Origin of the sequence: Staphylococcus sp. IVB6214 (genome assembly GCF_025558585.1) — a bacterium.
Lineage (GTDB): Bacteria > Bacillota > Bacilli > Staphylococcales > Staphylococcaceae > Staphylococcus.
Genome location: NZ_CP094723.1, coordinates 1384116 through 1845488, shown reverse-complemented (window position 1 = coordinate 1845488; position 461373 = coordinate 1384116). Strand labels below are relative to the sequence as shown.

Sequence of the window (461373 nt, the reverse complement as noted above, 5' to 3'; positions counted from 1 at the left end):
ATTTTGAACAGCGCTTACGACAAGAAGGGATTGCTGTTTCAAAAGGGACGTATTTAGGACATCCTGCACGTTTTTTCGATGATCCCGAAAACCTATCATTTGTTCTGATGGATAATCAACAGCAAACATTACCAGATGATTGGAAAAATCCAGTAGACACTGATATACCAGAGTCATATCAAATTTTAGGGCTCGGGCCGATTGAACTTCATGTGCATGATGCGAACAAAACAATTGCTTATTTGCGAGATGAATATCATTATGACGTTTATGATGAAAAAGAAGGAACAGTTATGACATTAGACGATAGCGGACATTATACAGATATCGTCGTTATTAAAAAGGGTGGTCCAGTTGTTCGTCCGGGACGTGGCTATATTCATCATCATGCGCTGAGTGTGGCAGATCATCAAGCATTAGAACAGGTTGCCACATTACATGATGTATTGAAAGTACAACATACGGGTATTATTGATCGCAAATGGTTTGAATCGTTATACTATCGTCAGAATGGCATTACTTATGAATTTGCAACGTCACAAATAGCAGATAATTTTGTAGAAACTGAATAAATTGAGAAAAGCACGTGCTGTACTGGAAGATGATTTCTAGTACGACCGTGCTTTTTATGTGGGTGCATGCTTATTATGGATGGAGTTTGTCCATGAAATCTTGCGCCGTATTTGTTACACTGATTGCAATATATTGATTGAGGAGGCGTTAAATAAATGTATCGAGCAGTGATATTTGATTTTGATGGAACGGTTATTGATACAGAGCAACATTTGTATGATGTCATTAACCAACACTTAGTGGCTGAAGGTCATGAGCCAGTGACATTAGCTTTTTATCGTGCGAACATTGGTGGGCGTGCACTAGACTTACATAATCATATCATTAACTTATTAGGCGAAGAGAAGGTAGAACAACTGTATCGTGAACATCACGAAGGTGCTAAGCATTTATCATTGAGACCAGGTGTAGCAAAATTGATGCAACAATTGAAACAACGTCATATTCCAATGGCAATCGCAACAAGTAGCCTGCGTCAAAAAGTTTTACCGACAATCGAAGCGCTTGGTTTGAATGACTATATTTCTGTTGTTGTTGGTAGAGAAGATGTGGAAGAGGTAAAACCAGAACCAGACTTGTACTTAACAGCAGTGCAGTCATTGAATCATAACCCTGCGTATTGTTTAGCGATTGAAGATTCAGTAAGAGGTGCAACTGCCGCAGTGCGTGCCGGACTCGATGTGATTGTCAATACGAACCAAATGACAGAAACGAGTGATTTCAGTGATTTGTCATTGACAGATAAAGATACAGATTTAACAACGTTAGTTGAACGTTATTTTGAAGGGAGAAAGTAATGAATTTTGAACAACTCATGTTTTTATTGTTATTCCATTATGCTTCATTACTGGTAATTTAGTCATCGCGCCGAGAAGACAGCGCCATATCCCAATGCGTATACATGTGATGTCATGTATTGTCGGCTTAGTTATTTATGCGATAGGGATGCTTATTTTATATCGCTTTTTCCTATAATAAAAACCCCTGTTCATACAAGCAATGATATTGCAGATGTATGAGCGGGGGTTCATGTTATCTCAATAAGAAGATTGCTGCCAAAATCAAAATGACAAGTATCGCATCAATGCCAATGAGTAGTTTCATACGGGGATTGGCATTGCCTTTTTTAACTTCTTTATTGTACATATATATATTGGGAATGGTACTTGCCACTAACAGTACAATGACAATAGTAGAAAGTGTTGACATCTTATCGCACTCCTTTTATCCGACCGTAAATATAACCGACGATTAAAGCAGTCACAATGCCAATTAATGTACAAATAATAGGTTCACCTAGTTTTGTACCAATTAATGCACCTGATGCTACACCGATGATTAATGGCACACCGTACTGTATACGATGTTGTTCAGAGTCGAGTAGTGTGAAAGTCAGCACGTAAAGCACACCGAACGTCAGTGCAACCAGTATTGATTTGAAAATAATCATGCTCGTTGGTGCTGTATGTGACATAAAATTGACTGTAAAAAAGATGATGCCAAGAAACAATGAAATAACGACAGCTTTATGTGTGCGTTTCATGCGAACCTCCATCAAAAAATTTGTACAGTCAGTATACCATAGACATCTACAAACTACTTAGTGAGTTGTTGTGATTTGTTCGCTTTCTTAATCGTTTCAAACTGCCCGTGATCATTCAAGTAAGCATAGAATAAACCAATGATAAGTCCGCCGCCGATATAGTTACCGATAAATGCAGCTACAATATTCTTTAACATACCAAGTGCATGAACAGCAGAAAAGTCATAAAATAGTTGCCCGACGAACAAAGTGGCATTATAAACAACGTGTTCAAACCCCATAAATGCAAAGATGGTTACACCAAACATCATCACAAACATTTTTGCGAAAACATCATCGATTTGCATAGCGATTACAAGCGCAATATTGATGAAGAAGTTTGCGAAAATCGCACGAACAAGTATATTTTGGAAGTTGTATACTTCAGCTTTCGAGTGTATCATATGATCCAACAAGGCAACCATTTCTGGTGACATAACGTCACTAACGCGTAGTATCGCAAAAAAGATGAATGCGCCTGCAATATTACCGAAGAAGCAGAGCATAAAAATCTTTAACACACGGAGAGGTTGGATAAGGTGATAATAAAGTCCTACTGTAAAGTACATAAAATTACTGGTGAGCAGTTCGGAGTTGGTGAATAAGATTAATACGAGTGCAAAGCTGAATGTGATAGAGCCAATCATATTGACGACACCAACAGGTACATCAGGTGCAAACGTTGTTTTGACCATTAAAACAAATACAGAGATGATGCTAATAATAAAACCTGCCATCATCGCACGCATCAAGTAGCGCTTCATGTAGAAACTGTGCAAGACATCCTTTTTTTGAATGGTTTCGATAATATTTGAAACCCACTTACGACCATAAAAAATCGTATCCCATTTAATATTCGTATCATTCATACGACAAATTTCCTTTCGTTGTGTAATAGAATCTAGTATAACGCTTTAAATTATTAATGTGAATGTGTTCACAAAATATTTTGTGTCGATAAGATGACATTTGCAATTTTATGTGCAGATGAATAATAATTCTGACAATAGATTTTGCAAATCATATAAAGGAATTGTGAGATAAATGGATTATAACGTTTATTAAAAATGTATTCAGAATATTTTACTTTTCAAACAAAGTGATTAAATGCTGTTATATCAGTACTTTCGAAGCCATATTACCCTCCGAATGGAAGTGTCTATTCAATATCATATAGGTGTCATGTATCTTGTGTGTTGTTTTTAAATTTGACAATAAAAAATTCACAACTATGTCAAAAAGTGTGAAGTTAAAAATCTACTTTAAACATTAGTGAAATATAGTATAATAACGAAGAAAAGTTTACATACTTTCGAAAATTAGGGGTTTCAAGGAGATGGTGGATTGTCATGGAAGATAATCAATTACAAAGAGGGCTAAGCTCTCGTCAAATTCAAATGATTGCGCTTGGGGGCACAATCGGTGTTGGCTTGTTCATGGGGGCGTCTAGTACAATTGCTTGGACAGGACCATCTGTAATTTTTGCATATTTATTGGCTGGGCTCTTTTTATTCTTAGTCATGCGTGCGATGGGTGAGATGGTGTACTTATATCCAACGACAGGTTCATTTGCGAACTATGCGACAGATTACCTACATCCGGTTGCAGGTTACATCACTGCTTGGGCGAACATCTTTCAATGGATTGTTGTAGGGATGTCTGAAGTTATTGCTGTCGGTGAATACATGAAGTTTTGGTGGCCGGAGTTACCAACATGGATTCCGGGAGTGATTGTTATCGTCATTTTAACTGCAGCCAATGCGATATCAGTTAAAGCTTTCGGTGAGTTCGAATTCTGGTTTGCGATGATTAAGATTGTCACAATTATTTTGATGATTATTGCTGGTTTTGGTCTGATTTTCTTCGGAATTGGTAACGGGGGTGTTCCAATCGGACTCAGCAACTTAACAGAGCACGGTGGTTTCTTACCAAACGGCTGGCTCGGCTTCTTCTTCGCATTATCTATCGTTATCGGTTCATATCAGGGTGTTGAGCTGATTGGTATTACAGCAGGTGAAACAAAAGATCCACAAAAGAATATTAAAAAAGCAGTCAACGGGGTTATTTGGCGTATTTTAATCTTCTACATCGGTGCGATTTTTGTAATCGTAACAGTATATCCGTGGAATGAACTACAAGATCTTGGTTCACCGTTTGTTGCAACATTTGCGAAGGTGGGTATTACGATTGCAGCAGGTCTTATTAACTTCGTTGTGATTACAGCAGCGATGTCAGGTTGTAACTCTGGTATCTTTAGTTCGAGTCGTATGATCTTTACATTGGCACAACATGGGCAATTGCCAAGAATCTTCACTAAAGTAATGAGAAACGGTGTACCATTCTATACAGTATTAGCCGTATCAATCGGTATTTTTGTAGGTGTTATTTTAAACGTTATCCTTCCAATGTTTATCGAAGGATCTGAAAGTATTTTCGTTTATGTATATAGTGCATCGATTTTACCAGGGATGATTCCATGGTTTATGATTTTATTTAGTCATATTCAATTCCGTAAGAAGTTTCCTGAGAAGGCTGAGAATCATCCATTCAAAATGCCATTGGCACCGTTTACGAACTATTTAACAATTGCATTTTTAGTACTCGTATTAATCGGTATGTTAATCAATGGAGAGACACGTGTTTCTGTTATTATCGGTTTCTTATTCTTAGGATTTATGGGCATTTTCTTCTTTATGCGCGGTTATCATAAGCTTGATAAAGAAGACTTAAAGTTATAATACATGATTGACAAAAAGTAGGGGCATTCAGAAATATTCTGAATGTCCCTACCTTTTTGCTTGTGTTGAGCGTCAAACAAAGTGCTAGTATAGTTTAAACGACTTCAAGTGGTGCATCGTTTGCAAAATGACTGTGACATATCCCGTATTCACGCTTTCTTGACTCCCTAAATCTACATGGATAAGTGGATTGTGTTGTAACTGATGTAAACAATGATAATACACGTCATAATTTGGAAAAGGGCAAGAAGGCGTTTCGTTAGGGTGAGTAACTTCTGAAAAATATTGGGCGACTTGATCTTCTAATTGTTCAAGTCGTTCTTCGATTGGACCGTTCTTTAATGCACGTGCCAAGTCATAATGATCAACAAGTGTGAGCAATGTTTGTAAGTTTTCAATAGCAGTAGTAAGTGTTAAGTTTTTTGAGATATTCATAGCATCATCCTTTAATTTTATAGTGTGTGTAATGGGGCATATTGGTAGCTAGAGTGAAGTTTTAGATATATGCGTGTAAAACAATATGATTATGTTATTCTAAGGAGAAGAAAATGCAATATAGAGGAGAAAGAAAATGACAAAATATCAATGGAAAGATATCGCATGGCGCGATTTGTGGTTGATTCCTATCTTTTTAATAGGGCAGATAGCTATTGGATTTATGGTAATCATATTAACAGGTATTATATTTTTTATGAATGTGAATCTCCCAGATTGGATAACATCATTAGATTACTATGACATTGTGGAAACAACATCAATCGTGGCAAGTTATCTCTTATTCGTTATTTGTTTCTGGCTTTTGCATAAAAGTGAGATGCCGGAGCGTTTTCGATTGGGGCTACAAGGTGTTCGTCGATACTGGCTATGGATTATTGTAGCCTATGTGTTCATGATTGTTTCATTGCAGGCATATGGCTATTTGACACAGTTTATTCCAGAGCAGTATCAATATGAAACAACGCATAATGAAGAGATGTTAGAGTCACTAATGGCGTGGAATGCGTTATTACCACTTAACTTTATGTTTATTGTCGTATTAGCGCCAATTGTTGAAGAGATTGTTTTTCGGAACTTCCTAATAGGCGAATTAGGAAAGAAATTTAATATTTATGTGATGGGTGTGATCTCAGCTGTCTTGTTTGCAGGAATCCATGTTATTTCGGCAACATCACCATTTGAAATCGTAGAATATTTACTCTTAGCAATTCCAATGGTATGGATTTATATCAAAAGTGGGTGTAATCTCGGTGTGTCGATTACGTTACATATGCTTAATAACTTTGTCTCTTTCGTGCTAGATATCTTCTTCTAAAATGTGTTGAAAACAAAGAAACCGGACGGTGCATGTACACTGTCCGGATAGAAAGGAAAGTAAGTAATAAATATTGAAGATGTTCAATCTAGTATAGAACAAGTACATCATGTTTCAAACTTTACTATTGACGAAATAGTTACCCCTCATTTGAAATATGCGTCTGTACCCATCCCCCTCTAGTAGCTAGTTAAAATAATAACATATTAAACCTACAATTGTAAACGCTTTCTTTAAAGTTTTTGGATAAATTTTACACTTATACAATGATTGTCCGACGCATGACATCGCATGCTATAATAAAAATAAGATGGTTTCGTGACCAAGGGGTGATTTGTATGAAAAAAGAACAGCGGCAACAACATTTAATTGAACACATTCAAGAGTTGAAACACGTGACGGCAGACACACTAGCGAAGCATTTAGGTGTATCGAAACGAACGGTGTTAAGAGATATACAAGAATTAGAAGCAAAAGGTGTTCATTTGCAAACGCATGCGGGACAAAAAGGGGGGTATCGTATGCAGTCTCAGATGAACCACAATGCGCTGACATTCTCAGACAATGAGATTCAAGCACTCTATTTAGTGTTAAAAGAAAGTTTATCTCAAACATCGCTGCCATTTGATAAAGAGATGTCTTCTGTAATGGACAAGTTATTGCGACACCCTAATGTAACAGTGCGTCAAAACTTGAAGCATATAAATGAAGTGATTCGCATTGAGTCGAGTGAAGCAGAACGCCTATCACGATTGCTTCATGCAATTTTAGTATATGCATATGAACGCAAGGTGATGGCAATTGAATATGAACCGGGTACTTCAGAACAAGCAGTTGTAGAAAATGTTGTATTTATAGGATTGTTATGCGAACACGGTACTTGGCGTGCAGTTGTGTATCATATCGGTGGAGGTTACACGAAGGTTATTGATATGTCATCGATTAGTGATGTGTCCTATTCATTTTATAAGTCCATCAAAACTCAAGATATTACAATGGATAATTACGGTTTATATTTACAAAATGAATCATTATAAATTCGCCAATGCCAATGGCGAATCTAAAATTAAAGGGAACTACGCAAAGAGGTGACAGTAATGGTGGAAATAGAACAGCTGAAGATCATTGATCAGCAAGTCATGCAATGGTTAGATCAAGTACGACAAACATTGCCATCAATGATAGGGGATATGGATACACAAACAAAAGCGAACCGATTCGATTTGGTAACAAATGTAGATAAAGCAATCGAACAAAGTTTTGAACAAATGCTTACCATGCATTTTCCAAATCATCAATTATACGGTGAAGAAGCCCATCATGATACTGAGAAGTTGAGAGAAGGCTTTACGTGGGTCATTGATCCAATTGATGGCACAGCAAACCTTGTCAAACAGCAGGACGACTTTTGTTTAATCTTAGCTTTGTTTCACAATGGTCAACCCGTGCTCTCATATATTGATGACTTTTCTCGTCAAAAACGATTTCATGCGATGAAGGGACAAGGTGTTTATTTAAACGATGTGCCATTATCAGCTCCATCAGAAAGACCACTGAAAGAGAGTTTGATATCCTTTAACAATAAGGTTTTGAATGATGAGACGATGCATGATCTATTAGATGCTTCTTTTGGTTATCGATTAATCGGTGCATGCGGGCTCGATTCTGCCAAAGTATTTACAGGTCAATTCGGTGTCCATATTCATACGAATGCGAAGCCATGGGATATTGGTGCGCAATTTTTGTTCGCTGAAATGCTTGGATTAAAAATGACAAACTTCCATCAAGAGCCGATTGACTTTATTCATGGCGGTCCTTTTATAATAAGTAACGCAGGGTGTTATGAAGAAACATTAAAGATTTTACTTCAAAAAGGCGGTTATCAAAAATTGTAGCTGCGACTATGGAAGTATTGTCAATTTTTGAATGTACGCTATAATCAAAATAACAAAACGAGGACAAGACATAATGACTTCATGCTTTAGGAAACAAATACCTATAAGCGAGATGTTGTCCCAACCTCAAGAAATGGAGTGAGTGTTTTGGCTTACACACGGTCGAAAAAACAAAAGAGTCCAGTCATCAAATGGATGTTGCGTATTATTGCCATCCTGTTTATTTTAGCGGTCATTGCCATTGGCTATTTGGCATTTAAACTATTCGCTGTTGGCGGTGCGATCCATAACCCGCTTAACCGAGAACATTCAGAATTGCGATCAGGAACAGTTGACTTAGGAAAGGGAGAACCATTTACTATTGCCCTGTTCGGTGTTGACTCGAATGCAGAACGTGCCAGTGCAGGTGGTGGAGAACGAAGTGACACAATCATGTTGCTGTCGATTAATCCAAAGAAAAAAACAACAGAGATGGTGAGTATTCCACGTGATACACAAGCTGAGATTGTAGGACGTGGAACGACTGAAAAAATCAACCATGCTTATGCATACGGTGGTGCAGATATGGCAGTCAAAACACTTGAGAAATTGATGGATGTGCCGGTTGATCATTATGCAACAGTTGATATGGATGGATTACAGGATACAATTGACACGGTTGGTGGTATTGATGTTGTGAGTAATGCGACATTCTCAGCTGAAGGCTACCAATTTACACAAGGTGAACAGCAACATCTTGATGGTGAAGCGGCGATGGCCTTTATCCGCAGTCGAAAAGAAGAAGGTGCGGGCGGAGACTTCGGTAGACAAGAACGTCAACAACTCGTATTACAAGGATTGGCGAATAAGCTGACAAGTGTGTCATCTTTAACAAACTTCAATGGCATTATGAATCAACTTGGAGAGAATGTACAAACAGATTTGAGTTTGTCAGAATTGAATCAAGTTAGAAGCAACTATTCTGATGCGAATGAAAATGTAAATCGTCATCAACTTGAAGGATCAGGTGGTATTCAATCAGATGGCGTGTACTACTTTGTACCAGATGAGAATAGTAAAGCACAATTGACACAACAATTACGTGAAAACTTAGGACTTTAATATTTGTATAAGTAAGAAGAGTGGGATAGACATGTCTCGCTCTTCTTTTTATTGTATCCTTTATCGCTTTAACAAACTTTTTACACTCAGTCAAATAATTGGATAATTTATTTAGATAATTATATTACCAAATGTATAGAAAACGTTAACATTTCAATGTAAAAAGGGTAGAATAGAAGTACTAAGTGTGTGGGGCATCTTAGACGAAATTTTTAGGAGGGATATTATGCAAGAACATCTTGTTTTAACATTAGATGGTAAAGAGTATTTGGTTGAACCAGGCACCAATTTACTACACTTTATCAAAGCGCAACAAACATTTGTACCTTCTATTTGCTATAACGAAGCTTTAGGGCCAATAGAAACATGTGACACGTGTGCCGTTGAAATTGACGGTAAAATCGAACGTGCATGTAGTACGGTCATCGATCGACCAATGGTTGTAAATACGCAGAATGACCAAGTACAAGCAAGTCAAAAAGAAGCGTTAGATCGCATTCTTGAGAAACACCAATTGTACTGTACTGTGTGTGATTATAATAACGGAAACTGTGAAATTCATAACACAATGGACCAGTGGGGATTGGAACACCAAACGTATGAATACAAACCAAAACCATATGAAGTGGACTTCGGACCATTTTATCGTTACGATCCAAACCAATGTATCCTATGCGGTCGTTGTGTTGAAGTGTGTCAAGACGTACAAGTTAACGAAACACTGTCAATCGATTGGGAACGCGATCAACCACGTGTTATTTGGGACAATGACGTCGCAATTAACGAATCATCATGTGTCGGTTGCGGACAATGTTCAACAGTATGTCCATGTAACGCAATGATGGAAAACAACATGGTGGGTAATGCAGGCTACATGACAGATATCGAGCCGGGCTCACTTGCTTCAATGATCGATTTAACGAAGAAGGCGGAGACAGGTTACGGCCCATTGTTTGCAATTTCAGACTCTGAAGCGGCAATGCGTGAAGAACGTATTAAGAAAACAAAAACAGTATGTACATACTGTGGTGTTGGTTGTAGTTTCGAAGTTTGGACGAAAGATCGTGAAATCTTAAAAGTTCAACCTTCTCATGATTCACCAGCGAACAAGATTTCATCATGCGTAAAAGGTAAGTTTGGTTGGGACTATGTTAACTCTGAAGAGCGTTTGACAAAACCATTAATTCGTCGCAACGGACAATTTGAAGAAGTTGAGTGGGATGAAGCCATTCCTTATGTTGCGAAACGCATGCAAGAAATCAAAGACCAGTATGGTCCAACTGCATTAACATTCATCTCTTCATCTAAAGCGACGAATGAAGAATCTTACTTAATGCAAAAATTAGCACGTCAAGTCATCGGTACAAACAATATTGATAACTGTTCACGTTATTGCCAAGCACCAGCAACGAAAGGTTTATTCCGTACAGTTGGACACGGTGGTGACTCAGGTTCTATTGATGATATCGGTAATGCTGAAATGGTTATTACAGTTGGTACGAATACAGCAGAAGCGCATCCAGTTATTGCGTCACGTATTAAACGTGCACATAAACTATTCGGCCAAAAACTACATGTGTTTGATATCCGCAAACATGAAATGGCGCAACGTGCAGATGAATTCTATCAACCGCACCCAGGTACGGACTTAGTATGGTTATCTGCGGTTACAAAATATATTATCGATAACGATCTTCATGATCGTGCATTTATCGATCAATGGGTAGATCATTTTGATACGTACTATGAATCATTAAAACCTTATACAATGGAATTTGCTGAAGAAACAACAGGTATTTCACAAGAACGTCTTGTGAAGTTAGCACACGAAATCGTAAGTGTGAATAGCGTTTCTATCTGTTGGGCAATGGGTGTAACGCAACAAGAAACAGGTTCTGATACAAGTACAGCGATTTCTAACTTATTACTTGTGACAGGAAACTACATGAAACCGGGCGCAGGTTCATATCCATTACGTGGTCATAACAACGTACAAGGCTGCTCTGACTTCGGTAGTATGCCAGATAAGTTACCAGGTTACTTAGGTGTACAAGATGACGAAGCACGCGGTTGGTTTGAAAAAGCTTGGGGCGTTAAGTTACCAAAAGAACCAGGCTTCGATAACCACCAAATGATGGATCATATCCACGCAGGTGACGTACACAGTATGTTCATTCTAGGTGAAGATACAGGTATTACTGACTCTAACATTAACTATGTACAAGCTGCTTTAGAAAAAGTAGACTTCTTAGTTGTTCAAGATGAGTTCTTAACATTCACTGCTGAATATGCAGATGTAATACTACCAGCTTCACCTTCACTAGAAAAAGAAGGTACATTCACAAATACAGAACGTCGTTTCCAACGTTTATACCAAGTATTAGAGCCACTTGGTGATTCAAAACCTGACTGGCAGATCACACAAATGATCGCAAAAGAAATGGGTTACGACTGGGGTTACACACATCCATCAGAAATCATGGATGAAGCTTCAGACTTAACACCAATGTTTGCAGGTGTGAAATACCACCGTTTAGAAGGCTATAATAGCTTACAATGGCCTGTAAATGCAGACGGTACAGATACGCCATTACTCTTCACAGAAGGATTTAACTTTGACAACGGTAAAGCGAAGTTATTTGCATTAGACTTCAATAACTTCTACAAAACAAATGAAACATATGACTTACATGTGAACAACGGCCGTGTGTTAGAGCACTTCCATGAAGGAAACATGACGTACAAAGTGCCGGGTCTCAAATACAAAATGCCATCAGCGTTTATTGAAATTTCACCAGAATTAGCGGCTGACCGTGACATTCATGAAGGTGCAGCTGTGAAGTTAATTTCTGAAACAGGTGAAGCGACAGGTCACGTGCATATTACAGATCGTGTGAAGGGCAAACAAATCTTCTTGCCGCAAAATGATAATAATGAAGCAGCAATTAACTATCTGACAAGCAGTGTGACAGATCCAGAAACACATACACCAGCATACAAATCAACATGTTGTCGTATGGAAGTATTGAGCAAACGTGGTAAGTCACCATTGAATCCAACGAACTTCCGTAACCAACATCGCAATCCGCAGTATAGTGTACGCGTAGACAAAAAATGGGAGCGTCCAGACTATGTCTTCCCAGGGGATCAGGTGATGAAATAATGGCAGAAAGAATTACAAAAATTAAACGCATTGAAAAATCAGAAGCCGAAATCAAAGCAGAGAACCTTGCAGAAGTAACAGACAAGATTGCTGAAAACAAGGACAGTATCTTGAAAGTCATTGACCTTGTGAAAAACTTGGATGACGCCAAAATTTTAGATGCACTGAATGGTGCGGTAAAACAACGTGGTGTCATTACTGAAAAGATTGTCACTGAACTCAACAAAGATCAATATGCTGGCTTTTTGCACAATATCGGTCAAATGGTATTCATTTTAGGTGATCTTGATACAGATGAGTTACGTGTACTTCTCAATAAGGTAAACAAAGGGGTTCGTGTAGCAAATCAAGCAAGTCCAAGTGCACGTACATCTATCAAAGGATTGATGGGTGTGCTCAAAGACGACGAAATGAATCAAAGCTTAACGTATTTCTTAAACATGTTAAAAGGCATGTCACGTTAACCTTTTGTCTGTATAAAAGGAGTAGCAAATGCTGCTCCTTTTTGTGTTATATGAATATCAACTCATTGCAACACCACTATGTAAATCATGATAAAATATAGATGAGTTAAAAGGAGGAGGCGTCTATGCATCGCGAACAAACAATTATATTACTCGCTGTGATATCGAATATCATCTTAATAGCGGGACTTGTTATGTTGATCTATGTAGGTCCAATATGGGCGTTAGCATGTTTTTTGATCACTTTGACAATTACACTCGTTTTATTTAATATGCTATTCAAAGAAAAACCAAAGTTAAGACGTGTTGCTAATGGTATTTATACCATTGTGATATTATTTGTTGTCTTTCTGATATGGTATTATTTTTCATAAGAGAGAAAAAAGAGAGGTTTAATTATGAAGCACTGGTTGAAGTCACATCCGTCAGTCATCTTTTTAAGTGTAATACTTGTGACATTTGCCGTTTTATTAATTGTGAATGAGACATCACTTTTTAAGAAACAGAAGATGTATACCTTTGAAACAGCGTATGCAAAGCAACTCGAAGGTGGGATTTTACATACGAAATCAAGTAGCAAAGGATTTGTGAAAGCATCGCCTGAAGAAGTGAAAGAACAGATGGCAGTTAAGCGTAGTGACTCTGATATTATGTACATGGACTTATCCAAGACAGTCAATATGTCAGAAGAAGAAGTCAATGAGATGCTTAAAGGGAAAGGTATCTTAGAAGGAAGAGGGCAAACCTTTTTAGAAGCGCAGAAACGTCACAATGTGAATGTGATTTATTTAGTAAGTCATGCACAACTCGAAACGGGTCAAGGTCGTTCTGAACTAGCAAAAGGTGTAAAAAAAGGGAAGCAAACATATTATAACTTTTTCGGTGTTGGTGCATTTGACAGTCATGCTGTTAAAACAGGGACGAGTTACGCTGTGAAGGCAAAATGGACGTCACCAGACAAAGCAATTGTTGGCGGGGCGGCATTTGTAAGACAACAATATTTTGAAAATGATCAGTTATCGTTATATCAAATGCGGTGGAACCCACAAGCACCTGGAACGAATCAGTATGCGAGTGATATCGACTGGGCGTCTAAAATAGCAGAACAGATGGCGCATTATTATAAAGAATATGGGATTAAACAAGACCGTATCCGCAAGAATCACTATGCTAAAAAGTAAGAGATGCTCATAATAGGGTGAGAGACATAACTGAAATTAAAGAGGTGAATGAAATGAAGATAGGTATTGTAGGTGCAGGGATTGGTGGATTAACATTAGCAGCATTATTGCGTGAAAAAAAACATGATGTTCATATTTTTGAACAGCAAGATGCAATCAAAGAAGTAGGTGCAGGGATTGGCATTGGTGGCAATGTGATTGAGAAGTTGGGTGACCGTGACTTAGCAAAAGGCATTAAGAATATTGGTCATATCTTGAAAACAACACGTATGCTTGATGAACATGGTCAAGTGATCAGTGAAGTACCATTTGCTGATGGAACAACAAATCTGACGATATTACGTCAAACATTGGTGGAGACAATCGCTAGTTATGTAACGGATGATATGCTTTATTTCAATCACGAAGTAACGGCAGTAGAAGGTACCGAGACAATGGCACGTCTGCATTTCCGTGAACAAGATAGTCAAACTTTTGACTTAGTGGTCGGTGCAGACGGTATTCATTCAATTGTACGTCAAACAATACAACCGAAAGCACATGTACAATATCAAGGTTATACTTGTTTTAGAGGAATGGTGGAAGACGTTCCAGAACTTGGGCAAGTGGCGGATGAATATTGGGGTGCCAAAGGACGTTTTGGTATCGTCCCTTTACTCGATGGGAAGGCTTATTGGTTTGCTGCAATCAATGCGAAGGAAAATGATTTGCAGTATAAGCGCTTCAATAAGCCATACTTGCAAGCGTATTTCAATCAGTATCCAGATCCTGTACGACGTGTGTTAGATCATCAACCAGAAACAGGAATTTTACATCATGATATTTATGATTTGAAGCCATTAAACACATTTGTATATCAAGCGCGTATCGTATTGTTAGGTGATGCGGCACATGCGACAACACCAAATATGGGACAAGGTGCAGGTCAAGCGATGGAAGATGCTATTGTTCTTGCCAACGTACTCGACAAATATGAGACGTTAGCAGAAGCATTGAAACGCTATGATAAAGTTCGTGTAAAACATACAACGAAAGTGATTAAACGTTCTCGTAAAATAGGTCGTATTGCACAAAAGCAAGGGCGTTTAACGATCCGTCTGCGCAATAGTATTGCACGTAAATTGCCAACATGGGCTATCGCAAGACAATTGAAGTTTTTATACAAAACAAAGAGCCATTAACAAAGGTAGAAGACGTAAGGACTGTCCTGTCCTTACGTCTTCTGTCACTTTATCAGTTAGTTAACGATATAATCCGGTGTCTCACCTTGTGCTTGCTTGATTAAGTTTTGTGCGACAATTTTTGCCATCATATCACGTGCTTCAAATGTAGCGTTACCAATATGTGGTGTAATCACGACATTGTCTAATGATTTCAGACCTTCAGTAATCGATGGTTCGAACTCATAGACATCAAGTGCTGCACCTTCAATTGTTTTATTTTGCAATGCTTCTAATAAGGCTTCTTCATGAACGATTGGTCCACGTGCTGCATTGACAAGGTAAGCAGTTGGTTTCATCAATGCCAGTTGCTCTGCATCAATCATGTGGTGTAATGCCGGGCTGTATGCCGCATTGATCACAACGAAGTCTGCTTCTGCTAATAATGTCTCTAAGTCGACATATTTGGCGTCTAGCTCTTTTTCACGTTCTTCTTTGCGGTTAGGTCCAGTATACAGAATAGACATGTCGAAACCTTTTGCACGACGTCCTACTGCACTACCGATTTCACCTAAACCAATAATACCGATTGTTTTACCAGACACTTCACGTCCTCTAAAGAAGAGTGGTGCCCATCCATCAAAACCTTCATGACGCATGAGTTGGTCCCCTTCAGGGATACGACGTGCGACAGCTAATAAGATACCCATTGTTAGTTCAGCTGTTGCATTAGTAGAAGCTTTTGGTGTGTTTGATACTGAAATACCTTGTTTTCTTGCGTAGTCAACATCGACGTTGTTAAAGCCAGCACCATAGTTGGCAATGAATTCAAGATTTTTTGCACTTTCAATCACTTCTTGATCTACTTCTGTGGATAGTAAACTTACAAGGCCGAATGCATCAGCTACCCCTTTTTTCAATGTGTCTTTATCAATGATACCTTGACCTTTATAAACTTCCACTTCAAAATGTTCTTGCAATAATTCTAATCCAGCATCTGGAATAGGTCCTGCAACAAATACTTTTTTCATCGTATAATCCCACCTTTCTCCTTAAGTATAGAAAACCATAGGTGAGAATACAAGGTGTGGGAGTTACATAGGGGGATTTCTCTGGGAAACTGGCAAAGCGTGTTCGAGATCTTGTGGTCTCTCATAAAAAAATACAATAATAACATGGCAATATACCAGCTATTATTGTATGAGTGTGTTCTATTATTTGAAGAATCGGATAGAAAGTGGTGGTAAATAGTCTTCGCCTTGATATGCTTTAATTAATGCAACAATTTGAAATACAAAAGCAAGAATAGCGAGTATTGGTAAAATAATAAAACCAACAAGTATCAATAGTAACACTGTTCCTGCTATGCCCCATATTGTATAAGAAAGAATGAAGTTTAAATAGTTTTTACCTGTTGTATCAACAAACTTTGAATCATCACGTTTAAGTAACCAAATAACTAAAGGACCTATAATTGTTGTAAAAAAAGAAGTTGCATATATCAAAAAAGCCATTAACTTTTCATCGTCAGATGGTTCTAACGGATAGTGATTTTGTTGGTGTGTTTCATATGTTTCCATAAATTGTCCCCCTTTGTATTATAATCTTTACTTATATTCTACATGAAAATGATAAAGAATCACAATGAAGTACATGAATTGTGATGATATAGGGTAAACATAGATTGAATGATAAAAAACAATTTCATTTCCGAGTACATTTTGGTAACATTCTGTTGAACACAATAGATGTTTGTGTCATTAGAAAATGAGATAGAGAAAGAAGGGTATATATGAAAATAGCGGTTGTAGGATCAGGGAATGGCGCTGTAACAGCAGCGATTGATATGGTGGATCAAGGACACGATGTGAAGTTATATTGTCGAAATCAATCTATCGATAAGTTTGATAAAGCGTTAGCACAAGGGGGATTTCATTACAATAACGAAGGTAAAGAAAGTTTTGTGGAATTTACGGCAGTTAGCGATAATATGGCGTATGTTTTAGAAGATGCAGAAATTGTCATGGTTGTCATCCCATCTTCACATATTGAGTACTATGCAGAATTGATGGCACATCATGTAACAGAAAATCAAATTGTCTTCTTTAATATGGCGGCAGCAATGGGGTCTGCACGTTTTATTAAAGTACTGAATGAATATAAAATTGATGCACGTCCAGTCCTTGCAGAAGCGAATACACTCACATATGGAACACGTGTTGACTTTGAAGAAGCTAGAGTTGATTTATCATTAAAAGTACGCAAAGTTTATTTTTCAACATTTGAAGAGAAAGATCTCATTGATGCATTTAACAAAGTTGAACGCATTTATCCATATATCGTGAAAGAAGAAAGTCTATGGCGTACGAACCTTGAGAATGGTAATCCAGAAGTTCATCCAGGGCCGGTGCTACTGAATGTTGGCCGTATTGATTATAGCGATCACTTTGCGTTATACAAAGAAGGGATTACGAAACATACGGTGCGTTTATTACATGCGGTAGAACTTGAGCGCTTGTCGTTAGGACGTAAGCTTGGTTTTGAACTCGAGACGGCGAAAGAGGCACGTATTGAACGTGGTTATTTAGAAAGAGAGATGGAAGACGAGCCATTAAATAAAATCTTTAACCACAGTCCAGTATTTTCTCAAATACCAGGGCCACATAAGGTGAACAATCGCTATCTTACAGAAGATATCGCATATGGTCTTGTTCTATGGTCAAGTTTAGGACGTGAGATTGGTGTGCCGACACCGAATATTGATGCGATTATTACGATTGCTTCGACTATTTTAGATCGTGATTTATACAATGAAGGTTTAACGATTGATTACTTGGGACGTGAAAATATCGGCTTAATCTCATATTAATCATATATGTAAGGAACTGTAATAAACAAAGGAGAAAGATAATGATTTTAGATAAAGTGAATCCAGAAGATTTATTTCCAACTGAAAAAGCAGGACCTTCTGTATTGGGGAAAATTGAATATGTTGTTGATGGTCAGCGTGAATTTGAAGGGGCGTATATTGCGACAAACGAACGCTTAATTATGAATGTTGATATGAACGGTCAATTTTATTATCGCAACATTCCATACAATCAAATTTCAAGCGTGTCTTTAGAAGATGAAACATTATGGATGGGATTTGAAGTGGGGCAAGTTGCGATGAGACATATACAAAGTAGCCAAGTAGATGAATTTATTGGTTATGTGCAAGAACAGATAAATAAATATCATAACGTATAATATATGAAGGTGTGAGAAGCTTGTAATAGAAGGATTCTCACACCTTTTTTAGCGGATGTTCACCTTTCGTCGTCCCACTCACTTAAATGAATGTAGTGATGACTACGTGTTATGTTAAGTTAAATTGATTAAATGTGAATATGTCCTTTAGTGTAATGGAAATTCTTAGATGTCTTTGGTGGTATTAATGCTCTTAGTATAGTTAATAGACCAACTTTCCCAAAAAGCATGACAATTATGATAATCAGCTTAGTGATACCTTGATATTCAGAAGTGAAATCCATTGTTAATCCAACAGTACCAAAAGCTGAAACAACTTCAAATGAAATTTTTATAAAAGGGATAGTTGGATTTATTATAGCCAATATAAAAGTTATGGAGACTATAAAGGCAAGCGAAATAAATGTAGTAGCAACAGCCAGTTTAATATATTTATCAGATACTTCTCTATTGAATAAAGTAGTAGTGTTTTCTTTTCGTATAGTATTTAAAACAAACATAAAAACTAGTGCAAATGTTGTCACTTTTATACCCCCAGCTGTACTTAGCGGAGCACCACCTATAAACATAAGCATCATAAATAATAACGATGTCGGTGTTGAGATATTGCCTATATCGACACTGTTAAATCCAGCTGTTCTAGTAGTAACAGATTGGAATATCGCATTTCCAATCTTTTCTATTAATCCCATGTGAGACATAGTATTCTGTTGTTCTAACAAAAAGAATGCTACACTTCCAAAAGCTATTAAGATAATAGACGTTGTTAAAACCAGTTTTGAATGTAAAGTTAATTTATTTAATGTTTTGCAATAAATCAAATCAACAATTACTAAATGACCCAATCCACCCATAATAATAAGAATAGGGATAATTATTATGACTACTGGATCGCTTGTGAAGCCCATTAAATTATTCTTAAATAATGCGAATCCAGCATTATTAAAAGCTGACACAGAGGTAAATACACTTAAAAATAATCCTTTTTCAAATCCAAATCGAGGTATAAATGATAATGTTAAACATAACGTTCCTATTAATTCAGTTACTAAGCTATATATAGTTAAATGTTTTATTAATTTAATTACGCCTCCAACTTCGTCAATATTCCATGTAACCATTATCAAAAATCGATTCTGTAATGATATTTTTTTGTTTAAAAACACTAAGGTAAGTATTGTTACTGTTACAATTCCTAAGCCACCAACTTGAATTAATAAAAGTATAATGAATTCGCCTAAAACATTAAATTGTGCACCGATATCAACCGGAGATAAGCCAGTAACTGTAAAAGCGCTAGACGCAACGAATAACGCATCAATAAAGCTTATTGGTTTCTCACCAGTGAATGGTAAATATAGTAAAATGGCACCAATAAACGTCGTAGAAAAGAACATTAATAAGTAAAAATACAATGGTTTATTTACTTTTTTCATCATATAATCTCCTGAGTCATATAATCAATATAGATAATAGCACAAATATGATGTAAGAGTATATTTTATTTGAATGTTATTATTATCAAAAAAATTAGATAGATTCTTTTATATTGTGCAATATCAAACGATATTAAATTGTTAATAAATAATCGATTAAACCGGTCAGTAACGATAGTGTAATCTATAAATAATTTTCGAAGTTTTGATTCGTGATCATTCATCGATAATTTAACAAAGCAAAAAGACATCATTTTGAAACAAAGGTCAAGCGTGTGAATATTAATAAGTTTGAAAACGAACAAAAAATACAAATCTTGATCTTAATTGGGGGAAATTGAATATACCGTGAATGGTCAACATGAATTTAAAGGAGTATCTTATTGGAAGATAATATGTTATGGATAGTATTTGAAGTTGATAAAGTAACGATGAGACATATTCAAAGTATTCAAGTAGATGAAATTATTGATTATGTGCAAGAACAGATGAATAAGTATGATGTTTGAAGGTGTGAGAAGCTTGTAATAGAAAGGATTCCACACCTTTTTAGTATATGCTTATACTCGTGTTGACAAGGGCATCATTTGGGAATATAATTCAAGTATAAAAAATATACCGAAAGTGAGGGATACACACATGACAAGAGTAGAAATCGGCTTAACATCATTTGGAGATAACCAAGATATTTATACAGAAGATGAGCATATGCCAGCCTTATCTAATGGTGAACGTATTCGTCATATCGTTGAAGAGATTAAGTTAGCAGATCAAGTCGGGCTAGATGTCTATGGTTTAGGAGAGCATCATCGTCCTGATTATGCAGTATCTGATCCGGGGACAGTATTGGCTGCTGCAGCAACGGTAACAAAGCATATCAAATTATCATCAGCAGTAACCGTTTTGTCATCAAATGATCCAGTCCGTGTATATCAGCAGTTTGCGACACTTGATGCACTGTCAAATGGACGTGCAGAAATTATGGCAGGTCGAGGCTCGTTTATTGAATCATTTCCACTTTTTGGTTATGATTTGAATGATTATCAACAACTCTTTGATGAAAAGTTAGACTTGCTGATGACGATTAATCAGCATGCTGTCGTACATTGGGAAGGGCAATTGAGACCGAGTATTGACGGTCTCGGTATTTATCCAAGAGCCGAACAACAAACGCTGCCGATTTGGTTAGCGACAGGTGGTACGCCAGAATCTTCGCTGAAAGCAGGGCGCTTAGGCCTTCCGATTACTTATGCGATTATCGGTGGAAATCCGAGACGTTTTGCGAGAAATGTTGCAATGTATCGTGCAGCTGCTGAGTCTGAAGGATACGATGGTAATCAATTACAAGTAGCGACGCATTCATGGGGCTATATTGCTGAAACGGATGAGCAAGCACAGCGTGAGTTTTATCGACCAACAGAGCAACATCATAACGTACTAGCGAAAGAACGTGGATGGCCATTATTTACAATGGAACATTATTTACGAGAAGTTGGGCCGGACGGTGCGCTATATGTAGGAAGCCCGGAGACAGTTGCTCAGAAAATTATCGATACAGTAGAAGCATTAGGTATTACACGTTTTATGTTACATTTGCCAATCGGATCAATGCCACATGAACGTACGATGAATTCAATACGTCTATTAGGTGAAAAAGTCAAATCGATTGTTGATGAATATTTTGCAGATAAATAAGGAGAGATACAGAATGATTACAAGATATGCAACAAACTTAAAAGTAGCAAAAGAAATGTTCGATGCAGCACAACCGAAGTTAAAAGGTGATGAGGGAATGAAACAAGCCTTTGAACAATTTAACTTACAACCTGAATTAGTAAAAGTAGTAGGTGCAGCAGAAGCGGCTGCCGCTGGTTTATTAGGTCTTAGCCTATTCAGTAAACGTCTATCACAAGCAGGTTCAATAATTACTTTAGGTGTAATGGGTGTTGCGATTGCTAAACACTTACAAGCAGGACACGGTAAAGAAGGCGCACAACATGCAATTGACGTTGCTAAACTTGCTGGAATGAGTTTAGCAGATACATTTCTTTCCAAAAAATAAGAAAACAACAAAGAGGTCAGTCCGATAATGGGCTGACCTCTTTGTATTTGTCGCAAGGACATTTATAGTTAAAATGATAAAGTGTAAAAAAGAAAATTATAACGCTAAATGTAATAAAAGTGAAGTGAAATTTAAGATGAAAACAACTGAAAAGCTAAATGAGAAAATATTGCTAACGAAGTGAATAAAATTTAAAATATAGTTACAAAAGATTTAAACTTAATCGTTTATATAGTTTGTAGTTTGATTTAATATATCTATCATTAACTTAGAGGTATATTAGGGGGGACCAATATGGAAAAGTATGCAGTGAAAGATATGAAAGATCTTATGGTCATTAGTTACACGTCGAAGTATTTGCAATCAACGATTAAACGTCAATTCAATCTAACGTATGAAGAACTGTTTATTTTGACATTTATTCATGACAATCGCAAGGAATCATACAACGTCAAAGACATAATACGTGCATCTGAATTCAAACCGTATTACATTACGAAGGCGTTACAGAAGTTAAAAGAACTAGGTTTCTTATCGAAAAAAAGAAATGAACAAGATGAGCGTACCGTTATTGTTGAAGTCAATAAAGCACAATATCGAAAAATGGATTTATTGTTCGAAAAGATCGAAAAACTGTTTTAATGAAACAATTATATATGTGAATAATCGTTGAAAAAATGAGTATAAGCTGTGTGTGAATAAACAGCAGTTGAGACATAATAACTTTGTGTTTTGAGAATCTGATAAAGAAGCGAACCAAAATCATGGGAGTTCTGATCAAATTCTAAACACTTTAATCTTAACTTCTGTGGATGTATTTGCCGCAGCTTTTTTATTGTGCATTTGTGACAATCGTGTAGCATTTTGTAGAAGTATAGGAATTCCGAGTAAAATATATTATAATGTTGAGTAAATAACTAAGAATAAGAAGGTTGTGAATGCAATTATGAGATCAGTTTTAGTTCAAACAGAGATACAACGTGAATGGATTCAGAAGTTAGAGCAACAACGTGAGGAATTTCAGTCATATGCACAATCAAATGATGAACAAAGCCGCTTTCCGTATGAAAACATTCAATGGCTTGTCGATTCAGGATATACACAACTCACATTGCCAAAAGAATATGGAGGTGCTGGCGCAACAATTGAAGACATGGTCGTTTTACAGTCTGTATTAGGATCAATCGATGGTGCGACAGCATTGTCTATCGGATGGCATGTTGGACTCGTTGGAGAACTTTTTGAAAGACAATTATGGAACAAAGATGTGTTAGATGAGTTTGCAGAAGCGGTAAAAGCGGGTGCATTGATTAACCGTGCTGTTAGTGAAGCAGAAACGGGTAGCCCAACACGTGGTGGTAGACCGAGCACACATGCGACATTAGAAGGAGATACGTATACGCTTAATGGTGTTAAAACATTTACGTCAATGAGTCGTGGTTTAACGCATGTTATTGTTGCAGCGTATATTCCACATAAAGAAAAAGTAGGATTCTTCTATATTCCAAAAGAAGCAGAAGGATTAGAAGTGGCAGATAACTGGAACGTTGTTGGTATGAGAGCAACAGAAAGCCATGACTTGGTAATGAATGACGTAAAAGTACATGAGAAATATTTAGTAGAAATCAAAGGAGAAGAACCGAAGTTTCAAAATGGCTGGATGCTACATATTCCAAGTACATATTTAGGTATTGCACAAGCAGCACGTGACTATGCCATTGACTTTAGTTTAACGCACAGTCCTAACAGTATTGAAGGAACGATTAGTGACCTTCCAGTCGTACAACAAAACTTAGGAAAAATGGAAACGAAGTTATTAACAGCACGCCACATGCTATGGAGTACAGCACGCGCTTACCAAACTCTAGGTGATGTAGATGATATCTCTGCTGAAACAGCTGCAATTAAAATTATCGTGATGAATGAAGGTCTAGATGTTGTAGACTTAGCAATGCGTATTGTTGGCGCAAAAAGCTTAGAAATGGACAGACCTTTACAACGTTATTATCGTGATATGCGTGCAGGATTGCATAACCCACCGATGGAGGATATGACATATACGAATATTTCACATGGTGTCTTAGAAGAGCGTCGTGAGCATTTGTAAATGATGTCATTTTGATACTATAAAATAGGTAGTATGTTGATATGATCTGTATATGAACAATGTATGCATATCATTGACAGAGATTGAAAGTTGCTTTTACGAGCTATATAATAGAGATATTCTATTAAAGGAGAATATTTTATGCGGTTATTGTTATTACCGGTTGGCGTTATTTTCACCCTACTTGGATTTGCTGGAGCCGTATTACCTCTATTGCCGACAACACCTTTTTTGTTAGTCGCTGTTATATGTTTTGCGAAAAGTTCGGATCGTCTACATGATTGGCTAGTGAAAACACATCTTTATCAAGCGTATGTGGAAGACTTCCGCAAATATAGAGGCTACACTATGCGAAAAAAGATACAGTTACTATTGAGTGTGTATCTTGTTGTAGGTTTTTCTATGTGGATGGTGGATATCTTCTGGGTACGCATCGGTTTAGTGATCATGTTAGCGATACAAACGATTGCGTTGTTTACATGGGTGAGAACACTGCCTGAAAGTCATGATAGTCGGTAACACAAGCATTTTTGATTGAAAGACCGTTCATTATAGAAGCAGATAGTTAAAAAGTCTCGTACTATTTTAACTATCTGTTATTTTTTTGAAAAATTGATTGCTTTAAATAATAAAACAACATATAATAACAATGATAATCATTATCAATTAAATTATGGGAGATGTACTGATGAAAAGATTACTATTTTCTTTATTAGCAGTTGTTTTTGTTCTTGCAGCATGTGGTCAAAGTAATAATAGCAAAGAGTCTAAGGCTGAGATGCAATCGCTTGAATTAAAAACAGCAGACGGTTCACAAAAAGTAGACATTCCAAAAGATCCAAAACGCATTGTGATATTATCACCAACATATGCGGGTGGACTTAAATATTTAGATGCTAATATTGCAGGTGTTGTTGAAAGTGTTGATCAAAGTCCTGTATTAGCAAAACAGTTTAAAAATGTTGAAAAGTTAGGTGCTGAAGATGTCGAAAAAGTAGCGACTTTGAAACCAGACTTAATTTTAACGTACAATACAGACAAGAATGTTAAAAAATTAGAAAAGATTGCACCAACACTTGCAATCGACTACGTTCAATACAACTACTTAGAACAACAAGAATTACTTGGTAAAATAGTCGGCAAAGAAGATCAAGTCAAAGAATGGAAAGCTGATTGGGAGAAACAAACGACAAAAGATGGTAAAGAAATTAGAAAACATCTTGGTGAAGATACAACAGTTTCAATCTTTGAAGATTTTGATAAAAAAATCTACGCATACGGTAAAAACTGGGGGCGTGGAAGTGAAGTTGTCTATCAAGCATTTGGTTTGAATATGCCAACAGAATTAGAAAAAGCGACTAAAAAAGATGGTTGGACAGAGATTTCTAAAGAAGAAGTTGCGAAATATGCTGGAGATGTTGTGGTGAGTGCACAAGCAAAAGGATCTGCTGAACCAGAATTCCAACAAACAGATATGTGGAAAAACTTACCAGCTGTTAAAAATGATCGTGTGATCAAAGTAGATTCTAATGTATACTGGTACAATGATCCGTATACTTTAGACATTATGCGTAAAGGCTTGAAAGAACAATTAATGAATAAGTAACAGAAAAACAGGAACTGAGACATAGTGCTCAGCTCCTGTTTTTAAGATGTAGAAATAAGTGTAATGGCAATAGGTGTCTGAAGTGAAAATGCGTATTTCAAACTTTGGGAGCATTACAAAAATCATAAACATTTATAATGATTTTGTCGTAGTGCCCCTGCAAAGATGATTAGATGTGTGACAAGTTTATTAAGTAAACGTAGTCACATATCAATCAGCTACTGCAAAACTTCTAGTCACCCTTGCCGGGGTGGGACGATGAAATCTTTTTTAGTAAAAAAGATTTCTGTCCCACTCCCTTTTTTGTATTTAGATTTAATGTTGTTTTGATTGATAAGTCACTTCTCCGTGTTTGTCGAAAATAGTAAGTCCCGCAATATCTTTCTTTGGTTGTGGGATGATAAGACTCGCAACATATGCAACGATAAAGGCGATTGCAAAGGCAAGGATAGATACGTAGAATGGAGAACCTGCACCACCAATACCTTGTAAGAAGTAGCTTGCAATAACTGCTACGATGATACCTACAATAACACCTACACCGTGTGTACGTTTTGTAAAGATACCTACTGCAAAGATACCCGCAATTGGTACACCAAAGAGCCCTGTGATTAATAGGAATAAGTCCCAGATATCATTTGAGTCGGCAGCGATTAAATAGAGCGAAATCAGCATACCAACCAGACCGACTGCAACTGTTGCAAAACGTGCGAAGCGTACTTCTGCTTTTTCGCTTTTCTTTCCGAAGAAACGTTGTTTAATATCGACAGACAGACAAGCAGCGATTGAGTTCAAACTTGAAGAAATCGTTGATTGCGCGGCTGCGAAAATAGCGGCAATTAATAAACCAGCAACGAATGGTGGCATTTCAGTTAAGATGAAATACGGCACGATTGATGATGTATTAAAGCCTTCTGGTAATGTTTGATGTTGTGCATAGAATACATATAGTACAGTTCCCATACCGTAGAAAAGAGGCGCAGAGATAATGGCTAAAAGACCGTTCGTCCAGATTGACTGAGACGTTTCCTTCAGTGATTCAGATGCTTGGTAACGTTGTACTACATCTTGACTCGCAGTGTATTGCTGTAAGTTGTTAAAGACACTTCCTAAAAAGATGATTGGAATGGCTGCAGCTGTCGCATTCAATTTCCAGTTATCAATGCTTAATAATTTTTTATTTTCAACGGCATCACTTACGACAGATGAAAACCCACCGTCAATATGTGCAATCCCCATGATGATAATAACCAGTGCACCACCTAGTAAGATGACACCTTGAATAAAGTCACTCCATACAACGCCTTCAAAACCACCAAGGAATGTATAAATGATACATAAAAGACCCACGAGACTTGCAACAACATATGGATTAATATCAGACACGGAAGTAATCGCAAGTGTTGGTAAGTAAATAACAATAGCAATTCGTCCTAAATGGAAGAAGACGAAAAGTAATGATCCGATAACACGAACTGCAGGATTAAAACGCGCTTCTAAATATTCATATGCTGACGTAACACGTAATTTTTTGAAAAATGGAATATAGAAATAAATGAGTAAAGGAATAATAGCGACAATGGCTACGTTACCCGCAATGTACGACCAGTCTGTTAAAAATGATTTTTCTGGCGTCGACATAAAAGTGATGGCGCTTAAAGTTGTAGCATAAATTGAGAAACCAACCACCCAGGCTGGCAATCGACCACTAGCGGTAAAGAAGCTGTCTGTATCTTTACCTGCACGTTTTGTAAAGAACGCTCCGATGCATAGCATGAGTAGTAAATAGAGAACGAGTGCAACCCAGTTCCAAAAACCAAAACCAATTGTTTCCAAAGTAAAAACCCCTTTTAGAAGTTACAAATTTATAAGCCGAACATTTGTAAGCGTTATCATGTATTAGTGATAAAAAGGAAAGAGATAGGGTGCCAATATCGTGAAATATTGATGTGGCATCTTATTTGCTATCTCTTTCCGAATAACCAATGAAAATGATTTATCATCCATCTAATTATAAGTTGTATTTCGTAATCAAATCTTTAAGAACCGGACGATGTGCTTCATTGAATGGATGGAATGGTGCTTTTGGCAGTCCTGTATCGATACCTTTTTCAGTTAAGAATGCTTTGAGTGTTGGATAAAGTCCCATTGCAATGACTGATTCGATAATATCATTCGTTTCATGTTGTAATTCATAAGCACGTGCGACATCACCATTTTGAGCAGCTTCAAATGTTTCACGAGCACGAACACCATTGATGTTATAAGTTGAACCAATCGCCCCATCAACGCCAGAAATTGCTGCTTGTACAAGCATTTCATCAAATCCTGAGAAGATGAGTTTATCAGGGAACGCTTTACGTAAACGTTCTAACAAGTAGAAGTCAGGTGCTGTGTATTTTACACCGATAATGTATTCATTTTCGAATAATGATTCAAATTGTTGAATTGAAATATTCACACCAGTAAGACCTGGAATAGAATAAATAATCATATTGTTTTTTGTTGCTTCGATAATTTTGAAGTAGTAATCACGAATTTCTTCAAATGTAAATGGATAATAGAACGGTGTAACCGCTGATAGTGCATCGTAGCCTAACTCTGTTGCGTACTGTCCAAGTTCAATTGCTTCATTTAAGTCTAAAGAACCAACTTGTGCAATCAGATGAATCGCATCTTTTGCTTCATCTTTAGCAATGCGGAAAACTTCTTTTTTCTGTTCAGTATTCATTAAGAAATTCTCTCCTGAACTTCCGTTGACATATAGACCATCTAATTTTTGAGCATCAATCGCGTTTCTAACAATTTGGCGGAGTCCAGCTTCTTTCACTTGACCAGATTCATCAAATGGTACGAGAAGCGCAGCATATAAACCTTTTAATTCATTATTCACAAAAAGCCCTCCAAAATTTTTATTTGTCATATTGGTCTGACCAATTTATAATTTAATTGTAAGCGTTATCAAAGATTTGGTCAATATAAAACATAAAAAAATATCCTAACGAGGTTGTGAGAGAAGCGCTTAGGGGTTGAGCAGAACCCAAGCAATTCTCAAAATAGCTTTTTGATTTTGTAGAGCCGTGAAGTTCTGTCGCAAATTCTGTACTTTGAACACTGACACCACGAGGTTGTGAGTAAAGCGTTTAGAATTCGAGTAGAACCCAAGCAATTCTCGAAATAGCTTTTTTATTTTGTGGAATTGCGACGTTCTACGGAGAATTCTGCTTTATGAACACTGACACCACGAGGTTGTGAAAAGTACGGTTAGAATTGAGTCGCACAAAATCTATTCTCAAAAACCGAAACAATTGGTACGATGATGTGTGTAACTAGATGAGTCATGATATCGTTGTATTAAAAGTTAAAGTCAAATACAGTAGATGGAAATCGCAAAATTAACTATGGCAATGAAACATCAAGATAAACATGATTGGAAAAGGAATGTGTAAAGTGGAATCTATCGATAAGGTGACGGCACGTCAAAGTTTAAAACAAATGGTTGTTGAAAAAATAAAGGATCATATTATTAAAGAACAATTACAAGTAGGTGATAAGTTGCCGACAGAACGTCAATTAGCTGAAGATTATCAAGTGAGTCGTTCAGTGATTAGGGAGGCGCTGAGTTATCTTGAAAATACAGGTGTGACAGAAAGTGTACAAGGTCGTGGTACATTGGTTAAAGAACAAGATATACGTCCGCTTATTGAAGGCTTCCTGTTTAGCTTTCAAGTGTCTCAAGGGAACCTGAAAGACTTGATGATGTTACGTTTGACGTTTGAACTGGCTGCCATAGATGTTATTGAAAGAGAACGGGCATCACTGGAAGGAATGGAACAAACTCTTGTTGATGATGTGTCGAAGTTTGACAGTGAAACTGATCGTGCATTTCATGCGCAGCTATTGATGGCTGTGGATTCAGAGTTGTTTAAGCAGATGAGTGCTGTTGTACATGCTTATTTTTATCGAACACCGATTGAAACATCAGAAGCACAAAACTTAAATAGTATGCAGGAACATCAACAAATATATGAAGCATTGAAGAGCCAAAACTACGATAAAGCTAAAGTATTACTAACAGATCACTTGATGAAAGGGGCAGAATACTATGACGAACATCGCATTTGATATCGGTGGAACATATATTAAGTCGGCAATAGTCGCACAAGATGGGGGGCTCTCTCATTATCAAAAAGTACGGACACCAGTCAATTATGATGATGCGATTGTGAAAGAAGTTAAAAGACAATTATGCGCCTTTAAAGAACAACACCATTTGACTGATATTCGTGTCGGTATTTCAACAGCGGGTGCTGTGAATCGAGAACAACGTAAAATTGCGTATGCAAATCCTAATATTATAGATTATACCGGTACGGACTTTTCAGAACATCTGGCACCATACGTACAAGAACTACATGTTTTTAATGATGTAGATGCGGCGCTACTTGGTGAACTCACAGTACATACAGAAGATGTTGAAAGTATTTTCTGTTTAACGTTAGGAACTGGCATTGGTGGAAGTTACTATCATAAAGCATTTGGGTTGATGACAGGTGCACGTCATCGACCGAATCAAATTGGTAACTTACTTTATGATCCTGAAACGGGTACGAACTATGAGCAACGGGCTTCAACAAACGGATTGAAACGACAATTGTCTGATAAGGGATATCCATATCTACCAATTCCTGAGTGGTTTGAGAGAGCATATAGGGGTGATACGTGTGCACATCTTGAATTACAAGAATGGGCAGAAGAAGTGGCACGTGGAATTGCAGAAATTCAAATAATGTATGATCCACAAGAGATCGTTATCGGTGGGGGGATTTCTGCACAGGGTGACAGATTATTACAACTGATTGTGCCACAAGTAGAAAAATATCTCCCAAAAGGCTATGGTCATGCTGAAATTAGTGTGGCACGATTGCAAAATAATGCAGCACTGATTGGCGCAGTTTCGAAATTGTAAACTTTTATAGACTAGAGGTTTACAAGGGTGATATAATACAGCGTAGAATCAAAAAAGAGAAACGGATTCTGATTTTTCTTATATACAGGAGGAACAGTTATTGAATACAAAACATTTAGTCTATGCTGCGCTCATGACAGCTATTATCGCCGTAATGGGTTTAGTGCCAGCGATTCCGTTGCCATTCTTACCCGTACCCATTGTATTACAAAACGTAGGTATCTTTTTGGCGGGTATCATATTAGGTCGTAAATATGGGGTGTTAAGTGTTATTGTCTTTTTATTACTCGTTATGGCAGGAGCTCCTTTACTATCAGGTGGACGAGGTGGTTTCGGTGTATTTTTAGGACCATCAGCTGGATACCTTGGTATGTATATCATCTCTGCGTTTTTGATCGGATGGGCACGTGATCGTCACTATGATAAACTTAACTTTGGACGCACACTTGCTATCATTGTGATATATGGTGTGGTTTTACTAGATGCAGTAGGTGGCATTGTGATGGCGCTTATTATCCATATGCCAATTGATAAAGCATTGTTACTGTCATTGACATTTATTCCTGGAGACTTAATCAAAGCGATCATTGCGAGTCTAATTGCAGTTGCTTTGTATCATAACCCAGTGACAGCACGTATTATGAAACAACTGTCTGCATAAATATAGAAAAAGCAGGTGATCAGATGAATGTTACTATGGCACATATATATACGGACGGTTCATTAGTTGGAGAAGATGATAGAGTAGCATATTATCAAACGCCCGAGAGACCGCTTAAATTTGACGCAAACAAGTGGTGTTATAAAAAAATGCCTGACTTATTGACGTTCAAAAATGACATGATTCAGCAGGAGAAAGTACATAAAGCACAAGGTTCATCACATCTAAACTTCGTCTTTCCACAAGATATGAAACCATCTGTTGATATGCTTCAATACTTGCGGGGAGAAGGTTTTTCACTCGGTTGTATCGAATTGTATATGATTGAATCTGAGCAGTTAAGACAATTGACACAACAGCCTATTCGATTAGAACGAGTGACTGGAGAGAACATAGAAGATTATTTTACTGTTTTCACCCCTTCAAGTATTGAATATGGAGAAGCTTATATAATAGAAAGCAAAAACTATATGAAAGAAATGCTATTGGACGCATCTCATGAAGTTTGGTATTACGTTGCTTATAATGATTCTGAGCCTGTTGGTATTGTGAATGTGATCTCGAGCGAACATTTTGTGGAGATTGATGGTTTTGCGGTATTAACAGAGTATCAACGACGTGGCATTGGCTCGCGTATGCAAGCAGCAGTTGGTGATTTAGCAGGAGAAAAGCCGGTGATACTCGTAGCTGATGCAGAAGATACAGCTAAAGATATGTATATAAAACAAGGATATACATATATGGGCTTTCAATATTCAGCACTTAAAGAATAAAAATAGAAGCATTAAGAAAGCCACTGTGCACATCATTGTGAAACAGTGGCATTTCTATTAGGTACATTGCTGTGATGTATTGAGTAGTTTCGGTGCACCCACTACACGTTCTGGATGACTATATATGTTAAAGTGACCTTCTCTTACGAAACCGATAGCTGTAATGTTCAAGTCTTGTGCAAGTTGTACTGCAAGTGTCGTCGGTGCTGACTTAGAAATGATCATACCAACACCAATCTTTGCGGCTTTAATTAATATTTCAGATGAGATACGCCCGCTAAAGATTAATATTTTGTTGCGTACAGAGATATGTCGTTTAATACAGTAGCCGTAAAGCTTATCAAGCGCATTATGTCGTCCGATGTCTTGGCGATGAACATAAAACGAATGTCCGTCGCTAATCGCCGCATTATGTAGTCCGCCAGTTGCGATAAATGTTGTACTATGTGCTTGTAGTTGTGACATCATATGAAGTATTTGCGATGGTGCCAATTTGATAGTGGACATAGAAGTTTTAGCAATGGCAGCATCATTTTGAAAGTAAAATTCTCTGCTTTTACCACAACAGGAAGCAACCATACGTTTTGTCGAAAGGTAGTTTGCTTGTTCAATATCAGTCGTAACTTTTACATGTGCATAACCACGCTGATCATCTAATTCAAGTTGTAGCAAATCTTCTCGTTTAAAGATGACACCTTCTGAGGCTAAAAAGCCTAATACAAGTTCTTCCAAATTATTTGGGCTACAAATAATTGTCGCAAATTCGTGGCCATTCACGATAACTGTCAACGGGAACTCTGTTACATAATCGTCTGTTGTTTCAATCAATTCACCATCTTGATAGCGAATCATTGTTTGATTATAGCGAATGTCGTGATCCATGTATAAGCCCCCTTATCTCTGTTGGATTAACCGTGTCTATTACTATTAGTTTAAGTGTTTTTCTATCATTTTGAAAGCCTTTAAGAAATATTATGCGATAAAAAATAGCCTTTTTAATGGAGCATTTGATAAAATGATAAAAAAGAGAACATTGCTTTTAAAAGGGGTGTTAAATGATGAAGTCAAAATTTTTATGGGTGTTGTGTATGTCGCTCGTATTACTGTTGGCAGCATGTGGTACATCACAGTCTAATGGTAAGAATGAAAAGGAACAAATCACTATTTCAGCAGCGGCAAGCCTTACTGACGTAACAAAAGAATTAGAGACAGCCTTTCACAAGAAGCATCAAGACGTTAATCTAGAATTTAATTATGGTGGCTCTGGTGCATTGAGACAACAGATTGAAAAAGGGGCGCCAGCTGATGTGCTGATGTCTGCGAACACAAAAGACGTGGATGCCTTGAAAAAACAAGGGAAAGTAACAGATATTTATGACTATGCGCATAATAAGCTAGTGTTGATTAAGTCAAAAGATAGCGAACTTACAGGATTAGATAGTCTAAAGGATTCAGATAAGTTGGCAATTGGTGAAGTGGAATCTGTACCGGCGGGTAAGTATGCGAAGAAGTATTTGGAGCGCCAACACTTATGGGATACAGTACAATCACACATTGTGTATGCGAAAGATGTACGTGAAGTACTGAACTATGTGGACAAGGGGAATGCACAACTTGGATTTGTTTATGAAACAGATTTATTTGTTGGCGATCAACCGCAACAAGGTGTTGAAAAAGTATTTGAAGCTGAACTGGACAAACCAATTACGTATCGAATGGGTCTTGTGACAGACAATAAGGCTGCGAAAGAATGGCTGGAGTTTATGCAGTCGGATGAAGCTAAACAAATTTTAAAAAAATATCATTTTGAAGTCTAGGTGACACATATATGTCGGAACTTACACCGTTTTGGATCTCTTTACGTGTGGCAATGATTAGTACCATTATTGTTGTTATATTTGCCACATTACTCGCAAAATTTTTATATAACAAACAAGGACGTCTCATTAAGTTTTGTGAGAGTCTCGTACTGTTACCAATAGTGTTACCACCAACCGTTATGGGTTTCTTACTGCTCATTTTATTCTCGGTAAATGGACCGATTGGGCACTTTTTGACGGATATTGTAGGTATTAAAGTTGTGTTTACATTGACAGGTGCCGTGATTGCATCAGTCATTGTAAGCTTTCCATTGATGTATCAACATGCAGTACAAGGCTTTCGGAGTATTGATGATAAAATGTTGAATACTGCACGTACAATGGGGGCAACAGAGCGTAAAATATTTTATCGACTTATCTTGCCACTATCCAAACGTGCACTGATATCTGGAACGATGATGGCATTTGCCCGTGCTATTGGTGAATTTGGTGCAACACTGATGATTGCAGGGTACATTCCCGGTAAAACGAATACGTTACCTCTAGAAATCTATTTTCTTGTTCAACAGGGAAGAGAGAATCAAGCATGGCTATGGGTATTGATACTTGTTGCCTTTGCGGTATCAGTTATGGGAACGATGAACGTGCTCAATAAAGATCGATATCGTGAGGTGAGATAGATGCTTGATATTTATCTGGAGAAACGAATCAACGATAAAGTGATTGCTTTTCAAATAAAGACAGACAAACCTAAGATTTATGCTTTACAAGGTGTTTCAGGTATTGGGAAAACAACGTGTCTCAATATGATTGCTGGGATTCAATCACCGGACAAAGGCTGGGTACGTATCAATCAAAAAAACATTTTGGATACGACTCAACCACTGAATATACCGATTAGAGATCGTCATATCGGTTATCTTTTTCAAGATTATCAGTTATTTCCTCATATGACGATTCGACAAAACATTACCTTTATGACTGAGTTTAATACACATATTGAGAAGCTTGTTGGTACACTTAAAATTACACATATTTTGGATGCTTATCCGTTGAGATGTTCTGGTGGAGAGAAGCAACGGGCAGCCTTAGCAAGAGCATTAAGTACGAAACCTAATTTGTTGTTATTGGATGAGCCGTTTTCTAGTTTAGATGATGTTTCTAAACAAGAAAGTATGAAATTAGTGCAGTATATTTTTGAAACGTGGCAAATTCCGATTATTTTCGTCACACACTCACAACAAGAAGCGCAACAATTGGCACATGAAATCATTGAAATTGGATAAATATTTAAGGAGCTGGGACATAGTGCTCAGCTCCTCGTTTTTAAGATATAGAAATAAGTGTAATGGCAGTAGGTGTCTGAAGTGAAAATACGTTTTTATAAACTTTGGGAGCACTACAAAAATCATAAACATTTATAATGATTTTGTCGTAGTGCTCCTGCAAAGATGATTAGATGTGTGACAAGTTTATTAAGTAAACGTAGTCACATATCAATCAGCTACTGCAAAACTTCTAGTCACCATTTCTGTCCCACTCCCATTTATTAATAGATGCATTGATTTCAAGCGATTTTAATGATAAATGGATGAAGTGTGACGTATATTGAGAAACTTAGGGAAAACACTGGATGAATGTATTGAAATGCCTAATTGTCGCATAGTTACTGATGCGTTTTAATTGATTGAGAGTATAGATGGAACAACGTATAATTAGAAGAGACTATTAAAGTAAGAAAGGTTAAGAACCATGACACATAATCGTTATTCACGACAAATACTGTTTGATGGCATCGGTCAAGACGGACAAGAGAAGATTAATCGCAAGTCTGCATTGATTATAGGAATGGGCGCATTGGGCACACATCTCGCTGAAGGACTTGTACGTGCAGGAATAGGAAAACTTCATATCGTGGATCGCGATTATATTGAGTATTCAAACTTACAACGTCAAACACTCTTTACAGAAGAAGATGCACGACAGCAGATGCCGAAAGTGATTGCAGCTCAGAACGCATTACAAGCGATTCATGAAGATGTCGATGTCGTCACTTATATCGAGCATGTCGATGGTGTCTTTCTCAATGAGTTAGTACCACAAGTGGATGTTGTATTGGATGCCACAGATAACTTTGAGACACGTATGATGATTAATGATGTTGCTTTTGCTTGTCAAAAACCATGGGTATACGGTGGTGTTGTACGAAGCACGTATGTTGAAGCAGCTTTTATTCCAGGACAAACCCCGTGCTTTCAATGTCTAATCCCACAGATTCCAGCTATGAATCTTACGTGTGATACGGTAGGGGTCATTCAACCGGCTGTTACGATGGCGACAAGCTTACAATTGAGAGATGCATTGAAAATATTAACAGAAACACCGATAGAGCCTAAGTTGACATACGGTGATATTTGGGACGGTACACATCATGTATTTGGCTTTGGTCGTATGCAACGTAAAGGGTGCACGACTTGTGGTGAACATCCTGAGTATCCGTATTTGAACCATACATCAACACAATATGCTGCGATGTGTGGCCGTGATACAGTTCAATATCAACATGAAGGTTTAACGTATGAACAGCTAGTGGAGTATTTAACCACACGTCATATCGCCTATCATTCAAATGGGTATTTATTACAGTTTGAGTATGAAGGCTACCGCATTGTCGCATTTCAAAATGGGCGTCTGTTGATACATGGTATGAAAGAAGTGACACAAGCGAAGAAGTTGATTCATCAATTATTTGGTTAACATGAAAAAGGAGGTTGTCACATGCATACAAATGTGAAGTTAGATAGAGATATACGTTGTGCAGTACTAACCGTATCAGATACACGTACTGTTGAGACGGATAAAGGTGGACAATTGGTTAAAACATTGTTGGAAACGATTAACACAGTCGTTCAACCTGAGCATTACTGTATTGTTAAAGATGACAAGGAAGAGATACAAGCACAACTTGATAAATGGCTAGCAGAAGATGTTGAAGTCATTGTAACAACAGGCGGTACAGGCATTGCGCCACGTGATGTCACAATCGAAACAGTTTCTCCAATGTTGACGAAAGAAATAGAAGGTTTTGGCGAATTGTTCCGATACTTGAGTTATGTTGAAGATGTCGGTACACGAGCATTATTATCTCGTGCTGTGGGTGGTACGATCGGCAACAAATTAATTTTCTGCTTGCCAGGTTCTACGGGAGCCGTCAAGCTTGGTTTAAACAAATTGATTCTTCCTGAATTAAACCATCTTATCCATGAAATGAATAAGTAATATAAGAGGTTGTGAAAGAAGCGTTTAGGGATTGAGTAGAAAAAACTGAAACAAAGCGATATGACAAAAGCTTTGTTTCAGTTTGAAGTTAATAGGAACTATTTGACTAACGTTGGAAGTCAGACTTACCGCCAGTCTTTTTGACAAGATATGTTTCGCCGATAATCATCCCTTTATCAACAGCTTTGCACATGTCGTATATTGTAAGTGCTGTGGCAGATGCAGCAGTTAAGGCTTCCATTTCAACACCAGTGCGTCCAGTTGTCGAGACAGTCGTTTCGATATATAAGACAAATTGTTCGCCTGAAGTGTCCCAATCAAATGTAACATCAACGCCTGAAATAGGCAGTGGATGGCACATCGGGATAATAGATGCAGTATTTTTAGCTGCCATGATACCAGCAATTTGTGCGGTATTAAGGACATTGCCTTTTTTATTTGTATTTTCTGTGATTTGTTGATAAATCGTATGATTAACAGTAATGCTTGAACGCGCGATAGCCGTTCTCTTGGTGATAGACTTGTCAGAAACGTCTACCATTTTAGCATTCCCTTGTTGATTGATATGAGTAAATTCAGCCATGTTATTCCTCCTTTAATATGCAAGGTAAGTATAGCATGAATTATAAAAATTGTTAGGAGTGAATGGGTTATGCCAGTCGAAAAGAGACATCCAATTCCAGTAAAAGAAGCGATTCATCGTGTGCTACAACAAGAAATTTATACGTCAACCGAACGTATCAGCTTGTATGATTGTGAAGGGTATATCCTTGCTGAAGATATCGTTGCTACCTATGATATCCCACGCTTTGATAAGTCCCCATATGATGGTTTTGCAATCCGTAGTGAAGATTCACAAGGTGCAAGTCAAGACCATCGCATTGCCTTTCAAGTGATTGACCATATCGGTGCAGGGACTGTTTCAGCCAAAACATTAGAACCCGGACAAGCTGTACGCATCATGACTGGGGCACAAATCCCTGCAGGAGCAGATGCGGTTGTCATGCTTGAGCAAACGGTAGAGACAGAAGATGGATTCACTCTCCGTAAACCGTTCGATCATTTGGAAAACATCTCACTTCAAGGTGAAGAAACAGCAACGGGTGATATTGTTTTACACAAAGGACAACGCATCAATGCAGGAGCAGTTGCAGTTTTAGCAACATTTGGCTATTCAGAAGTCCCTGTTTTTCGCAAACCAACGGCAGCTATTATTGCAACGGGAAGCGAATTGCTAGAAGTTGAAGATGATTTAGAACCTGGCAAGATCAGAAACTCAAATGGACCAATGATTGCAGCATTGTTACAGAAGGAAGGTGTACAAGTAGAGCGCTATCGTATACAAATTGATGATTATGAGAGTAGCTTGTCTGTTGTGAAGTCAGCGCTTGAAAAACACGATATGGTGATTACAACAGGTGGTGTTTCAGTCGGTGACTTTGACTATCTGCCTGATATTTATCGAGCACTCGAAGCGGAAGTGTTGTTCAATAAAGTTGCGATGCGCCCAGGTAGTGTCACAACAGTTGCTGTTGCTCACGGGAAGTATTTATTTGGACTTTCTGGTAATCCATCTGCTTGTTACTCAGGATTCGAATTATTTGCGAAACCAGCAATTTATCACATGATGGGTGCGACACGTTATTACCCAGCAATTGTACATGCAACGTTGATGGCTGATTTCAAGAAGGCGAATCCATTTACACGCTTTGTTCGTGCGGATGTGACAATGACAGGTAGAGAGATGACTGTCAAACCATCAGGATTCAACAAGTCAGGGGCTGTGGTATCGATTGCGCATAGCAACGGGATGATGATGTTGCCTGGTGGTACAAGAGGATATCAAGTAGGGCATACGGTAGATGTACTATTGACGTCACCAGAAACATACCAGCAGGAGTTATACTTATGATTTTGCAAATCGTTGGCTATAAAAATAGTGGGAAAACGACATTAATGACCCACACAGTTCAACGGTTAAAGCAATGGGGTTACTCGGTAGTGACTGTGAAGCATCATGGACATGCAGGAGAAGAAATTACATTGCCTGACGTAACGGTAGATCACATGCGTCATTTTGAAGCAGGTGCCGACCAGAGTATCGTTCAAGGACATGATTATGTTGAAACGATTCAACGCAATCACTATCCAACACTTGAGACTTTGTTGGCTGAATGTGTTACGATGGACGACAGTATTATTTTGATTGAAGGCTATAAAAAGGCAACTTACCCTAAGGTGATTGTCTATAAAAATAAAGAAGATTTAGATGCGTTGCGCCAACTTGAAAATGTACAATTTTCGATGCAATGGCAGTCAGACGGATTCGATGAAACAAACTACGATAAGTGGCTGAAACAATGGATCCGAGAAGGTGAAGGAGAGATAAGATGAAACAATTTGAAGTGACAACTGCGCCGATTGAACCTGAACAATATCGTCAGTGGACATTGAATGAAAAACAAGGTGCTGTTGTTGTGTTTACAGGACATGTTCGAGAATGGACAAAAGGGATTCGTACCGAACACCTTGAATATGAGGCGTATGTTCCAATGGCGGAGAAAAAGCTGGCACAAATTGGTGATGAAATAAGTGAGCGTTGGCCAGGAACGGTCACAGCAATTGTACATCGTATCGGTGCACTGGAAATCTCTGACATTGCGGTATGTATCAGTGTCTCTTCACCACACCGAAAAGATGCCTATGCTGCAAATGAATATGCAATAGAGCGTATTAAAGAAGTGGTACCTATTTGGAAGAAAGAGATATGGGAAGATGGTGCTGAATGGCAAGGACATCAGCGCGGTTACCATGAAGATGCCGTTAAGAAGGGAGATAATCAGTCGTGAAAATATTGTATTTTGCAGAGATAAAAGAGAAGTTAGATCGTGCGGAAGATACATTTCATTTTGATTATGAAATCAGTGTGACTGAATTAAAAAAACATTTATACGAGACTTACCCTGTCATTCAAGGAAAGTCTTTCCAAGTGGCGATTAATGAAGAATTTGTACAAGAAGATGCGGTTGTCAGACCGAATGATATTGTTGCATTAATTCCACCGGTTAGTGGAGGTTAAACGACAACAATGAAAGCAATTATATTAGCGGGCGGTCAATCAACACGCTTTGGCAACCCGAAAGCATTTGCAACGATTCAAGGAGAGTTGTTTTATCAGCGACTTGTTCAGACGTTGCAATCAACAAATATGTTCAGTGAGATTATTATCAGTAGTAATACACAGTTAGCAGGACAATTTGAAGATGTACGGGTAGTTATTGATCAAGAAGCACAAAAAGATAAGGGGCCGCTAGCGGGGATATATAGTGTGATGCAGCAGGATGAGGATGACCTTTACTTTGTCATCTCTGTTGACACGCCATTGGTTAGCCAAAAAGCAATTAGTTGTTTGTATCAATTTATGGTTGCAAACCTAATCGAATCACAACTCGATATTGCTGGTTTTGCTTCAGAAGGCTATCCGATTCCGACGATTGCCTTCTATCATCGCCGTGTTGAACCAATCATTGAAGATGTGTTGCAATCAGATGATTTGAGTATGAAACATGTTTACGAGCAAGTATCATCTAAATGGTTAGATGTCAGTGAGATTGATAGTCCAAAATATTGGTACTACAATGTAAATTATCCGAGTGATTTGGAAAAGTTAGAAGAAGTATTGGCAGAATAAGAAGCGAAGGAGGGCGCAAGATGACAGAACAAATATTAGATAAATTAGGTCGACCGATACGTGATTTGCGCATTTCCGTTACAGATCGCTGTAACTTCCGCTGTGATTACTGCATGCCTAAAGAAATCTTCGGTGATGACTACGCATTTTTGCCTAAAAATGAATTGCTGACATTTGAAGAGATGGTCCGTGTCACACGCATTTATGCGGAACTGGGTGTGAAAAAGGTGAGAATCACGGGTGGAGAGCCATTGTTAAGACGTGATTTGGACCAATTAATTGCACAAATCAATGAGATTGAAGGTATTGAAGATATCGGATTAACGACGAATGGATTGTTATTAAAAAAACATGGACAAAAACTGTATGATGCAGGATTACGTCGTATCAATGTGAGTTTGGATGCAATTGATGATGAGCTCTTCCAATCTATAAATAATCGTAATATTAAAGCGTCGACCATTATCGATCAGATAGACTATGCGGTACAACTTGGTTTTGAAGTGAAGGTGAACGTTGTAGTTCAAAAAGGAGTCAATGATGATCAGATTGTACCAATGATTGCCTTCTTCAAAGATAGAGACGTCACGATACGTTTTATTGAATTTATGGATGTTGGTAACGACAACGGCTGGGATTTCAGTAAAGTAGTAACAAAAGATGAAATGCTAGCAATGATACAAAAAGCCTTTGATATAGAACCTGTTGCACCACGATACTATGGTGAAGTAGCGAAGTATTATCGTCACGTTGGCGCTAAATCTAAGTTTGGTTTGATTACGAGTGTTTCAGAATCATTCTGTTCAACTTGTACGAGAGCACGGTTGTCTTCTGATGGTAAGTTTTACGGCTGTTTGTTCAGTACTGCTGAAGGTTTTGATGTCAGGAATCTGTTGAGAAGTGATGCTTCAGATGAATCTGTCAAAGACACATTAAAAGGTTTATGGAATATTCGAACTGACCGTTATTCTGATGAACGCACAGAACAGACTGTGAAAAATAGACGCAAAAAGAAAATCAATATGAACTATATTGGTGGTTAATCTTTGGATGCACTTTGTATGAAGATAGATTGTTCTATCTTGCAAGGTGCATCTTTGTTTTAGCGATTTATATGAAAATAAAACTGAAATTATCATATTGAATCAAGCGATAGTCAACAATTTTTGTTAGAATAGAAACAAAACAATGGCGTGAGGAGTGATGAGATGGTCGATATCGAGTTTGATCACATGATTCATTACATAGACGGTTTAGAACACTTTGAATTTCCTGGGAAATACTTAGAGATTCAGAAAGGTGGTCGCCACGAAAATCTGGGTACGTTCAATCGACTGATTCACATTAACTTAAGTTATATTGAACTATTAGATATTTTTGATCAAGGTAAAATGAAACATCAATCAAAAACGCAAGAAGGAAAATATTCATTTGCGACGTCTATCATTCAGAATGGTTACAAGCAAGGTTTTAAAAAGATATGTTTTAGAACACATGATATTCATCAGCTAAAAGAAGACTTTTTGGCACGTGGACTTGAAGTTGTAGGTCCTGTCAAAATGACGCGTCAAAATAAAAAAGGACATGAAATTCATTGGCAACTGTTATATGTGAATGATCATCATTTTGATGTGATGATGCCATTTTTCATTCAGTGGGATAAATCTGATGAAGATCGAGAAGCGGATTTGAGAGATACTTTTCAAACACACTTAGGTATTGATATGATTGAGTTTCACTCACATCAACGTCAAACAATGACTGAGAATTGGCAGAAATGGTTTGATATGGATATTGTTGAGAAGTCTAACAAGTATACAATTCTTGAGAGTCCGGCTAAAAAAGTTAAATTTAAAATCGTAGAGGGTAAAGATGACCGTATCGAAGGGATTCATTTTATTGATCGGACGATTCAGGCACCGATATTAATTCGAACACGTGGCGCAAGCTATCATTTCAAACCTGAAGAGAGATAAAAAGAAAGAAAAAACCAAAGGAGCTTTAAATCATGAAATTGATGAATATTACCGATCAAGCGCACGATGCGTTTGTTAAGGCGCATCCTAATGGCGACTTATTACAGTTAACACAATGGGGCGAAACGAAAAAATTGACAGGTTGGTATACGAAACGCATTGCTGTCGGCGAAAATGGTGAGGTGCAAGGTGTTGCACAATTATTATTCAAAAAGATTCCACGCACACCTTTTACACTGTGCTATGCGTCGAGAGGGTTTGTTGTCGACTATAACAATCAACTTGCTGTGAAAACATTGTTGGCGGAAGCAATCAAAATAGCTAAACAAGAGAAAGCCTATACGATTAAAATTGATCCAGACGTAGAGGTTGAGCAAGGGATGACGACGGTTCAAGATTTGAAAACGTTAGGCTTTAAGCATAAAGGATTTAAGGATGGTTTATCTAAGGACTATATTCAACCACGAATGACGATGATTACACCAATTGATAAGTCGGATGGGGAATTGATTAAAAGTTTTCAAACGAATAATCGTACTAAAGTCCGTGCCTCAATGAAAAGAGGGACGACCGTTGAAATTGCTGGACGTGAGCAATTGGGCATTTTTGCTGACTTGATGAAAGAGACAGGCGAACGTGACGGCTTCTTAACACGTGATGTTTCATATTTCGAAACGATTTATGATGCGCTTCATCCAGACGGAGATGCTGAACTATTTCTTGTTAAGCTGGACCCAAAACATGTACTCGATGTGTTGAATAATGAAGCAGAACAGCTGAAAGCAGAAGAGACGGCTTTATTAGGGAAAAATCAAGAAAACAAAAAAGTACGCAATAAGTTAAAAGATGTACAGTTACAGTTATCGAAAAAGAAAGAAGCAATTGCTGAGATGGAAACACTTGCTGAGAAACATCCAGAAGGCCTTTATTTATCAGGGGCATTACTGATGTTTTGTGGCAAGAAGGCATACTATTTATACGGTGCCTCTTCTAATCAGTATCGTAAATTTATGCCAAATCATCATATGCAAATTGCGATGATGAAATATGCACGTGATAAAGGTGCAACAACGTATGATTTTGGTGGTACAGACAACGCACCAGATAAAGATTCTGACCACTATGGTTTATGGGAGTTTAAACGTTTGTGGGGAACATATTTAAGCGAAAAAATTGGAGAATTCGACTATGTACTAAACCCAATCCTATATCGCATGATCGAGCAATTTAAACCACAGTTGACGCAATTAAAAATTAAAGTCGTACGTCAGATGAAAGCACGCAAAAAGTAATCGACTAAAATGTGTCCATCTCATATTGAATCTACGAAAGAACAAATATGAGATGGACTTTTTTGTAGCTTAATATCGATAAAAAAAGTACAATGTAAAATGTTGTATAAAACATAAAATAGGAGGCGTAAGCACACGTGGTTAAAAAGTTAATAGATTTTTCATTATCTAATAAATTTGCCATTACATTGATGGTATTGCTTGTCATATTAGGTGGTGTTTTTGCAAGTTATAAGATGAAGTTAGAGCTCTTGCCAGATACAGAACCACCTATGTTAACAATCACAACAGCAATGCCCGGTGCCACACCTGAAACGGTGATGAAAGAAGTGAGTGATCCGATAGACGAAGCAGTACGTGGTATGTCGGATGTATCAAGTGTTAAAACAGAATCTCTCGCTAATGCATCGTTGATAACAGTTAACTTTAATGAACAGACAGATATGGATCGTGCAGAGCAAGAGATAGATAAAGTATTAAAAAAATTGGAGTTTGAAGAAGGCGTTGAAAAGCCAGAAATTCAACGTAATTCACTGTACGCATTCCCAGTCGTTGCGTATTCTATCCTGCACGAAAAAAATGATATCGAACAGAGTACGAAAGATGTCGAAAACAATTTGATTCCAAAGCTTCAAGAAATCGATGGAGTTCAACGTGCAACTGTCAACGGTCAAACGAGTCGACAAGTGAATGTTGAATTTGATGATAAAAAGTTAGGGGCTGTTGGTCTCAATCAAAAACAAGTTATCGATTATATCGAAGCGGCAACTAAAGAAGTACCATTAGGATTGTTCCAATTTGGTGATACTGAAAAATCGATTGTGATCGATGGACAATTCGCTTCAGTAGAGGCTTTGGAAAATATGGATATCCCATTATCGATTGCACAGCAAGGAGAAGAAGGACAAAGCCCTTCACCTTCAAGTCAGTCATCACAAGGTAACAACGCACAACCAACAACTGTGACACTAAAAGATGTTGCCAAAGTATCATTGGTAAATGAACGCGCATCGATATCTCGTACGAACGGCAAGGATGCAGTTGACATTCAAGTGATTAAAGCACAAGATGCCAATACTGTTGCTGTCGCAAAAGAAGTTGATAAGGCTATTGATCGTTTTGTAAAGCAACATCCTGACTTGAAATCTATTCAAATTATGGATACAGCGAAACCGATTCAAGATGCGTTAAATACAATGATTGAAAAAGCATTAATCGGTTCTATCGTTGCTGTCATTGTCATCATGTTGTTTTTACGCAACTTCCGTATGACAGCTATTTCAGTTGTGTCAATTCCATTGTCAATCCTAATCGCAATGATTGCCTTGAAATTAACAGACGTATCTCTAAATATTCTAACGTTAGGAGCTTTAACCGTTGCTATCGGTCGTGTCATTGACGACTCCATCGTTGTTATTGAAAATATTTACCGACGACTGACAAGGTCAGATGAGCGTTTGTCAGGAGATGCACTGATCGTTTCTGCGACAAAAGAAGTGTTCATTCCGATTATGTCGTCAACGATTGTAACCATTGTTGTTTTTGCGCCACTCGCCTTTGTTACAGGGATGGTCGGAGAAATGTTCCGTCCGTTTGCTTATGCTGTGACGTTTAGCTTATTAGCGTCATTATTAGTGTCGATTACAATTGTGCCAGTCCTAGGATCTGTTTTCTTCAAGCGTGGTCTTCCAAGCAAAAAGACGGAACACGTGGGTGCGGTCAGTCGTTACTATAAACGCATCTTAAGTTGGAGTTTGGATCACAAGTGGATTGTGATGATTGTCAGTACACTATTACTCGCTGGAAGTATCGGGTTAGGTGTGATGAAAGTAGGTACAAGCTTTATCTCAACAGGTGAAGATAAGTTTATGGCACTAACGTATTCACCAAAGCCGGGTGAAACAGAAGAAAACGTACTGAAGCATGCTGAAGATGTGGAACGATACTTACAAAAGAATAAGTATGTGGACAATGTACAATATTCTGTTGGAGGCGCTTCTCCAGTCGACCCAACGGGCAGTACGAACAGCATGGCGTTAATGGTTCAGTATGATTCGAAGACGCCTAAGTTTGACGAAGAACCCCAACGTGTGTTGGATCACATCACGACATATAAACATCCAGGTGATTGGAAAAACTTAGATATGAGTACTGGCGCAACATCCAATGAAGTGACGGTTCAAGTGACAGGCCCTTCACCAGAGCGCATTGAAGGAACAGTTGATAAAGTTGAGAAAGAAATGAAGAAATTGAACGGCTTAACAAACGTCAAATCTGACTTGGCGAAAACATATGAGCAGTTTAGGGTGAAGGTTGATTCTAAGAAAGCCGGAGAATATGGCATTACAGCTGGACAGCTAGCGATGATGTTAAACGAGAATGTACCCGACACCACTGTGACAAAAGTGAAAGATGCAGAACAAACGTATGACGTTGTCGTGAAGCAAGAAAAAGAAACGCAATGGACACAGCAAAAACTGGAAGAGACACCACTACCATCTGCGACTGGTGAATTTCTCACGCTGAGTGATATCGCAACACTTGAGAAGACCACAACGCCGAATAAACTCATCAAACAAAGTGGTGACTATTCTACAACAGTAACCGGTAAAATTACGAATGATGATGTAGGTGCTGTTTCTCAAGATGTAATGAATGTATTGAATAAGATTGAACAACCAGATGATGTAAAAACGTCAATGGGTGGTACAAATGAAGATATTGAGTCTGCCTTCACACAATTAGGTCTCGCGATGCTTGCAGCGATAATGATCGTCTATCTCGTTCTAGTATTGACATTTAAAGGGGGGCTTGCGCCATTTACGATTCTCTTCTCACTTCCATATACCATTATCGGTGTTGTATTAGCGCTTATTGCAACAGGGGAAACATTATCTGTTCCTAGTATGATTGGTATGCTGATGTTAATTGGTATCGTTGTGACGAATGCCATCGTCTTAATTGACCGTGTCATCAATAATGAGGCAATGGGAATGCCGATGAAAGAAGCGTTATTAGAAGCGGGTGGAACGAGAATCCGTCCGATTTTAATGACAGCAATTGCGACAATCGGTGCACTCTTACCGATGTTGTTCGGGCAAGATAGTTCAGTACTTATCTCTAAAGGCTTAGCCGCAACTGTTATCGGTGGCTTATTGTCATCAACACTGTTAACGTTAGTTGTTGTACCCGTCATTTATGAAGTTATTTTTACGATTAAAAATAGATTGACGAAAAAGTCTGAAAACATTGACGTGGGTTAATTCCTTCTGTAAGATAAAAATATTATAAAATCTCGAAACATGAGATAGAGAAGCTGAGGCATAAGTGTGTCTCAGCTTCTCATTACATACGGGGGGATTATATGGCTTATACAAGTATTTTGGAACAAATTCCAGATAGTTATTTTGGCAAAACAATGGGACGAAAGGTGACGCATGGGCCACTCCCATTGATTAACTTGGCAGTAGGTATACCCGATGCAGATACACCGAAGCGTATTTTAGACGCACTGGCAGAAGCAATCATCAAGCCTGAAAATCAAAAATATCTGGCTTTTCAAGGAAAGGCGCATTTTAAAAAAGCAATTGTCGATTTTTATCAACGTCATTTTGATGTCACGTTAGACCCAGAGACAGAAGTTTGTCTATTTTATGGAACGAAAAATGGGCTTGTAGCTATACCAACTTGTGCGATTGAACCGGGAGATGAAGTGCTATTACCTGACCCGGGTTATACAGATTATGAAGCAGGCGTGCATCTGGCACGTGGTATCCCTAAACGATTGAAGTTATCACCTGAGCACCACTACTTGCCACAATGGGATAAAGTCGACACGACGAATACGAAGTTAATCTATTTAACGTATCCAAACAATCCAACTGGTTCGGTGGCAACGCCAGAATTTTTCCAAGAAACGATTGATCAATTTAAAGGAACTAAGACGAAAATCGTACATGACTTTGCCTATCAAGCATTTGGATTTGATGCGCCTAATCCAAGTATTTTGGCTGCGAGTGGGGCGAAAGATGTTGCGGTTGAAGTTTTCTCTTTCTCGAAAGGGTATAATATGTCGGGATATCGAGTAGGTTTTGCGGTTGGGAATCCGGAGATTATCGCAAATTTACAAAAATATCATACGCATACCCAAGCGGGGATGTATGGTGCACTGCAAGATGCTTGTACAGTGGCTCTAAATGAATGTGATGACGTATTAGAAGTGCAGAGAGAAGTTTTTAGTCAACGACGTGATATCATTGAAGCAAAATTAACACAACATGATATACCACACGAACCAATCAAAGGTGGTATCTTCTTATGGTTAAAATGCCCGCCAAATATGACAAGTGATGCATTCATCGCCTATTTATTAGAGAAGCTATCTATTTTAGCAGCACCTGGCCATCCTTTTGGAGAAGAAGGGGAAGGGTACGTACGCGTTTCGTTTGCAATAGATGAAAAGAAGCTTGAAGAAGCGTTAGAGAGACTTGTTACATTGTCTCCCCTATACCGATAATAGTGAGAAGGTTGTAGAAATAGGTATCATAGCAGTAGATATTCGAAGTGAAAATGGGGCTGGGACATAGTGCTCAGCTCCTCGTTTTTAAGATGTAGAAATAAGTGTAATGGCAGTAGGTGTCTGAAGTGAAAATGTGTTTTTACAAACTTTGGGAGCGCTACAAAAATCATAAACATTTATAATGATTTTGTCGTAATGCCCCTGCAAAGATGATTAGATGTGTGACAAGTTTATTAAGTAAACGTAGTCACATATCAATCAGCTACTGCAAAACTTCTAATCACCCTTGCCGGGGTGGGACAGAAATCTTTTATAGCAAAAAGGATTTCTGTCCCACTCCCTGTTCGGCTTTCATAAATAAGACCCTTATTCAGTACAAATGAACTGATAAGGGCTTTTTATGTACATCTTTATACGAGAATAATTGTAACAGCAATGTAGACGACTAAAATAAGCAATGTCATCATGTTTAAAATTTGGACGCCTTTCGCATCTTTTTTATGATGTTTGAATGCAGTTATCTCTACGTTGCCGATAAGCATTAGTAAGACGGCAACTAACCACCATACTTGTGATGGGTAATATAGTAGAGAAGTTGTGACAACGATAATTAGTAAGACAGCCATCAACAGGCGTAAAATCTTAGGTAATAGTATATCTAATTTGAAAATACTAATGTATGCCACGATGAGATACATCAATGGTAATAGAATAAGATAAGTTAGCATTAGGGGACATCCATCCTTTCCGTAAACGAGCCTAATATCTGTATATGTATATAGAGCATAGAAAGTCCAAATTTTGGCAACTATGACTGACTATGCAGTGAAAACGACTTATTGTTGTAGCTTTGCACGTACTTCAGCGATTTGTTGTTCGATTGATTCGAGTTGCTTAATTAACGGATCAACTTGTTGTGATGTTGATTCTCGTTTTTCTAAATCTCCCTGCAAGCGGATGTAATCCATTTTGAGTTCTTGTAATTGTTGCTCTAAGTCCATACGGCATCCTCCTTGTATCAATTGTCATCATTATATCATGTTACCATTGTATTATTAAAACGTTTTACTGTACGATATGAGCTGTAAGCTTTATAGAAATGGAGAAGAGATATGACTGCGAACTTTTTGATTATATTATTATTAATCGCATTAGGATACATATTGAAACGAATGAAATATATTACGGGACAAGATAGTCGTGTCATATCGACCATCGTACTTAATGTCACACTGCCTTCTATTGTCATTGTCAATTTGAATGATGTGACATTAACCCCTTCGTTATCTATTTTACCGGTCATGATGATTCTATATGGGGCTATCACAAAAATTCTTATTGTAATGCTGTTTTTAAAGTATAACAACGAAGTACGAGGGACAGTTGCAATTATGATAGGGAGCCTTAATATTGGGATATTTGCCTATCCACTCGTACAACAAATATGGCCAGATGTCGGGTTGATTTATTTTGGAATGGCTGACATCGGGGGAGCCGTTGTTATGTTTGGTATGACTTACTTTGCGGCATCATATTTTAAAAATATGGGTGGTGGACTAAACCCAAAGAGAGTGTTGAAAAACTTAGTGACATCTATTCCCCTGATGACATATGTTGTGATGTTGTTACTCAATATATTCAATCTAAGTCTTCCACAAGGGAGCATTCGGTTCTTTGATGTGTTAGCTGCCGCAAACTTACCACTTTCTATGATTTTATTAGGGGTGTTGATTGATTTCAGATTGGATAGACGTTACTTGCCGATTACGCTCAAATATTTAGGACTACACTATGGATTTGGCTTGTTATTCGGCACACTCGTTTACTATCTGTTGCCTGTATCGGACGATATGATAAAGACAACACTACAATTGATTTGGCTCATGCCTGTTGGAGTTGCAGCGTTGTCTTATGCTGTACAGTTTCGCTATCGGACACTTCCAGTTATTGCGATGGCAAGTAATATTACGATTGTGATTAGTATTATCATACTCTATGTGTATCAATATTTATTTGTATCTACATAATATTGAACGAAAAGTTCAATACGAAATCACACAATGACGCTTCGAGATTGAGACGGAAATACTACTTTCGGATACGTTTTATCGGTTTCCGAAAAGTACTAAAAGGTAGGACATAGTGCTCAGAGACTCCCTTTAAGATATAGAACTAAATGTAATGCCAGTAGGTGTCTGAAGTGGGAATACGTTTTTACAAAATTTTGGGAGCGCAACAAAAATCATAAACAATTGTAATGATTTCTGGCACTGCACCCTTAATATGGGACTCACATAAAAACACTTGAATTAGGCTGCTAATTTTCTGTATTGCACAGGGGATAAGTAGCCTAATTTTTGTTGAATTCGATTATTATTATAGTTTTCAATGTACTTTTCGACAATATCCTTTACAATGAAATTAGAGTTATTTAACTCATTGTTAAGATAAAATGTTTCACACTTTAGCGAGGAATGGAAACATTCTATCGGGGCGTTATCAGCAGGTGTACCTTTGCGAGACATACTTCTGATAATGCCCTTTTCTTCGCATAATTGGTAGTAAGCATGCGATGTATAGACGCTTCCTTGATCGCTATGAAGTAGACATCCTTCTGGAATATCAATTTGGTTTAAGGTGTCATTTACCAAACTTTGATCTTGTGTATCGCTAATCTTATAAGCCACAATTTCACCGTTATATAAATCGATGATTGAAGATAAATACAACATTGAATTACCAAAGGGAAGATACGTAATATCAGTAGTCAGTACTTGTAGAGGTTGATTTGCTCTAAAGTTACCATTCAGTTTATTGCTTGTAAGATAATATGCCTTCCCTCGACGTTTAGATTTCTTAATTCTAACTCTACAATTCAAATTATTTTCTCTCATAATTCTTTGTACACGTTTATGGTTTATCGGTTGTTTAGAGGCCTGATTCATCAGAGCAGTTATCTTGCGATAGCCGTACGTGTAATGATTATCTTCACATAATTCCTTAACCTTTTTAACTGTTGTATCTTCCGTTTTCTTCTTATTTTTCCAACGGTAGTAATTTGATTTAGGGACATTCAACACTTCCAAAATCAGCTTCACAGGATGCCTGTGCTTTAACTCATCCACTAATTCTATCACTACTTCAGGTACCACTTCCTTTCCAATTCCTTGTACTTTTTTAAAATATCTATTTCGGCTTGATTTCTTCTATTCTTTAACTTTAATTGTTCCAGTTCAGAAAGTTCCACTAATCCTTTATTATAGGAGTATTGTTTGCCTACTTGTTGACTAAATCGATATGTTTCACCCTTTCTATACCATCTCCACCATGTTTTTACCTGTGTGCTATTTCTAATATTTAATTCACACATAATTTCTTTAGTTGTATAACCTTCTGCTTTCATCTTCACTGCTTTAAACTTTGTTTCAACTGAATACGCCACTCTGCGCATAGAAAAAACACCTCCGTAAATTCATTTTAACTGAATTCAACGAAAGTGTTTTTATAAAGTTCCCACTATATGGGGTCAGCTCATTCTGTCCCACTCCCATCTTCGGGTGTTTTTTGTTAGAAATGACATTTGAACTTATCATAGGATTCTTTAATGTGGAAGCCGAGTGTATCAAATCGAGACACAAGCTGGTGATTTTTACTTCTGATCTTGAAGTGAACCGTTTGTATGTCATTATCTTGGCAAGTGTGATGAATGGCACGTTGAATGAGATCAAATGCGATACCTTTCAACCGATAATCTGTATGTGATGAGAAATACTTGATTTCGGCGCGCTTTGTCAGAGTATCTATGACAATGTATAAGTAGCCTTTCAGTAATCCTTCTTCTACATATAAAAATAGTTTATGCGAGTTATCCAAAGTGTTTACGATTGCTTCAGCAGTTTCTGCGGAGTGTTTGAATGCTCTTTCATGTAACTGTTTAAAATAATGGAAATAGACAGGTAGATAGTCAATGATGAGATGATCGCGCTCTGACACGCCCAAGTCTTGAGTAGCTTCTAGGTGATAATCGGTAAAAGTATAGGCAGCACCGATTGATTTCATATAAGACTTAATAGCTGGGTGTGCTGTTGAAAATGAAAAATAGTAAGTAGAAGGCCGATGATGTTGTGCGGTTGCCGATTCAAATAATTGTTTGAGGTCCTGTTCTGTAAACGTAATACCTTGACGATAAATAGGTCCGACAACTTGATATTTGTGTTCGGCATAGGGTACGCAGATGAGTACCATTGTTAAGCCATTGTCATCTTCTGTTGTGAATAGCTGATGGTGTTTATCTGCATTTGAAAGATATGACTGTAATGCTTCCGTACAATCGACGGGTAATTTATGTACATATGATTGATTTTTTGAGAGATTATCTAGAATGAACGTTGCGACATGAGAAAAGTCTTGCGTATAGTTGGTTTTCATAATCAAGCCCCCAATAATAACATGATACTTTTATTATAAAGGCTTTGAGCGACAAATCAAACGACCGCGCAACCCAATTGCCAACATCTAAAACTGACATGTTACAATAGCAGAAGTAAAGGAAATGAGGATGTTATCTCATTTGAGCATAAAAAGAGGAGAAAGATGTATGAAAGCATTAATATTAGCTGAAAAACCATCCGTAGGTCGAGACATTGCGAAGGCACTACAAGTCAATGCCACGAAGCAAGGATATTTTGAAAACAATGCGTATATTGTTACGTGGGCACTTGGTCATCTTGTAACCAATGCAACACCCGAACAATATGACAAGTCGCTACAACAATGGCGTATGGAAGATTTACCGATCATACCGAAACATATGAAGACGGTCATTATCAATAAAACAAGAAAACAATTTAATACAGTACAAAAGTTGATGCAAAGAGATGATGTTAAACAAATCATTATTGCGACTGATGCGGGACGAGAAGGGGAACTCGTAGCACGTCTTATTATTGATAAGGCACGTATCAAGAAACCAATTAAGCGATTGTGGATTAGTTCTGTGACAACAAAAGCTATTCGTGATGGATTTAAACATTTGAAAGATGGGTCACAATACCACAACTTATACCAGGCAGCATTAGCGAGAAGTGAAGCAGACTGGATTGTAGGTATCAATGCGACACGTGCACTCACTACGAAATATGATGCGCAGCTGTCATTAGGCCGTGTACAAACACCGACGATTCAATTGATTCACATGCGTCAACAAGAGATAAAAAACTTTAGACCACAAGATTATTACACGTTATCAATCAAGTTAAACGGTGTGAAGTTTGATTTTCAACAAGAACGTCGAGTGATGGAGCGCGCGCAATTAGAGACACTTGTTAAGGAATTGAAGGGGCAAGATGCTGAAATTGTATCAGTTGATACGAAGCATAAAAAATCATATCCGAACCCGCTTTTTAATTTGACAGACTTACAACAAGCAGCCTATCAACGCTACCATATGGGGGCAAAGCAAACATTAAACACATTGCAACAGTTATATGAACGACATAAGCTTGTTACGTATCCTCGTACAGATTCCAACTACTTAACAACGGATATGGTAGGGACGTTGAAGGAGCGTTTACAAGCTACAATGGGGACAACATACCTTGATGTTGCTAAGTCATTAATGCAACAGAAGTTTGATGTGAAAGCAAGATATATCAATAATCAGAAGGTAACCGATCACCATGCGATCATTCCAACTGAAGTTCGTCCTAATATGAGTGACTTATCACCGAATGAACAAAAGATTTACTTATTGATTGTGCAACGGTTTTTAGAAGTGTTATCACCACCGTATCGCTATACTGAGCAAAAAATAATCGCAAAATCTGGGAGCGCAATTTTTGTTAAACAGATGCAACAACCGATTGAATTAGGCTTTAAAAAGTTGCAAGTAGAAGCACAACAGCGAGAAAAGACAGTTAGTTTCGAAAAGGGAAGTCGTTTGAAAATACAAGATACAACGATCCAAGCACATCAAACGACACCACCGCCGTACTTCAATGAAGGGACATTGTTGAAGGCGATGGAGCGTCCTGATAAGTTCTTCGCATTGAGAGATAAGAAGTCAGCACAAACCCTTAAAGCGACAGGTGGTATTGGGACGGTAGCAACACGTGCGGATATTATCGATAAGTTGTACAGTATGAATGCAATTGAGAATCAAAACGGCAGCATTAAGGTGACGTCGAAAGGAAGACAAATTTTAGACTTAGCACCCGAAGCTCTCACATCGCCATTGCTTACTGCGGAGTGGGAAGATAAGCTGTTACGTATAGAAAAAGGACAGTTAAAACGTCAGCAGTTTATTGGAGAGATGAAAAACTTCACGCAACAAATTATTGAAGAAATAAAACAAAGTGAGCAACAATACAAGCATGACAACTTGACGTCAGCTGAATGCCCAACATGCGGGAAGTTCATGTTGAGAGTGAAAACGAAAAATGGCTCTATGCTTGTATGTCAAGATCCAAGCTGTAAGACGAAAAAGGATGTTAAAACGCAAACAAAAGCACGCTGCCCACAATGTAAGAAGCGGTTGACGAAGTTTGGTGTCGGTAAACAAGCGACATATCGTTGTAGCTGTGGTTACACAGAAACACAAGAACAGATGGATAAACGCTTTAAAAACAAAGGGAAAGATAAAGTATCCAAACGTGACATGAAAAAATATATGAAAGATGACACGATGGAAAATAATCCATTTAAGGAAGCGCTCAAAGGTTTAAAAGGATAAATGTCTAAAAATCGAACGAAAATATAAAAAAATAAAGATAAAGTTCGTATTTAATATTGAAATTCTGATTGCCCCGTATTAGAATAAATGAGTATTTTAAATAAAGGAGCCAATGACAGTGAGAAGATACTTCCGCTTTGACGAGCATCAGACAAATTATAAACGAGAAATTCTCGGCGGTCTTACAACGTTTTTATCGATGGCATATATTTTAGCCGTCAATCCACAAGTTTTAAGTTTAGCAGGTGTTGATGGTGTGCCTGCAGATCAGAAGATGAACCAAGGTGCTATTTTCGTAGCAACAGCACTTGCAGCATTTGTAGGTTGTTTATTTATGGGGCTTATCGCCCGTTATCCAATCGCACTCGCACCTGGTATGGGGTTGAACGCCTTTTTCGCATTTACAGTTGTACTTACTATGGGAATTCCATGGCAAGTAGGTTTAACAGGCGTATTCTTTTCCGGATTTGTATTTGCCATTTTAACAGCAACAGGCTTAAGGGAAACAATCATTAATGCGATTCCTTATGAGATGAAATTAGCGGTATCTTCCGGTATTGGTTTATTTATTACATTTGTCGGTCTACAAAGTTCAGGGATTATCGTAAACAACGATGCAACTTTAGTGACTTTAGGTAAGATTACTGACCCACCTGTATTATTAGCAGTTTTTGGTATTATTGTAACCGTGATTCTTTATACTAAGAAGGTGCCGGGTGCAATCTTCTTAGGAATGGTTCTAACAGCAATTGCAGGCCTTGTTACACAACAAATTGCGCCGCCAACAGGCATTGTTGGGAAGGTTCCAAGCATTGCGCCAACATTTGGTGCTGCTTTTGAGTCATTCCAAGATCCAGCACAATTATTTACAATTCAATTTTTAATCGTTATTCTCACATTCTTATTTATCGATTTCTTTGATACTGCAGGTACAATTGTAGCAGTTGCTAATCAAGCAGGATTTATGAAGGATAACAAGTTACCACGTGCAGGACGTGCATTATTTGCAGATTCATTAGCAACAATGACGGGGGCTATATTTGGTACAACAACAACGACATCATACATCGAATCAACATCAGGTGTTGCGGTAGGTGCACGTACCGGTTTAGCAAGTATTGTAACAGGTTTCTGTTTCTTATTAGCATTGTTCTTCAGTCCATTAATGGCTGTTGTAACATCAGCAGTCACAACGCCAGCATTAGTTGTAGTAGGTGTGTTAATGGCTTCCAACTTAGCTGAAATCAGCTGGAAGAATTTTGAAGTGGCGGTACCAGCATTCGTTACAATCATCATGATGCCTTTATCGTATTCAATTGCGACTGGTATTGCATGTGGCTTCATTTTCTATCCTATTACAATGTTATTAACGAAACGTCATAAAGAAGTACATCCAATTATGTATGCATTGATGATTATCTTCATCTTATACTTTGTATTTGTACATGGTTAAGAAATAAAGAGAAAATAGCCCGACTACTCATCGTAAAAGAAGAGTAGTCGGGCTATTACTATGTGAGTTACAGATATAGTTATTTACGATGTGATTCATCATAAATAACGCGCGCATGTGCATTGGGTAGGTAAGTAGGTGTCGCAAATAAAATGATTAACATAAAAATAAGTAGAATAAGCATTACCCAGTGCAAGATCATACCTAACACAGGAATAATCGCCACACAATTAACAATAGCACCTAGTAGTGGGATTAACACCATTGGACGAATTGTATTTTGCTTATCAAAGATTAACACTAACACCATTACAATATAAATGAAGATATTAAATGCTAGAGGTTGCCATCCTAATGCGAGAACATACCAACCACCAAGGAATGGAAACCCAGCGATAAATTCGGAAACGATTACGATTAAAGTGAACACTGTTAAAAGTGTTTTAACTTTTTTTGTCATAGACAATACCTCATATCTTTCTAAAAATTTGTCGTTGACTACCATTATAATCAAATTCTAATTAAAGAACAAAAAATTTTGTATAAATGGTTGAACTCAAGAGCCTTTTACAGTAAAATGACATAGTATGTGATTAGATATAAAAATTCTTGAGAAACTATTGCAAAGTCGCAAGTTTTCTTGTAAAATATCTAATGTTGGACTTTTTAATGCGATGAAGCGAAAGGTTACTGACACACCCGGCCGCTTTGCCATGGCGTTGTGTGAGATAGTTTTCGTGGAGAAGTCTATCACTTATATGAAGACGAATAAGGAGGGTAAATAATGGCAAAACAAAAAATCAGAATCAGATTAAAAGCTTATGACCACCGTGTCATCGATCAATCAGCAGAGAAAATTGTTGAAACTGCTAAACGTTCTGGAGCGGACGTATCAGGTCCAATCCCATTACCAACTGAAAAATCAGTGTACACAATCATCAGAGCGGTGCATAAGTACAAAGATTCACGTGAACAATTCGAACAACGTACACACAAACGTTTAATCGACATTGCGAACCCTACACCAAAAACAGTTGACGCTTTAATGGGCTTAAACTTACCATCAGGTGTAGACATCGAAATCAAATTATAATTAAAAATTTTTAGGAGGTGGACTTTCGATGACCAAAGGAATCTTAGGAAGAAAAATTGGTATGACACAAGTATTCGGTGAAAACGGGGACTTAATTCCTGTAACAGTAATCGAAGCGAAAGAAAACGTAGTATTACAAAAGAAAACTGAAGAAGTAGATGGCTACAATGCGATCCAAATCGGTTTTGAAAACAAAGAAGCATACAGAAAAGGTAGCAAAACAAACAAATATGCGACTAAACCAGCTGAAGGTCACGCTAAAAAAGCAGGCACAGCACCTAAGCGCTTCATTCGTGAATTCAGAAACATTAATGTTGACGAATACGAAGTAGGTCAAGAAGTCTCAGTTGATACATTCGAAGTTGGAGACGTAATTGACGTAACAGGAACTTCAAAAGGTAAAGGTTTCCAAGGCGCAATCAAACGTCACAATCAAGCACGTGGACCAATGTCTCACGGTTCTCATTTCCACAGAGCACCTGGTTCAATCGGTATGGCGTCAGACGCATCACGTGTATTCAAAGGACAAAAATTACCAGGCCGCATGGGTGGTAACACAGTCACTGTTCAAAACTTAGAAGTTGTTCAAGTAGATACGGAAAACAGCGTAATTTTAGTAAAAGGTAACGTACCTGGTCCTAAAAAAGGTTTTGTACAAATCCAATCAGCAATTAAAGCTAATAAATAATTAGTAGTGAAAGGAGGAAATGCATAATGGCAAATTATGATGTATTCAAAGTTGATGGAACTAAAGCAGGTTCTGTTGAGCTTAACGATGCGGTATTCGCAATCGAACCAAACAACGATGTTTTATTTGAAGCTATTCAATTACAACGCGCTTCATTACGCCAAGGAACACATGCGGTAAAAAACCGTTCAGCTGTTCGTGGTGGTGGACGTAAACCATGGAGACAAAAAGGTACAGGACGTGCGCGTCAAGGTACTATCCGTGCTCCACAATGGCGTGGCGGTGGTGTGGTATTCGGACCAACACCAAGAAGCTACTCATACAAAATGCCTAAGAAAATGCGTCGCTTAGCATTGAAATCAGCACTTTCATTCAAAGTTCAAGAAAATGAATTCAAGATTGTTGACAGCTTCAACTTAGAAGCACCAAAAACAAAAGAATTCAAAGCAACTTTAACTAACTTAGAATTACCTAAAAAAGTATTAGTTGTCACTCTTGGCGATGTAAATGTTGAATTATCAGCACGTAATATCCCAGGTGTTCAATTCACAACACCAGAAGGCTTAAACGTATTAGAATTAACACATGCTGACAGTGTTTTAATCACTGAAGAAGCAGCTAAAAAAGTTGAGGAGGTGCTCGGATAATGGAAGCAAGAGATATTCTAAAGCGCCCCGTAATCACAGAAAAATCATCTGAAGCAATGGCTGAAGATAAATACACTTTTGACGTTGATGTTCGTGCTAACAAAACACAAGTCAAAACAGCTGTAGAACAAATCTTTGATGTTAAAGTTGACAAAGTCAACATCATCAACTACAAACCTAAGAAAAAACGTGTAGGCCGTTACCAAGGTTACACAAACAAACGTCGCAAAGCGATCGTTACATTAAAAGAAGGTCAAATCGACCTATTCAACTAAAATTCCCATTACCATTAAGGAGGTAAACGACAATGGCTCTTAAACATTATAAGCCAATTACTAATGGTCGTCGTAATATGACTACATTAGATTTCTCTGAAATTACAGAGTCAAAACCTGAAAAGTCATTATTACAACCGCTACCGAAAAAAGCGGGTCGTAACAACCAAGGTAAATTGACTGTACGCCATCACGGTGGTGGACACAAACGTCAATACCGTGTGATTGATTTCAAACGTAATAAAGACGGAATCGCTGGTAAAGTTGATTCAATTCAATACGATCCAAACAGATCAGCAAATATTGCTTTAATCGTATACACAGATGGTGAAAAACGCTACATCATCGCACCTAAAGGATTAGAAGTAGGTCAAATCGTTGAAAGTGGTTCAGAAGCTGACATCAAAGTTGGTAACGCACTTCAATTAAAAGACATTCCAGTAGGTACAGTTATTCATAACATCGAATTAAAACCAGGCCGTGGTGGCCAAATCGCACGTTCTGCTGGTGCAAGCGCACAAGTATTAGGTAAAGAAGGTAAATACGTTCTTGTAAGACTTCGTTCTGGTGAAGTTCGTATGATTCTTTCAACTTGCCGTGCAACAGTAGGACAAGTTGGTAACCTCCAACACGAACTTGTAAATGTCGGTAAAGCCGGTAAATCAAGATGGTTAGGTAAAAGACCAACAGTTCGTGGTTCTGTAATGAACCCTAACGATCACCCACACGGTGGTGGTGAAGGCCGTGCGCCAATCGGACGTCCATCTCCAATGTCACCATGGGGTAAACCAACTCTTGGTAAGAAAACACGTCGTGGTAAGAAACGTTCAGATAAACTTATCGTACGTGGACGTAAGAAAAAATAAAAATAGCTTATTTGGGTGTGCGGCGTAATCGCTGCACGCACATAATAAGAAAGGAGGCGCCATTATGGCTCGTAGTATTAAAAAGGGACCTTTCGTCGATGAGCATTTAATGAAAAAAGTTGAAGCTCAAGGTGATAGTCAAAAGAAACAAGTAATCAAAACTTGGTCACGTCGTTCAACAATTTTCCCAAACTTTATTGGACACACATTCGCAGTATACGATGGACGTAAACACGTACCTGTATACGTAACTGAAGATATGGTTGGTCACAAATTAGGTGAATTTGCTCCAACACGTACTTTCAAAGGTCACGCTGCTGACGACAAGAAAACAAGAAGATAAACCATTTCTAATAAGTAGAGGAGGAAATACGAATGGAAGCAAAAGCGGTTGCTAGAACTATCAGAATCGCACCTCGTAAAGTACGATTAGTATTAGACCTAATCAGAGGTAAAGACGTAAGAGAAGCAGTAGCTATTTTAAAATTAACAAATAAAGCTTCTTCTCCAGTAGTAGAAAAATTATTAATGTCCGCTTTAGCTAATGCTGAGCACAACTATGGTATGAATACTGACGAATTAGTTGTTAAAGAAGCATATGCTAACGAAGGACCAACTTTAAAACGTTTCCGTCCACGTGCTCAAGGGCGTGCAAGTGCAATTAACAAAAGAACAAGCCACATTACTATCGTAGTAAGTGATGGTAAAGAAGAAGCTCAAGAAGCTTAATCAAATCATTAAGGAGGGAACATTGTGGGTCAAAAAATTAATCCAATCGGACTTCGTGTTGGTGTAATTCGTGACTGGGAAGCTAAATGGTATGCTGAGAAAGACTTCGCATCACTTTTACACGAAGACTTAAAAATTCGTAAATTTATTGATAAAGCATTAAAAGACGCATCAGTATCTCACGTTGAGATTGAGCGTGCTGCTAACCGCATCAATATCGCAATTCACACTGGTAAACCAGGTATGGTAATTGGTAAAGGCGGTTCAGAAATCGAAAAACTTCGTAACAAATTAAATCAATTGACTGATAAAAAAGTTCACATTAACGTTGTAGAAATCAAGAAAGTAGATCTTGATGCACGTTTAGTAGCTGAAAACATCGCACGTCAATTAGAAAACCGTGCTTCATTCCGTCGTGTTCAAAAACAAGCTATCGGAAGAGCAATGAAACTTGGTGCGAAAGGTATCAAAACTCAAGTATCAGGTCGTTTAGGTGGCGCTGACATCGCGCGTGCTGAACAATATTCAGAAGGAACTGTACCACTTCATACATTACGTGCTGACATCGATTATGCACATGCTGAAGCAGACACTACTTACGGTAAGTTAGGTGTTAAAGTATGGATCTATCGTGGTGAAGTTCTTCCTACTAAGAAAAATAGTGAAGGAGGAAAATAATTATGTTACTACCAAAGCGTGTAAAATATCGTCGTCAACATCGTCCTGACACAAAAGGTCGTTCAAAAGGCGGTAACTTTGTAACATTCGGTGAGTATGGTCTTCAAGCAACAACTACATCTTGGATCACATCTCGTCAAATCGAATCAGCTCGTATCGCTATGACACGTTACATGAAACGTGGCGGGAAAGTTTGGATTAAAATCTTCCCTCATACACCATATACACAAAAACCTTTAGAAGTACGTATGGGTGCTGGTAAAGGTGCGGTTGAAGGCTGGATCGCAGTTGTAAAACCAGGTAGAGTATTATTTGAAGTAGCAGGCGTATCAGAAGAAGTTGCGCGTGAAGCACTACGTTTAGCAAGCCACAAACTTCCAGTAAAAACGAAGTTTGTAAAACGTGAAGAATTGGGTGGTGAATTAAATGAAAGCTAAGGAAATTAGAGACTTAACCACTTCAGAAATCGAAGAACAAATCAAATCTTCAAAAGAAGAGCTTTTTAACCTACGCTTTCAATTAGCTACAGGTCAATTAGAAGAGACTGCTCGTATCAAAACTGTAAGAAAAACGATCGCACGTCTAAAAACTGTTGCACGTGAAAGAGAATTAGAACAAGGTAAAGCAAACCAATAATACTTGAAAGAGGAGGTTACTAAAGTGAGCGAAAGAAATGATCGTAAAGTTTACGTTGGTAAAGTTGTTTCAGATAAAATGGACAAAACAATTACTGTTTTAGTTGAAACTTACAAAACACACAAACTATATGGTAAACGTGTTAAATACTCAAAAAAATATAAAACACATGATGAAAACAATTCAGCTAAATTAGGAGATATCGTTAAGATTCAAGAAACGCGTCCTTTATCAGCGACAAAACGTTTCCGTTTAGTAGAAATTGTCGAAGAATCAGTAATTATTTAATGACTATTTAAAGATAAGGGAGGTATAATCATGATCCAACAAGAAACACGCTTAAAAGTAGCAGATAACTCTGGTGCTCGTGAAGTTCTTACAATCAAAGTATTAGGTGGATCTGGCCGCAAAACAGCGAACATCGGTGATGTCATCGTAGCAACTGTTAAAAATGCTACACCTGGTGGCGTTGTTAAGAAGGGTGATGTTGTTAAAGCTGTTATCGTACGTACAAAATCAGGTGTACGTCGTAAAGACGGTTCATACATCAAATTTGACGAAAATGCATGTGTTATAATCCGTGATGATAAAGGCCCACGTGGTACACGTATTTTTGGACCTGTTGCACGTGAATTACGTGATGGAAACTTTATGAAAATTGTTTCCCTTGCACCAGAAGTACTTTAATTAGCGAAATTATATAAACAAATTCAAGGAGGTGCCCACATGCATATCAAAAAAGGTGACAACGTTATCGTTATCGCAGGTAAAGACAAAGGTAAAACAGGTAAAGTTGTAGAAACTCAACCTAAAAAAGACCGTGTTGTAGTTGAAGGTGTTAACATGATCAAAAAACACCAAAAACCTACACAATTCAATCCTGAAGGTGGAATCTTAGAAACTGAAGCTGCTATTCACGTTTCTAACGTACAAGTATTAGACCCTAAAACAAACGAACCTACACGTGTAGGCTACAAATTTGTTGACGGTAAAAAAGTTCGTATCGCAAAAAAATCAGGCGAAGAAATCAAGTCTAATAAATAATAATTGTTGAAAGGAGGATCCACTTTGAATCGTTTAAAAGAAAAATTTAACTCAGAAGTTACAGAGAACTTAGTTAAAAAATTCAATTATAGTTCAGTAATGCAAGTACCTAAAATTGACAAAATCGTTGTGAACATGGGTGTTGGTGACGCAGTTCAAAACTCTAAAGTATTGGACACAGCTGTTGAAGAATTAACAGCAATCACTGGTCAAAAACCATTAATCACAAAAGCAAAAAAATCAGTTGCGACATTCCGTTTACGTGAAGGTATGCCAATTGGTGCCAAAGTAACATTACGTGGTGAAAGAATGTATGAATTCTTAGATAAATTAATTTCTGTTTCACTTCCACGTGTACGTGACTTCCGCGGTGTTTCAAAAAATGCATTTGACGGTCGCGGTAACTACACATTAGGTGTTAAAGAGCAATTAATTTTCCCTGAGATTGACTATGATAAAGTATCAAAAGTACGTGGAATGGATATCGTTATCGTAACGACTGCTAACACTGACGAGGAAGCTCGTGAATTGTTAACACAATTCGGTATGCCATTTCAAAAATAATCTCTGAAGGAGGCTAATTAAGTGGCTAAAAAATCAATGGTTGCTAAGCAACAACGTGAACAAAAGTTCCAAGTCCGTGAATATACACGCTGTGAACGCTGTGGTCGTCCACACTCTGTATATCGTAAATTCAAACTTTGCCGTATTTGTTTCCGTGAATTAGCTTACAAAGGTCATATTCCTGGCGTACGTAAAGCTAGCTGGTAAAATATTAAACTCTTGAAAGGAGGCAACAAACTATGACATTGTCAGATCCAATTGCAGATATGTTAACTCGCGTGAGAAACGCAAACATGGTTCGCCATGAAAAATTAGAGTTACCTGCATCAAACATTAAAAAAGAAATTGCTGAAATCCTTAAAAGTGAAGGTTTCATCAAAAATGTAGAATATATCGAAGATGATAAGCAAGGTGTTATCCGCATCTTCTTAAAATATGGTTCAAACAACGAGCGTGTTATTACAGGCTTAAAACGTATTTCAAAACCAGGTTTACGTGTATACGCTAAAGCTAGCGAAATGCCAAAAGTATTAAATGGTCTTGGTATCGCTTTAGTATCTACTTCTGAAGGTGTAATCACTGATAGAGAAGCTAGAAAACGTAATGTTGGTGGAGAAGTATTAGCTTACATTTGGTAATATTAAATAAATAAGGAGGTGCCATAACATGAGCCGTGTTGGTAAAAAAATTATCGAGATTCCTAGCGACGTTACTGTAACTATCGATGGTAATACAGTTGCTGTTAAAGGACCTAAAGGTGAATTATCACGAACTTTAAACCCAGAAATGACTTATAAACAAGAAGAAAACACACTTGAAGTTGTAAGACCATCAGATTCTAAAGAACACAGAACTGTTCATGGTACAACTCGTGCGTTAATCAATAATATGGTGCAAGGTGTATCTAAAGGATACGAAAAAACATTAGAACTTATCGGTGTTGGTTACCGTGCACAAGTACAAGGTTCTAAACTTGTATTAAACGTTGGTTACTCTCACCCAGTTGAATTCGAAGCTGCTGAAGGTATTACTTTCTCAGTAGAAAAAAATACGACTGTCAAAGTCGAAGGTATCGACAAAGAATTAGTAGGTGCAACAGCATCAAAAATTCGTGACGTTCGTCCACCAGAACCTTACAAAGGTAAAGGTATTCGTTACCAAGGTGAATATGTTCGCCGTAAAGAAGGTAAAACTGGTAAATAATAAATAAACTCTAAAGAAAGGAGTATTGACATGATCAGCAAAATTGATAAAAACAAAGTACGTTTAAAAAGACATGCACGTGTTCGTACGAAATTGTCAGGTACTAGCGAAAGACCACGTCTTAACGTATATCGTTCTAATAAACATATCTATGCACAAATCATTGATGACACTAAAGGCGTGACATTAGCGCAAGCGTCTTCAAAAGACATAGATGCATCAGCAACTAAAGTTGAATTAGCAACTCAAGTTGGTGAAGCAATCGCTAAAAAAGCGACTGAAAAAGGAATCGAAGCAGTTGTATTTGATCGTGGAGGATACTTATTCCACGGACGTGTAAAAGCATTAGCAGATGCAGCTCGCGAAAATGGACTTCAATTTTAATTTAAAGGAGGGACAACTCAATGGCTCGTAGAGAAGAAGAAGTTAAAGAATTTGAAGAACGCGTTGTTACGATCAACCGTGTTGCGAAAGTTGTTAAAGGTGGACGTCGTTTCCGTTTCACAGCATTAGTAGTAGTAGGTGACAAAAATGGTCGCATTGGTTTCGGTACTGGTAAAGCACAAGAGGTACCTGAAGCAATCAAAAAAGCAGTTGAAGCTGCGAAAAAGAACCTTATCACAGTTCACCGTGTTGACGGAACTACTCCTCACACAATTACTGGACGTTTCGGTTCAGGAAGTGTTTTAATGAAACCAGCTGCACCTGGTACAGGTGTTATCGCAGGTGGACCAGTTCGTGCCGTACTTGAGCTTGCAGGTATCACTGATATCTTAAGTAAGTCATTAGGTTCTAACACACCAATTAACATGGTACGTGCTACAATCGACGGTTTACAAAACTTAAAAAATGCTGAAGATGTTGCCCGTTTACGTGGTAAATCAGTAGAAGAATTATACAATTAAGGAGGGAACAGATAAATGGCTAAAATTCAAATTACCCTCACTCGAAGTGTTATCGGTCGTCCAGAAACACAACGTAAAACAGTTGAAGCATTAGGTCTTAAAAAAATGCACTCATCTGTAGTTGTTGAAGACAACGATGCAATTCGTGGACAAATCAACAAAGTAAGTCACTTAGTAACAGTAGAAGAAAAATAATCAAGGAGGTGCCGAAATGAAGTTACATGAATTAAAACCATCAGAAGGTTCACGTAAAGTACGTAACCGCGTAGGTCGTGGTGCTGGTACTGGTAACGGTAAAACAAGTGGTCGCGGTCAAAAAGGTCAAAAAGCCCGTTCAGGTGGTGGCGTAAGACCAGGTTTCGAAGGTGGTCAATTACCATTATTCCGTCGTATTCCAAAACGTGGTTTCACTAACATCAACCGTAAAGAATACGCAATTGTTAACTTAGACCAACTTAACAAATTTGAAGATGGTACTGAGGTAACACCTGAGTTATTAATCGAAACAGGCGTTGTTAAAAACGAAAAATCTGGTATTAAAGTTTTAGGTAATGGTTCATTAGAGAAAAAATTAACTGTAAAAGCACATAAATTCTCAGCTGCAGCCCAAGAAGCAATTGAAGCGAAAGGCGGAGCACACGAGGTGATCTAATGTTTCATACGCTTGTAAACTTCTTTAAAACTAAAGAAGTACGAAACAAGATACTTTTTACTCTTGCAATGTTAGTAATTTTCAAAATAGGTACGTATATTCCAGCACCTGGTGTAGATCCAGCAGCTTTTGATAATCAACGAGGTTCTCAAGGCGTCACTGACTTGTTAAACACGTTTGGTGGCGGTGCCTTGAAGAACTTTTCTATCTTTGCTATGGGGATTATGCCTTACATCACAGCTTCTATCGTTATGCAATTGTTACAAATGGACATAGTGCCTAAGTTGACTGAATGGGCAAAGCAAGGTGAAACTGGACGTAAAAAGATTAGTACTTTTACGCGTTATTTCACGATTATTCTTGCCTTTATTCAATCAATAGGGATGTCATTCCAATTCAATACGTATTTGGATGGTGCACTTATTAAGAACCAAAGCGTATGGTCATATCTATTAATTGCAATTGTTTTAACAACAGGAACTGCATTTTTAATGTGGTTAGGTGAACAAATCACGCAATATGGTGTTGGTAATGGTATTTCTATCATTATCTTTGCTGGTATTTTATCTTCACTTCCATCAGCCTTGATTCAATTCTATCAACAAGAATTTATTGGGCAAGATGATGTGACATTAGCTTGGTTGAAAGTAGCAGGCCTTGTCATAGGAATGATTCTTTTAACAGTTGGTGCAGTTTACGTACTACAAGCGATTCGTAAAATACCGATACAATATGCAAAGAAACAATCCAAAATGCAACTCGGTTCACAAGCAACGTATTTACCTTTGAAAGTAAACTCTGCAGGGGTTATTCCAGTCATTTTTGCAATGGCATTTTTCTTGTTGCCAAGAACTTTGACATTGTTCTTCCCTAAAGCAGATTGGGCGAAGTCAGTTGCAACTTATGCAGATCCGTCTCAAAATGTGGGCATGATTGTATATGTTATTTTGATCATTGCATTTACGTATTTCTATGCATTTGTTCAAGTTAACCCAGAAAAAATGGCAGATAACCTGAAGAAGCAAGGTAGTTATGTTCCGGGTATTAGACCGGGCATTAATACTAAAAAATATATTACGAAAGTCTTATATCGCTTAACGTTTGTAGGTTCTATTTTCTTAGCAGTTATTGCGATCTTACCAATTATTGCAACGAAATTTATGAACTTACCACAATCCATTCAAGTGGGTGGAACAAGCTTACTAATCGTTATCGGTGTTGCAATTGAAACGATGAAGAGCTTAGAAGCACAAGTGAATGAAAGAGAATATAAAGGCTTTGGTAGACGTTAATTTTTAGGAGGGCATAGTATGAACATTATTTTAATGGGATTACCTGGTGCTGGTAAAGGGACACAAGCGAGTGAAATAGTTAAAAAATATCCAATCCCTCACATTTCAACAGGGGATATGTTCAGAAAAGCGATTAAAGACGAAACTGAACTAGGTAAAGAAGCTAAATCATACATGGATCGCGGTGAACTTGTACCAGATGAAGTTACAGTAGGAATTGTAAAAGAACGCATTTCAGAAGATGATGCTAAAAAAGGATTCTTACTAGATGGATTTCCTCGAACAATTGAACAAGCAGAAGCGCTTAATTCAATTTTAGAAGAACTAGGTAGAGAAATCGACGCAGTTGTTAACATCGAGGTTCCTGAAGAAGAGTTGATGAATCGTCTTACTGGACGTCGCATTTGTGAAACATGTGGGACAACATATCATCTTGTTTTCAATCCTCCTAAGGTTGAAGGTGTTTGTGATCTTGATGGCGGTAAGCTTTACCAACGTGAAGATGACAACCCAGAAACAGTTGCGAATCGTTTAAACGTCAATATCAAACAATCTAAACCGATTTTAGACTTTTATGGTCAACAAGGTGTGTTGAAAAATATTGACGGATCTAAACAAATCGATGCTGTTTCAGAGGATGTAATCCAAATTTTAGAATCACTTAAATAGAACGACTTGGATGCAATTCGCTTTTAAGAAGTCGTTAGTAATAAATTAGTTGAAACAAATTATGTGACATTAATGATAATGATGATTTTGAAGTGAAATCCAGGCTACTATAATCGAGTTGATATTCTAGAATCCTTACAACTGAAAAGGAGGAGTTAATCAATGGCGAAACAAGACGTAATCGAACTTGAAGGTACAGTACTTGATACTTTACCAAATGCAATGTTTAAAGTAGAATTAGAAAATGGCCATGAGATTCTTGCACATGTAAGTGGTAAGATTCGCATGAACTATATTCGTATTCTACCTGGCGATAAAGTAACAGTTGAAATGTCTCCGTATGATTTAACACGCGGCAGAATCACATATCGTTATAAATAATTGTCACTCCATCATTGAAGGAGGTATAAAAAATGAAAGTAAGACCATCAGTGAAACCTATTTGCGAAAAATGTAAAGTCATTAAACGTAAAGGTAAAGTAATGGTAATTTGTGAAAACCCTAAACACAAACAAAAACAAGGTTAATTAAAAGAGAGGTGTAAATATAATGGCACGTATTGCAGGAATTGATATCCCACGTGATAAGCGCGTAGTAATTTCATTAACATATGTCTACGGTATCGGTAAAGCAACAGCACAAAAAATTCTTTCAGAAGCGAATGTTTCAGAAGATACACGTGTAAAAGATTTAACTGATGATGAGTTAGGTCGTATTCGTGAAGTTGTTGATGGTTATAAAGTTGAAGGTGACTTACGCCGTGAAACTAACTTAAACATCAAACGTTTAATGGAAATCTCATCATACCGTGGTATCCGCCACCGTCGTGGTTTACCAGTAAATGGTCAAAAAACAAAAAACAATGCGCGTACGCGTAAAGGCCCAGTTAAAACTGTTGCTAACAAGAAAAAATAATAGGTAAAGGAGGCAAATAGTACTATGGCACGTAAACAAGTATCACGTAAACGTAGAGTGAAAAAGAATATTGAAAATGGTGTAGCACATATCCGTTCTACATTTAACAATACAATTGTAACTATTACAGATGAATTTGGTAATGCTTTATCATGGTCATCTGCAGGTGCGCTTGGTTTTAAAGGTTCTAAAAAATCTACACCATTCGCAGCACAAATGGCTTCAGAAACAGCTTCAAAAGCTGCAATGGAACACGGTTTAAAATCAGTTGAAGTAACTGTAAAAGGACCTGGACCAGGTCGTGAATCAGCGATCCGTGCTTTACAATCAGCTGGTTTAGAAGTAACAGCTATTAAAGACGTTACTCCAGTACCTCACAATGGTTGCCGTCCACCAAAACGTCGTCGCGTATAATTTTAAATTTACTTTGTCACACGGTTAAAAAATTTATATTTTATACAAATCGACGTATTTAAGGAGGATATGTAAATGATTGAAATTGAGAAACCTAGAATTGAAACAATTGAAGTTAGTGATGATGCTAAGTTCGGTAAGTTCGTTGTTGAACCACTAGAACGTGGTTACGGTACTACACTAGGAAACTCCTTACGTCGTATCCTACTATCATCATTACCAGGTGCGGCTGTGAAATATATCGAAATCGAAGGTGTTTTACACGAATTCTCAGCAATCGATAACGTTGTAGAAGATGTATCAACGATTGTAATGAATATTAAAAAGCTAGCGCTTAAAATTTATTCAGAAGAAGAGAAAACACTAGAAATCGATGTTAAAGAAGAAGGCGAAGTCACTGCAAAAGATATCACACATGACAGTGATGTTGAGATCTTGAATCCAGACCTTAAAATTGCAACAGTTTCTAAAGGTGGTCACTTCAAACTACGCTTAGTTGCAAACAAAGGACGCGGATACGCTTTAGCAGACCAAAATAACTCAAGCGATATGCCAATCGGTGTTATCCCTGTTGATTCTTTATACTCACCAGTTGAGCGTGTGAACTATACAGTTGAAAATACACGTGTTGGTCAAAGTTCAGACTTTGATAAGTTAACTTTAGATGTATGGACAGATGGTTCAATCACACCACAAGAATCAGTTTCTTTAGCTGCGAAAATTATGACTGAGCATTTGAACATCTTTGTTGGTTTAACTGATGAAGCGCAAAATGCAGAAATCATGATTGAAAAAGAAGAAGATCAAAAAGAAAAAGTACTTGAAATGTCTATTGAAGAATTAGACTTATCTGTACGTTCTTATAACTGTCTGAAACGTGCGGGTATCAACTCAGTACAAGAACTCGCTGACAAATCAGAGGCTGATATGATGAAAGTTCGTAACTTAGGTCGAAAGTCTCTTGAAGAAGTAAAACACAAATTAGAAGACTTAGGTTTAGGCCTAAGAAAAGAAGATTGATAAAGGAGGTTAACTCATGGGTTACAGAAAATTAGGTCGTACGTCAGATCAACGTAAAGCAATGTTACGCGATTTAGCAACTTCATTAATCGTTAACGAACGTATCGAAACTACTGAAGCGCGTGCGAAAGAACTTCGCAGTGTTGTTGAAAAATTGATTACTTTAGGTAAAAAAGGTGATTTAGCTTCTCGTCGTAATGCAGCTAAAACATTACGTAACGTTGAAATCTTAAACGAAGATGAAACAACACAAACAGCTTTACAAAAATTATTCGGTGAAATCGCTGAACGTTACCAAGAACGTCAAGGTGGTTACACTCGTATCGTTAAAGTTGCACCTCGTAAAGGTGACGGCGCTTTAACAGTAATTATCGAATTAGTATAATCAATACACACTACTACATTTAAAGCAAATGAGTGCAACGATAATGTTTGCCACATACAGATATTGTCTAGCTCAGAGCATCCCATCCAACTAAATATTGAAGATATAGCGTGATCTCAATAGGATGGGGTGCGCGCTTTTTTATGCATATACTTAGTATCATCGTATAAGACCTGCCATTGTGCGGGTCTTATTTGTGTTGACGTGTATTCTAAGGTTGTACAGTCGTCAACTTTTTAGGTAAAATGAAATGGTATGTTATTGTAACTGATATGACACAATTAGATTAAATATTAAACCACCAGTGCAAGTATAGAGATACATTTTATTTCATCAATTAAGGGAGTGAATCGTATGTCCAAAGAACCATTATTACAAGTACAAAATGTTTCATTCCGTTATGATGAAGAGACTGAACAGATATTAAATGATGTTAGCTTTACTGTGAATAAAGGTGACTGGGTTTCTATTGTCGGCCATAACGGCTCTGGTAAGTCTACATTGGCAAAACTCATTGCTGGTGTAGAGAGTACATTTGATGGAGATATTAAAATTGAAGAAGAATCGATCAAGGATATTTCATTGTCGGCATTTCACCATCACATTGGCTTTGTATTTCAAAACCCTGACAATCAATTTGTCGGTTCAACTGTAAAATATGATGTCGCATTCGGTCTTGAAAATAAGTGCATCCCTTATGACGAAATGCATCACATTGTCTCACAAGTTTTGAAAGATGTTGATATGAAAGATAAACAAAACCATGAACCCACGTCGTTATCAGGCGGTCAAAAGCAACGTGTGGCCATTGCAGGAGTTCTCGCTTTACAACCCAAGCTAATCATATTGGATGAAGCGACATCAATGCTGGATCCTGAAGGTAAAAAAGAGATTATGTCGATGATTCAATATCTTAATCAAGAACAAGGGATGACTGTACTTTCAATTACACATGATTTATCTGAAGTTGTCACATCAGATAAGGTCCTTGTGTTAAATAAAGGAACTGTCGTGTTGTCCGGTACGGTTGATGATATATTTGCCCATGCAGATACTTTGTTGGCATATGGTCTTGATATGCCCTTTGAGATGCGCATGGCACGATTATTAGATTTGGAAAAAGGTTTTTTAACTTATAATGAATTATTGGAGTGTTTGACATGATTGTATTTGAAGATGTTTCGTATACTTATCAGCAGCGTACGCCGTATGAATTTCAAGCACTCAATCTTGTGACAACGACATTTGAACAGGGGCGGTATTATGCGATTATCGGCAAAACGGGTTCTGGTAAGTCAACACTGATACAACATTTGAACGGCCTTCTCAAGCCGAGTCGTGGCAAATTACAAATATTAGATGTGCCTGTTACACGAAAAACCAAAGATAAAACATTACAAAAAGTGAGAAAACGCATTGGTATGGTGTTTCAATTTCCTGAATCTCAATTGTTTGAGCAAACGGTGGAACATGAGATATTGTTTGGCCCCAAAAACTTTGGTTTAGACTTAACGAAAGCACGTCAAAAAGCAGTGTCATTATTAGAGAAGCTCAATCTAGATGCAGAGGAAATGATGAAACAGTCTCCTTTTTTACTCTCAGGTGGGCAGATGCGCAAAGTTGCACTTGTTGCAATTCTTGCGATGGATCCAGATATCCTCGTCTTAGATGAACCGACGGCTGGTTTAGACCCTAAGAGTAAAAGACAAGTGATGCAATTATTTAAAGAAATACAAGTTAAAGAGCACAAGACCATTATCCTTGTAACCCATGATATGAACGATGTAGCAGCATATGCAGATGAAGTGAAAGTAATGTCAAAAGGGCGTGTGATGAGTAGCCAAACACCTGAGCAGCTATTTAGAGATACTGCGTACGTACAATCATTGCATCTTGACTTACCAGACATTGTTCAGCTACAACGAGATTTAGAAGATCGATTGCACATACAATTTGATAGACTTGCGATGACAGAAGCGCAATTTGCGGAGATGTATAAAGCGTGGAGGGACGAACATGAAAGATAAGTTGATTATTGGTCGTTATTTACCCTTGGATTCTGTATTACATCGTCTAGATCCACGTAGTAAGTTTTTGTTTGTTTTTTTATTTATTGTTGTTACCTTCTTCAGTCATGATTGGCTCGCTTATATATGGCTTGGCTTCGTTCTATACATTTTTTTAAGATTAGGACGTATCCCACTGTGGTTTTTACTAAAAGGATTGTTACCGCTGTTTGTTTTTTTAAGTTTAACGTTGTTAATGCATTTATTTTTAACAAAAGGTGGAACACGATTATTTGAGTGGGGGATTATTTCAATTGACTCACATGGCTTGCAAGAAGGGGTGTTGATTGTTTTACGATTATCATATATCATGATTATTTCAACAATCTTAACATTGACGACGAGTCCACTCGATTTGACAGATGCATTTGATCGGTTGTTCAAGCCGTTGAGATACTTGAAAATACCTGTATCAGCATTAAGCATGATGATGGCAATTGCCTTGCGTTTTATTCCAACACTGATGGAAGAACTCGATAAGATTATTAATGCACAAAAATCACGAGGCGCTGCATTTGCGAGTGGTTCCTTAATATCGAGAATTAAAGCATTTATTCCACTATTTATCCCGTTATTCATTTCAGCATTTCAGCGTGCAGAAGAACTCGCTATTGCGATGGAAGTACGTGGTTATGATGCCAATGCAGAACGTACAAGTTATCGACGCCTTGAATGGCAATTACAAGATACAATCGCGTTATTATGTATTATCCCGATTACGATTGTCTCTTTGACAATTCGTTATATTATATAGAGAGGATTTAAAGTGATGCCAAGAGTATTAGTGAAAATCAGTTATCATGGGGGACAGTTTTTAGGCTTTCAAATTCAAAATCAAGGGCGCACAGTTCAAGGGTATTTTGAGAAAATACTAAAGCGTATGCATAAGCAACCTGTACGCATCCACCCGTCGAGTCGTACAGATCGTGGTGTGCATGCACAAGAACAGTATTTTCATTTTGATACAGAGTTGAATATTGAACCATCAAAATGGCAATATGCGATGAATAGAAGCCTACCTGACGACATCTATGTTCATGATGTACAGTTTGTTGATGACAACTTTCATTGCCGCTATGACTGTGTAGGCAAGACCTATCGCTATTCAGTGTATCAAGCAGAACATCGCAATCCTTTCTTATCACAATTGAAGACGTTTGAATCGAGTTCATTGGATATTGCAGCGATGAATGAAGCAGCACAACATTTTATTGGGACACATGACTTTACATCATTTTGTTCTCAAAAAACAGAAGTTGAAAGTAAAGAGCGCACGATATACGAAAGTCATGTAGAACAAACAGCAGATGGAATAGACTTTGTCATTACAGGGTCTGGTTTCCTATATAATATGGTACGTGTTATCATGGCCTATATATTGGAAGTAGGGAAAGGAAAGCGAGAAGCAACAGATGTGCCCAAACTACTCGAAGCAAAGGATCGTAATCTTGTCCCACATACAGCACCAGCAGAAGGACTTTATTTACAAAAGGTATATTTAAGTCCGGAAGCGTTACAAGAGGATTTTGGAGAAGAAATTAAAATTCATTATAAAAAATCAACGCAAAATTCTTAAAAGCAATTGACATTTGGGCTTATAAATTATATCATAGTTAACGGTATTGTTTTATATCCACCCCACGATAAGCCCCGGAAACTTATTGTGTTACAAGATATAGAAGCAGGAAGAGAACAGTCAACGGATTCAAAATCGTTTTCTGATTGAAATTAAAAAGAAACATCTATTTTTAGGAGGACTCAATTATGCGTCAAACATTCATGGCTAACGAATCAAACATTGAACGCAAATGGTACGTTATTGATGCTGAAGGACAAACATTAGGTCGTTTATCATCAGAAGTAGCGTCTATCTTACGCGGTAAAAATAAAGTAACTTATACACCACACGTTGATACAGGTGACTATGTCATCATCATCAACGCTTCAAAAATCCAATTCACTGGTAAAAAAGAAACTGACAAAATTTACTACCGTCACTCAAATCACCCAGGTGGTTTAAAATCAATCACTGCTGGTGAATTAAGAGCAACAAACCCAGAACGTTTATTAGAAAAATCAATCAAAGGTATGTTACCAAGTTCACGTTTAGGTGAAAAACAAGGTAAAAAATTATTTGTCTATGGTGGCGCTGAACATCCACACGCTGCACAACAACCAGAAAACTACGAGTTACGTGGTTAATTAGAAGGAGGAAATTACATTGGCACAAGTTGAATATAAAGGCACAGGCCGTCGTAAACACTCAGTAGCACGTGTACGTTTAGTACCAGGTGAAGGTAACATCACAGTTAACGGTAAAGATGTACGTGACTACTTACCATTCGAATCATTAATCTTAGACTTAAACCAACCATTCGATGTTACTGAAACTAAAGGTAACTATGACGTTTTAGTTAACGTTCACGGTGGTGGTTTCACTGGACAAGCACAAGCTATCCGTCACGGTATCGCACGTGCATTATTAGAAGCAGATCCTGAGTACAGAGGTTCATTAAAACGCGCTGGTCTCTTAACACGTGACCCACGTATGAAAGAACGTAAAAAACCAGGTCTTAAAGCTGCACGTCGTTCACCACAATTCTCAAAACGTTAATATCGTTTTATGCAAGCACTTTCCAATGTTATGTTGGAGAGTGCTTTTTTGTGCGACCGGCATTGCTAATAACTTGATGGTGAAAGTCTGTTGTAGGTTTGGTAGTAAGAATTGTTAGCGAAAGACAAGGGTGCCCATTGAGAAGGGGAATCTGAAGGGAGTCGGACGCAAACACTTGTACTGACGAACTGAAATATTATATAAGACTATGTGGAATGGACGAGTCTGCCATACAAGACAAAGCCCTATACTATCCGAGTTCAATAAAGTAAATGATGCAGTGAGATTTGTGAAAAGTAATAATTTATATATGGGTAAGTCGCATCAGCTACCTAAAAGTCGTAGTAACAGCGAATGATGAGAAGTCAGCAAAGGTCATAGTAGGTAGAAATACTGAAGGACTGAACAATAGTCATACAAAGTAAATAACAGTTATAGGTTTTACAATGTCACAGCATTTAGAATTCTAAAAAGTCTACATTTATCTCAAATCTATATTTTCAAATTGGTAGTGACAACTGGTGAGAAAAAGCAAAAGTTATAACCCTTATAGATTAATACTCTTTTGAGTTTCAAACTATAAGGGTTTGTTTTAATTTTATATTAATTTTTCTGCTTCAATAATTTTGATACCCCGTTTAAACTTAGGAAAATTATGACTAGTGTGATCCCCCAACTCATTCGAGTAGCCAATAATAGATTGTCTGACCACAAATTTATGCATGTTGAAGCAATAGCTGAACCAATTGAAATCGATACATTTTGTATCATTCTTTGTAAAGCTCCAGTACTTCCTTGTAGTTCTATTGGACTTTCTTGCATAATGTTTGCGATATTAGCAGGTTGAAAGTATCCTCCTCCAATACCATAAGTAAATAGACCTAATGTTAAGAATAAATATGGCAAATTAGGAGATAGAATTAAAAGAAAAACTAAAGAAAGCAGAATTATTTTTAAACCAAAATGGCTAAATAATGTGTTTTTACTCCCATCATTAAGTTTACCGGTTATTTTTGAGAATAGAATTAAACCTGCAGGTGCTCCTAAAACAAGTAATCTTATTTGTTCTATATTTAAATGATATATTTGCTGAAATATAAATGGAGGAATTAAAAATATTACTGCAGATGCAAAACCAAAGGCAAAAGTTTGAAAAAGATAATTAATCAACTTTGGATTGTTTTTCAAATTTACAATATCAACTAATGCATTTCTATTGTTGGATTCAACGTGATAAAATGCAGTCCCAAGCAACAAACTTAATAATATTAATAATATACTAACTACTAGGAATTGATGTTTGTTTAATAAAAATAGCCCTATTAATAGAAAAACTAGCATTTGAGTATTTAAGAAAAAACCAAGATAATCAAATGGTCGCTGACTAGTTTTCTCAGACAATCTGTTTATTAAATACTGATTACATATTATTGCAATAATTGTAAATGGAATATTTATCCAGAAAATAAAATTCCATAGATTTAAAGAAATTAATATGCCACGTAAGAATGGCCCCAAGACAGGACCTAAACCAATCATAACTCCTAAAATGCTAATTGCGTTATTTTGGCGCTTTTCAGAAACTAAAGTTGTAATTAAGGCAGCTGAAGTAGCTTGTAAAGCTGCGGCTCCTATACCTTGAAAGATTCTACCTACAATAAGCCAATGAATACTATCAGCAAAACCACAAATTAATGAACTTATTCCAAAGATAATAAATCCTAAATAAGAAATTTTTAATTTTCCATAGCTATCACTTAATATGCCTAAAGGTAAAATAGAGACAGCTAATGCTAAAGTATAACCACTTATGGTGAAAGATATAATATCAGTTGTTGTTTGAAAATGACCTTTCAAAAAAGATATTGCCACATTAATAATACCTGTATCAAGCGTCGATAATAGCATTCCCGTACCAGCAATAATTATTATCAGCAAATCCTGTAGCTTTCTATTCATGAACTTAATTCCTTATGATTTTCAGGGATGAAGTATAATTTACCATCTTTTAAATGGTACATAATACCTTTAGACATAGGAGACCAAGAAACTGCATTAATCTTTATTTTTTTAGTATCAAGATCCAAAAAGGCTGATTCAGGGGCACAGGCTCTTAAAATTGATAATGCTTCGTTCACTTTAATATTATGATCAATTAGCATATCACTCTCGGTGGGTTTACTAAAGTAATCTCTTTCAAGAATATTTTGAGGGTACGATTTTATTGATTGTTGCACAATATCATTGAGTACTTCATCAAGTAAATCTATAGATTTCTCAAAAAGTTTATCACGAATTTCACGAGTTGTTTCATTTCCTGTGAGTTTAATTGGTAATTGTTTTACAATATCACCACCATCTATTACGGGCACAACTTTAATACAAGTTACACCACTTTCTTTCTCTCCTTTTTTAGCCATCCAAAAAAACGGAGAAAGCCCAGCGTATTTAGGTAGCAGACTTGGATGGAAATTCAGAGTATCATATTTTGGTAATTTTATGAGATTTGGCGATAAAATCATTTGATAATTAGCTATTAAAAGATAATCAGGAGAATGCATTTTTAAACTTTCATAAAGGGAATCGGTTTTAATGTTATCTGGACGATAAACAGGAATATTTTTAGAAAAAGCAAATTTTTCTAAGTCAACAGTATCGGATTCTCCAATATAATACGAACAGAGTTTACCTTTAGGTGTGGTTACTAAGGCCGTTATTTCAAAGTTATTATTATAATAAATTCGTTTAAAAAAAGACATCCCAAATTTTGAATTTACTTCAGAAAAAAGGATGATATTAAATTTTTGATTCATCGGTCCACCACTTTCCTTCGTGAATTTCAGTTGACCAGCTTAAGGTATCAAAGTAGACGTAGCCTGGTTGAACGGGAATGCTGGCTGAATCTGGTAATTGGTCAATACCTATTATTTCTTGTGACAGGCGTTCTGCTAATACACCTTCGGCAACGGGAGGACATGCCGCAAAAATTGGCATTCTTTCCAAATCAACAAACCAATGATCCAGAGTTTTACGGCTTGGATAATTGGGCATTTTAGGAATAATTCTTTCCATTAGGCGATGAATAACTTCAGGAGATAAAGGTGAGTTTTCATTAATTCCATATACGTCTTCAATTGTCATGGACTCTTTAGTATATTTAAAAATATAAGTACCATGAGCTACTGTTGGAACTTTAAAAATGAATTTTGCTTTATCTGAATTTCTAAAGGCACGATGTAATGCGTACCGATTTGCAATTTCATAAAAGTCCATTTGATCTAAAATATAATCACAGTCTTCTACAAAATTTTTAGCCGTTTTTGGAGTAATTCCTTCAGGGTAAACAGCAATATTTACATCATGATTTAAGGCATATGTCATTTCAGCTACAACTTCAGCTTTATTTTTACCTAAATGTTCTAAATCCGCACCCATCTGTCTATTCATATTAGAAACATCGAAAGTGTCAGGATCAGCCAGTTTTAGATTTCTTACTCCGAGTCTAACGAGTCTTTGTGCTAGTTGACCACCAATTCCACCAGTCCCGGCAATTCCTATAACAGCATTCTTTAGTTTTTCTTGTCTTTCTTTTTGTTCTGTTTCAGTATTTCCAAGCCAACCTAGACTTCTATTAACTCGTTCCCAGTACATTTCTTCATTGGACTTGGCAGTGTAAAGTAAGTGTTTAGTGTCGCGAATCATAATATAAAACCTCTTTTCTAGAAATTATAAGTATGATACAATGAATCGTCTTTATTATCAAACGATTCTGAAAATATCGAATCGTAAAGTGGAGGTACCTAAATGCCTATTACTATTGAATTTAGTAAATATGCTCTTAAAACAGATGAAATTTTGATACAAAGAATACAATTTGTGTATTCTCCTTTAAATGAACTTTTTAGAAGTTTGCATGTCTTATTAAACCCTCGTCATCATGGTACAAATATAGATTGGGTTATTAAGATACAAGATAAATTAACAGATGAATTTTATGAAAATCTACATTATTTCAACTTATTTTATGAACTGGGTGTTTCTCCTATTTTACTTTGTAATTTTCGTTATCATTCAATGGATATTGAGGAAGAGATATGGAATTTAAAGAATTTTCTTATTAACTATCCTACCAATCAATTAATTGAAGATTTAGTAAAAACAATTAAGGATAGAGAAAGCTCCTTTATCCCAACGCTAGCAAAAGGGTTAGAATGGAAAGATTTTACTCTCGATAAGAGCAATGAATTATTTAATGATTTAGAAAGAGATGCATCAAAAGCTTATAGTAGACTCTTTACATTTATAGACTGGTATCGAAAAGAAATTTTTGATAAAACTTGGGAAGAAAAATCAATTAAACAGAAACTTTTAAAGGAAATACAAAGGCAGTCATTATATTTAAGAGAAAAAGGTTTTGCAGAGATGTTCAACCATTCACAAATTGATAGAATTCATTGGCGTCAAGGAAAATTAATTATTATTAAACCGTTCGACCAAAAAATCCAGTTGCAAGATAGTGATTCTATCATGTTGTTACCTAGTTATTTTGTTTGGCCTCATTTATTTGTAGAAAATTTTGAGCAAGGACTTGCTATTACTTATGATATTACAGGACAGAATAGTTACTATAATTCTACACCAGAAAATTTAATTATAATTTTTAAGGCACTGAGTGATCCTATACGTTTGCAGATTATGAATTATATTATTGATAAACCGAGTACAACTCAATCTTTAGCGCAAATTTTTTTAATGAGTAATTCAAGTATTTCTAGACACTTACAAATTTTAAAAGAAGCCAAATTATTAAAAACAAAGAAAGTGAAGAAATATGTTTTATATGAGGCTACACAGTTAGTTACTGAACTTATGCCAAACTTTTATGAGTTTTTAAAAAAATAAAATTCACCGAAAAAGAATTATAAAAAAGAAAATAACTAATCATACTAAAAGCACTCATTTCATAAAGAGAAGTGAGTGCTTTGTTATGCCTATAAGGACTTGGTAAAGGTAGACATCGTGTGAATGTGGATCTGGTGTAATGCTTTCTTAGCGATATCATCTGTAATGTCATCATTGCTGAGCCATTCAAAAATAAATCCAGTCAGACTGGCAGCAAGATAGGCTGTATATAGTTTTTTTATAGCAGTATTTTCTTGTTGAGAGATGGATGATGTTTCGTCATAAACAGCAGTCTCAATATTTTCGCAAAATTGTTTGAAGAATAGCCCATTATCATTTTTTGCGAATACCGTCATCATTCGTTTATTGTCTAAGACACTATTTATAATCGCTTCTATATATGAAAGATAAAGCTTTGTATCAATTTGTTTCGCATGATTGACGTGTGATTTGAATGCTGCAGACATTTTGTCTAAAAGTGTGTTAACCATTGATTCATGCAAATGGTCTTTTGATGTGTAATGTAAATAAAATGTATTACGGCTACATAGTGCATACTCACAAATTTTTTTAATTGTAATCTCTTTACATGGCAGTGTTTCTAGTAAAGTTAAATAACTGTGGTGAAGATTCCATTCTGTTTTTTTATAACGTAAATCATTTTTATTCATTCTAAAACACCTTTTTTTGAGATATAGGACATTATAACATGTTTATGTGAAATAAATAACATTATAGCTTTGAATAACCATTGTTTTGTGATTTGATGCACAATACAATGACCTTATTAAATGACAGTAGAAAAGGTGATTATTTTGAAAAATCGTGTAACAGAAGTATTAGGAATTGAAAAACCCATTATACAAGGACCAATGTTCTGGTTAACGAGTGGTAAGTTTGTTGGTGCAATCAGTAAGACAGGGGCTTTAGGTGTATTAGGCTTTAATGCGGGACAAACTGAAACGTCGGAAACGCTAGAAAAATCAGTTGAAAATATGCGTAAAGAAATTGAAATTGCAAGATCGATTACAAGTAACCCAATCGGAATGAATGTGAGTCCATCACCAGAAGTTGAAGAAGTTTCACAAGCAATGTTTGATCTCATGGTAGAAACGGGTGTTGAAGTTGCAGTTATGGTAGGTGTATTTGATAAAGAATGGACAAAACATTACCATGATAACGGTATAAAAGTTATCTTCCGTCCGCATACACCGACAGTAGAAAATGTTGAAGAAGCAATTCAAGGCGGGGCAGATGTCATTGTAGCAACTGGATTTGACGAAGGGGGAACAGTACCTGATCGTGTCATTGGTACGTTCTCAATTATTCCACTTATTGTAGATGCAGTGAATGGACGTGTGCCAGTGCTTGGTGCGGGTGGTATTGCAGATGAACGTACAGCAAAAGCAGCTATGGTATTGGGTGCAGAAGGTATCTATGTCGGTAGTGCTTTCTTAATGGCTGAAGAGTCAAATATGGCGCAAAATATTAAAGAACAAGTTAAAGAGGTCAATGCAACAGATATGCTGATGTACAACGATTATAGTTCTTACTATCGTTCAATTCCGGGTGAATTACCAAATAAACTCCAAGAGATGAGCGATAATGGGGCAACGAAACAAGAAATTTTTGAAAAGCATTATGGTTACAAAGGTATGCGTAATGGTATGGTATTTGGTGATTTAACGAAAGGTTATGCATCATTTGGTCTCGGTATCTCATTTATGAATGAAATTGAGCCGGCAGCAGCAATTGTAGATCGTTTTATGCGTGGAATCGAATCATAAACGAATTAGCACTTTCCAAGTCATTTGATTGGAAGGTGCTATTTTTATCATTATAATAGGAAAAATAGGAGATGATGACATGATAACACGTGATGAAATTCTAGAATATGTGAAGACAGCATATGGTATATCACCTGACTATCCATGGGAGAAGTATCCAAATTATGTAGCTTTGAGACATCAAGGGAATCATAAGTGGTTTGGACTTATTGTAGACATTACGGCTGATAAAATCGGATTAGACTGCGATAAAGTGATTGATGTTATGAATGTCAAGGTTGAGAAGGAATTGATAGGTGCATTGAGACGAAAGAAGGGTGTTTATGAAGCTTATCACATGAATAAAGCCAACTGGGTGACACTGAATTTGGAAGAACTGGCATCGTTTGATGAACTGATAGAATTCATCGAATCGAGTTATGATTTAACGAGTTAATATTAAAAGTTGTGACGAATTTTTTAAAGATGTCCCCCTTTTAGTTAGAAGTTGAAAAAGACATGATATATTTCGGTTTTTATAATTGACAGGGAATGTCTTTCCGTCTAAAATAAATTTAATCTGATTAAAAAACTAAGAATAGAGGTACATAATCATGAAAAGAATTTTGTTTTTAATGGTTGCCTTTGCAATTGTACTCGCTGCATGTGGCAATGACAGTGATTCAAAAGACAGTAGTAAAAATGAAGATAAAAAGATTGTAGTAGGAACTGAAGGGACATATGCGCCGTTCACATTCCATGATAAAAACGACAAGTTAACAGGTTATGATGTAGAAGTAACGAAAGCAGTGGCGAAAGAAATGGGCTATGACGTAGAATTCAAAGAAACACAATGGGATTCAATGTTTGCAGGTCTTGATGCAGGTCGTTTCGATGTCATCGCTAACCAAGTTGGAATAAATGACGAAAGAAAAGCAAAATACAAGTTCTCAGATCCATACACATATTCAAATGGTGTATTAGTTGTAGCTGAAGATAACGATGAGATCAAATCATTTGATGATGTAAAAGATAGAAAACTCGCACAAACATTAACATCAAACTATGGTAAGTTGGCAGAATCTAAAGGTGCAGAGATTACAAAAGTTGACGGTTTCAACCAAGCGATGGATTTATTATTATCTAATCGTGTTGAAGGAACTTTCAATGACAATATCTCATATTTAGATTATAAAAAACAAAAACCAAATGCGAAAATTAAAGCTATCCAAGGTGATGCAGAACAAAGCCAATCAGCGTTTGCATTCAGCAAAAAAACGGATGACAAAGTTGTAGAAGACTTCAATAAAGGTTTGAAAAAAATAAAAGATAATGGTGAATTAGAAAAAATTAGTAAGAAATGGTTCGGAGAAAATGTTTCAGAACCTAAATGATGAGCAGCTTCATGCATTAAATGCTGCGAAACAAGCTTTTTTACCTATGTTAGAAGGCTTAATTAAGTACTCTATACCAATAACAATTGTCACATTTGTTATTGGTTTAATTTTAGCCTTGTTTACTGCGTTAATGCGTATTTCAAGCAGTAAAGTATTAAGAGGAATTGCACGGTTTTATGTATCGATTATTCGTGGAACACCGATGATCGTACAGTTGTTCATTATCTTTTACGGTATTCCTGAAATAGGTAGGCTTGCAACCGGTAATGCAGACAATCAATTGACTTTGTCTCCAGTTGTAGCAGCCATCATTGGTTTGTCACTCAATGTGGGGGCATATGCTTCTGAAATACTAAGAGGGGGCATCATGTCAATCCCAAAAGGGCAAACTGAAGCGGCATATTCAATTGGGATGAGTTATAAGCAAACGGTTCAACGTATTATTTTGCCACAAGCGATTAGAGTATCTGTCCCTGCGCTAGGGAATACATTCTTAAGTTTAGTAAAAGATACATCATTATTAGGATTTATTTTAGTGGCAGAAATGTTTAGAAAAGCACAAGAAGTGGCATCTACGACATATGAATTTTTAACCATTTATTTATTAGTAGCACTGTTATATTGGGTGACATGTTTTATTATCTCTATTGTTCAATCTTACTATGAATCTTATATTGAAAGAGGGTATCGCTCATGATCGAACTTCAAAACATCAAAAAGTCATTTAACGATAAAGAAGTCATCAAAGGGATTAATCTTTCAGTTGCGCAAGGTGAAGTGATTACCTTAATTGGCAAGTCAGGTTCCGGTAAGACGACATTATTGCGTATGATCAATACGTTGGAATTACCGACAGAAGGGACAGTATTTGTCGACGGTGAAACCTATACAAATGATGACAAAAAGTCTCAGATCAAAGTGAGAAAGCAATCAGGCATGGTTTTTCAAAGCTATAATCTCTTTCCACACAAAACAGCCATTGAGAATGTTATGGAAGGCTTAGTGACTGTTAAGAAGATGAATAAGCCACAAGCCTATGATGAAGCATTACAATTGCTTAGAAAGGTCGGACTAGAAAGTGTCAAAGATCAAAGACCGCATGCTTTATCGGGTGGACAGCAACAACGTGTAGCGATTGCGCGTGCCTTAGCCATGAATCCGAAAGTGATGTTATTTGATGAACCAACTTCCGCATTGGACCCAGAATTGGTGAATGATGTATTGAAAGTTATCAAAGATTTGGCTAACGAAGGCATGACAATGGTCATTGTGACGCATGAAATGCGCTTTGCACGTGAAGTATCAGATCGTGTTATTTTCATCAATGAAGGTCTCATTGGCGAAGAAGGTAAGCCAGAATTACTGTTTAACCAACCACAAACAGAAGAATTGAAGAAATTCTTTAATGTCATAGACGTTTAGAAATAGTAGCTGTATCAAGTTGTTTTAACTTGGTATGGCTATTTTTTATTTTGACTGAAAGAATTCTAATCGTTTTTTAATTTTTGCTTAAGTAATGTCCAATAATCTCACGTTATATTAGTGTCAATGAATGATAGACGTTAAGGAGAATCGGGATATGAAAATAGTAGTAATTCCATCTGGTTTCAAAGAGAGTTTAAGTGCAGAAGAAGTGGGCATGGCGATTAAGCAAGGAATCGATAAAGTGGAAAATTCACATGATGTGAATGTGATTCCAATGGTAGATGGCGGAGAAGGTTTTGCTGAGACGATTGTGAAGTTGAAGTCAGGGAAGCTGGTTCATCATAAAGTGACAGGCCCCATAGGTGAAGAAATTGATGCATATTATGGTGTCTTTTATGAAAATGGTATACAAACTGCAGTCATTGAAATGGCTGTTATCGCAGGGTTGAAAAATGTTCCTAAACATATGAGAAACCCACTGAAAACGACGACATATGGTGTTGGAGAAATGATTTTAAAAGCGATTGCTGACGGAGCAGAGCGCATCTTAATTGGCTGTGGTGATTCAGGGACCAATGATGGTGGTATTGGCATGGCACAAGCACTCGGTGTTCGTTGCTATGACGCATCAGGTCAACCAATACAAGTCGTTGGTGGCGGTGATATTCATCATATTCATAAAATAGATTATAGTGGTTTAAATGTGGATATTAAACGTATCCCAATTGATGTTGCTGTGAACTGGGATAATATCCTTTGTGGGGAATCAGGTGTCGCAAGAGTATATGGTCCGCAAAAAGGGGCGACGCCAGAACAAGTCGCTTTATTATCTCAAAACCTAGAATATTTAGCGGAGCTTTATGGAGAAATATCTACGAAAAACTTAAAATACGGTCAAGGTACAGGGGCGTCAGGTGGTTTAGGTGCAGGTCTCATTGCGATTTGTGGTGCGAAGTTGCATCCGAGATTTGAAATTATCATGAAATATATTCAAATATCAGATGCGATTCAAAGCGCAGACTTAGTCTTTACAGCGGAAGGTTGCTTAGATTATCAAACGCCACACGGCAAAATACCGTCAGAAGTTGCAAGGATTGCGAAGTTGTATCAGAAGCCAGTGATTGCATTAGCAGGTACAATCGGTAAAAATGCAAAAATCAATTATGATAACGGTATTGATGCATTTGTCAGTATTATTCCGCAACCTGCGACATTAGAAGATTCGATAATGGATGCGAGTAGATGGCTAAAAAGTTGTGCGGAAAATGCGATGCGTAAAGTGATGATTGGAATAATTATCGGAAAAGCGATGAAATCACATGTTGTATAACCAATCAAATCGGACGTTAATCGTTACTATTTGTTGTTTGTTGGTTGCCGTTATAGTCATGGGCATGAGTGATTTTGATTATTTTGGCAAAATAAGCATTATTTTGTTTGTTGTATCATTGATACTGTTTGTAACGACGTCACTGCCACCTACATTGGTCGCATTGCTACTGCTGACAACTGGGGTTGTGCTTGGGTTACCCAAATCATTATTACTTCATTCGTTTAACCAAGATATTATTTGGTTGATGATTGGTGCTTTTATGATCAGTGGTGTATTAGAACAAAGCGGATTGATTCAACGCATGACAATGTGGGTATTGAAACAAGGACATACACGTAAAATGAATCGGTTAATTTTTGGGCTAGTACAGTTAGTGAGTATCGTGATTCCATCGACATCATCTCGTGCTGTGATATTGCTTCCACTATATCAACAAATTATCGCTAAGTTACCGCAATTTAAAACATTTTATAGCTTAGTATTTCCTGTTCTCATATTGATGGGATCTAACTTAACATTATTAGGTGCAGGAAGTCACCTGATTGGCATGGGGTTATTACAAGCACAAAATAAAGAAACACTGAGTTATTTTGAATTTTTATATTTAGCTGCACCGTTTGGGATTGTTATTGCCATCATTTCAGTATGGGTGATATATCGGTTTACGCATATGCGTCATGTGACAATTCATGTCGATACACATACAGAGATAAGTCAGCCATATACGAGACATGAAAAAAAGACGCTGCTCTTGTTAATTTTGACGATTATTTTCTGGTTGACGGAATGGCTACATCAAATTGATATTGCTGTCGTTACTTTTTTCATTGCGTTAATAATGACACTACCCATTTTTAACATGATCTCTTTCAAAGAGAGTCTAAAGTTCATCAATTGGAATTTGATTTTGTTTGTGGCAGCTGCGAGTGCATTGGGCACATTGTTAGTGGAATACAAGGTAATTGATCAATTGCAAGAATCATTATTTTCCAGACTAACAACTATAAAGGGTATACATGATGGTATTTTGCTCATATTGATATGTATCATCACGGTGCTGTCACATCTCATTATTACGAGTCATACAACACGAGCAGTCGTTCTAATCCCGAGCTTTTTAGTCTTATCCGAGTTATATCATCTGAACGCTACATCAGTCGTATTTATTGCACTTATAGGAATGAATTATTGTCTGACCTTCCCTGTCAGTTCCAAAGCATTATTGGTATTTTTTGAGGGGCATGCAGGATTTACATCTAAGCAACTGATACAGCTGAGTTTGATTTTAACGCCTGTTTATATTATGTTGATGGTGCTATTTTATTATTGTTATTGGCAACCAATTGGACTAACACTTTAAGAGGTGAACTATGGACCATATTTTGATTATTGAAGATGATGAAAAAATTGCACGAGTGATTGAACTAGAATTGGAATATGCAGGTTATCAAGTGACTAAAGCACATACTGGAAGACAAGGGTTAAATATATATGAAACAGAACAGGTAGATTTAATATTGTTAGACGTCATGATTCCGGAGTTGAATGGCTTAGAAGTGTTACGTCGTATTAGAATGTCTGATACAGAAACACGCATAATTATGCTCACTGCACGAGATACAGTGATGGATAAGGTAGGGGGACTGGATAGCGGTGCGAATGATTATATGACAAAGCCATTTGAAATTGAAGAATTATTAGCACGAATACGTGTACATTTGAAAGATAAACAGAAAGAAATAACCCAAGAAGTGTTGACGTTTAAGCAATTGTTAATGTATCCCAATGTTCGTGAAGTTTACGTCAATGATACGTATATTTCCTTGACTCAAAAGGAATATGATTTACTGTATTATTTCATACGCAATAAAAATCAAGTATTAGCACGTGAACAAATCATTGATGAAGTATGGGGATATGAGTATGTGGGAGATACAAATATTGTTGATGTGTATGTGCGTTACATTCGCAAAAAACTGGGTCCTTCTCATGATTACATCACCAGCGTACGAGGCATCGGTTATATGTTGAAGGATACATCATATGAAGCTTAGAACGAAGATTCAAATGTACACAACGGTGATGATTGTCATTACTTTAGTGATTGTGAATGTATTTGTTTATATGACATTTAAGCGGAACGCGATTCATAGTGAAGTACATCAAATTGAAAATAGAGCGATTAATATTATTAAGGAATTAGAAAAGTCACAGAATCAGCATGGAGATAATGAAAGAATTATTGTTAATCACCTATTATCAGATGGTTCGATTGCGATTGTCGATGATAAAAATAAACGCAAACTGCACATTATGACGAACAAGGACTACCGATCACTTGTGACGGGCTATTCTAATCAGCAAGTGGATCGATATATGGAACATGACGGACATTATTTTGTGATGGTCTCTATCCCGGTTGTTTGGGAAAATAAAGAAACGGTGAATTTACAAATTTACGAAAATGTGGACATGAAACATGAATCCTTTGAAACACTCAAATGGATATTAATTGGTTCAACCGTTATGTTGACGTTGATTATTTTTATTTTGAATATGATTATTACACATAATATTTTAAAACCGATTCATCTGCTGATTAATAAGATGTCCAACATTTATAAGACAAAAGGCTATCAAAAAGTTGAAAAATTGGAGCATACTTCTAAAGAGTTAGATGATTTAACGGATACGTTTAACTTAATGATGACGCGATTGAGTGATCAAGAAGAAAAGGAGCAGCGTTTCATAGCGAATGCATCTCATGAACTTAAAACACCTATTACAGTGATTCACAGTTATAGTGAAATGTTGAAGCGGTTCGGCAAACAAAAGCCAGAACTCCTTGATGAAGGTTTAGATGTCATACATGAAGAGTCAAAACGAATGAAAAGTTTGGCAGGACAAATGCTACAAATCACTTCTTTTCATCAAAAGAAACAGCAAGTGGAATTAACACAGTTTGATGTCGTTGAAGTGCTGGACAGCTTGATAAGCAAATTAATGTTAGCATATGATCGTTTAATTGTTTTGACTGATACATCAAGACCTGTTTATATCACAGCAAATAGGGAGCAATTGATACAATTGTTTACGATTTTTATAGATAACGCCATAAAGTATAGTGATGATCAAATAAATATTCATGTCGATGAAATAAAAGAAGACATTCAAATTCACATTGTTGATAGCGGAGAAGGAATTCCTGAAGAAAGCTTAGATAAAATTTTCGATCGCTTTTATCGTGTGGACAAGGCACGCACGAGAGAAAACGGCGGAAGCGGACTTGGCTTGTATATTGCGAAAGAAATCGCACAACAGAATCATGTATTGATTGATATTGTCTCTACTGTGGGGGAAGGGACGAATGTAACACTTAAAATGAAGGAGCATGTCATTGAATAAATTGATGAAACCTATTTTGTATACAATTATCTTTGTGCTTGCTTTAGTGTTGGCAATGATGATATTTCAAAGTAATAAGACGTTATTGAGTGCCGAAGATGGGAAAGCGATTGTGAAAGAACGGTATTCAGGACAAATCAAGCGTTTTGATGCATCTGAAGATAAAGGTCATTTTAAAGTGACAGTTGAAGATGAGCAGAAATATTTTCAATTTCAACTTGATCGAAGGACAGAGAAAATATCTCATTTGAAAGTTGTTAAAAGAAAGCAAGAGAAACAGACGGAGCCAAAGACTAAAAAGGTACAGCAAGAAAGTAAGAATAAAAAGAAAGCAGAACGTGAAAAGACGCAACAAGAGACGGCACAATCAGCAGCGATACAGCCGACACAGAATGAAACAGCTGTACAAAATTCTACGCCACAATCCAATGTACAAGTTCAACCGAATCCCTACTACTATTATTCGGACGATGATGATGACGAAATGGATGATGATTAATATCGTAGTAATGAAAATAACAGGCAGTCAGCAATAGAGACGTTCTCTACTGCTGATTGCCTGTTTATCATTTAAATAGGAAAATACAATGTTACGGTTGTTCCTTTACCATACGTACTTTGGATTTCAATATGGCCACCAATCTGATGTGCAAGTGTTTGAGCAATATATAAGCCCAAACCTGAACCGCCTCGATCAAGATTGCGTGATGGCTCTATACGAAATGTTCGTTCAAATACACGATTCAAATATTTTGATTCAATCCCTGTGCCTTCATCTCTCACAGAAATTGCTAATTCACTTGGTGACAGTTGTTTAACGTTGACATCGATGGGTGTTCCAGTTTCTGAAAATTTCAAAGCATTATCAAAGAAGTTTGAAACAATTCGTTCAATCACCACCTTATCTTGCATAAAGCGTGGAATTGACGTATCTGCGTTTACAGTGATTGAGCGGTGTTCTTGTTCCAATTGCTGTTGGTAGGGATCCAATATTGCTATCAGCAATTGATCGACTTGTAAGGAGACTTTGTCTTGTGAATGTGTTGTGACACTCACCATAGATGTTAAGTCATCAAACATATGACTTAATCGATCGGCTTGATTAATCAATACATTGTATGCGTGTTGTTGAGAAGTCGTACCATCAATCATGCCGTCTCGTAACGCTTCAGAATAAGACTTAATACTTGCAAGCGGAGTCTTTAGATCATGGGCTAAGTTTTGAACCATGTACATCTTTTCAGCTTCTTCATCTTTAATCTGAGACATTTGTTGTTCAACCCGTCGCACCATTACTTTGAATGAGTCGTTTAGCTCTTTCAGTTCTGATGGAGATGAGATGGTGATAGGATCAATATTGAAATCACCTTCCGATACTTTCTGTGTTTCTTTATTAAGACGTTCAATTTTATGAATTGTTGGAACGATAAAAGTCAATGCAATCATCATAGTCATCATACTGGAAATCATTGAAAAAAGTGTGAGAAACAATGTTTGTTGTGCATCGAACCACATTAACTTATAAAGAATGAATAAGAACAGTGTTGTGATGATAACAGAAGTGACAAAGGAAAGGAATAATTGTTTGCGAATTGTCATCTAATGCCTCCTTTGAAACTTGTAACCAAGTCCCCAAACTGTTGTAATGACATAGTCATCATAGCTGTGTTGTTCGAGTTTTTCTCGCAAGCGGTGAATGTGAACATTTAACGTATTCATATCTTCGTAGTAATCATAGCCCCATACTTGTTCGAGTAAATCAGTCTTTGATAGAGCGACATTTTCATGTGTTGCGAAATACCACAGTAATTCAAACTCCTTCACTCTTAAATTGACTGTTTCTTTATGAATTGTCACGGTTTTTGTCAAATTATCTAGAAAAAGCGCTCCAAATGTTAAAGTATCTTGGGCGGCAGGTGTGTGCTTAACACGTTTTAATATATTTTTAGCGCGAATAACGAGTTCACGGGGGCTAAATGGTTTCTTGACATAATCATCTGCCCCAAGCATAAGGCCATATATTGCATCGGATTCTGTTGTTTTCGCTGTGAGATAAATGTATGGAATTTCTAATTGACGTGCCTGCATTTCTTTCACAACGGTGTAGCCATCTTTGTCTGGCATCATAATGTCTAGAATGATGAGATCGATAGAGGCATCCAACAGGTCTAATGCTTCTTGGCCATTGTTAGCAGTCGATACGGTATAACCTTCAAACTCAAAATAAGTTTTACATATATCACGAATATCTGGTTCGTCATCCACTATGAGTATGTGTTCCATGTATATCATTCCCTAGTTTTTTTCTTTTAAAAAAGCGAAATAAATCAATTGAATCTAAGATGTCTTTGTTCATTAATAATATTATAAAGAAAAACAACTGTAATGGATACGTAAAAATCATATCTGCTAAAAGATAATTTAACATTACGAAGACGCCGAAGAAGCTGGCAGTATATGATAAGATGCCAAGAATTAATCCAAGACCAATTGCAATTTCGCCAAGTGGTATCAACCATTGAAATAGATCAAGTTGATTATTTACGATATTGGCAAAGAAAGTTTTATACCATTCTGGAATATCTGGGCTTTTTTGAACGACAGGAATTAATCCACTGATTGCAAACCCACCTGTTAGTTTTTCAAATCCTTGCATTAACATGACGATCCCGCTTCCCATTCTAATGAGTAAAATGATTAGTTTCCATATTGTGTTCATCATCATTGCCTCCTTTAATTAAAAGAGATAGAATCCCCAACTGTGGCAGAATTCTATCTCACTGAAATGTTTCAATATCTTTTGTAAAATGCGATATTTGGGCTTATTTTAGCATCGCATTACCGAACACAACATGTGCTTTGTCGCAGTAGATTGTCACTGTGTCATACTCTTCAACATTGACATCTTTAAGGTCGAAAGTTTGTTTCATTTCATCGTATTTTACTTTGTCGATTTTCATTCCTTTTTCAACATCGCCATTTTTAGTTAAGTACACATGTAAGTCTGGACCTTTATCAGATTTGAAGTCAGTTAGCATTAATTTGCCGTCTTTGATCATAGCTTTACCTTCAACCATTTGATCATTTTCGCCTTTGAACATGCCTTCTTTCATCATCATGTCTTTATTAGCCATTTTTTTATCATCCATCTTTTTGTCTTCCATTTTGCTTTCCATCATTTTGTCATCTTTTTTCATTTCTTTGTCGTCATCCATGTTACCGCATGCGCCTAAAAGTAATGTTGTTGCAACTGTTGTTGATAATAAGACTGATTTGATTTTCATGATTAATTCCCACTTTCGTTTTTGTTTTTATTGTTTTGACACTTTGTATGTTACAGGAGCAAAATCTTAATTCACATTAACTAATGATTAACAATTCTTAACTAAATCTTAAATCGTAAAACGAGGTTGTGAGTAAAGCGTTTAAAATTCGAGTAGAACCCAAGCAATTATCAAAATAGCTTTTTTATTTTGTGGAATTGCGACGTTCTATCGAGAATTTTGCTTTACGAACACTGACATCTCGAGGTTGTGAGTAAAGTGTTTTATCGCTAGCAGTTAAAGTAGATATTATAGGCAGATTCGTTTACTTCATCTGTTAATTGGCATATGATGTGTTTCATAACAACAGAGAAGGATGTAATTCAAATGACAGAAAATAATTTAAGTAAACAGCCTGTACCAGATAGAGCGGAAGACAATGCGTATTTCCCGTCTGAGTATTCGTTGTCATTATATACAGCACCTAAAACAAACTTTGATGGTGTAGAACATAAAGGCGCCTATACAGAAGGTAAATGGAAGGTTTTAGTTATTGCGGCAGATGAAAGATACTTGATGTTGCAAAATGGTAAAATGTTTTCAACAGGTAATCATCCAGTCGAGACGTTACTACCATTACATCATATGATGGAAGCTGGATTTGATGTGGATATTGCGACATTGTCAGGCAATCCAGCTAAGTTGGAGCATTGGGCGATGCCAACAGAAGATGAAGCGGTAATGGAAACTTATGAGCAACTTAAAGCGAAACTGAAAGCACCGAAAAAATTATCAGATATTGTCACTCAAGGATTAGGATCAGATTCTGACTACTTGTCTGTCTTTATTCCGGGTGGACATGCGGCACTGATTGGTTTACCAGAAAGTGAAGATGTTCAACAAATTCTAGATTGGGCACTTGCGAACGATCGTTTTATTATTACGTTGTGCCATGGGCCCGCAGCATTACTTGCAGGTTCATTGAATCGTCAAACATCTGCGTTTGCAGGATATGAAGTATGTGTCTTCCCAGATGCTTTAGATGAAGGAGCGAATATTGATATTGGATACTTGCCAGGTAAACTCCAATGGCTTGTTGCAGAGAGTTTAACGCAAGATGAGTTACATGTAGTAAACCAAGAGATGACCGGACAAGTTCATAAAGATCGCCAATTATTAACTGGGGATAGTCCACTCGCTTCTCATGCATTAGGTAAATTGGCAGTAAATGAAATGTTAGCGCATATTCAATAAAAGTAGAATTGGAACATATACATTTATTTATATAAAACTTCTAGTCATACTGGGGTAGGATAATGGAATCTTTTGTAGAATGAAGATTTCTATTCTACCCCTAAATTTTGTTCAAATGATAATAGTTGTGAGAAGCATCCAGATTTTCAGGTGTTGTTGGTGATTGCCAAGAGCACAAATGAATAGAGAACGCGTTTCTTTTTTTAATATCTAGGTTTATGATGGTTCGAAGTGGGTAAATTAAGATAGCTTAACATTCGAAGCCAAATAGTGAGGGTTTGAAAGCTATTATAAAAAATTAAATTTTTGTTCACTATTTTTGAAATTTATGTTTTCAATCATACATTACGGGTATATTGAATGTGAGACAATTGACAACAAAATAGGAGGTGACGCAAGGTGAGACGACTTAAAAATTTCTGTCTAGGATTATTAATGGTGGTCATCGTAGGATTCTTATTGTTTATGTATTTAGACTACGAACCAATCAAACAATATCAAAATTATTTCTATCAATATGAGTGGTTCCAACCATTATTGATCGGCTTATCTGCGTTTTTAATTTTAATAGGGTTTATTTTATTTTTCAGTGCGTTTAAACCAACGCACCGTAAACCGGGGTTATATCAAGACTATCAAGATGGACATATTTATATTTCACGCAAATCTATTGAAAATACAGCGTTGGATACAATCAAGAAGTATGATGAGATTCGCCAACCGAATGTAGTAGCGAAATTATACAACAAAAAGAATCATAACTTTGTTGATATTAAAGCAGACTTTCTTGTACCAACAACTGCAGTGAACATTCAATCTTTAACAGAACAAGTGAGAGCAGATGTTAAAGAAAGTGTTGAACGTTTTTCAGAAATGCCAGTGAGAAAGTTAGAAATCAATGTGCGTGATCAACGTCAAAGCGGCGAAGCACGTGTAGTGTAAAGGAGGGTTCCTATGGCTAACCAAAATCAAAATGGTCAAGGTGAACAAGTAACAAATGATCAGATAATTGCCTTATTACGCAGTTATAAATGGCGTATTGTCGGGTTCTTCTCTTTCCTTATCATTGCAATCTTGTTTTTAACGCTTGGCTTTTGGAAAACAATTTTAATTTTAGTTTTATGTTTAATCGGTGTCGGAGTTGGGTATATTAAAGACCGAACACAAGATTTCTTGAATTTACTGAATCGGTTAAGCTAACTTGCAAAACGTATCAAGATTTTAGAAACAGTGTAAATACAATATTTAAAAATAAGGGAGTTTTTTATTATGACAGTAGATAACAATAAAGCAAAAGAAGCATACAACAATAACACAGGTGTAAACGAAAAAGAACAAGAAAAGCGTCAAGAAAACCAACCACAATTTTCAAATAGCTTAACATTCTCTGATGAAGTTATTGAAAAAATCGCTGGTATCGCAGCACGCGAAGTAAAAGGTATTTTAGACATGAAAGGCGGCTTTGTTGACAGCATCAGCGGTTCATTCACAAGCGGTAACAATGTAACACAAGGTGTATCTGCTGAAGTTGGCGAAAAACAAGCAGCAATCGACTTAAAAGTTGTTTTAGAATACGGTGAATCAGCACCAAAAATCTTCCGCAAAGTAACTGAGTTAATTAAAGAACAAGTGAAACACATGACTGGTTTAGAAGTTGTGGAAGTAAACATGCAAGTTGAAGATGTAATGACTCGTAAAGAATGGCAACAAAAAAATGAAAAAGGTAACAACAACGAGCAAAAAGGATTACAATAATCCGTTATTTGATGAAGGAGCTGAGACATAGTACTCAGCTCCTATTTTTAAAATATAGAAATAAGTGTAATGGCAGTAGGTGTCTGAAGTGAAAATGCGTTTTTACAAACTTTGGGAGCACTACAAAAATCATAAACATTTATAATGATTTTGTAGTAGTGCCCCTGCAAAGATGATTAGATGTGTGACAAGTTTATTAAGTAAACGTAGTCACATATCAATCAGCTACTGCAAAACTTCTAGTCATCCTTGCCGGGGTGGGACGACAAAATCTTTTATAGCAAAAAGATTTCTGTCCCACTCTTTTTTTATGTTTTCACATAGACAATTATCGATATAGATGATAGTCTATGTAGAGTAAAGGGGGCATTCTATGTCGTATCAAGTATTAGCTGTACAGTTGAAAGTATTGGCAGATGCCAATCGTTTGGAAATTATTGATTTATTGTCGTGTGGTGAACTATGTGCTTGCGATATACTCGCGCATTTTGAGTTTTCTCAGCCAACGCTAAGTCATCATATGAAAGCACTCGTTGAAAGTGGAATGGTGATAGTGCGTAAAGAGGGGAATAAAAGAATGTACAGATTGAATGCTGAACCACTTGAAACAATTAGTGTGAACTTGAATCAAGTACATAGGGGAAGCGAACAATGTATTTGTAAAACAATGAAAGGTGGAACATGTTGATGATGCTTTTAGCAATTATCATTTTTTTAGTCACATTACTTTTTGTAATCTGGCAACCTAAAGGGTTAGATATCGGTATTACCGCACTGATTGGTGCGTTGATCGCAATTATTACAGGTGTAGTGAGTCTTGGTGATGTATGGGAAGTAACAGGAATTGTATGGAATGCAACGCTAACTTTTGTTGCAGTCATTCTTATTTCATTGATTCTAGATGAGATTGGATTTTTTGAATGGTCAGCGATACATATGGCTCGTGCTTCAAAAGGGAACGGCTTAAAGATGTTCATCTATATTATGTTATTAGGTGCAATTGTTGCAGCATTTTTTGCGAATGATGGGGCAGCCTTAATATTGACGCCGATTGTGTTGGCGATGGTTAGAAACTTAGGATTTAATGAAAAAATTGTATTTCCATTCATTATTGCCAGTGGTTTTATTGCAGATACAACTTCATTGCCATTGGTTGTGAGTAACTTAGTGAATATCGTATCAGCCGATTATTTTAATATCGGGTTTCTAGAATATTTTGGGCGTATGATCATTCCTAATATTTTTTCATTGATAGCGAGTATTGTTGTGTTATGGTTGTACTTTAGAAAGGCAATTCCGAAGTCGTTTGATGCAACGCATTTGGCTGCACCGCAAGCAGTGATTAAGGATGAGCGATTATTTAAAATATCATGGGTCGTACTAAGTGTCTTACTAATTGGTTATCTTGTGAGTGAATGGTTGAAAATACCCGTATCACTTATTGCAGGAAGTATCGCATTTATCTTCGTCTTATTAGCACGAAAATCACCTGCCGTTCATACAGCACAAGTCATCAAAGGTGCACCATGGAATATTGTTGCCTTTTCAATTGGGATGTACCTTGTTGTATTCGGATTAAAAAATGCAGGGATTACGACGTTGCTTGCTGATGTGTTAGCCAATATTTCTCAGTATGGTTTATTTAGTAGTGTTATGGGAATGGGGTTCATTGCAGCATTTTTATCATCTGTTATGAATAATATGCCAACTGTTCTAATTGATGCGATTGCAATTAATCAGTCGAATGTGACGGGGATACTACAAGAAGGAATGATTTATGCGAATGTCATTGGATCTGACTTAGGACCTAAAATCACGCCGATTGGCTCACTCGCAACATTATTATGGTTACACGTTTTGACACAAAAAGGTGTGAAGATCTCATGGGGGACTTACTTTAAGACAGGTATTGTAATTACGATTCCCGTATTGTTTGTCACGTTATTAGGTTTATATCTTACATTGATTATTTTTTAAGAAAGAGAGAACGATATGGATAAAAAAGTGATTTATTTTATTTGTACAGGTAATGCTTGTCGAAGCCAGATGGCAGAAGGATGGGGCAAGCAAATACTCGGTGATTCATGGAATGTGTATTCAGGTGGGATTGAAACGCATGGTGTGAACCCAAAAGCCATAGAAGCGATGGATGAAGTGGGGATTGATATTAGTACTCACACTTCTGATTTGATAAATCCAACGATATTAAATCAAGCAGATTTGGTTGTCACTTTATGTAGTGACGCAGATAAAAATTGTCCAGTGATGCCCCCACACGTAAAGAAAGAACATTGGGGTTTTGATGATCCCGCAGGTCAGCCATGGTCTGAATTTCAACGTGTTAGAGATGAAATTAAAATAGCTATTGAAAACTTTAAAAATAGATAGAAAAAACGCTACGAACTCATTTTGATGGAATGGGTTGTAGCGTTTTTTGGTTAATGTAATGTTTTTGGTTTTTGTAAAGTAATAACGATGAAGAAGGCCAGTAGACTCGTTGCAGCTGCAATATAAACTGTTGCATGAAGACTCAGATGTGAAACGATCACACCGCCGAGTAGTGCACCTAGTCCAATACCAGCATTTAATGCAGACATATTCCAACTCATCACTTGGCTGTGATCACCATCAACTTGACTGATAAGCCCAGATTGTACAGCTGGATTCGTACTCCATTCAATTATATGCCAAGCAAATAAAGTGATGAGTAGTAGGATTGATGTTGCCCATAATTGGTTGAGTAAAGTTAAGATAACGGCAAATGCTAAACTACTGAATATCAACCATGTCTTAAATGAAAGTTTATCGGTAAAGTAGCCACCCATTGAAGTACCAAGCATCCCTGCAACACCAATAACTAGTAGCGCGAGAGATACGTATTGTAATGTATGACCACCCGATAGAATTAACGGATTAATGTAGATGTAAGCGATGGAATTCGCAGTGAGTAAAATAAAAGTGACTGCCAATAGTTTGATAATTTCTTTCTTACTATGTACATTCGGTTGGTTATGACTTGTACTACTGCGCGTATGAACATTCATGTGGAGTTCACGTGGCAAGTAAATCACAAGAAGGATAGTCACTAGTAAACCTACAAAACTAATTAAACCAAATGTGAATCGCCACCCGAGCCAATCACCGATTAATGTCCCGATAGGCACGCCGAATACGTTTGAAGCACTAAAACCCGTATAGACAATGCCGAGCATCCGACCTCTTTTGTGTGGTTCTGAGAGAAAAGAGGTGATGGCCAATATTTTTACGACGATTAAAGCTGCGGCGGCTGATGATAAGATACGTCCAATGACTAATACGATAAAGTTAGGAGACAATGCAATCATCATATTGCCTATAATAAAAACTGCGATTGTTACTAGTAAAACAGGTTTTGGTGCATAGCGTTCTGTCAATTTGACTAAGATTGGACCTGTCAAAGCAAATGTAAAAGCATACACGGTTACAAGTTGTCCAATCCAAGCTTCTGAAATATGCAGGTCGGCACTCATCAAACTCATAATACCTGCGACGACCATTTCGACCATGCCCACAATAAAAATACTTAACATAAAAGTGAATGTGCGCATCACTGTCATTGTTATCAGAACTCCTTTGAAGAATAGTCTCTGCGCACTATTGTAAACTATTTCAAGTTGTAACAACAGTGTTTAGCAAGAAATAGTAATGTTAAAAAATTTAAAGTGTCCATAAATAGAGTTTTCGACAGAACTGGGAGCACTACAAAAAATGTGTATAGTTTCGTTGTAGTGCCCCTGTATAGGTGATGCGATATATGGAAAGTACATACGCATAGACATATATCTCATCAACTAATACTCATAGCTCTCCAAAATTTGGAAATCAATTTTGATCGCAGCTCTGGTTCTGCTCAATCCCTAAACGCTTCTTTCACAACCTCGTGATGTCAGTGTTCAAAGTACAGAATTTTCGACAGAACTTCGCAGCTCTACAAAATCAAAAAGCGATTTTGATCGCAGCTCTGGTTCTGCTTAAATTCTAAACGTACTTTTCACAACCTCGTGATGTGCCAAGGGGTTTTCTACTTTTACATAAGTATAGGCGTGTGCTTCATCTAATAGACGCATTGTTGTTACACATTTATAGTCAATAACTGAATTAAAGAAAATCTCTTCAATTTCTTCAAGTCTTTGTGTATCAAAGTCATCATTACGGAAGGTTGTGAATAAAGATTCTATATGATCACGGACTATGTGCCATAAATCTGATTCAAGGGATTCGGCTGTATAATAATCACTTAATGCAGCGACAAGTTCGCCAAGATGATTTTGAACGGTCGCATAAAACGCTTTATTAAAGACTGACTTCTGACTGTCTGTCAAAATACGAGATTTTTCATGAAAGTTTGATGTGTCATACCCCATTTTATTAAGTTGTTGTGTATCAATACGCAGTCCTTCAAAGTCTCGGATATACATATGATTGAGTAAGCCATCTTCTTTGTTAAAAACGGCAATCGTATTTTGTAAATGCGCTTCGAGTGCAATACCATATTTAATTAAAAGTGGCATGACGTAATCAATTAACGAAGTAGCATATCGAGAGAACCATTGTTGAACAGCGGTATGTTGGCTAAGTTCTGGATGATGCTGATGGTACCGCTCAACCAGTTCGATGATTAAGGATGATTCTTGGCGAGGTGTACCTACAATCAAACTGGAAGGAATTAAAGGTAAAACAGTGTCATCAAGATCGTGATAGATGTTATGGCGCAACAGTGTACCGAGTTGTTCACTACGACGTTCTTGAGTGTCTGGCGTGTCATTTTGATTGAAAAAGTGTACGCCTGCTAACTCGTCAACAGCACTTGTTGAGACGTGAGAAAACCATGTGTCATGTGTTGTAATATCGCGCAATATTTGGGTCATTAACGGACCGTTGTGTGTTGTTTGTTCTGATAGCGTACGTATTTCCCCTGTAATATGAACGTTGGTCGAGAGTTTGATGTGTGGCGTCAATTTAGGGCGTTTTGGCATCAATGTACGAAAAGATAAACCGGCATAATAATCATATGTTACATCTACGGGTAAAATGATTTGTTGCGCCAACTCGTCAGCATAATCTGCAGACAATATGTGGTCATATTGCCAAGGATGTACAATCATGAGTTGGTAATCCGAACGATCAAGTTTCGATGTGTGAAGGGCTTGTTCGCATGCTGCTTCTAAACCGTCGAATGCATCATATAATATCGCATCAAATGATTTGTTTAAGTTTTGTACTTTTACATAGTTTTGATGCACTAATATAAAACGCAGTCCTATGGGTTGTTCATACTCTGAAGAATAAGCAATCGTTTCTTCTGCCGTCATCCCTTTGCGCAACTTTGCACCTGGATGAATAGGGTGGCCTTCTACAACGGCTTGTTCAGACGCAAGGTAGGGATCTGATTGTTGTTCGATTATTGTTAAAAGCGTATCTGTTGTATGACGATATTTCAATTGCTGATAGCTTATTGCAAGTGCCATATAACAAGCGCTATTGTTTAAATCATCACGAAATTGTTCAGCAGCTGGTCCTGTGTATTGCGCATTCTCAGCGATGATTGCATCGAGCAGATGATTGGGATGTTTGATGCGCTCATAATGATCGTTTTGACGCCAATAAAAAGGACCAACGACATCAATTCGGTTAAATGCATGGTGACCTGTAATCTGTGCACATAAAAACATCTGAGATTGAGAAAACTGTATTTCAAGAACAGTCTCGTGTTGAAGTGGTGATTCAGGCAATGAAGTATGATCAACTATCTCACTGTGTATGTATCCATCTATTAGATTTTCTCGATAAATTGATGTGATGAGTCTTGCAGTAATTCGATCACGACCGACCGATAAAGCTTGTTGAAATGACTCTGCCCATTTTAGGTTTTTCTTGCAGATTGTCTCATATGTTGCGCGTTCATCATTTGTCATGATGGTTATCGGTGTTTCTATTTGTTTATGTTCAGCATTCATTTGAGCACCTCATTTATATCATATCTTTTTTATTTACAAACAATATTATAATTCGTATAATCCATAATATCGGAAATGAGAACGATTATCAATTAAAGGGGAGTGGATAACGTGGCAAAATGGTTCTATTCCGGTGCCTTTTTACTCTTTCTTGGTAATTGGATTGGACAAATTGCGTTAAACTGGTATGCCTATCAATTAAATCATCGTGCATTTGATCTTGCATGGATTAATTTCTTTCGCTTAGTGCCCATATTTTTATTGAGTATATGGGCAGGGGCAATTGCCGATCGCTTTAGACGTTGTACACTTATCAAGTTAAGTATTAGTTGCTCACTTATGATTACAGCAACATTAACGTGTGCAATTGTCATAATGGGAGAGATTTCTGTCTATTACCTTTACCTTTATGCTTTTTTACGTGGGTGTATGAGTGCGATTGAAACACCTGTTAGACAGGCAGTTTTACCAGATTTATCAGATAATCTTTCTATCTCGAAAGCTGTCTCTTACCAATCATTTATTTTGAATACATGCCGATCTATCGGTCCAGCAATATCTGGATTTCTTATCGCATCGACAGGTGTTCAAAGTGCCTTTGTCGTACAAGCTATTTGTTACGTATTATCGTTGATTGTAAGTATGCCACTTCGTTTTGAAGTAGCAGAGCAACCGAATTGTAAAAAAAGCGGGGCATTCGCCGTTGCATGGCAATATTTTAAAGTACATACACAAGGGCGTCATATTTTTATGACCGCACTTCTTATGATGGCAACAGGGTATTGTTATACGACATTGTTACCCATATTAACAGATACACATTATCCCAATAATGCAAAACTATTTGGTGTTGCGATGGCAATCAGTGCAGCTGGAGGGATTATAGCGACACTCATCATACCGAAAATGCTACAATATATCTCTTCACAACGCCTATATTATATCAGCTCGATATTATTTGGGGGGAGTTTGATGTGCATCTATCCATTTGGTGTCGTTGGATTGATACTGATGATCTTTTTTGTAGGTTTATTTGGACAGATTGCACGTACAACGAATCGTATCTATTTTCAAAATGATATCGATTCAGCACATCGTGGTAAAATATTGAGTGTTGTAATGATGGATCGTGGGATGATCCCACTCGGTGCGTTACTAATGAGTGTGTTATCGGAATATGTAGACATTGCGATGACATTTATGACCATGGGGATGGCAACTTTATTAATAGCGATAAGCAGTTATATTGTGATGATTAAGACGAATGGAGGCACAAGTCAATGACAATGATGCATCAACATAAAGCAGATCAACTGATTCAATATCGTGTGTTATTAGCGTGTATGAAAGAATCGCTGTTCCCATCGACTGCGTATATTGAGACAACAAAAGGCGAAGTAATGATTCAATATCAAGAACACCTTTTACATGTGAACTACCTGACGAAAAGTGCATTCTTTCAAATGACGATGGAGGGCCCGATTAGTTATTCGATAGGAAAAGAAAAGAAAGAAGTAGTGTGTTTACGTGAACTTATTGAAATATTAAAGGCAAACTTTGGTATAGACTTTCATGAGCGACTCATAGACGAGCTGGAACATAGTGTACTTGGATTATCACTGAGCCTTCGTCAATATGAACATCGAGAAACAGCGATGCGTCATGCATTAAAATTTTCACGTATGCCGAGTGAATTGAACTTTATTGCATGGTTGGCACATATGAATGAAGATAGTGACTTCTCTGCACTTGGGTACACAGAAGGGATGATTTGGCATGGCCATCCGTCACATCCATTAACGAAAACAAAGCTACCGTTAACATCTGGAGATATTCAAGCCTATGCGCCAGAGTTTATGCGGATAGTACCCTTAAAGATTGTGTTACTACATAAAAATATCGTACAAGAAACGGCAATGAATGATGATGCAAACTTTGTATTGAACACTGTTATTCCAGATATGAAGCGACAATTGCAACAATATCTTGCACCGTATGATGTGGCACTTGAAGATTATCGAGTATTATTCATCCATCCTTGGCAATATGAACATGTGATTGTCACACAATTCAGTGAGTACATCCGTACACATCAACTGATCCCAACACCTTTAACGGTTGATGCAAAACCAACGTTATCGTTCAGGACGATGTACTTGTTAGGACGCCCTTTCCACATTAAATTACCAGTCAATGTTCAAGCGACAAGTGCAGTGCGCACAGTATCAACAGTGACAACAGTAGACGGTCCACGACTCAGTCATCAACTGCAAGCGATGTTGACGCAATATCCTACGTTACAAGTAGCGATGGAACCATATGGTGTGCATATTGATGCACCAGCTGACATTGCACGACAATGTGCAATGATTGTACGTGAATCTCCAGAGAACACTCATAGAGATATTATACAAATGGTGACGGCATGTTTAATTGAACGTAATCCTGTTGACAATCAGGTGGCAGTGGATAGTTTGATTGAATACTTATACGGAAAGATAAATGAAACGACGATTTCAAACTTCATCCGTACATATAGCCAAGCATTGATAATACCGTTAATTGCGTATATTCAGCAATACGGAATTGCTCTAGAAGCACACCAACAAAATACGATTTTAGAAGTGGATAAAAATAATCAAACACTGTCTTTTATTGTTAGAGATTTGGGTGGCGCTCGCTTGGATTTATCAACATTACAGCGTGCAATACCGGGGGTAGAAGTGACTAATACAAGCCTTATTGCGGAAAATATTGATGCTGTGATTGCGAAATTCCAACATGCTGTTATCCAAAATCAACTGGGGACACTCATTCATCATTTTAAACACAAGTATCAATGTGATGAACAAGCATTGTACGAAATTATTCGTGACGTTTTATATGAAGCAATTGATGACACACAACCGCATGCGATGGCATTGAAACGTATATTGTTTGGTGAAGAAGTAGTTGTTAAGGCACTCTTAAACATGCGCATGAAACAACAAGTAAAAAAATACACAACAATTGCACTGGAAAATCCACTGCATGAAAAGAGGGTGTTTTAATATGGGTGAGATTCATATTCATTTAAGCAAAATCAAATATAATGCGCTGTTATTACAACAGATGTTATATCAGCGCCAAATTCGTATGATTCCTGTCGCAAAATGTATGGCGGGCGATGCACAAGTTGAGAGTGCTTTGAGAGACTTGGGGTTTGATTTACTTGCAGCATCACGGTTAAATCATATTTCTGAAGTCCAAACACAGCGCAAAGACTTTATGTTAATTAAAGGGTCGCTCCCAGAACAAGCACCACGTACTGTGCAACTAACACGCATCAGCCTACAAACTGAGCTGGAAACGATTCGTGCGTTGAATGAAGCGGCAATTGAACAAGGCACAACACACCAGTTGCTGCTTATGGTGGACTGGAAAGATGGACGAGAAGGTGTGTTAACATACGAAGTGGTTTCGTATGTTAAACAAATTAAGAAGATGAAGGGCATTGACTTTAGAGGTCTTGCCTTTAACTTTATGTGTTACAGACAAATGCCACCAACTGAAGATGACTTACCTTATATGAACCAGTTTATTGAAGCGGTAGAACGAGATACAGGCATTCATTTGCATACCATTTCAGGTGGAAATTCAAGCATGCTCATGTTAGCGATGTACCAAGATATGGGACGTATCAATGAGTTACGCGTTGGAGAAGCAATATTTAGAGGTGTTGAAACGGCTTATAATATGCGATTGCCACAATTGTATGATCAGGTAGTAACGATGACTGGAACCATTCTTGAAATCAAGCCACGTCTAGATCTGAGAACACGTCAATCATACTTACAAGCAGTTGTAGATATTGGGCAGTTGGATACAGATGTAAGTGATATGGTACCAATGGATGATCAATTATCAATCGTTGGTTATACGAGTGATGTATTATTGATTCATCTCGGTTTGGCAGATTATTATCAAATAGGCGATAAGATTCCATTTGAACTTGGATATTCAGCTATTGCACAAAGCATGCACAATCAACAGTTAGAACGTAATTATATAGAAGATGAAGGCATTGAGTTGCTCATTCAAGGGATTGTTGATAAGAAAAAAGAAAAATTTAGTGTACACCATTGACAGTGATAATCATTATCAATTATATTATTGTTAAGGCTTACATTTTATATAAAAAAAGGAGCGCTAAATTGTGAACAAAAATAAATGGATGGGTCTAATCGCAATGATCGCTGTCATGTTACTTGTAGCAGCATGTGGGAATGCGAATGACTCAAAAAAAGAAAGTTCGTCTAGTTCAAAGGGAGAAGCCGTTGAAGTGAAACATGACGGTGGTACAACAAAAATAGAGAAAGAACCTAAAAAAGTTGTTGCACTTGAATACTCATTCGTCGATGCATTAGTGGTATTAGGTGTAAAACCAGTTGGTATTGCAGATGATGGCGACAAAGAAAATATCATTGATCCAATTCGTGATAAAGTTGGCGATTACAAGTCAGTTGGTGATCGTAAACAGCCAAACTTAGAAGTCATCAGTCAATTGAAACCAGACTTAATTATTGCAGATAGCAACCGCCATAAAGGAAATTATGAACAGTTGAGCAAGATTGCACCAACAATTTTGTTACCAAGTTTAGACTCAGATTATAAACAAAACTTAGAAGCATTTAAAACAATCGGTAAAGCATTATCAAAAGAAGATGAAGCGGATAAACGCCTTGAAGCGCATAAAGAAAAAATCGAACAGTACCAAAAAGAAATTACAATGGATAAAGACAAAAAAGTCTTACCAGCCGTTATTTCTCAATCAGGATTACTCGCACACTCTGACAAATCATACGTTGGTCAATTCTTACATGAGCTTGGCTTTAAAGAAGCATTGACAAAAGATGTTGCAGATCAGTTGCCAGAATACTTAAATGCACCATACTTGAACATGAACTCAGAACAGTTATCAGATGTAAACCCTGAACGTATGTTTATAATGGTGAATGGCGAAGATGACCCATTTTACGTTAAAATGAAAGAAGATAAGGTTTGGAATGAATTAGATGCTGTGAAGAATGATCGTGTACATGTTGTGGATCGTTTAACATGGGCGAAGTTCCGTGGTTTAATCTCTTCTGAAGAAATTGCCAAAGAACTTGCAGAGATTTCTAAATCAGAAAAATAAGCAACTTGAATGACTTAAATAAAGGTGATTGGCTATGTCAAAACAAACAATGAAATCATATGATGGACATCACCAAAAGAGACGCACCACGCTCGCATTTATTGTGAGCGTGTGCTTTCTTGTTTTTGCAATCTATTTAAATCTTGCAGTCGGATCGTCCAAAATTAACTTTCAGTCGCTTGTAGATTATTTTTTCTCTATAAAAGAAACGAAATCAACATTTATTATACATAACGTGCGCATGCCTCGAATGGTTGCTGCCGTGATGATTGGTGCTGCATTAGGTGTTGCAGGGGTGTTGATGCAAGCTATCACACGGAACCCATTGGCATCACCACAAATATTTGGTGTCAATGCCGGCGCTTCATTTGCTGTTGTGTTAATCACCGTGCTCATCCCATCTTTTGCAGCCTACAACGTGGTGTTCGCATTTGTCGGTGCGTTTATCGGGGGGTTGACCGTCTACTTGTTGGCAGATACAACAAAAGGCATGACGCCAATTAAGTTGGCGCTTGCTGGTATGACAATTCATTTGTTCTTTACAAGTTTGACGCAAGGGATTATTTTGTTGCATGAAGATGCGACAACGACAGTTATGTTTTGGCTCGTCGGTGCATTGCATACGATTAAATGGGTACATATTGTGAAGGTCGCACCATTTTTGATTGCAGGACTGATTGGCGCACTGCTACTAGGGAAACAACTTGCTGTACTTGATTTGGGCGATCAAATTGCAACAGGTCTCGGTCAAAATACGCAAGTGATTAGAGCGATAGCAGGATTTTTAGTTGTTATCTTAGCAGGCTCTTGTGTTGCCATTTCAGGGCCAATTGGATTTATCGGTTTGATTATCCCACATATCGTGAAATACTATCTCAACCGTAATTACTTTTTAATTATTTTGCTATCCATGATTATGGGGGCTAACTTGTTACTCTTATCTGATGTGTTAAGCCGATTGATTGCTTTCCCATTTGAATCTCCCGTAGGTATTGTGACTTCCTTTGTCGGTGCCTTTTACTTCTTATGGATTACGCTAAGAGGGGTGCGTACACGATGAGATTACATTTAAAACAAAGTTATATCATAGTGACCCTATTTCTGATTGTTTTTGCGGTTTTAGGTTTAAGTGCAGGAGCTGTGTGGATTGCGCCGACGCAAGTACTCCAAGAAGTATGGACCAACCGGAACTTTATCCTTGCAGAATATCGCGTCCCCCGTATGTTATTAGCCATATTAGTTGGTGCTGCGTTATCGATTTCAGGGGCTGTAATACAAGGAGTCGTACGCAATCCATTGGCATCGCCGGATGTGATTGGTATTACGAAAGGAGCAAGTTTGGCAGCAGTTATTGTCATTATTGTATTTCCGGCTGCGCCGCTCTTTATTTTGCCAGTTGCATCGTTTGCTGGTGCACTCGTTATTAGTATCATTTTATCCCTTCTCATTAGTTATAAAAATGTAAAAGGTTCACAACTTGCTTTGATTGGGATGGCAATCGGTGCCATCGCTATGGCTGTCGTTCAATATCTGTTAATTCGTCATCCTATGGAAGCTAATATTGCGCTTGTATGGTTAACAGGTAGTTTGTTTGGTCGTTCTATGCAGCATGTCATGACTATCTTGCCTTGGTTATGTGTGGGCATTCCAATCATTTTATATTACAGTCACAAACTTGATATTCTACATTTAGGTGATGAAGTAGCGACTGCACTCGGGACAGAAGTGAAACGTGTTAAAATGATGCTTTTACTGGCAGCTGTGATGTTAGCAGGTTCGGCTATCTCAGTTGTAGGGGGATTGAGTTTTCTAGGTTTAATTGCACCACATATAGCACGTAGCATTGTAGGGCATAAACATTTTCATATTGTGCTGATGTCTGGTTTGATCGGTAGCGTATTAATGGTAGTGGGTGATGCAGCCGCGCGTATCATTGCACCACCGATTGATATCCCGGTAGGTGTACTAATTGCGATTATTGGCGCACCTTACTTCTTGTTTGTGTTAAGAAAGATGTAATTGAATATGCATTTTAGTGTATCAATATTCAAATGATGATTGCATATCGTCTTTATCCTATGTATAATTTATAAACAATAGGATAAAGATGATTTTTTATATTACTACATAATGATCAGAGTCACATACAAATGATATATCATTTTTAGCCATAACCACTGACAAAAAAAGAAGGATGGATAAAATGGATAACTTAACAAAACAGCAGCAAACACTAGGAAAATGGAAATTTATTCTCTTGTCATTAATTGGTATTATTTTATTTTTAGTACCTGTGCCAATTGTTGAAGATGGACAACGTAAAACAACATTGCCAATTGCATTTTTAGCAGGTATTTTCAAAGACACAATTGGTGGTGTAATGCCATATTTAATAATTGCGATTATTACTATTTCCGGGATTTTAACAATTTTATATAGTTTGATTTGGCGTAACAAAAAAAATCAATCAGAATTTATGGTTAATACTTTTAATGTTACTTGGCCATGGGTTGTCGTTCGACTATTCGCCGTTGCTTTTGCATGGCTTACGTTTTTACAAGTCGGACCAGAATGGGTGACATCAGAAGATACAGGTGCCTTGATTTTTGCTGATTTACTCCCAACACTTGTTGCAGTCTTTTTCTTCGCTGCAATCTTCTTACCATTGTTGTTAGAATATGGGCTGTTAGAATTTTTAGGACCCATTTTTAGACCTATTATGCGCCCTTTATTTACATTGCCAGGACGCTCAACAGTTGATAACTTAGCCTCATTTATTGGTGACGGTACAGTCGGTGTGATGATTACGAGTAAACAATATGAGCAAGGTTTTTATACACGTAGAGAAGCAACCGTTATTGCGACAACGTTCAGCGTGGTATCTTTAACATTTGCGATTGTTATCGCTGAAACAATCGGTCTGATCAATCGATTCGCTGCGTTTTACTTTACAGTAATCGTTGCATGTTTTGTCGCCGCATTAATTATGCCACGTATTTGGCCGTTGCGTTCAGTAGAAGATAACTATGTAGACGGTGTTTCTGCAAAAGAACGCCCAGAGAAGCGTTATTCATACAAAGAAGCACTCACAAAAGGATACGGCGATGCGGTTGAAACAGGCTATCACGCACCAGGATTCCAGCGTTATGTTCATACAGCAGTACGCACTGTGATGGATATGTGGTTAGTCGTTATTCCAGTCGTAATGGCAATCGGTACAGCTGCTACAATACTGGCAACGTATACACCCATTTTTACTATTGTTGGTAAGCCATTTGTACCATTTTTAGAGCTGTTGCAAGTTCCAGAAGCGGCTGCCGCATCTGAAACAATGATTATCGGTTTTGCAGATATGTTCTTACCATCTATTCTCATTGAGGGTGTTCAAAGTGACTTAACGCGTTTTGTAGTAGGTGTGCTTAGCGTATGTCAGTTAATCTATTTATCAGAAGTTGGCGGTGTAATTCTAGGTTCTAAAATACCAGTCAGTCTAGGAAAGTTATTCTTGATTTTCCTCATTCGTACAATTATCACATTGCCAGTTATCGTTTTATTCGCACATATCTTTTTCTAAAACCATATATACATTTTCAAGGTGGGGCTGGGACATAGTGCTCAGCTCCTCGCTTTTAAGATGTAGAAATCAGTGTAAGGGCAGTAGGTATCTGAAGTGAAAATGCGTTCTTACAAACTTTGGGAGCACTACAAAAATCATAAACTTTTATAATGATTTTGTCATAGTGCCCCTGCAAAGATGATTAGATGTGTGACAAGTTTATTAAGTAAACGTAGTCACATATCAATTAGCTACTGCAAAACTTCTATTCACCCTTGCCGGGGTGGGACGACGAAATCTTTTATAGCAAAAAAGATTTCTGTCCCACTCCCATTTTTTTGATATCTATAAAGAACTTATTTTGTGTGATGTTAATTACCATAAAAAACGGCGCTCTCCTGAAAGAGAACGCCGTTTATTTTATGATGAGAAAGTCATTTATTTCGTAACTTCGTTGTAAACTTTTTTATCGTTAAATGTGTAGATGATGTATTGATGATCTTCAGTATCAATAATGACACGGTTCGTTTTACCAAATGTTGAACCAATACGAGAAACGTGCTTGCTGTCTAACTCTGGTACTGCATGGATATCTTTGTCTTCTGAAACATTTTTAATTGCTTCATTAGGGATGCGGATATCTGCAACTCTCCATTGAATTTGTACTTCTTTGTCGTTTTTCTTAACTGTCATAGCCATTTGACTGACACATCCTTTAACTAATTTGTAATTATATGATAACGCATTCACACAAAAAATGCAAGTTAATATGTGATACTTTTTAAATAAATGTGACATACTAATTGTGGGCGAAAATACGTTCGTATAAAGCGGTGTTTTATGCTATAATTTTTTATTATTGAAAGGAGCCGCTTCATGACAGGTAAAACACATGCCGCAGCTGGTTTGTTAGTCGGTACAGCAGTTGCAATGCATTTCGAATTAGATATTTTTGAAACCGTCACTAGTATGGTCATCGCTAGTATTGCGAGTGTATTTCCGGATATTTGCCATACGCAGAGTAAAATAGGGCGTAAAGTGCCACTTTTGAGTTGGATTATCAAACGTTTGTTTGGGCATCGGACATTAACGCATTCGATATTGTTTATCGTCATGATATACGGGTTATTGTATACGATACAAACACCGATATACTACATGATTTCTATAATCTGTGGTATGCTTTCACATGTAATATTAGATATGTTGACCCCTAGAGGCGTTCACCTATTATTTCCGTTGCCTATCAGAGTGAGATTCCCGATACAATTTAAAACGGGTGGCTTGCTTGATTTGTCTTTGGCAACAACATTTAGTATTTTGACGATATACATACTATTTGATGAAGGGGTAAGAAATATTATTGACTCACTACTTCATGGCATGTGATTGGATAGAACTGAGTGAAGTATATGAATGATTCATTCAAAAGGAGCGGAATACAAAGTTATGTTAGATAAGAATAAATTAGAGAAGGTTAATCAAGCACATTTGTGCGAATATGAAAAAATGATGAGTACAAATGAAAAAGAACGTCTGAATGATAAAATTCAATCATTGGATTTGGCAAACATTCAATCGTTATACAATGAAGTTTATGTGAATAGACAAGAGATTGAAGATGTTTCTGATGTACAAGAAGTTGACTTTGAGCAACGTGCGTCATTAACGGATGAGGCCATTGCTTTATATACTGAAAAAGGATTGGAAGCAATTCGTGATGGCCAGTTTGCAGTGTTGCTTATGGCTGGTGGACAAGGGACGCGTTTAGGACATAAAGGTCCTAAAGGTACATTTACATTAGGGAATAAGAGTTTGTTTGAACTGCAAGCAGATCAATTGTTACAACTTCAAAAAGATACAGGACGTTTTGTTGATTGGTATATTATGACAAGTGATATCAATGATGAAGAAACACGTGCATTTTTTGAAACACATCGTTATTTCAATTACCCACAAGAACATATTCATTTTTATAAGCAAGATAATATGGTGGCGTTGAATGAAGCTGGGCAGTTGATTTTTGACAAAACAGGTCGAATTATGGAAACACCAAATGGTAATGGTGGTGTCTTTAAATCATTGAAAAAAGCAGGATTTCTGTCACAGATGATTGAAAACGGCAATGAATACGTGTTTATGAACAATATTGATAATGTGCTTGTTCGTGTATTAGACCCATTATTCGCAGGCTTCACGGTGCATCATCAAAAAGATGTGACATCTAAGTCAATCGCACCAAAGCCAGGTGAGTCAGTAGGGCGACTTGTAGCGAAAGCAGGCAAAGATGCCGTATTAGAGTATTCAGAGCTAGCAGATGGTGCAGCAGATAACTTTAATAATGCCAATATTGGTATTCATGCCTTCCGTCTTGATTTTGTCAATCAGACAGTAGATAAAGCACTGCCATATCATTTGGCAGTCAAACAACTTGAGCAGCTAGATGAAGATTTCGGTGTAGTCACACGACCAACACTTAAATTTGAGTTATTCTATTTTGATATTTTCGAATACGCAAACTCATTCATCACATTACAAGTACCACGTGAAGAAGAGTTTAGTCCATTAAAAAACAAAGAAGGTAAAGACAGCGTTGAGACGGCAACTGTAGACTTGAGACGTTTGAATATTATAGAGTAGGTGATAAGATGTCGAAAGTAGATGCAGTGAATGCCAAGAAGGTTAAGAAAAAAACAGCCCTCGAGACATTCAAAGAAATCAATCCATTAACTTTTGGTGAAGAGATTGGAAATTCTGTATCACACGGTGTGGCAGCAATGATGATGCTGATCGCCTTGCCGTATGCTGCAGTTTATAGTTACATTAACCATGGTGTTTTAATGTCGGTCAGTGTTTCTATTTTTGTAATCAGTTTGTTTTTAATGTTTATGTCTTCAACGGTATATCATTCCATGCAACAGAATTCTCCGCATAAGTACGTGATGCGTATCATCGACCACAGTATGATTTATGTCGCGATATCTGGAACTTATACGCCCGTATCACTTGTGTTAGTAGGTGGTTGGCTCGGTTGGACAATTATGATTATTTTGTGGGCAACTACGATTTGGGGAATTTTATATAAAGCAATTGCAACAAAAGTGAATCCAAAACTCAGCTTAATGATTTATTTACTGATGGGGTGGGTAGGTGTCATTTATGGTCCTATCATCATTGGAAAAGGGTTATGGTGGTTCTTAATTTTTATCTTACTAGGTGGTATTTCATATACGATTGGCGCTTGGTTTTACGCACAAAAGAACCGTCCCTACTTCCATATGATTTGGCATATTTTTATATTAATTGCTTCACTCTTTCATTTTATAGGGATTCTCTATTTTATGTAATGCAAAGAACTTAAATAAATAAGTAGTATTGATTGGCTAGGAATTCATTGTTGAAGTGAAACCTAGCCTTTTGTGTGAAATATTTGAAAGGAGAATGATGATGAGTTTTAAAAAAATTAGTGTCATTATTTCGCTCGTACTCATTATGTTTATGTCTGCGATTGAAACATCTATCGTCTCGCTTGCGCTGCCTACTATTCGAGACGATCTCAATGCAACACTTCCGATTTCACTTGTTTTTACAGTTTATTTTGTAGGGATTGTTCTTGTCATCCCACTGTTGAGTGAGCTGATGTCACGTGTCAAAGTCATCTACGTCACAATGGTAGGTTTAGTGTTGTTCATTGGAGGTAGTTTGCTATCTGGTCTAAGTCCGAACTTTGAAGTGTTATTCATTGCCCGTTTCATTCAAGGTATCGGTGCAGGGGTGAATATGTCTTTAGCACAAATAATTCCTAAGTTGGCATTTGAAATACCTTTCCGTTATAAAGTAATGGGCATCGTAGGAAGTGTCTGGGGGATTTCTAGTATTTTAGGCCCGTTTCTTGGTGGATTTATACTAGAAGTTGCGACATGGCATTGGTTATTTTATATCAATGTTCCAATTGGATTGGTTGCCTTCTTTTTCGTACTTTATGCATATCATTTTGAAAATGAAAAAGTTGTGCGTCAAAAAGTAGATTATGCAGGAATGCTCATGTTCTATGTGATTATTTTCTTATTAATTGGAGCGATGGTGATACCAATCTCCCGCACGCTCTCATCGATTGGTATTTTATTGGTAATTTTATGCAGTATGTACCTGTTTTATGTATCAAGACGTCACACATCACCATTTTTACCGATAAGTGAATTTCAACCTAAAATTTCACGTGCTTTCTTTACGGACTTCTTCGTTGCGTTTGTATTAATTGGTTTCAATGTCTTTGTGCCGACGTATTTACAAGACTATTTGCATTTGACACCGCTACAAAGTGGTTTGATCGTTTTTCCGCTCACGATGGCATGGTTGCTCATTAATTTTACACTGGATAAAATAGAAGCACGACTCTCGACGAAAGGTATATACTTGTTAGCATTTACAATACTCGTAGTGGGAAGTGTGAGTATGTTTCTCGGTGCAACAAAAATCGGCATTATTGCCGTTGTGATGTTTGTTGTCGGTTTGAGTTTTGGTATGCTTTATACTAAAGATAGTATTGTCGTTCAAGAAACTGCGACACAAAATCATATGAAGAAAATGATGTCATTATTTACTTTGACACGTAATATGGGCAATGCGACTGGATCGGCAGTAGTAGGTATGGTTTACGCATGGCAAGTATCATGGACATCATGGCCAATTCAAAACGTAATGGCAACAAGTTTGTTTGTTGTACTGATGTTGATAGCTGTATGGTCTGTGGTGAATAAAGATGAGATTTAAGATGTGATAGGAAATGGGGGGAACAGCATGAAAGGTAAATTTAATATGATGTCCTTAGTTGTTGTACTCTCCATTTTTGTCATTTCAGGTATGATTTTTTTAATATTGTTAGCATTTGGCTTATATGGTTTGAGTCGTATCTTGATTTTTTTACAATTAGGTGAGTTTGAATATAATAAAGGGTTTTATGACAACTTGATTTATTATGGAAGTTATATTTTATTGAGCTATTTTGTCATATTTTGCATTGAATATACGATGGATCTTTTACGAAAAAAATTGTATGCCAGTCCTTACTTAAAAGGAGCAACTTTTCACTTGATTACCTATACATTAATGGTTGTGATGTTTTATTATATGGTCCATATTTACTATACAAAAATTCATATTGATTATTGGGTACTAATGGTGATCATCGCTTTTTTATATCTATGCAAGGAAGTCTTCTATCCGGACTCTGAAGATTTGAATCGACGTCCATAAATAGGGGATGTCAGTTTATTAATTTGCCAATAGAAATTTATAGGCGTAGAATAAAATGGTTAAAAGAGAGGAGAATGAATATGACATCTCAAGTTCAAGTTAGTAGAGAGCAACGAAATATTATTGTTGCAGTCATGCTCATCAGCGCCTTCATTGCCATATTGAACCAGACTTTATTAAATACAGCGCTTCCTGCAATTATGCATGGATTAAACATTGATGAGAGTACATCACAGTGGCTGGTGACTGGTTTTATGCTTGTAAATGGTATTATGATTCCGTTGACAGCCTATTTTATGGATCGCATCCCTACGCGCAGATTGTACATTATAGCAATGGGGATGTTTTTAATTGGTTCTGTGACTGCTGCCTTGTCACCAAACTTTATGACACTGATGATTGCACGTGTGATACAAGCTATGGGTGCAGGTATTATTATGCCACTGAGTCAATTTACAATGTTTTCACTTTTTCCTAAAGACCGACGTGGATTTGCCATGGGACTTTCTGGATTGGTTATTCAGTTTGCGCCGGCAATTGGGCCTACGTTATCTGGTGTGCTCGTCGATCATTTTTCTTGGCGTGCACCACTGTATGTCGTTGTTGTTGTCGCAGTAATTGGTTATATATTCGGAATGGTTTACATGCGTAACTTTAGCGATACAAGACCTGTTGTATTGGATAAACTATCTGTTGTACTTTCTACATTAGGATTTGGACTAATGCTTTATTCCTTCAGTATTGCAGGGTCACAAGGATTCCACCATCCAAGCGTCTTTGTCAGCTTATTAATTAGCCTTGTGATTGTCGGTATCTTCGTTGTACGTCAACTTAAAATTGACAATCCAATATTGAACTTACACGCATTTGAAACACGCACTTTTACATTGACATCTATCGCCTCTATGATCGCTTTTACATCTATGGTAGGACCTGCATTGTTAATTCCACTGTACGTCCAAAACTCCTTAGGCTTATCAGCAATGTTATCCGGTTTAGTTGTATTACCTGGTGCTGTTATTAATGGTATTATGTCCGTTATTACGGGACGGCTGTACGATAAATTTGGTGCACGAGTACTAGTCATACCGGGATTTGCAATATTATTAGTCTCAACATTTATGATGTCTCAGTTAACAGGACATACCGCATATCTGTATGTAATTAGTATGTATACCATTCGCCTATTCGCAATTTCTTTAATTATGATGCCGTTGAACACCGCGGGAATAAACTCCCTGTCAAATGAAATGATGTCGCACGGCACAGCGATTATGAATACATTGCGAACAATTGCTGGCTCAATGGGCACTGCATTAATGGTGACATTGATGTCGCTTGGCGCCGCACATTACGTTGCACCAACAGGTATGTCAACATCACTCGTGCAACGAGAAGCAATGGCAGCAGGTGTCGATTTGGCATTTTATGTTACAACAGTTCTAGTGCTTATCGGATTTGTGATTAGTTTCTTCATATATGACCGCGGTAAAAAAATTAAAACACCTAAATCACCTAAGAAATGGCAAGCGTCCAATAAAACTGCACATTAATTATCAGATAATAAACAGAAAAAACTGACTTGGAAAGCCTTAATGTAGACTTGTCGAGTCAGTTTTTTAGGAATAGGGGACTTTTTGCGAGAAATAAGGGCTTTTACCTTATGCAATCGCTTTATATTTTGTTAAACTATATACAAACGTGTACAAAAGGAGAGATCATCCGTGTTAACAGTAGAACAAGTGAAAACACTCGTTGGAGAGATTAATGATCCAATTATTCATGTGCCACTGAGTGAAACAGGTGGCGTCATAGATGTGTCAGTAAAAGAAGAGAAAGAGCATGTGAGTGTTAAAGTTGCGATGGCACAATTAGGTGGACAAACGCAATTAGATTTACAAATGGAAATTGTTGAAAAGTTAAAAGAAAACGGTGCGAAAACAGTCGGTATTCGATTTGAAGAATTACCTGAAGAAACTGTATCAAAATACCGTGGTAGCAAGGAAGAAGAACAACAAACAATCGAACAATTTATCGCACAAGGCAATGACTTAGAATTTATAGCTGTTGCTTCAGGTAAAGGCGGTGTTGGGAAGTCAACAGTTGCTGTCAATTTAGCTGTCTCACTTGCACGTGAAGGCAAACGTGTTGGACTAATCGATGCAGATATTTATGGTTTTAGTGTACCTGATATGATGGGGATTGATGAAAAACCAGGTATTGAGGGTAAAACAGTTGTTCCAGTTGAGCATCATGGTGTTAAAGTTATTTCAATGGCCTTCTTTGTAGAAGAAAATGCACCTGTTATTTGGCGTGGACCAATGTTAGGTAAAATGTTGACGAACTTCTTCACTGATGTAAAATGGGGAGATTTAGACTATCTCATCCTAGATTTACCGCCTGGTACAGGGGACGTCGCACTTGATGTTCATACAATGCTACCATCAAGTAAAGAAATTATTGTCACAACACCGCACCCAACAGCAGCATTTGTTGCAGCACGTGCAGGTGCAATGGCAAAACATACAGAGCATTCTATTTTAGGTGTTATCGAAAATATGTCTTACTTTGAAAGTAAGGAAACTGGTAACAAAGAATATGTATTCGGTCAAGGTGGCGGTCAAAAGCTTGCGGACGAATTACAAACAGATCTTCTTGGCCAATTACCATTAGAACAACCTTCATGGAAACCAGTAGACTTTGCACCATCTATTTATCAGCCAGAAGACAAATTAGGTGAAATCTATCAATCTATTGCACGCAAAATCATTGAGAAAACAGCGAAGTAATATGAAGATATCATGGCTAGGAAAGGTGCTGGAATAGCATCTTTTCTGGCTTTTTATTATGTGTTAGCATTGTTGTCGTATTGTGACGTGAGATGTGAAATATAAAAATATAAAAAAATTAAAAATGAGACTTGATTTTTTGTTGTAAAGGCAGTAGAATAATTTCTTGTGAGCGAGAGTTCATATAAATCTAAAATAAAAAATAAATTTTATTTTATGGTTGACAACAAATAAATCACTTGTTAAGATGTTAAAGACGCACAAACGACGAACAAGAATAAATCAAAAAACATAACGATAGTGTAAAAATTACTATTGATAAAGTTTTTAAAATGATTTATGATTGATTAAGTCTTGAAACAAACTAAAGTTATCAAAACTTAGTTCAACTGAAGATGAACATTGAAAACTGAATGACAATATGTCAACGTTAATTCCGATAATTTGAGTGCTCAGAGTAGTACTTTCAAGAGTGATTGACTTAAACAATCAAAACGAGCTAATCAAGCTTACTTCTTTTATGGAGAGTTTGATCCTGGCTCAGGATGAACGCTGGCGGCGTGCCTAATACATGCAAGTCGAGCGAACAGACGAGGTGCTTGCACCTCTGACGTTAGCGGCGGACGGGTGAGTAACACGTGGGTAACCTACCTATAAGACTGGAATAACTTCGGGAAACCGGAGCTAATGCCGGATAACATATTGAACCGCATGGTTCAATAGTGAAAGACGGTCTTGCTGTCACTTATAGATGGACCCGCGCCGTATTAGCTAGTTGGTAAGGTAACGGCTTACCAAGGCGACGATACGTAGCCGACCTGAGAGGGTGATCGGCCACACTGGAACTGAGACACGGTCCAGACTCCTACGGGAGGCAGCAGTAGGGAATCTTCCGCAATGGGCGAAAGCCTGACGGAGCAACGCCGCGTGAGTGATGAAGGTCTTCGGATCGTAAAGCTCTGTTATTAGGGAAGAACAAACGTGTAAGTAACTGCGCACGTCTTGACGGTACCTAATCAGAAAGCCACGGCTAACTACGTGCCAGCAGCCGCGGTAATACGTAGGTGGCAAGCGTTATCCGGAATTATTGGGCGTAAAGCGCGCGTAGGCGGTTTTTTAAGTCTGATGTGAAAGCCCACGGCTCAACCGTGGAGGGTCATTGGAAACTGGAAAACTTGAGTGCAGAAGAGGAAAGTGGAATTCCATGTGTAGCGGTGAAATGCGCAGAGATATGGAGGAACACCAGTGGCGAAGGCGGCTTTCTGGTCTGCAACTGACGCTGATGTGCGAAAGCGTGGGGATCAAACAGGATTAGATACCCTGGTAGTCCACGCCGTAAACGATGAGTGCTAAGTGTTAGGGGGTTTCCGCCCCTTAGTGCTGCAGCTAACGCATTAAGCACTCCGCCTGGGGAGTACGGTCGCAAGACTGAAACTCAAAGGAATTGACGGGGACCCGCACAAGCGGTGGAGCATGTGGTTTAATTCGAAGCAACGCGAAGAACCTTACCAAATCTTGACATCCTTTGACCGCACTAGAGATAGTGTTTTCCTCTTCGGAGGACAAAGTGACAGGTGGTGCATGGTTGTCGTCAGCTCGTGTCGTGAGATGTTGGGTTAAGTCCCGCAACGAGCGCAACCCTTGAGCTTAGTTGCCATCATTAAGTTGGGCACTCTAAGTTGACTGCCGGTGACAAACCGGAGGAAGGTGGGGATGACGTCAAATCATCATGCCCCTTATGATTTGGGCTACACACGTGCTACAATGGACATTACAAAGGGCAGCGAAACCGCGAGGTCAAGCAAATCCCATAAAGATGTTCTCAGTTCGGATTGTAGTCTGCAACTCGACTACATGAAGCTGGAATCGCTAGTAATCGTAGATCAGCATGCTACGGTGAATACGTTCCCGGGTCTTGTACACACCGCCCGTCACACCACGAGAGTTTGTAACACCCGAAGCCGGTGGAGTAACCATTTGGAGCTAGCCGTCGAAGGTGGGACAAATGATTGGGGTGAAGTCGTAACAAGGTAGCCGTATCGGAAGGTGCGGCTGGATCACCTCCTTTCTAAGGATAATATACGGAATATCACCTTCAGGTGATAAGCGGATTAACGTGACATATTGTATTCAGTTTTGAATGCTCATATTTGAGGATTCAACAAAATAAAAATTAAAATGAAAGCATTTGTCAGTCTATGAATTTCTTGATGAACGCAGCGAAGATTACTAAGCGTAACTGAGCAAGTGAAGAGAGAAATGAAGCAGAATGTGAAGGCTTGCCATTTTAATAAACTTGTACATTGAAAACTAGATAAGTAAGTATAAAAGATTTTACCAAGCAAAAACCGAGTGAATAGCGAAAGCTTGAAACTAAAAAAATTATCGCTAGTCGTCAAATGACGACTCACATAATTAATAACTGGTGGATGTTGGTGTCGTAAATTCGGTAGACAGATGATGTTTTGAAAACGTTTGTCAGTCTATGAATTTCTTGATGAGCGCAGCGAAGATTACTACACGTAACTGAGCAAGCGAAGAAAGAAATGAAGCCGAATGCAAGCGATTGCCAAAACATCACAAAGATTAAGTTATTAAGGGCGCACGGTGAATACCTTGGCACTAGAAGCCGAAGAAGGACGTTACTAACGACGATATGCTTTGGGGAGCTGTAAGTAAGCTGTGATCCAGAGATTTCCGAATGGGGAAACCCAGCACGAGTTATGTCGTGTTATCTACATGTGAATACATAGCATGTAAGAAGGCAGACCCGGAGAACTGAAACATCTTAGTACCCGGAGGAAGAGAAAGAAAAATCGATTCCCTGAGTAGCGGCGAGCGAAACGGGAAGAGCCCAAACCAACAAGCTTGCTTGTTGGGGTTGTAGGACACTCTATACGGAGTTACAAAAGGACATGTTAGACGAATAACCTGGAAAGGTTAATCATAGAAGGTAATAATCCTGTAGTCGAAAACGTGACCTCTCTTGAGTGGATCCTGAGTACGGCGGAGCACGTGAAATTCCGTCGGAATCTGGGAGGACCATCTCCTAAGGCTAAATACTCTCTAGTGACCGATAGTGAACCAGTACCGTGAGGGAAAGGTGAAAAGTACCCCGGAAGGGGAGTGAAAGAGAACTTGAAACCGTGTGCTTACAAGTAGTCAGAGCCCGTTAATGGGTGATGGCGTGCCTTTTGTAGAATGAACCGGCGAGTTACGATCTGATGCAAGGTTAAGCAGAAAATGTGGAGCCGTAGCGAAAGCGAGTCTGAATAGGGCGAATGAGTATTTGGTCGTAGACCCGAAACCAGGTGATCTACCCTTGGTCAGGTTGAAGTTCAGGTAACACTGAATGGAGGACCGAACCGACTTACGTTGAAAAGTGAGCGGATGAACTGAGGGTAGCGGAGAAATTCCAATCGAACTTGGAGATAGCTGGTTCTCTCCGAAATAGCTTTAGGGCTAGCCTCAAGTGATGATTATTGGAGGTAGAGCACTGTTTGGACGAGGGGCCCCTCTCGGGTTACCGAATTCAGACAAACTCCGAATGCCAAATAATTTAACTTGGGAGTCAGAATGTGGGTGATAAGGTCCATATTCGAAAGGGAAACAGCCCAGACCACCAGCTAAGGTCCCAAAATATATGTTAAGTGGAAAAGGATGTGGCGTTGCCCAGACAACTAGGATGTTGGCTTAGAAGCAGCCATCATTTAAAGAGTGCGTAATAGCTCACTAGTCGAGTGACACTGCGCCGAAAATGTACCGGGGCTAAACATATTACCGAAGCTGTGGATTGTCCGTAGGACAATGGTAGGAGAGCGTTCTAAGGGCGTTGAAGCATGATCGCAAGGACATGTGGAGCGCTTAGAAGTGAGAATGCCGGTGTGAGTAGCGAAAGACGGGTGAGAATCCCGTCCACCGATTGACTAAGGTTTCCAGAGGAAGGCTCGTCCGCTCTGGGTTAGTCGGGTCCTAAGCTGAGGCCGAAAGGCGTAGGCGATGGATAACAGGTTGATATTCCTGTACCACCTAAATTCGTTTTAAGCGATGGGGGGACGCAGTAGGATAGGCGAAGCGTGCTGTTGGAGTGCACGTCTAAGCAGTGAGATTGAGTGTTAGGCAAATCCGGCACTCGTAAAGATTGAGCTGTGATGGGGAGAAGAAACACGTTTCTTCGAGTCGTTGATTTCACACTGCCGAGAAAAGCCTCTAGCTAGAAAATAGGTGCCCGTACCGCAAACCGACACAGGTAGTCAAGATGAGAATTCTAAGGTGAGCGAGCGAACTCTCGTTAAGGAACTCGGCAAAATGACCCCGTAACTTCGGGAGAAGGGGTGCTCTTTAGGGTTCACGCTCTGAAGAGCCGCAGTGAATAGGCCCAAGCGACTGTTTATCAAAAACACAGGTCTCTGCTAAACCGTAAGGTGACGTATAGGGGCTGACGCCTGCCCGGTGCTGGAAGGTTAAGAGGAGTGGTTAGCTTCTGCGAAGCTACGAATCGAAGCCCCAGTAAACGGCGGCCGTAACTATAACGGTCCTAAGGTAGCGAAATTCCTTGTCGGGTAAGTTCCGACCCGCACGAAAGGCGTAACGATTTGGGCACTGTCTCAACGAGAGACTCGGTGAAATCATAGTACCGGTGAAGATGCCGGTTACCCGCGACAGGACGGAAAGACCCCGTGGAGCTTTACTGTAGCCTGATATTGAAATTCGGTACAGTTTGTACAGGATAGGTAGGAGCCTTAGAAGCGTGAGCGCTAGCTTACGTGGAGGCATTGGTGGGATACTACCCTAATTGTATTGGATTTCTAACCCGCAGCACTTAGCGTGCTGGGAGACAGTGTCAGGCGGGCAGTTTGACTGGGGCGGTCGCCTCCTAAAGAGTAACGGAGGCGCTCAAAGGTTCCCTCAGAATGGTTGGAAATCATTCAAAGAGTGTAAAGGCATAAGGGAGCTTGACTGCGAGACCTACAAGTCGAGCAGGGTCGAAAGACGGACTTAGTGATCCGGTGGTTCCGCATGGAAGGGCCATCGCTCAACGGATAAAAGCTACCCCGGGGATAACAGGCTTATCTCCCCCAAGAGTTCACATCGACGGGGAGGTTTGGCACCTCGATGTCGGCTCATCGCATCCTGGGGCTGTAGTCGGTCCCAAGGGTTGGGCTGTTCGCCCATTAAAGCGGTACGCGAGCTGGGTTCAGAACGTCGTGAGACAGTTCGGTCCCTATCCGTCGTGGGCGTAGGAAATTTGAGAGGCGCTGTCCTTAGTACGAGAGGACCGGGATGGACATACCTCTGGTGTACCAGTTGTCGCGCCAGCGGCATAGCTGGGTAGCTATGTATGGACGGGATAAGTGCTGAAAGCATCTAAGCATGAACCCCCCCTCGAGATGAGATTTCCCAACTTCGGTTATAAGATCCCTCAAAGATGATGAGGTTAATAGGTTCGAGGTGGAAGCGTAGTGATACGTGGAGCTGACGAATACTAATCGATCGAAGACTTAATCAAAATTTTTTCACAAGGTTTTGTTTGTGTAAATGATATACTTACTATCTAGTTTTGAATGTATAACATTCAATTTTATCTGGTGCCAATGGCAAAGAGGTCACACCTGTTCCCATGCCGAACACAGAAGTTAAGCTCTTTAGCGCCGATGGTAGTTGAACTGACGTTCCGCTAGAGTAGGACGGTGCCAGGTAATCTCTTATTAATCCACAGTAGCTCAGTGGTAGAGCTATCGGCTGTTAACCGATCGGTCGTAGGTTCGAGTCCTACCTGTGGAGCCATTAAGGCCCCTTGGTCAAGCGGTTAAGACACCGCCCTTTCACGGCGGTAACACGGGTTCGAGTCCCGTAGGGGTCACTTTTTTGGAGAATTAGCTCAGCTGGGAGAGCATCTGCCTTACAAGCAGAGGGTCGGCGGTTCGAACCCGTCATTCTCCACCATTTTAATTTTATATGCGGAGGGGTAGCGAAGTGGCTAAACGCGGCGGACTGTAAATCCGCTCCTTCGGGTTCGGCAGTTCGAATCTGCCCCCCTCCACCATCTTTGGGCTATAGCCAAGCGGTAAGGCAACGGACTTTGACTCCGTCACTCGCTGGTTCGAATCCAGCTAGCCCAGCCATATGAGCCATTAGCTCAGTTGGTAGAGCATCTGACTTTTAATCAGAGGGTCAGAGGTTCGAATCCTCTATGGCTCACTTTTAACCCTATCTCAATCGAGGTAGGGTTTTTGAGTTTTTACAAATGTTCACCTTTTGTGGTGGGATGGCATGAACTGCTATCCCGCCCTTTTTGTTTTTTAAATCATTTTGATACAAAAAAAGCACTCATGCCTCTATCATTTTAAGTGACCAAACCAAAAATTGAGAGGAGACATAATGCGCCTATGTGTAATGATATATTAAAAATACTAAAAATGAAAGTCAAAATGAATGAAACTATTAAAATATATAAAAGTGAGCCTATAAATACTTGATTTTATTCGATTGCTTGATTATTCTGACAATGATGTGCTTGATGTATTCAAGGGGTAATCAAGTACGATCTAAAATGGGGTAATCAAGTACGATCTAAAATAAGGGGGATTATATATGAATAAAAAGATAGAACTGATAGGGGCACCAGTATTATTTGGTCAAAGAAAATTTGGAGTGGACTTTGGTCCAGATGCAATTCGTTATGCAGGGGTTGTTGAAAGACTTCAAAGAATTGGTCATGAAGTGCTAGACAGTGGGAATATTTCTGTCCCAAAAGTCAGTGTTGAAAAATTACAAGCTGAAACGTCAGGACTGAGAAATTATGATGAAATTTACGCTTACAATAAAACATTAATGGATAAGGTGTCAGAAAGTATCACACAAGGTCATTTTCCAGTTGTACTCGGTGGAGATCACTCATTGGCAATTGGTTCTGTATCAGGTGTAAGTGCTCATTATGATCAACTCGGTGTGATTTGGTATGATGCACACGGTGATTTGAATATTCCTGAAGAATCACCATCTGGCAATGTACACGGGATGTCTCTCCGCATTCTTGCAGGTGAAGGAGATGAACGACTCGTACAGCTTGGTGGTACGTCTCCTAAAGTCTCACCCGATCGTATTGTGTTAATTGGTATGCGTGACTTAGATTATGGTGAGCGACAATATATTAAAAAGCATAATATTAAAACGTATACGATGGCAGATATCGATGCGTTAGGAATTAAGACAGTGATTTCTGAAACGATAGCATATCTAAAAGAACGTACGGATGGTGTCCATTTGTCATTGGACGTAGATGCCCTAGACCCAAACGAAACACCTGGAACTGGTACGAAAGTATCTGGTGGTCTAACATATCGGGAAAGCCACTTCGCATTAGAGTTATTACAGCAATCAGGTTTGATTACTTCGTTGGATTTAGTAGAAGTAAATCCACTATTAGACAACGGCAATCATACGGCAGAACAAGCGGTAGCATTGTTGGGATCATTCTTCGGTGAAACATTATTATAATCTTCACAAATGATATATGACAAGTGACTGTTATCCTTGTTATAATAGATTTTATGGGAATAGATTACCGGAGGAGATGCTATGCATATTTCAAATCTCTTTGAAAAATTAAGTACGCTTGAAGTTGTTACTGGTATTCTAGATTTATTAATTGTTTGGTATGTGATCTACCTATTGATTGCAGTCTTTAGGGGAACGAAAGCGATTCAATTATTAAAAGGGATATTATTTATCTTAATCGGGAAAGCCGTCAGTGAATATCTACAACTGACAACAACTTCAAGAATGTTTGATTTGGCGATGCAATGGGGCTTTTTAGCAATCATTGTTATCTTCCAACCTGAGATTAGACGAGCACTTGAACAATTAGGGCGTGGCAGCTTCTTTAAACGCTATACGACAACATCTTATGAAGAAGTACCAAAACTTGTTGATGCCGTATCAAAAGCCGTTCAATATATGGCGAAGCGCCGTATCGGAGCTTTGATTGTTTTTGAAAAAGAAACGGGATTACAGGATTATATTGAAACGGGAATTCCAATGCATTCGGACATTTCACAAGAGTTATTGACGAATGTATTTATTCCGAATACTCCGTTACATGATGGTGCGATGATTATTCAAGGAGATAAGATTGCGACTGCAGCAAGTTATTTGCCGTTGTCTGATAGTCCGAAAATTGCTAAAAGTCTAGGGACTCGTCATCGCGCAGCTGTTGGTATTTCAGAAGTATCCGATGCATTCACTGTCATCGTCTCAGAAGAAACAGGTTCGATATCCGTTACTTTTGATGGCAAGTTGCGTAAAGATATTTCGGTCGAAGTTTTTGAAGAATTACTGTCTGAACATTGGTTTGGAACACACTTTGTAAAGAAAGGTGTGAATTAGATGTTAGAGTCTAAATGGGGCTTGCGCTTTTTTGCGTTAATATTGGCACTACTGCTGTTTTTATCGGTAAACAATGTTTTAGGCGATTCGTTTACTACGGATAACATTGCCAAAGATGGACACAAGACGATTAAAAATGTACCAGTAGAAGTGATCAATAACAACAAAGACCTTTATGTGTCAGGGGCACCAGATACAGTCGATGTTGAGTTGAATGGTCCACAATCTAAAGTGTTACAAGCAACAAAAGTTGAAGATTACAAAGTCACGTTAGATGCGACAGATGCCAGTACAGGGGAACAAACGATTGCATTTCAAGTGCGAGGTTTAGACAGAGATATTAATTATCGTGTCTATCCTAAAGAAGCAACACTCTCTATTGAGAAGAAAGAATCACGAGAAGTGGCAATCGAGCCAAATATTAGTCGATATGCAGTTGATCCAAATTACCAAGTTTCCGAAGCAACTGTTAAAAATCATACGGTGAAAGTCATCGGTGGAAAAGAACAATTGGATCGAATCGCATTTGCTAAAGCAAGTTTAAGAGAAGATTTTCAAATCACCCAAAAAACAACTGCTAAAGCAAATGTCGCTGTTTTTGATAAAAATATGAATAAGTTGGATGTGCAAGTGGTTCCTTCAACTGTCGATGTAACAGTGGATGTTGAACCGTATCATAAAAAAGTGAAGATTGATTTGACGAAAAAAGGCACAGCTGCTGACGGTTTTAAGGTGAGTGATGTGACCTTGGATAAATCAACAATTGACCTTTATGGTAATCGAGAAGCTTTGGAAGACATCGATAAAATATCTGGAGAAGTAGATGTTAATGGCGTATCGACAACTACAACAAGGTCAGTGAAGTTAGATTTACCAGATCAAGTATCCTACACGAAACCAGCAGATGTCACAGCTACGATATCCGTTGAATGAATAATATAAAGGAGATATGAATTATGGGTAAATATTTTGGGACAGACGGTGTCAGAGGTGTAGCCAACCAAGAGTTAACACCAGAGTTAGCGTTTAAATTAGGAAGATACGGTGGCTATGTCTTAGCACATAACGCACACACAGAACACCCACGTGTGTTAGTGGGGAAAGACACACGTGTATCTGGGGAGATGTTAGAACACGCGTTAATTGCAGGGCTTGTATCAATTGGTGCAGAAGTGATGCGCTTAGGCGTTATCTCAACGCCAGGAGTTGCGTATTTAACTCGTGAAATGGAAGCCGAATTAGGTGTAATGATTTCAGCATCTCATAACCCTGTTGCCGATAACGGTATTAAGTTTTTCGGTTCAGATGGTTTCAAGCTAACAGATGCGCAAGAACAAGAAATTGAAGCTTTATTGGATGATGAAACGACAGAATTGCCACGACCAGTTGGTTCTAAGATCGTACATACATCAGATTACTTTGAAGGCGCACAAAAGTATTTAAGTTTCTTGAAGTCAACAATCGAAGTAAACTTAGAAGGATTGAAGATTGGTTTAGATGGAGCTAACGGTTCAACAGCTTCTCTTGCACCTTTCTTATTTGGTGATCTTGAAGCAGACACAGTGACAATTGGATGCAGTCCAGATGGATACAATATCAACAAAGGTGTTGGATCCACACACCCAGAACCTTTAGCGAATAAGGTTGTTGAAGAAGGTTGTAATTTTGGTTTGGCTTTCGATGGTGATGGAGATCGCTTAATTGCTGTGGATGAAAAAGGAAATATCGTTGATGGAGACCAAATTATGTTCATCATCGGTCAAGAAATGGCGAAAAACCAAGAATTAAATGATAACATGATTGTTTCTACGGTGATGAGTAACTTAGGTTTCTACAAAGCTTTAGAAGCAGAAGGCATTCAATCAAATAAAACAAAAGTTGGCGACCGTTACGTTGTAGAAGAAATGCGTCGTGGTAATTACAACTTAGGTGGCGAGCAATCAGGTCATATCGTGTTGATGGACTATAATACAACAGGTGACGGTTTATTAACAGGCGTACAACTTGCGGCTGTTGTGAAGCGTACAGGTAAAAAACTTAGTGAGTTAGCTGCCCAAATGAAAAAATACCCACAATCACTTGTGAACGTAAGAGTCACTGATAAATATGGCGTAGAAGATAACGCTGATGTCAAAGAAGTCATGGACCGTGTTGAAGCGGAGATGAATGGGGAAGGACGTATCTTAGTTCGCCCATCTGGTACAGAACCACTTGTTCGTGTCATGGTTGAAGCAAAAACAGATGAAGACGCTGTTCGTTTTGCACAAACGATTGCAGATGTTGTAGAAGAAAAAATGGGCTTATAAGCGATTAAGAAATCCGTGATCTAATTGAAGATAGCGGGTTTCTTTTTTGTATGCTGTTGACACTGTATGGTAGTGGTTATTAAAATAAAACAAGAGTATTTTTATCAGGTTTTTAATATAATTAGCATTTTTTATTTGCATTGGAAGTTTTGAACAGTGTAAAATAAAATATATTGTGTACTGATAGGAGGGTAGTATTGTAGTTAATTAAAGCGCCAGTACAAGTGATTGTCGTTCATTGTAGATTGATAGGCTAAACAGAGTTTATTAAGAGATGAATGTATATACTTGTAGACGAGGAGGATAGTGATCGAATCAGATCGGCGGATGCTATCCCGGATGTGGCTCATTCGTAGCTTATTAATTAAAACAAAAGGGTAACCTTTTGGACAAAGTTAATAAGATCGCCAAAAATTTACGAATAATAAGCAAAACGATACACGAGTGTTATTGATATTATGATGGATTAAACAGAATGCATATGATATCAAGATAGCTGGATGTACCGTTCTTTTAATATGGAGGAAAAAATATGTGTGGAATTGTAGGATATATTGGTTATGAAAAAGCAAAAGAAATTTTATTAAATGGACTTGAAAAGTTAGAATATCGTGGTTACGACTCAGCTGGAATTGCAACACGTGACGACAATGAAGTTACTGTAACGAAAGCAAAAGGCCGTATTGCTGAGTTGCGCAAAGCAGCAGACGATGATATTGATGGCCAAGTTGGGATCGGTCACACACGTTGGGCAACACACGGTGTCCCAAGTTATGAAAATTCTCACCCACATCAATCAACAAGTGAGCGTTTTACACTTGTACACAACGGTGTTATCGAAAACTATGAAGAGTTGAGAGACACTTATATTCCAGAAGTAACACTTGTGTCAGATACAGATACAGAAGTTATCGTACAGTTAGTAGAATACTTTGCGAATCAAGGTATGAATACAGAAGAAGCATTTACAAAAGTGATTTCATTATTACATGGTTCATACGCTTTAGGTTTGTTAGACAGTGAAGACGACGATACAATCTATGTTGCAAAAAATAAATCTCCGTTACTAGTAGGTATTGGTGATAACTTTAACGTAATTGCATCTGATGCGTTAGCAATGATTCAAATTACAAGTGAATACAAAGAATTAAAAGACCAAGAGATCGTATTCGTACAACGTGATCAAGTAACTATTAAAGATTTAGCAGGAAATATCGTTGAACGTGACAGCTATACAGCTGAAATCGATGCATCTGATGCTGAAAAGGGTGTCTATGATCACTATATGTTGAAAGAGATTCACGAACAACCTGCAGCGATGCGTCGCATTATTCAAGCTTACCAAGATGAACAAGGTCGCTTGAATATGGATTCGAAAATTATTGAAGACGTTAAAAAAGCAGACCGTATCTATATCATTGCAGCGGGTACAAGCTATCATGCAGGTCTAGTCGGAAAAGAATATCTAGAAAAATGGGCAGGCGTACCAACAGAAGTGCACGTATCATCGGAATTTGTGTACAATATGCCATTACTATCTGAACGTCCATTATTCATCTACATTTCACAATCAGGTGAAACAGCAGATAGCCGTGCAGTACTCGTTGAAACTACGAAGCTAGGTCACCGTTCATTAACGATCACTAACGTAGCAGGTTCAACGTTATCACGTGAAGCGGATCATACGTTGTTGCTACATGCTGGTCCTGAGATTGCAGTTGCTTCAACAAAAGCGTACACAGCACAAATTGCAGTACTAGCAATTTTAGCACAAGTTGTAGCAGAAGCACGTGGTCGTGAAACAGGCGTGGATTTATTGCCTGAACTAGCGAAAGTAACAGCCGCTATCGAAACAATCGTTGATGATGCACCGAAAATGGAACAAATTGCAAAAGATTTCCTTGAAACAGCACGTAATGCATTCTTCATCGGTCGTGCCCTTGATTATCATGTCAGCTTGGAAGGCGCATTGAAATTAAAAGAGATTTCATATATTCAAGCGGAAGGTTTTGCAGGTGGCGAATTGAAACATGGTACGATTGCATTAATTGAAGATGGCACGCCAGTCATTGCATTAGCAACACAAAGTCATGTGAACTTATCAATTCGTGGTAACGTGAACGAAGTCGTTGCACGTGGTGCACGTCCAAGTATTATTTCAATGGAAGGCCTTGAAAAAGAAGGAGACACATATGTGATTCCTCACGTTCATGAATTATTAACGCCATTAGTTTCAGTGATTACATTACAATTGATTTCGTACTATGCTGCGCTTCATCGTGACTTAGATGTGGACAAACCACGTAACTTAGCGAAATCTGTAACAGTAGAATAAGCTGCGGTTTTTAAATGACAAACATATAATTAATATCAAACGGCTGATTTCACCTCAATTGTGAAGTCAGTCGTTTTTTAAGGGTCTTAATCTTTTGTGGTGGGATGGCATGAACTGCTGTCCCGCCCTTTTTTGTTTTTTAAATCATTTTGATACAAAAAAAGCGCTCATGCCTCTATAATTTTAAGTGCCTAAACAAAAAATGAGAGGAGACATGATGCGCCTATGTGTAATGATATATTAAAACTATTAAAAATAAAAGATGAAAATATTCAAGTTCTTAAAGTGGAAGAAGATGTAGAAGTGCGTGGTCAGCTTTCTACGGTTGTTTATGGAACACTTTCTTATACACCAAAGGCATGTATGAAGTGTGGTTGTGTCAATGACGGACAAATACATAAGCACGGTAAACGTGTTTCGCGTTTAACACTATTAAAATCTCAAGAGTCTAATGTTTATCTTAATTTAGCGAAAGAACGCTTTAAGTGTCTACATTGTTTAAAGACTTTTACGGCTCAAACAAACATTGTTGATAGTAATTGCTTTATTACTAATCGTGTGAAATTAGCGATTCAGGACAAACTCACACGTGTACAGTCTGAGATAGACATTGCTAATGATTGTAGTGTTTCACCAAGCACAGTTAAGAGATGTATTCACCATATCTCACAATCATTAATAGTAAAACCTTCATCTGGATTGCCTAAACATCTCTCCATAGATGAATTTAAAAGCGTTAAAAATGTGACAACAGCGATGAGTTTTCTGTTTATAAATAATGAAACGAATCAGATTATCGATATCTTAGAAGATAGACGTATTCACAAACTTAAAGAGTACTTCTATCGTTTTGATCGTCGTGAACGATTAGCTGTCAAAACGGTCACAGCCGATATGTATGAACCCTACATTAACTTCATTCATGAAGTATTCCCGAATGCGATTTTAATCTTTGATCGTTTTCACATTGTTCAGCACCTTAACCGTGAACTTAATAAGCAACGTATTTCTATAATGAATACTTGTCGCTATAAGTCATCAACAGATTACACGAAAATGAAAAAACACTGGAAACTTTTCCTTTCTGACAGACAAGATATCAACAGCTATGAATACTTTTGGTCGAAGTCCTTCAAAACGTATACGACATCAAGAGATATTTTAGAGTATCTATTAAATCTTGATCAGCAGCTCTATGACACATATATGTTAGTTCATCACCTTCGAGAAGCATTAAAACAATGTGATTGGTTACGTTTCAAAGAAACTTTAATGAGTGTTGAAAAGAAGCATGTATCACGTGGTGTTTGGCGTGTCATTCGGTTCTATAAAAAATACGAGTATATCCTTTATTCAACAATTAAACACCCTAAGTTAAACAATGGAGCGATTGAAGGTATCAATAATAAAATTAAGCTTATTAAACGTGTATCATATGGCTATCGAAACTTTAATAACTTCAAGGCAAGGATACTGATTATTTTTAAGCTATATCAACGACGTAAAAAGGATAGTTTACTAATAAATAACGCTGCATAAATATATTACGTAGTAATCGCTATCTAATATGTCCTAACACACTTAGAGATGTGTATCTAAAATCATTTCTAATACGAGACACCTAAGGCAACAAGCCGAACGGAAAATCCATTTTGGCTTCTTTTATTCAATAAAGCCAAAATTAGTTGAAGTGAGGCGCCTTGGCAAGCGAGTATTAAAGAAATGATGGTATAGAAAAAGCGCACAATTAATAATTAAACTGTACGCTTAAATGAATGTAGAGATGACTACATGTTATGATTAAGTTAAAAATAAAATTAGTTACTTTTTATTATCTGCCCACCACAAAAAATGGACTTCCTTTTTTAAACATAGGGGTGGTCTGGATGATTGAATTAAACAATATGACTAAGGTAAAAGGTGGCAAACAACTACTGCATAATATTTCATGGCAGATTCAACCGGGGGAAAAATGGTTAGTTTATGGTATGAATGGTGCCGGTAAGAGTACGTTATTAAATGTCATAACTGCCTATGATTTTGCATCCAAAGGAGAAGTCTGTCTATTTGGTATGAAGCCCGGACATGAAGGATACTCCGCATACCGGGTTCGAGAACAAATCGGCTATGTTTCGGGTAGTTTACGTGATCGATTTGCGGAAGGTGAATTAGTCAGAGATGTTGTTTTAAGTGGTATATACAAATCGATAGGGGTATATCAAACACCAACACAACAGGAAATAGAAAAGGCACAACAAGTATTGTGTCGCTTTGGCATGTCACATTTTGAAGAAAGTTACTTTGGGCAGTTATCAACTGGAGAGCAACAACGTGTCTTGTTAGCACGTGCCCTTGTTACATGTCCACGTTTGTTAATATTAGATGAGCCGTGTAATGGGTTGGACTACGTGGGACGTGAACAACTGTTGGATATGATTGTGAATTTGCAAGATGATAATAAAGAGTTGGCTGTCATTTATGTCACGCACGTTGTGGAAGAAGTGACCGCAGACTTTACGCATGCTTTGTTATTGAATGAAGGAAAGGTACAAAAAAGTGGTGAACTTCAGCATACTTTGACGAGTCAAACACTTACACAATTATTTGAAATGCCTGTGCAGTTAGAGCATCAAAAAGGAAGGTACCAACTGATTCGATTATAAATAGGTATTGATTGATTTTCGTATGAGAAGATGACACACTTTATATGTATAGATATTAAGAACAATGTGGAAAGGATCGTTAATAATGCAACAAGTGAAGGCAATATTTTTAGATATGGATGGAACAATTTTACGTGAGAATAACCGCGCAAGTGATGAGACATCAGAAGCTATCTCAAGATTAAGACAAACGGGGTACAAAGTCTTTTTAGCAACCGGACGGGCAAAGGAAGAGATTTCATTGTTGATCCCTGATACATTACATTTTGATGGCATTATTTCATCTAATGGTACGAGTGGTCATATCGGAGAAGAAGTGTTATTTCAACATGGTTTATCAGATAAAGGTGTCCGTGCAATCGTTCAACAAGCACAAGATGCAGGCATTTATTATGAAGTATTTCCGTTCAATCAACCACGTTTTGCGTTAACCGAAGATCGCACATGGATGTTACAACTTATTGAAGGCGAACAACCCGAATCAGTAGGGACAAGTGAATGGTTGTCTCGACAAGAAGCGGTTGAAGCGAAGTTATCATGGCAAAATACATTTCCAGAAGGATTGAGCTACTCCAAAATTTATTTATTCCATCCTGATTTGGAAAAAATTGCTGCGTTTCGTGAAGCGATTAAGTCACAAATAGATACGTTGAAAATTGAAGTCTCACAATCAACACCGAACAATGTAGAAACGATGGCTTATCAGGTCAATAAAGGGACAGGTATTCAGGAGATGTGTCAACATTTCAATATTGATATTTCTGAGACGCTTGTGATGGGTGACAGTGATAATGACCGAACGATGTTTGAAGTTGGTGGCGTGACAGTTGCGATGAAAAATGCGAGTGATGCAATTAAAACATTAACAATGTATGAAACCGCAGTGACTAATAATGAAGATGGTGCAGCACGATTTCTCATTGAACATTTAATGAATAAATAAAAAAACGTAAGTGCGTTTATGGTTAAACGACACTTACGTTTATATTATGTGTTAGGATACGTTTTTACGTCCTTGATGATGAAAGTACGTGATAATTGTACCGAGCATAAAGAAATAAACAGTATAACGAATAATAAAGAATATAGCACTCACAACACCGGTAATAATTGAGGCAAGATTTTGTGAAATATGTGCTTGGCTCATTTGAATGCCATAAAAGACAGGACCTGCAAAGACAAGTAAGATAAGATTTAATAGGTAAAGTCCGATAAAGGATGGTAAAAATGTTTTTTGACCATTTTTGATTGTTGTCCATGCGATTTTAATATTATGACGAATTTTATGATCGGGATTTTTAACAAATGCTGTGATGAAATTGATGATAAAAATCGCAATAAATAATGAAACAATACTAGAAATAACAGCAATAACAAATAAGACCATCATTTCAGTAAAGTTACTTGATACAAGAGACTTTAAGAGTTGACGTAAGCCCATTGTAATAAAGTAATCAATAATGACTAACACAAGTAAGAATAGAGAGGTAACAAGACCAACTAGAAGACTTTTACGCCATATTTTCCCATTAAAAGTACTAAACAACACAGACCATTTAAGTGTGGTTTGTTGTGTAATCGCTTGGTACATCGCACGAATCGTTCCAATGAAGAGTGGGAAGGTAATCATTAAGAAGATCAATGCAATTAACAGCAATGCGCCCAGCGTCACCAATATGAGCGACAATGTATTGCTTTGTCCTGTAAAGAAAGCCATTGCCCATAAGTTAAATACGAGTCCCATCGGTAATACTGAGAGACTTAAAAGTATTAGCATCAATAGGAAATTGACTAGGTTCATACTATATAATTTTTTTCGCTGTAACTTTGTATGTTCTAAAAATAATCTTGTAAATTTAAACAAAGGTGAGCACTCCTTTCGACATATACTCAACGATATCAAAAACACGCTCATTTGCAAATTAATATGATAAAAGAAGTGTCTTAAATTTTAATACTGTGATGTTTTATCGCATGAATAGATTAATTGTGTTATAACATTAGTAAGAAAATGAATCATGTTTTAGATGCAATATTCATTAATTTAACAGGATCGTTATAAGGAGGATCACAATGAAAATATCACGCCCTAAAATTTATGAGCAAATTGCAAATAGATTGATAGAACAAATAGAAAGTGGTGTGTTAAAAGAAGGAGAACGTCTTCCATCAATACAAAAATTAGCGGAAGATTTTGGGGTGAGTAATGCCTCCGTGCGTGAAGCATTAAATGCATTACGAATTATCGGTTTAATTGAAATGAAACATGGTTACGGTACGTTTGTTAAACAGAAAACGCCACAGCTCTTTGACTTTATTACACAGTCATTGACGCCTAAAAGAGTGAAAGAAATCTTGGAGTTGCGTGAAGTGGTCGAACTGTCGACGGCACAGTTTGCGGCAGAACGTCGGACAGATGCAATGTTGGAAGAAATGAAACGTGCGCTCGCTGATATGCGCAATGCGATTCATTCAGGTGAATCTGGGGAAGAAGCGGATTTACGTTTTCACCTAACGATTGCGAAAGCATCAGATAATCAGTTGTTGTACGAACTATTACACAATATTTCTGATTTGATTCAACAAACAATGAAGGGAACACGTCACATCTATTTATATAATCGTCAAAAAACGATGGAACGACTTTTTCATGAGCATACAGTAATTTTGGAAGCTATTCAGCAACAAGATGGTGAAAAAGCGATGAAAAATATGGCGTGTCATCTTGCAGAAGTTCGCCAAACATTAATTGATCATTATATTGTCGATTGATGTGTATCAGTCATAAGGAGGGATTTTATTGAAAATCGGACTGTATATTGCGCTTGTTTGTGGCATTTTGTCAGGCGCTTGTATATTTTTTGAAGTGCCACTTTTCCCGTCGCTCGTATTTCCAGTCATAATTGGCATGTTGGGAATAATTGCGACTTTATGGACATTACCCAACTCTGATATTAGTCATATGCTAAAGTTAGGTGGCATTTTAATTAATGCTTTTCCAGTAATCGCTGGATTGATGCAAATAGTTTAAAGATTGTATGTCTGTGAACTGGACATAATTTATTATACACGCATAAGAAACTCTAGAAAATCTGTTGTTGTTTAAACTATAAACACTTATAATGAACAAGATAACTATGTGGTGAAGGAGAATCATATACCATGGCTGCAGAAACTAATTACTTTTGGCTAAATTGTGGTTATAACAGATGGAATCACAATGAACCGTTAGTAGGACAAACGACTGTCTTTGAATCAGGTGCACAATTCAATCCGACGCAAGGATTTCGTGCATTTAAGCAAGCACAAGTAGGAGATAAAGTTATCTTTTATCAAGTGCAAACAGATGCCGGATTACTTGGATGGGGTGAAATCATCAGTGTCACAACAGGTGCACAGAATAAAATTCACGTTCAATTTAAGTTTAATGAAACATTCAAGCCTTTAACAACAGAGTATTTAAAGCGTAGTGAAGCGCTAGAATTTCGCATGAACAATATGAAAGAGACACTGTTCAACAAAATTTCTTATGATGAGTTCGAATTAATAAAAGGACTTGGGACTGGGGACGTTACGATCCCACGTTATTTCTTTATGGCTGAAACAGAAACGTTTGAACCGGGTGAAACGTATACGATTTATACACATACGCGTAATGGCATTAAGCGAAATGGCTATCATCACTACACACAGCTTGAAGTTGGCGACCAGATTGTGGTGTATAACAAATATATGAATCAATCAATTGTAGGGCGTGCAGAAGTTTCACATCATATTCATACGCGCCCGCCTGAGTCAGGAAGAACGAATAGTACAGCGATTGAGATACGTTATCTTGAAGATATTCATCCGATGAGTTTGATGACATTAAATAAACATCCCAAACTTAAAAATCTCTATTTCTTACAAGAAAATGCGAAGCAAGCTATTGCGAGCTTAACACCAACGCAGTATCATGCGATGATGGAGATGAGTGAAAATGATGGTCTCAAAGGACAGTTTGAAACTGTGAAAGCTGATTATGAGTTGCCTAAGGAAGAGGATGTAAAGCCGTTTATTCTATTATTGGCTGATGATAAAACAGAAGGTCTCAAAGCAGCGACTTCTCTAGTAGAGAAAGCGAATGCGACACCTGTGATGACAGTCGGCCATCCAGATTTTTCTGAAGAGATGTTGTATGGTCGATATTTGCCGAATGAGGCAGGAGCATTATATTATCGTGAAGGGTTTATTACTGAATTAATGCCAAAATCAGACCGACAATATTTAGTTGTCGATCAGTTTGAACGCATTGATCCAGATATTTTCCAGACGTACATCAATGTGTTAGAAGGTTATGAGATGACGTTGCCACGCTATAACAAGGATGGCAGTATGATTAAATGGAGTCGTGATAAGGATTCATTTTATCGTTTCAATCCTAATTGGCATATTGTCGGTGTGACATACTTAACGCCTCAAGAAGTGAAAGAAACATACACGCAACAAATGTTGAAATATACACGTATTATTCAAGCTAAAAAATAATTATATGAAGAAGTGTCGTTTATCCAAAGTAAGCGAGACTTCTTTTTTACATCAATATAATCGTATAGATATCAAATATTCCGAAAATTCTTGCAGAAGAAATTGAGTCATAGTATGATATTTGTAATCGCTTGCATTTTAAGTGAAGGGGAGAGGTTAAAATTGAATATTAAGAAACGTAATAAGAAAGAGATAAATGTTTGGTATGCACTATTGACGCTTAGCATTATGATTGTTGCAATGCTCTTTACTGTGGTAAAGCTGCAACAAGCACCGCATATTCCTTTACTCATTGGAACAACTGTCGCAATAATTGTGACGATGTTTCACGGTTATGAATGGGAAGAAGTAGAAGAGATGATGTACAAGGGGATCAAACATGCATTGCCTGCCGTAGTGATCATCATGCTGGTCGGTTTGATCATCGGTGCGTGGATTGGTAGCGGTGTCGTTGCTGCAATGATATATTATGGTTTAAAACTGATTTCACCAACGTATTTCTTAGCAGTCGTTGTTGTGATCTGTGGTATCGTATCATTAGCAATCGGAAGTTCTTGGTCGACAATGGCAACAGTAGGTGTTGCATCAATGGGGATTGGTATTAGTATGGGATTGTCACCAGGTATGGTAGCTGGTGCGGTTATTTCAGGGGCATATTTCGGTGATAAGATGAGCCCGTTATCTGATACGACGAACTTAGCTTCAGGGTTAACAAACGTTGATTTATTCGATCACATCAAACATATGTTTTATACAACAATACCCGGGTTAGTGATCAGTTTGGTTGTATTCTTCGTTTTAGGACAGATGTATGGCAGTGATCATTTGAATCGTGGACGTATCGATAGCATTATGAATGCCATTGATGATTCGTTTTTTATTTCTCCATGGTTATTACTTGTACCACTCATTGTCATTATTGCAGTTGCGTTGAAAGTGCCAGCGATACCAGCTATCGTGTTAGGTATTGTACTTGGTTTCTTTACACAAATCTTTGTACAAGGTGATTCTTTAGCAACAGCTGTTCAGTCATTGCAGACAGGTTATGTGTTAGAATCTGGCAATAAAACAATTGATGAGTTGTTCAATCGTGGTGGTCTCGAGTCGATGTTCTATACCATTTCATTGACACTTGTTGCGATGACATTTGGTGGACTACTCGAGTATTCAGGAATGTTGAAAGCCTTAATTTCAGTTATTTTAAAGTTTGCTAAAAATACAGGTACGCTGATTGCATCCGTGATCATTTCATGTTTCGGTACGAATTTATCTTGTTCAGAACAATATATTTCAATTATTGTACCATCACGTATGTACGTTTCAACATTTATTGATAAAGGGCTACATCCGAAAAACTTATCACGTGCGCTAGAAGATGGTGGGACATTAACATCTGTTTTTGTTCCTTGGAATACATGTGGTGTGTTCATCTTAACAACACTAAATGTACATGTGATTGAGTATGCACCATTTGCGATTTTGAATTATGTCGTTCCTATTATTTCAATTATTTATGGTTTTATCGGCTTCAAAATCATTCAATTAACAAAAGAAGAAAAGGTCTATTTCCAACAACAACAAGCATTGGAATAAGAAATAATATAGACAATTGTGGTTCAGCAAATAATATATTTTGCTGGCCACAATTTTTTTGAGTGGAATTCTTTTCTATCTTTTTAGAGAAACGTTAAAATAAAGTTGAGGTGAGTATAATGCCAATTATTTATTATGATCATAAATGTGTGTATTGTTATAACTATGCGATATGGTTAATTCGTCATGGATTACCGAGAAGCTATCAATTCGCACCGCTGAAGGGCAAGGCGGGTCAAGTATTAGAAGCACAGCAATCAGGTGTTACAAAGAAAAACAGTGTTGTGTTACAACGTGGAAAAGAGCTTACTTTTGAATCAACAGCTATCGTACATATGTTACGGGCGTTAGGTGGGTACAAATGGTTTGCACTTTTATTATGGCTTGTCCCTAAGCCAATACGTAACTTAGGTTACCGTACATTTGCTAGTAATCGTGATAAATTATGGTCAACAACATGGGTAGAACCTACCGAATATGAAAAGTCATTTTTTATAGAATAGCGAGGATAAGTAACTATGACACATAAAATTATTGTCATCGGAAGTGCGTCTATGGATTTAACAGTACAGACGCAAGTGATACCTGATCAAGGTGAAACGGTATTAGGAGAGACTTTATATATGGCGCCGGGGGGAAAAGGCGCAAACCAAGCAGTGGCAGCTGCTCGTTTGAAACGTGACAGAGATGTCTACATCGTTGGTGCAGTAGGTGATGATGCGTTTGGACAAACGATTCTTAATAATTTTAGACAACATAGTGTCAATGTAGATTATATGCAAATCATTGAAGGAGAACACTCTGGAACAGCGCACATTACATTATATGAACAAGATAATCGCATTATTGTCGTACCTGCAGCAAACAATAAAATGATACCTGAAGTTGTATTGCCTATTTTACAGCAGTTTGAAAAGGGCGACATCATTGTGATGCAACAAGAAATACCAGCTGAAACAGTTGAAGCGGTGATTGATGAAGCCGCTCGATTGGGGTTGCAAGTGATATTAAATCCGGCACCTTACCGTGCAATAGATATTCATTTATTAAATAAGGTGACTTATTTGACACCGAATGCAAGTGAGTGTCAGCAATTGTTTGGTGCATCAATTGACGATGCGTTAGCACAATATCCAAATCAACTGATAGTGACACTTGGCGCAGAAGGTGCGACGTATTTCGATCAAACACGCCAAATGGTACCTGCTTACCCATGTGATGTGATAGATACGACTGGTGCAGGTGACACATTTAACGGTACGCTTGCAGTTGCATTGAGTGAAGGACAATCACTTGAAACAGCCATACAGTTTGCCAATATGGCATCTAGCTTTGCGGTAACTGCGTTAGGTGCACAAGGTGGTATTCCCACACGTGAAGCGGTTGATGCGGCACTGAATAAATAAGAGAAATAAAAAATCCCCACAATCATGGCATGACACCATGATTGTGGGGATAAACATTTTATAAGAGTGAATTATTCAGCGATTTCAAGTGCTACTTCCATCATTTGAGTAAATGAATTTTGACGTTCTTCAGGTGTTGTTGCTTCATCACGTAATAAATGGTCAGAAACTGTGAAGATACCCAATGCCTTTTTGCCTGCTTGAATTGCATTTAAGTAGAGTCCTGCTGATTCCATTTCTACACCTAAGATGCCCATATCAATCCATTTTTGGTTGAAGTCAGCATTTGCATTGTAGAATGTGTCTGAAGATAAGACATTCCCAACATGAGTACGTGCGCCAATTGCATCAGCTTTTTCTTTTGCTTTAACAATTAAGTCAAAATCACCTAGTGGTGCGAAGTTACCTGGGATTTGATACTGATCAACAAAGTTTGAGTTCGTTGATGCGCCTTGTGCAATGATAATATCGTAAAGTTGAATGTCTTCTTGCATTGCGCCACAAGAACCGATACGAATAATTGTGTCTACATCGAAAAAGTTATATAACTCGTAAGAATAGATACCGATACTTGGAATCCCCATACCAGAACCCATCACAGAGACTTCCTTCCCTTTGTATGTGCCTGTATAACCAAACATATTACGTACATCATTGAACTGTTCTACATTTTCTAAGAAGTTATCCGCAATATATTTTGCACGCAATGGATCTCCCGGCATTAAAACCGTTTTAGCAATTTTTGTTCCATTTGGTTGAATATGTGGTGTACCTTGTGTCATAACAAACAGCTCCTTAAAATCATTTATTTTTATATTGGATTACTTTAAAGATAACAGACCTACTCTGAAATGTCGATTAGAGTTACTAGAAGAATGAAGAACGAATTAAACACCTCCACTCAAATTATAACCGCTTCTCTCACAACCTCGTGATGTCAGTGTTCAAGAAGCAGGGCTTTCGGCAGAACGTCGTAATTCCAGCGATTTTAAGAATTGCTTAGGTTCTGCTCAATCCCTAATCACTCTTTTCACAACCTCGTGATGTCAGTGTTCGAGAAGCAGAATTCTCGACAGAATTTCACGATTCGATAAAATCAAAAAGCAATTTTACGCATCGCTCGGATTCTGCTCAAATTCTAATCGCTTCTCTCACAATCTCTTAGGGGGGCTTAATCAAAATATTTCCGATTTATAACACGAATTATTTATCAAATGAAATATAATCGTTTATAATGAAATAGAAAAGGCTTACAAAATAAATGATATTTAAATATATTGTTTAAATGTAAATAGAGAAGAGGAGAATAATCATGAGAATGGTAGACATTATCGCAAAAAAGCGAGACGGAGAAGTATTGACAACGGAAGAGATTAAGTTTTTTGTGAACGGATATACGAATGGTGATATTCCTGATTATCAAATGTCGAGTTTAGCGATGGCGATTTTCTTCCAAGATATGACTGATGAGGAACGTGCAGACCTGACAATGGCAATGGTAGAATCTGGTGATCAAATCGATCTTTCTGATATAAATGGTATCAAAGTAGATAAGCACTCAACAGGTGGTGTCGGTGATACAACAACACTTGTGCTAGCACCATTAGTGGCTGCATTAGAAATTCCAGTAGCAAAAATGAGTGGTCGTGGATTGGGTCATACAGGTGGCACGATTGATAAATTAGAAGCGGTTGAAGGCTTCCACGTTGAAATCTCTGAAGATGAGTTTATTAAGCTAGTAAATGAAGATCATCTTGCAGTTATCGGTCAAACAGGGAACTTAACACCTGCTGATAAAAAAATCTATGCGCTACGTGATGTAACAGGTACGGTCAACTCAATTCCATTAATTGCATCTTCAATTATGAGTAAGAAGATTGCTGCAGGTGCAGATGCGATTGTATTAGATGTTAAGACGGGTAACGGTGCATTTATGAAAACAGTTGAAGATGCTGAACAACTGGCAAACGCAATGGTAAAAATTGGTAACCAAGTTGGACGTAACACGATGGCGATTATTTCTGATATGAGCCAACCACTTGGTCGTGCTATTGGTAATGCGCTTGAGCTGAAAGAAGCAATTGACACATTGAAAGGTGAAGGACCAGAAGACCTAACAGAATTAGTTTTAACACTTGGCTCTCAAATGGTCGTATTAGCTGAAAAAGCTGAGACATTAGATGAAGCACGTGAATTGTTAAAAGGTGTCATTGAGAACGGTAAAGCACTTGAAAAATTCAAAGTTTTCTTGAGCAATCAAGGTGGAGACGCATCTGTTGTAGATGATCCATCTAAGTTACCAACTGCGAAATACACGTTCGAATTGCCAGCTAAACAATCTGGTGTTGTGTCTGAAATGATTGCAAATGAAATTGGTATTGCTTCTATGATGTTAGGTGCAGGCCGTCAAACAAAAGAAGATACAATTGACTTAGCTGTAGGTCTTGTATTAAATAAAAAAGTTGGCGACAAAGTTGAAGAAGGCGAATCACTATTAACAATTTATGCAAACCAAGAAGATGTTGAACAAGTGAAAGAAAAATTATATGATAATATCACAATTAGTGATCGTGGAGAAACACCTACATTAATTCACGAAGTGATTACAAAATAAGTATAAAGGATTGAATATAATGAAATGGATAAGTCGACAACTGTTAGCAATCTTATTTACGGGGGCGGGTTACTTACACTTTAAACGTGAACGTAACTTCACAAATATTGTGCCGCACTATTTACCGTTTAAGAAGGAGATTGTATGGATAACGGGTGTCATGGAACTGATCTTTGGTATTGGCTTGGCGTTGAGAAAACCTGGATACTGGTTTAAACATGCGATGATTGCATTTTTATGGGCAGTATTCCCAGCTAATATTTATATGGCACGTCAGGGATTACCACTTGGTGACAAAGTGTTACCAAAATCCGTTTTATATGGTCGGCTTCCATTGCAATTTGTCTTAATGGCATGGATACGCAAACTTTAATCCAAAAAACACGGGTGCAATTGCATCCGTGTTTTTTACGTTTAATTTACTTTATCCTTCACCGAAGACATCGTGCCATTGATCACGCTTGTCTAAAAAAGCTTGTGCAATTACTTTTGCACCTTCTAATGAGTGAGAAGCAGCCCAGCCACATTGTACTTCATTGCAAGCAGGAACTTTTGTTGCATTAAGGACATCTTGAATCGTTTTTTCAATGATGTTTAATACATCTTCATAGTCATCATGATTAATAAATGAGACGTAAAAACCTGTTTGACAGCCCATAGGACTTAAATCAACCACTTTGTCTGAATGGTTTCGAATATTCTCTGCCATTAAATGTTCTAATGAGTGTAAGCCTGGCATGTCCATATGTTCTTTGTTTGGTTGTTTAAAACGAATATCGTATTTGTGGATTTCGTCACCGTTGTTCCCAGTCATTTTACCAGCTAAGCGGATATAAGGGGCAACAACTTTAGTATGGTCTAGGTTAAAACTTTCAACATTCATTTTTGGCATTGTGATAACGCCTCCTTTATAGTTTATCGTTATTTTATCATATTCAGAAGAAACTAACAGGGACATGATTTGAATTTTGAATATGTGGGTATAGATTTGAAAACAATAAAAGGTTCTATGTATAGGATATGCTGTCGAGTAGACGGAAATAACTCGTTTACAAAGATTTTAGAAAATATTGAAAAAATGACATGACAAATGATCGTAAATCCGATAGAATAAGTAATAATTAAATATAATTTATCAAGAGTGGTGGAGGGAATTGGCCCTGTGAAGCCCTGCAACCTCATCGGTGACGATAAAGGTGCTAAATCCAACAGCAAGTTAGCTGACAGATAAATGACGTGGACAAGATATTATCAACTTTGTACATACCGCACTTGATAAATGTAGCGCTCGTACAAGGTTGATATTTTTTTGAAAGGAGCTTTTTGCATTGATAACAGTAAAACAACAGATCCTAGACTATATAGATAACCATAGGCTGAACTATTTGGACATGAGTCATCAAATACATGAGCGCCCTGAATTAGGAAATGAAGAACTATTCGCATCACGATTATTAATTGATCATTTAAAGCAACATGATTTTGAAGTGACACGTGATATTGCTGGTCATGCGACGGGCTTTATTGCAACTTACCAATCTGATAAACCGGGTCCAAGAATTGGCTTTTTGGCTGAATATGATGCGTTACCTGGACTTGGACATGCTTGTGGACATAACATTATCGGAACAGCCAGTGTATTAGCTGGTGTTGCATTGAAACATGTTGTCGACGAGATTGGTGGGACTGTTGTCGTATACGGCTGTCCAGCAGAAGAAGGCGGCGAAAACGGCTCTGCCAAGGCGTCGTATGTTAAAGAAGGGCTTATAGATGTTGACGTAGCATTGATGATACATCCGGGCAATGAAACGTACCCAACGATTCATACTCTTGCAGTTGACGTGTTGGATATTAAGTTCTTCGGACGTAGTGCGCATGCTTCAGAAAATGCGTATGAAGCACGTAACGCACTCGATGCAATGTTAAGCTTCTTCAACGGTGTTGCTCAGTTACGTCAACACATTCAACCGTCTGAACGCGTACATGGTGTGATCTTAGATGGTGGGAAAGCAGCGAATATTATTCCTGACTTTACACATGCACGTTTTTACACGAGAGGGACAACACGAAAGTCACTGGATGTTCTCACTGAACGTGTGCACGATATTGCCAAAGGGGCTGCACTACAAACAGGCTGTAACTATGAATTTGGACCGATTCAAAATGGTGTAAATGAATTTATTAAAGCACCATTGTTAGATGACCTATTTGAGAAATATGCAACGGAACTCGGTGAAGAAGTCAGTCATGATGACTTTGGATTTGGATCAACAGATACAGGTAACGTAAGTCACGTTGTACCAACAATTCATCCGCATGTAAAAATTGGTCCAAGAAGCTTAGTAGGCCATACACATCGTTTTAGAGAAGCTGCAGCTAGTCCGATGGGTGATAAGGCGCTAATTAAAGGGGCAAAGATTATTGCGTTGATGGGCGCAAAATTAATTCAAGATCCAGCGCAACTTGAGAAAATACAACAAGAACATCAATTATTAAGGGAGCATTTATTATGACCGATGTAAAAAATACCCAGTCTTATTTGACGATGTCTGAGTTGTATTCAAGTGATGTCGTATATTCATCTCGACCTTCATATGTGTCGAACCCTTGGTTAGAACCCGATGAACATCAATCTAACTTCTTATCTGCGAGAGAATTGCTGATAGCGGATATGCCCGTAATTGTTCATGAAGCAAGTGTGACAGATAAGTTAGCGCAATTATTTGCGATGATTCATCGTCGTATTCCTGATAATTTGTATTCTTTTAGAGATCAAACATCATATGAAACTTTGTTACAACGACTTGTATATGAAGAGGGACGGAAAGTTTATTTTCAATATGTACATGGTGATGATATCGTCCCTGCTGACAAGTATGCGATGAATAAACAGACTTTTATTGATTTGAATAACAAGTCAAAAATACCAGAATGGACAGATGGCAAATACTTGCCAAAGCGTGAAGTGGTGCCGTTTAACGAATTTGAACAAGCAGTTCGTCGCTGGGACTTACCAGTTGTTATTAAACCAGGAGATGACTTACCAACAGCTGGTGGGTATGGTGTGATGATTTGTTACACACAAGCAGAACTAGAACAGGCCATTTCACGTGTGAAGAAAGCGAAAACAGCGACGGATACATTGATTATTGAACAGTGTATTGATATCGTGGATAACTATTGTGTGCAGTTTGCGAAACATCCAGATAAAGGTATTATTTATTTAGGTGCTGCAAAACAATTAACGAATGAATACGGCTTCTATCAAGGTAACGTTAATGCCCAACACGTACCACAGACAATCATAGATGCTGGACGAGCACTTATGGAACGAGCAGTTGAAGAAGGCTTTATTGGTGTGGCGGGATTTGACCTATTAGAAGATGCAGATGGTCAAGTCTTTGCAATTGACTTAAACTATCGACAAAACGGCTCTACGAGTATGTTGTTACTTTCCGATAACTTAGAAGGTGCCTATCATAAGTTTTATAGTTATGTGGCGAAAGGGGATAATGACCGTTTCTATGCAGCTATTAAAACATTTATCGAAAAAGGTGTCCTTTTCCCATTGTCATATTATGATGGAGATTGGTACACAGATAAACATGTTGATTCACGATTTGGCTGTATTTGGCATGCGGACAGTGAAGCAGATATTGAAGCATATGAACAACAATTCCTTGAAGAAGCGGGACTCAATTCCTAAGCGTTCTTTTCACAACCTCGTGATGTCAGTGTTCGAGAAGCAGAATTTTCGACAGAACGTCGCAATTCTCCCAAAATCAAAAAGCGATTTTGAAAATTGCTTGGGTTCAGCTCAAATTCTAAGCGCTTCTCTCACAACCTCGTGTCTAGGTTATATGTCTAAAGTATGTTATAGTCTAACTAATTAGGTATTGTCAATATGACGGTTATTCAAGTATATTCAAGTCTCTCAAAAGATTGAATTATTGAGTGCCATCAGGCATTGACGGAATCATCGGTGTCATTTATAGTCGATGAAGAGAACCAACAAGTGGAGGGTATAGCATGTCTTATAAAGGTGAACGTTTTTATAAAGATATTTTAACGAACGAGCAATTTTTTATTGCAGTCAAAGACAAAAAGATTGTTAAGCACATGTATCGAGATCGTCCTTATTTCTGTTTTTGGACACGTGAGGCATTTGCAACTGAGTATTTAGAGACGTTTGATGTTGCTTTCGATAAGATCATCACCATGGATATTGATCGTTTTGCAACTTATGAATTAGATGATATGTTCGACGATGATGATGAAGCGCTCGTGAATGTGACAGATAAAGCAGCCGGACACGAGATTAAGATTGTTGAAGCAATGAATGAGATTATGACGGATTTGGATAACATTCGTGTACGTGAGTTTGTACAAGATGTTGCTAAGTCAGACACAGTTTATGGTTTGACACAAAAAGGGATGAAGCATTTTGCGGTGGTTTATGATGAGAATGATAACTTCGAACAATCTCACTTCATGCCTGTATGGAGTTTGAGTAAGCGTGCTGAGAGAGTGGCCGAAGAAGATTTTGATGCGTTTGAACTCATTGATGTGGAAGGTGAAGTTTTTGCCGAATGGCTCGATGAATTACGTGATGATAATCGTTATGTGGCTATCGATGTAAAACCAGGCGTAGTTGGCACAATCGTATCTGCTCAGAAGTTAGCGAATGAATTAACATTTTAATGAATAAAAAAGTGGGAGAACGACCTAACGAAAGGTTTGTTTTCCCACTTTTTTTGGTTAGAGATATAGTGTTCCTAGTGCGCCTGAAAAAGCACCATTGTCTAAATAGTGCGGTTTGAAGCCACGCAAGATTGTATAGTCCGTAACAACTTGTTGTAATAATGGATTGTTATGGAATGAAGAGCCAATATATACGACATCTTCAGCTTGATGTTCACGTGCCACGTGAATGGATACTGTTGTCACACTCTCACCAACTACGCCCATGACAGAGGCAAGCTTATCGGCATCTGTAAAAGTTTTATCCAAGTTATGAAGGACATGTCCGAAGTTTGCGGCAGTCAATTCACCTGAAATAGGGGGCGTATCATTTTTATAAATATGTTTTACTTTTAGATCGATAATGTCACGATTCCCATTTTGAGCAAGATTTGTTAAAGTTTCGTAGTCATCGATTTGGGTAAGTAGATACCCAAGACCACGAATCATTCCGCCACCAGTTCCAATCCCACCAACACGTTGTTGACCTGAACTATCGGATAGATGAATGGATGTGCCTGTGCCTACGTTTGAGAAAATGTAACGATCTAGTTGTGTTCCTTGCTCTTTCAGTAAAATTTGAATGCCTTTTGCAGCAGCATCAAATTCAATATAAGACTTTGCTTCACAGTTGAGTAGGTCATTTAACATTTTCGCCTTACCACCTGTGATATGGATATCTTCGCATGGTTGGTCATTGAGCCATGCCGCAACTTCTTCTAGTTGTGTAGATAGATACGTTTGATAGTTACGCTGGTCATCTTGTTCAATGACCATTTTGATCAATGTCCCACCCGCATCAATACCGATTCGCATTAAGCGTCACCTCTTCATTTATATTTACATATACATATTAAATGAATTTAATGTAAAAGGACAGTATCTATGATTGGAAAAATTGTTTTTTACAATCTTGTGTTTGCACAGTTAGGAGATATTATTTTTGACTCTCTCAATATACTGTCTACCTTACATTTTCGGTGGTTCAGTGAACGGAAAATATAAGGTAGACATGTCAATTTATCTAGTGGCTCGATACGTATCTCGTCAGCCTTGATTATGCATTACATTTCATCATTTTTCTCGCGTTCTTCAATTGTCTTAGAAAAGTCTTTTTCATCATCAATATGCGTCATTTTAAAATGCTCGGTCGGTTCACGATGTAATGCCCGCATCAATGAGAAAATCATCAGCAATAGGATGATAGAGAAAGGTAAACCTGTGACAACAGAAGCCGTTTGTAGACTTGTTAAGCCACCTGCAACTGTCAACGCAAGTGAAATACCGCCGATTAAAAGCCCCCATACAAGCTTGTGTTTGCGTTTTGGGTTTTCTACACCACCTGTTGCCATGCCTGATACGATATGTGTTGTTGAGTCGGCGCTTGTCACGATGAATGTAAAAATTAAAATAATCGCCAAAGCACTTGTTACTTCATACAATGGGAAGTTACGCAACAATTCAAAAAGCGCAACCGTATAATCTTTATCGACAACTTGTGCGATATCTGAGTTTTTGTGTAAAGCCCAGTTAATAGCTGTCCCACCAAACCCAGCAATCCAAGTAAATGAGATTAATGGTGGAATAATGAGTACACCAACTACGAATTCACGTATTGTACGACCACGAGAGACACGAGCGACGAAACCACCGATGAATGGAGACCAAGAAATAACCCATGCCCAGTAGAAAACGGTCCACTGTTGAATCCAACTGTTGTCACCTGAGTAAGGATCGATGCGCAAACTATACGTTACAAAATGAGAGATATAGTCGCCAATCGATACAGTGAAAGTTTCTACGATGAATCGTAAGTCTCCGAAAATAAAAATGAAAATGAGCAATGCAGCACCAATGATAATGTTCAAATTACTCAGCCATTTCACACCACGTTCAATACCTGTGAGTGCAGAACTGAGAAAAATGCCTGTCATAAGCAAGGTAATGACAATCAGTGTGACTGTATTGTTCGGAACATGAAAGACATGATTCAAGCCACCTGCGATCTGAAGAATTCCAAGCCCGATTGATGTCGCAATCCCCATTACTGTTGCGATAATTGCAAGGATATCAATCCCATTTCGAAATGGACGTCGGTATGTTTCACCGAAGACGGGTTCCATTGCTGTTGAAATAAGTCCGTCACGTTGTTTACGGAATTGGAAGTAGGCAACGATGAGACCACTCATCGCAAAGATCGACCATTGGGAGATGCCCCAGTGGAAGAATGTATATCCCATTGCTAAGCGTGCCGATTCTACAGATTCCCCTTTAACACTATCTGGGAAAGGGGAATGTAAGTAGTGTGTAAGTGGTTCGGCAACGCCCCAGAAGACGATTCCTACACCAAGACCTGCTGAGAATAACATCCCAATCCACGAAATAAATGAAAATTCCGGTTCCTCGTCGTCTGGTCCCAATTTAAAACGACCGTAACGCGATGTAGCAAGGAAGATTAAAAATATATCTAAAACAAATACGATAATTAGGAAAAGCCAGCCAAAATTAATAGCTAAAAAATCATAAACGTGTTGCGCATAGTTACCAAAACCTTTTGGGAAGACAGCAGCTATGAGCGTTAAAAGCAAGATGATAGAGAAAGCGACAGTATAAACAATATTACGATGCTTTTTCTTTTTTGATAATGATTGATTCATAGTATCCCCTTTCTAAAAGTCAAATTGATGTAGAAGCTTAGACCGAGACGTCACCTAGAAAATTGATATGTGATGAATCAACCTATGCCTTGCAATTACTCGTTGTACGTTTAGAAAATTTCCATTTTTATATGTGATATGTGTTTTGAACTTACGAAAATAGTGTATGATATCAATAAAGTATAATGCTAAAGGGTGGAGTTTTCTATGACAAAAAGTAAGCGCTTTGATGATATTACTATACAATCCTATGACAAGCAATACCGTGATGCCTTAAACAACTTTGAGTTGAGTGAAAGACAACGTATCTACTCATCTTTACCCATAGAAGTCCTTGATGAAGCACTGGAAGATGAAAATCGTGTTGCGAATGTTGTGTTGAACACACAAGATGAAGTGATTGGTTTTTTCGTTCTTCACAAACATTATCAACATGAAGGATACGATACACCAGAAGAGGTCGTGTATGTTCGTTCGCTATCGATTAATGAACGTTATCAAGGTCATGGATATGGCACTAAAATGATGATGATTCTACCACAATATGTTCAAGAAGTTTTTCCACGATTCAACCATCTATATTTAGTTGTCGATGCTGAAAATGCTGCTGCATGGAACTTGTATGAACGTGCTGGGTTTATGCATGCTGCTACGAAAGAAGAAGGACCGATTGGAAAAGAGCGCCTTTACTATTTAGATTTGGATGCAAAATATGTCTCATCGCTCAAACTTCAATATCAAGAAGCGTCTACGTCAAGTACGTTTGATGTTGTCGATTTAATGTTAAACGGCGAAAAAGTTGGCTTTATCGCATTAGAGCAATTTGAACATCGTCTTATTATTCGTTCTGTCTACGTAGATGAGCGTTATCAATCAACAGGTGTCGCACAAAATGCACTTCGACAATTGGCGACATACGTGCGTAAAAACTTTGAAGATATCAAAGTGATTGAAGTCACATTGTTTGGACCTAATCATCAATTGAAACCGCTATTTGAGAAGAGTAACTTTGTCGAGACTATGGCGACAGACGATTATCGTACATTTGAAAAGTATATCAATTACTAGGAAAGAAATATAAAAAGAGCTTTGTAAAACATTGCGAAAAGCGCCACAGTCATTTATAATCTATTTTTGTTATAGTTAATGATGTAAAGGTGAGATTGTCATAAAGATTTGGTCTCACGGTTTATTGCAGTAAGATATGAACATAATAAACGCGAATCTTTGAAAGGAAGATATGCTGATGAAATTACAAGAATACACACAAGAAATGATGGACGAAAAGTCATTTATCGATATGGCTTATACATTGCTAAGCGAACAGAACGAAACAATGAACTTATACGATATTATTGATTCATTCAAACGAATTGGACATTACGAAGATGAACAAATTGAAAATCGTGTCGTTCAATTCTACACAGACTTAAACACAGATGGTCGCTTTTTGAGTGTTGGTGATAACGTATGGGGTCTTCGTGACTGGTATTCAGTAGACGATATTGAAGAAAAGATTGCACCAACAATCCAAAAATTTGAAATTCTTGATGAAGATGATGAAGAAGATAAAAACTTAACATTACTTGGTGAAGATGATTCAGAAGGCGATGATAATATTCCAAATCGTACGGATGATCAAGAAGAGTTAAATGACCCAGAAGATGAACATGTTGAAGATGAGATTGAAGAATCTGATCTTGTCGTAGAAGAAGACGAGGAAGAGATCGACGAAACTTACGATGATGAACTAGAAGAAGATGATGAGTTAGAAGAAGACGAGGCGTTATAAGGAGAGAAATGAGATAGAGACACGTTAGATCTATCACGTTTGTTCTTCATACTCTCGAAGGTTGTCATGAAACAATCGAAAGTTAATAGAGACTTATGATAAAAATTAATTTTTCATATCGGAAGTTTATTGACTTTTTGATTCAAAGTGATAAAATTTTAGTCGGGCTCCTTTAATTAGGACGATTGAATAAACCGATACGTCAGAAAGTGAATTTGTTCACTTCGACCTTTAATAGAGCTGTGTTACGACACAGTAGACGTAAACGTTCCCCCTTACAAACTGGACATTGTGAGAGGGAACTTTTTTTATTTTTAAAAGCACCCATCATGTTGGTAGGGCGATGTAACTATTGAAAACTGTTGAGGAGGATTTATTGCATGACTAAATTTATTTTTGTAACGGGTGGCGTTGTATCTTCACTCGGTAAAGGGATTACTGCTGCATCACTTGGACGTTTGTTAAAGGACAGAGGACTGAAAGTCACAATTCAAAAGTTTGACCCTTATTTGAATGTTGACCCAGGTACAATGAGTCCATACCAGCACGGAGAAGTGTTTGTCACAGATGATGGTGCTGAAACAGACTTAGACTTAGGACACTATGAACGTTTTATCGATATTAACTTAAACAAATATTCGAATGTAACGGCAGGTAAAGTATATTCACACGTTTTACAAAAAGAACGTCGTGGTGACTATTTAGGTGGAACAGTACAAGTGATTCCACATATCACAAATGAAATTAAGTCACGTCTTTTATTAGCTGGAGAAAGTACGAACGCAGATGTTGTTATCACTGAGATCGGTGGAACAACAGGTGACATTGAGTCATTACCTTTCATCGAAGCAATTCGTCAAATTCGCAGTGACTTAGGTCGTGAAAATGTCATGTATGTGCACTGTACATTATTACCATACATCAAAGCAGCTGGAGAAATGAAAACAAAACCAACACAACACAGTGTGAAAGAATTACGCGGTTTAGGTATTCAACCAGACTTAATCGTTGTGCGTACAGAATATGAAATGACACAAGACTTAAAAGACAAAATTGCGCTATTCTGTGATATTGATAAACAAAATGTTATTGAATGTCGTGATGCGGAATCGTTATACGAAATCCCATTACAATTAAGTCGTCAAAATATGGATGATATTGTGATTGATCGCTTAGGTTTAGAAGTTGAACGTGATACACAACTAGATGAGTGGAAACATTTACTAGATGTTGTAAACAACCTAGAAGGCAAGGTAACAATCGCATTAGTTGGTAAATATGTAGCATTACAAGATGCGTATCTATCAGTTGCAGAAGCATTAAAACATGCCGGTTACCAATATATGAAGGATATCGAGATTCGCTGGATTGACTCAAGTGAAGTAACAGATGAAAATGCAGCATCATACTTCCACGATGTCGACGGTATTCTAGTACCAGGTGGTTTTGGTTTCCGTGCAAGTGAAGGTAAAATTTCAGCAATTAAATATGCGCGTGAAAACAAATTACCATTCTTCGGCATTTGTCTAGGTATGCAACTGGCAACGGTTGAATATGCACGTCATGTGGTTGGATTATCAGATGCACATTCAGCTGAGTTGGATCCAAACACACCATATCCTGTGATTGATTTATTACCAGAACAAAAAGATATTGAGGATCTTGGTGGTACTTTGAGACTTGGATTATATCCATGTGAGATTAAACCAGGTACGTTAGCTGAAAAAATCTATGGACAAACATCAATTGAAGAACGTCATCGTCACCGTTACGAGTTCAACAATGCATATCGTGAGCGCCTAGAAGAAGCGGGTATGATTTTCTCAGGAACAAGCCCTGACGGTCGATTGGTAGAAATGGTTGAGTTAGCAGATCACCCATTCTTTATCGCATGTCAGTTCCACCCAGAATTTTTATCACGCCCAAATCGTCCACAACCGATTTTCAAAAATTTCATCGGTGCTTGTGTAGCACAACAAGATAAATAATAGAATAAATAAAAGGCTGGTTTCTCTCGTTTGAAAGAGATGCCAGCCTTTTTGTTGTGGTTTATTATAAATTCTTTATTAAATTAAAGAATAAATGTGTAATCGTTTACAAAAATAGTTCAGATGTTATTGACAATTATTTTAACTATCTTTAAAATCTATATGTCTTAACTTTTTATCATATAACAACATGATCGGAGGGTTTTTGTTAATGTTTAACTTTTTAAAACCACCTAAACCTGCACAACCAGTGGCAGATCAACATGTAGATGAAACGTACAAAAAGTTACGTTTTCAAGTTTTTATGGGGATTTTTCTAGGATATGCAGGTTATTATTTATTGCGTAAAAACTTTTCAATTGCCATGCCTTACTTGGCAGAGCAAGGGTTTTCTACAACAGGATTAGGTTTTGCATTATCTGCTGTTTCCATCTCTTACGGTATCAGTAAATTTGTAATGGGAACGGTCAGTGACCGCAGTAATGCGAGAACATTTTTAGTATTAGGTTTGATGTTAACAGCAATTGTTAACTTATTGATGGGATTTGTACCTGCATTTACGTCGGGTATTACAATTATGTTTATCATGCTATTCCTTAACGGTTGGTTCCAAGGGATGGGATGGCCGCCTTCAGGTCGTGTCCTTGTTCATTGGTTCAGTGTGAGTGAACGTGGTAGTAAGACAGCCATTTGGAACGTTGCACATAACGTCGGTGGCGGATTAATGGCGCCATTTGCTATTTTCGGTGTGTATTTAATGTCTGTTCTAGGTTTTGACCATATGAAAGGATATGAAGGTATCTTCATCTTCCCAGCAATTATTGCGATGATTGTTGCCATTGTGTCATATTTCCTTATTAGAGATACACCACAATCAGTTGGGTTACCTCCGATTGAATCTTACCGTAATGACTACCCAACAAAAGATAAAACAACATTTGAAACAGAACTTACAACAAAAGAAATCTTATTCAAATATGTGTTGAACAATAAATGGGTTTGGATTATTGCAGTTGCCAACATCTTTGTTTACTTTGTACGCTACGGTGTGCTGGATTGGGCACCACTTTACTTGAGCGATGTGAAACATTTCGATGTAGAAGGTTCAAGTTGGGCATACTTCTTGTACGAATGGGCCGGTATTCCAGGAACATTACTATGCGGTTGGTTATCGGATAAAGTGTTCAAAGGACGTCGTGGACCAGCTGGCTTTATCTTTATGATTGGTGTGACGATTGCAGTTGCTGTGTACTGGTTAAATCCAGCAGGTAACCCAATTGTTGACAACCTGGCTTTAGTTACAATCGGTTTCTTAATTTATGGTCCTGTTATGTTGATCGGTTTACAAGCACTTGACTATGTACCGAAAAAAGCAGCAGGAACAGCTGCGGGATTAACAGGTTTATTCGGATACTTAGGTGGTGCCGTAATGGCGAACATCATCATGGGTATCGTTGTAGATAACATGGGATGGGATGCAGGATTCATCCTACTCATCGTTGTAAGTATTTTAGCAACATTAAGCTTTATCTTTACATGGAATAAACGTGGACAAGAAGTCGTTCACTAACGAGGTTGTGAAAGAAGCGTTTAGGGATTGAGCAGAATCCGAGCGATGCGTAAAATCGCTTTTTGATTTTGTAGAGCTGCGAAGTTCTGTCGCAAATTCTGCTTTATATAATTAATCATTAAAAAAGTAGCGCATCATGTATATGTACATGGGCGCTACTTTTTTGTTATAAATCTAAATCACGAATCATTTCAATCATTTGTGTGTAGATTTCATAGTAAATATAGTTGAGTGCGATTAAATGTGGAACGACTACTTTATCGTAATCTTCTGTGAAAACGAGTGGGCGTGGTGTCGATAAGTCGATAAAATGCACGAGATGATCAGGAATGTCAACAGATGATGGTTTGTTTGTAATCACAACAACATCGCGATTATCATCAATCAGTTGAGTTAAATCTGCGGCCATTTCTTCAGTATAATGTTCGCCAAACAAAAGCACACGATCTGTCGAATCAAGCACTGATAATGAAGAAAGGCTATCGAGTGTGCGACTGGCTTTTAACTTTTCTTCACTGTGCAAAACGTAGGATTCGAATGACTTGATATCTCCATACCCTTTTACATAAATATGTCCCTCACCACCAATTGCTTGAATCAAGCTTTGTGCTGCCATTTGTATATCGAGTGATTGTGCATCTAATCGGTTAAATACACCTGTCAATTGTGTTGTTAACATTTTCGACACGAAGATTCATCTCCTTAAAATAATCTGTTTTATCATAGTTTTCATGCGTTCATTCTATAAAAATAATATGAAATAAGCAATGTAAAAAAATGGATGCGTTTACATTTTTGAAATTGAGATTTTTTTCACAAAAAAAACTTTTTTCGAGTTGATTTCGTATGCAATGATGATTATATTTTGCTATACTGTACATATAAAAATAAGTGCAAAAGCACTCAAGGAGGAACTTACATGCCTTTAGTTTCAATGAAAGAAATGTTAATCGACGCAAAAGAAAATGGCTATGCAGTAGGTCAATATAACTTAAACAACTTAGAATTCACGCAAGCTATTTTACAAGCATCACAAGAAGAAAATGCACCAGTTATCTTAGGTGTATCTGAAGGTGCAGCGCGTTACATGGGTGGTTTCTATACAGTTGTAAAAATGGTTGAAGGTTTAATGCACGACTATGAAATTACAATTCCAGTGGCAATTCATTTAGACCATGGTTCAAGCTTCGAAAAATGTAAAGAAGCAATCGATGCTGGTTTCACATCTGTTATGATCGATGCATCACACGAACCATATGAAGAAAACGTTAAAATTACTAAAAAAGTTGTTGAATACGCACACGAACACGGTGTATCAGTAGAAGCTGAATTAGGTACTGTTGGTGGTCAAGAAGACGACGTTGTAGCTGACGGCGTAATCTATGCAGATCCAATCGAATGTCAAAACTTAGTGAAAGAAACTGGTATTGATACGTTGGCACCTGCATTGGGTTCAGTACACGGACCATACAAAGGTGAACCAAACTTAGGATTCAAAGAAATGGAAGAAATTGGTTTATCAACTGGTTTACCATTAGTATTACACGGTGGTACTGGTATCCCAACGCATGACATCAAAAAATCTATTTCATTAGGTACTGCTAAAATCAACGTTAACACTGAAAACCAAATTGCTTCAGCGAAACGTGTTCGTGAAGTATTAGCAGCTGACACTGAAGTTTACGATCCACGTAAATATTTAGGACCAGCACGTGAAGCGATTAAAGAAACAGTTGTTGGTAAAATCCGTGAATTTGGTACTTCAAACAAAGCGGACAACTTCAAAGGTTAATCATACAAACCACATCATTGCATGTTGGCTATAAAAACCTGGGAAGCGATATCTTTGGATATTGTTTCTCAGGTTTTCTTTGTATACAATCATTTTCTGTCCTTGCATCTCAAATGAACTCGATATCACTATATTTGTCATCATGCATTGTGACTCTTAAAATAGGGAACTAAAAATATGTGAGAATGCAATAAATTTTTCGAAAATAATACATTTTGCAATTTGAAAATTTTTACATTATAATGCCCTTAAATATGGTATTCTAGGTTTATAAGAGAGTGAAAAGGAGTTCTGAAAAATGGCACAAGATGTAATTAAAATTAGAGGTGGCCAAAAATTAAAGGGTAAGGTAGAAATCAGCGGTGCCAAAAATAGTTCGGTTGCAATCATACCGGCTGCATTGATGGCTGAATCTCCAGTAACATTAGATGGATTGCCAGAAATATCAGATGTTGAAACATTAGTAAGTTTATTAGAAGACTTGAATATAAAAACGAATCTAAGTGAGGGTACATTGCAGTTAGATCCGACTGATATTAAAAATGCGCCACTCCCAAATAATAAGGTCGAATCATTGCGTGCATCTTATTATATGATGGGGGCGATGTTGGGACGATTCAATAAATGTGTGATTGGATTACCAGGTGGATGTCCATTAGGGCCGAGACCGATTGATCAACATATCAAAGGGTTCAAAGCACTCGGTGCTACAATTGATGAGTCTGATGATACATCAATGAAACTTGAAGCAGAACGCCTAGTTGGTGCAAATATTTATTTAGATATCGTAAGTGTAGGGGCAACAATTAATATTATGATTGCTGCAACACGTGCTGAAGGACAAACAATCATCGAAAATGCCGCAAAAGAACCAGAAGTTGTTGATGTTGCAAACTTCCTGAATAGTTTGGGCGCAAAAATTTCTGGTGCTGGTACAAGTACGATTAAAATTACAGGCGTGTCTCATTTATCAGGAAGCCGTCATACAATTATCCCAGACCGTATCGAAGCAGGTACATACATGTGTATTGCAGCCGCATGTGGAGAAGAAATGTATATTGATAACATTATCCCGGAACATGTTGAGCCGTTAACTGTAAAATTAAAAGAATTAGGTGTTAAAATCGAATCAGGCGACGATTATATGATCGTTAAATCAACAGCACCTTATAAAAATGTTGATATCAAGACACTTGTGTATCCCGGTTTTGCTACGGACTTACAACAACCCATTACACCATTGTTATTCCTAGCAGATGGTCCAAGCTTTGTGACGGATACGATTTATCCAGAACGTTTCAAGCATGTTCCAGAGTTACAAAATATGAATGCAGCAATTACTGCTGATCAAGGTACCGCAACAATTAAACCTTCACAACTTGTTGGTACGGATGTATATGCAAGTGATTTACGCGCAGGTGCATGTTTGATTATTGCAGGGTTACTTGCTGAAGGTGTGACAACAATTTATAATGTCCGTCATATTTATCGTGGTTATTCAAATATTGTTGAAACATTAAGCGCGCTAGGTGCTGATATTTGGACAGAACAACAGGCGTAAACGAGAGTTAATGGTACGTCGAGAGTTCATTAAGTGAGGCGATTATTATGGAAGTTTGTCCATATATTGAAGCGACATTTAAAATATTAGGGCGCAGTTGGAATGGGCTTATTCTACATTATCTCGACAAGTGCCCAGATCAGTCTGCACACTTTTCCGATATGAAGCGTGATTTAAAGCCTATCACCAATCGGGCACTATCTTTAAAATTATCCGAGTTAGCAGATGCAAAGTTACTTGTCAAAGACGTCATTTCAGAAAACCCGCCATCTGTCCGTTATTATTTAACAGATAAAGGGATGGCGTTAGCTAAAGCATTAGTCCCTTTGGAAGATTGGGCACATACACATATGGAGTTGGAACAAGAAACACAATAAATAACTGTTAAACATAGATAAGACCAGAATGCTGACTCAAGGCGCTGGTCTTTTTAGTTGTGTTTGAAATTTAATCAAAAGGGAAAAGAGAATCATATCATACTGATTTTTAAATAAGAGGTGTTTAACTATGAGAAATCATACAAAACAATATATTAATGGTGCATGGATTGAGAGTGAAAGTGGCGAAACAATCGATGTTGTCAATCCAGCAACAGAAGAAGTATTTGGATGCATTGCGAAAGGAAACAAAGCCGACGTAGACAAAGCAGTGCAAGCAGCCAAAGAAGTATATGTATCATTCCGTCATATGCCAGTAGAAGAGCGTCGAGCTATGTTAGGACGAATTATCGAAGCATATAAAGCACGCAAGCAAGATTTGATTGATGTGATGACTTTAGAACTAGGCACACCCGTGACAAAATCAGATAAAGTACATTATGAGATGGGGCTTAAACATTTTCAAGCTGCATATGATGCGTTAGAGACTTTCGAATTTGAAGAACGTCGTGGCGATAACTTAATCGTTAAAGAGGCGATTGGTGTAGCAGGACTGGTAACACCATGGAACTTCCCAACGAATCAGACATCATTGAAGTTAGCAGCAGCCTTTGCGGCAGGTGCTCCAGTTGTGTTGAAACCATCAGAAATGACACCATTTTCAGCTATTATCCTTGCTGAGATCTTTGATGAAGCAGGCGTACCTAAAGGTGTATTCAACCTCGTAAATGGTGATGGAGAAGGTGTTGGTACACCGTTGAGTCAGCATCCAGATATTCGTATGGTATCATTTACAGGTTCTGGTGGTACAGGTTCTAAAATTATGGCAGAAGCGAGCAAAGACTTCAAAAAAGTATCGCTTGAATTGGGTGGCAAATCACCATTTATTCTGCTCGATGATGCTGATTTAGATGAAGCTGTTCAAGCAGCGGTTGCAAAAGTTGTAAACAATACAGGGCAAGTATGTACAGCGGGTACACGTACACTTGTTCCTGAACATTTAAAAGATGACTTTTTAGAAAAAGCAGCCGCTGAAATGGCAAATGTTAAGGTGGGCGACCCACAATTGTCTGAAACGGAAATGGGTCCAATTGTTAGTGAAAAACAATATAACCAAGTGCAAACCTATATACAAAAAGGAATTGATGAAGGTGCAACACTTGTCTATGGTGGTTTAGGAAAACCAGAAGGCTTAGAAACAGGCTATTTTGCGAAACCAACAATTTTTGCAGATGTCGACAATCAAATGACAATTGCACAAGAAGAGATTTTTGGACCAGTTATGCCTGTGATTACGTACAAAGATTTGGATCAAGCGATTCAAATTGCCAATGATACAAAATATGGTTTGGCAGGATATGTATACGGTAAAGACCAAGAGACATTGAAAAAACTTGCGCGCAGTATCGAAGCAGGTACTGTTATTATTAATAAAGCACCACGTACACCAGATTTACCGTTTGGTGGTTATAAACAATCTGGTATCGGTCGAGAATGGGGCGACTATGGTATTGAAGAGTTTTTAGAAGTGAAAGCAATCGCAGGTTTTTATCAAGAATAAAGAATGTTTTCCCGGGAAATAATGATGAGATTAAAGGAGTTGAGACAAAGTTCTCAGCTCTTTTTTAGAATATAGACATTTCAAATTTTGCTGAGATTGTAGTAGATTAGTTGAAAATACTGACAATCAATCACTCAACGTACATGTTTATTATAGCTCATTCCCCATGCCACGCCATTTTAATTGTGAACAATTCAAAATTTCAGTGATGCGAGAGCAGTATCGTTTTATCTGCAATAAAAAAGGTTATAATGTAATTATATGATTAGAAATTAAAAAAGGGGTGCAACTATATGTTGAAAAAGACGAAACAATACATTAACGGTGCATGGGTTGAAAGTGAAAGTGGCGAAACGATTGACGTCATTAACCCAGCGACAGAAGAAGTGTTTGGACAAGTTGCCAAAGGTAATAAAGCGGATGTCGATAAGGCAGTACAAGCAGCAAAAGATGTTTATGTTTCTTTCCGACACACGCCTGTCGAAGAACGCCGTGCATTATTAGGGCGTATTGTAGAAGGATACAAAGCACGCAAGCAAGAATTAATAGAAGTGATGACGTTAGAGTTAGGGTCACCCGTAACAAAATCTGACACTGTACAATATGAGCGTGGTCTTATGCATTTCGAAGCGGCATATGAAGCGTTAGAAACGTTTGAGTTTGAAGAACGTCGTGGCGACAACTTGATTGTGAAAGAAGCGATTGGTGTAGCAGGATTAGTAACACCTTGGAACTTCCCGACGAACCAAACATCATTAAAGCTAGCAGCGGCATTTGCAGCGGGTTCACCGGTTGTGCTCAAGCCATCAGAATTAACACCATTTGCAGCTGTTATTTTGGCAGAGATTTTTGAAGAAGCTGGCGTACCTAAAGGAGTGTTCAACCTGGTAAACGGTGATGGAAAAGGCGTTGGTACACCGTTGACACAACATCCAGATGTGCGCATGGTTTCATTCACAGGTTCAGGTCCGACAGGTTCAAAAATTATGGAACAAGCAAGCAAAGACTTCAAAAAAGTATCGCTTGAACTAGGTGGGAAATCACCATTCATTATTTTAGATGATGCTGACTTAGATGAAGCGGTAAAAGCAGCGGTTGGTGCGGTTGTCAATAATACTGGGCAAGCATGTTCGGCAGGTACACGTACACTTGTGCCAGAAGGACTAAAAGATGTCTTTTTAGAAAAGGCGGCTGCTGAAATGGCACGTGTGAAAGTTGGAGATCCACAATCTCCTGAAACGGAAGTTGGCCCGATTGTAAGTGAGAAGCAGTATCTTCAAGTACAAGATTATATTCAAAAAGGAATCGATGAAGGTGCAACAGTGGTTCATGGTGGTTTAGGCAAGCCAGAAGGATTAACGACGGGTTATTTTGTTAAGCCAACTATTTTTGCCGATGTTGACAACCATATGACGATTGCACAAGAAGAAATTTTCGGCCCGGTTATGTCAGTCATCACGTACAAAGACCTTGATGATGCGATTCGAATTGCTAATGATACAAAATACGGCTTAGCGGGCTATATCTTCGGCAAAGACCAAGACACGTTACGACGTATTGCGAGTGGAATTGAAGCGGGGTTAGTTGTTATCAATGAAGCACCACGTACACGAGACTTACCGTTTGGTGGATATAAACAATCAGGTATTGGCCGTGAGTGGGGCGACTATGGCATCCAAGAGTTTCTTGAAGTGAAAGCAATCGCAGGATTTTATAAATAAGAAAACACTTGATACGAAACAATAAAATCAGGTAGGATAATGGAGTTTGAGAAACATGAGCTCGTATCCTACCTTTTTTGTTGAGAAAATATGTAGTAAAAGTGAACAGAAAAAGATAAATGGCGAAAATTATCTAAAATGTTAAATTTGAGTGAGATATGTTAAAGATTTCCAAAATTTTGTTTGCCATATTTCGTGGGCTATTGTATGTTAAATTACATAGTCGAATAAAAATTAAAATGAAATGAGTGTGTTAGATGTCTACAAGGGATACTAGGGAGAGAACTTCACCACAGTATGAATCGTTCCATGAGTTATACAAGAACAACACGACAAAAGCCCTGACAGAAAAAGCCAAGGCATTGAAGTTGGTTAACTATAGTAAGTTGAACAAAAAAGAACTTGTTTTAGCGATTATGGAAGCACAGATGGAAAAAGACGGTAATTATTATATGGAAGGCGTCTTAGATGATATTCAGCCAGATGGGTATGGATTTTTAAGAACTGTTAATTTTTCTAAAGGTGAAAAAGATATTTATATTTCAGCTAGCCAAATACGTCGTTTTGAAATAAAACGCGGTGACAAGGTGACTGGTAAGGTACGCAAACCAAAAGAAAACGAAAAATACTACGGCTTGCTACAAGTCGATTTTGTCAATGATCACAACGCAGAGGAAGTTAAGAAAAGACCTCACTTTCAAGCTTTAACGCCCCTTTATCCAGAAGAACGAATCAAATTGGAAACAACCCCTCACAACTATTCAACACGTGTTATGGATTTGGTCACACCAATCGGTCTTGGACAACGTGGATTAATCGTAGCACCACCAAAAGCGGGTAAGACTTCATTATTAAAAGAAATTGCGAATGCGATTGTAAAGAACAAACCGAATGCGAAGTTGTTTATACTTCTAGTGGGTGAACGTCCAGAAGAAGTGACGGACTTAGAGCGTTCAGTCGATGAAGCTGAAGTTGTTCATTCAACATTTGACGAGCATCCGAAACACCATGTTAAAGTGGCAGAATTGTTGCTCGAACGTGCAAAACGTCTTGTTGAAATTGGTGAAGATGTTATTATTTTGATGGATTCAATTACGCGATTGGCTCGTGCATACAATTTAGTTGTACCGCCAAGTGGGAGAACGTTGTCGGGTGGTTTGGACCCTGCATCTTTACATGGGCCGAAAGCTTTCTTTGGTGCGGCGAGAAATATTGAAGCGGGCGGTAGTTTGACAATATTAGCAACGGCGCTTGTGGATACAGGTTCACGCATGGATGATATGATCTATGAAGAATTCAAAGGAACGGGCAACATGGAATTACATTTAGACCGCAGATTGTCAGAACGACGTGTCTTTCCAGCAATTGATATTGTGCGTAGTTCTACACGTAAAGAAGAGTTGCTCATTCCTAAGGACGAATTGGAGAGCTTATGGCAATTGCGAAATATGTTTTCAAATGCACCGGACTTCACTGAGCGTTTTATGAGAAAGTTAAAGCGTACAAAATCAAACGAAGAATTTTTTGCAGAATTACAAAAGAGTGCTGAAGAAAGTACGAAAACAGGACGTCCGATTATTTAAAACATGATAATAAAATGAATGTATTAAATTATTGTGTATAGGGTTGCTTTTTGAATCATAAGCCCTTATAATAATTAAGTATTGGGTAAAAACTCACAAATAACTCTGTTCCAGATGGTTCAGGGCAAAGGAGCTGAAAAGAATGAAACAAGGAATTCATCCAGAATATCGTAAAGTTATCTTTTTAGATACAACAACGAACTTTAAGTTTTTAAGTGGATCAACAAAAACAACAAGTGAAACAATGGAATGGGAAGATGGTAACGAATATCCAGTTATCCGTTTAGATATCTCTTCTGATTCACACCCATTCTACACAGGACGTCAAAAGTTTGCTGCTGCAGACGGTCGTGTGGAACGTTTCAACAAAAAGTTTGGTCTCAAATCAAACAACTAATGTATATTCAAGCATTCTCATATTAATTGGGGATGCTTTTTTTATTGTAAATAGAAGATAAATTATAATGGAAGTCCATTTTTTGTGGTGGGCAGATAATAAAAAGTAACTAATTTTATTTTTAACTTAATCATAACATGTAGTCATCTCTACATTCATTTAAGCGTACAGTTTAATTATTAATTGTGCGCTTTTTCTATACCATCATTTCTTTAATACTCGCTTGCCAAGGCGCCTCACTTCAACTAATTTTGGCTTTATTGAATAAAAGAAGCCAAAATGGATTTTCCGTTCGGCTTGTTGCCTTAGGCGTCTCGTATTAGAAATGATTTTAGATACACATCTCTAAGTGTGTTAGGACATATTAGATAGCGATTACTACGTAATATATTTATGCAGCGTTATTTATTAGTAAACTATCCTTTTTACGTCGTTGATATAGCTTAAAAATAATCAGTATCCTTGCCTTGAAGTTATTAAAGTTTCGATAGCCATATGATACACGTTTAATAAGCTTAATTTTATTATTGATACCTTCAATCGCTCCATTGTTTAACTTAGGGTGTTTAATTGTTGAATAAAGGATATACTCGTATTTTTTATAGAACCGAATGACACGCCAAACACCACGTGATACATGCTTCTTATCAACACTCATTAAAGTTTCTTTGAAACGTAACCAATCACATTGTTTTAATGCTTCTCGAAGGTGATGAACTAACATATATGTGTCATAGAGCTGCTGATCAAGATTTAATAGATACTCTAAAATATCTCTTGATGTCGTATACGTTTTGAAGGACTTCGACCAAAAGTATTCATAGCTGTTGATATCTTGTCTGTCAGAAAGGAAAAGTTTCCAGTGTTTTTTCATTTTCGTGTAATCTGTTGATGACTTATAGCGACAAGTATTCATTATAGAAATACGTTGCTTATTAAGTTCACGGTTAAGGTGCTGAACAATGTGAAAACGATCAAAGATTAAAATCGCATTCGGGAATACTTCATGAATGAAGTTAATGTAGGGTTCATACATATCGGCTGTGACCGTTTTGACAGCTAATCGTTCACGACGATCAAAACGATAGAAGTACTCTTTAAGTTTGTGAATACGTCTATCTTCTAAGATATCGATAATCTGATTCGTTTCATTATTTATAAACAGAAAACTCATCGCTGTTGTCACATTTTTAACGCTTTTAAATTCATCTATGGAGAGATGTTTAGGCAATCCAGATGAAGGTTTTACTATTAATGATTGTGAGATATGGTGAATACATCTCTTAACTGTGCTTGGTGAAACACTACAATCATTAGCAATGTCTATCTCAGACTGTACACGTGTGAGTTTGTCCTGAATCGCTAATTTCACACGGTTAGTAATAAAGCAATTACTATCAACAATGTTTGTTTGAGCCGTAAAAGTCTTTAAACAATGTAGACACTTAAAGCGTTCTTTCGCTAAATTAAGATAAACATTAGACTCTTGAGATTTTAATAGTGTTAAACGCGAAACACGTTTACCGTGCTTATGTATTTGTCCGTCATTGACACAACCACACTTCATACATGCCTTTGGTGTATAAGAAAGTGTTCCATAAACAACCGTAGAAAGCTGACCACGCACTTCTACATCTTCTTCCACTTTAAGAACTTGAATATTTTCATCTTTTATTTTTAATAGTTTTAATATATCATTACACATAGGCGCATCATGTCTCCTCTCATTTTTTGTTTAGGCACTTAAAATTATAGAGGCATGAGCGCTTTTTTTGTATCAAAATGATTTAAAAAACAAAAAAGGGCGGGACAGCAGTTCATGCCATCCCACCACAAAAGATTAAGACCCATTATAATAGACAAAAGTTTGTGATATAATAAAGTGATTTGTTTTGAAAAAGGTGGATAGAAGTCATGTATGAAGCGTATCATTCGGGATGGATAGAGTGTATTACTGGCAGTATGTTTAGTGGTAAGTCTGAAGAATTAATTCGTCGATTACGTCGAGGTGTCTATGCGAAACAGAAAGTGGTCGTGTTCAAACCGCTCATCGACGATCGTTACCATAAAGAGAAAGTCGTCTCGCACAACGGTAATGCCATAGAAGCAGTCAATATTTCGTCTGCCGAAGAGATTACACAATACGACTTAAAAGGTGTCGATATTGTCGGGATTGATGAAATACAATTTTTTGATCGTGATATTGTGGATGTTGCGACATCGCTTGCTGAACAAGGATATCGAGTGATTACGGCAGGATTAGATATGGACTTCAAAGGTGAGCCTTTTGAACCTGTCCCTGAGATGTTGGCAGTGAGTGAACATATTACGAAGTTGCAAGCTGTTTGTGCGGTCTGTGGGGCTTCGTCAAGCCGAACACAACGTTTAATTAACGGCAAGCCAGCAAAAGTCGATGATCCGATTATTTTAGTCGGAGCGAACGAAAGTTATGAACCACGTTGTCGCGCACATCACGTAGTGTTACCGAGCGACAAGGAAGAGGAGGATAATCAATAATGTTTGATCAATTAGATATAGTAGAAGAAAGATATGAACAATTAAATGAATTGTTAAGTGATCCAGATGTTGTGAGTGATGCGAACAAATTGCGTCAATATTCAAAAGAACAATCGGATCTGCAAAAGACAGTCGATGTATATCGTCAGTATAAACAAGTAAAAGAAGACAGTGAAGAGATCGAATTAATGATGGCAGAAACAGATGATCAAGATGAAATTGATATGTTGAAACAAGATGCCAATGATTTGAAAGCGCAAATACCAGAGTTAGAAGAACAGCTGAAAATTTTATTAATTCCAAAAGATCCTAACGATGAAAAAGACGTTATTGTTGAAATTCGTGCAGCGGCCGGTGGAGATGAAGCGGCTATTTTTGCGGGGGATTTGTTCCGTATGTATTCAAAGTTTGCGGAATCACAAAGTTTGAAAACAGAAGTGGTAGAAGCAACTGAAAGTGATCATGGTGGTTATAAAGAAATCAGCTTTTCTGTAACAGGTCAAGATGCATACAGCAAGTTAAAATTCGAAAACGGTGCACATCGTGTGCAACGTGTACCAGAAACAGAATCAGGCGGACGTATTCATACATCAACGGCAACGGTTGCGGTGTTACCTGAAGTAGAAGATGTTGAAATCGAGATTCGTAAAGAAGATTTACAAATTGACACGTATCGTTCAAGTGGTGCAGGTGGACAGCACGTCAATACAACTGACTCTGCCGTCCGTATTACCCACTTACCAACGGGTGTCATCGCAACATCATCAGAAAAATCACAAATTCAAAACCGTGAAAAAGCGATGAAAGTATTGAAAGCACGTCTGTATGACATGAAGTTACAAGAAGAACAACAAAAATATGCAGCACAACGTAAATCTGCAGTAGGAACAGGGGACCGTTCAGAACGTATCCGCACATATAACTATCCGCAAAGTCGTGTGACAGATCACCGCATTGGATTGACTTTACAAAAGTTAGACCAAATCATGGAAGGAAAGCTAGATGAAGTGATAGATGCGTTGACGATGCATGAGCAAACAGAAAAATTGAAAGAGCTTAATAGCGGTGAGTTATAAGCAGTGGCTAACACAAGCCAAGGCACGTGCAATGACGGCTGATCTTGAGTCTTCTGCCGTAGAGTGGTTGTTGTTTGACTTATTAGGTTGGACACGTGTAAACCTTCTTGTTGATGGAGATATGACGATGATAGAGAGTGATACAGTCCTTTTGAATAGTGGGCTAGAACGACTTTTATCTGGAGAACCTGTTCAATATATTACCGCACAAGCGACTTTTTATGGCCGTCCGTATCATGTTGATACACGCGTACTTATTCCAAGACAGGAAACAGAAGAAGTCGTCGCGGCGTTTATCGAACGATGTCCGAAGTTGGGAAAAGTTGCAGATATTGGAACCGGATCAGGTATCATTGCGTTGACGATCAAGCAAGAATGTCCAGACTTAGAAGTTTGGGCATCCGATATTTCATCAGATGCATTAGCAGTTGCACGTCAAAATGCTGACCATCATCATGTTGCAATCCATACGTTGGAAGGTAGTGTGTTATCACCATTTATCGAACATCATATACGGTTGGACGGTTTGATTAGCAATCCACCGTACATTGGTGAAGAAGAGATATCCGAAATGGGAGCTAATGTCCTTACGCATGAGCCGCATCTTGCACTATTTGCTGATGATAAAGGCTATGCGATTTATGACCAGTTACTGAGGGATTTACCAAAAGTCATGAGTGAAGGTGCACCAATCGTCTTTGAAATAGGATATCAACAAGGGGAAACGTTGTGTAAAATGGCTAAGTCCTATTACCCGCACATACAACCTGAAGTGATGTTAGATATCAATGGGCATCCACGTATCTTTCATATGACGTGGCATGCATCATCAGAAGAAAAATAAGGTTATGTCACAGATGATGATTCGTCTGTGCATAACCTTTTGTTTTGCAGTAAAATAGAGAGTGAGGAGAGGTGTTTAATTTGGTAAAAACAACGATATGGGATGTACGTGAATATACGACCAATCTCATAGATTATCCATATTTATCAGAAATTATCGCAACTTATCGACAAGGTGGACTCGTTGCTTTACCGACCGAGACAGTCTATGGACTGGGTGCTGATGCAACGAATGAACAAGCGGTGCAGGCAATATATGAGGCAAAAGGGCGACCGTCAGACAATCCACTGATCGTTCATATTTATGATACAAAACAACTAGAAGATTTTGTTGAAAGCGTATCAGAGACAACAGAACGATTAATGGAAGCATTTTGGCCGGGGCCGATTACGTTCATTTTGCCACTCAAGCCCGGCTATCTTTGTCAGTCAGTCACAGGTGGACTCGATTCAGTAGCTGTCAGAATGCCAAGTCATCCTGTGGCCCGTACGCTACTTAAAGAAGTTGCATTACCTATTGCAGCGCCGAGTGCGAATTTAAGTGGCAGACCGTCGCCAACAACTTTTGAACACGTATATTCTGATTTAGAAGGGCGTATAGATGGTATTATCCAGTCTACGCAGAGTGAGGCAGGCCTTGAAAGTACTGTGTTAGACTGTACATCATTCCCATTTCGTATTGCAAGACCGGGTACGATTACACGCAATATGTTGAATGAGATTCTTCCAAATGGTATCGATGCAATGCATGTAGAATCAACAGATAAACCGATCGCACCGGGGATGAAGTATAAACATTATGCTCCGGAAACACCCTTGAAGATTTTTGAAGTATTAAATGAAAAGTTAGATACGACACAAAAAGATTGGTCACAGTCAGCGTTTATTGTGCCTGAAAGTTTATTGCCATTTATTCCAGAGCAAGCGCAGACGATTGTTTTGAGTACAACTGAGTCAGATATCGAACAAGCCAACCATAACTTGTATGCGGCTTTACATCAATTAGATCAATTGGATGAGATTGCATATGCTTATATTTATGGCTATCCCAATCATGATGATGCAGAAGCTTTGCATAATCGCATGGTGAAGGCAGCAAATCATCAATTTGTAAAGGAGGACTGGTGATGAGAATTTTATTTGTATGTACTGGCAATACATGCCGGAGTCCGATGGCAGAAGGAATTGCCAAAAGTCTATTGCCAGATCATGAGATTGCATCTCGTGGTATTATGGCACAAGATGGTGCACCGATTGCAGCGCATACAAGAAACTTATTGGAAAAGCATGATTATCCTGTCCCTGAAGGTGCATCAGCTTTTTCTCAAGATGATGTAGAAGCCGACTTGATTTTAGCGATGACATCTTCACATGTGCATCACCTTCAAATGCTATACGGAGATACTTTGAATATCACAACATTAAGTGAATATGTTGAAGAGACGAATGAAGTACCAGATCCATTTGGCGGCTCATATGCGCAATACGTGAATACATTTCAACAATTAAGCGCATTGATTCGCCAATTACAGAAAAAACTTGACACAGAATTAGTATGAGACATAGAAAAAATAAGTTATAATAGTAAACATACAGCATGTATAGGGTTCTATGAATGATCTGTATGTTTCAATCATACATATTCATAGGGAGGTTGTTATGATGGAGAACTTCAGACAGTTATTGCAAGAACTCAAGTCAAAATCTTTTTTCGTAGAAGGAGAACTCTGTGTTATCGGTTGTTCTACTTCGGAGGTGCAAGGTGATCGAATAGGAACGTCAGGGTCCTTAGATGTAGCGAAAACACTGTATGACGCATTGGTAGATATTCAAAGCGAGACGGGCGTATCGTTTGCATTTCAAGGTTGTGAACATATCAATCGGGCATTAACGATTGAACGTGAGGCATACAACTCATATACGATGGAGCTTGTATCTGTCGTACCCGACACACATGCAGGTGGCTCGCTAGCTACATATGCTTATCGTCATATGAATGATCCTGTCGTTGTCGAATTTATTCGTGCCGATAAGGGGATTGATATCGGTCAGGCATTGATCGGTATGCACCTGAAGCATGTTGCAGTTCCTGTACGTTGCAAAACCAAGCAAGTAGGGGATGCGATTGTAACAGTTGCGACAAGCCGTCCGAAGAAGATTGGTGGCGAACGTGCAAAATATCAACTTGATTAGGAAAGAGGGAATGGTCTATGTCATTTATTGCAAAGCAAGATAAGGCAGTCTTTGATGCGATTCAAAAGGAATTCAATCGTCAAAATAACAACATTGAATTAATCGCTTCTGAAAACTTTGTCTCTGAAGCAGTTATGGAAGCGCAAGGTTCAGTTATGACAAACAAGTACGCTGAAGGATATCCAGGTCGTCGATATTACGGTGGTTGTGGATTTGTTGACGTAACGGAAACACTTGCCATTGAGCGTGCCAAAAAACTATTTAATGCTGAGCATGTCAATGTACAGCCACATTCTGGATCTCAGGCGAATATGGCAGTATATCTTGTAGCATTGGAGCACGGTGATACAGTTTTAGGGATGAACTTGAGTCACGGTGGACATTTGACACACGGTTCACCTGTCAACTTTAGTGGTAAAACATACAACTTTGTTGAGTATGGTGTAACGAAGGAAGATGAGCGCATTGATTATGAAGAAGTGCGTCAATTAGCGAAAAAGCATCAGCCTAAGTTAATCGTTGCAGGTGCCTCAGCTTATTCACGTGAGATTGACTTCAAGAAGTTTAAAGAGATTGCGGACGAAGTCGGTGCGAAGTTAATGGTAGATATGGCGCACATCGCAGGTTTAGTAGCAACAGGTCTACATCAGAACCCGGTAGAATACGCAGATTTTGTAACAACAACTACACACAAAACCCTACGTGGCCCACGCGGTGGCATGATTTTATGTAAAGCTGAATATCAAAAAGAAATTGACAAAACAATGTTCCCGGGTATTCAAGGTGGTCCATTAGAGCATGTTATCGCTGCAAAAGCAGTTGCATTTGGTGAAGCACTCGAACCTGACTTCAAAGTGTATCAAACACAATTTGTAAAAAATGCGCAGACATTGGCAAAAACTCTGAAAGATAATGGTTTCCGCATCGTATCTGGTGGCACAGACAACCATTTAGTCGCAGTAGATGTAAAAGGCTCTGTCGGTATTACAGGTAAAATGGCTGAAAAAGTGCTTGATGAAGTAGGTATTACATGTAATAAAAACACAATTCCGTTTGATCAAGAAAAACCATTTGTTACAAGTGGTATTCGTCTCGGAACGCCAGCTGCTACAACGCGCGGTTTTGATGAAAAAGCATTTGAAGAAGTCGCACATATTATGAGCGATGTACTTAAAAATCATGAAGACACGAAAGTGCTCGAAGAAGCGAAGCAACGTGTTAAAAATTTAACAGAAAAATTCCCTTTATATAATAAATAACAAACTGGAGGCATCGTAATGGGAAATGTACAAGTACTTGATCACCCTTTAATTCAACACAAATTAAGTTTTATTCGTGACGTCAACACAGGAACGAAAGCATTTCGTGAACTCGTTGACGAAGTCGGTATGTTAATGGCTTATGAAGTAACACGTAACTTAGAATTGGAAGACGTAGAAATCGAAACACCTGTCACAAAAGCAACGGTTAAACGATTATCTGGTAAAAAATTAGCGTTTATTCCAATTTTACGTGCTGGTTTAGGAATGACGACAGGTATTTTAAATCTTGTACCTGCTGCTCGCATTGGACATGTTGGTTTATATCGTGATCCGAAAACACTTGAAGCAGTTGAATATTTTGTGAAGTTACCACAAGATATCGAAGAGCGCGAAATCATTGTCGTAGATCCTATGTTGGCGACAGGCGCATCAGCAATTGAAGCAATCACTTCATTGAAGAAGCGTGGTGCGAAACATATTCGTTTCATGTGCTTAATTGCAGCGCCAGAAGGTGTTGAAAAGTTACAAGCGGCACATGACGATGTCGATATCTTCATTGCGGCATTGGATGAAAAACTTGATGAAAATGCATATATTATTCCAGGACTAGGAGATGCCGGAGACCGTTTATTCGGTACAAAATAGTGTCTGCAAGGAGTACGACGCAATGAAAAAAATCATGACCATTTTTGGTACGCGACCAGAGGCAATTAAGATGGCACCGCTCGTCCTACAATTAAAAAAAGACCCACTGTTACAGCCTGTGGTTGTTGTGACAGCACAACATCGAGAAATGCTCGATGCAGTATTGGACACATTTGGTATCGAACCCGATTATGATTTGAATGTCATGACACCTGGCCAATCATTATCACAGATTACATCTCGTGTGCTGGTTGGCCTAGAACGTGTCATTCAAGATGAATCGCCTGATATGATTTTAGTTCATGGTGATACGACAACGACGTTCGCTGGTAGCTTAGCAGCATTTTATAACGAAGTCAGCATCGGCCATGTTGAAGCAGGGCTTCGGACATATAACAAATATGCGCCATTTCCAGAAGAAATTAATCGTCAAATGACGAGTAATATGGCAGACTTACATTTTGCGCCGACTGTACAAGCAAGGCAAAATCTCCTGAATGAGAATAAGTCTGAACATGCAGTTGTTGTCACGGGTAATACGGCAATTGATGCGATGCGTACGACCATTCATGAACAATATGAATCTGATATTTTATACAGGCATCATGACAAACGTATTATTCTACTCACTGCGCATCGACGAGAAAATATTGGAGAGCCAATGACGCATATTTTTAAAGCGGCAAGACGTATTGTGGATGCTTTTGAGGATGTTGTACTTGTGTATCCAATGCATAAAAATCCTAAAGTGCGAGAAATTGCACATCTATATTTAGATAATCATGCACGCATCGAACTGATTGAACCGCTCGATGTTGTTGATTTTCATAATTTTGCACATCATGCTTATTTGATTATGACTGATTCTGGCGGTGTCCAAGAAGAAGCGCCTTCACTTGGTAAGCCGGTTCTCGTACTGAGAGATACAACGGAAAGACCAGAAGGGGTAGAAGCGGGGACGTTAAAGCTTGTCGGCACAAACGAAGCGGATGTGTATCAACATTTGTTACAATTATTAACAGATGTGACACAGTACGAAGCGATGAGAAGTGCTAACAATCCGTATGGCGATGGTTACGCTTCGGAGCGAATTTGTGAACATATCAAATATTACTTCGGTTTGATTAGTGATAAACCATCACCATTTAAAGTGGAAAAGTAATTCGTGGTAATTTGTGACAAATTTGTGACAAATCAAAACGAGAATGAAAGCCCTTTTCATTGCACAATTGACACACTTTTGACCCTATATTATCATGAAAGTTGTATGTGTGGAACGGCTTTCTTATTTGTGTCTTAAGGCAGAAAAGGGGACCAAAAATGAAACGTTTCTTAAAAAAATCACAGCCTTTTTTAACCGTTTACATGAGTATGATTTCCATACTTGTCGTGTTAAACTTGTTGTATCATCACACATTTGTTGTCGGTTTGCTTGTTGGGACGCTTGCATCTATGGTGAATACAACCATATTTGAGTACTATCTTTGGCGTGCACAACACCGTCCTGCGAGTCCGATATCAACAGGGAATGGCTGGCGATATTTAGTTGCGATAGTCGCCTGTACAATTTGGTTTTTCAACCAATCAGAAATACATATTATAGGTGTACTCATTGGGCTAATGATTTCATACGCATTAATTATTTTTCGTCCCTTGTTCAAAAGGGGATAGGGGTTATTTTAAAACTGAAAAGAGGTGAAATCCAAAAATGCAACATGAAAATCCAATTGTAACGTGGCACTTTTTAGGTGTAGATATTAACTTCAACTTATCTACAATCATGATGCTTTTGATTACAGCAGTTATTGTATTCATCATTGCAATTGCATGTACACGCAATCTGCAAAAGCGTCCTAAAGGTGCACAAAACTTCATTGAGTGGGTTTTTGACTTTGTGCGTGGTGTTATTGAGAGTAATATGGCATGGAAAACTGGGGGGCAATTCCACTTCTTAGCAGTGACATTGATCCTATTCATCTTTGTGGCGAATATGCTCGGCTTACCAATGTCCTTGGTTGTCGGTCATACATTGTGGTGGAAATCACCGACTGCAGATCCACACGTAACGCTAACATTAGCGACAATGATGGTGTTATTAACACATTATTATGGTGTGAAGATGCGTGGTGCAAAAGCTTACGCAAAAGGGTATGCAACACCTTATGCAGCGTTATTGCCAATTAATCTCTTTGAAGAGTTCTCTTCAACATTAACGCTCGGTTTGCGTCTCTACGGTAACATCTATGCTGGTGAGATCTTGTTAGGTCTTTTAGCAGGTGTGGCTACTACAACAATCGGTTGGATTATCGGTATTCCTGGCCTGATTATTTGGCAAGGCTTCTCAATCTTTATCGGTACAATCCAAGCTTATATCTTTATCATGTTATCAATGGTATACATGTCACACAAAGTGGCAGACAACCATTAAATAAAAATAATTTAACTTTATACATTTAGGAGGAAATATATAATGAATTTAATCGCAGCAGCAATCGCAATCGGTTTATCAGCATTAGGTGCAGGTATTGGTAACGGTCTTATCGTATCTAGAACAGTAGAAGGTGTTGCACGTCAACCAGAAGCACGTACACAATTAATGTCAATCATGTTCATCGGTATCGGTTTAGTTGAAGCACTTCCAATCATCGGCGTAGTTATTACATTTATCGTATTATTCCAATAATCAAGAAGACACGAGTATTTGTAACGCAAGTCATGACGATATCGAGATAATGCCTTGTAGCTAACAAGTGCAATTGTCTGCGGCGAAGTCTAAAATGATAGGCCTTCGCCATTCGTTTTATGTAATGAATGAAATGATTGAAAGGAGTGTACAGCATAGTGACTGCCAACTTATTTACCTTTGCAGCAGGTAGTGGCGTTAATATCGGTGATATCGCCGTTACATTGGTGACATTTACCATCTTATTAGTGCTACTGAAAAAGTATGCATGGGGACCATTAAAACAAGTGATGGACGACCGTGAACGTTCAATCAATAAAGATATTGATGATGCAGAACAAGCAAAATTAAATGCGCAACGTCTTGAAGAAGAGAACCAAAAAATCTTAAAAGAAACACAAGACGAAGTGCATAAAATTATTGAAGATGCTAAGTTACAAGCACGTCGTCAACAAGAAGAAATCATCCACGAAGCGAATAAACGTGCGAACGGTATGATTGAAACAGCACAAAGTGAAATCAACAGCGAAAAAGAACGTGCGTTAGCTGAAATCAACAATCAAGTTTCTGAGCTTTCAGTATTAATCGCATCAAAAGTATTACGCAAAGAAATTTCTGAACAAGATCAGAAAGCACTCGTTGAAAAGTACATTAAAGAGGTAGGGGATAAATAATGGCTAATGTAGCTCAAAAATATGCCCAAGCACTTTTCGATGTTGCTTTGAAAGCAGAAGTGTTATCGCAAGTTTATAGCGAATTGACTGAGATCCATACTGCGATCCAAAATCAAAAAAGTGATTTGGCAACGATGGATTACGAACCAAAAATCACAGCAAATGAACGTCGTCAATTGGTAGACAATGTATTTAATGGCGTACATCCATACTTATTAAATACATTGAAGGTGATTGCAACACAACGTAATTTCCGACTTTTACCAGAGATTTATCGTGCATTTGAAGAAAGTTATTACGCATTTCATGGACTTGCGGATGCTTACGTTGAATCTGCAGCATCACTTTCTGAAGTGGAATTAGAACAAGTGAAGCAAGCTTTACTTGTTCGTACAGATCTTAAAGATTTAAATTTACACACGACTGTCAATGAAGGATTGATTGGTGGCGTACGTGTCAAAATTGGAACGAAGGTCTATGATGGCTCAATCCAAAATGATTTAAATCAACTTGTTAAGCAGTTTAGTAGAGTTAATTAATTACGATATAAAAGAGGAGTGACATAGATGGCCATAAAAGCTGAAGAGATTAGTGCATTACTTCGCTCACAAATTGAAAACTATGAGTCTGAGATGTCAGTAACAGATGTAGGTACAGTTATTCAAATTGGTGACGGTATTGCATTAGTTCACGGATTAAATGACGTTATGGCTGGGGAATTATTAGAGTTCCATAACGGCGTTCTTGGATTGGCTCAAAACTTAGAAGAAACAAATGTCGGGGTTGTTATTTTAGGACCATTCGACGAAATCAAAGAAGGCGACGAAGTGAAACGAACAGGTCGTATCATGGAAGTACCTGTTGGTGAAGAACTTATCGGTCGTGTTGTAAACCCATTAGGTCAACCAATCGATGGTCAAGGGCCATTAAATACGACTAAAACACGTCCAATCGAGAAAAAAGCAACAGGCGTTATGGCGCGTAAATCTGTTGATGAGCCTTTACAAACAGGTATCAAAGCCATTGACGCACTTGTACCAATCGGTCGTGGTCAACGTGAGTTAATTATCGGTGACCGTCAAACTGGTAAAACAACAGTTGCTATTGATACGATTTTAAACCAAAAAGATCAAGATATGATCTGTGTATATGTTGCAATCGGTCAAAAAGAATCAACAGTACGTGCATCAGTTGAAAAACTACGTCAAGCAGGTGCGCTTGATTACACAATCGTTGTATCTGCATCGGCAGCACAACCAGCACCAATGTTATACATCGCGCCATATGCAGGTGTATCTATCGCTGAAGAATTTATGTTCAACGGCAAACATGTATTAATCGTTTATGATGATTTAACAAAACAAGCGGCAGCATATCGTGAGTTATCATTATTATTACGTCGTCCACCAGGTCGTGAAGCATACCCAGGTGATGTATTCTACCTACATAGCCGTTTATTAGAGCGTGCTGCAAAGCTTAACGATGATTTAGGTGGCGGTTCGATCACTGCCTTACCATTCGTAGAGACACAAGCAGGGGACATCTCTGCATACGTTCCAACGAACGTTATCTCAATTACAGATGGTCAAATCTTCTTACAATCTGACTTATTCTTCTCTGGTATTCGTCCTGCCATTAACGCAGGTTTATCAGTATCACGTGTAGGTGGATCTGCACAAATCAAAGCGATGAAGAAAGTTGCAGGGACATTACGTCTTGACCTTGCATCATATCGTGAACTTGAGTCATTCGCACAGTTCGGTTCAGATTTAGATGAAGCGACATCACGTAAACTTGAACGTGGTAAGAGAACGGTTGAAGTATTGAAACAAGACCAAAACAAACCACTTCCAGTAGAACATCAAGTATTAATTATTTATGCTTTAACACGCGGTTATCTTGATGATATTCCAGTTGAAGACATCACACGCTTTGAAGACGAAATCATTGAATGGACAAAAGCCAATGCAAACGACATCTTCACAGAAATCCGTGAAACAGGTGGCTTACCAGCAGATGAGAAATTTGAAGCAGCGATCAACGAATTCAAGAAAAGCTTCAAAAGAATAGAGCAATAATTGATATTTAATTGATGAAGGTGGTGAGATAGTGGCTTCTTTAAAAGAGATAGATTCTCGTATAAAATCAACCAAAAAGATGAAGCAAATTACGAGTGCAATGAACATGGTATCGAACTCAAAACTTCGTAAGGCGGAGAAAAATGCGAAAACATTTAGACCTTACATGGATAAAATGCAAGACGCAGTGACTGCGATTGCAGGTACCAATACGTCATCTTCACATCCAATGCTTGTCAAACGCCCAACAAAACGTGTGGGTTATATGGTCTTAACGAGTGATCGTGGTTTAGCAGGTGCATACAATGCAAACGTATTGAAAACAATGATACGTGATATCGATGCACGTCATCAAAATCCAGAAGAGTACAGTATTATCGTTCTCGGACAAATCGGTGTATCATTCTTACAAAACCGTGGCTATCAAGTGGCGAATGCATTAACAGATATTCCTGATCAACCATCATTCAAGGCTGTACAAGCAATTGCGAAACGTGCCGTAGACTTATATGTCAGCGAAGAAATTGACGAATTGCATGTATATTACAGCCATTATATTAGTGTGATTGAAAACAAACCGACAAGCAGACAGTTGTTACCATTATCTTCTGAGAACGCAAGCGAAGGCCATGGCAACATGGCATCATACGAATTTGAACCGGATAAAGAATCAATTCTACAAGTATTGTTACCACAATATATTGAAAGTCTGATTTACGGTACAATTCTCGATGCGAAAGCCAGCGAGCACGCATCACGTATGAATGCAATGAAGAATGCGTCTGATAATGCGACTGAAATGATTGATGATTTATCTTTAGAATTCAACCGTGCGCGTCAAGCAGCCATCACGCAACAAATTACGGAAATTGTTGGTGGTTCAGCAGCATTGGAATAATTTGATTATAAGGAGGAACAAACATGGGATTAGGCCGTGTAACTCAGGTCATGGGTCCAGTCATCGACGTGCGTTTTGAGCATGATGAAATGCCAAACATTAACAATGCACTTGTGATTGAAGTACCTAGAGATGGCGAATCTGAGAGTTTAACTTTAGAAGTTGCGCTACATTTAGGTGACGACGTTGTACGTACAATTGCAATGGACTCTACTGACGGTGTGCAACGTGGTGCAGAAGTAAAAGATACTGGGGCACCAATTAGTGTACCAGTAGGTGATGCGACGTTAGGTCGAGTATTTAATGTATTAGGTGATCACATTGACTTAGATGGTGAAATTGATGCGTCAGTACGTCGTGATCCAATCCATCGTCAAGCACCAACATTTGATGAACTCTCTACAGAAGTAGAAATTTTAGAAACAGGTATTAAAGTTGTTGACTTATTAGCCCCTTACATTAAAGGTGGTAAAATCGGATTATTCGGTGGTGCCGGTGTAGGTAAAACAGTATTAATTCAAGAATTGATCAACAACATCGCTCAAGAGCACGGTGGTATTTCAGTATTCGCCGGTGTAGGTGAGCGTACACGTGAAGGTAACGACCTTTACTACGAAATGAAAGACAGTGGTGTTATCGCTAAAACAGCGATGGTATTCGGTCAAATGAATGAGCCACCTGGTGCGCGTATGCGTGTTGCCTTATCAGGTTTAACAATGGCTGAATATTTCCGTGATGAACAAGGTCAAGACGTATTATTGTTCATCGATAACATCTTCCGTTTTACACAAGCAGGTTCAGAGGTGTCAGCTTTATTAGGCCGTATGCCTTCTGCCGTAGGTTATCAACCAACACTTGCAACTGAGATGGGTCAATTACAAGAGCGTATCACATCTACAACGAAAGGTTCAGTAACATCTATCCAAGCGGTATTCGTACCTGCCGATGACTATACTGACCCAGCGCCAGCAACAGCTTTCGCCCACTTAGATGCAACAACAAACTTAGAGCGTAAATTGAGTGAAATGGGTATTTATCCAGCAGTAGACCCATTAGCTTCTACTTCGCGTGCTTTAGAACCAACAATCGTCGGTCAAGAGCACTACGAAGTTGCACGTCAAGTACAATCAACACTTCAAAAATACCGTGAATTACAAGATATTATCGCAATTCTTGGTATGGATGAATTGTCTGATGAAGATAAGAAAACAGTTGAACGCGCACGTCGTATTCAATTCTTCTTATCACAAAACTTCCACGTAGCAGAACAATTTACAGGTCAACCGGGTTCATATGTACCAGTTAAAGATACAGTTCAAGACTTCAAAGCAATCTTAGAAGGTAAATATGACCATATCCCTGAAGATGCTTTCCGTTTAGTGGGTGGCATTGATGATGTACTTGCAAAAGCAAAAGATATGGGTGTTGAAGTATAATTCAAATTAGGAGGCATGGATAATGAATACATTAACCTTAGATATCGTCACTCCTAATGGTTCTGTTTATAATGAAGACAACGTAGAAATCGTTGTTTTACAAACAACAGCAGGCGAGATGGGTGTGATGCATGGTCACATTCCGACAGTTGCGCCATTAAAAATTGGTCATATCAAAGTGACAAGAGACGGTCAGTCCGACTATATAGCTGTGACTGAAGGATTTGCTGAAATTCGTCGAGAAAAAGTCAACATCTTAGTTCAGTCAGCTGAATCAGCAGAGGATATTGATTTAGAACGTGCGAAATCAGCAAAACAGCGTGCAACATTTTATCTTGAGAGCGACAAAGAAGATACAGATATGAAGCGTGCAGAACGTGCATTGAAGCGCGCAGAAAACCGTATCGAAGTAGCCAAGTTCAAATAATATCATTCAAAAAGGTTTAGCTCATTACGGGCTAAACCTTTTTTACGTCAACACCATTGCGTTGTTTGATGCTTTGCAGAACAATCTTTTAATGGCATTTATGACAAGGTGATTTCTATTTTTTAGGTTTCATTTTGGTTTATTTTCTTCAAAAAGGGAATATCATTATTACGAGTACTAATAGTATGATTTGAGTGAAAAATCATGTAAAATCAATATAGATTTATATGAAGAGGAGCAACATCATGGAATATCTAGGACAGTTTGCGGTAGCACATATTATCATGCATGTACTCTGTATTTGTGTTGCATACTGGGCATTAAATGCAGTTCGTTTAGAACAGTTTTTCAAAAAAGGATATCCTGTCCAAGTACAAGTTGTTATGATATTTTTAGCAATTGTTATCGGAACAGGGGTCAGCAATTTTGTCATTGATTTACTTCAGTTTTCAACACAAATTAAATATTTATTTTAGCATTTGTCATGAATCAATTGAAAGAATCGAAGTTAATATGAATATCAAAGAAAAGCATAGAGAGAGACAGTGGAGGATTTTTGAAGATGGATAAAATTATTGTACGAGGCGGACAAACTTTAAAAGGGAGCGTAATGGTAGAAGGTGCGAAGAATGCAGTTTTACCTATTATTACTGCGGCATTATTAGCTAGTGAAGGTAAAAGTGAATTACGCAATGTGCCCCCTTTGAGTGATGTTGACACAATCAATAATGTTTTGAGTGTTTTGAATGCGGATGTTTCTTATGATGAAGCAACACAAGTTGTATCAGTGGATGCAACGAAGCAATTGAATGAAGAAGCCCCTTATGAATATGTTAGCAAGATGCGTGCAAGTATTCTTGTAATGGGACCGTTACTCGCACGACTCGGTGTGGCAAAGGTTGCATTACCAGGTGGATGTGCCATTGGATCACGTCCGATTGAGCAACATTTGAAAGGATTCGAAGCATTAGGAGCAGAAATACATCAAGAAGCAGGGTTTATTCACGCAACAGCTGAAAATGGTTTAGTTGGTAATGATATACACTTAGACTTCCCAAGTGTCGGTGCTACACAAAACATTATGATGGCAGCTTCATTAGCAAAAGGGCGTACCGTCATCGAAAATGTTGCACGTGAGCCAGAAATTGTCGACCTTGCCAACTACATCAACGAAATGGGTGGCGATGTGAAAGGGGCAGGAACAGATACAATTACGATTCATGGTGTAGAAGTATTAAAAGGTGTATCTCATGCGATTATTCCTGACCGCATTGTAGCAGGTACATTGATGATTGCAGCAGCGATTACACGTGGTGATGTATTTGTGAAAGGTGCAATTAAAGAGCATATGACAAGTCTTGTATATAAACTTGAAGAAATGGGTGTGGAACTTGAATACCGTGAAGATGGTATTCGTGTTACAGCACCTGAACAACTTAAACCTGTCGACGTGAAAACATTACCGCATCCAGGCTTCCCAACGGATATGCAATCACAAATGATGGCACTTTTATTAACAGCTGAAGGCCATAAAATCTTGACAGAAACTGTATTTGAGAATCGTTTTATGCATGTAGCTGAATTTAAACGCATGAATGCTAATATTTCGGTTGAAGGTCGCAATGCAAAGATTCAAGGTAAAAGTCAATTACAAGGAGCTCAAGTAAAAGCAACAGACTTACGTGCAGCAGCAGCGTTAATATTAGCAGGTCTTGTCGCTGAAGGTGAAACGACAGTTACAGAGTTAAAGCATCTTGATCGTGGTTATGTAGATTTCCACGGCAAGTTAAAAGCACTCGGCGCAGACATCGAACGTATCAATGATTAAAAAGTTTTATTTTGCGATTGTGAACCAGTCCACTAGCATGAAATTAATCGTGTTTGTGATTGTCAGTGTCGTACTATTTTATGTCGGTCTTATGATTGGTTTATGGATGAATCATGACCATATTTTCAAAGTGTTGAATCCTAACTTTTTTAGGTATTTTAGCGAGACTTTAGGAGGATCATAGTAGATGGAAACTATTTTTGATTATAATGAAATTAAAAAAATTATTCCGCATCGTCAGCCATTTTTGTTGATTGACAAGATTGTAGAATACGAAGAAGGTCAGCGTTGTGTCGGCATTAAACAAGTATCAGGCAATGAGCCCTTTTTTCAAGGACATTTTCCTGATTATGCTGTGATGCCAGGTGTATTAATTACAGAAGCCCTTGCACAAACAGGTGCGGTTGCGATGTTGAACAGTGAAGAAAACAGAGGGAAAATCGCACTATTCGCAGGAATTGATAAATGTCGTTTTAAAAGACAAGTTGTTCCCGGGGATACATTGAGATTAGAGGTTGAAATCACAAAAATAAAGGGACCTATCGGTAAAGGGACAGCCAAAGCAACGGTAGATGGTCAACTTGCATGTAGCTGTGAACTTACATTTGCCTTACAGTCACCAGAATAAAACAAGAACGCCAGGAGTATAGAACATACTTACTGGCGTTCATCTTTAAGGCGAGGTTTTGATTGCATTTTTCGATTGAAAGCTTTGATCAGCGCTTCTCCTTCTAATCCTTCATCAACAAGTTGTTCTAATAAGCTCTCCGCATACACTTGACGCAATGTATAAATGTGACATTCAAAAATAACGGAAATTTTATCTTTGAGTTGTGTAATGTGCTTAATCGTTGCATCAAAGAGTGCAGGATCGTTAGATGGACGTGTAATGACCACACGAATGTTGAGAAGTTGATTATCTTCCATATAGGCTGTCATCTGTTCTTTGTGAATATCTGAAATGACAATTTCAAGTAGCCATCCTGTTCCACGATCTTCTTTATTAATAATGACCCCATCAATCAGTTCGTACTCAGTTACACTGCTGTTATCAGATACAATTTGAAAGCGTACGGCTTTGAATGTCTTCATGTTGCCACCATCCCCTTATTTTTTTAAATTTTACGTTTTTTGAATTTATCACCTTTATTATAACTCAAATAATCAACGAGTTCGTTATGAGATTGAAAATGTTTAAATATTACGCATCTTATATGACTGATATTTGATAGAACTCAAATTGCATTTTGAAGTACTTCTATACTATCATACTTTCAGGAGGTGATAAGTATTAATCAAATTAAAGCAATCGGCACTGTCTCAAAAGCACCTAAGTACTATGAAAAACCAGGAAGTTATTTTGTGACCTTTTTTCTTGCGGTAGAACGCAATTACAAAGGGAAGGATAACCATCCCATCTTTGATTACTTAAATTGTAAAGCATTTGGCCCTGTTGCGATACAAATTGATCAAGAAGTGAATCAAGGAGATCTACTATCTATTGAAGGTTATCTTACAACACGTCGTTATCAATTTAACGATGAAAAACGTTTTTCAACAGAAATTGTCGTTGAATCTGTTGAAATATTAGAAGTCCCACCCCTTATCGAATCCAACGACCACACACTTGTTTAGCTATTTAGTACCCACCCATACCCTAACAAAATGTATCCACCACATACTCTCTATTTATATACTACTTTCTTTCATTAATTCCCTAACCTTAATGACTTTTGTCAGTTTTTAAATCGTACGTTTTCTTAATATTTCATAGGCGGGTTGCACAATGCGGAAGGCGTGGACCCGTCTTATACATACTATAACCTGTCATTCATTACAGTGTCGTCAGGGTATTCATTTGAAAAAAGACATTGAGTTTGCTAAATTTAAGTAAATTGAACATTGATGACTACTAGGGGCGCAAACTCGCTGAGATGAATGAAAATTCAAACCCTTTGAACCTGATTTGGATGATGCCAACGTAGGGAAGTAGATAATGATGTATCAAGGTGAGAAAGCATCATCTTAGTTACCTCTATGTAGTCTATATGTATATTAGTGAGACATGGAGGTAATCAAATGATTCAGAAACCTAAAATTGCATTAACTATTGCAGGGACAGATCCATCTGGGGGAGCAGGTGCAATGGCAGACTTAAAGTCTTTTCATGCATGCGGTGTTTATGGAATGAGTGCTATCACGAGTATCGTGGCACAAAATTCTCTAGGTGTGCAACACATTCATAACCTTGAACCTGCATGGTTAGAAGAACAACTCGCAAGTGTATTTAACGATGAACCACCACATGCCCTGAAGACAGGGATGATTCCAACACCTGACATGATGATGATTATTGAACGTTATTTAAAGAACTTTGACATACCATATGTTATTGATCCTGTCATGGTTGCTAAAAGTGGTGATTCATTGATGGCAGAGCAAGTTCGAAAGCAATTAAAAACAACATTGCTACCATACGCAGATGTTGCAACGCCAAATATTCCAGAAGCTGAAGAGATTACAGGCTTTCAATTGGATACAATGGAAAAGATTCATCGAGCAGGTGAATTCTTTATTAAAGAGATAGGATCTAAAGGCGTTGTCATTAAAGGGGGTCATTTGGCAGGTGATGCAACAGATCATCTTTTTACAAGAGAGGGACACTTTGTTTTTGAAGGTGAACGTTATCCAACTGAACATACACATGGTACAGGTTGTACATTCTCAGCAGTTATTACTGCAGAGTTGGCGAAAGGACGATCTGTTTATGATGCAGTTGCAAAGGCAAAAGCGTTTATTGCTTTAGCGATTAAACATACTCCAGAAATAGGACAGGGCAGAGGTCCGGTTAATCACTTTGCTTATCAATCACAGAAGGGATGGGACTAATGAGCGATTATTTAACCGAAGTACGCAAAGAAAGTCCACTAGTTATATGTTATACCAATGATGTTGTTAAAAACTTTACTGCAAATGGCCTACTTAGTCTAGGTGCGAGTCCAGCTATGAGTGAAGCACCTGAAGAAGCGGCAGACTTTTTTAAAGTTGCACAAGCGTTACTCATCAATATCGGTACACTAACACAACAAAGCGGTGAAGATATGTTGCGCATTGCTAAAGAAGCAAACCGCCAAGGCGTACCAATTGTTTTCGATCCCGTGGCAGTCGGTGCTTCTCAATTCAGAAGAAACTTTTGCAAACGCTTTTTAGAAGAAATTCAAGTGACAGTCATAAAAGGAAATGCTTCTGAAATTTTAGCACTTGTGGATGAAACAGCCACGATGAAAGGGACAGACAGTACGCTTGATCAACTGCCTGTTGAAGCGGCAAAACAAGCACATCATCAATATGATGCAGCTATCGTAATGACTGGTGAAACAGATGTGATCGTACAAGACGATCGAGCAATCGCTTTAGGCAATGGGACGCCGTTATTAGCAAAAGTCACTGGGACAGGTTGTTTACTAGGTGCTGTTGTCGCAAGTTTTTTATTGAAAGATACACAGCCTTCATTGGAGAAGTTAGCTGAAGCGGTATCATACTATACCATTTCAGCAGAACGCGCAGAAGTAAAAGCAGGTGCTGATTTGCCAGGGACTTTTTCAGTCGCATTTTTAGATGCATTGAGTCAAACTGCGACAGTCGCTTTTCAACAAGAGATAAAGAAGAGAGAAGTGAAGAATGATGAGATTTGATCGTAAGCAATTACGAGTTTATTTTATTGCAGGGACGCAAGATGTAAAAAAGGGAAGTCTTGATCGTATTCTTGAAGATGCTTTAAAAGCAGGTATAACGATGTTTCAGTTTCGTGAAAAAGGTCCCTCTGCATTAACAGGAGAAGCAAAAAAACAAAAAGCATTAGAACTTCAGAAGTTATGTCGGACGTATCAAGTTCCTTTTATTGTCAATGATGATGTTGCACTTGCTTTAGAAATAGATGCTGATGGTATACATGTCGGGCAAGACGATGCAGAAGTTCAAAGCTTTTATACACAAGCAGAAGATAAAATTATCGGTCTAAGTGTGAGTAACTTTGAAGAGTATGATCAGTCAGATTTGACACATGTCGATTACATTGGTGTAGGTCCTGTATATCGAACGCAATCGAAGAGCGATGCCAAACAAGCCGGTGGTATCGAAATGATTCGTCGTATGCGTCGTTATGATGAAGAGATTCCCATTGTCGCAATCGGTGGTATTACAGAAGAAAATGTTGCGTCTATTATTAATAATGGAGCAGATGGTATTGCCACTATTTCTTCAATTACACAGAGTGACAATATTGAAAAATCTGTGTCGTGCTACTTACAATATTTTAAATAAATTGCCTTAAATTATGAGAAATGTTTCCACCTGAATACGTTATATGATAAAATGACACTTATGTGAATAATAGTATAGAGGTGGAAAAATGAAGAATAAAGCGTTACTAGCCATGCTTTTTGGTATCACACTTTTTTTAGCTGGTTGTGATTATAGTAAGCCTGAGAACCGAGATGGTTTCTTTTACAATACATTCGTACAACCAATGGATAGCTTAATTCATTGGTTAGGCCATGAACTAGATAATAACTATGGTCTTGCGATTATCATTATCGTATTAGTTGTACGTATCGTATTATTACCATTGATGTTATCAAACTATAAAAACATGCATATGATGCGTGAAAAAATGAAAGTTGCAAAACCTGACATTACAGCAGTACAAGAAAAAGTTAAACGTGCACGTACACAAGAAGACAAACTTGCAGCTAACCAAGAAATGATGACAGTGTACAAAAAATATGGTATGAATCCAATGTCTAGTATGATTGGTTGTTTACCATTACTAATCCAAATGCCAATCATCATGGGTCTATATTTCGTATTAAGATACCCAACAGGTGGCGGTATTACGAAATACTCTGATTTCATGTGGTTCCAACTAGATAAACCAGATATTTGGATTACGCTAATCGCGGGTATTCTATACTTTTTACAAGCGTACGTATCTTTATCAAATATGCCTGCTGAACAAAAACAAATGGGCTATATGATGATGATTATCTCACCAATTATGATCATCTGGATTTCATACACATCAGCTGCCGCATTAGGTTTATACTGGTCTGTATCGGCTGCATTCCTTGTTGTTCAAACATATTTTGCGAATGTCGTTTATAGTAAAAAAGCAAAAGAAGAAGTAGCACCATTGATTAAAAAGATGGAAGCTGAGAAAAACCAAAACAACAAGACAGGTAAAAATACACAAGTTGTATCGAAGAAGAAGAAAAAGAAATAACGGTACCACGTAAACACCCGTTTCAGATAGCTTTTATAAGGCTACTGAAACGGGTGTTTTTATTTTTATCGTTCAGTGGTATCCCATTCATCAAAGAATTGATCAAGAAACTGTTCGAGAAACAGATGACGTTGTGCTGCTATTTCTCGTGCTTCAGGTGTATTCATAAGCGTTTTTAGTAGTAGTAGTAACTTTTCGTAAAAATGTTTGATGGCAGAAGGTGACAACTGCTCGAGGTGTACATTTTGATTGTTGAGTTCTTGCTGCGTTGCTTCGCCTGTCCACATTGGTTCTTTGAAGTGACCGGCAAATTGGAACGTCCGTGCAATACCGATAGCGCCAAGGGCATCCAGACGATCGGCATCTTGTACGATTTGTGCTTCGATGGTGTTAAGTTTGCCCACTTGATCTGTCTGACGAAAGCTCATATTTTCGATGATATAGCGAATTGCGTCTTGATCCATGGATGTTACATTAAGATCATTTAAAAATGTATTGAGATTACGATAGGCTGCTTCAGGATTTACGAGTTTATCATCAACTGTATCATGCAATAAAGCAGCTATTTCAATGACGTAATGGTTGGCATTTGGATAAGATGCTGCAATGAAACGTGCCATTTTGTGAACACGTTTGACATGTGCCACATCATGCCCGGTTGTATCCTGCGCATGCACTTCGTTCATATAATCATATGCCGCTTGAATATGTGTTTTCATACTTCAACCCTCTCAGTTCATTATAATATCGGTGATAGTAGCTGGCTGATAGCTTCTTTGAACTTAATCAAAAGACCACGATCTTGATAGCGTTCTTTTGTCAGTTCGGACGAAACTTTTAAGTCTTTTTCAAAACTTTCACGTACTTGTTTAGCAATTTCTTCATTATAAATAAAGGCGTTTACTTCGAAGTTTAAAGAAAAACTACGATTATCCATGTTTGTTGTACCTACGCTTGTAATTTCATCGTCGATGGTCATCGTTTTTGCATGTAAAAAGCCATTATCATAATGATATACACGTGCCCCTGCTTCTAAAAGGCTCGCAACGTTTTTGTAAGTTGCCCAATAGACAAATGAATGGTCAGGTTTGTTTGGAATCATAATGTTTACATCAACGCCACCAAGTGCTGCGATTTTCAAAGCATCCATAAATGAACTATCAGGGATGAAATACGGTGTTTGAATGTAAATCGATTTTTGCGCCATGGAAATCATTTTAAGATAACCATATTTAATCTGTTCCCATGATTCGTCTGGTCCACTTGAGGCGATTTGAATACCTGTATTGTGTTCTGCATTGACATGATTCTCTGGGAAGTATTTGGGGTCATATTGAATATTATGACGATGAGACTGCGAATTCCAGTCTAAAATAAAGCGCAACTGCAGGGCATTGACGCCTTCACCTTCTATGCGTAAGTGTGTGTCGCGCCAATAACCAAATTTTTTGGAGAGACCTAAATATTCTTTCCCAACATTGAAACCACCCACATAACCGATTGTGCCGTCAATCACGACAATTTTGCGATGATTACGATTGTTCATACGCAAGTTGATTATAGGCAACTTTGAAGGGAAGAAAGCTTCTACTTGTCCACCTTTTTGGCGAAAATCTTTGAAATGACGTAACTTTAATGTACGTGACCCGATATCATCGTAGAGCATTTTAACTTCTAGGCCTTGCTCAAGTTTTTCTTCTAGTAAAGATAAGATTTCTTTTCCAAGAAGGTCTTTGCGGAAAATATAATATTGAATATGGATATATTTTTTGGCTTGGCGTATATCTTCTTTAAGACGGTTGAACTTGTCGTGCCCATCCGTGAACAGTTCGATCTGATTGTCATTTGTATAGAAGGCGGCATTATTGTACAGCAACATTTGTATCATATGACTATAATATTGCATGTGTGGATTACTTGGATCAAAATTGCCAGCTTTCAGTGCTTCGAGTTGTTCGTTAACACGACGCTCTAAACCAACCTTGTCATTTTCATCTATCTCGAATAATGATTTACGCTGTATTTGTCGTCCGAAGAGTAAATATAAAACGAATCCTAAGATTGGGAAAAGTCCCAATACGAGCAACCATGCCCAGATGGCTTCGGCACTGCGTCGTTCCATGAAAATAATGGTGAATACAAAAGTCAAATTCAGAAAGAACAAACCAATCAATATGATGTTGACGATCGCATTTCCATTTGCAAATAATGAAATAAGTAATTCGCCCATATGTTTCTCCTTTAATAATATGTTTTTCATATTGTAGCATTTTTTCTAATGAATTTATATTGAAATCATTCTCTTTGACATATACCTACATAGGGTATATCATAAAGGTGTAAAATAAATCACAAAGAATTGAGGGAGACACGATGACAGAACATGCAAACCATTCTGACGTGACGAAGCGCAATTTACAATCCCGTTTGAATCGCATTGAAGGACAAGTCCGAGCCATTAATCGTATGATTGAAGAAGACGTCTATTGCGATGATGTTCTGACTCAAATCCGTGCAACACGTTCTGCATTGAATGGTGTGGCATCCAAGCTGTTAGAACACCATATGAAAGGATGTATCATGCATAAGGTAGAAGGTGGCAATGAACATGAAGCGATGGATGAGTTACTCGTGACTTTCCAAAAGTTGATGAAAGACTAGGAGGTGAACATACGTGCATAGTAAAGTATGGTTATCTGGTCTCTCGAGCGAAGAACAAAAGCAACAGCTTGAATCGAGACTGAGCGATATGATTGGTGTTGAAGCGGTAGAAGTGAATATCGAATCACAAACAGTGACACTGACGTATGAAACACCAGCCAACTTGAATACATTGGAAAAAGAAATTTATGATGCAGGTTATCCTGTCATCAATTCATATAAAGGAGCGCGTTAATTATGGCAAAACACACAATTGCAGTAGAAGGTATGAGTTGTGATCATTGTAAGAAAGCAGTCGAAACAGCAGTGAAAGAAAACAAAGATGTTGTATCGGTTGTGGCAACACCAGCAGAAGACATTGTAGATGTAGAATTATCAAATGATGCAGCGTTAGAAGATGTGAAACAACGTATCTATGATATTGGTTATGACGTTAAATAATATCTTATAGAGTGGGAGATTCACTTTGTTAAATAGTAGCAGATGACCCGCTCTTTATTTGAAAGTAAAATATACCCCGTATAGGTATTGGAGTGGGAATGATGACAAAAGAGACATTTAAAATTTCAGGAATGGATTGTGCAGCTTGTGCAACTCGTATAGAACGCACACTTAATCGTGAAGCAGGGATTGAATCTGCCAATGTAAACCTTGTAATGGAGAAAGGGACCGTTCAATACGATCCAACTCAAATTAGTCAAAAAGAGATTTTTGAGCGTATTGAAAAAATTGGCTTTCAAGCACATCCGATTGAAACGCAACAACAGGCACGAGACCGTAAACAGCGGGAATTGAGACACCAAAAAAATAAATTTATAATTTCTTTAATTTTATCTTTACCATTACTGTATACGATGTTTGCACATTTCTCATTTTTTAGCTTTATACCTGTGCCGGATTTATTGATGAATCCATGGTTTCAATTAATACTTGCAACACCTGTACAATTTGTTTTAGGTTGGCAATTTTACGTAGGTGCATATCAATCACTGACGAATAAAAGTGCCAATATGGATGTACTCGTTGCGATGGGAACATCGGCTGCTTATTTTTATAGTATTTATTTGATGTTTACACATTCGCATGAATCAGGCCATGTGCCACTATACTTTGAAACGAGTGCGGTTTTAATTACGCTCATTCTTTTAGGAAAATATTTTGAAAGACGTGCAAAAGGGCATGCGAGTGATGCTATTGAAAAGTTAGCAGCATTACAAGTTAAAGATGCAGAAGTAGAACGTGATGGACAAATACAGCGTATATCTATTGAAGATGTCCGTGTAGGAGATGTCGTACGTGTCCGTAGTGGTGAACAAATTCCGCTCGACGGTACAATCATAGAAGGTTGGTCAACTGTTGATGAATCCATGTTGACAGGAGAAAGTATACCAATTGATAAAGTTGTAGGGGATTCAGTTATCGGAAGTACATTAAACCAGCAAAACTTTATAAAGGTGCGCATTACACATACAGGTGAGGATCTTGTATTAAACCAAATCATACAAGTCGTGGAAGAAGCGCAAGGAGATAAACCACAAATTCAACGATTGGCAGATAAAGTATCAAACATTTTTGTTCCAACAGTCATTACAATTGCATTTGTTGCATTTTTAACTTGGTATTTTATCCTTACACCGTATGAATTATCTCAAGCACTCGAAATTTTTATCGCGGTTATCGTAATCGCTTGCCCTTGTGCATTAGGACTTGCCACACCGACGTCTATCATGGTCGGTTCTGGACGTGCTGCTGAAGCAGGTATTCTGTTTAAAACAGCTGAATCGTTAGAACAAACACATCATATTAATACAATTGTATTTGATAAAACAGGGACTTTAACCGTTGGACAGCCAAAAGTCATTGCTGAACATCGTCTTATGTCTGATGCTGAGATTGGACGCTACATTAAAAGCTTAGAAGCACAATCTGAACATCCATTGTCTAAAGCTGTTGTTGATTACTTTAAAGATGAGACAACATTGCCAGTTGAAGCATACAAAACACATACAGGCAGTGGTATTTCTGGTCATATTGACAATCATCACATTGTAGTAGGCGCCATTCCTTTCATTGCACAGCATGCAACAATTGAACCAGATGTCCAACAACAAGTAGATACACTGCAAATGTCTGGTGCGACAGTTGTTGCAATGTCTGTTGATGATCAAGTAGGATTAGTACTCGGTATTCGTGATGAACCGAAACAAGAAGCGAAAGAAGTTCTAGCTGCATTAAAACCTCATTATGAATTGATTATGTTGAGTGGTGATAGTGAAATAACTGCGCGTGCAATTGGTCGTGAGTTAGGCGTAAACAATGTTATTGCAGGTGTCAAACCAGATGAAAAAGCGCGAGTTATCTCTGACCTGCAACAAAAAGATCATCAAGTCATGATGGTCGGAGACGGCGTCAACGATGCACCAGCATTGATGAAGAGCGACATCGGCGTGGCAATGGGCTCAGGGTCTGATATTGCATTGGAATCAGCTGATATCGCACTTGTAAAAGGGAACTTGAAACACATTCCCGAAAGTTTAAAATTGAGCCACTTAACGATTCGTAATATCAAGCAAAATTTATTCTTCGCATTTTGTTACAACATGATTGGTATTCCTTTTGCAGCAATGGGATTTTTAGCACCTTGGATTGCAGGAACTGCGATGGCATTTAGTTCTGTGTCGGTTGTATTGAATGCATTGAGATTGAAGCATATTGCTAAATAAAAGTGACTTATTTTAAATTTATATAGTCACTGTCATCAATTTAATGTAAGATAGGGGTAGTAGGTTGACAAACTGGGGTGATAATATGGCAAAGCCAAATGACAAGTTTTACAATGTGGTGAAAATGATATCATCAATTGGGGTTACTGTGAAAAAGACAAAATCACGATTGGATATCATGCGATCACTACCGAAACCAACCACTACACCAGAAAAACTCAAGTAATCAATCATGTCATAGAAATTACAAAAACCACTTTTCCATCGAAACTCAGATGGAAAGGTGGTTTTTGAATTTTATGTTACCTTGTAGTACGAGATTGTGTTTTACTTGCGTCATACTTTTTCGGGGCGTGATAGTAAATACTGAGTATCACACCGACACCTGCCATAAGACTCCATAAAGAACTTCCTCCATAGCTAATGAAAGGGAGTGGGATCCCAGTGATTGGCAATAGTTGGATTGTCATACCGATATTTTGCACAATATGGAACAGCAAAAGGCTGGCGTATCCCATAATGAATGCTTTGCTAAACAGGTCGTCTGATGTAACGGCAAGACGTATCAAATGGAGTAAAAGGAGCAAGAAAACACCTAATACCACGACAGCCCCTACGAAACCGAGTTCTTCACCGATAACAGAAAAGATAAAGTCGGTATGGTTTTCAGGAATATAAACTTCTCCGTTGTTTAAGCCTTTTCCGATAAGTTGACCAGATCCAATCGCCTTCATTGATTCTGTTAAATGGAAACCATCCCCAGTACTGTATGAATAAGGATCGAGCCATGAATTGATACGACCGAGTTGATATGTTTTGATACCTGAGACATTCTCTATAAAGCTTGGATTATAAATAATAGATAAAATAATACTACTTCCTAAAAGAATAGCTGAACCGAAAAGGGGTGCCAATATTTTCCATGTCACACCGCTAACTATGACGATTCCTGCAATGATGGCAAGAAAGACAAGTGTTGTTCCAAGGTCATTTTGTAATAAGATAAGCGCCATTGGCAGAATAGTGACCGCAAATATTTTAAGTAACAACATCAAATCTGTTTCGAGTGATTTATTAAATGTAAAACGATTGTGTTGTGCAACAACCTTTGCGACAGATAAAATCAAGACAATCTTCATAAATTCTGAAGGTTGGACACTAATAGGACCCACGTGGTACCAACTTTTTGCTCCGTTAATAACCGGTGTGAAGCTCGACTCTGGTAGGACAATCAAACCAATTAATAATAGAATAAAAAAAGCATATACGACATTGACGTATTTCAAAATCTTCTTCGGTGAGACAATCATGATTGAGCATGCTATGAAAGCACCGAGAATATAGTAGAAAATCTGTCTGACTCCGAAGTCCATACTGTATTGACCGCCGCCCATTGCCGAGTGAATAGTTGTGACACTTATGATACAGAGTGTGAAAACTAATCCGATCAATTGCCAGTCTAAACGTCGAAAGAATGACTTTTGAGTTTGTTGACGTGAAGAAGCCATAGCCATCTCCTTTGTACTAAAAATTTCTTTAGCTTATATTATATAACGATTTTACATAACATGTAATAAAATTGCTAATATTGTACAAAAATAAATGCATAATGAAGAGCGTGCATGGTAATATGAATTTGTAGAATTTATTTTGGAGGCTAAACTATGTCAAAAGAATCTTTATGTATTATTTATGGTGGGAAAAGTGCCGAACATGATGTCTCAATATTAACAGCTCAGAATGTATTAAATGCAATTGATAAGTCAAAATACCAAATAGACATTATTTATATTACTAATGAAGGACAATGGAAAAAACAAGAAAATATTAATGAAGAAATAACAGATATTCAAACGTTACATTTAGAAGATGTCGAAGAAGGACAGGTTTCTGTCATGTTGACATCATCTAGTCAAGGTGGCCGTTATGATGCAGTCTTCCCATTATTACATGGACCGAATGGTGAAGATGGTACGATTCAAGGACTTTTTGAAGTACTTGATATTCCATATGTTGGGAACGGCGTGTTATCAGCAGCAAGTTCAATGGATAAGCTTGTAATGAAACAATTATTCGCACATAGAGGATTGCCTCAATTACCTTATGTCAGCTTTCTACGTAGTGAATACGAAAAATATCAAGATAATATTTTAAAACTTGTACATGATAAGTTGGAATACCCAGTTTTCGTTAAACCAGCAAACTTAGGTTCAAGTGTGGGTATTAGCAAATGTGAAGATGAAGCATCACTTATTCGTGGTATTGAAGAAGCATTTCAATTCGACCGCAAATTGGTTATTGAGCAAGGCGTGAACGCACGTGAAATTGAAGTAGCGGTGCTTGGTAATGACTATCCAGAAACAACATGGCCAGGTGAAGTAATCAAAGACGTATCATTCTATGACTACAAAGCGAAGTACAAGGATGGTAAGGTACAATTGAGTATTCCGGCTGACTTAGATAAAGAATTACAAATGACACTTCGTGATATGGCCGTTGAAGCATTCAAAGCAACGGACTGTTCAGGTTTAGTACGTGCTGACTTCTTCGTGACTGAAGATAACCAAATATATATTAATGAAACGAATGCGATGCCTGGCTTTACAGCATATAGTATGTTCCCTAAATTATGGGAAAACATGGGTGTATCATATTCAGAATTAATTACGAAATTGATCGAATTGGCAAAAGAACGCTATGCAGATAAACACTTGAATAAATATCGAATTGACGACTAGAGGTTTTAATGATGATAAATATCAGCTTGAGACAATTAGCAGAATGGGTAACATGTGAGATAGACGAACGTTACTTAGATGTAATGATCAAAGGTGTGACGATTGATTCACGCCACATCGAACCGGGACAATTATTTATTCCGTTCAATGGAGAACGTGTAGATGGGCATCGTTTTAGTGAACAAGCTTTACAAGATGGCGCCGCTGCGACATTCTATGATCGACATAGTGGGGTGACTGCACCGACGGAAGGACCTGTCATCTATGTAGAAGATACATTACTGGCGTTACAACAATTGGCAGTTGCTTATTTACGTGACGTCAATCCGACTGTTATTGCGGTGACTGGTTCGAACGGTAAAACAACAACTAAAGATATGTTGGAAAATGTGTTGTCCGCTAATTACAAAGTGAAAAAGACACAAGGCAACTACAACAATGAGATTGGTCTGCCATTGACAATTCTTGCGTTATCATCAGATACAGAAGTCTCTATTTTGGAAATGGGGATGTCAGGTTTTGGTGAAATCGAATTGTTATCAACCATTGCGCAACCTGATTATGCCATCATTACGAATATCGGTGAATCGCATATGCAGGACCTTGGCTCGAGAGCAGGCATTGCACAGGCGAAGTTTGAGATTATCTCCGGGTTAAAGCCATCGGGTAAGTTATTCTATGATGGTGATGAGCCATTACTCGATGAACTGGTTCAACAAGCAGATGGTTTGAATGCGATTGCAGTTGGATCTAGTACCGTGCATGATATTCAATGTGATGTTATATCTCATGATGCATCTGGGATTACATTTAAGATGAATGGAGAAGAGACATATTCGCTTCCAGTACTTGGGGCACATAATATGAAGAATGCTTCATATGCGATTGGTGTTGCGAAACAAATGGGTGTAAGCTCTGAAGTAATTCAACAACAATTAAAAGACTTATCACTCACTGGTATGCGTATGCAAAAATTCACAGCGCCAAATGGTGCCGTTATTATTAATGATGCATATAATGCGAGTCCTACAAGTATGAAAGCAGCCGTTGACACAGTTGCAGAATTAGCTGGACGAAAGATACTCGTATTCGGAGATGTATTGGAACTTGGACCACAGTCTGCGGAATTGCATGCTGAAGTAGGTGTGTATCTAGAAGACAAATCTATTGATATCTTGTTTACATACGGTGACGAATCCAAAGCTATTTCTGAAACAGGATATAAGTATGTAGAACAAGCACAACATTTCGATTCTAAAACGGCATTGATTGATACACTTTCAAAGATGCTAGAAGCGGACGATACGGTGCTCGTAAAAGGATCTCGTGGAATGAAACTAGAAGAAGTGGTTGAAGCGTTAATCACAGCATCTTAAATATTATTATTGGGTGTCTTATTAAGGGGAGAATCCTTTACTAAGGCACTTTTTTGTTCTAAAATGACCCGTTTCATTGCATGTCAAGTTGACTGACTTATTTCCATTTATTGCGATATTAGTAGTTAGGTGGTAATATGTAGAAGTTAGATTAAAAATATTTGACATACTTATTATGAGAATTTCGATATAAAAAGGAGAATTACTTTGCAAAAATTTACAGAATTAGGTGTTTCAGAACGTACAGCTGAAACCCTTGAGGCAATGGGATTTACTGAGCCAACCCCCATCCAAAAAGACAGTATTCCATATGCACTCGAAAATATTGACATATTGGGACAAGCGCAAACAGGGACAGGAAAAACAGGCGCATTTGGGATCCCACTTATTGAAAAAGTTAAGGGGCAAGAAGGTGTTCGTGCCCTTATCTTAGCACCGACACGTGAGCTTGCAATGCAAGTAGCTGAGCAATTACGCGAATTTAGTCATGGTCAAAAAGTTCAAGTTGTGACAGTATTCGGTGGTATGCCGATCGACCGTCAGATCAAATCATTAAAACGAGGCCCACAAATCGTCGTTGGAACTCCAGGACGTGTGATTGATCATTTGAACCGTCGCACATTGAAACCACAACAAATCGAAACGTTAATCTTAGATGAAGCGGATGAAATGATGAACATGGGCTTCATTGATGATATGCGTTATATTATGGACAAATTGCCATCAGAAAATCGTCAAACAATGCTTTTCTCAGCGACAATGCCAAAAGCAATCCAAGAACTTGTGCAGAAGTTTATGAAATCACCAAAGATTATTAAAACAATGAACAACGAAATCTCTGATCCACAAATTGATGAATACTACACAATTGTGAAAGAGTTAGAGAAATTCGATACATTTACAAACTTCTTAGATGTACACCAACCAGAACTTGCAATCGTATTCGGACGTACGAAACGCCGTGTTGACGAATTGACAAGCGCTTTGTTATCAAAAGGCTACAAAGCAGAAGGGCTTCATGGTGACATTACACAGGCGAAACGTCTAGAAGTATTGAAGAAGTTCAAAAATGATCAAATCGATATTCTTGTTGCGACAGACGTTGCAGCACGTGGTTTAGATATTTCAGGTGTGAGCCATGTTTACAACTTCGATATTCCACAAGATACAGAAAGCTACACACACCGAATTGGACGTACAGGTCGTGCGGGGAAACATGGTATTGCGGTGACATTTGTAAATCCAATCGAGATGGATTACATTCGTCAAATCGAACAAACAAACAAACGTCAAATGCGTGCGTTACGTCCGCCACATCGCAAAGAAGTATTACAAGCGCGTGAGGATGACATCAAGAATAAGGTAGAAAAATGGATGGCTGCCGATAAAGAACCACGTGTTGAAAAGATTGCGAAGTCATTACTTGAAACATACGAGGCTTCAGACTTAGTAACAGCACTTTTACAAGAGTTGGTAGAATCAAACGACGAAGTAGAAGTACAATTAACATTTGAAAAACCGCTTGCACGTAAAACACGTGGACCAAAAGGTGGTAACCGTAAGAACTCAAATAATAAGCGTCATGGAAAAAATAACCGTAATCACAAACAAGGTAGCTTCAACAAAAAAGGCAACTTTAGAAACAAACGTGATAACAAAGTGAAAAAAGGGCGCACATTTGCGGATCACCAAAAATAAAACAAGATAAAGGAGCTGAGCGCTATGTCTCAGCTCTTTTTTAGGTTCATTAGTGTTGCGAAAAATGATTATGTTATAATGTAAAAAAATATTGGAAGGAGCAGAATCAATGACAACTTCATTCCAGAGAAGCCCAGAAGTTGCGAAAAAGTATTTCAGGCAATTTTATTTGCTTAGATGTCTAATTGGTACGGTGTTACTTATTATCGCTTTTTCCTTAGATTACTACTTTGAGGTTTGGCAACCGTTACAATATATTGCTGGTGGCCTACTCGTCTTACACATTTTATACTGCTTATTAAAACCTTACTTTCGATATCATTTCACCTATTATCGAATCAAAGAAAATGTGATTGAAGTTAAGCGTAACTATTGGTTCCGTAAACATCAAATTTTAAAGGTTGAGCGTCTTCAATATCTTCACTGGGAAAACGGACCGTTATTGCGACGTTATCAGTTGCAAAGATTGATATTAACAACGGCAGGTCATGCAATTCAGTTGCCTTTGTTATATGAAGAAGATGTGCATCAACTAGAACAATACTGTCTCGAACAATTACAGGAGGGTGATAGTGATGTATAGTCCACAGAAGCTCCATCCCATCTCATATGTCATGAGTATTTTCAATGCGATAAAGTCCAATATTATACCGCTATTACTCTTTCTATTGTTTGCAATTAAAGACTTTGATTATACAAAGCCCTCGAATTATATTTTCCCTGGAATAGTCACGTTCTTTTTCTTAATAACATTAGTTAATGATGCTATTAAAGCGTTTCGTACTCGATATTGGATTGAAGGCACGCATTTTATTGTCACAACAGGTCTGTTTAATCTTGAACGAAAAGAACTTAATATTTCCCGCATTCAATCGATGGATACATCACAAAATCTGATTCATCAAATTGTTGGGGGAGTCCGACTACAAATACAAACACCGAGTGATGGCATAGCACTTGAAACCATTACCCAAGCACAAAGTGAATGGATTCAAGCGGAACTTGAGAAGGTAAAATTTGATTTGAACGAGAGTAAGATTGAGACAGAAGATAGCGAAGTAACAGATGTTGAATCTTTTGCTAAGACAATTAATACGCCGCCAGAAGAAGAGCTATACCAACTCTCTACGAAAAACTTATTATTTATGGCGATGACAAGTGGTGCTATTTTTGTCGCACTTGCCACACTTAGTCCTATTTTAACGGCAATGATAGATTATATTGACTGGCATTGGTTGACTGAAGAAGTATCATCTATCGTGAACAGTGCAGTTCTTATTACGACAGTGATTGTTGCAACTGGTATCATCATTTCGTATTTGGTTGGGATTTTGATTACATTTTTCCGCTATTACAATTACACATTGAAACGACAAGGGGACTACTTGACGATACGATACGGACTTTTGAATGTAAAAAAAGTAACAGTCCCTTTAAAGCGTATCCAAGCCGTCATTGAACATAAAAGTTATTTGCGTACATTATTTGGCTATACGGCATATGATTTTGTCATTACAAGTGACATGGAAGTCGATTTGGAGAATGACTTTGCAGATGGACGTGTGATGGTATTACCATTTATACACAAACGTGAAGTACATGATCTATTGGCATCGATGGTACCGCATATGCAGTTTGGAGAAGTCAGCCACTCCATACCGTGGCGTGGGTTCCATAGACGAATTTGGATAGAGTCACTCGTACTAATCATCATTGCAGCCATTGTCCATTACTATTTCTGGGTATGGGTTTGGATACCAGTTGTGTTTTATATTGTTGTGCGTATCTTTAAGAGTTATATGATGATTTTAAAAGCGGGTTGGCATGTAGCAGGTGATGAAATGGCAATACGTCGCGTCTCGTATACGGGATTCCGAACAACTTATTTCAAACATGACAAAATACTCGGTTGGCAACGTGAATATCATCCAGTGATGGCAAATGCGCAACTGAATCATTTTTATTTCACATTGGCTAAAGGTTCATTGAGTACGGATGTTGGATTAGAATTCGTCGATACGCAAGATGTGGATGACATACAATCATGGTATATAAAAGGTGGTGTTCGTGATGACGGATGAATTGTATAACCAAATGGCACCAGAAGGGCGAAAAGTAATGCGCATTGCTGGGATGATTTTTACAGCACTAATGATAGTCTTAGCCATTGTGTCATTTGTCTCAAGTTACTTCATCAGTGCGTTTGAATCGCAACTCAAGTGGATTGCATTGGTGATAGCAATGATTGCAGTCTTGTATGCTGTGATATTTGTTTGGCTCAAACCACTCTATACGTATCATGTATTTCGATATGGATTTTCAGAGCAAGGTATTGTCGTTAGAGAAGGATTTATATTTATTGAAGAAACGAAAGTACCGCTATTCCGCATCCAAAATATTGATATGGATGAAGGGTTTATAATGCGTAAATACGGTCTTGCAACATTAACCATCTCGACAGCGGGGGGCAATGTTGAGATCTCATTAATTGAAAAACAACAAGCGTTAAAGATAAAGCAACTTATTCAAGAAGGAATTATTATGGATGAAAATCATATACCGCATGAAATTACCGACGAAAATTATGATAAAATAAAAGATACGCAAACTGAAGATGAGGAGACGTCGTTATGATATATGGCTTAGGTGTTGATTTAGTCGAAATAGAACGCATCAAGGCGATAGCAGACAAACAACCCAAGTTTGTTAAACGCATCTTAAGCCAAGACGAATATGCCCATTACACGCAGTTATCACATCCTCAGAGACGGATTGAGTTTTTGGCAGGTCGATTTGCGGTAAAAGAAGCTTTTAGTAAGGCGCTTGGTACAGGTATCGGTAAAGAAGTCGCATTCAATGATATTCATTGCGCAAACGATGAAAAAGGAAAGCCTTATATTTTATTCGATGGTTTTATCGTACATGTATCCATCACTCATACGGCCCACTATGCCATGAGTCAAGTCATATTAGAACAAAAAGATGAATGAAGTAGATAAAAGGAAGGTGACAGTAGTTTGTCAGAAAAGTATTATCGTGATACCACATTATCTGTAAATTTAGATGCGATTACATCTAACTATCAAGAATTATCCAAGTGTCATCCAACGAAGACGATGATGTCTGTCGTTAAGGCGAATGCTTATGGCTTAGGAAGTGTAGCAATCGCTAACCATCTTGCATCACTTGGCGTTACGTTTGTCTGCGTAGCAACATTGGATGAAGCGATTGAATTACGCATGCATGGATTTAAAGAGAAAATCTTAATCCTTTCAAGTATTCCGCCTGCAAATATTAACAAAGCCATTCAACATCGTGTGGCAGTTGCTGTACCTTCTAAAGCATGGTTGGAAGAGGCAATTTCTTATATCGATCCTACAAATGAAAAGTCATTATGGCTGCATATTAAGTTGGATACGGGTATGAATCGACTAGGTACCAAGGATATCGAAACATATCGTGAAATGATCGCGCTTATTGAACAATATGATCAGTTGATCTTTGAAGGTGTCTTTTCACATTTTGCATCCGCAGACGAAGAAAACGATTCTTCACAGCAGCAGTATCAATGTTTTGAGAGTCTTGTAACGAATGCAGAACGTCCGACATACGTACATATTCAAAATTCTGCCGGAACGTTGCGTTTCAATCCTGAAATTTGTAATGCCTATCGTCCGGGTATCGCACTATACGGTTATTACCCGACACCGTTTATTGAATCGAAGAATACGGCACGTCTGACACCTGCTGCGACTGTGGAAACAACTGTTGTTCAAGTAAAACAGGTAGAAGCGGGAGAAACGATTGGATATGGGGAGACGTATACAGCATCAGAGCGCATGCATATCGCCCTTCTATCAATTGGTTATGCTGATGGATATTTACGTCAAATGCAAGGGTCTTATGTCAGTGTAAACGGTCAACAATGTGAAGTGGTCGGCCGTATTAGTATGGATCAAACGGCTATTAAAGTACCAGCCAATGTACAACCTGGTGACAAAGTTGTTGTTTTAGAAGCACGTGCACATACACCACAATCGGCTGAAACGCTTGCCCAAAAACAACAGACGATTAATTATGAAGTCCTTTGTAATTTTGGACGTCGTATTCCACGTGTCTACATTTCAGGGGAAAACATTGATGTGACAAATGAATTATTAAAATAATATGGTAGAGTTGTTCATTTTTTGCTATCATTATGAGTGATTAACTTAGATTTTTAACGTGAGTTGAATTGATATGGAGGGTCTCATGATGTCAGTATTCAATCAAGTAAAATTTAAAAATTTAGAGCAGTCATTAAAAGAAGGTTACGCCCAAATGGCTGACCTCAATCTCTCCCTAGCGACAGAAGCCTATTCAGTAGAGTGTGAGGCGTGCGATTGTAATGAATCTCACTTACTATCAAAGCATCAGGATGATTAAATGAAGCGAGGTGACGTATACTTAGCTGATTTATCACCAGTACAGGGTTCTGAACAAGGGGGAGTTAGACCTGTCGTTATCATACAAAATGATACTGGTAACAAATATAGTCCGACTGTGATTGTAGCAGCAATCACAGGACGTATTAATAAAGCGAAGATTCCAACACATGTAGAAATTGAAAAAAAGAAATATAAACTCGACAAAGATTCTGTTATTTTGTTGGAGCAGATTCGGACAGTTGATAAAAATCGATTGAAAGAGAAGCTGACTTTTTTATCCGATGAAAAGATGAAAGAAGTGAACAATGCACTTGGCATCAGTCTAGGGCTACAAGTGGTTCAATCAAGATAACAAGGGGATTTATAGATTTTATGAAAGTTAAAGTAATCTATAAGTCGTGAAAAACATTCAAGTTATTACTGATAGAAAAGTTAAGCATGTCCGACAGCAATTGAGAAAGATAAATAGCACTTCATTCTATGAACGATATTGATCAGAGGGAATAGGATATTACTTGAAGCAGTTTGCTTAAAGTCATCCTTGTCAGGGTGGGCGATGAAATCTTTGAACTGATAAGGTTTCACGGCCACTTTTTTGTTTTTAGAATGGAATAAGATTGGAAAAGGAGTATTGAGAGTGGCACAATCAAAAACAGCGTACTATTTTGAATTAATCGACCGGTTTTTAAATAGTAGTAACAGTGATGAAGTTTTAGAGACAGCACGTACATTTGCCAGCAACTTACCTGAAGAAAGTGTCACACCCGAGGCAATTGTCAATATACATAAAACATATCTCGAAGCACGTACATTAAGTCAACAAGACATGAAGGATAGCTTGGATATACTTGAAGTCGTCATTCAAAGTTTTGGTTATGACTATACCGATTACAAGCGATTAGTTGATCGCATGGAAGTTCATGACAAAGAGATGGGAGTGGCGTCTAGTCTTCAGCAAACAATGCTCAAAACAGATATCCCTCAATTTGATAGTATACAAATCGGTGCAATCTCTGTGGCAGCACATCAAGTGAGTGGTGACTACTTCAACTTGATTGATCATAAAGATGGAACGATGAGTTTTGCTGTTGCAGATGTTATCGGGAAAGGCATCCCTGCAGCGTTGGCGATGAGTATGATCAAGTTTGGCATGGACTCATATGGACATTCACAATTGCCAAATGACGGGTTGAAACGGTTGAACCGAGTCGTTGAGAAAAACGTCAATCAAAATATGTTTGTGACGATGTTTTATGGTCTGTATGAAGACCTTAATCACATCTTGTATTGCAGCTCAGCAGGGCACGAACCAGGCTATATTTTTAGAGCGGCAACAGATACCTTTGAAGAGATCACTGTTCGTGGTCGTGTTCTCGGTGTGAGTCAAAATATTCGTTACGATCAACAGGAAATAAAGATTGAGTTGAATGATATGATCATTATTTTCACAGACGGTGTTACAGAAATTAGAGACGAATCAGGTCGTTTTATTGATAAAAATTACTTGTTGAACTTTATTTTGAAATATAAAGATATGCATCCGCAAGATATCGTACAGTTATTGTATGAAGCATTATTGCGTTTGCAAGAAAAAAGTAAGCGTGATGATTTGACAATCTTAATCATTAAAAGAGCCCGATAATCGCTTATAAACGATTATGGTGATTGATAATTGGGTAAAAACTAATAGTAGACTATTTTAGGAGTGTATAAATTAATGAACCTTAACATAGAAACTGACGTATACGAAGATTACTATGAGGTCACTGTTGCTGGTGAACTAGATGTGGCAACAGTCCCTGAGCTTGAAGCTGTTTTGTTGCCAATTCGCCAAGAAGGAACACATGATGTTCATGTTAATTTGACAGATTTAACTTATATGGATTCAACAGGATTAGGTTTATTTGTTGGGACACTCAAAGCATTGAATCAGCACGATAAAGCACTCTATATTTTAGGAGTGAATGATCGTATTAAACGTCTGTTTGACATAACTGGACTAGCTGATCTAATGCATGTGAATCAAGGAACGGAGGTCGAATAACATGCCACAAGCACATGATGTCATCGAGATGAAGGTACCCGCAGCACCAGAATATGTAAGTTTGATTCGTCTGACGTTATCAGGAGTTTTTAATCGTGCGAATGCATCGTACAACGATATAGAAGATGCAAAAATTGCAGTAAGTGAAGCTGTTACAAATGCGGTGAAGCATGCATATAAACACCATGAAGAGATCGGATATATTACAGTTGTATTTGAAGTGACTGATGCACAAATTAAAATTGTTGTATCTGATCAAGGCGAAAGCTTTAATTACCAAGAAACAAAGCAACAACTAGGGCCTTACCAAGATGATGAAAATATTGACTTTTTGCGAGAAGGTGGACTTGGCTTGTTTTTGATTGAAGCATTAATGGATGAAGTCACTGTGAGAAAAGAGACAGGTGTGATAATAAGTATGACGAAGTATATCAAAAAAGAGCAGGTGCAAAACCATGACGAAAGCATCGAACTCAGTGAATAATGTTTCATCAGAACAAATCAATCAATGGATTTTAGAATGTCAAAAAAATCAAGATGAAGCCGCGCAAGAAAAACTTGTCAATCATTACGGAAATTTAATTGAATCATTAGCTTATCGCTATTCTAAAGGACAATCGCATCATGAAGATCTTGTACAAGTCGGGATGGTCGGTTTGATCGGCGCAATCAACCGTTTTGATCTATCTTTTGATCGCAAATTTGAGGCGTTCTTAGTACCAACTGTAATCGGTGAAATCAAACGTTATTTAAGAGACAAAACATGGAGCGTACATGTTCCACGTAGAATTAAGGAAATCGGTCCACGCATTAAGAAAACAATCGATGAATTGACGAATGAGTTAGAGCGCTCTCCATCCATTCATGAAATCGCTGAACATCTTGAAGTTTCCGATGAAGAAGTCCTTGAAGCGATGGAGATGGGGCAAAGTTATCATGCACTTAGCGTCGATCACTCGATTGAAGCAGATAAAGATGGCTCAACAGTGACGTTATTAGACGTCATGGGGAGTCAAGATGAAAACTATGATTTAACCGAAAAGCGTATCATTTTAGAACGAATCTTACCGATATTATCTGATCGAGAACGTGAGATTATTCAATGTACGTTTATTGAAGGGCTTAGCCAGAAAGAAACAGGTGAACGTGTTGGGTTAAGCCAAATGCACGTTTCACGATTGCAGCGAACAGCGATTAAGAAACTTCAGCAGGCTGTGAAGCAAACATAGATATATGAATAGCATTTCTGAAATCATAGCACATGATTTTCTACACTTGTAAAATAAGTGTTGGAAAAGATTGTGCTTCTTTCATCATCAACTATAAAATAATAAACTTTGAATGGTAGAAAATGGAAAGGTAGTGAGTCGTATGGCAACAGATACACTTGTACAAGCAATACATAGAGAATATCAATACTCTGTAAAACAAATCGAAGCGGTCCTCGCACTATTAAGTGAGAAAAATACTGTGCCGTTTATTGCGAGATATCGTAAAGAAGCAACCGGTGGCTTAGATGAAGTGGCAATTAAGCAAATTGATGACCGCTATCAATATATGGAAAATCTTCAAAAGCGAAAAGAAGAGATTATACATACTATTGAACAACAAGGATTGCTGACACCTGAGTTGAAACAAGACATTTTAAAACAAACAAAGCTACAGCGTGTAGAAGACTTGTACCGTCCGTATAAGCAAAAGAAAAAAACACGTGCGACGGAAGCGAAAAGAAAAGGCCTTGAACCTTTAGCAGAATGGATTTTGGCACAGCAGGCACCATCAGAGTTAGATGCTCAGGCTAAAAAATATCTAAATGATGAAGTCGTAACGATAGAAGAAGCGATTGCTGGTGCACAAGATATTATCGCTGAGAAAATTGCAGATCATCCTGAATATCGCAAGAAAATTTTAAAAGATGTTTGGCATGCAGGTAATATTATGACACAAAAAAAGAAAAAAGCAGAAGATGAAAAAGCGGTATATGCGATGTACTATGATTACACTGAGCCTATTAAGAGAGCAGCCAACCATCGTATACTTGCCATGAATCGTGGTGAAAAAGAAAAGATATTATCAGTAAAAGTAGATGCAGATACTGAAAAACTGTCTCAAACGATTCAACGTACGGAAGTAAAAGGTGCACATCGATTGTCAGAAATTGTCATTGCAGCTATTGAAGATGCGATGAAGCGCCTCATTTTCCCATCTATTGAACGAGAAATTCGTGGAGATTTAACAGAACGTGCAGAGACACAAGCAATTGATGTGTTCAGTGAAAACTTAAAAAATTTATTATTGCAAGCACCATTGAAAGGAAAACAAATACTTGGTGTGGATCCAGCTTTTCGTACGGGGTGTAAACTTGCAGTCATCAATCCATATGGTACATTTGTTGCGAAATCAGTGATGTACCCACACCCACCAGTGTCAAAAGTAAAAGCAGCCGAAGAAACATTTTTATCAATGGTTAAACAATACGATGTTGACTTAGTGGCGATTGGTAATGGGACAGCAAGTCGTGAAACAGAGCAATTTGTAGCTGAAATGATCCAAACACACAACTTGAATATTCAATATGTCATCGTCAATGAAGCTGGAGCATCTGTATACTCAGCTTCAGATATTGCACGTCATGAATTTCCAGACTTTCAAGTTGAAGAACGTAGCGCCGTATCCATTGGACGTCGTATACAAGACCCTTTAAGTGAATTAGTCAAAATTGATCCGAAATCAATCGGTGTCGGTCAGTATCAACATGACGTGAACCAAAAATCACTTTCAACAGCATTAGACTTTGTCGTCGAAACAGCTGTAAACCAAGTAGGTGTCAATATCAATACAGCTTCGGGTACATTGTTACAACATGTTTCCGGTTTATCAAAACAAATTGCAGACAATATTGTAGCCCATAGAGAAGAAAATGGACCGTTTACGAAACATCAACAAATCAAAAAAGTAAAACGTTTAGGCGACAAAACATTTGAACAAAGTATCGGATTTCTGCGTATTGTAGATGGAGAAGATCCACTTGATAATACAGCGATTCACCCAGAAAGTTATGCGGTGACACATGATTTGTTAAATGCAGTAAACATGAACGTATCAGATATTGGCACAAATCATTTGAAAAAAGTATTAGAAAAGATAGATATTGATGGATATGCACAAAAATTAAATATCGGTGTACCGACACTTGAAGATATCGTGAAGTCATTGATTGCACCAAATCGAGACCCGCGTGATGCGTATGAAACACCGCAGCTAAAGTCAGATGTACTCTCCATTGAAGACTTAAGAGAAGGCATGAAGTTAACAGGAACAGTTCGCAATGTTGTGGACTTTGGCGCATTCGTTGATATCGGTGTAAAACAAGATGGATTAGTGCATATTTCAAAATTGTCTAAGCAGTTTGTAAAACATCCAATGGATAAAGTAAATGTAGGGGATATTGTCGACGTATGGATAGACGGTATTGATGAGCAAAAAGGAAAAGTTGCGTTGACGATGATTGACCCACATGAATAACAAAGAGCTACAAGTCATGACAGAACAGATAGCACGACAATTTTTTCAAAGAACTTTTCAACATCGTGCATATTTTAACCCACGTTTACGGACAACGGGTGGACGTTATTTGTTAAAAACGCATGATATAGAAATTAATCCGAAGCAGCTTGAAGCATTTGGTGAAGCGGCACTCATTGATATCATTAAGCATGAATTATGTCACTATTTTTTACATCTTGATAAAAAGGGCTATCAGCATAAAGATGCAGATTTTAAAAAACTGAGTAGCGATGTAGGGGCGCCACGATTCTGCACCCCATTACAAAGCTATGAGTCCAGAGCGAACTATATTTATAAATGTAGAAGATGTGGAACAGAATATATGCGTATTCGAAAAGTCGATACAAAACGTATGCGCTGTGGCAAGTGTAGTGGAACACTTATAGAAATGAATAAATAAAATAGAAAGATTATGTAAGGGGATTGAGACACCGTGAATTGCTTTTCCAGAGCACAAATTCATGATGTCTCAGTGCCTTTGTTATTGTTTAACATCCTAATATATTTAAAAAATTAAGAGGAAAGTTAAATATTATCTAAATTCGTGAAATAGACTTTATAAACGGTGCGATAATCAATATTTACAAAAGATTATTATGATTTCTCTAACATTAAAAAAAACTACTCGATAAATCATTCGGCTTTTATAAAATGATGGGTATTTCTTTTTTGTCCTCGTTGCTTTTTATATACAATTTTGTGTTGACATTAAAAAACAGATTATATATAATTACAAAAGTCGACCGACACAAGTTAAACTTTATTAAAAATAATTGTTGACTTTAAAGATTCGACATGATATAGTTGAGTACGTTGTGAAAACGAAAGATTAACAACAGATTACAAATATTAAATGAATGTTAAAAAAGTGTTGACATGAAATGTCACGCCTGATATAATGAATATCGTTCTGAAAAATGATATTTAAAGTTACCGAGCGGTCGTGGCGGAATGGCAGACGCGCTAGGTTGAGGGCCTAGTGGGAGAGATCCCGTGGAGGTTCAAGTCCTCTCGGCCGCATCAACTAAACTTTAATATCAATCATTTAAATAATATGCGGGTGTAGTTTAATGGCAAAACCTCAGCCTTCCAAGCTGATGTTGTGGGTTCGATTCCCATCACCCGCTCCATAAAATTTTAAACTGTGAACATTGAAAACTGAATGACAATATGTCAACGTTAATTCCGATAATTTGAGTACTCAGATTAGTACTTTCGAGAGTGATTGACTCAAACAATCAAACGAGCTAATCAAGCTTACTTCTTTTATGGAGAGTTTGATCCTGGCTCAGGATGAACGCTGGCGGCGTGCCTAATACATGCAAGTCGAGCGAACAGACGAGGTGCTTGCACCTCTGACGTTAGCGGCGGACGGGTGAGTAACACGTGGGTAACCTACCTATAAGACTGGAATAACTTCGGGAAACCGGAGCTAATGCCGGATAACATATTGAACCGCATGGTTCAATAGTGAAAGACGGTCTTGCTGTCACTTATAGATGGACCCGCGCCGTATTAGCTAGTTGGTAAGGTAACGGCTTACCAAGGCGACGATACGTAGCCGACCTGAGAGGGTGATCGGCCACACTGGAACTGAGACACGGTCCAGACTCCTACGGGAGGCAGCAGTAGGGAATCTTCCGCAATGGGCGAAAGCCTGACGGAGCAACGCCGCGTGAGTGATGAAGGTCTTCGGATCGTAAAGCTCTGTTATTAGGGAAGAACAAACGTGTAAGTAACTGTGCACGTCTTGACGGTACCTAATCAGAAAGCCACGGCTAACTACGTGCCAGCAGCCGCGGTAATACGTAGGTGGCAAGCGTTATCCGGAATTATTGGGCGTAAAGCGCGCGTAGGCGGTTTTTTAAGTCTGATGTGAAAGCCCACGGCTCAACCGTGGAGGGTCATTGGAAACTGGAAAACTTGAGTGCAGAAGAGGAAAGTGGAATTCCATGTGTAGCGGTGAAATGCGCAGAGATATGGAGGAACACCAGTGGCGAAGGCGGCTTTCTGGTCTGCAACTGACGCTGATGTGCGAAAGCGTGGGGATCAAACAGGATTAGATACCCTGGTAGTCCACGCCGTAAACGATGAGTGCTAAGTGTTAGGGGGTTTCCGCCCCTTAGTGCTGCAGCTAACGCATTAAGCACTCCGCCTGGGGAGTACGGTCGCAAGACTGAAACTCAAAGGAATTGACGGGGACCCGCACAAGCGGTGGAGCATGTGGTTTAATTCGAAGCAACGCGAAGAACCTTACCAAATCTTGACATCCTTTGACCGCACTAGAGATAGTGTTTTCCTCTTCGGAGGACAAAGTGACAGGTGGTGCATGGTTGTCGTCAGCTCGTGTCGTGAGATGTTGGGTTAAGTCCCGCAACGAGCGCAACCCTTGAGCTTAGTTGCCATCATTAAGTTGGGCACTCTAAGTTGACTGCCGGTGACAAACCGGAGGAAGGTGGGGATGACGTCAAATCATCATGCCCCTTATGATTTGGGCTACACACGTGCTACAATGGACATTACAAAGGGCAGCGAAACCGCGAGGTCAAGCAAATCCCATAAAGATGTTCTCAGTTCGGATTGTAGTCTGCAACTCGACTACATGAAGCTGGAATCGCTAGTAATCGTAGATCAGCATGCTACGGTGAATACGTTCCCGGGTCTTGTACACACCGCCCGTCACACCACGAGAGTTTGTAACACCCGAAGCCGGTGGAGTAACCATTTGGAGCTAGCCGTCGAAGGTGGGACAAATGATTGGGGTGAAGTCGTAACAAGGTAGCCGTATCGGAAGGTGCGGCTGGATCACCTCCTTTCTAAGGATAATATACGGAATATCGCCTTTAGGTGATAAGCGGATTAACGTGACATATTGTATTCAGTTTTGAATGCTCATATTTGAGGATTCAACAAAATAAAAATTAAAATGAAAGCATTTGTCAGTCTATGAATTTCTTGATGAGCGCAGCGAAGATTACTAAGCGTAACTGAGCAAGTGAAGAGAGAAATGAAGCAGAATGCGAAGGCTTGCCATTTTAATAAACTTGTACATTGAAAACTAGATAAGTAAGTATAAATGATTTTACCAAGCAAAAACCGAGTGAATAGCGAAAGCTTGAAACTAAAAAATTATCGCTAGTCGTCAAATGACGACTCACATAATTAATAACACAGTTTTGAATTGAAAACGCTTGTCAGTTTATGAATCATAAGCAAGAGCGAGTGCGCTTACTATTCGTAAGTAATCGAGCGATTGTGAAATGATGAAGCAGAATGCGAGCGCTTGTCAATCAAAAAAGATTAAGTTATTAAGGGCGCACGGTGAATACCTTGGCACTAGAAGCCGAAGAAGGACGTTACTAACGACGATATGCTTTGGGGAGCTGTAAGTAAGCTGTGACCCAGAGATTTCCGAATGGGGAAACCCAGCACGAGTTATGTCGTGTTATCTACATGTGAATACATAGCATGTAAGAAGGCAGACCCGGAGAACTGAAACATCTTAGTACCCGGAGGAAGAGAAAGAAAAATCGATTCCCTGAGTAGCGGCGAGCGAAACGGGAAGAGCCCAAACCAACAAGCTTGCTTGTTGGGGTTGTAGGACACTCTATACGGAGTTACAAAAGGACATGTTAGACGAATAACCTGGAAAGGTTAATCATAGAAGGTAATAATCCTGTAGTCGAAAACGTGACCTCTCTTGAGTGGATCCTGAGTACGGCGGAGCACGTGAAATTCCGTCGGAATCTGGGAGGACCATCTCCTAAGGCTAAATACTCTCTAGTGACCGATAGTGAACCAGTACCGTGAGGGAAAGGTGAAAAGTACCCCGGAAGGGGAGTGAAAGAGAACTTGAAACCGTGTGCTTACAAGTAGTCAGAGCCCGTTAATGGGTGATGGCGTGCCTTTTGTAGAATGAACCGGCGAGTTACGATCTGATGCAAGGTTAAGCAGAAAATGTGGAGCCGTAGCGAAAGCGAGTCTGAATAGGGCGAATGAGTATTTGGTCGTAGACCCGAAACCAGGTGATCTACCCTTGGTCAGGTTGAAGTTCAGGTAACACTGAATGGAGGACCGAACCGACTTACGTTGAAAAGTGAGCGGATGAACTGAGGGTAGCGGAGAAATTCCAATCGAACTTGGAGATAGCTGGTTCTCTCCGAAATAGCTTTAGGGCTAGCCTCAAGTGATGATTATTGGAGGTAGAGCACTGTTTGGACGAGGGGCCCCTCTCGGGTTACCGAATTCAGACAAACTCCGAATGCCAAATAATTTAACTTGGGAGTCAGAATGTGGGTGATAAGGTCCATATTCGAAAGGGAAACAGCCCAGACCACCAGCTAAGGTCCCAAAATATATGTTAAGTGGAAAAGGATGTGGCGTTGCCCAGACAACTAGGATGTTGGCTTAGAAGCAGCCATCATTTAAAGAGTGCGTAATAGCTCACTAGTCGAGTGACACTGCGCCGAAAATGTACCGGGGCTAAACATATTACCGAAGCTGTGGATTGTCCGTAGGACAATGGTAGGAGAGCGTTCTAAGGGCGTTGAAGCATGATCGCAAGGACATGTGGAGCGCTTAGAAGTGAGAATGCCGGTGTGAGTAGCGAAAGACGGGTGAGAATCCCGTCCACCGATTGACTAAGGTTTCCAGAGGAAGGCTCGTCCGCTCTGGGTTAGTCGGGTCCTAAGCTGAGGCCGAAAGGCGTAGGCGATGGATAACAGGTTGATATTCCTGTACCACCTAAATTCGTTTTAAGCGATGGGGGGACGCAGTAGGATAGGCGAAGCGTGCTGTTGGAGTGCACGTCTAAGCAGTGAGATTGAGTGTTAGGCAAATCCGGCACTCGTAAAGATTGAGCTGTGATGGGGAGAAGAAACACGTTTCTTCGAGTCGTTGATTTCACACTGCCGAGAAAAGCCTCTAGCTAGAAAATAGGTGCCCGTACCGCAAACCGACACAGGTAGTCAAGATGAGAATTCTAAGGTGAGCGAGCGAACTCTCGTTAAGGAACTCGGCAAAATGACCCCGTAACTTCGGGAGAAGGGGTGCTCTTTAGGGTTCACGCTCTGAAGAGCCGCAGTGAATAGGCCCAAGCGACTGTTTATCAAAAACACAGGTCTCTGCTAAACCGTAAGGTGACGTATAGGGGCTGACGCCTGCCCGGTGCTGGAAGGTTAAGAGGAGTGGTTAGCTTCTGCGAAGCTACGAATCGAAGCCCCAGTAAACGGCGGCCGTAACTATAACGGTCCTAAGGTAGCGAAATTCCTTGTCGGGTAAGTTCCGACCCGCACGAAAGGCGTAACGATTTGGGCACTGTCTCAACGAGAGACTCGGTGAAATCATAGTACCGGTGAAGATGCCGGTTACCCGCGACAGGACGGAAAGACCCCGTGGAGCTTTACTGTAGCCTGATATTGAAATTCGGTACAGTTTGTACAGGATAGGTAGGAGCCTTAGAAGCGTGAGCGCTAGCTTACGTGGAGGCATTGGTGGGATACTACCCTAATTGTATTGGATTTCTAACCCGCAGCACTTAGCGTGCTGGGAGACAGTGTCAGGCGGGCAGTTTGACTGGGGCGGTCGCCTCCTAAAGAGTAACGGAGGCGCTCAAAGGTTCCCTCAGAATGGTTGGAAATCATTCAAAGAGTGTAAAGGCATAAGGGAGCTTGACTGCGAGACCTACAAGTCGAGCAGGGTCGAAAGACGGACTTAGTGATCCGGTGGTTCCGCATGGAAGGGCCATCGCTCAACGGATAAAAGCTACCCCGGGGATAACAGGCTTATCTCCCCCAAGAGTTCACATCGACGGGGAGGTTTGGCACCTCGATGTCGGCTCATCGCATCCTGGGGCTGTAGTCGGTCCCAAGGGTTGGGCTGTTCGCCCATTAAAGCGGTACGCGAGCTGGGTTCAGAACGTCGTGAGACAGTTCGGTCCCTATCCGTCGTGGGCGTAGGAAATTTGAGAGGCGCTGTCCTTAGTACGAGAGGACCGGGATGGACATACCTCTGGTGTACCAGTTGTCGCGCCAGCGGCATAGCTGGGTAGCTATGTATGGACGGGATAAGTGCTGAAAGCATCTAAGCATGAAGCCCCCCTCGAGATGAGATTTCCCAACTTCGGTTATAAGATCCCTCAAAGATGATGAGGTTAATAGGTTCGAGGTGGAAGCGTAGTGATACGTGGAGCTGACGAATACTAATCGATCGAAGACTTAATCAAAATTTTTTCACAAGGTTTTGTTTGTGTAAATGATATACTTACTATCTAGTTTTGAATGTATAACATTCAATTTTATCTGGTGCCAATGGCAAAGAGGTCACACCTGTTCCCATGCCGAACACAGAAGTTAAGCTCTTTAGCGCCGATGGTAGTTGAACTGACGTTCCGCTAGAGTAGGACGGTGCCAGGTAATTTACGAAGAGAGGTCATTATGACTTCTCTTTTTTTTGTTCAATTAGAGTTAGACATTCAGAAGTTTTTTCGTTATTTTGCCATTGTCAGATTGGATATATCATTTGCTTATGATAAGTTGAAAGTAAGGAAATGTTGGCATGATTCTATGGAAAATGAGAAATTGCAAGGACTGGCTGGGATTCAGTATTAATGGGATAGCGTATACTTTTGTATTAATTGTATTGTAGATGATTATTGTCTTACTCATCGTTGAAGTTATATTAACGATGTTCTTTGTATCTTTCAGTTCACCCATATTCAAAGTTTTAATGATAATACATAGTTTTTTAATGATGATATTTTTAATAAGACAAGTGAGGCGAAAAGGACTTTAAATAAAGATCCCCTAATGAGCACAATATTTGATGTGCTTCGCTAGGGGATTCTTGTGCTGAAATATGATATATGCTTCGTTTCAACTTAAATCAAAAGTGAATACAGCATTTTATTTTCATTGATATAGATGTTTTTAGGATCAAAGGCATCGACATTCGCTTTTAATTGTTTTAAATCTTGGTGGTGTTGTAGTTGAATGCCAATGATAACCGTTCCTGTATTTTGAGAACTTTTTTTCAAGTATTCAAATTTTGTGATGTCATCTTTCGGTCCAAGCACATCATTTACAAACTGACGTAATGCGCCAGGACGTTGTGGGAAATTAAGTATAAAATAATGTTTCATTTCTTCATAAAGCAGTGAGCGTTCTTCAATTTCTTTCATGCGGTTGATATCATTATTCCCACCACTGATAATACATACGACGTTTTTTCCTTTAATTTGTTCACGATATTGTTCTAAGGCACTGATACTCAATGCGCCAGCGGGTTCAGCGACGATTGCTTGCTTAGAATACATATCAAGAATAGTTGAGCAAACAGCACCCTCATTAATTTGAACATAATCATGTAAGAGATGATTACAAATATTGAATGTGATATCTCCTACACGTGCGACAGAAGCGCCATCCACAAACTTATCGATATTCGACAATGTGACGACTTGTTGTTGTTTCACTGCTTCATACATACTGCTTGCACCTAATGGCTCGACACCGATGAGTTGAGTAGATGGACTGTTTTGTGCAAAGTATGTTGCGACACCAGACATCAAACCGCCACCGCCTATTGCGCCAAATGCGTAATCGAACGTTATATTTTCTTCATTGGCTGATTGTAAGATTTCTTTGGCAAGTGTTCCTTGACCAGCAATTGTATGGATATTGTTGAATGGATCAATAAATGTCATGTCATGCTGATCAGTATAGGCAAGTGCTTCTTTGAGACAATCATCAAATGTATCACCAACTAGTTGAATTTCAACGTTATCGCCACCAAAAAATTGTACTTGGCTTACTTTTTGATTCGGTGTTGTCACAGGCATGAAAATGACGGCGTTTAAGTTGCGTTGACGTGCTGTAAAAGCGACACCTTGTGCATGATTACCTGCACTGGCACAAGTGATGCCTTTCGCTTGTTGATCGTGTGGTAACACGGAAATTGCATTGTAAGCACCTCTCAATTTGAATGAGCGTACCCACTGCAAGTCTTCACGTTTCAAGTAGACGTTGCAGTCATATTTCATGGATAGGTAATGATCCTTCTCTAAAGGTGTTTGTTTTACTGTTTGTTGTATGCGTAAAAATGCATCATCCACATCTTTTGCAGTGACAGTTTGTGTTTGGACAGTCATCTTATTCACTCCTTAATGTTGTTGTTCGTATTCTGTGATTTGTGATTCATATTGTAATGTCATTGCGATATCATCCAGTCCATTGACTAATTTGTATTTCCAAGTATCGTCAATATCAAAGCTGAATGTATCTTGTGGTGTCTTAATTTGTTGTTTAGGTAAGTCAATTGTTAGTGTTGATGCTTGTGCCAATGTTTCCCGTGTGCCTTTATCTAATGCGATTGGAAGCAGAGCGTTTTTTGTACAGTTCATATAAAAAATATCGCTAAAACTTCCTGCAATAATGACTTGGAATCCATAGTCTTTTAGGGCCCAAGCTGCATGTTCACGACTTGAGCCACACCCGAAGTTCTCACCAGTGATCAAAATACTAGCCCCTTTAGCTTCGGGTTTATTCAAAGCGAAGTCTGGGTTATCTGATCCATCCTCTAAGTAGCGCCATTCGTCAAAAAGAAATGGACCAAAACCTGTTTTTGAGATGCGTTTCAGATGGACTTTTGGAATAATTTGATCGGTATCGATATTGTTATGAAATAATGAAACGACTTTTCCTGTGTATTCCGTAATCGGTTTGATTTCCATTAAGCATGACCTACCTTTCTAACATCAACAAAGTGTCCGTGTATAGCAGCGGCTGCAGCCATAGCAGGGGAGACAAGATGTGTTCTAGCCCCTTTACCTTGTCGCCCTTCAAAGTTACGGTTACTTGTTGAAGCACAGTGGACGCCTGCTGGAACTTGGTCGGGATTCATGCCGAGACACATACTACACCCAGGTTCTCGCCATTCAAAACCGGCTTCCTTAAAAATGACATCCAATCCTAATGCTTCAGCTTGTTTTTTTACTTGTCTTGAGCCAGGGACAACGATTGCGGTAATATTATCGTGTACTTGGTGGCCTTTAACAAACTTGCTCGCTTCAATGAGATCCGATAGTCGTGCGTTCGTACATGAACCGAGAAATACGTAACCAAGTGGAATGTCAGCAGCTGTTTGACCAGGCTGCAATCCCATATATTCATAAGCTCTCGCATCATTTGCGTTTTCAATTTTAGGGAAGGATGTCGAGAAGTTAACGCCCATTTCGGGACTAGTTCCCCATGTCACTTGTGGTTCAAGGTCTGTGACGTCTAGTGTGATTACTTTATTAAAATGAGCATCATGATCACTGTATAAAGTTGTCCATTTTGTCTTCAATGCATCAAGATCTTTGACGTAAGGTTTACCTTCTAAATAGTTGAAAGTTGTGTTGTCTGGACGGATCAAGCCATATTTTGCACCGGCTTCTATTGCCATGTTACAAATGGTCATACGGCTTTCCATTGACAAGTTTTCGATTGTTTCACCTGCGAATTCAAGCGCATAGCCTGTTCCGAAGTTGACACCGTATTGGTTGATTAAATACAAAATGATATCTTTTGCATAAACACCGTGTGGTAATGTCCCTGTAATTTCAATTTTTAAGTTTTTAGGTTTTGTTTGCCAGAGTGTTTGTGTTGCAAAGACGTGTTCGACTTCGCTCGTACCAATACCAAAAGCGATGGCACCAAATGCCCCATGTGTAGCGGTATGTGAATCACCACATACGATGGTTTTACCCGGCTGTGTCAATCCAGTCTCTGGGCCGACCATATGAACGATCCCTTGTTCATCCGATCCCATATCAAAAAGTTTAACGTTGAATGCATCACAGTTTTTTTGTAATGCTTGAATTTGTTTGTTGGCAATATCGTCTTTAATATTGAAGATATCAACAGTTGGAACATTATGATCGAGTGTCCCGAATGTCAGATCCGGTCTTCTTAACGTTCTGTTTTGTAGCCTTAATCCTTCAAATGCTTGTGGTGATGTGACTTCATGAATCAAGTGCAAATCAATGTATAGTAATTGTGGTTCACCCGCTTGACCTGTAATCACGTGGTTGTCCCAAATTTTATCAAATAGTGTACGTCCCATTATGAAACCTCCTTGATACGAGATTGTAGTGTTTCAAAAATCTCACTTGTCGTTGATTGTCCGCCTAAGTCGGGTGTTGTTATATTTTGCACAATCAATGCATCGACTGCGTTTTCTATCCATGTAGCCATATCATCACGATGGGCAGACATTCGTAAGCACATGGCAAGTGATAGTAACATGCCAAATGGATTGGCTTTATTTTGGCCTGCGATATCAGGTGCAGAACCGTGAATTGGCTCATAGAGAGCTGGCCCTGATGCACTAAAGCTCGCAGAAGGTGACAGTCCAAGTGAACCAGGCAACATGGATGCTTCGTCGCTTAAGATATCACCGAATAAGTTTTCAGTGACAATGACGTCAAAGTCAGTTGGTCTTTTCAATAAATGCATACTGCAAGCATCAACGAGTAAATGCTCCACAGTCACATCAGGATATTGTGTAGCAATGCGATTGACTGTTTGACGCCATAATTTACTGGAAGATAACACATTCTCTTTATCAACGGATGTCAACTTTTTACGACGTTGCTGTGCGAGTTTGAAGGCTTCATGGACGATACGCTCAATTTCATGTGCCGTATATGTTAATGTATCGACTGCTGAATTGCTATCCCATTGGCTGGGTGTCCCAAAGTAAATCCCACTTGTTAATTCACGAACAATGATCAAATCGGTTGAAGCGACAATCTCTGCTTTAAGTGGTGATAGATTGACAGTATGATCACTCACACGAGTAGGGCGCAGATTTGCGAATAATCCAAGTGACTTGCGCAAATTTAACAAGCCATGTTCTGGTCGATTATTTGGATCTGTCCATTGTGGACCGCCAATTGCTGCGAGTAACACAGCATTAGAATGTTGACATGCTTCCAATGTTTCATCTGGAAGGGGGGTTCCTGTCTGTTCTATGGCACAACCACCGATAAGGTGTTCAGTTACGTGATACTCAAAGTGATACTTTTTTGATAAAGAAGCCAGCACATCAAGTGTCCCAGACATAATTTCTGGGCCAATACCATCACCAGGTAAACTCACAATTCGGAATGTCATGCCGTTTCACCTTCTTTTGATGGTGTGGGTGGTGATACTAATTGCGATGCTGCTTCAACATATGCTTTACATGATGCGCATATAATATCGTGATCAAAGCCAACACCACTCACTTCTTTATCCCCTAATTGTAGACGTACATGTACTTCTGCTTGTGCATCACGTCCTTCCGTTAATGCATCAATACGATAATCAAGCAATTTAGGTTGCACTTGTAAAATACGATCAACAGCATTATATACAGCAATGATTGATCCAGTGCCAATGCTACTATCTTGGTATGTGTTATTTGCATGATCTTTCAATACAACGACGGCACTTTGAAGACCTTTGGATACAAATTGTAACTGCAATGAATCGAGCTGATAAGCTGATTGTTTTTCATGTGCTGAACCTTGAATCAATGCATGAATATCACGATCTGTCACATGTTTTTTCTTATCAGCAATCGCTTTAAACGCCTTGAAGAGTGACTTTTGTGTTTCAATATCAATGTCATAACCAAGTTGTTTCAACTTATCTTGAAAAGCATGGCGACCTGATAGTTTACCGAGTGGCAATTCGGTGCTCTTTACACCGACGAGTTGTGGTGTCATAATCTCGTATGTTTCAGGGTTTTTCAAGAAACCATCTTGATGAATGCCTGATTCGTGGCTAAACGCATTTTTACCAACAATCGCTTTATTACGTGGCACACGCAAACCAGCATAACGTGCAATTAACTCAGATGTTTGTTTTGTAGCGTCCAGTTTAAGATTCGTCTGTATTTGATAATGATCTTGACGCACGTATAGGCCGAGTGCGACTTCTTCCAAAGCGGTGTTCCCTGCACGTTCTCCGATACCATTGACCGTTCCTTCAATGCGTGTTGCACCGTTTTCAATCGCAGCCATACTATTTGCGACAGCGAGACCGAGATCATCATGGCAATGGGCACTATACGTTATGGGTTGTTCTGCTTTGACTTCTTGGATGAGTGTTTTAAAGATCTGACCATACTCTTGAGGATACGTGTAACCGACTGTATCAGGAATGTTTATCACTGTTGCGCCTGCATCGACAGCAGTCTGAACACTTTGTATAAGAAATGGTAATGGTGTACGTGTTGCATCTTCAGGTGAGAATTGTACAATATCGAAGCGTGCTTTTGCGTAGCGCACATGCTCATCGATTGAGGATAAGACTTCAGCTTCTGTCATATTGAGCTTTGATGTTAAGTGAATAGGGCTCGTTGCGATAAAGACGTGTATAGAAGGGGAAACTGCATCTTTTGTTGCTTCGTATACTGCGTCAATGTCTGATTTCAAACAACGCGCAAGTCCTGTCACAGTAGTACGTTTTAAATGGCGAGAGATTGCTTGAACAGATTGAAAGCTCCCTTCACTAGAAGCGGGGAATCCGGCTTCTATGACATCTACGCCCCAATGTTCTAATTGAGATGCTATGTGTAAACGTTCATCAAATGAAAAACTGACGCCAGGTGTTTGTTCTCCATCTCTTAGTGTTGTATCAAAAATTTGAATATGGCTAGACATTGTAAATCACTCCTTTGAATATAACGAATATGAACAGGACACATGTACGATGAAAATGACAATTCACGAATCATGTGTCACTTGTTCGTTTGTTGATTACTTAGAAATACTTTTTGATTTGATAAATGGCATCATTTCACGCAACGTTTGACCTACTTCAGTGATAGCATGGTCTTGTTGTGCAGCACGCATTTCTTTGAATGATGCAAAGCCATTTTTATTATCTTCAATGAAACGGTCGCTAAATTTTCCGTCTTGGATATCTTTTAAAACTGCTTTCATATTTTCTTTTGTTTCTTCAGTGATGACACGTGGACCAGAAACATAATCACCGAATTCTGCTGTGTTTGAAATTGAGTAGCGCATGTTTTCAAGACCACCCTCATACATGAGATCTACGATTAATTTCATCTCATGTAATACTTCAAAGTAAGCAATTTCTGGTTGATAGCCTGCTTCTGTTAAAACTTCAAAGCCACTTTGGATGAGACGTGTTACACCACCACAAAGAACGGCTTGTTCACCAAACAGGTCTGTTTCAGTTTCTTCTTTGTATGTCGTTTCAAGTACGCCTGCACGTGTTGCGCCAATTCCTTTTGCATAGCTTAATGCAAGGTCTCGTGCTTGGCCGGTCGCATCTTGTTGAACAGCAAATAATGCAGGGACAGCTGAACCTTCAACAAATGTACGACGCACGAGATGTCCGGGGCCTTTTGGTGCAACTAAAAAGACATCAACATTACTTGGTGGTTGGATGACATTAAAATGAATATTGAAGCCATGTGCGAATGCTAAGGCATTACCTGCTTCTAAGTTAGGTGCAATTTCATTTTCGTAAACGTCTCCTTGAATTTCATCTGGAAGTAAGACCATCACAACATCGGCTTGTTTTACTGCTTCAGCAACTGTAAATACATCAAAGCCATCTTCTTTTGCTTGGTCAAATGAGCGACCTGGACGGATACCGACAACGACATCATAGCCGTTATCTTTTAAGTTTTGAGCATGGGCGTGGCCTTGTGAACCATATCCAATCACTACGACTTTTTTCCCTTGTAATTCATCTTTTTCTACTGAATTGTCATAATATACTTTTGCCATAACAACATTCCTCCATATATATCATTAATTTTTATTTGTAAGTTAAACGATAGCTGCTGTACCAGTGCGAGATATTTGCTGAATATCGAATGCAGATAAGTTCTCAATAAATTGATCCAAGATATCTTGTGAACCCACAGCTTGTAAATATAATGTGCAATCATCTTCTTTTAACTTTGTTACATGTGTTTCATAGTCTTTCAATAATTGGGTAAATCGTGTTGATTGATTTGGTTTATTGAGCTTGATCAGTAATAATTCGAGATTGAACGTGTTTGTTTCTGTAATATCTTCTACTGTCAATGTGTTGACTTGTTTTTTTAACTGTTGAATGATAGTGCGTAATACTTGATCGTCTGGCACTTCTGCGACGAATGTAATTTCAGTTATGCCGGGCTCTAATGTTGGGCCGGCTGTAATGTTGACGATGTTGAATTGACGTCTAACAAAAGTGCTTGTGAGACGATTGAGCGTTCCTGCTTTATCGAATACGGTTAACTGGAATGTACGTCTCATACTAGTCCCTCCATTTCATGATTTGCTTTGCCACTTGGAACCATTGGTAATACAGGTTCTGTCGGAGAGATTCGGATATCAATCAATGCAGGCCCTCTATAACTAAATGCTTCATCAAGTGTTTTTTCTAAGTTGTCAGCATGATTAATTAGAAAGCTTTTTACACCGTATGCTTCAGACATTTTTACAAAGTCCGGTTGTTTGTTGAACACCGAGTGAGAGAAGCGTTTGTCAAAGAACTTATCTTGCCACTGCTTTACCATTCCAAGCGTTCCATTGTTGATCAGCACAATTTTAATATCTAGTTCGTATTCGTTGAGCAACGCCATTTCTTGGTTCGTCATTTGGAACCCACCATCACCGACAAATACGACAACGGTGTCATTTGGTTTGGCAAACTTTGCACCGATTGCAGCTGGGATGCCGAATCCCATCGTACCAAGACCACCGCTAGTGATGAGCTGACCGTGCGTCTTGAAAGGGTAGAATTGAGCGACCCACATTTGATGTTGCCCAACATCTGTTGCGACGTAAGCATCGCCATTTGTCAACTTACCGATATATTCAATTGCACGTTGTGGTTTGCTGAATGCAACATCATCAGTTTCACCGTATGAAAATGGATGTTTTGTTTTGAAGCCTGTGACTTCATCTAACCATGCTTGATGGTGATCTAATGATAAGTCTTCTGAAAGTAACTGTTCGAGTACTTCTTTGACATCGGCAACGATTCCAATATCGGTACGGACAATTTTGTTGATCTCTGATGGATCGATATCAACATGTACGATTTTTGCATTTGGTGCAAAGTCATCTGGCTTACTTGCAAGTCGGTCATCGAAACGTGAGCCCAAATTGATTAACAAGTCACATTCTGTTAATGCCATGTTGCTTGCATAAGAGCCATGCATCCCACCCATTCCTAAGAAAAGCGGGCTGTCATAAGGAATCGCACCGAGTCCATGTAACGACGTTGCCACTGGAATGTTGTAACGTGTTACAAACGTATGCAACAAGTGATTGGCTTGCGAGAAGTTCACCCCAGCACCAGCAAGGACGAGTGGTTTTTGTGATTCTTGTAATGCATCTCGCAATTGAGCAACATCTTCTGATAAAGGGGTTGTTGTCACTTGGTAACCAGGTGTATGAACCGTTGAATCATAAGGTGTTGCAGTTGTAAGTGTCCCCATGTCTTTCGGGAAGTCGATGACAACAGGCCCTTTACGACCTGAGTTTGCGACATGAAATGCTTCTTTGATAATACGAGGAATGTCATTCACATCTCGCACTTGATAGTTGTGTTTTGTAATCGGTGTCGTCATCGATAAAATATCTGCTTCTTGGAATGCATCTTTTCCAATACCAGGGGAAGCAACTTGCCCTGTAAAGACCACGAGAGGGAGGGAATCACTATATGCATCAGCGATACCAGTAATCGCATTCGTTGCGCCAGGACCACTTGTTACAACGACAACACCAGGTTTTCCGCTTACACGTGCATATCCTTCCGCCGCATGTGTCGCACCTTGTTCATGTCGGTAAAGTATGTGTCTTGGTCCATTTCCATCATAAAAAGTATCGTAAAGTGGTAAGACAGCACCACCCGGATAACCAAAAATATATTCAACGTTCTCTTCAATTAACGCATCCACTAATAATTCAGATCCCGTTTTAAATGTCGGTGCCGTTGTATCTGCTGTTTGTTCATAATCCGTAGTATTTGCATGTGACATATGAATGACCTCCATTTTGTAAAATTTATAATAAATCATCAGGTACTTTCATCACGCCGCCTGTATTTGCGCTTGTCACAAGGGCTGTATATCGTGCTAAGTAACCTGTTTTAACTTTTGCTTTGAATGGTTGTTGTAATGTTTTACGCTCTACTAATGTCGACGCATCTACGTGTAAATCTAATGTACGGTTTGTTAAGTCGATTGTGATTTCGTCACCATCTTCAATGAGACCGATTGGACCTCCTGAAGCGGCTTCAGGTGAGATATGTCCGACAGCAATACCGCGTGTTGCGCCTGAGAAGCGCCCATCTGTGATGAGTGCGACATCTTTTCCTAAGCCACGTCCAACAATTGAAGAAGTAGGGGCGAGCATCTCTGGCATGCCCGGACCGCCTTTAGGCCCTTCGTAACGAATGACGACAACATGACCTGCTTTGACTGTATGGTTATCAATAGCGGCAACCGCTTCATCGTGACTATCGAAACAAATCGCTTTACCAGTGAATGTCTTGATACTTGGATCCACGCCGCCTACTTTGATAACAGCGCCATCCGGAGCGATATTGCCGTAAAGGATAGAAAGGCCACCTTCTTTATCATAAGGATTATCCAGCTTACGAATGACGACATCATTCGTAATTTCTTTTCCTTCATTGTTTTCACGTAGCGTTTTACCAGTCACAGTGATACGGTCAGGGTGTAAGACACCTTCCTTTTTCATCAGTTCATTGATGATGGCTGGCACACCGCCAGCTTCATGAACATCTTGCATTGAATATGAAGAACTTGGTGCGATTTTCGATAAATACGGTGTTCTCTTAGCAACTTCATTAATGCGAGATAAGTCGTAATCAATGCCGGCTTCTTGTGCGATTGCTAAGGTATGTAAGACTGTGTTAGTCGATCCACCCATCGCCATATCTAATGCAAACGCATCGTCAATGGCTTCTTTTGTGACAATGTCACGTGGTTTAATATCGTGTTTGACATTGTAGACGAGTTGTTTCGCTGCTTGGCGAATCATTTCACGACGTTCGTCACTTACGGCTAAAGCAGTTCCGTTATATGGGAGTGCAAGTCCGAGTACTTCCATTAAGCAGTTCATTGAGTTAGCGGTGAACATTCCTGAACATGAACCGCAAGTTGGACATGCGTTTTGTTCCATTTCCAAAAATTCTTCTTTAGTCATTGTGCCTTCTTTAAATGCACCGACAGCTTCAAACATAGATGACAGTGTCAATGCTTTACCTTGAGAAGAGAGGCCAGCTTTCATTGGGCCACCAGAACAAAAGACAGCTGGGACATTCGTTCTTACTGCGGCAAGCATCATGCCCGGTGTGATTTTGTCACAGTTTGGAATGTAGAAGACGCCGTCGAACCAGTGTGCATTGATGACAGTTTCTGCAGCGTCCGCGATAATTTCACGACTAGGTAATGAATAGCGCATACCGATGTGACCCATTGCGATGCCGTCATCGACACCTATTGTATTGAATTCAAATGGGATACCACCCGCTTCTCGTATCGCTTCTTTGGCAATATCTCCAAGTTCACGTAAATGGACGTGTCCAGGAACAATGTCGATACATGAATTACAAATTGCGATAAATGGTTTATTCATATCAGTGGGAGATTTGATTTGTCCAGTTGCATGTAATAAGCTTCTTGCTGGTGCTTGATGATCACCTTTTTTTATCGTGTCACTTCTCATTTTGGTTGCCTCCTTGGTTGGTTACAGAAAATAAAAAATACGCCCCAATATGAATTGGGACGTATTATGGTAAGTCCCATTCAACTAGAAATAGGACTTAAGCAATTTAGTAAAAGTTTCTTACTAAAGCTCCAGTCCTGGGCGTAATAATAAAATAATGATATTAAGTTGTTGGTTAGGGAATGAATACTTAGTCATCATTGTTATACGCTCCTTAAAGTGTTGAATGAGTTATTTTTCAAATAAGCTGCTGTTAATTAAATGAATTATCTGAAAAAAGGATAGACTTAATTTAACGCATCTTTTCTAAGAAGTCAACAGTAAGTTTGAAATTTTCTGAAAAATAATAAGTGGTTATTTTTTAATAGAAGTTGCAACAAAGTAGTAAGCTAATGAATGCGTATGATTATGAGACATTCACAATTCTACTCAAGACAAAAATTTGATACAATAGATAGGAAAATTGAGTCAGGAGTGCACATTATGAAGAAGGTTCAAAATTTAGTAGAAATGGAAGATTTCGCTCGACAACTTGCACAACAACTTGAAGCAGGTGACGTATTATTATTAGATGGTGATTTAGGTGCGGGTAAGACAACGTTTAGTCAGTTTTTAGGGCGCGCATTAGGTGTGACACGCACGATTAATTCACCAACCTTTAATATTATCAAGTCATATAAAGGGTCAGAACTTAAATTTCATCACATGGATTGCTATCGTCTAGAAGATTCAGAGGAAGATTTAGGCTTTGATGAATATTTTAATGATGAAGCGGTAACGGTCATTGAATGGAGCCAATTCATAGAAGAATACTTGCCAGATACATTTTTGAAAATAACGATTACAGTCGATAGTGAGACAGAACGTACCCTATACCTTGAAGCAGTAGGTGCGCATTATGAGACGGTAAAGGAGGCAGTTGAACATGTATAGCTTGTTGATTGATAGCTCGAATCAGCCGTTAGCTGTGGCATTGATGAAAGGAGACGAAGTGCTGGTGTCATACACATCAGCAGTCAAACAGAATCATTCCGTACAACTGATGCCACAAGTTGCATCGTTAATAGAAACAGCGAACATTACGCCACAAGATTTAACGAATATCGTTGTGGCTCAAGGACCAGGGTCATATACGGGGCTGCGCATCGGGGTGACAGTGGCCAAGACTTTAGCTTATACGCTCAATGCAAACTTATATGGTGTTTCATCACTCAAAGCACTTGCGGCAACAGTACAACACACAAATCGCTTCATCATCCCTATTATGAATGCACGTCGTGAATATGTATACGCAGGGGCATATCAATGGCAAGATGGACAATTACAATCAATGATTGCGGATCAATATATTGCGCTCTCAGATCTAATTGATCGTGTAAAAGATGAGCCTAATGTTTTATTTGTAGGAGAAGATGTTCGTCAATTTGAAACGCAATTACAAGCGTTTGATGTGCAACCTTTATTACCTAAAGCTGAAGCGATGTGGCAACATAAAGGTGAAGTCCAAAAAGTACACAGTTTTAGTCCGCAATATTTGAAGTTATCGGAGGCAGAACAGAATTGGTTGAATCAACAAAATTCGAAGACCAACTAAATATTCGCCGCATGACACACGAAGATGTCCCAGCAGTGTTTGATTTGGAACGTATCAGCTTTCACAAAAGTTCATGGACGATAGATGCGTTTTATCACGAACTTGAACAAAATAATTTTGCACATTATTTTGTGTTGACGTATGAAGAAGAGGTCATTGGATATATCGGTTTATGGATCGTGGTTGATCAAGCGCAAATCACAACAGTTGCAGTGGCACCTGAGTATCGGGGTTATGGACTCGGTCAATTACTGATGAACTATGCGAAGAACTTTGCTTCAACAATTGCGACAGTGATGAGCTTAGAAGTACGTGTGAATAATCATGTCGCACAACATGTTTATGAAAAATCAGGATTTCAATATGGTGGAAAGCGTAAAAATTATTATGGTGACGGAGAGGACGCATGCGTAATGTGGGTGAATTTAAATGACTAAACAAACTTTGATATTAGCAGTTGAAACGAGCTGTGATGAAACAAGTGTCAGTGTCATTGCAGATGGACATAAAATTTTAAGCAATAGTGTATTGAGTCAAATCGAGAGTCACAAGCGTTTTGGTGGGGTTGTACCTGAAGTTGCGAGTCGTCATCACGTTGAAAATATGACATTGATGATCGAAGATGCGTTGCAAACGGCACAAGTTACGATGGACGATGTTGATGCTGTCGCTGTGACACAAGGACCTGGATTAATCGGGGCATTATTAGTAGGTGTCAACGCAGCAAAAACGTTAGCATTTGCACATAACAAACCGCTGATTCCTGTACATCATATAGCGGGGCATATTTATGCGAATCAATTAACTAACGGATTGACGTTCCCACTTATGGCGCTTATCGTATCAGGCGGACACACGGAACTGGTCTTAATGCGTGATCATTTGGACTTTGAAGTAATCGGAGAGACACGTGATGATGCTGTTGGTGAAGCATACGATAAAGTGGCGCGCACAATCGGTTTACCATATCCGGGTGGGCCACATGTTGATAAACTTGCTGCACAAGGGTCAGATACGTACGATTTTCCACGTGTTTGGTTAGAACCAGATAGCTTTGATTTTAGCTTTAGTGGATTGAAAAGTGCAGTAATCAATAAGTTGCATAACTTGAAACAAAAGGGCGAGAACCCAATTCCAGAAAATGTAGCCGCAAGTTTTCAAAACAGTGTGGTAGAAGTCTTAGTTGGAAAAGCAATTCGTGCTTGTCAAACATACGATGTGAAGCAACTGATCGTCGCAGGTGGCGTGGCGAGTAATCGTGGTTTACGTGCAGAATTAGAGCGTGTCACGCAATCACAAGGTATCACATTGTCTATTCCTGAGCCACAACTGTGTACTGACAATGCAGCAATGATAGGTGCTGTTGCGTACCATTTATATCAAAAGGGTGTCTTTGCCGATATGTCGTTGAATGGAAAAAGCAATATGTTTTTAGAACTATAAATTTTAAACGCTTTAACATCAGTTACTCATAGGATGTTAAGGCGTTTTTTAAATAAATGCACTAATAGAAGTCAGGAATTGTCAAAATTTGAGAAAGTCAATAGAGAACGTACGTACTTATGCACAAGTTGTTAACAAATAGTGGATAACTTGCTGATAAGTCGTGGACAAATGAGATTTTAGTGGATAAAAAAGAGGGATATGCACATTTTACATTGTGGATAACTAGGATAACTTTGTGGATAGTTGAAATCATCGCATTTTTATTGTGAATAAAAAAAATAAAGATGGCAGAAAATTCCTGCACATCTTTGCTTAAATATCATCTAAATCACTGACTAAAATTTGTAATTCTTCCCATTTTGTCATTGTTTCTTCTAGTTGTTGTTCGATAGTTGTTCGCTCTTCCGCAAGTGTTTGAATCTGTTCATAGTCATCGATAATTGCTGGATCAGACATAGATGTATCAATCTCTTCTATTCGAGACTCATAAGTTTCAATATCTGTCTCATAAGCTTCGATTTGACGTGTCAACTTACGCTTTTCACGGCGTGCTGCTTTTAAGTCTTCATATGTTGTTTCTTGTTCAGAGAGTTGTTCATTTGAAGGGCGTACTGCGACATTTTGAGTTTCAGTATGCATTGCAAGTGCTTGTTGTTGTTCGAGCTTTTCTAGATAATATTGATAGTCACCGAGATAGATACGTCCACCTTGTTCATCCAAATCATAGACTTTATTTGCCAATTCGTTAATAAAGTAACGGTCGTGAGAAACAAAGATTAAAGTACCCGCAAAGTCATTTAATGCTTGTTCGAGCATTTCTTTAGAATCAATATCAAGATGGTTGGTAGGTTCGTCAAGAATCAGTACATTATTGCGTTCCAACATAAGTAAGGCAAGTTGAAGCCGTGCCTTTTCACCACCTGATAAGTCATTGATAATTTTTTGAACATCATCTTGAGTGAAAAGAAAGCGACCGAGAACAGCACGTACATCTTTTTCAGGCATATGACGATATTGATCCCAAACATAATCTAAGATCGTTTTACTAGATTGAAACTCTGCTTGCTTTTGATCGTAATAACCAATTTTTAAGTTAGCCCCTGGAATCACTTGGCCTGCTAGGGCGTTTAGGCGTCCAGCAAGTGTCTTGATTAATGTAGATTTCCCAATACCATTTGGACCGATAATTGCGATATGATCACCTTTTGATACTTCCATATTGATTGGTTTTGTAATCGGCGTTTCGTACCCAACTTCCAAGTCACGTATGTGCATCACATCATTACCTGTATTGCGATCGAAGTCAAAGCGAATATCCGCACTTCTTGCATCCAACATGGGTTTTTCAAGTCGTGTCATTTTTTCAAGAACTTTTCGTCGACTTTTTGCCATACCACTTGTAGAAGCACGTGTGATATTTTTTTCGACAAAGGTTTCTAATCGTTTGATTTCATCTTGTTGCCGCTCATATTCTGCGAGGCGTTTTTGATAGTATTGATCACGTTGCGCGATAAATTTACCATAGTTACCAACATAGTGCTTCACTTCACCTAAAGAAACATCATAGATTTGTGTGACGATTTTATCTAAGAAGTAACGGTCGTGCGAGATGATGACGATAGCCCCTTTAAAAAACTTCAAATAATCTTCTAACCATGCAGTCGTTTCCATATCGAGATGGTTAGTCGGCTCATCAAGTAGCAAAAGGTCAGGTTCACGCAGTAACATTTGAGCGAGTGAAAGTCGTGTTTTTTGACCGCCACTGAAGTCGTTGACTGGACGATGATAGTCGGCTTCCGTAAAATGTAGCCCGTTCAAAACAGTCTTTATTTTACGCTCATAATCATAGCCACCTTGCTTTTCAAACTCATTCGATATGCTTTCATAACGCTTCATATGTTCTTGATAAGCATCCGAATCATAGCGATCTGCGTGTTGAGCAAGCCAATCCGTTTCTTCTTGCATCTTCTCACCGAGTTGTTTAAGGTGCTCAAACGGTTGTAACATCTCTTCAAACACAGTTTTTTGAGTGTTGAGTGTCATTTGCTGTGTCAGATAACCCATTTTTAAGTTTTTAATCTTTGAGATATGACCGTCTTCGTATGCTTCTACACCTGCAATGATTTTCATTAAAGTGGATTTTCCTGCACCGTTACGTCCAACAATGCCAATTCGTTCGCCGGTTTTCACTTCAAAGTTGACACCATCAAAAATTGTCTCGCCATCAAAAGACTTTGAAATCTGACTGAGTTGCATTAATATCATGTGGGATGCTCCTTTCATTAACATATATTGTACAACAAAAAATATACCCATCAAAATGTAAATGTTTCTTTCTGAGTAAAAGTCAGTTATAATTATAGTGTTGTGCTGTGAAATGTATCACATATGTTTAGAAATATTTTTGGAGGATTGTGTAATGGCTAAAGAAACGGTAAAAATTCCAAGAGCGACCTTGAAACGCCTGCCTTTGTATTATCGCTTTGTAAACACGTTAAAAGCGAAAGGTGAAAATCGTGTCAATTCTAAAGCGATTAGCGAAGGCTTGAATATCGATTCAGCAACGATTCGACGTGACTTTTCTTATTTTGGCGAGCTTGGCAAAAAAGGATACGGCTATAACATTGACAACCTTCTAGACTTCTTCAAATCAGAATTAAGTGACTCTGAAGAGATTCACATCGGCATTGTAGGTGTCGGTAATCTCGGTCACGCATTGATTACTTACAACTTCTCCATCCACGATGATATGACAATTACAGAAGCATTTGATATACGTCCAGAAGTGATCGGTGAAACAATCGGTAATGTCCTTGTTAAACCAATGTCAGATATGACAGAAATTATTAAGAAAGAAAAACTTGAAGTGGTGATTATTGCAACACCAGAATCGGCAGCACAAGCGGTTACAGATCAACTTGTTGAAGCAGGCATTAAAGGTATTCTTAACTTCACGCCAAAGCGTGTACAAGTGCCACAATCAGTACAAGTTCATCAAATTGATCTGGGTGTAGAACTTCAATCATTGCTCTTTTTTATGAAAAATTACAATTCAACACTACAAGCATAATACAGTCGACATAAATTATTGAATATGTAAGCAAATAAGTCATCAAAATTCAGCTTTTGAATTTTGATGTTTTTTTATGCGCTTATTTTTCAGATAGGTCTTTCATAGCAAAATAATCTTTTAAAAAGTTGAGAGACTACTTTGTGTATCATTTGGTACTCTCTGAGAAAGATGGAAAATTATAAAATTTTACACTCACCCTTGCATTATATAATGACATTCTATATAATTCAGATAATGTTAATCGGATATAGGAGGTTGGTAAAATGATTTGGACTATTTTTAGTGGTTTAATCGTTGGGGCATTACTTGGATTTGTAATGCAACGTACAAGATTCTGTTTGACAGGTGGTTTTCGTGACATGTACGTTCAAAAGAACAACAAGATGTTTTATGCATTATTAGTTGCGATTACGATTCAAGCAGTTGGTATTTTCGGATTGAAAGCAGCTGGATTCATTACGATTGATAACGGGACGTTTCCTATCGTTGGAACAATTATTGGATCGTTTATCTTCGGTGTCGGCATTATTTTAGCAGGTGGCTGTGCAACAGGGACATATTATCGTGCAGGAGAAGGCCTTATCGGAAGTTGGATTGCACTAGGATTTTATGCGCTTTTTGCAGCTATTTCAAAATTTGGTATTTTAGCACCGATCAATGAACGTTTACAAAGTTATACAGTGGCAAATGCAGATATGTCTGTTTCAACAGGTGTACCATATTGGGTATGGCTTGTACTCTTAGTCGGTATTACAACATTCTTCGTTGTCAAAACTTTACGTAAACCAAAACCAACCATTGCAGTTCCGAGATTAAAGCAACGTTACACAGGGATTCGTCACATATTGTTTGAACGTCGTTATCATCCATTCGTTGCAGCTATTGCAGTTGGCTTAATTGCAATGATTGCATGGCCAATGAGTATTTCGACTGGACGTGAAGGTGGATTAGGGATTACCACACCTTCTGCACATATCGTTCAATTTTTAACAACAGGTAATGTGACTGTATTGGACTGGGGTGTCTTTCTCGTACTCGGTATTTTAGTAGGCTCATATATTGCAGCAAAAGGCTCTCATGAATTTAAATGGCGCTTACCAGACATTAAAACAATCCGTAACAGTGCATTAGGTGGTACATTTTTGGGATTTGGTGCGGCCGTAGCAGGTGGCTGTTCGATCGGTAATGGACTTGTTGCAACAGCTGCGCTATCTTGGCAAGGATGGATTGCGTTAGCGTCAATGATTCTAGGCACTTGGTTTATGAGTTACTTCTTGTTTGTCAAACCGTTACGTGCGGCACGTCGACAAACGCAAAGTGTAAAAGCGCAATCAGTGAATGCATAATATAGAAATAAAGGAGATATTATTATGGTATATGAACTAGGTACAGTTGGAATGGTATGCCCGTTCCCTTTAATAGAAGCACAGAAAAAGATGGAAGAACTTGCAGTTGGTGACGAGTTGAAAATTGATTTTGACTGCACGCAAGCAACAGAATCAATCCCAAACTGGGCTGCGGAGCAAAATTATCCTATTACGAATTATGAGCAACTCGGTGATGCGTCATGGACAATCACTGTTCAAAAAGCATAAGGTTATAGAATAGTTAGAGGCTGATCCATGTATCAGTCTCTTTTTTATACAAGATATTGTCAAACATTTGCTAATTGTGAAGACTTGTCACAACTAACAAATGTTGATTCAAGATTACTACAAGTTTAAGCGAATATTTCAAGGGGTTTGTGTTAGAATAACAATTGACATAGTGAGGTGAAAGAGATGAACATACGAGACATTGCGGAGCTTGCAGGTGTTTCTAAAAGTACGGTATCGCGTTATTTGAATAAAGGTTCAATTAGTCCAAAGACACAGCGTAAAATTCAACAAGTGATTGATGCACATGAATATGCACCGAATCAATTTGCACAAAGCTTGAGAGCGCAAAAGACAAAGATGATTGGTGTGATTATTCCACGTATGTACTCTTATGCAGTGGCAAGTACAGTGCAAGGGATTAAAAAGACGTGTGAAGCACAGGGGTATCAAATATTATTTTCACTAACAGAACGTGATGCGGAACAAGAATTAGAAGCGTTACGATCATTTCATCGCAGTAAAGTAGATGGTGTCCTTTTTATGGCGACTTCAATTACAGAAGCACATATGGAGATTATCCAAGCAATGCCGATGCCAGTGATTTTGATTGGTCAAAATCATTCTGAACTAAGTGCCATTTATCATAATGACTTGCAAGCTGGTGAGTTAATGGCTGAGCGTATTATTGCAGAAGGATTTGAATATATCTGTTATGCAGGAGTTCCAGATGAAGACCAAGCTGTTGGTCATTCACGCTATCAGGGACTATACGAGACGTTAAGCGCAAAAGGCATTGAAGTTGAGATTTATCAAGCGGCATTTGATTACGATCAAGCTTTAGCGAAGTTGCAACCTCAACTTACTTTAAGGGAACATACGGCGTATATTGGTGCCACTGATACGATTGCAATGGCTCTATACCATTTGATTATGAATGATTCAGCAACCACACCGTTTATCGGGGGATTTGGCGGAGACCCTGTAACAGATATTGTTCATCCAAGAATACATACGATTTACTATCAATATGAACGTGCAGGTCAGATGGCTGTTACCGCACTGTTTGAACAATTAAAAGATTCCTCACGTCTCAAAACACACGTATTAGATGTGTTGCCGTCTCAAGACGATATTTTATTGCACAAAAATGGGACCGTTACCAAGTAAAAGGAGTATTTAATATGAAAGAATGGACACGTGAAGCACGTTATCGCAAATTAGAAGATGCTACGGTAGAAGAGTTAGAGCAATTAAAGGGAACAGTTCAAAATTCCCAATACCGACAAACATATCATATTCAACCATCAACGGGGCTGCTTAATGACCCGAATGGACTCATTTATTTTAATGGCGAGTATTATATTTCACATCAATGGTTTCCACTCGGCGCAGTTCATGGTTTGAAATATTGGGATCAATATAAAAGTACAGATCTTGTACATTATTTACATGACAAAACAGTATTAAAACCTGATACACAACACGATAGTCATGGTGTATACAGTGGAAGTGCCTTTGAATTCGAAGGGTCACTCTATTACATGTATACAGGTAATCATCGCACAGAAGCATGGGAACGCAAAAGTGCACAAGTTGTTGCAAAAGTAAATGAAGCGGGTCAAGTTGAAAAGTTGTTGCCACCAGCCATCCCAGAACCACCCGCAGGTTATACACAACATTTTAGAGATCCAAAAGTATTCACGAGAGATGGAAAGCTATATGCCTTAATCGGTGCACAACGTGTTAATGAAACAGGATGTGCAGTGTTGTACGAAGCGAACCGGCCAGAAGGACCATGGTCGTTTAAAGGTGAGATTAAGACATCGCTAACGAACTTTGGCTATATGTGGGAGTGTCCAGATTATTTTCAGTTGAATGGCAAAGATGTGTTAGTGTTTTCGCCACAAGGAATTGAAGCGGATGGCGATCGTTATAACAACATTTATCAAAGCGGTTATATTGTTGGAGAACTGAACTTTGAAACACTTGAAATGACACATGGTGAATTTATAGAACTGGACAACGGCTTCGACTTTTATGCACCACAAACACTCATGGATGAAGCGAATCGTCGTGTAATGATTGGTTGGATGGGGTTACCTGATACCGATTATCCGACAGATAGTGAAGGGTGGGCGCATTGTCTCACGTTACCAAGAACGTTGACGATTGAAGACGGCAAGTTAAAACAAAAACCACACATGCACTTGCGTAGACTGCGTGGACAAAGAGAGACTGCGCTTGGATATGCTAATAAATTTTTGAAACAACTGCACCCATATGAAGGTGAACGATATGAACTGATTGTTGAAGTCTTGGACAACGATGCGTCTGCGGTGGAGTTTCATTTGCGCTCAAATAAAAATGAGTCGATTGTGATTCGATATGAAACAGCTACGCAAACAGTTATCTTAGATCGTACAGAAAGTGGGCAACTGCCAATACCAGTTGAAGGTTTGACACGTCGTACACAATTAGATACACCATTAACACAATTACGCATTTTTGTAGATTCATCAAGTATTGAAGTTTTTTGTAATGAAGGAGAACGTGTACTGACTTCACGTATTTTCCCGAAATCTAAAGCAAATAAGATTAAAGTTGCAACTGATTCTGGACAAGTTTATTTGAAAATGACGAAGTATGACATCGAAGGGGGACAACAAGATGAGTAAAGTATTTTATGCCATTGGTGAAGCATTGATTGATTTTATTCCAACAGAACGCGATCAATTATTAAAAAATGTTGATGGTTTTATGCCACAAGTTGGTGGCGCACCATGTAACGTTGCGGCAGCTGTTCAGAAGTTAGCAGGAAACAGTCAATTGATTACGCAACTTGGACAGGATGCATTCGGTGATCGAATTATTGATGCATTAGATGATTTGCATGTAGGGACGCAGCGGATTACTCGTACATCAGAAGCGAATACGGCATTGGCATTTGTAAGCTTAACAGCCAGTGGAGAACGAGATTTTTCATTTTATCGTAAACCGAGTGCAGACATGCTATATGCAGCTGAAAATATTGCAGATATTCCATTGAAACATGAAGATATGGTTCATTTTTGTTCGGTCGCATTGGTAGAAAGTCCGATGAAGCATGCACATGAAGCATTGCTAGAAAAAGCACATGAAGTAGGGGCAACGGTTGTTTTTGATCCAAATGTTCGCTTGCCTTTATGGGATGATCATCAAGCGTATCAAGAAACGATTCAATCATTCATTCCGCATGCGACTATTATCAAAATTTCAGATGAAGAGTTGACATTTATTACACAAATTGAAGACGAGACACGTGCGATACAATCACTATTCAAAGGACGTGTTGAAGCGGTGATTTATACGCAAGGGGGTGAAGGTGCGTCGCTTATTTTTAAAGATGGTATGACGTTCACTTCTCAACCAAAACCAATTGAAGTCGTAGATACAACAGGTGCAGGAGATGCCTTTATCGGTGCGGTGATTGCAGAGTTGATGGAGTCAACAGATCAACCGATTGAAACGCTACGTACACAAGGTGAGCAAATTTTAACATTTGCGAATGATGTTGCAGGGCATGTTGTACAACAGTATGGTGCATTGTCAAGCCTTCCAACACGTGAAAACTTATAAACTCTTAAAGAAACACCTGAAGCTTAACATTGAGCTTCAGGTGTTTCTTTGAGTTATATTTTTTTAATATTGCGCACAGATACATAACAATGTTCACCATTTTTAAAGTGAACAGTTCTCTCTTTTGGCTCGACATTGGCGATGTTATGTCGGTTAAGGACGAAGCTATTATGACAGCGGAAGAATCGTGCGTCGACTTGTGAAAGCTCTTTTAACTTACCATAAAATTCGACTTGACGATTGTCCAAATGTGCAATGACACGATGTGACTTTGGAGAGGATTCAAAAAACATCACATCATCATAATTGACGTATTCTGAACCACTCCCCCGCTTTAACTCTAGTGTTTCTACGGTCTCTTCTTTAGTTAGCAAATTCAGGCGATTGAGCGCCGTTTCTAAACAATCGATGACTCGTTTTTGAAGTTGATCAGGATCATCTTTGAAAATAAAGTCCATTGCAGCGACTTTGTAGACAAATGTTAAGTATGTGAGTTCACTATGACTCGTCACGTAAACAATATTGCCAATCGGATCATGCTGCCGAATCTCACTACCGACTTTAATGCCATTGATATCGGATTCTAATTGGATATCTAAAAAATAACAGCCAACATCTGATGACGTTTTGGAGGCTTCTATCAGTTCGTAAGGATTGTCCGTTGACAGTGCGATTTCCATGGGTTTTTCTTCAATCATAATGTATGTGTTGATGATGTTTTCCATGCGTGCACGCTGTTTTGGATCATCTTCGCAAATGAATATTTTCATATAGAACGCCTCCTAAGGAATGTCGTTTAATATTTCTAATTTCTGAATAAAATATTGATTGTCAATGGTTGTATCGAGCAGTACATTGTCTGTACTATCAGTAATTTCTTTTAATGTAGATAAACCAATACCACGATTGTCACCTTTTGTTGAATAGCCTTCTTTGAACAATGTGTGTAGCTTAGGAAGATTATCTGGTGCTTTATTCATAATGATAATGAGCACAGAGACATCAGTTTGAATGAAGGCAATTTGAATCATTGGATCTTCAACAGATAATGACGCTTCAATGGCGTTATCCATAATGATACCGAGCACACGACTCAAATCAATAATTGGCATATTAATTTCAGTGATTTCATCGGCAACTTCAACACTGATATTGATATGATGTTCTTGCGCTTCAATAATTTTTGTCGTCATCATCCCTTTAATTTCACGGATTTTTAACTTTTCAACGCCGTTTAATTTGAGGGCTGTATGTTCAAAGTGATCTTTTATCGGATGAATGTGCCGTTCATAATACGCTTTAAGACCTTCTAAATCATCTTCTCTTAAATATTCCGACATCGTTGAAAGCATATTGATGTAGTCGTGACGAAACTTACGCATATCATTATTGATTTCTTCAATTTGAAGCGTATATTTGTAATAATCTTCAATTTCTTGCTTGTTACGTCGATACGTTAACTCTCTCGAAGCAGTGATAGAGATCATAATAACGAGTATCGCAAACGCAATAAAATAGACGATAATGACGAGTGCGATTGCTTTCATATCCTCGATAGAACGTACTTTGGCTGGCGTAAATAGATCGATTAATATAAAGAATGCCATCAACGTAACTGCTAGAAGGATGAGATACAACTTGTTGACGTACAGCCATGATACTCTTAAAAAGCGCATCAGATATTGAAATAAAAAAGCGAATACAATGGCACAGCTAACAAACGTAATCACGTAAATACCTTCTCTTAGGTAAACGTGCATATAGTAGTGCGATGTCAAATATTCATAAAATAAAGTAGAAAGAAAATCACTGAGTATCAGTATTAAAGCAGCTATTAAAACACTAATAATGCCAATCATTTTCTGCTTTTTAAAAAAGAATACAAAAAAACTTAATATTAAGTAGAATAATGTTGCCTTACCAAACAGTATAAACAAAATGGTAGAAGGGACTACAATCCCTAAAAGTATAGAGAGGTAATCCCTTCGTGTGTATTTTGGTTTATCAATTAAAATCAAATGCGTAACTGAAAATAAAACTAAAACTTGAAACAATGTCAATAAAATGATACGTATCATTTCCAATTTTATACACACTTTCTAGTTATTATTGATATTATTTATCTAATTCTAAAAGTTCACGTGGAATTTCTGGTTCGTCAAAGAAATGCGTACACGTATTAATCCATCCGAAATTACCGATTGCTTTAAAGATGTTACTGAAGAAACTAATAATTGCATCTAAAATATTCATCATCAATCCGCCTCCTTAGGGAAAAATATAGGTAGTAATGTTGTTGCTTGTAGTGCGACACCAAAACATATCAATTGTTGGTATGGTGCAGGAACGACAAGGGCAATGATTAGGACTATCGCCGTTACAATGATAGATTTCACCTTCAACCCACGGCGTCTTGATGCCTTAATCGGTTGTTTTTTCGTCGCAGCAGGTGCATATCTGATGACAATAAGCCATCCAATAACGCCTAAAACAAACATATAGTGAAATGGTATCGTGAAACGTGCAATAGCAAACGGCACCAACACAAATAATAGTATATTTTGAATGTGACACAGTAATGAAGATTTGGCATGTGCTCCGTGAGAAAAACGACGCACAAAAATATAACTTACGTGAACTGTGAGTGTGTATAAAATGGTATTCAGGAGGAGTGCGAGACCATATGTAACGATAGCTTTAAAAAAATTAATCGCAACAATTTGAATGCCTAATCGTACCTTTAAAAAGTCGATATGGTCTAAATTTTGATGTTGTTGTATTTTTCGAGCCAGTGTCTCAATACCGTTATCAATGATTTGCAAGAGCTTTCCTCCTCGCTCCATATTATAGATGATAATGTTTCACGAAAGTCGCTTTTTGCCTAACTGTTACATTTCAATGCCTAACTGTCAAAATATGATTTGATACATTCATTTTAGCACATAAACAGAACAGTTAAGCACCCAGAACCACCATTTACGCAATATTTAACACAACAGTCGAAAATCATGATGTAATATAACCAACATCACTTTAGTCATCAAATCAATACATAATTGTTTTGTGTAAGAATGGCTAAAGCTGATTCACCCTTATGTTGTATTCTTCGCTCAGTGTACACATGAAGGTTAGAAAGAACATTTCGTTTAAAAAATTGTAACTAGGAGGTGGCAATAATGGTAGCAGATATCGTAGGTACAATCGTTGAATTTGTAAAACTTATTGCTGACACTGTACAAAAATTTACGAAGTAAGCCAAACTTAATGAAGATTATCAAAACAAGTACGCATCATTAAAATATAAAACCCCAATTTTTATATTTTAATTCGATGAATCCTTAGTAACATCGTTTTCATATGTTCAAACTTCCCAACCATACAAATGAAGGGATGGTAATCTTTGAAATTCATTACATTCCCTTAGTACGATAGAAAGCAGACAAGTCTCTCCCAAGCTTGTCTGCTTTTTTTAACATTTACTTTTTGACGTAGCGATAGACGTCAGGTCTCATATTATCAAAAACTGGGATTGCTTGACGTTGAGCATCAACAGTTGATATGTCGAGTATGGCTGTACATACCGTTTCATCTTCTTGTGCTTCAGCAATGATGTCACCGTTTGGGTCAATCACCATTGAATGCCCAGCATAAGTGGTTTGACCATCCGAACCACAACTATTAACGGCAACGACGTACATATCATTTTCAATGGCGCGTGCTTGTAATAATTGACGCCAATGATTCAAACGTACTGCCGGCCATTGTGCAACGTAAAAAATAACTTTAGCACCTTCGGCAGCAGGAAAGCGTGACAACTCTGGAAACCGTAAGTCGTAACAAATGATTTGTGAAACAGGTGTATCATCTGATAAGTTGAACGTATATGGGACGTTATCGCCAGCAGTTAAATAAGTTGGTTCATCTAACATTGGCACAAGGTGGACTTTGTTGTAATTGTATAGCACAGTTCCAGAACGACTGACTGTGAGCGCTGTATTATACAGTCCTCCGACATCATGATTGGAGACAGATCCTGCTACAATGTCAACATCATACTGTGTTGCTAACTGTTGTAAAAAAGGGTGTGTCCGTGTTAGTTGTTGGTCTGCTTTTCGTTCAAGTTCTGCCAAAGCATATCCGTTATTCCACATTTCGGGTAGGACAACTACGTCAGTATCTGAATCAATAGAATCCGAAAAGATTTCAGTTATTTTTTGTTCGTTTGCAGTAACATCACCCGGTGCAATCTCTAATTGTAATAGTTGTACTTTCATCAAAACACTCCTATCGAGAACGTATACTGGAAGTTTACTAAATAATCGGACAATTATCAAAGCAAAGCGACACTTATTTCATATCAATAAAAACAAATAGTATTTATGCCAAAAAACAATTATAATGTGATAGGCAATGAACAGGAAAATAACGATAGTCAAATCAATCATGTCATGTTTTATTTCTAATTTTTGAAAGGAATGTTAAAGATGTCCCAACAATTTTTAAAAAAATACATGTTTGCAAGTATTGCATCTATCATTATGATAGGGGCATCATATACCAATGCTGAGACACAAATAGACGAAGTAACAGAACATGAGTCGCACCAAACAGATGATACCCAACAAAATGAATCCCAATTAGAGCCAAATTCACCAAATATTGATACAGGTGAAGCGGTTGAACCTTCTGATGAAGAATCGGGAGAACCGGCACCACAAGAAGATGATCATCAAGATCAGACAGAAACACCACCAACTGATATAGAGTCGAAACCAGAAGGGAACACGACTGAACAAACCGATTCGCCTTCTGAGACATCACCAGAACCGCCAAAACAATCTGAGAATCATGAAAAAGAGCAAAGTACAATCAACAACTCAGCGAAAGAACAAGATCAGAGTAGCGAATCACATACATCAACCCAACATTCAGATTGGCAGCAAAATCATGAAGTGAATTCAAACATGGCACCCTCTGCAGTTTCAGGATTGAATAGTAGCTTTAAATATAATCCGCTTGCATTGGAGCGTTACCGACAGTATACAGATGATGGAAATGATAAAGCCATTCGAGCACTGGCGCAAAAAGATTACTTCAAAGACAATCAATTTTTAAATCAATTACAACAAGATTCGGATTATTTCCGTTATCAATCTTTTCGTCCGCTCGCAACGAAAGATTACTATAAAAATCTTGATAAACAAGTGCTAGGCCTTATCACAGAAGAATTTGGTACAATGCCAGATTTAAAGCGTGCATCAAAGAAAGCAACGGCTTCTAGTCAGCATGAAGATAAAGAGCAACAAATCGAGCAAAAACAAACATATCGTGAAGTAAGAAGTGATAAAGGTGAAGATAAGGACACGAGTAAAGAAAAGAAGCGTTCTTTCAACTGGTTAATTTTTTGTGCATTAGGTATTGTGTTTTCTAGCGTCATATATTTCTTGTTTAATCGAAAAAGTTTATAAAAAATAAGTTAATTGGTTGTAGGGGACTAGAAGTAATACAGAAGGAAGGGGCTGAACTACCGTGCTCAGCTCCTCGTTTTTAAGATGGAGAGATAAGTGTAATGGCAGTAGGTGTCTAAAGTTAAAATTTTTTGTTCTAGTCCGCTTTTGATTTTTGAGTAAAGATGGTCATTGCTTCACTCATGAAATGAGCTAACCCTTCTCCATATTGATCAATATTATTTGTAAAGCGTTCATCTTGAATATAGAGCTGACTCAATCCTTGAAACGCCTCCAATGAGTAGTGTCTGAAGTTGTTATTTAAAAAACGGTACCATTCTTTAATGACTTTCTGTACTTTTGGAGATTCAGGAGATTGGTTACGAAGGCTAGCAAGCTGCATGAAAATCATATCCCACTTCTCTGACACATCCTGTTGTTTATCTTTTGACATGCTACTAAGCTTGGCATTTGTCTCATTAACAGCTTCGTCTCCCCAACGACGACGTGCCTCTTCTTCATATGGATTAAATTGCATATTTAATCCATAAAATCTTTCTTTATTTGTCATTTGACTTCCTCCTATCATATGTTCAATAGTCTTATCTACGGTTTCAATCATGTTATCAATATGATGCCGTTTCTCGACAAGCATTTTTCTCTGTAAAATCAAAGCTTCATATCGATCAAAAGAAGGATTGCTTAAAATATTTTTAATCTCTTTTAACGTGAATCCAATTTCTTTAAAAAATAGTATCTGTTGGAGTGTTTTCAGATTTTGTTCTGAATAGAGTCTGTATCCGGCATCTGTTATTTCTTCAGGAATTAACAAGCCGATTTTATTGTAGTGATGCAGTGTTCGTATGCTAATACCAACCAAATTTGCGACTTCTTTTACTGTCATAGCCATGTCTTTTCCCTCCTTCAATTACAACTATAAAGTATGACGTTACGTAAGGGTCAATGGATTATTAGCAATATATATAATCAAATTAACTAGTAATTATATTAAAGTCATAGTGCATATATATAGTATAAATGGGCTTAAATTTCAGTCATTATTCTTTAGACAATCTAGCTATCATCTTTAAATTTACGTTTTAACAATTTTACTTTTTTTAGTATAAAGATGCATGATTTACAACGTGAAAGTAGTATAAATGTGCTTGACAAACTTTGTGAAATAAATCACAATATAGTTGTAAAGAAAAGTAAGTATAAAAGTTGAATTGATGGAGGTAATGAATATGAAAGCAGTTGTTGTAAATCAAGAAAGTACTGGAGTAGAAGTAGTAGAACATGACATGCCAACAATTGGTCATGGTGAAGCGCTTGTAAAAGTAGATTGCTGTGGTGTTTGTCATACAGACTTACACGTTGCACATGGTGACTTTGGTGCAGTACCAGGCCGTATTTTAGGACATGAAGGTATTGGTGTTGTTGAAGAAATCGGTGAAGGTGTGACATCACTTAAAGTTGGGGATCGTGTATCAATTGCATGGTTTTTTGAAGGATGTGGACATTGTGAATATTGTACAACCGGTCGTGAAACATTATGTCGTAGTGTTAAAAACGCTGGATATAGTGTCGATGGTGGCATGAGTGAATATGCCGTTGTGACTGCTGACTATGCGGTTAAAGTACCAGACGGTTTAGATTCAGCACAAGCATCATCTATTACATGTGCGGGGGTTACCACTTATAAAGCAATTAAAGAAGCAGGTGCAGCACCAGGTCAATGGATTGCTGTATACGGTGCAGGTGGTCTAGGAAACTTGGCAGTTCAGTATGCAAAAAAAGTATTCAACGCTCAAGTTGTTGCTGTTGATATTAATCATGACAAACTTGAATTGGCAAAAGAAGTCGGTGCGGACTTAATTGTAAATGGTAAAGAAGTAGAAGATGTCGGTGCATACATTCAAGAAAAAACGGGTGGATGTCACGGTGTCGTTGTAACAGCTGTTTCTAAAGTAGCATTTAACCAAGCGATTGACAGTGTGCGTGCAGGTGGTACAGTTGTAGCGGTTGGTTTGCCATCTGAATATATGGAATTAAGTATCGTTAAAACAGTGCTTGACGGTATCCGTGTTGTTGGATCTCTTGTTGGCACACGTAAAGACTTAGAAGAAGCATTTGCATTTGGTGCGCAAGGCCTTGTCGTACCAGTCGTTGAAAAAGTATCAGTTGATGAAGCACCGAAAGTATTTGAAGAAATGGAAAAAGGAACAATCCAAGGACGTAAAGTACTCGACTTCTCAAAATAGATTTTTTATTTTGGGGAATTGCGACGTTTTGTCGAAAGCCCTGTTTTTTGAACACTAGCATCACGAGATTGTGTAAGAAGCGTTTAGAATTTGATTAGAACATGGGCAGTGAGAAAATGACTTTTGATTTTGTCGCAATCATGTCAGTTCTGCAGAAAATCCTGCTTGTGGGATACCGTATATTGGTTCCCTGCAAGCAGGATTATTTATGTTTCAACTTATTTGTCTGTTGTTATATGAAGTACAAGATAAACTGAGCTTGTTCGATCGCCTTTTGCATGACTTCTTCTGGAATTGAAAATTGAATCAGCGCAACGAGCGCATTTTGTGCCATATGGATACCGATAGCAACACTCAAGCGTTTCGTATAAATATAAAAGCCAGAAAAGATGATCCCCATCACAAAATAAACAGCAAAATGTGTTAAATCTGCATGTGCCACAGCGAAGATTGTCGAACTGACAGTTGTAGCTATTAAAAATTTAATGGCAGGACTGGCTTTGATTGCGTTATAAATTTCACCAAATAGCACTTTACGGAAGACAAACTCTTCAAGTAAAGGACCAACAATGGCAATTAAGATAATCAATATAGGCATCTGACGTGCCATACGCATAATGCGCATCGTATTTTCACTTGCTGGGTTCACTCCTAAAAGTTGTGTACTGATTAAATTGGTGATAATCTGTGCAATAAATACGATGACAAGCCCCACTAAAATCCAGACGATAATGTAGCGTTTTTCTTCTTTGCGTTGTAATTCAAAGGCGAAGGGATTTTTAATGAGTGGCTGCATTAATAAAATCAAAAGGGCAGCGACAATAAAGACAATCACTTGAATATATGTCACTTGTTGTAGTTGTGCAGTTGCTGATTGTTTATCAATCCAACCAGCCATTAAGGCAACTCTTGGTGATAGCTGCGCAGTTATGTATATTATAATTGTTAAAATCGATACGATGATACGATTCATTTGTGTGAGACCTCCTTTCACTCCAAGACCATTTTAAAGCATTCTCTCGCATTCAACAAATATTAAAAGCGTTCTACTTGATATTTTGACCAAGTTTGATTAATATAAAACATGTGTTAGCACTTGATGTTGATAAGTGCTAATCAGAAGGTAACAATAAGGAGGCACATATCCATGTTAAAACCATTAGGAAGCCGTATTGTAATAGAGAAGAAAGAACAAGAACAAACAACGAAAAGTGGCATTGTCTTAACAGATTCAGCAAAAGAAAATTCAAATGAAGGTGAAGTAGTCGCAGTTGGGCCAGGTCGCTTATTAGACAATGGGCAACGTGTTGCACCTGAAGTACAAGTAGGGGATCGTGTTGTGTTTCAACAGTATGCAGGAGCAGAAGTGAAACGCAATGACAAGAAATACCTTGTATTAGATGTTGAAGAAGTATTGGCAATCATTGAAGCATAAATCATAGCGTAAAACTTACAATATATTGGAGTGAATATGAATGGCGAAAGAACTTAAATTTTCAGAAGATGCACGCCAAGCAATGTTACGTGGCGTTGATCAATTAGCAAATGCTGTAAAAGTCACAATCGGACCAAAAGGACGTAATGTCGTTTTAGATAAAGAGTTTGGCGCACCATTGATAACAAATGATGGTGTAACCATTGCAAAAGAAATTGAACTTGCAGATCCATATGAGAACATGGGTGCAAAACTTGTCCAAGAAGTCGCAAATAAAACAAACGAGATTGCTGGTGACGGTACAACAACAGCAACAGTTCTTGCACAAGCGATGATTCAAGAAGGTTTGAAAAACGTCACAAGTGGTGCAAATCCTGTCGGAATCCGTCAAGGTATCGATAAAGCAGTGGCTGTCGCAGTGGAAGCATTACATGATATTTCTCAAAAGGTAGAAAATAAAGAAGAAATTGCGCAAGTAGGTGCTATTTCTGCAGCGAATGAAGAAGTAGGTCGTTATATTTCAGAAGCGATGGAAAAAGTAGGTAACGATGGCGTCATTTCTATTGAAGAATCAAATGGCTTCAACACAGAACTAGATGTTGTTGAAGGGATGCAATTTGACCGTGGTTACCAATCACCATATATGGTTACAGATTCTGACAAAATGACTGCCGAATTAGAAAATCCATATATTTTAATCACAGACAAGAAAATCTCATCATTCCAAGATATCTTACCGTTATTAGAACAAATCGTTCAATCAAGTCGTCCAATTCTAATTGTTGCGGATGAAGTTGAAGGTGATGCATTAACGAACATCGTGTTGAACCGTATGCGTGGTACATTTACAGCAGTTGCAGTGAAGGCACCAGGATTTGGTGATCGTCGTAAAGCAATGTTAGAAGACTTAGCCATCTTAACAGGGGCACAAGTCATTACAGATGATCTTGGTTTAGACTTAAAAGAAACATCAATCGATATGCTTGGAACAGCGAGCAAAGTGGAAGTAACAAAAGACAATACAACAGTGGTAGATGGTAATGGTGACCCTACAAATATTGATGCACGTATCAATCAATTGAAAGCACAAATCGATGAGACAGATTCTGACTTTGATCGCGAAAAATTACAAGAACGCCTTGCAAAATTAGCAGGCGGTGTTGCTGTTATCAAAGTTGGTGCCGCAACAGAAACTGAATTAAAAGAGCGTAAATTACGTATTGAAGATGCATTAAACTCAACACGTGCAGCGGTTGAAGAAGGTATCGTTGCCGGTGGTGGCACAGCATTGATGAATATCTACAAAAATATCGAAGCGATCGAAGCAGAAGGTGACGTCGCAACAGGTGTCAACATTGTGTTGAAAGCATTGCAAGCGCCTGTTCGTCAAATTGCTGAAAACGCAGGCTTAGAAGGTTCTGTTATCGTTGAACAAATGAAAAATGCAGAACCAGGCGTTGGTTACAATGCCGCAACAGACGAATGGGTAAACATGCTTGATGCTGGTATCGTGGATCCAACAAAAGTTACACGTTCAGCATTACAACATGCAGCAAGTGTGGCAGCGATGTTCTTAACAACTGAGGCTGTAGTCGCAAATATTCCTGAAGATAAAGGAAATGACATGCCACCAATGGGCGGAATGCCAGGCATGATGTAAAATAGTCTCTAAACGTTGTTATAACAATGATTAATAGTTTTTAATGACATAATTTTGTCATAATAATTCTTTTGAGACGTTTTCCAGAAGTTAATTAAACTTGTGGGAGGCGTCTTTTTATTCTGTATAACTTTGTTTAGTCAATTGAACCAATGAAATGGTTAACTTTTAATTAAAGGCGTTAAACTGAATGGAAAATAACAAAAGATCATGGTAATGGATATGGGAATGTTACTATAAATTGATACATCAAAGTGGAAAAAGGGAGCAATACAAAGTAAAAGTGTGAAGATTATATGAAATTAGGTATTAGTAATGCCTGATATAAATAATATAGATAGTATAAAAGATATTAATTTCAACAGTTTAGAAAACACTTATAATGTCTATTTAGAAAATGAACTATCCCCAATTGAAGATAACGGAATAGACACTAATAATGCTTATTTTCAAAATGTATATGATAAAGTAATTGAGGTGTTTGATCACATTTTTGGTCCAGAAGATCGTATTAAATTATTTCATGTAATTGCGACTCATGATCATATGAAGCCTAAAATTGTTAAAACTCACAAGATTAAAAATCCCCACAATGTCAGTCAAATAGTCTGACCGTAGTGGGGATTCATTGTATTACGAACGATACTGATCGTAATCTCCGTTAAATAAACAATTAATAAATGTTTTTGTCTCATCTGTCGCATGTGTATGTTGCACGATTTCCTTCAACGTCTCTTTCGTATGATCGAAGAAACGAACAGGTGCGTATTGACCACGCTTAATCATATTCGTGTAGCGATTTAAAAAGATAGTCAATAGCGTCACTTTTCGTGAATGTGGAATCTGTGGATGTTTCATTACAAAGTCATATACAGCATTATAAATTTTAACAGCATCTCTCAGAGGATTTTGATTTCATTAATTTGATTTGAAAAGACTTAGATGAATTATTTTTGGAAAACACTTTTATGTATTTTATGTTTATGTTAATATTTAGTTGTAAAAAATATATAATAGGTGGTTGAAATGACTGAATATTTACTTTTATTAGGCGCTGAACAGTTTTTACGTGAAAGATCTTTTGCAGGTGGAAAAGTGGTAGGGGATTTTCAAGTTTGGACTGCAATCAAAAATGCTAAATATCACTATAATGCTTATTTTGATTTTTGTTTAGATGCTGATCCGTTAAATTATGATATGTTAAAAATCCAAATTGATGAATATAAAGCAAAAGGTTATGAACCAAAAGCGATCGTACCACTCAATGATTGGACTTTAAAAGTAGCGAATCAATTGAATGCAACATATGGATTGCCTTACTTAAAACAAGAAGTAGTTGAAGCATGTCGTAATAAATATAAAATGAAACATTTGTTGATACAACATGGTGTATCAACAGCAAAATCTAAAATGTTTGAGAGTTTGACACAATTAAAATTATTAGCAAAAGAGTTTTCATTTCCAGTCATTATTAAACCTGTTGATTTTGGTGGTAGTGGTGGTGTCTACTTAGCCAATAATCTAAAGGAATGTTTAGATGCGTATTCACAATCTCAAAAAGTCATGGAGAAGTATGCGGATGTATTTAAAGTGTCGAAAAATGAATTTTTAATTGAAGAATACGTTGAAAGCGATGATGAAGTATCTGTCGAAGTATTATGTGGTAAAGACTTCCATCAAGTCATCACAGTAACGGAAAAATACTTGTCACCGAAGCCATGGTTTACAGAGATGGGGCATGTTGTACCTAGCCACCTCTATAACGATATACATATTAATAAATTAGCAATAGATGCATGCAAAGCGCTTGGCATTGATCGTGGTGTTGCACATGTTGAAGTTAAAGTGAAAGCGCAAGATTTATTTGTCATTGAGGTTGCTGCAAGACCGGGTGGCGATGCTATTATGGATTTAATTGAATCTTCTTATGGTATAAATCCATATGGGTTACATATTTCAATGTATTTAAATAATGATGTACAAGATGTCTATATATTTGAGCCAACTCATACATCTGCTATTGCATTTCTAAAAGCACCTTTAGGTGAAATAAAACAGATTAATCACCCAAATATTTCTGATGATAATGAGATTATTCGTGTGAATCTTCTAAAAAAAGTAGGGGATATTGTAGGAAACCCTGAAAATTGGAGCAGTAGGGAGGGTTTAGTACAATTTACTTTCTCACAATTGCCAACAAGAAAAATATTTTATCATATAGAAAAAGCTAAGAAGTTAGCTAAGCGTATCTTTGATTATGGAGATTGTATGCATGACTAGGTATCTTATAAATACAGCAATGTATCGTTTTATTTGTGGTGGATTGATATTACTCATTAACTGGGAATTATCAGATCCAGAGTCAGCGATAGAGTTAGCAATTGCAACGGTAATATCATTTGTACCAGCTATTTTTACACCGATATTTATTAACACAATATTTAAGAATTCGTCAGGGAGTTTATTAACCAAGTATTCAATACTAATGATTTTTGTCATCGTTTTTATTATGTCTTTTATTTATAATGAAACATTCTTATTAATTCTATGCAACTTTATTTTATGGAGTATCTTTTTTGTTATAGAGACAAGTTTTGAATTTTGGTTTTCTGAACTTGTTGAAGGTAAAAGTGAAATATTTATTAATAGATATAGTTCATTATCCATGACTGTAAATCAAATTGCTTTGATGATTGGGCCGTTGTTTGTCACACTACTTACAAGATTTTTGAGTCTGCACATAATTTTTATATTATATAGCATGATGTACTTATTAATTTTCTTTATGACAAAAGTAGGTAAAAATACAAAAATGAACAAAATGGAGTACACGGAAAAGTCTGGCTCAGTTAAGATTATTCATTATGTTATCAGCATGTTGATGTGGCCCATACTTGGCACAGTAAATTTTATGCTCCCTATTTACACGTCTTACCAACACCGAAAAATCTATGAAGTTGCTTTATTGGATAGTATGTTGGGGATTGGTATGGCGATGATAGGTATCTTATTAAGTAAGTTTTTAACGAATAAATGGTCAATTATCTTTCTGCTTACTAGTATTGTTATTCCAATTGTATGGTATATCTTTGAAGGTATTCTTATTGTGCGTCTTTTACTAATGTTATTATTTGGGATAACCTTTGGTGGAACTCGTATTATGTTTAGAAAGATGGTTGTGGTTGAATATGCAAGTCACATCGTGAAAAAAATCTATTCAGTTGGTAATGCAATCAGTTTACCTGTACTTATGTTAAGCATTTATTTAGGAGTTATTAATTTAAACTATGTTTGGTTAGTACCATTTATACTACTAGTTGTTTTATTGTTATTAATGAATATGAACTATAAGAAAGGTGTTATTTAAATGAATGAAGTAATTGAGTACAAAGATGAGTATGGTGTTATATATTTAACATCATTTAATACAAATGTAGAAGTGGTATTAAACAATTTATACGGAATGATTGCTCCTATTGATTATAGTGATATAAAAGATAATGATGTTTTTCTTACTCAGGTACAAACTATTGAATTATTAAGTAGTATGGAAAAGAAAAAACACTTTCAAGCGGTAAAAAATATAGACAAGTTAAGTTCTATGCAAATTAAAAATCCAGATGCAGAAATCCTTAATAAGGCATTAAAGTTACAGTCAGAATATAAATATAGAGAAGCACATTTTGAATATCGTAATTTATTATCTATTAATCCTAAAAATAGATTAGTTTTTTTTGCTATCCATATGCTTGAGTTTAATTTAGGGTGGCAAAAAGAAATGGTTGATACTTCTCGAATGATAGTCAATTACTTAGATAACAGAGACTATTATTTTGGGTTTGCTAAAGGAATAGAGTCTTTTTCTCTTATTGAAAATGGATATTTTGAAGAAGGAAAAGAATCTGCGGATATAGCACTAAAAATTAATAGTAATGATGTATATGCCATACATGCTGTTTGTCATTATTTTTATGAAACAGGACAGTATGCTGAAGGGATTCATTGGATGGAGAAGGTCATAACAAATTGGCGTTTTAATCAAGGAATGAGAATACATATCTGGTGGCATTTGGCTATATTCCACTTGATAAATCTGAATTTTGAAAAAGTTGAAATGATTTTAAGAGATCAAGTAATGATTAAGAATAAAGAAGGTGGCTTAGAGGATTTAGATGCAACCGCTTTAATATGGAGACTATATTTATTAGATGCTAACAATAGTCTATATTACAAAGCTCTTGATAATTGGGAATATTATCTAGATGAGAGTCATTTCATATTCAATGATTTACATGCATTAATGGCTTATATCCTGAAAAATGATAATCAAAAAATAAATGCTTATTTCGAAAAAGTAATTAATAGAAAAAGTAATAAGTTAACTATTAATCAATTAGATTTATTATATGGATTTTATTATTATGGGCAACGTAAATATACTGAATCTTCAGAGAAGTTGAGTTTATGTATTAATGATTCAAGCTTTGGAGGTAGTAATGCCCAAAGAGACGTAATAGCATTGACATTGTTTTTTGCATTTCTCAACTCTAATAATGTCGAAAAAGCAGAAGAGCTACTATATTCTGATAGAGCATTTAAACACAAGTCAAAGATGAAAGAGTTACTATTAAAAAAATTAGGGGTAAAAAATTATGTGTAAAGATAAGAAGTTTCAATTGCAAGATAGTAAGACTTATATGGTAAAAAGTGATAAAGATGATACTTTAGTAGTCTTAAATGGGAGACTAGCAATTATTAGGGAAAACGACATAGATAATAAACGCGAAACATTTCTATTAGGCGTTGGTGAGATATATATAGTCGAGAAAGGTTTCAAATATTTTATTAAATCTCTTATTATTGATACTCGTCTTAAAATAGCAGATACAATAAATATTACTGTAATTAATAAAGAAAGCCTAGAAAATATTTTTTCAGAAATTGATGATTATTATTTTGGATATGAAGAAAGATATAAAAAAGTTTACGAATCTGGAGCTGATTTATGGGAAACAGTGAAGCCCAATAAATCACTAATAAAAATATTTGATGAATACAATAAGATATTCAGAGAAAATGTCATTGATTTAGGGTGTGGAGAAGGTAGAGATACTATCTTTCTATCTGAAAACAATGTCGATGTAAAGGGGGTGGATATTTCTCATAGCGCAATCAATAAAGCAAAACAAAAGATTCGTGAACGTAATGGCAATGAAGACATATTCCAAACAGGAAATGTTTTGTATCTAAATCAGTTTGAGAACCAATCATTTCATTTGGCTATGAATATGGGATGTTTACATATGATGAAAAACCCTGAAGATAGATTGATACATATAAAAAATGTTCATAGAATTTTGGTTAACGGTGGCTACTTTTTGGTAGATCATTGCAAAGATGAGTGGGGAAAAGGATTTCATACTATTGAAAATTATAATGAAGTTAAAGAAAAGCTAAAAAACTTTAATGAAGAAAACTACATTGATCGAATTATTACTGTCAATGGTGAAAAAATAAAAATACCGCTAAAGGTAATCCCTTATATGGAAAAATCTAGTAAAGAACTCATCAACGAAATTACAAGTAATGGATTTAATGTGGTTGAGGTATATCATAATAATACGGAATCTTTTGGAAACTCTGTATTAGTTTTGTTCAAAAAGCGATAAAAAAGTTTTATTTAATACGAACCCTAAAATTGTTAAAACTCACAAGATTAAAAATCCCCACAATGTCAGTCAAATAGTCTGACCGTAGTGGGGATTCATTGTATTACGAACGATACTGATCGTAATCTCCGTTAAATAAACGATTAATAAATGTTTTTGTCTCATCTGTCGCATGTATATGTTGTACGATTTCCTTCAACGTCTCTTTCGTATGATCGAAGAAACGAACAGGTGCGTATTGACCACGCTTAATCATATTCGTGTAGCGATTTAAAAAGATAGTCAATAGCGTCACTTTTCGTGAGTGTGGAATCTGTGGATGTTTCATTACAAAGTCATATACAGCATTATAAATTTTAACAGCATCTCTTGGTGGTGTTTTAGAATGGTGTGTTAATGCAACTTCGTCTTGTTGTTCATAGAAGTAATAATCTTTTTCATAACCTAGCACAGTGATACCATTGACAACACTGTATGCTTGCATAAGAAACCAGTTATCTTCACGAATTTTGATACCTGCAGGGAAGCGGATTTGATTGTCTTCAATGACATCGCGTTTAATCAATTTACCTATTACGTTTAACGTGTTGAATAGTTTCGTGTTTTCAAATTGTAAGTTTCCAGTTGTTTTTGGGAATGCAAATGCTGAACGACTGATTGGTCTTGTACTATTGGCGCTTCTAAAGTACGGAAGACAAATCATTTCATCTTGATAGACATCAGCAGCTGCCAATGCATCACTTAATGAATCTTCAGTAATGTAATCGTCTGAGTCAATGAATAATATCCATTCACCCGAAGCAATATCTAATGCGTTATTTCTAGGTACAGATGCACCACCAGAGTTTGTATCACTTTCAAGTATAATCAAATTAGGAATCTTATCGATAAATGTTTTTGCTACTTGAACAGAGCGATCTGTTGAAGCATCATCTGAAACAATGACTTCAACTTGATTTAAGTCAAATGTCTGACTTTGAATTTTTTGTAATAAGCGTTCAATCGGTTTTTCACGGTTAAATAATGGAATTATAATAGAAATTTTTTTCGACATAGGTCACCTTATATATTATCTAAATTTAGTTATATAGTGATATAGGGATTGTTGTTTCTTAATTTAGTACGAAATCACTTTCCATTGATATAAAACGGATTCAATCACACGCATAACTCTCTTTGATACTAGCATAGAAATAAGATGATAAAAAGTGTTTTTTTAGTATTTATACTTTTCAAAGATAGTTTATATCGTATTAAACTTAATATTAATAAATAGTTTCAGGTCTAGAAAACTTTTATGATATTGTGTTTGCTTGTGGTTGCTTGTACCATTTTGTCAAAAACTGATATAAAACTTCTGTGAATTGTTCAAGATCTAATTGATTAATTTTTTCATTCGTTCCATGTGCTTCGTTGAGTTCGCCCGGACCATATAATATTGTTGGGATTCCAAAGTGTGCTGTCCATCCTCCATCTGTAACAGTGGTACTCATAGTTGTTTGTAGTGGCTGTTGATGGACGGTTTGATGTGCTTCTTGTAATAGTTCGAATCCTGGATGTTTTTCTGGAAGGGTAAAGCTCGGGAAGATTTCCCCTTGATCTTCAATCATTGATGTGCCACCCCAACGGTATTGCAATGGGTGATGTTGTAACCATAAATCACTACTTGCTACTCGATTCAAATAGTCTTCAATTTCTTGTGTGATTGTTTCATAATCTTCATTTGGCAAATAGTGAATAGTGATCCATAATTCGCACTTATCAGCAATAAAGGCTGGATGTCTGCCACCTTGAATGACCGCTGGATTAATCGTATTCGCACCAGCAGGCATTCCCGGATACGATTTTGTCACAGCCCAATGGCGTTCCAGTTCTTGTAACGCTTGTATGATCTTCATCATTTTTTCTATGGCGCTAGCTCCGTGACGCCCACCGCCAGCGTGAATCATATGACTTCTTGCACCATCATGTATCGTTTCATCACTTTGAATTGTGATCCAACCTGTAATGACACCGCCTTGTCCCATTGCGATGGATTCACTCGTGTCCAAAACAAGTGCTAAGTCGGCTTGTGGTGAATGTTCGCAAGCGACTTTCGTTCCTGCTTCACCCACTTCTTCACCTGCAACGATTTGTACGATAATATCTCCTTCGGGTTGTTTACCTTCTTTGTGAAGCTTCTCCAATGTGTAGATGAGTGAAGAAACGCCACCTTTCATATCGGCGACACCACGTCCATACAAATAACCATCTTTTATGACTAATTCAAAAGGGTCTGTCTGCCAAAAACGTGTATCATCCACTTCTGCCACATCAATATGTCCATTCAAGATGAGCTTCGGTGCATTGTCATCTCGACCTTTTAATGTTGCAACAAGAATTATGTCATTGTCATAAAAGGGGATTTGATTGACGTCAAATCCTATTGATGTCAACCAATTAGTGATGACACGTTGAAGTGTGGCGGTATTACGTGCGGGTGGGCTTATAGTTGGATGTGCGATTAAAGTGCGTAAGATATCAATATGTCGTTCATTCATTCCAGCGTCCTCCTTCTAAGGTTAATAAATATTTTTTACGGTGTAGACCACTATTAAAGCCACCGAGACGTCCATCCTTTCTTAACACACGATGGCATGGCACGATAATGGACAGTGGATTCAGACCAATCGCAGTGGCAACTGCACGGACACTTTTGGGTTTTCCAATCGCTTCGGCAATGGTACCGTATGTGACTTGATCGCCATAAGACAATGCTTTTAATGCACGCCAAACGTCTTGTTGGAAGGGTGTGCCGATAACATAGTTCACAGGTGTTTTAAATTGCTGACAAGTCCCATGAAAATAGGCTTCTAATTCAAGGGCAATCTGATTGATTATCGGATGTGATGAAATTTGAATTAACGTTGCTTGTTTTTGTAATTTATCCCAAGCGGTCTGGTAGTCCTTAGAATCTGTAAACGATAAGCTTAAAAGTGTCTCATCATTCACAACTGCCGTCATGCGTCCTAAAGGTGTTTGGATATGTTGATAATAATAATACATGTTGAAACGTCTCCTCTGTTCTCGTTGTGTATATGCGAAAAAGAGACAGTCGTATGTTAATCACAAACGCTGTCTCTTGGTGTATATTTAGTTTTGTAAATCTTGAATACCTTTGGCAATGCTCTCAAATACATGTGGGATGTCTTCTTTTTCAATACAGCTAAACGCAATACGGATATCTGTACTGTTCAATGCGACAATACCAATTGAATAGTTTTCGATTAAGTGTTGTCGCAATGTTTCAGCATCAACATCTTTTACACGTAGTGCCATGAAGTACCCAGAGTTGAAGTCATATGGTTGCCATAACGCTTGGAAGTCTTCACGATATACCAGTTCTTTTGTCACTTGATAACGTGCTTCTAATGTTTCAACGTTCGCTTGAATATCCTTATTAAACTGTTCTGGGTTTTCAAGTACATAACGTACTGCAGAATGTGATGGTGTTGAACCGTTTGAGTTGTTACTACGGATCAGACCTTTCATTTTTGCTTCAACAATATCTTTTGATAGTTGTTCGGATAAACCGAATGTGATGAATCCAACACGGAAGCCCCATGCGAAAAATTCTTTCGTTGCACCATCAAGACGAATTGGTAACACATGTGGGTTATTCAAGTTTGTCAGTGCTGTAAAAATAGATTGTGTATAGACATCTTCGTAAAATAGTCCATAGTATGCATCGTCTACCACTGTTACAACGTTGACACCACGTTTTCCAAGTGTGTCGACAGCTTCTACGATTGTACGGACTTCATCAACAGTCGGTGTATAGCCAGTTGGGTTGTTAGGATAGTTCAAGACAAGAATCACTTTGTCTTGTTCAACTGCTGCTAATGTATCAACAAGACCTTGTGTTGTGTAGTGTCCATTTTCATCAAAGATTGGATATTTTTGAATATTTGCTTGATGACGGACACCATATACGAGGTTATAGTTGCCCCAAGTATGCGCAGGAAGTAACACTGTATCACCTGCATTGACGAACATATCACCAACGAGTGATAAACCATGTGTCAGTGCGTTTGTAACGATTGGACGTGTGATTTGTTCTGCTTGAAGATCAGGATTGTCTGCTAACACTTTATTCAACCATAAGTCACGTAAAGATTCTAAACCTTGTGGGGGTGCATATGCGAATACTTCTTCTGGCGATAGGTGGTTGAACATATCGTATAATGTGTCTGCATACATCATACCGTCACGATTCGTTGCCATACCAATTGTCGCATTATAATCAGTTGCTTTTGCTTCTGCAGATTGTGTTAAAATGCCTTTTGGATAGTACATATTTTTTCCTAAATCAGACATCATATCGAGTAAGTGCGGATTGTTTTCGTTAAGCTGTTCGTTTAGAGTGAGTGCTAAAGGATTCATAAATACAACCTCATTTCTAAATTTGAAAATATATGTCTATCATACCGTGAATTCTCTGAAAGTTAAAGAAAGCTAATGAAAAAATTGAAAATAGCTTTCAGATACTTTCATATATATCGTGTTATGATAAAGTATCATTAAATAAATAAGAAATTAATGAGGTGTATCGGATGAAACATCTAACAAAAATATTTGTAGTTTTGGCGTCTATCATCTTTATCATTGGTATGTTTTTTCAAATTCAAGGTGAAGAGTCAGCAGCAATAAAATTGTTTATGGCGACAATTTTATTCATGATATGTGCCTTTATTAGTCGTAATAATGATCGGAAAAAGAATAGGTAAGCGTAAATAACGTGTGGTTTGTATGGAGATAGTCGATACAAATCGCACGTTTTTTGATATTAGGTTTACATATATTTATATAGTGTGTATACTCAATATATACAGTTGGTGTAAGAGAGGGAGGTATACATGAAAATTTTACTGCAAAATAATAGTGCATCGCCCATATATGAACAAATTAAGCATCAAATTAAAGAACAGATTTTGCGGGGGATTCTGCCGGCAGGTGCTAACCTACCATCAATGAGAGAACTTGCGAAAGATTTAGGCGTCAGTGTGATTACAACGAAACGAGCCTATGAAGACTTAGAAAAAGAAGGCTATTTAACTTCTATTCGAGGGAAAGGCACCTTTGTCAGGGAACAAGATACGTCTATTTTGAAGGAAAAACAATTTATCGTCATCGAAGAACTTACACAATCACTTGTAAAAGAAGCAAAAACAATCGGGATGTCTTTGTCAGAACTTCAAGACATCGTCAAGATGCTATATGAGGAGGAATCATTATGAGTGGAAAAGCCATTGAACTCAATCATGTACGTTATGAGACGAAACATTTTACATTAGAAGATATTCATTTTGATGTGCCTAAAGGATACGTGACAGGTTTTATCGGTGCAAACGGTTCAGGGAAAACAACAACGATTCGGATGATTATGGATTTATTACAGCCAACAGCAGGTGATATTAAGTTGTTCGGGCAACCGATGCAAGCTGATCCAGTTGACCTCAAAGATAAAATTGGATTTGTTTATTCAGAGTTGTATTTAAATGATAAATGGAAAGTTAAAAAGGCAGAAAAGTTGATCGCACCATTTTATAGTCAATGGGATCACGAACTGTTTATGGATTATTTGAAACGTTTTGAACTGCCATATGATAAAAAAATTCGTGAACTATCGACAGGGATGAAGATGAAGTTATCACTTGCAATTGCACTCAGTCATCATGCTGAATTGTATATATTTGATGAACCAACAGCAGGACTGGACCCCGTTGTCCGTAATGAGATTTTAGACATTATTCAAGAAGAATTGTTAGATGAACAAAAATCTGTCTTCTTCTCAACACACATCATTTCCGATTTAGAGCGTATTGCTGATTATATTGTTCACTTACAAGACGGTCACATTATTGTAAATGGCTCTAAGGAAGAACTATTAGAAACACATCATCTTGTACGAGGTGATAGTGCAGACTTAGATGATGAACTACGACAGTTACTCATTCATTGTGTTGAAAAAGAAGACGTATATAGTGGTATGACAAAAGATGCACAAACATTCCATGAATTGTTCGGGCAACGTGTCACAATTTCACCAATGACCGTGGAAGAGATAATGGTGCATTATGAACAACACAAAAAAGGTGTGATGAATCATGATAACACTCATTAAACGCAACTTTTCATTAGGTGATTCTTCAAAAGCTACCTATATAACTTGTTATCTCTTTATGATTGTCATACTGACATACTGCTATATGACAAATCAGTCGTTATTTTTATGGCTCATTGCCATGTTACTCGGTGTTTTATCAGGCTTTCCAGTCTATACAATTGACTATTTAAATCGTAATCAGTCGTATGTGACATTCCGAAGTTTACCAACAAGTGACCGCTTATTATTAAAAAGTTTTAATCTGTATATTTTAGTCATTTGTAGTATACATGTCAGTGGTATCGTGCTCATATATTTGATTGCGCCATTTCCAAATATATTTGAAGTCATCGCAGCATTCTTGAGCTTAACACTATTTATCGCGACTTTTTGTGTACGTACGATACTCGATGAATTTCATAATATGTGGATAAGCTACGTGATATTCGCATTTTTATTATTTAATTCTTTCGCATTGATAGGTACATTGATGAATGGTATCGATTTATTTTGGTTCAACATCATGCCGTGGATATTGCTCGTTTTGTCATTGATATGTTTCGGTATAAAAACCGTTTTAAGATACCGTCGATTAGGTCGAAATAAAATAAGATTATAGGTACTAATAAAGAAAGGAGAAGAAGATGCTGAACTTAATCAAACGCAATGTATATTTGCATAAAAATACTTTGATATTATATTTGATTTTATTACTTGTTTATCCAATATATCAGCGTTATGAACCGGATTATGAGATGTGGTTTATACCTGTTATGCTTATTATTTTCTTCATTTGTATCGCTGACTCAGCCCATGCATTTCGTCTGCAAAAACGATTTGGAAGTGATGAGGCTTATTTGTTTCAACATAGCTTACCTGTATCAAAGAAACAGTTGTTGAATGTACATTACATCACAGTGATGGGGCTCACTATTCTAACAGTATTATTAATACTTTTATATGACGTCAACCAGTTTTATATTGAAGTGAACCAGATCAAAGTGTCATTTATATATGGATTTATCGCCACAAACCTTCTAGCGTTTCTGATCTCCTTTCCAGCATCAGGGGAACAATCACGTAAACAACGCCCACCGATGTTCATTTATATGATTTCAATATTGGGCTTTATTCCAGCATTGATTGCTTTAAGTTTTGTCACGATAGGATTCTTTGCCTTTGACAATCCGGACTATTTTTCAATGGATATCGGAATTTACTATGTTGTTTTTAGTATTTTAACGGCGATTTTCACTTATATTTTTCAAATGAAACGTATACACAATACTTAGGAGGAACATCAATGGAACTAAAACAAATATCGAAACAGTACAACAAACATGTTGTCATTGATCATATTGATTTTGCATTTAATGATAGCCGTATTGTTGGGCTGATTGGTAAGAATGGTGTCGGTAAAACCACGCTGATGAAAATAATGAATGGCAATATTGTTAATTACTCAGGAGAAGTCAAGGTTTCAAAAGAAGATGCGGTTGGCTACTTAATCGAACATCCGAAGTTATATGGTAATAAAACGGGTCTTTATAATTTGAAATTATTTGTGCAAGTACTTGGAAAAGGGTATGACAAGGCATATACAGAAAATATTGTCCGTGCTTTTGGCATGGAATCGTATATCCATAAAAAAGTGAAGAAATATTCGATGGGAATGAAACAAAAACTGGCAATTGCGGTTTCACTTATGAACAAACCGAAATTTTTAATTTTAGATGAACCAACGAATGGCATGGATCCAGATGGTTCAATTGATGTACTTAAAACAATTGAGCAACTTGCAAAAGAACTAGAGATGAAAATTTTAATTTCGAGTCATAAGTTAGAAGATATTGAACTGATTTGTGATCGCGCTGTTTTTCTAAGAGATGGTAAGTTTGTTCAAGATATGATGTTGACAGGTGAACAAGAGACAAGCCAAACGATGATTCAAGTTACCTATGATGATTTTGAAGCAGCCCGTCAATATTTAACAGAACATTTCAATGTCCTTCAAGTACAAAAAGATGAAGGTGTTATCATTATCAGTCAACAACAGAACTATCAATGGTTATTAAAGGGATTATCATCGCAACATATTTATCCGACATATATTGAAACGCGTAAAGCAACATTAAGAGATACTTACTTTGACATTAATAAACGAGGTGACAACGCATGAACAGCTTACAATTAGTGAAGTTTGATATGTTGAGTGTTATAAAAAGTCCTTTAACTTATATCGCTATTTTATTAGGGGTTTTACCAATTGCAGTTGTAGTCAGTGTTGTTGTGGCAACGGGTGATGAAGTAGATCCTAATATAATTTTATCGATGGAAAAATGGTTTTTCTCTCTCATTGGTATGATGTTTATCGTTAAAACATTAAGTCGAGATATTTCAGAAGGAACGATTCAACTTTATTTAAATAGCTTGCATCATCGCATCCAGTATTTAGTCGCAAAAGCAATTTCGATGATTATGTTGAGTATCTTGATGGCAGTGGTGGTACTAGGTATCACGTATATTGTGGATTGGACGACACAAGGACCAAGTATTGATATGAAATCGGTTGGACAATTGCCAGTATTTTATTTAATGCTCTTTTTCATTTATGGTTTATTATTATTTATGTTTAATTTAATCATACAAAAGCCTGCGTTTGTCTATACATTAGGGATATTCTTATTACTCTTTTTAACGATTGTGTCACCGTTTATTCCATTAATTCCACAAATAGGCCCAAAATTGATGGAAGCTTTAGACTATATTCCAATTGGTTATTTAACGCAAAAAACATTAGAAAACGATATGTCATTTACCAATTGGCAATGGATCATTAACGTTGCTTCATGCATCATGTTATTTGCTGGAAATGCATATTTGATTGCTAAAAAAGATATTTAATTTTTTAGGATGATAAGACAGCTTGTCTGTGAGAGAAATCTTGCAGTCGAGCTGTTTTTTTATGTCTAAAATCATCATGTGAATCGATGGGTGTTTAAAAATTTATAAAAACTACAAGTAAGCGTTTACAAAAATGATTTTTTAGATTAGAATACTTGTATACAAGTTGAGGTGATACAAAATGGAATTTCCAAAACAATGGCAGCAACAGATGTCAAAAGGGGAATGGATTGCAGCATGTTTACGCTTGAACATGATGAATGGTGAGTATGAAGAGCAAGAAGTCATTACAGAAAACCAAATTGCTAAACAATTCAATGTCAGTCGTTCACCTGTGAGAGATGCCTTCAAGATTTTGAGTCAGGATCGTTTGATTCAACTTGAACGTATGGGTGCAGAAGTATTGCCTTTTAACGAGACGAAACAACAAGAAATGACGGACATCCGTTTAATGATAGAATCCTTTGCTTTTACAAAGGTCATTCAAAGAGATGATTTATCAACCATTGTGCATGCAATGTATCAGGCGCTAGAGATGATGAAGGTCAGTGTGAAGTTCCAAGATCCTGTCAGTTTTACAGAACATGACATCCAGTTCCATGAATTGATGGTTAATGCATGTGAACACAGTTACCTGACTCATTTGTGGATGCAGATGAAACCATTGATGACCTGTCAGGTATATATCAGCATGTCACGACGTATGAATGTCGATGTAGAGGACTTTAAGCGTGTCATTACGAATCATCAAAAGTTTGTTGAAGCGGTGGAACAGCGTGATCGTCGATTAATGTATGAAGCATTCCGTTTGAACTTTAGTGATTTGAATAACGACATTGGCGCTTTTTGGTCTGATCAAATGTAAGGAGAGAGTAGATATGACAACGTATATGATCGGAATAGATATCGGTACGACGAGTACGAAATCAGTACTGTATAACGAACAAGGTGTAGAAGTTGGCAAGTCCCAACAAGAATATGAGATGTTTACACCAACTGTGGATACATCAGAAGAAGATCCGGATGTTTTGTTTGATGCTGTTGTGAATACATTACAAGGTGTCATTCAAGATAATGACGTTAAACCAGAAGACATCTCATTCGTGTCATTTAGTGCACAGATGCACAGCTTAATCTTAGTAGATGCTTCTGACAAACCTTTAACGAACAGTATTATATGGGCGGATAACCGAGCACGACATGCAGTGGAAGATTTGAAGCAGAACCATAACGGTCAAAAAATCTATGAACGTACAGGTACGCCAATGCATGCGATGTCACCCTTGAGTAAAATGTGGTGGCTCAAAAATGATGAATCTGCGCTGTATCAACAAGCAGCCCGCTTTGTCGATATTAAGTCGTATGTCATTTACCGATTGACTGGTGAGTGGGTAATGGATGAATCAATTGCTTCAGCGACAGGTCTTTACAACTTGCGTAAGCGTGATTGGGACCAAGAAGTCCTACAATTGCTAGAACTGTCATCTGAACAGTTACCGAGATTGGTATCAACACAATATATTTGTCAGGATATGGACGAAAAGTATGCAAAACAAATTGGCTTGCATACAACAACACCAATCGTCATGGGTGCAAGCGATGGTGTCTTATCAAACTTAGGTGTCAATAGCTATCGTCCCGGCGAAGTAGCTGTCACGATTGGGACATCTGGAGCGATACGCACAGTGGTTGATCGTCCGCTCACAGATAGCAAAGGTCGTATTTTCTGCTATGTGCTAGATAATGAACACTATGTTATCGGTGGTCCCGTTAATAACGGTGGTGTCGTTTTACGCTGGCTGCGTGATGAGTTATTAGCAAGTGAAGTAGAGACAGCGAAACGCTTAGGAATGGATAGTTACGATGTGATGACACGCATCGCTGAACGTGTGGAACCCGGTGCGCAAGGTTTGATGTTCCATCCATACTTAGCAGGGGAACGTGCTCCGTTGTGGACTTCTGATGCAAGGGGATCATTCATTGGTCTAACTTTAGCGCATAAGAAAGAGCATATGATTCGTGCGGTTCTTGAAGGTGTGCTCTTTAACTTGTACACGGTCTATCTTGCGTTGGTTGAAGTAATGGGTGAGATGCCGTCGAAAATACATGCGACAGGTGGCTTTTCTAAAAGTGCGTTATGGCGTCAGATGATGGCAGACATTTTTGATTGTGAATTGGAAGTGCCTGAAAGCTACGAAAGCTCCTGCCTTGGTGCTTGTGCAATCGGAAGCCTTGCTATTGGTAAGCGTGACAACTATGACATGATTGCGGATTGGGTCGGTAAAACACATGCGCATGAAGCCAATCAAGAAGTTGTAAACACGTATCAAGAGTTGGCATCTATCTTTATACAAGTGAGTCGTAGCCTTATGTCATCTTATGAAGCAATTGCAAAATTTCAAAGCAAACATTATTAATTTAAGGAATAGAGGGATATATTATGTTACATGAGTTATGGCCAATTATTAGTGTCGTATTAGGTATTTTATTGTTACTCGTATTAATTATGGCATTTAAATTAAATACATTCGTGTCGTTAATTGTGACGGCGATTGTGACTGGCTTATTCTTAGGTATGCCATTTGACAGTATTATTAAAACCATTGAAACCGGAATGGGTGGAACGCTAGGGCATATCGCATTGATCTTCGGTTTAGGTGCGATGCTCGGCAAATTGCTTGCTGATGGTGGCGGTGCAACACAAATTGCAGATACACTCATCAGTCGTTTAGGTGAAAAATATGTCCAATGGGCAATGGTCATTGCATCATTTATCATTGGGGTTGCACTATTCTTTGAAGTTGGACTTGTATTATTAATTCCGCTTGTATTTACCATTGCAAAACGTATGAATATCTCACAATTGAAAATCGGTTTGCCAATGGTAACAGCTTTATCTGTAACACATGGCTTCTTACCACCGCATCCAGGACCAGTTGTCATTGCATCTGAATTGAATGCGAATATCGGTGAAGTGTTGTTATACGGCTTTATTATTGCGATTCCAGTGACGATTGTGTCAGGACCACTATTCGTAAAAATCGCACCAAAATTATCACCAACAGCATTCCAACGTGAAGGAGATATTTCATCATTAGGTGCAACAAAAACATTTGAAAAAGATGCGTTACCTAGCTTTGGATTAAGTACATTTACAGCATTATTACCAGTTATCTTAATGTTATTTGCGACAGTATGGCAATTAGTCACAGGTCATACAGATGGCGCAACAAACGCCTTTGAAAGCTTTATTTACTTTATCGGTACAGCGGGTACAGCTATGTTAATCGCTGTTCTATTTGCAATCTTCAGCATGGGCTTAATGCGTGGCATTGCGATGAAAGATGTGATGGATACTTTAACACAAGCAATCTATCCAATCGGTATGATGCTCTTAATTATCGGTGGGGGCGGTGCCTTCAAACAAGTACTGATTGATGGTGGCGTTGGTAAAAGTATTGAAACATTCTTTACAGGTTCACATATCTCACCATTACTACTTGCTTGGCTTGTAGCAGCTGTACTTCGCTTGGCATTAGGTTCGGCAACAGTTGCGGCAATCTCTACAACAGGAATAGTCTTACCATTATTACAAACAGCAGATGTTAATTTAGCACTTGTAGTATTAGCAATCGGTGCAGGTAGTGTCTTCTGTTCTCACGTAAACGATGCAGGTTTCTGGATGTTCAAAGAATACTTTGGTTTAACAGTCAAAGAAACATTCTTAACTTGGTCACTTGTTGAAACGATAATTTCTGTCAGTGGTCTTGTATTCGTGTACTTCTTGAGTTTATTTGTATAAATTAGAATTAGCTGAGTCACACTATTTTATGTGTTGCTCAGCTTTTTATTGTGTTCAGAATATAAAATTTTAAAATTACAAATCATTAAGAATATGACATTTACAATACAAATTGTGCATAGTTATTTTAATTTTTAAATCAAGTAACTATAATTAAAAGTAATTTCTATTAGAGTAGTCAGGTGCAATGGGATGGATAAAATTACGTTTTTGAATGAATTAGAGTATCAATTAAACAAGTTACCAAAAGATGTCGTTGATGACGTCATGAATACATATGAAAATTATTTTTATGAAGAAGGGCAAAAAGGCTTTACCGACAAAGAGATAGTGAATGCATTGGATACACCGAAACAGATTGCAAAACAGAAGTATGCGAAATTTGCGGTTAAAGATGCAGAGAAAAAGCCAAATATTACACATGTCATCCGTGCGATTATCGCAACTATTGGCATGAGTCTCGTGACGTTCTGTTTTGTCTTAATTCCACTAATTATTGTCGTCATCATGATGATGGCAGCCACCTTTGTTGCGTTAGGTATGATTCTTTCTCCATTTATTTTATTAATTTCGAATATATTAGCAGGTATACAAAATTTTTCGATTAGTAATTATTTGTTTAGTTTTGCGTATCTTGGTTTAGGCACCATGTTTTTAGTGATGATTGTTAAGGCATCCATAGGCATAAGAACTATACTCATTCGATATTTAAATTGGAACATGCACTTTATGAAAAAAGGAACCATGTAATCATGAAAAAACTATTTATTTTTGGTATGAGTTGTTTTATCATCTTCTTTATTTTAGGAACATTAGTCTGGCTGTTTATTGAACAGAAAGGCCAACCGATTACAAAACTTGATCGCGCATTTGATGATACACAGATTGAAGCACTTGTCGTCAATACAGATATTGTTAATGTGAAGTTTCAAGAAGGAAAGACTTTCCATATGCAATATAAGGGGAGAGAACAATTGAACGTGACGCAACAAGGTCGTACCGTGCAGGTGGTTGAACGGATGAATGGCAAGCGCAAGATGTTGAATCTGAATCCCTTTATCACGAATGCTGAAGAACTTGTTGTTACGTTGCCACCGAATCACCTCAAGCATTTGAATGTGACGACACATATTGCTAACGTCAATATGAAAGATGTAAAGGTTGATAAAGTTATGGTATGGAATGATCAAAATGGAGAAGTGAATTTGAAAGATTGTCAATTCAAGCATACACAAATTAAAGGACATGAAACATTTGTAAAGGTAGAGAATAGTAAGTTAGCAAAAAGTGATGTAAACGTAGCGAATGGCATGATTTTTGCGAATCACACAGCTGTTGAACAAAGCCTATTCAAACTTGGTGAGGGAGATATGCATTTGTTAAAAATGTCACCTGAATGTGATCTCAAAGGCATTGCCAATAAAGGAGATATTGAGATGTCGTATGCACAAGCACCGAAACATGTCCGTTTGAAGTTACAGCCAACGAATGGTGAAGCGATGGTGGAACACCCAAATATAAAAAATGGCATCAATGGGAACGGCAAACATCAAATTGAACTATATACGAACGATGGAAATATTGTTGTACGTTAAAAATAGCGTTACAAATTCTGGAATTGATGAATTTGTAACGCTATTTTTTATGATTCTGTGGCAAATTGAATGTCTGTATCGAGTTGACCGTGTAATGTTGTACGTTCTAGGGATTTGCCGTCTAACCATGCACGGAAGTCAAAAGCAATAGGTGCTTGAGACTCACCTAACGTAATCCAAGCGGTTAACGTTGTAGGATCGTACATTGATGTATGAATGGTTCCGCTCCAACTTTTGAAGAGTTTACTATATATTTCGTACTGCGGATCGTTAAATCGTTTGAATACATCAAACTTGTCTGGCGAATTTTTAGGAATTTGTGCTTCCAATCGTGCCAATCGTTCTTCCGATTCTTTTGTGTAGTTTCGATTTTCGTGCGTGAGTAACTTAAAATGATTGGTACATGTTTGATCATGACGGATATCGATACCACGTGGCGTCACTTCTATAATAGCGTGATTGCCAGAAGCATCCATGACGATATAGCTGAATGAACTACGATGGGGGATACGTTTTAATAACGAGATAGCTTCTTCAACATTTCGACAATATTCTAAAATAATTCGACCAACCATATAGCACACGAAACCATTTGCTGGCTTTTTACGATGCATAAAGTTGTAAGCCATCACAAGACCATGTTCATTCATACCATCCATACGTCCTGTTGTTCGTGACATTGGACCAATTTGTGCGTAGCCACCATCAGTGGGTTGAAACAACTGATAGCGACCATCATATGTAGCAGGATGATAATCATAGTTACGCACGAGATAATGATCACCTACAAACACACTGCAACCGCTATCTGGTAGAGTAGTAAATCGATAATGAGCAAAATTAAGAATGGCTTGTCGTGTTGGAATATTCAACACATCTTGTATACCACGAATCTCATCCCAAATCTCAGGTGCGAACTGTTGGAAGATGGCCTGCGTTTCTTGAATATCGATATCAAATCTCGGAACACGTTTGCGCCATTCTTTTTCTCTATTTTTAAGCATTTTCGTTTGTTTTAACCATGTGCCGACTGCGACACCGTAATCATAATGTGTACCTCTAAAAGTTAAAATATCTGACTTAACGTTTTGCATAGACTGATATCCTTCCTGCAATATAAAATACATCTTTTGTTACGATGTTGTAATGCAAGGTTAATGGTTTTTTGACGTGTGCATTACTATAATGAGTATATCATTTATAAAATGAAATTCATTGGAGCGTGCATAGTTGATGACTGAAACTTTTATTAGAGTAAAAAATTGGTTTTATCGAAACTTCACATCTTAGTCTTTTTAGCGTATACGTGTCGAACGACGTTATCAGATGTTATCGGACAATGTTTTGTTAGTAGTAGGATATAATTCATATACTGTTTCATCATGTGAGGGGCTGATATCATTGTGTCTGATGCTTACACCATGTTAATTGTGGAAATCTTTAACATTCGGTGTAATATAGATGGACTTAATTGGGCTCGGATCATCTGTCTTGCGTGTGCTGAAGGTGATGGCTATCATAGTCTTGCTTGTCTTATGGTAGTCTGAACTTTCATGCGAATATGTATAAAAAATAACCATTTGCTTATCATAAACATGTGCGCGGTGAATCACTTCAAAATTCCATTGCAAATTTTTGTTTGATTCGACTTGTTTCGTGCGTTTATGAAGCATATCAATTAAGTGTGACTTGCTTAGAGCAACTGGTTCACCTATTTCATTAATATAATATGCTACAACTTGATCATCTATCATATTTGACACGCCTTCAATGTCATAGTTTTTCCAATAATTGAGCAATGAAATGTATGGCATGCAATTTACCTCTTTCTTAAAATTATTTATTCATAATGTACCATATTTTGATAGATAATTGAATGTTTTTAGATTAGTTTGTTCGTGTTTAGGGTATTTATTTAACCATGGGAATTATATATGGTATGATACCTATGTATATATTATGTAAATAGAGGTGACAATTATGTGGAATTTCATTAAAGGTGTATTTAAATTTTTCTTCTTACTAACATTCTTCACAACGTTAGTAGTAGGTGCTGGTGCAGCTGTGTTAGCATATGTTTTCAAAAAAGATTTTGAAGAAATCGAAAGCAAAACAAAAGAAATCGTATCAGATATCGAAAATAATATCGGATAATCAAAAGGGGACTGAAGTAGAATAACTATTATTCTATGACAGTCCTTTTAGCTAGATATAAGCAAAGGAGAGAGTGATATGACGACAAAGGGTTACATCGGCTCATATACCAAAAAAGAAGGTAAAGGTATTTATCACTTTGAATTAGATGAACAAACAGGCAAAATTAAAACTGTTGAAACAGCGTATGAGTTGAATGCTTCTACATATTTAAGTCAGTTTAAAGATACACTTATCGCATTTACTAAAGATGATGAACGTGCAGGCGTAGTTACGTTTAATATTAAGGATGACAACGCATTAGAAGAAACAGCACGTAGTCTTGAATCGTTAAAAGGTTCTGCATGTTATGTTTCTGCATCTCCAGAAGGTGAATTCATTTTTGAAGCGGTATATGGTGATGGTATCGCACGTATATATGAGTTTGACGCAGAAAAACAGCAAGTCGGCAAGCTGATTGAAGAAGTGTATCACGACTACACACCAGGACCAAATGTTGCGAGACAAGAGGCATCACATGTACATTACATTGAAGTAACACCCGAACAAAAATATGTGGTTGCTGTTGATTTAGGTGCAGACTTACTCGTGACATACCACTATGGCCATCAAGGCTTAAATGTTGCACATCGAACTGAGCTACAACCGGGAGATGGACCACGTCATATTGCATATCATAAAACAGGACGTTATGCATATGTGGTCAATGAATTATCAAATACGGTGGTTGTCATGGATTATGAAGATGGACGTTTTACAGAGCGTGAACGCCATTTAACGATTCCAGAAGACTTTTTACATCCGACAAAGTTAGCGGCAGTCCATTTGTCACATGATCAGCAATATTTATATATTTCAAATAGAGGTCATGATAGTATTGCTATTTTTAAAGTATTAGATGACGGTGCGAGATTAGAATTAGTAGACATCGTACTATCAGGGGATGAATTCTCACGTGATTTCAACATCACACCTTCTGATGATTATCTCGTTGTGGCGCATGAACAAGGCGATTCAAAAGTAGTCGTATTCAAGCGAGATAAAGCAACGGGTCGTTTAACATTAACAGATGATAGTCAACAAGCTGCTGAAGGCGTTTGCGTGAAGTTTTTAGAAGCATAGTGAAACAGCCATATTTCTACGTATTATGTGTAGAGATATGGCTGTTACTTTTTGACAATTATTTAAGTTGTTCAAGATATTTAGGAAGTGCAACTTTTACAATATCGTCCCATCCGTCATTCATAAATGGTTGAACAACAGGATGTGGTTGACCAAATTCAGTTTGTTTCGTTTCATCCCAACCAGAATGAATCAGCGTAAATTTTGTTGTCTTAGAATCTACTTCATCTAATTTAAACAAAATCTCCCAATCCTTGCCCCAATAAAAACTGAGATGATTTTTTGGGATAACTTTCTTAACTTTACAGGGGGAATCGCCAAATTCTCCGGCATGAAGCGTAAATGCTTTGTCAGGTGTTGCTTCGAAATCATTTGGCATCCACCAAGAAGCAATACCTTCCGATGTGGAAACTGCATCCCATACTGTATCTTTATTGGCTTGTAGTGTTACAACTTTTTCAATTGGTTTCATTTCAGAACTATTCTGCATTTTTCTTATCTCCTAATATTGATTCTCTTGATTTTTGTTACTTCTTAAAAACTTTTTTAATCGCATCTAACTTCCCTTGATAAGGTGGGAAAAATAAGCCTGATTCAAGCTTTGTTGTTTTAAAGATGTAGGACTTTTCATGTGTAAAAGTGTCGAAAGAGTACTTTCCGTGATAATGACCAATACCTGATGCACCAACACCACCGAAAGGAAGGTTCGGATTGGCAAGATGCAATAAAGTATCATTAATCGCCCCACCACCAAACGATAGTTCGTTGAGTACGCGGTCTGTTGTATTTTCATCTTCGCTAAAAAGATAGAGCGCCAAAGGTTTTGGACGTGATTGTACAAATGCAAAGGCTTCATCAAGATCTTGATACGTTATGATTGGTAACAATGGCCCGAAGATTTCTTCTTGCATGAGTGGGTCATCGATAGTCACGTTATCATAAATACTTGGTGCAATTCGGCGTTGTGTCGCATTGCGTTCTCCACCGATGATACATTGATCTTTCTGTGCATCCATTAAAGTTGCCAGGCGATCGAAATGGCGTTCGTTGACGATATGTCCTAAATCTTCACTAATAAGTGGGTGTGATCCGTAAAATTCTTTCAACGTTGTACGCAATGCATGAATAAATGGCTCTTTAATCGACTCATCGATTAAAATATAATCTGGTGCGACACAAGTCTGTCCTGTATTGATGAATTTCCCGAAACTAATACGTTCGCTGGCTACTTTCAAGTTGGCTGTCTTATCAATGATGACAGGGGACTTTCCACCTAGTTCTAGCGTAACAGGAATGAGTTGCTCAGCTGCCGCCTTGTAAACAATCTTGCCAACATGCTCACTTCCTGTAAAGAAGATATGATCAAAAGGCTGTTCTAGAAGTGTTTGAATAACATCAGCTCCCCCTTGAACAACTGAGACATATTCTGGTTCAAAAGTGTCTGTAACAATGTCTTCTACTACTTTTGCCACATTCGGTGTTAATTCAGATGGTTTAACAATTGCAGTATTCCCAGCCGCAATTGCACCAATTAAAGGTTCGAATAGAAGTTGGAAAGGGTAGTTAAAGGGTCCGATAATCAGTACAGTACCTAAAGGCTCTTTAACGATAAAACTTTTTGCAGGGAATAGATGAACCGGTGTATCTACCGCTTGTCGTTTACTCCATTTATCGATAGATTTGCGCATCAGCTTAATACTACTTAATGTATAGCCAATCTCTGTCGCATAAGCCTCAATGCTGCCTTTTCCTAAATCGGTTAGCAACGCTTCTTTTAATGCAGCATCATGTTGTTTAATACTTTTCGATAGGCGTTTCAATTGTTTTTTGCGAAACTTAATTGATTTTGTTTCATGTGTCAGGAAGTATTCCTTTGAGTGTTGGACTTGTTTTTTTATCTGTTGCATGTATGCAGTCCTTTCTATTTGTGATAAAAGGACTGAGCGTGTATGTGCCCAGTCCTTAGGTTGAATTATGCTCTTAATGATTCAAGTGATGCATCTCTATCAAATTGTAACTTAACATAGCTACATGTTGGAATAATCTTCAAATCTTCATGTTTTGCTTTTTCAATAACACGATTGAATAATTGCTTTGCCACACCGCCACCACGTAATTCTGGAGAGACATATGTGTGGTTTACATTGATTGTCTGCGCGTCATGATAAAGGAATGTAATCTCTGCTTGTGGTGCGTGAACATCTTCTCCGATATAGAATTTATTGTCTGTTTCTTTAATATCGTATGTCATAGCCATTCACAACCTTTGAATTAGATTATTTTGTTAGTGCTGTTGTAATAGGTGGGACGATTTGTTTTTTACGTGATACAACACCTGGTAAGAATGCTGTGTTGTTATCTAACGTTGTATCAAATGCTGATGCTACGGTGTCTTTTTCTGCACCGACTACTAAGATTTTAGAGTCACTGTTGATAATGTCAGTGATTGCAAGGACGAAAATATCATAGCCGTTGTCAACACTTGCTTTGTTCATCGCATTTTCAAGTGCTTCTTGACGTGCGAATACTTCGTCAATATCGACTGTGTTTACTTGTCCGATACGCACTGTGTAGTCACCCATGCTGAATGATTTTGCATCGGCATCTAAAAGTGCTTCTTCAGATTTGTCAGCAGTAGATGCACCTGCTTTTAACATATCAAGACCATAAGCATATAGGTCAACACCTGCAATTTCTGCTAATGCTTTTGCTGCATTGACATCTTGTGTCGTGCAAGTTGGTGATTTGAATAATAAGCTGTCAGAAATAATTGCTGAAATCATTAAACCTGCAATTTCTGGACGGATTTCAAACCCTTGTTCTTTGTACATTTTATAAAGAATTGTTGCTGTACAGCCAACAGGCTCAGCACGATAGTATAATGGACCAGCTGTTTCAAAGTTCGCAATACGGTGGTGGTCGATCACATGCTTGATAACTGCTTTATCAATCGTATCAGCACTTTGTTGGAACTCATTGTGATCGACTAAAATCACATCTTGATCTGTTAAATCATCTGTTAATAATTCTGGTGCTGAAACTTTAAAATGATCAAGCGCATACTGTGTTTCAGGACTTACATCACCTAAACGAAATGCTTTTGCCTCTTTGTTACCATTTTGTTGTTCAAAGTCTGCCATAATAATTGCTGATGAAATCGCATCAGTGTCTGGGTTTTGATGACCAAAAATATATGTTGTCATAGTTTCAATCTCCTTATATACTTTTCTCACTCATATTTTATCATGCGTGTATCAGTTTATTCTACCTTTGCGCCTAAAGTATCTTTAAAGTGTGATAATGCCCATTCGTGTCCAACTTGATTAAAAGATGCGACGCCTTCTGTTGGAATAATCAGTTGATATCCAAGATTATAGGCACTCACTGCGGTATGAAGAACGCATATGTCTGTACACACACCTAAAATTTCAACGGTGTCAATATTTCTTTCTCTAAGCAATGCATCGAGCGATGTACCATAAAAAGAGTCGTAACGACGTTTGTCGATAAAGTGCACGTTGCTTTTGGATTGAATTGTGTCATATAGTGCTTTTACTTCACCGTACAATTCACGCCCTGGTGTTCTAACAATATTGTGCGGTGGGAAAAGCTTTGTTTCCGGATGATAAGGGTCATTCTCTTCGTGCAAATCCATTAAGAAAAAGACGTTGTCATCTTGAGCAATATAATCTTGAATACGTTGTACAATAAATGATTCAATACGTTGACCTGCTTCACCACATGTTAACTTGCCATCTTCAGCAATAAAATCATACGAATAGTCTACAACTAGCAATGCACGTTGCGTCATGTTGTTCCTCCTAAAAATTGGGTATATAGTTATTATGTATAGTATAACTTTTATATAGGAGGCGTCCACACAATTGGTTATGAATGTTATAAAATTTGGGGCAACGACACAAAATAGATGGCGAGACACGATGGGTATTCAACGTGCTTTGAATCAAGCGAAGAAAGGGCCAGTTACCGTATACATACCACCCGGAACGTACTATATCGTTAAGGCTTTAAAAATTTATGCAGGAACTACTTTGATTTTAGATGAAGGAGCTACGCTATTGCGTAAAGGACGAGATGCTTTAATTAAAAATGGCTCGAGTTTACGACGTTATCATCACTATGATGGTAACGGCTATATACGTATTCGTGGGGGAACTTTCGATATGAATGGCAATGAATATCCATACAACAATACGGCAATGTGTTTAGGTCATGCACGTGAAGTGGAAGTCGAAGGTGTCACAGTTAAAAATGTTGTCGGGGGACACGGCATTGATGCGTGCGGATTAGATGGCGTTCACATTCATGATTGTCAATTTCTCGGTTTTTACGATGTGAATGGGGATCGTTCATTCTCAGAAGCCATTCAATTAGATTTATTTGTGAAAGGGGCGTTTCCGAAGTTTGGGCGCAATGACGGAACGATTACGAAGCATGTCATCATTGAAAATTGTTACTTTGGGAATTCACAAGAAGGTAACATGCATGCGTGGAATCGTGCTATTGGCTCACACGCGAGTCGTGTGAATCATTTTTATGAGACAATCGTTATTGAAAATAATGTGTTCGATGGCATGCAAGATTATGCGTTAACCCCTTTAAAAGGGAAGAACATATACATTCATCATAATGTCTTTAACCACTGTGAAGGGGGTATTCGCTATTTGGGTGTGCACCAAGGTAAGAATGCGTGGACACTTGATGGGAAAACACAAGTCAAACAAGGGGGCGAAGGGTTTTTCGTACTTCACAATACATTTATTGATATTGGTCCTAAAGATACAATGCATATACGTAGTCACAAAGATGCACCACATACACATGTCGAAATATTAGAAAACACATTTACGGGGAACTGTGCGCCGATCACATTGACAGCGATTCAAGATATGACACTTCAGACGGATAACAATGTGCCTAAAACAAAAGAAAAACAAGTGATGCATAAAATACAAATTTAACAAACAATCCCTTTTCAGTATGTGCTGAAAAGGGATTGTTAATGAATAGATTAATTAAAGCGACCTAATGACTGTATCTCAAAATCCAATGTTTCTAAAATGGTAATGATTTTATTTAAAGCATGTTCGCTTGGACAGTCAGCTTGAACGAAGAATCGATACATACCAAGTTGTGTTTTTAAAGGTCGAGATTCAATCCATGATAGGTTGACGTGAAAGAGTGCAAATGTGTTCAAGACACTTGCTAATAACCCTGGTTGATCTTGTTTCGGTGTAATGACGAGTAAACAAGTGTCGCCACTCTCTTGTGTTGTAAAATCAGCATGTTGCAATACGAGAAAGCGTGTTTGATTGTGTGCATAATCTTCTATATGAGTCGCAAGTGGCACATAACCATAGACTTCACCGCTACCCAGCGGAATAATTGCGCCGGTTGCTTCGTCAATATGATCTAAGGCTGCAATCGTACTCGTTGTATAATCATAGGATAAGTGATGTTGATGAATGAACTTCTGTGTTTGGCTGATTGCGGGACCAATTGAATAGACTTTTTGTATATCATCTAACGCTTGTTCAGGCTTCCCATATAAACCAAATGTAATATCAAGGAGAACTTCATCAACCACAGTAAATGGCTGTTCTACAAGCGTATCTGCCACGATATTAATTGTCCCTTCAATGGCATTTTCAATTGGAACAATTGCTCGACTTGTAGGATCCTCTAATAGCGCAGTCATCACTTCATAAAGTTGTGTTTTAGCGACAAGATTGTTCTGCGGTTGTTCATCACAATATTGTTTGGCTGCCAAGTATGAAAATGTGCCTTGTGGGCCTAAGTAATAGAGATTCATCACAATCACTTCCTGTCCAGTTCATTTTCATATATTGTACATGAAGTTAGTGGAAAGGACACCCTGAAGTTGTCTTTTCTTTGTAAAAAAAGTTCGGTTCACGTACTTCATTGCGGTATCCGTGATGATAGTTTGATGTCAGTGTCGGCGATAGTGGTGGTGCAAGCCATGACCATTTGCCAGTGACAGTACGTCCTTGTTGTGTTTCATTGTGCTCAAATTGTTCAAACTGCTTGGAAGCGGTGAGATGATCAACCATTGACACACCTGCTTGTCGAAAAGACTGATAGACTGCGTCATTGATTTCTACCATCACACGATCTTTGTTAAAGGATGTGTTGCGCAAGTTATCAAACCCCATTGCTTCTGCGAATGTTTCTAACAAATTGTAACGATAACTATCAGTAAAGTTACGCACAGCAATTTCATTCACCATGTACCAACCATTAAAAGGGACCGTTGGATAAGTAATGCCACCGATTTTTAGATCCATACTTGAGATAATGGGTACGGCATACCATTTCAAACCAAGTGCTGAAACTTTCGGATAATTTTTATGTTGAATAGGTACTTCCATAATGAGAGACTCTGGATACGTATGATACTTTATTGGTTGATTAGGCAGTTGATAAATGAGTGGCAAAATATCAAAGTCAGTCCCTTTTCCACGCCAACCCAAATGTTCAGCGAGTTGTGTGATTTCTCTCTCAGCTGGGTCACCTTTGTCTGCATAGCCCGCATATCGAATGAGTTGATTGTTGAAAATTTTAGGACCAGGGATGTCCGATTGTGCAAAAATCGTTATTGTTGGTTTGATACGTCCACCATTTGTTGCATATTCAATATGGTTATGAATTGCATTGATAAAAGTATCTTCATCTTGGATATCTCGTGCATCTTTGACTGTAAGTTTCTCCCAAAATAATCGTCCGATACAGCGGTTGGATTGGCGCCATGCGACACGTGCACCATATGTTAATTCTTCTGTGGTATGTCGATATGTGCCTGTTTCTGCGATTTCTCGTTCAATACTTGCGAGACGTTCGGTACAAGCCTCTTCTGCAAGGTTTAATTCGTTGTACATGTCAGTTATAAATGTGCGTGCTTGTTGTAACATTTTCCCACCTCATCACTTATGATAGTGAAATCTTACCATATAAATGATACTTGTCGTATGAATGTCATGAGATTGTTAGTATTTCGTTGAAAAGAAGATTTGATGTGTGGTGAAAAGGGGTGGGATATAGTGCCTAGTTCTTCACCTTTAAGGTGTAGAAATAAGTGTAATGACAGGTAATGTCTGAAGTGAAAATATTTTACAAACTTCTAGTCACCCTTGCCGGAGTGGGACAACAGTGCTGAGATATTTATAATCTGAGAAGGCGATATAGGGTGTTCCAATCTCTATCTCACTCCTCATTCAGAATTGTACATTTTCTAACTTACTCACAATACACGATAATCATGTATCTATGATATGATTGACGTAACTAATATCAAAAATAACAATGGTGAATAGAGGGAATACGATAATGTATCAATATGATGATGATAGCTTGATGCTACACAATGACTTATACCAAATTAATATGGCGGAATCGTACTGGTTTGATGGCATTCACGAACGCAAAGCGGTATTCGATATCTACTTTAGAAAGATGCCATTCGGGAGTGGTTATGCTGTCTTTAATGGTTTGCGTAGAGTAATTGAATTTGTCGAGAATTGTCATTTCTCACATAGCGATATTGACTATTTAAGATCAATCGGCTATCAAGATGATTTCTTAGCTTATTTGAAAGATTTACGATTTACAGGAAATATTCGTTCCATGCAAGAAGGAGAGCTATGCTTTAACAATGAACCTTTACTGCGTGTGGAGGCACCGCTTATTCAAGCACAGCTTATTGAGACGGCTTTATTGAATATTATTAATTTCCAAACGCTCATCTCTACAAAAGCAAGTTTAATCAAACAAGTCGCACCGAATGATACCTTGATGGAGTTCGGAACACGTCGTGCACATGAAATGGATGCGGCTGTCTGGGGGGCACGTGCAGCAATTATTGGTGGATTTGATTCAACAAGTAATGTCCGTGCAGGTAAACTATTCGATATTCCAGTATCTGGTACGCATGCACATGCTTTTGTTCAAACATACGGTGATGAATATGTCGCATTTAAAAAGTATGCTGAGCGTCATAAAAATTGTGTTTTCTTAGTGGATACATTCCATACACTCAAATCAGGCGTACCAAACGCTATTCGTGTTGCGAAAGAATTGGGGGATAAAATCAACTTTATCGGAATTCGACTTGATTCGGGTGATATTGCATATTTATCAAAAAAAGCACGAAAAATGTTGGATGCAGCAGGATTTCCTGATGCGAAGATCATTGCATCGAATGACCTAGATGAGTCGACAATCTCCAGCTTGAAGGCACAGGGAGCCACTGTGGATTCATGGGGAGTTGGAACAAAGTTAATTACCGCATACCAACAACCTGCATTAGGCGCTGTGTACAAAATGGTTGCTGTTGAAAATGAAAAGGGCGAATACGTTGACCGTATTAAGCTGTCTAATAACGCTGAAAAAGTGACAACACCTGGTGTGAAGCGTGTTTATCGTGTCATTAATACGAAGACGAATAAGGCTGAAGGTGATTACATTACGTTAGAACATGAAGATCCAAATGCAGAATCACCATTGAAAATGTTCCATCCAATTCATACGTATAAAACTAAGTTCATCAAACAATTTAAAGCGGTTGATTTGCACCAAGATATTTTTAAAGATGGCAAACTTGTTTATACATGTCCATCGGAAAAATCTGCGAAAGCGTATTTGGAAGATAATCTGAACTTATTATGGGATGAAAACAAGCGTTATTTAAACCCAGAAGAGTATCCGGTTGACTTGAGTACGGCATGTTGGGAAAACAAGCAGAAACGTATCTTTGAAGTAGCAGAAAAGGTCAAAGAGATGGAGGAAGCATATGAATAAAATGCAAGCAATGATTGTGAATGACATGAAAGTAACACCAACGATTGATAGTGCAGAAACGATTGAGACGATCAAAGACTTCATTAAACAATATGTGAAAGCACATGCATTTGTTAGGACACTCGTGCTCGGCATCTCGGGCGGACAAGATTCGACATTGGCAGGTAAACTAGTGCAACTTGCTGTCAACGAATTGAATGAAACAGCAGAGCAACCCTATACGTTTATCGCGGTGAAGTTACCATATGGTACCCAACGGGATGCAGATGATGTCGAGGATGCGCTTAATTTTATAGAACCTGACCGCATCGTAACGGTGAACATTCAACCGGCAGTCGATCAAAGTGTTGCATCGTTGGAGGCGGCCGGCTTCACGTTGACTGACTTTCAAAAAGGAAATGAAAAAGCACGTGAACGTATGAAGGTTCAATATGCAATTGCAGCCAATACTAGTGGCATTGTCGTAGGCACAGATCACTCCGCAGAAAATATTACAGGTTTTTTCACGAAGCATGGAGATGGAGCGGCAGACATTGCACCACTCTTTGGGTTGAATAAACGTCAAGGACGTCAGCTTTTGAAGTATTTAGGTGCGGCAGCACATTTATATGAAAAGGTGCCAACAGCAGACTTAGAAGATGATAAACCACAATTGCCGGACGAAGTAGCACTCGGTGTCACATACAATGCAATCGATGACTATTTAGAAGGCAAGACCGTGTCACCTGAAGATGCGGAAGTTATTGAACGCCATTTTGTAAGAAATGCACATAAACGTGAACTAGCATATACACGTTTTACATGGCCTAAATGATAGAGGATTGAGACGATATAATACTATAAAGGCGAAGGATACAGATGAAATTTCAAGTTGAAGAAAATGAAACGATACAAGATTGTTTGGCACGCATGAAAGCAGCTGGTTATATGCCAATCAAACGTTTTGAAAAGCCGGTATTTAAAGAGAATAAAGACGGTAGTGTAGAAGTGTTGAGACAAGAAATTATCTTTACCGGAAAGAAAATCGATCATACAGAATCTTAAATAGCGAATCTATGAGAAAACATGCTTAAATCCATAGAAAAGCGAACTTTATAGAAGTCTCACAAACAAAAGTTCGTTTTATAAGTATATTTCAGGCTGTACGATTTATATTTATAGCTATTTAGTGGTTGATTCCGAACGATAAATTTGGTTGAATAGAGAATGTATTGTTATTGTTGGTTTGCTATAATAAAACTATTATTTGAGATAGGAGTTTTTGACGAATGATTGAACGTTACTCAAGAGAAGAAATGTCACGTATTTGGACAGACCAAAACCGCTATGAAGCATGGTTGGAAGTTGAGATTTTAGCGAGTGAAGCATGGAGCGAATTGGGCTATATCCCGAAAGAAGATGTAAAGAAAATTCGTGAGCATGCACGTGTAGATGTTGAACGTGCAAAAGAAATTGAACAAGAAACACGCCATGATGTTGTTGCGTTCACTAGACAAGTATCTGAAACATTAGGTGAAGAACGTAAATGGGTGCATTATGGGTTAACATCAACAGACGTTGTAGACACAGCATTAAGTTATCAAGTGAAACAAGCGAATGATATTATCGAAAAAGATTTAGAACGTTTTATTGACGTATTAGCGGCAAAAGCGAAAAAGTACAAAACAACGTTAATGATGGGACGTACACACGGTGTTCATGCAGAACCAACGACATTCGGTGTGAAGATGGCGTTGTGGTATGCAGAAATGCAACGTAATATGGAACGTTTCAAGCGTGTTCGTGAAGAAATTGAAGTGGGCAAAATGAGTGGTGCAGTCGGTACATTTGCCAACATTCCACCAGAAATCGAAGCGTACGTATGTAAACATCTTGGTATTGCGGCAGCTCCTGTTTCAACACAAACATTGCAACGTGATCGCCACGCGTATTACATTGCAACATTAAGTCTGATCGCAACATCTCTTGAAAAATTTGCGGTTGAAATCCGAAACCTACAAAAAACAGAAACACGTGAAGTCGAGGAAGCATTTGCAAAAGGACAAAAAGGTTCTTCAGCAATGCCGCATAAACGTAACCCAATCGGCTCAGAGAACATTACTGGAATTGCACGTGTCATCCGTGGTTATATCACAACAGCATATGAGAACGTTGCATTATGGCATGAACGTGATATTTCACATTCTTCTGCAGAACGTATCATGTTACCAGATGTCACGATTGCGTTAGACTATGCGTTGAACCGTTTTACAAATATTGTTGATCGTTTAACTGTTTATGAAGAAAATATGACCGAGAACATGAATAAAACATTCGGTCTTATTTATTCTCAACGTGTTTTACTGGCACTTATCGATAAAGGTATGGTAAGAGAAGAAGCTTATGATACCGTACAACCAAAAGCGATGACATCATGGGAAACGAAAACACCATTTAGAGAATTAGTAGAAGCAGACCCTACAATTACGGATAAACTTTCAAAAGAAGACTTAGATATGTGCTTTGACCCTAGACATCACCTTAATCAAGTTGATACAATATTTAAAAGAGTAGGTCTAGAATAGGACAGCTACGCTTTATCTTTTCATGCAATCGTATGAATAGATATTCTAAGATATAGGGGTTGTTTGCATGCAAATTGAGAAGTTACGTGGAAAAGCACTAGATGAATTATTTGACGCTATCCTCACATTAGAAACACGCGAAGAATGCTATCAATTTTTTGATGATTTGTGTACAGTAAATGAAATTCAGTCATTATCACAACGTTTACAAGTTGCCAAAATGATTAAACAAGGCTACACTTATGCAACAATTGAACAGGAGTCAGGTGCATCAACGGCGACGATTTCACGTGTGAAACGCTCGTTACAGTGGGGGAATGACGCCTATACTATGATTTTAGAGCGAATGAATATTGAAACAAAAAAATAGAAGCAAGACAATAACAGCAGAGATATCTCAGTGGAGAGTTCTGCTGTTGTTTTGCGTTTATCACCTTTGAACATCGTTAGAATATGGATATACAGGAGTGCAGGGATGAAGAAATTATTTTTAGCAGCAAGTATCGCATCACTTATGTTATCAGCATGTGGGACACATGATGAGACAGATGAACCAAACAAGCAGCAAGTTGCTGAGAAAAAGGAACAGCACAAAGTGACACGAAAAGACGGTGTGACTTATGTAGACGGACATCTTCTAGTCAACAAGAAAGTGAGCCTTCCGAGTGATTATGCGCCGGGTGAAAATGCTGAAGCAAGAAAACAATTAGATCGAATGATTCAAGAAAGTCGTCAAGACGATGTGAATCTTGTATTTCGAAGTGGCTTTCGCTCTTATGAGACGCAACAACAATTGTATCGGAGTTATGTCTCAAGAGACGGAGAAGCAGCGGCTGACAAGTATAGTGCGAAACCCGGACATTCAGAACATCAATCAGGGCTTGCTTTTGATGTAGGTTCAGTTGACGCGAGCGATGACTTCAAAACATCGTTTGTTAAAACACCAGAAGGACAATGGGTCAAAGACCATGCGCATAAATATGGTTTTATCATTCGTTATCCTGAAGGGAAGGAAGCCATCACAGGATATCAATATGAACCGTGGCATTTGAGATATGTTGGAAAAGAATTAGCACAAACGATCCATAACGAAGAGACAACGCTAGAAGAATATTTTGAAGTTGGACAAAAAGAGACGTTTTTTCGTCTCTTTTTTAAATGATGTACCGGATGTACTTTATCTGAATTACGCAGTGTTTTATAAGATGAAATTTGTGTATGTGTTTCACAGTTTTATACGAAATATCCCCCCTTCAGTTTCTCGCTTCTGACTCCCACACATCTTCTAAAAATGCTATAATATAAGTTACGAAAATTTAAAGGAGACGTGTGTGATGTACGATATAAAACAATGGCGTCATATATTTAAATTAGACCCAGCGAAAGCGATTTCTGATAAGGATTTGGAAGCACTTTGTATGTCAAAAACTGATGCAATTATGATCGGTGGTACGGATGATGTCACTGAAGATAATGTTATTCAGTTGATGAGTCGTGTGCGTCGATATCCACTCCCACTCGTGCTTGAGGTCTCAAATCTTGAGAGCATTATGCCGGGATTTGATTTTTATTTTGTACCAACTGTTTTGAATAGCACAGATGTCAAGTTTCACAATGGACTACTTCATGAAGCATTAAAACAATATGGGCATATGATTAACTTTGAAGAGCTCATCTTTGAAGGTTATGTCGTTTTGAACGCTGAGAGTAAAGTTGCAACGCTAACAAGTGCGACAACAAACTTAGAAGTTGAAGATGTTGAAGCTTATGCGCAAATGGCTAATGATGTCTACCATTTACCCGTACTCTATCTCGAATATAGTGGACAATATGGTGATCCGGATACAGTACAGGCAGCACGTCATTGTTTAACAGACACACAACTATTCTATGGTGGTGGCATTGATTCATTCAAGCGGGCTGAAGAAATGGCACGTATTGCAGACACCATTATTGTCGGCAATGTCATCTATGAAAACATAAAAGAAGCGCTAAAAACAACAAAAATAAAGGAGAGAGCATAATGAATCCACTCTTAAAAAATATGAATACAGAGCAGAGTGAAGCGGTGCGTACAACGGAAGGGCCACTTTTAATTATGGCAGGGGCAGGCTCTGGAAAGACACGTGTGTTAACACATCGCATCGCATATTTATTAGATGAAAAGTCTGTATCTCCTTACAATATTTTGGCGATTACATTTACAAATAAAGCAGCCAAAGAAATGAAAGAACGTGTCCAATCACTCGTTGGTGAAGCTGGAGAAGTCATTTGGATGTCAACTTTCCATTCAATGTGTGTGCGTATTCTCCGTCGTGATATCGATCGTATTGGTATTGAACGTAACTTCACAATTATTGACCCAACAGACCAAAAATCTGTCATTAAAGATGTATTGAAGCGTGAAAATATCGATTCAAAACAATATGAACCAAGATACTTTATTTCACAGATCAGTAATTTAAAAAATGAATTAAAGTCACCTGCAAAAGCAATGGAAGAAGCACATGACTATAAAGCTATCATGGTCGCAAAAGTGTATGAAGGATATCAAAAACAATTAATTCGTAACCAAGCGTTAGACTTTGATGATTTAATTATGACAACGATTAAATTATTTGAACGTGTCCCAGATGTATTAGAATATTATCAAAATAAGTTTCAATATATTCATGTCGATGAGTATCAAGATACCAACAAAGCACAATATACATTGGTGAATATGATTGCGAAAAAATTTAAAAACTTATGCGTAGTCGGTGATTCCGATCAATCGATCTATGGTTGGCGTGGTGCAGATATTCAAAATATCTTGTCGTTTGAAGAAGATTATCCGACAACGAAGACGATCTTTTTGGAACAAAACTATCGTTCGACGAAAACAATTTTAACCGCAGCCAATGAAGTCATTCGTCATAATAGTGAACGCAAACCAAAAGGTCTTTGGACATCTAATTCAGAAGGAGAACAGATTCATTATTATGAAGCGACAAGTGAACGTGATGAAACACAATATGTCGTGAGAGAAATTTTGAAAAATCAAAAACAAGGCAAGTCATTGAAAGACATGGCTGTTTTATATCGTACAAATGCGCAATCTCGTGTGCTAGAGGAAACGCTCATGAAGTCGAATATCCCGTATGTCATGGTTGGTGGCATGAAGTTCTATGACCGCAAAGAGATTAAAGACTTATTAAGTTATTTGCGACTCATTGCGAATAGTGCTGATGATATTAGTCTAGAGCGTATTATTAACGTACCAAAGCGTGGTATTGGCTCATCTTCTATTCAAAAAATCAAGGACTATGCAAACGATCATGAAATCAGCATGTTTGACGCATTAGCTGAAGTTGACTTCATTGGTTTATCCAAAAAAGTGACACAAGCCGCAGCGGAATTTTATATGCTGATGTCAAATTTGATGAAAGAACAAGAGTTTTTAGAAATCACAGAGATTGTTGATGAAGTATTAACGAAGTCAGGCTTCAGAAGTATGCTTGAAAAGGAAGATACGTTGGAATCACGTAGTCGTTTGGAAAACTTAGATGAGTTCATGTCGGTACCAAAAGATTATGAAGAGAATACGCCACTTGAAGAGCAGTCACTCATTAACTTTTTAACTGACTTATCGCTAGTCGCAGATGTTGATGAAGCAAACTTTGACGAAGGTGTCACATTGATGACGATGCATTCTGCGAAAGGGTTAGAATTCCCAGTTGTGTTCATTATCGGTATGGAAGAATCATTATTCCCACATATTCGTGCGATTAAGAGTGGGGATGATCATGAAATGGAAGAAGAACGTCGTATTTGCTATGTAGCAATCACACGTGCAGAAGAAGTCCTCTACTTAACACATGCAACGTCAAGAACATTATTTGGTAGACCACAATCAAACGTTCGTTCACGCTTTTTAAACGAAATTCCAGAAGATTTATTGGAAAGACCGAAACCGAGCGTATCTATTGCGCCGCATAAACGCACAGGTCAGCCGAAAAAACGTGGCTTTAGTCAGCGCACAACAGGAACAACGGTTGGTGCAGCAGCGACAACGACTGATTGGCATGTAGGTGATAAGGTCATCCATAAAGCATGGGGCGAAGGAATGGTCTCAAATGTCAATGTCAAAGGAGATACAGTCGAACTTGATATTATCTTCAAGTCGGAGGGACCGAAACGTCTCATTGCTCAATTTGCGCCGTTGCAAAAGAAGGAGGATTAATAGATGACAGAACTGAAAAAAAGAGTTGCAACTTTACATCAGTTGCTTCACCAATATAACTATGAATATCATGTTCAAGATAACCCGAGTGTGCCAGATGCCGAATACGATCAGTTGTTGGCAGAACTCATTGAGATTGAAGCGGCACATCCTGAGTTTAAGTCATCTAACTCACCGACTGTCCGAATCGGTGGACAAGCACAATCCACTTTCAAAAAAGTACGACATGATACACCTATGCTAAGTTTAGGGAATGGATTTAACGAAGACGATTTAAGGCGTTTCGATCAGCGTGTAAGAGAAGCGGTCGGATCAGTCACCTATATGTGTGAACTGAAAATTGACGGACTTGCCGTATCGTTAAAATACGTAGACGGTGTCTTTGTTCAAGGGCTTACACGTGGAGACGGAACAACAGGTGAAGATATTACCGAAAACTTAAAAACAATCTATGCGATCCCTTTAACGTTGGAGCGTCCGATTTCATTTGAAGTACGTGGAGAAGCCTATATGCCACGTAAATCATTTTTAAAATTAAATGAAATAAAAGAGAAAAATGACGAGCAGCCATTTGCCAATCCTAGAAATGCCGCTGCAGGATCATTACGGCAACTAGATTCAAAGCTAGCAGCTGAACGTAAGTTGGATATCTTTTTGTACAGTATCAATGACTTTACAGAGCTGGATGCATCATCGCAAAGTGAAGCTTTGGCTGAATTGGATGGCTTAGGCTTTAAAACGAATCCTGAGCGCCGTGAAGTATCGTCAATTGATGATGTTCTCGAATATATTGCATATTGGACAAATCATCGTGCATCGTTGCCATACGACATTGACGGTATTGTTATCAAAGTCAACGCAATAGAACATCAAGAAGAAATGGGCTTTACACAGAAATCACCACGCTGGGCAATTGCATACAAATTTCCTGCAGAAGAAGTCGTTTCAAAGCTTTTGGATATCGAGTTAAGCATTGGACGTACAGGCGTTGTCACACCGACAGCCGTTTTGGAGCCTGTTCGTGTAGCGGGTACAACCGTTTCACGCGCATCATTGCACAATGAAGACTTGATTCACGAGAAAGATATACGTATCGGTGATAGTGTCGTTGTCAAAAAAGCAGGCGATATTATTCCAGAAGTGGTACGAGTCGTTCTCGAACGCAGACCGGAACATGCCGAAATGTATCACATGCCGACGCATTGTCCGAGTTGTGGTCATGAACTCGTGCGCATTGAAGGTGAAGTCGCACTGCGTTGTATCAATCCAAAATGTCAAGCACAACTCGTGGAAGGGCTGATTCATTTCGTCTCGCGTCAAGCGATGAATATCGATGGACTCGGAACGAAAATCATTGAACAACTGTACCACAACGAACTTATACGTGACGTTGCAGATATTTTCCAACTGACAAAAGATGATCTGTTACCACTTGAACGTATGGGTGAGAAAAAGGCAGACAACTTACTAGCTGCTATCGAAGCATCTAAACAACAATCTTTAGAACATTTATTGTTTGGGCTTGGTATACGACATCTCGGCGTCAAAGCGAGCCAAGTGCTTGCCGAAAAATATGAGACGATGACACGATTGATGTCTGTCACAGAAGCTGAGCTTACAGAAATTCATGACGTCGGTGAAAAACTTGCACAATCATTTGTGACATATATGGCCAATGAAGATATCAAAGCCTTGATTGAAAAGTTACAATCACGTGGTGTGAACATGTCTTATACGGGAGAAAAGCTTTCTGAAGTAGAAGGTCACCCAGAATTTCATGGAAAAACAATTGTATTGACTGGTAAGCTTCAACAGATGACAAGGTCTGAAGCAGGTCAATGGTTGAAGCGACAAGGTGCTAAAGTGACAAGCAGTGTGACAAAGTCAACAGATCTTGTCATTGCTGGCACAGATGCTGGGTCAAAGCTAACAAAAGCAGAGTCACTTGGAACACCAATATGGGATGAACAAACATTTATTGATAAACAAAACGCAATGCGTGAGGAATGAGGGAGCAGGCAATGAAACGAACAATTGCGATGATGTTGGGGCTAAGTCTTATATTAACAGCCTGTGCACCGACAGATGATGAACAATCTGAAGAGAAACAAGATCAAGAACAAACCAATTCATCTAAGAAGCAAACAAAAGTGAAAGAAATAGCAACAGATCAAAATGTACAAGGTGATAACTACCGTACGATTTTACCATTCAAAGAGAGTCAAGCACGCGGTCTTGTCCAAGAAAAGATGGCGAATGGATATAATGGTGAAGACTTTGAAAATGGCTTATTAAAGATTAGCCAAGAAGTTTTTCTAACAGATCAGTATTTATATCAAGAAGGTCAATTTTTAAATAAAGATACGATTCGAGCATATTTAAAGCCGAAATTTACGAAAAAAGAAATTGATAAGATGAGTGATGAAGAGAAAGAAAAATCGAATGCCAATGAAAATCTTGGACTCAATCCTTCTGTAAATGGAGAAAAGAATCCAGAAAAAATTGCTAAAAATACACCAGCACTTCTATCAAATATATTAGAACAAGACTTTTATAGTACGAGTGATACAGAAGGAAAAGAAATTGAAGGAATGACAATTGGTCTGGCGATGAATAGTGTCTACTATTATCAAAAAGAAGAATATGGCGAAACATATAGTGAAACGTTGGATACGAAAATGGTCAAAGAAAAAGGTCAGGAAATGGCTGAAGAGATGTTATCTCGCCTACGTGAAAATAATGAGTTGAAAGATATTCCGATTACCTTTGCAATTTATATTCAATCAAGTGAAGAAGACATCGTACCAGGTCAATTTGTAAGCTATGCGGTATCAGAGAAGAATGGTGCGAAGTTGAATGATTGGAAAAAGGTCAATGAACAAACGGTCCTACTCCCTTCAAGTGAAGCAGCTGATTTAGATGAAGGTTTGAATTCAAACTTTCAAGATTTTAACAGCAGTTTGCAATCATATTTTAATAACTTTACACAAGCCGTTGGTAAGGTTAAGTTTGTAAACAAAAAAGCAGACAATCTTGTCGTTGATTTACCGATTGATTACTATGGAAAAGCAGAATTGATTGGGATTACTCAATATGTAACACAGTTGGCTGAAAAAGATTTAAAAGATGTGCCTATTTATGAGATTCATATTAAGGACGGCAGTGAGCCACGCGCACTTATTACAAAAGGTGAAGATGACTCAGAACCTAAAGTGCATATCTATAATCATTAACGTAAAAAACTCCGGGTCTTAATCTTTTGTGGTGGGATGGCATGAACTGCTGTCCCGCCCTTTTTTGTTTTTTAAATCATTTTGATACAAAAAAAGCGCTCATGCCTCTATAATTTTAAGTGCCTAAACAAAAAATGAGAGGAGACATGATGCGCCTATGTGTAATGATATATTAAAACTATTAAAAATAAAAGATGAAAATATTCAAGTTCTTAAAGTGGAAGAAGATGTAGAAGTGCGTGGTCAGCTTTCTACGGTTGTTTATGGAACACTTTCTTATACACCAAAGGCATGTATGAAGTGTGGTTGTGTCAATGACGGACAAATACATAAGCACGGTAAACGTGTTTCGCGTTTAACACTATTAAAATCTCAAGAGTCTAATGTTTATCTTAATTTAGCGAAAGAACGCTTTAAGTGTCTACATTGTTTAAAGACTTTTACGGCTCAAACAAACATTGTTGATAGTAATTGCTTTATTACTAACCGTGTGAAATTAGCGATTCAGGACAAACTCACACGTGTACAGTCTGAGATAGACATTGCTAATGATTGTAGTGTTTCACCAAGCACAGTTAAGAGATGTATTCACCATATCTCACAATCATTAATAGTAAAACCTTCATCTGGATTGCCTAAACATCTCTCCATAGATGAATTTAAAAGCGTTAAAAATGTGACAACAGCGATGAGTTTTCTGTTTATAAATAATGAAACGAATCAGATTATCGATATCTTAGAAGATAGACGTATTCACAAACTTAAAGAGTACTTCTATCGTTTTGATCGTCGTGAACGATTAGCTGTCAAAACGGTCACAGCCGATATGTATGAACCCTACATTAACTTCATTCATGAAGTATTCCCGAATGCGATTTTAATCTTTGATCGTTTTCACATTGTTCAGCACCTTAACCGTGAACTTAATAAGCAACGTATTTCTATAATGAATACTTGTCGCTATAAGTCATCAACAGATTACACGAAAATGAAAAAACACTGGAAACTTTTCCTTTCTGACAGACAAGATATCAACAGCTATGAATACTTTTGGTCGAAGTCCTTCAAAACGTATACGACATCAAGAGATATTTTAGAGTATCTATTAAATCTTGATCAGCAGCTCTATGACACATATATGTTAGTTCATCACCTTCGAGAAGCATTAAAACAATGTGATTGGTTACGTTTCAAAGAAACTTTAATGAGTGTTGATAAGAAGCATGTATCACGTGGTGTTTGGCGTGTCATTCGGTTCTATAAAAAATACGAGTATATCCTTTATTCAACAATTAAACACCCTAAGTTAAACAATGGAGCGATTGAAGGTATCAATAATAAAATTAAGCTTATTAAACGTGTATCATATGGCTATCGAAACTTTAATAACTTCAAGGCAAGGATACTGATTATTTTTAAGCTATATCAACGACGTAAAAAGGATAGTTTACTAATAAATAACGCTGCATAAATATATTACGTAGTAATCGCTATCTAATATGTCCTAACACACTTAGAGATGTGTATCTAAAATCATTTCTAATACGAGACGCCTAAGGCAACAAGCCGAACGGAAAATCCATTTTGGCTTCTTTTATTCAATAAAGCCAAAATTAGTTGAAGTGAGGCGCCTTGGCAAGCGAGTATTAAAGAAATGATGGTATAGAAAAAGCGCACAATTAATAATTAAACTGTACGCTTAAATGAATGTAGAGATGACTACATGTTATGATTAAGTTAAAAATAAAATTAGTTACTTTTTATTATCTGCCCACCACAAAAAATGGACTTCCAAAACTCCTAGCTCAGATGATGTAGCTGGGAGTTTTTTTGATTGTGACAGAAGTGTTTTGCATTTGAACCAATCGAGCGATGCACCAAATTGCTATTCAAATATTGCCGAAATCGTAGGAATGCTGTCGAGTATTCTGCATAAAAATCGGACGTTTACGCAAAATAGCGTAACGTCCGATACCCCTTTTGATTATTTTGCTTCACGAATTTGGCGTTTCACTTCGTTGAGATCACGTTCAACAAAGTCACCAGGTTTTTTCGTGATTTTTGATACAATGAAAGTCACAATCAAGCTTGCTAAGAAGCCAGGTATGATTTCATAAAGTGTGAAGAATTGATATGTTTCTCCGAGTGGATGTGCGAAGACAATCCATAAAATAACTGTTAACGCTCCGGCAACCATACCTGCAACGGCACCATCTCTTGTAAGACCTTTCCAATAAAGTGATAAGATCACAAGCGGTCCAAATGATGCACCGAATCCTGCCCAAGCATTCCCCACTAAGTTCAAGATCGTATCATTTGGTGACCAAGCAATGGCAATTGCTACTATGGCAACGATAACTACAGATAAACGTCCAACTAGAACGAATTCTTTTTCATGCGCCTTTGCATTTGCTTCTTTACCACGAATCAGCTTGTAAAAGTCTTCTGTTAATGAACTTGATGTTACAAGTAATTGAGAAGAAATCGTACTCATAATGGCTGCTAAAATTGCCGCTAATAAGAAACCGCCAATTAACGGGTGGAATAAGATTTGACCCATTAAAATAAACAATGTCTCTGGATCTTGTAGTTCAACACCTTGTGCTGGAACGAAAGCAATTCCAAGTAGACCAATCATAACGGCACCGAATAACCCAACTGCCATCCATGAGATTCCGATACGACGTGTTAATGTGAAGAGACTCACAGATCGGATACTCATAAAACGTACAAGGATATGTGGTTGACCGAAGTAACCAAGTCCCCATGCAAAAAATGAAATAATACCGATTACAGTTGTTCCACGGAAAAGGTCTAAGTTCGTTGGTTTTAGTTCAACGATTGTATCGAATGTATCGAGGCCATTTAATTTTAATAATGCAACAATTGGTACCATGATCATAGCCATAAGCATGATCACACCTTGGAAGAAGTCTGTAATTGATACTGCTAAGTAACCACCAAAGAAAGTATATAAAATAACAATAACAGCAACTAAAACAAGGCCAATGTGATAATTCAACCCGAATGCACTATCAAAAAGTTTACCGCCGGCTACGAAACCAGTATGAGTATACAATGTGAAGAAGACAACGATGATTGTACCTGAAATAATTTTGATGATGTTTGACTGATCGTTCAAACGATTGTTAAAAAAGTCAGGTAAAGTAATCGCATCTCCTGCAATTTCAGTATGTACACGTAATCGTGGTGCTACAATTAAGTAGTTAATATATGCTCCCAATGTCAAACCAATCGTAATCCAAAGTGCAGATAGCCCTGTTGAATATACTTCACCAGGTAACCCCATAATCATCCATCCACTCATGTCCGAGGCACCCGCTGAAAGTGCGGTAACCCATGGACCAATACTACGACCACCAAGCATGTACTCACTTAAGTTACTTGTTGCTTGTTTGTAGCCGTAAAAACCAATCACTAACAAAATGATAAAATAAACAGCTATCATAATGTAAGTTTGCCAGTTCGGATTGACCTGACTGGACAATGTTGCGCCTAATAAAAACATATTAAGTCCCCCTTTAGTTTTTTAGTGGCTTATAAGTATTATACAGTATACGGGGGATATGGAAAGTTCTTATTTAATAGATTTGATTGAAAATATACGAAGTGTAGCGATTTTTTATACATATTTAATCATTTTTAATCATTTTTCGAGAACTTGAATAGGAATTGAAGGTATTGCATTTAAAAAGCAATTTTTTCATTGCTCGGATTCTACTCAAATCCAAAGCGCTCCCTCCACATCCTCTCTATTATTAATTTGTTTAGATTTTTAGGGCAAAGTCTGATACAATTTGTAGATAAAAGAGTATTTTTAAGGAGGCTATATTTCAATGGCTGAAATTACACAAGCACAAGTCGAACATATCGCTAATCTTGCGCGATTGAATGTGACTGAAGAAGAGTCAACAGCGATGCAAGAAACTTTGGCGGGTATTTTAGATTTTTGTCATCAAATTGATTCAGTAAACACAGAAGATGTCAATCCAACAAACCACGTTTTAGATTTACAAAATGTTTTACGTGAAGATGTTGCAGTAACTGGATTGCCACAAGATAAAGCATTAGTGAATGCGAAAGAAGTTGAGGCAGGACAATTCAAGGTACCTGCTGTTATGAATGAGGAGGACGCATAAAGATGAGCATCCGTTATGAATCAATTGAAAATTTACAACAAATGATTAAGGATAATAAGATTAAGCCTTCAGAAATTGTCAACGATATCTATGACGCAATTGAAGAAACTGATCCAACAATTCAGTCATTTTTAGCATTAGATAAAGAAAATGCACTTAAAAAAGCAGCTGAACTTGATGAACTTCAAGCAAAAGGCGAAATGGACGGCAAGTTATTCGGTATTCCTATGGGGATTAAAGATAACATCATTACTGAAGGTTTAGAAACTACATGTGCAAGTAAGATGTTGGAAGGATTTGTACCGATCTATGATGCAACAGTTATGAAAAAACTTCATAACGAAAATGGTGTGTTAATCGGTAAAGTGAACTTAGATGAATTTGCAATGGGTGGCTCTACTGAAACGTCTTACTTCAAAAAGACAGTAAACCCATTTGATCACAAAGCGGTACCAGGTGGTTCTTCAGGTGGTTCTGCAGCAGCAGTTGCAGCAGGTCTTGTACCATTCACTTTAGGTACGGATACAGGTGGTTCAATCCGTCAACCAGCAGCCTACTGTGGTGTTGTAGGACTTAAACCAACATATGGCCGCGTATCTCGTTTTGGTCTTGTTGCATTCGCATCATCATTAGACCAAATTGGACCAATCACACGTAACGTTAAAGATAATGCCATTGTTTTAGAAGCCATCTCAGGTGAAGATGAAATGGATTCAACAAGTGCACCAGGCGTTGCAACAGACTTTACTGCTGATATCGGTAAAGATATTAAAGGTATGAAGATTGCATTACCAAAAGAGTATATCGGTGAAGGTGTCGATAGTGAAGTCAAAGAAGCTGTATTAAAAGCAGCTGAAACATTTAAATCATTAGGTGCAACAGTAGAAGAAGTGAGCTTACCACGTACATCTTCAGGTATCCCTTCATACTACGTGATTGCATCAGCTGAAGCATCATCAAACTTAGCACGTTTTGACGGTATTCGTTACGGTTATCATTCAAAAGATGCGAATACTTTAGAAGAGCTATACAAAATGTCTCGTAGTGAAGGTTTTGGTGAAGAAGTAAAACGCCGTATCTTCCTTGGAACATACGTATTAAGTTCAGGATACTACGATGCATACTACAAAAAAGCACAAAAAGTTCGTACGTTAATTAAAAATGACTTTGAAAATGTCTTCAAAGACTATGATGTTATTTTAGGACCAACAACACCAACAGTTGCATTTGATATTGGCGCTGAAATCAATGATCCGTTGACAATGTATGCGAACGACTTGTTAACAACACCTGTGAACTTAGCAGGTCTTCCAGGTATTTCTGTACCATGTGGCTTAGCAGAGAATGGACGCCCAATCGGCTTACAATTGATTGGTAAACCATTTGACGAAAAAACATTGTATCGTGTTGCGCATCAATATGAAACGCAATTCAATCTACACGACCAATATCAAAACTTATAAGGAGTGGCAAGCAAATGCATTTTGAAACAGTAATCGGGCTCGAAGTCCACGTTGAATTGAAAACAGACTCAAAAATGTTTTCGAATGCGCCAGTAGCATACGGTGCAGAGCCAAATACAAATACAAGCGTTATCGACCTTGCATATCCAGGTGTCCTACCAACAGTGAATAAGCGTGCGGTAGATTGGTCAATGCGTGCAGCGATGGCATTAAATATGGAGATTGCAACAGAGTCGAAGTTTGATCGTAAAAACTACTTCTATCCAGATAATCCAAAAGCGTATCAAATTTCACAATTAGACCAACCAATCGGTGAACACGGTCATATTGATATCGAAGTGAATGGTGAAACGAAACGTATCGGTATTACACGTCTTCACATGGAAGAAGATGCTGGTAAATCAACACATAAAAATGGTTACTCTCTTGTTGACTTAAACCGACAAGGTACACCATTAGTTGAGATCGTGTCAGAACCAGATATTCGCTCACCTGAAGAAGCATATGCGTACTTAGAAAAATTAAAATCAATCATCCAATATACGGGTGTTTCTGACTGTAAAATGGAAGAAGGTTCATTACGTTGTGATGCCAACGTATCAATCCGTCCAGTCGGCCAAAAAGAATTTGGTACGAAGGCAGAATTGAAAAACTTAAACTCATTTAACAACGTGCGTAAAGGTCTTGAATATGAAGTAAAACGTCAAGAAGAGGAATTGTTGAATGGTGGCGAAATCCTTCAAGAAACACGTCGTTTTGATGAGTCAACGGGCAAAACAATCTTAATGCGTGTAAAAGAAGCGTCAGATGATTACCGTTACTTCCCAGAACCTGATATTGTACCGTTGTACATTGATGAAGATTGGAAAGCACGTGTAAAAGCATCAATTCCTGAATTACCAGATGCACGTAAAGCTAAATACGTAGAACAATTTGGTTTGCCAGCGTATGATGCGCATGTCTTAACACTAACAAAAGAAATGTCTGATTTCTTTGAAGCGGCAGTTGCAGAAGGTGCTGACGTGAAGTTAACATCAAACTGGTTAATGGGTGGCGTGAACGAATACCTAAACAAAAATCAAATCGAACTTCAAGATACAGGTTTAACGCCAGAAAACTTAGCCGGTATGATCAAGTTAATTGAAGACGGTACGATGAGTAGTAAAATCGCTAAGAAAGTCTTCCCAGAACTTGCTGAAAATGGTGGAACAGCTGAACAAATTATGAAAGATAAAGGCCTTGTTCAAATCTCTGATGAAGGTGCAGTATTACAGTTTGTTCAAGATGCAATCGCAAATAACCCACAATCAGTTGAAGACTATAAAAATGGTAAAGGCAAAGCGATGGGCTTCTTAGTTGGTCAAATTATGAAGTTATCTAAAGGCCAAGCGAATCCACAACTTGCGAATAAATTATTGAAACAAGAACTCGATAAACAATAATCTTTGCTTAAACAGCACACTGTCAATCGTAGATTTACGTTCGGCAGTGTGTTTTCAATTTTGTTTAACACGTGACAATCACTAAAGAATTCTGTTCAATATTGAATGTTTTGGCTTTCTTTAAATTACAGATTGTTTTAATATTAACAATGAGTATATCAAAAATGATTGAGGGATATGAATGAGAAAACGTGCGAGGATTATATATAATCCAACATCTGGGAAAGAGCTTTTTAAACGCGCCTTACCTGATGTATTGGTGAAATTTGAACAAGCAGGCTTTGAGACCAGTGCATATGCGACCCAAAAAGCGGGAGATGCGACTGAAGAAGCTGCGCGTGCCATCAATGAACAGTATGATTTGATTGTTGCAGCAGGTGGAGATGGAACGCTCAATGAAGTCATCAATGGGATTGCAGAAAAGCCCAATCGCCCAAAATTAGGCTTAATCCCAATGGGAACAGTTAATGACTACGGACGTGCATTACATTTGCCAACAGATATTTTTGAAGCAGTAGATGTGATTTTAGACGGCAAAACAATACAAGTAGATATTGGAAAGATGAACAATCGATACTTTATCAATGTTGCTGCTGGAGGTAAAATTACAGAAGTTTCGTATGAAGCGCCAAGCAAGTTAAAGACAATTGTCGGGCCGTTTGCGTATTATATTAAAGGTTTTGAGATGTTGCCACAAATGCACCCAGTTGATGTGCGTATCGAATATGATGGCGAAGTATTTGAAGGTGAGATTACCTTATTTTTACTCGGCTTGACGAATTCGATGGCAGGATTTGAAAAACTTGTTCCTGATGCAAAGCTCGATGATGGTATGTTTACATTACTAATCGTTGAAAAAGCGAGTTTAGCTGAATTGGGTCACATTATGACCTTAGCTTCACGTGGTGAACACACGAAACATCCAAAAGTTCACTATATTAAGGCGCAATCTGTTAATATTTCATCTTTAGCAGAGATGCCACTGAATGTTGATGGAGAATATGGCGGACAATTGCCAGCTAACTTCTTGAACTTAGTAAGACACATTGAAGTGTTTTCTCCTGCAAATGTAGATAATGAATTATTGATTGAAGAACCTAAGAACACAGATGATCTATTTGATTAGAGCGATTGAAATCTCGCTTTAGCACACTGTATGAGACAAAGCGTTTATCTAATAGTGATCATGTAATAAGTTAAATGGCAGTAGGGAGCTGAAATGGAAAATTATTTCACTTCTAGACACTTTGTCGGAGTGGGACAATGAAAGCTTATATTTGAAGAGGCTTTCTATTCCACTCCCTTTTTCTGCTAACTATGGTATGAAGAGAGTGAAATATTTTGGCAATCGTTGAAAAAAATGAAGTATATGAAGGACATGTTGTAGATCTAACACATGAAGGCCACGGTGTTGTAAAAGTAGATCGATACCCAATCTTTATCCCGCATGCTTTAACAAATGAAAAAATCCGGTATAAAGTGATCAAAGTAAACAAAAATTATGGTTTTGGCAAACTTGTTGATATTTTAGAAGAAAGTGATGAACGTGTTCAACCACCATGTGTTTATTATGACAAATGTGGTGGCTGTCAGTTACAGCACTTGTCATATGAAGCACAGCTCAATATGAAGCGTGAACAAGTTGTTAATTTATTCCACCGTAAAGGGAAAATGACAGATGTTCCGATACACCCAACTGTCGGAATGGAGAATCCATGGCATTATCGTAATAAAACACAGATTCCTGTCGGTTCAACAAAAGACGGAGACGTTCAAATGGGTTTTTATCGACAACGAAGTCATGACATTATTGATATGGACACATGTCTAATTCAAGACGATATTCAAAATGACATTATGCGTGAAATTAAACAATGGGTACAAACTTATAACATCCCAACGTACAATGAACAGCGTCATAAAGGCTTATTACGTCATGTTGTGATTCGGATTGGGCATTTCACTAATGAAGTGATGGTAATTTTTGTGGTGAACGGTAAGCATTTGCCACATGCACAAACCATTATTGATACATTAACAGATAAATTCACAGCTGTTACAAGTGTAAAGGTGAATATACATCGTGAAAAATCAAATGTTATTATGGGATCGACATCTCATACGTTGTACGGTAAAGACTATATTGAAGACACATTGAACAATATTCACTTTGAAATTAGTGATTTATCCTTTTACCAAATCAACGTCACACAAACTCAAAAACTATATCAATTGGCAGTTGACTATGCGCAATTATCAGGAAATGAAGTTGTATTAGATGCATACTGTGGTATAGGAACAATTGCGTTATCCATGGCTGACAAAGCGAAACATGTCTATGGCGTAGAAGTTGTACCAGAAGCGATTGAAGATGCCAAACGCAACGCCCAAAATAATCACTATGACAATACCACATTTGTTGCAGGACCAGCTGAAAAAGTGATTTTGGACTGGCAACGTGAAGGCATTCAACCTGATGTCGTCACAGTTGATCCACCACGAAAAGGATGCGATCCGACCTTTATTGAAACGTTAAAAGCATTAGCACCGGAACGTATTGTATACGTTTCTTGCAATCCAAGTACGCAATTACGAGATGTAGAACTATTAAAAGAGCAATATCAAATCAAAGAAATCACACCCGTAGATATGTTCCCACATACAACACATGTTGAGACAGTTGCATTGTTGGAGCGTAGATCATAAGAGATGAAAGAGTTAGATACCAAAATCTAGCTCTTTTTTTTAGATTTATTATTTCAGTTTATGAGGGGATGACACGGGGACTGCCTAAAATATACTAAAACAACGTGAATTTAGGGAGCATTAACCCCAAAGAACTATTTATAAAGTTGTTGTATTGCAATATACGATACAATATTCTATGATGTCACTAAGGAGGCGGATTGATATGTCAGTTAATAAAACCGCAAATGTAAATGTAAGAATACAAGAAAATGTAAAACAACAAGCTGAAGAGATTTTAGATAGTATGGGAATCTCTAGAGCTACCGCGATAGATATGTTTTACAGACAGATAATCTTTAATAACGGTATTCCATTCCCTCTAAAAGCACCTAAAAATATGCCAACAAAAGAAAATATGGATGAAGAAGCATTTAATTCATTAATGGCGAATGGTTATGCACAGGCAATACAAGGAGATACTTACAGTATAGATGAAGTCTTTGAAGAACTTGAAAGAGGTTTGTAATGGATAAGTATAAGATAAGACTTACAAAGCAAGCAAAAGAACATCTTACGCTTATAAGAGAATATATTGTTACAGAATTAAAAGCGCCGAGTATTGCGAAGCAGGTTTTGAACTTATTAAAATTTGAGATATATTCTTTGGAAACAATGCCACAGCGTTTTAAATGTATCGAAGAAGTTCCATGGAGAGATTTAGGATTTAGGAAATTTCGAGTAAAAAATTATTATATTTACTTTCAGATAGATGATAAAAAGAAAGAAGTTCAAATTATTGCAATTATATATATTAAAATGGATCAGGAAAGACAGCTGAAAAATTTGTAACTACTTACTTATTAGTTTTTACAAAATTACCCAAATATATTTTTAGATATAATTAATGTATATCGAGACAGTCGTATAGTTAGGATATAAAAATAAGAGATGAGAGAGTTAGATGCTAAAATCTAGCTCTTTTTATTTATAAATCTTATGGATTATTCCGTTAAATAGAAAATATTATTCCGATAATCCATCTATTGTTCCGACCTAAAGTGTAATATGTCATGAAAGAGAGGTGTCTGATGATGTACATGTCAGTAAAACAAGCCTCAGAACTTTGGGGAATATCTGATAGACGGATACGTATCTTATGTAAGGAAGGGAGAATACCTGGTGTCATTAAAGAAGGACGTCAGTGGAAAATACCTTCAGATGCCCAAAAACCTTCTGATGCTAGATTAAAAAAAGCGGAGAGTCTCTATTCTGATATTAAGAATAAAATGCAACAGCTCACAAAGCTACGTTCGTTGACAGCTGGCGAATTAGAGCGCTTAAATGAAGAGTTTATGGTTGAGTATATTTATAATTCTAATGCAATTGAAGGGAATAGTTTAACATTACGTGAAACAGACCTTGTTTTACGAGGCTTAACGATTGATCAAAAACCTTTGAAGGATCATATGGAAGCAATTGGACATCGTGAAGCTTTTCGATACGTTAAATCGCTTGTCTCTGAACAATTAGCATTAACTGAATCGGTGATTAAAAATATTCATTACTTGGTTTTATCCGACAAAATGGATGATCGTGGGGTTTATCGTAAAGTACCAGTTCGTATTTTAGGGGCTGTAAATGTCCCTGCGCAGCCATATATGATAGAACCTCTAATGGAACAATTATTAACGGACTACTCAAATAGTACAGAAAAACTAATAACTAAAATTGCACGATTTCATATTGGGTTTGAAAGTATTCATCCGTTTATTGATGGAAATGGACGAACGGGCAGGCTACTTGTGAATTTAGAGTTGATGAAAGCAGGGTATCCACCAATTGATATCAAATTTACAGATAGATTGGCATACTATAATGCCATTGAAATGTATCATTCCAAAGGGACATTATCAGCAATGGAAGATATATTTGCGAAATATATCAATGAGATGTTAGAAAGATATTTAGAAATTTTAAGTAATAGTTAAGAAATAAATAAAGCATATTGTTTGAAACTATCTGAAATACAGCAAAAAAGCTATGAAGTCACTGAGCTGACCCCATATAGTGGGAACTTTATAAAAACACTTTCGTTGAATTCAGTTAAAATGAATTTACGGAGGTGTTTTTTCTATGCGCAGAGTGGCGTATTCAGTTGAAACAAAGTTTAAAGCAGTGAAGATGAAAGCAGAAGGTTATACAACTAAAGAAATTATGTGTGAATTAAATATTAGAAATAGCACACAGGTAAAAACATGGTGGAGATGGTATAGAAAGAAAGGGTGAAACATATCGATTTAGTCAACAAGTAGGCAAACAATACTCCTATAATAAAGGATTAGTGGAACTTTCTGAACTGGAACAATTAAAGTTAAAGAATAGAAGAAATCAAGCCGAAATAGATATTTTAAAAAAGTACAAGGAATTGGAAAGGAAGTGGTACCTGAAGTAGTGATAGAATTAGTGGATGAGTTAAAGCACAGGCATCCTGTGAAGCTGATTTTGGAAGTGTTGAATGTCCCTAAATCAAATTACTACCGTTGGAAAAATAAGAAGAAAACGGAAGATACAACAGTTAAAAAGGTTAAGGAATTATGTGAAGATAATCATTACACGTACGGCTATCGCAAGATAACTGCTCTGATGAATCAGGCCTCTAAACAACCGATAAACCATAAACGTGTACAAAGAATTATGAGAGAAAATAATTTGAATTGTAGAGTTAGAATTAAGAAATCTAAACGTCGAGGGAAGGCATATTATCTTACAAGCAATAAACTGAATGGTAACTTTAGAGCAAATCAACCTCTACAAGTACTGACTACTGATATTACGTATCTTCCCTTTGGTAATTCAATGTTGTATTTATCTTCAATCATCGATTTATATAACGGTGAAATTGTGGCTTATAAGATTAGCGATACACAAGATCAAAGTTTGGTAAATGACACCTTAAACCAAATTGATATTCCAGAAGGATGTCTACTTCATAGCGATCAAGGAAGCGTCTATACATCGCATGCTTACTACCAATTATGCGAAGAAAAGGGCATTATCAGAAGTATGTCTCGCAAAGGTACACCTGCTGATAACGCCCCGATAGAATGTTTCCATTCCTCGCTAAAGTGTGAAACATTTTATCTTAACAATGAGTTAAATAACTCTAATTTCATTGTAAAGGATATTGTCGAAAAGTACATTGAAAACTATAATAATAATCGAATTCAACAAAAATTAGGCTACTTATCCCCTGTGCAATACAGAAAATTAGCAGCCTAATTCAAGTGTTTTTATGTGAGTCCCATATTAAGGGTGCAGTGCCTCACCTGATTTCATAGGTTTTTTTGACTTTTTTGCCAACTAGGATATCTATTAAAGTCACTGATATAAATTCTTGAAATTGTTGTCCTAATAAACCTTAAATTGTTGTACTAGGCTCACAATTTGGATTAATGATGGCTTTTAAATAGCGGATTTTTTGATAAAAAGAATTTATGTTATAGAATTTGTGTATATGATGATTATATTTCGAGATGTTCATGGTTGAAATTATTGGAGGGATCATATGGAACATTTAACGTTAAACACAGGTGCAAAAATACCTTTAGTCGGGTTAGGTACATGGGATTTGAGAGATGAAACTTGTGTTTCTCTAGTATCAGAAGCTATACGATTAGGGTATAGACTTATTGATACAGCACAAATGTATGATAATGAAAAGGAAGTCGGTCAAGGTATTGCTCAAACAAATGTAGATCGTGATGATTTATTTATTACGACGAAGTTAGATAGTCGGAGTAATGGATATAAACAAGCACTAGAGGGGATATCTCGTTCATTAGATAACTTGAACTTGGACTATGTTGATCTTCTGTTAGTTCATGAACCGTATTCAAACGACTTAGCGATGTACGAAGCTTTGTCAGAAGCTTATCATGATGGGAAAGTTAAAGCAATCGGTATTTCCAATTATAATCAGAAGCGATTTGAACAGTTTCTCAAAAATGTAGATATCATTCCGGCAGTCAATCAAGTAGAATGTCATTTACAGTTTCAAAAATGGGTATTACAACAAAAGTTGAAAGAACATGGAACGATTATGCAAGCATGGTCACCACTTAGTCAAGGGAAGCTTGGCTTTGAAAAACAACCAGAATTCCTTCAACTTTCGGAAAAATACAAGAAATCACCTGCGCAAATTGTATTGCGATTTTTAACACAACGTGGGATATCAGTGATTCCTAAAACGAGACGTATTGAGTGCTTAGAAGAAAATATGTCTATATTTGATTTTCAATTATTGCCTGAAGAAATGAATCTGCTTAAATCTTTAGATAAAGATACAACGTTATTTTCATGGACAGAGTATTAATTAAAATTATATAAGATGTAAAAACTTAGGATTTGAGTGGAACCAAACGATGAGTAAAATGACTGTTTCAATTTTGCTGAAATGATTGTATTTCTATACAAATCCTATTTTTATGAAGTGTATCAGTTTCCTTCGTTCTTAACGTAATGATGTCTAAATATCTGTAACATTAAATATTTATACCTATAATAGATTATTTTCAGAATCGGTATTTTGAAAGGTAATATTAAAAAGTTTTTCTTTTGCTTCTTCTAATGTGTACTCAGTATGAACGACCCAATATTCGATGAAGCCAACTATGCCACTCGTCGTGTAATGAATGTAGTCTAAATCAGGATCATGGTTCATGGTTTTTGAATAAGCACACATCGCTTCAACCATACTATCCTTTAAACTATCAGAAAAATGAACCTGCTTGTTGCCCAATAATTGTGACAAAATAGCACGATGTTTTTCTACAGTACTTAAGATATTCGATAAATATTCTTTAGATTCTGCAACGCCAATATCAGAAATGTTTTCAACGACAGGACGACAACTTTCTTCAATATCTACAATAATATCCATAAGAATGGCATGATATAGATTTTCTTTACTTTCATAGTGTAAATAAAAAGCATTTCTAGAACATTTGGCTAACTGACATATATCAGTGACAGTAATTTTTCGGTATGCTTTTTCTTTTAATAATGTTAATAGGGCAGTTCTCAAACTTTCTTCTACTCTTCTAAATCTCAAATCTTGATTCATTATGAACTCCTTTAAAGATTTTAAGTGACACTTAGGACAAATGTGTAAATTGACCAATTTATGTTACAAGTGTACAATAACTTACTACAAAAATAAATATTATGTATAGGGAGAAATAAACATGGCAGATAATAAAAAACAAATGATGCTAGGATTAGCTATGTTTGGCGTACCTGGTCTAAGTATGAGATCTTGGACAGATCCAAAAATAAACTTTGAAAAATACCCTGACTTATCATATGACATTAAGGCTGCGCAGTTAGCAGAAAAAGGGAAGTTCCAATTTATGTTCTTCGGTGATTTTCCAGGAACAAAAGAAACGGACAATGGAAAAGCACAAACGATGGGTGTCGATCCTTTATTGATTGCAACAGTGATTGCACACAATACCAAACATATAGGTATGGCAATTACAAAGGCGACATCTTGGAATAGTGTTTATGAAATTGCGAGACAATTCAAATCACTAGATGTTATTAGTAATGGACGTACCGCTTGGAATGCTGTGACAGGTGCGAATGGAGTAAGCGCCAATGCTTATGGTATTAACTTATCACCGAGTTTTGATCGTTATGGAAAAGCTTATGAATTTACAGAAGCGGTTCAAACATTATGGGGCACTTGGGCTGAAGATGCTTTAAAGCTAGATAGAGAAAATAAAATTTTTGCTGACTATGATAAAGTGGAATCAGTCTCTATAAAAGGGAAATATGTTGAAAGCACAGGCACATTGCCAATACCGCCTTCAAAACAAGGGCAACCCGTTATTTTCCATTCAGGTGGTTCTGGCAATAGTATCGCTTATGCAGGGAAATATGCGAATGCGATGATTGGAGAAGTTTAGACAATTGAGCAAGGTAGAGAAACACGTCATGCTTTGAGACAAACTGCTATTGAAAACGGTCGTGACCCAGAAGAAATTAAATTTATCGCAGGTGTGATGCCATTAATAGGAGATACGAAGAAAGAAGCATTAGATCGTCATGCTCAATTTATTGATGAACAAACATTTTATCAAAGAATCGCACAAATCGGTTATGCTTTAGGCGTGCAATTTACAATGGCTGATATTGATAAGCCAATTGATACCGACATTCTAAATAATGTCGTGATTACACCGTATAGTGATCCTAGAATTGAAAATATTATAAAAGTTGCACGTGAAGGTTGGACATTACGCTACGTTGTTTACCACTCAGTTATCGATTACCATCCAGCGGCAGTTGGGACACCAGAAGATATTGCAGACTATTTAACTGACTGGTTTGAACAAGGTGGGGCAGATGGCTTTTGGGTCATGCCGAATGTTTACGAAGTTGACTTACCACGATTTGTAGATGAAGTTGTACCGATTCTACAAGAAAGAGGTATTTTCCATAAGGATTATGAGGGCGATACGTTAAGAGAAAACTTTGGTATCCCATATCAGTATGGTGTAAAAAAGGGAGATAAATAATCTATTAGTTATTGTATCTACACTATTAATTCCGCGCTTTTAGTGTGTAAAGACAACGTAATATTAATATCGATAATAAAAAGTAGTGATCATCCAACTGTAAAGAAAGGATTTTCACTACTTTTAATTTTAATATCTAAAATGAATGGCCTCATCTAATTCTTCTTGTGCTTCTTCAAGTGACAAATCTTGTTGTAACCAATGGAGAACATACCCAATGATACCATTCATGAAAAAGACTAAAAAACTAGTATTAATTGGGTGTTTCAATCTTTTTGCTTCTCGTGAACTCGCTTCAAGTAATACTTCAACTAAACGCTGAGAAAAGGACCATTGTTCTTGTGATAACAGAATTTTTATTACTGATTGATGTTCATAAATAGCACTTAAAATATTATCTGTGTATTTCTTAGATTCTTTACGACCAATCTGTCTATAATCTTTCACAACGGGTTCACAACCGGCTTCAATACTTTCTACAATTTCTTCAATAATTGCATCTAATAAATGTTCCTTACTATCATAATGGAGATAAAACGTATTGCGAGAGCAGTCAGCTAATTCGCAAATCTCCTTGACTGAAATAGTAGGGAACTTTTTATATTGGAGTAAAGTTAAAATTGCTTGTTTAATATGTTTCTCACTTTTAAGAAATCGTTTGTCCATAATAGCCCCTTTTCTATGACATTTTAAAAATTTTGTCACTTATAGGACAGATGTTAATTAATTGTCCTTGTTGGATATATGTGACAGGTGTACTATACATTCTATAAGACAGAGCAATTAATCGCAATGACTTAATAGTGAACGTAAAGGTCATTGCTAATTATTAAATCGCTTTTATGAGAGAGGGAAAATAAGATGAATGATTATTTAAATAATGATAATAAAAAAATGAACATTGCAATGCAGTTAGTCACTGGATACGGCGGTGAGTCTTTGACATGGCGTTTTAAAGATTCAGATCCCAAAGCATATACGAATGTTAAAACATTTATTGAACTTGCGAAACAAGCAGAAAAAGGAAAGATTGATACATTATTTATTGCTGATACACCCGCAAAAGTAGGGGCAGGTGTAAACGGCATGCTCGAACGTAAAACACCTAACTTTGTCATGGAACCGATGACCTTACTATCAGCAGTTGCGGCACATACTGAAAAAATCGGACTTGTTGCAACTTATTCAACAACATACAACTTACCGTATAACTTGGCACGTCAATTGAAAGCGTTAGATGTCATGAGTGGCGGTCGTGCAGGATGGAATGTTGTTACAACAGGAACACGTGAAGTTGCTTATAACTTTGGTAATGACCCACTTCCAGATACGACAACACGTTATGAAATGGCGGATGATATGGTTCATGCCGTTCAATCACTTTGGGGAAGCTTTGACGAGAATGCTTATATTGTCGATCAAGAATCAGGGCAGTTTATTGATGACTCAGAAGTAAAGGCTGTAAACTATCAAGGCAAGTATTACCAAACGAAAGGGCCACTTCCAATTCCAGCAAGTCCACAAGGTCAACCACCGTTATTCCAAGCGGGCCCTAGTCCTGAAGGGATTGAATTGGCAGGCAAATATGCAAGTGGTGTGTACGCAAATCCATTTACAATTGCAGAAGCAAGATATTATCGTAATTTATTAAAAGAAAGTGCCGTTAGACATGGTAGAAAAGCGGATGATATTAAAACGTTTACTGGCTTAATGGTTGCTGTGGCAGACACATATGAAGAAGCGATGGAGCGACGTCGTGAGTTATTAAGCTATATGACACCACAAGAATTTGAAGGTCAAATGCGTTATCTATCAGGTATGATTGGTATTAACTTATTACAACTTGATTGGGATAAACCATTACCAAAGTCAATCAGCGATCAAGCGGTACCGAATCATCATGATCCACGTTCAGCCAAGGCTGTGAAATTGATCCAAGAGGGATTAAGCCCAAGAGATGTGTTAGCACGTGGTGCCATCTATTATCATCCGGTAGTTGTTGGAACAGGTGAAGATGTTGCTGATTTTATGGAAGAGTGGTTCAAATCTGGTGCGACAGACGCATTTAACGTTGTACCGCATAGCCAAAAAGACGTAAAAGAATTCGTTGAAAAGGTTGTACCGATTCTTCAAGAGCGCGGGCTTTTCCATGAAGATTATGAAGGTTCAACATTACGTGAACATTTAAACATTGAAAAAGAATATGGAATCACAAACTAAGAATTAAAATATTATTAAGGAACACGTATGGAATTTTTAAAATACGTGTTCCTTTTGTTATATTTGATTCAAACAACCATACTCTTGACAGTGTTGTTGATAAATATAATCAGACAATAGGGAGATTTAATTATGGAAATGAACTTACCTGATAAATGTAATAATGCTCCGAAACAAAAAGTCTTATTTAATTATGTGAAGGAACAAATGTTAAATATGAAAATGGATACTGTTAATGTTATCTATTTGATGTCTCATGGAAAGATGGCATCCATCTTATGTATGGCTTATAAGGACAATGAAACTTTTAAAGTTGCCTATTTTGCAGAATTTCAAAATCATAAAAAAGATAGTGATATTAATGAAGTGACATCTATGATTGAAAAGATTTCTAGTGAATAATGTCTAAACGCATCTGTTTTGAACGATAGCTATTATTGTACAACTGTATAAAATCATTTTTAAGTTTTGCGATATTGAATTTTGTCATAAAATTGATAAGAATTGATTATGCTATTTTAAAATATTATTTAACTGTATAAATAAGTTGCACGTGTTTTAAGTTTGTTCATATATAAGTGCAATAAACATAAAGAGCAAAAAGCATGTTTATTTAATTTTTGTAATAAACATTTATTTATATTAGAAAAAACTTAAATGGGTTTTGAATTAAGAAGGGGCTGGGACATAATTCCCAGCTCTTTTACAAAAAAGGTCTAATTTGGTGTCGAAAAACACTAAATTAGACCTTTTTTATAGATATCATTTAAAAAAATAAAACACTTCCCGTATAATTGTTAATAACCACAAAAACAATGAAAGGAAGTGCCTTATATGTATAAAGAGTATAACATTTCTCAGCTTAGTCTGCCAATTGAAACTGAAATTTCTTTTCCCGAGAGTGATATTGCCCTCATTATTAATAAACTTGTAGAATCTATTTCCCAAGAAACTTTTAATCAATATTACAACCATAGAGGTCCTTCATCTTATCATCCTAAAATGATGTTAAAAATCGTTTTATACAGCTATACACAGTCTGTCTTTTCTGGTAGAAAAATGGAATTTCTACTTAAAGATAGTTGTCGTATGATGTGGTTAGCTCAAGGACAAGTCCCTTCATATCGTACAATCAATCGCTTTAGAGTTAATCCACACATGATAGATTTTATACAAGTTCTATTTGTGGGTCTTAGAGCGCAATTATTAGAAGACAAAGTGATTACAGAAGACGCCCTTTATATAGATGGAACGAAGATAGAGGCTAATGCCAATAAATATACTTTTCAATGGCTAGGTAGCACTAAGCATTTTAGTAAAGGGGTTATTGAAAAATCCAATGCGGTGTATAAACAGTTAATTTCAGAGAAGATCATACCTGAAATTAAGAGAGAATCTTCTGATGAACTAACAAATCGTATTGAGATGCATTTAGATGATAAAAATGAAACGCTCACTTCTAAAATTGAAGCATCTCAAAGTGTAGAAATAAGAAAGACATTAAGAAAACAAAGAAGTAAAGTTAGAAAATATAAAAAAGCAATCAAAGATTTTAAAGATCGTAAAATAAAATATGATGAGCAGATGGAAATTTATGGTGACAGAAAAAGCTATTCTAAAACAGATCATGATGCGACCTTTATGAGAATGAAAGATGATCATATGAAGAATGGACAATTAAAGCCTGGCTATAATCTGCAGATTGCGACGAACAATCAGTTCATTTTGGCATTTGGTGTGTATAGTAATCCGGGTGATACGCGAACACTTCCTTCTTTTTTAAAATCAATCAAAGAATTATACGGTGACATTCCAGAGTACATTGTAGCTGATGCGGGATATGGTAGCGAACAAAACTATACGATGATTCTTGATGAATTCGAGAAAACACCACTCATCACATATAGTATGTATTTAAAAGAGAAGAAAAGAAAATATAAAAATAATCCATTCATAACAGCTAATTGGAAATATAATGAAATAGATGACTATTATGTATGTCCGAATAACAAAGAATTGCATTTCAAAAGTTATAGAAAAAGAAGAGACGGATATGGTTATCAGAGAGATTTCAAATTATATAAATGTGAAGATTGTGTTGGATGTCCTTTACGAAATGAATGTATGAATTACAGAACCAACCCAACTACAACAAAAAGCTTATATAAAAATCCAACTTGGGATTATTTTAAAGCATTCACAAATAAGCAGCTTTCAGATCCAAAAACGAAAGGCATCTACAAAAAACGAAAAATAGATGTCGAATCAGCATTTGGAAATCTGAAGGCTAATTTGGGTTTCCAAAGGTTATCAGTTCGCACTCAATCAAAGGTTGAATGCGAATTAGGAATCGCACTTATGGCAGTAAACATCAGAAAACTAGCCAGATAAGTGCTAGTTTTTTAGTAAATAATAAGAAAAAAGCCGTTAAAATCTTAAAAAAGAATTTTAACGGCTTTTTTTGAAGGGAAATTGAGCGCCTATGTCTCAGCCCCTTCTTTTTTATTATAGTATTTTCTTATGGTCCCTTCAGTAAATGAATACATATTGCATTTGTATTTGATGGATGATATTAAAAAGTCTAGAGAAGGTGTGAATGAATCCATAAGTAGCTAAAACATATAGTGATAGTATGTTTATATTTTCTTAGATATTATTGAATAGTAATTTAAATCTGTAAAAAATACGATATAAAAATAGTTATTGATAAAAGAATAGAATATTTATATTATTAAGTTGTATGAACGTTTAATAAAAACTTGTCATATTTTGAATTAATACACAATAATCAAAAAATATTTTAAAGAAAATATTTTTGGGTTATAAAGGGAGGAAATATATGTTATTTAGAAGAAAACATCGCTTTTCTATCCGTAAGTTTACCTTTGGCGTATGTTCTGCACTTTTAGGAACAGCGTTAATTATGGGAGCAGACTCGGTAAAAGCAAGCGAGACGGACGCAACAGCAGAAACGCAACCAGCAGAAAGTACAAATGATTCAGCGGATTCAGATCCTGAACCCTCAGCAGAAGAAGTAGCTTCAACGAATATTGATGAAACAACGACAACTACTGAAGACACAGCTGAACCAACTGATACAACCACTGATGAAACAGTAGACACATCAGCGACAGAAGAATCTGAAGCTACTTCAGAAGTGTCAGATGAAGCAGTAGAACCTGCAGAAGAAGCAGTGCCAGAAACAACTGATTCTGAAGAAAAAGCTACTACAACTGCCACAGAAGACAAATCAACTTCATCAGAAACAACAACACCCGAACCGACAACATCCGAAAAAACTGAAGAAGCAACTGAAGCATCAACAGCAACATCAACTGTTAAGCCCAAAGCACCTACGCGTGAAGAAGCTTTCGCAAAAGAAGGACAACCATTACCAACAGGCACTTATTTACGTGCTGCAGTGGAACCAGTTGCACAAGCGGCACCATCAGGTACACAAGTAACACCTGAAGTAACTGTAACAGGTACACACAGAGGTTATTCTCCAACACCAACAATTTATAACAATGAAGGTACGACACTTAAATTCTCATTTGGCGACCAACCATTGCATAAAGGTGATTATTTCTATGTCGAAACACAAGATACACCAGTAACTTTACCAAGATATTTCCGTTTGAAATCAAATGAAACTGATGGTCAAGGTCCTATAATTGCAGAAGTTGAACGTGTTAGTTATACAAGTGACTATATAAAAGGATCAGATTCGACAGATCCATCACGTTTTAACTTAAAAAATGATACATTGACAACGACGTCAGTGAAATACAAAGTAACATTTACTGAAAATGTTGAAGGACTTAAAGATGTGAGTGCCACAGTATCAGGTCAAGCAGGTACACCGACTTTAGCAACAACAGAAGTACGCCCGACAGAATTTAAAGTGAAAGTTAATGATAAAACTGTTTATACAAGTGTTTATCAACAGCCAGCTTGGGATGATGCTAACGGTTCTCAATATAAGAGACAACCATACAACACTGGTTTACAAGGTGTAGTAGCTCAAGGTCTATATAATCCAAATCTTGATAGAAATAAAATTGATTACGATAATGGAAATCGAACAGAACTGCACCCATATATTAGTATGGAAGCAACAGTATATGATAATCGTAGTGATACACCAGGATCAGATGTTGGATTCTTAACACATACAGTTGGTGATGGTTATGTACAATTAAGTGGTCAAGCTGGTGGTTTACCAGATGGCTTTTTAACGACAATCTCGTCACCAACAGATCCAAATAAAAACACTTATACGTGGGATACAGATAAGATAGAGATTGGTAAACGTTTACCAGTTTACTATATTCCATTCCAAGATATTATCACGGGAGAAAAACCAGCTAATGCTGATGGCGGGAAATTGTATGTGACGCCTGACGACATGTACTATACAGTTGAAAGTGTTTCTGAAGACAAGAAAACGATCACATTACGTTTCCATGGTGACTACACAAAACCGGGTCGTATTATCAACACATTTGGTAATCCAATGGAAGATATTGCCACAAACATGTCAACACGTTTACCAATCAAGTTTGATAAACCAACTTACAATGAAGAAGTTGCAACGAAAGTATTACTAAATGGAGATGGAACCCCTGTAATTGACCAAAAAACTGGGAAACCGTTAATGGTACCAACGACTGATAACTCAACACTTACTGTTTCGAAACCAGATGGTTCACCATTGGAAGAATTTGCATTCGATGCTGAAAGTCAATCTGACTCAATTGGTACAGAGCTAGTTAAACAAGCTGGACAAGGTGGTTTAACTTCGCAAGTGACTCGTCCTAAATATGATGCAAAAGCAACAGGTGTACCAATCGAAACATCAAACCCTGAACAAATCGATAAAGGTACAGTTATCGTTCAATATGTTGATGAAAACGGAAATGTTATCAAAGAAGAAGTTCAAGATGTGACAGACGCTGAAGTGGATACAGAGTATGATACAGTTACAGATAATCGTACACAAGAAATCACAGTTGGAGATAAAACGTATAAACTAGTACCAGCAGGAGATTATGGTGTTGGTTCTGTATCTGATCAAGGTCATTTAACAACTAGTAAATTGAGAACTGTTTACGGATCAACAGATGCTGAAGGAACTGACCCGACAGGTGTTGTAACACAAGGTACGAAGTATGTAACTTATGTATATAAAGAAGTTGTTAAAGAAGGAACAGTAACAGTTAAATACCAAGATGAAGATGGCAAAGAAATTAAAGATCCAGTTGTAGATACGCCAAAATCACCAGTAGATACGCCGTATGATACGAAAGATAATCGTCCAGAAGAAATCAAAACAGAAGACGGTAAAACATATGAACGTATTCCTGAAAAAACAGAAGGTGATGAAGAAGGCGAAGTTGTTGAAGGTAACACGGATGTCACATACGTCTACAAAGAAGTAAAAGGTGATGTCATCGTACATTACATCGATACAGAAGGGAATCCCCTTGCTAAGGATGAAGTAGACACACCATTATCATCAACAGGAACAGACTACAATACAGCTGATGATCATATGCCACCATCAATCACAAAAGATGGTGTGGAATATAAGTTAGTTCCAGCGCTTACTAAAGGTAATGAACAAGGTAAGGTTGTTAAAGGAACAACAGAAGTCACATATGTCTACAAGAAAGTTGAAGAACCAAAAGAAATACCAACAGGTGATGTTATTGTTCACTATGTAGACGAAGAAGGTAAGACAATTGCGAAAGACAAAGTCGATACGCAAGGAAGTAAGATTGACACACCTTACGATACGAAAGATAACCGTCCAGAAACAATTACAACAGAAGATGGTAAAACGTATAAACGCGTTCCTGAGAAAACAGAAGGTAATGAAGAAGGAAATGTTGTAGAAGGAACAACAGAAGTGACATACGTCTACAAAGAAGTAAAAGGTGATGTCATTGTACACTACATCGACACGGAAGGTAATGTTATCGCAGATGATGAAACAGACACACCATTATCATCAACAGGAACAGCCTATGATACTTCTGATGATCATATGCCACCAACAATTACAAAAGATGGCGTGAAATATAAGTTAGTCCCAGCCCTTACTAAAGGTAATGAACAAGGTAAGGTCGTAGAAGGAACAACAGAAGTCACGTATGTGTACAAAAAAGTTGAAGATCCTGGTATGCCACCAGAAGAAACACCAAACAAATATATTCCGTACATTCCTGAAGATCCAGAGAATCCAAAGTATGATGAAAATGTACCACCAGTAGATCCAAAAACAGGTGATCCAATCGATCCAGTAGATTATGACGAAACACCAGAAGACCCAAGTGATAATCCACCGTTCCCAGACATTGAAGAACATATTCCAGTAGATCCAGAAGATCCAACGACACCGTTGAAACCAAAAGATCCAAACGATCCAACAAAAGGATATGAACCACCAAAACCGGTAGATCCTAAGAAAGATACACCAGTACCATATGTACCAGCAGGTACAGTTACTGTTCACTATGTGAATGAAAAAGATGAAGTGATCAAGGATCCAACAGTGGATACATCAAAATCACCAGTAGGTACTGAGTACAATACAAATGAAAATGACAAGGAAATTCCGAAAGAAATCACTACTAAAGATGGTAAAGTCTATGTACTTGTGAAAGTGAAAGATGGAGATCAAGAAACAGGTAAAGTGGTGAAAGGTAATACAGACGTCACTTATATCTATAAGTTAAAAGAAACACCAGAACAACCGGAACAACCAGAACAACCAGAACAACCGGAACAACCGGAACAACCAGAGCAACCGGAACAACCAGAGCAACCGGAACAACCAGAACAACCGGAACAACCAGAACAACTGGAACAGCCAGAGCAACCGGAACAACCAGAGCAACCGGAACAGCCAGAACAACCGGAACAACCAGAACAACCGGAACAACCAGAACAACCAGAACAGCCAGAGCAACCAGGACAACCTGAAGAGCCAGGTATGCCACCAAAAGATTCAGAAAAACCAGGTCAACCATCACCAGATCAACCGGAAGACATGAATAAACCATCTAAAGGTATGACTGATAAAGATGATAAAGACATGAAACCATCTGATAAGATGACAGAAAAAGAATTGCCTGAAACAGGTAATACGAATAATCCATTCGTAACAACATTCGGTTTCTTAACATTATTAGCTGGTATGAAGTTAACAAAACGTAATCGTCGTGAAGAAGACTAATACGGAATAAGCTAACTAATAAGAAACGGTAATCTCTTTTATATAAGGGGTTACCGTTTTTTTATGTCTATTTTTTGTGGTGACAGAGTAATATATGTCAATCAATTACTTTAAGCAACTAATCGTGTGAAGATAAATGATTTTATCTAAGAGAAATATCAAGTACTCACCACTCTTTCAGTGAAATTCCTTTAGTTAAAATAAGTTATTGAATCGTATATAATGTTTCTATAAACATGTGAGAGAATGGAGGTGTCTGCGATGGAAAAACGAATGATACATATAGATATGGATTATTTTTATGCACAGGTAGAAGTGCGAGATAATCCTAAGTTGAGAGGAAAGCCTGTTATTGTGGGTGGTCGTGCAAGTGGTCGTGGTGTTGTGGCAACAGCCTCCTATGAAGCAAGGGCCAAGGGGGTTCATTCTGCGATGCCTATGGCTCGTGCCCATCAGTTATGTCCAGATGGTTATTATATAACGCCAAGATTTGAAGTTTATCGAGCTGTTTCACAACAGATTATGGAGATTTTCCATCGCTATACATCGTTAGTTGAGCCTTTGTCTCTAGATGAGGCCTATTTAGATATTACATCAAGTGTGAACTCTAAACGTTCTGCTTCACAAATTGCGCAAATGATTCGCCACGATATTTGGCGAGAAACGGGTTTAACTTCAAGTGCGGGTGTATCATATAATAAATTTTTAGCAAAGCTAGCGAGTGGGATGAATAAACCGAATGGCATGACGGTTATTACGTATCAAAATGTACATGATATTTTGATGAATCTTGATATTGGAGACTTTCCAGGTGTTGGAAAAGTATCTAAAGAAAAAATGCATGAACAGGGTATTTATACAGGGAAAGATCTTTATCGAAAATCTGAACGTGATCTCATATATCTATTCGGCAAAAGAGGGAAGTATTTATATGAAAGAGTGCGAGGAAAAGATGAAAGAGAAGTAAAAAGTGAGCGACGACGAAAAAGCGTGGGAGCAGAAAGAACGTTCTCAGTGGATACCAATCAAGATGAAGAGATATTGCGTAAGATTGAAATGTTGTGTGAAAAGATTGAAGGTCGTTTAGAAAAACTGCAAAAAGCGGGATATACAGTGACTGTGAAAATAAAAACAAGTACATTTGAAACGCATACGAAACAGCAAAGTTTAAAAACACCTGTACAACAAGCAAGAGATATTTATCGAGTCGCTTATGACTTATATTATGAAGTAAAGGATCCAGATATCCCAATACGTTTAATAGGTGTCACAGTCGGAAGTCTACAAGATGCCGCTTTTCGTAATATGACTATATATGATTTTTTATAGAGCATCTTTATCGCGTAGTTTCTTACCATAAACATTAAGCACTGTTTGTAGATCTGGATAGTGTTTGAGTAAACGATAGGTAATCATAGCACAGGCTTTGGCATCATTTAATGCATCATGATGACCATGAAAGTCCAAGCCGTAGAAGTCCATCATATGTTTTAATCCATAACGTCGTGAAGATACAGTGCGACGTGCAAGTTGACAAGAACAAAAATATGTAAGGTCTGGTGTATCAATCTGTGCAGCCTTTAAGCTAGCATGAAGTACAGACATATCGAATGCTGCATTATGTGCAACAACAGGGAAGTCAGTAATGAAGTCCAACATGTAAGGTAATACTTCGTTGAAAGCTGGTGCGTGAAGCACATCTCTTTGTTGAATACCATGTACTTGTATATTACGTTCTGAGAAGAAATCATTTGGATTGACTAATGTATGAAATGATTCAGTTAATTGGTGGTTAACGATTTTTACCATTCCTACCGAACAAATACTCGTTCTTTTATAGTTTGCTGTTTCAAAGTCTAATGCGATAAAGGTATTATCAGCCATCTAACCAACTCCGTAAAATAATTGAAAATGTGATAATCATAGGAGCTATAAAAGTAGGTTTAACGCTCATATGTTATTAAGAAAATATTGGCTGAATAGCAATTGAAAAACAATTACTGCTCAGCCAAATAAAAAATATATTACGCTTCTTCGTTAAAAGTACGTGCGGCAAGTTCTTTTTCATATAAATACAATGTGTTTGAATCATCACCGATACGTTTTAAGTAATCAATATGTGTTTCAAACATAGATTCTTCTTCAACTTGTTCATCTAAGAACCAATTCAAAAATGAAATTGTCGCATAATCTTTTTTGTCATTAGCAATTTCAGATAAGTTGTAGAATCTTCTAGTCACTTCTTGTTCTTGTTTTAAGCCATCTTCAAAAGTTTGTAAAATAGAATCAAAATCAACTTTTGGCGCATCTAAAGCTTTGAACTCTGCTTTTTCACCACGATCATTGATATAATCATAAATCTTTTGTCCGTGGAAACGTTCTTCTTTTGCTTGTTCAATATAGAAGTTTGCAAAGCCGTCATAAGAATTGTAGTCGCAGTATGCAGCCATCGCCATATATGCATGTGCAGCAAAAAATTCATGGTTCATTTGATCATTTAAAGCATCTAATAATTGTTTATCTAACATGTCATACCTCCTAATGATTGATAAGTTTAGTTTACACATACACCTCGTGTGATTGCAATAAATATGGAGATGAAGAGTTTTAATTTTCTAAATGAATGTCGCATGGTATAATACAATAGGAAAAATGGAGGAGAAATCGAATGAGACAATGGACAGCGATTACGTTGGCGAAGCTTGCGCGAAAAGCAAGTCGTGCCGCGGGTAAAAAAGGGACAGACTTACCTGGACAAGTTGCGAGAAAGGTAGATTCAAATATACTAAGAACAATGGCGGCTAAAGTAGATGAAGTTGTGTTTGTCAGTGGTACAAATGGAAAAACAACGACTTCAAACTTGATCGGTCATACATTAAAACAAAATAATATTCCAATTATTCATAATAACGAAGGGGCGAATATGGCAGCAGGGATTACGTCTGCGTTTATCGTTCAGTCGACCCCAAATACTAAGATTGCTGTAATAGAGATTGATGAAGGTTCTATTCCACGTGTATTGAATGAAATGACACCGACGAAGATGGTTTTCACAAACTTTTTCAGAGATCAAATGGATCGCTTCGGTGAAATAGATATTATGGTGAACAATATTTTATCTGCCATTAGCGGAAAAGGTATACAATTGATTTTAAATACAGATGACCCATTCGTCAGTCGTTTGAAAATTGCGAGCGACAATGTCACATATTATGGTATGGATGCAGATGCGCATGTATTTGAACAATCGACAATGAATGAGAGCCGATACTGTCCAAATTGTGGAGAATTACTAGAGTATAGTCACATTCATTATAATCAGCTTGGACATTATCGTTGTCAATGTGGATTCAAACGCCATGAGCCAGACTATAATGTATCATCATTTGACGTGACACCATTTTTGAATATGACTGTCAATGATGCGACATTTAATATGAAAATTGCAGGGGACTTCAATGCTTATAATGCCCTTGCTGCTTATGCTGTATTGAGAGAAATAGGACTCGATGATGTAGCGATACAAAAGGGATTTGGCACATATACGTCAGATAATGGACGGATGCAATATTTCGAGAAGAATCACAAGAAAGCATTGATAAACTTAGCAAAAAATCCAGCAGGGATGAATGCTTCTATGGCGATGGGAGACCAGTTAGAAGACCGAAAAGTTTATTTGTTTAGCCTGAATGACTTTCCGGCTGATGGACGAGATACGTCATGGATTTATGATGCAGATTTTGAAAAACTTCAGCATCAAGATATTGAAGCAATTATTGTAGCTGGAAATCGTGCGGAAGAATTGCAGCTACGATTGAAGTTGGCAGAATTAAATGTCCCGGTCATTGTTGAAAGAGATATTTACAAAGCAACAGCATTAACAATGGATTATCCAAGCATGACGGTTGCGATACCAAACTATACATCTCTTGCACCAATGTTGGATCAGTTAGAACGTTCTTTCAAGGAGGGCCATGGTCATGCATGAGTTAACAGTATTTCATTTTATGCCGGATAAATTGAACTTATATAGTGATATTGGTAACATCATGGCGTTAAAATATCGTGCAAAACAGCGTAATATTCAGATCAACGTTATTGATGTTAACGAAACAGAAGGCATTAACTTAAAAGAAGCAGATATTTTCTTCATCGGTGGTGGAAGTGATCGAGAACAAGCGATTGCAACGAAAGAATTAACAAAGATTAAGTCGGAGTTAAAGGAAGCAATTGATGCCGGATTACCGGGACTTGTTGTATGTGGTGGCTATCAATTTTTAGGTGAAAAATACATTACAGCAGATGGAAAAGAACTTGAAGGTCTGCATATTTTAGATTTTTATACGGAAGCTCAAACAGATCGACTCACTGGTGATATTGTTATTGAAAGTGAGCAGTTCGGTACGATTGTTGGCTTTGAGAACCACGGGGGCCGTACGTATCATTCATATCCAACATTAGGTCATGTCACATATGGTTATGGTAATAATGACAAAGATAAACAAGAAGGCATTCATTACAAAAACTTACTTGGGACGTATTTGCATGGTCCAGTTTTACCGAAAAACCATGAAATGACGGATTACTTATTACGTACTGCTGCAGAACGTAAAGGAATACCATTCGTACCAGAAAAGATTGATAACATGGCTGAAGAACAAGCGAAGCAAGTTTTAGTAGATAGAGCGAAAAAAGATAAGAAATAGCATAGAAAAGCCCGTACCCTTTGTGTTTAGGATACGGGCTGAATTTTTATTACTTCACACGATAACGAAGTAATAAAATACGGTAGATTAACAAGATTTCATATATAGTATGGCTTTTGATTTGGTTAATATCAAATTCGTTTAAACCTTTAACTGAATTTTTTAATATGGAAGCAGATTTGCGTTTTGGTTTAAAGGTGCCACATTGGCTGATTTGATCAATACTTTGTGAAATATTGATCACGGCTTCTTTTTCTTTGTCTGTAAAGACGATCATAGCATCTTGTGGTAAGTAGATAATGTTCGACAAGTGCGTCAATAATAATCGATTTTCATGTGCACGATTGGTAAGTTTACGTAAGCGCATCCAATCATCTGAGCGATTTTTTGACTTGTGATATTTCAGTTCATCACGCTGATAACCAATCAATTCTTCAATACGTGTGTTACATGTATGCAATTGATCGACGAGTTTATCACTTTTGGTTGATTGGAAATGACCAATCAATAATTCCTTCATACGTTCATCGAATAAATAATAGATTTGACGTTCTGAAGATGCGATGAGTGCTTCAATTTGTTCATAATATTTAGGTGGCAATACCATGAAGTTCACAAGACCAGCAGTGACTAAACCGATAATAGCTGTTAGCAATCTTGAGAAAAAGTTGAACATGTAATCATCATGAATATCTGGGATCATCGCCAATGCAGTCAGAGTTGCAACGAGTATCCCTGGATGTAGATTGAAACGAATACACAATACAATTGTTAATGTCGCAGTTAAACCGTATGCAATAGCGGATTCGTCACCAAAAAAGTATGTGGAGACGACCGCAATAAATGCGCCCATGACGGTTGCAGGTAATCGTTTATACCCTTTGTGGATGGAAGCTTTAACAGTAGGCTCGATTGTGACAACTGCTGATAAGATCGCAAAAATAGGGTTTAAGTTAAGTGACAGACAGAATAAAGCCGTTAAAAAAGTGGCTAATCCGGTTTTGATGGTACGGGCACCAATGACTTTTTTATACCATTTCATTTTCATACGTATAGCTCCTGATTTGTACTTACTTCTAGTATATCAGAAAAATTTTGTTATAATAAGTACGGTATAGCATTTAGAAAGGAAAGGGATAAGAATGATAGTAAAAACGGATGAAGAACGTCAAGCATTGCTAGAAATTGGCGCGATATGTGCCAAAGTAAGAGATACGATGCGTGAAGCGACAAAACCGGGTGTAACAACGAAAGAACTTGATCAAATAGCGAAAGAGATGTTCGAAGCGGAAGGCGCTTTGTCAGCACCGATTCATGATGAAAACTTTCCAGGACAAACTTGTATTAGTGTCAATGAAGAAGTTGCACACGGCATTCCGAGTCAACGAGTGATTCGTGAAGGAGACCTTGTAAACATCGATGTATCTGCACTTAAAAATGGCTACTATGCAGACACAGGTATTTCATTTGTTGTTGGAGAAGCAGATGATCCAGTGAAGCAACAAGTGTGTGATGTTGCTGAAGAAGCATTCGAAGCAGCGATGACAAAAGTAAAAGTGGGCAGCAAGTTAAGTCAGATTGGGAAGGCAGTTCATGCAACTGCACGAAAAAATGGCCTAAAAGTTATTAAAAACTTAACTGGACATGGTGTAGGACAATCTCTACACGAAGCACCTGCACATATTATGAATTACTTTGACCCGAATGAAAAAACATTACTCAAAGAAGGCATGGTTCTAGCTGTGGAGCCGTTTATCTCTTCAAATGCTACATTTGTCACAGAAGGTAAGAATGAATGGGCATTTGAAACATCTGATAAAAGTTATGTTGCTCAAATCGAACATACGGTGATTGTCACAAAGGATGGACCAATCTTAACGACAAAGTTAGATGAAACAGATTAAGCTTCGGACTTTAGTCTTAAATTAAAATGGTTCCGTAGCCTATTACTTAGGTTGCGGAACTTTTTTATAATGGTATTAATAGATGAGGTGATACCATTATGATGCAACAGGTTAAAACTTATGTTGAACGATTTTTGAAACAATGCTATAAACAAGGAATTTATCAATATATGATGTCATTAGACCTTAAAGTGCAGACGATAGATGATACGATGCACTATATTCAGCAAAAAAAGTCACAAGTGCAACTGATGATTGACAGACGTATGCTAGAGCTAGAAAATAAATATATTACTTTGGCAGATACACATCAATTTGAGCATGTGGCGAATATATATGATGAAACATTGGCATCTTTAAAAGAAGAATTGAATAAAATAGAAAGTGAGTATGCACGACTTGAGCGTTACTATTCGCAACTTGATGCGGACAAAGCATATACGAAGTATGAATGTCGCTTGTTACGAACATTGGTTAATGCATACTAGAAAGGTGGAAATATGACTCAGAAATATATTTCAACTGAACTACTCATTCTTTTTACTGCCCTCATGGTTATTGCCAACTTTTATTATATCTTTTTTGAAAAAATTGGATATATATTAGTTATTTTATTAGGCGGTATATTGATGTATGTCGGTTATATATATTTTCATAAAGTACGAGGGTTGCTCTGTTTTTGGATCGGCGCACTGATGATTGCTTTTACACTGTTATCCAATAAATATACGCTTGTCATCTTATTTATCTTTATGGTGATTGTAGCTTTTCGTTATATCAAATATAAACGCCGTCCATTATCTATTATTGCAACAGATGATGAATCAGCGGTACAAGCGTCATTTCTTAAACAAAAGTGGTTTGGAGAGCAAAAGACACCGATTTACGTCTATAAATGGGAAGACTTACAAATTCAACATGGTATCGGAGACGTACACATTGATATGGTCAAGGCGGCAAATCTAAAAGCACAAAATACGATTGTGCTCCGTCATCTAATTGGTAAAATTCAAGTCATTGTCCCGCTCAATTATCATGTGAATTTGAATGTATCTGCATTTTATGGTACGGCGATTATGGGCCAACAACGACAAAAAATTGATAATACAAATATGACGATGCATACAGAACAAAAACAAGATAGTTATACCGTAAATATCTATGCATCAACATTGATTGGTGACATAGAGGTGATCTTCCGATGAATCATTATATCCGAACGATTGGCTCTATGTTGATATTGGTTTATGCGATGTTCACTGTGTTTTTCTTCATTGATAAGGTATTTGTCAATATTATCTTTTTTCAAGGTATGTTGTATAAACAGATATTTGGGATTTCAGTTTTTTTATTTATCAACTTAGTTGTTGTATTTTTTTGTATTCTCGTTGGCAGTGTCATTGCATATAAAATCAATCAGCAATACGATTGGTTACAAGAACAAATCGAACGTGCAATACAAGGAGAGACAGTGGGGATTAATGATCATCAAATTGAACTATACAATGAAACAATTGGACTTTATCAAACATTAGTGCCATTGAATCAAGAGTTGCATAAATTAAGAATTAAAACACAGAATTTAACAAATGAACAGTACAATATGAATGACTTAAAGGTGAAAAAGATTATAGAAGATGAACGACAACGTCTAGCACGTGAGCTACATGACAGTGTATCTCAACAGCTGTTTGCGGCAAGTTTAATGTTATCTGCGATTAAAGAGACAGAACTTGAGCCACCTTTAGATCAACAGATTCCAACATTGGAGAAAATGATTCAAGAATCACAACTTGAGATGCGTGCATTGCTACTACACTTACGACCAATTGGTTTGAAGGACAAGACACTGGGAGAAGGTATTAAGTCGTTAGTGACAGATTTACAGCGCAAAGTGCCGATGAAAGTGATGTATGACATCGATACGTTTGAAGTGCCAAAAGGGATTGAAGATCATCTATTTCGTATTACACAAGAAGCGATTTCTAATACATTAAGACATGCTAATGGGACACAAGTCAGTGTAGAGTTGTTGAATCGTGATGGTCATCTTCTGTTGCGTATACAAGATGACGGCATCGGATTTAACCCAGATGAAAAGATGGAACAGAGTTATGGATTGAAAAATATGAGAGAGCGTGCGACAGAGATTGGTGCAACGTTCCATATCGTATCATTACCGAATGCAGGAACGCGTATTGAGGTAAAAGCACCATTAGATAAGGAGGGTCAGCAGTATGACGATTAAAGTTTTGTTTGTAGACGATCATGAGATGGTTCGTATTGGTATTTCGAGCTATCTTTCAACACAATCAGATATTGAAGTTGTTGGAGAAGGCGGCTCAGGTAGAGAAGCGATTGAAAAAGCACACGAATTAAACCCAGATGTGATCTTAATGGATCTTGTCATGACAGATATGGATGGTGTTGAGGCAACAGCACAAATTAAAAAAGATCTGCCTGGGATAAAAGTAGTGATGCTGACAAGCTACATAGAGGATAAAGAAGTCTATCGTGCGTTGGACGTGGGTGTGGACAGTTATATTCTGAAAACAACGAGTGCGAGCGATATTGCGTCTGCAATTCGTAAAACGAGTCTTGGTGAGTCGGTATTCGAAGCGGAAGTATTAGTAAAGATGCGCAATCGAATGAAGCAACGTGCCGAGCTTTATGAAATGTTAACAGAACGAGAGATGGAGATTTTATTGCTGATTGCAAAAGGGTATTCTAACCAAGAGATTGCGAGTGCATCACATATTACAATTAAAACCGTTAAAACACATGTGAGCAATATATTGAGTAAACTAGAAGTGCAAGATCGAACACAAGCTGTCATCTATGCCTTCCAACATGGACTCATCGAATAATAATAGAAAGCGCATATGAAACCTTGCGAAGGTTTCATATGCGCTTCTTGGTTGTTAAGATAATGCTTTGTAACCATCATGTATTAGTTCGAGTTCTCCAGTATGTGGTTCGATTACAAGGCCGTGAACCGGTACTTTGTTATCGAACAGTGGATGATTATAGATCATCTCGATACTTTTTTGAACATTTTCGTATACATCATCAAAACCCTTTAAGAAATCAGTAACCTCAATGCCTGAGTATTGCAGCCATTCAAAGATTTCAGGTTTTATCCCTCTTTCCTGCATTGTGGTCATCACTTCATCTACATTCAGACTCCCCATCCCACAATCTTTATGTCCCATAATAATAATTTCTTCCGCGCCTAAAGCATAAATACCGACAAGGATACTTCTCATCGTTGAACCATAGGGATGTGTAATCATGGCGCCAGCATTTTTGACGACCTTCAAATCCCCATTGTTAAATCCAAGCGCTTTCGTTGATAAGTCTTGCAAGCGCGTATCCATACATGTAACGAGAACAGCTTTTTTGGCCGGTACTTTCGTCGCCTTATAAGCTTCATATTCTTTATTTGCAACGAAAGTTTGATTGTAGGTTAAAATATCTGCAAGTAATGTCATGGTGATTTCCTCCTAAATACAGGTATGTTACTGTGATAGAAGTAGTGCATATCAAATAATATGATGTTTCAATGCCGCATTCCAAGTCACAGTTACATACACTTATTGAAAATGGGCAAATAAGATATCAATGAAGATGTGTTAAATCTTATTTTGTTTTAATGTCACGTGAGTAACCATCGTTCTCACGTTCAGCTTTTTCGGGTGCTTGGTAGTCAGTTTGCAGTATTGCATCGTTTTGTGATGATGGCACCTGTTCATCATCATTGTGTTGTTCATCTGTTGATTCTGCTTGTGCATCATAATTGTTATATGATTTTGCTAGGTTTTGTTCGTGTTCTGCTTCTAACTCATCATATGTTTGTTCTTCAGGTGTTTTTCCTTTTACAACTTTGCGTTGATGAATAATTGCATTGATTTCGGCACCGATAATTAAAATAAAGCCTGTGATATAGAGCCATAACATCAATACGATAACGCCTCCGATACTACCATATGTTTTTGAATAGTTACCGAAGTTAGACACATAATAACCGAATGCGAGTGTCCCTATAATCCAAACAACTGTTGAGAAAAGAGCACCAGGTAGTACGGATTTTAATTTGATTTTTACGTTAGGTGCTGCTGTATAGAGCACTGTGAATGTAATAAAGATTGCAATGACAGGCAACGCTGTACGCAATAAGCTAAATATCCATCGAACTTGATCGTCGAGTCCAAGCGGCCCGAACAAGAGATTGCCAATTTGTTCACCGAATGTGAAAAGCACCATTGTAATAGGTAAAGTGATTCCTAAGATTAGCGTAAAAGTAACAGCTAGCGCTTTCGACACGAAGAAATTTCGACTATCTTCAACGTCATAGGCTACGTTGAATGAATTCATCAATGCTGTCATACCGTTTGAAGCAGTCCATAGTGCTAAAATCAAACCGATTGATAAAATGCTACCACTTGCATTACCCATAATGTCATCGATGATTGATGTCACGATAGAAGCAGCATCTGCAGGTGCACTTTCAGAGATTTGATTCACAATTGTTTTGCGGTCAATATTGAACAGTGGGACGAGCGATAAGATGAAAATAAGCATTGGGAATAGCGATAGCATAAAATAATATGCAAGTTGTGCTGCTAATCCAGACGCATCATCTTTACCAATACGATATATCAAATATTTAATAAAACTCGGTCTGTCCGAATATTTGACAGGCTTGTTAATACGTGAAACGAAGAATGTTTCATTGTCTTTTGGTGCTTCTTTAGATTGGAAAAGCTGCGGTTTGACAAAGTGATGATCGGGTTCAATCTCACCTGAACCATCGCCTTTACGATCTGGGTTGTTGCCGGTATCATCATCTTTATGACTGTCGATTTTATGTTTAATCTTATCTACAATACCTTCAGATGATTCGTGTTTTTCTGACATAATAGTACTCCTTATCTTTAGATTGTTATAACATTCATAGACATATCAAAAGAGTGAGATAGGGGAGAATGATTGAAATCTATTTGCAAATGAGATTTCTATCCGAACTGCCACATCTCACTCTCATATTGAACAGCTATTTAAGAGATCGAGACATGATGCATTAATACTTTGAAAAAAAGTGTCTCAATCTCGATTAATAAGGTTAATGATGACCAATTTGTTTGTTATTTTTACGCGCAACTAATGTGTCTTTAGCATCGATTAGTGAACGTTCTAATTCAGGATTGTTACGACGAATTTCTTCGAGCGTATCCTTCCAGTACATCACTTCGTCAACAAGTGCAGTGACTTTTGATGGTTTGTTTGAACGTTGTCCAGTTTTAATGTTATGAATAGAAGTTTTAACTGAGTGACGTGTGTTTTTATCGATCAGTGCAATGGCACCTCCGATTGTTGCGCCGATTAAAATACCTGGTACAAATTTGTTTTTCATTATGAATTGCTCCCTTCATTATTTACGATATAGTCGATTAATTGATCACATGATGATTGTATCATGTCATAAACACCTTCAAAGTTACCTGTGTAGTATGGATCTGGCACATCAGTGTCAGATAGTGAACTAAACTCTAATAACTTAAAAAGTTTTCCTGTAAGATTAGGGTTGATACGCTTTATATTATCCACATTGCTTTGATCCATTGCAATAATATAGTCAAAGTCATCTTGCTCTGTGAAAAGTTCGCTCACAATCCCATCAAAAGGAATTTTATGGGTATTGAGAATTTTTTGAGTCCCACGGTGAGGCGTTTGACCTAAATTCCAATCGCCTGTCCCTCTTGAAGTGACTTCGATACCTGTAATATTGCGATCTTTGAGACGTTGGCGCATAATTGCTTCAGCCATCGGAGAACGGCAAATATTACCAAGACATACAAATGCAACTGTTGTCATACTTCAAATCCTCCATATTTACATTTATATGCCCATTTTATCGTGTTTCAAAACAATTCTAAAGTAAATCTAGTAAAAATTTTTCAAAATATGATTTTCTCCATGCAATCTGCTGCTTAATCAGTGAATAAAACGTTATCTTAGGTGTTATTAACAGTATTTTTTTGTTTCATTTAACAGAATAAGAGACTTTTGATTGAAGTATGTTAAAATATTGGAATGAAAGGGTGATTAGAGATGGAAAAAGATATTGCAACAATGATTTTAGCGATTCGAGACCGTTTAAAATTAGTAAATCCCGGCTTGATTGATCCGGATTATTATTCTGACTCACATCGTGAAGACATAGAAGATATTTATACGTATGTGATGTCGAAAGATACATTCACACCCCAAGAAATGACTGGTATTACTGAAGCATTAGGGGAACTACGTCAATCATAAGAGGAGGCAAATCTATGACGAGAGAAGAAAAGTTACAACAATATGCCCAATTACTCGTACGTGTCGGCATGAATGTACAACAGGGACAACCAGTGTATATTCGAACAACCGTTGATGCAGTTGACTTTACAAGACGTATTGTGAAAGAAGCATATGAAGCGGGTGCATCTGATGTACATGTCAAATACACAGATCCTATATTGAAGCGCTATGCGTATCAATACGAACCGCTAGATTTCTTTGAACAAGAAGTAAAAAGTTTTGATGTTGAAGAGCGAATGGATTATGCGAACCGTGGTGCAAGCAATCTTGCGTTATTAACAGAAGACCCAGATTTGATGAATGGTATTGATGCTGAAAAGTTAAAAGCAACGCAGTTACGCTATGGACAAGCATTCAAACCCTATATGGTTCAATCACAAAAAAATGCATTTCCATGGCTTGTTGCAGCATATCCATCTGTCGATTGGGCAAAAAGAGTGTATCCACAATTAGATGATCAAGAAGCGTTTGATACATTTTTAGATGATATTCTTGCGATTGTCCGTGTAGATGGTCATGACCCAGTCGAGAATTGGCGCGTTCACACTGAACAACTGAAAGAACGTGCAGCTTGGTTGAATGACAAAGCATATACAGCATTGCATTTCATATCGAAAGGGACAGACCTACGTATCGGACTTCCTGATCATCATATTTGGGAAGAACCGACGAGCTATACACCAGATGGGCAAGCATTCGTTGCAAATATCCCAACAGAAGAAGTGTTTACAGCACCACATTGTGAACGTGTCGATGGATATGTATCTAACACATTGCCATTAAGCTATAATGGTACGATAATCGATGGATTCAAGCTGACTTTTGAACAAGGTCGAGTTGTTGACTTTGAAGCGGAACAGGGAGCAGAAGTACTGCGTTCTTTATTAGAAACGGATGAAGGCGCACGTCGACTTGGCGAAGTGGCACTTGTCCCTGATGATTCACCTATTTCTAACCGCAATACAATATTCTATAACACATTGTTTGATGAAAATGCTTCTTGTCATATTGCGCTTGGTTCTGCGTATGCCTTTAATATCAAAGGCGGTACTGAAATGGATGACGAGACGTTGGCAAAGCATGGTCTAAACGACTCATTAACACACGTTGACTTTATGATTGGTAGTGCAGATTTGAACGTCTACGGTGTCAAAGCTGATGGTCAGGAAGAACCTGTGTTTGAAAATGGTAACTGGGTTAACTTAAAATAATTGAGGTGGAAAGATGACAGTCAATAAAAAATCGATGAGAGAATCTAAAACGTATAAATCACGTCAAGTTTTCCCTCAAGATACGAATCATCTAGGCACATTGTTTGGCGGGACATTGATGGCGAACATTGATGAAATTGCTGCAATATGTGCGATGAAACATGCAAATAATACAGTTGTAACAGCATCGACAGATTCAGTCGACTTTCTCTTACCGATTAAAAACGGGGATATTGTAACCTATATCGCAATGGTGACGTATTCAGGTAAGTCTTCAATGGAAGTATGCGTTCAAATTATGATTGATGATATTTACAAAGGCAAACATCAGTTAGCAGCATTAAGCTTTTTAACTTTTGTTGCTCTCGATGAATCAGGTAAACCTACGCCAGTCGCTGAAGTCTATCCTGAAACAGATATTGAACGTTGGTTCCATGAAACAGGGGAAGCACGTGTAAAGCGTCGTAAAGAGCGTCGTGAAGAAAGTAAAAAGACAATACAATTTTTATCTGAAATTGACCAAAATCAGTAATTTAAATATGAACAAAGGCACGGATTTTATTCAACGAAATCCGTGCCTTAATTTTATCTGTTTTGAAGGTATTGCTGATGCATCTGTTTTTCTAACGCTTTAAAGTCTTCATTAGGATAATACATATTTTTGACTAATACATTTGGACCTAAACAGCTTACGTGTGGACAGTGACAATTGATGCTGTTTGATAACGATGATGCAAGCCACTTGTCAAATACAGACGTGAGTGTGTCAGTTTGGATATTTGCCAGTGTGCCCGTTTCGTCACCAAAGTCTGTTACAATGACGTTTCCGGTGAACACATTGACATTTAAACGACTACGTCCATCTGGATCGTTGCGCATTGAGACATTAGGTGCTTGTTGAAGTCTTTGACGTAGCACTGTATCTTCTTCACTATCTAGACATGGGAAGATAGGTAGTGTACCAAAAAGCATCCATACGTTAGGATCACGAAAATCGAGTAACTGATGAATGGCATTTTTCATTTCAGTCAATGATAAGACTTCGAGCTGACTGGCGAAATCTGCTGGATACATCGGATGAATTTCATGACGCTGACATTTCATAGTCTGAACAACTTCTTTATGAATTTTTTCAAGATATGGGGCAGTTTGTTTGTTCAACATTGTTTCTGCTGAGACAAACATACCTTGTTCACTCAATGTTTGTGCATTGCTTAGCATTTGTTCAAATAAGCGTGTACGTGCTTGTAATGGCGGTTTCTTTTCCATCGCACCGAAGCCGACTTCAGTGAATGTCTCGATTGTTCCCCAGTTGTGAGAGATATGCATAACATCGATGTACTCTGCAATATCTAAGTAGCGATCGAGTGGTAATGTTAAGTTTGAGTTCATTTGAACATAAATACCACGGCGTTTCGCATATTGCAGCAATGGTTTAACGACATCACGAATTGATTTTTTAGAAAACATTGGCTCTCCACCGGTAATTGAAATGGTACGAAGTGTTGGAATTTCATCGAGCCTTTTTAGAATAAGAGACATTGGGAGTGGGTCAGGATCACGGGTTTGAAGTGTATATCCTACTGCACAGTGGCTACAACGCATATTACATAAGTTGGTCGTTGTGAATTCAACGTTACTTAATGTCAGTTGTCCATGTTGTTCTATATCACGATAAGGTTCCCATGGATCATTGTTGATCGTTATTTTATTCTTTAAGCTGCCTTCTAAAGCCATTTGTCAGATTCCTTCTTTCTTAGACGGTATCAAACTGATAACGCTAAAGTTTTATAATTGTTAATGTATTTATGCTCACGACATTTCATTTTCCAATTCTTTCGCCTTTTTGTCAAATCAATCTTTATTTTTAAAATCATGATCTATTTGATATGATAAAATTAAGAAGTAAAAAATAATTGTAGTTATTCTTGATAAAATAGAATCATAAAAGATTCGAGTCATTACACATAGGATTAGTATCATATGCCTGAACCTATGAAACTAAGTTCAATTACATTAAAGGAGAAGACATTCGTATGAAAGAACCACAAACAATTAATCAAGTGAAGGAACGTTTATCACAATTTATTGAGGAGATGTCACATGTTAACCCAGATGAAGTTGAAGTGGCAGATATTGATGAATGGATTGCGTTGTTAGATCAACTTGAAGAAAAAGTAAATCAATTACGTCATTAATTAAAAAATTTCTTTAATTATGTTTAATTGAGATGATTATCGGTTAAATGTAAAACATCAAGAAATGAAGAAAGGTGAGTATTTATGACGAAACAAGTTGCAGTATTATTAGCAGATGAATTTGAAGATATCGAATTAACGAGTCCAGCGGAAGCGATTGAAGCAGCGGGACATAAAGTCGTAATTATCGGTGATACAGAGGGTGCAACGATTAATGGTAAGCATGGCGAGAAAGCAGTCGCTGATGTAAGTATTGCAGATGCAAAACCAGAAGATTATGATGCATTACTATTACCTGGTGGCTTTTCACCTGACCATTTACGTGGAGATGAAGAAGGGCGATATGGTAAATTCGCTGCACACTTTATGACAGCTGACTTACCTGTGTTTGCTATTTGTCACGGACCACAAATCCTTATAGATACAGACGCACTGACTAATAGAACAGTAACAGCAGTACTTAATGTTCGTAAAGACTTACAAAATGCAGGTGCAACAGTTGTGGATCAATCTGTTGTTGTAGATCGCAACATCGTAACAAGCCGTACACCTGATGACTTAGGTGACTTTAACCGTGAAATTCAAAATCAACTAAAATAATAATTTGAATAAGCGAAAAACCGCAATGTCTTTTTAGGCATTGCGGTTTTTTAGGTGCAAATTTATAAGAGCATATCTTCATATATGATATGAGACATTATTTTTTATTTTCAAATCGTTTTTAAAGTTATAAAAAGCGTTTAGCAGCTGTTGACATAGGTGGCATCTCATCAATCACAACTTTGCCATCTTCTGTTAAGCTTCGATATGCCCATTTTGCATAGTTCTTCGCTTCTTCTGGTAAAATTTTACCTGGAAGAGGAGCAGCATTTGGGTCTACATATACATTGACAACAACTGGTTTATGTTGTTGTACTGCTGTTTGCACAATAGCGTCGATGTCTTCTGGATCTTTCAACGTATAACCGATACCACCGCATAATTCAGCAAACTTCGCAAAATCCATATCACTGAATGAAATACCATATTCCAGTTCTCCTGCAGCTTGTTGCTCATATTTAATGAATGATAGTTCTTGATTGTTCAAGACGAAAATCACCATTGGAAGATGGTATTGCACGGCAGTCGCAAAGTCTTGCATCACCATTTCAAATGCACCATCACCAGTAATCGCAATGACTTGACGTTCAGGAAAAGCGATGCGTGATGCGATGGCAGTTGGTAGGGCACAGCCCATCGTACCAAGCCAGCTTGATGTAATAAAGTGATTGCTTGTTGATAATTTCAAGTAACGTGTAGACCAAACAGTTGAAGTTCCGACATCTGTGGCAATCACGCTGTCAGGTGTAATGACCTTGTTGATTGCATCCATAAGTCGCTCTGGACGAATCGGTTCAGATGTATTTTGGGCATCTTCTTGCATCCATTGATCCCAAGTTTGTTTATGATCTAACATTTCATTCAAGAATGGTCGTTTTTCGACTGTTTCGACAGCATCAATGAGTAACTGTAAGGCTGTTTTTGTATCACCGACAATTGGTGCATCAATATTGAATCGATGGCCAATAGCGTCAGGATTGATATCAATTTGAATGGCTTTAATATCTTTTTTAGGCAAATAATTTACGTACGGATAGTTCGTACCAATTAAGATTAGCAAGTCAGCACTTTGCATTGCTTGATAGGATGGCTTTGTTCCAATCTTGCCGATATTCCCCAAATTGTATGGGTGAGCATCACTTACAACTGTTTTTGCAGGAAGCGTCACCATCGTTGGGATTTTCAATTTCTCAATCAATGTACGAACTTCATCTTTCGCATGTTTGGCACCAAGCCCTACGAGTGCAACAGGTTTTTTGCTGTTTTTAAGCAGTGTAGCGGCATTTTCAATTTGATGTGCTGATGCCATTTGTACAGTTGGCAATGACTGATCTACACTGTCAGGGAAATCAGCATTAATTTTTGTATTTAAAATGTTGTTAGGCAATGTTAAGACGGCGACACCATTTTTTTCATAAGCTGTGCGAATTGCCTCATCAACAATGTCGAATATGCGAGGGGCATCGCTATCGTTCAGTTGATAATTGTACACAGCAACATCTTCGAATAAGTGTGTTAAGTTCACCTCTTGGAATGCTTTTGTACCGAGTTGGTCGCTATCCGCTTGTCCAGCAAGAATTAGCTGAGGGACGTTATCCATTTTTGCATCATACATCCCGTTCAAGAGATGAATCGCACCGGGTCCACCAATACTTAAAGCAACACCAATTTTTCCGGTTAATTTTGTATAAGCAGCTGCAGAAAGACTTGCAACTTCTTCATGGCGTACATGAACAAATTTAATGCGAGACTCCGCCGCTTTTAACCCATCTACGACCGCATCGATGGAGTCACCCGGAATACCGTATACGTGATCAATATCCCAAGCTTCTAATGCACGAATTAATCCCATATTCGCTTTTACTTTTGACATACAACATACTTCCTTTCTTAAAATAAGACTACTCATTATATACCCACTTTTTAAGAAATTAAGACATTCTGTCAATCATATTCAAGGTGATTGATACGTTTATTCTCATGCTGGAGACTGATTTTAATCGTATAGTATAGATTAAATGATAAAGTCTTGATACACTTTGAATAATAAGACTAGAGAAAGTAGGTCAACATGCATGAAAAGATCTGACCGAATAGCACGAAGCCAACAGCCATATGCTAAAAATGAGCCGCACTACAATACGTATTATCGCCCAGTTGGAACACCACCAAGTAAAAAAAGACCGAGACGAATTTTTCGTACTTTGCTTCTTACATTAATAGTCATTGCGCTTTTATTTATTGGAGTCATGTTCTTCCTATCACAAAGAGCAGATGTGTCGGACTTGTCTCAAATTGAACAAAAAGCGACGTATGTAGATGCTGAAGCAATGCCGAGCTATACAAAAGGCGCTTTTGTTGCGGTGGAAGATAGACGCTTTTATAAACATCATGGTGTCGATTTTAAAGGGAGTATCCGAGCGATTTTTTCATCGATTAAAGATCCGGATCAACTGCAAGGGGGAAGTACAATAACCCAGCAATTAGTTAAAAATTATTATTACGATAATCAACAGACGATGACAAGAAAGCTAAAGGAAATGTTTGTCGCATGGCGTGTAGAAGATGAATATGAAAAAGATGAAATCTTGAGCTATTATTTGAATAACATCTTCTTTGGTGATAATAGCTATACGATTGAATCGGCTGCCAATTATTATTTTGGCACGACGACAAATGTCAATAATACGAATCTCCCACAAATTACCGTTTTACAAAGTGCAATCCTGGCGAGTAAGGTCAATGCACCATCAGTATACCGTGTCAATGATATGTCACCATCATTTGTCAATCGCACAAAGTCAACATTGGAAAAGATGAAACAGCAAGGTTATATCACAGAAACACAATATACGGAAGCACTGCAACAATTAGGTGCCTCATAACATATTTCGTAAAGTCTCTTTTGAACTTTATCCCACAGAACACCATGATTTATAATTGGATATGTGGGATTTCTTTTTGGTTATAAATCCGTACATTATATGTGTTTTGCATGTGTCAAATCGAATAATTAACTATAATGAAATAATTAGACCGAGTATATGGAGAGAGGTGATAGGATGGCGACAATTTCAAAAATTGAAGTTCAAAAAAAACATCATGAGCGTTTCAACCTTTATATTGATGGTGAATTTAAGGCAGGTATCTCAATCGATACACTTGTTGATTTTAATTTGAAAAAGGGAGATATCGTCGACGATGCACAATTGAAGCGTATTCTTGAGAGAGAACATCAACAACAAGCAAATAATGATGCGATTAATTATTTATCTCATCGCAAGCGTACACGACATGAAATAAGTACGCACCTAGAGAGAAAAGATTATTCAGAATCAGTGATTGCCAATGCGATTGCCTATTGTGAACGACTCCGCTTAATTGATCACGAAGATTATGTTGAAAGTTTAAAGAACACGATGTTGCGAACGACTGATAAGGGACCTGAAGTGTTTCGACAAAAGTTATACAAAGCGGGAATTGAAGGGTCGTTATTGGAAGCAGGTGTTGAGCAATACAAGGAAGAGCAGTCATTTGAACAAATTTGTCGTGTTGCACAAAAAATAGTTCGCCAAAAAAAAGGTCCTGTGGCAAAAATCAGACAGCAAGTGCAACAGTCATTGATGCAAAAAGGATATCAGATGGATACGATTCATTCCGTCATTGAGGCGTTAGATTTTCAACAAGATCCAGAAATCATCGATAACTTATTGCAACGTGATCTAGAGAAAATTTATAATAAATATCAGAAACGTTATAATGGATATACATTAACAATGAAAACAATGGAAGCACTCGTAAGAAAAGGATATGCGTATGAGGATGTCCAACGAAAAATAAGAGAGAGTGGGATTGAAGATGAATCATAAACGTCTAAGTGACATGAATCGACAAGAAATATTTCACGAAATACAAACCTACAAGGAAAAAATGCGTAAAGCTGAAATGAATGGTATTATGAATGAATATGATGTCTATCAAAATAAAGTGGTCATTGCTGAAAGTTATTTAGTTGACCCAGAAGACGTTGAATTAGGCAAAATATATGCACTTTTAGATGGATCGGATGACCATTTTAAAGTAGAACGTCTTAAAGGTGTATTTGCATGGGGATACCGTTTGAATCGTACAAGATTTGAAGAAGGTCTCCCATTGTCATTACTAAAATTGTAGAAGGGGTTTACACGGATGAGCAATGCAATTGTGTTGAAGATGATCAATGTGACGCACTATTATCGTAATCAAAAAAAACAAAATGTGCTAAAGCCCTTTAGTTATCAACCTGAAGATATTGAATTAAATAATATCACGTTACATATTTATCAAGGTGAGGCGCTCGGGATCATCGGTGAAGAAGCGTCTTCCAAATCATTAGTGGGTGAGATTCTAGCGGGAACAGTCTTACCTGACAAAGGACGTATTGTTCGTAAAGCTTCGTTATTCTATGCAAATATGAATCAAAAACTCGCAGAGCATGTGCGTGTCATTGATTATATCAATGATGTGATTCAACTCTATGAATTCGAGGTACCTGAACATAAAGCAATTCAAGTATTAAAGTATGCCCATCTAGATGCTCAGAAAAACGATTGGATACATGATTTGACGGATGAGCAATATGCGCAACTGATGTTTAGTCTTGCGCGTTCCTCGAATGCTGAAGTTGTGATTTTAAGTCACATATTATCGTATTTGGATCAAGGTTTTTTTGAAAAAGCGAAAGAGATGGTTCGGGAATATGTTGAAGAAGGTTTGACTTGGGTTGCGATAGACAACGATGTGGACAAAATTAAGGCGGTCAGCAACTATATCGTGTGGATATCGCACGGGCAATTGCGCAAAGAAGGATATGTTAAACAAGTTATACCTGCCTTTGAACAACATATGCAAGATAGATTAAGCATAACATCACAAGAAGCGTTAAATCATTTTGATGAGGATTGGAAACGCAATCGTTCAAAGATGCCAGAAGTCACGTATAACTTTAAACGAATTGAGCGATATCATCATGCGACACCACCTGTCTTTTTAGCACGTATATGGACATGGACAGCTATTTTTATTGCTGGGATGTTCGTGTCGAGTTTGTTGATATTCAATAATTTAGGAAAGTTAGATGCAACACAATATATATCCCATAATACGTTGACAGATCAGCCGAAACATCAATATACTGAAAAACTTGCATATGGCATTGTGAATGCGGATCAAACAACAATGACAGCACTTCATCAAAAAGGGGCAGATGTCAAAGTACCACAACATGCAATAGTTACAATTACAGGAGAGAGTAAAAGATCGTACCGTGTGACACACAATGATAAAAACTATCGTATTGCTAAAGAGAATGTTCATTATTTTAATCCGGCAGCCCTGTACAATCCAATTGAAAGAGATGCGTTAGCGCCTTTTATGAAAGATAACTATATCAATTATGTTGATTATTTTAATGGAGAGCTGCACAAATCACATGGTGAAGTCAATGAACAGTTAGTACCAGAAAAGAAAAATCGCTATGTTGAACCAATCTTACAACAACCGATTGCGATGTTGTTCAATGATCAAAATAAGTTAATAGGGTATCGTTTTCCAATTGTGAAAGAACAAGAATTAAAAGAAAAATATCATATTGATGAAGAGACATGGACGGCCAAAACAGAAGCGGGATATTTTATTGCCGATTTTAAAACACATCAATGGATTTTTATAGAATTGTAGGTGAGCACAGATGTTAGAGCGTTTCATTCAATTTTTTCATGAGATTCCTCGATATTTCCGCTATGCATTGTATCGTGTCATGATGCATAAAAGATGGGTTGTTTTAACGTTTTTAGTCAGTAGTTTAGTTATGTTCGTCACAGTGCTAGCCTTCAAAATATTAGGGACAATTGATATTACACAAGCTTCTATCAATTATCGACTGACTGGTCTGATTACGTTTGCTGTAATTTGGATTGCTATATATAATAACTATCGATTATTTCCAAGAGATTATTATGTGACAAGACACTTTAACAGTAACCCATTTTTACATGTTGCACTATCTGGGTTGCTGTATGGTCTGACACTTTTTCTATTAATGGTTGTTATGATTATTACAAAATCTATCAATACAGATACAACATGGTTTGGCGTCTTCTTTTATAGTTTGATGAGTCTCTTTTTTATGATTACATTGTCATTTTTATTAGGTATCATCTATATGCTATATCCTAAGTTAAATCAATTGTACATCATTATTTCTGTTGTACTATTATTGTTGTTGCCAATATTCTATCTCCCAGATAAAGTAACAGGTGTGATGGAACACCTATTAATGCTGAATCCTTTATACTACTTAGTAAATGGCATGCAACAATCCGTTATCGTCGGACATGATGCAGTGAATCACTTAGGTTATCACTTATACTTTTGCTGTTTTATGGGATTAATGATTGTGTTTAGCTTTGCACTGAGAGATTATGTGACACAACTAAAACCGAACGAACATTCACATAGTCATTCAAATGTTGAGGAAGAAGAAACAATCGATTAGCATACAAAAACCCGATGAACTTCAATCTGTATTGGAGTCCATCGGGTTTTCTGTTCGTTATGATTAGTGGGCATATAGCTTTTTCATTAACTTATCTTCACTGAAGACCCACCCTGTAAATGAATGTAGAACATGTAAATCTTTATCTAAATGTACGATAGCTACAAACTGATAGTGGCCATTTTTTAAATAGCGCAAATCAATCAGTCGCAATTCAATCGTTTCATCATCGATATATTCAATGTGCCAACGATAGATTGACGAGAAATTTAAAAATGCACGGACATTTGGATCGGTTCGAACAGGTTCCATCATGTCGATGTCTGGAAGCGGTTGGCGTTTTACTTTGTCACTAAAAACAATGTTTCGGCCATAACTTCTTCCAACGTAGTCATATGTTTCTGTTTGGATGGCAATGCGCCACTGCATAAAACGAATCGTAGGCGCAACAAATACTTTTGTAGGGCGACCGAGATGTTGTACTTGATTCAATGCTTGTTTTTTGAGCCAGTTGCGCATGACAAAACGTAAAATATAGTACGCAATCAGGATCATTACAACGGAACCAAATACGAGATATGCTTGTCCACCTAATGACCATAACACAATCGCTGTTAATAGAATAATGAATATAATCGGGTCAAATGTATTGATGACACTCAACTGTATCCATTTATTAGAGAAGGGACGCAAAGCTTGTGTACCATATGAGTTGAAAATATCAACGAAAACATGAAGTGCCACAGAGAGTTGTGCCCACATCCAAATTTGTAGTGGTGGTACACCTGATACAAATATATAGGTGATAAAAGTTATTAATAAGGGCCACAAGAGCGTGAACGGAATCGAATGGGTAATTCCTCTATGATGGGTAATATAGGTTGCGTTATTTTTTAATTTTAGTACAGTATCTATATCAGGAATTAAAGATCCTGTGATAATGACGGTAGCAGATGCAGCAAAGTGTTCACTAAGTGTTGGGTCAGTCGTTGCAAGTGCTGTTAAACCTACACCAATTGCTATATGTGTTGCTGTGTCCATTTATCTCACTCATTTCAATCATTCTTAATTTAATTATAAGGGAAATTTTATAGGAACTAAACTATTTAAGGTGTACAAAGGAGCAATTTATGTATTCAGAACCATCATTTAAAGAAACATTGATTACTTGGTTTGATCAACATCAACGCCAAATGCCTTGGCGTGAAACGAAAAATCCTTACTACATTTGGGTCAGTGAAGTGATGCTACAACAGACGCAAGTGGATACAGTGAGAAGTTATTATGAAAGATTTATTTCAGACTTTCCAACAATTGAGTCACTAGCGAGTGCAGATGAAGATGATGTATTAAAGCGCTGGGAAGGCCTTGGTTATTATAGTCGTGCGCGCAATTTTCATGCAGCAGCGAAAGAAGTAGTTGAAAAACACCATGGTGTCGTGCCAGACGAGCCTGATGCATTTCTTGCGTTGAAAGGTGTTGGACCATATACTCAGGCTGCGGTGATGAGCATTGCGTTTGATTTAGCATTGGCAACAGTTGACGGCAATGTTTTCCGTGTATGGTCGCGTTTGAACGATGATACACATGATACAGCACTACAAAAAACACGAAAAATATATGAACAAGCCTTAAATCCATATGTTCAAACAAAATCTGGGACGTTTAACCAAGCGATGATGGAACTTGGCGCTTTGATCTGTACGCCGACATCACCAATGTGTTTATTTTGTCCTGTACAAGAACATTGTGAAGCATTTGAAAAAGGGACAGTTTTAGAGCGTCCGATTAAAACGAAAAAACAAAAGAAAACATTGCATAAATATCAAGTCATCTACATTGAAGATGCAGATGGAAATATACTTGTTGAGCAACGTGATGAAAGCTTACTTCGAGGAATGTGGCAATTTCCACTCTATCCAGTTGATATTGCACATACTGATATTGAAAAAGAATTTGCCGATACAATTTCAATAGATGAACAACCCACTTTGCGATTAAAACATCAATTTACACATAAAACTTGGGATATTGAAGTATATCGAGCAACGATAACCTCTCATCATATGGGAGGTAATCCATTTCGTCGTTGGATACCGAGTGTCGAGAAGAAACGATACACATTTCCTGTTCCAATGACTAAAATATTCAATGCGATACAGCAAGCGGATTAATTAAGTCATGGAAAGTTATATGCTATAATAATGTAGCATTTATGAAGTCGTAATAACATGATAAAAAGGTGGTGTAACAAGTGGTAAAAGCAAGGATCCCCAAAGAGGGGACAGCAATTAAAATCCAATCCTACAAGCATGATGGCAGTATTCATCGTGTATGGTCCGAAACAACAATCCTTAAAGGAACGGAAGATGTAGTGATTGGTGGTAATGATCACACACTTGTTACGGAAAGTGACGGTCGTACTTGGGTGACACGTGAACCAGCCATTGTATACTTCCACTCAGAGTACTGGTTCAACGTTATTTGTATGTTTCGTGAAGATGGTATTTACTATTACTGTAATCTTTCGTCCCCCTTTGTCTGTGATGAAGAAGGGTTGAAATATATTGATTATGATTTAGATATAAAAGTGTATCCGAATGGTAAGTATCATTTGCTTGATGAAGATGAATATGAGCAACATATGAAACAAATGAACTACTCCAAAGAAATTGATACTATTTTACGTGCGAACGTTGATATTCTGCAACAGTGGATTGAGCATAAGAAGGGGCCATTTGCACCAGATTTTATCAAAGTATGGCGCAATCGATTTCAAAAAATAAATAAAAGATAAATGAATGGGGCGTAAGGGGCGATGATGTATCTCAATAGATACGTGCTTTCTTACCCCCATCGATTTGTGTCTTTTTCATTCTAATATACGCTTGTGAAATTTTAGAAACCAACGAACAATCATAAGATAACGATATGATTTAATGCACTATTTTATGACGAACCTAATAAAAATTGAATATGGAGGGAACACCATGATTAGACGCTATCTTGAGTTTGTAAAGCCTTACAAATGGCTCATCTTCGGTACCATTATTGTAGGTATACTCAAATTTGGCATCCCATTGTTGATTCCATTATTGATTAAGTACGTGATTGATGATGTGATTAATAATGGGGCGTTAAGTATTTCTGACAAATATACACAATTGATGATCGCAATGGGTATTGCGGCATTTATTTTTGTCATTGTACGACCGCCCATTGAGTTTTTACGTCAGTACATGGCGCAATGGACAAGTAACAAAATATTATATGATATACGAAAAAAACTTTATGATCACTTACAGGCGCTCAGCTCTCGTTTTTATGCCAACAATAAAGCGGGAGAAGTCATTTCCCGTGTGATCAATGATGTGGAACAGACGAAAGATTTCATATTGACAGGACTTATGAATATCTGGCTTGACTGTATTACGATTATCATCGCTTTATCAGTCATGTTTTTCTTAGATGTAAAACTAACATTTGCAGCAATTGTCGTCCTCCCATTTTATATATTAACCGTGTATTTCTTCTTCGGTCGTTTGCGAGAATTAACACGTCAACGTTCTCAAAAATTAGCCGAAACACAAGGCTTTTTACATGAACGTGTCAACGGTATGGCCGTTATTAAAAGCTTTGCAATTGAAGACAATGAAGCGAAAAATTTTGATAAACGAAATACCAATTTCTTAAATAAAGCCTTTCGTCACACACGTTGGAATGCGTATTCATTCTCAGCAATTAATACAGTTACTGACATTGGACCACTGATTGTGATCGGTTACGGTGCATACCTTGCCATTTCAGGAGATGTTACAGTCGGAACATTGGCGGCATTCGTAAGTTATCTTGAACAATTGTACGGGCCATTACGTCGACTTGTTTCTTCTTTTACAACGTTGACACAAAGTTTTGCATCGATGGACCGTGTATTCCAATTATTCGATGAACCATATGACATTAAAAATCTACCGAATGCACAACCTTACAAAATAGAACGTGGTGATATTGGTATTCATAATATCTCTTTTCGTTACAATGAAGACGAACGTGAGGTACTTAAAAATATCAATCTAGACATTCAACACGGTGAAACTGTTGCATTTGTCGGCATGAGTGGGGGCGGCAAGTCAACATTGATCACTTTGATTCCGCGTTTTTATGATGTGACATCAGGTGATATTACGATTGATGGTCATCCAATTCAAGACTTCGAAACAGGAAGTTTGAGACGACAAATTGGCATGGTACAACAAGACAACATTTTATTTTCCGATACTGTTAAAGAAAACATCTTACTTGGGCGTCCTGATGCTACTTTTGAAGAAGTGGTCGCTGCTGCTAAAATGGCAAACGCACATGATTTTATTATGACGTTACCGAACGGATATGATACGGAAGTCGGTGAGCGTGGTGTGAAGTTATCAGGTGGTCAAAAACAACGCTTATCGATTGCACGTATATTCTTAAACGACCCACCGATACTCATATTGGATGAAGCAACAAGTGCATTAGACCTTGAAAGTGAAGCAATTATTCAAGATGCACTTGAAACACTCAGTCACGATCGTACGACATTGATTGTGGCACATCGACTCTCAACGATTACACATGCTGATCGCATAGTTGTCATTGAAAATGGTCAAATTGTCGAAAGTGGTTCACACGAAGACTTGATGCAGCGACAAGGCGCGTATCAACGACTATACAATATTCAAAATCTATAATGAAAAACCGTCCACTGCACTTGGTGGACGGTTTTTGTGTTATAAATCGAAATCTTCTTCTAAAATATCAATTTCTGGATCATTTGCATGATACTTAAAGTAACTAATACTCAAGCGGTTTAAATGTTCTAAGTTATAACGATATTCTTCCAAAGCAGAAATCACATGAATAATATTGCGATATGAATAGTCCTGCTGATCCGGGTTGTGCGTCACTTCATCTTGAAAAGCATCCATGAGTTCTCGCTTTAAAGGGTTTGGGATTTTTTCTGTCGTTTCAGGCATGTTGAACTTCGCCTTTTTCGTAATACTGATTAAAATCTGCTCGTGAAATTGTGTTAATTCATCAATTTCTAACTTCATTTGTAATCGTAATGTGTCACTTAAATGCGTCATATCATTTTGATAACGGTTCATTCGTTTCAACACATCATAGGCATCACGTGTAGAAAGGACCATTTCTTTGAACAATATCTTTTTTCTAATAAGGGCATAGCGCTGTTTTTTCGTAAATGGTCGCTCTTCTTTGTAATACTCTAACAACTGCTCTAAGTTCACAATACGTTGCCTTAACACTTCGAGGTCAGTTTTTACATGATTAAACTCTGTGGCATCATTGAGTACAAGCTTGAACCATTTAAAAATGTCTGTTGTGATGTGCAAGGAGTTATAGTAAATCTTTGTTTCAAACTTTGGTGGTAGGAAAGTCAAGTTGACAATGAAAGAACTAATGACACCAATCATTACCAAAGTAAAACGATAAAATGCAGAAACATAAAATGAACCATCATGTTGCCCCATAATAATCAATGCTGTAACGGTTGCTAATGTCGCAACATGTGCAATGTTCAATTTGTATAGTAGGGCGATCAGTAGAATAACCGTTGCTCCCATGATAAGCATATTGTTACCGAATACAGTAACCATTACCACTGCTAATAACGCCCCGATAATGTTTCCTTGAAATTGATCAATAATGGTTTTAAAGGTTCGATAAACACTTGGTTGCATTGCGACAACAGCTGCAATACCTGCGACAGTCACCATACCTGCTTCGGTTGGTAACAGTGAAGCGACTGCAACTGCCAGTATAATCGCAATACCTGTTTTTAAAATTCTTGCTCCTAATTTCAAATAATAGCGCTCCTTTAATCATATTCCCTTTGTTATTCGATATGCAGATTGTGTTTTATATATGGTATAAGCATATTTTAACAACTGTCAATCATTTTGTTGCAGAACAAGTCAATGAGATGCGCTATTACAATATTTTTATAATTGTTGGAAAGCGTAATCCGCAGCAGCAAGTGTCTTATCGATATCTGCTTCCGTATGCTCTGTTGTTAAGAACCAAGCTTCGTATTTTGAAGGTGCTAAGTTAATCCCTTGTTTTAGCATTAATTTGAAAAACTTCGCGAAAACTTCACCATCAGATTGATCTGCTTGTTCATAGTGTGTCACTTTTTCATCGGTGAAATACACTGTTAAGGCACCTTTAACACGGTTAATTGTTGCTTTAACTTGATATTTGTCAATTGATGCTTGTAAGCCTTTTTCTAATTTTTCACCTAAGTGATCGAGATGTTCATAGACACCGTCTTGTTCCAATACTTCTAGTAAGGCAATTCCTGCTTTCATTGAGAGTGGGTTACCTGCCATTGTTCCAGCTTGATAGGCCGGTCCGAGTGGCGCCACTTGTTCCATGATGTCTTGTCGGCCGCCGTATCCACCGATTGGCAAGGCACCACCAACAATTTTACCGAATGCAGTTAAGTCAGGGTAAACACCTAATAAGTCTTGTGCTGCACCGTAATGGAAACGGAAAGCTGTAATGACTTCATCATAAATAACGAGTCCACCATGTTCGTGTGTAATGTCATTCACTTGTTCTAAAAAGCCAGGTTGTGGCTCTACCATACCAAAGTTACCGACAATCGGTTCGACGAGAACACCTGCGACCTGTTCACCCCAGTGATCCATCGCTTCTTTAAAAGCATCGATATTATTAAATGGAACAGTTATGACTTCTTGTGCAACACTTTGTGGGACACCAGCAGAATCAGGAGAACCTAACTGAGAAGGGCCACTTCCTGCAGCAACAAGGACTAAGTCTGAATGACCGTGATAGCAGCCTGCAAATTTGATAATTTTATTGCGACCTGTATAGGCACGAGCGACACGAATCGTTGTCATTACGGCCTCTGTACCAGAATTAACAAAACGCATTTTTTCAAGAGAAGGGATCGCTTCACGTAACTTTTTAGCGAATTCGATTTCTAGTTCTGTCGGCGTACCATATAAAACGCCAAGAGCAGCTTGTTCTTGAATTGCTTTTGTAATATGTGGGTGTGCATGACCAGTGATGATCGGGCCGTATGCTTGTAGATAATCGATATATTGGTTTCCATCGACATCATACAAATAGGCACCTTTACCAGACTTCATTACGACAGGTGCACCGCCTCCGACTGCTTTATAGGATCTAGAAGGAGAGTTGACACCACCTAGAATATATTCGTTAGATTGTTGTTGTAATTGCTCGCTTTTTGTAAACTCCATCTTGACTTCAACCTCTTTCTATTTAATCTTTTTCCTTATTATCGTATCATAATTGTAATGAAAATAAGAGAGAGGGATGTTTATGTTACAAAAAGGTATGCCATTTCCAGAGTTTACACTTAAGAACCAAGATGGAGAAGTTTTATCAAAAGAGACATTGAAAGGTAAGAAGGCAATTGTGTATTTCTATCCAAGAGACAATACACCAACATGTACAACAGAAGCTTGTGATTTTAGAGATAATCTTTCATATTTTAATGATTTGAATGTAGAAGTGTATGGAATTAGTGGAGATTCACAACGCAAACATCAAAATTTCATTAACAAACATCAATTGAATTTTGACTTGTTAGTCGATGAAGAATATGAATTATCAGAAGCAGTCGGCGTTTATCAATTGAAAAAATCGTTTGGCAAAGAATCAATGGGGATCGTGAGAACGACTTTTGTATTAGATGAAGCAGGAACTATTTTAGAAGTTATTGAAAAAGTTAAAGTCAAAGAACAGATCGCACAGCTAAAAGAGATATTGGAGGGGTAGAGAAATGTTAGTTGTAAGCTTAATGCGTTTAGGGGAGGAAGAGTCAGCATTACAAGAACAATTTCCCGATGTTACATTCCAATTTTATAAATATCCAGGTGAATTACCTTCAGAAATACAAAAAGACATGGATGTTTTGATTTCATACCATGGTGCAGTCGATGCGGCACTTATTGATGCAGCACCCAACCTTAAATGGATTGCATGGTATGCAACGGGTGTCAACAGCTTACCTTTGGAGAAGTTACGAGAACGTAATATTTTGCTGACGAATGGTAAGGGTGTACATGCACAACAGTTAAGTGAATGGTTATTTGCTTTTATATTAGATGACTACAAACAGTTAAAAGCAGTATATGATGAACAACAGCAAAAAATATATAATCATAAAAGGACAGGGGGTACGTTAGAAAATACGACAATGATGTTTTTCGGGACAGGTGTGATTCCACAACGGGCAGCACAAATTGCGAAAGTATTTGGTATGCGCACAATTGGGCTCAATACATCTGGACATGCAGTTGAAAACTTTGATGAAACGTATGCTATCGATGAAAGAAAGGCAGTTTTGAATCAAGCGGATATTATTGTGAATGTCCTACCTGAAACGAAAGATACACAGGATCTGTTAAAAGTCTCGGATTTTGAAGCGATGCAAGAAAGTGCACTTTTCATTAATTTAGGTAGGGGATCTGTTGTAAGTACAGAAACTTTGGTACATGTTTTAAAAGAGAAATATATTCGGGCAGCTTACCTTGATGTTTTTGAAGAGGAGCCTCTCAAACCAGATTCTCCACTGTATACGCTAGACAATGTGGTATTAACGAGTCATATAACCGGAAACGGGGCTAGCAATAAAATAAAAGCGACCCATATCTTCAAGAAAAATCTCACACATTTTCTCAATAAGAAGCCTCTAATTGAGAATGAAGTTGATTTAAGTAAGGGATATTAGTATTTCCATTGACATTAGATTATAAAAAGTCTTATATTATTGTTAAGTAATAATTATTATTAATTGGAAAGAAAGGTGAGAAATATGCAAGCAGATTTGGAAACACAACAACAACATGAGCATCAATTGGAAGAATCAATTGCTTCATTAAGAAAAGCAGGTGTTCGTATCACACCACAGCGACAAGCAATTCTAAAGTTTCTGATCAAGGTTGACACACACCCAACTGCTGACGAGATTTATCAGTCTTTATCACCTGATTTTCCTAATATTAGTGTTGCAACGATATATAATAATTTAAAAGTCTTCAAAAAAATAGGGATTGTCAAAGAGCTTACATATGGAGATGCATCAAGTCGCTTCGATTTTGATACGCACAATCACTATCATGTGATTTGTGAAAAGTGTGGTAAAATTGTTGACTTTCATTATCCATTATTGAGTGAAGTTGAACAGTTAGCACAACACGTGACCAATTTTAATGTATCACACCATCGTATGGAAATTTATGGCATTTGTGAATCATGTCAGCAATCAGAAGAAAACAAATCTTAAATTTAAATAGATGTCACTTCTTTCAAAAATACTTATAGAGAGAAGTGACTTTTTTATTTAGCAAATAGAATAAGTTAGGCAGTTTTCTAAGTTTGACTTATCGTATAGTCTGTATCACTTCCAATCATATATGGAAAATGGATAGACATAGAATAAAAAAGCAGATTTCAAAGCATATTTTCTATCAAATTAACTCTAAAGGTGTTTCATTTCTTTAGTATAGTAATTTTATTATAAAAAACCTCGATATTATTATTGACGTTTTATATATAGCTTGATAAGATATAGCAGTCGTCGAAAGAAATCACTTTAAGAAGCTAATTAAAATGCTTTTTAAATTAAATAAACGAAGTGTAAAATTAACACTTGAATAATTCGGCGATAAAATATATGATGAATATTGTTGAAAAGACGAAACGCTTCAACAAAACATCAAAAGCTGATTCGAAAAAAACTTAAAAAAGTAGTTGACACAACGAAAGCTTTTAAGTATAATAATTAATCGTAACAGCAAAAATGAACATTGAAAACTGAATGACAATATGTCAACGTTAATTCCGATAATTTGAGTACTCAGAGTAGTACTTTCGAGAGTGATTGACTTAAACAATCAAAAAGAGCTAATCAAGCTTACTTCTTTTATGGAGAGTTTGATCCTGGCTCAGGATGAACGCTGGCGGCGTGCCTAATACATGCAAGTCGAGCGAACAGACGAGGTGCTTGCACCTCTGACGTTAGCGGCGGACGGGTGAGTAACACGTGGGTAACCTACCTATAAGACTGGAATAACTTCGGGAAACCGGAGCTAATGCCGGATAACATATTGAACCGCATGGTTCAATAGTGAAAGACGGTCTTGCTGTCACTTATAGATGGACCCGCGCCGTATTAGCTAGTTGGTAAGGTAACGGCTTACCAAGGCGACGATACGTAGCCGACCTGAGAGGGTGATCGGCCACACTGGAACTGAGACACGGTCCAGACTCCTACGGGAGGCAGCAGTAGGGAATCTTCCGCAATGGGCGAAAGCCTGACGGAGCAACGCCGCGTGAGTGATGAAGGTCTTCGGATCGTAAAGCTCTGTTATTAGGGAAGAACAAACGTGTAAGTAACTGTGCACGTCTTGACGGTACCTAATCAGAAAGCCACGGCTAACTACGTGCCAGCAGCCGCGGTAATACGTAGGTGGCAAGCGTTATCCGGAATTATTGGGCGTAAAGCGCGCGTAGGCGGTTTTTTAAGTCTGATGTGAAAGCCCACGGCTCAACCGTGGAGGGTCATTGGAAACTGGAAAACTTGAGTGCAGAAGAGGAAAGTGGAATTCCATGTGTAGCGGTGAAATGCGCAGAGATATGGAGGAACACCAGTGGCGAAGGCGGCTTTCTGGTCTGCAACTGACGCTGATGTGCGAAAGCGTGGGGATCAAACAGGATTAGATACCCTGGTAGTCCACGCCGTAAACGATGAGTGCTAAGTGTTAGGGGGTTTCCGCCCCTTAGTGCTGCAGCTAACGCATTAAGCACTCCGCCTGGGGAGTACGGTCGCAAGACTGAAACTCAAAGGAATTGACGGGGACCCGCACAAGCGGTGGAGCATGTGGTTTAATTCGAAGCAACGCGAAGAACCTTACCAAATCTTGACATCCTTTGACCGCACTAGAGATAGTGTTTTCCTCTTCGGAGGACAAAGTGACAGGTGGTGCATGGTTGTCGTCAGCTCGTGTCGTGAGATGTTGGGTTAAGTCCCGCAACGAGCGCAACCCTTGAGCTTAGTTGCCATCATTAAGTTGGGCACTCTAAGTTGACTGCCGGTGACAAACCGGAGGAAGGTGGGGATGACGTCAAATCATCATGCCCCTTATGATTTGGGCTACACACGTGCTACAATGGACATTACAAAGGGCAGCGAAACCGCGAGGTCAAGCAAATCCCATAAAGATGTTCTCAGTTCGGATTGTAGTCTGCAACTCGACTACATGAAGCTGGAATCGCTAGTAATCGTAGATCAGCATGCTACGGTGAATACGTTCCCGGGTCTTGTACACACCGCCCGTCACACCACGAGAGTTTGTAACACCCGAAGCCGGTGGAGTAACCATTTGGAGCTAGCCGTCGAAGGTGGGACAAATGATTGGGGTGAAGTCGTAACAAGGTAGCCGTATCGGAAGGTGCGGCTGGATCACCTCCTTTCTAAGGATAATATACGGAATATCACCTTTAGGTGATAAGCGGATTAACGTGACATATTGTATTCAGTTTTGAATGCTCATATTTGAGAATTCAACATTTCAAATGGGCCTATAGCTCAGCTGGTTAGAGCGCACGCCTGATAAGCGTGAGGTCGGTGGTTCGAGTCCACTTAGGCCCACCATTTGAAAATTTAATGATTATGGGGGCTTAGCTCAGCTGGGAGAGCGCCTGCTTTGCACGCAGGAGGTCAGCGGTTCGATCCCGCTAGTCTCCACCATTTTAATTAAACTTGTACATTGAAAACTAGATAAGTAAGTATAAATGATTTTACCAAGCAAAAACCGAGTGAATAGCGAAAGCTTGAAACTAAAAAATTATCGCTAGTCGTCAAATGACGACTCACATAATTAATGACTGGTGGATGTTGGTGTCGTAAATTCGGTAGACAGATGATGTTTTGAAAACGTTTGTCAGTCTATGAATTTCTTGATGAGCGAAGCGAAGATTACTACACGTAACTGAGCAAGCGAAGAAAGAAATGAAGCCGAATGCAAGCGATTGCCAAAACATCACAAAGATTAAGTTATTAAGGGCGCACGGTGAATACCTTGGCACTAGAAGCCGAAGAAGGACGTTACTAACGACGATATGCTTTGGGGAGCTGTAAGTAAGCTGTGATCCAGAGATTTCCGAATGGGGAAACCCAGCACGAGTTATGTCGTGTTATCTACATGTGAATACATAGCATGTAAGAAGGCAGACCCGGAGAACTGAAACATCTTAGTACCCGGAGGAAGAGAAAGAAAAATCGATTCCCTGAGTAGCGGCGAGCGAAACGGGAAGAGCCCAAACCAACAAGCTTGCTTGTTGGGGTTGTAGGACACTCTATACGGAGTTACAAAAGGACATGTTAGACGAATAACCTGGAAAGGTTAATCATAGAAGGTAATAATCCTGTAGTCGAAAACGTGACCTCTCTTGAGTGGATCCTGAGTACGGCGGAGCACGTGAAATTCCGTCGGAATCTGGGAGGACCATCTCCTAAGGCTAAATACTCTCTAGTGACCGATAGTGAACCAGTACCGTGAGGGAAAGGTGAAAAGTACCCCGGAAGGGGAGTGAAAGAGAACTTGAAACCGTGTGCTTACAAGTAGTCAGAGCCCGTTAATGGGTGATGGCGTGCCTTTTGTAGAATGAACCGGCGAGTTACGATCTGATGCAAGGTTAAGCAGAAAATGTGGAGCCGTAGCGAAAGCGAGTCTGAATAGGGCGAATGAGTATTTGGTCGTAGACCCGAAACCAGGTGATCTACCCTTGGTCAGGTTGAAGTTCAGGTAATACTGAATGGAGGACCGAACCGACTTACGTTGAAAAGTGAGCGGATGAACTGAGGGTAGCGGAGAAATTCCAATCGAACTTGGAGATAGCTGGTTCTCTCCGAAATAGCTTTAGGGCTAGCCTCAAGTGATGATTATTGGAGGTAGAGCACTGTTTGGACGAGGGGCCCCTCTCGGGTTACCGAATTCAGACAAACTCCGAATGCCAAATAATTTAACTTGGGAGTCAGAATGTGGGTGATAAGGTCCATATTCGAAAGGGAAACAGCCCAGACCACCAGCTAAGGTCCCAAAATATATGTTAAGTGGAAAAGGATGTGGCGTTGCCCAGACAACTAGGATGTTGGCTTAGAAGCAGCCATCATTTAAAGAGTGCGTAATAGCTCACTAGTCGAGTGACACTGCGCCGAAAATGTACCGGGGCTAAACATATTACCGAAGCTGTGGATTGTCCGTAGGACAATGGTAGGAGAGCGTTCTAAGGGCGTTGAAGCATGATCGCAAGGACATGTGGAGCGCTTAGAAGTGAGAATGCCGGTGTGAGTAGCGAAAGACGGGTGAGAATCCCGTCCACCGATTGACTAAGGTTTCCAGAGGAAGGCTCGTCCGCTCTGGGTTAGTCGGGTCCTAAGCTGAGGCCGAAAGGCGTAGGCGATGGATAACAGGTTGATATTCCTGTACCACCTAAATTCGTTTTAAGCGATGGGGGGACGCAGTAGGATAGGCGAAGCGTGCTGTTGGAGTGCACGTCTAAGCAGTGAGATTGAGTGTTAGGCAAATCCGGCACTCGTAAAGATTGAGCTGTGATGGGGAGAAGAAACACGTTTCTTCGAGTCGTTGATTTCACACTGCCGAGAAAAGCCTCTAGCTAGAAAATAGGTGCCCGTACCGCAAACCGACACAGGTAGTCAAGATGAGAATTCTAAGGTGAGCGAGCGAACTCTCGTTAAGGAACTCGGCAAAATGACCCCGTAACTTCGGGAGAAGGGGTGCTCTTTAGGGTTCACGCTCTGAAGAGCCGCAGTGAATAGGCCCAAGCGACTGTTTATCAAAAACACAGGTCTCTGCTAAACCGTAAGGTGACGTATAGGGGCTGACGCCTGCCCGGTGCTGGAAGGTTAAGAGGAGTGGTTAGCTTCTGCGAAGCTACGAATCGAAGCCCCAGTAAACGGCGGCCGTAACTATAACGGTCCTAAGGTAGCGAAATTCCTTGTCGGGTAAGTTCCGACCCGCACGAAAGGCGTAACGATTTGGGCACTGTCTCAACGAGAGACTCGGTGAAATCATAGTACCGGTGAAGATGCCGGTTACCCGCGACAGGACGGAAAGACCCCGTGGAGCTTTACTGTAGCCTGATATTGAAATTCGGTACAGTTTGTACAGGATAGGTAGGAGCCTTAGAAGCGTGAGCGCTAGCTTACGTGGAGGCATTGGTGGGATACTACCCTAATTGTATTGGATTTCTAACCCGCAGCACTTAGCGTGCTGGGAGACAGTGTCAGGCGGGCAGTTTGACTGGGGCGGTCGCCTCCTAAAGAGTAACGGAGGCGCTCAAAGGTTCCCTCAGAATGGTTGGAAATCATTCAAAGAGTGTAAAGGCATAAGGGAGCTTGACTGCGAGACCTACAAGTCGAGCAGGGTCGAAAGACGGACTTAGTGATCCGGTGGTTCCGCATGGAAGGGCCATCGCTCAACGGATAAAAGCTACCCCGGGGATAACAGGCTTATCTCCCCCAAGAGTTCACATCGACGGGGAGGTTTGGCACCTCGATGTCGGCTCATCGCATCCTGGGGCTGTAGTCGGTCCCAAGGGTTGGGCTGTTCGCCCATTAAAGCGGTACGCGAGCTGGGTTCAGAACGTCGTGAGACAGTTCGGTCCCTATCCGTCGTGGGCGTAGGAAATTTGAGAGGCGCTGTCCTTAGTACGAGAGGACCGGGATGGACATACCTCTGGTGTACCAGTTGTCGCGCCAGCGGCATAGCTGGGTAGCTATGTATGGACGGGATAAGTGCTGAAAGCATCTAAGCATGAAGCCCCCCTCGAGATGAGATTTCCCAACTTCGGTTATAAGATCCCTCAAAGATGATGAGGTTAATAGGTTCGAGGTGGAAGCGTAGTGATACGTGGAGCTGACGAATACTAATCGATCGAAGACTTAATCAAAATTTTTTCACAAGGTTTTGTTTGTGTAAATGATATACTTACTATCTAGTTTTGAATGTATAACATTCAATTTTATCTGGTGCCAATGGCAAAGAGGTCACACCTGTTCCCATGCCGAACACAGAAGTTAAGCTCTTTAGCGCCGATGGTAGTTGAACTGACGTTCCGCTAGAGTAGGACGGTGCCAGGTAAATATATGGAGAATTAGCTCAGCTGGGAGAGCATCTGCCTTACAAGCAGAGGGTCGGCGGTTCGAACCCGTCATTCTCCACCATTTATGCCGGCCTAGCTCAATTGGTAGAGCAACTGACTTGTAATCAGTAGGTTGGGGGTTCAAGTCCTCTGGCCGGCACCATTATCAAGAGCCATTAGCTCAGTTGGTAGAGCATCTGACTTTTAATCAGAGGGTCAGAGGTTCGAATCCTCTATGGCTCACCATTTTCAAGCGGGTGTGGCGGAATTGGCAGACGCACTAGACTTAGGATCTAGCGCCTTACGGCGTGGGGGTTCGACTCCCTTCACCCGCATTAATGCAGAAGTAGTTCAGCGGTAGAATACAACCTTGCCAAGGTTGGGGTCGCGGGTTCGAATCCCGTCTTCTGCTCCATTATTTTGCCGGGGTGGCGGAACTGGCAGACGCACAGGACTTAAAATCCTGCGGTAAGTGATTACCGTACCGGTTCGATTCCGGTCCTCGGCACCATTTAGAATATGCGCCCGTAGCTCAATTGGATAGAGCGTTTGACTACGGATCAAGAGGTTATGGGTTCGACTCCTATCGGGCGCGCTTCTTATTCTTTCGGGAAGTAGCTCAGCTTGGTAGAGCACTTGGTTTGGGACCAAGGGGTCGCAGGTTCAAATCCTGTCTTCCCGACTTACTAAAATAATTTATGGGGGCTTAGCTCAGCTGGGAGAGCGCCTGCTTTGCACGCAGGAGGTCAGCGGTTCGATCCCGCTAGTCTCCACCATTAATTTAATACTTTACAACTATATATGGCGGCGTAGCTCAGCTGGCTAGAGCGTACGGTTCATACCCGTGAGGTCGGGGGTTCGATCCCCTCCGCCGCCACTAATTATTAGTTGATAGAAATGATTATTAGGACCTTTAGCTCAGTTGGTTAGAGCTAACGGCTCATAACCGTTCGGTCGCAGGTTCGAGTCCTGCAAGGTCCATATAATTTTGGAGGAATACCCAAGTCTGGCTGAAGGGATCGGTCTTGAAAACCGACAGGGGCTTAACGGCTCGCGGGGGTTCGAATCCCTCTTCCTCCGCCATTTATTTTAATTTCTATTATCGCGGGATGGAGCAGTTCGGTAGCTCGTCGGGCTCATAACCCGAAGGTCGGTGGTTCAAATCCGCCTCCCGCAATATTTTTGAGTGGTCCCGTAGTGGAGCGGTTTAACACGCCTGCCTGTCACGCAGGAGATCGCGGGTTCGATTCCCGTCGGGACCGCCATTATTATGGTTCAGTAGCTCAGTCGGTAGAGCAAAGGACTGAAAATCCTTGTGTCGGCGGTTCGATTCCGTCCTGAACCACCATTTTTTATTTATGCCGGCCTAGCTCAATTGGTAGAGCAACTGACTTGTAATCAGTAGGTTGGGGGTTCAAGTCCTCTGGCCGGCACCATTCATTTGGAGGGGTAGCGAAGTGGCTAAACGCGGCGGACTGTAAATCCGCTCCTTCGGGTTCGGCAGTTCGAATCTGCCCCCCTCCACCATCCTTATAATAGGGGCATAGTTCAACGGTAGAATAGAGGTCTCCAAAACCTTTGATGTGGGTTCGATTCCTACTGCCCCTGCCATGGCGGCTGTGGCGAAGTGGTTAACGCATCGGATTGTGGTTCCGACACTCGTGGGTTCGATTCCCATCAGCCGCCCTTAAAGTTATTATTGATGGGCTATAGCCAAGCGGTAAGGCAACGGACTTTGACTCCGTCACTCGCTGGTTCGAATCCAGCTAGCCCAGTTCCTTTTGGCGGCATAGCCAAGTGGTAAGGCCAGGGTCTGCAAAACCCTTATTCACCGGTTCAAATCCGGTTGCCGCCTCCAATTTTTACATGCGGGAATAGTTTAATTCTAGAACACTTTCCTTCCCGGAAAGAGGTACAGGTGTAAGTCCTGTTTTCCGCTCCATATTTTAATTATGCGGGAGTATTTCAATTTCAGAATACTTTCCTTCCCGGAAAGTGATATAGGTGCAAGTCCTATCTTCCGCTCCATATTTTATATTTTGTGTACCGAACCAACTTAGCAGATTGTTATCTGATGAGTATATGGACGGTTTTTTTGTTGTGTTTTTAGGATGTTTACCTTTTGTGGTGGGATGGCATGAACTGCTGTCTCGCCTTTTTTGTTTTTTATCATTTAGATACAAAAAAAGCGCGCATGCCTCTATCATTTTAAGTAATTAAACCAAAAATAAAGCGGAGACATGAGCGGCACATTATACGTAGTGCTAAACGGTGTCCCAAAAGCAGGATTTTCGACAGAACATCCACAATGTGACAAAATTTGAAAATCAATTTTGCACATCGTTCGGTTCTGCTCAAATCCTAAACGCTTTTGTCCCAACCTAAAAGAAAAAGGCACAGTAAGTATAAATACTTACCGTGCCTTTTTAAGTAGTACCGGTGGTCGGGGTCGAACCGACACGTCCTAATGGACACGGGATTTTGAGTCCCGCGCGTCTGCCAATTCCGCCACACCGGCATTATTTGTGATTATTAATGTACAATCAAAATCACAAGTACTATTATATTACGTTCGCGATGTTTCGTCAACAATTTTTGAAATAATTAATGTCTATGTTTATTTTGAAAGTTTATCCATTAGAATGCATACAAATCGTTATAATGTATATTGTAGATGCTATCGTTTTGTATTATGATAAACGTATTATAATTGAGGAGGATTTCTCTGTGGGAAAAACGCAAAGTAGTGGTAAGCAGTTTTTCAATAATATATTAAATGCAGTAGGTGCAGGTGTTGTCATTGCATTATTACCGAATGCATTATTGGGAGAATTGCTAAAGTTTTTTAAAGATGGTAATGAAGCATTAGAGATGATTTATCAGCTTGTGATTGTAATTCAATCATTTATGGCCTTCATTATTGGTGTTGTTGCAGCGCATATGTTTAAGTTTTCAGGTCCTGGTTCTGTGTTCGTTGGGACATCGGCAATGCTAGGGTCTGGTGCGGTTGTTTTTGAAAATGGTGTGATTATGTTACAAGGTATCGGTGATATTATCAATATCATGATCATTGTAACACTTGCCTGTGCCATGTTTATGTTATTAAGTGGGAAGTTTGGTTCGCTGGAGTTAATTATTTTACCTGTTTTGATTCCAGTAGTTTCTGGATATATCGGGTTACTGATATTGCCATATGTTCGAAAAGTAACGGGTACGCTTGGTGCAATGATTCATTCGTTTACAGAACTCAATCCGTTATTGATGAGTATTTTAATCACTGTTACATTTGCCTTATTGATGGTTACACCAATCTCGCTCGTTGCGATAGCGACGGCAATTTCACTGACTGGATTGGGCAGTGGTGCAGCCAACATGGGTATAGTAGCAGCGTGTGTAACGTTCCTATTCGGTTCATTACCTGTTAATAAAGCAGGAGTGAATATTGTTCTGTTGATTGGTGCTGCCAAAATGATGATTCCAGTATACTTAAAACATCCGATTATTATGATTCCATTAGCTATTAATGGTGTTGTTGGCGGTTTATTAGCATATTTTGTTGATATAAAAGGTACACCGATGTCAGCAGGATTTGGATATACAGGTTTAGTAGGGCCGATTAATGCATTTAACCGTATGGATGGTGATCCGATGATGAATGCATTGATGCTATTGTTTGCATACTTTATCATACCATTCACAATTGCATTTTTTGTGCATCAAATATGTAAACGTGTTATACCAGGATATTCTGACGACATATACCGTTTTGAATTACCAAAGCAATAAAATTGTATAACAGGCTTGATCGCTTATATCTAGTAATTATAGGTATAAGCGATTTTTTTAAAATGTTATTGCATAAACTTACAGTTATATGTATAATAATGAATAACGTTAGAGGAGGTTGTTTGATGAAGTATATACAAAAGTTAGGTTCTATTGTTTTCATATTGGCTATTTTATTGACGATTGTACCTCTTGATAATCGTGCTCATGCTGCGGATGACAAGTGGAAAGAAATTGAAAAGCGTGGAGAGCTGCGTGTTGGATTATCTGCAGACTATGCACCGATGGAATTTGAGCGTACTTTGAATGGAAAGCGAGAATATGCAGGTATTGATATTGAGCTAGCAAAAAAATTGCAAAAGATCATAATTTAAAATTAACGATTGTTAATATGCAATTTGATAGCTTATTAGGTGCCTTAAAAACTGGGAAAATTGATATGATTATTTCTGGTATGACACCGACACCAGAACGTGAAAAAGAAGTTGATTTTTCGGATTCTTACATGACAGTTAAACAAACTGTAGTAATTAGAAAAAAGGATGCAGATAAATATCAAAAGCTAGAAGATTTAACGGGTAAACGTATTGGTGCTCAGAAACAAACAACGCAAGAGGAATTAGCACAAACTGAGATTAAAGATGCGGATGTCCAGTCTTTAACAAGGTTACCGGAAGTTATTTTATCTTTAAAGAGTAATAAAATTGATGGTGTCGTAATGGACAGTGCTGTTGCAGATGCTTATTTGAGTCAAAATAGTGATCTTATGTTATCAAAAGTTGAATTTGCAAATTCTGAAAAACAAACAGCAGTTGCTGTCCCTAAAAATTCACCTGAACTTTTGGGAAAAGTGAATGATACGATTTCGGATGTGAAAGATAAAAAGTTAATTGATCAATATGCGGAAAAAGCCGCACAAGCCATGAAAGAAGATGGTAGCTTTTTTGCTAAATATGGGACGTTCTTCATTACTGGTTTGAAAAATACAATAGTTATCTCAATTATGGGTGTGTCATTTGGTGCAATATTTGGTGCATTATTTGCATTGATGAAGATTAGCAGTATAAAACCGTTAAAATGGTTAGCTTCAGCATATATTGAATTTTTGAGGGGAACACCACTTCTCGTACAAGTGTTTTTAGTCTATTTTGGTACGACAGCAGTACTAGGCCTTGATATTTCAGCATTTATATGTGGTACTATCGCACTTGTCATTAACTGCTCAGCCTACATTGCTGAAATCATTCGTGCAGGTATTAACGCAGTCGACAAAGGGCAGATGGAAGCTGCGAGAAGTTTAGGTTTGAGTTATGGTCAAACGATGAAAACAGTCATTATGCCTCAAGCAGTTAAGAAAATTTTACCAGCTCTTGGTAATGAATTTGTAACAGTTATTAAAGAATCATCAATTGTATCGGTTATCGGAGTAAGTGAAATCATGTTCAACTCACAAGTTGTACAAGGTGCATCATTTGATCCGTTCACGCCATTACTGATTGCAGCGGTATTATATTTCATCTTAACATTCATGCTTTCACGTCTGATGAATTTCTTTGAAGGGAGATTGAGCGTCAGTGATTAAAATACATGATTTACACAAGTCTTTTGGAAAAAATGAAGTATTGACAGGTATTAATTTAGAAGTTAACAAAGGGGAAGTAGTCGCTATTATCGGCCCTTCAGGAAGTGGGAAGAGTACGTTGTTGAGATGTATGAACCTATTAGAAACACCGACAAAAGGGCAGGTAATATTTGAAGGGAAAGATTTAACAGACAAATCAACCAATGTCGATCAATTACGACAAGATATGGGGATGGTTTTTCAAAATTTCAATTTGTTTCCACATAAAAAAGTGATGGATAACATTATTTTGGCACCCTCACTTCTTAAAAAAGGGGATAAAGCAGCATTGGAAAAGCAAGCACTTGATCTATTGGATAAAGTTGGATTAAAAGATCGTGCGGATGCTTATCCGAATCAGTTGTCAGGGGGACAAAAGCAAAGGGTAGCAATTGCACGTGCACTGGCGATGAATCCCAATGTCTTATTATTTGATGAACCGACGTCAGCACTGGATCCAGAAGTTGTTGGAGAAGTGCTTAATGTAATGACTGACTTAGCAAAAGAAGGGATGACGATGATTGTCGTTACACATGAGATGGGATTTGCTAAAAACGTCAGTGATCGAGTTGTCTTTATGGCAGATGGTGTAGTTGTAGAAGATGATACACCAGAAAATATTTTTGAAAATCCACAACATGAACGTACTCAAAACTTCTTAAGCCGTGTTCTATAATTAATGTATAAATCTCAAGTAAGCCTTAAATTAATGGTCTACTTGAGATTTTTTATGGATTCAGTGCATACTTTTTAAATATTTTATAAAAATTTGAAATCTGTTCCGCCTGTTAAAATATGTTAAAATAGGAGAGTAACTTTTGAGAGGTGACAAATATGGATGTTTCGCAGTTGAAGGCAGATATAATTGAATATGCACATTCGATTGGTATTGACAGCATTGGCTTTACAACTGCTGATCCATTTGATGAGTTGAAGCAGAAGTTGATTGAATATCATGCGAAAGGCTATGCTTCAGGATTTGAGCCAACAGATATTGAGATGAGGACGGAACCGAAGTTGTCGATGTCGTCCGCACGTTCGATTATTGCTATTGCTGTTGGCTATCCGAATCGCTTACCTGATGCACCAAAGAGTAAGCGCGGTGATCGACGTGGTATCTTTGCACGTGCGTCATGGGGACAGGATTATCACAGTATTATGCGTAAGCGGTTAGATGCATTGAGTGCATATATTAAAGAACGTGTGCCAGATGCTGAAACGATGTCGATGGTCGATACAGGTGTCTTATCTGATCGAGCGGTTGCAGAACGTGCAGGGCTTGGTTACACAGGGCGCAATGGCTTTGTCATTAATCCTGAACTGGGCACATGGACTTATTTGGGAGAAATGCTTGTGAGCATCGCTTTTCCTCCAGATGATCCAATCATGGATAGCTGTGGTGATTGTACGATTTGTATCGATCGCTGTCCGACGGGCGCACTTGTTGGTGATGGGCAGTTAAATAGCCAAAAGTGTGTGAGTTTTTTAACACAAACTAAAGGCTACATGCCGGATCAATATCGTTATAAAATTGGTAATCGTCTCTATGGTTGTGATACATGTCAGCAAGTATGCCCACGAAATCGAGGAATCAATACACAACAGGATGATATTATTTTAGAACCTGAAATATTGAAACCACGTTTAATTCCGTTATTAAAAATGAGTAACAAGGAATTTAAAGAAACGTATGGACATTTAGCAGGAGCATGGCGAGGCAAGAAACCAATACAGCGTAATGCAATCTTGGCACTTGCACATTTTAAAGAAAAAGAGGCAATTCCAGAACTAAAAGATTTAGCAGAAAATGACCCAAGACCAATGTTACGTGCAACTGCTTATTGGGCAATTGGACAAATTCTTGAAGATGAAGCTGAAGACTATATTATGTCACGGTATGACTCAGAAATTGAAGAAGTGCAAGTTGAAATGAAAAAGGGACTAGAAACGAGGAGAACAGTAAAATGACCATTCACGTTGTGTTATATCAACCTGAAATCCCAGCGAATACGGGGAATATTGCACGTACTTGTGCAGCCACAGATACAAAATTGCATTTAATCCGACCATTAGGATTCAGTACGGATGATAAAATGTTGCGCCGTGCAGGTTTAGATTATTGGAAATTTGTAGATATTACGTATTATGACAGCATTGAAGAATTTTTTGAAAAGACGCAAGGAACATATTATTTATTAACAAAATTTGGTTCTAAAAATCATACGTCACAAGATTTTTCAGATAGAGACACAAATCATTACTTTATTTTTGGTAAAGAAACGACAGGTTTACCAAGTTGGGTAAAAGATAAATATGAAAATACAGCTTTGCGTATACCGATGAATGAAAATGTTCGAGCATTAAACTTATCGAATACGGCAGCCATTTTAATTTATGAAGCATTACGTCAACAAGACTATCCAGGATTACAATAATTGGAAAAGAAGGGATTGTTATGACTGAGATGTACGTCATACAAGGTGGATTTATTTATACAGAAGATGGTGTGATAAAAGATGGTCACATGATTGTTAAAGACAATCAAATTCATCAAATCAAACACTTTCCGTATGAAGGACCGTTAGAAGTGATTGATGCAACTGGACAACATATTTTACCAGGTTTTATAGATATTCATATTCATGGTGGCTATGGGCAAGATGTGATGGATGCTTCGCCTGAAGGGTTAGAGGTGCTTTCACAAGGTTTATTGACAGAGGGCACAACGAGCTATCTCGCAACGACGATGACACAATCTGAAACAGCCATACATTCTGCTTTGGAAGCAGTAGCAACATATGTGAATCAAGCTAAAAAATCAGCAAAACAACCTACTGCTGAAATTCTTGGCGCTCATTTAGAAGGGCCGTTTATCTCTGAGCATAAAGTAGGTGCGCAAAATCCAGCTTTTGTTCAACGCCCATCTGTTGAGCAGGTGAATGATTTTCAAAAAACGGCGAATGGCTTAATTAAAATTATGACATATGCGCCAGAAGTTGAAGGGGCAAAAGAAACGTTACAAGCGCTCAGTAATGATATTATTTTTTCAATGGGACATACGGTTGCGACATTCGAACAAGCAAATGAAGCGGTAAAGATGGGTGCTAAGCATGTCACACATCTATATAATGCAGCAACACCTTTTGCACATCGAGAGCCAGGCGTGTTCGGAGCAGCATGGACGAATCCATTTTTACATACAGAATTGATTGTCGACGGTATCCATGCACATCCAGCAGCCGTTGATGTTGCATATCGTATGAAAGGCAATCATGCATTTTATCTCATCACTGATGCGATGCGTGCAAAAGGCTTGCAAGATGGCACTTATGATCTTGGTGGACAAGATGTGATTGTCAAAGGTAAGGAAGCACGCTTAGCAAGTGGTGCTTTGGCAGGTAGTATTTTAAAAATGAATGATGGTTTACGTAATTTAATGAAATTTACAGGTGCATCTTTAGAAGATTTATGGCGTGTAACAAGTTATAATCAAGCTAAGGCATTAAATGTCTTGTCACACAAAGGGAGTTTGACAGAAGGTAAAGATGCGGATATTGTTATTTTGAATGACAATATTGATGTTTTAATGACAATTAAATCAGGGTATGTAATGAATAATATAGATGACAAGTAACCATAAATGAGGAGTGGATCAAGATGGCAATGAATTTTAAAATTTTCAAAGATCAAGGAACGGCTGCAACGTTTGTAGCGGATATTTTAAGAAAGCAATTCAATAATAATCCAACAACAATTGCAGGAATTCATTTGAAAAATGACAGTGTACCTGTAAATGCAGCATTACAAGAAAATGTTGAGAAAAACCCTGTTGATTTCAGTCAAATTCATATTTTAGATTATGATAAACAAACAAATTACTACAAAACATTAGGCGTACCAGAAAAGCAAATCCACGAAATTCCAGAAGATGAGAAGGTTGAATCTTTCATTAAACATCATGCAAAAACAAAAGAAAACAAAGGTAAATTAACGTTACAAGTTGTGACAATCGATTGTGATGGTAACATCGGTATTCCAATGAATGATGGTGTCTTGACTGCCCGTGAAGTTGTGCTTGTATTAACAGGTGCTGAAAAAGCAGAAGTAGCACGTAAGTTATATGAAGAGAATGGTAGCACGACATTCATTCCATCAAGTTTGAAAACACATCGCATGGTGAATGTTGTATTGGATGAAGCAGCTGCACAAGGGCTTCCTGAAGATGTTAGAGCTTATTTCACAGCACGTTATGCTTAATAATAAGGAGGGAATGTCATGAATAAACAAGAAAATGAACATGGCATGGTCGACAGCTTTGAAGAAGTGGTTGAATTAGGTAAAGAGATGGAACAAATCTCTGAAGAAAATGATGAACAAAAATTTGAACAATCACATGAAGAAGCCGTTCGCAGTGATCGTGAAACAGATAAATAAGATGTTTGTAAGAGTAGGGCAATAAGCAATCAATTGCTTAATGTCCTACTCTTACTTTTAGCATTTGATAAGAGATACGATGATTTTATGATACACACCACGAGACATGTCATCGTCATGAAATGGTTGTAAAATTGTCACTGTCAATGTATAAGAGATATGATAAAATAATGAAGAATTTACAAATACTAATTAGGTGACAAATATGAAAATATATCGATTCTGGGTTCCACTGTTGATTGTTTCAACACTAGTCAATTTACTATCTATCAAAGGTTTTCCATTAGCACTCGGTACCCTCTATTTACCAGTATTATTTAAGGTTGTGCAATTACAATTGAATTTGTCTAAGGGACTCGTGGATCATACAGTCACAGCTGATACATTTATTCATAGTAATCAAAAAGGGATTGTTATCAGTGTGCTGTGCTGTATTGCCATTACTATTGGATTATACATATACTTAGATCAATTTTACGCAAGTTTGAATGGTATCTGGGCGATTCTCATTCAGACAAGTCCGCTGTCTGTTGTTATCGGAATGATTTTATATATTTTAGCAGCAATTGCGGTTATTCAGGCTGTAAAGCAACGCTACCAAACAGAATATGAATAAGCATTAGTGATACCTTGAAATGATTCGTCATATTCAAGGTGTTTTTTTATAACCACTTGTACCGTTGATTTATATACTTAATATGATGATCAACAAGTAAATGTAAGCGCATTATTTTTTAATCGTTTAACGTGAGATCTCATTGAATGAATATTTCCTTTAATGCTATAATTTAACTGAAGGTATTAACATTAATTGTAAAGGGGTCGAATGAAATGTCAGTAAGAATTGAACATGATACATTTGGAGAAATTGAAGTACCAGGCGATAAATATTGGGGTGCACAAACTCAACGTAGTAAGCAAAACTTCCCAGTCGGTAAAGAAAAGATGCCAATCGAAGTTGTGTATGGTTTCGCTCAATTAAAACGTGCAGCTGCCATTGCAAACAATGAATTAGGGAAGTTAAGTGATGCGAAAAAAGAAGCCATTGTATATGCTTGTGACCGCATCTTAGCTGGAGAGTTAGATGAACATTTTCCACTTGTAGTTTGGCAAACAGGTAGTGGTACGCAAAGTAACATGAACGTCAATGAAGTTGTAAGTTATGTTGCGAATGAATATCTATCTGAAAAGGGGAGTGAAGAAAAGATTCATCCAAACGACGATGTGAATAAGTCGCAAAGTTCAAATGATACGTTCCCAACAGCAATGCACGTTGCACTATACCATGAAATTGAACAAAAGTTAGTACCAGCTTTAAAAGGCTTACGTGATACGTTCCATAAAAAAGAAGAAGCATATCAAGATATTATCAAAATTGGCCGTACACACTTACAAGATGCGACACCGATTACACTTGGTCAAGAAATCAGTGGTTGGCGCTATATGTTAGATGTATGTGAACAACTTCTAACAGAATCTAAAAAACACATCTTGAATCTAGCAATTGGTGGTACAGCTGTTGGAACAGGTATTAACGCACATCCAGAATTTGGCGATAAAGTTGCTGCAAATATTTCAAATAACACAGGTTATCCATTCGTTTCTTCACCAAACAAATTCCATGCTTTAACAGCGCATGATGAAGTTGTGCAATTGCACGGTACGTTAAAAGCCCTTGCCGGTGATTTAATGAAGATTGCAAATGACGTAAGATGGTTGGCATCTGGTCCACGTGCTGGTTTGGCTGAAATTTCAATTCCTGAAAATGAGCCGGGTTCATCTATCATGCCGGGTAAAGTAAACCCAACGCAATGTGAGATGCTTACAATGGTTGCTGTTCAAGTAATGGGTAATGACACAGTAGTCGGTATTTCAAGTTCACAAGGTAACTTTGAATTGAATGTATTTAAACCAGTTATCATGCATAATACGTTACAATCTATTTACTTATTAGCAGATGGTATGAATACATTTAACGAAAACTGTGCAGTGGGTATCGAACCAATTGAATCACATATTGATAACTACTTAAATCAATCATTAATGTTAGTCACTGCGTTGAACCCACACATCGGATATGAAAATGCAGCATCAATTGCGAAAAAAGCACATAGAGAAGGATTAACGTTAAAAGAAGCAGCAATTCAATCAGGTCATCTTACTGAAGAACAATTCGAACAATGGATTCGTCCTGCTGACATGGTTCACCCTAAATAATTGAGGAGGCAACCCATACGTATGGAGCGCAATGGTTTAATAGATATCGGATCAAACACCATTCGTCTTGTTATATTTGAATTTGATCATGAGACGGGACTGAATGAGATTCAAAATATAAAAACACCTGCTCGTCTAAGTCAATACTTAGACGATGCAGGATATATGCACGAAGACGGCATCAAAGTATTGATGACGGCACTGCAAAGTTTTAAGAAGGTAGCAGAAGCATTTCACGTTAAGACGTTGTATCCTATTGCGACTGCAGCGATTCGTCAGTCAACGAACCGTGATGACATATTAAAATCTGTCAAAAAGGAAGTAGGGTTAGATGTCATTCTAATTCCAGAAGAGGATGAAGCTTTTTATGGCTCATATGCTGTCACTCATACGACAGATATTCAAGACGGCATTACGGTAGATATCGGTGGCGGTTCAACGGAACTAACATACTTTAAAAATAAAAAAATCAAGGAAGCCATCAGCTTTCCATTCGGTGTCGTAACATTGACACGTATGTTTTTCGATGGCAAAGCGCACAATGATAAAGAAGCCCTAAAAAAAATGGAGAAGTTTCTTAAAAAGTCATTCAGTAAAGCTGATTGGATTATTGATAAAAAGGTGACGTTGATAGGCATTGGGGGATCCGCACGTAACTGTGCGCGTATCCATCAAGCACTTCAACATTATCCTATCGCTGGTGTTCATGGATATACGATGGCACAAGATGACCTTTCTCAAGTGTATGAGAGATTAAAATCATACTCACGAGATGAGCTTGTCAACCTAGATGGATTGAGTAGAGATCGGATGGACATTATCGTTCCAGCCGTTGTGGTGTTCAATGTACTTTATGACATGATACAAGCCGAATCCTTTACTTTCTCTCGTAAAGGGATTCGAGAAGGGTTTATTATGCATCAAATCTCGAAAGCACATAAAGGCGAGTTCAAAAGTAACAATGTTCAAAACGATGCATTACGTCATTTGGCGAATGAATATAGAATTGAACCAACCGGTGCAACACAGCGACAAAATCTTGCGGAAGCATTATTAAAACAACTAACAGCGCAAGGCAAGCTGAAGGTTGATGAAGTGGTAAAACAGCGTTTTCTACAAGCTGCTTATCTTTACTATTTGGGTAAGTTTATTGACTCTGATTCAAGCTCGCAACATACGTATTACATTATTGCGAACTCGAGTATTAACGGTTTATCGCATAAAGAACGTGTGCGTCTAGCCCTGTTGACAAGCTTCAAAAATAAATCATTATTGAAAATATACAGTGGTGAAACGAATTGGTTTACAGAAGATGAAATCAATGAAATTCAAGCATTAGGTGGTATGATCAAGTTTGTTAATGCGTTAAATATTTCAAACACCAATACCGTCAATCAAGTTAAACTCATTACAGACTCAGAACCTTATCAGTTAGATGTATATTATCAAGGTGAGCCGATTGCGGAAGAATACCAGTCTAATCGACAGAAAAAACATATTGAAAAAGTTTTAAAGAATAAGTTGAACATTCAATTTATAAAAAAATAGTTTTTGCATACGAAGATAATCGTGATGATGTAGAGACTGCCGAAAAAATAAAGATTGATGTTGAAACAGAAAAGATGAAGATTGTATTATACAGTATTTAGAATGATTTTAGGTAGAAGTGTGGCGCTGAGACATAATGCTTAGATGCGCTCTTTTAAGATCAAGAGATAAGTATAAAGGCATTAGGTGTCTGAAGTGGAAATGCGGACAAGGATGATTAAGTATTTAACAAGTTTATTAAGTAAACCTAGTCACATATCAATCATCTACTTTTAAATTTCTAGTTAACCTTGCCGGGGTGGGAGGATGAATGCTTTTATAGCAAAAAAGATTTCTGTCCCGCTCCCCACTTTAGCCTATATTCCCAAATAACTGAAAAGTTAAAAAACGGAGAATGCGGTAGAAATATTGAAACGATAATACACTGTTTCGTTGTCAACGGAGGTCTTAATTTGTATCACAATAGAGTAGCAGGCACATAAAATGAGGTGGAATGACAAAGTGACAAACAATAATTTGAAAATTGATATTAACGATCCTAGTTTTTATAACAATAGAGAAGTAAGTTGGCTCGATTTCAACTATCGTGTCCTACAAGAAGCATGTGATAAAACAAATCCTTTGTTAGAGAGACTCAACTTTATTGCAATCGGCAGTTCTAACTTAGATGAATTTTTTATGGTGCGTGTCGCAGGTCTTAAAGACCAAGTGAAAATGGGATACGATAAACCTGAAAACAAATCGCAGTTGACTCCTTCTGAACAGCTTCAAGCAATCGAGCGCAAAAATCGAAAAAATGTTGCATTTCAATATCATCGATTTAATGAACTGATTGAAGAGTTGAAAGAATATGATGTTTATCTTACAAAGCCAGATGATTTAGATGAGCCATTAATTGAACGTCTAGAAACTATCTTTTTGAATGAAATCTTACCAACATTGACGCCACTTGGTATTGACGCTTATCGACCTTTTCCAAAGTTAAACAATAAAACACTGAATATATTTGTTGATGTTGATACGGGGGATGAAGTGAACTCCGCAATTGTACAAATCCCTACACTGTTAGATCGCTTCACAACAATTAATGAAGGTAACAAACAATATATCATATTAATTGAAGATATCATTACGTTCTTCATGGGATATTTGTTCAGAGGATATGAGATTCTTAATACGTACACATTTAGAATTACACGTAATGCGGACTTAATGATTCATGAAGATGATGCGGAAGACTTATTGATTGAAATTGAGCGCTTTTTGAAAGAAAGAAAAAGTGGAGCAGCAGTTCGTTTAGAAATAGATAATCGTGGACAACAAGATCTAGAAATGGACTGGTTAATCGATACGTTGGAATTATCACCTGAAGATGTATACTACACTGATGGCCCTCTTGATTTAACAATGGTGTTCGAACTTGTCGGACATTTATCGAACAAACTCAAAGACTTGAAATATTCACGTTATGTCCCACAAGTACCACAATCATTAGGGGGGCATAATGTCTATGACTTAGCACTTAAACGAGATATTTTCTTCCATCATCCATATGAGTCGTTTGATCCGATTGTCGACTTTATTCGTGAAGCTTCTGAAGATCCTAATACGATGGCAATTAAGCAAACATTGTATCGCGTAAGTAGTGATTCACCAATTATCGATGCATTGAAAAATGCGGCGGAAAACGGCAAACAAGTAACGGTACTCGTTGAATTGAAGGCACGTTTTGACGAAGAAAACAACGTGCATTGGGCACGTATGTTAGAAGAAGCAGGGTGTCATGTCATGTATGGTATGACTCACTTGAAAACGCACAGTAAAATCACATTAGTTGTGAAGCGTATCAATGGAGAGCTAGTACCATTTGTACATCTTGGTACAGGGAACTACAATGACAAAACCGCAAAACTATATACAGATATGGGTATCATTACAACAAATAAAAAAATAGCAGAAGATGCGATGAATTTCTTCAACTATTTGAGTGGTTACTCTGTAAAACCAGATTATCAAGAACTGATTGTTGCACCTTACGAAATCCGTGATTCATTCATTGAACGTATTGACGAAGAAATTGAGAGTCATAAAAAGTATGGTAACGGTAAAATGATGATGAAGATGAACTCATTAACTGACAAAACGCTTATCACGAAGTTATTTGAAGCATCACAAGCAGGTGTTAAAGTACAACTGATTATTAGAGGGATTTGTTGTTTGAAACCTGGCATTCCGGGTGTGAGTGAGAATATCGAAGTTGTTAGTATTGTCGGCCGTTTACTCGAACATTCACGTATTTACTATTTCCATAACAATGGAGATGCACGTATTTACTTGTCTTCCGCAGATATGATGACTCGTAACATGATTAAGCGTGTAGAAATTTTATTCCCAGTACTGGATAAAGAAGTTGCAGAACGTCTCGTGAACTACATGAACTTACAGTTATCAGATAACCAAAAAGGACGTTACCAAGACCGTTATGGTGTATATCACTATGTAGATAATGACCTTGAGCCATTAAATGCCCAAGAATATTTAATGGAAGAAGCAATGAATTACAGTATCAAACGCAAAAAAGATAATATTGTTGAGACGGGCCAACCTGTCAGAGCAGCAACAGGTTGGGTGAATCGTTTTCGAAATAAATTGAAACGTTGAAAAAACCGAATACGTAGGAAGCGGTAAAAGTTAAGGATCGCAGTCTTTATAGGAAAACTATAAAGGCTGTGATTTTTTGGGTATTATTGCAAACTTTTGTAGTGCAGAAAATATTTGTACAGTAAAATAAAGTAAATAGTTATTCAATATCTTTATAACATAAGAGTATATGTAGTAAGGGATGGGGAGTATATGGAAAGAAATAAATTTGAAGATATAACTGACTTAAAAAAGCGGTTTGATAGAATTAAATTATATATAATCTATTTGAGACATTGGATTTTTATAGGTGCCGGTATGGGTATCTTAGCAAGTATAATAGACATAAATAAAAATTCTAGTTATATGATACAAATTATATTTTTGATTTTTTGTATTGGTACAGTATTTATAATATTTTTAGAGCGTTTTAGTTTTATTAGATTGTTTCAATTCTTAATTTCAGTATCATAATTAACATATAGTATACTATACATGTTTTCAACAATTTTAAAAGGGACTGAAAGTTTTTATGTTGCAATAGCTACGTTAATTGCAGGTCTTTTAGCATATCATTATACGACTACTAATAATCATAGACAATTAATAGATTCATTAGATGCAAAATCTGGCTGGCGCAAATCTTTATTTGAATTAGCAGAGAAGCAAGACATTGTTCCGGAAGATGTACAGATATTAAGAACGACTTTGCGTTTCAATTATAAGGATAACGCAAAAACATATTTTGATATAATGACGAAAATTATTATTTTATATTGTGAAGCTATCGAAAGAGAAGAAAGATTAATTCGCTTTTCAGTTAAAATTGAATGCAAATCACAATTTGATCCTAGAATTATAAGATTATTCGCAAGGTATCTACTTGCTGATCATTGGGAGAAAAATTTATTAAACAATCAACAAAAGGCAGAGGATGAATTAATTAAACCATATAGAGAAATTAATTATGACGAATTGTTTTCATTATACAAACTATTACAAGTTGAATACAGTGATAAAACGTACGTAGAGATAAAAGATAGCTTAGATAATTTAGTGAAAGATAAAAATAATTATAATTGGAAAAACACTGTTAAAAAAAGTAATCTATACAAAAATATGAAAACATCTCATAAAAATCTCCAAAAAGAAAATGAATTGTTCATTTATACATTACAAAAATTTATTGAATACTCGAATGAAAAATAAAGTATCTACATGTATTAAAAGAAAAGCTAAATAAACTAAGTTGTACGGTAGTCATGTCTATATTTCTACTGAACTGTCTGTTATACAGCAAAAAAGCGTACGCTCCTAAATCAGGAGTGCACGCTTTTTAACATTTCGGTTTATTCTACATCATCTAAAGACACTGAAACAGTTTCTTGTGTAAATGGATGTACAAATTCGATTTTATAGCTTTCCAATTTCAACTGACGTAATGTTGCATCACTATATAGTGGATCCCCAAGAACTGGATGTCCTATTTCTGCAAGGTGTACACGAATTTGGTGCGTACGTCCTGTATCTAACTTAACATACAGTTGACAGACGCCTTCTTTTACCATTTCAGATTCGATAATATGTGTCACTGCGCGTTGTCCAGTTGGTGAAACACGGCGTTTGTTCGGATGAAACTTATCTTTACCGATGGGCATATCGATTGTTTGTGGTTTGATTGGTAAGAGACTCTTCACTTGTGCACGGTAGATACGATGAATGTCATTGTCTTCTAACATGCGGTCCAAAATCTTTTTAACGAGTGGTTTTTTCGCTACGATTAATAATCCAACAGTTTCTTGGTCGAGTCTATGGATTGGTTCAACGTATGGACAATTCAATGTATAGATGACGTGATTCATCAATGTATTACTTTCTTTCAAGTCATTTGGATGTGTCTTGACTCCTTTAGGTTTTAAGACAATCGCAAGGTAATCATCTTCATAAACAATATTTGCATAGCGATAGCTTGGTAAATATTGACTCTCCGCATGTGTTTCCGGTAGTACGACATTGTCACCAGTATGGACGGTTGTGTTTAACGTCGCAGATTCGTCATTAATCAAAATTTCTTTTGACATATTCAATTGATGTAGTTCTTTTTTTGGTAATTTCAATGATTGAAACATGGCTCTCAATGTCATGTTGTCAAATTGTTGAGGGATGTTTATCTTCATAGTAGCCTCCTTAAGCCTTTCTATCATAACATAAATTTGAATCACTTGTGACTGGGCGATATGTTTTTCACAATAAAATAGAACATGTATAATACAAATGAGTGGAATAGAGGAGATGAGACGATGGAGAAACCGACACGATTGGCGCTATTAAAAGAGATTGCAGAGTTTTTGAACGAAGAGACAGAGTTGCAGTCGATGATGGACGGTGCGTTGGATTATTTAATTGAAGGCAGTGATTTTACGACAGGCTGGATTTTCTTTATTGATGAAACGGGCGCACATACCTTAGCGTCACATCGTTCTTTGCCGAAAGCTTTGACGAATCACCATTGTAAGTACATGGTAGAAGGTACCTGTTGGTGTGTCCAATCTTATCATAATAAGAAACTTACGAAGGCCTCGAATATCATCAATTGCTCTCGTATTAATCTTGCAAGTCGTGAATTTGCGACAGAAACTGAAGATATTACGCATCATGCGACAGTTCCATTAAAATCAGGTACAGAACAATTTGGGCTTTTAAATGTTGCTACGCCTCATACAGATCATTACAGTGATGAAGATTTGGAGTTGTTGGAATCTGTGGCTTTTCAAATTGGTTCTGCTATTAAACGAATCGATTTGACGGATCAAGAGAAAGAAGCGGCACGCATCAATGAACGAAATCGTCTCGCACGTGATTTGCATGATTCGGTCAATCAAATGCTATTTTCATTAAAATTAACTGCACATGCTGCAGGTCAAATGGCGCAAGATGATGTGTCAAAAAGGGCTTTCTCACAAATTGAAATGACAAGTCAAAATGCCGTGAATGAGATGCGAGCGCTCATCTGGCAATTGAAGCCAGTTGGATTGGAAAAGGGATTGGTCCATGCTTTGAAACAATATGCTGACTTGATTGGTATCGACATTCATGTCTCTGTGTCAGGGCTGATTGACTTGGAGAATAAGATTGAAACAAATGTATATCGTATTATTCAAGAAGCAATGAATAATACGAAAAAACATGCTGGAACAGATGAGATATACGTAAAGTTCTATCAAGACGATGAAAAGCTTGAGATCACGATAACAGACGATGGTGTTGGCTTTGATCCGAATACAGTGGATGAACGTGCCCATCACGGTATATTAAATATAAAGCAACGAGTTAAAATATTAAAAGGGCAGCTTACATTATCAACTGAAAACGGAACGACTTTGTTTGTTCAAGTGCCTTATAATCATCATAGTTGGGAGGGGATGTAAAATGGCCAAAGTTGCAATCGTGGATGATCACTATATTGTAAGACAAGGTTTGGAATTTTTACTCTCAACACGAGATACCATTGAGATGGTTGGTAGTTTTAGTGCTGGCCAAGAATTGTTAGATGCGCTTCACGATAATATTTGTCAGCCTGAATTAGTGCTTGTAGATCTTGTAATGCCTGAAATGAATGGAATAACATTGATTCAACAATTAAAACAACAGTATCCAAAAATTAAAATACTAGTTTTAACAAGTTATGTTGATGAAGAACATGTGATTTCGGCGATGCAAGTTGGTGCAGACGGCTATGAGATGAAAGATGTGGAACCAGAACAGCTAATGGCATCTATTCAGCGTGTTTTAGAAGGGGACACAGTTATTCATAAAGAAGCACAACAAGTGATGGAAGTTGTAAACAATAAACCGCACATTCAAAATAAATTATCAAAACGTGAAACAGAAGTTTTGAAAGAGATGGCAAAAGGAAAAACGAATAAAGAGATTGCAGATGTGTTATTCGTATCTGAAAAAACGATTAAAACGCATGTGAGTCATATTTTATCCAAACTAGAAGTGACAGACCGAACACAGGCAGCTCTTTATGCTATGAGTAATCATTTGATATAAAAAAAACACTTTATTGGTTGGTATGCACAACCTTTAAAGTGATTTTTATTGCCTGAAAAATGAGTCATTTGCACAAAATTAAATGATTAGATAGATGGTTCATAGGGTTCGATATGGACAATTGTTTCAACTTCTCCTAAATGTTCTTTCAGTTTTGACTCAATTAAATCGGATATTTCATGACTTTCAACAACGGTAAGTTTAGGATTGACGGCAATCGTCACATCAATGAATGATATCATCCCGTGACTGCGGGCTTTAATATCTCTAATTTCCAGTATTTCTTCAATCGGTGCGATACATTGATGAATATATGATAGCTCATCTTCGTCATATCCATCTGTTAAGGTGATGGCAGTTTCTTTAAAGATATCGATACTTGTTTTCATAATTAACAACCCAATAATAATTGCGGCTAATGTATCTAGCATCGGTGCGCCAAAATAAACGCCAATGATTCCAATGACTGTACCAAGCGAGACAAGTGCATCGGATAAATTATCATAACTTGCAGCTTTTAACGCACTACTTTTTACTTTTTTAGCTAAGTTATGATTATACAGAAAAACAGCAAACATTATAAGACTCGATAAAATACCAACGATGACTGCAGATTGACTCGGCTGGTGGAATTGACCTTTATAGAAATGTTGAATGCCTGTAATTATAACCTGAATACTAACAGCAAACATAATAAAAGAAGCAATGAGAGATGCGATAAATTCAGATCGATAATGTCCATATGGGTGGTTCTCATCAACGGGTTTCATGGAGATTTGTAAGGCGACAAGAATCGCAATAGAACTTACGACATCAGTCGCATTGTTGATACCATCTGCAGTTAAACCACGACTGTTTGCGATCCAACCATATAGTACTTTTAGAATCGTTAATAATGTATATGTAACAATACTGAGCCATGCCCCTTTTTTAGCTTGTGTTATTTTATAATCCAATTGCATGTCTGGACACCTCAAATAAATTTTAAAGAAATGTTTGATTTTCATTATAGCATTTTATTATTATGCAATGAAAATCCGATGAAAGCCAATAAAAATTACATTGCAATATTGTTAATCTTCTGACTATAATTATTTATAAGCTATTTTTATACATATGATTGCAAGTATATGAATAGTGACAATTTGTTGAACGATACATTTAATAGCAATAATGTGCGTTCAATGATGCAAGATAATCTTGTTAGAAGAAGGGGATGAATGAACAATGAAGTTTAAAGGACTTACAGTTAAAATAATTATTGCACTTGTATTAGGTATTACAATTGGTTCAGTTTTCAACTTTTATGAAGGCGCAAAGTTTGTAACACTTATTGATCAATATGGATTCAATCTCATCGGACAAATATTTCTAAATCTTATCTTTATGTTAGTTGTACCTGTTGTTTTTGTATCAATCGTACTTGGTGTTATTGGTGTTGGAGATCCCAAATTATTAGGGGGTATCGGACTTAAAACGATGTTATTCTTCCTATCGACAACAGCTTTGGCAATCATGCTAGCAATGTGTTTAGCATTAATTGTTAAGCCAGGTGCAGGACACTCAGATTTGTTGAAGAGTGATGAAGTGACAGCATATCAAAAAGAATTGACAGCACAAAAAAGTGCAGAAGATTCACCATTTAATCAAACATTCGACCAAACGATTATTAACTTCTTCCCGAAAAATCCAGTTGAAGCAATGACAGACGGTAACATGCTGCAAATTATTACATTTGCGATTTTTATCGGAATCGGAATTATGATGGTTGGTGAAAAAGCAAAAGTCGTACATAAATTTTTCGACCAATTTAACGAGGTACTGATGTATATTATCTCTATGGTAATGAATGTATTCGCACCAATTGGGACATTTGGTCTTGTTGCACATGCTTTTACTGGTGCAGGATTTGGTGCCATTCGACAGTTAGGTTTATACTTCGTAGTCGTACTCGCAGCATTGCTCATTCACTTCTTTGTTGTCTATGGTGGTGCAGTGAAATTCCTAGCTAAGCGTAGTCCGATTGAATTTTTTAAAGGTTTCTTCCCGGCGATTACAGTCGGATTTGGTGGCTCAAGCTCAAATGCTGCGTTACCAGTTTCGATGGAATGTACGAAGCGAATGGGTGTTAAACCAGAGATTGCTTCCTTCGTACAACCTTTAGGGGCAACGGTCAATATGGATGGAACAGCGATCATGCAAGGGGTAGCGACAATCTTTATTGCACAGTTGATGGGTGCAGACTTAACAATAGGTCAATTGATTACAGTTGTATTAGTTGCGGTTATTGCATCAGTTGGGACAGCAGGTGTTCCTGGTGTTGGACTTATCATGTTAGCAATGGTATTAACAGCCGTTGATTTAAATCCAGCAGCAATCGGTATTATTTTAGGGATTGATCGACTTTTAGATATGTCTCGTACAGCTGTAAATATCACGGGTGATGCTGCTTGTGCATTAATTTTATCTGAACGTGAAGGACGAAAGTTAAAAGGGCATATGCATGCTGAATAAACATCAACAATAATATTTGAAATGCTTCTTTTTAATCCTACGTGTTACTGAGTGAGACGTGGCAAATTAAAGGGGAGCATTTTGTCTGTTTTAGCACTTATTGTGCAAAAGCCTAGAGTTAAAAAATAGTGATTTCAATGTATGTTCAATGGTATCAATATACGTCACCATTTTTAATAACTATGCTGATAGATCAATTTTTGGAAAAACATCGTGATTCTTTCGGTCATTTCTGAACTATGTTATGATAAAAACTGGAGTGTATAAGGATAAAAAATAAGAATAGATGAAACAGAAGGGTATTAAGAAACTTAAAAATAAGTGTACAAGTTTTTCGACTATTTCGCCTATTAAAGTTTTACCAAAATTAATAAAATGACTCTTTTCATTTACATCTTTATGTATTAATATGTAATTTGTGTTTCAAGAAATGTGTAGAATTGCAATTTCTTGTGTACGGATAAAATTTCACTTTTAGAGAGGTCGTAATAATAAATGGATAGACAAAGTTTTACAGATTTAATTCAAGCAAAATTTAAAATGGTGCGTATCGAGGCGGGATACACACAAGATACAATGGCTCAAACAATCGGATTATCAAAAAAGACGCTTGTTCAAATCGAAAAAGAACGTGTGTTACCAAACTGGACAACATGTGTTTCAATTTGTGCGTTATTTAGAGATTCTGAAGTTTTGAATAGTACATTTGGTTGTGATCCGTTAGAAATCGTTCAAACAATTTCACGCAATCAAGCGGCATATCCAAAATATTCAACAGTAAGTGATATTTATTGGGAAACACTTTCATCAAAAGGCGGATATATTTTACAAGCAAACAAGGTGAGTGAATTATACCGTGTGTTAGATGCAGATAAACAACCTTTATACGGTACGGCAAAACAAAGAGAAGCTGAAACATACTTCCAACGTCATGCCAAAGATGATTTAATCCGTGCTTAAGAAATAATAATAGAAGATGTATGGTTAGCTGTGACATTTAATTGTCGCAGCTTTTTTATATGAATATTTAATCAAAGTAAACGAAATAAAAGTTTGGTTAATCTATGAAAAATGTGGAATAATAACAAAATAGATAAAAAGACTGAGAGGCGGAAGTTAATGAAAGTTTTACTATTATTATTGTTTATGATGGGGGTCGGTGCCGTCATCGGTGGCGTGACGAACATCATTGCTATTAGGATGTTGTTTCATCCTTATAAACCATATTACCTATTTGGACGTCGTATCCCATTTACACCTGGATTGATTCCGAAAAGAAGAGAAGAAGTAGCGGTAAAAATCGGTCAAGTGGTTGAAGACCATCTATTAACGGAATCGTTAATACGTGAAAAACTGAACGCACCTGAGATGAGACAAACAATCAAACAAACAGTGACGAATCAAGTAGAACGACTCAAGCGAGACGACATGACGATTCAAACGATCGCTGAACATTTTGATATAGAAGTGGTTCATACGAGTAATCAGTGGCTTGAGCAATTTGTAACGGAACAGTTGAGAAAGAAGTATACACAACATCGTGACCAATCAATTGGTGCGGTCATTCCACAAGAAGTGGTAGATGTTTTAGATCATAAAGTGGCTGAACTAGATGGTGTATTGTTAGACAAAGCACGTGATTATTTGCAATCGGGCAAAGGTTATAACGACATTTGTATGATGTTAGATACATTCTTTATTGAAAAAGGCAAGATTATTTCTATGCTGCAAATGTTCATGACGAATGAAGCGATTGCAACGCGTATTCAAACGGAGTTAGTACGTTTAACGAATCATCCGAAAGCGCGTCAAATATTAGCGACACAAATCGACAAAGAATATCAATCGTTTAAAATGATGAAAGTGGAAGAACTCATGTCTGAAGATCAGTTTGAACGTTTCAATGGCAATGTTGCAGAATATGTTTTGCAACAGTTTAAAGTTCGCGAGCGTGCACATCAACCATTAAATCGACTCGTACCGCAATTGTTTGAACGATTAGATATTGATGGGATTGATAAAATCACGGATCTTATTTTAAGTGTACTTGCCAACCGCTTATCGTCTATTATGCGTCGTGTGAATATCCGTGGATTGATTGAAGAACAAATTAACCGTTTTGAATTAGATTATATCGAAAAGCTTATTTTGGAAATTGCTGGTAAAGAACTTAAATTAATTACTTTACTTGGATTCATATTAGGTGGTTTGATTGGAATCTTCCAAGGAATCATTGCAATCTTTGTATAATCAGTGAAAGTATGGTATCGTAAGCATGGAAAGAAGTTGGTTGAGAACTACTAGCTTCAACATAGACAATTAAGGAGCGATAATAATGGCTGTAAATTTATATGATTACGCAAACAAATTAGAACAAGCGTTACGTGAAAGTGACGAATATAAGGCAATTAAAGATGCATATGCACAAGTAAATGCAAATGCAGATTCAAAAAAATTGTTTGATGAATTCCGTGAAACACAATTAAACTTCCAACAAAAACAAATGCAAGGTGAACAAGTGACTGAGGAAGAAATCAAACAAGCGCAAGAACAAGCGCAAGAAATTGAAAAAGATGAAAACATCTCTGCATTAATGAATGCTGAACAAAAAATGAGTCAAGTATTCCAAGAAATTAACCAAATTATTGTGAAACCATTAGACGAAATCTATCAAGACTAATGCCATTCATACAATAATGTTATAACTGATCAATGCTCCCTATAAAGCGATGGACACTGTCTTTGCTTTTTAGGGAGCATTGTATTTTGATTTGTAACATCATTGAAAGGTGAATTATGCTAAAATATAAGAATACATAAAAGGGTGTTGAAGAGTAAGAAGAGGAGTGAACGATAATGGTTAAATTTTTGCATTGTGCAGATTTACATCTTGATAGTCCATTTGTATCAAAGCAACATCTAAGTCCAAGTATTTTGAGAGATGTGGAAAACAGTGCATATGAGAGTTTTAGAAAGATAGTTGATATCGCACTACGTGAACAGGTTGATTTTGTCATTATTAGTGGTGATTTATTTGATCAACGCAATCGAACATTGAAAGCTGAAGTGTTTTTAAAGGAAGAGTTTGAACGCTTACAGAAAGAACAAATATTTATTTACATCGTTCATGGAAATCATGATCCATTATCTGATCGAATTACTTCTAATTGGCCAAACAATGTCACAGTCTTCTCAAATAAGGTTGAAACATATCAAGCGATTACGAAAACAGGTGACAAAGTCCATATCCACGGATTTAGTTACGAAACCGATGCAAGTTATGAAAATAAAATTGATGATTATCCGACAAATGAAGATCGTCAAGCGATTCATATCGGTGTATTACATGGAACTTATAGTAAGTCAGGGGTTTCAGATCGATATACAGAATTCAGATTAGAAGATTTGAACAAAAAACTATATCACTATTGGGCTCTCGGCCATATTCATAAGCGCCAACAATTGAGTGATTTACCCGAAATCAATTATCCGGGTAATATTCAAGGGCGACATTTTAAAGAACAAGGTGAAAAGGGATGCTTAATTGTAGAAGGTGATTATGCCAAGTTAGAAACACGATTCGTGCCGACACAATTTATTCGTTTTGAGTCTGCAGTGCTAGACGTTACACAGATTACACAACAAGGACTTTATGAAGAGATACAAGCATTCAAGGACAGTGTTAGAAGTTTAGGACGTGCCTTTTATCGTTTACAACTCAATGTACCTGGAGATGAACGCATTGATCATCAAGTATTAGAACAAGTGAAAGCGATGATTATCGATTATGAAGAGAATGAACAGTATTTTGTGATAATTGATACGTTGGATATTCATTATACAGAATTAGATACACCATCCATTTTTGATGAGTTTGATGACGAACTGTTGAAGAAAGATGAGATTTATGAAGCGGCATTAAGTGACCTTTATATGAATCCGAAAGCTTCAAAATACTTAGATCATTACATGGAACACGATCGACAAGCATTGATAAAACGTGCAGAAGAGATGATTCAAGCGGAACTGAAGGGAGCTGATAAGCGATGAAAATCAAATCAGTTGAAATATATGGTTATGGGCAATTTGTAAAACGAACAGTTGAGTTTAACCAGCATCTCACTCAAATTTTTGGAGAGAATGAAGCAGGAAAGTCAACGTTACAAGCATTTATTCATTCGATTCTATTCGGCTTCCCAACACGTAAAGAAAATGAACCACGATTAGAACCCCGCATGGGCAATCAATATGGGGGGCGTGTCACACTCATATTGGATGACAACTCAGAAGTAGATGTAGAACGGGTTAAAGGAAGTGCACAAGGTGATGTAAAAGTATATCTTCCAAACGGTGCTATCAAAGATGAAGCATGGTTAAAACATCAACTCAATTATATCGATAAACGCACATATCAAGATATATTTTCATTCAATGTACTCGGACTACAAGATATCCATAAACATATGACAGAAAATCAATTGCAGAACTTTCTAATGCAGGCGGGCGCATTAGGCTCGACTGAATTTATCGGTATGCGTGATCTCATTCATAAAAAGAAACAGTCACTTTATAAGAAATCAGGACAACAGCCAGAAATTAACCAACGGGTCGCAGAATTAAAAGAAGTTGAACTACAAATTCGTGATGCATCGACACAACTTGAATCATATCAGAGACTTGTTGAAACACGTGATAAGTCATCAGATCACTTGGAAACGGTAAAACAAAATCTTGATCAACTGACCCACTTTTTTGAAGAAAAGCAAAAGGAACTTGCTTTACATGATCAAGTTCAAGAATGGAAAGCATTAGAAGCAGAGTTGAACATTGAGCCTATCACTTTTCCTGAACAAGGAATTGATCGATATGAGGCAGCAAAACTTCAAAAACAACAACTCGAACGGGATATAGGTTTACGTGAAGAGAAATATAATCAGTTGAAACATGAAAACCATCAGCGATTTGTACCGAACAATGACGTTGTTAATCAAATTGATACAATTGCGAAACAAGAAGAAGAAATAAAACAATATGAACGTGATTTGAATCAAATGATACGTGATATTGAAAATATCCAACGTGAAATTGAAGGCTTAAAATCGAATATTGGTTGGCAAGAAATACACGATGATGTGGATACATCTGATGTTCAAAAAAGCTACATAAGTGATACGTTGAAAGACAAGAGAGACAATACGTATCAGCTTAAACAATATGAAAATATGCTTGACGAGCATGTCATTGCACATCAATCACATGAAACAGAGCTAGCACAACTTCAGGAAGAATTAGTGCCGGAAGAAACATTTGAACAGAAAAAAGTCTATGAGAAACGCTCATTAGAGTTGAATGAAAAACGCAATCTCTTTATGAAGATGAAGGAAGCCTTTGAAGTAGAACAACAGCAAAAGAAAAAACAACAGAATGTGATGAGAACAATTTTTATTGTGATTGCACTATTATGTGCAGGCATGGCTGTTTATGCCTTTCTTGCACCTGCGATGTTATATGGGGCAATTTTTGCAGTATTGGCGTTTGTATTCTTCATCGCAATCTTTATGATTAAGACGAAAGAAGTCGGTCATAACGAGCGTTTTGCGGAGGAGATTCGTCAGCTTGAATCAGAAGTGAAGCAATTAGAAGATACTTATGATTTAAACTTCGATTTATCTGAACAACATCAATTACGAGATCGCATCGTTCAACGTGAACAGAACTTAGCAATTTCTACAAAAAAGCAACAGCATTTACAGCAACAATTAGAAAATGCAAAGGTGCAACAACAAGAAAGTATAGAAAAAGTAGATGGTATTCGTCACGACTTACATGTATCAGATAAGTTGTCTGATGAGTTGCTATTAGACGCATTACAAACGATTCAGTCTCTTAAGGAACAGTCAGCATTACTCACAAAAACACAAGAGAAAAAGGCATATGTGACTGGAAAATTAGATGTATTCTATCGTGATGCTGAACAAACATTAGCACCACATTTTCAAAACTTTAATCGAATGTCTGTTTTTCATGATGTTAGAGAATGGCTTGAGCATGCGAAATCAGAAACAACTAAGTATCAACATAATCAAGAACAAATTCAATTGCTCGAGAAGGAAGTTGGACATCTTAAACAACGTTTACATGATAATACTGAAGTGATAGACAAGTTATTTAGCTATACTGGTGCTCTTGATGAAGAGAGCTATTATAGACATCATGATCGTTTTGTTAATTATACACAATCATTATCTCGTTATCATGACCTGACACAGTTTTTAGAAAATCAAGATTATGGTTATGAAAAAAGTACAAAAGTAAGTGGAAAAACAACAGCTCAAATTGAAGCAGAGCATCAAGAACTTGAAGCTCAAATTGATGATTACAATGACAAGTATTTAACGTTACAAAGTGAAGTGAGTGATTTAACAGCGCAAATCAATCACATGGAAACGGATAATACATTGCGTCATTTAAAACATAAATATCAATTATTGCGTACACAACTGAATGAAATAGCAGAAGATTGGGCAGCGCTTAGTTATTTAGAGCATGTAGTCGATGCACATATTAAGCAAATTAAAGATGAGCGTTTGCCAAAGGTTGTTCATGAAGCCACTGATATCTATTCGCATTTAACAGATGGGCAATACACACAAGTGACCTACGAAAATGAAAAAGTAATGGTACGTCATAAAGATGGCCAAATGTATCATCCGCTAGAATTAAGTCAATCAACAAAAGAGCTGTTGTACTTTGCATTGCGCATTAGTTTAATTAAAATATTGAAACCATACTACTCATTACCAATTATTATTGATGATGCATTCGTTCATTTCGATGCAACACGCAAGAAACGTATGATGGCATTTCTAAAAACTATGCAAGATAATTATCAAATTCTGTATTTTACATGTAATCACGATACATCGATTACAGCTAAACAGAGTGTCATGTTGAATAAACTAGAGAAATAAATAAAGAAAGGTGCTGTACCATGAGACATGTAGAGACGTTAAAGCCTGGAGATAAGGTAGATCATTTCTTTTTAGTGCATCAAGTAACACAAGGTGTAACGAATCAAGGGAAAGATTATATGACCTTAAAACTTCAAGATCAAAGCGGTGAGATTGAAGCAAAGTTCTGGACTGTAACGAAAGAAGATATGGCTATTTTAAAACCAGAAAGTGTTATTCACGTAAAAGGTGACGTCATTAATTATCGCAATAACCGTCAGCTGAAAATGACACAATACAGACTGGCAACAGAATCAGATGGTGTTCAAATAAGTGATTTTATTGATCGTGCACCGATATCCAAAGAAGAAATGCAATCCATATTGCGCGATTATATTTTTGAAATTGAAAATGCACCATTACAACGAATTACACGCCATATTTTGAATAAATATGAGCAACAATTTTTTGTTTATCCAGCAGCAAGTTCGATGCACCACAACTTTGTAGGTGGATTGGCATATCATGTTATCACAATGCTTGAAGTAGCAAAGCAATTAAGCCATATTTATCCATCAATCAATAAAAGTTTATTGTACAGTGGTATTATTTTACATGATATCGGTAAGGTTGTTGAACTATCAGGTCCCGTTGCTACAACTTATACGCTAGAAGGGAACTTATTAGGTCACATTTCAATTGCCAGTGATGAAGTCGCAGAGGCAGCACGTCAACTGCAAGTAGAAGGGGAAGAAGTGTTATTATTACGCCATCTCATTTTAGCGCATCATGGGAAGTTAGAATTCGGCTCACCGAAGTTACCACAAGTGAAAGAAGCGGAAATATTACACTTTATCGATAATATCGATGCACGAATGAATATGTTTGATAAAGCAATGAAATCAACAGAAGATGGAACAATGACTGGTAAAATTAGAGGCTTAGAAAATAGACGCTTCTATAAACCAGAAAAATTAAATTAAAAGAAAAACAGGTCTTACACGTGCTATGTGTAAGACCTGTTTTTAACTTTATACACCTAATCCTTGTCCGTTTTGGTTACCTTGAGCTGCTTTTTGTAATGCTTCTGGATTTAAGATAGAATCTTCAATCGCATTTTTAATATCACGATCTTTATAATCGACATTATATTCATCTAACAATGATTTGTAGGCATCTGTTAGAATTTTTGGTTCTTCTTGAATTTTATTTTGGATTAACTTTGATTTCAGTTTTGATTTTTCTTTATTAAAATCAGATGGTTTATCTGCACGAATGATATGATATCCATAATCTGTTTTGACAACATCTGAGATTTCATTGTCTTTTAATTTGAATAATGCTTTTTCAAAGGGTTCGACCATTTGACCTTTAATGACATATCCGAGACTGCCATTGTTCTCACTACTTGAGTCCATTGATTCGTCTTTTGCTATTTTATCGAATGATTTAGGATCTTTATCAAGCTGTGATTTGATGTCATTGATTTTCTTTTTCGCTTCTTTATCAGATAATCCTTCTTTGTCATCGTCATTTTTCTTTACTTTTATCAAAATATGCGATGCTTTCTTTGTTTTTTGTTTAATTTCTTTATCTGACATATCTATTTTTTCATTAAGTAATTGCTTTTGATATTCAACAAGTTTACGTTGCTCTTTATATTCATCCATTGTGAGCTTTTGTTGCTTCAGCAAGCTTTCAACACGTTCTTTACCACCGTATTTTTCTATTTGTTGATCGAGGTCCTTTTCAAGTTGTTTTTCGTCTACTTTTTCAGCATACTTATCTTCTAATATTTTTCCTAGTAAGATTTTAAATGAACTACTTGCAATTTGGTTACTACCAATATCTTCTAAAACATCTTCTACTTTGACGTCACCTGCTTTTGATGAAATCAATGTTTCGTCTTTTGATGATGGGGCACCATTGCCACAAGCACCTAATAACAATGCACTTGCAGATAACGGAATAATCAGTTTTTGTAATCCTTTTTTCATCATGTTGTCTCCTTTACATAAAAGTAACACAAATAATATACCACATTCATAGTGCTTAACCAACGAAAGAGCGGGTATCTACGACTAATGTATGATAAGCATGTTGAAGAAGAATAAAAATATAGTAGAATATATCAGATATTCTGTATGAAATAAAAACATTGGCTAAGCGCTCAATGCTTAGCCAATAGACATATAATCAGATTTACCATTTTTTTCTAAAAGAAGAAATCCATTGACGTGTTCTTCTACATATTGTCCTCTTTTACAGAATAGTATCACTTTCAAATAGAGTATATCCATTACAGAAAATCCGGCATTGAGTGCTAATAAAAACATCAAATAATGACCATAATGTGGTAACTTTGTTGCAATGATGATACACAGAATCGAGATAACGACTAAAGGTGCAATCAAGCATACACAAAAATAAGATTTACGCACGGGTTTATCTAAAAATATATTGTAGAAAGGGAACCACTTTTTAGGCATTAATTTGTACATTTTAATATATCGAAAATAAGGTAATACCGTTAAGACATGTATCAGTTTGTGTAATGGATATAAGCATAGCATCGAAATAATAAATATTAAAAAATGCCTATCCGAAAATGGGACATTGGAATAATAATGAAACATTTCAAAACTCACAAGAAATGTGATAACGACAGTTACAGAACTAATAAATGCAATACGCGGAATACCAAACCGTGAATGAATGTCAATTGATCTTGAACAATTAAGCATGATGAAACTCCTTTGATTCAAAGTTTGATAATACGTATTATCTACCGCAAACTATTTCTCGTCAAGTAAATTTTCTCTTAGATGTTCGTGACATTGATTGATGCCATCTAAAAATGCTTTACCTTGCAATTGTGAAACAAGATAATGTTCATCACTGAAACTTGGAAAATGAAACATTTCATTATTATATTCTTGAGCCACACGATAAATGCTGTTATGTGACATATCATATTGGTCAAAAATATCTTCTACAAGTGAATGACCCGCTTCGGTTAAAACGATAAAGGTATTACGTTTATCATTTGTATCTTTTTCTAATTTTAATAATTCTTGTGACTCTAAGCGCTTTGCGAAATTGTAAGCAGTTGATACATGCATCACACCGTAACGTGAAATATCAGAAATAGTTACCTTTTTAAATGCATAAATAGTCATTAGAATCAAATGTTCATTCATTGTAATGCCGGATTTTTTAAGCCAAGCTTGCCAGTCATTTTCTGCATTTTTCCAGATGACTTTAGATAGCATAGCAGCTTTATGTGTGTATAAAATACTCTCAATTTGGTGCTGTTTATCGGTCATGCGACTATCTCCTTTCAACTGTATAAAAAGCATGGTACATTATGTACCATGCTTAATTATAGTATATCTGATTATTTGATATTACTCACTAAAAATATCAAATATTTTTAATTTATATATCATAATTTTACTTTTTTGTTGGAAAATTTGTAATTTCATTTCCACGATTTTGGATATTTTCTATATATCCTTGTAATCTTTTGATATTTGGCGTAATATCCGCCTTGAATTCACCTAAAGTTGTTTTGAGATCTCCGCCGATTGATTGTGCAAAGTCAGTACTATCTTCTTTAATTGTTAAAGCATGATCTTTAATTTGACTCATTTGTGATTTGATGATATCTAAATCATTTGAAATATCAGATGACGTTCCAATTTGTGCTTTGGCACCCAATGATTGATTTTGTCGTTCCATTAATACTAAGCTGACACCTGTTGCAATTCCGACAGCAAGTCCAAGTGTAACATTTGCTAATTTCATAAAAATCCTCCTATATTTTATATTTAGATAATGATTAGACATTTGTTTATTTCAAAACTTTTTTCGTCTAACAGAGTATGGTGAATGAATAATAGTACATACAATATCATGTCAAACACGCATTACCAAAAATTTGATACTAGTTTGTGAGATAGTCGTAATTAATATTTATATACTGATACAGTAATTAAATGTGTGATGCGATTTGTTTCGCAATCTCTTCTTTTTGCGCATCATCAATTTCATCTTCGTGTGTTTCCCATTTGTAATCAAATCCATCAATGTCATTTTCATATCGTGGAATGAGGTGGAAGTGGATATGGAAAACAGATTGTGCTGCATAGGATCCATTGTTTTGGATAATGTTCAAGCCATCTGGATTAAATGCTTCTTTAATCGCATTGGCGACAATGGGTAATGCTTCTCCAATGTGTTTCATTGTTTCAGCATCAGTTTCGAAAATATTAGGAGATGCTTTTTTAGGAATCAATAAAGTATGGCCTTTTGATACTTGCGAGATATCTAAGAACGCATAGACGTATTCATTCTCATAAACTTTATAACTCGGTATTTCTCCTGTGATGATTTTTGAAAAGATTGTTTCAGACATAATATTCGCTCCCTCCGATCATTTGTTAATATTATAGCATGTGCCGAAACACGTGTAACTAATTTAACGGTATCTCTTACATAGCATTATGATATAAGAATTTGGTACAATACATGCTATGGAGGTGTCATACGCATGACTGTAAAAGTTGAACATTTAACAGGTGGTTATGGAAAAAAGCCTGTTATTAAAGATATATCATTTGCACTAAAGCCTGGTGAGATTGTTGGGCTGATTGGTTTAAATGGTGCAGGTAAAAGTACGACGATTAAGCATATTTTAGGATTATTGACACCGAGCGAAGGGAAGATGTCTATATCAGGAATTGATATTAATGAAGATATCAATACATATCGAAAAAAACTATCTTATATTCCAGAATCGCCTGTCATTTATGAAACACTGACTTTAAAAGAACATATTTATATGACGGCAATGGCGTATGGCATTGATCAAGAGACGGCGATGACTCGTGCACAGCCATTATTAAAAACATTCCGCCTTGAAGAACAACTCGAGATTTTTCCGAGTCACTTTTCTAAGGGGATGAAACAGAAGGTTATGATTATTTGCGCCTTTATCGTTGACCCAGATCTATATATTATCGATGAACCTTTCTTAGGACTTGATCCGCTGGGTATTCAGTCGATGCTTGATTTGATGGAAGCAAAAAAACAAGAGGATCGTACCGTATTAATGAGTACGCACATATTAGCAACAGCAGAACGTTATTGTGATCGCTTTATTATATTAGATAAGGGTGAAATTGTCGGAATAGGTGACTTAGAAGCGTTACGTCAACATTTTAAAATGCCAAATGCGACATTGGATGATATTTATATTCGTTCGACGCAAGGGGTCGGTCAATGATGACAGCGAAACAACTTTTTAACCAAAGACATCGTGCAAAGCTCAAAGAGGCACAATATTATAATAAATTTATTTTTAATGGGCATTTTACTGTCTTTTTGGTCATTCTTATCGGTGCTTTCATTCTCGGATATGGGGAATGGTTGAAAGACATACCAACTGGCATTAACTATTTTTTACTTATTTCAATTATATTAGCGATGAGTTCTATTTTCCCGTTAAAAACATATTTAGTCGAAGCGGATAGTCTCTTTTTATTACCCTTTGAATCACAAATGAAAGCGTATATACAAAAAAGTATTTGGACGAGTTATTACAAACGATTGCCATTGCAAGTCGTATTGCTAGTGATCGCATATCCGTTAATACATGCGTTAGCACCGAATCAAACATCTCAGTTTGTTGTTGTATGTTTATTCACGCTACTATTACCGCTAGTGGGTTTATTTGTGAAGTGGTATTGGTTTCTATATGGACTAGAAGCCTGGTCAGTTAATCTGATATTGGGCATTTTAAATATGTCAGCCATTTATGTCATGTTCGCATCAGGCAGTTCACACAGTTTCGGTGCACCGATTGCGCTTATTATACTCGCTGTATTTTTACAGAAATTAACGAAGCAACACCACTTACCGTGGACTTTCTTAATAAAACAAGCACACCAACATCAGGCGAATTACTATAAATTTGTAAGTATGTTTACGGATGTGAAAGGTTTGCAAGAACGTGCCGTTCGAAGACGTTACTTGGACTTCTTGCTGTCAACACCAAAATCGTTTCACGAAGCTGCGATGTACCCATTTTTATTCAAGCGTAACTTTTTACGTGGAAAAGATGCCTTTAATCTGACATTAAGACTTGTAGTGATTACAATATTACTTATGTCGTGGTTAAATCACCCGTATGTTAGCGTCGTGATCGGTTGCTTGGCGATGTACATTTTAGTATTACAAATGTCACAGTTTTACACGCAAGAAGCTTATGGATTGTGGCCGCAAGTTTGGCCCCCATCTGAAGCGCTTGTCATACAGGGATATCAAAAATTTTTAACAGCTACAACAAGTGTCATGGCAGGCGTGTTGAGTGTCGTGTATTTAGTGTTTAATATTCAACATGGTTACCTTATCGTCTTGTTATTCATAGTAAGTTATGCGACAATACATCGCACGATCAAAAAATTAAAATACAAAGAATCTTTATTACGAGATTAATCATAAAACCCACCGAATCATTCGAATTTGAATGCGGTGGGTTTCATTTATATTACAGGTCAATTTCTTCTTCAGAGACATCCTGACTTGGATAGAAGTATTGTTCGATATAAGGTGTATGTACAGCAGATGCACCTGCTAAAGGTTTTGTTGCTTCTAATGATAAGTTATTGCGAAAAGCACTTGATTTTTTATAATCATCATAAGCATTTCTAGTAGTAAAACCAAGAAGTACTTTATAGACATTTTGATGTGTGGATTTCAACAAGCGATAGCTATGGTAGTCTGGATTTTCATCTAAAGCTGGCTGATAAGTTTCTAATTGTTTTTCTAGTTGATATTTATGATCTTCAGAAGTCGGAATCGTAATTAAAACTTGAAAATCAGATTCAGATAGATCACCAGTACGTGACATTACACGATATTCATTCGGCTGTTGAAAAATGGTATCTAAATCTGTCTCTTCCAATATGATTGCTTGACCTTCACCTGCAAAAATAAGCAAGTTACGGTCTTCATGTTTGTTTTGAATTTGTTGTAAAAAGCTTAATGTGCCATAAGTAATGAAAAAGTTCATTTAAATCCTCCTATATTCATCTTTTTATGTAAAAGCTACTTCCATCATATACCTTAAATCTTGAAAAGTGAATCTGAAATCTTGATGTGGACAACTATATAGATTGATTTGTAAGCGGATTAAGCCTTTAGTTTTATCATTTTTAATGGTATTTATTTTTAAAATATAGAGAATTCATACTTAGACGCTTTTCATTTCAACATGATATAATTGACGGTGTATGACATACATAGAGAAAAGCATCCATTTATTTTCATTTTAGGTCATGATAGTATTTTAACAATTCATTTTAAACTTTTGTGTTAAACACCATTTTCACAGAGTTCTTTAATGTAAGTGTGCTAATCTAGAAAAGAATGATTACAGTCAAGGAGGACGACATGAATAATACGTTTAACGATACAATGTTGCGAGCAATCAAAGGGGAACAGGCTACGCATACACCAGTTTGGTTTATGCGCCAAGCAGGTCGTTCTCAACCAGAATATCGAAAGTTAAAAGAAAAATATTCATTATTTGATATCACACATCAACCGGAAATTTGTGCTTATGTGACAAAGTTACCGGTAGATCAATATAATACAGATGCTGCTGTGCTATATAAAGATATTATGACACCACTTAAAGCAATTGGCGTCGATGTTGAGATTAAGTCGGGTATTGGACCTGTGATTTCTAACCCGATTCGTCAATATTCTGATGTCACAGCACTTGGACAAATTGATCCAAAACGTGATGTCCCTTATGTTTTAGATACGATTAAGATACTCACACAAGAACAGTTAAATGTGCCACTTATTGGTTTTACGGGTGCACCGTTTACTTTAGCCAGTTATATGATAGAAGGTGGGCCTTCAAAGAATTACAATAAAACAAAAGCGATGATGTACAGTGACGAAGCGACATGGTTCAAGTTAATGGATACACTGGCAGATATGTCGATTACATATGTAAAAGGACAAGTTGAAGCAGGTGCACAAATTATTCAAATTTTTGATTCTTGGGTTGGTGCACTGAATGAATCAGATTATAAATATTATATTCAACCGTGTATGAATAAGTTAGTCGCAGGCATTAAAGCATTAAATACACCTGTCATTTTATTTGGTGTAGGGGCAAGTCATTTAATTGATGCATGGCATGAATTGCCTATTGATGTTTTAGGTCTTGATTGGCGTACATCTATCAGTGAAGCAGGGCGACAAGGTGTAACCAAAACAGTACAAGGGAACTTAGATCCAAGTATCCTACTTGCACCTTGGGATGTAATCGAAGCGCGACTTAAACCTATCTTAGATCAAGGTATGGTACATACTGGGGGGCATATCTTTAATCTAGGACACGGTGTATTTCCGGAAGTATCACCAGACACATTGAGACGTGTCGCACAATTTGTACACGACTATACGGCAAAATAATAAGATTGAATACGTGTATGTAAAGGACGGATAGAAGATGACTAAAACAGTTGGTTTGTTAGTGATGGCTTACGGCACGCCATATAAAAAAAGTGATATTGAACCGTATTATACGGATATCAGACATGGACGAAAGCCGAGTCAGGAAGAATTAGATGATCTCACACAACGATATGAAGCGATTGGTGGTTTATCTCCATTGGCGGGTACAACCGAACGTCAAGCAGAGGCACTAGTCAATGTGCTTAATGAGAGTGGCTTATATAAAGATATTGAATTTAAATTGTATATCGGTTTGAAACACATTCATCCATTTATTGAAGATACAGTATCGCAGATGTATAAAGATGGTATTACAGAAGCAGTAACGGTTGTATTAGCGCCACATTATTCAAGATTTTCGATTGGTTCTTATAATAAACGTGCGAAGGAAAAAGCTGATGAATTCGGTATAACGTTACATCATGTTAATAGTTATTTTGAACAGCCGAAATTCATTGATTATTGGTCAATGCGCATTAATGAAGTACTTGAAAATATACCGGTTGAGGAACATGCGAAAACCATGCTTGTTGTATCTGCACACAGCTTGCCGGAAAAAATGATTTTAGAGAGTAACGACCCTTATCCGGAACAAATATCAAAAACAGCAAGACTAATTGCTGAACATATTCCGTTGAAACATATTTCGGTGGGTTGGCAATCAGCGGGGAATACCGGGACACCATGGCTTGCACCTGATGTTCAGGACTTAACACGTGAATTGCATCATATGTTAGGTTGTAAACATTTTATTTATACACCACTTGGCTTTGTTGCAGAACATCTTGAAGTTTTATACGACAATGATTATGAATGTAAAGTTGTTTGTGACGAAGTGGGCGCAACGTATCATCGTCCACCAATGCCTGATACACACCCTTTATTTATCGGTGCAATTATTGATGAAATTTCTAACATTTATAAGAAAGCGTGAGAATGATGACAAAGGTAGCAATAGTTGGTGCGGGAATCACGGGTTTAACGAGTGCGTATTTTATTAAAAAACATTATCCAGATACAGACGTTACCATTTATGAAGCAACAGATAGACCAGGTGGTAAGATTAAAACTGCATATCGAGATGGATATGTGATTGAGCTTGGCCCCGAATCGTATTTAGGCCGTAAGACGATTATGACTGATGTGGCAAAAGATATCGGTATTGCAGATGAAGATATCGTGACAAATGAAACAGGTCAATCGTATATTTTTGCGAATAATGAATTGTATCCTATTCCTGGCGGTGCCATTTTAGGCGTGCCAACCGATATTAAGCCATTTATGACGACGCAATTAATTTCCATGAAAGGGAAGTTACGTGCATTAAAAGATTTAACGATTAAGCCTGTGGATATGCCTGAAGGAGATATGTCAGTTGGTGCTTTTTTTCGTGAGCGTTTAGGTGATGAATTGTTAGAGAACTTAATTGAACCACTATTGAGTGGTATCTATGGTACGGATATTGATGAATTGAGTTTAATGAGTACATTCCCACACTTCAAATCGCTTGAAGAGACACATGGTAGCATCATAAAAGGGATGCAACAAGTGCGAAAAGCTCGTTTGGAAAAAGAAGATCAACGTCGAAGTGGTGCACAAGGTCAATTTAAACAATTTAGACGTGGACTTTATGACTTTATTGAGCATATGGAGACATGGTTGGTTGATCATGATGTTTCAATACAATATCGCACCCAAGTTAAAGATTTAACCTCAACTCAGAAGGGATATCATATTGAGATTGATGCTGATTCACGCCCATTTTATGATGGTGTGATTATCGCAACACCACATCAAGTCTTCCGTCAATGGTTTGAAAAGGATCCGATGTTTGATTATTTTAATGAATTAGAAGCATCATCCGTTGCAACTATTGTCTTTGCATTTGATGAAGAAGATATTGAAAATATTCATAACGGAACTGGATTTGTTATTGCAAGAACAAGTCAAACGGATATTACTGCTTGCACATGGACTTCGAAAAAATGGCCACATACAACGCCTGAAGGAAAAGTATTGATACGTGCATATGTGGGTAAACAAGGCGATAATATCGTGAATGAGAAAACAGATGAAGAACTCGTTCAAATTGCACGCCGTGATCTCGAACAAATGATGACGTTCAAAGGTGAACCAGAATTTACAATCGTAAACAAAATGCCGTATGCCAGTCCACAATATCATGTCGGACATATTGATAAAATTAAACAAATTCAACAACATCTTTTAGAAAACTATCAGCATTTACAAATAACTGGGGCACCGTTTGAAGCGGTCGGTTTACCAGATTGTATTAGTCAAGCATACAAAGCGGTTGAAAATTTATTACCGCGTATTCGATAATGTTAATCTAAGTGGCGTCCATGATCTAAAAAGGGTCATGAGATGCTACTTTTAATTTTAGACAACAAATAGGTTGAAAATTAAGAAAATTCGACAAATTATGTACAACTATTTGCAGAAACGCAATAATACTTTAACGTATGATATGATATAAATATAGATTGGACTAGGGGGCTTTACCATGACGAATGTTTATATTGTACACGGATACCAAGCAAATAGTGGAGATCATTGGTTTCCTTGGTTAAAAAGAACTTTAGAAATCGAAGGGCATCAAGTTACAGTACTCGATTTACCCAATACGAATCGCCCAAATGGTAGTGAATGGGTTTCGTATATGAAAGAACATATCACTGAAGTGAATAATGACACAATATTTATTGCACATAGCTTAGGTGTAGTAACAACATTAAAATTCATACAAGAGCTCGATGTCTCCAAAGTAGGTAGCTTAGCCATGATATCCGGTTTTAAAGGAGACTTACCACAGAATGATCTATTACCCGATCAAGAAGTACTCGATTCTTTCTTCAACTGGGAACTAGACTATGAATTATTACATAATAAAGTACTTCACATGTTTGGCGTAGCTGCTAAAGATGACTATGTTGTACCAATAGAAGCAACTGAAAAACTTTGTGAAGCATTAGATTGTAAGTTATATGAATTAGACACAGGCGGTCATTTTTGTAAGGAAGATGGATACGATGCATTCCTATTTCTGAAGAATAAAATCTTACAAAAATTTGACTAAATAGAAAAATTGATACTAATCACTTGAAATTTTAGGCGAACCTAAATATAATGTTTTTAGATAGTTATAAAACTATCGGTATGAAAATGATATTTTCCTAATTATGTTTCGATTCCAAAACGCCCAAGGTATGACTCATCCTCCGTCAGAACCTTGGGCGTTTTATATTAATGATATTTTTAGTACATTAAGCTACATTAATTCAATTAATGCCGAAAAGGTGAGTATTTATACAAAATACTAGTTGGAGAACTGTTGACCTTTTAATTATGTAACTATATAATGAGTAGGTCATTGATTTTATTGGACGCATTTATTTATCTGTTTAATAAAAAGATAAAAAAGTTACAAGAAATATATTGACACTTTGTTGTTAAAGTGATAATATAATTAAGTAATTGCTTTTAAATAACATTATCGCGGGATGGAGCAGTTCGGTAGCTCGTCGGGCTCATAACCCGAAGGTCGGTGGTTCAAATCCGCCTCCCGCAATATTTTTGAGTGGTCCCGTAGTGGAGCGGTTTAACACGCCTGCCTGTCACGCAGGAGATCGCGGGTTCGATTCCCGTCGGGACCGCCATTATTATGGTTCAGTAGCTCAGTCGGTAGAGCAAAGGACTGAAAATCCTTGTGTCGGCGGTTCGATTCCGTCCTGAACCATTTCTTATATTACGGCGGTTGTGGCGAAGTGGTTAACGCATCGGATTGTGGTTCCGACATTCGTGGGTTCGATTCCCATCAACCGCCCATATCGTTGTTATGCGGGTGTAGTTTAATGGCAAAACCTCAGCCTTCCAAGCTGATGTTGTGGGTTCGATTCCCATCACCCGCTCCATTTTAATTATTCCACAGTAGCTCAGTGGTAGAGCTATCGGCTGTTAACCGATCGGTCGTAGGTTCGAGTCCTACCTGTGGAGCCATGGCCCCTTGGTCAAGCGGTTAAGACACCGCCCTTTCACGGCGGTAACACGGGTTCGAGTCCCGTAGGGGTCATATAATCAGAAGCGAAATATCGCTTCTGATTTTTTGTCATTGTTTTGGAAGATTGTCCGAGTTGGCCGAAGGAGCACGCCTGGAAAGTGTGTAGGCGCCACAAGCGTCTCGGGGGTTCGAATCCCCCATCTTCCGTAAGGTTTGAAAGGTTTATGCTACACTACTCGATTTTACATGGTGTGTGGTATAAGCCTTTTTGTTTTGCTCATTATTATATCTTAAAAATAAGGATGTGATAATGATGAAAAAAGTAGTCAGAAACGTTGATTTATCAAAAGATGAGCTTGATTTGTTACAAGGCTTTTTTGATAAAGAAAAGAAGATAAATCAGATAAAAAAAGAAAAGTTTGATACCTTGAGTAAACAATTTATTGATAGGTGTGTAGCACGTGGTTTGAGCGATGAAACAATAAGGTACTACAATGAAGAGCTGAAGGTTTTTCGTTATTTTTTAGTTGATTGTGTACCTGAATTATTAGATAATTTTTTGAGCCTAAGCCCTGATGATATTGAGAAATTTAAGCGCTATTTGTTGCACGTTAGGGGTTCAAATCGGCTAACATCTATGCATAGTTTATTTGGTTGAAGTGGCTAACTTAAACTTGAAATTTGCGATTTTTAATAAAAGGGGCACCATATGAAAAAATATAAAATTAAAGTAGAATCAACAAGTAAATTATCTGAAAGAGAGTTAGTAACATTCAACAACAGTGATACGTATGACGTTGTAACTATGATACATTGTGATAATGGGCAGTGTATTGTTATTAAAAGTGATACCGGTGTAAATGTTATGTTTGAAGAGATAAAAGAAGAAGCAGAAGCATTTTAAGTAATGGATATTCACCTTAACTGGTGCGGTTATTTTTAATAAAAAAATAGGAAAACTTTAGAAAAAGCGTTGAAAAAAGGACGATTGTCCTTTAAAATTATAACTATATAGGAGGTGAAAACGTGAACAGGCTAGAAAGAAAACAAAAAAGAAACAAGTATCGCTGAATCTAAAAGCAGAACCTTCCGAAAATACTGCTTAGGGATTGCGACAATTGCTTCAATAATCAAAAGATAGTTGAGGATTTAATCTCTTTCAACCTAATTAAAATATGGGGTGATATAAATGACAAATATTACTAAAACGAAAATTAAGATTGTTTTAAATTACACTATTGGTGTGATAGCGTTATTGTGTGCATTTTATATGATTTTCAAATAATCTGATAGCCTGTTCATGTAAAAATATGATAATAGAAACAACAAAAAAATTGATACAATCTGATATTGATGCAACTACCATACAGAAAAATACAGGTGTCGATGCATCTTCAATAAGACGTATTCGTCGTGGTGAAAGAAAATTAGAGACCATCAGTTTTGAAAAAGGCGTTGCTTTGTACAACTATCAAAAGAAACTGGAAGATAAATAACCAACCCCCACTCATTCATTTGGGTGGGGTGTTTTGGATGTACACCTTTTGTGGTGGGATAGCAGCATTAAATGCAATCCCGACTGACTATTTTAATATACAAATATACTCATGTTTCTATTATTTTAAATACCTAAACAAAAAATCGAGTGAAGACATGATGATCCTAAGTATAATAGTATATTAAAGTTATTTAGGTAGAGAAAGATGTAAAAGTGTATAGTCGGCTTTATACGGTTGTTTACGGAAAAATTTTGTCCACACCAAAGGCTTGTATAAAGTGTGATTGTGTTAATAATAGACAAATACATAATCATAATAATTGTGTTTACCACTGTTAAAATCCCAAGAGTCTGTTGTTCTTCATAATTTAGTGAAAGAACACTTTAACTGATTGTATTATTTAAAGATTTTCATGGCACAAATACGCAATAACTATGTAGAAGATTTATAGTTTGATATGTTATTAATAGAAATAAAAGCTGAACTACCGAAAAAATTAGAGTATAATGAAGCTAGAGGTTTTAGTACTCTGTAATTTTAGGTATGAGTGAAACCTATGCCGACATTCGTCTTCAAGTTTAGTTGTTTTAGTACTCTGTCATTTTTGAGCTCAGACGGTATAATGGATATGTTATTTGTGTATAAAAGAAAAAATTACAGTTTTATGAAGCTAATTATTCAGCCTTGAATCTTTTAAGAAACTAAACATTCAAAAAAAATAATGTATCTATTCAAATATTTATCGTGATGATTTCAAAATATGTGATGGTTACAGTAAATATCTCACTAAGATCAATATGAAAAGGTATTTGATCAGAAAAGAAATTGAAAAGTTATTAGACTCCGATATATCACATTATAAAATTTCACAAGTAACAAATGTAATCAGTAAGACAATTTCGAAATTACGATCTGGAAAACGTAAGATTGGCAATATCACATTAGATACTGCTGAAAAACTATACAATTATCAAATGCAACTGGATGATAAATAAACAAATCTCACACCTTCATTTGTGTGCATTTGAAAATAAGGGAGCCCATTAATACAAACTAAAGTTTAATGGAAGATGGGGGGATTCGAACCCTCGAGATTCATATAACGCCACACATTTTACATGTGGGATATGCGATCAGTTCTCTATATAGTGGTAAATAATAATATTTAAATATTCAATATTGTACAAGCCCGCCTAATAGGATAGGTGGGCTTGTATGATTTGTGTTATTTCATATGGTCGATGGCGTATTGTGCTTCTTCCTGCGTATATAATTCGCCATAAGGTGATGTGAGTTGATCATAAATTTCATTTTTCGACATGTTCATATCATTGGCATATGATTCAGCTTTTTTCACTGCATTCTGTTTGTAATCGGCATGTAAGTTGTCAATGGCATACTGTGCGGCATCTGCTGGGAATTTATCTCCATCATTCGATGTCAATGTTTGATAAATCATTTCTTTTGACATATAAAGGTCGTCTGAATAGATTTTTGCTTGGTCGAGCGCTCTTTCTTTTTCGCTTTTTACTCCCTTATGACCTGTACTATCATCTGTTTTTAAAGGCGAGCTTTGTATAATCGGATCTTTTTGGAGTTCTTCATCGACATTATCCATAATAGCGCCAGCTAAAAAAGTGAATGCAACGCTGAGAATAATGATGATAACAAGGCAGCCACCACAACCACCGCAGCCCCATAGCCACCATTTCTTAGAATTTGAAGATGTTTCCTTACTTGGTTGTACTTGTTGCTCAATCTTTCTAGTAGGATTGAAATTTTGATTTGTTGTGTCGTTTGACATAATTTTTTCTCCTATCAATATTATATTAAATAAACGAAATATATTTAAGAATATTCCGAAATTTTAAAGTTTAAAAGAATCAAACATTAATTAAATATTGTCATATTGCGATTTAGACTAAAGCTGATATTTTCGTTAATATTATATAGATTTATGTAGAGCGAGGCAATATGATTTATTGAAATAATTTAAAATGATACTTAATATTTAAAAGAATGTAGATGATAGCTATCAAAATTCAGAAATACTAGGGTATCTACTTAAAATGTATTTAAGATTAATAATGTGTGTCTGTATCATATAATTTTTTATATCAAATGAAACTAAAATCATGCATTCGCTTTCAATTGTGTCTATAATAAAAAGGGAACATTATTTTGGAGGAAGAAACATGGAGTCTTGGCTGATACAACGTGTAAAGAAAACACCGAATGCAATTGCTGTGGAGACTGAGCATCAGCAGTTGTCCTTTCAACAATTGTTTGAGATTGCATTGCAATATGGAAGTGGTCTTACGATGTTGAACGACAAACGTTTAGGATTACTTGTTGATAATTCATTAGAGTCACTGGCGTTAATACATGGTGCATGGTTGTTTAATATTGAAATAGCACTCATTAACAATCGTTTGACAGATGAAGAAATTATAAAACAAATGAAATCAATTGATGTTAAAACAATTATAGTAAGTGATAAGTATCAATCACGTTGTAGGAAAACACAACTGTCACAACAATTTCAATGTCTGACTTCTTCAGATGTGTTGGATTATGAAGCAACATCAGATTCACCAGAATTCGATGAAACAGCAATTGCTTCGATTATGTTTACATCGGGAACAACAGGCACGCAAAAAGCAGTCCCTCAAACTTTTTTAAACCACAAAGCGAGTGCGAAAAGATGTTGGTCTGATTTAGGTTTTAACAAAGAGACACGTTGGTTGACGGTGTTGCCCATTTATCATATTTCAGGACTGAGTATAGTAATTCGTAGTGTATTATATGGTTTCACAGTCTATTTAATGGATAGATTTGATGAACAACAAGTAATGAATGCAATAAAATATAAAAATATTACGCATATGTCTTTAGTGCCATTAACGTTAAAACGATTGATGCATGCGGGACTAACAAGACCTTATGCACTTGAAAAAATATTACTCGGTGGTGCAAAGTTGGAACGCGACTTTGTGATGCAGGCGTTGTCATATGAACTCCCAATCTATAATTCATTCGGTATGACAGAGACGTGTTCACAGTTTTTAACAGCAAGTCCAGCGTTATTAGCTAAAAACCCAGAAGCTGTTGGTAAGTTTGATTCACAGCTTAAAATCAGTCAGTCGAATCAGAATGGACATGGGGAGTTATGTGTTCGTGGGGATAATGTAATGCGAGGGTATCTTTATCCTAAAGGTTTGACTGAAACGTTTGATGAAGATGGGTTCTTCATGACAGGAGATATTGCGAGTATTGATACAAATGGTTTTGTCATCATACATGATCGACGCAAAGATTTGATTATCAGTGGTGGTGAAAACATCTATCCGAATGAAATTGAGCGTATTGCTAAGAAACATACTGATGTGGTAGATGCGATGTGTGTCGGTGTCAAAGATGATTACTGGGGGCAACGTCCAATTCTTTATCTTGTAGGAACATCGCATGAAGCAGAGATGTTTGATTATTTATCAAGGCATCTCGCAAAATATAAATTACCTAAAGAAATCAAGTACGTACAATCTTTACCTTATACAAGTACAGGTAAATTAAAACGACAGTTATTGAATGGAGAATAACGATGAAATTATCGGAGTTACATTTTTATGAATATACACCTATTTTTAAACATAAAATACAAACGCCGAAAACAACAATGAATGTGCGTAAAACTTTATTTATCGGTGTGGTAGATGAGTCTGGGAAAGAATGGTTTGGGGAATGCAATGCGTTTGAGACAGATTGGTATCATTTTGAAACGATTGAAACCGTGAAGTCCACGTTGGAAAACTGGTTCGAAAATGTGAAAGGACAGGAGATACAGGATTTTTGTGAGGCACAAAGAATAGTCGAAAACTTAAACAATACACCGGCTGCACGAGCAACGGTGATGATGGCTTTGTATCAAATGTTTCATGATTTGCCATCGTTTGAAGTACCTATGACGGTAACTGTAAACGGTGATATGCAGAAACGTTTCTTACGTTTAGACCATGCAGAACGCATCAAAATTAAGTGGAACTGTGATATTGTTGAACAAGTAAAAATGCTAACGGCTATGTATCCTGATATTCCGATTACAACAGATGCGAATCAAACACTTGGAGAGAGAGAAATCCCTTTGTTAAATCAATTGGCAAATTATAACTTGGCATATGTAGAAGAACCGTTTCCGAAGTTGTTGAAAAAGGAAGAACTCGAAAATATGCCTCCGATTGCAATTGATGAGCATGCGACGGATGAACAAGCTATTGTACAAGCTGTGGAACATAATCATGTGCGTGTTGTTGTCATTAAGCCGTTTAGAGTAGGTGGTATAGACCGTGCTTTATCACTGATAGACACATTACATAATCAAGGCATTACAGTTGTTATCGGAGGTATGTATGAGTGTGGCTTGAGCCGATATTTCACAGCTCTAGCCAGTCGATATGGTGATTATGCTGGTGATGTCACACCATGCGGATATTATTTTACGGATGATATCGTGATGCAATCAGACCGAGTCATAAACGGACGGTTACAATTTAAACCACCTGTTATTGATGCGTCGAAATTACAGCATTATTCATGATGATGTTTCTCTTTTTTTAAAGGAACAGGATCAAAGCCCCCTTTATGAAATGGATGACATCTCAAGATTCGATTAATAGCTAACCAACTGCCTTTGATGGCACCGTGTACTTGGATCGCCTCGATAGCGTAATTTGAACATGTTGGATAGAAGCGACATGATGGTGGTGTCAATGGTGATATAAATCGCTGATAGAAGCGAATACATTTGACGAATATTTTTTTCATTCATAGACCTCCGTGTAGATGATTAGAAATATTGTAACATAGAATAAGGGGAGATTGGATTTTGGAGTTTATAGATGCAGCCCAACAACGGGTGACTTTAAGTTTTCGTGCACATCATGACATTGCTGACGGTGACCATGTGTTGGCACTACCTATATATCAAAAACGATTGCTCATGACAGATCATCGACAACGCGGAATTGAGTTTCCCGGTGGTAAATGTGAAGCGGGGGAAACGGCGGTAGATGCATTAAAACGAGAATTATATGAAGAGACTGGGGCAACAATAGAAACGTTATATTATATTGCGCAATATACAGTTCACAAGGAGACGATGCCATTTAAAAAAGATGTTTACGTAGTCATTGTGAATCATATTGAAGAAAAATCGGACTATTTAGAGACGAATGGGCCAGTAATAGTATCTAAAATTGAAGATATTCCTGAAGATAAGCGGAGTATTTTGCTATCTGATGAGGCGATTTTGGCTTGTGTAGAAAGGATGGTATCGCTTGGATTTTATCAGTTATAAACGTATGCCAGCAGATCTCGGAACGCATCAAGTGGATGAAGTACAGTATAATGCAGACGGTGTGACTGTACGTGGATTACTTGTAACACCGAAACAATCTGTTGAACGAATTGTAGTCTACCTACGTGGTGGGAAAGGACAAGTGGGGCGAGTTCGGTTAGGTCGAATGTTGCAGTTTGTAAATACAACTACACTTGTTTTTGGTCCTTATTATCGTGGTAACAATGGCAGTCAGGGGCGGGATGCGTTTGCAGGTGATGACTTACAAGATGTTATTGTGGGTGTCGAGATTCTCAAAAAAATGTACCCCAATGTCCCTATTCATTTGATTGGTTTTTCTCGTGGTGGTATCCAAGGATTATTGACATTCCAAGCTGTACAAGCAGCGAGTTATATCATATGGGGTGGTGTCTCTGATATGCATCTTATGTATGAAGAGCGTGTTGATTTGAGGGGGATGTTGCGACGTATGATAGGACATCCGAAAAAGCAACCAGAAGCATATGAACAACGAGATGCATTGCGTATAATTGATCATACCGCACCTCCAATCTTGATTGTACATGGTGGTTTAGATGCACAAGTAGGTATTCATCAAGCGTATCATCTAGCCAAACACTTGGAAGCCAAACATGCTCGCTATGAGACATTTTATCAGATGGAAGAAGGTCACCTACCACGTCCCGAAGCCTTATCAGAAGTACTCCAACGAATACAAAGCTGGATGGATGAAGTTGAAAGGAATATATAAAAGAGAGACACGCGATCGTGTCTCTCTTTTTGAGTTCTATTTATCCTTTGAAACCGCCATTTTGTTGTAATTGTTGAGTTTCTTCACCGAACTTTTTGAAGTTTTCACGGAAACGTTCGATTAAGTCTGTTGCTTGTTTGTCATAGGCTTCTTTATCATGCCAAGCATTTTTAGGTTGTAGAATTGTTGTTGGTACGCCTTCAATTTCAGTTGGAATACTTAAACCAAAGATTTCATCTTCTTCAAACGTACTGTTTTTCAGAGAACCGTTAATTGCGCTGTTTACCATTTTACGTGTGTATTTCAATTCGATACGGTTACCTTTTCCGTATACGCCACCAGTCCAACCTGTGTTCACTAAGTAGACATCTACTTCGTGTTTGTCAATTAAGTCACCAAGTAAGTCAGCGTACACTTTTGCATTCAATGGTAAGAATGGTGCACCGAAGCAAGTTGAGAATGATGGTTGCGGCTCAGTGATGCCACGTTCAGTACCAGCAAGCTTAGATGTGAAACCACTTAGGAAGTGATACATTGCTTGGTCTTTGCTTAACTTAGAAATGGGTGGTAATACACCGAAAGCATCTGCAGTTAAGAAAATAATCGTGTTTGGATGTGATGCTTTTGAAGGTACAACAATATTGTCGATATGTTCAATAGGGTATGCTGCACGTGTATTTTCTGTATATTTGTTATCATCGAAGTCGATATAACCATGTTCATCAACAACTAAGTTTTCTAATACTGTACCGTAACGAATCGCATCAAAAATTTGTGGTTCTTTTTCAGCTGACAAGTTGATTGCTTTTGCGTAACAACCCCCTTCAATGTTAAATACACCATTTTCATTCCAGCCGTGTTCGTCATCACCTATTAATTTGCGATCTGGATCCGCAGATAAAGTTGTTTTACCAGTACCTGATAAACCGAAGAATAACGCAACATCGCCTTTACGACCTACGTTAGCTGAACAGTGCATACTCATGATGTCACGTTTAGGAAGTAGATAGTTCATCACAGAGAAGATAGACTTTTTCATTTCTCCTGCATATTCTGTACCACCGATGAGTACAGTTTTATGTTTGAATGACACGATAACGAATGTTTCAGAACGTGTGCCGTCTTTTTCAGGATCTGCTTTAAATGTCGGTGCAGAAATGATTGTGAAGTCAGCTTTGATTTTTTCTGCTTCGCTCTTAGAATGTGGACGAATAAACATATTTTGTGCGAAAAGGTTATGCCATGCGAATTCATTCACAACTGTTAATTTTAGTTGGGAATCCTTGTCGCTTCCGGCATAGCCGTTGAATACGAACACTTCGTCTTTAGCATCTAAATACTCTAATACTTGATGGTATAGATTTAAAAACTTGTCCTCAGAAATAGGTTGGTTTACAGTACCCCAGTCGATGTCATCGATGACTTGTGGATTATTAACGATATATTTATCTTTTGGAGAACGCCCCGTATATTCTCCAGTTTTTGCGTTAATTGCTCCAAGCTCTGTTAATTCTGCCTCGCCACGACTCAAAATTTTGTTGTAGAGTTCAGTTTTTGTAAGCTGCAGATGAGAAGTAGGCTTGTCAATCAATGCATTCAGTGCACTTGTATCAAATGACATGATGAATCCCTCCAATAGTTTCTTCTTTAATGTAAGCCTTTACAATTACAGAGTATAACATATTTGGGTAATAATCCCTATAAAAATTCTAAAAAAATTACGGGTGATTTTCTTCGAGGGAAATGACGGATTTTGCATGGAAATATAGGAAATATAAGGGTTTGTTTGATGGCGTTTTCATGAAATGATCATCTAGTATTTGAATACATTTGTGAAATTGACACATGATCAAAATTTATGTAATATAAAAGCAACGGATTCTCTTATCCTGAGTGGTGGAGGGACATGGACCCAATGAAACCCAGCAACCTCTTTTAACGAAGAAAGGTGCCAAACCGTTTGCAGGCGATAGCCTGAACGATAAGAGCGAATGGACGTTGAGCCTTCACTCTATGTATGTGCCGTAGTGGTGAAAGGCTCTTTTTATTTGAGCTCAGATAAAGAGAGTGTTCGTAATCTATTTTTAAAGGAGCATATTATGACAAATAATAAACGATTATTTACTTCAGAGTCTGTTACTGAAGGTCATCCGGATAAGATTGCTGACCAAATTTCAGATGCAATACTTGATGAAATTCTGAAAGGAGATAGTCATGCACGTGTTGCTTGTGAAACAACAGTAACAACAGGTATGGCTCTCATCGCAGGGGAAATAACTACGTCGACATATGTGGATATCCCTAAAGTAGTACGTGAAACCGTTAAGCAGATTGGTTACACACGTGCTAAGTATGGTTATGATTATAAAACAATGTCTGTATTAACTGCGATTGACGAACAATCTCCTGATATTGCACAAGGTGTAGACCGTGCATTGGAATATCGAGATGCATCGAATGACGAAGTATTGAATATTGGTGCAGGTGACCAAGGACTTATGTTTGGTTATGCAACAAATGAGACAGCATCATTTATGCCACTACCAATTGATTTATCGCATAAATTAGCGAAACGTCTGACAGATGTTAGAAAAGATGGCACATTAGACTATTTACGTCCAGATGGAAAGGTTCAAGTGACTGTTGAATATGATGAGAACGATCAACCGAAGCGTATCGATACGATTGTTATATCATCACAACATCACGAAGAAGTTGCACTTGATCAAATTCAACGAGACATTAAAGAGTATGTCATCTATCCAGTAGTACCTGAGACGTTATTGGATGATGAAACGAAATTTTTCATCAATCCAACAGGTCGTTTTGTAATCGGTGGACCACAAGGTGATGCAGGTCTGACAGGTCGAAAAATTATCGTAGACACATATGGTGGATACGCACGACATGGCGGGGGTGCATTCTCAGGTAAAGATCCAACGAAAGTGGACCGTTCAGCAGCTTATGCGGCACGCTATGTAGCTAAAAATATCGTAGCTGCAGGATTTGCTGATAAATGTGAAGTTCAATTGGCATATGCGATTGGTGTCGCACAGCCAGTATCTATCGCTATTGATACGTTTGGAACGGGTACTGTTTCTGAGGAGTCATTGATTCAAGCAGTGCGTTCTCACTTTGACTTGAGACCAGCCGGTATCATCCAAATGTTAGACTTACAACGTCCAATCTATAAACAAACAGCAGCGTACGGACACTTCGGACGTACAGATGTTGAATTGCCATGGGAGAAAACAGACAAAGTAGACGTATTGAAAGAGGCAGTTCAAGCGTATACAGCTCAATAATGAATTTATAGCGTATTGTATAAATGTAAACAAAAGGAAGGATTTTAAAAATGACACAGTTTGGCCCAATGGAAATAGGCTTGTATGTTGCCGTAGGGATTGCAGTTATTTGTTTTATTATGTTTTTAGTTGCACTGAATCGCAAAAAGAAAGCACAACAAAGAATTGAAACACAATACAAAGAAAAAGAAGAAAAATTAACACAGTCACACCAAGAAGCACTTGAAAAGGTAAGAATTGAAAAGAAAAAAGTGGAAACAAAGCATAAAGAAGATTATGAAACGATGGTGGCTTCGAAAGACAGAGAAATTGATGCATTAAAAGTCTTTTCGAAAAACAATAGTGAATACGTGACGGATATGCGTTTGATTGGCATTCGTGAACGACTCGTTAGAGAGAAGCGTATCCGACCAGAAGATATGCATATTATGGCGAATATCTTTATGCCTACAAATGATTTAGACAATATTACACGTATTAGTCATTTAGTATTAACGCGCACAGGTTTATACATCATCGATTCACAACTGTTAAAAGGACATGTGTATCAAGGGATTAGTCGCAATCAATTTGCGGACAATCCAATGATGGAGCAAGTATTCAAAACGCTACACCTTGATGAAACAGCACCACAAACAATCGTGCTTGATGAGAGTGAAGATAACGCTCGTAAACTTTCTATTGTTGATTATTCTGAGCAAATCGAACATTTAGAAGCGGTAGCAGAGAAGCTGCAACGTCAGCTAAACAATAAATATACGCCAACGCCAATCTTATATTTCAATCCGAAACAAGATGGTGATGTGACATTATCAAGCTATGCACCGCAAAGTACGACGAAGGTACTTGTTGGACCTGAGCAACTTGATGAATTCTTCAACAAATATGTATTCCATGGTCGTATCCAATACGATGTAAACGAATTACAAGCTATTATGGAAGAGATTGAATCATATAACTAATAAAAACCTGTATGCTGCAATGACAGCATACAGGCTTTCTGTAGTTTAAACGATATGTGTTCCAATGTAACAACTGATAAAACAGCCGATATATTGTAATAAACTATAACCAATGAATGTTAGGCTTTGGCGCTTTTCCATTAATTGTACAAGTTCAAGTTGTACAGTCGAAAATGTCGTAAAACCACCGAGTATACCTGTGATAAAGAATGTATATGCTGGTGTGGATGACAACAATATGCCACCGAGCATACCGATGAAACAACTTCCAATAAGGTTGATGACTGCAGTTGCGATAGGGAACGATGACCGATGCACATACGCAATGATATCTGTTATGATTGCACGCAATATTGCTCCAATGCCACCGCCAAGTAGCACCATCATAATTGTCAAAGTGGTCTCACCCCGATTCGATATCCTAAAAAGCAACATAACATACCACCAACATAGCTGAATAAAGCATAAGATATTAACAAGTACCAAGCGTGTGTTTCAAATAATGCGTTCAATTCAAATTGAAAGGTAGAAAATGTTGTAAAAGCACCGACAAAACCTGTTGCAATCCCTTTTTTAATGAATGGATACTTATAGAATAATTGCGTCGTTAAGGCAGTTATGAACCCCATCAAAAAGGCACCTAAAAGATTGGCGATAAACGTCCCAATAGGCAATTGATGGAAATACGGTAGATAGGATAGTGTATATCGCAATAAGGCACCTAAACTTCCACCAACAAAAATAATGAAATATTTCAAAGACTTGTCGCTCCTCTTACGTTAAATAATGCCAAAAGTTCGGATTGCAGTGATAAGATGGAAGATTAAAACAAAAAGTAGTATCCAAGGTAAACTTTTGGCTGCTCGATGAATCCAGCTTTTCTTTTCGGGTAAATACTTTACTGATTTGTCGGCGAATTGTATCGCAATAATAAGTATAATTGCATTAATCACACTGCTCGCAATAATAATTTTTACGATCGAGTCAAATTGGTGGTTGAGTATCGGGTTTTGTGTATTGAAGTAAAAACTTATCATGATGAATATCACGGTTAAGTAAAAGTATTTTTTCGATTTGGACATGGAACTGCCTCCTTTATTATCGCTTGTAATAATAGCATATTTAACGACGAAGAATAAAGCACCATTTCTATATTTTCTATGGAAGTAAAGCTTAACAATAGCCTTTAATAATAGAAAAATGGTATAACTTTAATATAAATATAATGTAGAAACAATAGGAGGCACATTTATGACGAATTTAAATGTACAAGTATTTGCAGATGGTGCAGATATTGAACAAATGAAGCAAGCATATCAAAACAAGGAAGTTGATGGATTTACAACTAATCCAAGCTTAATGGCTAAAGCTGGCGTCAAAGACTATAAGGCCTTCGCTCAAGATGTAGTACAAGCAATTCCAGATGCTTCTATCTCATTCGAAGTGTTCGGTGATGATATGGAAACAATGGAAAAAGAAGCGCAAATCATTGAACAATTTGGGGAAAATATTTTTGTGAAGATTCCAATTGTGAATACAAAAGGCGAATCAATGTTACCACTGATTGAAAAGTTATCAGCCCAAGGTGTGAAACTAAACGTTACAGCTGTTTACACAATCGAACAGGTCAAAGCCATCACTGAAGCAGTCACAGAAGGCGTAGAGACTTATGTATCAGTCTTTGCTGGACGAATTGCAGATACAGGGGTAGATCCACTGCCATTGATGAAAGAATCTGTTCGTGTGACACATAGTAAAGCGGGTGTCAAACTATTATGGGCAAGTTGCCGTGAATTATATAATGTTATTCAAGCAGATGAAATTGGTGCAGATATTATTACATGTCCTGCTGATGTTGTGAAAAAAGTATCAAATATTGGTCGTGACATCGAATCATTATCTGTTGATACAGTAAAAGGATTTGCGAAAGATATTCAAACTTCAGGTTTAAGCATCCTATAAATGTGATGGGAGTGATAAAGTACCAACAAATATGAAATTGGTACTTGTCGCTCCTATTTTTTTGTGTGATGATTGAAGTCAACATCATATAGAGAAGGAGTTAAAGATGGAGCACAAAGTATTTAAATATAAAGTAGAAAAACAATTATGGTATTTAAGTCGTAAAGAGAAGGCAAAGTTAGCAGAATTACTTGCAGATGAACATATTGCTAGTATTCAAGAAAAATTTAAAACACCAGGTCGATTTGCGAGCTTTTATTTGAAAGAATATATTTTTAAATCGAGAGTTCTAGGGTCAGGGCATTTGTATGCATCGCTGTTAGGGTTGTTTATCGGAAATATCTTCTTACTCGGTGTACTGATTACAGGGATGCTGTTGAGTTTAAATGCAGTCAACTATTTTATTCATCCGCAAGTGTCATTGTCAATCGGCACCGTGATTGCTGCTCTAGTAGGTGGCTTAGTATTGATGGTTCTTGGCATTATAATGATGAAAATAGCGAACGCATATTTTACAAAGCGTTTAGTGGATTATAAGTTCAATAAAGTAAACTAAATATCGGGGACTTGTGAGAGTATTTGTGCTGCTTTCCACTGTTTTAAACATACAGTTAATGGATAAGGCACTGTAATTCGATGATTTTGTTTGAAGACAATAATTGTATCAGACTTTTGAGAAGACATGCCAATTACGTGAGACATATTGATGATATATTGGATAGGTGCACGATGTGATTGTAGGGGGCATAATATGAGCTGCGGTGAGATGTATATCGGAGTGAGTTGATGTGTTCCGAGATATTGATGTGTCAGTTCTTTTTGTGTGTAATGATGTTTATGGTGAGACTTTAAAATATGCTTCATTAATTTAGATAAAGCTAATGTAGTGTGTGTTTTATGCGTCAAAAAGTATAACTCAAGACGTTGATCTATCTGAGAAGATGTCTTAATAAATAATAATGTTTCAAAGGCAATATTTGAATATGTTTGCACAGCGTATCCTCCTAGTGTTGGTTGAAATATGAATGGCGCAATGCTTTGAAGGTCGCTTTTTTATAATTTTTGATAGATGTGGGAGAACGACTCAGAATGGATGCTATTTCTAACTGTGTATAGCCTTGAAGATAGAGATAAAGCCAATGACGATGCATATAAGGCAGTTTCAATGACCATTGTTTAATCGAAAAGATTAGATCACTCTCGTAGGCTGCCAGTTCTGTTGCAATATCGATATTTTCTAATTGGGGAAGGCGATCTTGTTTACGCAAAAGGTCGATAAGGTAGTATTTAAGTCGATACGTAATAAAAGCATGAAGACTTGATTCACGAGTCGTATCAAAAGATAAGTGGAGTTCCCAAAGTCTTATTAACATAAGTTGGAAATAGTCGTCGTAATGATAGCGGATATGGTAGGCATGCAACAAATAATGAATATATTTGTGATAGCGTTGAAAAATATCATCAAAGTTCAAATTGATGACCTCCTTGGAATTTTTGACCGGTCAAAGCATTATTACCACAGCTTAAAAATTGTTGCATTTGTCTATATATGCTATTTTATGATTTAAACATTGATTATTACCAATAAATACGCTTAAAATTAATATAAAAAGGTGCATTTCTACGGATTTTGATATTTTTACTACGGGATAGATGGAGGAATCATAATGGATTATGAACATTTCAACTTGGTACATTTCTTTGCACGCAACGAAGATCTAGATAAGATTCGTGACAATGCTGATTTTATTATGATTAATAATATTCAACGAGAAATGATGTACCGTGATGGTGAGATAGAGGGAACAATTGATTTAACACCGTATTATTATAAAAGTCGTTCACAAGCAATGAGTTATATTTTAATGGATTATCAGAGACCTTATTAACGAATTGAAATGTGAAGCGGTCATCTATTTAAAAGTTGAGATGGTACAGTGAGCGATAAAAAGTTACATAGAGATTACTGTTCTTTTATGAATATGTGACAACGACCCATTCGAATTGTGAAAAATATAAGATAATGTTAAACTTTGTATTCGAGTGTGTAATCACGATTACTCAGTACATTCTGAAGAGGTGTATCAATGAAACAACATAACAAAAGTTCAATCTTAGTGATTGTGGGTTTCTTTGTTATCACTGTTTTAGCAGCCTATACGTTTTTCAACATGATAAAAGATCAAATATTTTTTGAACCAGTTGATCAAGTTGAATCAGTGGAAACATTAGATGTAACATTGGAAGCAGCCGCAAAAAAACAGATTAACAATTATACAAGTCAACAAGTTTCAAATAAAGATAATACGAACTGGCGAGATGCGTCAGACGCTGAAATCAAAGAAGCAATGGATAGTTCTGTATTCATGGATGATAAACGCCAAAAGTATCAATTTTTAGATCTATCCAAGTATCAAGGGATTGATAAAAACAGAATCAAGCGCATGCTATATGAACATCCGACCCTTTTAAATCATACTGATGACTTCATCAAAGCAGCAAAAAAACAACATGTGAATGAGATTTACTTGATTTCACATGCGCTCTTAGAAACGGGTTCAGTTGTATCCGAGTTATCAAATGGTGTTGAGATTGATGGTAAGAAGTATTACAACTTCTACGGTGTCGGTGCATTGGATGAAGATCCGATTAAAACAGGTGCTGAATATGCGAAGAAGCAAGGATGGGATACACCTGAAAAAGCGATTGATGGTGGAGCGAAGTTTATTCACGACCATTACTTATCTCATGAAGATCAAAATACTTTGTACAGTATGAGATGGAATCCAAAAGATCCGGGTGAACATCAGTATGCGACAGATATTAACTGGGCAAAGAGTAATGCGACCATTATTGCTGATTTCTATAAAGATTTGAAGACAGAAGGTAAATACTTTAACTGGTATGTCTACAAAGATGATTCAAAACATAAGGACGGTCATAACTATTAATAGTAACAAAGCGCAATAAAGCGATAGAAGCTTTATTGCGCTTTGTTTTTACGTCCAAGTGTAAAAAACAAGATAGCCGTTGAAATCAAAACTTTAAATAAAAATTTTAACATGAGAACACCTCGCATTTTTATTGTTCTGTATAATAAATAGGTGGACGTGATATAGAAAATAATTTTAACAAAGATATCATTGTCTCACTCCCAAATCTTTCTCCAGTATAACATGAGATATTTGTTGTCAAAATGGAGAGAAATACTATTCACCTAATGATGTACAATTTGACGTAAAATAGGGTATAACATGATGAAATGAAATAATGAAGGTGATAATAATGAAAGTAGCAATAGTTGGAATGGGGACTGCAGGTGTCAGTGTATTAAGACAGCTAGTAAAGCATAAGATGTTTGAACATTTACAAGTGGATATTTACGACAATAAAAAGAACATGGGGCAAGGAGAACCTTTTCAAAATGATAGTGAAGATTTACTGATTAATGTCCCAGTCGACATGTTGTCTTTAAACCTTGATAATATAAAAGAATTTCGAGAGTGGTATACGTCGCAAGATGATTTTGATTATGGGGATGCTGAATATTTGCCGCGTTATGTATTCGGGCACTATATGAAAAGTTATCTTGATCAATACGTGAAGCGTTATGACAATATTCATGTCATTCCACATGAAGTGACACAGATAGGTGTGGTTGAAGAAGAGAAAGAAATTTCAGTGAAAAAAATAATTGTACAGACTGATGAACATGATAGCCGCAGTGCTGTTTATGATTATGTTTTTCTATCAACAGGGACATTCTCATACAATGATCCATATGACTTGAAGGGAAGTCCGAAGTATATCTATGAACCATATCCAGCAAATCGAGCATTAGATGATGTTAGCGAGCGAGACAAAATAGCTGTCATTGGTACTGGTTTGGCTAGTTTAGACGTAATACGTTATGTATTGAAGCATCACGATCAAACACTTGTTTTGGCAAGTCGAGGCGGGCAATTACCAAGTGTACGTGGTGAGATGATCACAGTAACTTTGCAGTATATGACGAGAGAAACTTTCGATGAGATTAAACAAAATCATATGGGGACTATCCCATTGAGTATTCTGAAAGCACTGTTCAAAAAAGAATGCGATGCTTTAAACATACCGTTTAAAACTTTAATTCATCGACGAACAGGAAATGTTGTAAGGGATTTGCAATATGATTTGGCGCATCCGGAATCATTGGGATTGCTACAAAGTTTTCTAATGGAACTTAAAGATAATATGAACTGGATATGGAATAGTTTAACGTATGATGACCAGCAATTATTTCTCGAACGTTATTATCAATATTTCAAAGAGAATATGAATCCGATGCCAAGAGATACCGCACAATTTATTATTGATGCGATTGAAAGTAGTCAATTAGAAGTATACGCAGGGCTTGAAAAAGTAGCACGTTTGAATGGTCATTACCAATTGGAATTTGAATCAAACCAACAAGATATGACAGTAGATGTCATCATAAATGCAACAGGACCTAAGAAAAAGTTGAGTCAGTTAGATGCGTCAGATGGTTTATTATTAAATATGGCAAATAAACAAATTGTTCAAGCACATCCGATTGGTGGTATTCAAATCGTACCAGAAAGTAACGAAGTCATAAGCCCACGTTATGGAACCTTATCGAACTTACGTGCATTTGGTCAGATGACGAATGGTGTTAATTTTGAACGTAATGGTGTCACAATGATTGTTCAGCAAGCTGTGAATAGCGTGGCACAACTCTATATGCAACTGACTAAATCATATGATATTGAATAGGTATCATTTCTGAATATATCTTATGGCAACAATATTAATTTGGCAATATGATTGAATTTGTTAGAACTGTGATTTAATTGTTATGAAATCATAAAATAATTCAACAAAATAACGCTTGCAAATTAATTGTCAATATTGTTAAAATGCGTTAAGCTAAAATCGAACAGTTGTTGTCATTGAACAACGGCTGTGTCGTATCTTGAATCTCAAACAATTTCATTATGATATTCTTTCGGGGCTGGGTGGAAATCCCAACCGGCAGTAAATTAAGCCTGCGACCCGTAGAGAACATTGATTTGTGCTCTATGGCTGATCTAGTGAGAATCTAGAGCCGACAGTAAAAGTCTGGATGGGAGGAAGAATGATCAGTAGACCATGACATGCATAGTTTGTGTTTTTACAACATGAAGCTACTGCTTATTTTGTGATGGCAAATTTACTGAATTTATCTCTGTATTTTGATATACAGAATAAGTATAAAACCGACCACTCGAATCTAAAAATTTTCGAGTGGTTTTTTGTTTATTGATTTGAGGTGATGACAATGGAATATTATTTAGAATATGCGATTCGTTTAGCTGAGATGGTAGAAGGACAAACTGGTGTCAATCCACCCGTTGGTGCAGTGATTGTCAAAGATGGCAGAATCATAGGGATAGGTGCACATCTTAAAAAGGGCGACAAACATGCTGAAATTCAAGCGATTGATATGGCAGGTGCTCAAAATGTAGCAGGCGCAACAATATACGTCTCTTTAGAACCTTGTTCGCATTATGGTGCAACACCGCCATGTGCCGCAAAGATTATTGAAACGGGTATTCGTAGAGTTGTATACGCTGCAAGAGATATCACGCTACCCGCAACGGGACATGAGATGATGGCAGAGAAGGGTATTGACGTTCAATATACGCCACACCCACGTGCAGATAAGTTATATGCATCATTTTTTGCATCCAAAACGACTGAAGTACCAATCGTGACTGTAAAGGTAAGTGCGAGTTTAGATGGTAAGCAGGCAACTGATCATCAACAAAGTCAGTGGATTACGTCAAAAGCTGTCAAAAGTGATGTGTTTCAACTGAGACATACGCATGACGCCATTATTACAGGTAACGGTACACTAGAAGCGGATGATCCAAGCCTTACTGTACGATTGCCAGAAGGACGTCATCCAGCGCGTATCGTTATGACACGTTCAGGTCATATCGATTGGCATGCAGCAATGTTTCATGATCAACTAGCGCCAGTATACATATATACTGACAATGAGTCATTGGTGTCGCCATTAGACCATGTACACGTCGTACATCTATCATCAACAGATGTAAAAACTGTTTTACACGATTTATATAGAAAAGGTTTTGGTCGTGTTCTTGTAGAAGCTGGACCAAAATTAACTTCACAATTTTTAACTTTCGAATTTATTTCAACCTTCATCCTTTATTTAGCCCCGAAAATAATAGGTGGTCAAGGGAAATATCAATATTTTCAAACAGATGGTGTAACGCCACTTGACCAACTTACAAATTTTGAAATTGTCCACTCTGAAATGATAGATACTGACATCAAATTACAAATGAAAAGGAAGTGATGTCATGTTCACAGGTATCGTAGAAGAAGTTGGCACTATTCAATCAATAAAAAAACAAAACCCTACGACTGAATTAACGATTCAATGTGAGAAGATATTAAGCGATATGAATATTGGTGATTCTATTAGTGTGAATGGCACATGTTTAACAGTTGTGAGATTTGATTCATCTACGTTTACTGTGCAGGTCATCATGGGAACAGAAAACAAAACATATTTAGCTGAACTGTCTACCGGTCAACCCGTCAATCTGGAACGTGCACTGCTTGCCACTGGTAGGTTAGGTGGTCACTTTGTGCAAGGACATGTTGATGATAAAGGCGTCATTCTTAATATTAAGCAGTCTCAAAATGAATGGATCTATACAATCAAAGCACCGCATCACATCCTTAAACAAATGATTCCACAAGGGTCAATCGCTGTGGACGGTGTGAGTTTAACAGTTTTCAAGAAAGAAGCGACAAGTTTTGATATTCACTTAATTCCTGAAACACGTAAAGCAACGATCTTATCGACGAAAAGACAAGGAGACCCTGTACATTTAGAAACAGATATGCTGTTCAAATATGTAGAAAATATTACGCGACAAAATGATGGTGTTTCTTTAGATCATTTATTAAAAGCAGGTTTTTAGAATCGTATTGTATTCAAGGAGGGTTAATATGCATTTTGATAAAATAGAAGACGCATTAATTGCTTTGAAAAATGGTAAATCAATCATTGTTTGTGATGATCAGGATAGAGAGAATGAAGGAGATCTACTAGCCATTACGGAATGGATGCATGATGACACGATTAACTTTATGGCTCGCTATGGACGGGGACTTATTTGTTGTCCAATCGATCGGACAATTGCAGAACAAGTAGGGATTGATGCAATGGTTCAAAATAATACAGATCCACATTCTACCGCCTTTACGGTTAGCATTGATCATGTCAATTCTACAACGGGTATCAGTGCATTTGAACGTACACAGACTGCACGTGCATTAATTGCTGATCAATCATCAGCGGCAACATTTAGTCGACCGGGTCATGTTTTTCCACTCATTGCACACGAACAAGGTGTGTTAGGACGTCGTGGCCATACAGAAGCGGCTGTTGAGCTTGCGAAACTAACAGGTGCAAAACCAGCAGGTGTAATCTGTGAAATTATGAATGAAGATGGCACAATGGCAAGAGGTGACGACCTACAAATCTTCAAAGAAACACACGGTTTATATATGATTACTATTGAAGATTTAGTCACATACATCAAAACAACACAGTCACTTATCGAAAAAGAGGCAAAAGTTCAATTGCCTACACGATATGGAACATTTGATATGTACGGTTTTACATCAAAAATCGACGGTTCAGAATTGATTGCTGTCGTTAATGGTGATATTCACGATGAGATGAATGTGCGTATCCATTCTGCATGTGCAACAGGTGATATCTTCCATAGTGCACGATGTGATTGTGGTGAACAATTAGAATTTGCGATGTCATATATTCATGAACACGGTGGAATGGTTCTTTATTTACCGCAAGAAGGTCGTGGTATTGGATTGATGAATAAGTTGAAAGCATATGAATTAATTGAACAAGGTCATGATACTGTTTCGGCGAATGAAGCACTTGGCTTTGCACCAGATATGCGTGATTATGATAATGCAGCACAAATTCTGAAATATTTTGGTATTTCATCTGTGAATTTGATGACAAACAATCCAGAAAAATTTGAAGGATTAGCACATTATGGCATTACAATGGCAAAACGCATTCCTGTTATAACGGAAACAAATGAACATAATCATGACTATATGCAAGTTAAAAAAACTCAAATGAGACATTTAATATAACTGGAGGAATAAAAAATGAACTTTGAAGGACAATTAGTAGGTAACGGTTTAAAAATTGGGATTGTAGTAAGTCGTTTTAATGATTTTATTACAGGTCGCTTATTGGATGGTGCATTAGATGCGTTAAAACGTCATCAAGTTGATGAAAATGAAATAGATGTTGCATACGTACCGGGTGCATTCGAGTTACCAATCGTTGCTAAGAAAATGGCACAATCAGGTAAATACGATGCGGTTATTACGCTAGGATGTGTGATTCGTGGGGCAACTACACACTACGATTATGTATGTAATGAAGCGGCGAAGGGCATTGCAAAAGCAAGCGACGACACAGGTATTCCAGTGATTTTCGGTGTGTTAACAACTGAGAACATTGAACAGGCGATTGAACGTGCAGGTACGAAAGCAGGCAATAAAGGTGCGGAAGTTGCAGTTGGTGCAATTGAAATGGCAAACTTATTAAAAGCAATTGGATAATATGAATGAAAAACGACCCTTGAAGTATTCAAAGCTCCAAGGGTCGTTTTATACTATCATTTCTTTTTGTTACCTCTGCCCAACAATAATGCTGACAAGCCAAGGGCACCTATAATAAAGAGTGGCTTCGGCTTAACGAATTCTTTGAAGGCAAGCGCCAAGTTTTGTGGGCGCTCAGCTAAACGTCTCATAAAGTAACCGAACCAATCATCACCGTATGGGACATAAATTGTAAAGTTATAGCCTTCTTTCGCAATAGATTCTGCAAGTTCAGAACGGAATCCATATAGCATTTGGAATTCAAATTTTGATTTGTCAATTTGATTTGCTTCAACAAATGCCTTCACATGATTGATTACATTGTGATCATGAGTTGCAATTGAAGTAAAGTTCTTCGCATTTAGTAGTCGTTTTTCAATTAAACGAATATAATTGTCATCGATTTCTTCACGTGTTTGGTAAGCAATATGTGAAGATTCTTTATAGGCCCCTTTTACTAAACGTAAGCGTAAGTCTGGATACTTATCGATAAGTTCATCTGCCTTGAATAGATATGCTTGAATGACTGTTCCTACATTTGAAAATTCTGATTTTAATTGATCAAGTGTGTGTGTAATATCTGATAAGCTATCATATTTTTCCGTATCAAAGTTAATGTGCATTTGATCATATTCAGCTGCTTGCTTTACAATTTCATAAGCATTGTCATAAGCGAGTTGCTGGTCGAACTCAGCACCTAATTGACTTAACTTGATTGAGACGTGTGCATCTAGGCCGTTTGAATGAATCGCTGACATGATTTTTAAAATATCATCTTTTGCAGCGATTGCTTCTTGTTTTGAGTTTACAAATTCTCCTAAATTATCAACTGTTGCCGCAATGTTTTTATCGTTAAGTCTACGAATTGTTTTCACCACATCCTCAATCGTGTTACCAGCTACTACTTTGTTGGCACCTAAAGAAGGTCCTACTTTTTTAGCTGATTCGTTAAGAAAGGCATTATTAGATAATGCGATGAAAAAATCTTTAAATAAACCCATTTTTATTCCTCCCATAACTTTGTTTTACGAATTAACAATAGTGTATCACGAACAATAATGTGATGAAAACGTTTTTATATTGAATCTTTACAATAAAATATACAAAAAGTGATAAACCGAGTGAATTAACTTATTACCTTGAATCAGTGTAATAACCATAAATAAAGGCACTATTATGCAATTTGTTGTGATGCGATAAATTGTTTTTTTAGAATATTGATACGCAGTTTTTTATATGAGAATTCTCGCAAAAGCTTGTGATAAATATTAGCAATTATATAGTGTGTCGAGATATAATAACATGTAAAGTGTTAAGCAAGGAAGGTTAGGTATATTATGTGGAAATGGGAAACAGTTAGTGAAGCAAAGGGTGTCGTGGTCATTGTTCATAATATTTTAGAACATACAGGAAGATATGCCTATGTCATCACACATTTAAGAAGAAATGGATATCACGTCATCATGGGTGATTTACCCGGTCAAGGTCAAACTTCAAGAATGAACAAAGGACAAGTTGAAAGTTTTGAACTTTACCATGAGTCTGTTTTAGAGTGGTTAAAAATTGCAGAAGGATACCATCTCCCAATATTTGTAATGGGTGTTGGACTCGGTGGATTAATATCAATGAATTTACTCGAGAAGGTCGATCTAGGTATTGAAGGGCTTGTTTTAATTGCGCCACTTTTAGCATTTCAAAATAATGCACACACACGTAAAAATGTTTTATCATCTCATATCGGTGATGTATCGAAGTCGGCAAAGTTTGATTTGGGATTTGAAGTAGAAGACTTAACATCAAATAAAGAAGTTCAAGAAGACACATTAAATGATGCATTAATGTTAAAAAAAGTAAGTTATCATTGGTATCAAGAAGTCATTAAACATATGAAAGAAACAACTGACAATATTCAAAACATGAAACCTGTCCCACTCTGCTTGATGTATGGAACAGAAGACCACGTGACAGACGTAGATGTTACGAAACAACTCGTATCAGTTATTAATCATGAAGAATTATACTTTAAAGCATGGCACGGTCTTGCGCATGAAGTACATAATGAGCCACAGAGAGAAGCTGTCATGCGTTACATTTTAAGCTTTTTGAACAACCGCGTTTTTACAGCCGGATTTTTAGTAGAGGATGAAAATACACTGACATAGTATTTCAAACAATCAATGAGCTAAAGTGTATCAGTTACTACCTAAATTAAAATGCCGGAAAGTTAAGTAAATAACACAATCTATTATTGTAATTACTCACTAATTTCAACAATTAAGTGACACGAAATTTTAATTAAATTCTATAATATTTGTTTCTACCTTGAAGTTAAATAAAAAGCGTGTTAAATTAGAAATGTGAAATTCTTCACATTACGTTGAGAACAATACATTTAAATAGATAGATTGGAGAGAAACTTCATGGCGAAAAAAGGTAATAAAGTAGTATTAGTAGGTAACGGTGCAGTAGGAGCAAGCTACGCATTTACAATGGTGAGTCAAGGTGTAGCAGACGAATTAGTTATCATCGACATTAACGAAGATAAAGTATTAGGTGATGTACTTGACTTAAATCATGGTGCGCCTTATGCAATGTCACCTGTTAAAGTTAAAGCTGGGCAATATTCAGACTGTGGCGATGCAGACTTAATCGTTATCTGTGCGGGTGCACCTCAAAAAGTTGGGGAGACACGTTTAGACTTAGTTGAAAAGAATGCAAAAATTTACAAAGGTATCATCACACCTATTATGGAAAGTGGTTTTGACGGTATCTTCTTAGTTGCAGCAAACCCAGTAGACGTTTTAACTTATGTCACTTTAAAATACTCAGGTTTACCAAAACACAAAGTCATTGGTTCAGGTACAATCTTAGATACAGCACGTTTCAAACACTTATTAAGTGAAGTATTCGATGTTGCACCAACAAGTGTACATGCAAATATTATTGGTGAGCACGGTGACTCAGAAGTACCAGTATGGTCAAGTGCAACAATCGCAGGTCAACCATTATATGATTTATTGAAAAATGACCCAGAAAAAGAACATCTTATTGAAGACATCTATGTGAATACACGTGATGCAGCTTACGATATTATCAAAGCAAAAGGTGCAACATACTATGGTGTTGCAATGGGATTAATGCATATCTCTAAAGCAATCTTACGCAACCAAAACGTTGTATTAACTGTTTCTAGCTTCTTAGAAGGTGAATACGGTGTTGATGGTGTATACACTGGTGTGCCAACAGTAGTAAACGGAGAAGGTGCGGTTCGCATCATCGAAACACCATTAAATGAAGATGAACAAGCAAAATTTGAAAAATCTTCTAAAATTCTTAAAGACATGCAAGACTCAATCAGTCATTTATTCTAACATTTTAATAATACAGAAAAGCTGGGAGATGATTCCCAGCTTTTTAATTTTGAAAACCTGCAAGTACGATTTAAACTTTTATAAAAGTATGTGATATACTCTGTTTAAATTAAAAAAAGAGATCATAAAATGATGAATGAAACTTTAGTAATTCAAATTCAAGATAGACGCTATTTCGAAGAGACTGATGAATTAGGGAGAAACTATATAGGTTATAGTCCTGATTTATCTGATGAACAAATTTATGAAGCAGCTCGTGGTTTTTGGTCTTTGAATCCTAGCAGAGTATTTCAAATTGATCGTATTTTTGTCGTTTATAATGATCGAATTGTTTTGGAAACTAATTTAACAGGACTACAACGAATTCACAATGGAAAATATTATTTCACTGGTGATATTATTAATAACTCAGAATATGTTGGCAAAAATATTAGATTAAATAAGTCACAAAATAGAATTAACTATATTGATACTCTTGAACTTAAAGATCGAATTTATTAAGTTAATCATTGGGGTTACAGATAAAACACAATACTATAAAGCACTTTTTTGGTGTACAATCTGAAATGTTTGTGCCTTTTTTTACTTAATAATAGCTTTGTTCTTTTTCATATACGGCTAAAATGACAGTGGGGCTGGGACAGAAATCTTTTATAGCAAAAAAAGATTTTTGTCCCAGCCCCAGTTACATCATTAAAAATGAATTTGAAGTTAATTTAATATCATCTTAGCAACTTACATCATTTGATAGTCATTAAAAATTATTTTTTTACGGTACACAAGTTAATTTTAGTTTTAATGATATTTTCTTGGGTAAATAATAAGTGATGATTATTTTTACGAGATGGGAGCGTATTTCATGAAGAATCATAAAGCAGAAAAAAGTGGTATACAAGCATTATTTTCATTACAATCTGAAATTGAATCTGTTTTTACAGCAATTGCTGAAAAATATGAGTTAACAAAAGAAGAGCTGTTAATATTGCTGACGATATGGGATAAAGGCGATATGACATTAAAAGAGATGGATCAATTTGTGCCAATCAAATCTTATAAACGCTCAAGAACTTATAATCACTTAGTCAATCAAAAATGGATTCATAAGGAACGACCTGAAAATGATGAACGAACGGTTATGATTTATTCTAATGAAGACATGCAAGACAAAAAGAGAGAGTTACTGTCTCTCATTGTCTCAGAAACTAAAAACCACCAAAAGTCAATGAGTCAAAATTTTAATCAAATTATGCAGATGGCACATGTGTAATTCGATTAAAATTTTAAATAGATGATTTTAAACAAGAAAAACTGGTGAGATATTCCATTAATATCTCACCAGTTTTTTATCTTTTTTCAATGGCTACAACATAGGGTGGGTTATTTTGTTGGTTTAGAAAACTATATTGTAAAATATGTGCACGCTGTTGATCAAAGTTTTTAAAAAACTGATATAATTGTTCGCTTTCATATTTTCCTTCTGGATGACCTGGATAGATCACGATGACAATAATGCCTTCTTTTCGTAAATGTTTAAAAATGTTCTCAATCGCTAATATCGTTGTTTCGGGCTGTGTCACAATCGTTTTGTCACCTTTAGGCAAATAACCTAAATTAAAAATGGCGGCATCAAGTTGTGATAGGTGTTCAGGTGTTAGCTGGTCGATAATGTTTTCATGACCTATTTGGAACAATGATACATTATTAAATCTCGCTATTTTCTTTTCAGTCGTAGCAATGGCTGATGATTGTATATCACAGCCATATACATGTCCTTCTGGTACAGATTGTGCAAGAAATACTGTATCATGGCCGTTACCACATGTTGCATCAATGACTGTACTGGTTGGTTGGATATGTGATGATATTAAATCTTTCGCAAATGGTAAGATGCGCTGCACAATCATTTTAATACCTCTGCTGTATATCGTGCACCTTGTACGGTGCCACGACGTTCTAGTTCTGCATCGATATCATTGAGTACTTCCCATTTGTTTACACTCCACATCGGTCCGACCATCAAGTCAATCGGTCCATCACCAGTAATGCGATGAACAATCATTTCAGGGGGCAATATTTCTAGTTGATCACATACTAAGTTGATATATTCTTCCTTAGTCATAAATTGTAGCAAGCCTTTATCATATTGCTTTACCATCGGCGTCCCTTTTAGCAAGTGTAGCAAGTGGATTTTAATTCCTTGTACATCCATTTCTGCGACTGTTTTCGCCGTTTCCATCATCATATCGTAATCTTCACCGGGTAAACCGTTAATGATATGACTACATACACGTATGCCATGCTTACGTAACTTTGCAACACCTTCATAATAGACATCCATATCATGTGCGCGATTGATAAGATCTGAAGTTGTTTGATGTACAGTTTGTAGACCTAGTTCAACCCATAGATAGGTGCGTTCATTCAGTTCTGCAAGGTATTCAACGACATCATCTGGTAAGCAGTCGGGACGTGTGCCAATCGAAAGTCCTACAACACCTTCTTCTTGTAAAGCCGCTTCAAATTTTTCACGCAATACGTCAACAGGCGCATGTGTATTTGTAAATGCTTGAAAATATGCGATATATTTTCCTTCATGCCACTTTTCATGCATACGAGACTTGATTTCTTGGAATTGAACTGGAATTGCATCTGCACGATTACCAGCAAAATCACCACTTCCTGCAGCTGAGCAAAATGTACACCCACCGTGTGCTACTGTTCCATCTCGGTTCGGGCAGTCAAATCCACCATCGAGTGCCACTTTAAAGATTTTTTGTCCAAATTGATTTTTTAGATGGTAGTTTAATGTATGATAACGTTTGTTTTCAAAAGCATAAGGAAATACTGTTCCCATGTTTCTCGTCCCTTCTATTTATGACAATATATTCAAAGATTTTACCATATTTTTGCATGTCATGTTATATTGGTGCATGAGACTTAAAGAGAAAGAGGGATTTTGATGCGAATGCCAAGTGCAATTTGGTGGCTAGTTATCGGTATGGCAATCAATATCACAGGTGCCAGTTTTTTATGGCCATTAAATACAATATATATGGCACAGGAGTTGGATAAGTCACTCAGTACAGCAGGATTCGTGCTGATGATCAATTCAATCGGGATGATTGGGGGCAATCTTCTTGGAGGATCTATGTTTGATCGACTAGGTGGTTATCGTACAATCATGATTGGTACAGTTTTTAGTTTAGTGGCCACAGTGTTATTAAACTTTTTTCACGGCTGGCCATGGTATGCGATTTGGTTGATTATGCTAGGATTCGGCGGTGGTATGATTATTCCTGCGATATATGCGATGGCAGGTGCTGTTTGGCCACAAGGCGGTCGTAAAACATTCAATGCGATCTATTTAGCCCAAAATATTGGTGTAGCACTTGGTGCAGCGCTGGGTGGTATCGTTGCTAACTTTAGTTTTGACTACATATTTCTCGCTAACTTATTGATGTATGTCGTTTTCTTTTTCATTGCAGTGTTTAAATTCAATGTCACTTATCAAGCGAAGGTGAAAACACCAAATATGATCGATGATGTTACTTCGATACAAGATAAAAAGAAATTTATCGCATTAATCTTGTTATGTGTCATGTTTGCATTTTGTTGGATTGCTTATGTGCAATGGCAAACAACCATTGCATCATTTACACAACAAATTGGTATTTCAATGCCACAATATAGCTTGTTATGGACAATTAATGGAGTGATGATATTATTGGGTCAACCATTGATTACACCGATGATTCAACTGTTAAAAGGACAGATGAAAAAACAACTTTATGTTGGTTTGGGCATTCTTATTGTGTCATTTTTTATCACTAGTTTCGCGATGTCATTTTCAATTTTTGTCATTGGTATGGTCGTTATGACCTTTGCAGAGATGTTTATCTGGCCAGCCGTTCCAACTATTGCTGATCAATTGGCGCCCACTGGAAGGCAAGGTGTGTATCAAGGAATTGTTAATGCCGCTTCAACAGTAGGTAAAGCACTAGGACCATTACTCGGTGGTTTAATTGTTGACTATTTTGATATGCAGACGATGTTCTTATCAATGATTGGATTGTTAATGATAGCTGGTATTTTTCTGTCTGTTTTTGATCGTGGTATTCGTGATCATCACACCAATGGGCTTTCCTAAAGGTGTCGCATTTTATACTTGCAACAATGGGTTAAATTGCCTATTATAGAAAGTAATATAGTCAATATATTAATTGTAAAATATCGGAGTAGTAATTTAATAAGTAATCAACAGAGAGTTAGTGGTGGTGCAAACTAACGTTTACGATTAAATGAACTTGCCATCAATAAAAAATAAATAATCAAACATCTCAACTATTTAAAATGAAGTGCACATATGTGAATGAGGGTGGTACCGCGGCATCATGTCGTCCCTCTGAAGAATAACAGTAGTTTGAGGTGTTTTTTGTATTTTAGGAGGTCTATGCTGTGAATTACAATCATAAGCAAATTGAAAAGAAGTGGCAACAATATTGGTTAGACAACAAAACGTTTAAAACGGAGGACAATTTGGGACAAAAGAAGTTTTATGCATTAGATATGTTCCCATATCCTTCTGGCGCTGGACTACATGTTGGTCATCCTGAAGGTTACACAGCAACAGATATTATTTCTCGTTATAAGCGAATGCAAGGTTACAATGTTTTGCATCCGATGGGTTGGGATGCATTCGGTTTACCAGCGGAGCAATATGCACTAGACACTGGGAATGATCCGGCTGAATTTACAAAAGCCAATATTCAAACATTCAAGCGTCAAATTCAAGAACTTGGATTTAGCTATGACTGGGATAGAGAAGTAAGTACAACAGATCCTGAATATTACAAGTGGACGCAATGGATTTTTATTCAATTATACAAAAAAGGTTTAGCGTATATCGATGAAATTCCAGTAAACTGGTGTGAAGCACTTGGTACTGTTTTATCAAACGAAGAAGTCATTGATGGTGTCTCTGAACGTGGTGGACATCCAGTTGTTCGTCGTCCAATGAAACAATGGGTGCTAAAAATTACAGAGTATGCAGACCGCTTACTGGAAGATTTGGAAGAGTTAGATTGGCCAGAATCGATTAAAGATATGCAACGCAACTGGATTGGTCGTTCTGAAGGTGCACGTGTGCGTTTTGATATTGCAGAAACTCATGAAAATGTTGAAGTGTTTACAACGCGTCCAGATACTCTATATGGTGCGACATTTATCGTATTGAGCCCAGAGCATCAACTTGTAGATGAGATTACAAAAGCTGAACAGTTGGAGCAAGTGCGTGCTTATCAACAAGAAGCAGCTAAGAAATCTGACTTAGAACGTACTGACTTGGCAAAAGAAAAAACAGGTGTGTTCACAGGTGCGTATGCGGTACATCCATTATCTGGTAAGCAAATTCCTATTTGGATTGCAGATTATGTACTCGCATCATATGGCACGGGTGCTGTGATGGCGGTTCCAGGTCATGATGAGCGTGACTATGAATTTGCTGAAACATTTAACTTAGATGTTGTGAATGTCATTGAACACGAAGAGGACACACCTGTTTATACTGGAGATGGTCGTCATGTAAATTCAGGCGACTTAGATGGATTGAATAATGCTGAAGCTATCGAAAAAGCAATTGCTATTCTGGAAGAAAAAGGTGCTGGCGAGCGCAAAGTGAATTACAAGTTGAGAGACTGGTTATTCAGTCGCCAACGTTATTGGGGTGAACCTATTCCAATCATTCACTGGGAAGATGGTTCTATGACAACAGTACCAGAATCTGAATTGCCACTATTGTTACCAAAAATGGATCAAATCAAACCATCAGGAACAGGTGAATCGCCACTTGCTAATAGCGAAGAATTTGTGAATGTCGTTGATGAGAAGACAGGAATGAAAGGGCGACGTGAAACGAACACAATGCCGCAATGGGCAGGTAGCTGTTGGTACTATTTACGCTATATAGATCCGAAAAACGATCAAATGCTTGCAGACCCTGAAAAATTAAAACATTGGTTACCAGTAGACCTTTATATCGGTGGTGTAGAACACGCTGTCCTTCACTTGTTATACGCACGTTTCTGGCATAAAGTACTTTATGACTTAGGGGTTGTACCGACTAAAGAACCTTTCCAAAAATTATTTAACCAAGGTATGATTCTAGGTGAAGGTAATGAAAAAATGAGTAAGTCTAAAGGGAATGTCGTGAATCCAGACGAAATCGTAGCGTCTCACGGTGCAGATACATTGCGTCTATATGAGATGTTCATGGGTCCACTTGATGCGTCAATTGCATGGAGTGAAACAGGATTAGACGGTGCACGTCGATTCTTAGATCGTATCTGGCGTTTGTTCGTTACAGATAATCATACATTATCTGATAAAGTGGTTGACGAAGCAACGCCGAAATTAGAACAAGTGTATCATCAAACGGTTAAAAAAGTCACAGAAGACTTTGAGACATTGAACTTCAATACAGCAATCAGTCAATTGATGGTATTTATTAATGAATGTTATAAAGCAGATGCGATTAACCGTGTGTATGTTGAAGGCTTTGTAAAAATGATTGCACCTATTGCTCCACATATTGGTGAAGAACTATGGTCAATTTTAGGACATGAAAGTACGATAACGTACCAACCATGGCCAACATTTGATGAAGCATTGTTGCAAGCTGACAATGTAGAAATTGTTGTTCAAATCAACGGTAAGGTCCGTGCGAAACTTGAGATTTCAAAAGATACATCACGAGAAGAAATGGAACGCATCGCATTGGCAGATGAAAACATTCAAGCAAACTTAGAAGGTAAAGATATTAAGAAAGTTATTGCTGTACCACAAAAATTGGTGAATATTGTTGCTAAATAATAGGAGTGAGACGATGAAAGAGATTTCAATGGAACAACTAAAAGAGAAGTTATTAAGCAATGAACCTGTTCATGTTATTGATGTACGAGAAGATGAAGAGGTTGCACTTGGAATGATTCCGAATGCAAAACACATTCCAATGCAAGAAGTACCAGAACGTTTAGAAGCGTTTGAAACGAACAAAACGTATTATATTGTTTGTGCTGCTGGTGCAAGAAGTGCGAGAGTTGTTGATTATTTAACTGATCACGATATCGATGCGGTCAATGTTGAAGGCGGCATGAAAGCATGGGGCGATGGCGGTTTAACATACGGCGGAATTTAAGATCATAATTATTAGGCGTACAATCTCGATTGTACGCCTTTCGTATGTTTCGACAATGACATGTTTCATAAAATATTGACACCTATCAAAAGAAAGAGCGATTGGTAGGACGAAATATCTTGTCATATCAAGATTACAGTTCCGTACCCTCGTTAAATAAAGGATTCTCTATTACTTCAGCCGGTGAGAACTGTCCTGCATAATATCCGGCAACGTAGCCAGTTACCAATGCACTTGTAATGTTATAGCCACCTGTGTACCCGTGTATATCAAGTACTTCACCACATAAAAATAAACCGTCTTGTAATTTTGATGACATCGTAGTTGGTACAATTTCTTTAATAGAAACGCCACCCCCTGTAACAAAAGCTTTTTCTAATGGAAGCGTTCCATTGACTGTGAAAGTAAAAGCTTTGAAAAGATGTGCTAATTGGTTGATTTGTTGTGCACTAAGATGATGATATGTGGTTTCTAAGTCAATGTTTGCCTGCTCAATAATGAAATGTAAATAACGTGTCTCAATAAGTCCTTTGAGAGCATTTTTAATAATTTTATCGGGTTGTTCTTTCAATAAAGATATGATTTTTTGTTTGAGTTGTTCTTCATTTATAGAAGGGAACACATCAAGTTGCATTTGAATATCTTGTCGCTTTTGCTGTTGTTGTTCTTTGTATATAAACTGACTGCATCTGAGCGCAGCTGGCCCGCTTATGCCAAAGTGGGTGAATAGCATATCCATTTGATGTGTGATTCGTTTTTTGCCATTTTTTCTAAGCACCGAAAGTCCTACATCTTTTAGGCTTAATCCCTTTAATGTTTGTGACTTGATAAAAGGTTCATGAGATTTGATTGGCACTTCAGTTGGAAATAAGTCTGTGATAGTATGACCAAAAGATATCGCAAATTGATAGCCATCTCCAGTAGAACCGGTATGTGGAACACTTGTACCACCAGTTGCGATAACAACAGTCTTAGCATAGTAGTGCTTGCCATCTTCTAATATCACAGTATAAGATCCATTAGAAAAGCTAACAGATGCGACAGGGCTATTTTCGATAACTGTCACTTGTTGTTTATTCATTTCTGCAATTAAAATGTCTAAAACATCTTGAGATTTATCAGTGATTGGAAACATGCGTCCGTGATCTTCTTCTTTAAGTTTTAATCCACGTGATTCGAAAAATTGAATGATAGACTGATTATCAAATAGTGTAAAAGGGCTGTACAAAAACTTTCCATTTCCCGGAATGTTTTTGATGATTTCTTCATAGGGTAGGTTGTTCGTAACGTTACAACGTCCACCACCAGAAATTTTCAATTTTCGGCCAAGCCCTTTTTTCTTTTCAATTAATAAAACACTTTGCTCATTTTGACTGGCAGAAATTGCGGCCATGATGCCACTAGGACCACCGCCGATGATGATTGTTTGAAACATGGATGGAATTCTCCTTTGATTTTATATATTTTAATTTTAACATAATCAGATTATGTGTATAATTGTGTTGTTATGCAGAAAGAACTAAAAATTTCAAAAGTAGGTTGATGATTTTATGAGTGAAAATAAGGAGTTAGTACGGGGAACGTTTCTATTAACGGTAAGTATTTTAATTACAAAAATACTTGGCATACTTTATGTTATTCCGTTTTATCGTATCATAGGTGGCGCTGATAATTTAGCACCTTATAACTATGCATACGGCCCCTATAATATTGCGATTGCAGTTGCAACAGCGGGTGTCCCGTTAGCAGCATCTAAATATGTCGCAAAATATAATGCGCTAGGTGCCTATCGCGTCAGCCAAAAATTATATAAATCAAGTTTTGTAGTGATGGGGGTCACGGGTCTCATTGGATTTGCTGTGTTATATGCATTATCACCAACGATTGCATCTATCACCATCGCAAACAATACCGATCAAAGTGCTGGTTGGACAGCTGATCAGATTACGAGTGTCATTCGCACGATTAGTTTTGTTGTCATCTTTATTCCGATACTCGCAACATGGCGCGGTGTATTCCAAGGCTATAAATCTATGGGGCCAACTGCTGTTTCGGAAGTTATTGAACAAATCGCACGTATCATCTTTATACTAGTGGGCAGTTACTTAGTGCTTAATGTGTTCGAGGGATCAATGTTATTGGCGAATGGTATTGCGACATTCGGTGCAGCGATTGGAGCGATTGCAGCTATCCTTACACTATGGTGGTATTGGATTAAACGCCGTAAAGGCATTCAAGAAATGGTTGCATCTGATATGACAGGTATTGATGTTTCATATAAAGATATGTACAAAGAAATCATTTCATACAGTATTCCATTCGTTATTGTGAGTTTGAACTATCCATTGTTTATGATTGTGGATCAACTGACACATAACAACGCACTAGATATTGCAGGTGTTTCACATCGTATGCAAGACATGTTCTTTACAATTTTAAATATGACAACAAACAAAATTGTAATGATTCCAACATCCTTAGCTGCGGGATTTGCGATTAGTTTGATTCCATTCATCACAAAAACGTATGAAGAGGGCAACTATAAGGAAATGCACAAACAAATACAAACATCTATCGGTGTTTTAATGTTTATTACAGTACCAGCAAGTTTAGGGATAATGTCACTTGCTGTTCCGTTGTATACAGTGTTTTATGAGTACAGTATTGATGGAAGTCGATTACTCTTTATTTATGCGCCTGTCGCTATTTTGATTTCGTTAATCAGTGTGATTGCATCTATGTTACAAGGTATTAATAAACAGAAATTAACAGTATTCATTATTTTAGGTGCTGTATTACTTAAACTGTTGTTGAATCATCCATTGATTGTAATGTTCCATACTGCTGGAGCAATCTTGAGCACAGCCATCGCATTATCATTTGCGATTATAGCAAGCTTGTTAGTGTTGAAGAAATATGCAGGATATCGTATTTCTGGGACACTGTATGATATCGGTAAAATCTTGATTTGTGGTTTTATTATGATGATTATTGTTGAAGCGGTATATTATGGACTACAACATATCATTTCACCAGCAAGTCAAAGTGGTGCGCTTATTATCACTGTCGTATGTGCACTTGTAGGTGTGATTGTTTATACAGCATTGACATTCAAAACACGACTTGCGGATAAGTTCCTTGGAGAAACAGCTAACAAAATTAGAAGAAAGTTAGGTTTTGCTTAATGAGAATTGATAAGTTTTTAGCTAATATGGGAGTGGGTTCACGTACAGAAGTTAAAAATTTATTAAAAAAAGGGCTTGTCACTTTGAATGATGAAAAGATAAAGTCTGCAAAACAGCAAATAAATCCTGAACAAGATCAAGTTTGTGTTGCCGGTCAACAGATTGATTATGAACCTTATGTATATCTTATGTTGAATAAACCAGCTGGTGTCATATCTGCAACGGAAGATGACATGCATAAGACTGTTATAGATTTGATTGAAGAATATGAGCATCTAGATTTATTTCCGGTAGGTCGTCTTGACAAAGACACTGAAGGATTGTTACTTATTACAAATGACGGTGACTTTAACCATCGCATTATGAATCCGCATAAACATGTGCCTAAGCGCTACTTCGCAGAGTTGGCACATCCAGTTTCTGAAGGTGCTATTGAGAAGTTTGAACAAGGCATTCAATTGACAGAAGGCTTACTACAACCAGCACAACTTGAGATATTGATGCCCAACAATCATGCACGAGTGACGATTTGTGAAGGGAAGTATCATCAAGTTAAGCGTATGTTTCATACGATTGATAATGAAGTGGTTTATTTGAAAAGGGAAGCGATCGGTCCGTTAGCATTAGATCATCGGTTGAAAAAGGGTGAATATCGAAAACTGACAAGCTCGGAAATTAACCTTTTTAAAAATAGTGAATAAAAAATGTTTACTATCATCATCCATAGGGAATAGGGATGGAAACAATAGAGGTGATAAATATGGCAAATTCTAAAAATGTATTAAAAGCAGCAATTGGAATTGGCGCTGCGGTTACAGCAGTTGTTCTTTCTAATAAAGAACGCCGTACAAAAGTAAAAGAAACTTATGATCAGTATAAAGAAAATCCTGAAGAATATAAGCAGCTTGCACAAGAAAAAGTAACTAAAATTAGTTCTTTAGCAACGGAAGAAATCAACAAAGTAAAAGAAGATCCAAAAGCTTATGTTGAAACAATCAAAGAAGATCCAACAGCTTTCATCAACGACAAGAAAGCACAATTGTTAGATGAAAATGAAAAGGCAGAAGTAAACGAAGCTGACTTTGTTTCTGAAGGTGGCGGAGATACTTCACAAAACTTAAACGAATCAACAAAAGAAGTTTTGAAGAATAAAAAAGAAAATACAGAGAAATAATTAACAGCTGGAGTCACATTATTGTGGCTTCAGTTTTTTATGTATCAATATGTGGAAATAGAAATAAATAATTTGTCAGAAAATTGACACATGTTATGTATTTTTACTGTTGTTTGTAACGAAAATCATGTAGAATGAAAGTTACAACTCGTTTAGAAGGAAGCTGAGACATATGTGGAGAGAAAAAGTTAAAGAATATGAAAATCAGATGATCGAAGACTTAACAGGGTTACTCGCAATTCCATCAGTTAGAGATGACGATGAAGCGACAGCAGATGCCCCAGTTGGTCCTGGTCCTAAGGCAGCATTAGAGTATATGTATCGACTTGCTGAACGTGATGGTTTCGATACGTTTGATACAGATCACTTAGCAGGACGAATTGAAGTAGGAAAAGGCGAAGATTTATTTGGGATTCTTGGCCATGTTGACGTAGTACCTGCTGGAGATGGTTGGGATTCAGATCCATTTACACCTGTTGTCACGGATGATCGTGTAATTGCTCGAGGAACATTGGATGACAAAGGCCCTACAATTGCTGCTTATTATGCGGTTAAAATATTAAATGATATGAAGGTTGATTGGAAAAAACGTATTCATATTATTATTGGAACAGATGAAGAATCTGATTGGAAATGTACGGATCGTTATTTTGAAACGGAAGAAATGCCATCAATTGGTATTGCACCAGATGCAGAGTTTCCGCTCATTCATGGTGAAAAAGGAATCACAACATTTGATATTAAACAAACGGCGTTAGCTCAAGACGATGATGAACCTGAAATTGAATTACATCATTTCAAAGCAGGCGAGCGCTATAATATGGTGCCAGACGAAGCGAATGCCGACTTGTTGGTGAAAGAAAATATGACGCATACGATTCAACAATTTGAGACATTTTTATCAGAACATCAATTGACAGGTAACCATGAAGTAGAGAACGGTATTTTAAAATTAACGGTATACGGCAAAGCAGTACATGGTATGGATCCATCTATTGGTGTAAATGCGGGACTTTATTTAATCCATTTTCTTAATACACTGCATTTAGATCAAACAGCACATAACTGGACTGCATTCAGTGAACGCTACCTTTATGATTCTCACTTTGGTGAAAAGATGGACATGAAGTATCGTACCGATCAAATGGGAGACCTTACAACAAATATTGGTATTTTGACATATGATAAAGCACAAGGTGGATCATTTGGTATCAACCTACGCTACCCTGAAGGCTTTGACTTTGAAACGGCGATTCGTCAGTTTGAAGATGATATTAAAACATTAGGCTTTGAACTGGAAATTGGGAAAGTTCAAGTACCACATTTCGTTGATCCAAGCGATCCATTTATTCAAAAACTTTTATCGGCATATCGTAATCAAACAGGTGATATGTCTCCATCATATACAATTGGTGGGGGGACATATGCAAGAAACCTTGATAAAGGTGTCGCATTCGGTGCGATGTTTGATGACTCAGAAGACTTGATGCATCAAAAGAATGAATATATTACAAAAAAACAATTATTCAATGCGACGAGTATTTATTTAGAAGCAATTTATTCAATTTGTGTGGAGGGATGAGGATGACAAAGGTTTTACTCAATGATGTATTAGTAGATGAACAAGAAGCAAAGGTCGCTTTTAATGATAGGGGCTACAATTTTGGTGATGGGATATATGAATATGTGCGCATTTATGACAATAAGCTGTTCACAGCTAAAGAGCACTTTGAACGCTTATTAAGAAGTGCCGCTGAGATTGGCCTCGATATTGACTATACTGTCGAGTCGTTAACAGAATTAGTGCGTAAGCTTGCCGAAGCGAATGGCGTGACTGACGGTGGCGTATATATGCAAATTACAAGAGGGGTTGCACCAAGAGATCATCCATTCCCGACTCCATCTGTCGAACCAGTTTTTACAGCCTTTGTGAAGGCATATGAACGCCCATTCGACGAACTTCAAAATGGGGTTGCAATTGTCACGACGGAAGATATTCGTTGGTTGCGTTGTGATATTAAAAGTCTGAACTTATTAGGCAATGTTTTGGCAAAAGAATACGCGACAAAATATAATGCTGAAGAAGCAGTCCAACATCGTGATGGCGTTGTAACAGAAGGGGCTTCAAGCAACGTGTTTGCGATTAAAGATGGTGTTGTTCATACGCATCCAGCAAACAACCTTATCTTGAACGGAATTACACGTCGTGTGATTCAATGGATATGTGATGATGAGAATATTACATTCAACGAAGCACCTTTCTCATTAGAGTTTTTGAAAAATGCTGATGAAGTGATCATCTCAAGTACATCTGCAGAAGTAATGCCTGTTGTTAAGATTGATGGTGAACCTGTTAATAATGGAACGGTTGGCCCAATTACACGCAAGTTGCAAGAAGGATTTGATCGCTATATTCAATCACATTCACATTAATGTCGTTTGAAAAAAGCAAAAGCTAATTAGATATGACTGTTTCATGACATATCAGATAGATACTCAAGTAAAAAGACACATTTTGTGTTTCATTTTTGGTTGAAAAAAAAGCGTATTAACTATACACTTATTAATGAGTCTAAAAATAGTACGTGGATAAAAATTAGGAATGAATATGCCATGAGTTAGAAGATATTTTACATTATGGCTAAGGGCAATTAACGTGTCATATCAATTGGGTAGAAATATATGATATGCATGATTTATGCCGGGGTGGGACATGAAAATCTCATAATTAATTATGAGATTTTTGTCCCACTCCCTTTTCTCTTTGAAAGTGAGGTGAACATGTTGTGGAGCAGTTTTATCAGTTAGGTTGGACATTGGATTCGGCAGGTGGTGTTTCAGGTGAAGCATACATGGCTGAGCAGGATGGGCAGAAGTTATTTTTGAAAAGGAATTCCAACCCATTTATCGCTGCCTTATCAGCAGAAGGTATCGTCCCGAAGCTAGTCTGGACAAAAAGAATTGAAACCGGTGAAGTCGTTACAGCACAACACTGGAAAAATGGCAGAGAACTCAATGCGAATGAAATGGGTCAAGCTCGAGTGGCACATTTGTTAAAGAAAATTCATCGATCCCAACCATTACTGACAATGTTAAAACGTATGGAGATGGCACCGATCACACCTGAAATCATGTTGAATAAGATCAATGCGTCTTTATCAAGAGATGTATTAACACACCATGTTGTCCGTAAAGCATTGATTTATTTGGAAGATCATATTCCAAACTTAGATCCAAGGTTTTATGCAGTTGTACACGGTGATGTGAATCATAATAACTGGTTACTATCAGACAAAGATGAGCTATATCTTGTCGATTGGGAAGGTGCAATGATTGCTGATTGGGCAATTGACATTGGTATGTTGCTTTACAACTATGTTCCAGAAAGCCGATGGGCAGAATGGTTAGAGACGTATGGTGTTAAAGAAACGTTAGATCTGAACAAACGCATGAAGTGGTATACGGTGATTCAATCGATTGGTATGATTCAGTGGAGTGAAGAACATAAACGTTTTAAAGAAATGAATACATGGCTTGAATTTTTAAATAATGTCATGAAAAGTAATTTATTCATATAAGGAGTATATATCATGAGAATGCGACATAAGCCGTGGGCAGAAGATTATTTACGTGAACATCCAGAGATTGTTGATATTGATTGTGACTATGCCAAGTCTGTAACAAAGTGGTTTGCCAATGATCGCCCGATTCATATCGAAGTTGGTTCAGGAATGGGTCAATTTATCACGACACTTGCTGCACAAAATCCACACATTAACTTCATTGCGATTGAACGTGATAAAAATGTAATGATTCGTGTGTTAGACAAGGTGAGAGATCAAGGGCTAACGAATATTAAGCTTTTATGTAACGATGCGGTTGTTTTAACTGATTACTTTGAGAAGGATGAAGTTTCTCGCATTTATTTAAACTTTTCCGATCCATGGCCAAAGACACGACACGCCAAAAGAAGGCTTACTTATCATACGTTTTTGGCGATTTATCAACAAATACTACATCCCGACGGTGAAATACATTTCAAAACAGACAATAGAGGACTGTTTGCTTATAGCTTAGAAAGTATGTCGCAGTATGGTATGTATTTTACAAAAATCAATTTGAATCTGCATGAAGAAGATGCAGAAAACAATATAGAAACTGAATATGAACACAAATTTTCACAGAAAGGTTCTCGTATCTATCGTATGGAGGCGAAGTTCCATACGTCTGTTGAATCATAGTGTTTTGTTAAAGTATCGCTCACTATATCGTTGAGAGATACTTTTCTTTTTGTTTGAAGCGAACACTGTTAAATGGATAAAATAGAGATAATAAGGGGGAATGTCTTATGAAAATAGGCAAATTTGAAATAGATGTACTCAATGGTGGGGATGTACAAATGGATGGGGGTGCCATTTTTGGTGTGGTACCGAAACCACTTTGGTCAAAGAAATATCCGTTTAATGATAATAACCAAGTTCCTTTGGCTGCACATCCGATATTAATTAGAACAGAAGACTGTCGAATTGTCATTGATGCAGGCATTGGTAAAGGACGTCTCACTGAAAAACAAATGCGCAATTATGGTGTAGGTCAAGAAGCGGCTATCGAAAAAAGTTTAGCGCAATTTGACTTAACTGTGGATGATATTGATATGGTACTCATGACACATATGCATTTTGATCATGCGACAGGACTCGTTGATGATGAAGGACGATCAACGTTCCCGAACGCACGGCATTATATTCAACAAGATGAATGGCACGAGTTTGTGAGTCCAAATATTCGAAGTCAAGCAACTTATTGGTCATCGAACCGCGGAGATTATGAAGCGCGCACAATTTTGTTTGAGAAGTCATGTACACCGTATCCAGGTATTACGATGTTGCATACTGGGGGACATAGTTATGGTCATTCGGTAATTGAGATTGAAAGTGACGGGGAAAAAGCTGTACATATGTCGGATATATTTCCAACTGTGGCACATGTGAATCCATTATGGGTATCAGCTTATGATGATTTTCCAATGCAATCTATTCGTGCTAAGGAGTGTTTAACGAAAAAATATATATTGGATGACTATTGGTTTTTGTTTTATCATGACATGAAGTATTTTGCTGCGAAATTCGATGTAGACGGTAAGACGATGACAGAAACAGTCGAACGGCCAAAATTTAATGAATGATATAAGACAAAATAAAAGGGCGTAAAGTGTCGGGTCACTTTGCGTCCTTTTAATGTTTGATGTTTGGGTTATACTTCGATGATATCAATGACTTGTCCATCATAAGCATCCGCAATAAATGTATAATGCGTGACTTTGCCTTGACGTGTTGTACTAATACCCCCTTTGTATACTTCATATTCAATGCCGAACTTGCGATAAAGTGTTGGTTCATAGACGATATACGAACCACTGACATTTTGAAAATAATCTTTAACAGAATCGATGACTTTGTCTGCAGGATAATAGTTTTGTTTGTTTTTATTTAAAGTATAAAAATAACTACCAGTCATAATGATACCAATAGTGATTGGAATCATTAGCGGCCACTTTTTCTTTGTATTTCTCAATTGCATCGCCCCCATGAAAACATAATTATAGTGTACCACAGCTAAGATGTTATACTAAAGTAAGAACATTACAGAAAACATTGAGGAGGGCGTGTCTATGGCAGAAAGTACGATGACACATATAAAAAAACTGACTGAAATGCATGGTGCACCTAACTTTGAGCATCGTGTAAGAGATTATATGAAACAAGCAATGACACCTTATGTAGATGGATTTGTGGATGATCGAATGGGTGGTTTTTATGGTGTGAAAAAGAGTGCAAACCCAAATGCACAGCGTGTGATGGTCGCGGCACATATGGATGAGATTGGTTTTATGATTACGGAGATCACTTCCCACGGATTTATTAAGTTTACAGCGTTAGGTGGAGTTGCCAACGATATTTGGCAAGGGCAACGCTTAAAAGTTTTAACACAACGAGATGAAGAAATTATCGGCGTTGTTGCGAATATACCGAAGCACTTTCGAACAGGTCAAGAAGGTGCACCCAAAATTGAAGATCTATTATTAGATATTGGTGCAAGTTCTGCTGAAGAAGTACGTGAGCGGGGGATTTCAATAGGAGATCCAGTTGTACCACATACTGATTTCATTCAACTTTCAGAGTATCGCTTTGCAACGAAAGCGTGGGATAATCGATATGGTTGTGTGATTGCGATAGAACTACTCGAGCAATTAAAAGATGTCGACTTAGATTTCGACCTTTATGTCGGTGCAAATGTGCAAGAAGAAGTAGGACTGAGAGGTGCACGTGTTGCTGCAAACTTGATTGAGCCTGATATAGCATTTGTTGTCGATTGTTCACCTGCCAATGATATGAAAGGACGTCAAGGTCTTTCAGGTGTACTGGGTGATGGTGCATTATTACGTATAAAAGATGGTACGATGTTATTAAAACCTGCATTCAAGCAATTTTTACTGAGAGTTGCTGAACAGCATGATATCAAATATCAGCATTATATTTCACCAGGTGGTACAGATGGTGGTGCAATTCATCAATCAGGTATCGGTGTACCAACAGCAGTTATCGGTGTTTGTGCAAGATATATTCATAGTAGTGATGCAGTATTCGATATTCGTGATTATGAAGCAGCAAGAACATGGCTTATTGAATCAGTTCAAACATTGGACGAACAAGTGATTACGAAGTTACAATATGAAATATAATATGAAGGAGTGTGTATGACATGAAAAAACTTGAAACAACAGAACAATATGCAGAATATAAACAAGGAGAAACAGTCTTCTTATTCTCAGCAGATTGGTGTCCAGATTGTCGTGTCATTGAACCGGGATTACCAGATATCGAAGCGAAATATACACAGTTTGATTTTGTATTAGTGGATCGCGATCAGTTTATTGATATAGCAGTTGAAGAGGGCGTTATGGGTATCCCAAGTTTTCTCGTATACAAAAATGGTGAACGTGTCGGTGACTATATTGGAAAAGAACGTAAAACAATCGAGCAAATTGATACATTTTTAAGCCAGTTTTAATGTCATAATTAAAAACCAGCATCCAGAGTTACGTTCTAAATAGTTGATACAAGTGGACTTAACATTAGATTTTCAGGATAATTCCCTACAAAAATGAGTTTTGTTTAAATAATCTTAATATAGTTCAAGACAAATACAGGATATTTGCAATTATGATTTATGACATGATGTAAAGTTACCGAAATAGCACAAGATTTCAACCCTTAGGACGTACGTTTTTTCTAGTCCTAAGGGTATATTTATTGTAAACTAATATAAGGCATGAAATTAGGAGTGAAAAAATGAATGTCTTTAAAATGAGAGATTTATTAAAAACACGGTTGAATCATTTAGAAGTTGCATACCAATTCAATCGTGACAAGGAATCACTAAGGATATATCGAACTGATAATCAAAAAGGTGTCACTGTAAAATTGTCTCCAATTGTTGCCAAATATAATAAGGGTGAACATCAAATTGTTGATGAAATCATTTATTATGTTGAAGAGACAATTGCGCAAATGCAAGATGAGTCAACAAAGACACTAGACGAGATTAAAATTTTACCAGTCATCCGTTCGACAAGTTTTCATGAAAAAACATCAGAAGGTCAACCATTTGTGACAGATGAACATACTGCAGAAACACGCATTTATTATGCATTGGATCTCGGTAAGTCATACCGTCTCATAGACGACAAAGTGTTAAAAGAACTGAATCTGACAGTACAACAAGTGCGTGAAATGGCAACATTTAATGTTCGGAAACTTGAGATTAATTATAAAACGGATGAGGTAAAAGGTAACTTATTTTATTTCTTTAATACGAATGATGGTTATGATGCCAGTCGTATTTTAAATAAGCAATTATTAGCATCATTTGAAGAAAAATGTGAGGGTGAGATGTTAGTCGCTGTTCCGCATCAAGATGTCCTTATTATTGCAGATATCCGCAATCATACAGGATATGATGTTATGGCACATATGACAATGTCATTCTTTACAAATGGGCTTGTACCGATAACATCCCTATCATTAAGCTATCAAAATGGTAAGTTTGAGCCAATCTTTATACTCGGTAAAAACAATAAACAGAAGTCCGCGGATATGCCTAACGTAGTCCAGCATTTACGTGCGACAAAAGATTTAAAAACAGATGATTAGGAGAGAAAAATATGAATTTATTTTATAATCCAACAGGTGTTGGCGATGTAGCATTCGTACAATTAGAAGTTGTAGAAGGACCATTTGAATACGAAAAGACAAATGAGATTGTTACAATTAAGAAGGACGGTCATGTTGTCGGTTTTAATATTTTCAATTCTGTACAATCACTTGATATCCAAGGAACAGGACATATCAAGTTGACAGATGATCTATTATCGAAAATTCAATCTGTTATTAAAGATGCAGGAATTAATACAGAATTAGAAGTTGATTTAACACCAAAATTTGTAGTGGGTTATGTACAAGAAAAAGAAAAACATCCAAATGCAGATAAGTTAAGTGTTTGTAAAATTGATGTTGGAACTGAAGTGTTACAAATTGTATGTGGTGCACCAAACATTGAACAAGGACAAAAAGTCGTTGTCGCAAAGGTCGGTGCAGTTATGCCGAGTGGTATGATTATAAAAGACGCTGAACTTCGTGGTGTGCCATCAAGTGGTATGGTTTGTTCGATGAAAGAACTCAATTTACCAAACGCACCACAAGAAAAAGGAATTATGGTTTTAGAAGATTCGTATCAAGTAGGACAAGCATTTTTTGAAGAATAAGGAGAGGGTGTGAACTAATGAGCTGGTTTGATAAATTATTTGGCGAAGAGGATAAGTCAACGACGGGTCGTTCACGCCAAAATCGTTCACAACACCCAACAAAAAAAGAAGAATCTGACGGTTTGATTCGTCAGACGAATGATATCTATCAACGACCGAAAGGAAAGTTTCGCTTTCCAATCGATATGCATGATGAAGCGGTACGAAATGATGAAGCGAATTGGGAACAGACATCTGCTGAAAAGGATGATAGTAATGTGACTGCACAACGACCTTCTTATTCGTTAGACAGAACACAAAGAAGACATCGCAGCAATGTACGTATTAATCATGAAACAGTGTCAACACCTAAACAGCAACAGTCATCATACACCCCATCGTCGTCAGGATATCAACGTCGTCAAAACACGACATATCGTGCTACTGGAGAACGAGATAGTGTGCGTAATCAAGAGATTCGCCCTTCATATCATCGACCTGAGTTCAGAGCATCGGAAGTTCCATCTGCGATATTTGGGACAAAGCAACCACGTGAGATTAAAAATAGCGGGCTAAAACAACCGTTACAGACTCAGGGAGATAAGCGTGAAGATCGGTTGGGAGTGGACAGACGAAAAGCATCAACCCATCACACATCATATCAGAAGGAACGTGTTAAAAAAGAGACGCCAAACTATTCCAAACGAGACAATACAATCAATATTGAAAATATTTATGCTTCTCAAATTGTAGAAGAGATTCGACGAGAGCGTGAGAAGAAAGCTTTACAGAAAAAACGCTTTAAAGCTTCATTGGAACAGAAGAGAGCAGCGCAACAAAAAGAAGAAGGTTTTGACATACAAAGAGCGATAGATGAAATGCATGCACAACAAGCGAAACAATTGTTGGGTGCAGATTATGATGCAAATGATGTCGATGAATTAGAACTGGAAGAAACGTCTGACGTAACAGAAATCAAGGATTCATCGCTTGAAACGCAACATTCGGATGAAGCTACTGAACAATATCACTATGAAGAAGTGGATTTATCTAAATACACATCGGATGATAATAAAGAAGTGCAACAAGAGAATCAGTTAGATGATGTGTTAGAGTCAGATGGTGAATCTCATGATGAATTGGAAGAATCGGCTCCGGTTAATACGCATTCTGAAGAAGTTGATGAAAGTGATACTGCGATAGAGAATGAATCAGAGCATTTATCTGTACCTAAGAAGCAAGCTGTCAGTGCACCTGTGTTGAAACCGACTGTGTCAAAAGTCGATGACGAAGTAGCGGTGACAGAAGATGCGGCAGACGCACACGATACCTATGAATCAACGCCTGAGACAGATGAATTAGATAAAGGGGCGGATCAATCATTAGACGAAGCGGATGATTTATCAGAAAAAACATCAGTGGAAAAAGAAACGCCTACAAAACCAATTCGTCGGCATGCGAAACCGTTCAATGTTTTGATGACACCATCAGACAAGAAAAGGCATATGGAACGTCAAAAAGAAGCGGTCAACACTGTGAACCGCAATCAAGTTGCACAAACACATACACATGATACGACACAACAAAGTTCTGAACGTGTATCTAGTCCAGAAATTGTTGATACGACTTCAGTTCAAACGAAAACAGAACAAGATACAGCGCAAGGAGAGAAAAAGATTCGTCGTGGTCCGATGATTCACTTGCCAAGTCTTGATCTATTAGATGCACCAGAAGTTCATGAACGTGACGAAACATGGATTGCCGAGAAGAAACAAGAGCTGAACGATGCGTTTTATTATTTTAACGTACCAGCAGAAGTAGTAAATGTTATCGAAGGGCCAAGTGTGACACGCTTTGAATTGTCAGTAGAAAAAGGTGTCAAAGTATCGCGTATTACAGCTTTACAAGATGATATTAAAATGGCGCTTGCTGCTAAAGATATCCGTATCGAAGCACCAATACCCGGTACGAGTCTTGTCGGAATTGAAGTACCGAATCAAAATCCGATGAAAGTTAACTTGCGTGCGATTATAGAATCAGAAAGTTTTAAAAATGCATCATCAAAACTTACTGTTGCGATGGGGAACCGCATTAATAACGAACCTTTATTAATGGATATCGCCAAAACACCGCATGCCTTGATTGCAGGGGCTACCGGTTCAGGGAAATCAGTATCTATTAATAGTATTTTGATTTCATTATTATATCGAAATCATCCTGAAGAACTGAAACTCTTATTAATCGACCCTAAAATGGTGGAATTAGCACCGTACAATGATTTGCCACATCTCGTAGCGCCAGTTATAACAGATGTCAAAGTTGCAACACAAAGTTTAAAATGGGCTGTTGATGAAATGGAAAGACGCTATAAGCTTTTTGCGCAAACTCATGTACGTAACATTACAGCGTTTAATAAAAAAGTAAGTTATGATCAGCGTATTCCTAAAATTGTTATCGTCATTGACGAATTAGCTGACTTAATGATGATGGCACCGCAAGAAGTTGAGCAATCAATTGCACGTCTTGCTCAAAAAGCACGTGCTTGTGGTATCCATATGTTAGTCGCAACGCAACGTCCATCTGTGAATGTTATAACAGGTCTCATAAAAGCAAATATTCCTACAAGAATTGCTTTTATGGTATCATCAAGTGTGGATTCAAGAACAATATTGGATAGCGGTGGCGCTGAACGATTACTTGGTTACGGGGATATGTTATTTCTCGGTGGCGGTATGAATAAGCCAATCCGAGTTCAAGGTACGTTTGTATCTGATGAGGAAATCGATCGCGTTGTAGATGCCATCAAGGCACAGCGTGGTCCTGAATACCTATTTCAAGAACAAGAGTTGTTGAAAAAAACGGAAGCACCTGCAAAAGATGAGCTTTTCTATGAAGTTTGTGAATTTATGGTACGTGAGCAAAATATCTCAACATCATTAATTCAACGACATTTTCAAATTGGATATAACCGAGCAGCACGCATTATTGATCAATTAGAACAATTAGGTTACATTTCTGGTGCAAATGGTTCAAAACCGAGAGATGTGTATCTAACAGAAACAGAATTAAATGAACTATAAAAAAGGAAAGGAGCGATTGTGTCATGACGAAATATCATTTTGTTGGTATTAAAGGATCTGGTATGAGTTCATTGGCTCAAATTTTGTTTGATTTAGGCCATGAAGTACAAGGTTCTGATATCGAACAGTATGTATTTACGGAAATCGCATTAAAAAACAAAGGGATTACGATTTTACCTTTCACAGCAGACAATATTAAAGAGGGGTTAACCGTAGTACAGGGGAATGCTTTCGCTGATACACATGAAGAAATCGCTCGAGCACATGAACTCGGACTTAAAGTAATACGGTACCATGACTTTCTAAGTGAAGTTGCTAACCAGTATACATCTGTTGCTGTAACAGGTGCACACGGTAAAACTTCAACGACAGGATTATTATCACATGTTATGAATGGAGATAAGAAAACATCATTTTTAATCGGTGATGGTACAGGAATGGGCTTGCCGCAAAGTGAATATTTTGCGTTTGAGGCTTGCGAATATCGTCGACATTTCTTAAGTTATGCACCAGACTATGCAATTATTACAAATATTGACTTTGATCATCCAGATTATTTCAAAGATGTTCATGATGTTATTGATGCCTTTCAAGGTATGGCGAAAAATGTCAAGAAGGCATTAATTGCTTGGGGAGATGACCCATATGTGAAGTCAATCAATGTGGATATACCTGTTTATTATTACGGTTTTGATGGATCAATGGATGTTTACGCAAAAAATGTTAAAATAACAGATAAAGGAACAGAATTCGACGTTTATGTAAAAGGAGAATTCTATGATCATTTCGTATCTCCGCAATATGGTGATCATACAATATTAAATACGCTAGCTGTCTTAACAATCGTATATTTAGAACAGTTAGATGTTGATAATATTAAAGATGCGCTTATTACATTTGGTGGTGTTAAACGTCGTTTCAATGAGACAGTTGTTCATCAACAAGTTCTTGTAGATGATTACGCACATCATCCGAGAGAAGTAAGTGCAACGATTGAGACAGCTAGAAAGAAGTATCCTAACAAAGAAGTGGTTGCGATATTTCAACCGCATACTTTCTCTAGAACGAAAGCATTTTTACAAGAATTTGCAGATGTCTTGAATCTTGCTGATCAAACATATTTATGTGATATTTTCGGATCAATTCGTGAAGACTCAGGGGAGTTAACGATTAATGATTTGTTAGCACTTGTTGACAATGGACAATTGATTGCTGAATCTGATGTATCTGTATTGAAGAAGCACGACAATGCAGTCTTATTATTTATGGGTGCAGGAGATATTCAAAAGGTTTTAAAAGCATATATGGAAGAAGTTGGGATTGACCCCGTTTTTTAATGTTTGACCTTGACAAGGACGGGTAATTATATAAAATAAATAGCATAATTAAATGTCATTAGGAGGCGTTTTCGAATGGAATGGATTTTACCAATCGCAGGGATTATCGCAGCAATCGCATTTTTAGTTTTATGTATCGGCATTGTTGCAGTATTAGTATCTGTCAAAAAGAACTTAGATCATGTAGCAAAAACACTTGATGGTGTAGAAGGACAAATCCAAGGTATTACACGTGAGTCAACAGACTTATTACACAAAGCAAATCGTTTAACTGAGGATATCCAAGGTAAAGCAGACAGCTTAAACTCTGTTGTTGCAGCTGTTAAAGGTATCGGGGATTCAGTTCAAACATTAAATGGTTCAGTTGATCGTGTGACACATTCGATCACACACAATATTTCTCAAAATGAAGATAAGATTTCTCAAGTTGTACAATGGTCAAATGTTGCAATGGAAATTGCTGACAAGTGGCAAAACAGACAAAATCGTAGAGATCATATCGCGAAAAAATAAAGTTTAAATATTAGAAATGTAGGGTTGATACAAGATTTGTATGCAACCCTATTTTTTTTAATATCAAAAGGTGCTATTCTATACATAAGTGGGACGTGTAATAGAGATTGAGTCATCATAAATAGGCGCACTAGGAAACAAATAAGTGGTGTCCAATCTTATTATTTCGTCGGGATTATGACTTAGTATGATGTAGTAGTTAAGGAGGACGGCAAGATGGAAAAGAAAAATAAAACGGTAAATGCAATCAATCAAAAAAGACACGCAGAATATAAACAAACCAATAACATGGATTTTGCGCTTAGTTTTATAGCAGGTACATTGATTGGAAGTGCAGTAGGGTATGCCATTAAACCTTTCGTTAATCATGCAATCGACTATACACAGGAGCATGAATTAACAAATCTCGATAAACAATCTCAAAAAATTCGAGAAGAAGCATTAAGAAAAGCAGATGAGATTAAGGAAAAAGCACAACAAATCAAGAATCAAGCACTTAGTAAAAAAACAGAAGGACCTACAACCCAACAACTTGAAGCGCAACAACGTGCAATCAAAGAAGAAATTGATAGCGACAAATTAGAAGCACCAACTGTTGATACTTATCATTTCGGTGCAAAAAAAGATAAACCTGTCGATTTAGCACAATTGAAGTCACGTCAAAATGCAATGACAACTAATACAGCTGTTTCAGAAGTAACAAAAAAAGAAACAGAAAAAGCTGAGAAAGCAGAGCCAAAAGCGAAAGAAGAAGTATCTGTTTCATCATTGGCAGCAATGAGACAAGCAATGGCTGTTGATACACCAGCAAAGGTAGAAGAAAAAGCTGAGAAAACAGAACCAAAAGCGAAAGAAGAAGTATCTGTTTCATCATTAGCAGCAATGAGACAAGCAATGGCTGTTGATACACCAGCAAAGGTAGAAGAAAAAGCTGAGAAAACAGAACCAAAAGCGAAAGAAGAAGTGTCAGTTTCATCGTTGGCAGCAATGAGACAAGTAATGGCTGTTGATAAACCAGCAAAGATAGAAGAAAAAACTGAGAAAGTAGAACCGAAGAAAACAGCACAATCTAAGAAAAATTCACAACCAAAAGGTAATAACGATGTAGTTCAACGCAACAAACAAACACATCGAGAAGCAAGATTTGAAAATGGTGTTATTACGCACGAAGCTGCGCCAAAACCTAAAAAACAAACAAAAAATACGCCTAAAAAACGTACGTCAAATGCTAAGAAACCAAAAACAAACAAAGCAAAAACACAAAAAAGAAATAGTAAAGTTGAAAAACATACTTTTAAGAACTAGTTAATAAAAACAAATGGCTATCGTCACTTCTATAACGGTGGAAGTGGGGATAGCTTTTTAAATGAATTTTCTAAAAATTAAATAAACATCACTTTCAAAGGTTGCAAAAGCGTGATATAACTGTTAAGATACTTAATATCTAATAAGGTGTTTTATCGCTTTAAAGTATATAAGAATTCCGTTGAGGTGACAAATATGACAAATAAATTAGAAGCATACAGAGCAGAGATTGAAGAAATCAATGATCAAATACTTGAGTTACTGACAAAACGAGGGCATTTAGCTCAAAAAATTGGTGAAGAGAAAAGAAAACAAAGTACCGTGATTTATGATCCGCAACGTGAAAAAGAAATGTTGAATACTTTGATTGATAAAAACCAAGGACCATTTAACGACAATGTTATTAAGCAGTTGTTTAAAGAAATCTTTAAAGCATCAACTGATTTACAAAAATCTGATAATGAAAAGCATTTATATGTTTCTCGTAAATTAAAACCAGAAGATACGATTGTGCAATTCAATAATGGAGGTTTAATTGGTGAAGGACACAAATCTTTCGTCTTCGGACCATGTTCTGTTGAATCTTATGAACAAGTGGAAGCAGTGGCTAAAGATTTACATGCAAAAGGCGAAAAGTTTATTCGCGGTGGTGCATTCAAACCTAGAACATCTCCATATGATTTCCAAGGTCTTGGTGAAGAAGGCTTAAAAATCTTGAAACAAATTAAAGATAAGTATGATTTAAATGTCGTTAGTGAGATTGTACATCCTAATCATTTTGCACTTGCAGATGAATATTTAGATGTCTTTCAAATCGGAGCACGTAATATGCAAAACTTTGAGCTGTTAAAAGAAGCAGGTCGCACAAATAAACCAATCTTATTGAAGCGTGGTTTAAGTGCAACGATTGAAGAATTTATTTATGCTGCAGAGTATATCGCTGCGCAAGGCAATCAAAATATTATTTTATGTGAACGTGGTATCAGAACCTATGAAAAAGCGACACGTAATACATTAGATATTTCAGCTGTGCCTATTTTAAAACAAGGCACACATCTTCCAGTACTTGTCGATGTGACACATAGTACAGGACGTAAAGACATTATGTTACCAGCAGCAAAAGCAGCGTTAGCAATCGGAGCAGATGGTGTGATGGCTGAAGTACATCCAGAACCTTCTGTTGCATTGAGTGATAGTGGCCAGCAGATGGATTTGAATGAATTTAATGCATTCTATAATGAAATCAAACCATTATCTGAAATGTACAATGAGAAGAAATTAAAATAATTTATAGATCATTACACAATGGAGTCTAAAAAATTCCATTGTGTTTTTTTGCTGTTAAAATTTTAGTGACAAAAATTTGACAAGAAAGCGTTTTATATTTTATCCTTTAAAAGATTGTGTTAAACTTTGAAAATAGTATGAAAGCAGAATATAATAATATAGATAGCGCTTACAAGGAGGCAAAAAAATAATGACAGTCACAATATATGATGTTGCGCGTGAAGCGAACGTTTCGATGGCAACTGTCTCACGTGTCGTAAATGGTAACCAGAATGTAAAGCCAGCAACACGTGATAAAGTAAATGAAGTAATTCAACGATTAAACTATCGTCCGAATGCAGTCGCAAGAGGGTTAGCAAGTAAACGTACAACAACAGTAGGGGTTATCATACCAGATATTTCAAACATTTATTACTCAGAGTTGGCACGCGGTATTGAAGACATTGCGACGATGTATAAATATCATACAATTATTTCAAACTCAGACGATGATCCGAAAAAAGAGGGAGAAATTTTTAATAATTTATTGAGTAAACAAGTAGATGGTATCATTTTCTTAGGTGGTACGATTACGGAAGAAATTCAAGAACAAATTAAAAAAGCATCGATTCCAGTTGTTGTTTCAGGAACAAACGGTAAAGAAGCTGATGTTGCTTCGGTTAATATTGACTTTGTTAAAGCAAGCGAAGAAGTCACTGAAAGATTGTTGGATTCAGGTGCGAAGAAGTTTGCATATATCGGTGGTGGATATTCTAAAGTTGCACAAGAAGAAGTCGCAAAAGGATTAAAAAATACACTACAAAAACACGGACTATCTGTGGATGAACATCTTGTCTATGTAGGTAATGAAACATATCAAGATGGTCTACGTGCATTCGAAGTCATCAAAGATTATCAACCAGATGCTGTACTGTCAATTAGTGATGAGCAAGCAATTGGTGTCGTACATGGTGCATTAGATCATGGATTAAGTGTTCCAGAAGATATTCAAGTGGTAAGCTTTAATAATACACGACTTGTTGAAATGGTGCGTCCACAGTTATCAAGTGTGATTCAACCGCTATATGATATTGGTGCAGTAGGTATGAGATTGCTAACAAAATATATGAATAAAGAAGACATTACAGAACAAAACGTAACTTTACCACATACTATTCGTTATAGAGGTACAACAAAATAGTAGATTTGAAGAACAATGTATGCTAATTAGCAGCATTGTTTTTTTATGTATAAGTAATTATTTCATAAGATTTTGTGACTTGTCGGTGAGAGATAATGAAAACGTTTTAAAAATAAGATTTTCTATTATTTGCAAATACAATTATTATTCGACAATTTACAAGGAGTTCGCTATTATATGAAGTAGATAGGCATGTAATATTTTGAATGTTTTCACATGTCTAAATGATGAATTAAGGGGCTGAATAATGTGAGTCATTTATCAGATTTAGAAATTGCAAATCAAGCAACGCTTAAACCAATTAAAGAGATTGCGGATAAAGCTGGGATTGGTGAAGAAGCTTTAGAGCAATACGGACATTACAAAGCAAAAATTGATATTTCTAAGATTCAAACGAAGGGCAAAAAAGGGAAGGTCGTACTTGTTACAGCGATGAGTCCAACACCAGCAGGAGAAGGGAAATCAACAGTGACAGTTGGATTAGCGGACGCTTTCCAGCACATCAATCAAAATGTTATGGTTGCTTTACGTGAACCTGCACTGGGGCCAACTTTTGGTATAAAAGGTGGCGCAACTGGCGGTGGCTATGCACAAGTATTACCAATGGAAGATATCAATTTGCATTTTAACGGTGACTTTCATGCGATTACAACAGCAAACAATGCGTTATCTGCATTTATAGATAATCATATTCATCAAGGAAACGCTTTAGGCATCGATCAACGACGTATTGAATGGAAACGTGTGTTAGACATGAACGATCGTGCATTGCGTCAAGTCGTTGTAGGTCTTGGTGGACCCACACAAGGCGTACCACGTGAAGACGGTTTTAATATTACAGTGGCTTCGGAAATCATGGCTATCTTATGCTTGAGTACAGATATCATGGACTTGAAAGCAAGTATTGCTAAAATTACAATCGGCTATACACGTGACCGTCAACCTGTTACTGTTAAAGATTTAGGGGTTGAAGGTGCACTTGCGATGATTCTTAAAGATGCGATTAAGCCGAACTTAGTTCAAACAATGGAAGGGACACCTGCCTTAATTCACGGTGGACCATTTGCCAATATCGCACACGGCTGTAACTCAATTATTGCGACAGAAACGGCACGTGATCTTGCTGATATCGTTGTGACAGAAGCAGGATTCGGTTCGGATTTAGGTGCTGAAAAGTTTATTGATATTAAAGCACGTAAGGCTGATTTTGAACCTGATGCAGTCGTACTTGTTGCGACAATTCGTGCGCTTAAAATGCACGGTGGTATTGCAAAAGATAACTTAAAAGAAGAAAATGTTGAAGCGGTAAAAGCGGGTATTGCCAACTTAGATAGACATGTTAATAACATTCGTAAGTTTGGTGTAGAACCTGTTATTGCTTTGAATGCTTTCATTCATGATACGGATGCGGAATTTGAAGCTGTACAACAATGGGCAAAAGATAATAATGTACACCTTGCATTGACAGAAGTATGGGAAAAAGGCGGTGCTGGTGGTGTTGACCTAGCACAAAAAGTACTTGAAGTCGTTGAACAGCCACAAAACTTCAAACATCTATATGAACTTGAACAACCGTTAGAAGAAAAAATTGAAACAATCGTTAAAGAGATTTACGGTGGTTCAAAAGTAACATTTACTTCAAAAGCACAAAAACAATTGAAACAATTCAAAGATAATGGATGGGATCACTACCCAATCTGTATGGCCAAAACACAATACTCATTCTCAGATGACCAAACTAAATTGGGGGCACCTTCAGATTTTGAAATTACAATTCGAGAACTGGAAGCAAAAACAGGTGCAGGATTCATCGTTGCATTAACTGGGGCAATCATGACAATGCCTGGTTTACCAAAACAACCTGCGGCACTTAAAATGGATGTCACAGAGGATGGACATGCAATCGGGTTATTCTAATATAAATACTAAGGAGGGAGTGGGACAGAAATCCTTTTTGCTATAAAAGATTTCGTCGTCCCACCCCGGCAAGGGTGACTAGAAGTGAAAAAAGTTTGTAAGAACGCATTTTCACTTCAGACACCTACTGCCATTACACTTATTTCTACATCTTAAAAGCAAGGAGCTGAGCACTATGTCCCAGCCCCTTCTTTTTATTGGGAGAGATGACTTCGGATATCAAACTTTAATGCTTGTTGATATGCGTCATCTGTAATTTTTTGTTCAATGCGCATGCGTTTTAACACATAGTGTTGTCTATTAATAGAAGGCATTAATTCTTTTTCAGAGCGAATGTTACCGTTCAAATCAAATGGCGTATAATAATAAGGACTTTGTAACAAACCTGTCAGATATGCGGATTCTGCTAAATTAAGTGAACGAGGCGGTTTACCAAAAATGCCATATGATGCAGAAGTAATACCTGTAATATGTTGTCCATTTGTATCTAATCCGAATGGGACACGATTTAAATAAGTAAACAGTATTTCATCTTTAGTCATCAACTTTTCAATTCGTAAGGCATACATAATTTCTTTCGCTTTTCGGTCGTATGTGCGCTCGTTTGAAAGTACTTGATTTTTAATTAATTGCTGTGTAATTGTACTTCCTCCCGTTGCAAATTGATGCTGGAAGATATCTTGATATATGGCACGAATAACAGCTTTTGGTAATATTCCATTATGTATATAGAACTGATCATCTTCAGCTGCAACTAAAGCGGATGTTACATAAGGCGATACTTCATGCGGTCCTGCTATAAGTACTGGTTCAGGCGCATCATATAGCGCAGTAATATCTGTATCAGGAGAAGTTATAGGCGCCATTTCTGGTAAATCAGTCACTTGTTGAATAAGCGAAGCATCATTCAATGCACGAGACTCTGATACTAAGCTTGTAAAGTAACCAATCGCAACGCCCAATAACAAAAATAAGACTAAAAGAAGCAGTGCAATAAATGAAAAAAACAGGCGTTTCACAAGTTGACAAAAACGATCAAACTTTTCAAGAATATTTGATTGTTTATTGTTCATTTGATGTATTTCTTTCATCACATTTGCACCTCCAATTTCTCATATTATAGCATATAATGTTGAATACACATCTTATGCTAGATATTTTCATTGACATACGTTACAATGCATATATAATGATTTTTAAATATATAATTATTTGAAGCAGAGAACAAGTAACGATTGGGTATACAGTGTAGAGAGTTAGTGGCTGGTGAAAACTAACGTATACCAGTACGTGAATACATCTCAATGACATGTTTCAGCGTTTGGCGATGAACGTATCATCGCATGAGATCCAAGTATGGTGGTACCGTGCACAGTCATTTGCGCCCTTACGATTAACGTGAGTGGTGTTTTTTTATGCTTAAAATTATAAGGAGGTAAGTCGTATGACAAATGCATTGATTGAAGATTTAAAATGGAGAGGGCTCATCTATCAACAAACAGATGAGGCAGCTATTGAAGAATTGTTAAATAAAGAGGAAGTCAAAATATATTGTGGTGCAGACCCGACGGCAGACAGTTTACACATCGGTCATTTATTACCATTTTTAACTTTGCGCCGTTTCCAAAATGCAGGACATCGTCCAGTTGTTCTTGTTGGTGGCGGAACAGGGATGATTGGTGACCCATCTGGAAAATCAGAAGAACGAGTACTACAAACAGAAGAACAAGTTGAACAGAACGTATTGGGCATCCAACGTCAAATGGAAATGCTTTTTGATTTTGACAAAGAAAACGGCCCAATTTTAGTCAACAATAAAGATTGGTTAAGTCAAATTAGCTTAATTGAATTTTTACGTGATTATGGAAAACATGTCGGTGTTAACTACATGTTAGGAAAAGACTCTATTCAATCACGTTTAGAGCACGGAATTTCATATACAGAATTCACATACACAATCTTACAAGCGATTGACTTTGGTTATTTAAATCGTGAATATAACTGTAAAATGCAAATCGGTGGATCAGATCAATGGGGTAACATTACGACTGGTATTGAATTAATGCGACGTATGTACGGTACAAACGATGCGTACGGTTTTACAATTCCACTTGTAACTAAAGCTGACGGTAAAAAGTTCGGTAAGTCTGAGTCAGGTGCAGTATGGTTAGATAGTGAGAAAACAAGCCCATATGAATTTTACCAATTCTGGATTAATACAAGTGACGATGATGTTATCAAATTCTTGAAATACTTTACATTCTTATCAAAAGAAGAAATTGCAGAACTTGAAACTTCTGTTGAAACAGAACCACATTTGCGTAAAGCACAACAAGCACTTGCTGAAAATGTCACAGCTTTAATTCACGGACAAGAAGCATTAGAAGAAGCACAGCGTATTTCAGTTGCACTCTTTAAAGGTGACTTAAAAGCATTATCTACAAAAGAAATCAAAGCAGGTTTCAAAGATGTACCACAAGTGACATTATCAAGTGAAACAACAAACATTGTGGACGCACTTGTCGAAACAAAAATCTCATCTTCTAAGCGTCAAGCACGTGAAGATGTTCAAAACGGTGCAATCTACATTAATGGTGAACGTCAAACAGATTTGGCGTATGCGTTAACCGAAGAAGATAAATATGATAATGCCTTTACAATAATTCGTCGTGGTAAGAAAAAATATTTCATGGTGAATTATCAATAAAATTAACAAGCCAGTGACATGCTCTATTCGAGTCGTCACTGGCATTTTTAGTTATTTTGAAATGAAAAAGTATCATAATACTAGAATAAAGTCTGTTAAAGTATTTAAAAAGAGATTATAAACTATTGAATACGTGAGAAGATGATGACACGCTTGATCATAAAGAAGGGAGTTTAAAGGAAACTTAAAAAACGATAGAATTACGTCTGAAAAGAGATTTATAAGTGGTAATATTTATGCCACTTATACCTAAAATTATAGAATACTAAAACCAACAGGATTTGATACAGCATACACGCTTGCGTTTCACTTATACCTAAAATTACAGAGTACTAAAACACCTTGCCTGTGATAACCTTTGTGCCTTTTGTTTCACTTATACCTAAAATTACAGAGTACTAAAACCTCTAGCATCATTATAACGTACCTTTTTTCATAATTCAGCTGTTATTTTTACTTTTTAAGCACTGTTTTTCGATGATGGAAATTTGATGAATAACTAAATATAAGATGATAGGTAACTTTAAAAATAATTTATCATGATAGAGTAGATAATCAATAAAAAACCATTGAAATGCTACCTATAACATTTCAATGGTTATATCTAATTATTGAGATTCCACTAATGTCACATCTACTTTTTCAGATTGACCATTTCGTATCACTGTAAAGTTAACAGAATCTCCCGGTTTCTTATTTTTGTATAAATATGAACGTAAATCAGAATC

451 protein-coding genes, 42 tRNA genes, 9 rRNA genes, 3 pseudogenes and 4 riboswitches (2 of these 509 running past the window's edge) are annotated in these 461373 nt (G+C 37.5%); of the genes and pseudogenes, 397 read left to right on the top strand and 108 right to left on the bottom strand.

Annotated elements, in window-relative coordinates; genetic code table 11:
- On the top strand, positions 1 to 572 hold the 3' portion of the coding sequence (locus tag MUA51_RS09185) for a VOC family protein (protein WP_262559513.1). It extends 277 nt beyond the left edge of the window; only the last 572 of its 849 coding nucleotides appear in the window; the start codon falls outside the window, past its left edge; the stop codon is at positions 570 to 572.
- Positions 573 to 728: 156 nt separating this feature from the next.
- A complete protein-coding gene (locus tag MUA51_RS09180) occupies positions 729 to 1370 on the top strand; it encodes an HAD family hydrolase (RefSeq protein WP_262559511.1) in 642 nt (213 codons plus the stop codon).
- A gap of 235 nt (positions 1371 to 1605) precedes the next feature.
- Here MUA51_RS09180 and MUA51_RS09175 read toward each other — a convergent pair whose 3' ends face one another.
- From MUA51_RS09175 to MUA51_RS09165, 3 genes are read right to left on the bottom strand one after another with little or no spacing between them, the layout of a single operon-like run.
- Positions 1606 to 1782, bottom strand: coding sequence for a hypothetical protein (locus tag MUA51_RS09175; protein ID WP_262559509.1), 177 nt, complete (start codon positions 1780 to 1782; stop codon positions 1606 to 1608).
- A gap of 1 nt (position 1783) precedes the next feature.
- On the bottom strand, positions 1784 to 2116 hold the full coding sequence (locus MUA51_RS09170) for a hypothetical protein (RefSeq protein WP_262559507.1): 333 nt from the start codon (positions 2114 to 2116) through the stop codon (positions 1784 to 1786).
- A 53-nt stretch (positions 2117 to 2169) separates the two neighbouring features.
- Positions 2170 to 3024, bottom strand: coding sequence for a formate/nitrite transporter family protein (locus MUA51_RS09165; RefSeq protein ID WP_262559506.1), 855 nt, complete (start codon positions 3022 to 3024; stop codon positions 2170 to 2172).
- A gap of 480 nt (positions 3025 to 3504) precedes the next feature.
- Here MUA51_RS09165 and MUA51_RS09160 point away from each other — a divergent pair, with 480 nt between their 5' ends.
- Positions 3505 to 4893 (top strand): amino acid permease, encoded by a 1389-nt coding sequence (locus MUA51_RS09160; RefSeq protein ID WP_262559504.1) that lies wholly within the window; start codon positions 3505 to 3507, stop codon positions 4891 to 4893.
- An 84-nt stretch (positions 4894 to 4977) separates the two neighbouring features.
- Here the strand turns inward: MUA51_RS09160 and MUA51_RS09155 are convergent, their stop codons facing one another.
- Positions 4978 to 5328 (bottom strand): hypothetical protein, encoded by a 351-nt coding sequence (locus tag MUA51_RS09155; protein ID WP_262559503.1) that lies wholly within the window; start codon positions 5326 to 5328, stop codon positions 4978 to 4980.
- A gap of 136 nt (positions 5329 to 5464) precedes the next feature.
- Here MUA51_RS09155 and MUA51_RS09150 point away from each other — a divergent pair, with 136 nt between their 5' ends.
- The 9 genes from MUA51_RS09150 to MUA51_RS09110 all read left to right on the top strand — a co-directional run bounded on the left by MUA51_RS09150 (position 5465) and on the right by MUA51_RS09110 (position 15190).
- Positions 5465 to 6205 carry a CPBP family intramembrane glutamic endopeptidase gene (locus MUA51_RS09150; protein WP_262559502.1) on the top strand — a complete coding sequence of 247 codons (741 nt, stop codon included), beginning with the start codon at positions 5465 to 5467 and terminating at the stop codon, positions 6203 to 6205.
- Between the two features lie 338 nt (positions 6206 to 6543).
- Positions 6544 to 7242 carry a helix-turn-helix transcriptional regulator gene (locus MUA51_RS09145; protein WP_262559501.1) on the top strand — a complete coding sequence of 233 codons (699 nt, stop codon included), beginning with the start codon at positions 6544 to 6546 and terminating at the stop codon, positions 7240 to 7242.
- Positions 7243 to 7305: 63 nt separating this feature from the next.
- Complete coding sequence (locus tag MUA51_RS09140) at positions 7306 to 8100, top strand: inositol monophosphatase family protein (RefSeq protein WP_262560895.1); 795 nt, start codon at positions 7306 to 7308, stop codon at positions 8098 to 8100.
- Between the two features lie 195 nt (positions 8101 to 8295).
- Positions 8296 to 9201 (top strand): LCP family glycopolymer transferase, encoded by a 906-nt coding sequence (locus tag MUA51_RS09135; protein ID WP_262560894.1) that lies wholly within the window; start codon positions 8296 to 8298, stop codon positions 9199 to 9201.
- 226 nt (positions 9202 to 9427) lie between these two features.
- Positions 9428 to 12364: a formate dehydrogenase subunit alpha gene (gene fdhF, locus MUA51_RS09130; RefSeq protein WP_262559500.1), complete on the top strand. Its 2937-nt coding sequence runs from the start codon at positions 9428 to 9430 to the stop codon at positions 12362 to 12364.
- Positions 12364 to 12828 carry a helical membrane plugin domain-containing protein gene (locus tag MUA51_RS09125; RefSeq protein WP_262559499.1) on the top strand — a complete coding sequence of 155 codons (465 nt, stop codon included), beginning with the start codon at positions 12364 to 12366 and terminating at the stop codon, positions 12826 to 12828. Before fdhF ends, MUA51_RS09125 begins: the two co-directional genes overlap by 1 nt.
- Positions 12829 to 12953: 125 nt before the next feature.
- Entirely contained in the window at positions 12954 to 13202 is a 249-nt protein-coding gene (locus MUA51_RS09120; RefSeq protein WP_262559497.1) for a hypothetical protein, read from the top strand.
- 24 nt (positions 13203 to 13226) lie between these two features.
- On the top strand, positions 13227 to 14009 hold the full coding sequence (locus MUA51_RS09115; RefSeq protein ID WP_262559496.1) for an N-acetylglucosaminidase: 783 nt from the start codon (positions 13227 to 13229) through the stop codon (positions 14007 to 14009).
- A 53-nt stretch (positions 14010 to 14062) separates the two neighbouring features.
- A complete protein-coding gene (locus MUA51_RS09110) occupies positions 14063 to 15190 on the top strand; it encodes an FAD-dependent monooxygenase (RefSeq protein WP_262559495.1) in 1128 nt (375 codons plus the stop codon).
- A 56-nt stretch (positions 15191 to 15246) separates the two neighbouring features.
- Here the strand turns inward: MUA51_RS09110 and MUA51_RS09105 are convergent, their stop codons facing one another.
- Together MUA51_RS09105 and MUA51_RS09100 are read right to left on the bottom strand one after the other, a co-directional pair.
- Positions 15247 to 16200: an NAD(P)-dependent oxidoreductase gene (locus MUA51_RS09105; RefSeq protein ID WP_262559494.1), complete on the bottom strand. Its 954-nt coding sequence runs from the start codon at positions 16198 to 16200 to the stop codon at positions 15247 to 15249.
- A gap of 183 nt (positions 16201 to 16383) precedes the next feature.
- The gene (locus tag MUA51_RS09100) at positions 16384 to 16749 is read right to left on the bottom strand and encodes a DUF4870 domain-containing protein (RefSeq protein WP_262559493.1); all 366 of its coding nucleotides are present in this window, start codon (positions 16747 to 16749) and stop codon (positions 16384 to 16386) included.
- Between the two features lie 212 nt (positions 16750 to 16961).
- On the opposite strand from MUA51_RS09100, the gene MUA51_RS09095 reads away from it, so the two are divergent.
- Both MUA51_RS09095 and MUA51_RS09090 read left to right on the top strand, forming a co-directional pair.
- Positions 16962 to 18038 (top strand): NAD/NADP-dependent octopine/nopaline dehydrogenase family protein, encoded by a 1077-nt coding sequence (locus MUA51_RS09095; protein ID WP_262559491.1) that lies wholly within the window; start codon positions 16962 to 16964, stop codon positions 18036 to 18038.
- A gap of 41 nt (positions 18039 to 18079) precedes the next feature.
- A complete protein-coding gene (locus MUA51_RS09090; RefSeq protein WP_262559490.1) occupies positions 18080 to 18418 on the top strand; it encodes a PH domain-containing protein in 339 nt (112 codons plus the stop codon).
- A gap of 128 nt (positions 18419 to 18546) precedes the next feature.
- On the opposite strand, the gene MUA51_RS09085 is transcribed toward MUA51_RS09090, so the two are convergent.
- Positions 18547 to 19854: a TrkH family potassium uptake protein gene (locus MUA51_RS09085; protein WP_262559488.1), complete on the bottom strand. Its 1308-nt coding sequence runs from the start codon at positions 19852 to 19854 to the stop codon at positions 18547 to 18549.
- 383 nt (positions 19855 to 20237) lie between these two features.
- Here MUA51_RS09085 and MUA51_RS09080 point away from each other — a divergent pair, with 383 nt between their 5' ends.
- The 7 genes from MUA51_RS09080 (at position 20238) to MUA51_RS09050 (ending at position 25629) form a co-directional block, all read left to right on the top strand.
- Entirely contained in the window at positions 20238 to 20363 is a 126-nt protein-coding gene (locus MUA51_RS09080) for a hypothetical protein (RefSeq protein ID WP_262559487.1), read from the top strand.
- Between the two features lie 130 nt (positions 20364 to 20493).
- Positions 20494 to 21549 carry an LLM class flavin-dependent oxidoreductase gene (locus MUA51_RS09075; RefSeq protein ID WP_262559486.1) on the top strand — a complete coding sequence of 352 codons (1056 nt, stop codon included), beginning with the start codon at positions 20494 to 20496 and terminating at the stop codon, positions 21547 to 21549.
- Positions 21550 to 21562: 13 nt separating this feature from the next.
- Positions 21563 to 21916 carry a DoxX family protein gene (locus tag MUA51_RS09070; protein ID WP_262559485.1) on the top strand — a complete coding sequence of 118 codons (354 nt, stop codon included), beginning with the start codon at positions 21563 to 21565 and terminating at the stop codon, positions 21914 to 21916.
- Positions 21917 to 22210: 294 nt separating this feature from the next.
- Positions 22211 to 22558 (top strand): transcriptional regulator, SarA/Rot family, encoded by a 348-nt coding sequence (locus MUA51_RS09065; RefSeq protein ID WP_276580941.1) that lies wholly within the window; start codon positions 22211 to 22213, stop codon positions 22556 to 22558.
- Positions 22559 to 22862: 304 nt separating this feature from the next.
- The gene (locus MUA51_RS09060; protein ID WP_262559484.1) at positions 22863 to 24023 is read left to right on the top strand and encodes an acyl-CoA dehydrogenase family protein; all 1161 of its coding nucleotides are present in this window, start codon (positions 22863 to 22865) and stop codon (positions 24021 to 24023) included.
- Between the two features lie 141 nt (positions 24024 to 24164).
- The gene (locus MUA51_RS09055; protein ID WP_262559483.1) at positions 24165 to 24542 is read left to right on the top strand and encodes a YbaN family protein; all 378 of its coding nucleotides are present in this window, start codon (positions 24165 to 24167) and stop codon (positions 24540 to 24542) included.
- Positions 24543 to 24711: 169 nt separating this feature from the next.
- On the top strand, positions 24712 to 25629 hold the full coding sequence (locus MUA51_RS09050; protein ID WP_262559482.1) for an ABC transporter substrate-binding protein: 918 nt from the start codon (positions 24712 to 24714) through the stop codon (positions 25627 to 25629).
- A gap of 315 nt (positions 25630 to 25944) precedes the next feature.
- On the opposite strand, the gene MUA51_RS09045 is transcribed toward MUA51_RS09050, so the two are convergent.
- Both MUA51_RS09045 and MUA51_RS09040 read right to left on the bottom strand, forming a co-directional pair.
- Positions 25945 to 27465, bottom strand: coding sequence for a sodium:solute symporter family protein (locus MUA51_RS09045; RefSeq protein ID WP_262559480.1), 1521 nt, complete (start codon positions 27463 to 27465; stop codon positions 25945 to 25947).
- Between the two features lie 175 nt (positions 27466 to 27640).
- Positions 27641 to 28522, bottom strand: a complete 882-nt coding sequence (locus tag MUA51_RS09040) for an N-acetylneuraminate lyase (protein WP_262559477.1) — start codon at positions 28520 to 28522, stop codon at positions 27641 to 27643.
- 557 nt (positions 28523 to 29079) lie between these two features.
- On the opposite strand from MUA51_RS09040, the gene MUA51_RS09035 reads away from it, so the two are divergent.
- The 4 genes from MUA51_RS09035 (at position 29080) to MUA51_RS09020 (ending at position 32032) form a co-directional block, all read left to right on the top strand.
- On the top strand, positions 29080 to 29754 hold the full coding sequence (locus MUA51_RS09035) for a FadR/GntR family transcriptional regulator (protein ID WP_262559475.1): 675 nt from the start codon (positions 29080 to 29082) through the stop codon (positions 29752 to 29754).
- Positions 29735 to 30598 carry an ROK family protein gene (locus tag MUA51_RS09030; protein ID WP_262559473.1) on the top strand — a complete coding sequence of 288 codons (864 nt, stop codon included), beginning with the start codon at positions 29735 to 29737 and terminating at the stop codon, positions 30596 to 30598. The genes MUA51_RS09035 and MUA51_RS09030 overlap by 20 nt, the downstream gene beginning before the upstream one ends.
- A gap of 100 nt (positions 30599 to 30698) precedes the next feature.
- A complete protein-coding gene (locus tag MUA51_RS09025) occupies positions 30699 to 31259 on the top strand; it encodes a biotin transporter BioY (protein WP_262559472.1) in 561 nt (186 codons plus the stop codon).
- 23 nt (positions 31260 to 31282) lie between these two features.
- On the top strand, positions 31283 to 32032 hold the full coding sequence (locus MUA51_RS09020) for a GNAT family N-acetyltransferase (RefSeq protein ID WP_262559471.1): 750 nt from the start codon (positions 31283 to 31285) through the stop codon (positions 32030 to 32032).
- Positions 32033 to 32089: 57 nt separating this feature from the next.
- On the opposite strand, the gene fdhD is transcribed toward MUA51_RS09020, so the two are convergent.
- Positions 32090 to 32914 (bottom strand): formate dehydrogenase accessory sulfurtransferase FdhD, encoded by an 825-nt coding sequence (gene fdhD / locus MUA51_RS09015; protein ID WP_262559469.1) that lies wholly within the window; start codon positions 32912 to 32914, stop codon positions 32090 to 32092.
- Between the two features lie 176 nt (positions 32915 to 33090).
- Between fdhD and modA the strand changes: the two genes are divergently transcribed.
- The 5 genes from modA to MUA51_RS08990 all read left to right on the top strand — a co-directional run bounded on the left by modA (position 33091) and on the right by MUA51_RS08990 (position 37131).
- Positions 33091 to 33849, top strand: a complete 759-nt coding sequence (modA, locus tag MUA51_RS09010) for a molybdate ABC transporter substrate-binding protein (protein WP_262559468.1) — start codon at positions 33091 to 33093, stop codon at positions 33847 to 33849.
- Between the two features lie 11 nt (positions 33850 to 33860).
- Positions 33861 to 34532 (top strand): molybdate ABC transporter permease subunit, encoded by a 672-nt coding sequence (gene modB, locus MUA51_RS09005; protein WP_262559467.1) that lies wholly within the window; start codon positions 33861 to 33863, stop codon positions 34530 to 34532.
- Positions 34533 to 35138 (top strand): ATP-binding cassette domain-containing protein, encoded by a 606-nt coding sequence (locus tag MUA51_RS09000; protein WP_262559466.1) that lies wholly within the window; start codon positions 34533 to 34535, stop codon positions 35136 to 35138.
- Positions 35139 to 35604: 466 nt separating this feature from the next.
- Positions 35605 to 36609, top strand: a complete 1005-nt coding sequence (locus MUA51_RS08995; RefSeq protein ID WP_262559465.1) for a ThiF family adenylyltransferase — start codon at positions 35605 to 35607, stop codon at positions 36607 to 36609.
- Between the two features lie 21 nt (positions 36610 to 36630).
- Positions 36631 to 37131: a MogA/MoaB family molybdenum cofactor biosynthesis protein gene (locus MUA51_RS08990; protein WP_262559464.1), complete on the top strand. Its 501-nt coding sequence runs from the start codon at positions 36631 to 36633 to the stop codon at positions 37129 to 37131.
- 106 nt (positions 37132 to 37237) lie between these two features.
- Here MUA51_RS08990 and moaC read toward each other — a convergent pair whose 3' ends face one another.
- The gene (gene moaC, locus MUA51_RS08985; protein WP_262559463.1) at positions 37238 to 37714 is read right to left on the bottom strand and encodes a cyclic pyranopterin monophosphate synthase MoaC; all 477 of its coding nucleotides are present in this window, start codon (positions 37712 to 37714) and stop codon (positions 37238 to 37240) included.
- Between the two features lie 69 nt (positions 37715 to 37783).
- Here moaC and MUA51_RS08980 point away from each other — a divergent pair, with 69 nt between their 5' ends.
- The 10 genes from MUA51_RS08980 (at position 37784) to MUA51_RS08935 (ending at position 48606) form a co-directional block, all read left to right on the top strand.
- Positions 37784 to 39043, top strand: coding sequence for a molybdopterin molybdotransferase MoeA (locus MUA51_RS08980; protein ID WP_262559462.1), 1260 nt, complete (start codon positions 37784 to 37786; stop codon positions 39041 to 39043).
- Positions 39040 to 39525, top strand: a complete 486-nt coding sequence (gene mobB / locus MUA51_RS08975; protein WP_262559461.1) for a molybdopterin-guanine dinucleotide biosynthesis protein B — start codon at positions 39040 to 39042, stop codon at positions 39523 to 39525. Before MUA51_RS08980 ends, mobB begins: the two co-directional genes overlap by 4 nt.
- Positions 39522 to 39980: a molybdenum cofactor biosynthesis protein MoaE gene (locus MUA51_RS08970; protein WP_262559460.1), complete on the top strand. Its 459-nt coding sequence runs from the start codon at positions 39522 to 39524 to the stop codon at positions 39978 to 39980. Before mobB ends, MUA51_RS08970 begins: the two co-directional genes overlap by 4 nt.
- Positions 39977 to 40210: a molybdopterin converting factor subunit 1 gene (gene moaD, locus MUA51_RS08965; RefSeq protein WP_262559459.1), complete on the top strand. Its 234-nt coding sequence runs from the start codon at positions 39977 to 39979 to the stop codon at positions 40208 to 40210. The genes MUA51_RS08970 and moaD overlap by 4 nt, the downstream gene beginning before the upstream one ends.
- Positions 40211 to 40219: 9 nt before the next feature.
- Positions 40220 to 40822 (top strand): molybdenum cofactor guanylyltransferase MobA, encoded by a 603-nt coding sequence (gene mobA, locus MUA51_RS08960; protein ID WP_262559458.1) that lies wholly within the window; start codon positions 40220 to 40222, stop codon positions 40820 to 40822.
- 20 nt (positions 40823 to 40842) lie between these two features.
- Complete coding sequence (gene moaA / locus MUA51_RS08955; protein WP_262559457.1) at positions 40843 to 41865, top strand: GTP 3',8-cyclase MoaA; 1023 nt, start codon at positions 40843 to 40845, stop codon at positions 41863 to 41865.
- A gap of 165 nt (positions 41866 to 42030) precedes the next feature.
- A complete protein-coding gene (locus MUA51_RS08950; RefSeq protein WP_262559456.1) occupies positions 42031 to 42798 on the top strand; it encodes a VOC family protein in 768 nt (255 codons plus the stop codon).
- A gap of 32 nt (positions 42799 to 42830) precedes the next feature.
- Positions 42831 to 44090 carry a lipid II:glycine glycyltransferase FemX gene (locus tag MUA51_RS08945; protein WP_262559455.1) on the top strand — a complete coding sequence of 420 codons (1260 nt, stop codon included), beginning with the start codon at positions 42831 to 42833 and terminating at the stop codon, positions 44088 to 44090.
- A 137-nt stretch (positions 44091 to 44227) separates the two neighbouring features.
- Positions 44228 to 47353 carry an efflux RND transporter permease subunit gene (locus tag MUA51_RS08940; protein ID WP_262559454.1) on the top strand — a complete coding sequence of 1042 codons (3126 nt, stop codon included), beginning with the start codon at positions 44228 to 44230 and terminating at the stop codon, positions 47351 to 47353.
- Positions 47354 to 47454: 101 nt separating this feature from the next.
- Positions 47455 to 48606, top strand: a complete 1152-nt coding sequence (locus MUA51_RS08935; protein ID WP_262559453.1) for an aminotransferase class I/II-fold pyridoxal phosphate-dependent enzyme — start codon at positions 47455 to 47457, stop codon at positions 48604 to 48606.
- A gap of 413 nt (positions 48607 to 49019) precedes the next feature.
- Here the strand turns inward: MUA51_RS08935 and mspA are convergent, their stop codons facing one another.
- Together mspA and MUA51_RS08925 are read right to left on the bottom strand one after the other, a co-directional pair.
- Entirely contained in the window at positions 49020 to 49337 is a 318-nt protein-coding gene (mspA, locus tag MUA51_RS08930; protein WP_262559452.1) for a membrane stabilizing protein MspA, read from the bottom strand.
- Positions 49338 to 49445: 108 nt separating this feature from the next.
- Positions 49446 to 49610 (bottom strand): SE1832 family protein, encoded by a 165-nt coding sequence (locus tag MUA51_RS08925; RefSeq protein ID WP_095117626.1) that lies wholly within the window; start codon positions 49608 to 49610, stop codon positions 49446 to 49448.
- 111 nt (positions 49611 to 49721) lie between these two features.
- Between MUA51_RS08925 and MUA51_RS08920 the strand changes: the two genes are divergently transcribed.
- On the top strand, positions 49722 to 50636 hold the full coding sequence (locus tag MUA51_RS08920) for an AEC family transporter (protein ID WP_262559451.1): 915 nt from the start codon (positions 49722 to 49724) through the stop codon (positions 50634 to 50636).
- Positions 50637 to 50918: 282 nt separating this feature from the next.
- Here the strand turns inward: MUA51_RS08920 and MUA51_RS08915 are convergent.
- Positions 50919 to 52060, bottom strand: a protein-coding gene (locus tag MUA51_RS08915) for an IS3 family transposase (RefSeq protein ID WP_262559450.1) whose coding sequence is annotated in 2 segments (ribosomal slippage) — positions 50919 to 51790 and positions 51790 to 52060 — 1143 coding nt in all. Because the reading frame shifts where the segments join, the coding sequence is not laid out codon by codon here.
- Positions 52061 to 52176: 116 nt separating this feature from the next.
- Positions 52177 to 53037: a GNAT family N-acetyltransferase gene (locus MUA51_RS08910; protein ID WP_262559449.1), complete on the bottom strand. Its 861-nt coding sequence runs from the start codon at positions 53035 to 53037 to the stop codon at positions 52177 to 52179.
- Positions 53038 to 53206: 169 nt separating this feature from the next.
- On the opposite strand from MUA51_RS08910, the gene MUA51_RS08905 reads away from it, so the two are divergent.
- Complete coding sequence (locus MUA51_RS08905) at positions 53207 to 55339, top strand: DNA topoisomerase III (RefSeq protein WP_262559448.1); 2133 nt, start codon at positions 53207 to 53209, stop codon at positions 55337 to 55339.
- A gap of 118 nt (positions 55340 to 55457) precedes the next feature.
- A complete protein-coding gene (locus MUA51_RS08900) occupies positions 55458 to 56792 on the top strand; it encodes an NCS2 family permease (protein WP_262559446.1) in 1335 nt (444 codons plus the stop codon).
- 79 nt (positions 56793 to 56871) lie between these two features.
- Here the strand turns inward: MUA51_RS08900 and MUA51_RS08895 are convergent, their stop codons facing one another.
- Positions 56872 to 57252: a hypothetical protein gene (locus MUA51_RS08895; protein WP_262559445.1), complete on the bottom strand. Its 381-nt coding sequence runs from the start codon at positions 57250 to 57252 to the stop codon at positions 56872 to 56874.
- A 324-nt stretch (positions 57253 to 57576) separates the two neighbouring features.
- Between MUA51_RS08895 and rpsJ the strand changes: the two genes are divergently transcribed.
- From rpsJ to rpsI, 35 genes are all read left to right on the top strand, one after another.
- The gene (gene rpsJ / locus MUA51_RS08890) at positions 57577 to 57885 is read left to right on the top strand and encodes a 30S ribosomal protein S10 (protein WP_237640873.1); all 309 of its coding nucleotides are present in this window, start codon (positions 57577 to 57579) and stop codon (positions 57883 to 57885) included.
- Between the two features lie 28 nt (positions 57886 to 57913).
- Positions 57914 to 58573, top strand: coding sequence for a 50S ribosomal protein L3 (gene rplC / locus MUA51_RS08885; RefSeq protein ID WP_262559444.1), 660 nt, complete (start codon positions 57914 to 57916; stop codon positions 58571 to 58573).
- A gap of 26 nt (positions 58574 to 58599) precedes the next feature.
- A complete protein-coding gene (gene rplD / locus MUA51_RS08880; RefSeq protein ID WP_095117619.1) occupies positions 58600 to 59220 on the top strand; it encodes a 50S ribosomal protein L4 in 621 nt (206 codons plus the stop codon).
- A complete protein-coding gene (gene rplW / locus MUA51_RS08875; protein WP_095117618.1) occupies positions 59220 to 59495 on the top strand; it encodes a 50S ribosomal protein L23 in 276 nt (91 codons plus the stop codon). The genes rplD and rplW overlap by 1 nt, the downstream gene beginning before the upstream one ends.
- A gap of 32 nt (positions 59496 to 59527) precedes the next feature.
- A complete protein-coding gene (gene rplB / locus MUA51_RS08870) occupies positions 59528 to 60361 on the top strand; it encodes a 50S ribosomal protein L2 (RefSeq protein ID WP_262559442.1) in 834 nt (277 codons plus the stop codon).
- Between the two features lie 64 nt (positions 60362 to 60425).
- A complete protein-coding gene (gene rpsS / locus MUA51_RS08865; RefSeq protein WP_044359572.1) occupies positions 60426 to 60704 on the top strand; it encodes a 30S ribosomal protein S19 in 279 nt (92 codons plus the stop codon).
- Between the two features lie 32 nt (positions 60705 to 60736).
- Positions 60737 to 61090 carry a 50S ribosomal protein L22 gene (gene rplV, locus MUA51_RS08860; protein WP_016426354.1) on the top strand — a complete coding sequence of 118 codons (354 nt, stop codon included), beginning with the start codon at positions 60737 to 60739 and terminating at the stop codon, positions 61088 to 61090.
- Positions 61091 to 61114: 24 nt separating this feature from the next.
- Positions 61115 to 61768: a 30S ribosomal protein S3 gene (gene rpsC, locus MUA51_RS08855; protein WP_044359571.1), complete on the top strand. Its 654-nt coding sequence runs from the start codon at positions 61115 to 61117 to the stop codon at positions 61766 to 61768.
- A 2-nt stretch (positions 61769 to 61770) separates the two neighbouring features.
- Positions 61771 to 62205: a 50S ribosomal protein L16 gene (gene rplP, locus MUA51_RS08850; protein ID WP_095117616.1), complete on the top strand. Its 435-nt coding sequence runs from the start codon at positions 61771 to 61773 to the stop codon at positions 62203 to 62205.
- The gene (rpmC, locus tag MUA51_RS08845) at positions 62195 to 62404 is read left to right on the top strand and encodes a 50S ribosomal protein L29 (protein WP_014613220.1); all 210 of its coding nucleotides are present in this window, start codon (positions 62195 to 62197) and stop codon (positions 62402 to 62404) included. The genes rplP and rpmC overlap by 11 nt, the downstream gene beginning before the upstream one ends.
- A 24-nt stretch (positions 62405 to 62428) precedes the next feature.
- Entirely contained in the window at positions 62429 to 62692 is a 264-nt protein-coding gene (gene rpsQ / locus MUA51_RS08840) for a 30S ribosomal protein S17 (RefSeq protein ID WP_000004086.1), read from the top strand.
- Positions 62693 to 62722: 30 nt separating this feature from the next.
- On the top strand, positions 62723 to 63091 hold the full coding sequence (gene rplN, locus MUA51_RS08835; protein WP_262559437.1) for a 50S ribosomal protein L14: 369 nt from the start codon (positions 62723 to 62725) through the stop codon (positions 63089 to 63091).
- 39 nt (positions 63092 to 63130) lie between these two features.
- Entirely contained in the window at positions 63131 to 63448 is a 318-nt protein-coding gene (rplX, locus tag MUA51_RS08830) for a 50S ribosomal protein L24 (RefSeq protein ID WP_095117614.1), read from the top strand.
- 24 nt (positions 63449 to 63472) lie between these two features.
- Positions 63473 to 64012, top strand: a complete 540-nt coding sequence (rplE, locus tag MUA51_RS08825) for a 50S ribosomal protein L5 (RefSeq protein ID WP_044359552.1) — start codon at positions 63473 to 63475, stop codon at positions 64010 to 64012.
- Between the two features lie 21 nt (positions 64013 to 64033).
- Complete coding sequence (locus tag MUA51_RS08820) at positions 64034 to 64219, top strand: type Z 30S ribosomal protein S14 (RefSeq protein ID WP_262559435.1); 186 nt, start codon at positions 64034 to 64036, stop codon at positions 64217 to 64219.
- A gap of 32 nt (positions 64220 to 64251) precedes the next feature.
- Positions 64252 to 64650 (top strand): 30S ribosomal protein S8, encoded by a 399-nt coding sequence (rpsH, locus tag MUA51_RS08815; protein ID WP_103357395.1) that lies wholly within the window; start codon positions 64252 to 64254, stop codon positions 64648 to 64650.
- Positions 64651 to 64678: 28 nt separating this feature from the next.
- Positions 64679 to 65215 (top strand): 50S ribosomal protein L6, encoded by a 537-nt coding sequence (rplF, locus tag MUA51_RS08810; protein ID WP_095117611.1) that lies wholly within the window; start codon positions 64679 to 64681, stop codon positions 65213 to 65215.
- 30 nt (positions 65216 to 65245) lie between these two features.
- Complete coding sequence (rplR, locus tag MUA51_RS08805; RefSeq protein ID WP_262559432.1) at positions 65246 to 65599, top strand: 50S ribosomal protein L18; 354 nt, start codon at positions 65246 to 65248, stop codon at positions 65597 to 65599.
- A 20-nt stretch (positions 65600 to 65619) separates the two neighbouring features.
- Entirely contained in the window at positions 65620 to 66120 is a 501-nt protein-coding gene (rpsE, locus tag MUA51_RS08800; RefSeq protein ID WP_262559431.1) for a 30S ribosomal protein S5, read from the top strand.
- 15 nt (positions 66121 to 66135) lie between these two features.
- On the top strand, positions 66136 to 66315 hold the full coding sequence (gene rpmD, locus MUA51_RS08795) for a 50S ribosomal protein L30 (protein WP_044359546.1): 180 nt from the start codon (positions 66136 to 66138) through the stop codon (positions 66313 to 66315).
- Positions 66316 to 66331: 16 nt separating this feature from the next.
- Positions 66332 to 66772: a 50S ribosomal protein L15 gene (gene rplO, locus MUA51_RS08790; protein ID WP_095117607.1), complete on the top strand. Its 441-nt coding sequence runs from the start codon at positions 66332 to 66334 to the stop codon at positions 66770 to 66772.
- Positions 66772 to 68064, top strand: coding sequence for a preprotein translocase subunit SecY (gene secY / locus MUA51_RS08785; protein ID WP_262559429.1), 1293 nt, complete (start codon positions 66772 to 66774; stop codon positions 68062 to 68064). The genes rplO and secY overlap by 1 nt, the downstream gene beginning before the upstream one ends.
- A gap of 18 nt (positions 68065 to 68082) precedes the next feature.
- Positions 68083 to 68733 (top strand): adenylate kinase, encoded by a 651-nt coding sequence (locus tag MUA51_RS08780; protein WP_095117605.1) that lies wholly within the window; start codon positions 68083 to 68085, stop codon positions 68731 to 68733.
- Positions 68734 to 68895: 162 nt separating this feature from the next.
- Complete coding sequence (infA, locus tag MUA51_RS08775; protein WP_001118443.1) at positions 68896 to 69114, top strand: translation initiation factor IF-1; 219 nt, start codon at positions 68896 to 68898, stop codon at positions 69112 to 69114.
- 32 nt (positions 69115 to 69146) lie between these two features.
- The gene (gene rpmJ, locus MUA51_RS08770; RefSeq protein ID WP_002509257.1) at positions 69147 to 69260 is read left to right on the top strand and encodes a 50S ribosomal protein L36; all 114 of its coding nucleotides are present in this window, start codon (positions 69147 to 69149) and stop codon (positions 69258 to 69260) included.
- A gap of 22 nt (positions 69261 to 69282) precedes the next feature.
- Positions 69283 to 69648 carry a 30S ribosomal protein S13 gene (rpsM, locus tag MUA51_RS08765; RefSeq protein ID WP_095117604.1) on the top strand — a complete coding sequence of 122 codons (366 nt, stop codon included), beginning with the start codon at positions 69283 to 69285 and terminating at the stop codon, positions 69646 to 69648.
- Between the two features lie 24 nt (positions 69649 to 69672).
- Positions 69673 to 70062 carry a 30S ribosomal protein S11 gene (gene rpsK / locus MUA51_RS08760; protein WP_014613235.1) on the top strand — a complete coding sequence of 130 codons (390 nt, stop codon included), beginning with the start codon at positions 69673 to 69675 and terminating at the stop codon, positions 70060 to 70062.
- A gap of 75 nt (positions 70063 to 70137) precedes the next feature.
- The gene (locus MUA51_RS08755) at positions 70138 to 71082 is read left to right on the top strand and encodes a DNA-directed RNA polymerase subunit alpha (RefSeq protein ID WP_095117603.1); all 945 of its coding nucleotides are present in this window, start codon (positions 70138 to 70140) and stop codon (positions 71080 to 71082) included.
- 16 nt (positions 71083 to 71098) lie between these two features.
- The gene (rplQ, locus tag MUA51_RS08750) at positions 71099 to 71467 is read left to right on the top strand and encodes a 50S ribosomal protein L17 (RefSeq protein ID WP_037567144.1); all 369 of its coding nucleotides are present in this window, start codon (positions 71099 to 71101) and stop codon (positions 71465 to 71467) included.
- Positions 71468 to 71821: 354 nt separating this feature from the next.
- Positions 71822 to 72631: an energy-coupling factor transporter ATPase gene (locus tag MUA51_RS08745; RefSeq protein WP_262559416.1), complete on the top strand. Its 810-nt coding sequence runs from the start codon at positions 71822 to 71824 to the stop codon at positions 72629 to 72631.
- Positions 72628 to 73494, top strand: coding sequence for an energy-coupling factor transporter ATPase (locus tag MUA51_RS08740; RefSeq protein WP_262559415.1), 867 nt, complete (start codon positions 72628 to 72630; stop codon positions 73492 to 73494). Before MUA51_RS08745 ends, MUA51_RS08740 begins: the two co-directional genes overlap by 4 nt.
- Positions 73484 to 74287: an energy-coupling factor transporter transmembrane component T family protein gene (locus MUA51_RS08735; protein ID WP_262559414.1), complete on the top strand. Its 804-nt coding sequence runs from the start codon at positions 73484 to 73486 to the stop codon at positions 74285 to 74287. The genes MUA51_RS08740 and MUA51_RS08735 overlap by 11 nt, the downstream gene beginning before the upstream one ends.
- A gap of 15 nt (positions 74288 to 74302) precedes the next feature.
- Positions 74303 to 75109: a tRNA pseudouridine(38-40) synthase TruA gene (truA, locus tag MUA51_RS08730; RefSeq protein ID WP_262559413.1), complete on the top strand. Its 807-nt coding sequence runs from the start codon at positions 74303 to 74305 to the stop codon at positions 75107 to 75109.
- Between the two features lie 188 nt (positions 75110 to 75297).
- Entirely contained in the window at positions 75298 to 75735 is a 438-nt protein-coding gene (rplM, locus tag MUA51_RS08725) for a 50S ribosomal protein L13 (protein WP_095117598.1), read from the top strand.
- 19 nt (positions 75736 to 75754) lie between these two features.
- The gene (gene rpsI, locus MUA51_RS08720) at positions 75755 to 76147 is read left to right on the top strand and encodes a 30S ribosomal protein S9 (protein WP_229709397.1); all 393 of its coding nucleotides are present in this window, start codon (positions 75755 to 75757) and stop codon (positions 76145 to 76147) included.
- Between the two features lie 603 nt (positions 76148 to 76750).
- Here rpsI and MUA51_RS08715 read toward each other — a convergent pair.
- The 3 genes from MUA51_RS08715 to MUA51_RS08705 are packed head-to-tail and all read right to left on the bottom strand — an operon-like array spanning position 76751 to position 79849.
- Positions 76751 to 78106 (bottom strand): MFS transporter, encoded by a 1356-nt coding sequence (locus MUA51_RS08715; protein ID WP_262559412.1) that lies wholly within the window; start codon positions 78104 to 78106, stop codon positions 76751 to 76753.
- Positions 78103 to 78960, bottom strand: coding sequence for a methionyl-tRNA formyltransferase (locus MUA51_RS08710; RefSeq protein WP_262559410.1), 858 nt, complete (start codon positions 78958 to 78960; stop codon positions 78103 to 78105). The genes MUA51_RS08715 and MUA51_RS08710 overlap by 4 nt, the downstream gene beginning before the upstream one ends.
- Positions 78944 to 79849 (bottom strand): ThiF family adenylyltransferase, encoded by a 906-nt coding sequence (locus tag MUA51_RS08705; protein WP_262559409.1) that lies wholly within the window; start codon positions 79847 to 79849, stop codon positions 78944 to 78946. The genes MUA51_RS08710 and MUA51_RS08705 overlap by 17 nt, the downstream gene beginning before the upstream one ends.
- Positions 79850 to 79951: 102 nt before the next feature.
- On the opposite strand from MUA51_RS08705, the gene MUA51_RS08700 reads away from it, so the two are divergent.
- On the top strand, positions 79952 to 81049 hold the full coding sequence (locus tag MUA51_RS08700; RefSeq protein ID WP_262559408.1) for an ArsR/SmtB family transcription factor: 1098 nt from the start codon (positions 79952 to 79954) through the stop codon (positions 81047 to 81049).
- A gap of 89 nt (positions 81050 to 81138) precedes the next feature.
- Here the strand turns inward: MUA51_RS08700 and MUA51_RS08695 are convergent, their stop codons facing one another.
- A complete protein-coding gene (locus tag MUA51_RS08695) occupies positions 81139 to 81720 on the bottom strand; it encodes a TetR/AcrR family transcriptional regulator (protein ID WP_262559407.1) in 582 nt (193 codons plus the stop codon).
- A 120-nt stretch (positions 81721 to 81840) separates the two neighbouring features.
- Between MUA51_RS08695 and MUA51_RS08690 the strand changes: the two genes are divergently transcribed.
- The 10 genes from MUA51_RS08690 to MUA51_RS08645 all read left to right on the top strand — a co-directional run bounded on the left by MUA51_RS08690 (position 81841) and on the right by MUA51_RS08645 (position 90874).
- Positions 81841 to 82836 (top strand): NAD(P)H-dependent flavin oxidoreductase, encoded by a 996-nt coding sequence (locus tag MUA51_RS08690; RefSeq protein ID WP_262559406.1) that lies wholly within the window; start codon positions 81841 to 81843, stop codon positions 82834 to 82836.
- A gap of 79 nt (positions 82837 to 82915) precedes the next feature.
- Positions 82916 to 83272, top strand: a complete 357-nt coding sequence (locus MUA51_RS08685) for an MmcQ/YjbR family DNA-binding protein (RefSeq protein ID WP_262559405.1) — start codon at positions 82916 to 82918, stop codon at positions 83270 to 83272.
- Between the two features lie 157 nt (positions 83273 to 83429).
- Entirely contained in the window at positions 83430 to 84209 is a 780-nt protein-coding gene (locus MUA51_RS08680) for an amino acid ABC transporter substrate-binding protein (protein ID WP_262559404.1), read from the top strand.
- Entirely contained in the window at positions 84190 to 84909 is a 720-nt protein-coding gene (locus tag MUA51_RS08675; protein WP_262559403.1) for an amino acid ABC transporter permease, read from the top strand. Before MUA51_RS08680 ends, MUA51_RS08675 begins: the two co-directional genes overlap by 20 nt.
- Positions 84906 to 85634 (top strand): amino acid ABC transporter ATP-binding protein, encoded by a 729-nt coding sequence (locus MUA51_RS08670; protein WP_262559402.1) that lies wholly within the window; start codon positions 84906 to 84908, stop codon positions 85632 to 85634. The genes MUA51_RS08675 and MUA51_RS08670 overlap by 4 nt, the downstream gene beginning before the upstream one ends.
- Positions 85635 to 85791: 157 nt before the next feature.
- Complete coding sequence (locus MUA51_RS08665) at positions 85792 to 86967, top strand: glycerate kinase family protein (RefSeq protein ID WP_262559400.1); 1176 nt, start codon at positions 85792 to 85794, stop codon at positions 86965 to 86967.
- Positions 86968 to 87031: 64 nt separating this feature from the next.
- On the top strand, positions 87032 to 88330 hold the full coding sequence (locus MUA51_RS08660; protein ID WP_262559399.1) for an SLC13 family permease: 1299 nt from the start codon (positions 87032 to 87034) through the stop codon (positions 88328 to 88330).
- 10 nt (positions 88331 to 88340) lie between these two features.
- Positions 88341 to 89024 carry a response regulator transcription factor gene (locus tag MUA51_RS08655; protein WP_262559397.1) on the top strand — a complete coding sequence of 228 codons (684 nt, stop codon included), beginning with the start codon at positions 88341 to 88343 and terminating at the stop codon, positions 89022 to 89024.
- Positions 89014 to 90375 (top strand): sensor histidine kinase, encoded by a 1362-nt coding sequence (locus tag MUA51_RS08650; protein ID WP_262559395.1) that lies wholly within the window; start codon positions 89014 to 89016, stop codon positions 90373 to 90375. The genes MUA51_RS08655 and MUA51_RS08650 overlap by 11 nt, the downstream gene beginning before the upstream one ends.
- Positions 90368 to 90874, top strand: a complete 507-nt coding sequence (locus tag MUA51_RS08645) for a hypothetical protein (RefSeq protein WP_262559393.1) — start codon at positions 90368 to 90370, stop codon at positions 90872 to 90874. Before MUA51_RS08650 ends, MUA51_RS08645 begins: the two co-directional genes overlap by 8 nt.
- Positions 90875 to 90945: 71 nt before the next feature.
- Here MUA51_RS08645 and MUA51_RS08640 read toward each other — a convergent pair whose 3' ends face one another.
- From MUA51_RS08640 to MUA51_RS08625, 4 genes are all read right to left on the bottom strand, one after another.
- Entirely contained in the window at positions 90946 to 91974 is a 1029-nt protein-coding gene (locus MUA51_RS08640; RefSeq protein ID WP_262559391.1) for a sensor histidine kinase, read from the bottom strand.
- Entirely contained in the window at positions 91975 to 92658 is a 684-nt protein-coding gene (locus tag MUA51_RS08635) for a response regulator transcription factor (RefSeq protein ID WP_262559389.1), read from the bottom strand. It abuts the gene before it with no gap.
- Complete coding sequence (locus MUA51_RS08630; RefSeq protein WP_262560891.1) at positions 92633 to 93094, bottom strand: DoxX family membrane protein; 462 nt, start codon at positions 93092 to 93094, stop codon at positions 92633 to 92635. Before MUA51_RS08630 ends, MUA51_RS08635 begins: the two co-directional genes overlap by 26 nt.
- 103 nt (positions 93095 to 93197) lie before the next feature.
- Positions 93198 to 93659, bottom strand: coding sequence for a DM13 domain-containing protein (locus tag MUA51_RS08625; protein WP_262559388.1), 462 nt, complete (start codon positions 93657 to 93659; stop codon positions 93198 to 93200).
- 366 nt (positions 93660 to 94025) lie between these two features.
- Here MUA51_RS08625 and hchA point away from each other — a divergent pair, with 366 nt between their 5' ends.
- From hchA to arsC, 7 genes are all read left to right on the top strand, one after another.
- Positions 94026 to 94892, top strand: coding sequence for a glyoxalase III HchA (gene hchA / locus MUA51_RS08620; protein WP_262559387.1), 867 nt, complete (start codon positions 94026 to 94028; stop codon positions 94890 to 94892).
- Positions 94893 to 95291: 399 nt separating this feature from the next.
- The gene (gene amaP, locus MUA51_RS08615; protein WP_262559386.1) at positions 95292 to 95834 is read left to right on the top strand and encodes an alkaline shock response membrane anchor protein AmaP; all 543 of its coding nucleotides are present in this window, start codon (positions 95292 to 95294) and stop codon (positions 95832 to 95834) included.
- 12 nt (positions 95835 to 95846) lie between these two features.
- Positions 95847 to 96092 carry a DUF2273 domain-containing protein gene (locus tag MUA51_RS08610; RefSeq protein WP_262559385.1) on the top strand — a complete coding sequence of 82 codons (246 nt, stop codon included), beginning with the start codon at positions 95847 to 95849 and terminating at the stop codon, positions 96090 to 96092.
- A gap of 69 nt (positions 96093 to 96161) precedes the next feature.
- Positions 96162 to 96647: an Asp23/Gls24 family envelope stress response protein gene (locus MUA51_RS08605; protein WP_262559383.1), complete on the top strand. Its 486-nt coding sequence runs from the start codon at positions 96162 to 96164 to the stop codon at positions 96645 to 96647.
- A 373-nt stretch (positions 96648 to 97020) separates the two neighbouring features.
- Positions 97021 to 97335, top strand: a complete 315-nt coding sequence (locus MUA51_RS08600; RefSeq protein WP_262559382.1) for an ArsR/SmtB family transcription factor — start codon at positions 97021 to 97023, stop codon at positions 97333 to 97335.
- Positions 97332 to 98624 carry an arsenite efflux transporter membrane subunit ArsB gene (gene arsB, locus MUA51_RS08595; protein WP_262559381.1) on the top strand — a complete coding sequence of 431 codons (1293 nt, stop codon included), beginning with the start codon at positions 97332 to 97334 and terminating at the stop codon, positions 98622 to 98624. The genes MUA51_RS08600 and arsB overlap by 4 nt, the downstream gene beginning before the upstream one ends.
- Positions 98625 to 98639: 15 nt before the next feature.
- The gene (gene arsC / locus MUA51_RS08590; protein ID WP_262559380.1) at positions 98640 to 99035 is read left to right on the top strand and encodes an arsenate reductase (thioredoxin); all 396 of its coding nucleotides are present in this window, start codon (positions 98640 to 98642) and stop codon (positions 99033 to 99035) included.
- A gap of 50 nt (positions 99036 to 99085) precedes the next feature.
- On the opposite strand, the gene MUA51_RS08585 is transcribed toward arsC, so the two are convergent.
- Together MUA51_RS08585 and MUA51_RS08580 are read right to left on the bottom strand one after the other, a co-directional pair.
- Positions 99086 to 100243: an MFS transporter gene (locus MUA51_RS08585; protein ID WP_262559379.1), complete on the bottom strand. Its 1158-nt coding sequence runs from the start codon at positions 100241 to 100243 to the stop codon at positions 99086 to 99088.
- A 414-nt stretch (positions 100244 to 100657) separates the two neighbouring features.
- On the bottom strand, positions 100658 to 102643 hold the full coding sequence (locus tag MUA51_RS08580) for an IucA/IucC family protein (protein WP_262559378.1): 1986 nt from the start codon (positions 102641 to 102643) through the stop codon (positions 100658 to 100660).
- A 111-nt stretch (positions 102644 to 102754) separates the two neighbouring features.
- Between MUA51_RS08580 and MUA51_RS08575 the strand changes: the two genes are divergently transcribed.
- The 7 genes from MUA51_RS08575 to MUA51_RS08545 all read left to right on the top strand — a co-directional run bounded on the left by MUA51_RS08575 (position 102755) and on the right by MUA51_RS08545 (position 111393).
- On the top strand, positions 102755 to 103927 hold the full coding sequence (locus MUA51_RS08575; protein WP_262559377.1) for an MFS transporter: 1173 nt from the start codon (positions 102755 to 102757) through the stop codon (positions 103925 to 103927).
- A complete protein-coding gene (locus tag MUA51_RS08570; RefSeq protein ID WP_262559376.1) occupies positions 103924 to 105693 on the top strand; it encodes an IucA/IucC family protein in 1770 nt (589 codons plus the stop codon). Before MUA51_RS08575 ends, MUA51_RS08570 begins: the two co-directional genes overlap by 4 nt.
- A 1-nt stretch (position 105694) precedes the next feature.
- Complete coding sequence (locus tag MUA51_RS08565) at positions 105695 to 106768, top strand: alanine racemase (protein ID WP_262559375.1); 1074 nt, start codon at positions 105695 to 105697, stop codon at positions 106766 to 106768.
- 88 nt (positions 106769 to 106856) lie between these two features.
- A complete protein-coding gene (locus tag MUA51_RS08560) occupies positions 106857 to 107819 on the top strand; it encodes an ABC transporter substrate-binding protein (protein WP_481906532.1) in 963 nt (320 codons plus the stop codon).
- Positions 107820 to 107853: 34 nt separating this feature from the next.
- The gene (locus MUA51_RS08555; protein WP_262559373.1) at positions 107854 to 108879 is read left to right on the top strand and encodes a FecCD family ABC transporter permease; all 1026 of its coding nucleotides are present in this window, start codon (positions 107854 to 107856) and stop codon (positions 108877 to 108879) included.
- Positions 108876 to 109838, top strand: coding sequence for a FecCD family ABC transporter permease (locus MUA51_RS08550; protein WP_262559372.1), 963 nt, complete (start codon positions 108876 to 108878; stop codon positions 109836 to 109838). The genes MUA51_RS08555 and MUA51_RS08550 overlap by 4 nt, the downstream gene beginning before the upstream one ends.
- A 184-nt stretch (positions 109839 to 110022) precedes the next feature.
- The gene (locus MUA51_RS08545; protein WP_262559370.1) at positions 110023 to 111393 is read left to right on the top strand and encodes a YjiH family protein; all 1371 of its coding nucleotides are present in this window, start codon (positions 110023 to 110025) and stop codon (positions 111391 to 111393) included.
- Between the two features lie 420 nt (positions 111394 to 111813).
- On the opposite strand, the gene MUA51_RS08540 is transcribed toward MUA51_RS08545, so the two are convergent.
- Positions 111814 to 112074, bottom strand: a complete 261-nt coding sequence (locus tag MUA51_RS08540) for a SunI/YnzG family protein (protein ID WP_044361533.1) — start codon at positions 112072 to 112074, stop codon at positions 111814 to 111816.
- Positions 112075 to 112251: 177 nt separating this feature from the next.
- On the opposite strand from MUA51_RS08540, the gene MUA51_RS08535 reads away from it, so the two are divergent.
- The 24 genes from MUA51_RS08535 (at position 112252) to MUA51_RS08420 (ending at position 136055) form a co-directional block, all read left to right on the top strand.
- Positions 112252 to 112764 carry a metal-dependent hydrolase gene (locus tag MUA51_RS08535; RefSeq protein ID WP_262559369.1) on the top strand — a complete coding sequence of 171 codons (513 nt, stop codon included), beginning with the start codon at positions 112252 to 112254 and terminating at the stop codon, positions 112762 to 112764.
- A gap of 60 nt (positions 112765 to 112824) precedes the next feature.
- Positions 112825 to 114015, top strand: coding sequence for a UTP--glucose-1-phosphate uridylyltransferase (locus tag MUA51_RS08530; protein WP_262560890.1), 1191 nt, complete (start codon positions 112825 to 112827; stop codon positions 114013 to 114015).
- 8 nt (positions 114016 to 114023) lie between these two features.
- Positions 114024 to 114722 (top strand): PAQR family membrane homeostasis protein TrhA, encoded by a 699-nt coding sequence (gene trhA, locus MUA51_RS08525; RefSeq protein WP_262559368.1) that lies wholly within the window; start codon positions 114024 to 114026, stop codon positions 114720 to 114722.
- A gap of 100 nt (positions 114723 to 114822) precedes the next feature.
- Entirely contained in the window at positions 114823 to 116148 is a 1326-nt protein-coding gene (gene sdrM, locus MUA51_RS08520; RefSeq protein ID WP_262559367.1) for a multidrug efflux MFS transporter SdrM, read from the top strand.
- A 27-nt stretch (positions 116149 to 116175) separates the two neighbouring features.
- Positions 116176 to 116631, top strand: a complete 456-nt coding sequence (locus MUA51_RS08515; protein WP_262559366.1) for a SepA family multidrug efflux transporter — start codon at positions 116176 to 116178, stop codon at positions 116629 to 116631.
- An 80-nt stretch (positions 116632 to 116711) separates the two neighbouring features.
- Positions 116712 to 118184 (top strand): MDR family MFS transporter, encoded by a 1473-nt coding sequence (locus MUA51_RS08510; RefSeq protein ID WP_262559365.1) that lies wholly within the window; start codon positions 116712 to 116714, stop codon positions 118182 to 118184.
- Positions 118185 to 118355: 171 nt separating this feature from the next.
- Entirely contained in the window at positions 118356 to 119420 is a 1065-nt protein-coding gene (locus MUA51_RS08505) for an Mrp/NBP35 family ATP-binding protein (protein ID WP_262559364.1), read from the top strand.
- Positions 119421 to 119937: 517 nt separating this feature from the next.
- Positions 119938 to 121488 (top strand): 16S ribosomal RNA (locus tag MUA51_RS08500).
- 516 nt (positions 121489 to 122004) lie between these two features.
- A 23S ribosomal RNA gene (locus tag MUA51_RS08495) occupies positions 122005 to 124929 on the top strand.
- 75 nt (positions 124930 to 125004) lie between these two features.
- Positions 125005 to 125119 (top strand): 5S ribosomal RNA (gene rrf, locus MUA51_RS08490).
- The 16S, 23S and 5S rRNA genes sit together here with 6 tRNA genes alongside, the layout of an rRNA operon.
- Positions 125120 to 125132: 13 nt before the next feature.
- Positions 125133 to 125207 (top strand) — tRNA-Asn (locus MUA51_RS08485).
- Between the two features lie 4 nt (positions 125208 to 125211).
- Positions 125212 to 125283 (top strand) — tRNA-Glu (locus tag MUA51_RS08480).
- A 7-nt stretch (positions 125284 to 125290) separates the two neighbouring features.
- A tRNA-Val gene (locus tag MUA51_RS08475) sits at positions 125291 to 125366 on the top strand.
- Positions 125367 to 125382: 16 nt separating this feature from the next.
- Positions 125383 to 125466: transfer RNA gene (locus tag MUA51_RS08470), tRNA-Tyr, on the top strand.
- Between the two features lie 4 nt (positions 125467 to 125470).
- Positions 125471 to 125545, top strand: a tRNA-Gln gene (locus MUA51_RS08465).
- A 3-nt stretch (positions 125546 to 125548) separates the two neighbouring features.
- Positions 125549 to 125621: transfer RNA gene (locus MUA51_RS08460), tRNA-Lys, on the top strand.
- Between the two features lie 393 nt (positions 125622 to 126014).
- Positions 126015 to 126920 carry an arginase gene (gene rocF / locus MUA51_RS08455; RefSeq protein ID WP_262559363.1) on the top strand — a complete coding sequence of 302 codons (906 nt, stop codon included), beginning with the start codon at positions 126015 to 126017 and terminating at the stop codon, positions 126918 to 126920.
- 81 nt (positions 126921 to 127001) lie between these two features.
- Positions 127002 to 127808, top strand: a complete 807-nt coding sequence (cdaA, locus tag MUA51_RS08450) for a diadenylate cyclase CdaA (RefSeq protein WP_095117555.1) — start codon at positions 127002 to 127004, stop codon at positions 127806 to 127808.
- Positions 127809 to 128741: a CdaR family protein gene (locus MUA51_RS08445; RefSeq protein WP_262559362.1), complete on the top strand. Its 933-nt coding sequence runs from the start codon at positions 127809 to 127811 to the stop codon at positions 128739 to 128741. It begins immediately after the preceding gene.
- 23 nt (positions 128742 to 128764) lie between these two features.
- Positions 128765 to 130114, top strand: coding sequence for a phosphoglucosamine mutase (gene glmM / locus MUA51_RS08440; RefSeq protein WP_262559361.1), 1350 nt, complete (start codon positions 128765 to 128767; stop codon positions 130112 to 130114).
- A gap of 532 nt (positions 130115 to 130646) precedes the next feature.
- Complete coding sequence (glmS, locus tag MUA51_RS08435; RefSeq protein ID WP_262559360.1) at positions 130647 to 132449, top strand: glutamine--fructose-6-phosphate transaminase (isomerizing); 1803 nt, start codon at positions 130647 to 130649, stop codon at positions 132447 to 132449.
- A 225-nt stretch (positions 132450 to 132674) separates the two neighbouring features.
- Positions 132675 to 133988, top strand: a complete 1314-nt coding sequence (locus MUA51_RS08430; RefSeq protein ID WP_262559359.1) for an ISL3 family transposase — start codon at positions 132675 to 132677, stop codon at positions 133986 to 133988.
- Between the two features lie 347 nt (positions 133989 to 134335).
- Positions 134336 to 135112, top strand: a complete 777-nt coding sequence (locus MUA51_RS08425; RefSeq protein ID WP_262559358.1) for an ABC transporter ATP-binding protein — start codon at positions 134336 to 134338, stop codon at positions 135110 to 135112.
- Positions 135113 to 135197: 85 nt separating this feature from the next.
- Positions 135198 to 136055 (top strand): HAD family hydrolase, encoded by an 858-nt coding sequence (locus tag MUA51_RS08420; protein ID WP_262559357.1) that lies wholly within the window; start codon positions 135198 to 135200, stop codon positions 136053 to 136055.
- Between the two features lie 51 nt (positions 136056 to 136106).
- Here the strand turns inward: MUA51_RS08420 and MUA51_RS08415 are convergent, their stop codons facing one another.
- A complete protein-coding gene (locus MUA51_RS08415) occupies positions 136107 to 136976 on the bottom strand; it encodes a hypothetical protein (protein ID WP_262559356.1) in 870 nt (289 codons plus the stop codon).
- A gap of 209 nt (positions 136977 to 137185) precedes the next feature.
- On the opposite strand from MUA51_RS08415, the gene MUA51_RS08410 reads away from it, so the two are divergent.
- The 6 genes from MUA51_RS08410 to rbsK all read left to right on the top strand — a co-directional run bounded on the left by MUA51_RS08410 (position 137186) and on the right by rbsK (position 142638).
- Positions 137186 to 137884 carry a FadR/GntR family transcriptional regulator gene (locus MUA51_RS08410; RefSeq protein ID WP_262559355.1) on the top strand — a complete coding sequence of 233 codons (699 nt, stop codon included), beginning with the start codon at positions 137186 to 137188 and terminating at the stop codon, positions 137882 to 137884.
- Between the two features lie 28 nt (positions 137885 to 137912).
- On the top strand, positions 137913 to 138143 hold the full coding sequence (locus tag MUA51_RS08405) for a hypothetical protein (RefSeq protein WP_262559353.1): 231 nt from the start codon (positions 137913 to 137915) through the stop codon (positions 138141 to 138143).
- A gap of 131 nt (positions 138144 to 138274) precedes the next feature.
- Entirely contained in the window at positions 138275 to 139639 is a 1365-nt protein-coding gene (locus MUA51_RS08400; RefSeq protein ID WP_262559352.1) for an EVE domain-containing protein, read from the top strand.
- Positions 139640 to 139867: 228 nt separating this feature from the next.
- Positions 139868 to 141232, top strand: coding sequence for a Na+/H+ antiporter NhaC (nhaC, locus tag MUA51_RS08395; RefSeq protein ID WP_481906531.1), 1365 nt, complete (start codon positions 139868 to 139870; stop codon positions 141230 to 141232).
- A gap of 119 nt (positions 141233 to 141351) precedes the next feature.
- Positions 141352 to 141735 carry a thiol-disulfide oxidoreductase DCC family protein gene (locus MUA51_RS08390; protein ID WP_262559350.1) on the top strand — a complete coding sequence of 128 codons (384 nt, stop codon included), beginning with the start codon at positions 141352 to 141354 and terminating at the stop codon, positions 141733 to 141735.
- A gap of 15 nt (positions 141736 to 141750) precedes the next feature.
- Positions 141751 to 142638 carry a ribokinase gene (gene rbsK / locus MUA51_RS08385; RefSeq protein WP_262559349.1) on the top strand — a complete coding sequence of 296 codons (888 nt, stop codon included), beginning with the start codon at positions 141751 to 141753 and terminating at the stop codon, positions 142636 to 142638.
- 71 nt (positions 142639 to 142709) lie between these two features.
- Here the strand turns inward: rbsK and deoD are convergent, their stop codons facing one another.
- The gene (gene deoD / locus MUA51_RS08380) at positions 142710 to 143420 is read right to left on the bottom strand and encodes a purine-nucleoside phosphorylase (RefSeq protein ID WP_262559348.1); all 711 of its coding nucleotides are present in this window, start codon (positions 143418 to 143420) and stop codon (positions 142710 to 142712) included.
- A 530-nt stretch (positions 143421 to 143950) separates the two neighbouring features.
- Here deoD and MUA51_RS08375 point away from each other — a divergent pair.
- The gene (locus tag MUA51_RS08375) at positions 143951 to 145252 is read left to right on the top strand and encodes a pyrimidine-nucleoside phosphorylase (RefSeq protein WP_262559347.1); all 1302 of its coding nucleotides are present in this window, start codon (positions 143951 to 143953) and stop codon (positions 145250 to 145252) included.
- A gap of 19 nt (positions 145253 to 145271) precedes the next feature.
- Positions 145272 to 145625 carry a DoxX family protein gene (locus tag MUA51_RS08370; RefSeq protein ID WP_262559346.1) on the top strand — a complete coding sequence of 118 codons (354 nt, stop codon included), beginning with the start codon at positions 145272 to 145274 and terminating at the stop codon, positions 145623 to 145625.
- A 51-nt stretch (positions 145626 to 145676) separates the two neighbouring features.
- On the opposite strand, the gene MUA51_RS08365 is transcribed toward MUA51_RS08370, so the two are convergent.
- Positions 145677 to 146144, bottom strand: a complete 468-nt coding sequence (locus MUA51_RS08365; RefSeq protein WP_262559345.1) for an S-ribosylhomocysteine lyase — start codon at positions 146142 to 146144, stop codon at positions 145677 to 145679.
- 237 nt (positions 146145 to 146381) lie between these two features.
- Positions 146382 to 146486: riboswitch (SAM riboswitch) on the top strand.
- Positions 146487 to 146583: 97 nt separating this feature from the next.
- Here MUA51_RS08365 and MUA51_RS08360 point away from each other — a divergent pair.
- The 3 genes from MUA51_RS08360 (at position 146584) to MUA51_RS08350 (ending at position 149953) form a co-directional block, all read left to right on the top strand.
- A complete protein-coding gene (locus MUA51_RS08360) occupies positions 146584 to 147765 on the top strand; it encodes a M20 family metallopeptidase (RefSeq protein WP_262560889.1) in 1182 nt (393 codons plus the stop codon).
- Entirely contained in the window at positions 147762 to 148958 is a 1197-nt protein-coding gene (ldmS, locus tag MUA51_RS08355; protein WP_262559343.1) for an L-aspartate--L-methionine ligase LdmS, read from the top strand. The genes MUA51_RS08360 and ldmS overlap by 4 nt, the downstream gene beginning before the upstream one ends.
- Positions 148959 to 149281: 323 nt before the next feature.
- Entirely contained in the window at positions 149282 to 149953 is a 672-nt protein-coding gene (locus MUA51_RS08350; RefSeq protein WP_262559342.1) for a DUF2750 domain-containing protein, read from the top strand.
- Positions 149954 to 150010: 57 nt separating this feature from the next.
- Here the strand turns inward: MUA51_RS08350 and coaW are convergent, their stop codons facing one another.
- Entirely contained in the window at positions 150011 to 150808 is a 798-nt protein-coding gene (coaW, locus tag MUA51_RS08345) for a type II pantothenate kinase (protein ID WP_262559340.1), read from the bottom strand.
- Between the two features lie 248 nt (positions 150809 to 151056).
- Positions 151057 to 152649, bottom strand: a complete 1593-nt coding sequence (locus MUA51_RS08340; RefSeq protein WP_262559339.1) for a BCCT family transporter — start codon at positions 152647 to 152649, stop codon at positions 151057 to 151059.
- Between the two features lie 207 nt (positions 152650 to 152856).
- Between MUA51_RS08340 and MUA51_RS08335 the strand changes: the two genes are divergently transcribed.
- From MUA51_RS08335 to glpT, 4 genes are all read left to right on the top strand, one after another.
- Positions 152857 to 153717 carry a GNAT family N-acetyltransferase gene (locus MUA51_RS08335; RefSeq protein WP_262559338.1) on the top strand — a complete coding sequence of 287 codons (861 nt, stop codon included), beginning with the start codon at positions 152857 to 152859 and terminating at the stop codon, positions 153715 to 153717.
- Between the two features lie 178 nt (positions 153718 to 153895).
- Positions 153896 to 154441, top strand: a complete 546-nt coding sequence (gene rpoE / locus MUA51_RS08330; protein WP_262559337.1) for a DNA-directed RNA polymerase subunit delta — start codon at positions 153896 to 153898, stop codon at positions 154439 to 154441.
- Between the two features lie 380 nt (positions 154442 to 154821).
- Positions 154822 to 156429, top strand: a complete 1608-nt coding sequence (locus MUA51_RS08325) for a CTP synthase (RefSeq protein ID WP_262559336.1) — start codon at positions 154822 to 154824, stop codon at positions 156427 to 156429.
- Between the two features lie 211 nt (positions 156430 to 156640).
- Complete coding sequence (gene glpT / locus MUA51_RS08320; protein ID WP_262559335.1) at positions 156641 to 157999, top strand: glycerol-3-phosphate transporter; 1359 nt, start codon at positions 156641 to 156643, stop codon at positions 157997 to 157999.
- A gap of 166 nt (positions 158000 to 158165) precedes the next feature.
- Here the strand turns inward: glpT and MUA51_RS08315 are convergent, their stop codons facing one another.
- Positions 158166 to 158687, bottom strand: coding sequence for a DUF2529 domain-containing protein (locus MUA51_RS08315; protein WP_262559334.1), 522 nt, complete (start codon positions 158685 to 158687; stop codon positions 158166 to 158168).
- A 231-nt stretch (positions 158688 to 158918) separates the two neighbouring features.
- Here MUA51_RS08315 and fdaB point away from each other — a divergent pair, with 231 nt between their 5' ends.
- From fdaB to MUA51_RS08280, 7 genes are all read left to right on the top strand, one after another.
- Positions 158919 to 159791, top strand: a complete 873-nt coding sequence (gene fdaB, locus MUA51_RS08310) for a class IIb fructose-bisphosphate aldolase FdaB (protein WP_262559333.1) — start codon at positions 158919 to 158921, stop codon at positions 159789 to 159791.
- A 298-nt stretch (positions 159792 to 160089) separates the two neighbouring features.
- Positions 160090 to 161352 carry a UDP-N-acetylglucosamine 1-carboxyvinyltransferase gene (locus MUA51_RS08305; protein WP_262559332.1) on the top strand — a complete coding sequence of 421 codons (1263 nt, stop codon included), beginning with the start codon at positions 160090 to 160092 and terminating at the stop codon, positions 161350 to 161352.
- A gap of 47 nt (positions 161353 to 161399) precedes the next feature.
- On the top strand, positions 161400 to 161729 hold the full coding sequence (locus MUA51_RS08300) for a winged helix-turn-helix transcriptional regulator (RefSeq protein WP_262559331.1): 330 nt from the start codon (positions 161400 to 161402) through the stop codon (positions 161727 to 161729).
- A 130-nt stretch (positions 161730 to 161859) separates the two neighbouring features.
- Positions 161860 to 163290 (top strand): aldehyde dehydrogenase family protein, encoded by a 1431-nt coding sequence (locus tag MUA51_RS08295; protein ID WP_262559329.1) that lies wholly within the window; start codon positions 161860 to 161862, stop codon positions 163288 to 163290.
- Positions 163291 to 163583: 293 nt separating this feature from the next.
- Entirely contained in the window at positions 163584 to 165011 is a 1428-nt protein-coding gene (locus MUA51_RS08290; protein WP_262559328.1) for an aldehyde dehydrogenase family protein, read from the top strand.
- Positions 165012 to 165268: 257 nt separating this feature from the next.
- Positions 165269 to 166594, top strand: a complete 1326-nt coding sequence (gene rho / locus MUA51_RS08285) for a transcription termination factor Rho (RefSeq protein WP_262559327.1) — start codon at positions 165269 to 165271, stop codon at positions 166592 to 166594.
- A 142-nt stretch (positions 166595 to 166736) separates the two neighbouring features.
- Positions 166737 to 166991, top strand: a complete 255-nt coding sequence (locus tag MUA51_RS08280; RefSeq protein WP_044359146.1) for a type B 50S ribosomal protein L31 — start codon at positions 166737 to 166739, stop codon at positions 166989 to 166991.
- A gap of 391 nt (positions 166992 to 167382) precedes the next feature.
- On the opposite strand, the gene MUA51_RS08275 is transcribed toward MUA51_RS08280, so the two are convergent.
- Positions 167383 to 168696: an ISL3 family transposase gene (locus MUA51_RS08275; protein ID WP_262559205.1), complete on the bottom strand. Its 1314-nt coding sequence runs from the start codon at positions 168694 to 168696 to the stop codon at positions 167383 to 167385.
- 209 nt (positions 168697 to 168905) lie between these two features.
- On the opposite strand from MUA51_RS08275, the gene MUA51_RS08270 reads away from it, so the two are divergent.
- From MUA51_RS08270 to fabZ, 21 genes are all read left to right on the top strand, one after another.
- A complete protein-coding gene (locus tag MUA51_RS08270) occupies positions 168906 to 169508 on the top strand; it encodes a thymidine kinase (protein WP_262559325.1) in 603 nt (200 codons plus the stop codon).
- Positions 169508 to 170584 carry a peptide chain release factor 1 gene (prfA, locus tag MUA51_RS08265; RefSeq protein ID WP_262559324.1) on the top strand — a complete coding sequence of 359 codons (1077 nt, stop codon included), beginning with the start codon at positions 169508 to 169510 and terminating at the stop codon, positions 170582 to 170584. The genes MUA51_RS08270 and prfA overlap by 1 nt, the downstream gene beginning before the upstream one ends.
- Positions 170574 to 171428 carry a peptide chain release factor N(5)-glutamine methyltransferase gene (gene prmC / locus MUA51_RS08260; RefSeq protein ID WP_262559323.1) on the top strand — a complete coding sequence of 285 codons (855 nt, stop codon included), beginning with the start codon at positions 170574 to 170576 and terminating at the stop codon, positions 171426 to 171428. Before prfA ends, prmC begins: the two co-directional genes overlap by 11 nt.
- A gap of 80 nt (positions 171429 to 171508) precedes the next feature.
- Positions 171509 to 172555, top strand: a complete 1047-nt coding sequence (locus MUA51_RS08255) for an L-threonylcarbamoyladenylate synthase (RefSeq protein WP_262559322.1) — start codon at positions 171509 to 171511, stop codon at positions 172553 to 172555.
- Complete coding sequence (locus MUA51_RS08250) at positions 172555 to 172986, top strand: low molecular weight protein arginine phosphatase (RefSeq protein WP_262559321.1); 432 nt, start codon at positions 172555 to 172557, stop codon at positions 172984 to 172986. Before MUA51_RS08255 ends, MUA51_RS08250 begins: the two co-directional genes overlap by 1 nt.
- A gap of 103 nt (positions 172987 to 173089) precedes the next feature.
- On the top strand, positions 173090 to 173620 hold the full coding sequence (locus tag MUA51_RS08245) for a TIGR01440 family protein (RefSeq protein ID WP_262559320.1): 531 nt from the start codon (positions 173090 to 173092) through the stop codon (positions 173618 to 173620).
- A gap of 17 nt (positions 173621 to 173637) precedes the next feature.
- Positions 173638 to 174879: a serine hydroxymethyltransferase gene (glyA, locus tag MUA51_RS08240; protein ID WP_262559319.1), complete on the top strand. Its 1242-nt coding sequence runs from the start codon at positions 173638 to 173640 to the stop codon at positions 174877 to 174879.
- An 18-nt stretch (positions 174880 to 174897) separates the two neighbouring features.
- The gene (gene upp / locus MUA51_RS08235; protein WP_095117516.1) at positions 174898 to 175527 is read left to right on the top strand and encodes a uracil phosphoribosyltransferase; all 630 of its coding nucleotides are present in this window, start codon (positions 174898 to 174900) and stop codon (positions 175525 to 175527) included.
- A 22-nt stretch (positions 175528 to 175549) separates the two neighbouring features.
- The gene (gene wecB, locus MUA51_RS08230; protein ID WP_262559318.1) at positions 175550 to 176689 is read left to right on the top strand and encodes a non-hydrolyzing UDP-N-acetylglucosamine 2-epimerase; all 1140 of its coding nucleotides are present in this window, start codon (positions 175550 to 175552) and stop codon (positions 176687 to 176689) included.
- 158 nt (positions 176690 to 176847) lie between these two features.
- Positions 176848 to 177198 carry an ATP synthase subunit I gene (locus MUA51_RS08225; RefSeq protein WP_262559317.1) on the top strand — a complete coding sequence of 117 codons (351 nt, stop codon included), beginning with the start codon at positions 176848 to 176850 and terminating at the stop codon, positions 177196 to 177198.
- 37 nt (positions 177199 to 177235) lie between these two features.
- Positions 177236 to 177955: a F0F1 ATP synthase subunit A gene (atpB, locus tag MUA51_RS08220; RefSeq protein WP_262559316.1), complete on the top strand. Its 720-nt coding sequence runs from the start codon at positions 177236 to 177238 to the stop codon at positions 177953 to 177955.
- A gap of 42 nt (positions 177956 to 177997) precedes the next feature.
- A complete protein-coding gene (gene atpE / locus MUA51_RS08215; RefSeq protein WP_044359165.1) occupies positions 177998 to 178210 on the top strand; it encodes a F0F1 ATP synthase subunit C in 213 nt (70 codons plus the stop codon).
- Positions 178211 to 178368: 158 nt separating this feature from the next.
- Positions 178369 to 178884, top strand: a complete 516-nt coding sequence (locus MUA51_RS08210) for a F0F1 ATP synthase subunit B (protein ID WP_262559315.1) — start codon at positions 178369 to 178371, stop codon at positions 178882 to 178884.
- Entirely contained in the window at positions 178884 to 179423 is a 540-nt protein-coding gene (locus MUA51_RS08205) for a F0F1 ATP synthase subunit delta (protein ID WP_262559314.1), read from the top strand. Before MUA51_RS08210 ends, MUA51_RS08205 begins: the two co-directional genes overlap by 1 nt.
- A 27-nt stretch (positions 179424 to 179450) precedes the next feature.
- Positions 179451 to 180962, top strand: coding sequence for a F0F1 ATP synthase subunit alpha (atpA, locus tag MUA51_RS08200; protein ID WP_262559313.1), 1512 nt, complete (start codon positions 179451 to 179453; stop codon positions 180960 to 180962).
- A 31-nt stretch (positions 180963 to 180993) separates the two neighbouring features.
- Positions 180994 to 181860, top strand: coding sequence for an ATP synthase F1 subunit gamma (gene atpG / locus MUA51_RS08195; protein WP_095117509.1), 867 nt, complete (start codon positions 180994 to 180996; stop codon positions 181858 to 181860).
- Positions 181861 to 181883: 23 nt separating this feature from the next.
- On the top strand, positions 181884 to 183296 hold the full coding sequence (gene atpD / locus MUA51_RS08190) for a F0F1 ATP synthase subunit beta (protein ID WP_095117508.1): 1413 nt from the start codon (positions 181884 to 181886) through the stop codon (positions 183294 to 183296).
- Between the two features lie 22 nt (positions 183297 to 183318).
- On the top strand, positions 183319 to 183723 hold the full coding sequence (locus MUA51_RS08185) for a F0F1 ATP synthase subunit epsilon (RefSeq protein ID WP_262559312.1): 405 nt from the start codon (positions 183319 to 183321) through the stop codon (positions 183721 to 183723).
- Between the two features lie 245 nt (positions 183724 to 183968).
- Entirely contained in the window at positions 183969 to 184199 is a 231-nt protein-coding gene (locus tag MUA51_RS08180; RefSeq protein ID WP_262559311.1) for a DUF1146 family protein, read from the top strand.
- A gap of 86 nt (positions 184200 to 184285) precedes the next feature.
- Positions 184286 to 185551, top strand: a complete 1266-nt coding sequence (gene murA / locus MUA51_RS08175) for a UDP-N-acetylglucosamine 1-carboxyvinyltransferase (protein WP_095117505.1) — start codon at positions 184286 to 184288, stop codon at positions 185549 to 185551.
- Positions 185552 to 185738: 187 nt separating this feature from the next.
- Positions 185739 to 186179 carry a 3-hydroxyacyl-ACP dehydratase FabZ gene (fabZ, locus tag MUA51_RS08170; protein WP_262559310.1) on the top strand — a complete coding sequence of 147 codons (441 nt, stop codon included), beginning with the start codon at positions 185739 to 185741 and terminating at the stop codon, positions 186177 to 186179.
- 29 nt (positions 186180 to 186208) lie between these two features.
- Here the strand turns inward: fabZ and MUA51_RS08165 are convergent, their stop codons facing one another.
- Positions 186209 to 186643 carry a YwpF-like family protein gene (locus MUA51_RS08165; RefSeq protein WP_095117502.1) on the bottom strand — a complete coding sequence of 145 codons (435 nt, stop codon included), beginning with the start codon at positions 186641 to 186643 and terminating at the stop codon, positions 186209 to 186211.
- 189 nt (positions 186644 to 186832) lie between these two features.
- On the opposite strand from MUA51_RS08165, the gene MUA51_RS08160 reads away from it, so the two are divergent.
- The 5 genes from MUA51_RS08160 (at position 186833) to yidC (ending at position 190832) form a co-directional block, all read left to right on the top strand.
- Positions 186833 to 187186 carry a single-stranded DNA-binding protein gene (locus tag MUA51_RS08160; protein WP_262559309.1) on the top strand — a complete coding sequence of 118 codons (354 nt, stop codon included), beginning with the start codon at positions 186833 to 186835 and terminating at the stop codon, positions 187184 to 187186.
- 269 nt (positions 187187 to 187455) lie between these two features.
- Positions 187456 to 187556, top strand: a riboswitch (TPP riboswitch).
- A gap of 77 nt (positions 187557 to 187633) precedes the next feature.
- Entirely contained in the window at positions 187634 to 188440 is an 807-nt protein-coding gene (gene thiD / locus MUA51_RS08155; protein ID WP_262560888.1) for a bifunctional hydroxymethylpyrimidine kinase/phosphomethylpyrimidine kinase, read from the top strand.
- Positions 188440 to 189246: a hydroxyethylthiazole kinase gene (gene thiM, locus MUA51_RS08150; RefSeq protein ID WP_262559308.1), complete on the top strand. Its 807-nt coding sequence runs from the start codon at positions 188440 to 188442 to the stop codon at positions 189244 to 189246. Before thiD ends, thiM begins: the two co-directional genes overlap by 1 nt.
- Positions 189236 to 189874 (top strand): thiamine phosphate synthase, encoded by a 639-nt coding sequence (gene thiE / locus MUA51_RS08145; protein WP_262560887.1) that lies wholly within the window; start codon positions 189236 to 189238, stop codon positions 189872 to 189874. Before thiM ends, thiE begins: the two co-directional genes overlap by 11 nt.
- An 88-nt stretch (positions 189875 to 189962) precedes the next feature.
- On the top strand, positions 189963 to 190832 hold the full coding sequence (yidC, locus tag MUA51_RS08140; RefSeq protein ID WP_262559307.1) for a membrane protein insertase YidC: 870 nt from the start codon (positions 189963 to 189965) through the stop codon (positions 190830 to 190832).
- A 65-nt stretch (positions 190833 to 190897) separates the two neighbouring features.
- On the opposite strand, the gene MUA51_RS08135 is transcribed toward yidC, so the two are convergent.
- Both MUA51_RS08135 and cls read right to left on the bottom strand, forming a co-directional pair.
- Positions 190898 to 191551: an HD domain-containing protein gene (locus MUA51_RS08135; RefSeq protein WP_262559305.1), complete on the bottom strand. Its 654-nt coding sequence runs from the start codon at positions 191549 to 191551 to the stop codon at positions 190898 to 190900.
- 20 nt (positions 191552 to 191571) lie between these two features.
- Positions 191572 to 193062 (bottom strand): cardiolipin synthase, encoded by a 1491-nt coding sequence (cls, locus tag MUA51_RS08130; protein ID WP_262559303.1) that lies wholly within the window; start codon positions 193060 to 193062, stop codon positions 191572 to 191574.
- A gap of 143 nt (positions 193063 to 193205) precedes the next feature.
- On the opposite strand from cls, the gene csoR reads away from it, so the two are divergent.
- The 5 genes from csoR to MUA51_RS08105 all read left to right on the top strand — a co-directional run bounded on the left by csoR (position 193206) and on the right by MUA51_RS08105 (position 196442).
- Positions 193206 to 193493: a copper-sensing transcriptional repressor CsoR gene (gene csoR / locus MUA51_RS08125; protein WP_095117496.1), complete on the top strand. Its 288-nt coding sequence runs from the start codon at positions 193206 to 193208 to the stop codon at positions 193491 to 193493.
- A 13-nt stretch (positions 193494 to 193506) separates the two neighbouring features.
- A complete protein-coding gene (csoZ, locus tag MUA51_RS08120; protein WP_262559302.1) occupies positions 193507 to 193728 on the top strand; it encodes a putative copper chaperone CsoZ in 222 nt (73 codons plus the stop codon).
- 2 nt (positions 193729 to 193730) lie between these two features.
- Complete coding sequence (locus MUA51_RS08115; RefSeq protein ID WP_262559301.1) at positions 193731 to 193934, top strand: cation transporter; 204 nt, start codon at positions 193731 to 193733, stop codon at positions 193932 to 193934.
- A 101-nt stretch (positions 193935 to 194035) separates the two neighbouring features.
- Complete coding sequence (locus MUA51_RS08110) at positions 194036 to 196216, top strand: heavy metal translocating P-type ATPase (RefSeq protein WP_262559300.1); 2181 nt, start codon at positions 194036 to 194038, stop codon at positions 196214 to 196216.
- 85 nt (positions 196217 to 196301) lie between these two features.
- Positions 196302 to 196442: an Lmo0850 family protein gene (locus tag MUA51_RS08105; RefSeq protein ID WP_262559299.1), complete on the top strand. Its 141-nt coding sequence runs from the start codon at positions 196302 to 196304 to the stop codon at positions 196440 to 196442.
- Between the two features lie 76 nt (positions 196443 to 196518).
- Here the strand turns inward: MUA51_RS08105 and MUA51_RS08100 are convergent, their stop codons facing one another.
- Positions 196519 to 197724, bottom strand: a complete 1206-nt coding sequence (locus MUA51_RS08100) for an FtsW/RodA/SpoVE family cell cycle protein (protein WP_262559298.1) — start codon at positions 197722 to 197724, stop codon at positions 196519 to 196521.
- Between the two features lie 156 nt (positions 197725 to 197880).
- Here MUA51_RS08100 and MUA51_RS08095 point away from each other — a divergent pair, with 156 nt between their 5' ends.
- The 21 genes from MUA51_RS08095 (at position 197881) to rrf (MUA51_RS07995) (ending at position 218479) form a co-directional block, all read left to right on the top strand.
- On the top strand, positions 197881 to 198954 hold the full coding sequence (locus tag MUA51_RS08095) for a D-alanine--D-alanine ligase (RefSeq protein WP_262559297.1): 1074 nt from the start codon (positions 197881 to 197883) through the stop codon (positions 198952 to 198954).
- 11 nt (positions 198955 to 198965) lie between these two features.
- Positions 198966 to 200330: a UDP-N-acetylmuramoyl-tripeptide--D-alanyl-D-alanine ligase gene (locus tag MUA51_RS08090; RefSeq protein ID WP_262560886.1), complete on the top strand. Its 1365-nt coding sequence runs from the start codon at positions 198966 to 198968 to the stop codon at positions 200328 to 200330.
- Positions 200331 to 200537: 207 nt separating this feature from the next.
- The gene (gene cshA / locus MUA51_RS08085; protein ID WP_262559296.1) at positions 200538 to 202028 is read left to right on the top strand and encodes a degradosome RNA helicase CshA; all 1491 of its coding nucleotides are present in this window, start codon (positions 200538 to 200540) and stop codon (positions 202026 to 202028) included.
- A 109-nt stretch (positions 202029 to 202137) separates the two neighbouring features.
- The gene (locus tag MUA51_RS08080; protein WP_262559295.1) at positions 202138 to 202611 is read left to right on the top strand and encodes a PH domain-containing protein; all 474 of its coding nucleotides are present in this window, start codon (positions 202138 to 202140) and stop codon (positions 202609 to 202611) included.
- The gene (locus tag MUA51_RS08075; protein WP_262559294.1) at positions 202604 to 204109 is read left to right on the top strand and encodes a PH domain-containing protein; all 1506 of its coding nucleotides are present in this window, start codon (positions 202604 to 202606) and stop codon (positions 204107 to 204109) included. Before MUA51_RS08080 ends, MUA51_RS08075 begins: the two co-directional genes overlap by 8 nt.
- A complete protein-coding gene (locus tag MUA51_RS08070; protein ID WP_262559293.1) occupies positions 204099 to 204662 on the top strand; it encodes a PH domain-containing protein in 564 nt (187 codons plus the stop codon). The genes MUA51_RS08075 and MUA51_RS08070 overlap by 11 nt, the downstream gene beginning before the upstream one ends.
- Positions 204659 to 205018, top strand: a complete 360-nt coding sequence (gene acpS / locus MUA51_RS08065; RefSeq protein WP_262559292.1) for a holo-ACP synthase — start codon at positions 204659 to 204661, stop codon at positions 205016 to 205018. The genes MUA51_RS08070 and acpS overlap by 4 nt, the downstream gene beginning before the upstream one ends.
- A gap of 27 nt (positions 205019 to 205045) precedes the next feature.
- The gene (gene alr, locus MUA51_RS08060) at positions 205046 to 206194 is read left to right on the top strand and encodes an alanine racemase (RefSeq protein ID WP_262559291.1); all 1149 of its coding nucleotides are present in this window, start codon (positions 205046 to 205048) and stop codon (positions 206192 to 206194) included.
- Between the two features lie 88 nt (positions 206195 to 206282).
- Entirely contained in the window at positions 206283 to 206453 is a 171-nt protein-coding gene (mazE, locus tag MUA51_RS08055; protein WP_095117483.1) for a type II toxin-antitoxin system antitoxin MazE, read from the top strand.
- Positions 206454 to 206807: a type II toxin-antitoxin system PemK/MazF family toxin gene (locus MUA51_RS08050; protein WP_095117482.1), complete on the top strand. Its 354-nt coding sequence runs from the start codon at positions 206454 to 206456 to the stop codon at positions 206805 to 206807.
- 285 nt (positions 206808 to 207092) lie between these two features.
- Positions 207093 to 208097 carry a SpoIIE family protein phosphatase gene (locus MUA51_RS08045; protein WP_262559289.1) on the top strand — a complete coding sequence of 335 codons (1005 nt, stop codon included), beginning with the start codon at positions 207093 to 207095 and terminating at the stop codon, positions 208095 to 208097.
- A 75-nt stretch (positions 208098 to 208172) separates the two neighbouring features.
- The gene (locus tag MUA51_RS08040; protein ID WP_262559288.1) at positions 208173 to 208499 is read left to right on the top strand and encodes an anti-sigma factor antagonist; all 327 of its coding nucleotides are present in this window, start codon (positions 208173 to 208175) and stop codon (positions 208497 to 208499) included.
- Position 208500: 1 nt separating this feature from the next.
- Positions 208501 to 208983: an anti-sigma B factor RsbW gene (gene rsbW / locus MUA51_RS08035; protein ID WP_262559287.1), complete on the top strand. Its 483-nt coding sequence runs from the start codon at positions 208501 to 208503 to the stop codon at positions 208981 to 208983.
- A complete protein-coding gene (sigB, locus tag MUA51_RS08030; RefSeq protein ID WP_262559286.1) occupies positions 208955 to 209728 on the top strand; it encodes an RNA polymerase sigma factor SigB in 774 nt (257 codons plus the stop codon). The genes rsbW and sigB overlap by 29 nt, the downstream gene beginning before the upstream one ends.
- Positions 209729 to 209870: 142 nt before the next feature.
- On the top strand, positions 209871 to 212024 hold the full coding sequence (locus tag MUA51_RS08025) for a Tex family protein (protein WP_262559285.1): 2154 nt from the start codon (positions 209871 to 209873) through the stop codon (positions 212022 to 212024).
- Complete coding sequence (locus MUA51_RS08020) at positions 212017 to 212466, top strand: SprT family protein (RefSeq protein ID WP_262559284.1); 450 nt, start codon at positions 212017 to 212019, stop codon at positions 212464 to 212466. The genes MUA51_RS08025 and MUA51_RS08020 overlap by 8 nt, the downstream gene beginning before the upstream one ends.
- 537 nt (positions 212467 to 213003) lie before the next feature.
- Positions 213004 to 213086 (top strand) — tRNA-Leu (locus MUA51_RS08015).
- A gap of 36 nt (positions 213087 to 213122) precedes the next feature.
- Positions 213123 to 213196 (top strand) — tRNA-Gly (locus MUA51_RS08010).
- A 135-nt stretch (positions 213197 to 213331) separates the two neighbouring features.
- Positions 213332 to 214882 (top strand): 16S ribosomal RNA (locus tag MUA51_RS08005).
- Positions 214883 to 215364: 482 nt separating this feature from the next.
- Positions 215365 to 218289: ribosomal RNA gene (locus tag MUA51_RS08000) — 23S ribosomal RNA — on the top strand.
- 75 nt (positions 218290 to 218364) lie between these two features.
- Positions 218365 to 218479: ribosomal RNA gene (gene rrf, locus MUA51_RS07995) — 5S ribosomal RNA — on the top strand.
- Positions 218480 to 218943: 464 nt separating this feature from the next.
- Here rrf (MUA51_RS07995) and ilvA read toward each other — a convergent pair.
- From ilvA to ilvD, 9 genes are all read right to left on the bottom strand, one after another.
- A complete protein-coding gene (gene ilvA / locus MUA51_RS07990; RefSeq protein ID WP_262559283.1) occupies positions 218944 to 220212 on the bottom strand; it encodes a threonine ammonia-lyase IlvA in 1269 nt (422 codons plus the stop codon).
- Between the two features lie 12 nt (positions 220213 to 220224).
- Positions 220225 to 220794, bottom strand: a complete 570-nt coding sequence (gene leuD, locus MUA51_RS07985) for a 3-isopropylmalate dehydratase small subunit (protein ID WP_262559282.1) — start codon at positions 220792 to 220794, stop codon at positions 220225 to 220227.
- Positions 220794 to 222167, bottom strand: coding sequence for a 3-isopropylmalate dehydratase large subunit (leuC, locus tag MUA51_RS07980; RefSeq protein WP_262559281.1), 1374 nt, complete (start codon positions 222165 to 222167; stop codon positions 220794 to 220796). The genes leuD and leuC overlap by 1 nt, the downstream gene beginning before the upstream one ends.
- The gene (gene leuB / locus MUA51_RS07975; protein WP_262559280.1) at positions 222167 to 223219 is read right to left on the bottom strand and encodes a 3-isopropylmalate dehydrogenase; all 1053 of its coding nucleotides are present in this window, start codon (positions 223217 to 223219) and stop codon (positions 222167 to 222169) included. The genes leuC and leuB overlap by 1 nt, the downstream gene beginning before the upstream one ends.
- Positions 223216 to 224754, bottom strand: a complete 1539-nt coding sequence (locus MUA51_RS07970) for a 2-isopropylmalate synthase (protein ID WP_262559279.1) — start codon at positions 224752 to 224754, stop codon at positions 223216 to 223218. The genes leuB and MUA51_RS07970 overlap by 4 nt, the downstream gene beginning before the upstream one ends.
- Before the next feature lie 96 nt (positions 224755 to 224850).
- The gene (ilvC, locus tag MUA51_RS07965; protein WP_262559278.1) at positions 224851 to 225855 is read right to left on the bottom strand and encodes a ketol-acid reductoisomerase; all 1005 of its coding nucleotides are present in this window, start codon (positions 225853 to 225855) and stop codon (positions 224851 to 224853) included.
- A gap of 42 nt (positions 225856 to 225897) precedes the next feature.
- Complete coding sequence (gene ilvN / locus MUA51_RS07960) at positions 225898 to 226371, bottom strand: acetolactate synthase small subunit (protein WP_262559277.1); 474 nt, start codon at positions 226369 to 226371, stop codon at positions 225898 to 225900.
- The gene (gene ilvB, locus MUA51_RS07955) at positions 226368 to 228104 is read right to left on the bottom strand and encodes a biosynthetic-type acetolactate synthase large subunit (RefSeq protein ID WP_262559276.1); all 1737 of its coding nucleotides are present in this window, start codon (positions 228102 to 228104) and stop codon (positions 226368 to 226370) included. Before ilvB ends, ilvN begins: the two co-directional genes overlap by 4 nt.
- A gap of 25 nt (positions 228105 to 228129) precedes the next feature.
- On the bottom strand, positions 228130 to 229818 hold the full coding sequence (gene ilvD, locus MUA51_RS07950) for a dihydroxy-acid dehydratase (RefSeq protein ID WP_262559275.1): 1689 nt from the start codon (positions 229816 to 229818) through the stop codon (positions 228130 to 228132).
- 483 nt (positions 229819 to 230301) lie between these two features.
- On the opposite strand from ilvD, the gene tsaE reads away from it, so the two are divergent.
- Genes tsaE through tsaD form a run of 4 tightly spaced genes read left to right on the top strand, consistent with a single transcriptional unit; the run spans position 230302 to position 232855 of the window.
- Entirely contained in the window at positions 230302 to 230751 is a 450-nt protein-coding gene (gene tsaE / locus MUA51_RS07945; protein ID WP_262559274.1) for a tRNA (adenosine(37)-N6)-threonylcarbamoyltransferase complex ATPase subunit type 1 TsaE, read from the top strand.
- On the top strand, positions 230744 to 231412 hold the full coding sequence (gene tsaB, locus MUA51_RS07940) for a tRNA (adenosine(37)-N6)-threonylcarbamoyltransferase complex dimerization subunit type 1 TsaB (RefSeq protein ID WP_262559273.1): 669 nt from the start codon (positions 230744 to 230746) through the stop codon (positions 231410 to 231412). Before tsaE ends, tsaB begins: the two co-directional genes overlap by 8 nt.
- 11 nt (positions 231413 to 231423) lie before the next feature.
- The gene (gene rimI, locus MUA51_RS07935; RefSeq protein WP_262560885.1) at positions 231424 to 231849 is read left to right on the top strand and encodes a ribosomal protein S18-alanine N-acetyltransferase; all 426 of its coding nucleotides are present in this window, start codon (positions 231424 to 231426) and stop codon (positions 231847 to 231849) included.
- Positions 231842 to 232855 carry a tRNA (adenosine(37)-N6)-threonylcarbamoyltransferase complex transferase subunit TsaD gene (gene tsaD, locus MUA51_RS07930; protein WP_262559271.1) on the top strand — a complete coding sequence of 338 codons (1014 nt, stop codon included), beginning with the start codon at positions 231842 to 231844 and terminating at the stop codon, positions 232853 to 232855. The genes rimI and tsaD overlap by 8 nt, the downstream gene beginning before the upstream one ends.
- A gap of 315 nt (positions 232856 to 233170) precedes the next feature.
- On the opposite strand, the gene MUA51_RS07925 is transcribed toward tsaD, so the two are convergent.
- On the bottom strand, positions 233171 to 235123 hold the full coding sequence (locus tag MUA51_RS07925) for an ABC-F family ATP-binding cassette domain-containing protein (RefSeq protein WP_262559270.1): 1953 nt from the start codon (positions 235121 to 235123) through the stop codon (positions 233171 to 233173).
- A gap of 154 nt (positions 235124 to 235277) precedes the next feature.
- On the opposite strand from MUA51_RS07925, the gene MUA51_RS07920 reads away from it, so the two are divergent.
- The 6 genes from MUA51_RS07920 (at position 235278) to MUA51_RS07895 (ending at position 241144) form a co-directional block, all read left to right on the top strand.
- Positions 235278 to 235928 (top strand): redox-sensing transcriptional repressor Rex, encoded by a 651-nt coding sequence (locus tag MUA51_RS07920; protein ID WP_095117461.1) that lies wholly within the window; start codon positions 235278 to 235280, stop codon positions 235926 to 235928.
- 266 nt (positions 235929 to 236194) lie between these two features.
- Positions 236195 to 237277, top strand: coding sequence for a YeeE/YedE family protein (locus tag MUA51_RS07915; RefSeq protein ID WP_262559269.1), 1083 nt, complete (start codon positions 236195 to 236197; stop codon positions 237275 to 237277).
- 24 nt (positions 237278 to 237301) lie between these two features.
- Positions 237302 to 237526 carry a sulfurtransferase TusA family protein gene (locus MUA51_RS07910; RefSeq protein ID WP_262559268.1) on the top strand — a complete coding sequence of 75 codons (225 nt, stop codon included), beginning with the start codon at positions 237302 to 237304 and terminating at the stop codon, positions 237524 to 237526.
- Between the two features lie 186 nt (positions 237527 to 237712).
- Complete coding sequence (locus MUA51_RS07905) at positions 237713 to 238696, top strand: LacI family DNA-binding transcriptional regulator (RefSeq protein WP_262559267.1); 984 nt, start codon at positions 237713 to 237715, stop codon at positions 238694 to 238696.
- A gap of 14 nt (positions 238697 to 238710) precedes the next feature.
- A complete protein-coding gene (locus tag MUA51_RS07900) occupies positions 238711 to 240204 on the top strand; it encodes a sucrose-6-phosphate hydrolase (RefSeq protein ID WP_262559265.1) in 1494 nt (497 codons plus the stop codon).
- On the top strand, positions 240197 to 241144 hold the full coding sequence (locus MUA51_RS07895) for a carbohydrate kinase family protein (RefSeq protein ID WP_262559264.1): 948 nt from the start codon (positions 240197 to 240199) through the stop codon (positions 241142 to 241144). The genes MUA51_RS07900 and MUA51_RS07895 overlap by 8 nt, the downstream gene beginning before the upstream one ends.
- Before the next feature lie 53 nt (positions 241145 to 241197).
- On the opposite strand, the gene agrA is transcribed toward MUA51_RS07895, so the two are convergent.
- Genes agrA through MUA51_RS07875 form a run of 4 tightly spaced genes read right to left on the bottom strand, consistent with a single transcriptional unit; the run spans position 241198 to position 243966 of the window.
- Positions 241198 to 241914 (bottom strand): quorum-sensing response regulator AgrA, encoded by a 717-nt coding sequence (gene agrA, locus MUA51_RS07890; protein ID WP_262559263.1) that lies wholly within the window; start codon positions 241912 to 241914, stop codon positions 241198 to 241200.
- 12 nt (positions 241915 to 241926) lie between these two features.
- Positions 241927 to 243222 (bottom strand): quorum-sensing sensor histidine kinase AgrC, encoded by a 1296-nt coding sequence (agrC, locus tag MUA51_RS07885; RefSeq protein ID WP_481906621.1) that lies wholly within the window; start codon positions 243220 to 243222, stop codon positions 241927 to 241929.
- A gap of 37 nt (positions 243223 to 243259) precedes the next feature.
- Complete coding sequence (agrD, locus tag MUA51_RS07880) at positions 243260 to 243400, bottom strand: cyclic lactone autoinducer peptide AgrD (RefSeq protein ID WP_229709407.1); 141 nt, start codon at positions 243398 to 243400, stop codon at positions 243260 to 243262.
- Positions 243400 to 243966 (bottom strand): accessory gene regulator AgrB, encoded by a 567-nt coding sequence (locus tag MUA51_RS07875; RefSeq protein WP_262559260.1) that lies wholly within the window; start codon positions 243964 to 243966, stop codon positions 243400 to 243402. Before MUA51_RS07875 ends, agrD begins: the two co-directional genes overlap by 1 nt.
- A gap of 354 nt (positions 243967 to 244320) precedes the next feature.
- On the opposite strand from MUA51_RS07875, the gene MUA51_RS10885 reads away from it, so the two are divergent.
- Positions 244321 to 244398 (top strand): delta-lysin family phenol-soluble modulin, encoded by a 78-nt coding sequence (locus MUA51_RS10885; protein ID WP_142380996.1) that lies wholly within the window; start codon positions 244321 to 244323, stop codon positions 244396 to 244398.
- Between the two features lie 222 nt (positions 244399 to 244620).
- Here MUA51_RS10885 and MUA51_RS07870 read toward each other — a convergent pair whose 3' ends face one another.
- On the bottom strand, positions 244621 to 245418 hold the full coding sequence (locus MUA51_RS07870; RefSeq protein WP_262559259.1) for a carbon-nitrogen family hydrolase: 798 nt from the start codon (positions 245416 to 245418) through the stop codon (positions 244621 to 244623).
- Between the two features lie 210 nt (positions 245419 to 245628).
- Here MUA51_RS07870 and MUA51_RS07865 point away from each other — a divergent pair, with 210 nt between their 5' ends.
- The gene (locus tag MUA51_RS07865; RefSeq protein ID WP_262559257.1) at positions 245629 to 246612 is read left to right on the top strand and encodes an SdrH family protein; all 984 of its coding nucleotides are present in this window, start codon (positions 245629 to 245631) and stop codon (positions 246610 to 246612) included.
- Positions 246613 to 246748: 136 nt separating this feature from the next.
- Here MUA51_RS07865 and MUA51_RS07860 read toward each other — a convergent pair whose 3' ends face one another.
- Positions 246749 to 247501, bottom strand: coding sequence for a MerR family transcriptional regulator (locus MUA51_RS07860; protein ID WP_262559256.1), 753 nt, complete (start codon positions 247499 to 247501; stop codon positions 246749 to 246751).
- A gap of 337 nt (positions 247502 to 247838) precedes the next feature.
- Between MUA51_RS07860 and adhP the strand changes: the two genes are divergently transcribed.
- Positions 247839 to 248855, top strand: a complete 1017-nt coding sequence (adhP, locus tag MUA51_RS07855) for an alcohol dehydrogenase AdhP (RefSeq protein WP_262559255.1) — start codon at positions 247839 to 247841, stop codon at positions 248853 to 248855.
- A gap of 232 nt (positions 248856 to 249087) precedes the next feature.
- Here the strand turns inward: adhP and mroQ are convergent, their stop codons facing one another.
- Entirely contained in the window at positions 249088 to 249828 is a 741-nt protein-coding gene (gene mroQ, locus MUA51_RS07850; RefSeq protein ID WP_262559254.1) for an intramembrane glutamic endopeptidase MroQ, read from the bottom strand.
- A gap of 174 nt (positions 249829 to 250002) precedes the next feature.
- Between mroQ and groES the strand changes: the two genes are divergently transcribed.
- The 3 genes from groES to MUA51_RS07835 all read left to right on the top strand — a co-directional run bounded on the left by groES (position 250003) and on the right by MUA51_RS07835 (position 252562).
- The gene (gene groES / locus MUA51_RS07845) at positions 250003 to 250290 is read left to right on the top strand and encodes a co-chaperone GroES (RefSeq protein WP_262559253.1); all 288 of its coding nucleotides are present in this window, start codon (positions 250003 to 250005) and stop codon (positions 250288 to 250290) included.
- A 40-nt stretch (positions 250291 to 250330) separates the two neighbouring features.
- Positions 250331 to 251950 (top strand): chaperonin GroEL, encoded by a 1620-nt coding sequence (groL, locus tag MUA51_RS07840; RefSeq protein WP_262559252.1) that lies wholly within the window; start codon positions 250331 to 250333, stop codon positions 251948 to 251950.
- 315 nt (positions 251951 to 252265) lie between these two features.
- Positions 252266 to 252562, top strand: coding sequence for a DUF3885 domain-containing protein (locus MUA51_RS07835; RefSeq protein ID WP_262559251.1), 297 nt, complete (start codon positions 252266 to 252268; stop codon positions 252560 to 252562).
- A 21-nt stretch (positions 252563 to 252583) separates the two neighbouring features.
- Here the strand turns inward: MUA51_RS07835 and MUA51_RS07830 are convergent, their stop codons facing one another.
- Positions 252584 to 252808: a hypothetical protein gene (locus MUA51_RS07830; protein ID WP_262559250.1), complete on the bottom strand. Its 225-nt coding sequence runs from the start codon at positions 252806 to 252808 to the stop codon at positions 252584 to 252586.
- Positions 252809 to 252976: 168 nt separating this feature from the next.
- On the opposite strand from MUA51_RS07830, the gene MUA51_RS07825 reads away from it, so the two are divergent.
- Genes MUA51_RS07825 through MUA51_RS07810 form a run of 4 tightly spaced genes read left to right on the top strand, consistent with a single transcriptional unit; the run spans position 252977 to position 257619 of the window.
- The gene (locus MUA51_RS07825; RefSeq protein WP_262559249.1) at positions 252977 to 254230 is read left to right on the top strand and encodes an ATP-grasp domain-containing protein; all 1254 of its coding nucleotides are present in this window, start codon (positions 252977 to 252979) and stop codon (positions 254228 to 254230) included.
- On the top strand, positions 254223 to 255317 hold the full coding sequence (locus MUA51_RS07820; protein WP_262559248.1) for a hypothetical protein: 1095 nt from the start codon (positions 254223 to 254225) through the stop codon (positions 255315 to 255317). Before MUA51_RS07825 ends, MUA51_RS07820 begins: the two co-directional genes overlap by 8 nt.
- Complete coding sequence (locus MUA51_RS07815) at positions 255318 to 256610, top strand: tetratricopeptide repeat protein (RefSeq protein ID WP_262559246.1); 1293 nt, start codon at positions 255318 to 255320, stop codon at positions 256608 to 256610.
- Positions 256603 to 257619, top strand: a complete 1017-nt coding sequence (locus tag MUA51_RS07810) for a class I SAM-dependent methyltransferase (RefSeq protein ID WP_262559245.1) — start codon at positions 256603 to 256605, stop codon at positions 257617 to 257619. Before MUA51_RS07815 ends, MUA51_RS07810 begins: the two co-directional genes overlap by 8 nt.
- 103 nt (positions 257620 to 257722) lie before the next feature.
- On the opposite strand, the gene MUA51_RS07805 is transcribed toward MUA51_RS07810, so the two are convergent.
- The 4 genes from MUA51_RS07805 to MUA51_RS07790 form a co-directional block, all read right to left on the bottom strand.
- Positions 257723 to 258673: a glycosyltransferase family 2 protein gene (locus tag MUA51_RS07805; RefSeq protein WP_262559243.1), complete on the bottom strand. Its 951-nt coding sequence runs from the start codon at positions 258671 to 258673 to the stop codon at positions 257723 to 257725.
- Between the two features lie 241 nt (positions 258674 to 258914).
- Positions 258915 to 260159, bottom strand: a complete 1245-nt coding sequence (locus MUA51_RS07800; protein ID WP_262559242.1) for an acetylornithine deacetylase — start codon at positions 260157 to 260159, stop codon at positions 258915 to 258917.
- Entirely contained in the window at positions 260152 to 260664 is a 513-nt protein-coding gene (locus MUA51_RS07795; protein ID WP_262559241.1) for a methylated-DNA--[protein]-cysteine S-methyltransferase, read from the bottom strand. Before MUA51_RS07795 ends, MUA51_RS07800 begins: the two co-directional genes overlap by 8 nt.
- Positions 260665 to 260751: 87 nt before the next feature.
- Positions 260752 to 262041 (bottom strand): aminotransferase class I/II-fold pyridoxal phosphate-dependent enzyme, encoded by a 1290-nt coding sequence (locus MUA51_RS07790; RefSeq protein WP_262559240.1) that lies wholly within the window; start codon positions 262039 to 262041, stop codon positions 260752 to 260754.
- A gap of 170 nt (positions 262042 to 262211) precedes the next feature.
- Here MUA51_RS07790 and MUA51_RS07785 point away from each other — a divergent pair, with 170 nt between their 5' ends.
- The 12 genes from MUA51_RS07785 to MUA51_RS07730 all read left to right on the top strand — a co-directional run bounded on the left by MUA51_RS07785 (position 262212) and on the right by MUA51_RS07730 (position 272065).
- A complete protein-coding gene (locus MUA51_RS07785; RefSeq protein WP_262559239.1) occupies positions 262212 to 262385 on the top strand; it encodes an SE1626 family protein in 174 nt (57 codons plus the stop codon).
- 129 nt (positions 262386 to 262514) lie between these two features.
- The gene (gene pmtR / locus MUA51_RS07780; RefSeq protein WP_262559238.1) at positions 262515 to 262895 is read left to right on the top strand and encodes a PSM export ABC transporter transcriptional regulator PmtR; all 381 of its coding nucleotides are present in this window, start codon (positions 262515 to 262517) and stop codon (positions 262893 to 262895) included.
- A complete protein-coding gene (pmtA, locus tag MUA51_RS07775) occupies positions 262892 to 263782 on the top strand; it encodes a phenol-soluble modulin export ABC transporter ATP-binding protein PmtA (protein ID WP_262559237.1) in 891 nt (296 codons plus the stop codon). Before pmtR ends, pmtA begins: the two co-directional genes overlap by 4 nt.
- Positions 263766 to 264383, top strand: coding sequence for a hypothetical protein (locus tag MUA51_RS07770; RefSeq protein ID WP_262559236.1), 618 nt, complete (start codon positions 263766 to 263768; stop codon positions 264381 to 264383). Before pmtA ends, MUA51_RS07770 begins: the two co-directional genes overlap by 17 nt.
- 25 nt (positions 264384 to 264408) lie before the next feature.
- Complete coding sequence (gene pmtB / locus MUA51_RS07765; RefSeq protein ID WP_262559235.1) at positions 264409 to 265056, top strand: phenol-soluble modulin export ABC transporter permease subunit PmtB; 648 nt, start codon at positions 264409 to 264411, stop codon at positions 265054 to 265056.
- An 11-nt stretch (positions 265057 to 265067) separates the two neighbouring features.
- Positions 265068 to 265943: a phenol-soluble modulin export ABC transporter ATP-binding protein PmtC gene (pmtC, locus tag MUA51_RS07760; protein ID WP_262559234.1), complete on the top strand. Its 876-nt coding sequence runs from the start codon at positions 265068 to 265070 to the stop codon at positions 265941 to 265943.
- On the top strand, positions 265940 to 266668 hold the full coding sequence (gene pmtD, locus MUA51_RS07755; protein WP_262559233.1) for a phenol-soluble modulin export ABC transporter permease subunit PmtD: 729 nt from the start codon (positions 265940 to 265942) through the stop codon (positions 266666 to 266668). The genes pmtC and pmtD overlap by 4 nt, the downstream gene beginning before the upstream one ends.
- Before the next feature lie 181 nt (positions 266669 to 266849).
- Positions 266850 to 267533 carry a GntR family transcriptional regulator gene (locus tag MUA51_RS07750; protein WP_262559232.1) on the top strand — a complete coding sequence of 228 codons (684 nt, stop codon included), beginning with the start codon at positions 266850 to 266852 and terminating at the stop codon, positions 267531 to 267533.
- 13 nt (positions 267534 to 267546) lie between these two features.
- The gene (gene gntK, locus MUA51_RS07745; RefSeq protein WP_262559231.1) at positions 267547 to 269085 is read left to right on the top strand and encodes a gluconokinase; all 1539 of its coding nucleotides are present in this window, start codon (positions 267547 to 267549) and stop codon (positions 269083 to 269085) included.
- Positions 269086 to 269108: 23 nt separating this feature from the next.
- Complete coding sequence (locus MUA51_RS07740) at positions 269109 to 270470, top strand: gluconate:H+ symporter (RefSeq protein ID WP_262559230.1); 1362 nt, start codon at positions 269109 to 269111, stop codon at positions 270468 to 270470.
- A 192-nt stretch (positions 270471 to 270662) separates the two neighbouring features.
- A complete protein-coding gene (locus tag MUA51_RS07735; RefSeq protein WP_262559229.1) occupies positions 270663 to 271220 on the top strand; it encodes a DUF1700 domain-containing protein in 558 nt (185 codons plus the stop codon).
- 2 nt (positions 271221 to 271222) lie between these two features.
- Positions 271223 to 272065 carry a DUF4097 family beta strand repeat-containing protein gene (locus MUA51_RS07730; protein WP_262559228.1) on the top strand — a complete coding sequence of 281 codons (843 nt, stop codon included), beginning with the start codon at positions 271223 to 271225 and terminating at the stop codon, positions 272063 to 272065.
- 47 nt (positions 272066 to 272112) lie between these two features.
- On the opposite strand, the gene MUA51_RS07725 is transcribed toward MUA51_RS07730, so the two are convergent.
- On the bottom strand, positions 272113 to 273159 hold the full coding sequence (locus MUA51_RS07725; protein WP_262559227.1) for a C45 family autoproteolytic acyltransferase/hydrolase: 1047 nt from the start codon (positions 273157 to 273159) through the stop codon (positions 272113 to 272115).
- Between the two features lie 330 nt (positions 273160 to 273489).
- Positions 273490 to 273879 carry a hypothetical protein gene (locus MUA51_RS07720; protein WP_262559225.1) on the bottom strand — a complete coding sequence of 130 codons (390 nt, stop codon included), beginning with the start codon at positions 273877 to 273879 and terminating at the stop codon, positions 273490 to 273492.
- 166 nt (positions 273880 to 274045) lie between these two features.
- Between MUA51_RS07720 and MUA51_RS07715 the strand changes: the two genes are divergently transcribed.
- Both MUA51_RS07715 and pglS read left to right on the top strand, forming a co-directional pair.
- Positions 274046 to 274219, top strand: coding sequence for a hypothetical protein (locus tag MUA51_RS07715; protein WP_262559224.1), 174 nt, complete (start codon positions 274046 to 274048; stop codon positions 274217 to 274219).
- 78 nt (positions 274220 to 274297) lie between these two features.
- Positions 274298 to 275341 carry a 6-phosphogluconolactonase gene (pglS, locus tag MUA51_RS07710; RefSeq protein WP_262559223.1) on the top strand — a complete coding sequence of 348 codons (1044 nt, stop codon included), beginning with the start codon at positions 274298 to 274300 and terminating at the stop codon, positions 275339 to 275341.
- Positions 275342 to 275399: 58 nt separating this feature from the next.
- Here pglS and MUA51_RS07705 read toward each other — a convergent pair whose 3' ends face one another.
- From MUA51_RS07705 to MUA51_RS07685, 5 genes are all read right to left on the bottom strand, one after another.
- Positions 275400 to 275831: an SRPBCC family protein gene (locus tag MUA51_RS07705; protein ID WP_262559222.1), complete on the bottom strand. Its 432-nt coding sequence runs from the start codon at positions 275829 to 275831 to the stop codon at positions 275400 to 275402.
- A gap of 37 nt (positions 275832 to 275868) precedes the next feature.
- Entirely contained in the window at positions 275869 to 277248 is a 1380-nt protein-coding gene (locus MUA51_RS07700) for an aldehyde dehydrogenase (RefSeq protein ID WP_262559221.1), read from the bottom strand.
- Positions 277249 to 277313: 65 nt separating this feature from the next.
- Complete coding sequence (locus tag MUA51_RS07695; protein WP_262559220.1) at positions 277314 to 277592, bottom strand: GNAT family N-acetyltransferase; 279 nt, start codon at positions 277590 to 277592, stop codon at positions 277314 to 277316.
- Between the two features lie 25 nt (positions 277593 to 277617).
- Positions 277618 to 278544, bottom strand: coding sequence for a manganese-dependent inorganic pyrophosphatase (locus MUA51_RS07690; protein WP_262559219.1), 927 nt, complete (start codon positions 278542 to 278544; stop codon positions 277618 to 277620).
- A 56-nt stretch (positions 278545 to 278600) separates the two neighbouring features.
- Positions 278601 to 279152: a cysteine hydrolase family protein gene (locus MUA51_RS07685; RefSeq protein ID WP_262559218.1), complete on the bottom strand. Its 552-nt coding sequence runs from the start codon at positions 279150 to 279152 to the stop codon at positions 278601 to 278603.
- Positions 279153 to 279225: 73 nt separating this feature from the next.
- Between MUA51_RS07685 and MUA51_RS07680 the strand changes: the two genes are divergently transcribed.
- Positions 279226 to 280323 carry a glycosyl hydrolase family 28-related protein gene (locus MUA51_RS07680; RefSeq protein ID WP_481906499.1) on the top strand — a complete coding sequence of 366 codons (1098 nt, stop codon included), beginning with the start codon at positions 279226 to 279228 and terminating at the stop codon, positions 280321 to 280323.
- A 50-nt stretch (positions 280324 to 280373) separates the two neighbouring features.
- On the opposite strand, the gene MUA51_RS07675 is transcribed toward MUA51_RS07680, so the two are convergent.
- Positions 280374 to 281174, bottom strand: coding sequence for a prephenate dehydratase (locus tag MUA51_RS07675; RefSeq protein WP_262559216.1), 801 nt, complete (start codon positions 281172 to 281174; stop codon positions 280374 to 280376).
- A gap of 46 nt (positions 281175 to 281220) precedes the next feature.
- Positions 281221 to 282291, bottom strand: coding sequence for a nitric oxide synthase oxygenase (locus MUA51_RS07670; protein ID WP_262559215.1), 1071 nt, complete (start codon positions 282289 to 282291; stop codon positions 281221 to 281223).
- Positions 282292 to 282706: 415 nt separating this feature from the next.
- On the opposite strand from MUA51_RS07670, the gene MUA51_RS07665 reads away from it, so the two are divergent.
- The 11 genes from MUA51_RS07665 to MUA51_RS07615 all read left to right on the top strand — a co-directional run bounded on the left by MUA51_RS07665 (position 282707) and on the right by MUA51_RS07615 (position 295666).
- Positions 282707 to 284176: a nicotinate phosphoribosyltransferase gene (locus tag MUA51_RS07665; protein WP_262559214.1), complete on the top strand. Its 1470-nt coding sequence runs from the start codon at positions 282707 to 282709 to the stop codon at positions 284174 to 284176.
- Complete coding sequence (gene nadE / locus MUA51_RS07660) at positions 284169 to 284990, top strand: ammonia-dependent NAD(+) synthetase (protein WP_262559213.1); 822 nt, start codon at positions 284169 to 284171, stop codon at positions 284988 to 284990. The genes MUA51_RS07665 and nadE overlap by 8 nt, the downstream gene beginning before the upstream one ends.
- A 44-nt stretch (positions 284991 to 285034) precedes the next feature.
- Complete coding sequence (locus MUA51_RS07655) at positions 285035 to 285220, top strand: NETI motif-containing protein (protein WP_262559211.1); 186 nt, start codon at positions 285035 to 285037, stop codon at positions 285218 to 285220.
- Positions 285221 to 285444: 224 nt separating this feature from the next.
- Complete coding sequence (gene purB / locus MUA51_RS07650) at positions 285445 to 286740, top strand: adenylosuccinate lyase (RefSeq protein ID WP_095117414.1); 1296 nt, start codon at positions 285445 to 285447, stop codon at positions 286738 to 286740.
- 67 nt (positions 286741 to 286807) lie between these two features.
- On the top strand, positions 286808 to 287110 hold the full coding sequence (locus MUA51_RS07645) for a YerC/YecD family TrpR-related protein (RefSeq protein ID WP_044360637.1): 303 nt from the start codon (positions 286808 to 286810) through the stop codon (positions 287108 to 287110).
- Between the two features lie 105 nt (positions 287111 to 287215).
- Positions 287216 to 287902, top strand: a complete 687-nt coding sequence (locus tag MUA51_RS07640) for a M15 family metallopeptidase (protein WP_262559210.1) — start codon at positions 287216 to 287218, stop codon at positions 287900 to 287902.
- 172 nt (positions 287903 to 288074) lie between these two features.
- A complete protein-coding gene (gene pcrB / locus MUA51_RS07635; protein ID WP_262559209.1) occupies positions 288075 to 288764 on the top strand; it encodes a heptaprenylglyceryl phosphate synthase in 690 nt (229 codons plus the stop codon).
- A complete protein-coding gene (gene pcrA, locus MUA51_RS07630; RefSeq protein WP_262559208.1) occupies positions 288764 to 290962 on the top strand; it encodes a DNA helicase PcrA in 2199 nt (732 codons plus the stop codon). Before pcrB ends, pcrA begins: the two co-directional genes overlap by 1 nt.
- A 3-nt stretch (positions 290963 to 290965) precedes the next feature.
- Positions 290966 to 292972, top strand: a complete 2007-nt coding sequence (ligA, locus tag MUA51_RS07625) for an NAD-dependent DNA ligase LigA (RefSeq protein ID WP_262559207.1) — start codon at positions 290966 to 290968, stop codon at positions 292970 to 292972.
- A gap of 11 nt (positions 292973 to 292983) precedes the next feature.
- Positions 292984 to 294195, top strand: a complete 1212-nt coding sequence (locus tag MUA51_RS07620; RefSeq protein ID WP_262559206.1) for a CamS family sex pheromone protein — start codon at positions 292984 to 292986, stop codon at positions 294193 to 294195.
- A gap of 157 nt (positions 294196 to 294352) precedes the next feature.
- On the top strand, positions 294353 to 295666 hold the full coding sequence (locus MUA51_RS07615; protein WP_262559205.1) for an ISL3 family transposase: 1314 nt from the start codon (positions 294353 to 294355) through the stop codon (positions 295664 to 295666).
- Positions 295667 to 296179: 513 nt separating this feature from the next.
- On the opposite strand, the gene putP is transcribed toward MUA51_RS07615, so the two are convergent.
- Positions 296180 to 297724 carry a sodium/proline symporter PutP gene (gene putP / locus MUA51_RS07610; protein WP_262559204.1) on the bottom strand — a complete coding sequence of 515 codons (1545 nt, stop codon included), beginning with the start codon at positions 297722 to 297724 and terminating at the stop codon, positions 296180 to 296182.
- Between the two features lie 328 nt (positions 297725 to 298052).
- On the opposite strand from putP, the gene gatC reads away from it, so the two are divergent.
- The 10 genes and pseudogenes from gatC (at position 298053) to MUA51_RS07560 (ending at position 308320) form a co-directional block, all read left to right on the top strand.
- On the top strand, positions 298053 to 298355 hold the full coding sequence (gatC, locus tag MUA51_RS07605) for an Asp-tRNA(Asn)/Glu-tRNA(Gln) amidotransferase subunit GatC (RefSeq protein ID WP_262559203.1): 303 nt from the start codon (positions 298053 to 298055) through the stop codon (positions 298353 to 298355).
- Between the two features lie 2 nt (positions 298356 to 298357).
- Positions 298358 to 299818 (top strand): Asp-tRNA(Asn)/Glu-tRNA(Gln) amidotransferase subunit GatA, encoded by a 1461-nt coding sequence (gatA, locus tag MUA51_RS07600; protein ID WP_262559202.1) that lies wholly within the window; start codon positions 298358 to 298360, stop codon positions 299816 to 299818.
- A gap of 14 nt (positions 299819 to 299832) precedes the next feature.
- Positions 299833 to 301260 carry an Asp-tRNA(Asn)/Glu-tRNA(Gln) amidotransferase subunit GatB gene (gene gatB / locus MUA51_RS07595; protein ID WP_262559201.1) on the top strand — a complete coding sequence of 476 codons (1428 nt, stop codon included), beginning with the start codon at positions 299833 to 299835 and terminating at the stop codon, positions 301258 to 301260.
- Positions 301261 to 301441: 181 nt separating this feature from the next.
- Complete coding sequence (locus MUA51_RS07590; RefSeq protein WP_262559200.1) at positions 301442 to 302386, top strand: diacylglycerol kinase; 945 nt, start codon at positions 301442 to 301444, stop codon at positions 302384 to 302386.
- Between the two features lie 215 nt (positions 302387 to 302601).
- Entirely contained in the window at positions 302602 to 303966 is a 1365-nt protein-coding gene (gene rlmD / locus MUA51_RS07585) for a 23S rRNA (uracil(1939)-C(5))-methyltransferase RlmD (protein ID WP_262559199.1), read from the top strand.
- A gap of 205 nt (positions 303967 to 304171) precedes the next feature.
- Entirely contained in the window at positions 304172 to 304474 is a 303-nt protein-coding gene (locus MUA51_RS07580; protein ID WP_262559197.1) for a type II toxin-antitoxin system RelB/DinJ family antitoxin, read from the top strand.
- Positions 304474 to 304797, top strand: a complete 324-nt coding sequence (locus MUA51_RS07575; RefSeq protein ID WP_262559196.1) for a type II toxin-antitoxin system RelE/ParE family toxin — start codon at positions 304474 to 304476, stop codon at positions 304795 to 304797. The genes MUA51_RS07580 and MUA51_RS07575 overlap by 1 nt, the downstream gene beginning before the upstream one ends.
- A gap of 248 nt (positions 304798 to 305045) precedes the next feature.
- Positions 305046 to 305936: a Fic family protein gene (locus MUA51_RS07570; protein WP_262559195.1), complete on the top strand. Its 891-nt coding sequence runs from the start codon at positions 305046 to 305048 to the stop codon at positions 305934 to 305936.
- Between the two features lie 145 nt (positions 305937 to 306081).
- A pseudogene (locus MUA51_RS07565) lies at positions 306082 to 307227 on the top strand (IS3 family transposase).
- A 286-nt stretch (positions 307228 to 307513) separates the two neighbouring features.
- Positions 307514 to 308320, top strand: coding sequence for an aldo/keto reductase (locus MUA51_RS07560; RefSeq protein WP_262559194.1), 807 nt, complete (start codon positions 307514 to 307516; stop codon positions 308318 to 308320).
- 183 nt (positions 308321 to 308503) lie between these two features.
- Here MUA51_RS07560 and MUA51_RS07555 read toward each other — a convergent pair whose 3' ends face one another.
- Positions 308504 to 309070: a TetR/AcrR family transcriptional regulator gene (locus MUA51_RS07555; protein WP_262559193.1), complete on the bottom strand. Its 567-nt coding sequence runs from the start codon at positions 309068 to 309070 to the stop codon at positions 308504 to 308506.
- Positions 309071 to 309191: 121 nt separating this feature from the next.
- Between MUA51_RS07555 and MUA51_RS07550 the strand changes: the two are divergent.
- Positions 309192 to 310526, top strand: a pseudogene (locus MUA51_RS07550) (NtaA/DmoA family FMN-dependent monooxygenase).
- Between the two features lie 129 nt (positions 310527 to 310655).
- Here MUA51_RS07550 and MUA51_RS07545 read toward each other — a convergent pair.
- Complete coding sequence (locus tag MUA51_RS07545; protein ID WP_262559192.1) at positions 310656 to 311192, bottom strand: TetR/AcrR family transcriptional regulator; 537 nt, start codon at positions 311190 to 311192, stop codon at positions 310656 to 310658.
- 195 nt (positions 311193 to 311387) lie between these two features.
- On the opposite strand from MUA51_RS07545, the gene MUA51_RS07540 reads away from it, so the two are divergent.
- From MUA51_RS07540 to dinB, 5 genes are all read left to right on the top strand, one after another.
- Positions 311388 to 312746 carry an NtaA/DmoA family FMN-dependent monooxygenase gene (locus MUA51_RS07540; protein ID WP_262559191.1) on the top strand — a complete coding sequence of 453 codons (1359 nt, stop codon included), beginning with the start codon at positions 311388 to 311390 and terminating at the stop codon, positions 312744 to 312746.
- 132 nt (positions 312747 to 312878) lie between these two features.
- Positions 312879 to 313148 (top strand): hypothetical protein, encoded by a 270-nt coding sequence (locus MUA51_RS07535; protein ID WP_262559190.1) that lies wholly within the window; start codon positions 312879 to 312881, stop codon positions 313146 to 313148.
- Between the two features lie 432 nt (positions 313149 to 313580).
- Positions 313581 to 315137, top strand: coding sequence for an IS1182 family transposase (locus tag MUA51_RS07530; protein WP_262559189.1), 1557 nt, complete (start codon positions 313581 to 313583; stop codon positions 315135 to 315137).
- 448 nt (positions 315138 to 315585) lie between these two features.
- Positions 315586 to 319986: a MucBP domain-containing protein gene (locus tag MUA51_RS07525; RefSeq protein WP_262559188.1), complete on the top strand. Its 4401-nt coding sequence runs from the start codon at positions 315586 to 315588 to the stop codon at positions 319984 to 319986.
- A 261-nt stretch (positions 319987 to 320247) separates the two neighbouring features.
- Positions 320248 to 321315: a DNA polymerase IV gene (gene dinB / locus MUA51_RS07520; protein WP_262559187.1), complete on the top strand. Its 1068-nt coding sequence runs from the start codon at positions 320248 to 320250 to the stop codon at positions 321313 to 321315.
- Here dinB and MUA51_RS07515 read toward each other — a convergent pair.
- Positions 321310 to 321870, bottom strand: a complete 561-nt coding sequence (locus tag MUA51_RS07515; protein WP_262559186.1) for a 3'-5' exonuclease — start codon at positions 321868 to 321870, stop codon at positions 321310 to 321312. The genes dinB and MUA51_RS07515 overlap by 6 nt on opposite strands.
- A 140-nt stretch (positions 321871 to 322010) precedes the next feature.
- On the bottom strand, positions 322011 to 322514 hold the full coding sequence (gene ftnA, locus MUA51_RS07510; protein ID WP_262559184.1) for an H-type ferritin FtnA: 504 nt from the start codon (positions 322512 to 322514) through the stop codon (positions 322011 to 322013).
- Positions 322515 to 322654: 140 nt separating this feature from the next.
- Here ftnA and murT point away from each other — a divergent pair, with 140 nt between their 5' ends.
- Positions 322655 to 323974, top strand: a complete 1320-nt coding sequence (murT, locus tag MUA51_RS07505) for a lipid II isoglutaminyl synthase subunit MurT (RefSeq protein WP_262559182.1) — start codon at positions 322655 to 322657, stop codon at positions 323972 to 323974.
- A complete protein-coding gene (gene gatD / locus MUA51_RS07500; protein ID WP_262559181.1) occupies positions 323967 to 324692 on the top strand; it encodes a lipid II isoglutaminyl synthase subunit GatD in 726 nt (241 codons plus the stop codon). The genes murT and gatD overlap by 8 nt, the downstream gene beginning before the upstream one ends.
- Positions 324693 to 324741: 49 nt before the next feature.
- Here gatD and MUA51_RS07495 read toward each other — a convergent pair whose 3' ends face one another.
- Complete coding sequence (locus tag MUA51_RS07495) at positions 324742 to 325740, bottom strand: FUSC family protein (protein WP_262559180.1); 999 nt, start codon at positions 325738 to 325740, stop codon at positions 324742 to 324744.
- A gap of 94 nt (positions 325741 to 325834) precedes the next feature.
- On the opposite strand from MUA51_RS07495, the gene map reads away from it, so the two are divergent.
- The 5 genes from map to vraR all read left to right on the top strand — a co-directional run bounded on the left by map (position 325835) and on the right by vraR (position 329463).
- A complete protein-coding gene (gene map, locus MUA51_RS07490; RefSeq protein WP_262559179.1) occupies positions 325835 to 326596 on the top strand; it encodes a type I methionyl aminopeptidase in 762 nt (253 codons plus the stop codon).
- 98 nt (positions 326597 to 326694) lie between these two features.
- Positions 326695 to 327084, top strand: a complete 390-nt coding sequence (locus MUA51_RS07485) for a hypothetical protein (RefSeq protein WP_262559178.1) — start codon at positions 326695 to 326697, stop codon at positions 327082 to 327084.
- Between the two features lie 12 nt (positions 327085 to 327096).
- On the top strand, positions 327097 to 327801 hold the full coding sequence (gene liaF / locus MUA51_RS07480) for a cell wall-active antibiotics response protein LiaF (RefSeq protein ID WP_262559177.1): 705 nt from the start codon (positions 327097 to 327099) through the stop codon (positions 327799 to 327801).
- Positions 327798 to 328844: a sensor histidine kinase gene (locus MUA51_RS07475; protein ID WP_262559176.1), complete on the top strand. Its 1047-nt coding sequence runs from the start codon at positions 327798 to 327800 to the stop codon at positions 328842 to 328844. Before liaF ends, MUA51_RS07475 begins: the two co-directional genes overlap by 4 nt.
- Positions 328834 to 329463 carry a response regulator transcription factor VraR gene (gene vraR / locus MUA51_RS07470; RefSeq protein ID WP_262559174.1) on the top strand — a complete coding sequence of 210 codons (630 nt, stop codon included), beginning with the start codon at positions 328834 to 328836 and terminating at the stop codon, positions 329461 to 329463. The genes MUA51_RS07475 and vraR overlap by 11 nt, the downstream gene beginning before the upstream one ends.
- A gap of 54 nt (positions 329464 to 329517) precedes the next feature.
- On the opposite strand, the gene MUA51_RS07465 is transcribed toward vraR, so the two are convergent.
- The 4 genes from MUA51_RS07465 to MUA51_RS07450 all read right to left on the bottom strand — a co-directional run bounded on the left by MUA51_RS07465 (position 329518) and on the right by MUA51_RS07450 (position 332470).
- Positions 329518 to 330087 (bottom strand): beta-class carbonic anhydrase, encoded by a 570-nt coding sequence (locus MUA51_RS07465; protein WP_262559172.1) that lies wholly within the window; start codon positions 330085 to 330087, stop codon positions 329518 to 329520.
- 148 nt (positions 330088 to 330235) lie between these two features.
- The gene (locus MUA51_RS07460; RefSeq protein WP_262559170.1) at positions 330236 to 331513 is read right to left on the bottom strand and encodes a YihY/virulence factor BrkB family protein; all 1278 of its coding nucleotides are present in this window, start codon (positions 331511 to 331513) and stop codon (positions 330236 to 330238) included.
- Positions 331514 to 331718: 205 nt separating this feature from the next.
- Entirely contained in the window at positions 331719 to 332009 is a 291-nt protein-coding gene (locus tag MUA51_RS07455) for a YtxH domain-containing protein (RefSeq protein WP_262559168.1), read from the bottom strand.
- A complete protein-coding gene (locus MUA51_RS07450; RefSeq protein ID WP_262559167.1) occupies positions 332009 to 332470 on the bottom strand; it encodes a low molecular weight protein-tyrosine-phosphatase in 462 nt (153 codons plus the stop codon). The genes MUA51_RS07455 and MUA51_RS07450 overlap by 1 nt, the downstream gene beginning before the upstream one ends.
- Before the next feature lie 237 nt (positions 332471 to 332707).
- Here MUA51_RS07450 and MUA51_RS07445 point away from each other — a divergent pair, with 237 nt between their 5' ends.
- The 3 genes from MUA51_RS07445 to MUA51_RS07435 are packed head-to-tail and all read left to right on the top strand — an operon-like array spanning position 332708 to position 334699.
- Positions 332708 to 332914: a DUF1128 domain-containing protein gene (locus tag MUA51_RS07445; RefSeq protein ID WP_262559166.1), complete on the top strand. Its 207-nt coding sequence runs from the start codon at positions 332708 to 332710 to the stop codon at positions 332912 to 332914.
- A 14-nt stretch (positions 332915 to 332928) separates the two neighbouring features.
- Positions 332929 to 334167, top strand: a complete 1239-nt coding sequence (locus MUA51_RS07440) for an aminopeptidase (RefSeq protein WP_262559165.1) — start codon at positions 332929 to 332931, stop codon at positions 334165 to 334167.
- A gap of 13 nt (positions 334168 to 334180) precedes the next feature.
- Positions 334181 to 334699, top strand: coding sequence for an acyl-CoA thioesterase (locus MUA51_RS07435; protein WP_262559164.1), 519 nt, complete (start codon positions 334181 to 334183; stop codon positions 334697 to 334699).
- Positions 334700 to 334752: 53 nt separating this feature from the next.
- Here the strand turns inward: MUA51_RS07435 and yfkAB are convergent, their stop codons facing one another.
- Positions 334753 to 335904 carry a radical SAM/CxCxxxxC motif protein YfkAB gene (gene yfkAB / locus MUA51_RS07430; protein ID WP_262559162.1) on the bottom strand — a complete coding sequence of 384 codons (1152 nt, stop codon included), beginning with the start codon at positions 335902 to 335904 and terminating at the stop codon, positions 334753 to 334755.
- A gap of 299 nt (positions 335905 to 336203) precedes the next feature.
- Here yfkAB and MUA51_RS07425 point away from each other — a divergent pair, with 299 nt between their 5' ends.
- Together MUA51_RS07425 and MUA51_RS07420 are read left to right on the top strand one after the other, a co-directional pair.
- Positions 336204 to 336365 carry an SE1561 family protein gene (locus MUA51_RS07425; protein WP_095117373.1) on the top strand — a complete coding sequence of 54 codons (162 nt, stop codon included), beginning with the start codon at positions 336204 to 336206 and terminating at the stop codon, positions 336363 to 336365.
- A gap of 84 nt (positions 336366 to 336449) precedes the next feature.
- Positions 336450 to 336965: a type 1 glutamine amidotransferase domain-containing protein gene (locus MUA51_RS07420; RefSeq protein ID WP_262559160.1), complete on the top strand. Its 516-nt coding sequence runs from the start codon at positions 336450 to 336452 to the stop codon at positions 336963 to 336965.
- Between the two features lie 127 nt (positions 336966 to 337092).
- Here the strand turns inward: MUA51_RS07420 and MUA51_RS07415 are convergent, their stop codons facing one another.
- Positions 337093 to 338838 (bottom strand): pyruvate oxidase, encoded by a 1746-nt coding sequence (locus MUA51_RS07415; protein ID WP_262559158.1) that lies wholly within the window; start codon positions 338836 to 338838, stop codon positions 337093 to 337095.
- 202 nt (positions 338839 to 339040) lie between these two features.
- On the opposite strand from MUA51_RS07415, the gene sgtB reads away from it, so the two are divergent.
- The 5 genes from sgtB (at position 339041) to MUA51_RS07390 (ending at position 343500) form a co-directional block, all read left to right on the top strand.
- A complete protein-coding gene (sgtB, locus tag MUA51_RS07410; RefSeq protein WP_262559157.1) occupies positions 339041 to 339850 on the top strand; it encodes a monofunctional peptidoglycan glycosyltransferase SgtB in 810 nt (269 codons plus the stop codon).
- A 177-nt stretch (positions 339851 to 340027) separates the two neighbouring features.
- Complete coding sequence (recX, locus tag MUA51_RS07405; protein ID WP_262559156.1) at positions 340028 to 340834, top strand: recombination regulator RecX; 807 nt, start codon at positions 340028 to 340030, stop codon at positions 340832 to 340834.
- Entirely contained in the window at positions 340824 to 341138 is a 315-nt protein-coding gene (locus tag MUA51_RS07400; protein WP_262559155.1) for a YfhH family protein, read from the top strand. Before recX ends, MUA51_RS07400 begins: the two co-directional genes overlap by 11 nt.
- A 15-nt stretch (positions 341139 to 341153) precedes the next feature.
- Positions 341154 to 342683, top strand: a complete 1530-nt coding sequence (locus MUA51_RS07395; RefSeq protein ID WP_262559154.1) for an ATP-binding cassette domain-containing protein — start codon at positions 341154 to 341156, stop codon at positions 342681 to 342683.
- Positions 342684 to 342693: 10 nt separating this feature from the next.
- Complete coding sequence (locus MUA51_RS07390; RefSeq protein WP_262559153.1) at positions 342694 to 343500, top strand: ABC transporter permease; 807 nt, start codon at positions 342694 to 342696, stop codon at positions 343498 to 343500.
- Between the two features lie 63 nt (positions 343501 to 343563).
- On the opposite strand, the gene MUA51_RS07385 is transcribed toward MUA51_RS07390, so the two are convergent.
- Positions 343564 to 344541 (bottom strand): metal-dependent hydrolase, encoded by a 978-nt coding sequence (locus MUA51_RS07385; protein ID WP_262559152.1) that lies wholly within the window; start codon positions 344539 to 344541, stop codon positions 343564 to 343566.
- A gap of 89 nt (positions 344542 to 344630) precedes the next feature.
- On the opposite strand from MUA51_RS07385, the gene mutY reads away from it, so the two are divergent.
- From mutY to MUA51_RS07370, 3 genes are all read left to right on the top strand, one after another.
- On the top strand, positions 344631 to 345674 hold the full coding sequence (gene mutY / locus MUA51_RS07380) for an A/G-specific adenine glycosylase (RefSeq protein ID WP_262559151.1): 1044 nt from the start codon (positions 344631 to 344633) through the stop codon (positions 345672 to 345674).
- An 80-nt stretch (positions 345675 to 345754) separates the two neighbouring features.
- Positions 345755 to 346297: a nucleoside tri-diphosphate phosphatase gene (ntdP, locus tag MUA51_RS07375; protein ID WP_095117363.1), complete on the top strand. Its 543-nt coding sequence runs from the start codon at positions 345755 to 345757 to the stop codon at positions 346295 to 346297.
- Between the two features lie 193 nt (positions 346298 to 346490).
- Entirely contained in the window at positions 346491 to 348227 is a 1737-nt protein-coding gene (locus tag MUA51_RS07370; RefSeq protein WP_262559149.1) for an ABC transporter ATP-binding protein, read from the top strand.
- Between the two features lie 39 nt (positions 348228 to 348266).
- On the opposite strand, the gene MUA51_RS07365 is transcribed toward MUA51_RS07370, so the two are convergent.
- Positions 348267 to 349361 carry an FUSC family protein gene (locus MUA51_RS07365; protein WP_262559148.1) on the bottom strand — a complete coding sequence of 365 codons (1095 nt, stop codon included), beginning with the start codon at positions 349359 to 349361 and terminating at the stop codon, positions 348267 to 348269.
- Positions 349362 to 349499: 138 nt separating this feature from the next.
- Entirely contained in the window at positions 349500 to 350786 is a 1287-nt protein-coding gene (locus tag MUA51_RS07360; protein ID WP_262559147.1) for a glutamate-1-semialdehyde 2,1-aminomutase, read from the bottom strand.
- A gap of 82 nt (positions 350787 to 350868) precedes the next feature.
- Here MUA51_RS07360 and bcp point away from each other — a divergent pair, with 82 nt between their 5' ends.
- The 31 genes from bcp to MUA51_RS07205 all read left to right on the top strand — a co-directional run bounded on the left by bcp (position 350869) and on the right by MUA51_RS07205 (position 360747).
- The gene (gene bcp, locus MUA51_RS07355) at positions 350869 to 351327 is read left to right on the top strand and encodes a thioredoxin-dependent thiol peroxidase (protein WP_262559146.1); all 459 of its coding nucleotides are present in this window, start codon (positions 350869 to 350871) and stop codon (positions 351325 to 351327) included.
- A 4-nt stretch (positions 351328 to 351331) separates the two neighbouring features.
- Positions 351332 to 352282: a phosphoglycerate dehydrogenase gene (locus MUA51_RS07350; RefSeq protein WP_262559145.1), complete on the top strand. Its 951-nt coding sequence runs from the start codon at positions 351332 to 351334 to the stop codon at positions 352280 to 352282.
- An 84-nt stretch (positions 352283 to 352366) separates the two neighbouring features.
- A complete protein-coding gene (gene perR, locus MUA51_RS07345; RefSeq protein WP_262559143.1) occupies positions 352367 to 352837 on the top strand; it encodes a peroxide-responsive transcriptional repressor PerR in 471 nt (156 codons plus the stop codon).
- 638 nt (positions 352838 to 353475) lie between these two features.
- Positions 353476 to 355026 (top strand): 16S ribosomal RNA (locus tag MUA51_RS07340).
- 104 nt (positions 355027 to 355130) lie between these two features.
- A tRNA-Ile gene (locus tag MUA51_RS07335) sits at positions 355131 to 355207 on the top strand.
- 20 nt (positions 355208 to 355227) lie between these two features.
- Positions 355228 to 355303: transfer RNA gene (locus MUA51_RS07330), tRNA-Ala, on the top strand.
- A gap of 299 nt (positions 355304 to 355602) precedes the next feature.
- Positions 355603 to 358527 (top strand): 23S ribosomal RNA (locus tag MUA51_RS07325).
- Positions 358528 to 358602: 75 nt separating this feature from the next.
- A 5S ribosomal RNA gene (rrf, locus tag MUA51_RS07320) occupies positions 358603 to 358717 on the top strand.
- Between the two features lie 8 nt (positions 358718 to 358725).
- Positions 358726 to 358801 (top strand) — tRNA-Val (locus MUA51_RS07315).
- Positions 358802 to 358806: 5 nt separating this feature from the next.
- A tRNA-Thr gene (locus tag MUA51_RS07310) sits at positions 358807 to 358882 on the top strand.
- Between the two features lie 7 nt (positions 358883 to 358889).
- A tRNA-Lys gene (locus MUA51_RS07305) sits at positions 358890 to 358965 on the top strand.
- A 7-nt stretch (positions 358966 to 358972) separates the two neighbouring features.
- A tRNA-Leu gene (locus MUA51_RS07300) sits at positions 358973 to 359054 on the top strand.
- 5 nt (positions 359055 to 359059) lie between these two features.
- Positions 359060 to 359134: transfer RNA gene (locus MUA51_RS07295), tRNA-Gly, on the top strand.
- Between the two features lie 7 nt (positions 359135 to 359141).
- Positions 359142 to 359230, top strand: a tRNA-Leu gene (locus MUA51_RS07290).
- 10 nt (positions 359231 to 359240) lie between these two features.
- Positions 359241 to 359314, top strand: a tRNA-Arg gene (locus tag MUA51_RS07285).
- Between the two features lie 13 nt (positions 359315 to 359327).
- Positions 359328 to 359401 (top strand) — tRNA-Pro (locus tag MUA51_RS07280).
- A gap of 18 nt (positions 359402 to 359419) precedes the next feature.
- Positions 359420 to 359495 (top strand) — tRNA-Ala (locus MUA51_RS07275).
- Positions 359496 to 359522: 27 nt separating this feature from the next.
- Positions 359523 to 359596, top strand: a tRNA-Met gene (locus MUA51_RS07270).
- A 30-nt stretch (positions 359597 to 359626) separates the two neighbouring features.
- Positions 359627 to 359700, top strand: a tRNA-Ile gene (locus tag MUA51_RS07265).
- A 9-nt stretch (positions 359701 to 359709) separates the two neighbouring features.
- Positions 359710 to 359802 (top strand) — tRNA-Ser (locus MUA51_RS07260).
- A 20-nt stretch (positions 359803 to 359822) separates the two neighbouring features.
- Positions 359823 to 359896, top strand: a tRNA-Met gene (locus tag MUA51_RS07255).
- An 11-nt stretch (positions 359897 to 359907) separates the two neighbouring features.
- Positions 359908 to 359984 (top strand) — tRNA-Asp (locus MUA51_RS07250).
- A gap of 7 nt (positions 359985 to 359991) precedes the next feature.
- Positions 359992 to 360067: transfer RNA gene (locus tag MUA51_RS07245), tRNA-Phe, on the top strand.
- Between the two features lie 12 nt (positions 360068 to 360079).
- Positions 360080 to 360155 (top strand) — tRNA-Thr (locus MUA51_RS07240).
- Between the two features lie 7 nt (positions 360156 to 360162).
- A tRNA-Tyr gene (locus MUA51_RS07235) sits at positions 360163 to 360246 on the top strand.
- Between the two features lie 10 nt (positions 360247 to 360256).
- Positions 360257 to 360330: transfer RNA gene (locus MUA51_RS07230), tRNA-Trp, on the top strand.
- Positions 360331 to 360332: 2 nt separating this feature from the next.
- A tRNA-His gene (locus MUA51_RS07225) sits at positions 360333 to 360405 on the top strand.
- A gap of 17 nt (positions 360406 to 360422) precedes the next feature.
- Positions 360423 to 360494 (top strand) — tRNA-Gln (locus MUA51_RS07220).
- Positions 360495 to 360502: 8 nt separating this feature from the next.
- Positions 360503 to 360577, top strand: a tRNA-Cys gene (locus MUA51_RS07215).
- Between the two features lie 10 nt (positions 360578 to 360587).
- Positions 360588 to 360661: transfer RNA gene (locus MUA51_RS07210), tRNA-Gly, on the top strand.
- Between the two features lie 12 nt (positions 360662 to 360673).
- Positions 360674 to 360747, top strand: a tRNA-Gly gene (locus tag MUA51_RS07205).
- A 406-nt stretch (positions 360748 to 361153) separates the two neighbouring features.
- On the opposite strand, the gene MUA51_RS07200 is transcribed toward MUA51_RS07205, so the two are convergent.
- Positions 361154 to 361237 (bottom strand) — tRNA-Leu (locus MUA51_RS07200).
- Between the two features lie 209 nt (positions 361238 to 361446).
- Between MUA51_RS07200 and MUA51_RS07195 the strand changes: the two genes are divergently transcribed.
- The 14 genes and pseudogenes from MUA51_RS07195 (at position 361447) to MUA51_RS07130 (ending at position 376174) form a co-directional block, all read left to right on the top strand.
- A complete protein-coding gene (locus MUA51_RS07195) occupies positions 361447 to 362505 on the top strand; it encodes a PTS sugar transporter subunit IIC (RefSeq protein ID WP_262559142.1) in 1059 nt (352 codons plus the stop codon).
- 125 nt (positions 362506 to 362630) lie between these two features.
- Positions 362631 to 364087: pseudogene (locus MUA51_RS07190) on the top strand (ABC transporter substrate-binding protein/permease).
- Positions 364080 to 364802: an amino acid ABC transporter ATP-binding protein gene (locus tag MUA51_RS07185; RefSeq protein WP_262559141.1), complete on the top strand. Its 723-nt coding sequence runs from the start codon at positions 364080 to 364082 to the stop codon at positions 364800 to 364802. The pseudogene MUA51_RS07190 and the gene MUA51_RS07185 overlap by 8 nt, the downstream one beginning before the upstream one ends.
- Before the next feature lie 158 nt (positions 364803 to 364960).
- Positions 364961 to 366094 (top strand): tRNA epoxyqueuosine(34) reductase QueG, encoded by a 1134-nt coding sequence (gene queG, locus MUA51_RS07180; protein WP_262559139.1) that lies wholly within the window; start codon positions 364961 to 364963, stop codon positions 366092 to 366094.
- The gene (gene trmL / locus MUA51_RS07175) at positions 366091 to 366561 is read left to right on the top strand and encodes a tRNA (uridine(34)/cytosine(34)/5-carboxymethylaminomethyluridine(34)-2'-O)-methyltransferase TrmL (protein ID WP_262559138.1); all 471 of its coding nucleotides are present in this window, start codon (positions 366091 to 366093) and stop codon (positions 366559 to 366561) included. Before queG ends, trmL begins: the two co-directional genes overlap by 4 nt.
- Positions 366562 to 366581: 20 nt before the next feature.
- Positions 366582 to 367760: an N-acetylglucosamine-6-phosphate deacetylase gene (gene nagA, locus MUA51_RS07170; protein WP_262559137.1), complete on the top strand. Its 1179-nt coding sequence runs from the start codon at positions 366582 to 366584 to the stop codon at positions 367758 to 367760.
- 23 nt (positions 367761 to 367783) lie between these two features.
- A complete protein-coding gene (locus tag MUA51_RS07165) occupies positions 367784 to 368383 on the top strand; it encodes a 6-phosphogluconolactonase (protein ID WP_262559136.1) in 600 nt (199 codons plus the stop codon).
- An 18-nt stretch (positions 368384 to 368401) separates the two neighbouring features.
- Complete coding sequence (locus tag MUA51_RS07160; protein WP_262559135.1) at positions 368402 to 368560, top strand: SAS053 family DNA gyrase inhibitor; 159 nt, start codon at positions 368402 to 368404, stop codon at positions 368558 to 368560.
- A gap of 205 nt (positions 368561 to 368765) precedes the next feature.
- Positions 368766 to 369176, top strand: coding sequence for a hypothetical protein (locus MUA51_RS07155; RefSeq protein ID WP_262559134.1), 411 nt, complete (start codon positions 368766 to 368768; stop codon positions 369174 to 369176).
- 215 nt (positions 369177 to 369391) lie between these two features.
- Entirely contained in the window at positions 369392 to 370777 is a 1386-nt protein-coding gene (gene fumC, locus MUA51_RS07150) for a class II fumarate hydratase (protein WP_262559133.1), read from the top strand.
- A 21-nt stretch (positions 370778 to 370798) separates the two neighbouring features.
- On the top strand, positions 370799 to 372325 hold the full coding sequence (gene ppx / locus MUA51_RS07145; RefSeq protein WP_262559131.1) for an exopolyphosphatase: 1527 nt from the start codon (positions 370799 to 370801) through the stop codon (positions 372323 to 372325).
- 501 nt (positions 372326 to 372826) lie between these two features.
- Positions 372827 to 374986, top strand: a complete 2160-nt coding sequence (locus tag MUA51_RS07140; protein ID WP_276580940.1) for an RNA degradosome polyphosphate kinase — start codon at positions 372827 to 372829, stop codon at positions 374984 to 374986.
- Positions 374987 to 375178: 192 nt separating this feature from the next.
- The gene (locus MUA51_RS07135) at positions 375179 to 375439 is read left to right on the top strand and encodes a hypothetical protein (RefSeq protein WP_262559129.1); all 261 of its coding nucleotides are present in this window, start codon (positions 375179 to 375181) and stop codon (positions 375437 to 375439) included.
- A gap of 21 nt (positions 375440 to 375460) precedes the next feature.
- Complete coding sequence (locus tag MUA51_RS07130) at positions 375461 to 376174, top strand: hypothetical protein (protein ID WP_262559127.1); 714 nt, start codon at positions 375461 to 375463, stop codon at positions 376172 to 376174.
- Positions 376175 to 376314: 140 nt separating this feature from the next.
- Here MUA51_RS07130 and MUA51_RS07125 read toward each other — a convergent pair whose 3' ends face one another.
- Positions 376315 to 377142: an RluA family pseudouridine synthase gene (locus MUA51_RS07125; protein WP_262559126.1), complete on the bottom strand. Its 828-nt coding sequence runs from the start codon at positions 377140 to 377142 to the stop codon at positions 376315 to 376317.
- A gap of 123 nt (positions 377143 to 377265) precedes the next feature.
- On the opposite strand from MUA51_RS07125, the gene MUA51_RS07120 reads away from it, so the two are divergent.
- Both MUA51_RS07120 and MUA51_RS07115 read left to right on the top strand, forming a co-directional pair.
- A complete protein-coding gene (locus MUA51_RS07120) occupies positions 377266 to 378393 on the top strand; it encodes a GAF domain-containing sensor histidine kinase (protein ID WP_262559124.1) in 1128 nt (375 codons plus the stop codon).
- 1 nt (position 378394) lies between these two features.
- Entirely contained in the window at positions 378395 to 379021 is a 627-nt protein-coding gene (locus MUA51_RS07115; RefSeq protein ID WP_262559123.1) for a response regulator, read from the top strand.
- 86 nt (positions 379022 to 379107) lie between these two features.
- Here MUA51_RS07115 and MUA51_RS07110 read toward each other — a convergent pair whose 3' ends face one another.
- Entirely contained in the window at positions 379108 to 379983 is an 876-nt protein-coding gene (locus MUA51_RS07110) for a cation diffusion facilitator family transporter (RefSeq protein WP_262559120.1), read from the bottom strand.
- Positions 379984 to 380248: 265 nt separating this feature from the next.
- Here MUA51_RS07110 and MUA51_RS07105 point away from each other — a divergent pair, with 265 nt between their 5' ends.
- The 7 genes from MUA51_RS07105 (at position 380249) to yhaM (ending at position 389468) form a co-directional block, all read left to right on the top strand.
- On the top strand, positions 380249 to 381535 hold the full coding sequence (locus MUA51_RS07105) for a dicarboxylate/amino acid:cation symporter (protein WP_262559118.1): 1287 nt from the start codon (positions 380249 to 380251) through the stop codon (positions 381533 to 381535).
- Positions 381536 to 382030: 495 nt separating this feature from the next.
- Positions 382031 to 382495 carry an XRE family transcriptional regulator XdrA gene (gene xdrA, locus MUA51_RS07100; RefSeq protein WP_095117338.1) on the top strand — a complete coding sequence of 155 codons (465 nt, stop codon included), beginning with the start codon at positions 382031 to 382033 and terminating at the stop codon, positions 382493 to 382495.
- Positions 382496 to 382654: 159 nt separating this feature from the next.
- Complete coding sequence (locus MUA51_RS07095) at positions 382655 to 383785, top strand: DUF445 domain-containing protein (RefSeq protein WP_262559117.1); 1131 nt, start codon at positions 382655 to 382657, stop codon at positions 383783 to 383785.
- Between the two features lie 85 nt (positions 383786 to 383870).
- Positions 383871 to 384215 carry a YlbF/YmcA family competence regulator gene (locus MUA51_RS07090; protein WP_095117334.1) on the top strand — a complete coding sequence of 115 codons (345 nt, stop codon included), beginning with the start codon at positions 383871 to 383873 and terminating at the stop codon, positions 384213 to 384215.
- Between the two features lie 176 nt (positions 384216 to 384391).
- On the top strand, positions 384392 to 385585 hold the full coding sequence (locus MUA51_RS07085; RefSeq protein ID WP_262559116.1) for a metallophosphoesterase family protein: 1194 nt from the start codon (positions 384392 to 384394) through the stop codon (positions 385583 to 385585).
- Complete coding sequence (locus MUA51_RS07080; RefSeq protein WP_262559115.1) at positions 385582 to 388506, top strand: ATP-binding protein; 2925 nt, start codon at positions 385582 to 385584, stop codon at positions 388504 to 388506. Before MUA51_RS07085 ends, MUA51_RS07080 begins: the two co-directional genes overlap by 4 nt.
- A 20-nt stretch (positions 388507 to 388526) precedes the next feature.
- Complete coding sequence (gene yhaM, locus MUA51_RS07075; RefSeq protein WP_262559114.1) at positions 388527 to 389468, top strand: 3'-5' exoribonuclease YhaM; 942 nt, start codon at positions 388527 to 388529, stop codon at positions 389466 to 389468.
- Between the two features lie 48 nt (positions 389469 to 389516).
- Here the strand turns inward: yhaM and MUA51_RS07070 are convergent, their stop codons facing one another.
- From MUA51_RS07070 to MUA51_RS07050, 5 genes are all read right to left on the bottom strand, one after another.
- A complete protein-coding gene (locus MUA51_RS07070) occupies positions 389517 to 390482 on the bottom strand; it encodes a foldase protein PrsA (RefSeq protein ID WP_262559113.1) in 966 nt (321 codons plus the stop codon).
- Between the two features lie 180 nt (positions 390483 to 390662).
- Positions 390663 to 391229, bottom strand: a complete 567-nt coding sequence (locus MUA51_RS07065; RefSeq protein WP_262559112.1) for a DUF3267 domain-containing protein — start codon at positions 391227 to 391229, stop codon at positions 390663 to 390665.
- A gap of 51 nt (positions 391230 to 391280) precedes the next feature.
- Complete coding sequence (locus tag MUA51_RS07060) at positions 391281 to 391811, bottom strand: HTH-type transcriptional regulator Hpr (RefSeq protein ID WP_262559111.1); 531 nt, start codon at positions 391809 to 391811, stop codon at positions 391281 to 391283.
- Positions 391812 to 391938: 127 nt separating this feature from the next.
- Positions 391939 to 392292, bottom strand: coding sequence for a YtxH domain-containing protein (locus tag MUA51_RS07055; protein WP_262559110.1), 354 nt, complete (start codon positions 392290 to 392292; stop codon positions 391939 to 391941).
- A gap of 187 nt (positions 392293 to 392479) precedes the next feature.
- Complete coding sequence (locus MUA51_RS07050) at positions 392480 to 392902, bottom strand: HIT family protein (RefSeq protein ID WP_262559109.1); 423 nt, start codon at positions 392900 to 392902, stop codon at positions 392480 to 392482.
- A 135-nt stretch (positions 392903 to 393037) separates the two neighbouring features.
- Between MUA51_RS07050 and ecsA the strand changes: the two genes are divergently transcribed.
- Together ecsA and ecsB are read left to right on the top strand one after the other, a co-directional pair.
- Positions 393038 to 393772 (top strand): ABC transporter ATP-binding protein EcsA, encoded by a 735-nt coding sequence (gene ecsA / locus MUA51_RS07045; RefSeq protein ID WP_262559108.1) that lies wholly within the window; start codon positions 393038 to 393040, stop codon positions 393770 to 393772.
- Positions 393772 to 394983, top strand: a complete 1212-nt coding sequence (ecsB, locus tag MUA51_RS07040) for an ABC transporter permease EcsB (RefSeq protein ID WP_481906611.1) — start codon at positions 393772 to 393774, stop codon at positions 394981 to 394983. The genes ecsA and ecsB overlap by 1 nt, the downstream gene beginning before the upstream one ends.
- Before the next feature lie 52 nt (positions 394984 to 395035).
- On the opposite strand, the gene MUA51_RS07035 is transcribed toward ecsB, so the two are convergent.
- Positions 395036 to 395560, bottom strand: coding sequence for a signal transduction protein TRAP (locus MUA51_RS07035; protein ID WP_262559105.1), 525 nt, complete (start codon positions 395558 to 395560; stop codon positions 395036 to 395038).
- A gap of 380 nt (positions 395561 to 395940) precedes the next feature.
- Between MUA51_RS07035 and hemE the strand changes: the two genes are divergently transcribed.
- The 16 genes from hemE (at position 395941) to MUA51_RS06955 (ending at position 403532) form a co-directional block, all read left to right on the top strand.
- On the top strand, positions 395941 to 396978 hold the full coding sequence (gene hemE, locus MUA51_RS07030; protein WP_262559104.1) for a uroporphyrinogen decarboxylase: 1038 nt from the start codon (positions 395941 to 395943) through the stop codon (positions 396976 to 396978).
- Positions 396979 to 397015: 37 nt separating this feature from the next.
- Positions 397016 to 397954, top strand: a complete 939-nt coding sequence (gene hemH, locus MUA51_RS07025; RefSeq protein WP_262559102.1) for a ferrochelatase — start codon at positions 397016 to 397018, stop codon at positions 397952 to 397954.
- Between the two features lie 5 nt (positions 397955 to 397959).
- Positions 397960 to 399363 carry a protoporphyrinogen oxidase gene (gene hemY / locus MUA51_RS07020; RefSeq protein WP_262560883.1) on the top strand — a complete coding sequence of 468 codons (1404 nt, stop codon included), beginning with the start codon at positions 397960 to 397962 and terminating at the stop codon, positions 399361 to 399363.
- Between the two features lie 181 nt (positions 399364 to 399544).
- On the top strand, positions 399545 to 400117 hold the full coding sequence (locus MUA51_RS07015; protein ID WP_262559101.1) for an RBBP9/YdeN family alpha/beta hydrolase: 573 nt from the start codon (positions 399545 to 399547) through the stop codon (positions 400115 to 400117).
- Between the two features lie 418 nt (positions 400118 to 400535).
- Positions 400536 to 400609 (top strand) — tRNA-Met (locus tag MUA51_RS07010).
- A gap of 11 nt (positions 400610 to 400620) precedes the next feature.
- Positions 400621 to 400697 (top strand) — tRNA-Asp (locus tag MUA51_RS07005).
- A 7-nt stretch (positions 400698 to 400704) separates the two neighbouring features.
- Positions 400705 to 400777: transfer RNA gene (locus tag MUA51_RS07000), tRNA-Phe, on the top strand.
- Between the two features lie 14 nt (positions 400778 to 400791).
- Positions 400792 to 400864, top strand: a tRNA-His gene (locus tag MUA51_RS06995).
- Positions 400865 to 400878: 14 nt separating this feature from the next.
- A tRNA-Gly gene (locus tag MUA51_RS06990) sits at positions 400879 to 400952 on the top strand.
- 10 nt (positions 400953 to 400962) lie between these two features.
- Positions 400963 to 401037 (top strand) — tRNA-Asn (locus tag MUA51_RS06985).
- A 1-nt stretch (position 401038) separates the two neighbouring features.
- Positions 401039 to 401110: transfer RNA gene (locus MUA51_RS06980), tRNA-Glu, on the top strand.
- Positions 401111 to 401156: 46 nt separating this feature from the next.
- Positions 401157 to 401245: transfer RNA gene (locus MUA51_RS06975), tRNA-Ser, on the top strand.
- A gap of 106 nt (positions 401246 to 401351) precedes the next feature.
- Positions 401352 to 401696, top strand: a complete 345-nt coding sequence (locus tag MUA51_RS06970) for a hypothetical protein (RefSeq protein ID WP_262559100.1) — start codon at positions 401352 to 401354, stop codon at positions 401694 to 401696.
- A 51-nt stretch (positions 401697 to 401747) separates the two neighbouring features.
- Entirely contained in the window at positions 401748 to 401942 is a 195-nt protein-coding gene (locus MUA51_RS06965) for a hypothetical protein (protein WP_262559099.1), read from the top strand.
- A gap of 406 nt (positions 401943 to 402348) precedes the next feature.
- Entirely contained in the window at positions 402349 to 402534 is a 186-nt protein-coding gene (locus MUA51_RS06960; protein WP_262559098.1) for an XRE family transcriptional regulator, read from the top strand.
- A gap of 800 nt (positions 402535 to 403334) precedes the next feature.
- Positions 403335 to 403532 carry a hypothetical protein gene (locus MUA51_RS06955; RefSeq protein WP_262559097.1) on the top strand — a complete coding sequence of 66 codons (198 nt, stop codon included), beginning with the start codon at positions 403335 to 403337 and terminating at the stop codon, positions 403530 to 403532.
- Between the two features lie 230 nt (positions 403533 to 403762).
- On the opposite strand, the gene MUA51_RS06950 is transcribed toward MUA51_RS06955, so the two are convergent.
- Positions 403763 to 404341 carry an Ltp family lipoprotein gene (locus tag MUA51_RS06950; RefSeq protein WP_262559096.1) on the bottom strand — a complete coding sequence of 193 codons (579 nt, stop codon included), beginning with the start codon at positions 404339 to 404341 and terminating at the stop codon, positions 403763 to 403765.
- A gap of 391 nt (positions 404342 to 404732) precedes the next feature.
- On the opposite strand from MUA51_RS06950, the gene menE reads away from it, so the two are divergent.
- Both menE and menC read left to right on the top strand, forming a co-directional pair.
- On the top strand, positions 404733 to 406136 hold the full coding sequence (gene menE, locus MUA51_RS06945) for an o-succinylbenzoate--CoA ligase (RefSeq protein WP_262559095.1): 1404 nt from the start codon (positions 404733 to 404735) through the stop codon (positions 406134 to 406136).
- 2 nt (positions 406137 to 406138) lie between these two features.
- Complete coding sequence (menC, locus tag MUA51_RS06940; protein ID WP_262559094.1) at positions 406139 to 407131, top strand: o-succinylbenzoate synthase; 993 nt, start codon at positions 406139 to 406141, stop codon at positions 407129 to 407131.
- Here the strand turns inward: menC and yidD are convergent.
- Entirely contained in the window at positions 407122 to 407358 is a 237-nt protein-coding gene (yidD, locus tag MUA51_RS06935; protein WP_262559093.1) for a membrane protein insertion efficiency factor YidD, read from the bottom strand. The genes menC and yidD overlap by 10 nt on opposite strands.
- A 61-nt stretch (positions 407359 to 407419) precedes the next feature.
- Between yidD and ytkD the strand changes: the two genes are divergently transcribed.
- A complete protein-coding gene (ytkD, locus tag MUA51_RS06930) occupies positions 407420 to 407890 on the top strand; it encodes an RNA deprotection pyrophosphohydrolase (RefSeq protein WP_262559091.1) in 471 nt (156 codons plus the stop codon).
- On the top strand, positions 407871 to 408641 hold the full coding sequence (locus MUA51_RS06925; protein WP_262559090.1) for an alpha/beta hydrolase family protein: 771 nt from the start codon (positions 407871 to 407873) through the stop codon (positions 408639 to 408641). The genes ytkD and MUA51_RS06925 overlap by 20 nt, the downstream gene beginning before the upstream one ends.
- Positions 408642 to 408681: 40 nt before the next feature.
- Here the strand turns inward: MUA51_RS06925 and pckA are convergent, their stop codons facing one another.
- Positions 408682 to 410262, bottom strand: coding sequence for a phosphoenolpyruvate carboxykinase (ATP) (pckA, locus tag MUA51_RS06920; protein ID WP_262559089.1), 1581 nt, complete (start codon positions 410260 to 410262; stop codon positions 408682 to 408684).
- 260 nt (positions 410263 to 410522) lie between these two features.
- Positions 410523 to 410629: riboswitch (SAM riboswitch) on the top strand.
- A gap of 111 nt (positions 410630 to 410740) precedes the next feature.
- Here pckA and metK point away from each other — a divergent pair.
- Both metK and MUA51_RS06910 read left to right on the top strand, forming a co-directional pair.
- Entirely contained in the window at positions 410741 to 411946 is a 1206-nt protein-coding gene (metK, locus tag MUA51_RS06915; protein WP_262559088.1) for a methionine adenosyltransferase, read from the top strand.
- Positions 411947 to 411996: 50 nt separating this feature from the next.
- On the top strand, positions 411997 to 412908 hold the full coding sequence (locus MUA51_RS06910) for a nuclease-related domain-containing protein (RefSeq protein ID WP_262559087.1): 912 nt from the start codon (positions 411997 to 411999) through the stop codon (positions 412906 to 412908).
- Positions 412909 to 412953: 45 nt separating this feature from the next.
- Here the strand turns inward: MUA51_RS06910 and MUA51_RS06905 are convergent, their stop codons facing one another.
- From MUA51_RS06905 to MUA51_RS06895, 3 genes are read right to left on the bottom strand one after another with little or no spacing between them, the layout of a single operon-like run.
- Complete coding sequence (locus MUA51_RS06905) at positions 412954 to 413295, bottom strand: fluoride efflux transporter FluC (RefSeq protein WP_262560882.1); 342 nt, start codon at positions 413293 to 413295, stop codon at positions 412954 to 412956.
- A 5-nt stretch (positions 413296 to 413300) separates the two neighbouring features.
- Complete coding sequence (gene crcB / locus MUA51_RS06900) at positions 413301 to 413666, bottom strand: fluoride efflux transporter CrcB (protein WP_262559085.1); 366 nt, start codon at positions 413664 to 413666, stop codon at positions 413301 to 413303.
- A 21-nt stretch (positions 413667 to 413687) separates the two neighbouring features.
- The gene (locus tag MUA51_RS06895; RefSeq protein WP_262559084.1) at positions 413688 to 413990 is read right to left on the bottom strand and encodes a hypothetical protein; all 303 of its coding nucleotides are present in this window, start codon (positions 413988 to 413990) and stop codon (positions 413688 to 413690) included.
- 169 nt (positions 413991 to 414159) lie between these two features.
- Between MUA51_RS06895 and MUA51_RS06890 the strand changes: the two genes are divergently transcribed.
- Positions 414160 to 414870: a transaldolase gene (locus MUA51_RS06890; RefSeq protein ID WP_262559083.1), complete on the top strand. Its 711-nt coding sequence runs from the start codon at positions 414160 to 414162 to the stop codon at positions 414868 to 414870.
- A gap of 106 nt (positions 414871 to 414976) precedes the next feature.
- Positions 414977 to 415426: a hypothetical protein gene (locus tag MUA51_RS06885; protein ID WP_262559082.1), complete on the top strand. Its 450-nt coding sequence runs from the start codon at positions 414977 to 414979 to the stop codon at positions 415424 to 415426.
- Here the strand turns inward: MUA51_RS06885 and MUA51_RS06880 are convergent.
- Positions 415423 to 415863 carry a competence protein ComK gene (locus tag MUA51_RS06880; RefSeq protein ID WP_262559080.1) on the bottom strand — a complete coding sequence of 147 codons (441 nt, stop codon included), beginning with the start codon at positions 415861 to 415863 and terminating at the stop codon, positions 415423 to 415425. The two genes, MUA51_RS06885 and MUA51_RS06880, sit on opposite strands and share 4 nt — an antisense overlap.
- A gap of 11 nt (positions 415864 to 415874) precedes the next feature.
- Entirely contained in the window at positions 415875 to 416342 is a 468-nt protein-coding gene (locus tag MUA51_RS06875) for a sigma-70 family RNA polymerase sigma factor (RefSeq protein ID WP_262559079.1), read from the bottom strand.
- Between the two features lie 195 nt (positions 416343 to 416537).
- Between MUA51_RS06875 and MUA51_RS06870 the strand changes: the two genes are divergently transcribed.
- The 7 genes from MUA51_RS06870 to ribH all read left to right on the top strand — a co-directional run bounded on the left by MUA51_RS06870 (position 416538) and on the right by ribH (position 423555).
- Positions 416538 to 416759, top strand: a complete 222-nt coding sequence (locus tag MUA51_RS06870; RefSeq protein WP_262559078.1) for a hypothetical protein — start codon at positions 416538 to 416540, stop codon at positions 416757 to 416759.
- Positions 416760 to 416957: 198 nt separating this feature from the next.
- Positions 416958 to 417821, top strand: coding sequence for a peptidoglycan release complex glucosaminidase SagB (gene sagB, locus MUA51_RS06865; protein ID WP_262559076.1), 864 nt, complete (start codon positions 416958 to 416960; stop codon positions 417819 to 417821).
- Between the two features lie 334 nt (positions 417822 to 418155).
- The gene (locus MUA51_RS06860) at positions 418156 to 419643 is read left to right on the top strand and encodes an FAD/NAD(P)-binding protein (protein WP_262559075.1); all 1488 of its coding nucleotides are present in this window, start codon (positions 418156 to 418158) and stop codon (positions 419641 to 419643) included.
- A gap of 224 nt (positions 419644 to 419867) precedes the next feature.
- A riboswitch (FMN riboswitch) is annotated at positions 419868 to 420008 on the top strand.
- 179 nt (positions 420009 to 420187) lie between these two features.
- Entirely contained in the window at positions 420188 to 421234 is a 1047-nt protein-coding gene (gene ribD, locus MUA51_RS06855) for a bifunctional diaminohydroxyphosphoribosylaminopyrimidine deaminase/5-amino-6-(5-phosphoribosylamino)uracil reductase RibD (protein WP_262559074.1), read from the top strand.
- Between the two features lie 4 nt (positions 421235 to 421238).
- Positions 421239 to 421868 (top strand): riboflavin synthase, encoded by a 630-nt coding sequence (locus MUA51_RS06850; protein WP_262559073.1) that lies wholly within the window; start codon positions 421239 to 421241, stop codon positions 421866 to 421868.
- Between the two features lie 28 nt (positions 421869 to 421896).
- The gene (gene ribA / locus MUA51_RS06845) at positions 421897 to 423078 is read left to right on the top strand and encodes a GTP cyclohydrolase II (protein WP_262559072.1); all 1182 of its coding nucleotides are present in this window, start codon (positions 421897 to 421899) and stop codon (positions 423076 to 423078) included.
- Positions 423079 to 423093: 15 nt separating this feature from the next.
- Positions 423094 to 423555 carry a 6,7-dimethyl-8-ribityllumazine synthase gene (gene ribH, locus MUA51_RS06840; protein WP_262559071.1) on the top strand — a complete coding sequence of 154 codons (462 nt, stop codon included), beginning with the start codon at positions 423094 to 423096 and terminating at the stop codon, positions 423553 to 423555.
- A 56-nt stretch (positions 423556 to 423611) separates the two neighbouring features.
- Here ribH and MUA51_RS06835 read toward each other — a convergent pair whose 3' ends face one another.
- Positions 423612 to 424595 carry a proline dehydrogenase gene (locus tag MUA51_RS06835; RefSeq protein WP_262559070.1) on the bottom strand — a complete coding sequence of 328 codons (984 nt, stop codon included), beginning with the start codon at positions 424593 to 424595 and terminating at the stop codon, positions 423612 to 423614.
- 336 nt (positions 424596 to 424931) lie between these two features.
- On the opposite strand from MUA51_RS06835, the gene MUA51_RS06830 reads away from it, so the two are divergent.
- The 4 genes from MUA51_RS06830 to MUA51_RS06815 all read left to right on the top strand — a co-directional run bounded on the left by MUA51_RS06830 (position 424932) and on the right by MUA51_RS06815 (position 428232).
- Positions 424932 to 425756, top strand: coding sequence for an alpha/beta fold hydrolase (locus MUA51_RS06830; protein WP_262559069.1), 825 nt, complete (start codon positions 424932 to 424934; stop codon positions 425754 to 425756).
- Positions 425757 to 426014: 258 nt separating this feature from the next.
- Positions 426015 to 426965 carry an L-lactate dehydrogenase gene (locus tag MUA51_RS06825; RefSeq protein WP_262559067.1) on the top strand — a complete coding sequence of 317 codons (951 nt, stop codon included), beginning with the start codon at positions 426015 to 426017 and terminating at the stop codon, positions 426963 to 426965.
- A 129-nt stretch (positions 426966 to 427094) separates the two neighbouring features.
- Positions 427095 to 427466, top strand: coding sequence for a hypothetical protein (locus MUA51_RS06820; protein WP_262559066.1), 372 nt, complete (start codon positions 427095 to 427097; stop codon positions 427464 to 427466).
- Between the two features lie 358 nt (positions 427467 to 427824).
- The gene (locus MUA51_RS06815; RefSeq protein WP_262559065.1) at positions 427825 to 428232 is read left to right on the top strand and encodes a transcriptional regulator, SarA/Rot family; all 408 of its coding nucleotides are present in this window, start codon (positions 427825 to 427827) and stop codon (positions 428230 to 428232) included.
- Between the two features lie 76 nt (positions 428233 to 428308).
- On the opposite strand, the gene mnmM is transcribed toward MUA51_RS06815, so the two are convergent.
- Positions 428309 to 428869 carry a tRNA 5-(aminomethyl)-2-thiouridylate-methyltransferase MnmM gene (gene mnmM / locus MUA51_RS06810; protein ID WP_262559063.1) on the bottom strand — a complete coding sequence of 187 codons (561 nt, stop codon included), beginning with the start codon at positions 428867 to 428869 and terminating at the stop codon, positions 428309 to 428311.
- Entirely contained in the window at positions 428866 to 429819 is a 954-nt protein-coding gene (gene mnmL / locus MUA51_RS06805) for a tRNA modification radical SAM protein MnmL/YtqA (protein WP_262559062.1), read from the bottom strand. The genes mnmM and mnmL overlap by 4 nt, the downstream gene beginning before the upstream one ends.
- A 105-nt stretch (positions 429820 to 429924) precedes the next feature.
- On the opposite strand from mnmL, the gene MUA51_RS06800 reads away from it, so the two are divergent.
- From MUA51_RS06800 to MUA51_RS06790, 3 genes are all read left to right on the top strand, one after another.
- Positions 429925 to 431112, top strand: coding sequence for an MDR family MFS transporter (locus tag MUA51_RS06800; RefSeq protein WP_262559060.1), 1188 nt, complete (start codon positions 429925 to 429927; stop codon positions 431110 to 431112).
- A gap of 308 nt (positions 431113 to 431420) precedes the next feature.
- Positions 431421 to 433832, top strand: a complete 2412-nt coding sequence (gene leuS / locus MUA51_RS06795; RefSeq protein ID WP_262559059.1) for a leucine--tRNA ligase — start codon at positions 431421 to 431423, stop codon at positions 433830 to 433832.
- 13 nt (positions 433833 to 433845) lie between these two features.
- A complete protein-coding gene (locus MUA51_RS06790; RefSeq protein ID WP_262559058.1) occupies positions 433846 to 434157 on the top strand; it encodes a rhodanese-like domain-containing protein in 312 nt (103 codons plus the stop codon).
- A 133-nt stretch (positions 434158 to 434290) separates the two neighbouring features.
- Here MUA51_RS06790 and MUA51_RS06785 read toward each other — a convergent pair whose 3' ends face one another.
- A complete protein-coding gene (locus tag MUA51_RS06785) occupies positions 434291 to 435592 on the bottom strand; it encodes a BaiN/RdsA family NAD(P)/FAD-dependent oxidoreductase (RefSeq protein ID WP_262559056.1) in 1302 nt (433 codons plus the stop codon).
- Positions 435593 to 435707: 115 nt separating this feature from the next.
- On the opposite strand from MUA51_RS06785, the gene MUA51_RS06780 reads away from it, so the two are divergent.
- From MUA51_RS06780 to MUA51_RS06745, 8 genes are all read left to right on the top strand, one after another.
- Entirely contained in the window at positions 435708 to 437342 is a 1635-nt protein-coding gene (locus tag MUA51_RS06780) for a putative polysaccharide biosynthesis protein (protein ID WP_262559055.1), read from the top strand.
- Positions 437342 to 438043 carry a pseudouridine synthase gene (locus MUA51_RS06775; protein WP_262559054.1) on the top strand — a complete coding sequence of 234 codons (702 nt, stop codon included), beginning with the start codon at positions 437342 to 437344 and terminating at the stop codon, positions 438041 to 438043. Before MUA51_RS06780 ends, MUA51_RS06775 begins: the two co-directional genes overlap by 1 nt.
- Before the next feature lie 59 nt (positions 438044 to 438102).
- Entirely contained in the window at positions 438103 to 438516 is a 414-nt protein-coding gene (locus tag MUA51_RS06770; RefSeq protein ID WP_262559053.1) for a YtxH domain-containing protein, read from the top strand.
- Between the two features lie 172 nt (positions 438517 to 438688).
- Positions 438689 to 440098, top strand: a complete 1410-nt coding sequence (gene pepV / locus MUA51_RS06765) for a dipeptidase PepV (protein WP_262559052.1) — start codon at positions 438689 to 438691, stop codon at positions 440096 to 440098.
- Between the two features lie 2 nt (positions 440099 to 440100).
- Positions 440101 to 440949, top strand: a complete 849-nt coding sequence (gene dat / locus MUA51_RS06760; protein ID WP_262559051.1) for a D-amino-acid transaminase — start codon at positions 440101 to 440103, stop codon at positions 440947 to 440949.
- A gap of 353 nt (positions 440950 to 441302) precedes the next feature.
- A complete protein-coding gene (locus tag MUA51_RS06755; RefSeq protein WP_262559050.1) occupies positions 441303 to 442094 on the top strand; it encodes a phosphotransferase family protein in 792 nt (263 codons plus the stop codon).
- A 12-nt stretch (positions 442095 to 442106) separates the two neighbouring features.
- Positions 442107 to 442757: a tRNA (guanosine(46)-N7)-methyltransferase TrmB gene (trmB, locus tag MUA51_RS06750; protein ID WP_262559049.1), complete on the top strand. Its 651-nt coding sequence runs from the start codon at positions 442107 to 442109 to the stop codon at positions 442755 to 442757.
- Positions 442758 to 442864: 107 nt separating this feature from the next.
- Positions 442865 to 443701 carry an MBL fold metallo-hydrolase gene (locus MUA51_RS06745; RefSeq protein ID WP_262559048.1) on the top strand — a complete coding sequence of 279 codons (837 nt, stop codon included), beginning with the start codon at positions 442865 to 442867 and terminating at the stop codon, positions 443699 to 443701.
- Between the two features lie 68 nt (positions 443702 to 443769).
- On the opposite strand, the gene MUA51_RS06740 is transcribed toward MUA51_RS06745, so the two are convergent.
- Entirely contained in the window at positions 443770 to 444090 is a 321-nt protein-coding gene (locus MUA51_RS06740; RefSeq protein ID WP_262559047.1) for a hypothetical protein, read from the bottom strand.
- A gap of 97 nt (positions 444091 to 444187) precedes the next feature.
- Here MUA51_RS06740 and MUA51_RS06735 point away from each other — a divergent pair, with 97 nt between their 5' ends.
- From MUA51_RS06735 to MUA51_RS06685, 11 genes are all read left to right on the top strand, one after another.
- Positions 444188 to 445258, top strand: a complete 1071-nt coding sequence (locus tag MUA51_RS06735; RefSeq protein ID WP_262559046.1) for a M42 family metallopeptidase — start codon at positions 444188 to 444190, stop codon at positions 445256 to 445258.
- Between the two features lie 20 nt (positions 445259 to 445278).
- Positions 445279 to 445587: a thioredoxin family protein gene (locus MUA51_RS06730; protein ID WP_262559045.1), complete on the top strand. Its 309-nt coding sequence runs from the start codon at positions 445279 to 445281 to the stop codon at positions 445585 to 445587.
- A gap of 281 nt (positions 445588 to 445868) precedes the next feature.
- Positions 445869 to 446729, top strand: coding sequence for a DUF1444 domain-containing protein (locus MUA51_RS06725; RefSeq protein WP_262559044.1), 861 nt, complete (start codon positions 445869 to 445871; stop codon positions 446727 to 446729).
- A gap of 11 nt (positions 446730 to 446740) precedes the next feature.
- Positions 446741 to 447340 (top strand): YtpR family tRNA-binding protein, encoded by a 600-nt coding sequence (ytpR, locus tag MUA51_RS06720; RefSeq protein WP_262559043.1) that lies wholly within the window; start codon positions 446741 to 446743, stop codon positions 447338 to 447340.
- Between the two features lie 17 nt (positions 447341 to 447357).
- Positions 447358 to 450399 (top strand): DNA translocase FtsK, encoded by a 3042-nt coding sequence (locus tag MUA51_RS06715; protein WP_262559042.1) that lies wholly within the window; start codon positions 447358 to 447360, stop codon positions 450397 to 450399.
- Between the two features lie 23 nt (positions 450400 to 450422).
- On the top strand, positions 450423 to 451736 hold the full coding sequence (gene murC / locus MUA51_RS06710; RefSeq protein WP_262559041.1) for a UDP-N-acetylmuramate--L-alanine ligase: 1314 nt from the start codon (positions 450423 to 450425) through the stop codon (positions 451734 to 451736).
- Positions 451737 to 451811: 75 nt separating this feature from the next.
- Positions 451812 to 452249 (top strand): DUF948 domain-containing protein, encoded by a 438-nt coding sequence (locus tag MUA51_RS06705; protein WP_262559040.1) that lies wholly within the window; start codon positions 451812 to 451814, stop codon positions 452247 to 452249.
- A gap of 216 nt (positions 452250 to 452465) precedes the next feature.
- Positions 452466 to 453554, top strand: coding sequence for a hypothetical protein (locus MUA51_RS06700; protein WP_262559039.1), 1089 nt, complete (start codon positions 452466 to 452468; stop codon positions 453552 to 453554).
- Positions 453555 to 453749: 195 nt separating this feature from the next.
- Positions 453750 to 454841 carry a bifunctional 3-deoxy-7-phosphoheptulonate synthase/chorismate mutase gene (locus MUA51_RS06695; protein ID WP_262559038.1) on the top strand — a complete coding sequence of 364 codons (1092 nt, stop codon included), beginning with the start codon at positions 453750 to 453752 and terminating at the stop codon, positions 454839 to 454841.
- A 190-nt stretch (positions 454842 to 455031) separates the two neighbouring features.
- A complete protein-coding gene (gene ccpA / locus MUA51_RS06690) occupies positions 455032 to 456021 on the top strand; it encodes a catabolite control protein A (protein ID WP_262559037.1) in 990 nt (329 codons plus the stop codon).
- Positions 456022 to 456270: 249 nt separating this feature from the next.
- On the top strand, positions 456271 to 457938 hold the full coding sequence (locus tag MUA51_RS06685; RefSeq protein WP_262559036.1) for a formate--tetrahydrofolate ligase: 1668 nt from the start codon (positions 456271 to 456273) through the stop codon (positions 457936 to 457938).
- Positions 457939 to 458132: 194 nt separating this feature from the next.
- Here the strand turns inward: MUA51_RS06685 and MUA51_RS06680 are convergent, their stop codons facing one another.
- Positions 458133 to 459029 carry a biosynthetic peptidoglycan transglycosylase gene (locus tag MUA51_RS06680; protein WP_262560881.1) on the bottom strand — a complete coding sequence of 299 codons (897 nt, stop codon included), beginning with the start codon at positions 459027 to 459029 and terminating at the stop codon, positions 458133 to 458135.
- 353 nt (positions 459030 to 459382) lie between these two features.
- Here MUA51_RS06680 and tyrS point away from each other — a divergent pair, with 353 nt between their 5' ends.
- Positions 459383 to 460645 (top strand): tyrosine--tRNA ligase, encoded by a 1263-nt coding sequence (tyrS, locus tag MUA51_RS06675; protein ID WP_262559035.1) that lies wholly within the window; start codon positions 459383 to 459385, stop codon positions 460643 to 460645.
- A 608-nt stretch (positions 460646 to 461253) separates the two neighbouring features.
- Here tyrS and MUA51_RS06670 read toward each other — a convergent pair.
- Positions 461254 to 461373 carry the 3' end of a S1C family serine protease gene (locus MUA51_RS06670; RefSeq protein WP_262559034.1) on the bottom strand. The gene runs 1092 nt beyond the window's last position, so 120 of the gene's 1212 nt are visible here — the last part of the coding sequence; its start codon lies beyond the right edge, outside the window; the stop codon is at positions 461254 to 461256.

Coding starts and splice junctions, on each gene's coding strand:
- MUA51_RS09180 (WP_262559511.1), top strand. CDS start 729: ATGTATCGAGCAGTGATATTTGATTTTGATGGAACGGTTATTGATACA.
- MUA51_RS09175 (WP_262559509.1), bottom strand. CDS start 1,782: ATGTCAACACTTTCTACTATTGTCATTGTACTGTTAGTGGCAAGTACC.
- MUA51_RS09170 (WP_262559507.1), bottom strand. CDS start 2,116: ATGAAACGCACACATAAAGCTGTCGTTATTTCATTGTTTCTTGGCATC.
- MUA51_RS09165 (WP_262559506.1), bottom strand. CDS start 3,024: ATGAATGATACGAATATTAAATGGGATACGATTTTTTATGGTCGTAAG.
- MUA51_RS09160 (WP_262559504.1), top strand. CDS start 3,505: ATGGAAGATAATCAATTACAAAGAGGGCTAAGCTCTCGTCAAATTCAA.
- MUA51_RS09155 (WP_262559503.1), bottom strand. CDS start 5,328: ATGAATATCTCAAAAAACTTAACACTTACTACTGCTATTGAAAACTTA.
- MUA51_RS09150 (WP_262559502.1), top strand. CDS start 5,465: ATGACAAAATATCAATGGAAAGATATCGCATGGCGCGATTTGTGGTTG.
- MUA51_RS09145 (WP_262559501.1), top strand. CDS start 6,544: ATGAAAAAAGAACAGCGGCAACAACATTTAATTGAACACATTCAAGAG.
- MUA51_RS09135 (WP_262560894.1), top strand. CDS start 8,296: ATGTTGCGTATTATTGCCATCCTGTTTATTTTAGCGGTCATTGCCATT.
- fdhF (WP_262559500.1), top strand. CDS start 9,428: ATGCAAGAACATCTTGTTTTAACATTAGATGGTAAAGAGTATTTGGTT.
- MUA51_RS09125 (WP_262559499.1), top strand. CDS start 12,364: ATGGCAGAAAGAATTACAAAAATTAAACGCATTGAAAAATCAGAAGCC.
- MUA51_RS09120 (WP_262559497.1), top strand. CDS start 12,954: ATGCATCGCGAACAAACAATTATATTACTCGCTGTGATATCGAATATC.
- MUA51_RS09115 (WP_262559496.1), top strand. CDS start 13,227: ATGAAGCACTGGTTGAAGTCACATCCGTCAGTCATCTTTTTAAGTGTA.
- MUA51_RS09110 (WP_262559495.1), top strand. CDS start 14,063: ATGAAGATAGGTATTGTAGGTGCAGGGATTGGTGGATTAACATTAGCA.
- MUA51_RS09105 (WP_262559494.1), bottom strand. CDS start 16,200: ATGAAAAAAGTATTTGTTGCAGGACCTATTCCAGATGCTGGATTAGAA.
- MUA51_RS09100 (WP_262559493.1), bottom strand. CDS start 16,749: ATGGAAACATATGAAACACACCAACAAAATCACTATCCGTTAGAACCA.
- MUA51_RS09095 (WP_262559491.1), top strand. CDS start 16,962: ATGAAAATAGCGGTTGTAGGATCAGGGAATGGCGCTGTAACAGCAGCG.
- MUA51_RS09090 (WP_262559490.1), top strand. CDS start 18,080: ATGATTTTAGATAAAGTGAATCCAGAAGATTTATTTCCAACTGAAAAA.
- MUA51_RS09085 (WP_262559488.1), bottom strand. CDS start 19,854: ATGAAAAAAGTAAATAAACCATTGTATTTTTACTTATTAATGTTCTTT.
- MUA51_RS09075 (WP_262559486.1), top strand. CDS start 20,494: ATGACAAGAGTAGAAATCGGCTTAACATCATTTGGAGATAACCAAGAT.
- MUA51_RS09070 (WP_262559485.1), top strand. CDS start 21,563: ATGATTACAAGATATGCAACAAACTTAAAAGTAGCAAAAGAAATGTTC.
- MUA51_RS09065 (WP_276580941.1), top strand. CDS start 22,211: ATGGAAAAGTATGCAGTGAAAGATATGAAAGATCTTATGGTCATTAGT.
- MUA51_RS09060 (WP_262559484.1), top strand. CDS start 22,863: ATGAGATCAGTTTTAGTTCAAACAGAGATACAACGTGAATGGATTCAG.
- MUA51_RS09055 (WP_262559483.1), top strand. CDS start 24,165: ATGCGGTTATTGTTATTACCGGTTGGCGTTATTTTCACCCTACTTGGA.
- MUA51_RS09050 (WP_262559482.1), top strand. CDS start 24,712: ATGAAAAGATTACTATTTTCTTTATTAGCAGTTGTTTTTGTTCTTGCA.
- MUA51_RS09030 (WP_262559473.1), top strand. CDS start 29,735: ATGACGAACATCGCATTTGATATCGGTGGAACATATATTAAGTCGGCA.
- MUA51_RS09020 (WP_262559471.1), top strand. CDS start 31,283: ATGAATGTTACTATGGCACATATATATACGGACGGTTCATTAGTTGGA.
- fdhD (WP_262559469.1), bottom strand. CDS start 32,914: ATGGATCACGACATTCGCTATAATCAAACAATGATTCGCTATCAAGAT.
- modA (WP_262559468.1), top strand. CDS start 33,091: ATGAAGTCAAAATTTTTATGGGTGTTGTGTATGTCGCTCGTATTACTG.
- modB (WP_262559467.1), top strand. CDS start 33,861: ATGTCGGAACTTACACCGTTTTGGATCTCTTTACGTGTGGCAATGATT.
- MUA51_RS09000 (WP_262559466.1), top strand. CDS start 34,533: ATGCTTGATATTTATCTGGAGAAACGAATCAACGATAAAGTGATTGCT.
- MUA51_RS08995 (WP_262559465.1), top strand. CDS start 35,605: ATGACACATAATCGTTATTCACGACAAATACTGTTTGATGGCATCGGT.
- MUA51_RS08990 (WP_262559464.1), top strand. CDS start 36,631: ATGCATACAAATGTGAAGTTAGATAGAGATATACGTTGTGCAGTACTA.
- moaC (WP_262559463.1), bottom strand. CDS start 37,714: ATGGCTGAATTTACTCATATCAATCAACAAGGGAATGCTAAAATGGTA.
- MUA51_RS08980 (WP_262559462.1), top strand. CDS start 37,784: ATGCCAGTCGAAAAGAGACATCCAATTCCAGTAAAAGAAGCGATTCAT.
- mobB (WP_262559461.1), top strand. CDS start 39,040: ATGATTTTGCAAATCGTTGGCTATAAAAATAGTGGGAAAACGACATTA.
- MUA51_RS08970 (WP_262559460.1), top strand. CDS start 39,522: ATGAAACAATTTGAAGTGACAACTGCGCCGATTGAACCTGAACAATAT.
- mobA (WP_262559458.1), top strand. CDS start 40,220: ATGAAAGCAATTATATTAGCGGGCGGTCAATCAACACGCTTTGGCAAC.
- moaA (WP_262559457.1), top strand. CDS start 40,843: ATGACAGAACAAATATTAGATAAATTAGGTCGACCGATACGTGATTTG.
- MUA51_RS08950 (WP_262559456.1), top strand. CDS start 42,031: ATGGTCGATATCGAGTTTGATCACATGATTCATTACATAGACGGTTTA.
- MUA51_RS08945 (WP_262559455.1), top strand. CDS start 42,831: ATGAAATTGATGAATATTACCGATCAAGCGCACGATGCGTTTGTTAAG.
- MUA51_RS08935 (WP_262559453.1), top strand. CDS start 47,455: ATGGCTTATACAAGTATTTTGGAACAAATTCCAGATAGTTATTTTGGC.
- mspA (WP_262559452.1), bottom strand. CDS start 49,337: ATGCTAACTTATCTTATTCTATTACCATTGATGTATCTCATCGTGGCA.
- MUA51_RS08925 (WP_095117626.1), bottom strand. CDS start 49,610: ATGGACTTAGAGCAACAATTACAAGAACTCAAAATGGATTACATCCGC.
- MUA51_RS08920 (WP_262559451.1), top strand. CDS start 49,722: ATGACTGCGAACTTTTTGATTATATTATTATTAATCGCATTAGGATAC.
- MUA51_RS08910 (WP_262559449.1), bottom strand. CDS start 53,037: ATGAAAACCAACTATACGCAAGACTTTTCTCATGTCGCAACGTTCATT.
- MUA51_RS08905 (WP_262559448.1), top strand. CDS start 53,207: ATGAAAGCATTAATATTAGCTGAAAAACCATCCGTAGGTCGAGACATT.
- MUA51_RS08895 (WP_262559445.1), bottom strand. CDS start 57,252: ATGACAAAAAAAGTTAAAACACTTTTAACAGTGTTCACTTTAATCGTA.
- rpsJ (WP_237640873.1), top strand. CDS start 57,577: ATGGCAAAACAAAAAATCAGAATCAGATTAAAAGCTTATGACCACCGT.
- rplC (WP_262559444.1), top strand. CDS start 57,914: ATGACCAAAGGAATCTTAGGAAGAAAAATTGGTATGACACAAGTATTC.
- rplD (WP_095117619.1), top strand. CDS start 58,600: ATGGCAAATTATGATGTATTCAAAGTTGATGGAACTAAAGCAGGTTCT.
- rplW (WP_095117618.1), top strand. CDS start 59,220: ATGGAAGCAAGAGATATTCTAAAGCGCCCCGTAATCACAGAAAAATCA.
- rplB (WP_262559442.1), top strand. CDS start 59,528: ATGGCTCTTAAACATTATAAGCCAATTACTAATGGTCGTCGTAATATG.
- rpsS (WP_044359572.1), top strand. CDS start 60,426: ATGGCTCGTAGTATTAAAAAGGGACCTTTCGTCGATGAGCATTTAATG.
- rplV (WP_016426354.1), top strand. CDS start 60,737: ATGGAAGCAAAAGCGGTTGCTAGAACTATCAGAATCGCACCTCGTAAA.
- rplP (WP_095117616.1), top strand. CDS start 61,771: ATGTTACTACCAAAGCGTGTAAAATATCGTCGTCAACATCGTCCTGAC.
- rpmC (WP_014613220.1), top strand. CDS start 62,195: ATGAAAGCTAAGGAAATTAGAGACTTAACCACTTCAGAAATCGAAGAA.
- rplN (WP_262559437.1), top strand. CDS start 62,723: ATGATCCAACAAGAAACACGCTTAAAAGTAGCAGATAACTCTGGTGCT.
- rplX (WP_095117614.1), top strand. CDS start 63,131: ATGCATATCAAAAAAGGTGACAACGTTATCGTTATCGCAGGTAAAGAC.
- rpsH (WP_103357395.1), top strand. CDS start 64,252: ATGACATTGTCAGATCCAATTGCAGATATGTTAACTCGCGTGAGAAAC.
- rplF (WP_095117611.1), top strand. CDS start 64,679: ATGAGCCGTGTTGGTAAAAAAATTATCGAGATTCCTAGCGACGTTACT.
- rplR (WP_262559432.1), top strand. CDS start 65,246: ATGATCAGCAAAATTGATAAAAACAAAGTACGTTTAAAAAGACATGCA.
- rpsE (WP_262559431.1), top strand. CDS start 65,620: ATGGCTCGTAGAGAAGAAGAAGTTAAAGAATTTGAAGAACGCGTTGTT.
- rpmD (WP_044359546.1), top strand. CDS start 66,136: ATGGCTAAAATTCAAATTACCCTCACTCGAAGTGTTATCGGTCGTCCA.
- rplO (WP_095117607.1), top strand. CDS start 66,332: ATGAAGTTACATGAATTAAAACCATCAGAAGGTTCACGTAAAGTACGT.
- secY (WP_262559429.1), top strand. CDS start 66,772: ATGTTTCATACGCTTGTAAACTTCTTTAAAACTAAAGAAGTACGAAAC.
- MUA51_RS08780 (WP_095117605.1), top strand. CDS start 68,083: ATGAACATTATTTTAATGGGATTACCTGGTGCTGGTAAAGGGACACAA.
- infA (WP_001118443.1), top strand. CDS start 68,896: ATGGCGAAACAAGACGTAATCGAACTTGAAGGTACAGTACTTGATACT.
- rpmJ (WP_002509257.1), top strand. CDS start 69,147: ATGAAAGTAAGACCATCAGTGAAACCTATTTGCGAAAAATGTAAAGTC.
- rpsM (WP_095117604.1), top strand. CDS start 69,283: ATGGCACGTATTGCAGGAATTGATATCCCACGTGATAAGCGCGTAGTA.
- rpsK (WP_014613235.1), top strand. CDS start 69,673: ATGGCACGTAAACAAGTATCACGTAAACGTAGAGTGAAAAAGAATATT.
- MUA51_RS08755 (WP_095117603.1), top strand. CDS start 70,138: ATGATTGAAATTGAGAAACCTAGAATTGAAACAATTGAAGTTAGTGAT.
- rplQ (WP_037567144.1), top strand. CDS start 71,099: ATGGGTTACAGAAAATTAGGTCGTACGTCAGATCAACGTAAAGCAATG.
- MUA51_RS08745 (WP_262559416.1), top strand. CDS start 71,822: ATGTCCAAAGAACCATTATTACAAGTACAAAATGTTTCATTCCGTTAT.
- MUA51_RS08740 (WP_262559415.1), top strand. CDS start 72,628: ATGATTGTATTTGAAGATGTTTCGTATACTTATCAGCAGCGTACGCCG.
- MUA51_RS08735 (WP_262559414.1), top strand. CDS start 73,484: ATGAAAGATAAGTTGATTATTGGTCGTTATTTACCCTTGGATTCTGTA.
- truA (WP_262559413.1), top strand. CDS start 74,303: ATGCCAAGAGTATTAGTGAAAATCAGTTATCATGGGGGACAGTTTTTA.
- rplM (WP_095117598.1), top strand. CDS start 75,298: ATGCGTCAAACATTCATGGCTAACGAATCAAACATTGAACGCAAATGG.
- MUA51_RS08715 (WP_262559412.1), bottom strand. CDS start 78,106: ATGAATAGAAAGCTACAGGATTTGCTGATAATAATTATTGCTGGTACG.
- MUA51_RS08710 (WP_262559410.1), bottom strand. CDS start 78,960: ATGAATCAAAAATTTAATATCATCCTTTTTTCTGAAGTAAATTCAAAA.
- MUA51_RS08705 (WP_262559409.1), bottom strand. CDS start 79,849: ATGATTCGCGACACTAAACACTTACTTTACACTGCCAAGTCCAATGAA.
- MUA51_RS08700 (WP_262559408.1), top strand. CDS start 79,952: ATGCCTATTACTATTGAATTTAGTAAATATGCTCTTAAAACAGATGAA.
- MUA51_RS08695 (WP_262559407.1), bottom strand. CDS start 81,720: ATGAATAAAAATGATTTACGTTATAAAAAAACAGAATGGAATCTTCAC.
- MUA51_RS08690 (WP_262559406.1), top strand. CDS start 81,841: ATGACAGTAGAAAAGGTGATTATTTTGAAAAATCGTGTAACAGAAGTA.
- MUA51_RS08685 (WP_262559405.1), top strand. CDS start 82,916: ATGATAACACGTGATGAAATTCTAGAATATGTGAAGACAGCATATGGT.
- MUA51_RS08680 (WP_262559404.1), top strand. CDS start 83,430: ATGAAAAGAATTTTGTTTTTAATGGTTGCCTTTGCAATTGTACTCGCT.
- MUA51_RS08675 (WP_262559403.1), top strand. CDS start 84,190: ATGTTTCAGAACCTAAATGATGAGCAGCTTCATGCATTAAATGCTGCG.
- MUA51_RS08670 (WP_262559402.1), top strand. CDS start 84,906: ATGATCGAACTTCAAAACATCAAAAAGTCATTTAACGATAAAGAAGTC.
- MUA51_RS08665 (WP_262559400.1), top strand. CDS start 85,792: ATGAAAATAGTAGTAATTCCATCTGGTTTCAAAGAGAGTTTAAGTGCA.
- MUA51_RS08660 (WP_262559399.1), top strand. CDS start 87,032: ATGAGTGATTTTGATTATTTTGGCAAAATAAGCATTATTTTGTTTGTT.
- MUA51_RS08655 (WP_262559397.1), top strand. CDS start 88,341: ATGGACCATATTTTGATTATTGAAGATGATGAAAAAATTGCACGAGTG.
- MUA51_RS08650 (WP_262559395.1), top strand. CDS start 89,014: ATGAAGCTTAGAACGAAGATTCAAATGTACACAACGGTGATGATTGTC.
- MUA51_RS08640 (WP_262559391.1), bottom strand. CDS start 91,974: ATGACAATTCGCAAACAATTATTCCTTTCCTTTGTCACTTCTGTTATC.
- MUA51_RS08635 (WP_262559389.1), bottom strand. CDS start 92,658: ATGGAACACATACTCATAGTGGATGACGAACCAGATATTCGTGATATA.
- MUA51_RS08630 (WP_262560891.1), bottom strand. CDS start 93,094: ATGAACACAATATGGAAACTAATCATTTTACTCATTAGAATGGGAAGC.
- MUA51_RS08625 (WP_262559388.1), bottom strand. CDS start 93,659: ATGAAAATCAAATCAGTCTTATTATCAACAACAGTTGCAACAACATTA.
- hchA (WP_262559387.1), top strand. CDS start 94,026: ATGACAGAAAATAATTTAAGTAAACAGCCTGTACCAGATAGAGCGGAA.
- MUA51_RS08610 (WP_262559385.1), top strand. CDS start 95,847: ATGGCTAACCAAAATCAAAATGGTCAAGGTGAACAAGTAACAAATGAT.
- MUA51_RS08605 (WP_262559383.1), top strand. CDS start 96,162: ATGACAGTAGATAACAATAAAGCAAAAGAAGCATACAACAATAACACA.
- MUA51_RS08600 (WP_262559382.1), top strand. CDS start 97,021: ATGTCGTATCAAGTATTAGCTGTACAGTTGAAAGTATTGGCAGATGCC.
- arsC (WP_262559380.1), top strand. CDS start 98,640: ATGGATAAAAAAGTGATTTATTTTATTTGTACAGGTAATGCTTGTCGA.
- MUA51_RS08585 (WP_262559379.1), bottom strand. CDS start 100,243: ATGACAGTGATGCGCACATTCACTTTTATGTTAAGTATTTTTATTGTG.
- MUA51_RS08580 (WP_262559378.1), bottom strand. CDS start 102,643: ATGAATGCTGAACATAAACAAATAGAAACACCGATAACCATCATGACA.
- MUA51_RS08570 (WP_262559376.1), top strand. CDS start 103,924: ATGACAATGATGCATCAACATAAAGCAGATCAACTGATTCAATATCGT.
- MUA51_RS08565 (WP_262559375.1), top strand. CDS start 105,695: ATGGGTGAGATTCATATTCATTTAAGCAAAATCAAATATAATGCGCTG.
- MUA51_RS08560 (WP_481906532.1), top strand. CDS start 106,857: ATGGGTCTAATCGCAATGATCGCTGTCATGTTACTTGTAGCAGCATGT.
- MUA51_RS08555 (WP_262559373.1), top strand. CDS start 107,854: ATGTCAAAACAAACAATGAAATCATATGATGGACATCACCAAAAGAGA.
- MUA51_RS08550 (WP_262559372.1), top strand. CDS start 108,876: ATGAGATTACATTTAAAACAAAGTTATATCATAGTGACCCTATTTCTG.
- MUA51_RS08545 (WP_262559370.1), top strand. CDS start 110,023: ATGGATAACTTAACAAAACAGCAGCAAACACTAGGAAAATGGAAATTT.
- MUA51_RS08540 (WP_044361533.1), bottom strand. CDS start 112,074: ATGGCTATGACAGTTAAGAAAAACGACAAAGAAGTACAAATTCAATGG.
- MUA51_RS08535 (WP_262559369.1), top strand. CDS start 112,252: ATGACAGGTAAAACACATGCCGCAGCTGGTTTGTTAGTCGGTACAGCA.
- MUA51_RS08530 (WP_262560890.1), top strand. CDS start 112,825: ATGTTAGATAAGAATAAATTAGAGAAGGTTAATCAAGCACATTTGTGC.
- trhA (WP_262559368.1), top strand. CDS start 114,024: ATGTCGAAAGTAGATGCAGTGAATGCCAAGAAGGTTAAGAAAAAAACA.
- sdrM (WP_262559367.1), top strand. CDS start 114,823: ATGAGTTTTAAAAAAATTAGTGTCATTATTTCGCTCGTACTCATTATG.
- MUA51_RS08515 (WP_262559366.1), top strand. CDS start 116,176: ATGAAAGGTAAATTTAATATGATGTCCTTAGTTGTTGTACTCTCCATT.
- MUA51_RS08510 (WP_262559365.1), top strand. CDS start 116,712: ATGACATCTCAAGTTCAAGTTAGTAGAGAGCAACGAAATATTATTGTT.
- rocF (WP_262559363.1), top strand. CDS start 126,015: ATGAATAAAAAGATAGAACTGATAGGGGCACCAGTATTATTTGGTCAA.
- cdaA (WP_095117555.1), top strand. CDS start 127,002: ATGCATATTTCAAATCTCTTTGAAAAATTAAGTACGCTTGAAGTTGTT.
- MUA51_RS08445 (WP_262559362.1), top strand. CDS start 127,809: ATGTTAGAGTCTAAATGGGGCTTGCGCTTTTTTGCGTTAATATTGGCA.
- glmM (WP_262559361.1), top strand. CDS start 128,765: ATGGGTAAATATTTTGGGACAGACGGTGTCAGAGGTGTAGCCAACCAA.
- glmS (WP_262559360.1), top strand. CDS start 130,647: ATGTGTGGAATTGTAGGATATATTGGTTATGAAAAAGCAAAAGAAATT.
- MUA51_RS08430 (WP_262559359.1), top strand. CDS start 132,675: ATGTGTAATGATATATTAAAACTATTAAAAATAAAAGATGAAAATATT.
- MUA51_RS08425 (WP_262559358.1), top strand. CDS start 134,336: ATGATTGAATTAAACAATATGACTAAGGTAAAAGGTGGCAAACAACTA.
- MUA51_RS08420 (WP_262559357.1), top strand. CDS start 135,198: ATGCAACAAGTGAAGGCAATATTTTTAGATATGGATGGAACAATTTTA.
- MUA51_RS08410 (WP_262559355.1), top strand. CDS start 137,186: ATGAAAATATCACGCCCTAAAATTTATGAGCAAATTGCAAATAGATTG.
- MUA51_RS08400 (WP_262559352.1), top strand. CDS start 138,275: ATGGCTGCAGAAACTAATTACTTTTGGCTAAATTGTGGTTATAACAGA.
- nhaC (WP_481906531.1), top strand. CDS start 139,868: ATGATTGTTGCAATGCTCTTTACTGTGGTAAAGCTGCAACAAGCACCG.
- MUA51_RS08390 (WP_262559350.1), top strand. CDS start 141,352: ATGCCAATTATTTATTATGATCATAAATGTGTGTATTGTTATAACTAT.
- rbsK (WP_262559349.1), top strand. CDS start 141,751: ATGACACATAAAATTATTGTCATCGGAAGTGCGTCTATGGATTTAACA.
- deoD (WP_262559348.1), bottom strand. CDS start 143,420: ATGACACAAGGTACACCACATATTCAACCAAATGGAACAAAAATTGCT.
- MUA51_RS08375 (WP_262559347.1), top strand. CDS start 143,951: ATGAGAATGGTAGACATTATCGCAAAAAAGCGAGACGGAGAAGTATTG.
- MUA51_RS08370 (WP_262559346.1), top strand. CDS start 145,272: ATGAAATGGATAAGTCGACAACTGTTAGCAATCTTATTTACGGGGGCG.
- MUA51_RS08365 (WP_262559345.1), bottom strand. CDS start 146,144: ATGCCAAAAATGAATGTTGAAAGTTTTAACCTAGACCATACTAAAGTT.
- ldmS (WP_262559343.1), top strand. CDS start 147,762: ATGACCGATGTAAAAAATACCCAGTCTTATTTGACGATGTCTGAGTTG.
- MUA51_RS08350 (WP_262559342.1), top strand. CDS start 149,282: ATGTCTTATAAAGGTGAACGTTTTTATAAAGATATTTTAACGAACGAG.
- coaW (WP_262559340.1), bottom strand. CDS start 150,808: ATGCGAATCGGTATTGATGCGGGTGGGACATTGATCAAAATGGTCATT.
- MUA51_RS08340 (WP_262559339.1), bottom strand. CDS start 152,649: ATGAATCAATCATTATCAAAAAAGAAAAAGCATCGTAATATTGTTTAT.
- MUA51_RS08335 (WP_262559338.1), top strand. CDS start 152,857: ATGACAAAAAGTAAGCGCTTTGATGATATTACTATACAATCCTATGAC.
- rpoE (WP_262559337.1), top strand. CDS start 153,896: ATGAAATTACAAGAATACACACAAGAAATGATGGACGAAAAGTCATTT.
- MUA51_RS08325 (WP_262559336.1), top strand. CDS start 154,822: ATGACTAAATTTATTTTTGTAACGGGTGGCGTTGTATCTTCACTCGGT.
- glpT (WP_262559335.1), top strand. CDS start 156,641: ATGTTTAACTTTTTAAAACCACCTAAACCTGCACAACCAGTGGCAGAT.
- fdaB (WP_262559333.1), top strand. CDS start 158,919: ATGCCTTTAGTTTCAATGAAAGAAATGTTAATCGACGCAAAAGAAAAT.
- MUA51_RS08305 (WP_262559332.1), top strand. CDS start 160,090: ATGGCACAAGATGTAATTAAAATTAGAGGTGGCCAAAAATTAAAGGGT.
- MUA51_RS08300 (WP_262559331.1), top strand. CDS start 161,400: ATGGAAGTTTGTCCATATATTGAAGCGACATTTAAAATATTAGGGCGC.
- MUA51_RS08295 (WP_262559329.1), top strand. CDS start 161,860: ATGAGAAATCATACAAAACAATATATTAATGGTGCATGGATTGAGAGT.
- MUA51_RS08290 (WP_262559328.1), top strand. CDS start 163,584: ATGTTGAAAAAGACGAAACAATACATTAACGGTGCATGGGTTGAAAGT.
- rho (WP_262559327.1), top strand. CDS start 165,269: ATGTCTACAAGGGATACTAGGGAGAGAACTTCACCACAGTATGAATCG.
- MUA51_RS08280 (WP_044359146.1), top strand. CDS start 166,737: ATGAAACAAGGAATTCATCCAGAATATCGTAAAGTTATCTTTTTAGAT.
- MUA51_RS08275 (WP_262559205.1), bottom strand. CDS start 168,696: ATGTGTAATGATATATTAAAACTATTAAAAATAAAAGATGAAAATATT.
- MUA51_RS08270 (WP_262559325.1), top strand. CDS start 168,906: ATGTATGAAGCGTATCATTCGGGATGGATAGAGTGTATTACTGGCAGT.
- prfA (WP_262559324.1), top strand. CDS start 169,508: ATGTTTGATCAATTAGATATAGTAGAAGAAAGATATGAACAATTAAAT.
- MUA51_RS08250 (WP_262559321.1), top strand. CDS start 172,555: ATGAGAATTTTATTTGTATGTACTGGCAATACATGCCGGAGTCCGATG.
- MUA51_RS08245 (WP_262559320.1), top strand. CDS start 173,090: ATGGAGAACTTCAGACAGTTATTGCAAGAACTCAAGTCAAAATCTTTT.
- glyA (WP_262559319.1), top strand. CDS start 173,638: ATGTCATTTATTGCAAAGCAAGATAAGGCAGTCTTTGATGCGATTCAA.
- upp (WP_095117516.1), top strand. CDS start 174,898: ATGGGAAATGTACAAGTACTTGATCACCCTTTAATTCAACACAAATTA.
- wecB (WP_262559318.1), top strand. CDS start 175,550: ATGAAAAAAATCATGACCATTTTTGGTACGCGACCAGAGGCAATTAAG.
- MUA51_RS08225 (WP_262559317.1), top strand. CDS start 176,848: ATGAAACGTTTCTTAAAAAAATCACAGCCTTTTTTAACCGTTTACATG.
- atpB (WP_262559316.1), top strand. CDS start 177,236: ATGCAACATGAAAATCCAATTGTAACGTGGCACTTTTTAGGTGTAGAT.
- atpE (WP_044359165.1), top strand. CDS start 177,998: ATGAATTTAATCGCAGCAGCAATCGCAATCGGTTTATCAGCATTAGGT.
- MUA51_RS08205 (WP_262559314.1), top strand. CDS start 178,884: ATGGCTAATGTAGCTCAAAAATATGCCCAAGCACTTTTCGATGTTGCT.
- atpA (WP_262559313.1), top strand. CDS start 179,451: ATGGCCATAAAAGCTGAAGAGATTAGTGCATTACTTCGCTCACAAATT.
- atpD (WP_095117508.1), top strand. CDS start 181,884: ATGGGATTAGGCCGTGTAACTCAGGTCATGGGTCCAGTCATCGACGTG.
- MUA51_RS08185 (WP_262559312.1), top strand. CDS start 183,319: ATGAATACATTAACCTTAGATATCGTCACTCCTAATGGTTCTGTTTAT.
- MUA51_RS08180 (WP_262559311.1), top strand. CDS start 183,969: ATGGAATATCTAGGACAGTTTGCGGTAGCACATATTATCATGCATGTA.
- murA (WP_095117505.1), top strand. CDS start 184,286: ATGGATAAAATTATTGTACGAGGCGGACAAACTTTAAAAGGGAGCGTA.
- fabZ (WP_262559310.1), top strand. CDS start 185,739: ATGGAAACTATTTTTGATTATAATGAAATTAAAAAAATTATTCCGCAT.
- MUA51_RS08165 (WP_095117502.1), bottom strand. CDS start 186,643: ATGAAGACATTCAAAGCCGTACGCTTTCAAATTGTATCTGATAACAGC.
- thiM (WP_262559308.1), top strand. CDS start 188,440: ATGAGCGATTATTTAACCGAAGTACGCAAAGAAAGTCCACTAGTTATA.
- thiE (WP_262560887.1), top strand. CDS start 189,236: ATGAGATTTGATCGTAAGCAATTACGAGTTTATTTTATTGCAGGGACG.
- yidC (WP_262559307.1), top strand. CDS start 189,963: ATGAAGAATAAAGCGTTACTAGCCATGCTTTTTGGTATCACACTTTTT.
- MUA51_RS08135 (WP_262559305.1), bottom strand. CDS start 191,551: ATGAAAACACATATTCAAGCGGCATATGATTATATGAACGAAGTGCAT.
- cls (WP_262559303.1), bottom strand. CDS start 193,062: ATGGGCGAATTACTTATTTCATTATTTGCAAATGGAAATGCGATCGTC.
- csoR (WP_095117496.1), top strand. CDS start 193,206: ATGACAGAACATGCAAACCATTCTGACGTGACGAAGCGCAATTTACAA.
- MUA51_RS08115 (WP_262559301.1), top strand. CDS start 193,731: ATGGCAAAACACACAATTGCAGTAGAAGGTATGAGTTGTGATCATTGT.
- MUA51_RS08110 (WP_262559300.1), top strand. CDS start 194,036: ATGACAAAAGAGACATTTAAAATTTCAGGAATGGATTGTGCAGCTTGT.
- MUA51_RS08105 (WP_262559299.1), top strand. CDS start 196,302: ATGGCAAAGCCAAATGACAAGTTTTACAATGTGGTGAAAATGATATCA.
- MUA51_RS08100 (WP_262559298.1), bottom strand. CDS start 197,724: ATGGCTTCTTCACGTCAACAAACTCAAAAGTCATTCTTTCGACGTTTA.
- MUA51_RS08095 (WP_262559297.1), top strand. CDS start 197,881: ATGTCAAAAGAATCTTTATGTATTATTTATGGTGGGAAAAGTGCCGAA.
- MUA51_RS08090 (WP_262560886.1), top strand. CDS start 198,966: ATGATAAATATCAGCTTGAGACAATTAGCAGAATGGGTAACATGTGAG.
- MUA51_RS08080 (WP_262559295.1), top strand. CDS start 202,138: ATGACAACTTCATTCCAGAGAAGCCCAGAAGTTGCGAAAAAGTATTTC.
- MUA51_RS08075 (WP_262559294.1), top strand. CDS start 202,604: ATGTATAGTCCACAGAAGCTCCATCCCATCTCATATGTCATGAGTATT.
- MUA51_RS08070 (WP_262559293.1), top strand. CDS start 204,099: ATGACGGATGAATTGTATAACCAAATGGCACCAGAAGGGCGAAAAGTA.
- acpS (WP_262559292.1), top strand. CDS start 204,659: ATGATATATGGCTTAGGTGTTGATTTAGTCGAAATAGAACGCATCAAG.
- mazE (WP_095117483.1), top strand. CDS start 206,283: ATGTCAGTATTCAATCAAGTAAAATTTAAAAATTTAGAGCAGTCATTA.
- MUA51_RS08050 (WP_095117482.1), top strand. CDS start 206,454: ATGAAGCGAGGTGACGTATACTTAGCTGATTTATCACCAGTACAGGGT.
- MUA51_RS08040 (WP_262559288.1), top strand. CDS start 208,173: ATGAACCTTAACATAGAAACTGACGTATACGAAGATTACTATGAGGTC.
- rsbW (WP_262559287.1), top strand. CDS start 208,501: ATGCCACAAGCACATGATGTCATCGAGATGAAGGTACCCGCAGCACCA.
- sigB (WP_262559286.1), top strand. CDS start 208,955: ATGACGAAAGCATCGAACTCAGTGAATAATGTTTCATCAGAACAAATC.
- MUA51_RS08025 (WP_262559285.1), top strand. CDS start 209,871: ATGGCAACAGATACACTTGTACAAGCAATACATAGAGAATATCAATAC.
- MUA51_RS08020 (WP_262559284.1), top strand. CDS start 212,017: ATGAATAACAAAGAGCTACAAGTCATGACAGAACAGATAGCACGACAA.
- ilvA (WP_262559283.1), bottom strand. CDS start 220,212: ATGACTGTCCAAACACAAACTGTCACTGCAAAAGATGTGGATGATGCA.
- leuD (WP_262559282.1), bottom strand. CDS start 220,794: ATGGAAATCAAACCGATTACGGAATACACAGGAAAAGTCGTTTCATTA.
- leuC (WP_262559281.1), bottom strand. CDS start 222,167: ATGGGACGTACACTATTTGATAAAATTTGGGACAACCACGTGATTACA.
- leuB (WP_262559280.1), bottom strand. CDS start 223,219: ATGACATTCCGAATTGTGAGTTTACCTGGTGATGGTATTGGCCCAGAA.
- MUA51_RS07970 (WP_262559279.1), bottom strand. CDS start 224,754: ATGTCTAGCCATATTCAAATTTTTGATACAACACTAAGAGATGGAGAA.
- ilvC (WP_262559278.1), bottom strand. CDS start 225,855: ATGGCAAAAGTATATTATGACAATTCAGTAGAAAAAGATGAATTACAA.
- ilvN (WP_262559277.1), bottom strand. CDS start 226,371: ATGAGACGTACATTCCAGTTAACCGTATTCGATAAAGCAGGAACGCTC.
- ilvB (WP_262559276.1), bottom strand. CDS start 228,104: ATGTCACATGCAAATACTACGGATTATGAACAAACAGCAGATACAACG.
- ilvD (WP_262559275.1), bottom strand. CDS start 229,818: ATGAGAAGTGACACGATAAAAAAAGGTGATCATCAAGCACCAGCAAGA.
- tsaE (WP_262559274.1), top strand. CDS start 230,302: ATGAAGAAGGTTCAAAATTTAGTAGAAATGGAAGATTTCGCTCGACAA.
- tsaB (WP_262559273.1), top strand. CDS start 230,744: ATGTATAGCTTGTTGATTGATAGCTCGAATCAGCCGTTAGCTGTGGCA.
- rimI (WP_262560885.1), top strand. CDS start 231,424: ATGACACACGAAGATGTCCCAGCAGTGTTTGATTTGGAACGTATCAGC.
- tsaD (WP_262559271.1), top strand. CDS start 231,842: ATGACTAAACAAACTTTGATATTAGCAGTTGAAACGAGCTGTGATGAA.
- MUA51_RS07925 (WP_262559270.1), bottom strand. CDS start 235,123: ATGATATTAATGCAACTCAGTCAGATTTCAAAGTCTTTTGATGGCGAG.
- MUA51_RS07920 (WP_095117461.1), top strand. CDS start 235,278: ATGGCTAAAGAAACGGTAAAAATTCCAAGAGCGACCTTGAAACGCCTG.
- MUA51_RS07915 (WP_262559269.1), top strand. CDS start 236,195: ATGATTTGGACTATTTTTAGTGGTTTAATCGTTGGGGCATTACTTGGA.
- MUA51_RS07910 (WP_262559268.1), top strand. CDS start 237,302: ATGGTATATGAACTAGGTACAGTTGGAATGGTATGCCCGTTCCCTTTA.
- MUA51_RS07905 (WP_262559267.1), top strand. CDS start 237,713: ATGAACATACGAGACATTGCGGAGCTTGCAGGTGTTTCTAAAAGTACG.
- MUA51_RS07900 (WP_262559265.1), top strand. CDS start 238,711: ATGAAAGAATGGACACGTGAAGCACGTTATCGCAAATTAGAAGATGCT.
- MUA51_RS07895 (WP_262559264.1), top strand. CDS start 240,197: ATGAGTAAAGTATTTTATGCCATTGGTGAAGCATTGATTGATTTTATT.
- agrA (WP_262559263.1), bottom strand. CDS start 241,914: ATGAAAATATTCATTTGCGAAGATGATCCAAAACAGCGTGCACGCATG.
- agrC (WP_481906621.1), bottom strand. CDS start 243,222: ATGATACGTATCATTTTATTGACATTGTTTCAAGTTTTAGTTTTATTT.
- agrD (WP_229709407.1), bottom strand. CDS start 243,400: ATGATGAATATTTTAGATGCAATTATTAGTTTCTTCAGTAACATCTTT.
- MUA51_RS10885 (WP_142380996.1), top strand. CDS start 244,321: ATGGTAGCAGATATCGTAGGTACAATCGTTGAATTTGTAAAACTTATT.
- MUA51_RS07870 (WP_262559259.1), bottom strand. CDS start 245,418: ATGAAAGTACAACTATTACAATTAGAGATTGCACCGGGTGATGTTACT.
- MUA51_RS07865 (WP_262559257.1), top strand. CDS start 245,629: ATGTCCCAACAATTTTTAAAAAAATACATGTTTGCAAGTATTGCATCT.
- MUA51_RS07860 (WP_262559256.1), bottom strand. CDS start 247,501: ATGGCTATGACAGTAAAAGAAGTCGCAAATTTGGTTGGTATTAGCATA.
- adhP (WP_262559255.1), top strand. CDS start 247,839: ATGAAAGCAGTTGTTGTAAATCAAGAAAGTACTGGAGTAGAAGTAGTA.
- mroQ (WP_262559254.1), bottom strand. CDS start 249,828: ATGAATCGTATCATCGTATCGATTTTAACAATTATAATATACATAACT.
- groES (WP_262559253.1), top strand. CDS start 250,003: ATGTTAAAACCATTAGGAAGCCGTATTGTAATAGAGAAGAAAGAACAA.
- groL (WP_262559252.1), top strand. CDS start 250,331: ATGGCGAAAGAACTTAAATTTTCAGAAGATGCACGCCAAGCAATGTTA.
- MUA51_RS07835 (WP_262559251.1), top strand. CDS start 252,266: ATGCCTGATATAAATAATATAGATAGTATAAAAGATATTAATTTCAAC.
- MUA51_RS07830 (WP_262559250.1), bottom strand. CDS start 252,808: ATGAAACATCCACAGATTCCACATTCACGAAAAGTGACGCTATTGACT.
- MUA51_RS07825 (WP_262559249.1), top strand. CDS start 252,977: ATGACTGAATATTTACTTTTATTAGGCGCTGAACAGTTTTTACGTGAA.
- MUA51_RS07820 (WP_262559248.1), top strand. CDS start 254,223: ATGACTAGGTATCTTATAAATACAGCAATGTATCGTTTTATTTGTGGT.
- MUA51_RS07815 (WP_262559246.1), top strand. CDS start 255,318: ATGAATGAAGTAATTGAGTACAAAGATGAGTATGGTGTTATATATTTA.
- MUA51_RS07810 (WP_262559245.1), top strand. CDS start 256,603: ATGTGTAAAGATAAGAAGTTTCAATTGCAAGATAGTAAGACTTATATG.
- MUA51_RS07805 (WP_262559243.1), bottom strand. CDS start 258,673: ATGTCGAAAAAAATTTCTATTATAATTCCATTATTTAACCGTGAAAAA.
- MUA51_RS07800 (WP_262559242.1), bottom strand. CDS start 260,159: ATGAATGAACGACATATTGATATCTTACGCACTTTAATCGCACATCCA.
- MUA51_RS07795 (WP_262559241.1), bottom strand. CDS start 260,664: ATGTATTATTATTATCAACATATCCAAACACCTTTAGGACGCATGACG.
- MUA51_RS07790 (WP_262559240.1), bottom strand. CDS start 262,041: ATGAATCCTTTAGCACTCACTCTAAACGAACAGCTTAACGAAAACAAT.
- MUA51_RS07785 (WP_262559239.1), top strand. CDS start 262,212: ATGAAACATCTAACAAAAATATTTGTAGTTTTGGCGTCTATCATCTTT.
- pmtR (WP_262559238.1), top strand. CDS start 262,515: ATGAAAATTTTACTGCAAAATAATAGTGCATCGCCCATATATGAACAA.
- pmtA (WP_262559237.1), top strand. CDS start 262,892: ATGAGTGGAAAAGCCATTGAACTCAATCATGTACGTTATGAGACGAAA.
- MUA51_RS07770 (WP_262559236.1), top strand. CDS start 263,766: ATGATAACACTCATTAAACGCAACTTTTCATTAGGTGATTCTTCAAAA.
- pmtB (WP_262559235.1), top strand. CDS start 264,409: ATGCTGAACTTAATCAAACGCAATGTATATTTGCATAAAAATACTTTG.
- pmtC (WP_262559234.1), top strand. CDS start 265,068: ATGGAACTAAAACAAATATCGAAACAGTACAACAAACATGTTGTCATT.
- pmtD (WP_262559233.1), top strand. CDS start 265,940: ATGAACAGCTTACAATTAGTGAAGTTTGATATGTTGAGTGTTATAAAA.
- MUA51_RS07750 (WP_262559232.1), top strand. CDS start 266,850: ATGGAATTTCCAAAACAATGGCAGCAACAGATGTCAAAAGGGGAATGG.
- gntK (WP_262559231.1), top strand. CDS start 267,547: ATGACAACGTATATGATCGGAATAGATATCGGTACGACGAGTACGAAA.
- MUA51_RS07740 (WP_262559230.1), top strand. CDS start 269,109: ATGTTACATGAGTTATGGCCAATTATTAGTGTCGTATTAGGTATTTTA.
- MUA51_RS07735 (WP_262559229.1), top strand. CDS start 270,663: ATGGATAAAATTACGTTTTTGAATGAATTAGAGTATCAATTAAACAAG.
- MUA51_RS07730 (WP_262559228.1), top strand. CDS start 271,223: ATGAAAAAACTATTTATTTTTGGTATGAGTTGTTTTATCATCTTCTTT.
- MUA51_RS07725 (WP_262559227.1), bottom strand. CDS start 273,159: ATGCAAAACGTTAAGTCAGATATTTTAACTTTTAGAGGTACACATTAT.
- MUA51_RS07720 (WP_262559225.1), bottom strand. CDS start 273,879: ATGCCATACATTTCATTGCTCAATTATTGGAAAAACTATGACATTGAA.
- MUA51_RS07715 (WP_262559224.1), top strand. CDS start 274,046: ATGTGGAATTTCATTAAAGGTGTATTTAAATTTTTCTTCTTACTAACA.
- pglS (WP_262559223.1), top strand. CDS start 274,298: ATGACGACAAAGGGTTACATCGGCTCATATACCAAAAAAGAAGGTAAA.
- MUA51_RS07705 (WP_262559222.1), bottom strand. CDS start 275,831: ATGCAGAATAGTTCTGAAATGAAACCAATTGAAAAAGTTGTAACACTA.
- MUA51_RS07700 (WP_262559221.1), bottom strand. CDS start 277,248: ATGCAACAGATAAAAAAACAAGTCCAACACTCAAAGGAATACTTCCTG.
- MUA51_RS07695 (WP_262559220.1), bottom strand. CDS start 277,592: ATGACATACGATATTAAAGAAACAGACAATAAATTCTATATCGGAGAA.
- MUA51_RS07690 (WP_262559219.1), bottom strand. CDS start 278,544: ATGACAACATATATTTTTGGTCATCAAAACCCAGACACTGATGCGATT.
- MUA51_RS07685 (WP_262559218.1), bottom strand. CDS start 279,152: ATGACGCAACGTGCATTGCTAGTTGTAGACTATTCGTATGATTTTATT.
- MUA51_RS07675 (WP_262559216.1), bottom strand. CDS start 281,174: ATGAATCTCTATTACTTAGGCCCACAAGGCACATTTTCATACTTGGCA.
- MUA51_RS07670 (WP_262559215.1), bottom strand. CDS start 282,291: ATGTTACAACAAGCACGCACATTTATAACTGACATGTACAACGAATTA.
- MUA51_RS07665 (WP_262559214.1), top strand. CDS start 282,707: ATGTATCAATATGATGATGATAGCTTGATGCTACACAATGACTTATAC.
- nadE (WP_262559213.1), top strand. CDS start 284,169: ATGAATAAAATGCAAGCAATGATTGTGAATGACATGAAAGTAACACCA.
- MUA51_RS07655 (WP_262559211.1), top strand. CDS start 285,035: ATGAAATTTCAAGTTGAAGAAAATGAAACGATACAAGATTGTTTGGCA.
- purB (WP_095117414.1), top strand. CDS start 285,445: ATGATTGAACGTTACTCAAGAGAAGAAATGTCACGTATTTGGACAGAC.
- MUA51_RS07645 (WP_044360637.1), top strand. CDS start 286,808: ATGCAAATTGAGAAGTTACGTGGAAAAGCACTAGATGAATTATTTGAC.
- MUA51_RS07640 (WP_262559210.1), top strand. CDS start 287,216: ATGAAGAAATTATTTTTAGCAGCAAGTATCGCATCACTTATGTTATCA.
- pcrB (WP_262559209.1), top strand. CDS start 288,075: ATGTACGATATAAAACAATGGCGTCATATATTTAAATTAGACCCAGCG.
- pcrA (WP_262559208.1), top strand. CDS start 288,764: ATGAATCCACTCTTAAAAAATATGAATACAGAGCAGAGTGAAGCGGTG.
- ligA (WP_262559207.1), top strand. CDS start 290,966: ATGACAGAACTGAAAAAAAGAGTTGCAACTTTACATCAGTTGCTTCAC.
- MUA51_RS07620 (WP_262559206.1), top strand. CDS start 292,984: ATGAAACGAACAATTGCGATGATGTTGGGGCTAAGTCTTATATTAACA.
- MUA51_RS07615 (WP_262559205.1), top strand. CDS start 294,353: ATGTGTAATGATATATTAAAACTATTAAAAATAAAAGATGAAAATATT.
- putP (WP_262559204.1), bottom strand. CDS start 297,724: ATGTTTTTATTAGGCGCAACATTGTCCAGTCAGGTCAATCCGAACTGG.
- gatC (WP_262559203.1), top strand. CDS start 298,053: ATGGCTGAAATTACACAAGCACAAGTCGAACATATCGCTAATCTTGCG.
- gatA (WP_262559202.1), top strand. CDS start 298,358: ATGAGCATCCGTTATGAATCAATTGAAAATTTACAACAAATGATTAAG.
- gatB (WP_262559201.1), top strand. CDS start 299,833: ATGCATTTTGAAACAGTAATCGGGCTCGAAGTCCACGTTGAATTGAAA.
- MUA51_RS07590 (WP_262559200.1), top strand. CDS start 301,442: ATGAGAAAACGTGCGAGGATTATATATAATCCAACATCTGGGAAAGAG.
- MUA51_RS07580 (WP_262559197.1), top strand. CDS start 304,172: ATGTCAGTTAATAAAACCGCAAATGTAAATGTAAGAATACAAGAAAAT.
- MUA51_RS07575 (WP_262559196.1), top strand. CDS start 304,474: ATGGATAAGTATAAGATAAGACTTACAAAGCAAGCAAAAGAACATCTT.
- MUA51_RS07570 (WP_262559195.1), top strand. CDS start 305,046: ATGTCAGTAAAACAAGCCTCAGAACTTTGGGGAATATCTGATAGACGG.
- MUA51_RS07560 (WP_262559194.1), top strand. CDS start 307,514: ATGGAACATTTAACGTTAAACACAGGTGCAAAAATACCTTTAGTCGGG.
- MUA51_RS07555 (WP_262559193.1), bottom strand. CDS start 309,070: ATGAATCAAGATTTGAGATTTAGAAGAGTAGAAGAAAGTTTGAGAACT.
- MUA51_RS07545 (WP_262559192.1), bottom strand. CDS start 311,192: ATGGACAAACGATTTCTTAAAAGTGAGAAACATATTAAACAAGCAATT.
- MUA51_RS07540 (WP_262559191.1), top strand. CDS start 311,388: ATGAATGATTATTTAAATAATGATAATAAAAAAATGAACATTGCAATG.
- MUA51_RS07535 (WP_262559190.1), top strand. CDS start 312,879: ATGGAAATGAACTTACCTGATAAATGTAATAATGCTCCGAAACAAAAA.
- MUA51_RS07530 (WP_262559189.1), top strand. CDS start 313,581: ATGTATAAAGAGTATAACATTTCTCAGCTTAGTCTGCCAATTGAAACT.
- MUA51_RS07525 (WP_262559188.1), top strand. CDS start 315,586: ATGTTATTTAGAAGAAAACATCGCTTTTCTATCCGTAAGTTTACCTTT.
- dinB (WP_262559187.1), top strand. CDS start 320,248: ATGGAAAAACGAATGATACATATAGATATGGATTATTTTTATGCACAG.
- MUA51_RS07515 (WP_262559186.1), bottom strand. CDS start 321,870: ATGGCTGATAATACCTTTATCGCATTAGACTTTGAAACAGCAAACTAT.
- ftnA (WP_262559184.1), bottom strand. CDS start 322,514: ATGTTAGATAAACAATTATTAGATGCTTTAAATGATCAAATGAACCAT.
- murT (WP_262559182.1), top strand. CDS start 322,655: ATGAGACAATGGACAGCGATTACGTTGGCGAAGCTTGCGCGAAAAGCA.
- gatD (WP_262559181.1), top strand. CDS start 323,967: ATGCATGAGTTAACAGTATTTCATTTTATGCCGGATAAATTGAACTTA.
- MUA51_RS07495 (WP_262559180.1), bottom strand. CDS start 325,740: ATGAAAATGAAATGGTATAAAAAAGTCATTGGTGCCCGTACCATCAAA.
- map (WP_262559179.1), top strand. CDS start 325,835: ATGATAGTAAAAACGGATGAAGAACGTCAAGCATTGCTAGAAATTGGC.
- MUA51_RS07485 (WP_262559178.1), top strand. CDS start 326,695: ATGATGCAACAGGTTAAAACTTATGTTGAACGATTTTTGAAACAATGC.
- liaF (WP_262559177.1), top strand. CDS start 327,097: ATGACTCAGAAATATATTTCAACTGAACTACTCATTCTTTTTACTGCC.
- MUA51_RS07475 (WP_262559176.1), top strand. CDS start 327,798: ATGAATCATTATATCCGAACGATTGGCTCTATGTTGATATTGGTTTAT.
- vraR (WP_262559174.1), top strand. CDS start 328,834: ATGACGATTAAAGTTTTGTTTGTAGACGATCATGAGATGGTTCGTATT.
- MUA51_RS07465 (WP_262559172.1), bottom strand. CDS start 330,087: ATGACATTACTTGCAGATATTTTAACCTACAATCAAACTTTCGTTGCA.
- MUA51_RS07460 (WP_262559170.1), bottom strand. CDS start 331,513: ATGTCAGAAAAACACGAATCATCTGAAGGTATTGTAGATAAGATTAAA.
- MUA51_RS07455 (WP_262559168.1), bottom strand. CDS start 332,009: ATGAAAAACAAATTTGTACCAGGTATTTTAATCGGCGCAACAATCGGA.
- MUA51_RS07450 (WP_262559167.1), bottom strand. CDS start 332,470: ATGACAACAGTTGCATTTGTATGTCTTGGTAATATTTGCCGTTCTCCG.
- MUA51_RS07445 (WP_262559166.1), top strand. CDS start 332,708: ATGGAAAAAGATATTGCAACAATGATTTTAGCGATTCGAGACCGTTTA.
- MUA51_RS07440 (WP_262559165.1), top strand. CDS start 332,929: ATGACGAGAGAAGAAAAGTTACAACAATATGCCCAATTACTCGTACGT.
- MUA51_RS07435 (WP_262559164.1), top strand. CDS start 334,181: ATGACAGTCAATAAAAAATCGATGAGAGAATCTAAAACGTATAAATCA.
- yfkAB (WP_262559162.1), bottom strand. CDS start 335,904: ATGGCTTTAGAAGGCAGCTTAAAGAATAAAATAACGATCAACAATGAT.
- MUA51_RS07425 (WP_095117373.1), top strand. CDS start 336,204: ATGAAAGAACCACAAACAATTAATCAAGTGAAGGAACGTTTATCACAA.
- MUA51_RS07420 (WP_262559160.1), top strand. CDS start 336,450: ATGACGAAACAAGTTGCAGTATTATTAGCAGATGAATTTGAAGATATC.
- MUA51_RS07415 (WP_262559158.1), bottom strand. CDS start 338,838: ATGTCAAAAGTAAAAGCGAATATGGGATTAATTCGTGCATTAGAAGCT.
- sgtB (WP_262559157.1), top strand. CDS start 339,041: ATGAAAAGATCTGACCGAATAGCACGAAGCCAACAGCCATATGCTAAA.
- recX (WP_262559156.1), top strand. CDS start 340,028: ATGGCGACAATTTCAAAAATTGAAGTTCAAAAAAAACATCATGAGCGT.
- MUA51_RS07400 (WP_262559155.1), top strand. CDS start 340,824: ATGAATCATAAACGTCTAAGTGACATGAATCGACAAGAAATATTTCAC.
- MUA51_RS07395 (WP_262559154.1), top strand. CDS start 341,154: ATGAGCAATGCAATTGTGTTGAAGATGATCAATGTGACGCACTATTAT.
- MUA51_RS07390 (WP_262559153.1), top strand. CDS start 342,694: ATGTTAGAGCGTTTCATTCAATTTTTTCATGAGATTCCTCGATATTTC.
- MUA51_RS07385 (WP_262559152.1), bottom strand. CDS start 344,541: ATGGACACAGCAACACATATAGCAATTGGTGTAGGTTTAACAGCACTT.
- mutY (WP_262559151.1), top strand. CDS start 344,631: ATGTATTCAGAACCATCATTTAAAGAAACATTGATTACTTGGTTTGAT.
- MUA51_RS07370 (WP_262559149.1), top strand. CDS start 346,491: ATGATTAGACGCTATCTTGAGTTTGTAAAGCCTTACAAATGGCTCATC.
- MUA51_RS07360 (WP_262559147.1), bottom strand. CDS start 350,786: ATGGAGTTTACAAAAAGCGAGCAATTACAACAACAATCTAACGAATAT.
- bcp (WP_262559146.1), top strand. CDS start 350,869: ATGTTACAAAAAGGTATGCCATTTCCAGAGTTTACACTTAAGAACCAA.
- MUA51_RS07350 (WP_262559145.1), top strand. CDS start 351,332: ATGTTAGTTGTAAGCTTAATGCGTTTAGGGGAGGAAGAGTCAGCATTA.
- perR (WP_262559143.1), top strand. CDS start 352,367: ATGCAAGCAGATTTGGAAACACAACAACAACATGAGCATCAATTGGAA.
- queG (WP_262559139.1), top strand. CDS start 364,961: ATGGATGTTTCGCAGTTGAAGGCAGATATAATTGAATATGCACATTCG.
- trmL (WP_262559138.1), top strand. CDS start 366,091: ATGACCATTCACGTTGTGTTATATCAACCTGAAATCCCAGCGAATACG.
- nagA (WP_262559137.1), top strand. CDS start 366,582: ATGACTGAGATGTACGTCATACAAGGTGGATTTATTTATACAGAAGAT.
- MUA51_RS07165 (WP_262559136.1), top strand. CDS start 367,784: ATGGCAATGAATTTTAAAATTTTCAAAGATCAAGGAACGGCTGCAACG.
- MUA51_RS07160 (WP_262559135.1), top strand. CDS start 368,402: ATGAATAAACAAGAAAATGAACATGGCATGGTCGACAGCTTTGAAGAA.
- MUA51_RS07155 (WP_262559134.1), top strand. CDS start 368,766: ATGAAAATATATCGATTCTGGGTTCCACTGTTGATTGTTTCAACACTA.
- fumC (WP_262559133.1), top strand. CDS start 369,392: ATGTCAGTAAGAATTGAACATGATACATTTGGAGAAATTGAAGTACCA.
- ppx (WP_262559131.1), top strand. CDS start 370,799: ATGGAGCGCAATGGTTTAATAGATATCGGATCAAACACCATTCGTCTT.
- MUA51_RS07135 (WP_262559129.1), top strand. CDS start 375,179: ATGGAAAGAAATAAATTTGAAGATATAACTGACTTAAAAAAGCGGTTT.
- MUA51_RS07130 (WP_262559127.1), top strand. CDS start 375,461: ATGTTTTCAACAATTTTAAAAGGGACTGAAAGTTTTTATGTTGCAATA.
- MUA51_RS07125 (WP_262559126.1), bottom strand. CDS start 377,142: ATGAAGATAAACATCCCTCAACAATTTGACAACATGACATTGAGAGCC.
- MUA51_RS07120 (WP_262559124.1), top strand. CDS start 377,266: ATGGAGAAACCGACACGATTGGCGCTATTAAAAGAGATTGCAGAGTTT.
- MUA51_RS07115 (WP_262559123.1), top strand. CDS start 378,395: ATGGCCAAAGTTGCAATCGTGGATGATCACTATATTGTAAGACAAGGT.
- MUA51_RS07110 (WP_262559120.1), bottom strand. CDS start 379,983: ATGCAATTGGATTATAAAATAACACAAGCTAAAAAAGGGGCATGGCTC.
- MUA51_RS07105 (WP_262559118.1), top strand. CDS start 380,249: ATGAAGTTTAAAGGACTTACAGTTAAAATAATTATTGCACTTGTATTA.
- xdrA (WP_095117338.1), top strand. CDS start 382,031: ATGGATAGACAAAGTTTTACAGATTTAATTCAAGCAAAATTTAAAATG.
- MUA51_RS07095 (WP_262559117.1), top strand. CDS start 382,655: ATGAAAGTTTTACTATTATTATTGTTTATGATGGGGGTCGGTGCCGTC.
- MUA51_RS07090 (WP_095117334.1), top strand. CDS start 383,871: ATGGCTGTAAATTTATATGATTACGCAAACAAATTAGAACAAGCGTTA.
- MUA51_RS07085 (WP_262559116.1), top strand. CDS start 384,392: ATGGTTAAATTTTTGCATTGTGCAGATTTACATCTTGATAGTCCATTT.
- MUA51_RS07080 (WP_262559115.1), top strand. CDS start 385,582: ATGAAAATCAAATCAGTTGAAATATATGGTTATGGGCAATTTGTAAAA.
- yhaM (WP_262559114.1), top strand. CDS start 388,527: ATGAGACATGTAGAGACGTTAAAGCCTGGAGATAAGGTAGATCATTTC.
- MUA51_RS07070 (WP_262559113.1), bottom strand. CDS start 390,482: ATGAAAAAAGGATTACAAAAACTGATTATTCCGTTATCTGCAAGTGCA.
- MUA51_RS07065 (WP_262559112.1), bottom strand. CDS start 391,229: ATGCTTAATTGTTCAAGATCAATTGACATTCATTCACGGTTTGGTATT.
- MUA51_RS07060 (WP_262559111.1), bottom strand. CDS start 391,811: ATGACCGATAAACAGCACCAAATTGAGAGTATTTTATACACACATAAA.
- MUA51_RS07055 (WP_262559110.1), bottom strand. CDS start 392,292: ATGAAATTAGCAAATGTTACACTTGGACTTGCTGTCGGAATTGCAACA.
- MUA51_RS07050 (WP_262559109.1), bottom strand. CDS start 392,902: ATGTCTGAAACAATCTTTTCAAAAATCATCACAGGAGAAATACCGAGT.
- ecsA (WP_262559108.1), top strand. CDS start 393,038: ATGACTGTAAAAGTTGAACATTTAACAGGTGGTTATGGAAAAAAGCCT.
- ecsB (WP_481906611.1), top strand. CDS start 393,772: ATGACAGCGAAACAACTTTTTAACCAAAGACATCGTGCAAAGCTCAAA.
- MUA51_RS07035 (WP_262559105.1), bottom strand. CDS start 395,560: ATGAACTTTTTCATTACTTATGGCACATTAAGCTTTTTACAACAAATT.
- hemE (WP_262559104.1), top strand. CDS start 395,941: ATGAATAATACGTTTAACGATACAATGTTGCGAGCAATCAAAGGGGAA.
- hemH (WP_262559102.1), top strand. CDS start 397,016: ATGACTAAAACAGTTGGTTTGTTAGTGATGGCTTACGGCACGCCATAT.
- hemY (WP_262560883.1), top strand. CDS start 397,960: ATGACAAAGGTAGCAATAGTTGGTGCGGGAATCACGGGTTTAACGAGT.
- MUA51_RS07015 (WP_262559101.1), top strand. CDS start 399,545: ATGACGAATGTTTATATTGTACACGGATACCAAGCAAATAGTGGAGAT.
- MUA51_RS06970 (WP_262559100.1), top strand. CDS start 401,352: ATGAAAAAAGTAGTCAGAAACGTTGATTTATCAAAAGATGAGCTTGAT.
- MUA51_RS06965 (WP_262559099.1), top strand. CDS start 401,748: ATGAAAAAATATAAAATTAAAGTAGAATCAACAAGTAAATTATCTGAA.
- MUA51_RS06960 (WP_262559098.1), top strand. CDS start 402,349: ATGATAATAGAAACAACAAAAAAATTGATACAATCTGATATTGATGCA.
- MUA51_RS06955 (WP_262559097.1), top strand. CDS start 403,335: ATGAAAAGGTATTTGATCAGAAAAGAAATTGAAAAGTTATTAGACTCC.
- MUA51_RS06950 (WP_262559096.1), bottom strand. CDS start 404,341: ATGTCAAACGACACAACAAATCAAAATTTCAATCCTACTAGAAAGATT.
- menE (WP_262559095.1), top strand. CDS start 404,733: ATGGAGTCTTGGCTGATACAACGTGTAAAGAAAACACCGAATGCAATT.
- menC (WP_262559094.1), top strand. CDS start 406,139: ATGAAATTATCGGAGTTACATTTTTATGAATATACACCTATTTTTAAA.
- yidD (WP_262559093.1), bottom strand. CDS start 407,358: ATGAAAAAAATATTCGTCAAATGTATTCGCTTCTATCAGCGATTTATA.
- pckA (WP_262559089.1), bottom strand. CDS start 410,262: ATGTCATTTGATACAAGTGCACTGAATGCATTGATTGACAAGCCTACT.
- metK (WP_262559088.1), top strand. CDS start 410,741: ATGACAAATAATAAACGATTATTTACTTCAGAGTCTGTTACTGAAGGT.
- MUA51_RS06910 (WP_262559087.1), top strand. CDS start 411,997: ATGACACAGTTTGGCCCAATGGAAATAGGCTTGTATGTTGCCGTAGGG.
- MUA51_RS06905 (WP_262560882.1), bottom strand. CDS start 413,295: ATGATGGTGCTACTTGGCGGTGGCATTGGAGCAATATTGCGTGCAATC.
- MUA51_RS06895 (WP_262559084.1), bottom strand. CDS start 413,990: ATGTCCAAATCGAAAAAATACTTTTACTTAACCGTGATATTCATCATG.
- MUA51_RS06890 (WP_262559083.1), top strand. CDS start 414,160: ATGACGAATTTAAATGTACAAGTATTTGCAGATGGTGCAGATATTGAA.
- MUA51_RS06885 (WP_262559082.1), top strand. CDS start 414,977: ATGGAGCACAAAGTATTTAAATATAAAGTAGAAAAACAATTATGGTAT.
- MUA51_RS06870 (WP_262559078.1), top strand. CDS start 416,538: ATGGATTATGAACATTTCAACTTGGTACATTTCTTTGCACGCAACGAA.
- sagB (WP_262559076.1), top strand. CDS start 416,958: ATGAAACAACATAACAAAAGTTCAATCTTAGTGATTGTGGGTTTCTTT.
- MUA51_RS06860 (WP_262559075.1), top strand. CDS start 418,156: ATGAAAGTAGCAATAGTTGGAATGGGGACTGCAGGTGTCAGTGTATTA.
- ribD (WP_262559074.1), top strand. CDS start 420,188: ATGGAATATTATTTAGAATATGCGATTCGTTTAGCTGAGATGGTAGAA.
- MUA51_RS06850 (WP_262559073.1), top strand. CDS start 421,239: ATGTTCACAGGTATCGTAGAAGAAGTTGGCACTATTCAATCAATAAAA.
- ribA (WP_262559072.1), top strand. CDS start 421,897: ATGCATTTTGATAAAATAGAAGACGCATTAATTGCTTTGAAAAATGGT.
- ribH (WP_262559071.1), top strand. CDS start 423,094: ATGAACTTTGAAGGACAATTAGTAGGTAACGGTTTAAAAATTGGGATT.
- MUA51_RS06835 (WP_262559070.1), bottom strand. CDS start 424,595: ATGGGTTTATTTAAAGATTTTTTCATCGCATTATCTAATAATGCCTTT.
- MUA51_RS06830 (WP_262559069.1), top strand. CDS start 424,932: ATGTGGAAATGGGAAACAGTTAGTGAAGCAAAGGGTGTCGTGGTCATT.
- MUA51_RS06825 (WP_262559067.1), top strand. CDS start 426,015: ATGGCGAAAAAAGGTAATAAAGTAGTATTAGTAGGTAACGGTGCAGTA.
- MUA51_RS06820 (WP_262559066.1), top strand. CDS start 427,095: ATGATGAATGAAACTTTAGTAATTCAAATTCAAGATAGACGCTATTTC.
- MUA51_RS06815 (WP_262559065.1), top strand. CDS start 427,825: ATGAAGAATCATAAAGCAGAAAAAAGTGGTATACAAGCATTATTTTCA.
- mnmM (WP_262559063.1), bottom strand. CDS start 428,869: ATGATTGTGCAGCGCATCTTACCATTTGCGAAAGATTTAATATCATCA.
- mnmL (WP_262559062.1), bottom strand. CDS start 429,819: ATGGGAACAGTATTTCCTTATGCTTTTGAAAACAAACGTTATCATACA.
- MUA51_RS06800 (WP_262559060.1), top strand. CDS start 429,925: ATGCGAATGCCAAGTGCAATTTGGTGGCTAGTTATCGGTATGGCAATC.
- MUA51_RS06790 (WP_262559058.1), top strand. CDS start 433,846: ATGAAAGAGATTTCAATGGAACAACTAAAAGAGAAGTTATTAAGCAAT.
- MUA51_RS06785 (WP_262559056.1), bottom strand. CDS start 435,592: ATGTTTCAAACAATCATCATCGGCGGTGGTCCTAGTGGCATCATGGCC.
- MUA51_RS06780 (WP_262559055.1), top strand. CDS start 435,708: ATGAGTGAAAATAAGGAGTTAGTACGGGGAACGTTTCTATTAACGGTA.
- MUA51_RS06775 (WP_262559054.1), top strand. CDS start 437,342: ATGAGAATTGATAAGTTTTTAGCTAATATGGGAGTGGGTTCACGTACA.
- MUA51_RS06770 (WP_262559053.1), top strand. CDS start 438,103: ATGGCAAATTCTAAAAATGTATTAAAAGCAGCAATTGGAATTGGCGCT.
- pepV (WP_262559052.1), top strand. CDS start 438,689: ATGTGGAGAGAAAAAGTTAAAGAATATGAAAATCAGATGATCGAAGAC.
- dat (WP_262559051.1), top strand. CDS start 440,101: ATGACAAAGGTTTTACTCAATGATGTATTAGTAGATGAACAAGAAGCA.
- trmB (WP_262559049.1), top strand. CDS start 442,107: ATGAGAATGCGACATAAGCCGTGGGCAGAAGATTATTTACGTGAACAT.
- MUA51_RS06745 (WP_262559048.1), top strand. CDS start 442,865: ATGAAAATAGGCAAATTTGAAATAGATGTACTCAATGGTGGGGATGTA.
- MUA51_RS06735 (WP_262559046.1), top strand. CDS start 444,188: ATGGCAGAAAGTACGATGACACATATAAAAAAACTGACTGAAATGCAT.
- MUA51_RS06730 (WP_262559045.1), top strand. CDS start 445,279: ATGAAAAAACTTGAAACAACAGAACAATATGCAGAATATAAACAAGGA.
- MUA51_RS06725 (WP_262559044.1), top strand. CDS start 445,869: ATGAATGTCTTTAAAATGAGAGATTTATTAAAAACACGGTTGAATCAT.
- ytpR (WP_262559043.1), top strand. CDS start 446,741: ATGAATTTATTTTATAATCCAACAGGTGTTGGCGATGTAGCATTCGTA.
- MUA51_RS06715 (WP_262559042.1), top strand. CDS start 447,358: ATGAGCTGGTTTGATAAATTATTTGGCGAAGAGGATAAGTCAACGACG.
- murC (WP_262559041.1), top strand. CDS start 450,423: ATGACGAAATATCATTTTGTTGGTATTAAAGGATCTGGTATGAGTTCA.
- MUA51_RS06705 (WP_262559040.1), top strand. CDS start 451,812: ATGGAATGGATTTTACCAATCGCAGGGATTATCGCAGCAATCGCATTT.
- MUA51_RS06700 (WP_262559039.1), top strand. CDS start 452,466: ATGGAAAAGAAAAATAAAACGGTAAATGCAATCAATCAAAAAAGACAC.
- MUA51_RS06695 (WP_262559038.1), top strand. CDS start 453,750: ATGACAAATAAATTAGAAGCATACAGAGCAGAGATTGAAGAAATCAAT.
- ccpA (WP_262559037.1), top strand. CDS start 455,032: ATGACAGTCACAATATATGATGTTGCGCGTGAAGCGAACGTTTCGATG.
- MUA51_RS06680 (WP_262560881.1), bottom strand. CDS start 459,029: ATGAAAGAAATACATCAAATGAACAATAAACAATCAAATATTCTTGAA.
- tyrS (WP_262559035.1), top strand. CDS start 459,383: ATGACAAATGCATTGATTGAAGATTTAAAATGGAGAGGGCTCATCTAT.